424 protein-coding genes, 1 tRNA gene, 8 pseudogenes and 1 riboswitch (1 of these 434 only partly in view) are annotated in these 448,167 nt (G+C 65.0%); of the genes and pseudogenes, 222 read left to right on the top strand and 211 right to left on the bottom strand.

Annotation, left to right across the window (positions count from 1 at the left end; all coding sequences use genetic code 11):
* Positions 1-74: 74 nt before the first annotated feature.
* Positions 75-743, bottom strand: coding sequence for an alpha/beta fold hydrolase (locus AC1MCD_RS17425; protein WP_498673706.1), 669 nt, complete (start codon positions 741-743; stop codon positions 75-77).
* Between the two features lie 206 nt (positions 744-949).
* Here AC1MCD_RS17425 and AC1MCD_RS17420 point away from each other — a divergent pair, with 206 nt between their 5' ends.
* Positions 950-1,255, top strand: a complete 306-nt coding sequence (locus AC1MCD_RS17420) for a hypothetical protein (protein WP_498673705.1) — start codon at positions 950-952, stop codon at positions 1,253-1,255.
* A gap of 57 nt (positions 1,256-1,312) precedes the next feature.
* Here AC1MCD_RS17420 and AC1MCD_RS17415 read toward each other — a convergent pair whose 3' ends face one another.
* Positions 1,313-1,978 (bottom strand): DUF8548 family protein, encoded by a 666-nt coding sequence (locus tag AC1MCD_RS17415; RefSeq protein ID WP_498673702.1) that lies wholly within the window; start codon positions 1,976-1,978, stop codon positions 1,313-1,315.
* Positions 1,975-3,066: a type I restriction endonuclease gene (locus AC1MCD_RS17410; protein WP_498673700.1), complete on the bottom strand. Its 1,092-nt coding sequence runs from the start codon at positions 3,064-3,066 to the stop codon at positions 1,975-1,977. Before AC1MCD_RS17410 ends, AC1MCD_RS17415 begins: the two co-directional genes overlap by 4 nt.
* 207 nt (positions 3,067-3,273) lie before the next feature.
* Between AC1MCD_RS17410 and AC1MCD_RS17405 the strand changes: the two genes are divergently transcribed.
* Entirely contained in the window at positions 3,274-4,254 is a 981-nt protein-coding gene (locus tag AC1MCD_RS17405) for a helix-turn-helix transcriptional regulator (RefSeq protein WP_498673697.1), read from the top strand.
* Complete coding sequence (locus AC1MCD_RS17400) at positions 4,247-5,125, top strand: SDR family oxidoreductase (protein ID WP_498673695.1); 879 nt, start codon at positions 4,247-4,249, stop codon at positions 5,123-5,125. The genes AC1MCD_RS17405 and AC1MCD_RS17400 overlap by 8 nt, the downstream gene beginning before the upstream one ends.
* 82 nt (positions 5,126-5,207) lie before the next feature.
* On the opposite strand, the gene AC1MCD_RS17395 is transcribed toward AC1MCD_RS17400, so the two are convergent.
* Complete coding sequence (locus tag AC1MCD_RS17395) at positions 5,208-5,531, bottom strand: hypothetical protein (protein WP_498673693.1); 324 nt, start codon at positions 5,529-5,531, stop codon at positions 5,208-5,210.
* Between the two features lie 169 nt (positions 5,532-5,700).
* Between AC1MCD_RS17395 and AC1MCD_RS17390 the strand changes: the two genes are divergently transcribed.
* From AC1MCD_RS17390 to AC1MCD_RS17375, 4 genes are all read left to right on the top strand, one after another.
* On the top strand, positions 5,701-6,126 hold the full coding sequence (locus AC1MCD_RS17390; RefSeq protein ID WP_498673691.1) for an ester cyclase: 426 nt from the start codon (positions 5,701-5,703) through the stop codon (positions 6,124-6,126).
* A 106-nt stretch (positions 6,127-6,232) separates the two neighbouring features.
* Complete coding sequence (locus AC1MCD_RS17385; protein WP_498673689.1) at positions 6,233-6,898, top strand: GntR family transcriptional regulator; 666 nt, start codon at positions 6,233-6,235, stop codon at positions 6,896-6,898.
* The gene (locus tag AC1MCD_RS17380) at positions 6,895-8,082 is read left to right on the top strand and encodes an MFS transporter (protein WP_498673687.1); all 1,188 of its coding nucleotides are present in this window, start codon (positions 6,895-6,897) and stop codon (positions 8,080-8,082) included. Before AC1MCD_RS17385 ends, AC1MCD_RS17380 begins: the two co-directional genes overlap by 4 nt.
* 240 nt (positions 8,083-8,322) lie before the next feature.
* Positions 8,323-9,198, top strand: coding sequence for an aminoglycoside phosphotransferase family protein (locus AC1MCD_RS17375; protein ID WP_498673685.1), 876 nt, complete (start codon positions 8,323-8,325; stop codon positions 9,196-9,198).
* 238 nt (positions 9,199-9,436) lie between these two features.
* Here AC1MCD_RS17375 and AC1MCD_RS17370 read toward each other — a convergent pair whose 3' ends face one another.
* The 9 genes from AC1MCD_RS17370 to AC1MCD_RS17330 form a co-directional block, all read right to left on the bottom strand.
* Complete coding sequence (locus AC1MCD_RS17370; RefSeq protein WP_498673681.1) at positions 9,437-11,311, bottom strand: Na+/H+ antiporter; 1,875 nt, start codon at positions 11,309-11,311, stop codon at positions 9,437-9,439.
* A gap of 67 nt (positions 11,312-11,378) precedes the next feature.
* A complete protein-coding gene (locus AC1MCD_RS17365; RefSeq protein ID WP_498673678.1) occupies positions 11,379-11,732 on the bottom strand; it encodes a cupin domain-containing protein in 354 nt (117 codons plus the stop codon).
* 39 nt (positions 11,733-11,771) lie between these two features.
* Positions 11,772-12,899: a Gfo/Idh/MocA family protein gene (locus tag AC1MCD_RS17360; RefSeq protein ID WP_498673675.1), complete on the bottom strand. Its 1,128-nt coding sequence runs from the start codon at positions 12,897-12,899 to the stop codon at positions 11,772-11,774.
* Positions 12,884-13,582, bottom strand: coding sequence for a ThuA domain-containing protein (locus AC1MCD_RS17355; RefSeq protein WP_498673674.1), 699 nt, complete (start codon positions 13,580-13,582; stop codon positions 12,884-12,886). Before AC1MCD_RS17355 ends, AC1MCD_RS17360 begins: the two co-directional genes overlap by 16 nt.
* A gap of 50 nt (positions 13,583-13,632) precedes the next feature.
* Positions 13,633-14,637, bottom strand: a complete 1,005-nt coding sequence (locus tag AC1MCD_RS17350) for a sugar phosphate isomerase/epimerase family protein (RefSeq protein ID WP_498673671.1) — start codon at positions 14,635-14,637, stop codon at positions 13,633-13,635.
* A gap of 37 nt (positions 14,638-14,674) precedes the next feature.
* Complete coding sequence (locus AC1MCD_RS17345) at positions 14,675-15,868, bottom strand: Gfo/Idh/MocA family protein (protein WP_498673669.1); 1,194 nt, start codon at positions 15,866-15,868, stop codon at positions 14,675-14,677.
* Positions 15,869-15,881: 13 nt separating this feature from the next.
* A complete protein-coding gene (locus AC1MCD_RS17340) occupies positions 15,882-16,787 on the bottom strand; it encodes a carbohydrate ABC transporter permease (protein WP_498673668.1) in 906 nt (301 codons plus the stop codon).
* A complete protein-coding gene (locus tag AC1MCD_RS17335) occupies positions 16,787-17,689 on the bottom strand; it encodes a carbohydrate ABC transporter permease (RefSeq protein ID WP_498673666.1) in 903 nt (300 codons plus the stop codon). Before AC1MCD_RS17335 ends, AC1MCD_RS17340 begins: the two co-directional genes overlap by 1 nt.
* A 6-nt stretch (positions 17,690-17,695) precedes the next feature.
* Positions 17,696-19,015 carry an extracellular solute-binding protein gene (locus AC1MCD_RS17330; protein ID WP_498673663.1) on the bottom strand — a complete coding sequence of 440 codons (1,320 nt, stop codon included), beginning with the start codon at positions 19,013-19,015 and terminating at the stop codon, positions 17,696-17,698.
* A 298-nt stretch (positions 19,016-19,313) separates the two neighbouring features.
* Here AC1MCD_RS17330 and AC1MCD_RS17325 point away from each other — a divergent pair, with 298 nt between their 5' ends.
* Positions 19,314-20,360, top strand: coding sequence for a LacI family DNA-binding transcriptional regulator (locus AC1MCD_RS17325; protein WP_498673660.1), 1,047 nt, complete (start codon positions 19,314-19,316; stop codon positions 20,358-20,360).
* A 32-nt stretch (positions 20,361-20,392) separates the two neighbouring features.
* On the top strand, positions 20,393-21,304 hold the full coding sequence (locus tag AC1MCD_RS17320) for an aldose-1-epimerase (protein ID WP_498673658.1): 912 nt from the start codon (positions 20,393-20,395) through the stop codon (positions 21,302-21,304).
* An 11-nt stretch (positions 21,305-21,315) separates the two neighbouring features.
* On the opposite strand, the gene AC1MCD_RS17315 is transcribed toward AC1MCD_RS17320, so the two are convergent.
* Complete coding sequence (locus tag AC1MCD_RS17315; RefSeq protein WP_498673655.1) at positions 21,316-22,569, bottom strand: ROK family protein; 1,254 nt, start codon at positions 22,567-22,569, stop codon at positions 21,316-21,318.
* Between the two features lie 6 nt (positions 22,570-22,575).
* Positions 22,576-23,847 carry an FAD-binding protein gene (locus AC1MCD_RS17310; RefSeq protein ID WP_498673654.1) on the bottom strand — a complete coding sequence of 424 codons (1,272 nt, stop codon included), beginning with the start codon at positions 23,845-23,847 and terminating at the stop codon, positions 22,576-22,578.
* 223 nt (positions 23,848-24,070) lie between these two features.
* On the opposite strand from AC1MCD_RS17310, the gene xylA reads away from it, so the two are divergent.
* The 3 genes from xylA to AC1MCD_RS17295 all read left to right on the top strand — a co-directional run bounded on the left by xylA (position 24,071) and on the right by AC1MCD_RS17295 (position 28,827).
* Complete coding sequence (xylA, locus tag AC1MCD_RS17305; RefSeq protein ID WP_498673652.1) at positions 24,071-25,261, top strand: xylose isomerase; 1,191 nt, start codon at positions 24,071-24,073, stop codon at positions 25,259-25,261.
* A 4-nt stretch (positions 25,262-25,265) separates the two neighbouring features.
* Positions 25,266-26,786 (top strand): xylulokinase, encoded by a 1,521-nt coding sequence (locus AC1MCD_RS17300; protein WP_498673650.1) that lies wholly within the window; start codon positions 25,266-25,268, stop codon positions 26,784-26,786.
* Between the two features lie 100 nt (positions 26,787-26,886).
* Positions 26,887-28,827 carry an ATP-binding protein gene (locus tag AC1MCD_RS17295; protein ID WP_498673647.1) on the top strand — a complete coding sequence of 647 codons (1,941 nt, stop codon included), beginning with the start codon at positions 26,887-26,889 and terminating at the stop codon, positions 28,825-28,827.
* 27 nt (positions 28,828-28,854) lie between these two features.
* Here AC1MCD_RS17295 and AC1MCD_RS17290 read toward each other — a convergent pair whose 3' ends face one another.
* Positions 28,855-29,454 carry a TetR/AcrR family transcriptional regulator gene (locus AC1MCD_RS17290; RefSeq protein WP_498673645.1) on the bottom strand — a complete coding sequence of 200 codons (600 nt, stop codon included), beginning with the start codon at positions 29,452-29,454 and terminating at the stop codon, positions 28,855-28,857.
* A gap of 83 nt (positions 29,455-29,537) precedes the next feature.
* On the opposite strand from AC1MCD_RS17290, the gene AC1MCD_RS17285 reads away from it, so the two are divergent.
* On the top strand, positions 29,538-30,317 hold the full coding sequence (locus AC1MCD_RS17285; protein WP_498678396.1) for an SDR family NAD(P)-dependent oxidoreductase: 780 nt from the start codon (positions 29,538-29,540) through the stop codon (positions 30,315-30,317).
* Positions 30,318-30,446: 129 nt separating this feature from the next.
* On the top strand, positions 30,447-31,205 hold the full coding sequence (locus tag AC1MCD_RS17280; protein WP_498673643.1) for a GOLPH3/VPS74 family protein: 759 nt from the start codon (positions 30,447-30,449) through the stop codon (positions 31,203-31,205).
* Between the two features lie 100 nt (positions 31,206-31,305).
* On the opposite strand, the gene AC1MCD_RS17275 is transcribed toward AC1MCD_RS17280, so the two are convergent.
* The 8 genes from AC1MCD_RS17275 to AC1MCD_RS17240 all read right to left on the bottom strand — a co-directional run bounded on the left by AC1MCD_RS17275 (position 31,306) and on the right by AC1MCD_RS17240 (position 41,553).
* A complete protein-coding gene (locus AC1MCD_RS17275; protein ID WP_498673641.1) occupies positions 31,306-32,547 on the bottom strand; it encodes an NYN domain-containing protein in 1,242 nt (413 codons plus the stop codon).
* 63 nt (positions 32,548-32,610) lie between these two features.
* Positions 32,611-33,369 carry a maleylpyruvate isomerase family mycothiol-dependent enzyme gene (locus tag AC1MCD_RS17270; protein ID WP_498673639.1) on the bottom strand — a complete coding sequence of 253 codons (759 nt, stop codon included), beginning with the start codon at positions 33,367-33,369 and terminating at the stop codon, positions 32,611-32,613.
* Positions 33,369-34,190 (bottom strand): fumarylacetoacetate hydrolase family protein, encoded by an 822-nt coding sequence (locus AC1MCD_RS17265; protein ID WP_498673637.1) that lies wholly within the window; start codon positions 34,188-34,190, stop codon positions 33,369-33,371. Before AC1MCD_RS17265 ends, AC1MCD_RS17270 begins: the two co-directional genes overlap by 1 nt.
* Positions 34,187-35,323, bottom strand: coding sequence for a cupin domain-containing protein (locus AC1MCD_RS17260; RefSeq protein ID WP_498673635.1), 1,137 nt, complete (start codon positions 35,321-35,323; stop codon positions 34,187-34,189). The genes AC1MCD_RS17265 and AC1MCD_RS17260 overlap by 4 nt, the downstream gene beginning before the upstream one ends.
* Before the next feature lie 9 nt (positions 35,324-35,332).
* Positions 35,333-37,006, bottom strand: coding sequence for a (2,3-dihydroxybenzoyl)adenylate synthase (locus AC1MCD_RS17255; RefSeq protein WP_498673633.1), 1,674 nt, complete (start codon positions 37,004-37,006; stop codon positions 35,333-35,335).
* A complete protein-coding gene (locus AC1MCD_RS17250) occupies positions 37,003-39,039 on the bottom strand; it encodes an acetate--CoA ligase family protein (RefSeq protein WP_498673631.1) in 2,037 nt (678 codons plus the stop codon). The genes AC1MCD_RS17255 and AC1MCD_RS17250 overlap by 4 nt, the downstream gene beginning before the upstream one ends.
* Positions 39,032-40,597 (bottom strand): FAD-dependent monooxygenase, encoded by a 1,566-nt coding sequence (locus AC1MCD_RS17245; protein ID WP_498673629.1) that lies wholly within the window; start codon positions 40,595-40,597, stop codon positions 39,032-39,034. The genes AC1MCD_RS17250 and AC1MCD_RS17245 overlap by 8 nt, the downstream gene beginning before the upstream one ends.
* Positions 40,598-40,719: 122 nt before the next feature.
* A complete protein-coding gene (locus tag AC1MCD_RS17240; protein ID WP_498673627.1) occupies positions 40,720-41,553 on the bottom strand; it encodes a PaaX family transcriptional regulator in 834 nt (277 codons plus the stop codon).
* A gap of 167 nt (positions 41,554-41,720) precedes the next feature.
* Between AC1MCD_RS17240 and AC1MCD_RS17235 the strand changes: the two genes are divergently transcribed.
* The 3 genes from AC1MCD_RS17235 to AC1MCD_RS17225 are packed head-to-tail and all read left to right on the top strand — an operon-like array spanning position 41,721 to position 45,725.
* Entirely contained in the window at positions 41,721-43,073 is a 1,353-nt protein-coding gene (locus AC1MCD_RS17235; RefSeq protein ID WP_498673625.1) for an MFS transporter, read from the top strand.
* A gap of 60 nt (positions 43,074-43,133) precedes the next feature.
* A complete protein-coding gene (locus AC1MCD_RS17230; protein WP_498673623.1) occupies positions 43,134-44,585 on the top strand; it encodes an aldehyde dehydrogenase in 1,452 nt (483 codons plus the stop codon).
* A 33-nt stretch (positions 44,586-44,618) separates the two neighbouring features.
* Positions 44,619-45,725 carry an NAD(P)-dependent alcohol dehydrogenase gene (locus AC1MCD_RS17225; protein ID WP_498673621.1) on the top strand — a complete coding sequence of 369 codons (1,107 nt, stop codon included), beginning with the start codon at positions 44,619-44,621 and terminating at the stop codon, positions 45,723-45,725.
* Between the two features lie 108 nt (positions 45,726-45,833).
* Here AC1MCD_RS17225 and AC1MCD_RS17220 read toward each other — a convergent pair whose 3' ends face one another.
* On the bottom strand, positions 45,834-46,412 hold the full coding sequence (locus AC1MCD_RS17220) for a TetR/AcrR family transcriptional regulator (protein ID WP_498673619.1): 579 nt from the start codon (positions 46,410-46,412) through the stop codon (positions 45,834-45,836).
* A gap of 85 nt (positions 46,413-46,497) precedes the next feature.
* Between AC1MCD_RS17220 and AC1MCD_RS17215 the strand changes: the two genes are divergently transcribed.
* Entirely contained in the window at positions 46,498-46,806 is a 309-nt protein-coding gene (locus AC1MCD_RS17215) for a hypothetical protein (RefSeq protein WP_498673617.1), read from the top strand.
* 59 nt (positions 46,807-46,865) lie between these two features.
* Entirely contained in the window at positions 46,866-47,966 is a 1,101-nt protein-coding gene (locus AC1MCD_RS17210) for an NAD(P)-dependent alcohol dehydrogenase (protein WP_498673615.1), read from the top strand.
* A gap of 120 nt (positions 47,967-48,086) precedes the next feature.
* Here the strand turns inward: AC1MCD_RS17210 and AC1MCD_RS17205 are convergent, their stop codons facing one another.
* The 4 genes from AC1MCD_RS17205 to AC1MCD_RS17190 all read right to left on the bottom strand — a co-directional run bounded on the left by AC1MCD_RS17205 (position 48,087) and on the right by AC1MCD_RS17190 (position 51,660).
* Positions 48,087-48,695 carry a cysteine hydrolase family protein gene (locus tag AC1MCD_RS17205; RefSeq protein ID WP_498673613.1) on the bottom strand — a complete coding sequence of 203 codons (609 nt, stop codon included), beginning with the start codon at positions 48,693-48,695 and terminating at the stop codon, positions 48,087-48,089.
* Positions 48,696-48,743: 48 nt separating this feature from the next.
* Complete coding sequence (locus AC1MCD_RS17200) at positions 48,744-50,090, bottom strand: MFS transporter (RefSeq protein WP_498673611.1); 1,347 nt, start codon at positions 50,088-50,090, stop codon at positions 48,744-48,746.
* Between the two features lie 95 nt (positions 50,091-50,185).
* Positions 50,186-51,166: a zinc-binding alcohol dehydrogenase family protein gene (locus tag AC1MCD_RS17195; protein WP_498673609.1), complete on the bottom strand. Its 981-nt coding sequence runs from the start codon at positions 51,164-51,166 to the stop codon at positions 50,186-50,188.
* The gene (locus tag AC1MCD_RS17190; RefSeq protein ID WP_498673606.1) at positions 51,163-51,660 is read right to left on the bottom strand and encodes a MarR family winged helix-turn-helix transcriptional regulator; all 498 of its coding nucleotides are present in this window, start codon (positions 51,658-51,660) and stop codon (positions 51,163-51,165) included. The genes AC1MCD_RS17195 and AC1MCD_RS17190 overlap by 4 nt, the downstream gene beginning before the upstream one ends.
* A gap of 691 nt (positions 51,661-52,351) precedes the next feature.
* On the opposite strand from AC1MCD_RS17190, the gene AC1MCD_RS17185 reads away from it, so the two are divergent.
* Positions 52,352-52,696 (top strand): DUF3846 domain-containing protein, encoded by a 345-nt coding sequence (locus AC1MCD_RS17185; RefSeq protein WP_498673605.1) that lies wholly within the window; start codon positions 52,352-52,354, stop codon positions 52,694-52,696.
* On the opposite strand, the gene AC1MCD_RS17180 is transcribed toward AC1MCD_RS17185, so the two are convergent.
* Both AC1MCD_RS17180 and AC1MCD_RS17175 read right to left on the bottom strand, forming a co-directional pair.
* On the bottom strand, positions 52,631-53,611 hold the full coding sequence (locus tag AC1MCD_RS17180; RefSeq protein ID WP_498673603.1) for a DMT family transporter: 981 nt from the start codon (positions 53,609-53,611) through the stop codon (positions 52,631-52,633). The two genes, AC1MCD_RS17185 and AC1MCD_RS17180, sit on opposite strands and share 66 nt — an antisense overlap.
* A gap of 2 nt (positions 53,612-53,613) precedes the next feature.
* Positions 53,614-54,216: a TetR/AcrR family transcriptional regulator gene (locus AC1MCD_RS17175; protein ID WP_498673601.1), complete on the bottom strand. Its 603-nt coding sequence runs from the start codon at positions 54,214-54,216 to the stop codon at positions 53,614-53,616.
* Between the two features lie 141 nt (positions 54,217-54,357).
* Between AC1MCD_RS17175 and AC1MCD_RS17170 the strand changes: the two genes are divergently transcribed.
* Positions 54,358-54,675, top strand: a complete 318-nt coding sequence (locus AC1MCD_RS17170; protein WP_498673599.1) for a hypothetical protein — start codon at positions 54,358-54,360, stop codon at positions 54,673-54,675.
* Positions 54,676-54,727: 52 nt separating this feature from the next.
* Here AC1MCD_RS17170 and AC1MCD_RS17165 read toward each other — a convergent pair whose 3' ends face one another.
* From AC1MCD_RS17165 to AC1MCD_RS17155, 3 genes are read right to left on the bottom strand one after another with little or no spacing between them, the layout of a single operon-like run.
* Complete coding sequence (locus tag AC1MCD_RS17165; protein ID WP_498673597.1) at positions 54,728-55,336, bottom strand: DUF3618 domain-containing protein; 609 nt, start codon at positions 55,334-55,336, stop codon at positions 54,728-54,730.
* On the bottom strand, positions 55,333-55,764 hold the full coding sequence (locus tag AC1MCD_RS17160; RefSeq protein WP_498673595.1) for a phage holin family protein: 432 nt from the start codon (positions 55,762-55,764) through the stop codon (positions 55,333-55,335). The genes AC1MCD_RS17165 and AC1MCD_RS17160 overlap by 4 nt, the downstream gene beginning before the upstream one ends.
* Complete coding sequence (locus tag AC1MCD_RS17155) at positions 55,761-56,624, bottom strand: hypothetical protein (protein WP_498673593.1); 864 nt, start codon at positions 56,622-56,624, stop codon at positions 55,761-55,763. Before AC1MCD_RS17155 ends, AC1MCD_RS17160 begins: the two co-directional genes overlap by 4 nt.
* 342 nt (positions 56,625-56,966) lie before the next feature.
* On the opposite strand from AC1MCD_RS17155, the gene AC1MCD_RS17150 reads away from it, so the two are divergent.
* Together AC1MCD_RS17150 and AC1MCD_RS17145 are read left to right on the top strand one after the other, a co-directional pair.
* The gene (locus AC1MCD_RS17150; protein WP_498673592.1) at positions 56,967-57,443 is read left to right on the top strand and encodes a MarR family transcriptional regulator; all 477 of its coding nucleotides are present in this window, start codon (positions 56,967-56,969) and stop codon (positions 57,441-57,443) included.
* Between the two features lie 265 nt (positions 57,444-57,708).
* Complete coding sequence (locus AC1MCD_RS17145; protein ID WP_498673590.1) at positions 57,709-58,080, top strand: VOC family protein; 372 nt, start codon at positions 57,709-57,711, stop codon at positions 58,078-58,080.
* Positions 58,081-58,099: 19 nt separating this feature from the next.
* Here AC1MCD_RS17145 and AC1MCD_RS17140 read toward each other — a convergent pair whose 3' ends face one another.
* Positions 58,100-58,672, bottom strand: coding sequence for an MOSC domain-containing protein (locus AC1MCD_RS17140; RefSeq protein ID WP_498673588.1), 573 nt, complete (start codon positions 58,670-58,672; stop codon positions 58,100-58,102).
* A 245-nt stretch (positions 58,673-58,917) separates the two neighbouring features.
* On the opposite strand from AC1MCD_RS17140, the gene AC1MCD_RS17135 reads away from it, so the two are divergent.
* Complete coding sequence (locus tag AC1MCD_RS17135; RefSeq protein ID WP_498673586.1) at positions 58,918-60,501, top strand: HNH endonuclease signature motif containing protein; 1,584 nt, start codon at positions 58,918-58,920, stop codon at positions 60,499-60,501.
* A 3-nt stretch (positions 60,502-60,504) separates the two neighbouring features.
* On the opposite strand, the gene AC1MCD_RS17130 is transcribed toward AC1MCD_RS17135, so the two are convergent.
* Together AC1MCD_RS17130 and AC1MCD_RS17125 are read right to left on the bottom strand one after the other, a co-directional pair.
* Positions 60,505-61,476 carry a matrixin family metalloprotease gene (locus AC1MCD_RS17130; RefSeq protein WP_498673584.1) on the bottom strand — a complete coding sequence of 324 codons (972 nt, stop codon included), beginning with the start codon at positions 61,474-61,476 and terminating at the stop codon, positions 60,505-60,507.
* Positions 61,477-61,650: 174 nt separating this feature from the next.
* Positions 61,651-61,935 carry a DUF427 domain-containing protein gene (locus AC1MCD_RS17125; RefSeq protein ID WP_498673583.1) on the bottom strand — a complete coding sequence of 95 codons (285 nt, stop codon included), beginning with the start codon at positions 61,933-61,935 and terminating at the stop codon, positions 61,651-61,653.
* Between the two features lie 305 nt (positions 61,936-62,240).
* Here AC1MCD_RS17125 and AC1MCD_RS17120 point away from each other — a divergent pair, with 305 nt between their 5' ends.
* Together AC1MCD_RS17120 and AC1MCD_RS17115 are read left to right on the top strand one after the other, a co-directional pair.
* A complete protein-coding gene (locus AC1MCD_RS17120) occupies positions 62,241-63,248 on the top strand; it encodes a metallophosphoesterase (RefSeq protein WP_498678395.1) in 1,008 nt (335 codons plus the stop codon).
* 92 nt (positions 63,249-63,340) lie between these two features.
* Complete coding sequence (locus AC1MCD_RS17115) at positions 63,341-64,393, top strand: LLM class flavin-dependent oxidoreductase (protein ID WP_498673581.1); 1,053 nt, start codon at positions 63,341-63,343, stop codon at positions 64,391-64,393.
* A 104-nt stretch (positions 64,394-64,497) separates the two neighbouring features.
* Here AC1MCD_RS17115 and AC1MCD_RS17110 read toward each other — a convergent pair whose 3' ends face one another.
* The 3 genes from AC1MCD_RS17110 to AC1MCD_RS17100 form a co-directional block, all read right to left on the bottom strand.
* Positions 64,498-64,713 (bottom strand): helix-turn-helix transcriptional regulator, encoded by a 216-nt coding sequence (locus tag AC1MCD_RS17110; RefSeq protein ID WP_498673579.1) that lies wholly within the window; start codon positions 64,711-64,713, stop codon positions 64,498-64,500.
* Positions 64,713-65,147 carry a hypothetical protein gene (locus AC1MCD_RS17105; RefSeq protein WP_498673577.1) on the bottom strand — a complete coding sequence of 145 codons (435 nt, stop codon included), beginning with the start codon at positions 65,145-65,147 and terminating at the stop codon, positions 64,713-64,715. Before AC1MCD_RS17105 ends, AC1MCD_RS17110 begins: the two co-directional genes overlap by 1 nt.
* A gap of 108 nt (positions 65,148-65,255) precedes the next feature.
* Complete coding sequence (locus tag AC1MCD_RS17100) at positions 65,256-65,708, bottom strand: helix-turn-helix domain-containing protein (RefSeq protein ID WP_498673574.1); 453 nt, start codon at positions 65,706-65,708, stop codon at positions 65,256-65,258.
* Here AC1MCD_RS17100 and AC1MCD_RS17095 point away from each other — a divergent pair.
* Positions 65,707-65,937 (top strand): hypothetical protein, encoded by a 231-nt coding sequence (locus tag AC1MCD_RS17095; protein ID WP_498673573.1) that lies wholly within the window; start codon positions 65,707-65,709, stop codon positions 65,935-65,937. The two genes, AC1MCD_RS17100 and AC1MCD_RS17095, sit on opposite strands and share 2 nt — an antisense overlap.
* A gap of 255 nt (positions 65,938-66,192) precedes the next feature.
* A complete protein-coding gene (locus tag AC1MCD_RS17090) occupies positions 66,193-66,966 on the top strand; it encodes an oxygenase MpaB family protein (protein WP_498673571.1) in 774 nt (257 codons plus the stop codon).
* Positions 66,967-67,028: 62 nt separating this feature from the next.
* Here the strand turns inward: AC1MCD_RS17090 and allB are convergent, their stop codons facing one another.
* From allB to AC1MCD_RS17045, 9 genes and pseudogenes are all read right to left on the bottom strand, one after another.
* Positions 67,029-68,372 carry an allantoinase AllB gene (allB, locus tag AC1MCD_RS17085; protein WP_498673568.1) on the bottom strand — a complete coding sequence of 448 codons (1,344 nt, stop codon included), beginning with the start codon at positions 68,370-68,372 and terminating at the stop codon, positions 67,029-67,031.
* A gap of 163 nt (positions 68,373-68,535) precedes the next feature.
* Positions 68,536-69,027: a hypothetical protein gene (locus tag AC1MCD_RS17080; RefSeq protein WP_498673566.1), complete on the bottom strand. Its 492-nt coding sequence runs from the start codon at positions 69,025-69,027 to the stop codon at positions 68,536-68,538.
* Positions 69,028-69,276: 249 nt separating this feature from the next.
* Positions 69,277-69,534 (bottom strand): annotated as a pseudogene (locus AC1MCD_RS17075) (cupin domain-containing protein); the annotation flags it as partial.
* A 2-nt stretch (positions 69,535-69,536) separates the two neighbouring features.
* Positions 69,537-69,896: pseudogene (locus AC1MCD_RS17070) on the bottom strand (DUF6986 family protein); the annotation flags it as partial.
* A 3-nt stretch (positions 69,897-69,899) separates the two neighbouring features.
* Positions 69,900-71,513, bottom strand: a complete 1,614-nt coding sequence (gene aceB, locus AC1MCD_RS17065; RefSeq protein WP_498673564.1) for a malate synthase A — start codon at positions 71,511-71,513, stop codon at positions 69,900-69,902.
* Between the two features lie 61 nt (positions 71,514-71,574).
* A complete protein-coding gene (gene pucL, locus AC1MCD_RS17060) occupies positions 71,575-72,483 on the bottom strand; it encodes a factor-independent urate hydroxylase (RefSeq protein WP_498673562.1) in 909 nt (302 codons plus the stop codon).
* A gap of 23 nt (positions 72,484-72,506) precedes the next feature.
* Complete coding sequence (xdhC, locus tag AC1MCD_RS17055) at positions 72,507-73,388, bottom strand: xanthine dehydrogenase accessory protein XdhC (RefSeq protein ID WP_498673560.1); 882 nt, start codon at positions 73,386-73,388, stop codon at positions 72,507-72,509.
* 1 nt (position 73,389) lies between these two features.
* Complete coding sequence (gene xdhB, locus AC1MCD_RS17050) at positions 73,390-75,825, bottom strand: xanthine dehydrogenase molybdopterin binding subunit (RefSeq protein ID WP_498673559.1); 2,436 nt, start codon at positions 75,823-75,825, stop codon at positions 73,390-73,392.
* Positions 75,822-77,327 carry a xanthine dehydrogenase small subunit gene (locus AC1MCD_RS17045; RefSeq protein ID WP_498673556.1) on the bottom strand — a complete coding sequence of 502 codons (1,506 nt, stop codon included), beginning with the start codon at positions 77,325-77,327 and terminating at the stop codon, positions 75,822-75,824. The genes xdhB and AC1MCD_RS17045 overlap by 4 nt, the downstream gene beginning before the upstream one ends.
* A gap of 76 nt (positions 77,328-77,403) precedes the next feature.
* Here AC1MCD_RS17045 and AC1MCD_RS17040 point away from each other — a divergent pair, with 76 nt between their 5' ends.
* A complete protein-coding gene (locus tag AC1MCD_RS17040; RefSeq protein ID WP_498673554.1) occupies positions 77,404-78,384 on the top strand; it encodes an aldo/keto reductase in 981 nt (326 codons plus the stop codon).
* A gap of 8 nt (positions 78,385-78,392) precedes the next feature.
* Here the strand turns inward: AC1MCD_RS17040 and uraH are convergent, their stop codons facing one another.
* Positions 78,393-78,731 (bottom strand): hydroxyisourate hydrolase, encoded by a 339-nt coding sequence (gene uraH, locus AC1MCD_RS17035; RefSeq protein WP_498673552.1) that lies wholly within the window; start codon positions 78,729-78,731, stop codon positions 78,393-78,395.
* Positions 78,728-79,111, bottom strand: coding sequence for a 2-oxo-4-hydroxy-4-carboxy-5-ureidoimidazoline decarboxylase (locus tag AC1MCD_RS17030; protein ID WP_498673550.1), 384 nt, complete (start codon positions 79,109-79,111; stop codon positions 78,728-78,730). Before AC1MCD_RS17030 ends, uraH begins: the two co-directional genes overlap by 4 nt.
* Before the next feature lie 418 nt (positions 79,112-79,529).
* Between AC1MCD_RS17030 and AC1MCD_RS17025 the strand changes: the two genes are divergently transcribed.
* Positions 79,530-80,903: an MFS transporter gene (locus AC1MCD_RS17025; RefSeq protein WP_498673548.1), complete on the top strand. Its 1,374-nt coding sequence runs from the start codon at positions 79,530-79,532 to the stop codon at positions 80,901-80,903.
* 110 nt (positions 80,904-81,013) lie between these two features.
* On the opposite strand, the gene AC1MCD_RS17020 is transcribed toward AC1MCD_RS17025, so the two are convergent.
* The 4 genes from AC1MCD_RS17020 to AC1MCD_RS17005 form a co-directional block, all read right to left on the bottom strand.
* Complete coding sequence (locus tag AC1MCD_RS17020) at positions 81,014-81,700, bottom strand: zinc-binding dehydrogenase (protein ID WP_498673546.1); 687 nt, start codon at positions 81,698-81,700, stop codon at positions 81,014-81,016.
* A complete protein-coding gene (locus AC1MCD_RS17015) occupies positions 81,591-81,884 on the bottom strand; it encodes an alcohol dehydrogenase catalytic domain-containing protein (protein WP_498673544.1) in 294 nt (97 codons plus the stop codon). Before AC1MCD_RS17015 ends, AC1MCD_RS17020 begins: the two co-directional genes overlap by 110 nt.
* 278 nt (positions 81,885-82,162) lie before the next feature.
* Complete coding sequence (locus AC1MCD_RS17010; protein ID WP_498673542.1) at positions 82,163-82,360, bottom strand: hypothetical protein; 198 nt, start codon at positions 82,358-82,360, stop codon at positions 82,163-82,165.
* A 222-nt stretch (positions 82,361-82,582) separates the two neighbouring features.
* Positions 82,583-83,428 carry a CPBP family glutamic-type intramembrane protease gene (locus AC1MCD_RS17005; protein WP_498673540.1) on the bottom strand — a complete coding sequence of 282 codons (846 nt, stop codon included), beginning with the start codon at positions 83,426-83,428 and terminating at the stop codon, positions 82,583-82,585.
* 102 nt (positions 83,429-83,530) lie between these two features.
* Between AC1MCD_RS17005 and AC1MCD_RS17000 the strand changes: the two genes are divergently transcribed.
* The 4 genes from AC1MCD_RS17000 to AC1MCD_RS16985 all read left to right on the top strand — a co-directional run bounded on the left by AC1MCD_RS17000 (position 83,531) and on the right by AC1MCD_RS16985 (position 86,708).
* The gene (locus AC1MCD_RS17000; protein WP_498673538.1) at positions 83,531-83,863 is read left to right on the top strand and encodes an ArsR/SmtB family transcription factor; all 333 of its coding nucleotides are present in this window, start codon (positions 83,531-83,533) and stop codon (positions 83,861-83,863) included.
* Between the two features lie 12 nt (positions 83,864-83,875).
* Positions 83,876-84,376 carry an SRPBCC family protein gene (locus AC1MCD_RS16995; RefSeq protein WP_498673536.1) on the top strand — a complete coding sequence of 167 codons (501 nt, stop codon included), beginning with the start codon at positions 83,876-83,878 and terminating at the stop codon, positions 84,374-84,376.
* A gap of 111 nt (positions 84,377-84,487) precedes the next feature.
* Positions 84,488-85,015, top strand: a complete 528-nt coding sequence (locus AC1MCD_RS16990; RefSeq protein ID WP_498673533.1) for a hypothetical protein — start codon at positions 84,488-84,490, stop codon at positions 85,013-85,015.
* 4 nt (positions 85,016-85,019) lie between these two features.
* Entirely contained in the window at positions 85,020-86,708 is a 1,689-nt protein-coding gene (locus AC1MCD_RS16985) for a long-chain-fatty-acid--CoA ligase (protein ID WP_498673531.1), read from the top strand.
* A gap of 109 nt (positions 86,709-86,817) precedes the next feature.
* Here AC1MCD_RS16985 and AC1MCD_RS16980 read toward each other — a convergent pair whose 3' ends face one another.
* Positions 86,818-87,459, bottom strand: a complete 642-nt coding sequence (locus AC1MCD_RS16980; RefSeq protein ID WP_498673529.1) for an NADPH-dependent F420 reductase — start codon at positions 87,457-87,459, stop codon at positions 86,818-86,820.
* 123 nt (positions 87,460-87,582) lie between these two features.
* The gene (locus AC1MCD_RS16975) at positions 87,583-88,290 is read right to left on the bottom strand and encodes a molybdate ABC transporter substrate-binding protein (protein WP_498673526.1); all 708 of its coding nucleotides are present in this window, start codon (positions 88,288-88,290) and stop codon (positions 87,583-87,585) included.
* Positions 88,291-88,465: 175 nt separating this feature from the next.
* Between AC1MCD_RS16975 and AC1MCD_RS16970 the strand changes: the two genes are divergently transcribed.
* The 3 genes from AC1MCD_RS16970 (at position 88,466) to AC1MCD_RS16960 (ending at position 91,505) form a co-directional block, all read left to right on the top strand.
* Positions 88,466-88,939: a MarR family winged helix-turn-helix transcriptional regulator gene (locus tag AC1MCD_RS16970; RefSeq protein WP_498673524.1), complete on the top strand. Its 474-nt coding sequence runs from the start codon at positions 88,466-88,468 to the stop codon at positions 88,937-88,939.
* Between the two features lie 201 nt (positions 88,940-89,140).
* Positions 89,141-90,604: an MFS transporter gene (locus tag AC1MCD_RS16965; protein WP_498673522.1), complete on the top strand. Its 1,464-nt coding sequence runs from the start codon at positions 89,141-89,143 to the stop codon at positions 90,602-90,604.
* 307 nt (positions 90,605-90,911) lie between these two features.
* Complete coding sequence (locus AC1MCD_RS16960) at positions 90,912-91,505, top strand: DnaJ family domain-containing protein (protein WP_498673520.1); 594 nt, start codon at positions 90,912-90,914, stop codon at positions 91,503-91,505.
* Between the two features lie 34 nt (positions 91,506-91,539).
* Here AC1MCD_RS16960 and AC1MCD_RS16955 read toward each other — a convergent pair whose 3' ends face one another.
* Positions 91,540-93,978, bottom strand: a complete 2,439-nt coding sequence (locus AC1MCD_RS16955) for a transglycosylase domain-containing protein (protein WP_498673516.1) — start codon at positions 93,976-93,978, stop codon at positions 91,540-91,542.
* Between the two features lie 212 nt (positions 93,979-94,190).
* On the opposite strand from AC1MCD_RS16955, the gene AC1MCD_RS16950 reads away from it, so the two are divergent.
* On the top strand, positions 94,191-94,829 hold the full coding sequence (locus tag AC1MCD_RS16950; RefSeq protein WP_498673514.1) for a PadR family transcriptional regulator: 639 nt from the start codon (positions 94,191-94,193) through the stop codon (positions 94,827-94,829).
* 33 nt (positions 94,830-94,862) lie between these two features.
* Here AC1MCD_RS16950 and AC1MCD_RS16945 read toward each other — a convergent pair whose 3' ends face one another.
* The 6 genes from AC1MCD_RS16945 to AC1MCD_RS16920 all read right to left on the bottom strand — a co-directional run bounded on the left by AC1MCD_RS16945 (position 94,863) and on the right by AC1MCD_RS16920 (position 101,712).
* A complete protein-coding gene (locus AC1MCD_RS16945) occupies positions 94,863-96,578 on the bottom strand; it encodes a CocE/NonD family hydrolase (RefSeq protein WP_498673512.1) in 1,716 nt (571 codons plus the stop codon).
* Entirely contained in the window at positions 96,571-97,539 is a 969-nt protein-coding gene (locus tag AC1MCD_RS16940) for an MBL fold metallo-hydrolase (RefSeq protein WP_498673510.1), read from the bottom strand. Before AC1MCD_RS16940 ends, AC1MCD_RS16945 begins: the two co-directional genes overlap by 8 nt.
* Positions 97,536-98,468 carry an alpha/beta hydrolase gene (locus AC1MCD_RS16935; RefSeq protein WP_498673508.1) on the bottom strand — a complete coding sequence of 311 codons (933 nt, stop codon included), beginning with the start codon at positions 98,466-98,468 and terminating at the stop codon, positions 97,536-97,538. The genes AC1MCD_RS16940 and AC1MCD_RS16935 overlap by 4 nt, the downstream gene beginning before the upstream one ends.
* Positions 98,469-98,473: 5 nt before the next feature.
* Positions 98,474-99,601 (bottom strand): FAD-dependent oxidoreductase, encoded by a 1,128-nt coding sequence (locus tag AC1MCD_RS16930; RefSeq protein WP_498673506.1) that lies wholly within the window; start codon positions 99,599-99,601, stop codon positions 98,474-98,476.
* Positions 99,602-99,694: 93 nt separating this feature from the next.
* Positions 99,695-100,648 (bottom strand): phosphotriesterase family protein, encoded by a 954-nt coding sequence (locus AC1MCD_RS16925; protein WP_498673504.1) that lies wholly within the window; start codon positions 100,646-100,648, stop codon positions 99,695-99,697.
* Positions 100,649-100,701: 53 nt separating this feature from the next.
* The gene (locus AC1MCD_RS16920) at positions 100,702-101,712 is read right to left on the bottom strand and encodes a phosphotriesterase family protein (RefSeq protein ID WP_498673503.1); all 1,011 of its coding nucleotides are present in this window, start codon (positions 101,710-101,712) and stop codon (positions 100,702-100,704) included.
* 309 nt (positions 101,713-102,021) lie between these two features.
* Between AC1MCD_RS16920 and AC1MCD_RS16915 the strand changes: the two genes are divergently transcribed.
* The 5 genes from AC1MCD_RS16915 to AC1MCD_RS16895 all read left to right on the top strand — a co-directional run bounded on the left by AC1MCD_RS16915 (position 102,022) and on the right by AC1MCD_RS16895 (position 107,077).
* Positions 102,022-103,746: an MFS transporter gene (locus AC1MCD_RS16915; RefSeq protein ID WP_498673501.1), complete on the top strand. Its 1,725-nt coding sequence runs from the start codon at positions 102,022-102,024 to the stop codon at positions 103,744-103,746.
* A gap of 62 nt (positions 103,747-103,808) precedes the next feature.
* Entirely contained in the window at positions 103,809-104,981 is a 1,173-nt protein-coding gene (locus AC1MCD_RS16910; protein WP_498673498.1) for a cytochrome P450, read from the top strand.
* Positions 104,978-105,172 carry a ferredoxin gene (locus tag AC1MCD_RS16905; protein ID WP_498673497.1) on the top strand — a complete coding sequence of 65 codons (195 nt, stop codon included), beginning with the start codon at positions 104,978-104,980 and terminating at the stop codon, positions 105,170-105,172. The genes AC1MCD_RS16910 and AC1MCD_RS16905 overlap by 4 nt, the downstream gene beginning before the upstream one ends.
* A complete protein-coding gene (locus AC1MCD_RS16900) occupies positions 105,169-106,362 on the top strand; it encodes an NAD(P)/FAD-dependent oxidoreductase (protein WP_498673495.1) in 1,194 nt (397 codons plus the stop codon). The genes AC1MCD_RS16905 and AC1MCD_RS16900 overlap by 4 nt, the downstream gene beginning before the upstream one ends.
* A gap of 100 nt (positions 106,363-106,462) precedes the next feature.
* Positions 106,463-107,077: a TetR/AcrR family transcriptional regulator gene (locus AC1MCD_RS16895; RefSeq protein ID WP_498673493.1), complete on the top strand. Its 615-nt coding sequence runs from the start codon at positions 106,463-106,465 to the stop codon at positions 107,075-107,077.
* A 2-nt stretch (positions 107,078-107,079) separates the two neighbouring features.
* On the opposite strand, the gene AC1MCD_RS16890 is transcribed toward AC1MCD_RS16895, so the two are convergent.
* Positions 107,080-108,426: an ammonium transporter gene (locus AC1MCD_RS16890; protein ID WP_498673491.1), complete on the bottom strand. Its 1,347-nt coding sequence runs from the start codon at positions 108,424-108,426 to the stop codon at positions 107,080-107,082.
* A gap of 259 nt (positions 108,427-108,685) precedes the next feature.
* A complete protein-coding gene (locus AC1MCD_RS16885; RefSeq protein ID WP_498673489.1) occupies positions 108,686-108,922 on the bottom strand; it encodes a DUF2630 family protein in 237 nt (78 codons plus the stop codon).
* Between the two features lie 102 nt (positions 108,923-109,024).
* Here AC1MCD_RS16885 and AC1MCD_RS16880 point away from each other — a divergent pair, with 102 nt between their 5' ends.
* From AC1MCD_RS16880 to AC1MCD_RS16855, 6 genes are read left to right on the top strand one after another with little or no spacing between them, the layout of a single operon-like run.
* Positions 109,025-109,432, top strand: coding sequence for a hypothetical protein (locus AC1MCD_RS16880; RefSeq protein WP_498673488.1), 408 nt, complete (start codon positions 109,025-109,027; stop codon positions 109,430-109,432).
* Between the two features lie 55 nt (positions 109,433-109,487).
* Positions 109,488-113,198 (top strand): nitrate reductase subunit alpha, encoded by a 3,711-nt coding sequence (locus tag AC1MCD_RS16875; protein WP_498673486.1) that lies wholly within the window; start codon positions 109,488-109,490, stop codon positions 113,196-113,198.
* Complete coding sequence (narH, locus tag AC1MCD_RS16870) at positions 113,198-114,907, top strand: nitrate reductase subunit beta (protein WP_498673484.1); 1,710 nt, start codon at positions 113,198-113,200, stop codon at positions 114,905-114,907. The genes AC1MCD_RS16875 and narH overlap by 1 nt, the downstream gene beginning before the upstream one ends.
* Positions 114,904-115,524, top strand: a complete 621-nt coding sequence (narJ, locus tag AC1MCD_RS16865; RefSeq protein ID WP_498673483.1) for a nitrate reductase molybdenum cofactor assembly chaperone — start codon at positions 114,904-114,906, stop codon at positions 115,522-115,524. The genes narH and narJ overlap by 4 nt, the downstream gene beginning before the upstream one ends.
* A 2-nt stretch (positions 115,525-115,526) precedes the next feature.
* Entirely contained in the window at positions 115,527-116,369 is an 843-nt protein-coding gene (narI, locus tag AC1MCD_RS16860) for a respiratory nitrate reductase subunit gamma (protein ID WP_498673481.1), read from the top strand.
* A gap of 38 nt (positions 116,370-116,407) precedes the next feature.
* Complete coding sequence (locus AC1MCD_RS16855) at positions 116,408-117,649, top strand: MFS transporter (RefSeq protein WP_498673479.1); 1,242 nt, start codon at positions 116,408-116,410, stop codon at positions 117,647-117,649.
* A 15-nt stretch (positions 117,650-117,664) separates the two neighbouring features.
* Here the strand turns inward: AC1MCD_RS16855 and AC1MCD_RS16850 are convergent, their stop codons facing one another.
* From AC1MCD_RS16850 to AC1MCD_RS16840, 3 genes are read right to left on the bottom strand one after another with little or no spacing between them, the layout of a single operon-like run.
* Positions 117,665-118,006 (bottom strand): DUF202 domain-containing protein, encoded by a 342-nt coding sequence (locus AC1MCD_RS16850; protein WP_498673477.1) that lies wholly within the window; start codon positions 118,004-118,006, stop codon positions 117,665-117,667.
* A 4-nt stretch (positions 118,007-118,010) separates the two neighbouring features.
* A complete protein-coding gene (locus tag AC1MCD_RS16845) occupies positions 118,011-118,433 on the bottom strand; it encodes a YidH family protein (RefSeq protein ID WP_498673476.1) in 423 nt (140 codons plus the stop codon).
* 42 nt (positions 118,434-118,475) lie between these two features.
* Positions 118,476-118,814, bottom strand: a complete 339-nt coding sequence (locus AC1MCD_RS16840; RefSeq protein WP_498678393.1) for a YnfA family protein — start codon at positions 118,812-118,814, stop codon at positions 118,476-118,478.
* A gap of 81 nt (positions 118,815-118,895) precedes the next feature.
* Between AC1MCD_RS16840 and AC1MCD_RS16835 the strand changes: the two are divergent.
* From AC1MCD_RS16835 to AC1MCD_RS16820, 4 genes and pseudogenes are all read left to right on the top strand, one after another.
* A pseudogene (locus tag AC1MCD_RS16835) lies at positions 118,896-119,951 on the top strand (LLM class flavin-dependent oxidoreductase).
* Positions 119,905-120,108: a hypothetical protein gene (locus tag AC1MCD_RS16830; RefSeq protein ID WP_498673474.1), complete on the top strand. Its 204-nt coding sequence runs from the start codon at positions 119,905-119,907 to the stop codon at positions 120,106-120,108. The pseudogene AC1MCD_RS16835 and the gene AC1MCD_RS16830 overlap by 47 nt, the downstream one beginning before the upstream one ends.
* Before the next feature lie 208 nt (positions 120,109-120,316).
* Complete coding sequence (locus AC1MCD_RS16825) at positions 120,317-121,414, top strand: ferredoxin reductase (protein WP_498673472.1); 1,098 nt, start codon at positions 120,317-120,319, stop codon at positions 121,412-121,414.
* Between the two features lie 13 nt (positions 121,415-121,427).
* Entirely contained in the window at positions 121,428-122,615 is a 1,188-nt protein-coding gene (locus AC1MCD_RS16820; RefSeq protein WP_498673469.1) for a fatty acid desaturase family protein, read from the top strand.
* A gap of 114 nt (positions 122,616-122,729) precedes the next feature.
* On the opposite strand, the gene AC1MCD_RS16815 is transcribed toward AC1MCD_RS16820, so the two are convergent.
* Positions 122,730-122,987 carry a metal-sensitive transcriptional regulator gene (locus tag AC1MCD_RS16815; RefSeq protein WP_056626479.1) on the bottom strand — a complete coding sequence of 86 codons (258 nt, stop codon included), beginning with the start codon at positions 122,985-122,987 and terminating at the stop codon, positions 122,730-122,732.
* Positions 122,988-123,104: 117 nt separating this feature from the next.
* Here AC1MCD_RS16815 and AC1MCD_RS16810 point away from each other — a divergent pair, with 117 nt between their 5' ends.
* From AC1MCD_RS16810 to AC1MCD_RS16790, 5 genes are all read left to right on the top strand, one after another.
* Positions 123,105-123,722 carry a rhodanese-like domain-containing protein gene (locus tag AC1MCD_RS16810; protein WP_498673467.1) on the top strand — a complete coding sequence of 206 codons (618 nt, stop codon included), beginning with the start codon at positions 123,105-123,107 and terminating at the stop codon, positions 123,720-123,722.
* Positions 123,719-124,477 carry a sulfite exporter TauE/SafE family protein gene (locus AC1MCD_RS16805; RefSeq protein WP_498673464.1) on the top strand — a complete coding sequence of 253 codons (759 nt, stop codon included), beginning with the start codon at positions 123,719-123,721 and terminating at the stop codon, positions 124,475-124,477. The genes AC1MCD_RS16810 and AC1MCD_RS16805 overlap by 4 nt, the downstream gene beginning before the upstream one ends.
* Before the next feature lie 69 nt (positions 124,478-124,546).
* Positions 124,547-124,843, top strand: a complete 297-nt coding sequence (locus AC1MCD_RS16800; RefSeq protein WP_498673462.1) for a rhodanese-like domain-containing protein — start codon at positions 124,547-124,549, stop codon at positions 124,841-124,843.
* 134 nt (positions 124,844-124,977) lie between these two features.
* On the top strand, positions 124,978-126,378 hold the full coding sequence (locus tag AC1MCD_RS16795) for an MBL fold metallo-hydrolase (protein WP_498673459.1): 1,401 nt from the start codon (positions 124,978-124,980) through the stop codon (positions 126,376-126,378).
* 116 nt (positions 126,379-126,494) lie between these two features.
* Positions 126,495-127,775 carry an MFS transporter gene (locus tag AC1MCD_RS16790; RefSeq protein ID WP_498673456.1) on the top strand — a complete coding sequence of 427 codons (1,281 nt, stop codon included), beginning with the start codon at positions 126,495-126,497 and terminating at the stop codon, positions 127,773-127,775.
* 21 nt (positions 127,776-127,796) lie between these two features.
* Here AC1MCD_RS16790 and AC1MCD_RS16785 read toward each other — a convergent pair whose 3' ends face one another.
* The 5 genes from AC1MCD_RS16785 to AC1MCD_RS16765 all read right to left on the bottom strand — a co-directional run bounded on the left by AC1MCD_RS16785 (position 127,797) and on the right by AC1MCD_RS16765 (position 132,378).
* Positions 127,797-128,633 carry an alpha/beta fold hydrolase gene (locus AC1MCD_RS16785; RefSeq protein WP_498673453.1) on the bottom strand — a complete coding sequence of 279 codons (837 nt, stop codon included), beginning with the start codon at positions 128,631-128,633 and terminating at the stop codon, positions 127,797-127,799.
* A 108-nt stretch (positions 128,634-128,741) separates the two neighbouring features.
* Positions 128,742-128,939 carry a hypothetical protein gene (locus AC1MCD_RS16780; protein ID WP_190992063.1) on the bottom strand — a complete coding sequence of 66 codons (198 nt, stop codon included), beginning with the start codon at positions 128,937-128,939 and terminating at the stop codon, positions 128,742-128,744.
* A 258-nt stretch (positions 128,940-129,197) separates the two neighbouring features.
* Positions 129,198-130,820 carry a carbohydrate-binding domain-containing protein gene (locus AC1MCD_RS16775; protein WP_498673449.1) on the bottom strand — a complete coding sequence of 541 codons (1,623 nt, stop codon included), beginning with the start codon at positions 130,818-130,820 and terminating at the stop codon, positions 129,198-129,200.
* 47 nt (positions 130,821-130,867) lie between these two features.
* Complete coding sequence (locus AC1MCD_RS16770; protein WP_498673448.1) at positions 130,868-131,656, bottom strand: polyphosphate polymerase domain-containing protein; 789 nt, start codon at positions 131,654-131,656, stop codon at positions 130,868-130,870.
* Positions 131,653-132,378 (bottom strand): DUF4956 domain-containing protein, encoded by a 726-nt coding sequence (locus tag AC1MCD_RS16765; RefSeq protein WP_498673447.1) that lies wholly within the window; start codon positions 132,376-132,378, stop codon positions 131,653-131,655. Before AC1MCD_RS16765 ends, AC1MCD_RS16770 begins: the two co-directional genes overlap by 4 nt.
* A gap of 168 nt (positions 132,379-132,546) precedes the next feature.
* Between AC1MCD_RS16765 and AC1MCD_RS16760 the strand changes: the two genes are divergently transcribed.
* Positions 132,547-133,299 (top strand): lytic transglycosylase domain-containing protein, encoded by a 753-nt coding sequence (locus AC1MCD_RS16760; RefSeq protein WP_498673445.1) that lies wholly within the window; start codon positions 132,547-132,549, stop codon positions 133,297-133,299.
* A gap of 57 nt (positions 133,300-133,356) precedes the next feature.
* On the top strand, positions 133,357-133,863 hold the full coding sequence (locus AC1MCD_RS16755) for a methyltransferase family protein (protein ID WP_498673443.1): 507 nt from the start codon (positions 133,357-133,359) through the stop codon (positions 133,861-133,863).
* On the opposite strand, the gene AC1MCD_RS16750 is transcribed toward AC1MCD_RS16755, so the two are convergent.
* The 3 genes from AC1MCD_RS16750 to AC1MCD_RS16740 all read right to left on the bottom strand — a co-directional run bounded on the left by AC1MCD_RS16750 (position 133,812) and on the right by AC1MCD_RS16740 (position 136,429).
* Positions 133,812-134,912 (bottom strand): GtrA family protein, encoded by a 1,101-nt coding sequence (locus tag AC1MCD_RS16750; protein WP_498673441.1) that lies wholly within the window; start codon positions 134,910-134,912, stop codon positions 133,812-133,814. The two genes, AC1MCD_RS16755 and AC1MCD_RS16750, sit on opposite strands and share 52 nt — an antisense overlap.
* A gap of 9 nt (positions 134,913-134,921) precedes the next feature.
* Positions 134,922-135,902, bottom strand: coding sequence for a phosphodiester glycosidase family protein (locus AC1MCD_RS16745; protein WP_498673440.1), 981 nt, complete (start codon positions 135,900-135,902; stop codon positions 134,922-134,924).
* 92 nt (positions 135,903-135,994) lie between these two features.
* On the bottom strand, positions 135,995-136,429 hold the full coding sequence (locus AC1MCD_RS16740) for a response regulator transcription factor (protein ID WP_498673438.1): 435 nt from the start codon (positions 136,427-136,429) through the stop codon (positions 135,995-135,997).
* Between the two features lie 61 nt (positions 136,430-136,490).
* Here AC1MCD_RS16740 and AC1MCD_RS16735 point away from each other — a divergent pair, with 61 nt between their 5' ends.
* Complete coding sequence (locus tag AC1MCD_RS16735; RefSeq protein WP_498673437.1) at positions 136,491-137,033, top strand: DUF488 domain-containing protein; 543 nt, start codon at positions 136,491-136,493, stop codon at positions 137,031-137,033.
* A 21-nt stretch (positions 137,034-137,054) separates the two neighbouring features.
* On the opposite strand, the gene AC1MCD_RS16730 is transcribed toward AC1MCD_RS16735, so the two are convergent.
* The gene (locus AC1MCD_RS16730) at positions 137,055-137,798 is read right to left on the bottom strand and encodes a GAF and ANTAR domain-containing protein (protein WP_498678391.1); all 744 of its coding nucleotides are present in this window, start codon (positions 137,796-137,798) and stop codon (positions 137,055-137,057) included.
* A 430-nt stretch (positions 137,799-138,228) separates the two neighbouring features.
* Here AC1MCD_RS16730 and AC1MCD_RS16725 point away from each other — a divergent pair, with 430 nt between their 5' ends.
* The 7 genes from AC1MCD_RS16725 to AC1MCD_RS16695 all read left to right on the top strand — a co-directional run bounded on the left by AC1MCD_RS16725 (position 138,229) and on the right by AC1MCD_RS16695 (position 144,984).
* Positions 138,229-138,687, top strand: a complete 459-nt coding sequence (locus tag AC1MCD_RS16725) for a hypothetical protein (RefSeq protein ID WP_498673435.1) — start codon at positions 138,229-138,231, stop codon at positions 138,685-138,687.
* Between the two features lie 89 nt (positions 138,688-138,776).
* Entirely contained in the window at positions 138,777-139,631 is an 855-nt protein-coding gene (locus AC1MCD_RS16720) for a hypothetical protein (RefSeq protein WP_498673434.1), read from the top strand.
* Between the two features lies 1 nt (position 139,632).
* Positions 139,633-140,142, top strand: a complete 510-nt coding sequence (locus AC1MCD_RS16715; RefSeq protein WP_498673432.1) for a hypothetical protein — start codon at positions 139,633-139,635, stop codon at positions 140,140-140,142.
* The gene (locus tag AC1MCD_RS16710) at positions 140,139-141,353 is read left to right on the top strand and encodes an Ig-like domain-containing protein (RefSeq protein ID WP_498673430.1); all 1,215 of its coding nucleotides are present in this window, start codon (positions 140,139-140,141) and stop codon (positions 141,351-141,353) included. The genes AC1MCD_RS16715 and AC1MCD_RS16710 overlap by 4 nt, the downstream gene beginning before the upstream one ends.
* 145 nt (positions 141,354-141,498) lie before the next feature.
* On the top strand, positions 141,499-142,089 hold the full coding sequence (locus AC1MCD_RS16705; protein ID WP_498673428.1) for an adenylate kinase: 591 nt from the start codon (positions 141,499-141,501) through the stop codon (positions 142,087-142,089).
* Entirely contained in the window at positions 142,086-142,958 is an 873-nt protein-coding gene (locus tag AC1MCD_RS16700; protein ID WP_498673426.1) for an NAD-dependent epimerase/dehydratase family protein, read from the top strand. Before AC1MCD_RS16705 ends, AC1MCD_RS16700 begins: the two co-directional genes overlap by 4 nt.
* A gap of 172 nt (positions 142,959-143,130) precedes the next feature.
* Entirely contained in the window at positions 143,131-144,984 is a 1,854-nt protein-coding gene (locus AC1MCD_RS16695; RefSeq protein WP_498673424.1) for a S8 family serine peptidase, read from the top strand.
* On the opposite strand, the gene AC1MCD_RS16690 is transcribed toward AC1MCD_RS16695, so the two are convergent.
* Positions 144,968-145,813: a FadR/GntR family transcriptional regulator gene (locus tag AC1MCD_RS16690; protein ID WP_498673422.1), complete on the bottom strand. Its 846-nt coding sequence runs from the start codon at positions 145,811-145,813 to the stop codon at positions 144,968-144,970. The two genes, AC1MCD_RS16695 and AC1MCD_RS16690, sit on opposite strands and share 17 nt — an antisense overlap.
* Before the next feature lie 137 nt (positions 145,814-145,950).
* Here AC1MCD_RS16690 and AC1MCD_RS16685 point away from each other — a divergent pair, with 137 nt between their 5' ends.
* The 6 genes from AC1MCD_RS16685 to AC1MCD_RS16660 all read left to right on the top strand — a co-directional run bounded on the left by AC1MCD_RS16685 (position 145,951) and on the right by AC1MCD_RS16660 (position 152,027).
* Positions 145,951-147,243 carry an ABC transporter substrate-binding protein gene (locus AC1MCD_RS16685; RefSeq protein WP_498673421.1) on the top strand — a complete coding sequence of 431 codons (1,293 nt, stop codon included), beginning with the start codon at positions 145,951-145,953 and terminating at the stop codon, positions 147,241-147,243.
* Between the two features lie 131 nt (positions 147,244-147,374).
* Positions 147,375-148,316 carry a carbohydrate ABC transporter permease gene (locus tag AC1MCD_RS16680; RefSeq protein ID WP_498673419.1) on the top strand — a complete coding sequence of 314 codons (942 nt, stop codon included), beginning with the start codon at positions 147,375-147,377 and terminating at the stop codon, positions 148,314-148,316.
* Positions 148,313-149,194, top strand: coding sequence for a carbohydrate ABC transporter permease (locus AC1MCD_RS16675; protein ID WP_498673417.1), 882 nt, complete (start codon positions 148,313-148,315; stop codon positions 149,192-149,194). The genes AC1MCD_RS16680 and AC1MCD_RS16675 overlap by 4 nt, the downstream gene beginning before the upstream one ends.
* Positions 149,195-149,200: 6 nt before the next feature.
* Complete coding sequence (gene dgoD, locus AC1MCD_RS16670) at positions 149,201-150,349, top strand: galactonate dehydratase (RefSeq protein ID WP_498673415.1); 1,149 nt, start codon at positions 149,201-149,203, stop codon at positions 150,347-150,349.
* A 5-nt stretch (positions 150,350-150,354) separates the two neighbouring features.
* Complete coding sequence (locus AC1MCD_RS16665; protein ID WP_498673413.1) at positions 150,355-151,041, top strand: bifunctional 4-hydroxy-2-oxoglutarate aldolase/2-dehydro-3-deoxy-phosphogluconate aldolase; 687 nt, start codon at positions 150,355-150,357, stop codon at positions 151,039-151,041.
* Complete coding sequence (locus AC1MCD_RS16660) at positions 151,038-152,027, top strand: sugar kinase (RefSeq protein ID WP_498673411.1); 990 nt, start codon at positions 151,038-151,040, stop codon at positions 152,025-152,027. The genes AC1MCD_RS16665 and AC1MCD_RS16660 overlap by 4 nt, the downstream gene beginning before the upstream one ends.
* A gap of 31 nt (positions 152,028-152,058) precedes the next feature.
* On the opposite strand, the gene AC1MCD_RS16655 is transcribed toward AC1MCD_RS16660, so the two are convergent.
* Positions 152,059-152,883, bottom strand: a complete 825-nt coding sequence (locus AC1MCD_RS16655) for an oxidoreductase (protein WP_498673410.1) — start codon at positions 152,881-152,883, stop codon at positions 152,059-152,061.
* 144 nt (positions 152,884-153,027) lie between these two features.
* On the bottom strand, positions 153,028-154,137 hold the full coding sequence (locus tag AC1MCD_RS16650) for a DNA alkylation repair protein (RefSeq protein ID WP_498673408.1): 1,110 nt from the start codon (positions 154,135-154,137) through the stop codon (positions 153,028-153,030).
* A gap of 64 nt (positions 154,138-154,201) precedes the next feature.
* On the opposite strand from AC1MCD_RS16650, the gene AC1MCD_RS16645 reads away from it, so the two are divergent.
* A complete protein-coding gene (locus AC1MCD_RS16645; RefSeq protein ID WP_498673407.1) occupies positions 154,202-154,999 on the top strand; it encodes a phosphatase PAP2 family protein in 798 nt (265 codons plus the stop codon).
* A gap of 5 nt (positions 155,000-155,004) precedes the next feature.
* Positions 155,005-155,310 carry an MmcQ/YjbR family DNA-binding protein gene (locus tag AC1MCD_RS16640; RefSeq protein ID WP_498673405.1) on the top strand — a complete coding sequence of 102 codons (306 nt, stop codon included), beginning with the start codon at positions 155,005-155,007 and terminating at the stop codon, positions 155,308-155,310.
* Positions 155,311-155,349: 39 nt separating this feature from the next.
* Here AC1MCD_RS16640 and AC1MCD_RS16635 read toward each other — a convergent pair whose 3' ends face one another.
* Positions 155,350-155,670, bottom strand: a complete 321-nt coding sequence (locus tag AC1MCD_RS16635; RefSeq protein WP_498673404.1) for a MerR family transcriptional regulator — start codon at positions 155,668-155,670, stop codon at positions 155,350-155,352.
* Positions 155,671-155,812: 142 nt separating this feature from the next.
* Here AC1MCD_RS16635 and AC1MCD_RS16630 point away from each other — a divergent pair, with 142 nt between their 5' ends.
* The 3 genes from AC1MCD_RS16630 to AC1MCD_RS16620 all read left to right on the top strand — a co-directional run bounded on the left by AC1MCD_RS16630 (position 155,813) and on the right by AC1MCD_RS16620 (position 157,082).
* Positions 155,813-156,235, top strand: a complete 423-nt coding sequence (locus tag AC1MCD_RS16630) for an Hsp20/alpha crystallin family protein (protein ID WP_498678389.1) — start codon at positions 155,813-155,815, stop codon at positions 156,233-156,235.
* Between the two features lie 73 nt (positions 156,236-156,308).
* Positions 156,309-156,677 carry a J domain-containing protein gene (locus tag AC1MCD_RS16625; protein ID WP_498673402.1) on the top strand — a complete coding sequence of 123 codons (369 nt, stop codon included), beginning with the start codon at positions 156,309-156,311 and terminating at the stop codon, positions 156,675-156,677.
* A gap of 27 nt (positions 156,678-156,704) precedes the next feature.
* Positions 156,705-157,082, top strand: a complete 378-nt coding sequence (locus AC1MCD_RS16620; protein WP_498673400.1) for a hypothetical protein — start codon at positions 156,705-156,707, stop codon at positions 157,080-157,082.
* Here the strand turns inward: AC1MCD_RS16620 and AC1MCD_RS16615 are convergent.
* Positions 157,074-158,483: an AAA family ATPase gene (locus tag AC1MCD_RS16615; protein WP_498673398.1), complete on the bottom strand. Its 1,410-nt coding sequence runs from the start codon at positions 158,481-158,483 to the stop codon at positions 157,074-157,076. The two genes, AC1MCD_RS16620 and AC1MCD_RS16615, sit on opposite strands and share 9 nt — an antisense overlap.
* Positions 158,484-158,580: 97 nt before the next feature.
* On the opposite strand from AC1MCD_RS16615, the gene AC1MCD_RS16610 reads away from it, so the two are divergent.
* Positions 158,581-160,113 (top strand): glycoside hydrolase family 1 protein, encoded by a 1,533-nt coding sequence (locus tag AC1MCD_RS16610; protein ID WP_498673396.1) that lies wholly within the window; start codon positions 158,581-158,583, stop codon positions 160,111-160,113.
* A gap of 25 nt (positions 160,114-160,138) precedes the next feature.
* Here AC1MCD_RS16610 and AC1MCD_RS16605 read toward each other — a convergent pair whose 3' ends face one another.
* Together AC1MCD_RS16605 and AC1MCD_RS16600 are read right to left on the bottom strand one after the other, a co-directional pair.
* Positions 160,139-161,224 (bottom strand): App1 family protein phosphatidate phosphatase, encoded by a 1,086-nt coding sequence (locus AC1MCD_RS16605; RefSeq protein WP_498673393.1) that lies wholly within the window; start codon positions 161,222-161,224, stop codon positions 160,139-160,141.
* Between the two features lie 67 nt (positions 161,225-161,291).
* Positions 161,292-162,023: a DUF72 domain-containing protein gene (locus tag AC1MCD_RS16600; RefSeq protein ID WP_498673391.1), complete on the bottom strand. Its 732-nt coding sequence runs from the start codon at positions 162,021-162,023 to the stop codon at positions 161,292-161,294.
* 68 nt (positions 162,024-162,091) lie between these two features.
* Here AC1MCD_RS16600 and AC1MCD_RS16595 point away from each other — a divergent pair, with 68 nt between their 5' ends.
* The 4 genes from AC1MCD_RS16595 (at position 162,092) to AC1MCD_RS16580 (ending at position 166,308) form a co-directional block, all read left to right on the top strand.
* Positions 162,092-163,903, top strand: a complete 1,812-nt coding sequence (locus AC1MCD_RS16595; protein WP_498673390.1) for a glycoside hydrolase family 15 protein — start codon at positions 162,092-162,094, stop codon at positions 163,901-163,903.
* A 114-nt stretch (positions 163,904-164,017) separates the two neighbouring features.
* Positions 164,018-164,311, top strand: a complete 294-nt coding sequence (locus tag AC1MCD_RS16590) for a YegP family protein (protein WP_498673389.1) — start codon at positions 164,018-164,020, stop codon at positions 164,309-164,311.
* Positions 164,311-165,021 (top strand): HAD family hydrolase, encoded by a 711-nt coding sequence (locus AC1MCD_RS16585; RefSeq protein ID WP_498673387.1) that lies wholly within the window; start codon positions 164,311-164,313, stop codon positions 165,019-165,021. Before AC1MCD_RS16590 ends, AC1MCD_RS16585 begins: the two co-directional genes overlap by 1 nt.
* 105 nt (positions 165,022-165,126) lie before the next feature.
* A complete protein-coding gene (locus AC1MCD_RS16580; protein ID WP_498673384.1) occupies positions 165,127-166,308 on the top strand; it encodes a zinc-dependent alcohol dehydrogenase in 1,182 nt (393 codons plus the stop codon).
* Positions 166,309-166,358: 50 nt separating this feature from the next.
* Here the strand turns inward: AC1MCD_RS16580 and AC1MCD_RS16575 are convergent, their stop codons facing one another.
* Positions 166,359-166,736, bottom strand: coding sequence for a sterol carrier family protein (locus AC1MCD_RS16575; protein ID WP_498673381.1), 378 nt, complete (start codon positions 166,734-166,736; stop codon positions 166,359-166,361).
* A 313-nt stretch (positions 166,737-167,049) separates the two neighbouring features.
* Here AC1MCD_RS16575 and AC1MCD_RS16570 point away from each other — a divergent pair, with 313 nt between their 5' ends.
* The 4 genes from AC1MCD_RS16570 (at position 167,050) to AC1MCD_RS16555 (ending at position 172,707) form a co-directional block, all read left to right on the top strand.
* Positions 167,050-168,330, top strand: a complete 1,281-nt coding sequence (locus AC1MCD_RS16570; protein WP_498673380.1) for a glycosyltransferase — start codon at positions 167,050-167,052, stop codon at positions 168,328-168,330.
* On the top strand, positions 168,327-170,177 hold the full coding sequence (locus AC1MCD_RS16565) for a right-handed parallel beta-helix repeat-containing protein (RefSeq protein ID WP_498673379.1): 1,851 nt from the start codon (positions 168,327-168,329) through the stop codon (positions 170,175-170,177). Before AC1MCD_RS16570 ends, AC1MCD_RS16565 begins: the two co-directional genes overlap by 4 nt.
* The gene (locus tag AC1MCD_RS16560; RefSeq protein WP_498673378.1) at positions 170,174-171,253 is read left to right on the top strand and encodes a right-handed parallel beta-helix repeat-containing protein; all 1,080 of its coding nucleotides are present in this window, start codon (positions 170,174-170,176) and stop codon (positions 171,251-171,253) included. Before AC1MCD_RS16565 ends, AC1MCD_RS16560 begins: the two co-directional genes overlap by 4 nt.
* Before the next feature lie 65 nt (positions 171,254-171,318).
* Positions 171,319-172,707, top strand: coding sequence for a UDP-glucose dehydrogenase family protein (locus AC1MCD_RS16555; protein ID WP_498673376.1), 1,389 nt, complete (start codon positions 171,319-171,321; stop codon positions 172,705-172,707).
* An 18-nt stretch (positions 172,708-172,725) separates the two neighbouring features.
* Here the strand turns inward: AC1MCD_RS16555 and AC1MCD_RS16550 are convergent, their stop codons facing one another.
* Entirely contained in the window at positions 172,726-173,742 is a 1,017-nt protein-coding gene (locus AC1MCD_RS16550; RefSeq protein ID WP_498673375.1) for an asparaginase, read from the bottom strand.
* Positions 173,743-173,778: 36 nt separating this feature from the next.
* Positions 173,779-175,356: a molybdopterin-dependent oxidoreductase gene (locus AC1MCD_RS16545; protein WP_498673372.1), complete on the bottom strand. Its 1,578-nt coding sequence runs from the start codon at positions 175,354-175,356 to the stop codon at positions 173,779-173,781.
* Between the two features lie 115 nt (positions 175,357-175,471).
* Here AC1MCD_RS16545 and purD point away from each other — a divergent pair, with 115 nt between their 5' ends.
* Complete coding sequence (gene purD, locus AC1MCD_RS16540) at positions 175,472-176,788, top strand: phosphoribosylamine--glycine ligase (protein ID WP_498678387.1); 1,317 nt, start codon at positions 175,472-175,474, stop codon at positions 176,786-176,788.
* 1 nt (position 176,789) lies between these two features.
* A complete protein-coding gene (locus AC1MCD_RS16535; protein ID WP_498673370.1) occupies positions 176,790-177,737 on the top strand; it encodes a phosphoribosylaminoimidazolesuccinocarboxamide synthase in 948 nt (315 codons plus the stop codon).
* A 13-nt stretch (positions 177,738-177,750) separates the two neighbouring features.
* On the opposite strand, the gene AC1MCD_RS16530 is transcribed toward AC1MCD_RS16535, so the two are convergent.
* The gene (locus tag AC1MCD_RS16530; protein ID WP_498673368.1) at positions 177,751-179,025 is read right to left on the bottom strand and encodes a helix-turn-helix domain-containing protein; all 1,275 of its coding nucleotides are present in this window, start codon (positions 179,023-179,025) and stop codon (positions 177,751-177,753) included.
* 130 nt (positions 179,026-179,155) lie between these two features.
* On the opposite strand from AC1MCD_RS16530, the gene AC1MCD_RS16525 reads away from it, so the two are divergent.
* Positions 179,156-179,383, top strand: coding sequence for a hypothetical protein (locus AC1MCD_RS16525; RefSeq protein ID WP_498673367.1), 228 nt, complete (start codon positions 179,156-179,158; stop codon positions 179,381-179,383).
* Between the two features lie 141 nt (positions 179,384-179,524).
* On the opposite strand, the gene AC1MCD_RS16520 is transcribed toward AC1MCD_RS16525, so the two are convergent.
* From AC1MCD_RS16520 to AC1MCD_RS16500, 5 genes are all read right to left on the bottom strand, one after another.
* Positions 179,525-179,601: transfer RNA gene (locus AC1MCD_RS16520), tRNA-Pro, on the bottom strand.
* A gap of 80 nt (positions 179,602-179,681) precedes the next feature.
* Positions 179,682-181,535: an ABC transporter ATP-binding protein gene (locus AC1MCD_RS16515; protein ID WP_498673365.1), complete on the bottom strand. Its 1,854-nt coding sequence runs from the start codon at positions 181,533-181,535 to the stop codon at positions 179,682-179,684.
* On the bottom strand, positions 181,532-183,346 hold the full coding sequence (locus tag AC1MCD_RS16510; protein WP_498673363.1) for an ABC transporter ATP-binding protein: 1,815 nt from the start codon (positions 183,344-183,346) through the stop codon (positions 181,532-181,534). Before AC1MCD_RS16510 ends, AC1MCD_RS16515 begins: the two co-directional genes overlap by 4 nt.
* Before the next feature lie 81 nt (positions 183,347-183,427).
* Entirely contained in the window at positions 183,428-184,375 is a 948-nt protein-coding gene (locus tag AC1MCD_RS16505) for a metallophosphoesterase (RefSeq protein ID WP_498673362.1), read from the bottom strand.
* Between the two features lie 5 nt (positions 184,376-184,380).
* The gene (locus AC1MCD_RS16500; protein ID WP_498673360.1) at positions 184,381-186,693 is read right to left on the bottom strand and encodes a transglycosylase domain-containing protein; all 2,313 of its coding nucleotides are present in this window, start codon (positions 186,691-186,693) and stop codon (positions 184,381-184,383) included.
* On the opposite strand from AC1MCD_RS16500, the gene sp36 reads away from it, so the two are divergent.
* The 3 genes from sp36 to AC1MCD_RS16485 are packed head-to-tail and all read left to right on the top strand — an operon-like array spanning position 186,692 to position 188,312.
* Complete coding sequence (gene sp36 / locus AC1MCD_RS16495; RefSeq protein WP_011693223.1) at positions 186,692-186,847, top strand: Sp36 family protein; 156 nt, start codon at positions 186,692-186,694, stop codon at positions 186,845-186,847. The two genes, AC1MCD_RS16500 and sp36, sit on opposite strands and share 2 nt — an antisense overlap.
* Before the next feature lie 2 nt (positions 186,848-186,849).
* Complete coding sequence (locus tag AC1MCD_RS16490; RefSeq protein WP_498673356.1) at positions 186,850-187,383, top strand: RidA family protein; 534 nt, start codon at positions 186,850-186,852, stop codon at positions 187,381-187,383.
* A gap of 17 nt (positions 187,384-187,400) precedes the next feature.
* Positions 187,401-188,312: an NUDIX hydrolase gene (locus tag AC1MCD_RS16485; RefSeq protein ID WP_498673354.1), complete on the top strand. Its 912-nt coding sequence runs from the start codon at positions 187,401-187,403 to the stop codon at positions 188,310-188,312.
* 280 nt (positions 188,313-188,592) lie between these two features.
* Here the strand turns inward: AC1MCD_RS16485 and AC1MCD_RS16480 are convergent, their stop codons facing one another.
* On the bottom strand, positions 188,593-189,270 hold the full coding sequence (locus AC1MCD_RS16480) for a Crp/Fnr family transcriptional regulator (protein WP_123254700.1): 678 nt from the start codon (positions 189,268-189,270) through the stop codon (positions 188,593-188,595).
* 252 nt (positions 189,271-189,522) lie between these two features.
* Here AC1MCD_RS16480 and AC1MCD_RS16475 point away from each other — a divergent pair, with 252 nt between their 5' ends.
* Positions 189,523-190,707 carry a MarP family serine protease gene (locus AC1MCD_RS16475; protein WP_498673350.1) on the top strand — a complete coding sequence of 395 codons (1,185 nt, stop codon included), beginning with the start codon at positions 189,523-189,525 and terminating at the stop codon, positions 190,705-190,707.
* A 31-nt stretch (positions 190,708-190,738) separates the two neighbouring features.
* On the opposite strand, the gene aroQ is transcribed toward AC1MCD_RS16475, so the two are convergent.
* The 5 genes from aroQ to AC1MCD_RS16450 form a co-directional block, all read right to left on the bottom strand.
* Entirely contained in the window at positions 190,739-191,197 is a 459-nt protein-coding gene (aroQ, locus tag AC1MCD_RS16470; RefSeq protein ID WP_498673348.1) for a type II 3-dehydroquinate dehydratase, read from the bottom strand.
* A 136-nt stretch (positions 191,198-191,333) separates the two neighbouring features.
* Positions 191,334-193,541 carry an alpha-galactosidase gene (locus AC1MCD_RS16465; protein ID WP_498673346.1) on the bottom strand — a complete coding sequence of 736 codons (2,208 nt, stop codon included), beginning with the start codon at positions 193,539-193,541 and terminating at the stop codon, positions 191,334-191,336.
* Positions 193,542-193,633: 92 nt separating this feature from the next.
* On the bottom strand, positions 193,634-194,974 hold the full coding sequence (locus AC1MCD_RS16460; protein ID WP_498673345.1) for an ABC transporter substrate-binding protein: 1,341 nt from the start codon (positions 194,972-194,974) through the stop codon (positions 193,634-193,636).
* Positions 194,975-195,023: 49 nt separating this feature from the next.
* Positions 195,024-195,950, bottom strand: a complete 927-nt coding sequence (locus tag AC1MCD_RS16455) for a carbohydrate ABC transporter permease (protein WP_498673342.1) — start codon at positions 195,948-195,950, stop codon at positions 195,024-195,026.
* A 9-nt stretch (positions 195,951-195,959) separates the two neighbouring features.
* Positions 195,960-196,901, bottom strand: a complete 942-nt coding sequence (locus AC1MCD_RS16450) for a carbohydrate ABC transporter permease (protein ID WP_498673340.1) — start codon at positions 196,899-196,901, stop codon at positions 195,960-195,962.
* Between the two features lie 211 nt (positions 196,902-197,112).
* Between AC1MCD_RS16450 and AC1MCD_RS16445 the strand changes: the two genes are divergently transcribed.
* Positions 197,113-198,312, top strand: coding sequence for a Gfo/Idh/MocA family protein (locus AC1MCD_RS16445; protein WP_498673338.1), 1,200 nt, complete (start codon positions 197,113-197,115; stop codon positions 198,310-198,312).
* A gap of 17 nt (positions 198,313-198,329) precedes the next feature.
* Positions 198,330-199,349, top strand: a complete 1,020-nt coding sequence (locus AC1MCD_RS16440; protein WP_498673335.1) for a LacI family DNA-binding transcriptional regulator — start codon at positions 198,330-198,332, stop codon at positions 199,347-199,349.
* Positions 199,350-199,378: 29 nt separating this feature from the next.
* Here AC1MCD_RS16440 and AC1MCD_RS16435 read toward each other — a convergent pair whose 3' ends face one another.
* Together AC1MCD_RS16435 and acs are read right to left on the bottom strand one after the other, a co-directional pair.
* Positions 199,379-200,161, bottom strand: coding sequence for a DeoR/GlpR family DNA-binding transcription regulator (locus AC1MCD_RS16435; RefSeq protein WP_498673334.1), 783 nt, complete (start codon positions 200,159-200,161; stop codon positions 199,379-199,381).
* 176 nt (positions 200,162-200,337) lie between these two features.
* The gene (gene acs / locus AC1MCD_RS16430) at positions 200,338-202,347 is read right to left on the bottom strand and encodes an acetate--CoA ligase (RefSeq protein WP_498673331.1); all 2,010 of its coding nucleotides are present in this window, start codon (positions 202,345-202,347) and stop codon (positions 200,338-200,340) included.
* 407 nt (positions 202,348-202,754) lie between these two features.
* On the opposite strand from acs, the gene AC1MCD_RS16425 reads away from it, so the two are divergent.
* From AC1MCD_RS16425 to AC1MCD_RS16415, 3 genes are read left to right on the top strand one after another with little or no spacing between them, the layout of a single operon-like run.
* Positions 202,755-204,071 (top strand): hypothetical protein, encoded by a 1,317-nt coding sequence (locus AC1MCD_RS16425; RefSeq protein ID WP_498673330.1) that lies wholly within the window; start codon positions 202,755-202,757, stop codon positions 204,069-204,071.
* Positions 204,072-204,085: 14 nt separating this feature from the next.
* The gene (gene nth, locus AC1MCD_RS16420; protein WP_498678385.1) at positions 204,086-204,919 is read left to right on the top strand and encodes an endonuclease III; all 834 of its coding nucleotides are present in this window, start codon (positions 204,086-204,088) and stop codon (positions 204,917-204,919) included.
* Positions 204,916-205,593 carry an NUDIX hydrolase gene (locus tag AC1MCD_RS16415; protein WP_498673327.1) on the top strand — a complete coding sequence of 226 codons (678 nt, stop codon included), beginning with the start codon at positions 204,916-204,918 and terminating at the stop codon, positions 205,591-205,593. The genes nth and AC1MCD_RS16415 overlap by 4 nt, the downstream gene beginning before the upstream one ends.
* Before the next feature lie 16 nt (positions 205,594-205,609).
* Here AC1MCD_RS16415 and AC1MCD_RS16410 read toward each other — a convergent pair whose 3' ends face one another.
* Together AC1MCD_RS16410 and AC1MCD_RS16405 are read right to left on the bottom strand one after the other, a co-directional pair.
* Positions 205,610-205,807: a YegP family protein gene (locus tag AC1MCD_RS16410; RefSeq protein WP_498673325.1), complete on the bottom strand. Its 198-nt coding sequence runs from the start codon at positions 205,805-205,807 to the stop codon at positions 205,610-205,612.
* 121 nt (positions 205,808-205,928) lie between these two features.
* Positions 205,929-207,641 carry a bifunctional 3'-5' exonuclease/DNA polymerase gene (locus AC1MCD_RS16405; protein WP_498673323.1) on the bottom strand — a complete coding sequence of 571 codons (1,713 nt, stop codon included), beginning with the start codon at positions 207,639-207,641 and terminating at the stop codon, positions 205,929-205,931.
* Between the two features lie 127 nt (positions 207,642-207,768).
* Here AC1MCD_RS16405 and AC1MCD_RS16400 point away from each other — a divergent pair, with 127 nt between their 5' ends.
* From AC1MCD_RS16400 to AC1MCD_RS16365, 8 genes are all read left to right on the top strand, one after another.
* Positions 207,769-207,984 (top strand): death domain-containing protein, encoded by a 216-nt coding sequence (locus tag AC1MCD_RS16400; protein ID WP_498673321.1) that lies wholly within the window; start codon positions 207,769-207,771, stop codon positions 207,982-207,984.
* Positions 207,985-208,384: 400 nt separating this feature from the next.
* Positions 208,385-209,596 (top strand): septum site-determining protein Ssd, encoded by a 1,212-nt coding sequence (gene ssd, locus AC1MCD_RS16395; protein ID WP_498673319.1) that lies wholly within the window; start codon positions 208,385-208,387, stop codon positions 209,594-209,596.
* A gap of 80 nt (positions 209,597-209,676) precedes the next feature.
* Positions 209,677-210,885 carry a TadA family conjugal transfer-associated ATPase gene (locus AC1MCD_RS16390; RefSeq protein WP_498678383.1) on the top strand — a complete coding sequence of 403 codons (1,209 nt, stop codon included), beginning with the start codon at positions 209,677-209,679 and terminating at the stop codon, positions 210,883-210,885.
* Positions 210,882-211,763: a type II secretion system F family protein gene (locus AC1MCD_RS16385; protein WP_498673317.1), complete on the top strand. Its 882-nt coding sequence runs from the start codon at positions 210,882-210,884 to the stop codon at positions 211,761-211,763. Before AC1MCD_RS16390 ends, AC1MCD_RS16385 begins: the two co-directional genes overlap by 4 nt.
* Positions 211,760-212,383: a type II secretion system F family protein gene (locus tag AC1MCD_RS16380; RefSeq protein WP_498673315.1), complete on the top strand. Its 624-nt coding sequence runs from the start codon at positions 211,760-211,762 to the stop codon at positions 212,381-212,383. The genes AC1MCD_RS16385 and AC1MCD_RS16380 overlap by 4 nt, the downstream gene beginning before the upstream one ends.
* 140 nt (positions 212,384-212,523) lie before the next feature.
* On the top strand, positions 212,524-212,886 hold the full coding sequence (locus tag AC1MCD_RS16375; protein WP_498673314.1) for a DUF4244 domain-containing protein: 363 nt from the start codon (positions 212,524-212,526) through the stop codon (positions 212,884-212,886).
* A 74-nt stretch (positions 212,887-212,960) separates the two neighbouring features.
* On the top strand, positions 212,961-213,434 hold the full coding sequence (locus AC1MCD_RS16370; RefSeq protein ID WP_498673311.1) for a TadE family type IV pilus minor pilin: 474 nt from the start codon (positions 212,961-212,963) through the stop codon (positions 213,432-213,434).
* The gene (locus AC1MCD_RS16365) at positions 213,434-213,793 is read left to right on the top strand and encodes an Rv3654c family TadE-like protein (protein WP_498678382.1); all 360 of its coding nucleotides are present in this window, start codon (positions 213,434-213,436) and stop codon (positions 213,791-213,793) included. The genes AC1MCD_RS16370 and AC1MCD_RS16365 overlap by 1 nt, the downstream gene beginning before the upstream one ends.
* Here the strand turns inward: AC1MCD_RS16365 and AC1MCD_RS16360 are convergent.
* Both AC1MCD_RS16360 and AC1MCD_RS16355 read right to left on the bottom strand, forming a co-directional pair.
* Positions 213,766-216,198 carry a DEAD/DEAH box helicase gene (locus AC1MCD_RS16360; protein ID WP_498673309.1) on the bottom strand — a complete coding sequence of 811 codons (2,433 nt, stop codon included), beginning with the start codon at positions 216,196-216,198 and terminating at the stop codon, positions 213,766-213,768. The two genes, AC1MCD_RS16365 and AC1MCD_RS16360, sit on opposite strands and share 28 nt — an antisense overlap.
* A 27-nt stretch (positions 216,199-216,225) precedes the next feature.
* Complete coding sequence (locus AC1MCD_RS16355) at positions 216,226-216,918, bottom strand: GNAT family N-acetyltransferase (RefSeq protein WP_498673307.1); 693 nt, start codon at positions 216,916-216,918, stop codon at positions 216,226-216,228.
* 194 nt (positions 216,919-217,112) lie between these two features.
* Between AC1MCD_RS16355 and trhO the strand changes: the two genes are divergently transcribed.
* Positions 217,113-218,006: an oxygen-dependent tRNA uridine(34) hydroxylase TrhO gene (trhO, locus tag AC1MCD_RS16350; RefSeq protein WP_498673305.1), complete on the top strand. Its 894-nt coding sequence runs from the start codon at positions 217,113-217,115 to the stop codon at positions 218,004-218,006.
* Between the two features lie 7 nt (positions 218,007-218,013).
* Here trhO and AC1MCD_RS16345 read toward each other — a convergent pair whose 3' ends face one another.
* The 3 genes from AC1MCD_RS16345 to AC1MCD_RS16335 form a co-directional block, all read right to left on the bottom strand.
* Positions 218,014-218,613, bottom strand: coding sequence for a hypothetical protein (locus tag AC1MCD_RS16345; protein ID WP_498673303.1), 600 nt, complete (start codon positions 218,611-218,613; stop codon positions 218,014-218,016).
* A 93-nt stretch (positions 218,614-218,706) separates the two neighbouring features.
* On the bottom strand, positions 218,707-219,243 hold the full coding sequence (locus AC1MCD_RS16340; RefSeq protein WP_498673302.1) for a hypothetical protein: 537 nt from the start codon (positions 219,241-219,243) through the stop codon (positions 218,707-218,709).
* A 1-nt stretch (position 219,244) separates the two neighbouring features.
* Positions 219,245-219,682 carry a DUF6023 family protein gene (locus AC1MCD_RS16335; protein ID WP_498673299.1) on the bottom strand — a complete coding sequence of 146 codons (438 nt, stop codon included), beginning with the start codon at positions 219,680-219,682 and terminating at the stop codon, positions 219,245-219,247.
* Positions 219,683-219,829: 147 nt separating this feature from the next.
* Here AC1MCD_RS16335 and AC1MCD_RS16330 point away from each other — a divergent pair, with 147 nt between their 5' ends.
* From AC1MCD_RS16330 to proC, 6 genes are all read left to right on the top strand, one after another.
* Entirely contained in the window at positions 219,830-220,594 is a 765-nt protein-coding gene (locus tag AC1MCD_RS16330) for a MerR family transcriptional regulator (protein ID WP_498673297.1), read from the top strand.
* A gap of 37 nt (positions 220,595-220,631) precedes the next feature.
* Complete coding sequence (locus AC1MCD_RS16325) at positions 220,632-222,323, top strand: DUF7059 domain-containing protein (RefSeq protein WP_498673295.1); 1,692 nt, start codon at positions 220,632-220,634, stop codon at positions 222,321-222,323.
* A gap of 160 nt (positions 222,324-222,483) precedes the next feature.
* Positions 222,484-225,213, top strand: coding sequence for a type I DNA topoisomerase (gene topA / locus AC1MCD_RS16320; RefSeq protein ID WP_498673294.1), 2,730 nt, complete (start codon positions 222,484-222,486; stop codon positions 225,211-225,213).
* Positions 225,214-225,382: 169 nt separating this feature from the next.
* Positions 225,383-225,835 carry an SseB family protein gene (locus tag AC1MCD_RS16315; RefSeq protein WP_498673292.1) on the top strand — a complete coding sequence of 151 codons (453 nt, stop codon included), beginning with the start codon at positions 225,383-225,385 and terminating at the stop codon, positions 225,833-225,835.
* A gap of 51 nt (positions 225,836-225,886) precedes the next feature.
* Positions 225,887-226,912: a Ppx/GppA phosphatase family protein gene (locus AC1MCD_RS16310; RefSeq protein ID WP_498673291.1), complete on the top strand. Its 1,026-nt coding sequence runs from the start codon at positions 225,887-225,889 to the stop codon at positions 226,910-226,912.
* Between the two features lie 297 nt (positions 226,913-227,209).
* A complete protein-coding gene (proC, locus tag AC1MCD_RS16305) occupies positions 227,210-228,043 on the top strand; it encodes a pyrroline-5-carboxylate reductase (protein WP_498673290.1) in 834 nt (277 codons plus the stop codon).
* Between the two features lie 10 nt (positions 228,044-228,053).
* Here the strand turns inward: proC and AC1MCD_RS16300 are convergent, their stop codons facing one another.
* Positions 228,054-228,692 (bottom strand): potassium channel family protein, encoded by a 639-nt coding sequence (locus AC1MCD_RS16300; RefSeq protein ID WP_190990742.1) that lies wholly within the window; start codon positions 228,690-228,692, stop codon positions 228,054-228,056.
* 40 nt (positions 228,693-228,732) lie between these two features.
* Positions 228,733-230,166, bottom strand: coding sequence for a TrkH family potassium uptake protein (locus AC1MCD_RS16295; protein WP_498673289.1), 1,434 nt, complete (start codon positions 230,164-230,166; stop codon positions 228,733-228,735).
* A gap of 104 nt (positions 230,167-230,270) precedes the next feature.
* Here AC1MCD_RS16295 and AC1MCD_RS16290 point away from each other — a divergent pair, with 104 nt between their 5' ends.
* Positions 230,271-231,482, top strand: coding sequence for an acetoin utilization protein AcuC (locus AC1MCD_RS16290; protein WP_498673288.1), 1,212 nt, complete (start codon positions 230,271-230,273; stop codon positions 231,480-231,482).
* A gap of 24 nt (positions 231,483-231,506) precedes the next feature.
* Here the strand turns inward: AC1MCD_RS16290 and AC1MCD_RS16285 are convergent, their stop codons facing one another.
* Entirely contained in the window at positions 231,507-232,748 is a 1,242-nt protein-coding gene (locus tag AC1MCD_RS16285; protein ID WP_498673287.1) for an NAD(P)/FAD-dependent oxidoreductase, read from the bottom strand.
* Between the two features lie 92 nt (positions 232,749-232,840).
* On the opposite strand from AC1MCD_RS16285, the gene AC1MCD_RS16280 reads away from it, so the two are divergent.
* Positions 232,841-233,386 (top strand): ArsR/SmtB family transcription factor, encoded by a 546-nt coding sequence (locus AC1MCD_RS16280; protein WP_498673286.1) that lies wholly within the window; start codon positions 232,841-232,843, stop codon positions 233,384-233,386.
* Positions 233,387-233,460: 74 nt separating this feature from the next.
* Here the strand turns inward: AC1MCD_RS16280 and AC1MCD_RS16275 are convergent, their stop codons facing one another.
* The gene (locus AC1MCD_RS16275; protein WP_498673285.1) at positions 233,461-234,798 is read right to left on the bottom strand and encodes an alpha-hydroxy acid oxidase; all 1,338 of its coding nucleotides are present in this window, start codon (positions 234,796-234,798) and stop codon (positions 233,461-233,463) included.
* Positions 234,799-234,900: 102 nt separating this feature from the next.
* Between AC1MCD_RS16275 and AC1MCD_RS16270 the strand changes: the two genes are divergently transcribed.
* Positions 234,901-235,608, top strand: coding sequence for a FadR/GntR family transcriptional regulator (locus tag AC1MCD_RS16270; RefSeq protein WP_498673284.1), 708 nt, complete (start codon positions 234,901-234,903; stop codon positions 235,606-235,608).
* Between the two features lie 118 nt (positions 235,609-235,726).
* On the opposite strand, the gene AC1MCD_RS16265 is transcribed toward AC1MCD_RS16270, so the two are convergent.
* The gene (locus AC1MCD_RS16265; RefSeq protein ID WP_498673283.1) at positions 235,727-236,752 is read right to left on the bottom strand and encodes a LacI family DNA-binding transcriptional regulator; all 1,026 of its coding nucleotides are present in this window, start codon (positions 236,750-236,752) and stop codon (positions 235,727-235,729) included.
* Between the two features lie 345 nt (positions 236,753-237,097).
* Here AC1MCD_RS16265 and AC1MCD_RS16260 point away from each other — a divergent pair, with 345 nt between their 5' ends.
* The 4 genes from AC1MCD_RS16260 to AC1MCD_RS16245 are packed head-to-tail and all read left to right on the top strand — an operon-like array spanning position 237,098 to position 241,566.
* Positions 237,098-238,537, top strand: coding sequence for a Gfo/Idh/MocA family protein (locus AC1MCD_RS16260; RefSeq protein WP_498673282.1), 1,440 nt, complete (start codon positions 237,098-237,100; stop codon positions 238,535-238,537).
* A gap of 43 nt (positions 238,538-238,580) precedes the next feature.
* Positions 238,581-239,549 (top strand): NAD-dependent epimerase/dehydratase family protein, encoded by a 969-nt coding sequence (locus AC1MCD_RS16255; RefSeq protein ID WP_498673281.1) that lies wholly within the window; start codon positions 238,581-238,583, stop codon positions 239,547-239,549.
* On the top strand, positions 239,546-240,451 hold the full coding sequence (locus AC1MCD_RS16250; RefSeq protein ID WP_498673280.1) for a 5-dehydro-4-deoxyglucarate dehydratase: 906 nt from the start codon (positions 239,546-239,548) through the stop codon (positions 240,449-240,451). The genes AC1MCD_RS16255 and AC1MCD_RS16250 overlap by 4 nt, the downstream gene beginning before the upstream one ends.
* Positions 240,451-241,566: a mandelate racemase/muconate lactonizing enzyme family protein gene (locus AC1MCD_RS16245; RefSeq protein ID WP_498673279.1), complete on the top strand. Its 1,116-nt coding sequence runs from the start codon at positions 240,451-240,453 to the stop codon at positions 241,564-241,566. Before AC1MCD_RS16250 ends, AC1MCD_RS16245 begins: the two co-directional genes overlap by 1 nt.
* Before the next feature lie 260 nt (positions 241,567-241,826).
* Here the strand turns inward: AC1MCD_RS16245 and AC1MCD_RS16240 are convergent, their stop codons facing one another.
* Positions 241,827-242,990, bottom strand: a complete 1,164-nt coding sequence (locus tag AC1MCD_RS16240; RefSeq protein WP_498673278.1) for a M24 family metallopeptidase — start codon at positions 242,988-242,990, stop codon at positions 241,827-241,829.
* Positions 242,991-243,013: 23 nt separating this feature from the next.
* Positions 243,014-245,062 carry a DUF6807 family protein gene (locus AC1MCD_RS16235; protein ID WP_498673277.1) on the bottom strand — a complete coding sequence of 683 codons (2,049 nt, stop codon included), beginning with the start codon at positions 245,060-245,062 and terminating at the stop codon, positions 243,014-243,016.
* Positions 245,063-245,678: 616 nt separating this feature from the next.
* Between AC1MCD_RS16235 and AC1MCD_RS16230 the strand changes: the two genes are divergently transcribed.
* From AC1MCD_RS16230 to AC1MCD_RS16215, 4 genes are all read left to right on the top strand, one after another.
* The gene (locus AC1MCD_RS16230) at positions 245,679-246,623 is read left to right on the top strand and encodes a carbohydrate ABC transporter permease (RefSeq protein ID WP_498673276.1); all 945 of its coding nucleotides are present in this window, start codon (positions 245,679-245,681) and stop codon (positions 246,621-246,623) included.
* Positions 246,613-247,560 carry a carbohydrate ABC transporter permease gene (locus tag AC1MCD_RS16225; protein ID WP_498673275.1) on the top strand — a complete coding sequence of 316 codons (948 nt, stop codon included), beginning with the start codon at positions 246,613-246,615 and terminating at the stop codon, positions 247,558-247,560. Before AC1MCD_RS16230 ends, AC1MCD_RS16225 begins: the two co-directional genes overlap by 11 nt.
* Before the next feature lie 100 nt (positions 247,561-247,660).
* The gene (locus AC1MCD_RS16220) at positions 247,661-249,019 is read left to right on the top strand and encodes an ABC transporter substrate-binding protein (protein WP_498673274.1); all 1,359 of its coding nucleotides are present in this window, start codon (positions 247,661-247,663) and stop codon (positions 249,017-249,019) included.
* Positions 249,020-249,326: 307 nt separating this feature from the next.
* On the top strand, positions 249,327-249,917 hold the full coding sequence (locus AC1MCD_RS16215) for a hypothetical protein (RefSeq protein WP_498673273.1): 591 nt from the start codon (positions 249,327-249,329) through the stop codon (positions 249,915-249,917).
* Positions 249,918-250,030: 113 nt separating this feature from the next.
* On the opposite strand, the gene AC1MCD_RS16210 is transcribed toward AC1MCD_RS16215, so the two are convergent.
* A complete protein-coding gene (locus AC1MCD_RS16210; RefSeq protein WP_498673272.1) occupies positions 250,031-251,686 on the bottom strand; it encodes an HNH endonuclease signature motif containing protein in 1,656 nt (551 codons plus the stop codon).
* A gap of 247 nt (positions 251,687-251,933) precedes the next feature.
* On the bottom strand, positions 251,934-252,521 hold the full coding sequence (locus tag AC1MCD_RS16205) for a hypothetical protein (protein ID WP_498673271.1): 588 nt from the start codon (positions 252,519-252,521) through the stop codon (positions 251,934-251,936).
* A 170-nt stretch (positions 252,522-252,691) separates the two neighbouring features.
* On the opposite strand from AC1MCD_RS16205, the gene AC1MCD_RS16200 reads away from it, so the two are divergent.
* Positions 252,692-253,042 carry a DUF3846 domain-containing protein gene (locus AC1MCD_RS16200; protein ID WP_498673270.1) on the top strand — a complete coding sequence of 117 codons (351 nt, stop codon included), beginning with the start codon at positions 252,692-252,694 and terminating at the stop codon, positions 253,040-253,042.
* Between the two features lie 39 nt (positions 253,043-253,081).
* Here the strand turns inward: AC1MCD_RS16200 and AC1MCD_RS16195 are convergent, their stop codons facing one another.
* Both AC1MCD_RS16195 and AC1MCD_RS16190 read right to left on the bottom strand, forming a co-directional pair.
* Positions 253,082-254,476 carry an FAD-binding oxidoreductase gene (locus tag AC1MCD_RS16195; protein ID WP_498673269.1) on the bottom strand — a complete coding sequence of 465 codons (1,395 nt, stop codon included), beginning with the start codon at positions 254,474-254,476 and terminating at the stop codon, positions 253,082-253,084.
* A 110-nt stretch (positions 254,477-254,586) separates the two neighbouring features.
* Positions 254,587-255,642 carry a LacI family DNA-binding transcriptional regulator gene (locus AC1MCD_RS16190; protein ID WP_498673268.1) on the bottom strand — a complete coding sequence of 352 codons (1,056 nt, stop codon included), beginning with the start codon at positions 255,640-255,642 and terminating at the stop codon, positions 254,587-254,589.
* A 226-nt stretch (positions 255,643-255,868) separates the two neighbouring features.
* On the opposite strand from AC1MCD_RS16190, the gene AC1MCD_RS16185 reads away from it, so the two are divergent.
* The 8 genes from AC1MCD_RS16185 (at position 255,869) to AC1MCD_RS16150 (ending at position 264,113) form a co-directional block, all read left to right on the top strand.
* Positions 255,869-256,219 (top strand): L-rhamnose mutarotase, encoded by a 351-nt coding sequence (locus AC1MCD_RS16185; RefSeq protein ID WP_498673267.1) that lies wholly within the window; start codon positions 255,869-255,871, stop codon positions 256,217-256,219.
* 90 nt (positions 256,220-256,309) lie between these two features.
* Positions 256,310-257,476: an L-rhamnose isomerase gene (gene rhaI / locus AC1MCD_RS16180; protein WP_498673266.1), complete on the top strand. Its 1,167-nt coding sequence runs from the start codon at positions 256,310-256,312 to the stop codon at positions 257,474-257,476.
* Positions 257,477-257,479: 3 nt separating this feature from the next.
* Positions 257,480-259,561, top strand: coding sequence for a bifunctional aldolase/short-chain dehydrogenase (locus AC1MCD_RS16175; protein ID WP_498673265.1), 2,082 nt, complete (start codon positions 257,480-257,482; stop codon positions 259,559-259,561).
* Positions 259,558-261,030 (top strand): rhamnulokinase, encoded by a 1,473-nt coding sequence (locus AC1MCD_RS16170; protein WP_498673264.1) that lies wholly within the window; start codon positions 259,558-259,560, stop codon positions 261,028-261,030. Before AC1MCD_RS16175 ends, AC1MCD_RS16170 begins: the two co-directional genes overlap by 4 nt.
* Before the next feature lie 77 nt (positions 261,031-261,107).
* A complete protein-coding gene (locus AC1MCD_RS16165) occupies positions 261,108-262,145 on the top strand; it encodes an acetylxylan esterase (protein WP_498673263.1) in 1,038 nt (345 codons plus the stop codon).
* Positions 262,146-262,380: 235 nt separating this feature from the next.
* Positions 262,381-263,487: a 3-deoxy-7-phosphoheptulonate synthase gene (locus AC1MCD_RS16160; protein ID WP_498673262.1), complete on the top strand. Its 1,107-nt coding sequence runs from the start codon at positions 262,381-262,383 to the stop codon at positions 263,485-263,487.
* Positions 263,488-263,628: 141 nt separating this feature from the next.
* Entirely contained in the window at positions 263,629-263,841 is a 213-nt protein-coding gene (locus AC1MCD_RS16155) for a helix-turn-helix domain-containing protein (RefSeq protein ID WP_190987656.1), read from the top strand.
* Between the two features lie 173 nt (positions 263,842-264,014).
* A complete protein-coding gene (locus tag AC1MCD_RS16150) occupies positions 264,015-264,113 on the top strand; it encodes a 30S ribosomal protein bS22 (RefSeq protein ID WP_003792170.1) in 99 nt (32 codons plus the stop codon).
* A 121-nt stretch (positions 264,114-264,234) separates the two neighbouring features.
* On the opposite strand, the gene AC1MCD_RS16145 is transcribed toward AC1MCD_RS16150, so the two are convergent.
* Positions 264,235-265,053: an HAD family hydrolase gene (locus AC1MCD_RS16145; RefSeq protein ID WP_498673261.1), complete on the bottom strand. Its 819-nt coding sequence runs from the start codon at positions 265,051-265,053 to the stop codon at positions 264,235-264,237.
* Between the two features lie 114 nt (positions 265,054-265,167).
* On the opposite strand from AC1MCD_RS16145, the gene AC1MCD_RS16140 reads away from it, so the two are divergent.
* Both AC1MCD_RS16140 and AC1MCD_RS16135 read left to right on the top strand, forming a co-directional pair.
* Complete coding sequence (locus tag AC1MCD_RS16140; RefSeq protein WP_498673260.1) at positions 265,168-265,422, top strand: glutaredoxin family protein; 255 nt, start codon at positions 265,168-265,170, stop codon at positions 265,420-265,422.
* A 90-nt stretch (positions 265,423-265,512) separates the two neighbouring features.
* On the top strand, positions 265,513-266,220 hold the full coding sequence (locus AC1MCD_RS16135) for a redox-sensing transcriptional repressor Rex (protein ID WP_498673259.1): 708 nt from the start codon (positions 265,513-265,515) through the stop codon (positions 266,218-266,220).
* Positions 266,221-266,280: 60 nt separating this feature from the next.
* Here AC1MCD_RS16135 and AC1MCD_RS16130 read toward each other — a convergent pair whose 3' ends face one another.
* The 3 genes from AC1MCD_RS16130 to AC1MCD_RS16120 form a co-directional block, all read right to left on the bottom strand.
* Entirely contained in the window at positions 266,281-267,135 is an 855-nt protein-coding gene (locus AC1MCD_RS16130) for a Yip1 family protein (RefSeq protein ID WP_498673258.1), read from the bottom strand.
* A gap of 215 nt (positions 267,136-267,350) precedes the next feature.
* A complete protein-coding gene (locus tag AC1MCD_RS16125) occupies positions 267,351-268,001 on the bottom strand; it encodes a hypothetical protein (protein ID WP_498673257.1) in 651 nt (216 codons plus the stop codon).
* Between the two features lie 273 nt (positions 268,002-268,274).
* Positions 268,275-268,823, bottom strand: a complete 549-nt coding sequence (locus tag AC1MCD_RS16120; protein ID WP_498673256.1) for a YceI family protein — start codon at positions 268,821-268,823, stop codon at positions 268,275-268,277.
* Between the two features lie 205 nt (positions 268,824-269,028).
* On the opposite strand from AC1MCD_RS16120, the gene AC1MCD_RS16115 reads away from it, so the two are divergent.
* The 10 genes from AC1MCD_RS16115 to AC1MCD_RS16070 all read left to right on the top strand — a co-directional run bounded on the left by AC1MCD_RS16115 (position 269,029) and on the right by AC1MCD_RS16070 (position 283,079).
* A complete protein-coding gene (locus tag AC1MCD_RS16115) occupies positions 269,029-269,709 on the top strand; it encodes a histidine phosphatase family protein (protein WP_498673255.1) in 681 nt (226 codons plus the stop codon).
* 1 nt (position 269,710) lies between these two features.
* Entirely contained in the window at positions 269,711-270,340 is a 630-nt protein-coding gene (locus AC1MCD_RS16110; protein ID WP_498673254.1) for a TlpA family protein disulfide reductase, read from the top strand.
* A 15-nt stretch (positions 270,341-270,355) separates the two neighbouring features.
* Positions 270,356-271,111 (top strand): cytochrome c biogenesis CcdA family protein, encoded by a 756-nt coding sequence (locus tag AC1MCD_RS16105; RefSeq protein WP_498673253.1) that lies wholly within the window; start codon positions 270,356-270,358, stop codon positions 271,109-271,111.
* Positions 271,111-272,883 (top strand): cytochrome c biogenesis protein ResB, encoded by a 1,773-nt coding sequence (gene resB, locus AC1MCD_RS16100; RefSeq protein ID WP_498673252.1) that lies wholly within the window; start codon positions 271,111-271,113, stop codon positions 272,881-272,883. The genes AC1MCD_RS16105 and resB overlap by 1 nt, the downstream gene beginning before the upstream one ends.
* Positions 272,883-274,016: a c-type cytochrome biogenesis protein CcsB gene (ccsB, locus tag AC1MCD_RS16095; protein ID WP_498673251.1), complete on the top strand. Its 1,134-nt coding sequence runs from the start codon at positions 272,883-272,885 to the stop codon at positions 274,014-274,016. The genes resB and ccsB overlap by 1 nt, the downstream gene beginning before the upstream one ends.
* Positions 274,017-274,173: 157 nt before the next feature.
* Positions 274,174-276,237, top strand: coding sequence for an Hsp70 family protein (locus AC1MCD_RS16090; RefSeq protein ID WP_498673250.1), 2,064 nt, complete (start codon positions 274,174-274,176; stop codon positions 276,235-276,237).
* Positions 276,238-276,240: 3 nt separating this feature from the next.
* Complete coding sequence (locus tag AC1MCD_RS16085) at positions 276,241-278,286, top strand: LuxR C-terminal-related transcriptional regulator (protein ID WP_498673249.1); 2,046 nt, start codon at positions 276,241-276,243, stop codon at positions 278,284-278,286.
* 164 nt (positions 278,287-278,450) lie between these two features.
* Positions 278,451-279,518 carry an IniB N-terminal domain-containing protein gene (locus tag AC1MCD_RS16080; protein ID WP_498673248.1) on the top strand — a complete coding sequence of 356 codons (1,068 nt, stop codon included), beginning with the start codon at positions 278,451-278,453 and terminating at the stop codon, positions 279,516-279,518.
* Between the two features lie 142 nt (positions 279,519-279,660).
* A complete protein-coding gene (locus AC1MCD_RS16075; RefSeq protein WP_498673247.1) occupies positions 279,661-281,589 on the top strand; it encodes a dynamin family protein in 1,929 nt (642 codons plus the stop codon).
* Positions 281,586-283,079 carry a dynamin family protein gene (locus AC1MCD_RS16070; RefSeq protein ID WP_498673246.1) on the top strand — a complete coding sequence of 498 codons (1,494 nt, stop codon included), beginning with the start codon at positions 281,586-281,588 and terminating at the stop codon, positions 283,077-283,079. Before AC1MCD_RS16075 ends, AC1MCD_RS16070 begins: the two co-directional genes overlap by 4 nt.
* A gap of 11 nt (positions 283,080-283,090) precedes the next feature.
* On the opposite strand, the gene AC1MCD_RS16065 is transcribed toward AC1MCD_RS16070, so the two are convergent.
* A complete protein-coding gene (locus tag AC1MCD_RS16065) occupies positions 283,091-283,687 on the bottom strand; it encodes a hypothetical protein (RefSeq protein WP_498673245.1) in 597 nt (198 codons plus the stop codon).
* Between the two features lie 5 nt (positions 283,688-283,692).
* Positions 283,693-284,094: a PLD nuclease N-terminal domain-containing protein gene (locus AC1MCD_RS16060; RefSeq protein ID WP_498673244.1), complete on the bottom strand. Its 402-nt coding sequence runs from the start codon at positions 284,092-284,094 to the stop codon at positions 283,693-283,695.
* Between the two features lie 57 nt (positions 284,095-284,151).
* Between AC1MCD_RS16060 and AC1MCD_RS16055 the strand changes: the two genes are divergently transcribed.
* A complete protein-coding gene (locus tag AC1MCD_RS16055; RefSeq protein WP_498673243.1) occupies positions 284,152-284,466 on the top strand; it encodes a DUF4229 domain-containing protein in 315 nt (104 codons plus the stop codon).
* Here AC1MCD_RS16055 and AC1MCD_RS16050 read toward each other — a convergent pair.
* The 6 genes from AC1MCD_RS16050 to AC1MCD_RS16025 form a co-directional block, all read right to left on the bottom strand.
* Positions 284,463-285,344 (bottom strand): 1,4-dihydroxy-2-naphthoate polyprenyltransferase, encoded by an 882-nt coding sequence (locus AC1MCD_RS16050; protein ID WP_498673242.1) that lies wholly within the window; start codon positions 285,342-285,344, stop codon positions 284,463-284,465. The genes AC1MCD_RS16055 and AC1MCD_RS16050 overlap by 4 nt on opposite strands.
* 79 nt (positions 285,345-285,423) lie before the next feature.
* Complete coding sequence (locus tag AC1MCD_RS16045) at positions 285,424-286,668, bottom strand: AMP-binding protein (protein WP_498673241.1); 1,245 nt, start codon at positions 286,666-286,668, stop codon at positions 285,424-285,426.
* A gap of 13 nt (positions 286,669-286,681) precedes the next feature.
* The gene (locus AC1MCD_RS16040; RefSeq protein WP_498673240.1) at positions 286,682-287,635 is read right to left on the bottom strand and encodes a 1,4-dihydroxy-2-naphthoyl-CoA synthase; all 954 of its coding nucleotides are present in this window, start codon (positions 287,633-287,635) and stop codon (positions 286,682-286,684) included.
* A 21-nt stretch (positions 287,636-287,656) separates the two neighbouring features.
* Complete coding sequence (locus AC1MCD_RS16035) at positions 287,657-288,097, bottom strand: VOC family protein (protein WP_498673239.1); 441 nt, start codon at positions 288,095-288,097, stop codon at positions 287,657-287,659.
* Between the two features lie 81 nt (positions 288,098-288,178).
* Positions 288,179-288,940 (bottom strand): CPBP family intramembrane glutamic endopeptidase, encoded by a 762-nt coding sequence (locus AC1MCD_RS16030; RefSeq protein WP_498673238.1) that lies wholly within the window; start codon positions 288,938-288,940, stop codon positions 288,179-288,181.
* Positions 288,941-289,032: 92 nt separating this feature from the next.
* Positions 289,033-290,283 carry an Nramp family divalent metal transporter gene (locus tag AC1MCD_RS16025; protein ID WP_498673237.1) on the bottom strand — a complete coding sequence of 417 codons (1,251 nt, stop codon included), beginning with the start codon at positions 290,281-290,283 and terminating at the stop codon, positions 289,033-289,035.
* A 246-nt stretch (positions 290,284-290,529) separates the two neighbouring features.
* On the opposite strand from AC1MCD_RS16025, the gene AC1MCD_RS16020 reads away from it, so the two are divergent.
* A complete protein-coding gene (locus AC1MCD_RS16020; RefSeq protein WP_498673236.1) occupies positions 290,530-292,215 on the top strand; it encodes an ABC-F family ATP-binding cassette domain-containing protein in 1,686 nt (561 codons plus the stop codon).
* Between the two features lie 229 nt (positions 292,216-292,444).
* Positions 292,445-293,905 (top strand): amino acid permease, encoded by a 1,461-nt coding sequence (locus AC1MCD_RS16015; RefSeq protein ID WP_498673235.1) that lies wholly within the window; start codon positions 292,445-292,447, stop codon positions 293,903-293,905.
* Between the two features lie 149 nt (positions 293,906-294,054).
* Here the strand turns inward: AC1MCD_RS16015 and AC1MCD_RS16010 are convergent, their stop codons facing one another.
* Positions 294,055-294,780, bottom strand: a complete 726-nt coding sequence (locus AC1MCD_RS16010) for a dienelactone hydrolase family protein (RefSeq protein WP_498673234.1) — start codon at positions 294,778-294,780, stop codon at positions 294,055-294,057.
* Between the two features lie 152 nt (positions 294,781-294,932).
* Positions 294,933-295,109, bottom strand: coding sequence for a CsbD family protein (locus AC1MCD_RS16005; protein ID WP_164205300.1), 177 nt, complete (start codon positions 295,107-295,109; stop codon positions 294,933-294,935).
* 126 nt (positions 295,110-295,235) lie between these two features.
* Here AC1MCD_RS16005 and AC1MCD_RS16000 point away from each other — a divergent pair, with 126 nt between their 5' ends.
* A complete protein-coding gene (locus AC1MCD_RS16000; protein ID WP_498673233.1) occupies positions 295,236-295,694 on the top strand; it encodes an SRPBCC family protein in 459 nt (152 codons plus the stop codon).
* Positions 295,694-296,356 (top strand): pentapeptide repeat-containing protein, encoded by a 663-nt coding sequence (locus AC1MCD_RS15995; protein WP_498673232.1) that lies wholly within the window; start codon positions 295,694-295,696, stop codon positions 296,354-296,356. The genes AC1MCD_RS16000 and AC1MCD_RS15995 overlap by 1 nt, the downstream gene beginning before the upstream one ends.
* 21 nt (positions 296,357-296,377) lie before the next feature.
* Here AC1MCD_RS15995 and AC1MCD_RS15990 read toward each other — a convergent pair whose 3' ends face one another.
* Positions 296,378-296,611, bottom strand: a complete 234-nt coding sequence (locus AC1MCD_RS15990) for a DUF6480 family protein (protein ID WP_498673231.1) — start codon at positions 296,609-296,611, stop codon at positions 296,378-296,380.
* Positions 296,612-296,687: 76 nt separating this feature from the next.
* Between AC1MCD_RS15990 and AC1MCD_RS15985 the strand changes: the two genes are divergently transcribed.
* The gene (locus tag AC1MCD_RS15985; RefSeq protein ID WP_498673230.1) at positions 296,688-297,296 is read left to right on the top strand and encodes a GNAT family N-acetyltransferase; all 609 of its coding nucleotides are present in this window, start codon (positions 296,688-296,690) and stop codon (positions 297,294-297,296) included.
* A gap of 21 nt (positions 297,297-297,317) precedes the next feature.
* Here the strand turns inward: AC1MCD_RS15985 and AC1MCD_RS15980 are convergent, their stop codons facing one another.
* The gene (locus tag AC1MCD_RS15980; RefSeq protein WP_498678380.1) at positions 297,318-298,067 is read right to left on the bottom strand and encodes an SGNH/GDSL hydrolase family protein; all 750 of its coding nucleotides are present in this window, start codon (positions 298,065-298,067) and stop codon (positions 297,318-297,320) included.
* A 238-nt stretch (positions 298,068-298,305) separates the two neighbouring features.
* On the opposite strand from AC1MCD_RS15980, the gene AC1MCD_RS15975 reads away from it, so the two are divergent.
* The 3 genes from AC1MCD_RS15975 to AC1MCD_RS15965 all read left to right on the top strand — a co-directional run bounded on the left by AC1MCD_RS15975 (position 298,306) and on the right by AC1MCD_RS15965 (position 301,843).
* The gene (locus AC1MCD_RS15975; protein ID WP_498673229.1) at positions 298,306-299,019 is read left to right on the top strand and encodes a tyrosine-protein phosphatase; all 714 of its coding nucleotides are present in this window, start codon (positions 298,306-298,308) and stop codon (positions 299,017-299,019) included.
* A gap of 101 nt (positions 299,020-299,120) precedes the next feature.
* Positions 299,121-301,256, top strand: a complete 2,136-nt coding sequence (locus tag AC1MCD_RS15970) for a S1 family peptidase (RefSeq protein ID WP_498673228.1) — start codon at positions 299,121-299,123, stop codon at positions 301,254-301,256.
* 179 nt (positions 301,257-301,435) lie between these two features.
* Positions 301,436-301,843, top strand: coding sequence for a VOC family protein (locus AC1MCD_RS15965; RefSeq protein WP_190987623.1), 408 nt, complete (start codon positions 301,436-301,438; stop codon positions 301,841-301,843).
* Between the two features lie 33 nt (positions 301,844-301,876).
* On the opposite strand, the gene AC1MCD_RS15960 is transcribed toward AC1MCD_RS15965, so the two are convergent.
* Both AC1MCD_RS15960 and AC1MCD_RS15955 read right to left on the bottom strand, forming a co-directional pair.
* Entirely contained in the window at positions 301,877-302,164 is a 288-nt protein-coding gene (locus AC1MCD_RS15960) for a hypothetical protein (protein WP_498673227.1), read from the bottom strand.
* A gap of 120 nt (positions 302,165-302,284) precedes the next feature.
* Positions 302,285-303,637, bottom strand: a complete 1,353-nt coding sequence (locus AC1MCD_RS15955; protein WP_498673226.1) for an MFS transporter — start codon at positions 303,635-303,637, stop codon at positions 302,285-302,287.
* A gap of 364 nt (positions 303,638-304,001) precedes the next feature.
* Between AC1MCD_RS15955 and pta the strand changes: the two genes are divergently transcribed.
* From pta to AC1MCD_RS15935, 4 genes are all read left to right on the top strand, one after another.
* On the top strand, positions 304,002-306,095 hold the full coding sequence (gene pta / locus AC1MCD_RS15950; protein ID WP_498673225.1) for a phosphate acetyltransferase: 2,094 nt from the start codon (positions 304,002-304,004) through the stop codon (positions 306,093-306,095).
* 57 nt (positions 306,096-306,152) lie between these two features.
* Entirely contained in the window at positions 306,153-308,891 is a 2,739-nt protein-coding gene (locus AC1MCD_RS15945) for a winged helix-turn-helix domain-containing protein (protein WP_498673224.1), read from the top strand.
* Positions 308,892-309,014: 123 nt separating this feature from the next.
* Entirely contained in the window at positions 309,015-309,704 is a 690-nt protein-coding gene (locus AC1MCD_RS15940; protein WP_498673223.1) for a hypothetical protein, read from the top strand.
* 31 nt (positions 309,705-309,735) lie between these two features.
* A complete protein-coding gene (locus tag AC1MCD_RS15935; protein ID WP_498673222.1) occupies positions 309,736-309,975 on the top strand; it encodes a DUF8691 family protein in 240 nt (79 codons plus the stop codon).
* Here the strand turns inward: AC1MCD_RS15935 and AC1MCD_RS15930 are convergent.
* A complete protein-coding gene (locus tag AC1MCD_RS15930) occupies positions 309,972-310,241 on the bottom strand; it encodes a hypothetical protein (protein WP_498673221.1) in 270 nt (89 codons plus the stop codon). The genes AC1MCD_RS15935 and AC1MCD_RS15930 overlap by 4 nt on opposite strands.
* Before the next feature lie 117 nt (positions 310,242-310,358).
* On the opposite strand from AC1MCD_RS15930, the gene AC1MCD_RS15925 reads away from it, so the two are divergent.
* A complete protein-coding gene (locus tag AC1MCD_RS15925) occupies positions 310,359-311,519 on the top strand; it encodes an acetate kinase (RefSeq protein ID WP_498673220.1) in 1,161 nt (386 codons plus the stop codon).
* Between the two features lie 8 nt (positions 311,520-311,527).
* A complete protein-coding gene (locus tag AC1MCD_RS15920; RefSeq protein ID WP_498673219.1) occupies positions 311,528-312,100 on the top strand; it encodes a GNAT family N-acetyltransferase in 573 nt (190 codons plus the stop codon).
* On the opposite strand, the gene AC1MCD_RS15915 is transcribed toward AC1MCD_RS15920, so the two are convergent.
* Positions 312,097-313,722 (bottom strand): PucR family transcriptional regulator, encoded by a 1,626-nt coding sequence (locus AC1MCD_RS15915; protein WP_498673218.1) that lies wholly within the window; start codon positions 313,720-313,722, stop codon positions 312,097-312,099. The genes AC1MCD_RS15920 and AC1MCD_RS15915 overlap by 4 nt on opposite strands.
* A 129-nt stretch (positions 313,723-313,851) precedes the next feature.
* On the opposite strand from AC1MCD_RS15915, the gene AC1MCD_RS15910 reads away from it, so the two are divergent.
* The 7 genes and pseudogenes from AC1MCD_RS15910 (at position 313,852) to AC1MCD_RS15880 (ending at position 319,754) form a co-directional block, all read left to right on the top strand.
* A complete protein-coding gene (locus tag AC1MCD_RS15910) occupies positions 313,852-315,153 on the top strand; it encodes an alpha-hydroxy acid oxidase (RefSeq protein WP_498673217.1) in 1,302 nt (433 codons plus the stop codon).
* Positions 315,153-316,091 carry an ABC transporter substrate-binding protein gene (locus AC1MCD_RS15905; protein ID WP_498673216.1) on the top strand — a complete coding sequence of 313 codons (939 nt, stop codon included), beginning with the start codon at positions 315,153-315,155 and terminating at the stop codon, positions 316,089-316,091. Before AC1MCD_RS15910 ends, AC1MCD_RS15905 begins: the two co-directional genes overlap by 1 nt.
* 12 nt (positions 316,092-316,103) lie before the next feature.
* Complete coding sequence (locus tag AC1MCD_RS15900) at positions 316,104-317,039, top strand: amino acid ABC transporter permease (RefSeq protein ID WP_498673215.1); 936 nt, start codon at positions 316,104-316,106, stop codon at positions 317,037-317,039.
* A complete protein-coding gene (locus tag AC1MCD_RS15895; protein ID WP_498673214.1) occupies positions 317,036-317,800 on the top strand; it encodes an amino acid ABC transporter ATP-binding protein in 765 nt (254 codons plus the stop codon). Before AC1MCD_RS15900 ends, AC1MCD_RS15895 begins: the two co-directional genes overlap by 4 nt.
* Positions 317,801-317,853: 53 nt before the next feature.
* A complete protein-coding gene (locus AC1MCD_RS15890) occupies positions 317,854-318,246 on the top strand; it encodes a RidA family protein (protein ID WP_498673213.1) in 393 nt (130 codons plus the stop codon).
* Positions 318,243-318,437, top strand: a pseudogene (locus AC1MCD_RS15885) (FAD-dependent oxidoreductase); the annotation flags it as partial. The gene AC1MCD_RS15890 and the pseudogene AC1MCD_RS15885, both read left to right, overlap by 4 nt.
* Before the next feature lie 132 nt (positions 318,438-318,569).
* Positions 318,570-319,754, top strand: a complete 1,185-nt coding sequence (locus tag AC1MCD_RS15880) for a metallophosphoesterase family protein (RefSeq protein WP_498673212.1) — start codon at positions 318,570-318,572, stop codon at positions 319,752-319,754.
* Between the two features lie 25 nt (positions 319,755-319,779).
* Here the strand turns inward: AC1MCD_RS15880 and AC1MCD_RS15875 are convergent, their stop codons facing one another.
* The 10 genes from AC1MCD_RS15875 to AC1MCD_RS15830 form a co-directional block, all read right to left on the bottom strand.
* The gene (locus AC1MCD_RS15875; protein WP_498673211.1) at positions 319,780-320,148 is read right to left on the bottom strand and encodes a hypothetical protein; all 369 of its coding nucleotides are present in this window, start codon (positions 320,146-320,148) and stop codon (positions 319,780-319,782) included.
* 14 nt (positions 320,149-320,162) lie between these two features.
* The gene (locus tag AC1MCD_RS15870; RefSeq protein WP_498673210.1) at positions 320,163-322,139 is read right to left on the bottom strand and encodes an APC family permease; all 1,977 of its coding nucleotides are present in this window, start codon (positions 322,137-322,139) and stop codon (positions 320,163-320,165) included.
* 103 nt (positions 322,140-322,242) lie between these two features.
* On the bottom strand, positions 322,243-322,926 hold the full coding sequence (locus tag AC1MCD_RS15865) for a response regulator (protein ID WP_498673209.1): 684 nt from the start codon (positions 322,924-322,926) through the stop codon (positions 322,243-322,245).
* On the bottom strand, positions 322,923-324,536 hold the full coding sequence (locus AC1MCD_RS15860) for a DUF4118 domain-containing protein (protein WP_498673208.1): 1,614 nt from the start codon (positions 324,534-324,536) through the stop codon (positions 322,923-322,925). The genes AC1MCD_RS15865 and AC1MCD_RS15860 overlap by 4 nt, the downstream gene beginning before the upstream one ends.
* 94 nt (positions 324,537-324,630) lie before the next feature.
* On the bottom strand, positions 324,631-325,833 hold the full coding sequence (locus AC1MCD_RS15855; RefSeq protein ID WP_498673207.1) for an NAD(P)/FAD-dependent oxidoreductase: 1,203 nt from the start codon (positions 325,831-325,833) through the stop codon (positions 324,631-324,633).
* Entirely contained in the window at positions 325,826-326,044 is a 219-nt protein-coding gene (locus AC1MCD_RS15850) for a hypervirulence associated TUDOR domain-containing protein (RefSeq protein ID WP_498673206.1), read from the bottom strand. The genes AC1MCD_RS15855 and AC1MCD_RS15850 overlap by 8 nt, the downstream gene beginning before the upstream one ends.
* A gap of 103 nt (positions 326,045-326,147) precedes the next feature.
* Positions 326,148-328,562: a zinc metalloprotease gene (locus AC1MCD_RS15845; RefSeq protein ID WP_498673205.1), complete on the bottom strand. Its 2,415-nt coding sequence runs from the start codon at positions 328,560-328,562 to the stop codon at positions 326,148-326,150.
* A 6-nt stretch (positions 328,563-328,568) separates the two neighbouring features.
* Positions 328,569-329,228: a peptidoglycan-binding protein gene (locus tag AC1MCD_RS15840; RefSeq protein ID WP_498673204.1), complete on the bottom strand. Its 660-nt coding sequence runs from the start codon at positions 329,226-329,228 to the stop codon at positions 328,569-328,571.
* 134 nt (positions 329,229-329,362) lie between these two features.
* Positions 329,363-330,085 (bottom strand): hypothetical protein, encoded by a 723-nt coding sequence (locus AC1MCD_RS15835; protein ID WP_498673203.1) that lies wholly within the window; start codon positions 330,083-330,085, stop codon positions 329,363-329,365.
* Positions 330,086-330,193: 108 nt separating this feature from the next.
* Entirely contained in the window at positions 330,194-332,467 is a 2,274-nt protein-coding gene (locus AC1MCD_RS15830) for a S9 family peptidase (RefSeq protein ID WP_498673202.1), read from the bottom strand.
* 219 nt (positions 332,468-332,686) lie between these two features.
* On the opposite strand from AC1MCD_RS15830, the gene AC1MCD_RS15825 reads away from it, so the two are divergent.
* Positions 332,687-333,139, top strand: coding sequence for a hypothetical protein (locus tag AC1MCD_RS15825; protein WP_498673201.1), 453 nt, complete (start codon positions 332,687-332,689; stop codon positions 333,137-333,139).
* Positions 333,140-333,523: 384 nt separating this feature from the next.
* Positions 333,524-333,946 (top strand): Hsp20/alpha crystallin family protein, encoded by a 423-nt coding sequence (locus tag AC1MCD_RS15820; protein ID WP_498673200.1) that lies wholly within the window; start codon positions 333,524-333,526, stop codon positions 333,944-333,946.
* A gap of 117 nt (positions 333,947-334,063) precedes the next feature.
* Here the strand turns inward: AC1MCD_RS15820 and AC1MCD_RS15815 are convergent, their stop codons facing one another.
* Both AC1MCD_RS15815 and AC1MCD_RS15810 read right to left on the bottom strand, forming a co-directional pair.
* Positions 334,064-335,104 (bottom strand): NAD(P)H-hydrate dehydratase, encoded by a 1,041-nt coding sequence (locus AC1MCD_RS15815; RefSeq protein ID WP_498673199.1) that lies wholly within the window; start codon positions 335,102-335,104, stop codon positions 334,064-334,066.
* On the bottom strand, positions 335,088-335,849 hold the full coding sequence (locus AC1MCD_RS15810) for a histidine phosphatase family protein (RefSeq protein ID WP_498673198.1): 762 nt from the start codon (positions 335,847-335,849) through the stop codon (positions 335,088-335,090). The genes AC1MCD_RS15815 and AC1MCD_RS15810 overlap by 17 nt, the downstream gene beginning before the upstream one ends.
* Before the next feature lie 188 nt (positions 335,850-336,037).
* Here AC1MCD_RS15810 and AC1MCD_RS15805 point away from each other — a divergent pair, with 188 nt between their 5' ends.
* A complete protein-coding gene (locus AC1MCD_RS15805) occupies positions 336,038-336,454 on the top strand; it encodes a hypothetical protein (RefSeq protein ID WP_498673197.1) in 417 nt (138 codons plus the stop codon).
* A gap of 247 nt (positions 336,455-336,701) precedes the next feature.
* Positions 336,702-336,899 (top strand): hypothetical protein, encoded by a 198-nt coding sequence (locus AC1MCD_RS15800; RefSeq protein WP_498673196.1) that lies wholly within the window; start codon positions 336,702-336,704, stop codon positions 336,897-336,899.
* 42 nt (positions 336,900-336,941) lie between these two features.
* On the opposite strand, the gene AC1MCD_RS15795 is transcribed toward AC1MCD_RS15800, so the two are convergent.
* The 7 genes from AC1MCD_RS15795 to AC1MCD_RS15765 form a co-directional block, all read right to left on the bottom strand.
* Positions 336,942-338,621 (bottom strand): alkaline phosphatase D family protein, encoded by a 1,680-nt coding sequence (locus AC1MCD_RS15795; protein ID WP_498673195.1) that lies wholly within the window; start codon positions 338,619-338,621, stop codon positions 336,942-336,944.
* 98 nt (positions 338,622-338,719) lie between these two features.
* On the bottom strand, positions 338,720-339,760 hold the full coding sequence (locus AC1MCD_RS15790; RefSeq protein WP_498673194.1) for an LCP family protein: 1,041 nt from the start codon (positions 339,758-339,760) through the stop codon (positions 338,720-338,722).
* Between the two features lie 241 nt (positions 339,761-340,001).
* The gene (locus tag AC1MCD_RS15785) at positions 340,002-340,643 is read right to left on the bottom strand and encodes an arsenate reductase/protein-tyrosine-phosphatase family protein (RefSeq protein WP_498673193.1); all 642 of its coding nucleotides are present in this window, start codon (positions 340,641-340,643) and stop codon (positions 340,002-340,004) included.
* A gap of 108 nt (positions 340,644-340,751) precedes the next feature.
* Entirely contained in the window at positions 340,752-341,636 is an 885-nt protein-coding gene (locus AC1MCD_RS15780; RefSeq protein WP_498673192.1) for a F510_1955 family glycosylhydrolase, read from the bottom strand.
* Between the two features lie 80 nt (positions 341,637-341,716).
* Positions 341,717-342,349: a DUF305 domain-containing protein gene (locus tag AC1MCD_RS15775; protein WP_498673191.1), complete on the bottom strand. Its 633-nt coding sequence runs from the start codon at positions 342,347-342,349 to the stop codon at positions 341,717-341,719.
* A 64-nt stretch (positions 342,350-342,413) separates the two neighbouring features.
* On the bottom strand, positions 342,414-342,908 hold the full coding sequence (locus AC1MCD_RS15770) for a hypothetical protein (RefSeq protein ID WP_498673190.1): 495 nt from the start codon (positions 342,906-342,908) through the stop codon (positions 342,414-342,416).
* A gap of 49 nt (positions 342,909-342,957) precedes the next feature.
* Positions 342,958-345,123 (bottom strand): heavy metal translocating P-type ATPase, encoded by a 2,166-nt coding sequence (locus AC1MCD_RS15765; protein ID WP_498673189.1) that lies wholly within the window; start codon positions 345,121-345,123, stop codon positions 342,958-342,960.
* A 335-nt stretch (positions 345,124-345,458) separates the two neighbouring features.
* On the opposite strand from AC1MCD_RS15765, the gene AC1MCD_RS15760 reads away from it, so the two are divergent.
* Genes AC1MCD_RS15760 through AC1MCD_RS15745 form a run of 4 tightly spaced genes read left to right on the top strand, consistent with a single transcriptional unit; the run spans position 345,459 to position 347,771 of the window.
* The gene (locus AC1MCD_RS15760; protein WP_498673188.1) at positions 345,459-345,899 is read left to right on the top strand and encodes a hypothetical protein; all 441 of its coding nucleotides are present in this window, start codon (positions 345,459-345,461) and stop codon (positions 345,897-345,899) included.
* Entirely contained in the window at positions 345,896-346,216 is a 321-nt protein-coding gene (locus tag AC1MCD_RS15755; RefSeq protein WP_498673187.1) for a hypothetical protein, read from the top strand. Before AC1MCD_RS15760 ends, AC1MCD_RS15755 begins: the two co-directional genes overlap by 4 nt.
* 41 nt (positions 346,217-346,257) lie before the next feature.
* On the top strand, positions 346,258-346,632 hold the full coding sequence (locus AC1MCD_RS15750) for an ArsR/SmtB family transcription factor (protein ID WP_498673186.1): 375 nt from the start codon (positions 346,258-346,260) through the stop codon (positions 346,630-346,632).
* Positions 346,629-347,771, top strand: coding sequence for a cation diffusion facilitator family transporter (locus AC1MCD_RS15745; RefSeq protein WP_498673185.1), 1,143 nt, complete (start codon positions 346,629-346,631; stop codon positions 347,769-347,771). Before AC1MCD_RS15750 ends, AC1MCD_RS15745 begins: the two co-directional genes overlap by 4 nt.
* Positions 347,772-347,913: 142 nt before the next feature.
* Here AC1MCD_RS15745 and AC1MCD_RS15740 read toward each other — a convergent pair whose 3' ends face one another.
* From AC1MCD_RS15740 to AC1MCD_RS15730, 3 genes are all read right to left on the bottom strand, one after another.
* On the bottom strand, positions 347,914-349,251 hold the full coding sequence (locus AC1MCD_RS15740) for an MFS transporter (protein ID WP_498673184.1): 1,338 nt from the start codon (positions 349,249-349,251) through the stop codon (positions 347,914-347,916).
* A gap of 98 nt (positions 349,252-349,349) precedes the next feature.
* Positions 349,350-350,363, bottom strand: coding sequence for a PDR/VanB family oxidoreductase (locus AC1MCD_RS15735; protein ID WP_498673183.1), 1,014 nt, complete (start codon positions 350,361-350,363; stop codon positions 349,350-349,352).
* A 27-nt stretch (positions 350,364-350,390) separates the two neighbouring features.
* A complete protein-coding gene (locus AC1MCD_RS15730) occupies positions 350,391-351,485 on the bottom strand; it encodes an aromatic ring-hydroxylating oxygenase subunit alpha (protein WP_498673182.1) in 1,095 nt (364 codons plus the stop codon).
* A 162-nt stretch (positions 351,486-351,647) separates the two neighbouring features.
* Here AC1MCD_RS15730 and AC1MCD_RS15725 point away from each other — a divergent pair, with 162 nt between their 5' ends.
* The 12 genes from AC1MCD_RS15725 to purU all read left to right on the top strand — a co-directional run bounded on the left by AC1MCD_RS15725 (position 351,648) and on the right by purU (position 365,519).
* Positions 351,648-352,247 (top strand): PadR family transcriptional regulator, encoded by a 600-nt coding sequence (locus AC1MCD_RS15725; protein ID WP_498673181.1) that lies wholly within the window; start codon positions 351,648-351,650, stop codon positions 352,245-352,247.
* A 72-nt stretch (positions 352,248-352,319) separates the two neighbouring features.
* Entirely contained in the window at positions 352,320-352,904 is a 585-nt protein-coding gene (locus AC1MCD_RS15720; RefSeq protein ID WP_498673180.1) for a histidine phosphatase family protein, read from the top strand.
* A 278-nt stretch (positions 352,905-353,182) separates the two neighbouring features.
* Complete coding sequence (locus AC1MCD_RS15715) at positions 353,183-353,407, top strand: LapA family protein (protein ID WP_498673179.1); 225 nt, start codon at positions 353,183-353,185, stop codon at positions 353,405-353,407.
* 193 nt (positions 353,408-353,600) lie between these two features.
* Positions 353,601-353,698, top strand: a riboswitch (glycine riboswitch).
* A 162-nt stretch (positions 353,699-353,860) separates the two neighbouring features.
* Positions 353,861-356,713, top strand: coding sequence for an aminomethyl-transferring glycine dehydrogenase (gene gcvP / locus AC1MCD_RS15710; protein ID WP_498673178.1), 2,853 nt, complete (start codon positions 353,861-353,863; stop codon positions 356,711-356,713).
* Positions 356,714-356,725: 12 nt separating this feature from the next.
* On the top strand, positions 356,726-357,838 hold the full coding sequence (gcvT, locus tag AC1MCD_RS15705; protein ID WP_498673177.1) for a glycine cleavage system aminomethyltransferase GcvT: 1,113 nt from the start codon (positions 356,726-356,728) through the stop codon (positions 357,836-357,838).
* Between the two features lie 231 nt (positions 357,839-358,069).
* Positions 358,070-358,453, top strand: a complete 384-nt coding sequence (gene gcvH / locus AC1MCD_RS15700; RefSeq protein ID WP_498673176.1) for a glycine cleavage system protein GcvH — start codon at positions 358,070-358,072, stop codon at positions 358,451-358,453.
* Positions 358,450-359,757, top strand: a complete 1,308-nt coding sequence (gene glyA / locus AC1MCD_RS15695) for a serine hydroxymethyltransferase (protein ID WP_498673175.1) — start codon at positions 358,450-358,452, stop codon at positions 359,755-359,757. The genes gcvH and glyA overlap by 4 nt, the downstream gene beginning before the upstream one ends.
* Positions 359,758-359,856: 99 nt before the next feature.
* Positions 359,857-361,269: an L-serine ammonia-lyase gene (locus tag AC1MCD_RS15690; RefSeq protein ID WP_498673174.1), complete on the top strand. Its 1,413-nt coding sequence runs from the start codon at positions 359,857-359,859 to the stop codon at positions 361,267-361,269.
* 13 nt (positions 361,270-361,282) lie between these two features.
* Complete coding sequence (gene lipA / locus AC1MCD_RS15685; RefSeq protein WP_191079664.1) at positions 361,283-362,293, top strand: lipoyl synthase; 1,011 nt, start codon at positions 361,283-361,285, stop codon at positions 362,291-362,293.
* Positions 362,294-362,344: 51 nt separating this feature from the next.
* Entirely contained in the window at positions 362,345-363,178 is an 834-nt protein-coding gene (locus tag AC1MCD_RS15680) for a methylenetetrahydrofolate reductase (protein ID WP_498673173.1), read from the top strand.
* Entirely contained in the window at positions 363,168-364,664 is a 1,497-nt protein-coding gene (gene cycA, locus AC1MCD_RS15675; RefSeq protein WP_498673172.1) for a D-serine/D-alanine/glycine transporter, read from the top strand. The genes AC1MCD_RS15680 and cycA overlap by 11 nt, the downstream gene beginning before the upstream one ends.
* Positions 364,665-365,519: a formyltetrahydrofolate deformylase gene (gene purU, locus AC1MCD_RS15670; RefSeq protein ID WP_498673171.1), complete on the top strand. Its 855-nt coding sequence runs from the start codon at positions 364,665-364,667 to the stop codon at positions 365,517-365,519.
* A gap of 128 nt (positions 365,520-365,647) precedes the next feature.
* Here purU and AC1MCD_RS15665 read toward each other — a convergent pair whose 3' ends face one another.
* The 3 genes from AC1MCD_RS15665 to AC1MCD_RS15655 all read right to left on the bottom strand — a co-directional run bounded on the left by AC1MCD_RS15665 (position 365,648) and on the right by AC1MCD_RS15655 (position 367,881).
* Positions 365,648-366,379 (bottom strand): GAF and ANTAR domain-containing protein, encoded by a 732-nt coding sequence (locus AC1MCD_RS15665; protein ID WP_498673170.1) that lies wholly within the window; start codon positions 366,377-366,379, stop codon positions 365,648-365,650.
* 103 nt (positions 366,380-366,482) lie between these two features.
* Complete coding sequence (locus AC1MCD_RS15660; protein WP_190987572.1) at positions 366,483-366,851, bottom strand: VOC family protein; 369 nt, start codon at positions 366,849-366,851, stop codon at positions 366,483-366,485.
* A 10-nt stretch (positions 366,852-366,861) separates the two neighbouring features.
* Positions 366,862-367,881 (bottom strand): NAD(P)/FAD-dependent oxidoreductase, encoded by a 1,020-nt coding sequence (locus AC1MCD_RS15655; RefSeq protein WP_498673169.1) that lies wholly within the window; start codon positions 367,879-367,881, stop codon positions 366,862-366,864.
* Positions 367,882-367,993: 112 nt separating this feature from the next.
* On the opposite strand from AC1MCD_RS15655, the gene AC1MCD_RS15650 reads away from it, so the two are divergent.
* Positions 367,994-368,575 (top strand): helix-turn-helix domain-containing protein, encoded by a 582-nt coding sequence (locus AC1MCD_RS15650; RefSeq protein ID WP_498673168.1) that lies wholly within the window; start codon positions 367,994-367,996, stop codon positions 368,573-368,575.
* Between the two features lie 31 nt (positions 368,576-368,606).
* Here AC1MCD_RS15650 and AC1MCD_RS15645 read toward each other — a convergent pair whose 3' ends face one another.
* Both AC1MCD_RS15645 and AC1MCD_RS15640 read right to left on the bottom strand, forming a co-directional pair.
* Positions 368,607-369,341, bottom strand: a complete 735-nt coding sequence (locus AC1MCD_RS15645; RefSeq protein WP_498673167.1) for a GAF and ANTAR domain-containing protein — start codon at positions 369,339-369,341, stop codon at positions 368,607-368,609.
* A 90-nt stretch (positions 369,342-369,431) separates the two neighbouring features.
* Positions 369,432-370,406 carry a GlxA family transcriptional regulator gene (locus AC1MCD_RS15640; protein WP_498673166.1) on the bottom strand — a complete coding sequence of 325 codons (975 nt, stop codon included), beginning with the start codon at positions 370,404-370,406 and terminating at the stop codon, positions 369,432-369,434.
* Positions 370,407-370,508: 102 nt separating this feature from the next.
* Here AC1MCD_RS15640 and AC1MCD_RS15635 point away from each other — a divergent pair, with 102 nt between their 5' ends.
* A complete protein-coding gene (locus tag AC1MCD_RS15635) occupies positions 370,509-371,147 on the top strand; it encodes an HD domain-containing protein (RefSeq protein ID WP_498673165.1) in 639 nt (212 codons plus the stop codon).
* A 196-nt stretch (positions 371,148-371,343) separates the two neighbouring features.
* On the opposite strand, the gene AC1MCD_RS15630 is transcribed toward AC1MCD_RS15635, so the two are convergent.
* From AC1MCD_RS15630 to AC1MCD_RS15600, 7 genes are all read right to left on the bottom strand, one after another.
* On the bottom strand, positions 371,344-372,453 hold the full coding sequence (locus AC1MCD_RS15630; protein WP_498673164.1) for an alpha/beta fold hydrolase: 1,110 nt from the start codon (positions 372,451-372,453) through the stop codon (positions 371,344-371,346).
* Positions 372,454-372,487: 34 nt separating this feature from the next.
* Positions 372,488-372,748 (bottom strand): type II toxin-antitoxin system RelE family toxin, encoded by a 261-nt coding sequence (locus AC1MCD_RS15625; RefSeq protein WP_498673163.1) that lies wholly within the window; start codon positions 372,746-372,748, stop codon positions 372,488-372,490.
* On the bottom strand, positions 372,745-373,011 hold the full coding sequence (locus tag AC1MCD_RS15620) for a type II toxin-antitoxin system Phd/YefM family antitoxin (RefSeq protein WP_498673162.1): 267 nt from the start codon (positions 373,009-373,011) through the stop codon (positions 372,745-372,747). Before AC1MCD_RS15620 ends, AC1MCD_RS15625 begins: the two co-directional genes overlap by 4 nt.
* A gap of 56 nt (positions 373,012-373,067) precedes the next feature.
* Positions 373,068-374,378, bottom strand: coding sequence for an ABC transporter permease (locus tag AC1MCD_RS15615; RefSeq protein ID WP_498673161.1), 1,311 nt, complete (start codon positions 374,376-374,378; stop codon positions 373,068-373,070).
* Positions 374,379-374,383: 5 nt separating this feature from the next.
* Complete coding sequence (locus tag AC1MCD_RS15610) at positions 374,384-375,316, bottom strand: ABC transporter ATP-binding protein (protein WP_498673160.1); 933 nt, start codon at positions 375,314-375,316, stop codon at positions 374,384-374,386.
* A gap of 95 nt (positions 375,317-375,411) precedes the next feature.
* Entirely contained in the window at positions 375,412-375,813 is a 402-nt protein-coding gene (locus tag AC1MCD_RS15605; protein WP_498673159.1) for a VOC family protein, read from the bottom strand.
* A gap of 10 nt (positions 375,814-375,823) precedes the next feature.
* Positions 375,824-376,261 carry a helix-turn-helix transcriptional regulator gene (locus AC1MCD_RS15600; RefSeq protein WP_498673158.1) on the bottom strand — a complete coding sequence of 146 codons (438 nt, stop codon included), beginning with the start codon at positions 376,259-376,261 and terminating at the stop codon, positions 375,824-375,826.
* Positions 376,262-376,400: 139 nt separating this feature from the next.
* Here AC1MCD_RS15600 and galU (AC1MCD_RS15595) point away from each other — a divergent pair, with 139 nt between their 5' ends.
* Positions 376,401-377,291, top strand: coding sequence for a UTP--glucose-1-phosphate uridylyltransferase GalU (gene galU / locus AC1MCD_RS15595; RefSeq protein WP_498673157.1), 891 nt, complete (start codon positions 376,401-376,403; stop codon positions 377,289-377,291).
* Positions 377,292-377,332: 41 nt separating this feature from the next.
* On the opposite strand, the gene AC1MCD_RS15590 is transcribed toward galU (AC1MCD_RS15595), so the two are convergent.
* Both AC1MCD_RS15590 and AC1MCD_RS15585 read right to left on the bottom strand, forming a co-directional pair.
* Entirely contained in the window at positions 377,333-377,542 is a 210-nt protein-coding gene (locus tag AC1MCD_RS15590; RefSeq protein WP_498673156.1) for a hypothetical protein, read from the bottom strand.
* Positions 377,543-377,664: 122 nt separating this feature from the next.
* Entirely contained in the window at positions 377,665-378,237 is a 573-nt protein-coding gene (locus tag AC1MCD_RS15585; protein ID WP_498673155.1) for a hypothetical protein, read from the bottom strand.
* 104 nt (positions 378,238-378,341) lie between these two features.
* Here AC1MCD_RS15585 and AC1MCD_RS15580 point away from each other — a divergent pair.
* The 3 genes and pseudogenes from AC1MCD_RS15580 to AC1MCD_RS15570 form a co-directional block, all read left to right on the top strand.
* Positions 378,342-378,692 (top strand): annotated as a pseudogene (locus tag AC1MCD_RS15580) (sugar phosphate nucleotidyltransferase); the annotation flags it as partial.
* A gap of 186 nt (positions 378,693-378,878) precedes the next feature.
* Positions 378,879-379,568: a hypothetical protein gene (locus AC1MCD_RS15575; RefSeq protein WP_498673154.1), complete on the top strand. Its 690-nt coding sequence runs from the start codon at positions 378,879-378,881 to the stop codon at positions 379,566-379,568.
* A 386-nt stretch (positions 379,569-379,954) separates the two neighbouring features.
* The gene (locus AC1MCD_RS15570) at positions 379,955-380,758 is read left to right on the top strand and encodes a hypothetical protein (RefSeq protein ID WP_498673153.1); all 804 of its coding nucleotides are present in this window, start codon (positions 379,955-379,957) and stop codon (positions 380,756-380,758) included.
* Positions 380,759-380,973: 215 nt separating this feature from the next.
* Here the strand turns inward: AC1MCD_RS15570 and AC1MCD_RS15565 are convergent, their stop codons facing one another.
* Together AC1MCD_RS15565 and AC1MCD_RS15560 are read right to left on the bottom strand one after the other, a co-directional pair.
* Positions 380,974-381,696 carry a CDP-alcohol phosphatidyltransferase family protein gene (locus tag AC1MCD_RS15565; RefSeq protein WP_498673152.1) on the bottom strand — a complete coding sequence of 241 codons (723 nt, stop codon included), beginning with the start codon at positions 381,694-381,696 and terminating at the stop codon, positions 380,974-380,976.
* Between the two features lie 5 nt (positions 381,697-381,701).
* On the bottom strand, positions 381,702-382,118 hold the full coding sequence (locus tag AC1MCD_RS15560; protein ID WP_498673151.1) for a hypothetical protein: 417 nt from the start codon (positions 382,116-382,118) through the stop codon (positions 381,702-381,704).
* 486 nt (positions 382,119-382,604) lie between these two features.
* On the opposite strand from AC1MCD_RS15560, the gene AC1MCD_RS15555 reads away from it, so the two are divergent.
* The 5 genes from AC1MCD_RS15555 (at position 382,605) to AC1MCD_RS15535 (ending at position 387,315) form a co-directional block, all read left to right on the top strand.
* A complete protein-coding gene (locus AC1MCD_RS15555) occupies positions 382,605-383,204 on the top strand; it encodes a hypothetical protein (protein ID WP_498673150.1) in 600 nt (199 codons plus the stop codon).
* 2 nt (positions 383,205-383,206) lie between these two features.
* Complete coding sequence (locus AC1MCD_RS15550; RefSeq protein WP_498673149.1) at positions 383,207-383,488, top strand: PqqD family protein; 282 nt, start codon at positions 383,207-383,209, stop codon at positions 383,486-383,488.
* Between the two features lie 29 nt (positions 383,489-383,517).
* Positions 383,518-384,720 (top strand): hypothetical protein, encoded by a 1,203-nt coding sequence (locus AC1MCD_RS15545; protein WP_498673148.1) that lies wholly within the window; start codon positions 383,518-383,520, stop codon positions 384,718-384,720.
* A 90-nt stretch (positions 384,721-384,810) separates the two neighbouring features.
* Positions 384,811-386,394 carry a tyrosine-protein kinase domain-containing protein gene (locus tag AC1MCD_RS15540; RefSeq protein WP_498673147.1) on the top strand — a complete coding sequence of 528 codons (1,584 nt, stop codon included), beginning with the start codon at positions 384,811-384,813 and terminating at the stop codon, positions 386,392-386,394.
* Between the two features lie 9 nt (positions 386,395-386,403).
* Complete coding sequence (locus AC1MCD_RS15535) at positions 386,404-387,315, top strand: nucleotidyltransferase family protein (protein ID WP_498673146.1); 912 nt, start codon at positions 386,404-386,406, stop codon at positions 387,313-387,315.
* A gap of 11 nt (positions 387,316-387,326) precedes the next feature.
* Here AC1MCD_RS15535 and AC1MCD_RS15530 read toward each other — a convergent pair.
* Positions 387,327-387,497: pseudogene (locus tag AC1MCD_RS15530) on the bottom strand (glucose-1-phosphate thymidylyltransferase); the annotation flags it as partial.
* Positions 387,498-387,870: 373 nt separating this feature from the next.
* On the opposite strand from AC1MCD_RS15530, the gene galU (AC1MCD_RS15525) reads away from it, so the two are divergent.
* Entirely contained in the window at positions 387,871-388,761 is an 891-nt protein-coding gene (gene galU / locus AC1MCD_RS15525) for a UTP--glucose-1-phosphate uridylyltransferase GalU (protein WP_498673145.1), read from the top strand.
* Between the two features lie 22 nt (positions 388,762-388,783).
* Here the strand turns inward: galU (AC1MCD_RS15525) and AC1MCD_RS15520 are convergent, their stop codons facing one another.
* The 5 genes from AC1MCD_RS15520 to AC1MCD_RS15500 all read right to left on the bottom strand — a co-directional run bounded on the left by AC1MCD_RS15520 (position 388,784) and on the right by AC1MCD_RS15500 (position 394,910).
* The gene (locus AC1MCD_RS15520; RefSeq protein WP_498678378.1) at positions 388,784-389,182 is read right to left on the bottom strand and encodes a VanZ family protein; all 399 of its coding nucleotides are present in this window, start codon (positions 389,180-389,182) and stop codon (positions 388,784-388,786) included.
* A gap of 154 nt (positions 389,183-389,336) precedes the next feature.
* On the bottom strand, positions 389,337-389,951 hold the full coding sequence (locus tag AC1MCD_RS15515) for an LPXTG cell wall anchor domain-containing protein (RefSeq protein WP_498673144.1): 615 nt from the start codon (positions 389,949-389,951) through the stop codon (positions 389,337-389,339).
* A 175-nt stretch (positions 389,952-390,126) separates the two neighbouring features.
* A complete protein-coding gene (locus AC1MCD_RS15510; RefSeq protein ID WP_498678376.1) occupies positions 390,127-391,995 on the bottom strand; it encodes a DUF4012 domain-containing protein in 1,869 nt (622 codons plus the stop codon).
* A 2-nt stretch (positions 391,996-391,997) separates the two neighbouring features.
* The gene (locus AC1MCD_RS15505) at positions 391,998-393,311 is read right to left on the bottom strand and encodes a UDP-glucose dehydrogenase family protein (protein WP_498673143.1); all 1,314 of its coding nucleotides are present in this window, start codon (positions 393,309-393,311) and stop codon (positions 391,998-392,000) included.
* A gap of 60 nt (positions 393,312-393,371) precedes the next feature.
* Positions 393,372-394,910 carry a sugar transferase gene (locus tag AC1MCD_RS15500; protein WP_498673142.1) on the bottom strand — a complete coding sequence of 513 codons (1,539 nt, stop codon included), beginning with the start codon at positions 394,908-394,910 and terminating at the stop codon, positions 393,372-393,374.
* 206 nt (positions 394,911-395,116) lie between these two features.
* Here AC1MCD_RS15500 and AC1MCD_RS15495 point away from each other — a divergent pair, with 206 nt between their 5' ends.
* Genes AC1MCD_RS15495 through AC1MCD_RS15475 form a run of 5 tightly spaced genes read left to right on the top strand, consistent with a single transcriptional unit; the run spans position 395,117 to position 400,534 of the window.
* Positions 395,117-396,313: a glycosyltransferase gene (locus tag AC1MCD_RS15495; protein ID WP_498673141.1), complete on the top strand. Its 1,197-nt coding sequence runs from the start codon at positions 395,117-395,119 to the stop codon at positions 396,311-396,313.
* Positions 396,310-397,341 carry a glycosyltransferase family 2 protein gene (locus AC1MCD_RS15490; RefSeq protein ID WP_498673140.1) on the top strand — a complete coding sequence of 344 codons (1,032 nt, stop codon included), beginning with the start codon at positions 396,310-396,312 and terminating at the stop codon, positions 397,339-397,341. The genes AC1MCD_RS15495 and AC1MCD_RS15490 overlap by 4 nt, the downstream gene beginning before the upstream one ends.
* 36 nt (positions 397,342-397,377) lie before the next feature.
* The gene (locus tag AC1MCD_RS15485) at positions 397,378-398,364 is read left to right on the top strand and encodes a glycosyltransferase family 4 protein (protein WP_498673139.1); all 987 of its coding nucleotides are present in this window, start codon (positions 397,378-397,380) and stop codon (positions 398,362-398,364) included.
* 23 nt (positions 398,365-398,387) lie between these two features.
* Complete coding sequence (locus tag AC1MCD_RS15480) at positions 398,388-399,461, top strand: glycosyltransferase family protein (protein ID WP_498673138.1); 1,074 nt, start codon at positions 398,388-398,390, stop codon at positions 399,459-399,461.
* Positions 399,458-400,534, top strand: coding sequence for a glycosyltransferase family 4 protein (locus AC1MCD_RS15475; RefSeq protein ID WP_498673137.1), 1,077 nt, complete (start codon positions 399,458-399,460; stop codon positions 400,532-400,534). Before AC1MCD_RS15480 ends, AC1MCD_RS15475 begins: the two co-directional genes overlap by 4 nt.
* Positions 400,535-401,759: 1,225 nt before the next feature.
* Here the strand turns inward: AC1MCD_RS15475 and AC1MCD_RS15470 are convergent.
* Positions 401,760-402,683, bottom strand: a complete 924-nt coding sequence (locus AC1MCD_RS15470; RefSeq protein WP_498673136.1) for an IS3 family transposase — start codon at positions 402,681-402,683, stop codon at positions 401,760-401,762.
* 152 nt (positions 402,684-402,835) lie between these two features.
* Between AC1MCD_RS15470 and AC1MCD_RS15465 the strand changes: the two are divergent.
* Positions 402,836-404,157, top strand: a pseudogene (locus AC1MCD_RS15465) (ISL3 family transposase).
* On the opposite strand, the gene AC1MCD_RS15460 reads toward AC1MCD_RS15465, so the two are convergent.
* From AC1MCD_RS15460 to AC1MCD_RS15450, 3 genes are all read right to left on the bottom strand, one after another.
* Positions 404,101-404,385 carry a hypothetical protein gene (locus tag AC1MCD_RS15460; protein ID WP_498673135.1) on the bottom strand — a complete coding sequence of 95 codons (285 nt, stop codon included), beginning with the start codon at positions 404,383-404,385 and terminating at the stop codon, positions 404,101-404,103. The pseudogene AC1MCD_RS15465 and the gene AC1MCD_RS15460 overlap by 57 nt on opposite strands.
* 20 nt (positions 404,386-404,405) lie before the next feature.
* Positions 404,406-404,717 (bottom strand): hypothetical protein, encoded by a 312-nt coding sequence (locus tag AC1MCD_RS15455; protein WP_498673134.1) that lies wholly within the window; start codon positions 404,715-404,717, stop codon positions 404,406-404,408.
* A gap of 220 nt (positions 404,718-404,937) precedes the next feature.
* A complete protein-coding gene (locus AC1MCD_RS15450) occupies positions 404,938-406,440 on the bottom strand; it encodes a tyrosine-protein kinase domain-containing protein (RefSeq protein ID WP_498673133.1) in 1,503 nt (500 codons plus the stop codon).
* 872 nt (positions 406,441-407,312) lie between these two features.
* Here AC1MCD_RS15450 and AC1MCD_RS15445 point away from each other — a divergent pair.
* From AC1MCD_RS15445 to AC1MCD_RS15425, 5 genes are all read left to right on the top strand, one after another.
* Positions 407,313-409,265 (top strand): acyltransferase family protein, encoded by a 1,953-nt coding sequence (locus AC1MCD_RS15445; RefSeq protein WP_498673132.1) that lies wholly within the window; start codon positions 407,313-407,315, stop codon positions 409,263-409,265.
* Between the two features lie 1,106 nt (positions 409,266-410,371).
* The gene (locus AC1MCD_RS15440) at positions 410,372-410,998 is read left to right on the top strand and encodes a TetR family transcriptional regulator (protein ID WP_498673131.1); all 627 of its coding nucleotides are present in this window, start codon (positions 410,372-410,374) and stop codon (positions 410,996-410,998) included.
* Positions 410,995-412,605, top strand: coding sequence for an MDR family MFS transporter (locus tag AC1MCD_RS15435; protein ID WP_498673130.1), 1,611 nt, complete (start codon positions 410,995-410,997; stop codon positions 412,603-412,605). Before AC1MCD_RS15440 ends, AC1MCD_RS15435 begins: the two co-directional genes overlap by 4 nt.
* 339 nt (positions 412,606-412,944) lie before the next feature.
* Positions 412,945-414,333, top strand: coding sequence for an O-antigen ligase family protein (locus AC1MCD_RS15430; RefSeq protein ID WP_498673129.1), 1,389 nt, complete (start codon positions 412,945-412,947; stop codon positions 414,331-414,333).
* A 721-nt stretch (positions 414,334-415,054) separates the two neighbouring features.
* Positions 415,055-416,257, top strand: a complete 1,203-nt coding sequence (locus AC1MCD_RS15425; protein WP_498673128.1) for an acyltransferase family protein — start codon at positions 415,055-415,057, stop codon at positions 416,255-416,257.
* A gap of 14 nt (positions 416,258-416,271) precedes the next feature.
* On the opposite strand, the gene AC1MCD_RS15420 is transcribed toward AC1MCD_RS15425, so the two are convergent.
* Together AC1MCD_RS15420 and AC1MCD_RS15415 are read right to left on the bottom strand one after the other, a co-directional pair.
* Positions 416,272-416,703: a hypothetical protein gene (locus tag AC1MCD_RS15420; protein WP_498673127.1), complete on the bottom strand. Its 432-nt coding sequence runs from the start codon at positions 416,701-416,703 to the stop codon at positions 416,272-416,274.
* A 172-nt stretch (positions 416,704-416,875) separates the two neighbouring features.
* Positions 416,876-417,340, bottom strand: coding sequence for an Lrp/AsnC family transcriptional regulator (locus AC1MCD_RS15415; protein ID WP_498678374.1), 465 nt, complete (start codon positions 417,338-417,340; stop codon positions 416,876-416,878).
* 160 nt (positions 417,341-417,500) lie between these two features.
* Between AC1MCD_RS15415 and pdhA the strand changes: the two genes are divergently transcribed.
* Genes pdhA through AC1MCD_RS15400 form a run of 3 tightly spaced genes read left to right on the top strand, consistent with a single transcriptional unit; the run spans position 417,501 to position 421,396 of the window.
* Positions 417,501-418,742 carry a pyruvate dehydrogenase (acetyl-transferring) E1 component subunit alpha gene (gene pdhA / locus AC1MCD_RS15410; protein ID WP_498673126.1) on the top strand — a complete coding sequence of 414 codons (1,242 nt, stop codon included), beginning with the start codon at positions 417,501-417,503 and terminating at the stop codon, positions 418,740-418,742.
* Positions 418,739-419,851 (top strand): alpha-ketoacid dehydrogenase subunit beta, encoded by a 1,113-nt coding sequence (locus AC1MCD_RS15405; protein ID WP_498673125.1) that lies wholly within the window; start codon positions 418,739-418,741, stop codon positions 419,849-419,851. Before pdhA ends, AC1MCD_RS15405 begins: the two co-directional genes overlap by 4 nt.
* A gap of 3 nt (positions 419,852-419,854) precedes the next feature.
* On the top strand, positions 419,855-421,396 hold the full coding sequence (locus AC1MCD_RS15400; RefSeq protein ID WP_498673124.1) for a dihydrolipoamide acetyltransferase family protein: 1,542 nt from the start codon (positions 419,855-419,857) through the stop codon (positions 421,394-421,396).
* 425 nt (positions 421,397-421,821) lie between these two features.
* On the opposite strand, the gene AC1MCD_RS15395 is transcribed toward AC1MCD_RS15400, so the two are convergent.
* The 7 genes from AC1MCD_RS15395 to AC1MCD_RS15365 form a co-directional block, all read right to left on the bottom strand.
* A complete protein-coding gene (locus AC1MCD_RS15395; RefSeq protein ID WP_498673123.1) occupies positions 421,822-422,262 on the bottom strand; it encodes a hypothetical protein in 441 nt (146 codons plus the stop codon).
* Positions 422,263-422,278: 16 nt separating this feature from the next.
* The gene (locus AC1MCD_RS15390) at positions 422,279-422,899 is read right to left on the bottom strand and encodes a PIG-L deacetylase family protein (protein ID WP_498673122.1); all 621 of its coding nucleotides are present in this window, start codon (positions 422,897-422,899) and stop codon (positions 422,279-422,281) included.
* 131 nt (positions 422,900-423,030) lie between these two features.
* On the bottom strand, positions 423,031-423,957 hold the full coding sequence (locus tag AC1MCD_RS15385) for a glycosyl hydrolase (RefSeq protein ID WP_498673121.1): 927 nt from the start codon (positions 423,955-423,957) through the stop codon (positions 423,031-423,033).
* A 114-nt stretch (positions 423,958-424,071) separates the two neighbouring features.
* Positions 424,072-425,574 (bottom strand): ArnT family glycosyltransferase, encoded by a 1,503-nt coding sequence (locus tag AC1MCD_RS15380; RefSeq protein ID WP_498673120.1) that lies wholly within the window; start codon positions 425,572-425,574, stop codon positions 424,072-424,074.
* The gene (locus AC1MCD_RS15375; RefSeq protein ID WP_498673119.1) at positions 425,571-427,238 is read right to left on the bottom strand and encodes a glycosyltransferase family 2 protein; all 1,668 of its coding nucleotides are present in this window, start codon (positions 427,236-427,238) and stop codon (positions 425,571-425,573) included. Before AC1MCD_RS15375 ends, AC1MCD_RS15380 begins: the two co-directional genes overlap by 4 nt.
* 106 nt (positions 427,239-427,344) lie before the next feature.
* Complete coding sequence (locus AC1MCD_RS15370; RefSeq protein WP_498673118.1) at positions 427,345-427,851, bottom strand: GtrA family protein; 507 nt, start codon at positions 427,849-427,851, stop codon at positions 427,345-427,347.
* A gap of 34 nt (positions 427,852-427,885) precedes the next feature.
* On the bottom strand, positions 427,886-429,196 hold the full coding sequence (locus tag AC1MCD_RS15365) for an ISL3 family transposase (RefSeq protein ID WP_498673117.1): 1,311 nt from the start codon (positions 429,194-429,196) through the stop codon (positions 427,886-427,888).
* Positions 429,197-430,115: 919 nt separating this feature from the next.
* Between AC1MCD_RS15365 and AC1MCD_RS15360 the strand changes: the two genes are divergently transcribed.
* Positions 430,116-431,312: an SLC13 family permease gene (locus tag AC1MCD_RS15360; RefSeq protein ID WP_498673116.1), complete on the top strand. Its 1,197-nt coding sequence runs from the start codon at positions 430,116-430,118 to the stop codon at positions 431,310-431,312.
* Positions 431,313-431,380: 68 nt separating this feature from the next.
* Here AC1MCD_RS15360 and AC1MCD_RS15355 read toward each other — a convergent pair whose 3' ends face one another.
* Positions 431,381-431,692, bottom strand: a complete 312-nt coding sequence (locus AC1MCD_RS15355) for a thioredoxin domain-containing protein (protein WP_498673115.1) — start codon at positions 431,690-431,692, stop codon at positions 431,381-431,383.
* Between the two features lie 73 nt (positions 431,693-431,765).
* Between AC1MCD_RS15355 and AC1MCD_RS15350 the strand changes: the two genes are divergently transcribed.
* From AC1MCD_RS15350 to AC1MCD_RS15335, 4 genes and pseudogenes are all read left to right on the top strand, one after another.
* Entirely contained in the window at positions 431,766-432,092 is a 327-nt protein-coding gene (locus AC1MCD_RS15350; RefSeq protein WP_498673114.1) for an ArsR/SmtB family transcription factor, read from the top strand.
* Complete coding sequence (locus tag AC1MCD_RS15345) at positions 432,089-432,925, top strand: cation diffusion facilitator family transporter (RefSeq protein WP_498673113.1); 837 nt, start codon at positions 432,089-432,091, stop codon at positions 432,923-432,925. Before AC1MCD_RS15350 ends, AC1MCD_RS15345 begins: the two co-directional genes overlap by 4 nt.
* Before the next feature lie 61 nt (positions 432,926-432,986).
* A pseudogene (locus tag AC1MCD_RS15340) lies at positions 432,987-433,451 on the top strand (DsbA family protein); the annotation flags it as partial.
* 124 nt (positions 433,452-433,575) lie between these two features.
* A complete protein-coding gene (locus AC1MCD_RS15335; protein WP_498673112.1) occupies positions 433,576-434,163 on the top strand; it encodes a hypothetical protein in 588 nt (195 codons plus the stop codon).
* Positions 434,164-434,182: 19 nt separating this feature from the next.
* Here AC1MCD_RS15335 and nhaA read toward each other — a convergent pair whose 3' ends face one another.
* The 6 genes from nhaA to AC1MCD_RS15305 all read right to left on the bottom strand — a co-directional run bounded on the left by nhaA (position 434,183) and on the right by AC1MCD_RS15305 (position 439,613).
* Positions 434,183-435,526: a Na+/H+ antiporter NhaA gene (nhaA, locus tag AC1MCD_RS15330; RefSeq protein WP_498673111.1), complete on the bottom strand. Its 1,344-nt coding sequence runs from the start codon at positions 435,524-435,526 to the stop codon at positions 434,183-434,185.
* Between the two features lie 490 nt (positions 435,527-436,016).
* Positions 436,017-436,193: a CsbD family protein gene (locus AC1MCD_RS15325; RefSeq protein ID WP_498673110.1), complete on the bottom strand. Its 177-nt coding sequence runs from the start codon at positions 436,191-436,193 to the stop codon at positions 436,017-436,019.
* 129 nt (positions 436,194-436,322) lie between these two features.
* The gene (locus AC1MCD_RS15320; protein ID WP_498673109.1) at positions 436,323-437,063 is read right to left on the bottom strand and encodes an MFS transporter; all 741 of its coding nucleotides are present in this window, start codon (positions 437,061-437,063) and stop codon (positions 436,323-436,325) included.
* A gap of 41 nt (positions 437,064-437,104) precedes the next feature.
* Positions 437,105-437,833, bottom strand: coding sequence for an MFS transporter (locus AC1MCD_RS15315; protein ID WP_498673108.1), 729 nt, complete (start codon positions 437,831-437,833; stop codon positions 437,105-437,107).
* Between the two features lie 3 nt (positions 437,834-437,836).
* Complete coding sequence (locus AC1MCD_RS15310) at positions 437,837-439,069, bottom strand: amidohydrolase (protein ID WP_498673107.1); 1,233 nt, start codon at positions 439,067-439,069, stop codon at positions 437,837-437,839.
* A 106-nt stretch (positions 439,070-439,175) separates the two neighbouring features.
* A complete protein-coding gene (locus AC1MCD_RS15305; protein WP_498673106.1) occupies positions 439,176-439,613 on the bottom strand; it encodes a DUF1003 domain-containing protein in 438 nt (145 codons plus the stop codon).
* 88 nt (positions 439,614-439,701) lie between these two features.
* Here AC1MCD_RS15305 and AC1MCD_RS15300 point away from each other — a divergent pair, with 88 nt between their 5' ends.
* Positions 439,702-440,565, top strand: coding sequence for an SGNH/GDSL hydrolase family protein (locus AC1MCD_RS15300; RefSeq protein WP_498673105.1), 864 nt, complete (start codon positions 439,702-439,704; stop codon positions 440,563-440,565).
* A 69-nt stretch (positions 440,566-440,634) separates the two neighbouring features.
* Here AC1MCD_RS15300 and AC1MCD_RS15295 read toward each other — a convergent pair whose 3' ends face one another.
* Positions 440,635-441,468, bottom strand: a complete 834-nt coding sequence (locus AC1MCD_RS15295) for a hypothetical protein (RefSeq protein ID WP_498673104.1) — start codon at positions 441,466-441,468, stop codon at positions 440,635-440,637.
* A 253-nt stretch (positions 441,469-441,721) separates the two neighbouring features.
* On the opposite strand from AC1MCD_RS15295, the gene AC1MCD_RS15290 reads away from it, so the two are divergent.
* A complete protein-coding gene (locus tag AC1MCD_RS15290) occupies positions 441,722-442,537 on the top strand; it encodes an MBL fold metallo-hydrolase (protein ID WP_498673103.1) in 816 nt (271 codons plus the stop codon).
* A 144-nt stretch (positions 442,538-442,681) separates the two neighbouring features.
* Here the strand turns inward: AC1MCD_RS15290 and AC1MCD_RS15285 are convergent, their stop codons facing one another.
* The 5 genes from AC1MCD_RS15285 to AC1MCD_RS15265 all read right to left on the bottom strand — a co-directional run.
* Entirely contained in the window at positions 442,682-443,131 is a 450-nt protein-coding gene (locus AC1MCD_RS15285) for a cupredoxin domain-containing protein (protein WP_498673102.1), read from the bottom strand.
* A gap of 102 nt (positions 443,132-443,233) precedes the next feature.
* Positions 443,234-444,658, bottom strand: a complete 1,425-nt coding sequence (locus AC1MCD_RS15280) for an MFS transporter (RefSeq protein ID WP_498673101.1) — start codon at positions 444,656-444,658, stop codon at positions 443,234-443,236.
* Entirely contained in the window at positions 444,651-445,091 is a 441-nt protein-coding gene (locus AC1MCD_RS15275) for a MarR family winged helix-turn-helix transcriptional regulator (RefSeq protein ID WP_498673100.1), read from the bottom strand. The genes AC1MCD_RS15280 and AC1MCD_RS15275 overlap by 8 nt, the downstream gene beginning before the upstream one ends.
* A gap of 56 nt (positions 445,092-445,147) precedes the next feature.
* The gene (locus tag AC1MCD_RS15270; RefSeq protein WP_498673099.1) at positions 445,148-446,707 is read right to left on the bottom strand and encodes an ArnT family glycosyltransferase; all 1,560 of its coding nucleotides are present in this window, start codon (positions 446,705-446,707) and stop codon (positions 445,148-445,150) included.
* Positions 446,704-448,167: the 3' portion of a glycosyltransferase family 2 protein gene (locus AC1MCD_RS15265; RefSeq protein WP_498673098.1), read on the bottom strand. Its footprint extends 138 nt past the window's final position; 1,464 of the gene's 1,602 nt are visible here — the last part of the coding sequence; the start codon falls outside the window, past its right edge; its stop codon occupies positions 446,704-446,706. The genes AC1MCD_RS15270 and AC1MCD_RS15265 overlap by 4 nt, the downstream gene beginning before the upstream one ends.

The raw sequence follows: 448,167 nt of genomic DNA, 5'->3' as shown, positions 1-448,167 counted from the left end.
CACGACGCCTGACAAACGTGAAGCGGACGGACGGCGGGACACCCCGCCGTCGTCCGGAATCCCCTAAGTGTGACTCAACTCCGCAGCAAGTACTCGGCTAAACCCTCGGGGTTTGCCAGGGCGAGGAGGTGGCCGCCGGCCGCTACGTCGGGCTCGATGCCGAGGCGTTCACGGGCTACCCGGCGCTGGAAGTCCAAGGGAAAGAACCTGTCACCATCGCCGGAAAGTACGCGCATCCGGACCGCGGGCCACGCGGTGAAGGCGCATACCGACTCAAAGGCGGCGTTTGCTTCAGGGCGCTGATGCGGTTCCCCTTCAGCGGCGATATCCGGGGGAACATCGTGCAGGAAGTAGGTGTCTGTGTCGAACTCGGTGCTGTAGCCGTGGGTCTTCGCCGCGCTTTGCTGCGCCGCAGCCCATCCGGTGTTGTCCCACCACGCGCCCGGCGTCTCGCCCGGCACGGGGATCATCGCATTCACCAGCACCAGTTCCCCGACGGAAGCCTTGTCACACACCAACGGAGCGGTGAAGCCGCCCAGCGACTGCGCCACGAGCACCACACCCTGCTGCCCGCCGATGGCTTCCACCACCAGGCTTGTGTATTCGGCGAGTCCGGCGCTTTCGTCGTCGCCGGGCAGATCGACCGCGACGGCCTGGTGGCCGGCCCCCTGCAGCAGCGGAACGACGTGGCTCCAGTACCAAGCAGCGCCGCCGGCTCCCGGGATAAGGACGAACGTACTCACTTCAGGACCAGCCAAACGCCGACGGCGGGACCCCGGTCCCGGACGAGCAGTCGGCTTTTGGCCCGGTTTCGTCTCAATGCGGAGTTCATGCCACCATTCTCACCCCGCCACCATGGACTCCGGCACCCCTAAGCCTTTCGGCCCTACCGGGATAACGGCGGAAGGTTTATTTCTGGTCTGACACCGCCCGAAGGAAAGGAACACCGATGCTCACCTTGCAGATCAGCTATCCGGTCCGGGACTACGAGGCCTTCAAGAAAGTATTCGACACCGATCCTGCAGGCCGCGCCGCCTCGGGCGCCAGGTCTGTCCGCCTATTCCGGGACACAGACGACCAGAACAGCGTGGCCGTGCTCCTTGACTTCGACACCAAGGATGCTGCGAACGCCTTTCTGGAACGGCTCCGCAGCGAGGTGTGGGATAAGCCCGAGGTGATAGGGCAGCTCATGACGGCAGCGCCCACTGCCAGGATCCTCGAGGAGACGGCCCGAGAGGGTCAGGGCGCGGGCTGACCGCTGAGAATACGGTTGTCCCGCCGGATGAGTCGGCGCAACGCCTGCTTCAGAGGTTCAGCGTATTTCAGGCATGCCCTTCAACCCTGTTGTGCTGGCGTAGCTCCAAATCGCGTGGTCGAGTTCTTTCTCGTCTACGCCAAGCTTCTTGGCAGCCGTTTTAACTCGGGTTCCAGCAAATTCAGAACTAACTCGCCGCCCGACGGCACGCCCGACGAATTCAGTGATCCATGTGTCTGCCTTCACGCCGTCATGGCTCAGAAGCATGGTGAAGTATTCCCACGTAACAGGGCCCAGACCTGATACACCTGTGTACCGAGTCCTGTGATCAGGGTCGCCGGGCCTAAGGTGGGCACGCTCGGTGACCCCGATGGCCGCGAAGCGGTTCGCCGCCTCCACGACGGCGAAAGCCTTAGTCTTCCCGGCATGCACCTTCTGGCGATTCAGTATTTTTTCAAGTGAAACTGGGTCTTGATCCGCAAGATGACGCATCCGCCCTGAAGCGGTGACGTGCTCCGAGTGCTTCTCATATCGCAGGACCGCCCCGAGTGCTCCTGTCCACGAACCGTTGCGTTCTCGGCCGTATCGGAACCGGATGGACATGACCGCATCGACCAAGGCCAAGTCCATGCGATCGTAACCGCCGGGCCACTTCTTCCACGGCGTCGGGATGGCCGCGATGGCAGTGAGAACCCGGTCGAGGTCAGAGGCGGGCGCAGTCACAGGTAGCTCTTGACGCTCGCGCGCAGGGCTTCAGTGTGCTCGTAGATCTCCTCCAACGAACTGATGGGAACGCGCGTCTCTTCCCTGTTGTCGTCGAAAATGCCGATGTACTTCTGGGTGCGGTTGAAATGCAGGCGCGCGATCGGTTTGCGGTTGTTGTCGTCCAAGAGAACCGCGAAATACGATTTGGCATCCCTCTGCGCCACGCGGGCCGGCTTCACTTCGCTGCAGACGATGGCCCGGACGATCTGGTAGCCCTCGATCTCCTCCAGCGTCGTTTCCAACCCGTCAGCTTCGGCCAGATCAGCTTCGGCCACAGGTGCGCTGGTGACGCTGGCCGCTATCGCTGCATCGTCATTTTGCGGGAAGCCGGGCGCGCCCAGAGCCTTCTTCAAACGCTCGTTCACCTGGTCGTTAAGGAACTGCTTGGACGCCTTGGCCACAAGAGCAGTGAACTGTTCCCGTACCTTTTGTGTGTAGGCGCCTGAATATACGCGACCTGTCAGGAACTTAACCCACTCATCCTCGGGCTCCTTGAATTGCGACGCAAGCGTCCTTTTGAGTTCCCCGATGTATTTCAATTCTCCCGCCGCGCTGATAATCGAGTCCAGGTCGAAGACGTCCTTCGACAGCTTCTGCAGCTCCGGAATGAGGGACTCGTCGATATCGTTCAAATCGAGGACGAGGAACGGTTTCGCGTCCATGCGGTTCGGTGCATCGAGGTCCGTGAAGAACTGATAAACCTCACCGTTGGTGAGGATAGCGATACGGGCGCTAGTAACTGCAAAGTACCGAAAAAGTTGGGAAGCATGCTCAATCTTCACCGGCTCCGTAGACTTCTTGCACTCGATCAGGATCTGCACCTCGCCCTCCTTGACGATGGCGTAGTCGATCTTCTCACCTTTCTTAAGCCCTACATCAGCGATGAACTCCGGTACAACCTCCATGGGGTTGAAAACGTCGTAGCCAAGAATTGTCGAAATGAAGGGCATGACAAAGGCATTCTTTGTTGCTTCTTCGGTTTGGATGACATCTCGCTGTTGACGCACCTTTGCTGCCAACGCGGAAAGCTTTTCTGCAAATTCCATTTGTCCCCCTTGAAATTGATGATGGTGCCTACCGTAGCGCAGCCCTAAGACAAATTGATGGAGTGGGCAGACCCGGATACGTGTTCGTGATCGTTGCGTCCCTCAGGCGCTGATGGTTGGGCATGACGCATCCTCTGGTCGATCCTCCATTTGGGGGTGTCTGATGGACACTGCCACGGCATCCTCGCGCTGCGTAGCGTGGTGGTTGTGGATAGAAAAGAAGACATTCGGGAGTTCCTGATCTCTCGTCGTGCGAAGATCAGTCCGGAGCAGGCCGGGATCCCCAACTACGGGGAGCTGCGGCGTGTGCCGGGCCTGCGCCGTGAGGAAGTAGCGCAGATCGCCGGGGTGAGCACCGACTACTACACGCGGCTGGAACGCGGCAGCATCCGCGGTGTCTCGGACTCAGTGCTCGAGGCTGTGGCCTCCGCACTTCAGCTGGACGAGGCCGAGCGCGCACACCTGATGGACCTGGCGCGGGCGGCCAACACGCCGTCGCGCCGTACACCCCGCCGCCCGACGCAGCAGCGGGTCCGTCCCGGCGTGCTGCGTCTGCTGGACGGCATGACCGGCGTGGCCGCCATAGTGCAGAACGGCCGGGGCGACGTGCTCGCTGCCAACCTGCTGGGCCGGGCACTGTATGCCGAGGTATTTAACTCATCCGTGTCGTTGGGAGCGGACGTTCCGGGGCGGCTGCCGAACCAGGCCCGCTACCTTTTCCTCGACCCGCGGGCAGCCGATCTCTACCCTGACTGGAACGCAATCGCAGCCACCACGGTCGCGATGCTTCGACTGGAGTCCGGCCGGAACCCCCACGACCGGGCATTGAACGAGCTGGTCGGGGAGCTGACCACGGGCAGCAGTCTGTTTGCCGCGCTCTGGGCCGGGCACGACGTGCGGATCCACACCACCGGAACCAAACGCTTCCACCACCCGGTGGCCGGGGAACTGTCCCTGCAATTCGAGACACTGCACCTCCCTGGCGACGAAGGACAGACCCTGTTCACCTTCACCGCGGAGCCAGGCTCCTCCTCCGAAAACGCGCTGGCATTCCTTGCCAGCTGGGCCGCATCACCGCCCGAAACAACCACCGCCGGCGATCCTGCCGGCGGATCCACCGCCCCCGTGCGCTCCCACGCGCGGCCGGAATCACGCAACCCAGGAAAGACAGAACCAACCCATGACTGAGCAGAACACGAATGCTAACAACGAAAACACGGCCGGAAAGAAGGTCTGGTTTATCACCGGCGCAGGCCGCGGCCTGGGCACAGACATCGCCAAGGCGGCCCTGGCCGCCGGGCACGCCGTCGTCGCCACCGGCCGCAACCCGGACAAAGTCACCCAGGCCGTCGGCGAGAGCGAGAACCTGCTGGCCGTGAAGCTCGACGTCACCGATCCCGCCGACGCAGCCGCTGCCATCCGGGCGGCCGTGGACCGGTTCGGCCGGATCGACGTCCTCGTGAACAACGCCGGCAATTTCTATGCCGGCTTCTTCGAGGAAATCACGCCGGACGACTTCCGGGCACAGATCGAAACCACCATGTTCGGGCCCATGAACGTCGCCCGCGCGGCCCTGCCGGTCCTGCGGGCCCAGCGCTCCGGCCTGGTGGTGACCATTTCCTCCACCGCCGGCCTCGTGGGCGGGGAATTCCTGTCCGCCTACGCCGCGTCGAAGTTCGGTGTGGAGGGCTGGGCCGAGTCGCTGGCCCAGGAGGTGGCCCCGTTCGGCATCCGCAGCATGATCGTGGAGCCGGGGTTCTTCCGCACAGAGCTGCTCACCCCGGAGTCCACCAGGTACGCCGCATCCACCATCCAGGACTACGCCCAGCGCACGGAACAGACGGTCAAGGCCTGGCAAAGCATGGACGGCGAGCAGGGCGGCGACCCCGCCAAGCTCGCCAAGGCACTGATCCAGCTGGCCGACTTGGACGAGCCGCCGCTGCGGTTTGCCGCCGGAGCCGACGCCGTCGGCACCTTCGAGGAAAGGGCCAAAGCGCTCCAGGACCAGGCCAATGCCCACCGAGAGCTCTCCAGCAACCTCGCCCACGACGACAACTGACAAACGCAAACGGCCGACGGCGGGAGGTCCCGCCGTCGGCCGCTCACCACGTTCACCACGTTCCCTCCGAAGAGGTGGCGGGTCAGCTGCTGAGGTTCCAGTGGACCCGGATTGCCTCGGCAATGGGGCCGGCGGCGACGTCGACCCGAAAGGCGACGGGCGCGGTCCCGGTCTCTTCGATGACAGAGTCGCGGTAGACGCGGCCGCAGGAGGGACACAGGGTGTAGAGGTCCTCATCGGCAGGCCATTTCGCCAGCTCCGCGGGTGCCGGAGTGCCCTCGCCGAGGTGGACGGGGACGCCTTCTGAGTTGGCCTGGATCAATCCGTCCTTGCTGACGGTGTTCCCGCATACGCAGGTGATGGTGGTGACATCATGATCGATGACGTCGGCGGTTTCAGTGTCCACGATGACCTCCCCGGTGATGGAAGAGAAGTGCCGTTATTAGCTTATGCCCGCCGGACCTATATAGGCCGGTCCGGCGGGCCTAAACTGGCCTCCCACGGGACACTTGAACTGCCCGCACAGCTGAGCCGGTCCGAGGATGAACTCCGTGTACAAACGGAAGGTCGACCCCGTGGAAACAGACGATAACAAATCGCTCGTGCGGCGCTTCTACGCAGCGATTGACGCCGGGGATATCGATGCGATGGATGATCTGGTGGCTGAAGGCTACCTCGATCACAACCCGCCCTTCCCCGGGCTGCCGGCAGGACGTGAAGGCCTGAAACAGGCCTTCCGCATCTTCTGGACGGCGACGCCGGGCACCCATGCGATCGATGACCAGGTCGCGGAAGGGGACAAAGTGGTCACCAGGCTGACGGCCGCCGGCCGCCATGAGGGTGAACTACCCGGACCTCTCCCGCCCACAGGCGCCGAACTGCGGGAGTCCGCGGTGGCAATCCATCGGGTCCAGGACGGAAAGATCGCTGAGCACTGGTCAGCCAGGGACGACCTCGGGCTGATGCAGCAACTTGGCGTGATCCACATGCCCGGAGGTTAGCTGGCGGCCACTGAGACGACGACCTCCCGCCGTTTCCGGAGCGGAAGCGGTGCGGCGCGCACTTGTATAGATGTATACAAGTATGATGAAGCGCGGAGGTCACCACATGGCAGATTCACCGTCCCGGAACACCGGGGCACACCTTGTCTACGCGGAGCTGAAGCGGCAGATCCTGAGCCTTGAGCTGAAGCCCGGGGCGCGCATCTACGAGCCGGCAATGGCTGAGGCGCTGCGGGTCAGCCGGACGCCGCTGCGGGAGGCCATCCGGCGGCTCATTTCGGAGAGCCTGCTCGAACAGCAACCCACCGGCGGTGTCCTGGTGCCGGTCCTGGACGAGGCAGTCATTTCCGAGCTGTACGAGGTGCGCGCGGCGATGGAATCGCTGATGGCGCGGCAGGCGTGCATGAAGGCGACGGCGGCCGACATCGAAGCCCTCAACGGCATTCTTGAGCGCAACGCCGCCATGGTGAAGTTTGCCGATGAAGCCATGAAGCAGGGCATGTCGCTGCACGCAAAGATCGCCGAGATGGCAGGGAATTCGTGGGCCCGGCGGTTCCATGACCAGGTCTCCAGCCAGATGGAGCGGTACCGCCACTTCACCAACAGCACGCAGGAACGGCGGGACCAAGCCCTGGCACAGCACCGGATCCTGGTGGATGCGGTGGCCGCCGGCAACCCTGAAAGAGCCTCTAAGCTAGCCTTTGACCACGTCATGGGAGCCCGGGACGCGGCGCTGCGTGCCATCACGGGCAACAGCCTCGTCGTCACATGATCGGTGAACTCGGACGCCGCTCGGCCACAGCCCTCCTCACTCATTCCGCCCTGATCCAGGCCGTCACCTTCCTGGTCCGGCCGGCCGCCACCTACCGGGCGCTCGAACTGGACGTTCCCGGATTCGCGCTGGGTCTCCTCGCCGCCAGTTACGCCGTCTTTCCCCTGTTGCTCGCCGTCCCCACGGGCGGACTGGTGGACCGCCTGGGTGAGCGCCGGCTGATGGCGATCGGATCCGCCGTCGTTCTTGCCTGCTCTGCCTTCCTGCTGCTGTGGGGATCGTCGATCGTCACCCTGGTCATCGGCACCGCCCTCCTCGGCGCCGGCCAACTTGCCTGCGTGGTGGGGCAGCAGGCCGTGGTGGCCAACAACGCTGCCGCATCCAGAATGGACTCCGCCTTCGGCTACCTCACCTTCGCTGCATCGCTGGGGCAGGCCCTGGGGCCGTTGGCGATTTCCGTGGTGGGCGGTGCCACCGTCCGCCCCGACACCCAGGCGATCTTCTTCCTCTCTGTGTGCATGAGCCTGGTGCTTTTTGTGACTACCTTCGGCGTCTCGGCCAACGTCAGCGGCGGCAAAAGGAAAGCTGTTGTGGGTGATGGTGTTGGTGGCGGCAAAGGCAGTGTTGTTGCGCTGCTGAAGACACCCGGCGTGGCCCGGGCTTTGGCCACCAGCGCCACCGTCCTGGCCGTGGTGGACCTGACCATGGTCTACCTCCCCGCGCTCGGCGCCGAGCGCGGGCTCACGGCGGCAACGGTGGGCCTGATGCTCACCACCCGGGCCGTGTTCTCCATGGTTTCCCGGCTCGGGTTGGGGCAGATGTCCCGGAAGCTGGGACGCATGCGGCTGATGGTGTTCAGCCTGGCGCTGTCCACGGTGGCCCTTTGCGCGGCCGCAGTTCCCATGCCGGCATGGCTGCTGTTTGTAGTCATGGCTGTCCTCGGTCTGGGCCTCGGCATCGGCCAGCCCCTCACCATGTCCTGGCTTTCAGCCCAGGCCCCGGCGGGCCAGCGCGGCCGGGCTCTGGCCCTGCGGCTGGCCGGCAACAGGGTGGGCCAGGTGGTGCTGCCCAGCGCCATCGGCGTTGTGGCGGCGGGGCTTGGCACAGGAGGAGTTTTCCTGGCGTCAGCAGTTGTGGTGGGCGGGACGCTCCTGCTGCTCCGCGGTGTGCGGCTGGACGATTAGACCCTCACCCCAGCAGGCCGGTCGGCGGTGTAGGGCGGCGCAGGTAGGGGAGCGGCACCAAACGGAAACGGACGGCGGCGGGAGCTCCTGCCGTCGACCGCTCTGCATGCCGTCGCAACGCCCGCCGTCATGTCTTCCCGGAAGGCCGCCCGTCTGCTCCCGCGGACCTGAACTATATTCGGAGGGACAGGACCGGATTGCATCGCAGGAACAGGGGAGGCGGATCTCCGGATGGCGGGAATGCCACCAGCGACGTTGGAAGTGAGTGGCGCCGTGGTCCGGTGCCTCGTCCGTGAGCAGCGGCCCGACCTTGCGGATCGTCCTTTGGCGCGGGTGGCGAATGGCTGGGACAACGCGACCTTCCGGCTCGGCGACGACCTGGCCGTCCGGTTGCCGCGCAGAGCTGAGGCCGTTCCGCTGATACTGCATGAGCAGGCCTACCTTCCCGGCATAGCCCGCCGTTCCCCGGTGGCGGTTCCCGTCCCGGTCCATGCCGGCCGGCCGACGCCGGACTTTCCCTGGCCGTGGAGCATCGTGCGGTGGGTGCCCGGAACTGCCGCGGCCGACGTCGGCCCGGCAGGCCGCGGGCAGGCCGCTGAAAGCCTGGCCGGTTTCCTCCTTTCCCTCCACGTGCGTGCCCAAACCGGCGTTCCGGTGAACCTTTTCCGTGGCGTGCCGCTGACGGACCGCAACTTTGCGGTGGTGGAACGGCTGGGGGACCGGGAGCGCTACCCGCAGGCGGAAGCCTTGCGAGCGCTGTGGGCGCAGGCCTGTGCCGCCACAGCCTGGGATGGTCCGCCGCTGATGCTCCACGGGGACCTTCACCCGGGCAATATCCTGCTGGCCGACGACGGCGGCCTGGCCGGGGTCATCGATTTCGGCGATGTGGGGGCAGGGGACCCGGCGGTCGATCTTGCGGTGGGGTGGCTGATGTTCGACGCCGGCGCCCGCCACCGCTTCATGGACGCCTTTGGCCCCGCAGTAGACCGGGACACGTGGGCGAGGGCCCGGGGCTGGGCTCTCAACCTGTGCACGGCCATGCTGAGCAACTCCGACGATAATCCGCGGATGTTCGCCGTGGGCGAGTTCGGGATCAGGCAGGTCCTGGAAGGCTGACTTGGAAGTGCCGCATCAGTCCGGTTTGCAGGGTGCCGGGACATCCACGCTCCTGAACAGCGGGCTCACTGCGGCTGAAGCTCTCATCGTCGCCGAACCAGCCCCCATCCTGTACGCCACCACGTCACAGAAACGCACCCCCCGCTGTCAGGCCCGCCGTCAGCGCCCGGTCAACAGCTGGCGCGGCGTAAGAACGTACCCCTCAACGGCGTCGGCAGCCTGCCGGAATAGCCCTCCGTCACCCCAGCAGGTCGTCCTGATAGCACCAGCGCCAATCCTCACCCGGCTCGATGCTCCGCATGACCGGGTGCCCGGTCGCTTCGAAGTGCCTGGACGCGTGGGTGCCGGGGGAGGAGTCACAGCACCCCACTTTGCCGCACCGCAGGCACATCCTCAGGTGCACCGTCGTCGTGCCTTCCCGGCGGCAGTCCGCGCAGTAGGCGTCGTGGGGGGCCTCCCGGGACCGGGCTGACTCGAGGTGGCTGCACACCCCGCCCGGCCTCGCGATACCCTCGCCGCCGCCCTCGCCGGTGGTGTCCACTTCATCGAGCGACACGTCGAGCATGGATTCCTCAACGTCCAGACGCTCCAGAACCTCGCTGAGAACCTCCTGCGCATACGCGCCGCCGCGCCGCAGCTCCAGCACCTTGGCCCGTTCCGCTTCCAGCATGGCCAGCCTCAGCCGGGCATAGCGCTCGCTGGGCGTCGCCGACTCCGCTGACGGCCGGCCCAGCCGTTCCCAGGCGGCCAACCCGCGCTCCTGCGTGCGCCGTTTCAGCATGGCCACAACCTCCGGCGGATCGTCGTCCGTGCGCAGTTCCTGGAGGCGGGCTATGCCGGCTGCTGTGGACTGCTGCATCAGCGAAGCCTGGTTCAGTGCGTCCTCGCGCTGGTCCGGGCCCGGAATCCGCAGGACGCGGACGAGGGCAGGAAGGGTGAAGCCCTGCAGCGTCAGCGTGCCGCCCACCACCACAAGGGCGGCCAGGATCAGCACGGAACGGTGTTCCAGGTCCGCTGGCAGGACCAGCACCGCGGCCAGGGTGACCACTCCCCGCATGCCTGCCCAGGAGACAATCGCCGGGAACTGCCACTGCGGCGCCGGATCATTCCGCCGCACGGCCGGAATGAGCCGGGGCAGGTACGTCGCCGGGAACACCCACACCGGCCGGAGCACCAGCACTGCCAGCAGGATGATGGCGCAGCCGGCCCAGATCCTGCCGGCGCCCAGGGAGTCGTCCTGGACACCCTCGATGATGGACCGCACCTGGAGCCCGATCAGAAGGAACACGGAGTTCTCCAACAGGAACTGCACCGTGTTCCAGTTGCTGCGCTGGCTCAGGCGGGCGGCGCCGTTGGGCATGGACGGCGCCTTCGTGCCCATCACCAGTCCGGTAACGACGACGGCGAGGACGCCTGAGGCGTGGATCGCTTCCGCCGGGAGGTACGCAACGAGCGGCGCGATCAGTGACGTGGACGTATTGATGGCGACGTTTCGGATCCGCTTGCGGAGCGCGGTCAGCACGTAAGCGGCGGCCAGGCCCACCACCACCCCGCCCCCGGCGGCAAGCAGGAAGTCTCCGGCGATCCCCACCGCGGATACGGAACCGGAGATGGCTGCGATGGCGGCGCGGAGGCAGATTAGTGCGGTGGCATCGTTGACCAGTGATTCACCCTCAAGGATGGTGACGATCCGGCGCGGCATCCCCACCTTTCTCGCGATGGAGGTGGCGGCAACCGCGTCCGGCGGGGCAACGACGGCGCCCAGCGCGAACGCGGCGGCCAGCGGGATCTCGGGGAACAGCCACCAGACCACAAAGCCCACGGTGATGGTGCCGAAGATGACGTATCCCACCGAAAGCAGCCCGATGGCGCGGCGGTTGGAACCGAAATCGAACAGGGAAGTCCGCAGCGCCGCCGCATAAAGCAGGGGCGGCAACAGGCCCACCAGGACCAGTTCCGGATTCAGCTCAATGTTCGGGACGAACGGGAGGAAGGAACCCGCGACGCCCGCCAGCACCAGCACCAGCGGAACCGAAATGTTGAGCTTCCGGCCCAGGGCGCTGCCCGCGCAGACCACCGCGACGAGAACCAGAAGTCCCAGTGCGATTTCCATTGGGCCATTGTCTCAGGCCCGCGGCGTTTGGAACCCGGACGACGGCGGGAGGTCCCGCCGTCGTCCGCTAACCACGGTTCTGGTAGTACCGCACTTCGAACATCTTGGCACCGTGCTCGGAGACCCAGGGGCCGTGTTCCATGCCCGGAGGCCGCACTGCCCAATCGCCTGCGCTGAACGTTCGGTTCTGCCGCTGATCGGTCACGGAACCCTCAATGATGAAGATTTCTTCCCAGAAGTCATGTGTGAGCACACCGATGGGCGAAGTGTCCGTTGCGGCTTCGAATTTCAGGATGCGCGTGACGGCGCCGTTCGCGTCATCGCGTGCCAAGACCGCTTCCGAGAGTCCGTCGATCGGTGGGCTGCAAGGCGCGAACTCAACGGATGAAGTGGCGGTAAATTCGATCTCTGGCTTTGCCATGGCTTCCTTCCCAATTGAATGCGCCTGATTCAACTGATTCTAGGAGGCAGCCGTCTGGGCCTCCAGCCTGCTCACGTCGTCGGTCAGGACTGTCAGCTCGACGCTCGCCGGCCGTTCGACGGTGCTTCGGATGGGTACGGCCCTGCCGCTCTGGGCTGATTCGAGCACTGACTCCATCACCTCAAGGGCATGGTAGGCCAAGGCGCCACCCGCCCGGGGCTCTTCGCCCTGCGCTGTGGAGGCGAGGTCGGCAATGCCGAAGCCGCGACCCGAGTCGACGTACCCGGCGGATACCGGAAGAGTGTCCCAGCTGTCTGCGCCGAGGGAAAACAGCTGGACCTCACCGTCAAAGTGGTTGGGGTCCGGAACCACAAGGGATCCCGTGGAACCGTGAATCTCGATGTTCGGCGACTTGGACTTCACAGCGTCGAAGCTCATGAAAAGAGTGGACAGTGCGCCGGAGGCGTGAACCAGGACGCCGGTGACGTGGGAGTCGATGTCCACCGGGACCGTTTCGCCCTGGCGGGGCCCGGAGCCGATGGTCCGTTCGTTGCGCGTGTGGCTCGCGGCGCCCATCACGGAGACGACGGGGCCCAGCAGGGTCACGAGGGCAGTCACGTAGTAGGGGCCCATGTCGAGGAGCGGGCCGCCGCCGGGCTGGTAGTAGAAGTCCGGGTTCGGGTGCCAGCGCTCGTGCCCGGGCGTCACCATCGTGGCGGAGGCGGAGATGGGTGCACCGATCAGTCCGTCGTCGATCGCTTTGCGCGCGGTCTGGATACCGGTGCCCAGCACAGTATCGGGGGCGCAGCCGACGGCGACGCCAGCCTCGCGCGCCGCGTCCAGGACCTGGCGCGCCTCCGCAGTCGTGGCAGCAAGAGGCTTCTCGCCGTACACGCTTTTGCCCGCGGCGATCGCCTTGAGCGCCACCTCGGCGTGCGCCGCCGGGATGGTCAGGTTCAGGACCAGTTCGACGTCGTCCGCTGCCAGGAGTTCGTCAACGGAAACAGCACGCGCGCCCTCGTAGCCGTCCGCCACCGCCTGGGCACGCGCCGGATCCAGGTCCGCTACGGCCACGAGTTCGATGTCGTTGAGTTTCCGGAAATTGGTGAGGTACTGGGCGATGATGGCGCCGCAGCCGACGATTCCTACTTTTAACGGCTTGCCCACAGCAGGCCCCTTTCGATGATGGTGCGGACGTTGGTGTCCTGGAGTATTTCGACGCGGTGGCCGGGGGTGGCCACGAAGATCCGGCCTTGGCCCCATTGCCGGGTCCAGATGGCCGGGGAGGTGACTTCGCGGTTCCACGGGTCCCACTCGCGGACTTTCTGGGTGGTGGTGGCGAGGACGTCGATGTAGTCGTCTGAGAGGACCCAGTACTGCTCGGTGACCAGGTCGAAGTCGTTGATGCCCTGGGTGATGGGGTGCTCCGCCGCCGCAGGGAGCATGGTGACGGTATAGGGCACGTAGTTATCCGACTGCTCGCCGATGCGCTCGTCCGGGTGCTTGCCGGGGTGGCAGGCGAACTGGCCGCCGATCAGGTGCAGGTAGTCCGAGTTGTTCCGGTAGGAATCGGCGATCCCGCCGTGCCAGCCGGCCAGGCCCGTGCCGTTTTCGACGGCGGTGCGCAGCCCGGCGAACTCGTCCTTTTCGATGGTGGTCATGGTCATGCACTGCATGATCAGGTCCACGCCTGCCATGTATTCGGCGTCGGCGTAAACCTTGGGGGATTCCTCGACGCGCACGTCATAGCCGTTGTCTTTGAGGTAGGGGATGAAGAGCTCGGTGGCCTCATGCGGCTGGTGTCCGTCCCAGCCGCCCCGGACTACCAGGGCGTTCTTGCGTTCGGTCATTTGTGGGTTCCTTTGGTTGGCTATCGGCCCGGTCAGGGCCGGAAAAGTGGTTAGCGGCTGGCGAAGGCCGCGTCGAAAGCGGCAGCGGGCGGGGCGATCCGGGCCAGCTGCTGCACCATGGCCAGCGCCTGCGGGGCGCCGATGAGGCGGTCCATGCCGGCGTCCTCCCATTCGATGCTGGTGGGTCCCTCGTAGCCGATGGCGTTCAGGGTCCGGAAGATCCGGTTCCACTGCACGTCCCCGTGGCCTGCGGTGACGAAGTCCCAGCCGCGCCGGGGATCTGCCCAGGCCAGGTGGGAGCCGAGGCGGCCGTTGCGGCCGTCCAGCTGGCGCACGGATTCCTTCACGTGGACGTGGAGGATGTGTTCTGCGAAGTCCTGCAGGAACATCACCGGGTCCAGGTCCTGCCAGATGAAGTGGGAGGGGTCGAAGTTCAGCCCGAAGCTCTTGCGGTGCCCGATGGCTTCCAGGGTGCGCTTTGCCGTCCAGTAGTCGTAGGCGATTTCGGACGGGTGGACTTCAAGGGCGAAGCGGACGCCCACCTCGTCGAAGACGTCCAGGATCGGGTTCCAGCGGTCGGCGAAATCCTGGTAGCCGGCGTTGATCATTGCCTCCGGGGCGGGCGGGAACATGGCAACGGCCTTCCAGATGGAGGAGCCGGTGAACCCTGTTACGGTCTTCACCCCCAGGCGGGCAGCTGCCCGGGCGGTGTCCTTCATGGACTCCGCGGCGCGGCGCCGCACACCTTCGGGTTCGCCGTCGCCCCAGATCTCGGCAGACAGGATGCCCTGGTGGCGTTCATCGATGGGGTCATCGCACACGGCCTGGCCCGTGAGGTGGTTGGCGATGGCGAAGACCTGCAGGTTGTTCTTCGCCAGGATGTCCAGCCGGCCCTGGAGGTAGCTGTCGTCCTCCGCAGCCCGGCGGGGGTCCAGATGGTCGCCCCAACAGGCGATCTCGAGCCCGTCGAAGCCCCACTCGCCGGCGAGCCTGGCCACCTCCTCAAACGGGAGGTCTGCCCATTGGCCGGTAAAAAGCGTGATTGGTCGTGTCATCAGGGTTCCTTGGTTGTACTGGCTTGGGCCGCGTTGCTCAGACCTTTTGCCACTGGCTGGAATTTGCCGCACTGGACTCCACCGCGGCCAGGACGCGCTGGACCTGCAGGGCGCCGGCAAAGGACGGCTCTGGCTGGCGGCCTTCACCGATCGCGGTGACGAGGTCCACCACCTGGTGGGTGAAGCCGTGCTCGTAGCCAAGGCCGTGGCCGGTGGGCCACCAGTTGCCGGCGTAAGGGTGCTCGGGCTCGGTGACGAAGATCCGCCGGAATCCGGCGTCCGGGGATTCGGCGGCATCGTAGAAGGACAGGACGTTCATTTCCTCGAAGTCGAAGGCGAGGGAGCCCTTGGTTCCGTTGATTTCGAGGCGCATCGCATTCTTCCTGCCCAGCGCATAACGGGTGGCTTCAAAGACGCCGATCGGGCCCGGGGAAGTAGCGCCGCCGTCGAACCTTGCGCTGAAGATCGCCGCGTCGTCCACCGTGACGCTTCCGCGGGGTGCGTCACTGCTGAGGTCACCGTGGCCGCCCAAGCCGACCAGATCGCCGGCCAGCGGGCGCTCCGGAACGAAAGTCTCCAGCAGCGCCGAGACACCGGTGATGCTCTGCCCCGTAACCCATTGGGCAGCGTCGATGCTGTGCGCCCCGATGTCACCGAGGGACCCGGACCCGGACTTGCTCTTGTCCAGCCGCCAGGTCATGGGGGCGTTCTCATCCGAGAGCCAGTCCTGCAGATATTGGGCGCGGACATGCCGGAGCTCGCCGAGCCTGCCCTGTTCCACGAGGCGTTTGGCCAGCGCCAGGGCGGGAGTGCGGCGGTAGCTGTAGCCGCACATGGAGAGAACGCCCTGCTTGGCTGCCGTCTCCGCCACGAGGGTCATCCGTTCGGCCTCCTCGACGGAATTCGCCAGCGGCTTTTCGCACAGCACGTGCTTGCCGGCTTCGAGGGCGGCAATCGCAATCTCCGCGTGGGTGTTGCCGGGTGTGCAGATGTCGATCAGGTCGATGTCGTCGCGCTCTATCAGGCGCCGCCAGTCTGTCTCCACCGATTCCCAGCCGAGCTTGTCCGCCGCGGCACGCACGCCGTCGGCATTTCGTCCGGCAACCGCGGTGAGCCGGGGCTGCAGCGGCAGGTCAAAGAAGCGTGGGGCCGTGCGCCAGGCGTGGGAGTGGGCGGCCCCCATGAAGGCGTAGCCCACCATGCCCACCCGCAGGGGTTGGGGTTCTGTCATCGGAAGGTCCTTTCTACTTGCTGAAACCGGCAGTCAGGCCGCTGAGCAATTGGCGGCGGGCCACAACGTAAACCACCAGGAGGGGGAGGGTCGCCAGGACCACGGACGCGAGGACAGCGGGGATGTTGACGCTGAACTCGCCCTGGAACGTCCAGAGCGACAGCGGGAGGACCCTGGTTGCGGGGCTTTGGGTCAGGATCAGCGGGAAGAGGAAGCCGTTCCAGACGTGCAGGGCGTTGTAGATGCCCACGGTGATGACGGCCGGCTTGGTCATGGGCAGGGCAAGACGCCACATCATGGCCCAGTCCGAGCAGCCGTCCAGCCGCATGGACTCGAACAGTTCATTGGGGACATCCCGCATGAAATTGGACAGGATGAGGACACTGACCGGGATGGCAAAGGCCACGGACGGCAGGATCAGCGCCAGCAAGGTGTCATACATGTGGGCCTTGGTGATCATCCAGTAAATGGGAATGATGGTGGCGTGCAGCGGGATCGCGAGGCCAAGGAGGAAGAGGTTGTTCGTCAGGCTGAGGAACCGGCTCCTGCCCCGGACGATCGCGTAGGCGGCCATGAAGGACACCAGAAGGGCCGGAAGCACCGTGCCGAGGGTAACGATGAGGCTGTTGGTGAAGTACCGGACGAAGTCGTTCTCCAACACCAGCTTGTAGTTGTCCAGCGTTGGCTCCGTCGCCGGAAGCATCGGGTTGGAGGTAAAGAACCCCGCCTGGTTCTTGAAGCTGGTAATCAGCACGTAGTAGATCGGGATGATGATGACTGCGAGCCAGAGCCAGCCGCCCAGGCCGCCGAGAAGATTGGGGCGCTGCCGGCCGGGTCCCTTGGTGCGGGCTACCGGCTTTGTGGGGATGGTGCCCGCCGTCTGGGCGGGAGGGACGGGCAGTTGTGTTGTGGACGCCATCAGGCACCTTCCAATTGGCTCGCGTTGCGGTTCTGGCCGCCGAGGCGCTGCAGCAGGAGCGCAAGGCCCAGGCCGATGACGACGAGAATGACGCCGAGGGCGCTCGCGGCGCCCATGTCATTGGCTTTGAAGCCCGTCAGGTACATGTGCAGCGGAAGCAGCCGGGTGCTGTATCCGGGTCCGCCGCCGGTGAGCACAAAGATGAGGTCGAAATAGGCCAGGCTGCCCACCACCATGAGTGTGGAGGACGTGATGACGGTGTACTTCAACTGGGGCAGCGTGATGTTCCAGAACTGGCGGAAGCGTCCTGCGCCGTCGATTTCGGCTGCCTCGTAGAGCGACGTGGGGATCTGGCGTACGCCGCCTTGGTAGATCAGGGTGTGGAACGGGACAAACTGCCACGCGATCACGAAGACCACCACGAACAGGACCAAGTCGGAATTCCCGAGCCAGTCCTGGGCCAGGATGGGCAGATTGAACCCGGGGCCCAGGCCGAAGTTGGGGTCGAGCAGGGCCTTGAAAGCGATGGCGACCGCGGCGGATGAGAGCAGCAGCGGCAGGAAATAGAGGACTGCGAGGGCCGCGCGGTATTTCTGTCCGCCGGCCGTGAAGACGCCTAGAAGCAAGCTGATGGGTGCCTGGACAATGAACGAGAAGAACATGATCTTGGCGGTCACCACCAGCGCGTTGCCTGTCACCGGATCCGTCAGGACCGTGGTCCAGCTGGACAGGCCTTCCAGCTTGATCTCGCCCAGTCCGTTCCAGCTCGTGAAACTGAGGAAAACGACGCCGATCAGCGGGATAACTGCAAATGCGAGGAAGAAGATCAGTGCCGGGGCCGCGAGCCACCCCGAGGGGCCCGCATCGCGGACCCCCCGGTGAGAAGAACCAAGAGCCGTCATGGTCTCTTACTTTCCGATCGTGGCGTTCATGGTGCTGGCGAACTGCTCCGGGCTGATCTTCTTCAGGAAAATCTGGTCCAGGTTCGACAGCATGGCGTCGCCCTGGGCCGGGCTGAGGGCCTGGTCCCAGGAGAGCGTGAAGCTGGGAGCATTCTTGGCCATTCCGTAGACGAAGGTCAGGAAGTCCTTGTCCGGGGAGGCTTCGAGCTTGCTTTCAATGCCCTGAACCACAGGGACGGCGCCCGAACTGATCAAAGCGTCAGTGTTCGCGTCGGTGAACATGCCGTCCTTGACGTAGTCCAGGGCCGCCTTCTTCTGGGCATCGGTGGCCTTGGCCGAGATGGACCAGAAGTTGGACGGGTTTCCGACGACGTTGGCCGGGTCCCCCTTGCCGCCGGCAACAGTGGGGAAGGTGGTGAAGCCCAGCTTGCCGCTCTTGACGAAGTCCGCGGCATCCTTCTTCATGCCCTGGTAGATCCAGCCGCCCTGCAGGATCATGGCTGCCTTGCCGGTGTACATCATGGCCTGGTCGGCGTTGCTGTCGGCAGCAATCGAGGAGAAACCGTTGACGAACCCGCCGGCGTCCACCAGCTCCTGGATCTTGGTCAGGGACTGGATCACGGCAGGATCGGACCATGCTCCGGGCTTGTTGGCGGCGATGTTTGCGAAGACCTCAGGGCCGCCGATGCGCTCAACGAGGTACTCGAGCCACATCAGGTCCGGCCACTTGGACTGTCCACCGAGCGAGAAGGGGGCGATTCCGGCTTCCTTGAATTTCGGTACGAGGGCCATCAGCTCGTCCCAGGTCTTCGGGGGCTGGGCGCCCACCCTGTCGAACACCTCTTTGTTGAAGTACAGGACTACCGGCTGGACGTTGTTGTTCGGCAGAGCGTAGGTCTTGCCGCCTATCTCGCCGTTCTTCAGCACTGAGGGCAGGTAACGGTCCTTGACCTTCGGGTTGTCCTTCAGGAAGGTGGAAAGGTCGTCCACCTGGCCGGCATCGACGTATGACTTCAGGACGCCGCCGCCCCAGCCATAGATGAACGTGGGGCCCTGGCCGGCACCGACGGCGGTGCGGACCTTGGTCTTGTAAGCGTCGTTGGCGAAGAAGTCGAGCTTGATCGATTTGTCCGGGTTCGCCTGGTTCCAGTCATCCACAGACTTCTGCAGGACAGGCTGGTTGCCGCCCGTGAGACCCCACATGGCGGCCGAGTCACTGCTCACGTTTGAACCGGCAGGACCTGCAGAACCGCAGGCGGCCAGGCTGATTGCCATTCCTGCGGCGGAAATTGCCAAGGCTGCCGAGCGCAACTTTCGAATTTTCATTTCGCTTCCGTTCATCATCCGGGCTCAACGCTGGGTCCCGGTAACGTGTGAGGTGGGCCTTCGCTGTCGGCTTCGAGGCAGACTGTCCACGTCACTTTGGTCTTGGGTCGCACTGCAATCCTTTCGAAATATTTCGAAAACTTGCGACCGGTGAGGTAAATCTAGCGGTGAGCCGCGTCACAGTCAAGCACTATGTCTTCGTCGCTAATTTGCCTACAGCCTGAAATCTGGTTGACCTGCGGTGGGATGAACGGCAAGATAAGACTTACGAAATATTTCGAAAGAACGGAGCCATCCTTTGGCTATAAGCGCTCGGCCCGAAAAGACCACCCTGGCTGCCGTCGCCCTCCAGGTTGGGGTGTCTGCGCCGACAGTCTCCAAAGTGGTCAACGGGCGGGAAGATGTAGCGCCGCAAACCAGGGCGCGCATTCTGGCCGCCCTGGAACAGGCGGGGTATCAGTCGCCTTTGCAGCGACGGTCCGCAGCCCAGGCCAGCACGGTGGTGGAAGTGGTCATCGACGTGCTCGACTCTGCCTACACCGTTGAGGTTCTCAACGGGATACTTCAGCTGGCTGCAGCTGACGATGTTGAAATTCTGGTGAGCGTCACTGGACCGCCAACCTCAAAGGGGCACAGCCCGGAGCGTCGGGCCCAGCGGATCATCGACGAGGGCAGGGCCGGGATGATCGTGGTGACCTCCGCTTTCAGTGAGGTGCAACTGAATGCGTTCCGCCGCCGCCATATTCCCGTCGTCGTGATCGACCCGCTCAACCCGCCGCCGGCGGACGTTGTCAGCGTGGGAGCAACGAACTGGGCCGGCGGCAAGGCCGCCACAGAGCATCTGCTGAGCCTGGGTCACCGGCGCATCGCCTACATCGGCGGCATAGAGAAGGCCGAGTGCAACCAGGCGCGGCTGCACGGCTATATGGCCGCCCTGACGGCACAAGGCCTACAGGTGGATCCCCAGTACATCATTTCCGGCGGCAGGTTCCGCCGGGAGAGCGGAGTCGCCGGACTCAAGGCACTGCTGAGGCTTGATCAGCGCCCCACTGCCGTCTTTGCCGGAAGCGACAGCATCGCCCTGGGTGTGCTTGCTGAAGCAGGCCGCCACGGAGTGCGGATCCCGGCTGACATCAGCCTCATTGGCTTTGACGGAACCATTCAGGGTGAGCAGTCCATCCCGGCGATAACGTCCGTGGCCCAGCCGCTGGAGGAAATGGGGCGCGCAGCTTTGCGGTCCCTGCTCCGCCAGGCCCGCGGTGAGGTCCTGGACGCCTACCGCGTTGAGCTGGCCACACACGTGGTGGTCCGTGACTCCACAGCCGCCCCCGCTGTGGCTCCATAACGCCGGGGAAGCACTTTCTTGAAAGGAACGCCATGCCACCCATCGTCACGCCCAACGGACAGCTGATCACCCTCGAGGCAGGAGACTACAAGGCCACGATCGCCACCGCCGGCGCAGGCCTGGTGAGCCTGTCCTTTCAAGGCAAGGACATCATCCTGCCCTTCCCTGCGGACGAACTGCCACCCGCCTACGCGGGGAAGGTCCTGATGCCCTGGCCGAACCGCGTGAACGGCGGCGCCTACACCTTCACCGGGCAACGGTTTGAACTCCCGGTCAACGAGGCGGCGACCGGAAGTGCGCTGCACGGGCTTGCGCTCTGGGTTGAATGGCAGGTGGAACAATCCTCGGACGCTGAACTGGTACTCACGCACCTGCTCCATGGCGAGCCAGGCTATCCGTTTCAGCTGGCGCTCTCGGCACGCTACGCGCTGGACGCCCGCACGGGCCTGCACGTCGAACTTGGTGCGGCCAACTGCGGGACGGCGCCCGCGCCGTACGGCTGCGGCTCCCACCCCTACCTCACCGTGGGCTGCGAGGATATCTCCCACTGCGAACTGAGCTTCATGGCCGGCAAGGTGCTCCTGACAGATGAAAAGCTCCAGCCCGCTGACCTCCTGAAAACTTCGGACACGGACTTCGATTTCTCCGAGCCCCGGGTGCTGGCTTCCCAGTCGCTCGATCACGCGTTCACGGCCCTCCCTGGGGGCACATGGGACGTCACGCTGCGCAACCCCGCCCTGAAGCTGGCGGCAGTGCTGCAAGCCAGCGGAACCGACGCGCCCTGGGTGCAGCTCTACTCCGGGGAGCTGCGTGGCCGTAGGGGGCTGGCCGTTGAACCCATGACCTGTCCGCCTGACGCCTTTAACTCCGGCCAGGACCTTGTTGTCCTGGAATCCGGCCAGTCCCGTTCCCTTACCTTCCGGATCCACGCGGTGGAGGGTTAGCGCTGCTTTGGCTAAAGGGTGTGATTGGCGGGGAAAGGGAGGGTGCCGACGCTGGCAGGGTTTGCCAGAAACTGCGTGAAGGCCAGCTCAGCCGCCCCGAGCATCATCAGGTCCGTGCCCAGTTCTGCCCGGTAGATACGCACCTGGCTGGCTGGCCCGTCCAGGGCCTGGGACAGCAGTTGGTGTTCCAGAGCTCCGGGAGAGAGGGAGTGCAGGATGCCCAGGAACCCGTCGAGCACGATCGCTTCGGGGTTAAAGATGTTGACGGCGTTGCGCAAGGCGATCCCGAGGTAGTCAAGCTGGCGCGCCACTTCTTCTGCCACTTCGGCGTTGCTGCTTTTTCTGAGTGCCTCTTCCAGCTGGGCTGCGTCTCCGCCGGACAGCCCGGCGAGGTCGAAGAGCCGGGACTGCGAGACTTCGGTTTCAAGGCATCCGGTGGCGCCGCAATGGCAGGTGCCACCGGCTGTCCGGACAAAGGAGTGGCCGAGCTCTCCCGCGTAGCCTGAGGTGCCGCGCAGCAGCACGCCGTTGCAGATCACACCGCCGCCGATGCCGCTGGCGCCCCCGTTAAGGTAGATAAGGTTCTCGCGGCCGGCCCCGGCGCCGAAGATCAGCTCCGCCTCTGCCGCCATGGAGGCGTCGTTGGCGGCCTGGCAGGGGTAGCCGGTTGCCTCGCTGAGCATGCTGGCGACGGGCTCATCGCGCCAGCCCAGGTGCGGGGCATGCCGAACGACGCCGTCGGCACGGTTGACCAGCCCGGGCACGGCCATGCCAATGCCCGTTATCCGGTAGGACGCCTCAAGCTCGGTGCGCATGCCCTCAATGACGGCCGCTGCGATGTTAACGGCCTCTCTGGCTGTAGGAATCCGGTCCGTGGCAAAGCGGATCTTCTTTTGGACCTTGCCGCCGAGGCTCACCAGTCCGATGGTCACGGCGTCGATCTCGGGGTTGACGGCGATGGCAGCCGTGGAGGGGCTCGGGTGCACGTCGGGGCTGGGCCTGCCCACCTGGGCTCCGCCGGCGGGCGGCGTCTCGTAGACGAGTCCTAAGGCACCAAGTTGGCCGATCAGGGTTCCCACTGTTGACCGGTTGAGGCCGGTCATTCTGGTGAGCTGCGCCCGGCTGAGGACGCCGTGGTGGTGGACGAGGGAGGTGATCAAGGCCAGGTTGTTCCGCCTCGAGGGGTCCGGCTCGCCGTACGGGAGCGCCTGTGCAGAATCGGTGGACAGCGTGGATGCGGGGGAGGAGCGGGTTTTGGACGTCATTATCGGCTAATCATTTCCGAAGACAGTGCGGTTGAGGAATTCGTTGCGGAACTTGCCGGTGGGATCCATGCTGTCCGCCAAAGCAATGAAATCGTCCATGCGCGGGTACAGCGGCCGAACGGCGGCGGCCCGGGCATCAAAGACCTTCCCCCAGTGGGGCCGGGCTGCGAAGGGGGCGAGCTCTGCTTCGAGCAGGGGAAGCACAGCCTGGACGGCGGGCTGGTCCTGGCGCCAGGTGAAGTGCAGGCCGATGCCATCCCGGCCGTAATTCGGGCTCAGCCACAGCTCGTCTGCCGAGACTGTGCGGATTTCACCAACGAGCAGCAGCGGGGTTACCACGTCAGAGAGCTTCCTCATGGTTCGGATGGCGTCCGTGGCGTGCACGCGCGGGATCAGGTATTCACTTTGCAGTTCATCGCCCTTGCTCGGGGTGAATTCCATCCGGAAGTGGGCCAGCCTGTCAGACCAGGGCCCCGGAACGCCGAGCTGCTGCGTGCAGTTGCTGCCGGATACGCCGGGAAGTGGATGCCTTGCCTGGGTGGCGGGGATTGCCCCAAAAAATTCGGATGAGCCTCCGCCAGGCCGCAGATCGCCGGTACGGCTCTTGAGCCAGGCCTGCTGCACGGTGGTTCCGCTCCAGTCGGTGAACAGACTCACGCTGTACGCGGAAGCCGTCACCGCATCAAAGTTCTCCAGGACCTGATCCCAGTGGAGGCCTTCATGGACGGTTTGACTGACCTCGAACGTGGGTTCGATCTTCAGGGTGAGGCGGGTGACGATGCCCAACGCTCCCAGTCCCACCACCATGCCCTCGAAGTTGTCGTCCCCTTCGCGCGCCGAGAAGATGTTGCCGTCAGCGGTGACCATCTCCAGTCCTGCTACGGCGGTGGCCAGGTTGCCGTTGGCATCGCCAGAGCCGTGAGTCGCCGTCGCTACCGCCCCGGCGATCGAGATATGGGGGAGGGATGCCAGATTATGCAGCGCAAAACCGCGCCGGTTAAGTTCAGCTGCCAGGGTCCCGTACCGCGTCCCCGCACCGACGCTCACCGTCATGTTCAGCGGGTCCACGGTAATGTCTTCGGCCACACGGTCGAGGACCGCCAACGTTCCCCTGGTGTCCGCGATGTCGTTGAACGAATGGCGGGATCCCAAGGCCCGGACACGGTCTGCACGCAGGACCAGCTCCTGCAGCTCCTGCACGCTGGCCGGATGGGCAATCACGGGAGCCCGGTAAGTGTGGTTGCCGGCCCAGTTACGTTCGGTCACTAGCTGCTGCATCGGGGCTCTCGTCCTTCGTCTTCGCCGTCACGGCGCCATTTGGTGTGATGCCAAACATAACAGCGCGGCGGCTTAGATGCTACGGAGAGTCCGGAGCGCGAGTAGGAAATAAGTGCTTGACATCACAGACAGAACGAATATGTTTGTTATCGAAACATATTCGTATCGGGACACCCGACGCGTTCTTCCCCCAAGGACCAGCCCCTTACCATCGGAGCATTCAATGACGATTCAGCCCACGCGTGAAGACAAATTTTCCTTCGGTCTCTGGACCGTGGGCTGGGAGGCCCAGGACCAGTTCGGGTCAGCCACCCGGCCGCCGCTGGATACAGTCGAAGCCGTCAACCGGCTCAGCGACCTCGGCGCCTACGGCCTGACCTTCCACGACAACGATCTCTTCCCCTTCGGGTGCTCGGCCGGCGAGCGCCAGCGGGAGATCGACCGTCTGACGGGTGCCCTCAAAGCCACCGGAATGGTTGTTCCAATGGTCACCACCAACCTGTTCAGCCACCCTGTCTTCAAGGACGGAGGCTTTACCAGCAACGACCGCGGCGTGCGCCGCTTCGCGCTGCGCAAGGTCTTGGAGAACATCGACCTGGCAGCCGAGCTAGGCGCCGAGACGTTTGTGATGTGGGGCGGCCGTGAAGGCAGCGAGTACGACGCCGCCAAGGACATCCGCGGCGCGCTCGAACGCTACCGCGAGGCCGTGAACCTGCTCGGCGACTATGTCACCGACAAGGGATACAACATCAGGTTCGCCATCGAGCCGAAGCCGAACGAACCCCGCGGCGACATCCTCCTTCCCACCCTGGGTCACGCCATGGCCTTCATCGAGACGCTGGAACGTCCGGAACTCGTGGGCATCAACCCGGAAACCGGCCATGAGCAGATGGCGGGGCTGAACTTCACCCACGGCATTGCCCAGGCCCTGTACCAGGGCAAGCTGTTCCACATCGACCTCAACGGCCAGCGCAGCATCAAATTCGACCAGGACCTGGTCTTCGGCCACGGCGACCTGCAGAACGCCTTCTCGCTCGTGGACCTCCTGGAAAACGGCGGCCCCGACGGCGGCCCGGCCTATGACGGACCGCGCCACTTCGACTACAAGCCCAGCCGCACCGAAGATATCAACGGCGTATGGGATTCCGCCGCGGCGAACATGCAGACGTACCTGCTCCTCAAGGAGCGCGCCAAGGCCTTCCGGGCAGACCCGGAGGTGCAGGCGGCCCTTGAGGCGTCCCGGGTTTCCGAGATCAACCAGCCCACCCTTAACCCGGGCGAAGGTTACGAGCAGCTGCTCGCGGACAAGTCCGCTTACGAAGAGTTCGACGCCGATGCCTACTTCGGTGGGAAAGGCTTCGGTTTTGTGAAGCTCCAGCAGCTCTTCATCGAGCACCTGCTCGGGGCACGCTAATCCCATGACTCTGGTTGCCGGGGTGGATTCCTCAACCCAAAGCTGTAAGGTCCTCATCGCCAATGCCGAGACCGGCGCCACCGTCCGCGAAGGACGTGCCGGGCACCCTGACGGCACCGAGGTCCATCCGGACCATTGGTGGCGGGCTTTGACGGAGGCCATTGACGACGCCGGCGGGCTGGGCGACGTCAGTGCCGTCTCCATCGCGGGCCAGCAGCACGGAATGGTGCTGCTGGACCGGGAGGGCGCTGTTCTCCGCCCGGCGCTGTTGTGGAACGACACCAGGTCTGCCGGAGCCGCGGCCCAGCTGATCGCCGAGGTGGGCGAGAAGGAGTACGCCCTGCGGACAGGCCTGGTGCCCGTGGCTTCCTTTACAGCCACCAAGGTCAGGTGGGTCAGGGACAATGAACCGGAAATTGCAGCGAAGGTTGCCGCCGTGGCGCTGCCGCATGACTGGCTGACGTGGCGTCTGCGCGGCTTTGGTCCTGCAGGATCCAGCCCCTTGGGCCCTGATCTTGAGCAGCTGACCACAGACCGGTCCGATGCCAGCGGCACAGGCTATTGGAGCCCGGAATCGGGCGCCTATGACCTGGAGCTGTTCGAGCTGGCCTTGGGACGGGAAGCCCGTGAAGCTGGGAGTCCTGAAGGGCCTGGCAGCATCGTTGTCCTGCCGCGTGTTCTTGGTCCCGGCGACACGGCGGGGGAGGTTCACCCGGCTTGCTTCACGGAAAAAGGCGAGGGATCGTCCGGGGCTGGCCTGGGCGCCGGTGCTGCAGGCGGGGGAATTGCCGTTGGCGTCGGAGCCGGCGACAACGCGGGAGCTGCCCTCGGACTGGACATCGGCCCCGGGGACATCGTGGTCTCGGTGGGAACCAGCGGCACGGTCTTTGCGGTCACTTCCGATCCCTGCATGGACGCCACCGGCACCGTTGCGGGGTTCGCCGACGCGGGCGGAGGCTATCTTCCCATTGCGGTGACGCTGAACGCGGCCAGGGTCCTTAGCTCCATGGCCGGCCTGCTGGACGTCGATTTCGACGGCCTGGCCAAGCTGGCGCTGGACGCGGAGCCCGGCGCCGGGGGAGTGGTGCTGGTGCCCTATTTCGAGGGTGAACGTACGCCCAATCTGCCGCAGGCGAAAGCAAGCCTGCACAACCTCAGCATCGCATCCACCACCCGCAGCAACATCGCCCGGGCGGCTGTTGAAGGCATGCTGTGCGGACTGTCCGGAGGAATGAACGCGCTGCGTGAACTGGGAGTGCCGGCACGTCGGCTGCTGCTGATCGGCGGCGCGGTGCAGAACCCGGCCGTGCAGAAAATTGCGGCGCAGGTCTTTGACCTTCCGGTGGTGATCCCCAGCCCCGGCGAGTACGTCGCGCGGGGGGCGGCAGTGCAGGCGGCCTGGACCCTCACCGGTAAGCGGCCCCAGTGGCCGGTTGCCATGAACAGCACGCCAAAGCCGGACTTCCAGCCGCTCATCGGCGTGAACTACCAGAGCGCGAGCGGCCGCATTCACCCCGGTGGCTGAGGTCCGGGCGTCGCCGGCAAACCGTGCGCGCCGGGACTTCGGTCATTGACGGTCCCAAACCGACCGGCCACCATTGGGCTAAGGGAGCGAGGGAATTACCATGACCGTTGCCGAAATCCAGGTGGACCAGCGCGTGATCGGGATCGACTCGCGGCGCTTCGCCTCGGTGGAAAAAGCGTTGGTGGAGCTGATCACCAACAGTGACGACAGCTACGCCCGGTTGGAAAAGGCCGGTGCACGAGTGACCGGCCGGATCCGCGTCGGCTGCGAGCGCCACCTCGCGGGGGCAGTCCTGATGGTCAGCGACCAGGCGGAGGGCATGTCCTTCCAACAGGCCGGGCGCATCCTCAGCTACGGCGGTGCGCACAGCCCGCTCTCCCGCGGCGAGGGCGCCGGCCGCGGGTACTTCGGTCGCGGCCTCAAGCAGGCCATCTTCGGCCTGGGGCACGGCTGGATCGAGACCATCCTGAACGGCCGGTTCACCCGCATCGACGTCTTCCGCGGCGAGAACGGCGGCTACCTTTACGACGACGACGGCGCGGACCGCCGCGCGTTCCCCGCGGATTACGCCCGGCTCGGGATCGCCGCCGATGGGCAGGGCACCCGGGTGACGAGCGTCGTCGACAATCCGCATGTCACCATCACCCAGCACGCCACCTTGCTGCAGTCGCTCTCGGACAACATCTACCTGCGGGATGTGTTGGCCCGACGCGACGTGGAGCTGGTGCATGGACGCCCCGGCGCCGAGGACTACGGCAGCGAAAGCATCCTCTTCCAGGAGCCGCCGGCCACCGTGCTCGTCGGCCCCGATCAGCCCGGCAGCTTCAGCGTTGACGGCGAGGAGTATCCGTTCACGGTCACGCTCAAACGTGCCCAGGGTGTGGAACTGACGCTCAGGGGCGACGAACGCACCGCCGGCCTGGTGGTGGAATCGGGCATGGCCGTGCTCGACTGCCAGCTGTTCGAGTACGAGAACCAGGTGGGCACGGAATACCTCTTCGGCACCGTACGGTGTGCGGCACTGACTGAGATGCTGGGCCGCGGCAAGGCGATCATCAGCGACGAGCGGGAGGGCCTGAATCTCAAGGACCCCTTCGTGGCGGCATTCTCCCGGGCCGTCGGCCGGATGATCGCCGGTCCGGTGCAGGCCGAGAAGGAGAAGCTCATGCACCTGGAACGCGCCACCACCTCCGGGCGAACAGCCGAGATGATCGAACATCTGTTGCAGCACATGAGCGAGGCGGCCGTCGTCGACCTGGGGCTGGAGACGGCGCCGGCGCTCCTGAACAGGGACGGCACGACGGCGGCCGAGGACCTACCCGCGGCGCTGCGGTTCACCACGCCGTTCTACTACCGCCCGCCGGGGCACCCGTTCCACATTGCGCTGCTGCTGGACCCGGGTCAGTTGCCCGACGGCGGGACGCTCACCTTCGAAATGGGCCTGCCTGGCTCGCTGCGGATTGAACCCGTGCCTGCCCCGGTCACGATCAATGCGCTGGGGGAGACACGGCGGCTCGAGTGGACCGTGACCGGGGGACAGCCAGGCGACCGGGGCGAGATCACCGTCCGGGCCGGCGACTACTGGGCGCTCTGCGAAATCGTCATCGCCGAACACGCCTCCCGCCGCAGCGCCGACCAACCGCCGCACCACGCCATCGCCAACGCCAACGCAACCCCGGCCCCGGCGCACCGCGAGGTCCACCGCGCGAGCCGGGACCACGGCGTCGACCTCTTGACCGGCTATGACTTCCGCAATCTGCACAACAGCGCCGACCGTGCCGTTTATAACGCGGGGGAGCGCAAGGTCATCATCAACACCGCCGCGCCCACGGTCCAGCTCTACGTTGACGGCCGTGGCCGCTTCCGGGATTCCGCCCGGCTGCTGCTGGCCGAGCTGTTCCTGGACGTGATCTCCGACGAGCTGGCCAGGCGGCGGGTGGAACAGCGGGGCCATGCCGCCGACCTCGAGGCCTTCCAGGCAGCCAAGCGGGACATCATCCGACGCTACGGCAGCGACATCCACCGCACGTTTCTGGGGTGAAGCGCCTGCGCACACCCGTTCCGGACCTCACGGCACCTGCAGCACGCCGACAGCCGCCACCAAATACGGCATCGGATCCGGGTCGGTACCCGCGGCCCACCGCATCCAGGCTTCAAACGTCGCCCCGAGATACGCCGCACACAGGTACCCGGCAACGTCCTCGCCAACTCCTGCCGCAACCAGATATGCCCGCGCCCGCTCGCGCTGCGGCGCCAGGGATTCGTAACTTCGGCTGGCCAGTTCGGGGTGCTCGGCGATCAGCCGCAGGCGCCCGCGCGTCACGGACAAATCCGGAATGGCAGCGACCCCCGCAACAGCCGCCGCGCGCAGCCCCGCCAGCACGCCGCCGTCGGACGCGCCACCAGCGCTCGCCGACTCGAGAACCCGGCCCGACGCGTCGACCACCGGCTCCATCCCGCCCCAGATGAGCTCGGCCTTGCTTGAGAAGTAGCGGTACAGGCTCTTGCGCCCGATTCCCGCCTCGCGCGCGATGTCCTCCATGGAGGTCTGCTCGTAGCCGCGCTCGGCGAACAGCCGCAGCGCGAGGGCGGCGACGGCGTCGGGGTCAATCGTGACCGGACGCCCGGCGGGCCGCGGAACGGGGGTCGTTGCGGCTTCAAAAGGCATCCCGGCAGTATTCACCCTTACATAATGACACAGCGTGTCATAAGGTGGATTCCACCCCAATAGGCAACGTCTGGAAGGACAACATGGGCAACGAAGCTTCATGGCAGGAAGTCACCACCAACGGCCGGTTTGCCGGCAAGACGGTCATCGTCACGGGCGCCGGTTCGGGCATCGGCCAGGCCACGGCCCTGCGCGTTGCCAAGGAAGGCGGCCGCGTCATCGCCGCGGACATCAGCAAGGAACGCCTCGACGCCCTCGTGGAAGAGAACGCCGGGCTGGACCTCGTCCCGGTGGCCGGTGACATTTCCACCGAAGAGACGGTGGCGGCCGTCGTCGCTGCCGCCGGCGGTCGCGTGGACGCCCTGGCTAACGTTGCCGGCATCATGGACAAGTTCGCTCCGATTCACGACGTTGACGATGAGACCTGGGACCGGGTCTTCCGGATCAACGTCACCGCCCTCATGCGCCTCACCCGCGCCGTGGTGCCGCTGATGCTCGACGCAGGCACGGGCTCCGTGGTCAACGTCGCCTCCGAGGCGGGTCTGCGCGGTTCGGCCGCCGGAGCTGCCTACACCGCGTCCAAGCACGCCGTGGTTGGCCTGACCAAGAACTCGGCCGTGATGTACGGGCCCAAGGGGCTGCGCTTCAATGCCGTGGCTCCGGGTGCCACGATCACCAACATTGTTGCCGACTGGGGATCGCAGCTGGCTGCCGAACGCCTCGGTCCGCTGATGCAGGCCAACATCCCCGCGCCCGCCACCGCCGCTCAGCTCGCAGCGTCCATCACGTTCCTGCTTAGCGACGACGGCACCAACGTCAACGGCGCCATTCTCGCGTCCGACGGCGGCTGGTCGGCGCTGTAGGGGAGTGGCACCAAAGGTAGGCCGGACGACGGCGGGACCTCCCGCCGTCGTCCGCTCACCGCGCTCGGCACAGCCCCCCAGTTGCAAATTCTCATTGTGGTGGCTGCCCAACTGCGCCACCATGATCGTATGGACGCTGAAACACCCCAATCGGTGGAGCTGAATCTTCCCCAGGCCTTCCTGCTTCTGGCCACAAACGACAAAGACGGCAAACCTGCAGTGCCGGTGTTTGCCCTCAGGACCACGGTGGCTGGAGCAATATTGGCCGAGCTGGATCTGCTGGGCGCGATTGAGCTGCAGGGAAAGCACGTCAGGGTCACCGGTGCGGCCCCGAACACGGACTTCCAGCACGAGTTGGACCTCATCCGTGACAAATCCCGGCCCCACACTCCCAAGACGTGGGTCTCCATGCTGGAGGGCCGAGCCGAAGTGCATCGGGTCTATGAGGGGCTGGCGTCACTGGGCATCGTGGAACACGTCGGGGAAAAGCACCTTGGCCGGTTCCGGGCCGCGCGGTACCCGGAGAAGGACCACGCTCCGGAGGCGGCGCTCCTGGAAAAGATTCGAGCCGCCCTCACCGGCGCCCCGTCTGATCTTGAGGCGCCGGATACTACGGCGACCGATGGTGCGCCAACCGATGGTGCGCCGGCCGATGCAGGGACCTCTGCCGCCGGTGCTGCCGGCGCCAAGCCCGGTACCAAGGCGCCCGATCCGAGGACCATAGTGCTGATCGCTCTGCTTCAGGCGGCCGGACAACTCGGCAAGCTCTTCCCCTCAGCAGATCTAACCCGGGCGGATGAGCTGGCCAAGGACTACTGGCCGTCCCGCGCCGTGGAGGACGAACTTCGCATGATCAGGCTGGCGGAGCAGGAAGCCGCAAATTTGTGATCCTGCCCGGGATCGCTTCCCGCGGGACCATAGGAGAGTTGCACCAAACGCGAGCGGTCGACGGCGGGAGGTCCCGCCGTCGTGCGCGTTCTGCCTTGACTCAGCTGTCCAGTAACCCGCCGCTCGCCCAGCGCCGAACGGCCAGTTTTTCAGTGGCGTCGAACTCCAACAGCGCGACACGGCAGAGTTCCTCCACGTTCGCAGTCCACGCTGCCGCCAGGCCTTCCGGCGTCGCCTCGTCGTTGAGCGGGAAGTTGACGTAGGCCAGGCCCTGCAGGACAAAGCTCACGGCGTTGCGGGAAACCGGCTGGTCCGCGTTGACGCAGTCGTCCCGCACCTGCCGGGACAGTTCGGTGCGGTTGAGGGGATGCTCGCGGAGCCTGGCCGCCATGGCCTGGAACATCTGCCGGAACTGGGCCGCCGAAAGCGCCGGCACGTCCGTGACCCTGGTGACCTGCTCCTCGATGCCGGGCTGGAGGTCGGCGGGCGCGGGCAGGTCCTCGCTGGAAAACCGCTTGCCGTCCCAGACCCAGCCGCCCTGCGCCGCGGAATACTCGACCCCCTGGCCGATCTGGGACACCCAGGTCCCGAACTTTCCGAAGCCCGCCCAGTCCGTCTTTAGGGACGGCTCGGCCGTCAACGCCCGGTGGGCCACCATCGCGCCCACCACCGGTCCCGGTGCGGCGCGGACGAGTTCGAGGACGCCGCGGATGGCCGGTGATGCGGCCTTGACCTTGGTCTTCGCCTTTGTTGCAGCCGGAGTATCCTGCTGCTTCACAGACGCCACCGCATGAACAGGTTCCACTGCTGTGCCATTGAGGATCGCGACGAAGTCGTGGGACTCCACCACATGGTCCGCCATCTCGCGGTAGGCGAAGGCCACGGCGCCGGCCGCAATGACCGTGGTCATCCGGTCAGCGGCCCGGAACCGCTGGATCAGGGACGTGAAGTCGGCATCCGCCGAGGCGATGAAGAATTCTTCGATGCCAACGTTGCCGGACAGCGCGTCCATGGCATCAAGGACCAGATTGATGTCCGTGCTGCTCTTTCCGCGCTGCGTCAACGACGGGCAGTCGATCACGCGGAAACCGGCGCGGGTCCAGTAGGTCCGGTACTTCGAGTACACCACAGGATTCAGGTAGCAGTTGCGGATCAGGAAGCGGCGGGTGTCCTCGCCCGAACTTCCGGAAGACAACGCGTCGGCCCAGTGCTTGGGGTCTTCGGCAAAGCGCTTCGCTGCCGGCGGATCGAGGGCCTGCAAGCCGGTGAAGACATTGTCGAAATCAACAAACATTGCAGCACGTATGCCAGGTCTGCGGGACGGGGAAAGCGCCTCATTCATTGGCCCAGTGTGACAGTTACGTCGCGTTGCGGCGACTGCTTTCTGCCTGATGGTATGTGGCGCCTAGATCCATTTCGGAGCGGCTGGAACGGTGTCCAGGGGTGCTCCGTCCTGGGTGGCCGTGACGCCATCGGTACCCCTGCCGGTGGCCCATCGGGTGACTCCGGCAAGCGGGCCGGAGACCACCAGGGGAGCGTCCGGATCGGCGCTGCCGAGTTCAAGCACCGGCTGCTGGCCAGTGACCCGGACGAGGAGTCCGGTGTCGGTGCCGCGGGTCTTCCACGCTCCGGTGATGTCTTTGAGGAGGCGTTCGAGCACTGCGGCGGGGATGTCGGCGAAGGTGGCGCCGTTGTCCAGGTCCATGGCGTGGGTCCAGACCTCGCGGGTGCGCATCCAGACTGTTTCCTCTGCCGGGACGATCCGGCCCTGGGCGGTTTTGACCTTGTGGTGCCAGGCTTCCGCGGGAAGGTCGCGCCATTCGACGTTCAGGTGCACCGCTGAGTGGTCAAAGAGGTGCCGCAACGCGATCGGAGGGAGGGTGGCCCCGAAGTTGATTTCGTGGTCCCTGATCTGGGTGGACGCGTACATGGGTGTTTCCACCCCGGTCGCGGCCCACTCGATGAGCCTGGCGATGGCGCGGGCGTTGTAGCCGATGTGCGCGGTCACGTGGCGGCGGGTCCAGCCCGGCAGCAACGACGGGCCGTCGAGGTCCGCGTCGGAAAGCTCGTTGAGCTTCCGCGCGAAGAACGCGGTCCCACGCCGGGCCTGCAGCAACGATTCGAGCAGCCGCGGGTCCGTCGTTTGGTCATGGCGTGCGACCATCAGGATTCCTTGACCACGCGGTTGTTCAGCTGGCCCAGGCCCTCGATGGTGGTGACCAGGAGCTGGCCTTCCTGCAGGTAGCGCTTCGGGTCCTGCGCGTGGCCCACGCCGCCGGGGGTGCCGGTGGCGATCACGTCGCCCGGGTTCAGCGTGATGATGGTGGAGATGTAGGAGACCAGGAATTCCGGGGTGAAGACGACGTCGTTCGTCGGCGTCTGCTGCTGGATTTCGCCGTCCACCGCGGTGGTCATGAGCCCGCCGCTGAACTCGTCCTTGGTGACCAGGGCGGGGCCGAACGGGGTGGACTTCTCCCAGGTCTTGCCCTGGAGCCACTGGATGGTGCGGAACTGGTAATCGCGCATGGACACGTCGTTCAGGACGGCGTAGCCGGCGATGTGGTCCGCGGCGTCCGCTTCGGAAATCCGGCGGCCCTTCTTGCCGATCACGACGGCGAGTTCGGACTCCCAGTCCACGGTGTCCGATTCCTGCGGCAGGGCCAGGTCATCGTTCGGGCCGATCAGGGATTCCTGGTACTTGGCGAACAGGGTGGGGTACTCGGGAACTTCCCGGCCCATTTCCTTGATGTGGTTGCGGTAGTTGTGGCCCACGCAGATGATCTTGCCCGGGAACGGGACAACAGCTTCGAGGTCGGCACCTTCGAGGGGGTGCGTCGCACCGTTGGCCGCGGCGGCGATGGACTCCCACGCAGCGTCCTTCAGGAGCGCCCCGACGTCGGAGAACCCGTCAATCTCGGTCAGGGTGGTCCCGTCCTGGCGGACAGCCTTGCTGCCGTTTTCAGTGCGGAGTGTCAGAAGTTTCATGCGTTCTTGCGTCCTTCGGTGTAGGTGCGGTTAAAGTTCAGCCGTTCAAAAATGGGGGCGTCACTGAAGCGGAACAAATCAAACTCCGTTTGAGAACCAGCGTCGGCCTGCAGCGACCATTCCTGCCATGACGGGACCACAAACAGGTCGCCCTTGGCCAGGGTCCTGACCTCGCCGTTCAGGACCACGGTGCCGGTGCCTTCGAAGACCTGCCAGACACTGGAACCGACCTCGCGGACCGGTTCGGTGGACGCGCCGGCGCGGAGGCGGTGGAACTCGGCCCGGATGGTGGGCATCACGTCCCCGCCCGTAGTCGGGTTCGAGTACCGCACCGCGGCGTGGCCCTGGGAGACGGTGGCAGGGTGGCCCTCATCCTCGAGGAGGAGCTGCTCGCGCAGGGCGGCGTCGGTGTACTTCCACCGGTACGCGGCGATCGGGGAGTTGGTGGTGTTATCCAGGCCTGAGAGCGGGCGCAGGCCGGGGTGGGCCCAGAGCCGCTCGGACCGGGAAATGTCCGGGGTCGCTTCGTCGGTGACGCGCTCGGTGCCGAACTCGAAGAAACCGGCGTCGGCGTAGTGCACGAACGGGATGTCCAGGCCGTCGATCCAGGCCATCGGCTCGTCGGTGTCGTTGTGGTGGCCGTGGAAGTTCCAGCCCGGGGTCAGCAGGAAATCCCCGCGGGACATCCGCACCGGGTCCCCGTTCACCACGGTCCAAACACCCTCGCCCTCGACCACGAAACGGAAAGCATTCTGGGAATGGCGGTGCTCCGGGGCCGTCTCGCGGCCACCCAGGTACTGGATCGCAGCCCACAGCGTCGGGGTCGCATACGGGGTCCCGGCAAGACCCGGGTTCGCCAGCGCGATCGCGCGGCGTTCCCCGCCCCGGCCCACCGGCACCAGGTCACCGGCACGGGCGGCCAACGGGTACAGATCACTCCAACGCCACACATGCGGCACAGCCTTCGGCGACGGGACCATCGGCATCAGATCCCCAATTTCGGTCCACAACGGAACCAGGTTCTCGGTCTCGAAATCCGCGTACAGCTTCTCCAGCTGGGCAGCCTCTTCAGGCGTCGGCTCCGGCAAGGCGTGGCTTGCGGCCACTAATTCATGGGTCGTGTTCTCGGTCATGGCCATCCCTTACTTTGCGTGAGAGCCTGCGGCGGCGAGGCGTTCGGCGATGTCGGCGCGAAGGTCCTTCTTGTTGATCTTGCCAACCTTGGTGGTAGGCAGTTCGTCCACCACAACAAGGTGTTCGGGGATCTTGAAGGCCGCCACCCCGGTCCGGCGAAGTAGATCCTGGATCTGCTCGAGCGTGACTTCGGCCTCGGGCTTGACGGTGATGTAGAGGCATAGGCGTTCGCCAAGGACCTGGTCCGGCATGGCGATTGCCGCGGCCATGGTGACGTCGTCGATCCGGTAGACGAGGCTCTCGATCTCTTCGGCCGAGATCTTTTCGCCACCCCGGTTAATCATGTCCTTGTCTCGGCCCTGGACAATCAGGTTTCCGTCGGGTCGCCGCTCCACGATGTCTCCACTGGCGTACCAGCCGTCGGGCGTGAAGGCACGGGTGTTCGCTTCGGGGGCGCGGTAGTAGCCGCGCGGGGTGTACGGTCCGCGGGTCAGGATGGACCCGGCGACGCCGTCGGGGAGGTCCTCACCGAACTCGTCCACAATCCGGACTTCATCGGCTTCGGATACGGGGCGGCCCTGCGTGGTGCAGATGACGTCGTCGGGGTCGTCCAGCCGTGTGGTGTTGATGAGACCCTCGGCCATGCCGAATACCTGCTGCAGCGTGGCGCCCAGGACGGGCTTGACCTTCCGGGCGATTTCGTCCGGCAGCCGGGAGCCGCCCACCTGGAGTACCTCGAGGGTGGCGAGCTGATTGGTGTCGGCTTCCTGCTGGTATTCGATCCACCGCTGGGCCACGGCCGGGACTGCTGTCGAAAGTGTCACTCCCTCACGTTCGATTGCGGCGAAGGCTTTGCGTGGTTCGGGGCTTGGCAGCATGATCACTCGGCCGCCTGCGAAGAGGATTCCGAGGATGCCGGGGCAGGCCAAGGGGAAGTTGTGGCTCGCGGGGAGCGTACCGAGGTAGACGGTGTCCTCGGTGACTCCGGTGGGGATCGAGCATGCCTTGATGTTGTAGGCGTAGTCGTTGTGGGTCCTCGTGATGAGTTTAGGCAGGCCGGTGGTGCCGCCGGAAAGCAGGAACAGCGCGGGCGAGTCCGGTGAAGGGGCCGCGGCGTCCAACCGTGCCCGGGCAGCCGAGACGTCCTTTACTGGCGCCAAAATCTCCTCGAGACGTACGTTGAGTGGCTTTGCCGCACCGGAAACGAGGATGATCTCCAGGGCCGGAATGGATGCCGCAAGTTCTTCCGCCAAGGCTTGGTGGTCAAAGTCCTTGATGACGTCTGGCACAGCAATTGCCCGGGCCTCGGAGAGTTCGGTGAGGAAGGAGAGCTCGTACTGCCGGTGTGCAGGCAGTGCCATGACGGGGATGATGCCGGCCCGGAAACAGGCAAGGGTCAGGACGGTGAACTGCCAGCCGTTGGGCAGCTGGACCATGATGCGGTCATCCGGTTTCAGGCCCAGCTGCAGGAGCCGTTCGGCGGCCGCATCCATTCTGTTGGCGAGTTCGGCGTAGGAGAGGCGGAGGTCCCCGTCCACAACGGCGGTTTTCTCCGGCAGCCTGTCTGCGGTGTCCAGGACGTAGGCGCCCAGGGTGCGGTCTTCCCAGTAGCCTTTGGCGCGGAATTCTGCGGCGAGGTCTGCCGGCCAGGCGATGGTGCCTTCACTGGTGTGGCTGGTCATTTGATGTCCTCCTCGACATTGATGACGACGGCGTCCAGGGCTATGAGCCCGTCACGGGTCAAGCGTAAGGGGTTGATTTCGATCTCTGCGATTGAGTCATTGGAAACGAGTGCATCGCCCAGCCGGACCAGGATGGCTGCGAGTTCTGCGGTGTCGAGCATCGGTCCGGAGCGGAAGCCGTAGAGCAGGTCGCGGGCCAGGAGCTCAGCAGGCATGCCCGCCGCTTCTCGTACGGACAGTGGAGCCGAGCGGATGGAGACATCGGCGTAGACCTCGGCGGCGGTGCCACCGAGGCCCACCACAACGATGGGTCCGAAGACGGGATCTCGGCGGACGCCGGCCACCAGGTCAACGCCGGAGGGCGCCATTTTCTCGATCAGGAATTCGCGGCCCCCCGCCGCTTCCAGGCCGTCCAATGCACGGTCCATGGCAGCGGGGGAGTCCACGCCCAGGTGCACTCCGCCGATCTCCGTTTTGTGCAGGACAGCGGCGTCGAGCAGTTTGACCGCAACCGGTCCGCCGATTTCGGCGAGGGCCCGGTGGGCAGCATCTCGAGTGCTGCAGCTGCGCCGGGCGGGTGTGGCAATGCCCAGTGCGCCCAGGAGTTCCTTGGCGCGGTCCTCATCCCAAGGCCCTTGAACGTCTGGCCAGGCGAAGGAGGCGGCGGCAGCCTGTGCGCGTCGGAACTGTCCCCGGGCGTCGTTGACCAGCGCTGCAATGCCGTGGGCAAGTGAGGTGGGGCCGCTAATCAGGGGCAGGCCATGGACCGGGGCTGATTTCCGGGCTCGTTCGACGTCGCCGTCGGGTCCGTCCACACCGATCAGGAACGGCAGGGTTGCCGCGGCACCGGATTCGGCGACGGATGCCGGCAGGTCAGCCACGGGTTCTGTCAGGCCATACACGGCGACAACGTCGATGGCCGGATCCGCGGCAACGGCCGCCACGATTTTGTCGTAGCCGGGCCCGGGACGGCCGGTGTCAACCGGGTTGGCCTGGAAGGTCATGGGCGGCAACAGTCCGCCGATGGTGTCCTGGCTGGCCTGCGTGAGGCGCGGCAGCGTAACGCCGGCAGTGTGCAGGGCATCGGCGATCAGCAGGCCCGGGCCGGCCTGCCCGGTGATGAGTCCCACGCCGGGGTTGGCTGCCGGTGCCAGGCGGCGGCCGGCGAGGGCGGTGACGGCGGCGATCAGCTGGTTTTCGTCGTCGACGATTACAGCGCCCGCTTGCTTGAGAACGGCACGGGTGGTGCGCCAGGACGTGGCCAGGGCCCCGGTGTGGGACTGGGCAAATTCGGACACATCGTTTTGCCCGACTACCAGCGCGACGACCGGTTTGATGGCGCTGAGGCGTGCGACAGCGTCCACGAGGGCCGGGCCATCTGCGACGGTTTCAAGGTGCAGGGCAACGGCTTTGGTTTGATCATCGGAGATCAGGTAGTCCAGGACATCCGGTGCGGTGATGTCCGTGCCTGCACCGATGCCGACGGCGAGGCTGACGCCCACTCCGGCGCGCTGGAGGTGGAAGGCCAGGACGTGATTGACTCCGCCGCTGGCTGCCACTACGGCTACAGAGCCGGGCTCCAGTTCTGCGACGCCGGGCACGAAGCTTGCGCGCAGGTTCCGGTGCGGAACGAAGAAGCCGGAAGTGTTCGGGCCGAGCAGCCGGATGCCGGTCTCCCGGACAGCTGCCTGGACGGCCCGGTCGAGTTCGAGGCCGGGGCCGCCAGCTTCGGCGAAGCCGCCGGCGCAGACCAGGGCAGCCTTGGCGCCGTTGGCTGCGCTGTCCCGCAGTGCCTGGGCGGTCGCGGCGGCGGGGACGCAGAGGACTGCCAGATCGGGGCCGCCGGGGATGGCTGCGGCGGCGTCGGCGATGTTGGTGTGCATCCCGTTTTCACCGCGGCTGTTCACCAGTTCCACGGGCTCGGGGTAGTTGGAAAGTGACTGGGCCATGACGGCGCCAAGTTTGTCCGGGCTGGATGAGGCGCCGACGACAATGATGCCGCGGGGTTCAAAGAGGGGGCTCAGGTTATGCATCGGTGGCCTCCGTGGCGACGGCGTCGGCCCGGCCGGACAGGACCAAAGTCAGGTTTGATGCCGGGCCCCGGTCATCGACGATCACGCTCGTCAGGCCGTGGCCGAGACGGGCTTCCTCGGACAAAAGGATACGGGTGAACGGGGTGCCACCCTGGATCACGACGGCGGCAGCCTGCGACGTCAGCCGGTCGACGGCGTCGGGCAGACCGTCTTCGGTATCCGGTGCGGTGAGCAGCAGTGCCGTGCCGGAATTGGCGTAGGCCGGGTCGGTGACCAGGGCAATACTCCCGCCGGCGCCGTTCAGGACGGCCTGGCCATCCTGCTGGGTAAGGGAGAGCAGGCGGCCGCCGAACCGGACCGACCCGGCATCGAGCGGTGTTTCCAATGGCGTGTGGCCGTTCCGGGCCAGCCAGTCTTCTTCCACCGACTCAACAAAGCCCGCGTCACGCTGGCGGATCTTGTCGATGTCGATGCTGCGGGAGAAGAAGTGGAAGGTGAACTGGGTGGGGGCGAAGGAGTTGTAGTACCTGCCGAAGTGCTCCCACCAGCTCAGTCCGCCACGTGCCTGGTTCTGGATCTTGGCAACCTGGGGCTGACGCTCCGTTTCATAGTTGGTGAAGGCAGTTTCCAAGTCATCCTGGTGCGCAGCTACTTCCCGAACGAGGGTGATGGCATCTTCCATGGCCATTTTGGTGCCGGACCCTACGGAGAAGTGCGCGGTGTGTACGGCATCGCCGAGCAGGACGACGTTGCCCTTGTGCCAGGACCGGGTCCGGCGGGTGCGGAAGTTCGCCCAGCGGGAGCTGTTGGCGACCAGCGGTTCACCGGCAATGTCCTCGGCGAAAAGTTTTTCGAGGAAGCGCTGTGTCTTCAGGTCCGAAGGTCCCGGGGGCTGGCTGACATCGAATTCGTCGAGGCCGGCCTTGCGCCAGGTTTCCTCATCGGTTTCGACAATAAAAGTGCTGAGATCTTCGCTTATCGGATAGCCGTGGACAGCGAAGTTGCCGAACTCGCTCTTCCGGTGCAGGAAGGTCATGCCCTTGAACTTGTGGCTCGTCCCGAACCAGATGAACTTCGCCGCAGCCGTCTCGGCAGTGTGGCCCAGGCCCTCGCCGAGCTGTTCGCGCGTCGAGGAGTTAGCGCCGTCTGCGCCCACGATCAGGTCAAAGTCCGCAAGCTGGGACAGGTCCGGCACGTAATGGCCGAAGCGCATATCGACGCCGGCCTCCGCAGCCCGTTCCTGCATGAGCTGAAGGAGGGTCTTGCGATAGATGGCGGCCATGCCGTTGCCGGCGAAGGACTTCTGTTCGCCCTTGAGCCACACCTCGATGTCATCCCAGTGGGTGCCGAAGTCCCGCAGGCCATCGTGGACCACCGGGTCAGCCTCGTTGATCCTGGTCAAGGTGGCGTCAGAGAAGACCACCCCGAAGCCGAAGGCGTCAGTGGCCTGGTTCCGTTCAAAGAGGACCACCTCGGCGTCAGGAACGGTTTGCTTGAACAGGGTTGAGAAGAACAGTCCGCCGGGACCGCCGCCAATGCAGGCTACGCGAAGTGCCATCGATGCCACCTTCTAGATTTAGGGGAAGTCAGTGAGATAGGTCTCGTATTGAGTATGTAACGAATGTGCGTGCGACGTCAACTTTTTGTTACAAATACCTCACGGGCGGGGTGGACTCCTGACTACGAAGCTACTTCCTGGCCCTGGGCCACGGGCTGCCCGATGATGCCGGAAACGAACTCCGTCGCTGCGGGGCCGAGCTGCCGGTGCACTGCGCCGAAGAGCGTATAGGCCTCGCGGCTGGGCCAGTCCGCGGGCTGCAGCTCAGGCGGAAGGTGGGGATCCCGGAACGGAAAGCGGCGGAAGTCGCCGATGACATGCATCCGTTCGATGAGGGCCGTTCGACCGTCCTTGCCTGCACTCAGCGCTTCGTCATTGAGCGGTGCGTACATGCCGATGAACTGTTGATAGTCCGCGCCCAACTGCTCCAGATCCCAGCATCGCGCAGCCAGGCCCCTGTCTTCCTGCAGGTCTCCGGTTCCGCACCATAGGGCGTCCACTTTTGCCAGCGGATTTTCGGCGGCAATTTCACGGACTTCGGCAATGAGGTTGTGCGGGCTCAGCCAGGTTGAAGGTGACAGCTGGCCGAAGCCGTGCCATGCGAGCTGTTTCCGGAGCTGTTCACGAACGGCGCGTTCGGATTCCGGGACCTGGTAAATGGCCATGGTCCATCGCCCCTCCCAAGCCTCGTCCCGTTGCCGGAAGATCCGCTCGCGTCCCTCGTCGAGGATCTCCAGCATGTGCGGGGTTAGGGAGTAGACCGTCTCCCGTCCCACGCGCCTGGTGGTGAACCAGCCCTCCTTGCGAAGGCGGGACAGGTTAACGCGGACTGTCGCCGCTTCGATGCCAAAGACGGCGAGAAGTTCCGTGATGTCGGCAAGCCGCACCTCGCTGCCGGCATATCGGAGGTAGTCCCCGAATAGATCCAGGATCAAGGCTCTGGGTTTCCACTGCATAAAACTCCTCTAACTCCGGACCACCTGAGAGATCATCAATCAGGAAACGTGCAACATATCTATTGACGAACGACATTTTCATGTTACATTCGATTGTGGGTCAGATCACAGCCGATCGCCCTCATCTCTGGCACATCACATTGTTGTGTATATCACCTGGAGCCCCCATGACTTTCCCCCAGTCTTCACCGTCGGCCCGCCTGCGCAAATCGCCCGGCGTCGTCATCTTTCTGTGTTTCCTTGCCATTGTCTTTGACGGCTATGACCTCGTTGTCTACGGGGCGATCGTTCCCAAGCTCCTGGCGTACCAGCCCTGGGGCCTGACGCCGGTAGAGACCGGTGCCATCGGCAGCTACGCCTTAGCCGGTATGTTTATTGGCGCCATCCTCATCGGATACCTCACCGATATCGTCGGCCGCCGGAAGGTCATGATGGTTTCCATCGCGGCCTTCTCTTTGCTGATGCTGCTGACCGCCTGGGCGCCGACTCCCGAACTCTTTGGTTTGTTCCGCTTCCTTGCAGGCCTTGGACTCGGTGGTGTCATCCCGACGGCGATCGCACTGACTGTGGAGTTCTCACAGTCGAGCCGCCGCAACTTCAATAACGCACTGATGTTCTCCGGCTACGCAGTGGGAGGCATTCTCGCCGCACTTCTTGCTCTTGCGTTCCTGCCTTCGCTGGGGTTCCAGGGAATGCTTGCCTTGGGCGGCATTCCCCTCGTCGCCGTTGTGCCGCTGCTGTTCAAATACCTGCCCGAGTCCCCGGCCTACCTCGCGGCGAAAGGCGATCGGGTGAATGCGGAGCGCATCGTCGCCGAATACGGCCTGGAACTGCTGCCGCCGGCCCGTGTCCATACCGACGCCCCCGAAGCCGGCCGGTTCCGCACGCTGCTGACGGGACGCCTGCTTGGCGCAATGATCCTGTTCTGCTTGGCCGGAATCTGTGGCCAGACGCTGGTATACGGGCTGAACACCTGGCTGCCCCAGCTCATGGTTATAGCCAAGTACTCCCTGGCTTCTTCACTGACTTTCCTGCTCACCGTCAACATCGGGGCCGTTGTAGGTGTCCTGGTGTCTTCCCGCTTGGCTGACCGCTTTGGTCCCCGCCGGGTAACGGCCGTCGCCTTTGCCAGCTCCGGAGTCGCCCTGGTCCTCATGGGAACCGGCATCATGCCTCTGGCGGCCATGTACGCCCTGGTGGCAGTGGTCGGCTTCGGATCGGTGGGAGCGCAGATCCTGGTGAATGGCTTCGTTGCCACGTACTTCTCCGGCGCAACACGAGCCACCGCCCTCGGAATTACGCTCGGTGTGGGGCGGATCGGCGCAGTACTGGCGATCTCCGGTGGCGGCATCCTCGTAGCGGCCGCGCTCGGCAATTTCATCAACTTCTCCGTATGGGCAATTGCCGCCGCCATCGGCGTCGTTGCGGTCCTGGCCGTTCCTCGCCTTCCCGGATCCGAAACCAGCGGCACGGCTGAAGAAACTGAAGCCTTCGCCTCAAACGGCACCATTCAGCACTAAGAACCTCAATACCTGAGACGAGCCGCCGGAGGTAGGCAGCTCACTAACTAAGGAGCCCCTTTGCAAACGCAACTCATCATTGACAACCAGCCACGTGACGCCCGCGAAGGCAAGACGTTCGAACGGCGGCACCCGCTGACGGGCGCCCTTGTGACCGAAAGCGCGGCAGCCGGCGTGGATGACGCCCTGGATGCGGTGGAGTCGGCGTCCAAAGCTTTCACGACCTGGTCGGCCACCGGCCCCACAGAACGACGCGCCGTAATGCTGAAGGCGGCGGAAATTATGGAGCGGCGGGGGCCGGAGTTCATCGAGACGATGATGTCCGAAGTCGGCGCGGCGCAGCTTTGGGCCGGATTCAATGTGTTCCTCACCGCGCAACTGTTCCGAGAAGCGGCTGGACTTGCCACACAGATCCAGGGTGAGACCCTTCCGACGGACAAGCCGGGAACGCTGTCGATGACTGTGCGGCAGCCCGCCGGCGTGGTTCTCAGCATGGCGCCCTGGAATGGAGCCGGCGTGCTCGCGGCCCGGGCAATTGCCTACCCCATCGTTTGTGGCAACACCGTGGTGTTCCGCGCTTCGGAAACCAGCCCGAAGACCCATGCGATCATCGCGGAAGTCCTGCACGAAGCCGGCGTACCTGCCGGGGTCCTGAACTTCCTGACAAGCACTGCCGAGGACTCTGACAGGGTGGTGGAAGCCATCATCGCTCACCCCGCTGTCCGCCGGATCAACTTCACCGGATCAACCGCGGTGGGCCGCATCATTGCCGAAAAGGCTGCACGCTACCTCAAGCCAGTCCTGCTGGAACTTGGGGGCAAGGCACCTTTCGTGGTCCTTGACGATGCGGACATCGACGGCGCCGTAAATGCGGCCGTCTTCGGGTCTTTCCTTTACCAGGGCCAGATTTGCATGTCCACGGAAAGGTTCGTGGTAGACGAGAGTGTTGCGGATGAATTTGTTGCAAAGTTTGCGGCACGGGCAGCGCAGCTGACGGCCGGAGACCCCGTCTCCGACGCGGCATGCATTGTCGGCCCCATGATTCGCCAGGAATCGGGCGCCCGGATCAACGGACTGATCGATGACGCACTTGCCAAGGGTGCTGAGCTTGTGGTCGGTGAGCGTGCCGACGGGGCATCGATGCCGGCCACCATCATCGACAAGGTAAGCCCGGAAATGTCCATCTACGACCAGGAGACCTTCGGCCCCATCACCACGGTGGTCCGCGTTTCCGGCGTCGAAGAGGCAGTCCAGGTGGCAAACGACACGGAATACGGCCTTGCCGCCGCCGTTTTCGGGGCGGACAGCACCCGGGCTCTACAGGTTGCCATGCGGATTCAGGCGGGGCACGTCCACGTCAACGGGGCAACAGTGCAGAACGAGGCCCAAGCTCCTTATGGGGGAATGAAAAACAGCGGTTTCGGCCGATTCGACGGCCGCGCTGTCATCAACGAGTTCACGGAGCTCAAGTGGATCACCGTGGAGCAGTCCGACCAGCAGTACCCGTTCTGAGCCAAGAGCCCTATCTACAAGGACAGGAAAGGCATGACCATGCAGGTAACCGCAGCAGTCGCCCGTGAAGCACGGCAACCGCTCACGATTGAAAAGCTTGAACTGGACGACCTCCGCCCGAATGAAGTGCTGGTAAGGATGGTGGCAACGGGCGTGTGCCATACGGACGCAATCGTGCGCGACCAGGTGTATCCGACGCCCTTGCCCGCCGTTCTGGGCCACGAAGGCGCCGGCATCGTGGAGAAGATCGGTGCTTCCGTCACCTCGGTGCAGCCAGGCGACCACGTTCTGCTCGCCGCCGCCTACTGCGGAAAGTGCGACCGCTGCCGTTCCGGCGAGATGGCGTACTGCGAGAACCTCTTCGCGGCAGACTTCGGAGGCCGGAGGTCCGATGGAACCACTGCGCTGAGCAATGATGGCGAAGTGATCTCCTCGCACTTCTTTGGTCAGTCGTCGTTCGCCACCTATGCCAACGTCGTCGAGGAAAGCGTCGTGCGGGTTGACTCCAGTGTTCCGCTTGAGATCGTGGCCCCGCTGGGTTGTGGCATCCAGACCGGAGCCGGCGCGGTGCTCAATGAACTTAAGCCAGCGCTGAACAGCACGCTGGTGGTCATCGGCACCGGCGCAGTCGGATCCGGGGCCATCATGGCCGGCGGTGTGGCGGGGTGCGGCCGCATCATCGCCGTGGACATCCACCCGTCCCGGCTTGAGCTGGCGAAGGAACTGGGAGCCACGGACGTGATCAACACGAAGGAACTCGACCTCACGGAGGAAATCCTCCGCCTGACCGACGGCCGCGGAGCTGATTATGTTGTTGATACAACAGCCCGGCCGGAGTTGCTCCGCAAGGCAGCTGACGCTCTAGCCCTCCGCGGCACCCTGGCCCTGGTCGGCGCGGCCAAGCCCGGAACAGAGGTGTCCTTTGAGATCGGTCTTTCCCTGGTCAAGGGCTGGACATTCAAGACCGTGATCCAAGGCAGTTCCGTGCCCCAGGTGTTCATTCCCAAACTCATTGAGTTGTGGAAGGAAGGCCGTTTCCCCATGGACAAGCTGATGAGAAACTACAGCCTGGACGAGATCAATCAGGGCTTCGAAGACTCCGCGAACGGAAGTGTCATCAAGCCGGTGATTGTGTTTTAGCTGGCAGGCAGTCTCCCTTCTGCCAGGTGTTCATCACCTCACCAGGAGAGGACGACGGCGGGTGCGCAGCCGCCGTCGTCCTCTCCTGGTTTATGTCGGACCTGCTTTTTAGTTCGGACCGGCGGCGTCTTGAGCGAGCAGTTCACTTGTCCGCACGATAGCCGTCCGCCTCCGGCGATCATCCGGTGCTCCCGTTATCACGAGATGGACGTTCGGGCTTGAGATCCATGTATGGCAAAGAGTGACGATTGTCAGCAGCAGATGCTCCGCTCCAGTCTCGCTTATCGCGGGGAGGGCAGTGCGAACCTCGGATACCTTGCCGGCGGAATGGAGGGCGCGCTTCTCGGCGCCGACGGGGTGGCCACGTTCGAGTCCCTCCCATGACGTCAGCCGCGCCAGGCTTGGATGGCTCGCAGCGAAGTCGAAATATCGTCCGGCAAAATCGGCGATCGCCAAGGGGCCGGAACCGACGATCGGAAGGTCGTCCAACGCAGTGACAAGTTGGTGGGTGAGAGCTGCCTCAAAGAGCTTGGCCTTGTTCCCAAAATAGAAGTAGATCCGCTCTCGGTTGCACCCCGACTTCCGGGAAATCTCGTGGACGCGGGCACCCGAGTAACCGCGCTCCGAAAACTCGGAAATTGCCGCGTCAAGGATCTTCTTTTGTGTCGCGTCAGTGTCCCAGGCCATGCAGCCATCTTATCTCCAACCGTTCGTTTGCTTTTGCATTGCAATCCTCAGTACGATCAACTCCAACCAAACATTTGGAGATAAAGTGGAGCACGACGGCAAGGCGCTTGCAGCGGACGAAATCGACGCCCATCATCACCGGGGCGCCGGCATGGCATCCGTGCACGTGAGGGCCGTGGTGACTTGGTTGGCGATATTTCCGCTGGCAGCCACAGGGATGTGTGCGTTGGGAGCATGGTTTCCGCAATGGCATCCGGTCCTGCGAGCGTTCATACTGACCCTCGTGGTGGTCCCCACTGCCGTGTACTTCGCCGTGCCCCGCCTCCTGCTGCTCCAGGCCCGGATAGGACGGGCGAGGCGCACCAGTGCGCAGCGCCGTGCGAAACGCAAGTAGCGGGTTCGCGACCGTCGGGGTGCTTTGTCATCCCGGTCATCATTGACAAGGAGATTGCTGTGCAAATAACTGCCGCTGTCGCGCGCACGAACGGTGCGCCATTCACGATTGAGCAGCTTGAATTGGACGCTCTGCGACACAACGAAGTCAGGGTCCGAATGGTTGCTACCGGGATCTGCCACACGGACACCCTCGTCCGTGACGGGGTTTATCCCACTCCGCTGCCCGCCGTCCTCGGCCACGAGGGCGCCGGAGTCGTTGAGGAGGTCGGCGACTCGGTTGTCTCTGTCGTACCTGGCGACCATGTGGTGCTGGCAGCCGCTTACTGTGGCCATTGCAAACGGTGCCGGAACGGCCAGATGGCCTACTGCGAAAACTTGATGGCTGCCGACTTCGGCGGCCGGCGACTGGACGGCGCCACGGCCCTGAGTAAAGATGGCGAGGCTATCTCGTCGCACTTCTTCGGTCAGTCATCTTTCGCCACCTATGCAAACGTGGTCGAGGAATCGGTAGTCCGAGTCGACAAAGATGTCCCCCTTGAACACCTGGGCCCTCTGGGTTGTGGTATCAACACGGGTGCCGGAACGGTCCTCAACGAACTCCAGCCTGAAATCGGGTCTTCACTGGTGGTCTTCGGAACTGGTGCCGTGGGATGCGCTGCCGTCATGGCGGCTCGGGTTGCGGATTGTGCCACTATTGTTGCCATCGATATTCACGACTCCCGTTTGGCGCTCGCCCGCGAGCTCGGCGCCACTCACGTCATCAATTCAAAAACGGAGAGCGTGGCTGATCGGCTCCGCGAAATCACCGCTGGTGCAGGCGTGGATTACGTCGTGGACACCACGGGAATTCCGGCGCTCCTTCGCCAGGCAGCCGACGCGCTGGGCGTTCGCGGAACGGTCGCCCTGGTTGGCGCGGCAAAGCCAGGTACTGAGGTCAGCTTCGAGATCGGCGCCTCCCTGGTGAAAGGCTGGACTTTCAAGACCGTGGTCCAAGGCAGCTCCGTTCCGCAGGTCTTCATTCCACGGATGATCCAGCTTTGGAAAGAGGGCCGGTTCCCCTTCGAGAAGCTCGTTAGCGATTACGCTCTTGACGACATCAACCAAGGCTTTGAGGACTCCAAGAGCGGCAAGACGATCAAACCGGTCATCGTGTTCTGATCATGCAAAAGCACCCCCTTCGCTCGGCATCCGTTGCTGAGTGAAGGGGGCCGGGGTGGCTGCATCGGCATCAGTGGGCTACGAACATCGAAAATGGCGCTACACCGTCCGGTGGCCTGCTTACGCCTGTGTCCTGGTGAGGTCGCTGGTGGACTGGAATTCGGCAATGTTAGTCCGGGCATAAGTGAGGGCGGCCTTGTGCCAGTCTGCGTTGATGCTGGACGTCGCGTCCGTGGCGAGGATGGTTCGGTAGCCGTGGTCGGCGGCGTCCCGAACTGTGTGCTCCACCGCCATGTTGGTCCAAACACCTGCCACCACCACCGTGGTGACTCCCGCATTCCGAAGCACCGTATCCAGTCCGGAGCCGTTGAAGGCGCTCATCCGGTTGCGGATCAGGACAGGCTCGTTTTCAAGAGCTTCCAGCCCTTCCAAGGCGTCCGCACCCCAGGAACCGAGCCGGAGTGACTCCGGGCCGATCATCCGGAAGATGGGGGCATTCGTGCCGCCGAAGGTGCCGCCCGGGTAGAACACAATGCGGTTGTGGATGATCGGCATGGACTCCTTGCGGGCCCATTCGAGCAGCTGCCGCACGTGGTTGATCAGATCCTGCTCAACCGCATGGTCGGCCGCGCCGAAGGAGGCGAACGCCCCGTCCCGATGAACGTTGTCGTTTTGTAGGTCTACCAGTAGCAGAGCGGTCTTGCTAAGGTCGAGCTGGGTGTTTTCCATGGTGTCTCCTGATTTACGTACGGGGTTCTAGGTTGCGTGAATCTTCAATTAGCGTTGCGAGGTCCGCTCCGACGCCACATGTGGAGCAGTTTCGGGCATTCGGCTGAGTATGGGAAGCACCGTTAAGGCAACCGCCGCCACCATCAGGCCGGGGACCAGTGCCCAGCCCGTGCTTTGAACCAGCCATTCGGCTGCGAAGGGTGTGAAGCCGCCAAAGATGGCAGTGGCTGCCGTGGCGCCCAGGGCGAGTCCGGTCAGCCGTCCCCGTGACGGAAACTGTTCGGCTGCTGCGGACGCGGAGACGGCGGCGATACCGCCCGCAGTGGCGGCAAGGACAAGGGTTCCCACAAGTGCCGCGGCGGCACCCTGGGACATCAGGGCAAACATGGACACGGGCAGGATCAGCGACAGGCCGCAGAACAGGAGCAGCGTGGCTCGCCGTCCAATCCGGTCCGAGAGTGCGCCTGCAAATGGTGTTACCACAATGACAACGGCCGACGCAGCAGTCGACACCCATAGCGAACTGCCCTCGCTGAGCCCGATGGTGGAGACCAGGTAGGTGGGCACATAAATGATCCCGACGTAGTAGGCGATGGATGCCAGGGCCGAGATGGCGAACGCGCGGTACAGTGCCGGTCTCTGTGTGCGGAGGGTGAAGCGCAGCGGGCTGTGGGGCAGATTGGCCTTCGCGGCCTCGGTGAACTCGGGCGATTCGTCCAGCCGGGAACGGGCGGCCAGAGTGATGAGCGCGAGGAGGGCGCCGAATAAGAACGGCAGACGCCACCCCCAGCTGTCCAGCGAGGCCCGGTCGAGGAGGGTTGCTGTCAGGGCGGAGACGGCGACGGCGAGCAGCACGCCGATTTCGCTCGCTGCCGATGCCAGGGAGGTGAGCAGGCCTCGGCGGTGGGACTGTGCTCCTTCGAGCAGATAGGTGGTGATGGTGGTGTATTCGCCACCTACGGAAATGGCCATGAAGCATCTGAGCATCAGGAATAGGACCCCTGCCAGGGCTCCTGCCTGGGAGTATGTGGGCGCCAGCGCAGTGAGGAGCATGGCTACGGCCATGATCGCCATGGTCGTCACGAGCACGGGGCGCCGCCCGAACCGATCGCCGAACCTCCCGAACAACAGGGCTCCCAGCGGCCGGAGCAGGTAGGCGATGGCAAAAAGGGCCAGGGTGCTGAGCAGCGAGGTGGCTCCGCCGTCGAAAATCACCCGGGACAGCACCGTGGCCATGAACAGGTACAGGGTGAAGTCATACCATTCGACGACGGTGGACAGGACTGCCACCGTCAGGGATGCCCGGGGAAGTCCTGGGTCAGGGGAGAGGGCTCGGCCGGGCGTTGGCACGCTCGGGCGGGACCCGGGATGGCGCAATGACGAAAGTAGCGGCATGGTTTTCTCTCATGGTGAGGACCCGGCCTGCCGGATCTGGGCAGGCCGGGCGGCCGGGGCGGTGCCCGCGGCGTCGGAAAGGATGTGGCCCGCGCTTAGGTGGTGACGACCAGCTTGCCGGCGGCGCTGCCGTTCTCCATGTCCCGGTGTGCCTGCTGGATCTCTTCGAACTTGTACACCCTGCCGACGGGCACGAGGCTTGGCTGGACCGCGGCGGCGTCGAGGAATTCCTGGAGTACACCGGCGGGCAGGTCTGCGGCCCCGCCCGAGTATGCGGTGAGCCGGACGCCCCGCGGAATGTAGTCGATGGGATAAAAGTCTTTCACCGTCCACTCATTGGAGAGCATCCCGGTAAAGCAGGCCGTCCCATGCACCCGGGTTGCCCGCAGTGTGTCCTGCAGGGTGGGTGTGCCCACCAGTTCCAGGGCGGCGTCAACACCGCCGGGGACGAGGCGGCGCACCGCGGGCGCGAGCTCGCCGTCGTCGATCAGCACATGGTCCACCCCGACGGCGGTGAGGGCGTCCCTCTTGGACTCGTTGCGGGTGGTTGCCAACACGGTAAGTCCTAGCCGCTTGGCCAGGACGGCCGCCGCCATGCCCACCGACGACGTGCCGCCTCGGATCAGCAGGGTCTGGCCCGCGCGCACATCGAGGCCGATGGTGAGGGAGCCGTAGGCGGTTTGGAGCATCTCCGGCACCGCACCCAGAATGGGCCAGGGGAGGTCAGAGGTGAACGGGATGACCTGTCCCGCGGGGACGCAGGTGTACTCGGCGTAGCCGCCGTCGAATACGCGGCCCATCCCGCCCATCAGTGTGACCACCTTTTGCCCGGGCTGAAACTCCCCGCCGGGGCAGGCTGCCACCTCGCCGGTGGCCTCGATGCCCGGAACGCGGGGGAAGGTGACGCCTTCAGCCAGGCCCAGCCGGGTGTGCAGCTCGGAACGGTTGAGCCCGAAGGCGCGCACGCGGATCAGGACCTCGCCGGGACGCGGGAGGGGAACGGGCAGTTGCTTGATTTCCAGCGCTTCGGCGGGCCCCGGTCCGGCCAGGACTATTGCTTTCATCAATTCCGTCATGAGGGTGCGCCTTCCGTGGTGGCGTTGGCTGAAGTGAGGGCCGACGTACCGGTAGAACGGCCGGCTGACCGCAGCCGGCCCAGAAGCGCCGTCAACTGGACAGCCTCCTGGTCTGAGAGTGCGGGCCGGAATCGTTCTTCCAGTTCAGCGTCGACGACCTTCCGCGCTTGGCGGAACAGTGCGGTGCCGTCGGCGGTGAGTTCGATCAGGGATGACCGGCGGTCACCGGGATTGTTCTTGCGGCGGCAATACTGCGCCTCCTCGAGTCTGTCGATGAGCTTGCTGGCACCGCCCACTGTGATCGCCAAGGCCGCCGAGACGTCGAGGATCCGGCAGGATCCCAGCCTGTCCACCACCGTCATCGCTTCGAACCGGCCAAGGGGAAGCTGGCATTCCCTGCGGAGGCGGGCATCGAGGGCGTCCCAGAGCTCTGTTTCCAGCCGGGTGAGCTCGCTGAACAACTCGTACCGGGCTTGGGGTGTGGATGTTTTCATGGCTCCATCGTAACCGAATGATTCTCCGGAAGCTACTTCCACGGATTTAGCTTCCGGGGCCGGGGTCCGACCGGCGTATTCTTTGCAAATAAACGCCAACGGACGACGGCGGGAGGTTCCCGCTGTCGTCCGGTCTCCTTCGCGGTGTGCTCAGGGAGTTTCTCCAAGCGGCCTGCGCGCGCCGAGGATTGGCTTTTTCTGATAGTCGAAAAAACAAAAGCGCATTTCCGCGCCACGGCATGGCCGGCGAATAGGTTAATTCCGTGATGATGGCCACCAAAAGCCATCAGAAAAGCCGGTAGGCGTTCCCTGCTCGGCCGGCCTGGACGCCGCAGAAGGGGCTCCAGTCCCTCCTGCGGGCTTTTTCCGGGAACTGGCATAAAAAATATAAGTGTGTATGGTATCGGGTAGACACACAGGATAGAAAGGTGGAATTCCATTGTCAGGAAAATCGCCCAAGAGCGGTAGCGTAAAAAAATCGGGAAAGTCAATTCTCGAAAAGCGCGCCGAAAAAAGAGCCAAAAGCGAAACTAGCGAAATTCAGTTCATAAAGCCGCGCAAAAACCAGCGCTGATATACCGCGGGCAGCCGACTGCGACACTCCTAGACCCGGTTGGCTGCCCGCCACCCACTTCTCGCCGCCACTTGAGGCCGCAACTGAGATCCACGTTTCAGTCACAAGGACCAGACCATGAACACCACCTATAACGCCCTGATCGTCCCTGCCCAACTCACGCAACCGGTGCGCATCGAAACCGTGGACACGGACATGGAAGCACTGCAAAAGTTGGTTGCAGGAAACATTGAATCCATCACCAGCAGAGACTGGCACGTCTATCTGAACGATGAGGGAAGCCGCCTGCCCCAGAATGTGCGGGCGGAAGTGCTCGCCCGCGAAGCAGGCATTTCCTTGGACGACACCCTCAACGGGACGGCTGTGTTCCTCGGTCACGGGCCGCGCGGGCACGAATCAGACGCCCCCGGGCACCTGATCAGGCTCGCCGAGGAGCTCTTCGACGCGCCCCTGGCTGCGTAGCTTCCGACCCCGCGGCGCCGGAAGCGTGATAACGAACAGGCTGGCGGCGATCAACGCGGCGCCGAGCCAGCCCAGCGCCGGCAGGCGTTCACCCACCACCAGCACTGCAAGGACGGCCGCCACTACTGTCTCCGAAAGTGACAGGGTGGTGGCCGTGCTGGCACGGACCCGGGCCAGGCCCCAGCCGAACAGAAGGTAGCCGGCGAACATGGGTACGAGTGCCATGTACGCGCCCACCGCCAGGTTCTGCCAGGATGTGACGATGGGTGCCCCGGTGGCCGCCAGTACCGGCATGAGCAGCAGCCCTCCGATCCCAAAGATCGCCCCCATTGCCGCCCTTGATGGCACGCCTGAGTTGATGACACGGTGCGCCGCCCACGAGTAGAGGGCGTAGGTCAGCCCTGCCAGGAGCCCCAGCGAGATGCCTGCCGGGGTAGACCATCCCGGCGCCGCAGCTCCGGCGGAATCAGCCTTGCCGGCGTCGGCGATGGACAGGAGCGCCGCGCCAACCACGCCGAGCACCGCACCGCCAACCCAGCGGCGCGTGAAGGGCCTCTTGTCCACAACGCGTTCAATGATGGCAGACGCCAGCGGCGCCGACCCGATGGATACCACCGTCCCCACGGCGACCCCGGCCAGGTGCATCGACGAGTAAAAGGCGAGCGGATACACAGCTACGGCCAACGCACCCAAGGCAACCGTGCGCCACCGGCTCCGCAGGCCGGAACCGAAGGCCTTTATGGGGCGCGCCGCAATAGCGCCCTGCAGCAGGCCGCCGAAACCCATGGCCACCGCGCCGATCGCCAGCGGGCTCACGTCCGGCGCAAAAGTTGCCGCCGTCCCGGTGGTTCCCCACAGGATGGACGCGACCAGCACAAACAGCGCACCCCACGTCGCACCGCTGAAACCAGCCATCCTCACAGCGCACCGATCAGCGTGGCCGCGATCTTGCGGGCTTCCAGGACGCAGCGATCATCGCCTTCCAGGCCCGCGCGGACCATGGAACCTTCGAGCAGGAAGGCCAGATGCCGGGCAAGGGGAGCGGCCTGCCCCGCCGGGTTCGGAAGTTCAGCCAAGTGCTCGGCCAAGAACGCCTCCACCTCCTCCTTGTGCCGCCGGACCACCGTGCGACCGGGGTCGCCGACAGGTAATTCTGCGGCCGCGTTCAGCAGGCCGCAGCCGCGGAACCCGTGTTCGTACTCGAGGTTGGCGTGGTCGGCGTACGCATCAAAGACGGCCAGCACGCGGTCTCTTGGAGTCGTCGCCTTTTGAAGTCTCGCCCGGTAGAGCCCCAGCCATTCCTCGTGGCGGGCGTAAAGGTAGGCCGTCACCAATTCCGCCTTCGACGCGAAGTTGTTGTAGAGGCTCTTCTTGGCCACACCGGCCTCGGCCGTGATGGTGTCGATGCCAGTTCTCGTCAGGCCGTTGGCATAGAACCGTCTGGCGGCCGCCTCGAGCAGCGCCTCCCGGGCAGGCCTCCGGGCGACTCGGGTTTCCGCTTCATGTTGCTTCGCCGTCATGGCGCGTCCTCGCTCGTTGGTATTAGGTAGACTAGTCTACCTACTACGTCGAGGAAAGCGCACGACGGCGACCTCCCGCCGTCGTCCTTTATCGTGACGCTATGCCTTCCCGGCGCTGGCATACAGTGGGACGATTTCTGTATGAGCGAAGATTACGTTGCCAGCATCCATGACCATGGCCCGCACCAGCACGCGCATGTGGCGCCGACAACGCAGCAAATGCGGACTGTGGGTCAGCGCCGCCGCGACGCGGAGGAAAAGCTGGAGCACCATCTCCAGGAAGCCCGCCACAAGGACGAGCCGCATCCTGATGACGTTTCCGAGCCCGGGGCCGGTCCGGTCGACAGCCAGGACGTCGCCGCCATCCAGGACGACGACACCTTGTCCGCAGCTGACCGCGTGGACCTGATCGCCAACCAGGTGGTCACCGAGGGTGCGGCGACCCCGGACGACAAATGAGCCAGGGCCGCCCTTCCAGTGGAAGGACGGCCCCGGACGGCTCTAGTTGAGCTTAGGTGTTTTGGACGTTGTCCTTGGCGTCGGTGGCGCGGTCTTTGACGTCGGCTGCGGCTATTTGGCCTTCGGCTTTGACGTTTTCGGCAGCGTCGGTGGCGGTTGCCTTGACGTTGTCCATGGCTTCGCGGGCGGGTTCCTTCAGGCCTTCGGCCATGTCTTTGGCGGCCTCGGTCAGCTCGGTGGTCATGGGTTCGGCGGCGGTTTTGAGCGCGTCTGCTGCTTCGCGTTCCTTTTCGCTGGCGGGGATCAGGGCCGAGAGCAGCAGCCCGGCGCCGAACGCGATCAGGCCTGCGGCCATGGGGCTGCCCTGGGTCTTGGCTTTGACCTGGTGCGGGGCGTCACCGATTGCGGCGCCGGCGTCGTGCAGAGCGTTCCCGGCGTGATCGGTGCGGGTGTGCACCCCGGTGTGGGCGCGGGTTGTCAGGTCATCTGTGGTGCCCATGACTTTCTCCTTCACTCCGAACACCGCTTCCTTCACTTTGTCGGTTTGGCGGTGGACGATGTTGGACGGGGTGACTTTGTCTGCCACGGCGTCAACGTTGGTGCCCAGGCGGGCGCGGGTTGCTTCAATGTCTGAACGGATTGCGTCCGGGTTGTCGCTCATCGTTTTACCTCACCGGGTTTCAGGGTTGGGGGGATTTCTGAGAGTGTTTGCGTGGTTTGGGGCAGGCCCTTGACTGCTTTGAGTTCCTTGCGGCCGATGGAGGCCAGCACGGCGGCGATGATGCCCCAGATCAGGGCGACAACGACGGCGGACCAGCCGAGCCCCATCAGCTCGCCCAAGGCATACCAGAGGGCGATGGAGAGGAACAGCAGGACGAAGTGTCCGGCGACGCCGGCGCCGGCGAGCATGCCGCCGCCCTTGCCTGCCTTGCCGGCTGAGTCTTTCAGTTCGGCCTTGGCGAGTTCGACTTCCTGGCGCATCAGGGTGGACAGGTCACGGGTGACCTCCCCGAGCAGATCACCCAACGAGGTGTTATCCGCCTTCACGTGCGCCGCCGACGCGGGAGGCTCCGGAATCTGGCTACTCACAGGTGGCGTCCTTCCCCTTCGGCGGACGGGTCTGCGGCCGTTGAAGGCCGCACGGGCTCACCGAACGCAGGCTCACCGAACGCGGGCTCATCGAACGCAGGCTCGCCGTAGGCCGGCTGACCGAACGCGGGCTCGCCGTACGGGGCCTGGGTCAGTCCGGGCTCGGCCACACCGGGCCGGCCCACGACCGGTTCGTCGTAGAACGGCTGACCAACCCCGGCCGTCGCACCAGGTGCGGTGGTGGGATATGCCGCAGGGTAGCTGGGCTGCTGCACTGCGGGGCTGGGGGTTCCGGTCGAAGCGGGGGCGCCAGCCTGCAGGCTGCGGCCCAGCCGTCCTGCCAGCACGCCCGCGCCTGCAGCGAGAAGGAGGAAGGTGCCGGGACGCTGGCGTGCAAAAGTCTGGACTTCGCTCAACAGGGATCCGGGGTCCCGGCCGTCAAGCCAGGCAGCAACGGAGGAGGAACGCTCGGCAGCCTGGCGCACAAGGTCCGACGCCACGCCTGGCTGGTCCGATGCCCGCGCCATGGCGTGCAGTTCGTCCGAAACTGAGCGGAGGCCGTTGGCTACCTTCTGCTGCTGCGTTCCTGCCTGGCTGGTGAGGTCGGATTTGGCCTGGTGGAGGAGATCCCGGGCGTTCGTCTTCACTTCGGTGGCCACATTGGCAGCCTCCGCCTTAGCGGTGTGTGCAACGTCCTGGGCTGCGCCAGCTGCCTGATTTGCCACCTCCGAGGCTTCCGTCTTGGCCGCGTCGGCCTTTGAAGCCGAGCCACCCGGCGTTCCGGCAGTCGTGGCCGGGGCCGGGTCGCCGTACTGGTCGAGGGTCGACGGGGATGTCTGGGGCCATTGGTTCTCAGTCATTGTCGCTCTCTTTCTGATGGATCGCGTTCTTGATGGTTCACTCTGGCGAGTAGTGCCAGCGGTGCCGGCTCGGAACGAATAGTAAGCAAGGTTACTAATCGATACTAAGCACACTTGCCATCTACTTTGCAAGGGCTGGTTTTTCCCGGGCGGGCGTTTTGGCGGGGGAGGGGAGTGCTAGTTAGCGGGAATTGCAAGCCTGCTTGCCAAGTGGATGATAAGCATGCTTATGGTAGTGGCGCGAACCATGCGTAATCCGCTTACGGCGTGCTCCGCCGTCGTAGGCAAAGACAGCATCGACGTCACTGCGTCGTGTGAACGTCAGAGGCAAGGACGGTTCAGATGAAGAGCAATTCAGAAAGCGATATCCGGGATGGATACCGACTCCTCGTTTTGGCGGCACGGTTGTTGCAGCGCCGCCAAGACGAGGCCCTGGCTCCCTTGGGACTCACCCGGGCCGCGGCTATTGCCATGGGCGGTCTCGCCGGCGGCCCACTCAACCAGGAACAGTTGGCCACCGCTATCCATGTCAAGAGCCAGACCATCGGCAGGGTCCTGGAGCGGCTCCACGGCGCGGGGCTGGTCACGAGGACACGCCATCCGCGGGACCGGCGTCAGCTGACCATTGCGCTGACCGACGCCGGCCGGGCCCTCCTGCAGTCCGCGCGTGACGCGCAGGCCAACGCCTTCCCCTCGGACACACAAGGATGGCTAAAACTTCGTAAGGAGCTCACCAGGTTCGTGGACAGCCTGCAGAGCCCCGCATCCACCGCACCCCATTCAACCTCAGGAATGCCCCGTCAATGGATCAACGAGTGACCTAACCATGTACCTGCATTCACGGCTGAACACGAAACGGACGACGGCGCGCAACCCCCGCCGTCGTCCGTTTTGTGTTGCCCGAAAGATGCAGCCGTAGGCGCGCGGCGCGCCGCACTCCTATGAAGCTGCTGCTTCGTCATTGTCGCCATCGCTTTTATCCCTTGGGATTCGCCCGGAAGTAGTACGCCAAGGCACCCCGGGATCCTTGGCTCTGAGGTGGGTATTATCGGAGCATTCGTCCCCTTTGGAAGTGGAGTGACCCATGCAGCTCGGCGCCTTTTCGATCAGCCTCACAGTCAAGGACATTGCGGCGTCAGCAGCGTTCTACGAGAAACTCGGCTTCACCAGCTTCGGTGGTGACGTCACCCAAAACTGGCTGATCCTGAAGAACGGCGAGACGGTGATCGGCCTCTTTCAGGGGATGTTTGAGAAGAATATGCTCACGTTCAACCCGGGCTGGAACCAGAACGCCGAGGCGCTCGGCTCCTTTACCGATGTGCGGGACCTTCAGAAGGAACTCAAGTCCCAGGGCGTCGAGTTTGTGTCCGAGGCCGATGAAGCCACAACCGGGCCGGCCAGCTTCATCGTGGTGGATCCGGACGGGAACCCGGTGCTGGTCGATCAGCACGTCTGACCCGGTTCCCCGAACCGCATTAGGGCAGCCTTGACGCCCGCAACATCGTGGCCTCGCCGGCCCGGTGGGGCTCCAGCGGCACCGGGCTGACCAGCACAGCCGGCCCGCGGTGCAGGATCCCGTCCGAGAGCGGCTGGCAGCGCACGCCACCGCGTCCCCGCATCGCTTTGTGGGCGCCTGGCGCGAGCATCTGGTCCATCCACGTGCAGGGGTTCGCGGGTCGGCCGGCCTTAAGCCGCACTAGTTGCCCGCCAGATTCCAGTGCGAAGTCCCCGCCAATCAGTGGTGCCAGCTGAGCGCCGCGGAGGACAATGTTGCGGCGGGTCAGCAGCGGATCGAACAGTGGGGCACCCAGCTCCGCCGCCATCGCTTCGAGTGCCTCAATCGAAATCAGGGTAACGGCGGCGTCCATGTGCGCGGCCTTACCGAAAAACCGGTCTCCGACGATCCCCTTGCCCGCCACCAGTTCGACACTTTCCGCATCCGTGGTGGGGACATCCGCCGCCCCTTCGCGTGCGCGGCCGAAGTAGGCATGCGCGGGGGACACCAGCAGATGCAGGATTTCCACGTCGTACCGAAAGGTTTCCGTCATGCTTCCACGCTAGCCCCACCGCCGGCGCGCGGCACGTGCGGAAGATGGACGACGGCGGGACGTCAGTTCTGGGGGCCGTCCGCCCCACAGCGTCACAGCCGCGGCCCGCCAGGCCCCGGTTTCGAGGAGGAAGACCCGGCGCGACGGCGGGCCAGAGCGGCGGCATCCAATCCGTGGGTCCGCCCGGCGCCGCGAACAAACAGCTGTCCCCCTTAAATGTCAGACCCCCTTGTCATGATGGCTACATGAGCAACCCGGCAGTGTCGAAGGCGTTTGCGGACATCACCGCGGCCGTTTCTGTGCTCACCGGCGTGGTGAACGAACCCGGTTCTGGTGGTCTTTCTGCGGAGGGCGATCCGTTGCAGGGATTGTGCGGGGATTGCCTGGATATTCTGGCCGGTGCTGCGGCAGCGGATGCGCAGATGGCTGCTTTGAAGGCCGGGGCTGCCGTGAAGTACGCGGATGTTGCCCGGGCCGCAGCACCTCCGGATGCTTCGGTACAGGCCCAGGAGATGGCAGTCACGGCGGAGGTTGCGTGTGCCCTGACCATCGGTGAGCGGGCGGCGGGTACGTTCCTGGCCGTTTCCCACGCCCTGACCACTACCTTGCCGCTGACCCTGGCCGCCCTGCAGAACGGTGTTATTTCGTGGCAGCACGCGCGGGTCATGGCGGACGAAGCCGCCACCCTTGACCGGGCCGGCGCCGCTGCGCTGGAGGCCCACTTTCTGGACCCGGACTCGCCGGGCTCAGCCAGTGGGTGTCCCGCCGGCGAAATGCCGGCGTCCCGGTTCCGGCACCGGGCCCGCACCTGGCGCGAACGCCACCACACCGAGAGCATCGAAAAGCGCCACGCCAAGGGTGTCCTGGACCGGCGGGTGGAGTACTGCCCGGACCAGGACGGGATGGCCTGGCTCACGGCGTACCTCCCCGCGGACCAGGCGGTCGCAATCTGGAACCGCACCACCGCGATCGCCCGCGGTTTACAAGGCCCCGACGAACCCCGCACCCTCACCCAACTCCGGGCCGACGCCTTCGCCACCGCCCTCCTCAGCAGCGGCAACCCCGTTAGCAGCGGCAGCGGCAGCCCGCCCGGCGGCGGCAACCCGGTCGGCAGTGGCGACCCGGCAGAACATGATCCGGGGCAGGTCCCGCCGCCGCGGGCCCAGGTGCTGGTGACGGTCCCGGTGTTTTCCCTGCTCGGCGCCACCGAGGAGCCGGCCATGCTGGACGGGTACGGCCCCATCCCGGCGTCGATGGCCCGGGACCTCGTGGCCAACGGCGCCGATTCGTTTTACCGGGTCCTGGTTGACCCCCGGGACGGGGCGCCGCTGGAGATCGGCCGCACCAGCTACCGGCTCACCAAAGCCATGCGGCAATGGCTGCGGCTGCGGGACGGCAAGTGCCCGTTCCCGGGCTGTTCCAACCAGTCCCTGGACAACGAAGCGGACCACCTCCTCGCCTGGCACAAGGGCGGAACCACCGGCATAGCGAATCTGGGCCAGCCGTGCCCCAAGCACCACCGCCTCAGACATACCAGCTCCTGGAAACCCACCCCGGCCACCAAAAACGAACCACCCGGCTGGATCTCACCCTCGGGCAGGCATTACAAGAGCGAACACCAGGACTGGGAACCACCCCACCGGCCCCACCAAGCCAAACCGTATGAAGAATCGAAGGAAGGATCACCGCACGGTCACCCGGTCAGTTACCCGGACGGTGACCGGGCCAGACATCTGGACGGTCATCCGGCCAGTTACCCGGACTTCGTCCACACCGGGCTATCCCTGGGGGAAGAGGGCCTGGAGCGGTTCCTCCATGCCCTCGCCTGACGGTCACAGCCGCGGGACGCACGCCCCGGATCCCAGGAGGGCCAGTCCTGCCCGGTCACCGGCGCCAAAGTCGAACTGCCCGCTGTTCTCTTCATGCATCAGTTGCGTGGGGTCGTCCACGTGGTCCAGGCCCAGGACATGCGCCAGTTCGTGCATGACGATGGCACGGACCAGTAGGGAGCCGTCGGAACGGGCGAGGATCTCCGCGAGACCCGGTGCGTCAAGTGTCACCTGGCCGGCGACAAAAACGTAGGGTTCACCCGGAATGTGGGCGTACGCGCTGCCCCCGGTTCCCGCAACTTTCCCGGCCAAGTCAGGTGTTTCCTCCGGCGTGGACCAGGCAATGAGCACCGGCGCCCATTGCTTGCCGTAGCGGTCAGGCTGGTACGTTTCGCGTGTTTTCGACGGCGCCTCGGCCGTGGTTCCGTCATACACAAACTGCAGCCCGGAAGCAGCGGAGACCAAGGACACCGCCTGTTCGATAACGTGCTCGGTTCCTGGCGGGGCATTGTCGGGCCGGACCACGTAGTGCACGGGGCGGCAGGGGTCGTAGGCAACAAAACGCTGGCCGGGGTCCGGCGACTGTTGCAGGACGTAGGCCGTCGATCCGCTGGAGGCCGGCGGGAGTCCGAGCGGGGCGGACGCCGCCTCAAAACCAGGCGGCGGCACCTTGGCGCCTGGCAGGTACGGCATGGCTGCGGGCAGCACGTACCGATCGAAGAGAGCCGGCGTGAAGTAGAGCCCCGCTACCAAAGCGATGCCCAGAATCGTGGTGGACCGCTTTCTCCACCTTCGCCCGCGGATCTTCCTTTCCTTAGCTGTCCTCCTGGCGGAGATCTGCGAAACCGGGGGACCTCGCCAGGGATCCGGAGCCTGCAACTTCCCCAGCGCCTCGTCAATCACCCACTGCGGAACGCGCCCGCTGGGCGAACGCCGAAGCGGCGGGAGGCCGTCGTCGCCAGAATTCGATCCCACTAGTTCCCCCTTGTGCCGCCTATCCCATCTCCATTGATGGTCAGATCAGCATAATGCCCGGCACTTACGCCGTTTGACGCCGGAGCTGACGCCGGCGCTAACGCCGCCGACGCCGGCACTCACGCCGCTTGACGCCGGCGTCTCCCGCCGTCGTCGGCTTGCCTGTGTGCCGCGTTATTCCACGATGGTTACGCCGCGCCAGAAGGCGATGCGGCCTTCGACGGGTTTCGCCTGCGGTGTGGTCTCCGGGTAGTACCAAGCGGCATCGACGTTCAACTTCCCGTCCACTTCCAGCGTGTGGTAGCTGGCTTGGCCCTTCCACGGGCAGACGGAATACAGCTCGCTGTCCCTGAGGTAGCCGGCGTTGACGGCGTCGCGGGGGAAGTAGTGGTTGCCTTCTACCACCACCGTCTCTTCAGACTCGGCAATGACTTTTCCGTTCCAAACAGCCTTGACCATGTGGTTCCTCTCTGTAAGGCGCTGCCCAATCGGTGCGGGCCCGTCGTTAGCTATGCCAACGTCGTCGGCACTGCGCCTTGTTCCCGAACCCACGTGACCTGCATAGGCAGCAGGCCACCACGACAGCTTCTGTTCATGGCCCGGAAACCGTGTAGCCCCGCGACGGTCGTCCACCACATGCAGGCTGTTAACGCACCCGCTCAGCGCAATACCAGGGGATTCCCCGGTCACCTGAGCAGCCAATGACTGGACCGAGGAGTACCACTGTGTTCGTAAGAAGCACCGTCACCGCCCTAGTGGCACTTATGTCCGCGACCGGACTCGCCGCCGGGCCCGCTGTTCCTTCCGCCGCCAGTGTCTCTTCGAATGACAAGGCGTTCAGCTTCGGGGTCATCGGCGACATCCCGTACGGCGACGCTGAAATCGCCAAGTTCCCTGCACGAATCAAGGACATCAACGCCGACACCGACCTGAAGTTCGTCGCGCACGTGGGGGACATCAAGAACGGGTCATCCGTCTGTTCCGACGAATACTTCCAAGACATCCGCACCGAGTTCGACAGCTTCCAGCACCCGCTGGTCTTCACCCCCGGCGACAACGAATGGGTGGACTGCCACCGCACCAACAACGGCGCCTACAACCCGCTGGAGCGGCTGGACAAGCTGCGCGACATCTTCTTCAACGAACCCGGCAAGACGCTGGGCGAGACCATGCCCGTCAAGAGCCAGGAAGGCCTCGGACTGCCCGAAAACGTCCGGTTCACGCAGAACCGTGTGGCCTTCTCCGTAGTGAACGTCCAGGGCAGCAACAACTCCCTCCAGCCGTGGACCGGCCTGGGCGAAACGGCTGCCACACCTGAGCAGCTGGCCGAAGTGGAGCACCGGACGGCGGCCGACCTGGAGCAGATCCGCGCCACCTTCAGTGACGCCACCCGCCGCAACGACCGCGCCGTGGTCCTGATGACCCAGGCCGACATGTTCGATCCGGCATTGCTCGACTCAGCCGTGGCCAACCCGGAGACAGTCTCCGGGTTCCGCGAAATTGTCCAGACCATCATCGACGAAAGCAACCGTTTCGACGGCCCCGTCTACCTCATCAACGGTGACAGCCACGTCTACGCCGAAAACCAGCCGCTGGCCGCCGGCTCACCGTGGCTGGCCGTCTACGGCCAGGGCACCGCCGCCGACCAGCTGCAGCGCATTACCGTGGACGGATCCGTCAACGCCACCAACTACGTGAAGTTCAGTGTCGCTCCGAACAGCTCAAAGGACGGCGAGGTCCTGTCCTGGGAGAAGGTCCCGTTCAGCGGGTAATCGCTGCGGAGGAGCGGACGACGGCGGCGCCTCCCGCCGTCGTCCGCTTTCGTTTCCCGTCCGAAACCTGCCTCGGGAATGGATCCTCTAACTTGAATGTTCAAGCAATTATGGACTTTGGCATCTTTACTTTCGGCGAATTAACCCGCAGCGACACCGGCAGCGCCCTATCGCCGCATCAGCGGCTCAAGGAGCTTATCGAGCTTGCGAAGCTGGCGGACCAGGCAGGCCTCGGCTTCCTCGGCCTGGGCGAGCACCACCGGCACGACTTCGCCCTCTCGGCTCCGGAAATCGTGCTGGCAGCGATCGCCCGGGAAACCACCAATCTCAGGCTCAGCACGGCGGTGACCGTGCTGTCGACGCAGGACCCCGTGCGGCTCTTTGAGCAGTTCGCCACCCTGGACCTCATCTCCGACGGCCGTGCCGAAATCATTGCCGGCCGCGGCGCCTTCATCGAGTCCTATCCGCTGTTCGGCCACGACACCGCCGACTATGACGGACTGTTCGACGAGAAGCTGCGCATGCTCCTCGAACTCCGCGACAACGCGGTGCTGAACTGGAAGGGCAGCCTGACCCAAAGCATTCCCGGCATGGACATCGCACCCCGGCCCCTGCAGGAAAAGCTCCCCGTGTGGGTGGGCGTGGGCGGGACACCCGCCAGCTTCGCCCGGGCCGGCCGGCTCGGACTCCCGCTGTTCATCGCCCTGCTCTCCGGCCCCGAGCGCTTCCGCCGCCTGGCCGAGCTGTACCGGCACAGCGCCGACGAAGCAGGGCACGACGCCGCCGCCCTGCCGGTGGGCGTGGGCGGACACTTTTACGCCGCGGCCACGTCCCAGCAGGCGCGCGACACCTTCTACCCGCACTACCGGGCGTACTTCGAGCAGAACATGCCGCGCAACGTGGACCATTTCCCGCGCTCCACGTTCGATGACTGGAGCGATCCGGGCGGCGGACTGCTGGTGGGGAGCCCCCAGCAGGTCATCGAAAAGCTCCTCCAAATCCACCAGACCCTTGGCAACAGCCGCTACATGGCGCAGATCGGTCTCGGCGGCCTTCCGTTCGCGGAAACCGCCCGCTCCATCGAGCTGCTCGCCACCGAAATCATGCCCGCCGTCAACCGGGAGCTGGGCGTCGGAGTCGCCTAACGCAACGGAAACTGACGATTTCCTGGTCAGGGGCGGCGCGGTCGGTGGAGCCCTAAAACTATGCGTGTCGCAGCAACCGCTGGAACCCAAGGTCCCGCCGCCGCCTATCCCACCTCTGTTTCCGGTGCTTCGCTGTAGCTGAACACGTCCTCGATGGTGCGGTCGAATGTCCTGGCCAGCCGGAAGGCCAGCGGCAGCGAAGGGTCGAACCTGCCGCGCTCGATCGAAATGATGGTTTGCCGCGATACCCCCACGCGCTCCGCCAAGGCCGCTTGAGACAATCCGGCGGCGGCCCGCAGCCCTGCGATGTTGTTCTCCATCAGGAGTTGCGGTGGCGAAGGATGCTGTACCGCACGCCCAGGCTGCCTGCCGCGAGGACGGCGGCGCCCATCAGGGCAGCCGTTCCGCTGAGGGGAAGGCCGCTCAGGCCAAGGATGGCGCTGCCCACTCCGGCCAGAAGAAAAACATCGGTCAGGGCGCCGAATCCGGCCTGGTGAAGCCATGACGTCTCGACGCCCTGTTCAGCATGGGACTCCACCTGCACCGTGAAGCGGGAGATGATGAGCAGCCACATCAGTGCAGCGAACGGTCCGAGCAGTGAGAAACCGAAGACCCAGAACGCAACGGCGAAGCCGTCCGGATAGAGCAACCGGGCAATCGCGGCTGCCGCACCAAATGACAGGGCCACGCTGAGGGCGGCAGTCGCGGCCCAGGCGGTGATCGGGGCGCGGGACTTCTGGGCCGTGCTTGTCATGGCGGTCCCCTTGAACGGCGATGTCGGATCCTGCAGTCCGTTCATCATGCGTCAAGCACGCTTTACGGTCAAGTATGCTTTACATTCTGCCGCTGCCCGCTGCGCTGGTCAGCCTTGGGTCCGTTGCCGGTACTGTCGGGGCGTTTCGCCGGCGTCGTTCAGGAAGTGCCTGTTGAAGTTGGAGAGGTTGGAGAATCCGACTTCGTAGCAAATGTCCGAGATGGCTTTGTCGCTGTGCTCCAGCAGGCGCCGGGCATGGGCGAGTCGAAGCTTGCGGACCAGGTCGCTGAAATTCTGCCCGGTGGCACGTTTGAAGTATTTCGAAAATGTCGGTTCGGGCATGCCAACCAGGGCAGCCGCCTCGGACATCTTCACACTGCCGGCATGGTTGCTGAAGACATACTCAAGGACGATATCCACCACGGCCGCGGCCTGGCCATCCAGCTGGGGCCTGAACCTTTCCTCCGCCAGATAGCGCCGCTCCTCCTGAGGCGCACGCGAAAGCACCGCAAACAGTTCCAGGAGATGGTGCAGCCGCGCCAGCCCGGTGGAAACACCCATGGCCTCGATGGCCGCCGCCGCGTCCTCGGCCGTCCGGCCCAGGAATTCGATCCCGCGCGCGGACTGTTCCAGCAGGGCGGTCCTGGAGGACGTCGGGTTCAGAGTGGCCCGCGGGCCGGTGGGTGGATCCGGCGCCCAGGCCGCACAAGGATGGTCGGCGGCAGCTGACCAGCGCAGGGCCGATATCCGTGGCCCGCGTCCGGTGGGCTGGACGCCGCTGCGGGACTGATCGGAGGACGGGACCAGGGGAACGGGACCAGGGGAACAGGACCGGAGGGACGGGACCGGAGGGACGGGGCCGGGAGGACCCGGACCAGGAGAACCGAACGGCGAGAACCGGACCAGGTGGACCCGAACAGGAGGACCGGACCGCGCGAACCGGACCGACCGAACGACGGCGGCGGGGCCACGGGAGGGGGCCGGCTCCCATTGAGGGACGTTGGACTCTGTTTCCGCCCGCGGGGATTGCCGGTATCGTGTGGTGATGGTGCACAACCTGGCCGATATCGGAGCAGAAAGTGTCCTGCTCGCGGGTGCCGGGCGCGCCATTTTGCTCCAGATCGCGGACCCGGCCGTGGGGCACGGCGTGGCTGAGCACAGCGACTTTGTTGCCCGGCCGCTGGACCGTTTCCGCGCCACCGTCACGTATTTTTACGCCGTGCTGTACGGGACCGAGGAGCAGATCGTGGCGGTCCGCCGCAGCGTAAACCGTGCCCACGCCGCGGTTCGCCGCAAACCCGACACCGCCGCCCACGGCTACAGCGCCTTCGACGCGCAGGCGCAATTATGGGTAGTGGCAACGCTGTATGACACCTCGGTTACCGTTTACGAAAAGATCTACGGCCCGCTGGACGATGAAACCGCGGAGCTGATGTACCACGACTATGCGAGGATCGGCACCGTCCTGCAGCTTCCGCCAGAGCTGTGGCCAGCGGACCGGGCAGCCTTCAGTACCTACTGGGATTCGCGCCTGCAGTCGCTCGAACTCGACGCCGTCACGGCCGGGGTGGGCCGCCAGCTCCTATACCCGCCAGCAGGGCCGCTGTGGCTGCGGGTCAGCATACCGCTGATCCGGTTCATTACCGCCGGCCTCCTGCCGGACCACCTTCGCCGCAGCTACGGCCTGCCGTGGAGCGAGCGCCACAGCCGCCTGTTCGACCGCACCACCCGCTGGTCCGCGCTGGTGTATCCACGGCTGCCGCGGCAAGTCAGGCACTTCGCCAAGAACTACTGCCTCGCCCGGCTCCGCACAGCATAGGAACATGCCGGGCAGGGACCCGTGCCGGCAAGGAACCTGCCGGGCAAGGAACGTGCAGGGTCTTAGACGCCGCCGCGGCGGAGCAGCCTTCCGGTGGGCGTTTTCCCGTCCACCACGCTGCCGCGCAGGTAGGTGCGTCGCACCACGCCGGAGAGGGCTTTGCCGTCGTAGGGGGTGATGGGGTTCTTGTGCTTGAGTTTGGTGACGTCCACCACGAACGCCTCGTCCGGGGCGAAGACGGCGAAATCGGCGTCGTAGCCCAAAGCCACCTGGCCCTTGGTGGTGAGGCGGGCCAGGGCGGCCGGCTTCTCGGCCATCCACGATACGACCTGCTCCAGCGGGATCCTGCGGTGCCGGGCTTCGGTCCACACCAGGGACAGGCCCAACTGCAGCGACGACACGCCGCCCCAGGCCACGGCGAAGTCACCGTTCTCCAGGTCCTTCAGGTCCAGGGTGGAGGGTGAGTGGTCCGAGACGATGCAGTCGATGGTGCCGTCCTGCAGGCCCTGCCACAGCAGCTCGCGGTTGGTGGCCTCCCGGATGGGCGGGCAGCACTTGTACGCGGTGGCACCGTCCGGAATTTCCTCGGCCATCAGCGTGAGGTAGTGCGGGCACGTCTCCACGGTGAGCTTGACGCCGTCGCGCTTTGCGGTGGCGATCATGGGCAGCGCGTCCGACGACGAGAGGTGCAGGATGTGCGCACGTGCACCGGTCCAGCGCGCCCGTTCGATGACCTCGGCGATGGCCTTGTTCTCGGCGCCGCGGGGGCGGGAGGCCAGGAAGCTGGAGTAATGGACGCCGCCCCGGTGCGGGGCACTCTCGATAGCGTGCGGGTCTTCAGCATGGACGATCATCAGCGAATCAAAGGACCTCAGCTCGGCCATGTCCGCTTCCATCTCGGCTCCCTCCAGATAGGGGAACTCGTCCACGCCGGAGGGCAGCAGGAAGCACTTGAAACCGAAGACGCCCTCATCATGCAACGGACGCAGGGCCGCCATGTTGCCCGGAACCGCGCCGCCCCAGAACCCCACGTCCACAAAAGCCTGGTCCTCGGCCACCTCGCGCTTGAGTTTGAGGGCGTCCACGGAGGTGGTGGGCGGAATGGAGTTCAGCGGCATGTCGATGATGGTGGTTACGCCGCCGGCCGCCGCGGCGCGGGTCGCGGAGGCGAACCCCTCCCAGTCCGTGCGGCCCGGCTCGTTGACGTGGACGTGCGTGTCCACGAGGCCGGGGATGAGAGTTAGGTCGTCGGCGAGCTCGATCAACTCAGCGCCAACGAGGCCGCTGCCGAGAGGTTCAACGGCAGCGATCCTGCCGCCGCGGACTCCCACTTCACGGGGTGCGATGCCGGCTGGCGTGAGGATCCGCTCGCTACGAACCACAAGCTCATAGGGTTCGTCGGACATAGAGATCCTCCTGTGTGCGGGCATTTCCTTCCGGACTATTCAAAGCGTAGGGCTCCATGGTGGCCGTCTCCGTGACCGCCGCCCGCTCCCTGCCCTGTGCAGTGAAGAGCCAGGGGCGTGTGCCTCTGGCTCAGGACTGGATGTGAACAACGTGGATCGGCAGTTACCGGTCGTAATGCGCGTTGACGTACCTCAAAGTTTCGCTCGTTTTCGGGCCGGACCACTCCAGCTTGCCGTGGCCGTCCTCAACCGCGAACCAAATCACGTGATAGACCTCTTCGCTGCCGTGGCGGTCGAGGTTCGGCGGGACTTTGTCAAGGCTGTCTATTGTCTTGTAGCCCTTCACATCGCGCACAAAGTAGTCGCGACCCAGGAAAGTATCGCGGCCGCGATCAGCCTCGTAGCGTGCCTGCCTGATGTGGACAGTCTTTCCGTCATCACATCTCACGCTGATCTTGAAGTTAACCCAGATGCCCCGTTCGTCCGTTGGCTTCAAGGGCTTGACGGTACAGCCTCGTATTGAGTCATGATCGTAGTCAGCTTGGGCCGGGGCAGCCATTGCCGCGGAACCTCCGAGCAGACTCAATGAGAGGGCCGGAACCAAGGCGATCCTTGCCCTGATTGAACGGGTTTTCATTGTTGAAGTGTTAGACATTTTTTGCTCCTGAAAGGATGCGATTCACTATTTTTTGGGCAGCCTAAAGCCGCGCAACAAAGCACGCGTCGCGCTCTCTGTCTGTATGGCGGCCGCGGCCTGCCCGTCCCATTTTTAATCAGCACGCCCCGAGTGAGCGGGGGGCTTCACCCCGGATTCATTTTTAGTGGTGGGATCCGGTACTTAAATGCTCCGCCTGTGTTTGTCCGGGCGCTAGGGGGCTGCGACCTTTTTGCCCGTTTTTTCGTTTCAGGTGAGGCGGACCTGCCTGTTGACGTCCTTGTACAGCAGGTAGCGGAACTGGCCAGGACCGCCGGCGTAGCAGGCCTGTGGGCAGAAGGCGCGCAGCCACATGAAGTCGCCGGCCTCCACTTCCACCCAGTCCGTGTTGAGCAGGTACATCGCTTTCCCCTCCAGGACGTACAGGCCGTGCTCCGTCACGTGCGTTTCCGGGAACGGGATCACGCCGCCTGGCTGGAACGTCACGATGTTCACGTGCATGTCGTGTGGGCCCTCGTCGGCGCCTCGAAGCACTTGAACCGGATCCCGATGAACGGCGGCGCCGTCCCGGCGGCAACGGCCGCGGCCACCGCGTTGGCGGCAGCAACGGCGTCGGCGTCTTGGCCCAGCAGGGTACCGAGGTGTTCGAGACCGCCGTGTGCTGCCGCCGTCGCGAGCGCCTGCGCGCCCCAGTCTGCCGCGAGCGACGGCGTAAACCGGTCGGCGGGGCCGTACACGCTGTGGACGGGCTGGCGGGAGCCGTCATCGCCGGGGTAGTTTCGCTCCAGCACGTGGTCGGTGGCCGCCAGTTGGGCATCAATGTATGCAGTGTCCGCCGAGGACAGCGCAGGAGTGGGGGACACCGCCATGCCTTAGTCCACCAGTTCGTACGCGGGCTCGGTGAGGAAATCGGTGTAGTCCTCGGACAGGCAAATGTTTTTGATCAGGTGGCTGGCCGGCTCGTAGTAACCCGTAAACGCCTCCTCGCCGACTTCGGTGCGGAGCCGTTCCGTTTCCTCGCCCAGGATCCGTTCCACCAGTTCCCGGGTCACGGTGTTTCCCGTGTCGGCCAGGACAGATTTGTTGCGGATCTGCTGCCACACCTGGGAACGGGAGATCTCCGCGGTGGCGGCGTCTTCCATCAGGTTGTGGATGGCCACCGCACCATTGCCGGAGAGCCAGACGGCGGTGTAGGCGACGGCGACGTACAGGTTCAGGCGGAGGCCAGTTTCGGTGACCTGGCCGTGCGCGGAGGCAATATCCAGCAGTTGCGCCGCGGTGACGGAAACGTCGGGGCGCTGTTTATCCAGCTGGTTGGGGCGGCCGCCCTTTCCCGGGTCGCCGAGTACACCGTCGAACACCTCCTGGCAGGTGGGGACAAGGTCAGGGTGGGCCACCCAGGACCCGTCGAACCCGTCGTTCGCCTCCCGGGTTTTGTCGGCGCGGACCTTGGCGAAGGCCGCTTCGGTGACCTCCGGGTGGCGGCGGTTGGGGATGACGGCGGCCATCCCGCCCATCGCGAACGCACCCCGCTGGTGGCAGGTCTTGACCAGCAGTTCGGTGTAGGCGCGCATGAAGGGGGCGGTCATGGCCACCGATGCGCGGTCCGGGAGGACGAACTGGTCGCCGGCGTCGCGGAAGTACTTGATGATGCTGAACAGATAGTCCCAGCGGCCGGCGTTCAGGCCGGAGGCGTGGTCCCGCAGTTCGTACAGGATCTCGTCCATCTCGAAGGCAGCCGGGATGGTTTCGATCAGTACGGTGGCGCGGATGGAGCCCTGCGGAAGGCCCAGGAAATCCTGGGCGAACACAAACACGTCGTTCCACAGCCGGGCTTCGAGGTGGCTCTCCATTTTGGGCAGGTAGTAGTACGGGCCCTGGCCGTTCTCAAGGAGCTGTTTGGCCACGTGGAAGAAGTGCAGGCCGAAGTCCACCAGCGCACCCACGGCGGGTTCGCCGTCGAGCAGCACGTGCTTTTCCGGCAGGTGCCAGCCGCGGGGGCGCACCACCACCACCGCGAGCGGGGCGTCCGTTCGCAGTGTGTACTCCTTGCCTTCGGGCGAGGTGTAGCTCAGGGTGCCCCCGGCAGCATCGCGGAGGTTCAGGATGGCGTCGATGACGTTGCCCCAGGTGGGCGTGCTGGCATCCTCCAGATCTGCCAGCCACACCTTTGCGCCGGAGTTCAGGGCGTTGATGGCCATCTTGGCGGGCGAGGCGGGCCCGGTCATTTCAACCCGGCGGTCCTCCAAAGGTGCGGGCGCGGACGCAACCCGCCAGTCGCCGTCCCGCACGTCCTGGGTTTCCGCCAGGAAATCCAGCTTGCCGGTATCCGCCACCCGCTGCCGCTTCACCCGGCGGGCGGCAAGCAGCTCCTTGCGGGTGCCGGCGAAACGCTGGTGGAGTTCCTCGATGAACGCCAGCGCCTCGGCGGTGAGGATCTCCTCCGCACGGTCGATCGGCTGGGAATCTGTCAGGGTGATGGCCATTGATGGTCCTTTCGTGGCGGGTCAGGCTGTGAAGTCAGGGGCTGAGGGCAGGCAATGGAAGCTAGCAAAAACCGGCGATGCCGGCCCAAGCGATGTCGGCAGGGACGGTGTCGTCGCGCTGGACGGTGGCCTCGATCAGGCCGTAGGGCCGGTCTGCCGCGAAGAAGACCTCATTGGGGTTATCGAGGCCAAACGGCGAGAGGTCCACCAGGAAATGGTGTTTGTTGGGCATCGAGAACCTGATCTCGTCGAGCTCCTGGTGGGCTTCCAGGACCTTGGCGCCCATGTCGAACAGGGTCTGCTGCAGGGCGTGGGAGTACTTCTCCGTGAAAGCTTCGAGCAGGAGGGCTTTGATGTCCGTGTAGCTTTTGTTGAAGTCCAGGCCGCTGAAATCAGTCCCGGCTTTGAAGCGCCAGCGTGCGGAAACATCGGTGACCAGGATGCGGTCAGTGGTTTCCGGGAGCGTGGTGTATTTGTCCCTGTCGAAGCCCACAAAGCCGGACTGGGTGGACTTCAGGACGGTGAGGTCCGTGAGCCCGGAGATTAGGTGGGCGGCGGCGCCGTCGCGGACCAGGACTGCAGTGCGGACTTCCTGGCCGTTGCGCACGAAGGAGTGGTGGTGCCCGGAGCCGTGCGCCTGGATGCGGTCCCAGCTGTAGGACTCGGCCTCCCAGCGGCCGCCGGTGACCCAGTCGAAGCTGGACGTGAAGTGCTCACCCAACCGGAGGAGGAAGGCCTCGGGCGAGCCGATGCCGTCACGGGCAAAGGCGAAAATGGTGTTCTTTTGCGTGTCCGTGGCCACCACATGGGCGTTGTCGCCTTCAAGGTGGGCGGCCTCGAAGTCACCGCGGAGCTGCGAGGTGACGTTCAGGTCGTCAATGTCGTGCCGGCGGGTTTCGCGGGTGATCTTGACGACCCGGACTTCGGCTTTTCCGTACTGGTTTGGGCCGAGGACGATGTTGCTGCTCATGTTCATATTCCCCACTTCATACGTTATTCCCTGGCGCTGACGGACGGGCTGACTGACGGACGGGCTGGCGGGCTGACTGGCCGACTGAATGGCGGGCTCACTGGCGGGACGGCTGACGGCAGCCTCCGGAGCAGATCGGCCGCGGCGCTCACGGCGATGACTGCCGGGGCCTTTCCCCTCACCTCCGGCAGTCCGATGGGGCACTGGATCCGGTCCATCTCCGACTCACTGAAGCCTTCCGCCGCCAGCTTCTGCCGGAACCTCAGCCACTTGGCCCGCGAGCCGATGAGCCCCACGCTCCCGAGGTCTGCGCGGCGCAATGCGGCGTGGCAGAGCAGGAAATCCTCGGAGTGGTCGTGGCTCATGATGAACACGTGCGCGCCAGTGGGCAGGTCACCCAGGAACGTGTCCGGAACCGGGGTGTGCACTGGTCGCACGTCCGCAACACCGGACGCCACGTCGGCCAGCCGGGCGGCGTCCAGCTGCTCCTCGCGACTGTCCACCAGGTACAGGGCCATGGGCATCCGGGACAGGATGCGGCCCAGTTCGTAGCCAACATGCCCGACGCCGAAGATCGCCACAGTGGGCAGGGACAGGAAGGGTTCGAGCAGCACGCGCACTTTCCCTCCGCAGCACTGCCGCCCGTGCTCTGTGGCGGCGTGCTCGTTGAGCGCGAACTCGGCGTTTTGGGGCGCAGTGATGCCCCGTGCCATCATGTCCCGGGCCTGGTCCACCACGGTGGCCTCCAGGTTGCCGCCGCCGATGCTTCCCCAGATGGCTTCGGCCCCGACAACCATTTTGGCGCCGGCTTCCCGCGGCGCATGGCCGCGCACCTCGGACACCGTGGCCAGGACCCCGGGCAGACCCGCGGACCTCAAATGCTGCAGGGCTTCCAGCCAGTCCATGTCAGGGCGCTCCCGTCGTGACCGGTGGGGACGTGGCAATTGGCGCGGAGGCGGCGACTGGCTGGGGTCCGGCAACCCTAGGGCGGCCGCCGTCGCCACTGTCATCCGAAGCGGCGAGGGCCCGCTCCAACGCCCAGAACACTGCCTCCGGGGTGGCCGGACTTGCCAGCTCCACCGAGACACCGCCCGGACCGAAAGCCGCAACCGCTTCCCGCAGGGCCTCCCGGACGCTGATGGCCAGCATGAGCGGTGGCTCGCCCACGGCCTTCGATCCGTAGACCACGCCACTTTCAGTGGCCCGTTCGAAGAGATGCACGTTGAACTGTTCCGGCATTTCGGAGAAGCTCGGCAGCTTGTACGTACTGGCCGACTGGGTGGTCAGCCGTCCCCGCCCGTCGCCGTCGGACACGTCCCACCGCAGGTCCTCAAGGGTCAGCCACCCCGCTCCCTGCACAAAGCCGCCTTCAATCTGCCCAACGTCGATCAACGGCGAAAGGCTGTCGCCGACGTCGTGCACTATGTCTGCGCGCAGCTGCCGGTAGGCGCCGGTGAAGCGGTCCACCTCCACTTCGGTGACCGCGGCGCCATAGCTGAAGTACTTGAACGGCTCGCCCTGCATCCGGGCGCTGTCCCAGTGCAGTCCCTCCGTCCGGTAGTACCCGGCGGCCCAGAGCGGGACCCGCTGGAAGTAAGCGTCGTGGACAACCTCGGCGAAACTGAGATCGCGGTCGTGGAACCCGATCCCCGTCACCTTGCCTTCGTCGAACCGCACATCGTCCGGGTGGATGTTCAGCTTCCGGGCAGCCACCTCGGCCAGCCGCGAGCTGATCTGCTCGCAGGCGTTTTTGACGGCCCCGCCGTTCAGATCCGCGCCGGAGCTTGCCGCCGTGGCTGACGTGTTGGGCACCTTGTCGGTGCGGGTGGGAGCCAGCCGGATGAACGCGAGCGGAACGCCCAGCGCGGTTGCCGCAACCTGCCGCATCTTGGTGTGCAGGCCCTGGCCCATCTCGGTGCCGCCGTGGTTGATGAGCACGGACCCGTCCTTGTAGACGTGGACCAGCGCGCCGGCCTGGTTGAAGGCCGTGAGGTTGAAGGAGATGCCAAACTTCACAGGCGTGATTCCCAGTGCCCGCCTGTTGTTCGGATGCGCGGCGTTGAACGTCGCGATGTCCTTACGCCGCCGTGTCACCTCCGCGCGGTCCAGCAGCGACTGCCAGATGGCGGTGAGCCGTTCCGCGTGGCGCACGGGCTGTCCGTATGGTGTGCTCTGCCCGGGCTCGTAGAAATTCCGACGGCGGAGCTCGCCCGGCTCCAGGCCCAACAACGGTGCGCAGCGGCCCAGGATGTCCTCGATGACGAGCATTCCCTGCGGGCCGCCAAAGCCCCGGAACGCCGTCTGCGACGTTTTGTTGGTCTTCGCCACCCGGCCGTGGACCTCAACGTTGGGGATGAAGTACGCGTTGTCGATATGGCACATTGCCCTCGCCAGGACCGGTTCGGAGAGGTCCAGGCTCCAGCCGCCGTCGCTGGTGAGCGTCGCCTTAAGCGCCTGGAAGCGGCCGTCGTCGTCGAATCCTGCTTCCCAGCGGGCGTGGAAGGGGTGACGCTTGCCGGTCAAGGTGAAGTCCTGGGTCCGGTTGAGGCGGAGTCGGACCGGGCGGCCGGTCAGGCTTGCCCCCAGGGCGGCGACGGCGGCGAAACCGTGCGGCTGCATCTCCTTGCCGCCGAAACCGCCGCCCATCCGCAGGCACTGCACCGTCACCTCATGGTTGTGGAGGCCCAGCACGTGCGCCACGATCTCCTGGGTTTCGGACGGGTGCTGGGTGCTGCAGTGCACAAAGACCTGCCCGCCCTCGTCGATGTAGGCCAAGGACGCCTGGGTTTCCAAGTAGAAGTGCTCCTGGCCGCCAAACTCGAACTCGCCGCTGAAGCGCCGCGGCGCGCTCGCCAGAGCCTGGTCCGGCTCACCCCGCGCAACTGTCGGCTGGTTCCCCTGGAAGCTCCCGGCTGCCATGGCCTCGGTGAGCGTCAGGAGCGAAGGCAACGGCTCATACTCCACCGTCACCGCCTCCGCTCCGAGCCGTGCCGCTTCCACAGATTCGCCGAGGACCCAGCACACGGCCTGGCCGTGGAACATCACCTCACTGGGGAAGAGCGGTTCGTCGTGCTTGGTGCCGGAGTCGTTGACGCCCGGAACGTCCGACGCCGTCAGCACCTTCACCACGCCGGGAACCTTCAGTGCGGGCTGGGTCCGCATCGCGAGGATCCGCGCATGGGCGTGCGGTGCCTGGACCGGCCAGGCGTGCAGGACATTTTGGGAACGGACCACAAGGTCATCGGTGTAGAGGGCCGTCCCCGTCACATGCGCGGCGGCGCTCTCATGGGAAACCGGGACCCCGACCACGGGATTGACCGGACGGTCTGCAAGGGATTTCACGGCGCCACCTCCGCGCCGTTCTCGGCATGGAACTTCAGCAGGGCCTGCCTCAGCATGGCCGAACGGTAGAGGGCACTCGCGCGCATGTCGTCGATCGGCGTGCCCTCGCCCGCCATCACGGCGGCCGCCGCGGTCACCGTTTCGGCGGTCCACGGCCGGCCTGTCAGGGCCTCTTCGGTTGCGGTCGCCCGGATCGGTGTGGCAGCGACCCCGCCGAGCCCAATCCGGACCGAAGCCACCGTGCCGTCAGTGACCTGCAGGGCGATGGCGACGGACACGCTGGAGATGTCATCAAAGCGCCGCTTGGCGATCTTGTAGAACGCGGTGTGGCTGGCCAGCGGCAACGGAATCCGGACTGCACGGAGCAGTTCCCCGGGCTTCCTGACGCTCTGCCGGTACCCGGTGTAGTACTCCGAGAGCGGCACGTCACGGTCCCCGTCAAGGGAAGTCAGGACAACCCGGGCGTCCAGGGCCAGGAACACCGGGGCGGAGTCGCCAATGGGGGACCCGGTGGCAAGGTTCCCGCCGAACGTCGCCGCGTTGCGGATCAGGCGGGAGGCGAACTGCGGAAACAGCGTGGTGAGAAGGGGCACCTGGCCGCCGAGGCCGCGTTCAGCCTCCGAGAACGTGAGGGCTGCCCCGATCTCGATCCGGCCGGCGTCGGACTCCAGGGTCCGCAGCTCCTCCAGACGGTCGATGGCAAGGACCAGCGGTGGCCGTAAATGCCGGAGGTTCACTTCGACGCCGAGGTCGGTGGCCCCGGCAACCAGCTTTGCGTCCGGATTCTCCTTCAGGATGTGGAGGACTTCAGCCAGCGTTTTAGGGCGCAGGAAGCGGGAGCCGTCCTCCGCGCGGGTGTGTTTCGCGTCCGGGGCCGGCCGGCCTTGCCTGGCCAGCAACGGATCTGCCTCAGACGGAGTCCCGAGGGCATACGCTGCATCCCGGATGGGCCGGTAGCCGGTGCAGCGGCAGAGGTTCCCGCTGAGGGCGTGGAGGTCGAACCCGTTGGGGCCGCATTCGTGGTCGGTGGCGTGCTCTTCACCGACAGCGGCGGTCCCCGTTTTCTTCTGCGCCTGTGCCCCTGCCTGTGCCGGGCTCCGGTCCGGGCGGTAATACTCGGCCGCCATCGAGCAGATGAAGCCCGGCGTGCAGTATCCGCACTGGGATCCGCCCCGGTCGGCCATTTCCTGCTGCACGGGATGGAGGTCTTCCCGGGCGGCGCCGGGCACGGACACCGTACCCAGGCCTTCGGCCGTGATGATCTCCTGGCCGTCGAAAGCCAGTGCGGGCGGCAAACACGCATTCACCGAAGTCCACCGGCTCTGATCTGGCCCGTCCGGCCGCACCACCAGGACTGCGCAGGCCCCGCACTCACCCTCCGCACAGCCTTCCTTGGCACCGGTCAGGCCTTCTGCCCGCAACCAGTCAAGAAGCCGGGTGTGCGGGCCGGTGCCGCTGCAGTCGCGGGGGTGCCCGTTGACCACTACCGTAATTCCGTCCATGCTTCATCCTTGCCGCGAGCACAGCGGAAAGCCAGAGCTTCGCCGTCCCGCGTGTCCTGACCCTTATAGTCGAGGAATGGAACAGCGGATTTTAGGCAAGACCGGTCGTAGCGTGTCCGTCGTAGGACTGGGCACGTGGCAACTCGGCGCCGATTGGGGCAATGTTGACCCGGCGCAGGCACAGGCCATTCTGGCGGCGTCCGTGCAGGCGGGGGTCACTTTCTTTGACACGGCTGATGTCTACGGTGACGGCAAGAGCGAGCAGGCCATCGGAAAGTTCCTCGCGGACAACCCCGGGCTGAACATCACCGTGGCCACCAAGATGGGCCGCCGCGTGGACCAGCAGCCGGAGAACTACACCCTGTCCAACTTTCGGCAGTGGGTGGACCGGTCCCGTAAGAACCTGGGTGCCGACACCCTGGACCTGGTCCAGCTGCACTGCCCGCCCACGCCCGTATACAGCAGCGCCGAAGTCTATGACGCCCTGGACACCCTGGTTTCCGAGGGTGCCATCCGCAACTACGGTGTCAGCGTGGAGCGCACCGACGAGGCCCTGGAAGCCATCCGCCACGAGGGAACCGCCTCCGTCCAGATCATTTTGAACGCGTTCCGGATGAAGCCCCTGGATGAGGTCCTCCCCGCTGCGAAGGCAGCCAACGTGGGCATTATCGCGCGGGTGCCGCTCGCATCAGGGCTGCTCTCCGGCAAATACACGAAGGAAACCACCTTCGCCGAGAACGACCACCGGAACTACAACCGCAACGGCGACGCCTTCGACGTCGGGGAGACCTTCTCGGGCGTGGACTACGAGGTGGGCCTCAAGGCTGTGGCCGAGTTTGAACAGCTGGTCCCGTCCGGCGCCAGCACCGCGCAGGCGGCCATCGCCTGGATCGCCGCGCAGGATGGCGTCACCAGCGTGATCCCCGGTGCCCGCAACGTAGAACAGGCGACGGCGAACGCCGCGGCGGTTTCCGTGGGTATCACCGAAGAGTTCGACGACGGCGTCCGCTGGATCTACGATCACTACTTCCGGGACGCCATCCACCCGCGCTGGTAGCTGGCGGCTCAGCTGCCGCGGTAGGTGGAATAAGCGAAGGGGCTGAGCAGGAGCGGCACGTGGTAATGCGCCTCGGACCCCACACTGAAGGTGAGGACCACTTCGGGGAAGAACGTTTCGGTGCCGCTTGCGGCGAAATACTTCCCCGTGTCGAAGGCCAGGCGGTAGGTTCCCGAAGGTAGGCGCTCCGGTCCCAGTTGTTTGATGCGTCCGTCCGAATCTGTCATGCCCTCGGCGATCCGGACCCAGCTCGCGCCGTCGAGCACGTGCAGGGATACCGGGACGTCGGCCGCCGGCTGGCCGGAACTGGTGTCAAGCACGTGGGTGGTGACGTGGGAGATGCTCATGTGCTCATCAGTCCTTCGAGCCGTAGCACTGCGATTTCCCGCAGTTGCTGGCCAATGATGGGTTGTTCCTCTTCGGCAGTGTGGGTAAGCCTGGTGTTGAGGGCGGCGAGGATCTCCGCCCGGCTGCGGCCGGCAGCGCGTATCAGGAAGACCTGCCCGAACCTCTCCTCGTACAGCCGGTTGCCCTCCGCCAAGGCCTCGGCGATGGCTTCATCGGCTGCCCCCAGCCCTGCCTGTTCCGACCTTGCCAGCCGTGCTTCCGCACTGTCGCCCTGCGCCCGCTCACCGATCCGCGGATGGTGGGCTAGAGCCGCCTCGATCTCTGCCGGGGTGGAACGGATTCGCTGCGGAGCGTCCCGCCGCGAGGAGCGCTCCGACACTGGGATACGGCAGGGCGTTGGCAAGCTCATCGATCCAGCGAGGGATGTCCAGGCAGGGGCGGAGGAAATCGACAGTCTCCGCGTGGCCACCCGTATTGAACTGTTCAAGCTGCATGGCTTCAGCATATGTAAACGCCAGCCGCCGCGTCTGTTGCTGCCACGCCCGGCCGGTGCTGCCACGCCCGGCCGGCAAACGGGGCGTTCCCGCAGGTCGGCGCAATTCATACGTGGAGTATCTCAATAAGCGATGAATAAGTATTTTTCGTTGCTCAATTTATGCCCTAGGGTTGCCGGTGTCGCGGACGTGATGCCCGGCACACAACCGACGCCTGCTGCAATTGTCCGCCACCGCAACTCCTCGGCTACCTAAGCCCTGACCGGCTACCCATGCCCAGAAACACGTGAAAGAGAGTCACCGTTGACTAAAGCTGCCTATAACGTCCAGGACGTTATCGACAACACGCCCATGGGGGTGAAGCGCTGGTCCGTCGTGGCCCTGTGCTTCGTGATCGCCTTGCTGGACGGATTCGATACCCAATCCATCGCCTTCATCGGACCGGCCATCGCCGACGATTTCGGCCTGCAGGCCACGGACATGACGTGGGTCATCACAGCCAGCACCATCGGCATGTGCGCAGGTGCCATGACACTCGGCACCTTTGGCGACAGGATTGGCCGCAAGAAGACCATCCTGCTGGCCCTGGTCCTCTTCGGCGTCTTCTCCCTGGCGGGTGCCTTTGCCCAAACGCTGGAACAGATCATCGTCCTCCGGTTCCTGATCGGCCTCGGCATGGGCGGTGCAACACCGGCGCTCCTGGCCCTGACGGCGGAGTTCAGCCCGAAGTCCCGCCGCGGCACGTTTATGACCCTGGTGCTGCTTGGCCTGCCGGGCGGGGCGCTGCTTGGCGGCCTGGTGGCCGCGGCCTGGCTTCCCGTCATGGGCTGGCGCGGCATCTTCCTGGTGGGCGGCGTGCTTCCGCTGGCGCTGCTGCTGGTCTGCCTCAAACTGCTCCCCGAATCCCCGGTTTTTCTCGCCACCAAGCGCACACCTGCTGCGCAGGCTGAGGCGCGCAAAATCATGGCAGCCATCTCCGGAAAGCCGGTAGATCCGGACGCCGAACTGGTCACCGAAGACAAGAAGGAAGAGCGGAGCTCCATCTCCGCGCTGTTTTCCTCCAAGTACCGGATGGTCACCATCGCTGTCTTCGCCACTTATCTGCTGAACTGGATCGCCTGGTACCTGCTGCTCCTTTGGATGCCCACCGCGCTGAAGACGCTGGGGCTCGCAGCTTCCCAGGCCGCCATGGGCACCGTGACCGTCAACGGCGCATTCATCCTCTTCGCCATCCCGCTGTCCATGATTCTGCCCAAGGTCAACGCCCGAAAGCTGCTGCTGGTTATGTTCGGCGCCGGGATCCTCGTGGCGCTGGGTCTGGGCCTGGCCGGCTCCAACTTCGCCCTCGTGTTTATCCTGATCGGCCTGGCGGGATTCGGTATTGGCGGCCAGCAGTTGGCCCTGAACTACCTGATCGCGAACGCCTACCCCACCCAGCTGCGAGCCACCGCCACGGGCTGGGGCATCGGAATCGGCCGCCTCGGCTCCATCGTCGGTTCAGCCCTGGGCGGGCTTATCCTCGCCGGGTTCGGCGCCTCCGGCTACTTCATGACACTGGCTGTGCCGCTGGTGCTCGCCGCCCTGGCCACCCTGCTGGTCCGCAACTCGGTTGCCGCCGCTGCAGTAGAGGCTGAAAGCGAACCGGCGTCAGCGCTGCGCCGCGAACCCGCCCTTTAGCCGGACGAAAGAACCCCACAAAAAACAGAAAGCGGGCGACGCCGGGAGGTTCCGGCGTCGTCCGCTTCTGTTTTTCTAGTGGTACAGGTTTTGCGGTGGTACGGAAAGTGCTAGTTCTCGTACATTGCGATGAAGCGGCCCACCACGCGGCCCTTGCGCAGCTTGTCGATCGCGTCGGGGATGTCCGCCTGGGTGATCAGGTTCATCGGCGGGTTCAGCTGGCCTGACTTCATCAGGGCGTAGAGGTTCTCGAGGTCCTCCTTGGTGCCCGACTTGGAGCCCTTGATCGAAAGCTGGTTGATGATCAGCGGGTAGGTGTTGATGGTGGCCTCGAGGCGTCCCATGCCCACCTGCACCAGGGTGCCGAACTCGGCGAGCGTCTCGAGCGCGGCTGCCGTGGTGGTGCCACAGCCGGCGTAATCAACGATCAGGTCCAGCTTCTTGTCCTTGAAAGCTTCGATGGAGTCCGCAACCCCGGCCAGGCCGATTTCGTCAGCCAGCTTCTGAGTCTCGGGATTCACCTCGGCGCCGTACACCTCTGCGCCGGCCAGCACGGCGACGCGGGCGCCGATGTACCCGAGGCCGCCAAGGCCGATCACGCCGACTTTCATGCCGGCCTTTGCTCCGCCGACCGCCATGATGGCGTGGTACGCGGTGAGCCCGGCGTCCGTGGCCATGGCGCCGAGTTCAAAAGTGACCTCGTCCGGCAGCTTCACCAGGTTGTCGTCCGTGGCGAGCAACTTGGGGCCGAAGCCGCCGTTCCACTTGCCGTAGCCGATGGCGTCGCCGTCGCTCATGACGGGAGAGGCCTACCCGGTCGCCGACCTTCCAGTGGTCCATGCCTTCGCCGACCTCGGTGATGATGCCGGCATTTTCGTGGCCCATGGTGCGGGGGAGTTCGGGGAACAGTGGCATCCAGCCGGCATCGTCAAGGGCGGTGACGTCGGAGTGGCAGACGCCGGCGGCCTTGACGCTGACCACCACCTGGCCCGGACCGGCAGCCGGTTACGCGACTTCGTTGAGTTCCAGTGGGTTGTTGGTGCCGTTGAACTGCCATGCCTTCATGGGGCATTCTCCTTCGTCGATCCGTTGAATAACTTCATGCATTTGCATGCACTGCAATCCACCCTACCCCTCTTCCGAACGGCGCGGCCCCTGGTGTGACGCAACGATCATGCGGAGTCGCGGGGCACACAACAAAAGCGGACGACGCCGGGCAGGTCCCGGCGTCGTCCGCTTCTGTTGGGGTGCGGAGCTGTTTAGGCGGTGACGAGCTGGCGGTCGTCGCTGCGGACGCTCAGCGTGAAGGTGTTGGGGCCGCTGGCGTGGACGGCGATGCGGCACTTGGTGGTGTTCGCCCTGACCGAGAGGTCCTGCGCTGCGGCATCGAGCGTGTGGTCAATCGCGGACCGGTCCCAGATTTTGAGGGATACAGAGTGGCTGGATTCAAACGTCATTGTCAGTACTTTCGCTCATGCAGTTGACGGCCAGGTCATCCTTGAAGCGGCCGCATCCTCGTCGGTGAGGATTGCTGATTTAGAAGTGCGGGGCAACGAGGCCCCATAGTCATGGTTCATGGTGATCCCGGGATCTGACAACCGAAACGGCGAAAGTGTGATCGATTACACGTTCGTGTCGCAGGCGTGTTACGCCATCGCCTGCCGGGCCTGAGCGTGCTCTCAGTAGAGAAAAATATCGATCCACGCGCGGTTGTGGGCGTGCACCAACACCAGGAACAGCACGAAGTCGAAGAGCAGGTGGACGGCCACGATGTATGTCAGCGACCGCCTAATGGTGAAAAGCTTCGCCTGCAGCAGGGCAAACGGGAAGATGAAGAACGGCGCCCACGCGTGGAACCCCAACTCCCACAGGAACGATGTGAACAGGACCGCTTGCAGGAGGTTGGCCTGCCAGTCCGGGAGATGCCTGCGCAGGAGCGTGAACACGGTGCAGATGAAGAACAGCTCATCCCAGATACCCAGCGTGTTGGTGCCCAGGAACAGCCGGCCGATGCCCTCCGGATCACTGACCGCGGGCCAGTTCCGGTACACGCCGGTGCTGATCATGTAGACCGGGAGCACGGCGTACCCCAATAGCGGGACGGCCGGCAGGTACCACTTCTCGGCCGTGGTCCAGGGTTGGCGGCTCCTGATGGGGAAGCTGATCGCATGGTCCTTAGTGACGAACCTGGAGACCGCATAGGGAATGCCGACAGCCAGGACCATCGCGGTGCCCATTACCAGCATGTGACCCGTGCTGATGTCCGTGGTGATGGGGACGGCGCTCATGGCCACCAGTCCCACGGCGATGAGCGCGAGGTCGATGAGCAGCCGGCGGCTGATGAAACCGGCCAGCACCAGGGCGGCCGCCAGCAGGACCCAGCCCGTGAGCCGGTCTTCCCGGACGAAGAGAATAAAGCCCGACGCCGATACCAGCGTTGCCGGGATCAGCCGCCGCAACGTGCCGCCTGGCTCAGTGGTGGTGCCGGGCCGAGGTATGGATTCAGTTTTTGAGCGCTGGCTCATGCTGGCCTCCGTAGACGGACTCGGGCTGGCGGTGCTGGGTGGTTTCAGCTTATCCCTGGAGACCGTTGACACCCCCGGGCACCCGGCGTATCGTACAACCAAATGGTTGTAGATCAGCTTAGCGATGCGGACGTGGACCGCCTGTTCCAGGCCCTCGCGGACGCCACCCGCCGGGACATTGTCCGGCGGGTGACCGTGGCGGAATATTCCGTCTCCGGCCTTGCTGCGCTTTACGCCATGAGTTTCGCCGCCGTCCAGAAGCACGTTGCGGTGTTGGAGCGAGCATCCCTGGTCACCAAGGAGAAGCGCGGAAGGGAGCAGATTGTGCAGGGCAATCACGAAGGTTTGGCGAAGGCCCGCCGGCTGCTCGATGAGTACGAGGCGATCTGGCGGCAGCGTGCCGGGCGGATCGCGGACATTCTGGCTGAAGGATAGGAACGTACGGCAATGCCTGTTATCGGTACCACCAAGAATCTCGAGGCACTCAGTCTCACCCTCGTCGCGGAGTTCGACGCCGCCGTCGAACGCGTCTGGCAGATCTGGGAAGACCCCCGGCAGCTTGAGCGCTGGTGGGGCCCGCCCAACTATCCGGCCACGTTTGACCGGTTCGACTTTCAGCCCGGAGGGAAGGCCAACTATTACATGACTACCCCCGAAGGCGAGAAGCCCCGAGGCTGGTGGAAATTCAGAACCATCGAGGCGCCGCTCAAGCTCGAATTTGATGACGGCTTCGCTGACGAAACCGGAGCGCCCGTGGATGCCATGGGCAGTGCCCACGCCGCTGTGGACCTTGAGGACCTCGGTGGCCGCACCCGCATGACCATCATGTCCACGTTCGATTCCGAAGAGCAGATGGAAGAGATGGTCAAGATGGGCATGGAGGAAGGCCTGAAGGAGGCCGCAGGCCAGATCGACGCCATCCTCGCAGCGCCTGCCCGCGCGGTCTAGCGGCAGGGGGCCTGGGCGGTTTAGCGGCAGGGGGCAAGGGCGGTTTAGCGACGGCGCGGCGGTGGTGCAAGAATCAACAGGAACCGCCGCCGTCGAGTCGAGGAGCGCCACATGTCCGAATTGCAGGATGATCTCAGCGAATGGGCCGTACTGTGGGGCCGTGTCCGCGGGGCCGAGCCCACCGCTGAGGGTTCCGCTGTGCTCACCGCCTCGGAAGCGGATGATTCCGGCGCCCGGGCACAAGCAGAGGAGCGCGGGCTCTCGCCGGTCGGCGAACACGTCCTCCTGACTGCCAGCGCGGCTGAGATTGCCGCAGCCCATTCGCTCCCGGAGAACGCCCAGGTTGCTTCGGCTCCCATGGAGGACTACGACGTCGCCGAGATCTCGGTGTTCGACCATCCGGTCTGCGGCGGGCGCATCAGTGTCGGCGAAACGGCCGCGGTCATCGGCAACCTCCGGTTCGAAACGCCCCAGGACAGGGACGCCTACGAACCGGCCTTGCTGGCCACCCTCGCCGAGGAGGCCTACCTTCATGGCGCCCACACGCTGATCCTCATCGTGGACCCGGACGAGGCGGACCGCTTCGTGGGCTCGGGATGGATAGTTGCCGGGCGCGTGCTCCGCTTCGGGCAGGCCTGAGGCCATGGAGGACGTGGCTGTGCAGCCGTGGGTGAAGAACTACCAGCCCGGTGTTCCGGCTGAGATTGAGCTGCCAACCGAGTCCCTGACGGCGATGCTGGAACGCTCCGTGGCCGAAGCCGGCACGGCCCCGGCGCTTGAGTTCTTCGGCCGGCGCACCAGTTACACCGAGCTCGGGGAGCAGGTGGACCGTGCCGCCGAGGGCCTCCGGCAGCTGGGCGTGCGGGCCGGCGACAGGGTTGCCCTGATCCTGCCGAACTGCCCGCAGCACGTGGTGGCCTTCTACGCGGTACTCCGCCTCGGCGCCGTGGTGGTGGAACACAACCCGCTGTACACCTCCCGGGAACTCCGCCACCAGTTTGAGGACCACCAGGCCAGGGTGGTCATCGCTTGGGACAAGGCGACCGCGGCCATCCGGGAATTCCCGGCAGACATCGAGATTGACCACGTGGTCTCGGTCAACCTGCTCGCGGCTTTCCCTGCGGTCAAGCGGCTGGCACTGGGCTTGCCCATAGGAAAACTGCGCGAAACCAAGGCATCCCTGACCGCCCCGGCGCCCGGCACCATGCAGTGGAAACAACTCCTGGGCCACGGCCGGATTGATCCGGCGCACCCGCGGCCCTCGGTACAGGACCTCGCCGTCATCCAGTACACCTCCGGGACCACCGGCAGGCCCAAGGGCGCCATGCTCACCCACTTCAACCTCTACGCCAATGCCCTCCAGGGGGAAGCCTGGATGCAGGGGGCCGAGTACGGCAAGGAGATCTTCTACGCCATCCTGCCGATGTTCCACGCCTTCGGCATGACCCTCTACCTCACCTTCGGCATCCGCAAACAGGGCCTGTTGGTGCTCTTCCCCAAGTTCGACACCGATCTGGTGCTCGCCGCCATGAAGAAGTCACCGGCCACCGTCTACTGCGCCGTCCCGCCGATCTACGAGCGCACCGCGATGGCGGCCAGGGAAAGAGGCATCTCCCTGCGCTCCTGCAAATACTGCATCTCGGGAGCCATGAACCTGCCGGACCACGTAGTGGAGCTCTGGGAATCCGTGTCCGGGGGCCTGCTGGTGGAGGGCTACGGCATGACCGAATCCTCGCCGGTGGCGCTGGGCAATCCTTTCCATCCGAGCCGTCGGCCGGGGACCATTGGCGTGCCGTTCCCGTCCACGCTGATGAAGGTGGTGGAGCTGGATGACCCTGCCGCGGAGGTGGAGCCCGGCCAGCAGGGGGAGCTGCTGATCAAGGGCCCGCAGGTATTCCGGGGCTACTGGAACAACCCGGAGGAAACGGCAAAGACCCTTACCGCGGACGGCTGGCTACGGACCGGCGACATCGTCACCGTGGATGCCGACGGTTTCGCCACGGTGGTGGACCGGGCGAAGGAGCTGATCATTACGGGCGGCTTCAACGTCTCGCCCACTGAGGTGGAGTCAGTCCTGCGGCTCCACCCGGACGTGAAGGACGCCGCCGTGATCGGCAAGCCGCTGGAACGGGGCGGCGAGCTGGTGGCAGCGGCTGTTGAGCTTGAGCCCGGCACAACGCTCGATGAGGAAGCGCTTCGCACCCACTGCCGGGAACATCTGGCCGGCTATAAGGTGCCGCGCCGGATTGTGGAAATCGAGGACATGCCACGGTCCATGCTGGGCAAAGTCCTCCGGAGGCAGGTCCGGGAGCAGGTCCTTCCGGAGATTTAAGCAACCCGCGCGTCCCTGGGGCGCCGGGGCTAAAGCCTTCAGGACACAAAAGCTAAGGGCACGACGCCGGGGGTCCCGCGCGTCGTGCCCTTGCCTTTTGTTTTTGGTTCTACTTGGTGACCGCGAGTCCGGTGTCCCAGTTGAAGTCGGCGAACTCGGGGTTGGCCTGCATAGTCATGAGGACGAACTGGAAGCCCTCGAGTTCGCGGGAGCGCTTGAGCGGACCCACCACCAGCGGGCGCATGCCGCCGGCACTAACGAAGCTGCTGACAGCCTGGGTGGCCTCCGCGTTGTCGCCCGCAATGAACACGTCCAGCGGCTGGCCGGCGGACTCGCCCGCCACAAGCGTGCCGGCGAAGGTGGTGTTGAAAGCCTTGACCACGTTGGTTCCGGCCGGGGCCAGGGCTGCGATTTCCTCGGCAGCCGACGAGCCGGGCGCCACCACCAGGGAATCGAAGGTCTCGAAGTTCACGGGGTTGGTGATGTCCACAACCGTCTTTCCGGCCAACCGGTCGCCGTAGGCGGTGACCACGGATTTGGCGGCGTCGAACGGGACGGAAAGGATCACGATGCTGCCCTGCGGTGCGCTCGCCGTGGTGCCGTACGTAACGTTTGCTCCGAGTTCGTTGGCCAGTGCCTGCGCCTTGGCGGCGTCCTGGCCGAGGATCTCGACGTTCTTTCCTGCTGCGAGGGCGCGGGTTGCGATGCCGCGGGCCATGTTGCCGTTGCCGATGATCGTGATGTCAGTCATGGTGTTCTTCTTTCCGAAAAGGCGGGCGAGGAGGTTTTTCATCAGATTCTGTTCTGCTGGAGGATTACTACTTGAAGCTACAACTAAATGTACGCCCTGAAAGTTGAAGCGTCAAGCTTTTTCCTAAAAAACTTCCAATCCGTTTGCGGCGTAGGCCGCGAGTGCCTCGGGGCCATGCAGGAAATCACGCAACTCCGCGGCTTCGGCGCCCCGGGCTGCGATGCCCAACGCCGTCGAGAAGTAGGTGTATTCCTGAATGGCGTCCGGGAGCGGGCCAATGATGGTGGCCTCCGGAATGAGGATCAGTTCGCTCAACTGGTGGATGGCGAGGTCCGCGCGGCCATCCAGCAACGCCGCCGCCGTGGGCCCGGAATCAACCACGGTGGCCCTGGCCGTGACCTGCTCCGCAATCCCCAGCCGTTCCAACAGTCCGGCGAAGTAGATACCGCTGGGTCCGCTGCGGGAGTAGGCCACGGAACGGGCATTGGTCACCGCGCTGATGAATGCGTCCACGGTGCTGATGTCGGGAGCCGGAGCGTCCGGCGGAACTGCCAGCCCCACTCCCGTCCGGGCGACCGGCCTGGTGTCCGTCACGATATCCGCTGCAGCAAGGTCCGCCAGGGCGGCGGTGATCCCCGCCATCACGTCCGGACGGGCGCCGGACTCGATCCTGGTCAGCAGCCGGAACGTGGGCTCGAAGACCGCCTCGACGGGGGGTCCGCCCGCCTCGATGTACGCGGGAAGGATGGTTTGCTCAACGGCCTGTTTGAGTGCAAAGGCGCAGAACAGCGAGAGGGGCCGGGCATCGTGGCTGGCAGCTTGGGTGTCCATCGGAGTCCTAAGGGTAGTCAAAGCGGTGCGCGAGTTAGGGCAGTGCGCGCTCCCCACAAGACTTACCCTGCACTGGCGCGCACTGCTATTTGTGAAGTCGGACTCTGAGTGGCCAGCATCCTGGTGCTTCCTGCTGGCTGAATGGCCCCAGCGAAGCCGCCCCTATGCTTGGGGGATGGCAAGTGTTGACCCTCATGAACAGCAGACCGGCCCCGCAGTGCAGCGCGATCTGGCCGTTGCCATCCTTGATGTTTCGTTTGAAGTGCGGCGCAAATCCCATGAGGGGACCGGCGTGCTGCCGCTGTCCAGCGGGCTGCTGGACATCGTGCGCGTCATCGAACGGCACCCCGGCATCACGGTGGCCGAAGTGGCAGCGCGGCTGGGCCGACAGCTCAGCAATGTGAGCGCACAGCTGCGGGAGCTGGTAGCTCTGGGGCTGGTCACCCGCACCCGGGACGCAGCTGACAAGCGGTATGTGGTGCTGCACCCCACGCCCGAAGCGCTGCGCATCAGGACTGTGCTTGAAGGGGCCTGGGCCGAGGCCCTCGCTTCGGCCAGTTCCAAACTGCTGCCGGCGGAGCGGGCGCAGATAGCGGCCAGCCTGCCGGCCCTCGAGCGGCTGGCCTCCATCCTGGCGGAACCCGAGTAAGCTGCCCGCCGCCGTCGCACATCGACGCTCTCTCACTTAATGTGGGTTTTCCCATGACGCTCTCTCACTTTCTTGAAGAAAGTGAGAGAGCGTTTCCCCAAAACACGCATTAAGTGAGAGAGGGTGCCCGCTGTTCTCGAGCAATTCGGTAAGTAGTTATACTTGTATAAGTATTACTACTTCAAAGGGACGGAAACAGCGGTGGCGACTCAGCTGGCAAGTGCGAAGACTGAACAGAAAATAGGCGGGAAGGGCCGGTGGGGGGCGCTGGTCTTCCTCGCACTGGCGCAGTTTATGGTGGTGCTGGACGGCACCATCGTGAATCTGGCACTGCCCCGGCTGCAGATCGAAATGGGGATTAGTGACTCCACCCGCTCGTGGGTGGTGACCGCCTACGCCCTGGTGTTCGGGGCCTTCCTGCTGCTCGGCGGACGCATCGCTGACTTCTGGGGGCGCAAGCGGACGTTCATGGTGGCGGCTGCCGGCTTCGCCGCGGCCTCGTTGATCGGCGGCATCGCACAGGAATCCTGGGAGCTTATTGGCGCCCGCGCCCTGCAGGGCCTCTTCGCAGCGCTCCTCGCTCCGGCGGCCCTGGCGTTGCTGACAGTCTCCTTCCCCGGCGGCAAGGACCGCGGCACGGCCTTCGCCATCTTCGGGTCCATCAGCGGTGTTGGCGCCGCGGCCGGCGTCCTGCTGGGCGGCTTCCTTACGGACTATGTGTCGTGGCGCTGGTGCTTCTTCGTGAACGTGCCCATCGCCCTGATCGCCCTGATTGGCGTGGTGAAGATGGTCCGTGAAAGCAAGGCCGAAGGCCCCGCCAAATACGACTGGCCCGGCGTGGTCCTCGCCGCCCTCGGCCTGGGCTCCCTCGTCTACGGTTTCACCAACGCCGAGCACGGCTGGGGAGCGCCGCAGGCCTGGGGCTTCATCCTCGCGGGCGTGGTGCTGATGGTGCTGTTCGTCGTCGTCGAGAAGAGGGTCAAGCACCCGCTCCTTCCGCTGCGCGTGGCAACCGAACGCAACCGTGCAGCTGCCTTCCTGGCCTCGTTCCTGGCCGGAGCCGTCCTCATCGGCGGCATCCTGTTCATCAACTACTACATCCAGATTGTGCTCGGTTTCGCCCCGTTCGTCGCAGGCCTCGCCTCCCTGCCCATGACAGTGGTCCTCATTGTCACCGCGGCCATCGTGGCCAAAAACCTGCCGAAGCTGGGGGCAAAGATTCCCACCGCCGTCGGGCCGGTCTTTATGGCTGCGGCCATGCTCTGGCTGACCCAGGTCAGCGCGGAGGGCACCTACCTGGTGAACATGCTCCCGGCCCTGATCCTCCTGGGGATCGGCCTGGGCATGGTGTTTGTCCCCATGCAGAACCTCGCCCTGTTCGGTGTGGACAATCACGACGCCGGCGTGGCCAGCGCGCTCGTGAACGCCACGCAGCAGATCGGCGGCTCCCTGGGGATCGCCCTCTTCAGCACCATCGCGGCCGCGGCAACCGCAGCTGCCGCCGGGAGTAGCCAGCTGGCAGCACTGTCCGCCGGCTACTCGTCCGTGTTCCTGTGGGCTGCCGGGGTTGCCATCCTGATCACACCCCTGGGACTGCTGCTCATCACCATCACCAAAAAGACGTTCAGCGGCAGCGACTCGAACCAGCCGGTCCACCTGGGTTGACATTGGACGCCCGCTGAATCATGCGGCGTACACACACGCAAACACAGCAGACGCCGACGGCGGGACCTCCCGCCGTCGGCGTCTTTCGGGTTCCTGGTGCAGCTCAAACGGAGCCGGACAGGCTCCGGCTGCGGTTCCCTGCCGTCGGTGCTGATTGACGTCTGCTCTCCCTCCGGACGTGTGGCCATTGATATCCTGTTGCCCATTCCGAGGTGATCTGGTGCACAGCCCGGAAACTTGCAGAAATTGTTCAAAGCAACGGAAGACGCCCACGGGCAAGCCTTGGCACGGACGGAGTGGCAGTGTTATGAGCGGCGGGTCGGGGTACTTCAGGCGTCGGCTGGAGCGGGCCGCTGAGCTGCGCTCCTACCGCGGCGCGGGCATCAGCGCCGAAGAGGAGGCCGCGCTTGAGGCGGCCGAGGCGGGGGAGCGGGACAAGCGCAAGAAGGTAGACGATGCCCGGCGCGCTGAATACCTGATCCGGGATGCCATGGCGCAGGGCAAGTTCGACAACCTCAAATACGCGGGCAAGCCCATCCCCGGGCTGGGGGAAGCCTACGATCCGGACTGGTGGGTCAAAGGCCTGATCCAGCGGGAAAACATCAGCGGACTGGGCCCCAAAGCCATTCTCCTGCGCGCCGAGGACGCCGAACTCGACGGCACGCTCGATGCCCAGTTCACCGAAAAGCAGGTCCGGGACGTGGTGGCTGACTTCAACGCCCGGGTGATCGACGCCCGACGCCAGCTCCAGGGTGGTCCTCCGGTCATCACCAAAACGCGGGACGTGGACGCCGAAGTGGCCCGCTGGCACGAGCGCCGAGCTTCGCGGGCCGAGGCCGCCGCGCCCGAACCGGAACCGGAGCGCCCCTGGTGGCAGCGGCTCTGGCGCCGCACCACCTAGGAGGAGCGGACGACGACGACGCCTCCCGCCGTCGTCAATCTTCAGGTTCGTCTGGCGGATCGATCCCCGGATCGTCCGTGGGCGGCGGCTGAGGCGGTGCCGGGAAGTCGGGCGTGGGGGCGGGAGCAGGCACGGGCCCCGGTGCTGGAGCCGGAGGCGGCTCAGGCGCTGGAGCAGGAGGTGCCGGTGCCGGTGGTGGCTCCGGCGCAGGAACGGGTGCCGGTGGTGCGGGCGCCGGGGGAGGAGCGGGGGCTGGTACAACGGCCGCCGCGGGCGCGGGCGGCGGCGCAACCCATGGCGCAGGGGGAGCGGGGGCGTACGACGGTTTCATCATTGACGCCGGTGGTGGCGGGAACGGGTTGGCCGGATACAGCGGGGCCGCCTGCAGCATGTAGTTGACCCATTGCGGACCGGCAATCATCCAGCCATCGAGCCGCGGGTAGAAGGTTCCATTGACGGTGACGTTCTGGCCGGAACGCTTCTGGCCCTCCAAGGCATCACCAAAGAAGGACGCGGTGACAAGGCCCGACGTGTAGCCCACCACCCACGTGGAGCCGTTGTTGTTCGAGGTGCCAGTTTTGGCCGCGGTGGGCATCTTGGTGTGGATCTTGGGGTTGATCCAGAAGCCGGAGCCTTTTACCAGCACATCCTGCAGCACGGAGTTGACCCCGCGGGCCACCTCGGGCTTTACTGCGTCCCGGCATTCGCTGGGCTGCGCCGGAAGCTTGCCGCCCGTTGCGTCAGTGACATCCACCAGCGCCACGGGAGTGCAGTACTTCCCGTCATTGGCAAAAGTAGCGAAAGCGTTGGCCATGTGGAGCGGCGCCACGCCGGTGGCGCCGAGCAGGTTGCCCAGCTGGTGCATGTTGATCTGGGCGCCATCCAGGCCGCTGTGAAGGCCCACGGTGTCCACCATCTTCTGGATGCCGCAGAAGTCCAGCTGGGCGGCGGTAGCGAACGTGGCGGTGTTGATGGAGTTGTACAGGCCGTAGTTGATGGGCATCTTGCGGTAAAAGCCCTCTTCTGCGTTCTGCAGGTCATCCGCTGCGCCCAGCTCCGGGTTGTTCTGGGCTGTGCTGTACGCGCCCAGCACCTTTCCGCAGCTGGACCGCCACGGGAACCCCAGCGGGTACACCCGGCGGGACGCGTCCACCTCGGCGGTGAGGGATTTGCCTTCGTTGAGCCACTCCGCGAAGGTAAACGGCTTCATCGTTGACCCGGGCTGGAAGCCGCCGGCGCCGTTGAGGTCATTCCCCTGGGGGTCCTTGGCGTCAACATTGAAGTTCAGTTGGGTGTCGAATTTTCCGGGCTCTGGCAGGAAGACCGTGTTTTGGGCCATGGCCAGGATTTTCCCCGTCCCCGGCTGGACCGAGACCAGTGCCGCGCCCCAGTGGTCCGGGTTGGCGCCGGCCGAGCCATCCACCTGCGCCTGGGCCGCTGCCTGCAGCCTGCTGTCCAGCGTGGTGGTGATGGTGAGGCCGCCGCGGTAGAGCTTTCTCTGCCGCTCGATCAGGCTCGAACCATAGGCAGGATTGTTGAGGATCAGGTGCGAGATGTAATCGCAGAAATAGGGCGCCATGGCGGCGTTGGCGCAGCCTTGCCGCTCCGGAGTGATCTTCAGTTCGATGGGCGTGGCTGCGGCTTCGTCATGCTGGGCCTGGGTGATCTTGCGGTGTTTGAGCATCTCGTCGAGGACCTGGTTGCGGCGGGCCATCGAATTCTCGGGGTTGAGTGCGGGGTTGTAGAAGGTGGGGCTGTTGACCAGGCCGGCCAGCAGCGCTGCCTGCGGGAGGGTCAGGTCCTTGGCGGTGGTGCTGAAGAAATACTTGGCGGCCGCTTCCACTCCGTAAGCATCACTGTTGAAGAAAACAATGTTCAGGTAGCCCTCAAGGATCTGGTCCTTGGTGAACTTCTTTTCCAGCGCGACGGCCAGCTTCATCTCCCGCAGTTTGTCGCCCATGTCCTTCTGGCCGCTGAGGATCACCTCGTCACGTTTGTCCTGGGACAGCCGCGCCTCGTTGATGACATTGGTGACGTACTGCTGGGTGATGGTGGATGCCCCTTGCCGGCCGCCGGAGGTCGCATTGGAAACGAGAGCCCGCATGATGCCCTGGGGGTCAATGCCGGCATGCTCGTAAAAGCGGCTGTCTTCGATCGCTACGATGCCGTCCTTGATGTACGGAGACATGTTGTCCAGCGGAACCCTGACACGGTTTTCGGCGTAGAACGTGGCGATCGTCTTACCATCCGCGGTGAGCACCCTGGTGGTTTGCGACGGCGGCGGGACGGTAAGTTCTGCGGGGAGGCTGTCAAAGAACCCGATGGAAGTGCTGACCCCGAACCCTGCGGCTGCCACAGCCGGCACCACCAGGCTGGCGGCCAGGATGCCGCACAACGCACTCGCGGTGAAGAACCCGAGGATCCTTCCCAAGGTCCCGGCTACGCGGTGCTCGCGTTTCTTCTTCTTCGCCATTGATCAGCCCTCAAGCTCGCGACGTGTGAACAGGATACGCCGCGGAACGGGTGGCATCCAGACGTGGGCCGAACTGACAGTCAAGCCGCAATGTCATCGACGAAGAATCCAGTCCGACCCTTGCATCACCGATAGCTACCGATATATCGTTAACTATCGGTGATAGGTTCACCGGTTGATAATTCGACAACGTATGAAGGGACGATGCCACCATGAAAGGCATTCACGATGACAAGTTTTTGGAACCGCTGTTCGGGCACGGAAAGTTCGAGCGCGGGAGGGGCCGCCGCGGGCCGCACGGGCACCGCGGCGGAGGGTTTGGCCCGGGATTCGGGCCGCGCGGCGGATTTGGACCGGGGTTCGGGCCGGGGTTCGGGCCGGGCGGAGGATTTGGTCCCGGATTCGGGCCGGGGTCGCGGCGGGCCAGCAGGGGGGACGTCCGCTGGGCGATCCTGTCGCTCCTGGCTGAAGCCCCTTCGAATGGGTACGGCCTGATCAAGACCATCGCAGAGAAAACCTCGGGGGCGTGGCGACCCAGCCCGGGTTCGGTGTATCCAACGCTCCAGCAGCTGGTGGACGAAGAACTGATCACGCCGCTCAGCGAGGGCCGCCGGACGGACTTCACGCTCACCGATGCGGGCAAGGCCTACGTGGCCGAGCACGCCGAGGAGCTGGAGAACGCGTGGAACAACGACGCCGAAGGGTCGGGGCCCGCGTTCCACCAGAGTGTGGGAAAACTGATGGGGGTCATCCACCAGTTCCGGAGCGCCGCTACCGAAGAGCAGCGCACTGCGGCAATCGAGAAGCTCGACGAAACCCGCCGCGCGCTCTACCGGATCCTGGCCGATTAGCCAGGACCCGGCGTCGCGCGTTGTCCCGGGTACCTAGTTCGTGGTGAACGGCAGGACGAGCCGGGAGTGGTGGGCGGCGTCCCGGTAGATCTTGTGGGTGACGGGCCGGCCCACCGGCAGGTGGAAGGCATCCGGCGGCAGAAGGGCGTTGTGTTCGTCGGCAAGCGGCTCGTCGTTGGACAGCTCCACCACCAGGCGGTGGCCCGGCTTGAAGGTGTTCGCGAACGGGTACAGCCGCAGCACGTATTCCTCGATCTTCCCCGGCTCCACCGGCACTGAGCGCGTGTGCGGGTGGTACGGGCTGCCCTCGGTGGTCCGCTCATCGAGCTCACGGTGCGAGGCCTTGAGGTAACCGCTGGTAATGAGCTGGCGCTTGCCGTTGGGGGCGTAGTCCCAGAGCCGCATGATGAAGTTCGTGTCAGGCTGGTCGATCTCTGCGAAGATGTGCGCGGCACCCGTGCCGATCAGCTCCGTGTCCGTCTCGAACTTATCGGTGCTCCAGGACAGGATCTCCACCTTGTCCGTCACCGTCAGCGGCGCCTGGTAGAAGCCGTCCGGGGCGGCGTACTCCGCGGCCATGGGCTCGGACTCCGGCGACAGCTTGCCGCGCGGGCGCAGGTACAGGGACTTGTACTCCACGTCCTTCGGCGGCCACTGGTCCGCGGTGACAACCTCGCGGGAGCCCTCCACGAAGACGCTCACGGCCGGTTCGTCCATGACGCCGTTATCGATGCCCTTGATCCAGTAGTCGTACCACCGGAACATCTTGTCGTGCTCCTCAATGAAGGGGCGCGACTGCATGGGCGGGTAGGGGCCAACGTCCAGTTTCTTGGGGCCCTTGAGCTCGTTGTACAGCTCGATGGTGCCGTCCAGGGTCCAGCCGCGGCCCTGGTCGAGCTGCAGGTACACGGGGATGTCGATGTTCGGGGCCAGCGTGATCGGGTTGCGCTCCTCGTACCACTCGCCGTCGAGCTCATTCATGACGATGTCGAACCAGGCCTCGTGGTTCTTCGGGTAGTTCAGCACGTGCACCAGGTTCGGCCAGGCGGCGACGTCGGGGTCCTGCAGGCGCTCGGCCACGAGCTTCTTCAGCTCTTCCGGAGCGTACTTTTCGACCATGCGGGACTTGACGTTATCCGTGAAGGCCCAGCCGGAGTCGCCGCCGCGGCCCTCGCGTGCGGCACGCGGCATAAACCACATCACGCCGCCGTGGTAGGTGGTCTCGTAAAAGTCATAGTGTCCGCCGGAGACGAAGATCGCCTTCAGGTGCGGCGGACGCTCCGCCGCGGCCAGTACCTGCATGGAGCCGAAGTAGGAGATGCCCACCATGCCCACGTTGCCGTCGCACCAGGGCTGCTCGGCAACCCACTCGATGAAGTCGTACGCGTCCTGGCCCAGGGAAACGCCGCCGGCGTTGTAGTTGCCGATGTGCTCGCCCCCGGACGCGCCGGAGCCGCGAAGGTCGCCGATGACGTGGACGTAGTCCTCCTTGACGATCCGGGCGATGTCACCGGCCTCGATGCAGCCGTCCCACATGGGGCTGGGGCGCCGCTGCGGCGGGGTGGTCAGCGCCAGCGCCTGCAGCTCCTTGCCGTAGGGGCTCAACGCCACCAGTGCAGGGCGCGGCTTGTCGTCGGTGCCCTGGTAGGCGTCTGCGGCGAGTTCGACGCCGTCGCGCATGGGAACCCGGAGGTCCTTGCGGACGGCGATCGTCTCCAGGCCGGCATTCACTAGCTGGAAGTCATCCACGAGTGCTTATCTCCTCATCTTCGGTCAAACGGTCGAACGTGGTGCGGTAGCCGTGCAGTGTGGTGAAGAACGGCGACGGCTCCAGGGCTGGGTCTCCCGTGTAGCCAAGGTCCTCGGCAACGCGTGAGAAGGGCGAATATGGCGAATCCGTGTCCTGCAGCCCGTCGGCGAGGCAGTTGCACGCAGCTTCCTTGACGCGGGACTCGATCTCAAGGCTCCCCTGGAGCGCTTCCCGGGCCTGATCGGCATCGAGCTCCACACCGTACGGTGTGCCGTCCGCGGTCCGGTAGGGATGCCCCAGGTAAAGGTGCCGGGGACTGATCTCGTCGCGGAGGTACTGGAGGCTGGAGCGGTATCCTGCCGGGTCCACAAATCCGGGGAAGCCGTTGGCCGCGCCGTGGACCTGAACGGCGTCCCCGACGAATACGTCGTTTTGCCCGTCGATGACATAGGCCACCGAGCCCGGGGTGTGGCCGGGAATCGAGTGGACGGAGACGGTGACGTCTCCGCCGAGGGAGATGGTTTCACCGCCCCGCACCAGCAGGGTGGGCTCCATCTCGCCGGAGATGACGGCGTTGGTGGCTGCCGTCAGCCTGGCCTCGCCGTCGGGGTCAGCCAGATACTGCGCGCGTCCGGCAAGGTATTCGTCCACGTGGGCCCGGCGTGAGCGGAGCATCGGGGCGTCGGCCTCGTGGATCACCACCTGCGCGCGCCGTCCGGTGAGCTCCCACAGTGCATAGGCGCCGCCGATGTGGTCGATATGTCCGTGGGTCAGGAAGATCCAGCGGACGTCCTCGATCCGGCGGCCGATCGCCTCCAGTGCCGGCACCATGCCTTCGGCGGGTGAGGACGCGATCCCCGTGTCCACGATGGCCGGCTCCGGTGCATCAATGAAGAAGCTGTACAGCCCGAACCGGCCCCACGGGGAGACCAGAGGATGGACGGCGACTGATTCGCTCACTGTCCGGTCCTCGCGTTCAGGAAGCCGGCTGCTTCGCGGAAGGGCCGGTAGAACTCCGGGATCCAGGAGAAGTTCTGGACGAAGCCGTGGTTGGCCCCGGCGTAGCGGCTGACGGTGGCGTCGACTCCGGCGTCCCGCAGGCGCTGGGCGTAGAGCTCGCCTTCGTCCCGCAGGGGGTCGTGCTCGGCCGTGATGATGAGAGCCGGCGGCAAGCCGGTCAGGTCTTCCCGCTTGATGGGGGAGACAAGGGGATCTGCCGGATCCGCGCCGCTGTCGAGGTAGAAGGCGTTAAAGGGCTTGAGTCCCGCAGTTTCGAGTCCATACCCGACGGCGTTCTCCCGCATCGACGGGTACCGGTCCTCATCGAAGTCCAGGTCCACGGACGGGTAGAACAGGATCTGGTGCGTGACGCCGTCGAACCCGTCGTCGTGGGCCCTGGCGGCGACGGCGGCCGCAAAATTGCCGCCGGAGCTGTCGCCCGCGATGGCCAGGTTCTTCCCGTCCCAGCCCAGGGTGCTCCCCTGTTCGGCGGCCCACCGGACTACTGCGTAGCAGTCCTCGAGTCCCGCGGGGAAGGCGGCCTCGGGGGCCAGCCGGTAGCCCACGGAGATGACCTTGAATCCGGTCTCCTTGGCCAGCGACCTCGCAACATGGTCGTGCGTGTCCAGGCTGCCCAGGAAGAACGCGCCGCCGTGGAAGTAGACCAGTACACCGTAGGCATCGGCTTCGGCCGGCGTGTAGATGCGGACAGGCACCGCGCCGGATTTGGTTGCGGCCGTCACATCGTCAACTGAGTGCAGCGGCAGCCGGTCCGCGGGCGGGGCTACGTGTGCTGCTTCGCCCGCCCGCATGGCTGCGGGGTTGAGCGGGAAGCCGTCGGGCGCCGGGATGGTGGCAAGGATCTTGGCGATTTCGGGATGGATCGTCATGGCGTTCAGGCCTTCGCTGCGGCCGCAGGCGTCTGGGACGTGGGCTTCTGGCCGGGGAAGACGTCGTTGACCTCGTCCTCTGACCAGCCCTGGCGGGAGATGCGCTGCAGTTCGTCGGTTACCGGCTTCCGCGTGGCCTGGTAAAGGGCCAGCGCTTCCTTGACGGAATCAGCCTGGGAAAGGGCATCTGCGATGGCGCCGGCGTCCTCGATGGCGGAGTTGGCGCCCTGGCCCTGGTGGTGCAGCATCGAGTGCGCGGCATCGCCCAGGAGCGCGACGGAGTCCGTGTGCCAGGTCTCCACTGGGTCGATGTCGTAGACGGCGCGGATGCTGACGGTGGCCAGGTCCAGGCCGCGGGTCATGTTCACGATCCGCTCATCGAAGCCCTGCACCGTTGCCACCATGTCGTCAATGGTGACCTCGGGTGCCCAGGTGCTGTCGGGGTTCAGTGCCGTGATATCGAAGGAGACCTGGTTGCGGTGGCGAAGGGGCAGCAGATAGACCTTGGTGCCCCGGCCGATGTACATGCGCAGGTTGTCGTCGTTGATCATGCCTTCGGCGTCGTCGAGGGAGATCACGGCGCGGTAGGCGTGTTCGCCGGAGAACACCGGGCCCCTGTCGCTGAACAGCTGCTGGCGGACCACGGACTTGATGCCGTCGGCGCCGATCACCAGGTCAGCCTCGGCCGTGGCGCCGTTGGCGAAGGTCAGGACGGATGTGGCGCCGCGGTCCTCGATGCTTTCCAGTTTGTGGCCGAGGCGCACCATGCCCTCGGGGAGGACGCCCAGGAGCGCTTCGATGAAGTCGCCGCGGTGGATGAGGTAGGTCTGGGTCTCGTCGCCGGAAACAGGCCAGCTGTCCTTCATGATGGGCTGGTCGGTGGCCGTGAGGATCTCAAAGTAGTCGCTGGGGGAGCTGACCTTGGCGATGGCGTCGAAGCTGCCCCACTGGCGGAACCGCTCCATGGTGGCGGGGCGCAGGCCGATGCCGGCACCAACCTCGCGGATCTGGCTGGCCTGTTCGTACACGGTGACGTCCGCGCCGAGCAGGCTCAGGGCCTTGGCCGCGGCGGCGCCGCCGTAGCCTGCGCCGACGATGGCGATCTTGAGGTTCTGGATTTCTGAAGCCTTCATTGGTTCAACTCTTTCTAAAGCGCAGGGCGTGCCCTGGAAGATGTGGTGGCTGTCGCCGGGGTCAGACGCTCAGCTGGTCAGACGCTCAGCCGGTCAGACGCTCAGCGACAGGAAGTCGGCCGGGTTGTCCTCGAGCAGGACTTTCAGGGTGGCGTCGTCGATGCCCGCCGCGCGCATGTCCGGGATCATGTCCTCGAAGATGTAGTTGATGGTGTGGCCCTTGACGCCCGGCCAGCCCAGCGGGCTGCAGTTGGCATCAGCCGAGACCAGGAGCTTGTCCGCGTAGCCCTTGTTGACGAGCTTGACGAAGTGCTCCATGCGTTCGGCGCGCTTGCGGCCCCAGAACGGCGGATCCGGTAGTTCGAGGTCGTAGCCGAAGGTATCGAACCCGATGCGGCCACCCTGCTCGTAGATCCAGTCATGGGGGGTGACGGGAGCGTTCAGGCCGTCGTCGGCGTGGCCGAAGAGCACACGGTCCAGGGGGAGGCCCTCTTCGTTGAAGATGCTCACGGCAGGTTCCGGGTCGATGGCCAGGTGCGTCAGGATCGGGGCGCCGGTGACGACGGCGGCGCGGGCCGCGGCGCGGTAGATGCGCTTATCGAGGTCGGTCATTCGTCCGCCGCGGCTCACTCCGACCTTGATGACGCCGGCCTTGGCGCCGGTGTTGCCGATGCCGACGGTGATCTCGTGGATAAAGACCTTCGCGAGGTAGTCCACGGTGGCGCGGGAGAAGTGCGGAAGGGCGGTGTCGCCGCCGACAAAGCCGGTGCAGGCCACGATGTGCACGCCCGTTTTCCGGGACAGGGACTTGTAGTAGTCCACGTCGCGGCCGTTGCAGATGCCGGTGGCGTCCACGAACGTGCCGCCGCCGTATTCGCGGAATTTGCGCAGCTTCGGCACGGTTTCCTCGTACGCCTGTTCCGGCGTCTTCCACCATTTGGTGTCCAGCTCGGACCCGGGCATGCCGTAGCCGATGTGTTCGTGGACCGCCACGATTTCCAGTTCTTCGGCCGGGATGGTTCCCAGCACGGTGTTGACCTTGGTCATTCGTTCACCTCAGGTTCGAAAGCTTGTGATGTGGGGGGGGGGCTGGTGGATGCTTAGCGCACGGTCAGCAGGTTGCGCGGGTTGTCCTCAAGGATGCGCCGGGCGTCGTCTTCACTCAGGCCGTGGGACCTGAGGAAGGGCACGAACGTGGTCAGGACGTGACTGAACGGCAAGTTGTACTCGGGGAGGCCCTTGGCCACGCCGATCGAGTTGCCCGAGAGGATGATCTTGTCCGCATGGCCGGCCTTGACCAGCTCAAGCACCAGGTCGGCGCGCTCCTGATCGGTGACGTAGTCGGCGTGGTCATTGAGGCCAACGTGGTCGATGCCCACGAACGCCCCGCGGCCAGCCACTTCGATGGCTCCGTTCTTGGCGTCCCGGCGGTCGAGGTCACCAACGAGTACCCGGTCGGCCCCGATCTGCTCGTCCAGGACGATATCCAGGTCGTGCAGGACGTCCGCGCCGAAGCGGATGGAGACCGGCACGCCGGTGTTCTTGGCGGCACGGGCGGAGCCGCGGAACAGGCTTTCTTCGGTGGGAGTCATGCCTGCGCGGTCGGCGATGGTGGCCACGATGCCGGCAGCAGCGCGGCGCTCCACCCGGGGAACCACCATTCCCTCGGTGACCTCCTTGCCGAAGAGCTCGGCGAACTTCTCGGCCGGCCACGGGGTGGGCGGGTTGGTCTGCGGGGTCAGGAAGTAGCCGCCGAGTTCTTCCTCTGGACCGAGGCCCGTCGAGGCAACGATGTGGACGCCGGTTGAGTGGGAGAGTGCCTCGTACAGCTTCAGGTCGCGGCCGTGGAACATGCCGGTGCTGTCCACGATGGTCTTCCCGCCGTGCTCGCGGAACTCCTTGAGCTTTGCGGCGAGGACCTCGAAGATCTCCGCCCGGTCCATGGAGATATCCGGGGCGTACTGCGCGCCGGGGAGTACCGACAGGAGTGCCTCATGAACCGCGACTACGCCCAGTTCTTGGGCCGGAACGGGGCCGAGGACCGTGTTGACGGTTGGCCTCGCCTTGGCATGGAACGCGTCACCGGTGGCGACGGGTGGGGTGTGACTCACGTGGCTTCTCCCTTGAAGGTGGGGTTGCTGAATGCTGGGGTGCCGCGGCGCTTGACTGTAAGGCCGCTCCGTTCGCAATGTAGCCAGCATCACATATTTCTATACATAGTGTCAAGGAAATAGTCGGAGCGTTTGCCTCTGCACAGATCACGGCGTTTATGAAGCCAACGTTCCGTACGTCCTCTTGACATAGTGTAAAGATTAACGCCAGAATGTGGGCAGCGCCACACGTCAATTAGCCACGCGCCGGAGCCATCCGGTTCCTGGCGCATCACATGAGAATCGACCGGAGACAAAGGAGTTTCATCGATGAGTCAGACCCTTAAGGTGTCGAGCCGCGGCTCGGTACGGGCCACCTTCGTGGCCGCCTACAGCGCGGTCACCTTGGCGCAGATCACCAACGCCCTGCCGGGTGCCCTCAGCGGCACGTTTGCGGTGGAATTCCACACCTCGGGTGCCGGGCTGACCTGGATTGCCGGCATGTTCCTGATGGGCATCGTGGTGTTCGAGCTCAGCTGGGGCCTCCTGGGTGACATGTTCGGACGCAAGAAGCTGCTCTATGTCGGCGCCGCAGTCAGTGTTGTCGGCTCCGTGCTCGCCGGGCTGGCGCAGACCACCGAAATGATGATCTTCGCGCAGGCGGTGGGCGGCATCGGGGCGGGCATCCTGTTCCCCATCTCGCTGTCCATGATCGCGGCGATCACCCCGGACCACCGGGCACGGGCCAAGGTCATCGCCACATGGGCCGGCTTCCTGTCCCTCGGTGCGGTGATCTCCCCAGTGCTCGCCGGTTTCACGGCGCAGTTCTTCACCGTGCCGGGCGTGGCTCCGGGCTCCCCGAACGCGTTCAGCGGCTGGCGTGCGGCCTACCTGGTTGCTGCTGCCCTGGCCGTCGCCGTTCTCATCGTCGCGCTGCGGGCGAAGGACTCATCGGCGGCAGACGGGCGGCGCAAGCTTGACCTGCCCGGCCAGATGACGCTCGCGCTCGGCCTCATCGCCGTCCTCTACGCAACGGTGACCGCGGTGGACGCCGGCTTCGGCAGCGCCCAGGTGATTGCCAGCTACGTCGCCGGCGTGATCCTCCTCGTTGCCTTCGTCATCATCGAATCACGCACGGCCGAGCCACTGATTCACCTCTCGCTGTTCAAGAACAGCGCCTACTCCATCACCGGCATTGTGGCGGTCACGGGAATGTTCGCCTTCCTCGCGATCTGCTTCAGCACCAGCGTCGCCGTCAGCGGACTTGCCCTTGCCGAGACCTGGAAAGTCGGCGTGCTGTTTGTCTTCATCCAGGGCCCCGCTTTCGCCTTCATCCCGGTGGTGGGCTGGCTCATCCACCACGTGGCCCCGCGCTGGGTACTCACCGCGGGCTTCGCCCTCATGGCCGTTTCCGGTTTCTGGCTCTCGACCTTCGCCCTCGGCACTCCGGAGGCCTTCGGCGGGACCCCGTGGACGGCCTTCATCCCGCCGCTTCTGGTGCTGGGAATCGGCTTCGCCCTCACCGTCGGCTCCGTCACCGCTGTTGCCATCAACACCGTCCCGCCGAAGGACATTGGAATGGCTTCGGCCACGACGAACCTGCTGCGCGACCTCGGCTTCGCCCTTGGCCCCGTTGTCGGCTCCGCCATCGCCTTTGGTATCGGAGCCACGGCCTTCGCGGGTCCCCTTGCGGGGATCCTCGGCGGGGCCGGCCTGCCTGCAGAGGCCGTCAGCGGGTTGGCGAACGTGCCGCCGCTGGGCTTCCTCTCCGGCTGGGACGGTGTGATCGCCCAGTTCTCCGGCCAGGCAGCAGCCGGCGGCGCACCCGGCTCCGCTGTCGACGGCATGGTCCAGGCACTCAACGCCGCGCAGCCGCAAATCCAAGGCTTGGCGGGTACGTCGCTGGGCCAGGGGTTCCAGGCTGTTTACTTCACCGCGGGTATCGCAGCGATCCTTTCCGCCGTCCTTACCCTCTTCATCTCGGCACGCAGCTCCGCCCCGATGGCCGATGCCATCACCGAGACCACCGAAGAAAACGCCGGGGCTGCTGTCTAGGCAGACGGCCGTCCTTCCACCAAAACTTCACCGAACGATTTTCCAGCCGCAAGGAGAACACCATGACTGCACCCATCCAGTCGGACATCGACATCTGGGATGACGAGATCCTCGTCGACCCCTACTCCACCTATGCCGCGCTTCGCGAGCAGGCCGCGGTGGTCCACCTCCCCAAGAACGACCTCTACGTCCTCACGCGCTATGACGCCATCCGCGATGCACTCGGGGACCCGGAAACGTTCTCGTCCACCAGCATCGGCTTCAACCCCATGGTGAACGAGGCCCTGCAGGGCACCTCCCTTGCCTCCGATCCGCCCGTGCACACGCAGCTCCGTGCCACTCTGTCGCAGAACCTCACTCCCCGGGCACTCCGCGGCCTGAAGGTCGTTATCGACGAAAAGGCTGACAAGCTCGTCGCCGAACTCGCCGGCAGCGGCAGCTTCGAGGCCATCGACTCCCTGGCCCGCGCCTTCCCCATCGAGATCGTTGCCGACCTCATAGGGTTCCAGGGACACGTCAAGGACAACATGCTCCGCTGGGGCCAGGCAGCCATGCAGGTCCTGGGCCCGCTGAACCAGCGCACCCAGGAGAGCTTCCCCATCGCCGGCGAGCTCTATGGCTGGTGCTCGTCGGTTACTGCTGACGACCTCGCCCCCGGCTCCATCGGCCGCGGAATCTTCGACGCCGAGGCCCGGGGCGAGATTCCCGAAGGCACCGCAGGGCACATCATCCACCAGTACCTCGGAGCCGGCGTCGACACCACGATCGCCTCCATCGGAAATATCGTTGCGCTGTTCGGGCGCCACCCGGAGCAGTTTGAGCTGGTCCGGACGAACCCGGAACTGGTTCCGGCAGCCTTCGCCGAGGTGCTGCGCTACTGGGTGCCCATCCACGTCTGGGGCCGCAAGGCAACGCGCGATGTGGAGATCGACGGCGTAACTATTCCCGCAGGCGCCCAGGTGGGCATTCTCTTCGGGGCCGGAAACCGGGACCCGCGGCACTACGAAAATCCCGACACTTTCGACGTGCTGCGCAACCCCGTGGATCATCTGTCCTTCGGCTATGGCCCGCACGGCTGCGCCGGCCAGGGGCTGGCGAGACTTGAAGGCCACGCGATCATCGAGGCCCTTGCCCGCCGGGTTCAGACCCTGACCATCGGCGACGAAGTGAGGGTCCCGAGCAACATGACGCGGAGCATCGAGAAGCTCGAGGTCACCAAGGTGGTGGCAGCATGAGGATCGAATTGGACCGGCCGCGCTGCGAGGGGCACGGACTCTGTGAGGAAGCCGCGCCAAAGCTGATGCACCTGGATGACGACGGCGAACTGGTGATCGATGTCCCGAACGTGGACGGGGCAGAGCTTGAGGCCGCGAACGCCGCGGTCAGAATTTGCCCGGTCGCCGCACTGCGATTGGCCGCGGCATGACGATGCGCCGGATTGTGGTGGTGGGCAACGGGGTCGCCGGACTCACGGCGTGCGACTCGCTGCGCTCCGCCGGCTTCGACGGTGAGCTGACGGTGGTGGGCGCTGAGCGCCACCATCCCTACAGCCGCCCCGCCTTGTCGAAGGCACTGCTTCACGGCGAGGACAACCTGCAGGCCCACGAGCTGCCCCAGCCCACCCACGAAGCCACCGAGCTCCTCGGCGTCAGCGCCACGGGCCTTGACGCCGACGCCCGGCTGGTTCACCTGGACGGGGGTGGTGACCTGCCGTATGACGGCCTGGTCATCGCCTCCGGCTCCCGGGCCAGGCGCCTCACTGCGGGACCGCAAGAGGAAGGTTCAGGCGGCCCTCTCCGGGAGCTCACGCTGCGCACCATCGAGGACGCGGTCCGCCTCAAGGAACTTGTCGCAGCCCGCCCTTCGGTGATCGTCATCGGCGGCGGCCCCCTGGGCATGGAGGTCGCCTCCGGGTGCCTCCACATGGGCTGCGAGGTCACCCTCGTCTCCGATGTCACACCACTGTCCCGTCAGCTTGGCGGTCATCTGGCCGGCATCTTCACGTCGGCCGCCATTCAGCGCGGGCTGAAAGTGGTTGGTGGAGGCAGGGCCCGCATCGCGGGTTCCGACGGCGGGCGGCGGGTTGTCCTGGCCGACGGCACCGAGCTCGAAGCGGACCTCGTGGTCACCGCCATCGGCGACGAGCCGAACATCGAGTGGCTGGCCGGTTCGGGACTCCTCAACAACGGGTCGCTGCGCGTGGATTCACGCGGGCGGCTCCGGCCGGACATCGTGGCTGCGGGAGACGTGGCGTTCTTCCCCACTGTCCGCGGCGTGCAGCGCATCCCGCTGTGGACGAGCGCCATCGACCAGGCCAAGGCGGCCGCCGTTGGACTCCTCCAAGGCGACGCCGCACCCGAGTTCACCTTCCAGCCCTACTTTTGGACGGAGGGCTTCGGCCTTTCGCTCAAAGCGGTGGGGTTCACCCCGGTCACCGGCCCGCCAGGTTACTGCGAGACGGGCGACGGTACTGACTCGACGTTGCTGCGCTGGGAGCACCAGGACGGTTCCGGCACTGCCGCTGCGATCAACTATCGGATCCCCATCCCCAAACTGCGCCGGCTGGCCAACGCCGGCCCGGGAGTCCTCCAGCGGACCGTGCCGGCGGGCGTCTGATGTGTCCCACGCGCTTTTCGATGTGGCCCGTTAGGTCCGTCTCCGGATACGGCTTCGCTGCGTGCGTTCGGCCGGCACGCCCCACCGATAGGATGGACTCATGTCGTCGCTGCGAGAAGCCCAGAAACAGCTGACCCGCGACGTCATCGTCGAACGGGCCCTTGGGCTGTTCACCGAAAAGGGCTACGCCGCCACCACCATCGATGAAGTTGCCGCGGCAGCCGGCACCACCCGGGCAACCTTCTACGCCTATTACCCTTCGCGGGCTGATCTGATGCGCGACTTCATGGCGCGCGTCAACGCCGTGCTGGAGCGCGCAGACGCCCCCGAACAGGGGTCCACCGCTGTCGAACTGGTGGACGTCGTGCGTGCGGGTGAACTGTCAGGCATCCTTGCCTGGCTCGAGTCACGCGCGGCGCTGTGGCCGGTCTTCCGCCCCTACCTTGACGTGCTCGATGAAGCCGCAGCCGTCGATCGTGAGGTGCGGGCCATGCTCGAGGGATGGCACGAAGAGGTCATCTCCGACCTCGTTCGGGGCATGGAGTTGGCTGGCCGCTTCCCGGAAGAGACGCGCCACATCCGGGGAACGCTCGCCTTCACCTCGCTGGACTACGTAGCCACGCTGTGGACGCGCCGTAAGTTTGAACCAAACCGCGAACGTGCACTCGAGGTCCTGGCGGACAGCTGGCACCACCTGCTTTGCGATGAAGGCTGACGCTAGGCGAAGCTGTCTTCCTTGGCCGGACCGCCGGCACGAGGGGAAGGTTCGACGGCGGGATCCGCCACTGCAGCGGACCTTGCGGGCGTCCGGTGGCCCAGCGGGTTGAAGTGGCCGGCGAAGATGTCACCGAAGGAGTAGGCTGTCTCGGCGTGCTCGGACACGTCCACGCCCGCAGTTTCGGCCTCATGGCTCACCCGGAAGCCAATGAACCGGTTGATGGCCCGGCCGATTATCAGGGTGACGACGCCGGACAGCAGGACGGTGACCATAACAGCGGCGGACTGAGCCACCAGCTGCTGGAAGCCGCCGCCGTAGAAGAGGCCGCCGCCTTCGCCGTCGACCGGGAGGGCGATAAGGCCTAGGGCCAGCGTGCCGATCAGGCCTGCGCCGAGGTGGACACCCACCACGTCCAGGGAATCGTCCAGGCCGAAACGGTATTTCAGGTCAACAAACACGCAGCATGCTGCCCCGGCCACCAGGCCCAGGCCGATTGCGGCCACTGGGCTGATGTTGGCGCAGGAGGGGGTGATGGCCACCAGGCCGGCGACCACGCCGGACGCTGCCCCCAGCGACGTGGGGTGCCCGTGGCGGACCTTCTCTGCGAGCAGCCAGCTGAGCATTGCCGCGGCCGGAGCAACCAGGGTGTTCACCCAGATCAGGCCGGCCTGCTCGGCCGTGGTGGCGGCGCCGCCGTTGAACCCGAACCAGCCGAACCAGAGGATGGCCGCACCGAGCATGATGAAGGGGACATTGTGCGGGCGGTGGCTGGGGTCCTTCGCAAAACCATGGCGCTGCCCTACCACCAGGGCCAGGACCAGGGCCGCCGTTCCGGAGCTGATTTCCACTACGGCGCCGCCGGCGAAGTCGATCACCTGGCCGAAGACCGCGGTCATGGCGCCGCCTGCGCTCATGAGGCCGCCGCCCCAGACCATGTAGGCGAGCGGGCAGTAAACCAGCGTGACCCAGACCGGCACAAACACGGCCCAGGCGCTGAACTTGGCGCGGTCCGCAATGGCGCCGCTGATCAGTGCCACAGTGATGATCGCGAACGTGGCACTGAAACCGGCTTTGATCAGATCGGGGGAGCCCAGGAGGCTCTGCAGGCCGAAGTTGGCGAACGGGTTGCCGAAAATGCCCAGGAAGCCCTCACCCGTGGTCATGGAATAACCCCACAGGACCCAGACGACGCCTACGATTCCGGCGGAGATGAAGCTCATCATGATCATGTTGAGGGCGGCCTTGGCCCGGGTCATGCCGCCGTAGAAGAGCCCCAGCCCAGGGGTCATGAGCAGCGCCATTGCCGCCGCGATCATTAGCCAGACGTGTTGCGCAGTGAGATGCACCGGCGTCCCTTTCCATTGATCCAGATCTCCGGAACTTCTGCCCGGGCAATCCCCCTGATCAATCGTCGTGGTGCCGTGTTTCGTTCTGTACCGCAGCACGTTGCGTGCTTGTTACGTAACGGGCCGTTGCGTGAAAACCGCGTAACCGGCATGTTTCGCGCAGGTTAAATGGGTGGCCGCCGGAGGTGAAAGGCAAGGGTGAAGAGGCGGAGCGCCGTCCCACATTTCCTGAACGTCAACGGCTGCTCACCGCCCCCGGCTACTGCTTGTAACCTTCCACTTCGCTGACTGAGCGGGTGGACGCCTCGTCCGGATTGTCGCCGGACTCCAGCTTGGCGCGGCGCTGCCGCAGCAAATCCCAGCACTGGTCCAGGCTCTCTTCCACCTGCCGCAGCCGCGTCCCGTCCGGTGCTTTGCCAGTGCCGGACGCTTCGCGGAGTTCGTGCTCTTCCGCGACGAGTGCCTCAATGCGGCCCAAAATATCCTGATCGTTCATGGCTTCTCCTTGGCTCAGGGGCGGGTCCCCTCAGGCTAATGAGTCCCGCTGGAAGGCACCAGCGATATTTTCGGGAGCCCAACCACCGGTAGCATCATTTCCATGCCCACCGTGCTCGAAATGGCAGGTCCCATCCTGGAGATCCTGACCTGGTTGTGCCTGCCTGCCGGGCTTGGCCTGCTCTTTTACTCCGGCATCCTGCGCCGTTTTGTGCACCCGTGGTCTGTGGCTGAAGCCGTGGTCTACGCGGACGAGAGCGGCACCGGGTTCCGCTGGTTCGACCGCAAGTTCCAGGTCCACCACGCGCCGATGTCGCCTTATGACATCAGGGAGCTGGCAGTCGGTGACACCCTGCCGATCTACTACCACCCCAAGCGCCCCACCCAGTGGCAGACCGCAGCGCCCGAGGATGTGGGGAGGACCGCCGTCGTGCTTGGCCGCGTGCTCACCGGAATCGGCGCCGCGGCGCTCATCGTTGGGTTCTTCCTCCCGATGTTCCGGACGTCTTAGCGGAAGGGCCGCCGGGCTCTGGTCTTAACCACTGCCATGGCTTAGCGTGATGCCCATGGCTGCCGGACCCAACGCGGGGTTAGACGGACCCGCATCTGATGCAATGCTCAAGCTGGGCCGTTTCTTCACGAAATGGGACCAGACCGACGACGGCAGGGCGGTGTTCCGGGAGGGCGGCCGCCAGGGCGATATCTTCTACCGGGACCGGTGGAGCCACGACAAAGTGGTCCGGTCCACGCACGGGGTGAACTGCACCGGCTCCTGCTCCTGGAAGGTGTACGTTAAGGACGGCATCATCACGTGGGAATCCCAGCAAACGGATTACCCCTCGGTGGGCCCCGATAGTCCTGAATATGAACCTAGAGGCTGCCCCCGAGGGGCAGCTTTTTCTTGGTACACGTACTCACCCACGCGGGTCCGTTTCCCGTATGCCCGCGGCGTCCTGGTGGAGATGTACCGGGAGGCGAAAGCCCGGCTCGGCGACCCGGTGCTGGCTTTCGCGGAGATCGCGGCGGACCCGGAGCGCCGCCGCCGCTACCAGCAGGCCCGCGGCAAGGGCGGTTTGGTGCGGGTCTCCTGGCAGGAGGCGATCGAGATCGCCGCCGCGGCCCATGTGAACACGATCAAGACCTACGGGCCGGACCGGTGCGCCGGCTTCTCGCCGATTCCCGCGATGTCCATGGTCTCTCACGCGGTGGGAACCCGGTTCATCCAGCTCATCGGCGGGGTGATGACCTCCTTCTACGACTGGTACGCGGACCTGCCCGTGGCCAGCCCGCAGGTCTTCGGCGACCAGACTGACGTCCCGGAATCGGGCGACTGGTGGGACGCGCGCTACCTCATGATGTGGGGCTCCAACGTCCCGGTCACGCGGACCCCGGACGCGCACTGGATGGCAGAGGTCCGCTACCGTGGCACCAAGGTGGTCACCGTCAGCCCGGACTACGCGGACAACACCAAGTTCGCCGACGAATGGCTCCCTGCCCAGGCAGGAACGGACGCCGCGCTCGCCATGGCCATGGGCCACGTGATGCTCAAGGAATTCTTCGTGGACCGCGAGGTCCCGTTTTTCACCGATTACGTCCGCCAGTACACGGACCTGCCGTTCCTTGTTCGGCTGGTAAGGAACGACGACGGCGCGCTGACGCCGTCGAAATTCCTCACCGCGGCGGATCTCCCGGGGGAGTCCGGGGCTGAGGACGCGGCGTTCCGCACCGTGCTGTTCGACAAAAAAACGGGGCGTCCCGCCGTTCCGAACGGCTCCATGGGGTTCCGATATTCCGGCAGCGGCGAAGGCAAATGGAACCTTGACCTCGAGGGGATCGACCCTGCCCTGTCCCTGCGGGAAGTGTCCGGCGAGAGCGCCGAAATCCTGCTTCCGTGCTTCGAGCAGGCGGACGGCACCGGTAGCGTGTTGCGGCGCGGGGTACCCGTTCTTGAAGTCGAGGGCCAGCTGGTCACCACCGTTTTTGACCTGATGCTGGCCCAGTACGGTGTGGGCCGGGAGGGCCTGCCGGGGGAGTGGGCGGCTGGCTACGAGGATGCGTCCACGCCGTACACCCCGGCCTGGCAGGAGGAGATCACCAGTGTTCCGGCGCAGGCCTGCATCCGCGTGGCCCGTGAGTTCGCCCGGAATGCCGAAGAGTCCAAGGGCCGCTCCATGATCATCATGGGCGCGGGAATCTGCCAGTGGTTCCACGGTGACACCACCTACCGGGCCGTGCTGGCGCTGGTGATGCTGACCGGCTGCATGGGCCGCAACGGCGGGGGCTGGGCGCACTACGTGGGGCAGGAGAAGACCCGGCCGGTCACCGGCTGGCTGTCGCTGGCCAACGCGCTGGACTGGGCCCGGCCGCCGCGCACCATGATCGGCACCGGTTACTGGTACATGCATACGGACCAGTGGCGCCAGGACGGCTACTCCGCGGATGCCCTGAAATCCCCCCTCTCCACGGGCGCGCTGGACGGCATGCACACTGCGGACGCCATGGCGCAGTCCGCGAGGCTCGGCTGGATGCCGTTTTATCCCCAGTTCGACCGCAACCCGCTGGACCTCGCGGACGAGGCGGAGGCCGCCGTCGCCGCCGGTTCCGCGAAGGACACCCCCAGCTACATCGCCGACGCGCTCAAGAACCGCACCCTGAACCCGGCCATCGACGACGTCGACGCCCCCGAGAACTGGCCCCGGACCCTGGTGCTCTGGCGCTCCAACCTGTTCGGTTCCTCGGCGAAGGGCAACGAATACTTCCTGCGCAACCTGCTGGGCACCCATAACAACGTCCTGGGCAAGGACCACGCCGAAGGGCTCAAGCCCAAGGATGTGAAGTGGCATGAGCAGGCCCCGGAAGGAAAACTGGACCTGCTGGTCTCCGCCGACTTCCGGATGACCTCCACGACGCTCCTGTCCGACGTCGTGTTCCCCGCAGCCACCTGGTACGAAAAGCACGACCTCTCCTCCACAGACATGCACCCGTTTGTGCACGCCTTCAGCCCGGCGATCGACCCGCCGTGGGAGACCAAAACAGACTTCGACACCTTTCACCTGCTGGCCCGCGAGTTCTCCCGGCTGGCCAAGACCCACCTGGGCGTCCGCCGCGACCTGGTCAGCGTTCCGCTGCAGCACGACACGCCGGGGCAGCTGGCCCAGCCCGGCGGGATCGTGCGCGACTGGCGGGAGACGGACATCCCGGCCGTTCCCGGACAGAACATGCCGGTCTTTTCCGTGGTGGAGCGGGACTATACGGCCATCGCGGACAAGCTTGCCGCCGTCGGACCGCTGGCCGACAAACTGGGCTTCACGGTCAAGAACGTCACGTACAAACTTGCCGGACCCCTGGACCGGCTCAGCCGCTCCAACGGGGTGATGCTCGGCGGCGCCGCGGACGGCCGGCCGGCGATCGACACCGACGCGAAAATGGCCGAAGCCATCCTGGCGTTCTCCGGCACCACCAACGGCGCGCTGTCGGTCCAGGGCTTCAAGGACCTGGAGGTCCGCACCGGCCGCAAACTGGTGGACCTGGCCGAGGGGTCCGAGGAAAAGTTCATCACGTTCGCCCAGACCCAGGCGGGCCCGGTGCCGGTGATCACCTCACCGGAATGGTCCGGCTCTGAAACCGGCGGCCGCCGCTATGCACCGTTCACCATCAACATCGAACGGCTCAAGCCCTTCCACACCCTGACCGGACGGATGCACTTCTTCCTCGACCACGACTGGATGACGGATATCGGCGAGGGGCTGCCCATTTACCGGCCGCCGCTGGACATGCACCGGCTCTTCGGCGAGCCCAAACTTGGCGCGAACGGGCAGCTTGAGGTGGTGGTCCGGTACCTGACACCGCACTCCAAGTGGTCCATCCACTCCGAATACCAGGACAACCTGCTGATGCTCTCGCTGTCCCGCGGCGGGCCGACGGTCTGGATGAGTCCCGCCGATGCCGAGTCCATCAAGGTCAGGGACAACGACTGGGTGGAATGCCTGAACATCAATGGCGTCCTGGTGGCCCGGGCAATCGTGAGCCACCGGATGCCGGCAGGGGTGGTGTACGTCCACCACGCCCAGGAGCGCACCATCGACGTGCCGAAGTCCGAGGCAACGGGCCGGCGCGGCGGCATCCACAACTCCGTCACCCGGCTGCTGGTCAAACCCTCGCACCTGATTGGCGGCTATGCCCAACTGGCCTACGCGTTCAACTACCTTGGCCCCACCGGGAACCAGCGCGACATGGTTGCCACCGTCCGCCGTCGTTCCCAGGAGGTGCAGTACTGATGCGTGTTATGGCTCAAATGGGCATGGTCATGAACCTGGACAAATGCATCGGCTGCCACACGTGTTCGGTGACCTGCAAGCAGGCCTGGACCAACCGTGCCGGCACCGAATACGTCTGGTTCAACAACGTGGAGACCCGTCCGGGACAGGGCTATCCCCGCCGGTACGAGGACCAGGAGAAGTGGCATGGCGGCTGGGAGGTGAACAAGCGCGGCAAGCTGGTCCTGAAAGCCGGCGGCCGGGTCAAGAAACTCTTCGGGATCTTCGCCAGCCCCGTCCAGCCCGAGCTCAAGGATTACTACGAGCCGTGGACCTACGACTACAAAACGCTCATCGACGCGCCGTTGGGGGATGACTTTCCGGTTGCCCGGCCAAAGTCCCTGATCACGGGGGAGGACACCAAGATCACCTGGTCCGCGAACTGGGACGATGACCTCGGCGGTTCCACTGAGCATGGCCATTTGGATCCGATCGTGGAGAAGGTGCGGCGCGAATCCGAGGACAAGATCAAGTTCGCCTATGAGCAGACGTTTATGTTCTACCTGCCGCGGATCTGCGAGCACTGCCTGAACCCGTCCTGCATGGCGTCCTGTCCGTCCGGTGCGATCTACAAGCGGGTGGAGGACGGGATTGTGCTGGTGGACCAGGACAAGTGCCGGGGCTGGCGGCAGTGCGTCACCGGCTGCCCGTACAAGAAGATCTACTTCAACCACAAGACCGGCAAGGCCGAGAAGTGCACCTTCTGCTACCCGCGCGTCGAAGTGGGACTGCCGACGGTCTGCTCGGAGACCTGCGTGGGCCGGCTGCGGTACCTGGGGCTGTTTTTGTACGACGCCGACGCCGTCACGGCAGCCGCGTCGGTCACCGACCCGAAGGAACTCTACGACGCCCAGATGGACGTGCTGCTGGACCCGAACGACCCCGCCGTCCAGGCCGAAGCCCGCGCCCAGAACATCCCGGAGGACTGGATCGACGCCGCCCGGCGGTCCCCGGTCTACGCCCTCGCCAAGGTCTACAAGGTGGCCCTGCCGCTGCACCCCGAATACCGGACCATGCCCATGGTCTGGTACGTCCCGCCGCTCTCACCGGTGGTGGACCTGCTGCGGGACCAGGGGCACGACGGCGAGGATCACGGCAACCTCTTTGGCGCCATCGACGCGCTGCGCATCCCGGTTGAATACCTCGCCGAACTGTTCACGGCGGGCGATGCAGACCGGGTCACCACCGTGCTGAAGAAACTTGCCGCCATGCGTTCCTTTATGCGCGGCATCAGCCTGGGCAACGATCCGGACGACTCCATCCCCGAGGCCGTGGGGATGGACAGCCAGACCATGTACGAGATGTACCGGCTCATGGCCATCGCCAAATACGACGAACGCTACGTGATTCCCAAGGCCCATGTGGAACAGGCGCATGACCTCGAAGAGATGGGCTGTTCACTGGATTTCGACGGCGGACCGGGCATGCAGGACTCCTCCCCGTTCGGCGAGGCAAGCGGCAGGCCCGTCCCGGTGGCGGTGGAAACGTTCCATGCCCTCCGGGACCGGCAGACCACGGACGAGATGGGGTCCGGCCCCGGGCTCAGCGGCCGGGTCAACCTGCTGAACTGGGACGGGCGCGGGGCGCCGCCCGGGCTTTTCCCGGGACGGTCGCGCCCGGAGCCAGGTTCTTCGGCGCCCAGCACCTCGGCGGACGGGGAACAGCCGTGAGCCGGCGCCAACAGGTCCTCTACCTGGCTGCCGCCTGGTGTCTGTCGTACCCGGATGAGGATCTGATTGCCAAGGTCCCGCTGATCAGGGCCGCGCTGGCTGAGTTTCCCGGTGCGGTCCAGGACTTCGACGGTGTCCTGGACCTGCTCGAATCCTCGGAGCCCATGGAAATCCAGGCTCATTACGTGCGCGAGTTCGACCTGGGCCGGCGCCACGCGCTGCACCTGAGCTACTGGACCGACGGCGATACCAGGCGCCGCGGTGAAGTCCTGGGCAACTTCAAGAAGGTCTACCGGCAAAGCGACATCCTGGTGGACACCCACGGCGAACTGCCGGATTACCTGCCCATGGTCCTCGAATACGCCGCCCGGGTGGACCTTGCGGCGGGCCGTGACCTGCTGATCCGGTACCGGGCCAGCCTTGAGATGCTCCGCTTCGGCCTGCTGCGCGATGAGTTGCCGCATGCCCGCATCCTGCAGGCCATCTGCGCCACGCTGCCCGGGAAATCGCCGGCCGATGAGCAGGCTGTCATGCGGATGGCCGGCTACGGGCCGCCCACCGAAGCCGTGGGGCTGGACCCCTACGATCCTCGCCTGCTGCCCGTGAAAGGGACCTGACCATGCCGTTCGAGACCGGGCCCGGAGCCGCCGTCGAACTCACCGCCCTGGACATCGTCCTCTGGGGCGTCCTGCCGTACGTCATGGTGGTGGTGCTGGTGGGCGGCAGTATTTGGCGGTACAAGTACGACCAGTTCGGCTGGACCACCAGGTCCTCCCAGCTGTACGAGTCCCGGCTGCTGAGGATCGCGTCCCCGCTGTTCCACTTCGGTTTGCTGGCGGTCATCGCCGGCCACTTTTTCGGCCTGGTCATCCCGATGGCCTGGACGCAGGCCGTGGGCATGAGCCAGGAGTTCTACCATTTCAACGCCCTGCTGGTGGGAGGCATTGCGGGGGTGGGAACCCTGGGCGGCATTCTGCTGCTGATTTACCGCCGCCGCACCACCGGCCCGGTTTTTATGGCCACCACCACGAACGACAAGGGCATGTACGTGGTGCTTACGGCGGCCATCCTGTTCGGTTTGTGGACCACGCTGGCCAGCGTCTTTGAGGGCGAGCACGGGCACAACTACCGCGAAACAGTGGCCCCGTGGTTCCGCTCGCTGTTCATCTTCCAGCCGGACATTGCGGCGATGGCGTCAGCGCCGTTCTCCTTCCATCTGCACACACTGGTGGGCATGGCGTTGTTCGTAATCTGGCCCTTCACCCGGCTGGTCCACGCCTTCACCGCGCCGCTGCACTACCTTTTCCGGCCCTACATCGTCTACCGCTCCCGTGACCGGGACCGCGTCAACGCAAAGCGGAAGGAAACAGCCGGAACCTCGGCTGCACGCACCACCGGGACCGCGGCACGCCGCGGATGGTCCGCCGTCGGAACCCGCGACAGGGACACCCGGAACCGCTAGCGAAAGCCAGTCCCAAAAGTAGAGGAAAGAGGCACGCCGTGGCCGGATCCGCCGCTTCAGCGCCAGCCGATTCAGCCCGGCCGGCACCGGCCGGCCGCACGCTCAATCTCTTGCTCGCAACCTCCGCTTCGGTGGTGGGGTTCTGGGCGTGGAACTCGGTGGCAACACTGGGTTCGTTCTATACGCAGAACCTTCACCTCAACCCGGCGGCCACAGGGGTGCTGGTGGCCATGCCGGTGTTTGTCGGCTCGCTCGGCAGGATCGTCGTGGGCACCCTGACGGACAGGTACGGCGGCCGGGCCATGTTCACCTTTGTGCTGCTCGCCTCCATCCTGCCGATCCTGCTGGTCTCTGTCGGCGGACTTCTCAGCTCGTTCGCGCTGGTGCTCGGCGCCGGCCTGGTGCTCGGCGTTGCGGGTACTGTCTTCGCCGTCGGGATTCCCTTCGTCAGCGCCTGGTACGAGCCCTCCCGGCGGGGCTTCGCCACCGGCGTGTTCGGTGCCGGGATGGGTGGCACGGCACTGGCGGCCTTCCTGAATCCGCGTCTGGTTGCCAGCATCGGATATTTCCCCACGCACCTGCTGATCGCCGCGGTCCTGGCGGCAATGGCCACCCTGGTGTGGTTCCTGATGAAGGAGTCTCCGGGCTGGACCCGCAACAATGCCCCGGTGCTGCCCAAGCTCCTTGATGCCGCTAAAACACCGGTCACGTGGAAGATGTGCTTCCTCTACGCCGTGGTCTTCGGCGGCTTCGTTTCCTTCGCCACGTACCTGCCCACCTACCTGCGGGACGTGTACAGCTTTGATCCCAGCGGCGCCGGGGCCCGCACGGCGGGCTTCGCCCTGGCGGCAGTGCTGGCACGGCCGATAGGCGGCGTCCTCGCCGACAAATTCGGCTCCAAATCCGTGGTGCTCGCGTCCCTGGCAGGCGTGGCGGTGCTCGGCTGGGTGGTGAACCTCCAGCCCGACGGCGAGGTCCCCGCCGGCCTGACCTTCGTGGCCATGGCGGCCGCGCTGGGGTTGGGAACCGGGGGAGTGTTCGCGTGGGTGGGCGTACTCGCTCCTCCGGGCAAGGTGGGCAGCATCAGCGGCGTTGTCAGTGCCGCCGGGGGCCTGGGCGGCTACTTCCCGCCCCTCGTGATGGGCGCAACGTACGACGCCGCGACGCGCAGCTACTCAATCGGACTGCTGCTGCTGGTTGCTACCGCCCTGCTTGCCTTTGCCTTCACCGTCCTGGTGTTGCGTGGTCCCTCGAAAACTGTGCAGGCCGCGAAGGCCTGACCCGGGGCTGACCGTTTACCCGGCCAGTACCACGGCGATCCCGAGGACGCCCAGCGCAACCCCCGCAAAGGCGGTCCAGAGCACCGCGGGGGCATCGGCGTCGGCCCGGTTGTGCACGATTCCATGGGAGCTCGCCAAATACCGCCGCCGCTGGGTGAAGTAGATGGCGGCCGCCGCGGCGGTAGACACCGCGAACAGCAGCAGGATGGGCAATCCGTGGTGGGGGAGCCAGCGCAGGAAAATGGCGCTGACCGTCACCAGTGCCAGCATGGTCCGGCCCCAGGCCAGCGTGGTCCGTTCGGGCTGGAGCCCGGGATCGCCGTGCGGCGCCGGGTCCGGCACCATGGTGCGGGCCATAACGCTAACGCCAGAGGATAAAGACGAGGACGACGGCGGCAGCCAGCGCCCCGGCGCCGGCCAGCAGCGGAACGATGAGCGGCAGCGGGAGCGGAGTTTTGTTGCGCATGCTCCGCTCCACGCGGAGCCAGCGCCCTGCGGCGCCGGCGCTCAGCAGCATGCCAAGGAGCAGAAGCAGCACGGCGAGACTCTTGCGAACGGGCTCAAGGAAGAGGTCCGACGTGAAGGCCTCGATGGCGATGCCGCCGGCCAGGAGCGCCAGCGCGGTGCGGATCCAGGCGAGGAAGGTTCGTTCGTTGGCGAGGGTGAAGCGCGGATCGGGTTCGGTGCCGCCCGGCAGCAGCCGTTCGGCTATCCGTCCGCGCGAGGGCGGGGGAGGCGGCGACGGCGGCACGGGACCGCGGGGCGGTGGCTGGTTGCTGGACACGGGGTCAGTTTAGCCGCCGGGAATGCGGTTGCTGTGGCCGGGTCAGCCCGCGTTCCTGGGGGCGAACATGATCACGGCCACGCCCACCAGGCAGATCACGGAACCCGCAACGTCCCACCGGTCGGGCCGGAAGTCGTCAAAGATCATCCCCCAGGCCAGCGAGCCGGCCACGAACACGCCACCGTAGGCGGCCAGGATCCTGCCGAAATGGGCGTCCGGCTGCAGGGTGGCAACAAAACCGTAGACGCCCAGGGCAATCACGCCGAGCCCCGCCCACCACCAGTCCTTGCCCTCGCGGACAGCCTGCCACACAAGCCAGGCGCCGCCGATTTCGGCCATCGCGGCCAGCACGAAAAGCACAGCCGTTTTAGCGATCGACACCGCTTCAGCAGGAATATTCACAGGTTCATCATGCCAGCCGGGAATGCAGCCGCTGCCGGGGGGGGGGGGGGTAGGCCAAACATGCTGCGTATCGGATTCCTCTCCTTCGGTCACTGGGGCCCGGCCAAGGTTCACGGACCAGAACTGCGGGCGAGGCCCTGCTTCAGGGCATTGAGCTTGCGGTCGCCGCGGAGGAACTCGGCATCGACGGCGCCTTCTTCCGGGTGCACCACTTCGCCCGTCAGCAGGCCTCCCCGTTTCCGCTGCTGGCTGCCATCGCCGCCCGGACCAGCCGGATAGAGATCGGCACCGGCGTCATCGACATGCGGTATGAAAATCCGCTCTACATGGCCGAAGAAGCCGCTGCCACGGACCTGATCAGCGGCGGCAGGCTGCAGCTGGGCATCAGGGGCGGCTCACCCGAGCCCGCCCGGAACGGCGCGCAGGCCTTCGGCTACCGCCCGGAGGCGGGGGAAACGGATGCGGACATGGCCCGCCGGCATACAGCCCAATTCCGGCAGGCCATCAGCGGGGCCGGCGTGGCCGAAGCGGATCCGCGTTACGCCGGCGGCGCCGTCGGCCTTTTGCCGGTCCGGCCGCAGTCGCCGGGCCTGGCCGAGCGCATCTGGTGGGGTGCCGGCAGCCGTCAAACCGCGGTCTGGGCCGCGGGCCTGGGCATGAACCTGATGAGCTCCACCCTGCTCACGGAGGACACCGGTGTGCCGTTCGACCAGCTCCAGGCCGAGCAGATCCGGCTCTTCCGCGACGCCTGGGCGGCGGCAGGGCACGGCCACCAGCCGCGCGCGTCCGTCAGCCGGAGCGTCCTGCCCATCGTGGACGAAGAGGGACAGCCGTTACTTTGCCGGCAGCGCACTGCGGGACAGCCGGGACCAGGTGGGAGTGATCGACGGCCTGATGGCACGCTTCGGCAAGACGTACGCGGGCGCCCCGGACGTCCTGGCTGAGCAGTTGGCGGCCGACGCCGCCGTCCAATCAGTAATTCCGCTGGGTGATCAGCCCGGAAGGGATATCCTGAGGGGGTACGGGCCCTTGCGGCCCGGCTATTCCCCGGGGCCTAGAGAGGGTCATAATGTCCGAGAAGCTCCACCTGAAGCCGGAAGACGAGTTTCCGGATGATCTTTCCACCATCCCGGACCGGGAGCTGCAGGTTCTGGACAGCCAGGTTCAGCGTCAACTGGACTACGAGTACGTGGCCGAGGGCGGACCGAACCCGGAGACGGAGTTCCGGCACGAGGACCTGGACGAGGAATTCCAAGACCGCGACGACCGCTGAAACCGTCCCCTGTCGCGGGGCTTGCCCGTCCCGGTGACTGCAGTGGAAATCGGTCAGCATCCTTACTAATATTCTTCCGGAACCATCAACGAGCTGCAGCCGTTAGGCTGGTAACGGGCTTGGGGGATCTAACGGCCCTCTACTACAGCATGGCTGCGCAACGGTCAGGAGAGAGAAATATGGCTCGCGCCGCTAAAGGTGTAACTGCATGATCCGGCTACGTCAACTGGCCCAGGCGGCCTCAGTCTTGACGACGCCCCTTTCGCCGGAAGATGTCCTGGCGTTGTTCAACCCTGTCTTTTCCGCGCGCCAGCTGCGCGGCGTGGTGACCCGGGTGGTCCAGGAAACAGCGCAGTCGGCCACCATTTTTTTCCGACCCGGCCGCGGTTGGCATTCCCACCTGGCCGGCCAATGGGCGCGCATCGGCGTTGAACTCGACGGCGTTCGCCATTGGCGTTCCTACTCCCTCAGCGCGCCCGCGGGGAAAGACCCCGCTATTACCGTCACCGACGTGGGCGCCGTTTCCGGCACCCTGGTGCGCACCACCAAACCCGGTGACGTCCTGTTCCTCGCCCCTCCGCAGGGTGATTTCATCCTCCCGGAGCACCCGCGGCCGCTGCTGATGGTCACCGCGGGAAGCGGCATTACTCCGGTGATGTCCATGATCCGCACACTGGTCCCGCGCCGCCCGGATGCCGACGTCGTGCTGGTGCACTCGGCCCGCACCCCCGGGGAGAGCCTTTTCCACGAGGAACTTGCCGAACTGGCTGACCAGTTTCCGAACTTCCGCCTTGCCCACTGGTACACGGGCGAGCAGGGCCGGATGGACCTGACCACCACGGCAGAACTGGACCGGATCTGCCCGGACTGGAAGGAACGCGCCGCCTACGCCTGCGGCCCGGACAGTTTCCTGGACGACGCCGAGGCGCTGTGGAAGCAGGCCGCTCTGACCACCGCTGCCCCCGGTTCGGACGTCGCAATCGCCGGTGACCCCGGCAACCTGATGATCGAACGCTTCAACACCACCTTTGCCGGGGGTGTGGGGCACAACGGCGGCCTGGTCACCTTTGAGGCGTCGGACCGGGAGGTCGATGCCGACGGCGACACCCCGCTGCTGGATGTGGGCGAGGACGCCGGCGTGCTGATGCCCAGCGGCTGCAGGATGGGGATCTGCCACAGCTGCCTGACTCCGCTCCTGTCCGGCCAGGTCCGCGACCTCCGCACCAACGAAATCCACGGCGAACCCGGCCAACTAATCCAAACGTGTGTCTCGGCAGCCGCCGGACCCGTCAACCTCGAACTCTGAGGAGCATTATCGCATGTCAGTAGTTTCAGAAAACAAGACAGTTTCAGACGGCAAGGCCGCCCCCGCCGGAGCGGCAAGGACGCGCCCCGGAGCGCTGGCCGAGTCCGGCAGCCCTTCGGTACGCCCTCCCACAGCCGCGCACCTTTCGGATGAACAGGTGGCTGAGCTGGGCCGCGAACTCGACGCGATCCGCGACGATATTCTCGCCAAGCGCGGAGCTTCCGACGCCGCCTACATCCGCCGCGTGATCAAGGTCCAGCGCGGGCTGGAAATCTCGGGCCGAGCAGCACTCCTGGTCAGCAAGAACAAGGCTGCCTGGGTTACCGGCACCACGCTCCTGAGCCTGGCGAAGATCCTCGAAAACATGGAGATCGGCCACAACGTGCTGCACGGCCAGTGGGACTGGATGCGGGACCCGGATATCCACTCCACCACCTGGGAGTGGGACTTCGTCACGCCCTCGCGCTCATGGCAGCACACCCACAATGACCTGCACCACCGCTGGACCAACGTGGTGGGCAAGGACAACGACGTCGGGTACAACCTCCTGCGCATGGACGAGAGCCAGCCGTGGGTGCCCGCGAACCTGGGCAACCCGCTGTACAACGCCATCCTGGCACCCCTCTTCGAGTGGGGTATCGCCATCTACGACCTCGAGCTGAACGATTTCAAAGAGGGCAGAAAGTCCAAGGAGGCCCTGCTCAAGGACCTCAAGGCGCTGGGCAAGAAGGTGGTCACCCAGTTCACGAAGGACTACGCGGCCACTCCCGCCGTTGCAATGCTCACCGGTTCCGGCAAGCAGGCCCTCTACGGCACCCTGACCGCGAACGCGGTCCGCAACGTGTGGGCACACGCGGTGATCTTCTGCGGCCACTTCCCGGAAGGCACGGACACCTTCAGCGAGGAAATGGTTGAAGGCGAAACCCGCGGCGACTGGTACGTGCGCCAGATGATCGGCTCCGCCAACATCTCCGGGTCCAAGTTCATGCACCTGATGACCGGCAACCTGTCGCACCAGATTGAGCACCACCTCTTCCCGGACCTGCCGTCCAACCGGTACGCCGAGGTTGCGCCCCTGGTCCAGGAAATCTGCCAGCGGTACGGATTGAAGTACACCACGGGTCCGCTGCTGAAGCAGGTGGGTTCAACCTGGGGCAAGATCTTCAGGCTCGCGCTCCCGGGCAAGGCCGCAAAGGCCTAAGGCAGCAGAGCACAACAAGCAGTGGAGGGGCCGGGCGAATTGCCTGGCCCCTCCACTGTTTGCTGGGGTGTGTGTTGTTTGCAGCGCCGTCCCGCCGTCTCCGGCAGGGGCCCCTTAGGCGAGGGAGAGGAAAAGCTTTTCGAGCTCTTTCCGGTCCATGGTGGTGTCTTCGCGGACGATGCACTGCTCCAGGCCGCTGGCAATGATGGCGAATCCAGCGCGGTCCAAGGCTTTGGACACCGCGGCCAGCTGCGTGACGATGTCCTTGCAGTCCCGGCCTTCTTCCAGCATGCGTGTCACAGCGGCCAGCTGGCCTTGAGCCCGTTTGAGGCGGTTGACCACGGGTGTGAGTTCAGTCGAATCAAGTTGCATGGGTCTCCAAGGGTCGTGTCCTGCGGTCAACTATATACCCGGCGGGGTGTTTTGCGTACCCCTAGGGGTATCTGTAATACTCGGTGGGGTATTCACTCATCCGTCGAAAGGCCACCCATGACCTCCCCTTCCACCACCACAGGCGTCACCGCCCTCGCTCCGGAAGCCCTGCGCAGTTGGATCGTCGAGCACCAGGATCTGGTCGTTGTCGACGTCCGCTCTGCCGCCGAGTTCGAGGCCCTGCACATCCGTGGTTCCTATAACGTGCCGCTGCCGCTGCTGTCTGAGCACACGGATGAGCTGGCCGCACGCTTGGGTAGCCGCGTAGTCCTTGTTTGCCAGTCCGGGGCCCGCGCCGAGCAGGCGCACCAGCACCTGGGTGCGTCGGGGATCGATACCGCTTACGTCCTGACCGGAGGGGTGCCGGGCTTTGCGGCGGCTGGGGGCGAGGTTGTCAAGGGGAGGGGCCGCTGGGACCTGGAGCGCCAAGTTCGCATGGTTGCGGGGTCCCTGGTGGTTCTGGGCCTGGTTGGGGGTAAGTTCGTTTCGCCCAAGATCCGGACACTTGCCGGGGTTATCGGCGCCGGGCTGACCTTCTCCGCCGCTACCAACACGTGCGCCATGGGCCAGGCCATCTCGGCCATGCCATGGAACAAGTCCACCACGGAGCCCACCCGCGAAAGCGCCATCCTGGCCCTGCCGGTGCCCGAGGCTAAGCAGACCCCGGCAGCATGATCGCGGCCCTGTCGCTGGGGCTCCTGGTTGGGGCCGTGCTTGGTGTGGTGGGTGGCGGCGGTTCCATCATTGCCGTCCCCGCACTGGTTTACGGCGTGGGCATGAGTCCGGCGGCAGCCATTCCCACGTCCCTTCTGGTGGTGGGAATCTCGTCCCTGGTGGCTTTGATCCCGCGCCTCCGTGAAGGCATCAATTGGCCCGTGGTCCTGATCGTCGGGGCTGCGGGAATCCCCGCCGCGTGGGGCGGGGCGGCAGCGGGACGGCTGCTGGATCCGAATATTCTGATGCTCGCGTTCGCCGCCATCATGGCGGTCGCGGGGATCCGGATGCTCATGCGGACCACGGAAACAGAGGGATCGTGCAGCATCGGCCCCACGCCGGTGTTCCGCTCCTGCGCTCCCAAGGCCGTGGGAGTCGGGCTCCTCGTCGGTTTCCTCACTGGTCTGCTGGGCGTGGGCGGCGGATTCCTGATTACTCCTGCCCTCACATTGTTTCTAGGCCTGCGCATGAAACAGGCCGTTGGTTCGTCCCTGGCCATCATCGTCATCAACTCGGCTGCGGGCTTCAGCGCACATGCCGCTGGATTCACCATTGACTGGCCCGTTGTCCTGAGCTTCGCAGTCCCGGCGATCCTGGGCTCGCTTATTGCTGCGCGGCTCGCCCGCCGGCTCAAGGACAAACACATCCGTGTGTCCTTCGCGATGCTCATCTTCGCAGTCGCCGCCTGGGTCACGGCAAGCACCGTTAGCGCCTGACGCCAGTCCCGAACGCAACATCACGGACGAACCATTCGATCACAGACAAACCATTCGAAGGAGAAGCCCATGGCTGAAATCACCATCACCGAAACTGACCAGCGCCGTTCCACGGCTACCATCCTGGACGTCCGTGAGGACTTCGAAGTCGCCGAAGGTATGATCCCCGGAGCGCTTCACATCCCCATGGGCCAGTTGCAGGCGCGGCTCTCCGAGCTGGATGCCGCGGCCCCGTTGATCGCAGTTTGCCGCAGTGGAAACCGTTCCGCCCGCGTCGCCGACGCCCTCAGCGGCGCCGGTTTCACCGCCGACACCATGGCCGGCGGCATGATTGCCTGGACCCGCGCCGGCCTCCCCACCGCCTGACCGGCCGGCAGTACCCCTAGCCCCAAATCGCACCAAAAGCCGTAGGGACATCCAGCATTGCGGGATACCCCCTAGGGTATTAATATTGATAGCAGAACACTTCCCCTCCACCCCTTCACGAAGGAGAGCATCAGATGCTTATCGAACGCATTTATGACGAAGACCTTGCGCAGGCAAGCTACCTGATCGGTTGCCAGGCCAAGGGTGAAGCGGTGGTGGTCGACGGCCGCCGCGACATCGCGGTTTACCAGGAGTTGGCCAAGAAGAACGGCATGAAGATCGTGGCCGTCACCGAAACCCACATCCACGCCGACTACCTCTCCGGCACCCGCGAACTGGCCGCGGCCACCGGCGCCAGGATCTATGTTTCGGGTGAAGGTGGACCGGACTGGCAGTACGGGTTCGACGGCGAGCGGCTCTTCGACGGCGACAAGATCACCCTGGGCAACATCAACCTCCAGGCAGTGCACACTCCCGGCCACACCCCGGAACACCTGTCCTTCCTGATCGCCGATGGCGCGTTCAGCGACCAGCCTGGCTACCTGCTCTCAGGGGACTTCGTCTTCTCCGGTGACCTGGGCCGCCCTGACCTGCTCGACGAGGCAGCCGGCGGCATCGACACCCGATTCGTCGGAGCCAGGCAGCTGTTCGCCAGCCTGCGGGACAAGTTCCTGACGCTGCCGGACTACGTTCAGGTCCACCCTGCCCACGGTGCAGGCAGCGCCTGCGGCAAGGCCCTCGGTGCCATCCCTTCCTCCACGGTCGGCTACGAGCGACTCTACGCCTGGTGGGGCCCCTACCTCGCCGCCAGTGACGAGCAGGGCTTCATCGACGAACTCCTCGACGGGCAGCCGGACGCACACGCCTACTTCGGCCGCATGAAACGCGAAAACCGGGAAGGCCCGGCCGTTATGGGTCAGCGCCCGCCGCTGGCGGAACTGGACACGGCCGACGTCGCCAAGGACCTTGCTGAAGACAAGGTAACTTTCATCGACACCCGGTCCAACAGCCAGGTCCACGAAGGCACCGTCACCCGCTCGCTGAACGTCCCGGCGGGCAAGTCGGTGGCCAGCTACGGGGCCTGGGTGGTCAACCCGGAAACGGACAGGAACCCGCTGGTGCTCCTGGCGGCGGACCAGGGACAGGCCCAGGAGATGTGGGACCACCTGGTCCGAGTCGGCATCGACAACGTGGCCGGCTACGTCACCACCCTCGACGGGCTGCCCATGTCCATACCAAAGCTCATCCAGCCCGCCGAGCTGGCTGACTTTGATGCCGCGATGGTCCTGGACGTACGGAACCGCACCGAGCACACCGCCGGGCATGTTCCCGGATCCCACCAGCTCAGCGGCGGACGCCTCATGTGGCACCTCGATGAATTGCCCGCCGAGGGCACCATCGTCACCTACTGCCAGAGCGGAGTCCGGAACTCCGTGGCCGCCAGCGCCCTGCGCCGCGCCGGGTACGACGTCGTCGAACTTGACGGCAGCTACGCAGGCTGGAAGGCGTGGCAGAACAGCGTCCCCGCAGCCTAACCACCCCCAAGACCGCCCGGGCAGGACCCCCCTCCCGCCCGGGCACCCGGCCCGGACGTGCCCCCACACGCCCGGGCCACCTTTTTGTCCCACCACGAACGAGCGGAGCGCCCTGAATGCCCGGCAAAACACTCCCCGGCCACGCCACCGGTCCAACCGGTGCGGTGCTCGGTCTGCGCCAGAACCTGGCGCAGTTCCTGCTGCTCGTCGCCGTCAACGCGTTGGTGGGCGGCACCCTGGGCCAGGAACGCACGGTGCTGCCGCTGCTCGCCGGGCAGGTCTTTCAGCTTGACCTCTACACCAGCGCCCTGACCTATATCCTGGCGTTCGGGGTGGCGAAAGCAGCCACCAACTACTTCGCCGGCACCCTGTCGGACCGCTACGGCCGCAAACCTGTCCTGGTGGCCGGCTGGCTCGTGGCCCTCCCGGTCCCGTTCCTGCTGATCTTCGGGCCGTCGTGGGGCTGGATCGTCGCCGCCAACGTGGTCCTGGGCATCAGCCAGGGCCTGACCTGGTCCACCACCGTCATGATGAAGATGGACCTCGTAGGGCCCGAACGCCGCGGCCTGGCCATGGGCCTGAACGAGGCAGCGGGCTACCTTGGCGTGGCCGGCACGGCGCTCGCCACCGGCTACATCGCTTCCACCTACGGGTTACGCCCGGGGCCTTTCCTGCTGGGAGCCGCGTTCATCGCCGTGGGACTTGGACTGTCAGTACTGACTGTCCGCGAAACACATCACCATGCCCGCGCGGAGGCTGCCAGCCATGTCCCGGTCCACACCGGAACCCACGCCGGACTGAGCAGCCGTGAGGTCTTCACCTTGACCAGCTTCCGCGACCGCTCACTGTCCGCCGTCAGCCAGGCCGGCATGGTGAACAACCTCAACGACGGACTCGCTTGGGGCCTGTTCCCGGTCCTCTTCGCCACCGCGGGGCTCAGCATTGAACGCATTGGCGTCCTCGCCGCCGCCTATCCGGCCGTCTGGGGCGCCGGACAGCTGATCACGGGTGCTCTCTCAGACCGGATCGGGCGAAAACCACTCATCGTCTCCGGCATGATCGTCCAGGCCTCCGCGCTGGCAATGGTGGCCGTCGGCACGGACTTCGGGATCTGGCTGGCCTCTGTCATGCTGCTCGGTGCCGGCACGGCCATGGTCTACCCCACCCTGCTCGCGGCGATCGGCGACGTCGCCCACCCGAAGTGGCGGGCACGCTCCGTGGGCATCTACCGGCTGTGGCGCGACGGCGGGTTCGCCGTCGGTGCACTCCTCTCCGGGGTCATAGCCGATGCCTACGGCATTCCGGCTGCCGTGGGCGCTGTCGCCGCCTTGACGGCAGCGTCCGGCGTCCTCGTTGCAGTGCGAATGCGCAGGGCGGACCACATCTCCGCGGGCTGAGCGCCCTTCGGCCGAAGCCTGCTACTTCTTCAGGAAGGCGAGCAGGGCTTCGTTGACCTCCGCGGCGTGCGTCCACAGCATGCCGTGCGGCGCGCCGTCGATCTCCACATACTCGGCGCTGGGCAGCGCCTTGGTGAACCGGCGGCCGGTCACGTCGATGGGCAGGATGTTGTCCTCCGTGCCGTGCACGATCAGGGCGGGAACATCGATCTTGGGGATGTCTGCCCGGAAGTCGGTCAGCCAGGTGGGCTGGGCTGCGACCAGGGCGGTCGCTCCTGCGGCGGCCGCGACATTCCAGCTGGCATCCACTGCTTCCTGGCTCAGGCGCGGGGTGCCCAGGAAGGTGTCGGTGTTGTAGAAGTTCTTAAAGAACTCCCTCAGGAACGCGTACGGGTCTGCCGTGGCGGCTCCGGTGAGTCCGTCAAAGACATCCTGCGGAACGCCGTCGGGATTGTCGTCGGTCTTCAGGACGAAGGGCTCCAGCGATCCCAGGAAGACTGCGCGGGCAACCCGGGCCGATCCGTAGGTGCTGATGTACCGGGCCACTTCGCCGGTGCCCATCGAGAAGCCCACCAGTGCGGCATCGTTCAGGTCCAGGGCGGTCAGGAGGGTGTCGAGGTCGGCGGCGAAGGTGTCATAGTCGTAGCCCTCGGTGGTCTTGCTGGACTTGCCGAACCCCCGGCGGTCGTAGGTGATGACCCGGAAACCGGCCGCCAGGAGCGCGGTGGTCTGCTTCTCCCAGGAAGCACCGTCCAGCGGGTAGCCGTGGATCAGTACCACCGGCTGTCCGCTCCCGTGATCCTCGTAGTAAAGCTCAATGTCTGTGCTGTTCTCGGTTCCAACGGTTACGTAGGCCATCAGGGCGGTCCTTTCGAGGGTTCGGAATCAGGTTCACGGCAGAACGCACAAAGCCGCGCCCGGCATTCCCTACTCTAGGGAACACCCGGCGCGGCTCCAAGGGCGGGGCTACTGGGAGGGCTGGGGCAGTTCGCACTCAATCTTGGGATTGACGCCCATGTAGTTCAGGGGACCCGCCACGATGGTCACTGCCACCGTACCCGCCTGGGCGCAGGTTCCGGGGGCGCCGCCGAAGTAGCCGCGCTGCCAGGCGGCGATTCCGCCGATGATCAGCCAGATGACAATCAGTGCTCCGAGAAACTTCATGGTGTCCTCCCATGGCCGTGGCCGCCTGTGCGTTCAAGTATGCGCCGTTATCCGAAATCGATACAGCACCGACACCGCCGTTTCCCCCACCCCGGACGCTGTCTCACTTAATGCGGAAAAATCCCAATCGTTCTCTCACTTTCTTGAAGAGAGTGAGAGAGCGCCGCCCAATAACCCGCGTTAGGTGAGAGAGCGTTTGGAAAAAACCCGCATTAAGTGAGAGAGGGTCTGAAGGGGGCGGTGTTGGGGTGGGGCGGGTCAGGGGCGGGGGCCGCCGAATCCGCCGCCGCCGCCGGGGCCCTGGGCTGCGGTGTATTCGCCGGCTGTTACCGTGCCCACCTGGTCGGCGCCGTCCAGGGAGCCTTCGCCGAGGCCGGCGCTGACCGTGGCCGTGCCACCGGTGTAGACGGTGTACTCCTCGCCGTCGGTGATCGCGGCGGACGAGAACACGAGCGACGCCGTCGCCTTGATGGTCACGAAGGCGGCCACCACAGTGCCGCTGGAGTCAGCGATCTGCACCACGGTGCCGGCCGGAACCGATGATCCGAGCGTCACCTGCACGCCGGACTGCGTGGAGGAGGCGCCCGGCGTGACAACCATGCCCACACTTCCGGCCGCCGCCACGGTGCCGCCGGTGACGGTCAGTTCGCCGTTGACGTCCAGGGCTCCGTTGCCTGAGTTGGTGGGGCCGTTGACGACGACGGTGCCTCCGGAGATGCTGGCGTTGCCGTTGGAGTCCAGGCCATCGCCCTGGGCGTTGATGGTCAGTGAGCCGCCGGTGACGTCCACCGTGTAGTCGCCCACGGTCTCTCCGCCGCCCCCGCCCATGCCGCCACCCATACCGCCGCCGGACGCGGAGGTGGACGCCCCGCCCGAGGCGTTCACGCCGTCGTCGTTCGCGGTGACGTTGGTTGTTCCGCCGGAGATCACGATGTGCTGGGCCTCGAGCCCCTCTTCGGACTTGGCCACCGTGGTGGCGCCTGCGGCGATGGTGAGCGTGTTGAAGGCCTTGACGCCGTCATCGGCCGCGCTGACGTTCAGGGTGCCGCCGTTGATGAGGACCCAGCCGCGGCCTTCGTCCTCGTCGTTGTCGGACTTGAAGCCGTAGTCACCGGCGGTGACCTGGTAGGCGCCGTCGAGGAGGACCGCGTAGTCCTTGCCCACGATGCCGTCGTCAGTGGCCTCCACGGTCACGTTGCCGGCGGCCAGCACCAGACCGTCCTTGGAGGAGATGCCGTCGTTGAAGTTGCCCTTCACGCTCAGGGAGCCGGTGCCGGCGATGGTGAGATCGGCCTTGGAATAGAGCGCCGCGTTCGGGGCGTCAGCGGCGGTGTCCGCATAGGTGGAGGCGTCGCTGAGCGAGTTGGACGTGCCATCTTCCAGGACCACGATGGCTTCATTGGCGCTCTGCACCACAAACGGCGAACCCGTGGAGCTGGTGACGTCGGCGCCGTCCAGGATGATGCGCACAACGTCCTCCTCGCCGGCGGCCACCACCACCTGGCCGTCGGACAGCGACCCGCTCAGGCGGTAGGTGCCGGCCGCGCTGATGGTGACGGTGTCGCCGTCGACCTTTACAGCGTCCGACGACGTGCCGGAGGCTACCTTACTGGCGCCGTCCGCCAGGGTCACGGCTACTTCGGCGGCCGCATCCCAGGTGAGGTCGTCGGCGTCGTAGTGCGTGTCTTCGGAGAGCGTGTCCAGGGAGACGGCCGCCTGGGCGGTGCCGGCCGTGGTGGAGGAGTTGCTGGTGGAGGAGCCGGCGGAGGTGGTCCCGGTGATGGACGTTCCGGTGCCGGCGGTTCCGGCCGAGGCGCAGCCCGCCAGGCCGACGGTAAGGACGAGGGCGGTAACGGACAGGGCTGTGCGGAAGCGGTTCATGGTGTGTTCCTTTGATGTGTGGGGGAGAAGTGTGTGGGGAGGGAAAGTCAGGCCGCGGGCCGGAGGGTCATGGTGCGGCGGAGCGTGCGGTTCCAACGGTTGGCCGGCAAGTCGGGGCAAAGGGCTGCCATCCCGGTGGCGAACTTGGAGATCCTGGAGGGCCGCACGCCGTGGGCCCAGAGGTGCCGGTCGAGCGGGCCGGACGCCGAGCCGGACTTGGTTTCGAGGATCACCGCGCCGTCGAGCACCCAGGACTCCTCGCCGGGGCGCTGCCAGGTGACATCGGTATCGATCGTGGCGCGGCTGCCAGATTCCGCCAGGTAGAGCGTGGTGCGGTGGTAGCGGGTCTCAAGCACCGGTTCCAGCGGACTGTCAGGCACGCTGCCCACCGCCGCGGCCAGAGTTTCGTGGATGTAATCCAGGCCTTCGGACGTCAGGCGGGAGCGGTCCCTGAGCTCATACGGGATGCGTTCCTTGACCGTTGCTTCGCGGGCGCCTTCGGTCTTGACCTCCAGGAAACTGATGGCGCTGTCCACATAGGTCCGGGTGCGGATCTTGTAGCGGCGGCGTCGGCCATGGGCGGCCAGCAGGTAACTGTCCAGACCGGCGGTGTCGAAGTACACGGAGTCGTAGGCGAAGCAGCGGGAGCCACCCATCTCCAGGACCCGGACCCCGGCGTCGAAGGTTGCCAGAAGCTGCTGGGCCAGCGACTCGGGGACCACGTATTTACGGTCCACCCGGGTCTGCAGCGCGGCCTCAGAGTTCAGCTCCTCCAGGCCCACCGCGGGCAGTCCCCGAAGGCCGCGTACAACGCCGGTGCCAGCCGAGGCGTTCATGCCGCACCGGCCGGGGCGTGGACGGTATCCGACACACGGACAGGAGTGTGGGCGGGAGCGGACGACGTCGGCACCGGTGCCTCTGCGGGGAACGGCACCGGAGGTGCCGGTACCGCATGCCGGGGTGCCGCCGTCGTGATGGCTGGCATGGTGGCGGGGGCTGCTGGCTGGACGGTGCGGGGGTTGTAGGCATAGCGGACATCCACGATGGTTTTGTCGTTGACCAGGTCCAGTTCCTGGACGGTGGCGGAGTGGACCCTGCCGTGCAGTACTTCCTCGAGCCGGGCGTACAGTTCGCCGTCCTCCGCCAGGGCGCGGTCCAGGATCACCGTCTGGTGCCGGTGGGCGGGCAGTACGCGGGGGTGGTCACCCACAAACATCACCAGCAGGATCAGGCCCATCAGCGAGGCGGTCAGCCAGATGGGTTCAATGCCGAGGCCGGCGATCAGGCCGAGGGCCAGCGCTGAGAAGTAGTAGGCCACCTCGTGCTGGGACAGTTCGGTGGAACGGAGCCGGATGATGGACAGGACGCCGAAGAGGCCAAGGCCCAGTCCCAGGCCGGCTGCGGAGCCGGACAGCGCGGTGGCCACTGCCAGGACGCCCACGTTCATGCCCAGGTAGGACACCACCAGGTCACGGCGCCGGTGGCGGCGGAGGTAGAGGACGAACGTGAGGATGCTGATGGCCGCAAGGTCTGCAGCGATAAAAATGAGCGAAGTCATCGGATTCTCCGGAATCTGTTGGTGGGCTGTTCTCTACGATCCGCGGGCCGGCTGTGCGGGTGCTGTGACGGAACCTAGGCCCGAATATGAGTGTTGGCAGGGCGTTCACCTGCTGTTTCCCGGGACGGCCGGCGTCCTTAGCGGTCTTCGCTCGATAGGATCAATCCCGTGCTCCGACTAAAACGCCTTGCGGTTTTCTGCGTGTTCGCGATCTGCGTCCTCACCGCAGGGTCTTTCTGGGCACTCGGACAGGCCGGCGCGGACTCGCGCGGGGCCCTCCCTCCTCCGCCGCGGTCCGAGACGAAACTCGAAACGCCCTCTGCCGGCATTACCCCCGCCGTGAACATCACTGCGAACGCTGACGCGCAGTGGCTCAACCAGGCTGCCGCGCAGACCGGTATTCCTGCCCGTGCGCTTCGCGCTTACGCGGCGGCGGCCGGCGCGGCCAACCATTCCACTCCGGGGTGTGGGATCGGCTGGAATACGGTGGCGGCGATCGGATTCGTCGAATCCGCCCATGGGACTTTCGGCGGCGGAAGCCTGAGCCCCGCGGGGCAGGCCAGCGGACCGCTTGTGGGCCCGAGCCTGAACGGCAACGGATTTGCCGCCATCGCAGATACGGACGACGGCGTCCTGGATGGCGACGCCCGCTGGGACCGCGCCGTCGGACCCATGCAGTTCATTCCCTCCACCTGGGAGCTTGCAGGACGGGACGGGAATGGTGATGGAGTAGCGGATCCCTTCAACATTGATGATGCCGCCCTCAGCGCGGCCGGCTATCTATGCGCCAAAGGCCGTGACCTCACCACCGCGAACGGATGGACTGAAGCCATCCACGCCTACAACCAGTCCGATTCCTATGTGGCCCAGGTACGCAACCGGGCCACCGCCTACGCCGAGAAGACGGGCACCGCCGGGTAAGCCCAAGGTTCTACTGAGCCGTCGCGCGGGGGAACGGAACGGGCTAGTCTGACGCGTATGGTCCAGGCAGCCTCGCCCGCACGCGCGTGGATCGGGACGATCGTTTTCCTCTTCCTCGCGCCCGGTGTTGTCGCGGCCCTGATCCCGTGGCTCATTTCCGGCTGGCGGTGGCACGACTGGGGCGGCGCGGCTTGGATGCTCGTGCCGATTGCCTGGATCGCGATCGCTGCCGGGACGGCTTTCCTCCTGCACGCCTTCGCGCTGTTCGCCCTGCACCGCGGGACACCCGCCCCGGTCGCTCCGACGGAAACGCTTGTGGTGACGGGGGCCTACCGATACGTGCGCAATCCGATGTACCTCGCGGTGCTCGCCATCATCCTCGGCCAGGCGCTGCTGGTCGGTAGTTGGGGGCTCGTGCTCTACGCCATGATCGCCCTCGCCGCGATGGTCGCGTTCGTGAAAGGCTACGAGGAACCGACCCTCACCCGCACCTACGGCGAGCAGTACCTCGCCTACCGGCGCAACGTCCCGGGGTGGTGGCCGCGGCTCAGGTCCAAGGTGTGATTGTCCGCATTCCGCCCCGAGGAATCAGTTGCGTTCCCGGCGAAGAGAACGCGCTGCTGCACCACGTAGCTGACGGTCAGGAGGGTCATTTCGGCGAGGATCTTTGCCGGCAGGGCTGCCACAGACAGTGCATCCAGGGCGGAGATCAGCCCAAAGTTGGCGGCGAGAAGGACCAGCACCAGGCCGAAGTACCGCACCCCGGTTGCGGCAGCCGGCTTGTCCCTGCCGTGCTCGAACACCATCCGGCGGTTCACCAGGAAGTTCACGGCGGAGCTCACGGCCCGGGCCTCCACCACGGCTACCAGCAGCGAATCGGTGACCAAGGTCAGGAGCAGGAACACCACGGTGTCCACGAGAAACGCGACGAACGAGGACGCCAGGAACTTCAGCAGGGGAGCGTAGATGCGGACCGAATCCGCCACCGGCCGGAAGTGCGATCCGGAGTTGTGGTCCAGATAGACAGTGGCGATGTCCACACTGCTGGTCGCATACCCGGCCTGCTTGGCTTCCAGCAGCAGGTTCAGCTCGTACTCGTAACGCTCGCCGCGGACGGAGCGCAGCCACGGGAGCATGGACGCCGGGTAGCCGCGGAGGCCGGTCTGGGTGTCGGAAATGCGCTCGCCGGTGACCAGCCTGAACAGCAGCCGGGAGACGCTGTTGCCGAACCTGCTGCGGGCCGGAACCTTGCCGGTGAAGTTGCGGGTTCCCAGCACCATGGCCGGTAGGCCGGGTTGCACCGCGGCCGCCACACGCAGGATGTCCACTATGGTGTGCTGGCCGTCGCTGTCCGCACAGACCACGTTCCGGCCCGGGATATGGTCTGCGATGAACCCGAAGCCGGTCTTCAGTGCGAAGCCTTTTCCCCGGTTGCGCGCGTACCCGATGACGTGGCACCCAAGTGCATTGACGCCGTCGAACACATCCTTGTACTCCGGACCGCTCCCGTCATCGACCACCACCACAGTGGCCCACGGCTCGGCGTCACGGATGGAACGGACCAGGGCGGGCAGCTGGTGGTCCGGCTCGTAGGCCGGGATCAGGATGATCATGACCTTCACCTAGTCCGCGATGTAGAGGATATCGGAGGTGCCGCGTTCCTTGTTCTCACCGAGCGGGTTGTTCACCAACGAACCGTTGAAATACATGGTGGAGGACCCGCCGCCGTCGATGTTGTAAGCCGTCGTGGCGCCGAGGCCCTGCATGATGTCAGCCAGGCCGGTCATGGTGACGCCCGCGCTGTAGCCAGGGCTGCGGCCGTCCACCACCACGAATACCAGGTGGTTTTCGTCGATGATTCCGACGGCGGTGCGCGGCTGTTCGCCCTGGATGGAGTGGTTGCCGAAGTTGGTGTCCACCTCCACGTCTTCGATGCCCTGGGCCACCTCGCCGTTGTCCAGCAGGGACGGGCCGAAGGAGAGGGTATTCCAGGCGCCGTCGGCCAGGAGCTGTTCAGCTGTGGTGGCGGTTTCGTCGTAAACCTTGACGGTGCCGTCGCGGTAGAAGGCCAGGCCCTGGCGGGCACCCTCGTCGCGGAACACCACGCCGTTGCGGATCACGATGCCGGTGTCGCGGAAGCCGTAGTAGTCGCCGTTAATGGCGAAGACGGCATTGTTTGCCTCGGCGATGGCGGACGTGGTTTCGGTGATGTTTTCGCCGAAACTGTTGTTGGCAAAGGCGGACTGCAGGGTGGTGGCGTCGTTAAGGACGACGTCGGCGACGTAGTAGGTGACGGTGCTGTCGCCGCTGCCTGTGGTCACCGTGGAGATGTTGATACCGGAACTGTCGGACGTGTACGAGGTATCGGTGGTGACCGCGGTGGTGACTGCGATGCTGCCGCTCGAATCGGTGGCGGTTTCCGCCGTCGTGGCCTGGCTGGCCTCATAGGCGGAGACATCGGAGATTTCCACGTGCTGGACCACAAAGCGGTCCAGCGCCCAGGCCGTGGCACCTCCAGCAGAAAGGGTGAGGGCAACTGCCCCGGCGACGATGGCTCGCCGTATGCGGCTGCCTTTGCGTTGAGTGCTGTTGGGAGGAGTCATTCCTCAGTTCTAGGCAGTCAAGCTAGCGCCGGGATTTGCCGGAGATGTGCCCCGCCTGTGAAAGCCTGATTCTTGCCAGGCCGCCGGGCCGCCTAGCGGGGCTGGCAGGGGGCAGGGTCCTGGCTGGTGCCGTCCTCGCTGGCGACGATCACCGGGCCCACACCCACGGGGCAGAGCCGCAGGGCTACGTCCCGCAGTTCCTTGGGGTGGAACGGCTTGGTCAGGTAATCGGCAGCCCCCGAGGCCATGCCGGCCAGGATGTCATCCTGTTCGGACCGGGCGGTCAGGAACAGCAGGGGAGCCGTGCTCAGGGCGCGGATTGCGCGGGCAACCACGTGGCCGTCCATGTCCGGCAAGCCAAGGTCCAGGGTGATGAGGGAGATGCTGGGGTCCGCCGCGGCCGCGATGCCCTCGGCGCCGGTGGCAACTTCGCGCACGGCAAAGCCCGCACGGGTCAGTACTACGGTGATCAGCCCGCGGATATCGTCGTCGTCCTCGATGACGAGGCAGACTTGTTGAGTTTCCATAAAAGCCCCCAGAGCCAGCTTCCAACCAGTGTACGGGCTGGGTGGGTGGAGAATCGCTAGTATGACGCCTTCCGCGCAACACCCGCAGCTTATGACGGTGGGCCACGGAACTGCCAGCCGGGAGGACTTCAACGCACTGCTGGCCACCGCCGGAGTCCAATCCTTGGTGGATGTCCGCATCGCCCCCGGCAGCCGCAAGTTTCCGCAGTTCGGCAAAGACCTGCTGGCGGAGTGGCTGCCCGCGGCCGGGGTGTCCTACCGCTGGGAGAAGAGGCTCGGCGGCTTCCGCAAGCTTCCGCCGGACTCCCCGGACGTAGCCCTGCGCAACGATTCGTTCAGGGCCTACGCGGCGTACATGCGGTCGCCTGAATTTTCGCTGGCTCTTGACGAGTTGCTGGCCCAGGCAGCGGAACAGGCCGTGGCCATCATGTGCAGCGAGACCGTGTGGTGGCGGTGCCATCGCAGGCTGATCTCTGACCACGCCGTATTGCTCGACCAGGTGAACGTACTGCACCTGATGCCCGGTGGAAAACTGACGCCCCACCAGCCCACCTCTGGCGTACGCGTCAACGGGACCGAACTGGTTTACGACGCCGGGACGTAGCGCTGCCGGCGCGGCAGCCGTCTACTCGTCGTAGTGGGTCTCCGCCGGCCCGTGCCCTAGGGCGTTGACCACGGCCGCGGCCACGGTGTGCAGCTTCGAATTGCGGGTGCTGGAGGCGGCTTTGAGGAGACCGAAGGCCTCCTGCTGGCTGCATCGGTTCTGGGCCATGATGATGCCCACTGCCATGTCAATGACCGTGCGGCTCTCGAGGGTGGCACGCAGGTGGGCGGCGGTCTCGCTGTAATGCGCGAAACGCACGGCAAGCCGCAGGGCCAGGGACGTTTGGCGGGCAAAGTCCTCGGCCATTTCGAGGATGCGGCCCTCAAAGCGGCCGGTGCGATGCGAATACAGGAGCAGGGTGGCTTTGGTTTCCCCTTCCAGCTGGAAGGGAATGGCCAGGACTGACTGGATGCCGTGGCCCAGAACTGCTTGTGCATAGTCGGGCCAGCGGTCCTCCCGTTCCAGATCGGGGATGTGGACAGTCAATTGACTCTCGGAGGCGGTTATGCCCGGGCTGTCGCTTGACTCGTATTCGATCTGGCGGATCACCTGGGCAGCATCACCGCTGCTGGCCACGGTGGCGGCCTTCCGGTGGCGGAGAAGCGTGATGCCGCACAGCACTTCGTCACCGGGCTCGCACAGGTTGCGCGCGGAGACCCGCGCGAGCTCGGCCAAAAACTCCTCAACATCGGAGCCGTTGAGGAGTTCCTCGTGCAGGTGATTGGTGATGGATGTAGCTGTGTTTGCTGTCGACTCGCCGGCCACGGTTCTTGGTGCCATTCGCTCAGGTCAAGTCGGTCCGGCAATGCCGCCGCCCCTCCTGCCATGACGGCCTGGGGGTGGCGGGGATCGCTGGATCGACGAACTGTCCAACGGCCTGCTGCTAAACCGATAACCAGAAGTATATACAGCTCTGGCCACTGCAAACGTCACTTTCGGGCCGTCTGCCGGGTGCTGCAAACTACTTGGTTTTGGGCTTCTGCGGCACCAGTCAAACCTGAGTAGTCCGACGCTAAACCAAGAAGTACCTTCTTCGGCGGTGACAGAAAGTCCAGTACCGCTACGCGTTGTTTGAAGATTCTGCACCGGGAAGTATGGGCGTCATCGATCAGCCGGAAGCAAGTTCCCATCGTGGTTCCCCATGGCTGTGCGTCTCACCATCACTCTCGAATCCCCAGCCAAAGGAGTCTCAGCCATGCGCAAAATGACAAAGAAGAACAAGGTCCTGGCAGCCGCCGGAGCACTGGCCCTGGTAGCCGGCGGCGGCAGCGCTGCCTACGCCTACTGGACCACCGTCGGTACAGGTTCAGGCACCGCAACCAACTCGGCAGGCGGCGGCACGGTCGTCCTGCACTCCATCTTCACCGATGGACTCGTCCCGGGGTCCTCCAAGGTGGTTACCTACACGGCAGACAACCCCAGCACCACTACCAGCACCAAGGTGGGGGAACTGACCGCGAGCGTGACCACCAATATCGCAGGCTGTGATGCGGGCTGGTTCGACGTCACTGCCGTCACCAGCAACACCACCGTCGCGAAGCAAGCTCTGGGCACCCAGGTGGGCGCCGGAACCCTGACGTTCAACGACAGCCCGACGATCGACCAGAGTGCCTGCAAGAGCGCGATCATCACCATCACCGTCGGCAGCGTCTAACCAAACTTCGCCGGCGGGAAGGTGTCAGAGTCTTCCCGCCGGCGAATTCCACCTCCCGCACATATAGGACCAGGCCAGAAGGGCTGAACGTGCAGAACGAATCCGGGTACTTCCGCACAATCATGCGAAGAACCACCACCGCAGCAAAGGTACTGCTGGTGGGTCTTGTGGTGATGCTGGCTTCGGCCGGCACCATCTTCGCGGCCAGCCAGGGCGGGAGCCAAGGCGACAAAACGAAGGGCGTCACCATCCAGGTGAATCCCGCCAGCCGGTCGGTTGACCAAGGCGACTCCGTCACCTACACGCTGTCGCTGACCTCCAATAATGGGTTCAGCGGCAGCGTAACTCCCACCATTTCGGGCCTTCCGGCAAGCACGACGGCGGCCTTCGCACCGACGCCGGTGGCGCTCGCTTCCGGCAAGACCGCCACCGTCACCCTGACGGTGGCAACGTCCGCCACCACCCCGGACGGCATGGCGGACCTCACTATTGGGGGCACCGTTCCGGCCACAGCCGGCGTCAGCCAGCCCACCGCCGTCGTGGTTCAACTCCAGGTCAAAGCCTCCAACAAGACGTTCAGCATTTCCGGAAATCTCGGCACCCCGCTCGCGCCGGGAGCAACTGTCCCGCTGAATCTTGCAATAGCGAATCCCAACAATAAGGGCCTGGCCCTCAACAGCCTGTCCGTCTCGATCGCAACCATCACCAGGACGCCCGCTGCGGTGGCCGCGGGGCTGCCGTGCACGGCGGCAGACTACGTGGTGACGAACTATTCGGGCCAGTATCCCCTCAACGTTCCCGTAGGCTCCAGCTCGCTCCAATCGATCGGCATTGCTCCGGCGCTGTGGCCCCGAATCGCCATGCTGGACACCACAAATAACCAGGACGGCTGCAAGGGCGCCACCCTCCAGTTCGCTTACTCCGGAGCAGGGCAGGGAAGCTGACATGACACCCAAGCACAAGAAAGCAACGCCCCGACGGTTGGCTGCCAAGACTGCGGCAGCAACCATCACCCTATGCCTGGCCACAGGAGTCGGCGGTGCGTACGCCTACTGGGCCACGGTGGGCGCCGGATCCGGTGCCGCGACGAACGGCACCATGGCCACCGTCACCGTGGAAGCCTTGGTTGCCGGTGACGGCCCGAGAAACACCCTTGTCCCGGGCGGCACCGCCGACGTTGCCGTCCGGGCGCTCAACCCCAACAGCTTTCCGGTTCAGGTTTACGCCATCCGCGGCAACGGCGCCGCCACGGCCGACGCGAACCACCCTGCCTGCACCACCACCGGCGTCACGTTCATTGACCCGGCGGCCCCGCTCGCTCCGGCGCTCAGCATTCCGGCGAACTCGTCCATCCTGATCACACTGCCGAACGCCGCCGCCATGTCCACGTCCTCATCGTCGGGCTGCCAGGGCGTCACCTTCAGCCTGCCTGTCACCTTGGAGGCACGGAAATGAGCCGCATCACCCGGACCCGCATCGCAGTCGCCGCCACGGCAGCCCTCGCCATATCGTTCGGAGGGCCCGCGGCCAGCGCCTACTGGCAGACCCTCGGCAGCAACCCTGGCACTGCCAAGGCAGATGCCATCCCTGCACTTGCGGCTGCACCCACAGCAACTGCGTCGGCAGGTGGGGCCGCGGTAGGTTGGGCATCAGGCACGACGGCGGGAGGCCGGGCGCTGTCCGGCTACACCGTTGCCCGCTACGCGACTTTGACCGGCGGAACCATGGTTGCCGCTGGCGGCGGGTGCGGGGGCATTGTCACAGCGACGAACTGCACCGAGGCCGCTTTGCCATCCGGAACTTGGTACTACACGGTGACGCCGGTGCTCGGCTCCTGGGCAGGGTCGGAATCTGCCCGCAGTGGGGGAGCCGTCGTCACTGACACCATTAAGCCGGACCCACCGGTGATCATCGCTCCTACATTTGTCAACAGTCTTAACGTTTCGGGCGTCCCAGTCCGTGGCACCGCCGAACCAAATTCGTCGGTGACAGTCACTGTTTCGGGTTCCGGTTCGCTTCCTGTCTCTCAGACTCTCGCTGCCACCGACGGCGGCGACTGGTCCGCAGCCAACTTCAACCTCACGGCCTTCAGCCCTGGAACGATTACCTACACTGCCACTGCCAAGGATGCGGCAGGCAATGTGAGTCTGCCTGGAACCGCAACGTCGACCAAAGAAGTGGTCGCGCCAAGAGTTTCCGCGGTTGCACTCGATAACGGGGGAGTACAGTCCATCCCTGATGCCGGCGACAAGGTGGTGCTGACGTTCTCGGAGCCGCTGCTTGCTTCGACCATATGCGGAAGCTGGGCGAATGGTCCGGGGATCCAAACAGTAAACGGCACCCTGACTATCACTCCTATTGCCGGCGGCAACAACAACTCCTTGGCATTCGCCAGCACCGACCCAGGTTGTCCTTCAATCAGTTATGGGACGGTAGCGATCAACGGAACCTACTCGGCGGGAGGTAATGTCACTTTCAACTCGGTCCTGACATGGAATCCCGGTACGTCACAACTTTCGGTCACGCTCGGCACTTTGACGGGCGGTAGTCCGGCGACGAAGAACGGCAACGTCACGCCAACCTACACGCCAGCCCCCGGGCTTACCGATGTGGCCGGTAACCCGCTTCCGGTCGGACCGGTCCAAGGGTCCAACTCCAAGTTCTAACCCCACAGTCCCAACGCCAGCCTCCCGTAGCACCTCCGGGAGGCTGGCGTTGTGCTGCCACTTGTGGGCAGAATGTAGCTCACGTTGGCGTGGCCGGCGGTGAACCCCAAAACCAACCGGCGATGCCGCCGCGGAGGGACAGGCTATGACCAGACTGCTCATCATCGGGCCGCCCGGCTCCGGCAAGGGCACCCAGGCGGCACACATCGCCAAGCATTTCAGCATCCCGACGGTATCCACGGGCGAAATCTTCAGGACCAATGTCAGCGAGAAAACGCCGCTGGGACTGGAAGCCGCGAAGTACCTCGACGACGGTGCTTTTGTGCCCGACCATCTCACCAACGAGCTGGTCAAGGACCGCCTCCGTGACGTCGATGTCCAGCCCGGGTTCCTGCTGGACGGGTACCCCCGCACTGCGCCCCAGGTAATGGAATTGGACAACATGCTCGCTTCGCTGGGGCACCGGCTCGACGCCGTTGTTGAGCTCCGTGCGCCGGATTCCGAACTCGAACAGCGGATGATCCAGCGGGCCAAGAAACAGGGACGCAAGGATGACACAGTGGAGGTATTCCGGCGCCGGCTGGATCTCTACCACCGCGAAACGCACGAAGTGGTGGCGGTCTACGCAGGCCGCGGCATGGTGGTTTCGGTGGACGGCAGCGGCGAACCCCATGCCATCACCGAACGGGCCATCGCCGCAGTCGAAAAGTTCCTAGCAGCAGGAGTAGCACCATGAGAGTTGCAGTAACCGGCGGAAGCGGAAAACTCGGGCGCCACGTGGTCCGCAGGCTCAACGATGACGGCCATCAGGTGCTCAACCTTGACCGTACGGGGGAGCGGAACCCGGGCCTCGCCATCGTGGACCTGCGCAACTACGGCCAGGTCCTGGATGTGGTGCTGGGCCTTGACGACAGACATAACGGGTTCGACGCCGTCGTCCACCTGGGAGCTATCCCCGCGCCGGGCATCATCCCGGACGCCGCCACTTTCGAGAACAACATGCTTTCCACCTACAACGTCTTCCAGGCAGCGCGGCGGGCCGGGATCAAGAAGGTGGTCTACGCCTCGAGCGAGACGGTGCTGGGTCTGCCGTTCGACGCCGACCCTCCCTACATTCCCGTGGACGAGGAATACCCGGCCCGGCCGGAAAGCACCTACTCACTGGTGAAGCACCTGGAGGAGCAGATGGCCATTCAGCTGACGCGCTGGGACCCCGGACTGAGCATCACCGGGCTGCGGTTTTCCAACGTGATGGACCCGGAAGACTACGAGCGGTTCCCGTCGTTCGATGCGGACGCTACTGCTCGCAAGTGGAACTTGTGGGGCTACATCGACGGACGCGACGGCGCGCAGGCGGTAGCCCGGGCCCTTGAACACGGGAAGCCGGGATTCGAGGCCTTTATCGTCGCGAACTCAGACACCGTGATGTCCCGGTCCAGCGCCAGCCTCGCCGCGGAGGTGTTCCCCAACGTCCGCGTGACCAAGGAACTGGGCGAGCACGAGACCCTGCTGTCCATCGACAAGGCCAGGCGGCTGCTCGGATTCGAACCCGAACATTCCTGGCGTTCCTACCACTCGAACCGCAACACGCCCACGGAGGACTGAACGGCGAAGACGGCGGAGCGCAGGGGAAACCACAGAATTCCGCAGCCGCCGCAGGGTTGCCGCAGGATCGGCTGAGTTCCCGGCGACAGCACGGCACGGGCTCCTACTCTGGTGAGGGGGTAGGGACTTTCCGCCACCCAACCAGCCCGTACCGCGATGCTAGGACTCCGCCATGCGCACCCTCCGTTTTGTGCTGCCCGCCGCCACGATGCTGATCACCGCCGCGGTCCTTGCGGTCCCCGCGCTGCCGGCGTCGGCGGCGGACGGGGCCGGAAACGGCACCGCGGCGAGCGTCCGCTACCTGGTCCGCTACGCGCCGGGAACTGATGTCCCCGCTGAGACTGCGCGCCTGAAGTCCCAGGGAATCGGCGTCGGACGTTCCTTCTCACACGCCCTCCGCGGCGCCGTGGTGACCGCGACACCGGCGCAAGCCACGGCGCTGGCACGCTCGGCAAGCGTCGCCTCCGTGGAGGTGGACGCACCCGTCACCGTTTCCGAAATTCAGCAGACACCGCCGTGGGGACTGGACCGTGCGGACCAGAGGGCCCTGCCCCTATCCGGCTCGTACAGCTGGACCGCGTCAGGCGCCGGAGTCAGCGCGTACGTCGTGGACACAGGGGTGCTCGCCTCCCACAACGAGTTTTCGGGGCGCATCACCGCAGGCTGGAGCGCGGTGGCCGATGGCCGCGGCTCCGGAGACTGCAACGGCCACGGAACACACGTCGCAGGAACTGTCGCCGGATCAACCTACGGCATGGCAAAGGGCGCAACAATCGTTCCGGTCCGCGTCCTTGACTGCACGGGCTCCGGCTACAACTCCGACGTTGTGGCCGGCCTGGACTGGATCGTCGCCAACCACGCCGCCGGGTCGCCGGCAGTGGCCAACCTGAGCGCGGGCGGCCCGGCCAGCGCGGCCGTGGACTCCGCGCTCCAGGCTGTCATCAACGACGGCGTCACTGCAGTGGTTGCCGCCGGCAACTCCGCCACGGACGCCTGCGGCAGTTCGCCCGCGCGGCTAGCCGCGGCGGTGACCGTGGCAGCGAGCGACTCCGCCGACCATCAGGCATCCTTCTCCAACTACGGCTCCTGCGTGGACCTCTACGCGCCAGGCGTTGGCATCACCTCCGCCACCTACACGTCCAACACGGCCACGGCCTCCATGTCCGGCACCTCCATGGCCTCGCCGCACGCGGCCGGAGCGGCGGCCGTGCTGCTGTCCCAAAACCCGGGCCTCACCCCTGCGCAGGTGGCATCCGCGCTGGCATCGAACGCCACCGCCGGGGTCATCAGCGGGGCCGCAGCCGGCACGCCGAACCGCCTGGTGTACTCCGCGGCTGCTGCGGCGCCGCCTGCCCCCGCCCCGGTTGCCCCCGCCCCGGTTGCCTCAGCGCCCACAGTTAGTGCCAAAACTCCGGCCGCAGGCTCGACGGCGGTGCCACCGGGAAGCAACGTGACGGCGACCTTCAGTGCAGCTGTCCAAGGCGTCAGTGCGGGAACCTTTGTGCTCCGGAATGACGCCGGCACGGTCGTCCCGGCAACGGTCACCTACAACGCGGCCACCAAGACGGCCGTCCTTGACCCCTCAGCAAACCTGACGACTGACGGGAAATTTACCGCAACCCTGACTGGCGGTGCTGCAGCGATCCGGGATGCCGCAGGCACGCCCCTGGCCACGACAGGGTGGACGTTTGTCACCGGTCCGGCGCCGGCGATCACAAGCTACACGCCCGGCAGCAACGCTCTGCTGGTCCGGCGGAGCAACAACATCACGGTCACTTTCAATGAGGCAGTCCAGGGCGTCAGCGCGGGGACGTTCACGGTGAAGAACGCCGCCACAGGGGCGGTGGTCCCGGCCGCCGTGGTCCGCAGCGGCAGCACCAACCAGTGGATCCTTGATCCGCAACTGGCCCTGTCCGCCAAAACAAAATACACCGCCACGGTCACCGGCGGCGGAAGTGCCATCCGCGACCTCGCAGGCAATCAGCTGGCCACGAAGTCCTGGCAGTTCACTACGGGGTCGCTTTAACCGTTCCCCGCCGGGTAGGGGAGTCCGACGGCGGCCGCTGGGGGGCGTCGTCGGGCTTTCCCGCCTGCCGGGATGGGTACTGCCGGGATGAGTCCGGTTCAGCGTCAGGGTGGTGCTCGGACCAAATGTGGCCCACTTCTTCGGCGAACTGCTCCACAATCCTGCTCATGGCCGCGTGCGCTGCACCCGTCTCGCCCCGCTGGATGGCGCTGGCCACATCGACGTGCAGCTGCAACGCTTCGTGGTGTGGCAGCTGCGGCATGAGGCCGTGTTCCACCCGGCCGGTCAGGACCTCGGCCACGAGGTTCTGGAGCTGGGAGAACATGGCGTTGCCGGATGCCTTGAGCACCGCGGCGTGAAACTCCACGTCAAGCCGGAGGAATTCCTCCTGGTCGCCGCGCTGGCCGGCGGCCCACAGCCGCGCTGCAAGGGAAACCAGTTCGCTGCCGGCGTCCCATGAGGCACGTTCGGCGGCGAGCCGGGCGGCCTGCGGTTCTATGGCGCCGCGGAGCTCGTTCAGCGCCTGCAGCTGCTCGAGGCGCCGGGACGACGCGAGCCGCCAGCGGATCACCTGCGGGTCATAAAGATTCCAAGCGTCCTCGGGCTGCACCACGGTACCAAGCCGGCGCCGCGAAGCCAGCATTCCTTTGGAGGACAGGACCCGGGCGGCCTCCCGGACCACCGAGCGGGACACGTTGTGCTGTGCCTCCAGCTCGTCCAGTCGCACGATCGAGTTCGTTGCAAGGCGCCCGTCGGCGATCGCCAGTCCCAGACTCTGCACCAACGCAGCATGCCGGTCTGTAGGGGACTCCGCCTTTGGGGTTTGCATGGATAAATCATACTCGTTCGTGGCGGGGGCTTGTTTAAGTCTGCCTTATTTACTTATGATCTTCCCCAGAGCAGATGTAAAGAGGCATTTGTATGTGGCTGGACAGTGACGTCAGCCCGGAACAGCAAGGAGTCGTTATGAAGCGACGTTCAGTAGTGAAGTACGCGGCAGTTGCCGCAGCACTCTCGCTGGGGCTGACAGCCTGCGGCGGCAGCGGCAGCAGCGACGCCAAAGAGTCGGGAACAGTCCGGGTGACGCTGGCCAACCACGTCTGGACCGAAGGCATCAAGGCAGCCATCCCCGAATTTGAGAAGTCCAGCGGCCTCAAGGTCGAACTGACCCAGCTCGGCGAAGACCAGCTCTCAGACCAGTACAACGTCAAGCTCAACGCCGGCAGTGACGAGATCGACGTGATGATGTACCGTCCGCTCCAGGAGGGCAAGGCGTTCGCAAAGAACGGCTACCTCGCGGACCTGACCAGCAAGGTGTCCTCGGATTCCAGCTGGGACTGGAAGGACTACCAGGAGGGCCCGGTCAAGGCCACCACCGCTGACGGCAAGGTGGTGGGTGTCCCCATCATCACCGAGCGTGAGGTCCTCTACTACCGCAAGGACCTGCTGAAGGCCGCCGGCCTTGAGGTTCCCAAGACCATGGAAGAGCTGGAAGCCGCTGCAAAGACCATCAAGGCAGCCAACCCGGACACCGCCGGCTTCGTAGCCCGCACCGGCAAGTCCGCGGCCGTCACCCAGTTCTCCAGCTTCCTGTACAGCTTCGGTGGCGATTTCACCGATTCCAGCGGCAAGTCCACCATCAACTCGGATGCTGCCAAGAAGGCCTACGCCTTCTACGGCGGACTGATCAAGAACTACGGCCCGGCCAACGTCAGCACTGACATGAGCTGGCCCGAAGCAATGGCCATCTTCACGCAGGGCAAGGCAGCCTTCTACACCGAGGCTGACTCGCTGTACAAGAACGCCACGGACCCGGCCAAGTCCAAGGTTGCCGACACCGTCGGGTTCGCTGCCCTGCCCGCCGGCCCCGCCGGTTCCAAGCCGTACAACATCCCGTCATGGGGCCTCGCCGTGAACCAGGCTTCGGGCAACCAGGACAACGCCTGGAAGTTCATCCAGTGGGCCACGAGCAAGGAACGCACGCTGGCGGCACAGAAGGCCGGCGTCCCCGGACCCCGCGCCTCCGTCTGGGCCAACTCAGAAGGCACGTCCACGTACCCGAAGGACCTCGCCGAAGCCATCGCGGTCAGCGCCGAGAACGGCATCGGCCACGATCGTCCCGAGGTAGTCACCGTAGGCAAGGCACGCGAAATCGTAGGTGAGCCGATCGTTGCCAGCATCACCGGCGCCGACGCTGCCGCTGCGGCCGACTCGGCCCACGATGCCTTCCAGAAGTTCCTGGACAGCGAAAAGAAATAACGCACCCCGTGCACCAAGGCCGGTAGCCTCAGGCCCGGTGCACCACATAGCGGGGGCGGGAGGACAGCGACGCTGTCCTCCCGCCCCGGCCACACTTCACCCCCCAACTCTTTAGGTGAACCATGTCTGTAATGACTTCTCCCCGCAGCGCAGCCCGGAAATCAGGCCGTGCCCCTAATGGCCGCGAACGATTCTCCGACTGGGCGAACGCGCACCGGAAATGGCTATTCGCGGCCCCGGCGATGCTCTTCGTCGGCGTCCTGATCATCTTCCCGCTGGCCTGGACCCTGTACCTGAGCCTCACCGATTCGCAGGGCTCCGTCCGGGCCGCCACCGAGTTCATCGGCCTCGAAAACTACATGACGGTCCTGTCCGACGTCGAACGCTTCTGGCCTGCGGTGGGCCGCACACTGACCTTCACCGGCATTGCCCTGGTCTGCGAAGTAGCGCTCGGCATGGGCATCGCACTCCTGCTCTGGCGCCCGTTCCGCGGCGAAAAGTGGGTGCGCGTGGCCATCCTGCTGCCGCTCGTGGCAACCCCGGTGGCCGTGGGCATGATGTGGCGGCTGATCTTCGACCCCAACATTGGGTTCGCGAACCAGCTGCTCGGCGCAGTGGGCATCCCCGCCCAGCCCTGGCTGTCCGGCCAGGACACCGCGCTCGGCACCACCATCTTTATGGACGTGTGGCAGTGGACCCCCATGGTGGTCCTCATTCTGCTGGCCGGCCTGACGTCCCTTTCCGAGGAGCCCGATGAGGCAGCCCGGATGGATGGCGCCAACGCGTTCCAGCGCTTCTTCTACATCACCCTCCCGCTGATGATGCCCACGGTGATCGTGGCCATCCTGCTCCGGGGCATCGACGCCCTGAAGACCTTCGACATCCTGTACGCCACCAAGGGCAAGGGCGGCGGTTCCTTCCACGAAGTGGAGACGCTGAACGTCTACGCCTACGGCCTGAGCTTCGACTACAACCAGTACGGGCTGTCCTCCGCGGTGCTGATCCTGTTCTTCATGATCATCATCGGCTCCATGTGGCTGCTGACCATGCGCAAGAAAGCGGTAAGCAAATGACCGTCCTGACCGAGAACCAGACGCCCGCCGGGAAGCCCCTGCCGCTACGCCGCCCCAAGAAACCCCTCGGGACGCGTGCCTACAAGGTCTTCCGCGTTGTAGCCCTGATCGCCGTGGTCCTGTTCCTGATCGCCCCCTTGATCTGGATGCTGCTCGCTTCTCTGAAGACCAATGTGGACATCTACGACACGGCGAAGTCGTTCATCTTCAGCCCCACGTTCGAGAACTACGCGAACGTCCTTCAGCGCAACAACTACTTCGTCTTCATCTTCAACAGCTTCTGGGTGGCGTTCGTCTCCACCGCCCTCTCGCTGGTGCTGGGCGTCCCGGCCGCGTATGCCATGAGCCGGTTCACCATGCACCGGTCAGCCCTCGTGGTCCTGATGGCCCGCGTCATCCCCGGCGTTTCGCTGCTGGTGCCCTGGTACTACGTGTTCTCCAACCTGAAAATGGTGGGCGGCTTCGAGGTCCTGATCCTCAGCCACATGTTCGTTGCGCTGCCGCTGATCGTCTACATCATGATGAGCTACTTCGATTCCCTCCCGCTGGAACTGGAGGAATCGGCCCAGGTGGACGGTCTCACCCCCATCGGCGCGTTCCAGCGCATCACGCTGCCGCTCTCCGTAGCGGGTATGGCCACCGCCGGCATCCTGAGCTTCATTTTCTCGTGGAACAACTTCATGTTTGCCCTGGTGCTGTCCGGGTCGAAGACTAAGACGCTGCCCGTGGCCATCTTCGACTTCGTCTCCTACGCCAGCATCGACTGGGGCGGACTCATGGCAGCGGCCACCGTGGTGACCATCCCCATCATGATCATTGCGCTCTTCACGCAGAAATACATCGTGTCCGGCATGACCGCCGGCGCCACTAAGGGCTAGGCCGGAATGACAATCATCAGCAGAATCGAAACCTTCCTGGTCGCACCGCGGTGGCTGTTCGTCCGGATCGAGACCGAGAGCGGCATCGTCGGCTGGGGCGAGGCAACCTGCGAGGGGCGCAGCGAAACGGTGCGCACCGCCGTCGAACAGCTCTCGGAGCTGCTGATCGGCAACGACGCCCTCCGTATCGAGGACCACTGGCAGGTCATGACCAAGGGTTCCTTCTACCGCGGCGGACCCATCCTGGCCAGCGCGGTTTCCGGGCTGGACCAGGCCCTCTGGGACATCGCCGGCAAGCACTTCAACACCCCCGTGCACCAGCTCCTGGGCGGCCACGTCCGCGACAGGATCCGGATGTACGGCTGGGTGGGCGGCGATGAGCCCAACGAGGTGGCGGACCAGATCAGCGCGCAGCTGGAAGTGGGCCTCACCGCCGTCAAGATGAACGCCAGCGGCCGGATGAGCCCGGTCGCCTCGGTGGCAGAGATCGACGGCGTGGTGCAGCGTGTTGCCGCAGCCCGCGAAGTGCTGGGTGACCACCGCGACGTCGCCGTGGACTTCCATGGCCGTTTCAGCCTGGCCAACGCCCGGCGGGTGGCGCCGCTGCTGGAACCGTACCGGCCCTTCTTCCTCGAGGAGCCGGTGGTGCCGGAAAACACGCACCTGCTGCGGGAATTCACGTCATCCACCACCACCCCGGTGTCCACCGGTGAGCGGCTCTACAACCGGCAGGAATTCCTGCCGGCACTGCAGGCCGGTATTGCCGTGGCCCAGCCGGACCTCTCCCACGCGGGCGGCATCACCGAGGTGCGGAAGATCGCCTCGCTGGCGGAAATCTACGATGTCCAGCTGGCTCCGCACTGCCCGCTTGGCCCCCTTGCCCTCGCCGCCTGCCTGCAGGTTGGCTTCGCAACGCCCAACTTCCTGATCCAGGAACAAAGCATCGGCATCCACTACAACAAGGGCGCAGAAGTCCTCGACTACGTGGTGGACAAAACCCCCCTGAAGTTCGTGGATGGCCACATTGAACGGCTGACCGGACCCGGCCTCGGCATCGAAATCGACGAAGCGGTGGTCCGCGCTGCCGATAAGCGCGGCCACGCCTGGCGCGGGCCGGTCTGGCGCCACGCGGATGGAGCTTTCGCAGAATGGTGAACACAATGACTGACAGCAGCACGCCCGAAACCCTGCTGGCCGGAATCAAAGAGGCCAGGCTGGTTGCGATCGTCCGCGGTACTGACGGCGGGGCCGCCGCCAAAGCCGCACTTGCTGCGATGGAAGAGGGCTTCCGGTTCGTCGAAATTGCGCTGACTACCCCCGGTGCCCTTGAAGCTATCCGCGAGGTCCGGGCTGGGGCTCCGGCCGGCTGCTACGTCGGCGGGGGAACCGTGCTGACCGTTCAGGACGTGGACAACGTGGCCGAGGCGGGCGGCCAGTTCATGGTGACGCCGGCCCTGGCCGCATCCATCGCCGAGTCGGCCCGGCAGGGGATTCCTGTACTGGCCGGGGCCCTGACGCCCAGCGAGGCGTACGAAGCCATGAACCGCGGCGCCACCGCTGTCAAGCTCTTCCCCGCTTCCATCGGCGGTCCCGGCTACCTCAAGGCACTGCGCGATCCCTTCCCGGAGATCCCCTTCATTCCGGTGGGCGGAGTGGGCCTCGACGAAGCTGCAGGATATTGGGAAACCGGAGCGATCGCCGTCGGGCTTGGCGGCCCGCTGTTCGGGAACGCCGGCTCCGGCGGAGACCTCGCCCCCATGCGGGAGCGGGCACGGGCGTTTGTTGATCTGGCGGCGGCATTCGACCGGCGGCCTGCCGCGGGCGCGGCCGCAGCAGGCACTCGGTGAGCACCGCCGTCGACCTTTTGACCTTCGGTGAGTCCATGGTCTCGCTGCGCTCGGCCGGGCCGCTGTCCGCCGGCGGCGCCCTGGCCATGCACGTGGCCGGGGCGGAATCGAACGTTGCTGTGGGGGTTGCCCGTCTGGGCCACACCGTCAGCTGGGCCGGAGTTGTTGGCGCGGATCCGCACGGTGAATACATCCTGCGGCAGCTCCGTTCCGAGGGAATCCAGGTCTCGCACCGCGTGGACCCGGATCGCAGCACCGGGGTGATGTTCCTGGAGCAGCGGACAGCCGATCTGACGCGGGCGTTCTACTACCGCGCCGGTTCCGCGGGCTCCACCCTCAACCGCGAAGACATTGACCATGCCCTGAATGCCGGCCCGCGCGTCCTGCACCTGACCGGCATCACCGCTGCCCTCAGTCCGGAAGCGCGCGGGGCGTTGCAGTACGCCGCGGAGCGTGCCGCGGCAGAGGGCGTGGCGGTCTCCCTCGACGTCAATTACCGCAGCAAACTCTGGACCCGGGATGAGGCCCGTGCCGTGCTGGCCCCCCTCGCCCGGCATGCGGACATCCTGATAGCGTCCGACGACGAACTTGCCCTTGTAGCGTCCGCAGCCTCGGGTGGTGCCACCTCGGGTGGTGCCAGGTCCGACGACGCCGAAACGGCTCTCGCTGAAGAACTCCTGGGCCGCGGGGTTACCGAAGTGGTGGTCAAGCGGGGGGCCGCCGGCGCCGGCGTCCACACCGCCGCCGCACGTTTCGAGGCGCCTGCCGTCGCCGTGACCAGCATCGACACTGTTGGCGCCGGGGATGCTTTCACGGCGGGCTACCTTTCGGCCCTGCTCGACGGCGGCGACGTACCCGCGCGGCTGGAGCGCGGCACAGTGATGGGGGCTTTTGCCGTCAGCACTGCGGGCGACTGGGAGGGGCTGCCCGGCCGGGACGAGCTGGCGATGCTTGCAACCGCCCAGAGCGGCGCCACCGTCCGCTGACTGCCATTCGGGTGTGAGACCCGAAACTCCCTTAGATGTCCGTGCTGAGGCTGAGGTCCCGCCACGAGTCCAGTTCGGTGCGTTCTGCGTCGGCGACGGCGGCAAACGCGCCGAAAGCGTCGTTTCCGAGCACCAGCAGCGACGGCGGGTTGGGGCTTTCAGCGACCGCGAGGATGGCTTCGGCGGCTTTGGCCGGGTCGCCGGGCTGGGTGCCGTGCATCGTGTCGTTCTCCTTGCGGCGCTTGCCAGCCGTCTCCGCGTAGTCCTCGATTGGCTTCGCCGACTGGGTAAGGGAGCGGCCGGCGAAGTCGGTCCGGAATGCGCCGGGTTCAACAACGGTGACGCTGATCCCGAGTGGCTGCAGCTCTTTGTGGAGGGAACCGGACAGTCCCTCCACAGCCGCTTTGGTAGCGGAGTAGTATCCGGATCCGGCCGGTTTGATGCGGGCTCCGATGGACGAGATGTTCACGATGGACCCGGACCTTTGCGCGCGCATGTCCGGCAGGACTGCCTTGATCATGTCCACAGTGCCGAAAACGTTCGTGTCGAACAACTGCCGGATGTCGGCGTCGTCCGCTTCTTCAACCGCGGCACGGTAGCCGTAGCCCGCATTGTTGACCAGCACGTCGATCCCGCCGAAGCGGGCCTTCGCCTGGTCCACCGCCGCAGTGATCTGCGCCCGATCGGTGACGTCCAGGGGCAGTGCCAATGCAGTGTCCGGTGAAGCGGCCGCGATGTCTTCCACCGTGGTGACGTCGCGGGCGGTGACGACGGCGTTGTGGCCGCGGGCGAGGACGGTTTGGGCAAGTGCGCGGCCGAGTCCGGTCGAGCAGCCTGTGATGAGCCAGGTAGCCATGGTTTATCTCCTTTCGGGAGTGACGCGGTAGCCCGCATGTTCCGTCCACTAGCCAACCGCACATCTCCCGGCTCCGGTAGTGCCTGTTGATACAGGTACCACCAGTGCCTCCTACGTGGCGTTGACTCGCGCGGCGCCCGCGCGTCAGGTCCGGACTTCGAACTCCGTATGACTGTGCCGGATGCCGTTGACCTGGAGTTCCAGGGCGTGCAGTCCGGCGTGGTGCACCCGGGTGGTCATCGGTTTGAAGGCGTGGCGCTTGGCCAGCGTCCTGGTCTCGCCGGCGGCAAGCGTCAGTGCCGTCAGCTTGAAGATCTTCACGGACTGGCTGCCGTTGGCCTTGCGGTAGTGGACGGCGTAATCCACCGCCAGTTGGGCGTCCGCGGTACCGGTGTTGGAGATCTCGAATTCGAACCCGAGGTCCTCGGGCATCGCCACCACCCGCCGGTCCAGCCGAAGTGCCGTGACTGCCACCGACGCCGGTGCGAACCCCTGGAGCGCCAACGCACCCGGATGGCCTTTCTTGATGAGGGTCCGGAGGCCATGCCTTACCACCCAGGCAGTATTGGCATCCGGGGCAGCCAGCCAGCCTGCCGCCGTCGCAACCACCGCCTCCGGTGAATGGCGGGCCAGGTCGTTGAGGTGGTTGGCAACGGACCTTCGCACGTACTCGGAAGGGTCCCGGTACAGGGCGTTGAGGATGGGCAGCGTCGCCTCGGGCCGCTGCACCAGGGCGGGGACCCGCACCGCCCACGGGAGGTAGGCGCGGGTGCCTTCGGAAGCCAGTCGGCGGACGTGTTCATCGGGATGGGACGTCCACCCAAGAATGGACCGCAGGGCCGTGTCGGGGTCCCGGGCGATCAGTCGCCGGATGGCAAACTCGCCGGTGAGCCGTGGGGTCAGTTCGGCGAGGAGCGCGAGGCAGTCGGTGAAATCCGTTGGGTTGTGCGATTCGAGTGCAAGAGTCACAACCGACTCGGAGACGGGCCACAGGATCCAGCCCGCAAAACCCGGGTTGTCCAAGGCGCGGCGGAAGGCGCCGGCCGCCGTCGAATAATCACTCCCCTGAATCTGTGCGAAATCGGCCAGAAGTGCACCGCAGACCTGGTCCGTCCGTCCGCGGAGACTGAGTTCATCGAGCGTTGTTGCGGCCGCGGCCACGTTGGGCCACCGGGTGCCAGGTGCCGCCTTTCCCAGGATGCCAGCCAGTGCTTCGACATTCCGGCGGTTGATCAGTTCGTTCATCGCACCCATCCGGTCAGGCTACAGGGATAGTCTTCATCTCAAGGAAATCCAACAGCAGGGACGGAAGTAGGACGTGGCAGAGCAGGCAGGATCGGAAAAATCAGGGAATGGCCCCAACTGGTGGCGCACATTCCATGACAAGTTCGTGGTGGAAGAACGCTACATGGAGCCCGGGGCACGCAGGGCGCTATACCGCGCCGCGGTGGTCCTGATGGGACTAGGCACCGTGGCATTTATCGTCGCCTTGGTGGGAGTGGTGCAAAGCGGCACCGCGCCGTGGGGTCCGGACGAACCCATCCGGGACTGGCTGCTCGGCACCCGTTCAGAGTCGCTCACCGGCGTGATGATCTTCCTCGCCATAATCTTCGGTCCTGTTGCCTTGCCCATCATCGTGCTGGTGGTCACGGTGGCCTGGGGGTTCGCGGCGAAACACGCCTGGCGGCCCATCGTCCTGGCCGCCGCAATGCTCACCGGCGTGATCATTTCCCAGATCATCCTGCAGATCATCAGGCGGTCCCGCCCGCCGGTGGAGCTGATGCTTTTTGGTGCCGACCACACCTTCTCGTTTCCTTCGGGCCACGTTCTGGGGGCCTGCGACTTCCTGCTGGTGGGCGCTTTCCTGATCTTCTCGCGGCGGGAGAACCCACGGTCAGCCATTCTGGGTTTTGTGGGGGCTGGAATTGGCATTGTGCTGGCCATTGTGAGCCGGCTTTACCTCGGCTACCACTGGTTCAGCGACGCCTTCGCTTCACTGTCCCTGTCGCTGGTCATCCTGGGCGCCTACATCGCGCTGGACACCTGGCGGACCGCCCGGATCCCCGGCGAACGGATCACGGGCGAGCTCTCCAAGGCTGACGCTCCGGGTGACTAGCTGAGATGGCCAGCGAGGCAGATGTCCGCCGCATGTGCCTCGCGCTGCCCGGCGTCACTGAACGCAGCAGTTGGGGCCGGCCTGCGTGGTTCGCGAGAACCCTGATGGCCCGCATGTGGGAGGACGGCGTGCTGACCGTCAAGACCACGGAGCGGGAAGCGCTGGCCGGCACGGAGCCCGAAACGTATTTCTGGACCCCGCATCACGAACGGTCACTCCGGCTGGTACTGGTCCGGTTGGCGCGGATCGGAGCCGGGGAACTGGCGGAACTCCTGGAGGAATCGCACCGGTTGGCGGGTGGCCGCGGATAGTGACGGATGGCCCGGCGTCGGTCTGTTGCCGAAAAGGCGCTACGCTCCGGGAACCGAGCGCGCGCGTTTGAGCGCCCGGTGCAACTTGGCGTTGGCCGCCTCAAGTTCCAGGACTTTGGAGACCCCGGCCAGATTGAGGCCCTGCGCCAGCAGCTCTCCGATGTGCAGGAGGAGGGCGATGTCGGCGTCGCTGTATTGGCGCGTGCCGCCGGACGTGCGGGCCGGCGTCAGCAGCCCGCGGGTTTCGTAGAGGCGGATGTTCTGCTGGCCTGTCCCGGCGAGTTCGGCGGCCACGGAAATGGCGTAGAGTGCCCGCCCGGCCTGGGCCCGGGACGCACGTCCCGCGGGCGGTTCACTCATGTGTGCTCCCAAAATTTTTGTCGAAAGTGGCTTGCCTCAGTTTCGCACGGATGCTATAAAAAATCTATATCAACCACCATAGATAAATGCGTGGTGGATATGACGAAGATCGATCCAACTGCATGCTGAAGGAGTGAAGATGATGTTGATGCGTACGGACCCGTTCCGTGAGCTGGACCGGCTCACCCAGCAGGTCTTTGGAACCGTGGCCCGGCCGGCGGCCATGCCGATGGACGCCTGGCAGGAAGACGGTGAGTTTGTGGTGGCGTTTGACCTGCCTGGCGTCAAAGTGGACTCCGTGGACCTGAACGTTGAGCGGAATGTTCTCACCGTCCGGGCGGAGCGCCTTGATCCCACCCAGCCCAACGTTGAGCTGGTGGCCTCCGAAAGGCCACGCGGTGTTTTCAGCCGCCAACTGATCCTGGGCGACACGCTGGACGCGGACCACATCAAGGCCAGCTACGACCAGGGCGTGCTGACCCTGCGGATCCCGGTGGCCGAGCAGGCCAAGCCGCGCAAGATCGAGATCGAAACAAAGAGCCAGATGCACGAGATCGGAAACTAACCCCTCCCCGGGCGCCGGCCGACTTTTGCCGGCGCCCAGGCCCCATGCCCCTGAGAATTCGCCGGAAACCGCCATGACCAGCCAGCCGGACTACTACGACATCCTGCGGGTGACGCCCGCTGCCAGCCAGCAGGAGATCTCCCGCGCCTACCGGTCCCTGATGCGCACGCATCATCCGGACCTCGACGGCGGCCCGGCAGCTGGCGGCGAGGATCTCGGTGGCGAGCTGCTGCAGATCATGCAGGCCTTCGCGGTCCTGCGTGACCCGGAGCGGCGCGCAGCCTACGACAGGAGCCGCGCCGGCGCCAGCGCGCAGGGAGCCGGACCGGTCGTCATTCCAGTCCGAAAGGTCCGCAGTCCCGCGCCCGGCAACCCCGCGCACAGCCCAACCAACACCATCAGGATCACCCGGGTCCACTGGGAAAGCGGGCCCTGGGCATAACCGCAAGCACACCCTAGGAGAACACCCATGAGCGAGTGGCGTCGCTACGATTCCCATCTGATCTCCGCCTTCCATGAGCGCTTCGAAACGCGCTGGGGTAAGGGCACCGCCCCGTTCCTGGATCCCGAAGCGCACGAAGAGCCGGTTCCGCGTGCACAGTGGATTAACCCGGCAACAGGTGCGGCGCTGGCAGTGGTGCCGGTGTGGACAGCGGACGAGCGCCAGCAGCGCTCGTTCGGGGTGTTCTATCTCCCGCCCGTCGGTGACATCTGGGTACTCCGGCCCGGCTACACGGGCTACCTCGAACCGGCCGACGGCGACACCGAACACCTCGTCACCCTCAGGAATGACGCGTACCGGAAGGCTGTGGCCCACGCCAAGGAATTCCTGTTCGGCTCACAATGAACCGGCGCCGCCGCCGGGCCCGGGAGCTGTGCCGCTGCCCAGCAGGCTGCGGGTGAGGGTTTCGGCGTCGGCCATAAGATCGTCGACGGCGGCACTGAGGTGGGAGTCTGACACCGCTTCGTTGTCCAACGCAGCCGCTACCACCGCGCGGCGGACCAGTTCGCGCGCGAAGGACGCAGTGGTTCCCTCGGTCTGTTCCGCGGCGGCAGTGAGTGCCTCAGGGCTGAAAGCCACCAGGCGGCCGTACAGTTCCAGCAGCCGGACCCGTTCGGCGTGGGCCGGCAGCGGAATTTCGACCGCGAGGTCCACCCTGCCGGGCCGCTGCGCCAGCGCCCGCTCCAGCATGTCCGGCCGGTTGGTGGTGAGGACAAACGCCACGTCGGCATCCTTACCCAGCCCGTCCATGGCGTCCAGCACCTCAAACAGCAGCGGCTGCGGCCCGTGCCCGAAGCTCCGGTCCTCGGCGATGAGGTCGCAGTCCTCCAGCACCACAATGGACGGCTGGAGCGCACGCGCCATGCGGGCCGCTTCCGCGATCCGGGCGAGCGAACCGCCCGAGAGGAGGATCGCCGTCGAGCCCTCACTCTGGCTGAGCAGGTGGCGCACGGTGTGCGTCTTGCCCGTGCCCGGCCTGCCGTAGAGCAGGATGCCGCGTTTGAGGTGCTGGCCGTGGTCCCGGAGGGACGCCCGGTGGGTGGCGATTCCCACTGTGTGGTCGGCAACCTTCTGCAGCAGCCCCTCGGGCAGGATAACGTCCGACGCCGGCAGGCTGGGGCGGTGATGGAACGTCACCCCCGCCGTGCTGGGGCCGTACTCGGACATCACCAGGGAAATGACCTGGCCCTTGAGGACGCTGTTGTTGTCCATCCGGCGGCGGAACTCGGCCAGGAACTCCGTGGCCGCGCCCGGGCTGCCGGCCATCACCTCCAAGGAAGCTGTCTGGCGTCCGGAGCGCGGTTCGGCGTTGCGCTGCAGGACTGCCAGCGGGCTCCCGCCGAACGCGAAAAGCCAGAGGCCCAGCGCCACCGCCTGCCGTTGCGCGTCCGGCCCCACCGCCAGGTTGGCGTAGTCGGGCTGGGCGAGCGGAAACTGGGGAAAGAGCTGGGACTGCTGGACCATGTCGCTGAAGGACTGGTGGTGGCGCTGGCCGCCGCCGCCACTGCCCACCAGCCGGCCGGCAGGGTCCTGGGCGGCGAGTTCCGCCATCACGATGTCGGCGTCCACAAACCGGTGCGGCGGGATCACCTCCTCCACCACGGAGAGCCCCTCAGCGGGCGCCCTGAGGTGAGCCGTCAACGCCGGCAGCAGTTGCAGGCCCTTCTGCTGCCGGTGGCTTCCGGCCTGCGCCAGTTGGACCAGTGCGCCAAAGTCGTCGATGAACTTCCCCAGTTTTTCATCCATGCCCAGACCCTAGCAGCCCACTTCGCCAGGGGGTCCGCGGGTATAGCATTCTGAGTTGTACCCGTTCCACGCTTTCACCTTACAAAGGGCTGACGCCATGCATATTTCCGCCAAAGACCTGGCAGCCCTCATCCCCGCGGACTTCACCCTGGGTGTGGCCACCGCAGCCTTCCAGATTGAAGGCGCGCTCTCGGAAGATGGCCGGGGCCCGGCGGGGTGGGACGTGTTTTCCGCCAAGCCTGGGTCCATCGTGGAGGACCACAGCCCGGCCGTTGCCTGTGACCACTACCACCGCATGCCCGGGGACGTGGCACTGATGAAACAGCTCGGCGTCGACTCCTACCGTTTCTCCCTGTCCTGGTCCCGGATCCAGCCCAACGGGAGCGGCCCGGTGAATCCTGTCGGCCTGGCCTTCTACGACCGGCTCCTGGACGAGCTGCTCGCCAACGGCATTTCCCCGATGCTGACGCTCTATCACTGGGACACGCCGCTGGCACTTGACGACGCCGGCGGCTGGATGAACCGGGACACCGCCTACCGCCTCGGCGAGTTCGCCGCCATCGCCGCGGACGCTTACGGAGACAGGGTGGCGCGGTGGTGCACCATCAACGAACCGGCCACCGTTACCACCAACGGCTACACCCTGGGGCTGCACTCGCCCGGCGAAAACCTCATGCTCAACGCATTGCCCAGCGTTCACCACCAGTTGCTGGGCCATGGGCTGGCATTGCAGGCGTTGCGGGCGGCAGGGGTCCCCGGTGAAGTGGGGATGACCAATGTGTACTCGCCGATGGTCCCCAACTCCATTAACCCCCTGGACAAGATCAGTGCGGGTCTGATGGACCTTGCCCAGAACCGGCTGTACGCGGACCCGGTCCTCACAGGCAAGTACCCGGACCTCATCAGGGCTGCGAAGTTCTTCGGTTCGTTCGATCACCCCGATGCGGACATGGAGATCATCTCCCAGCCGCTGGATTTCTACGGCCTCAACTACTACATGCCCACGAAAGTTGCCGTCGGCCCGGGTGAAGGGGCCGTGCCCGCGAGCATGGCCGAGGCCATGGGCAGCGACCTGAGTGCTGCGGGCAACGGCGGCACCCCGTTCCACGTGGAGCCCTGGCCCGAAGCCGACATCACGGCCTACGGCTGGCCGGTGAAACCCGAATACATGACTGTGGCGCTCAAGGAGATGGCCGAGCGGTATCCGAACCTTCCGCCGGTGATCATCACCGAAGGCGGGGCAAGTTTCGAGGACATCATCGTCCGCGACAAGTCCACCAACACCACTTTCATCCCCGACGAGCGGCGCCTGAAATATCTCTCGGACCACATCCAGTCGGCGCTGAAGGCCACGTCGCCGGGCGGGGAAGCCGAGTCCATCGACCTCCGCGGCTACTATGTGTGGTCGCTGCTGGACAATTTCGAATGGTCCGCCGGCTACAAGCAGCCGTTCGGCCTTCTCCATGTTGATTTCGAGACGCTCGAGCGCACGCCCAAGGCGTCGTATTTCTGGTTCCAGGAGCTAATCGAGGAACGGAACCTGGTAGCGGCGGCCGGTGCCGCCGTGGCGCAGGCCATGGAACCTGAAGCCGTGGAGGACAGCGGCGTTGAACATGAAGCCGGTGTTTAGGCCGGCCCCGCTTTTTAATTGAGACCTAGAGCAGCTCCAGGACCTTGAGCTGCTTGGCCATTCCCGCGCCGTCGGGCGAATAGATCCACGGCACCACCGAGGTGGTGTGGTCGCCGTCTTCAGAGTGCCCGCCGGCAAACACGGACTCACTGACGGACAGCTGCCGGATGGCGATGGCGGCTACCATGTCGCCGTGGTCCTGGGCGAACCCGGAATAGATCTGTTCATCGTGCTGGCCATTGTCGCCGATCAGCAGCCAGCGCATGTCCGGGAATTCCTTGGCCAGGCGTTCGAGGTTGCGGTGCTTGTGCTCCTGCCCGCTGCGGAACCAGCGGTCCTGGGTGAGGCCCCAGTCCGTGAGCAGCAGGGCGCCGGAGGGGTACATGTTCCGGCTCAGGAACCGCTTCAAAGTGGGGGCGGCGTTCCATGGACCCGTGGACAGGTAGATGACCGGGGCGTCGGGGTGTTCAATGGTGAGCCGGTCCAGGAGGACAGCCATCCCTGGGGTGGCCATCCGTGCCCGTTCGCTGAGCACAAACGTGTTCCAGAGCGCCAGGAACGGCCGGGGGAGGGCTGTCACCATCACGGTGTCATCGATGTCCGAGACGATGCCGAACTTCGCGTTGGCGTCGATCACCTGGATCAGTGTCTCCACGGGTTCGGTCCCGTCCGCCCGCAGGACGGCCGTGTGCCAGCCGGGGGAAAGCTTGACGTCCACCACGGTGTCGATCAGCCCGCCCCGGTCCGCCTTGACCTGGGTGGTGACGTCGCCGATGGTTATTTCCACCCCGGTGTACTGCATGGGGACGCTGGTGAAGGCGCGCCAGCCGCGGATATTCTGGGTGCCGTTGAGGGCTGCGTGTTCGGCTAGGCTGCCGGGGGCGGGTTTCCTGGTCAGGAGGACACGGCCAAGGACACGCACCCACCCGGTGGATGATCCGTAGCCCTGGTACGCGATGGTCTGCGGGGCGAAATTCCAGCGTCCGGCGAGCCGGATCCGCGTGCCGTTTACGGTGTCCGAGATCCGGTGGGCCAGACGGAAAAGCTGCGTGCCCGAAAGCTGTGCCGGGTGCGGGTCGTTCTGGGGTGCGTTCTGAGGAGCCGGGTCCATGCCTCCACTCTGCCACAGGCGCGCCCCGCGCCGGGCACGTGCGGAAGTACCGCCGTCGTACGTGACGTCAGCCGGACCCAACGAACCAGCGCAGTGTTTCGGCGTTCCGCACGGCGTTCCCGCCGCCGTCGTTATTGAAATAGGCGTAGACGTCCAAGCCAGCCCCGGCCCATTCCCGGATGCGGGCCGCCCACCATTGCAGGTCCTCGTCCGAGTAGGAACCGCCGTAGAGGTGCTGATGGTCGGGGCCGTGGAGGCGGATGTAGACGAAGGGTGCCGTGGCGCGCAGGATGCAGGGGAGATGGGCGCCGCTCATGATGCAGTAGGCGGCCCCGTGGCGTTCCAGCAGGGCGTAGACGTCCGCGTGGTCCCAGCTGGGGTGCCGGAACTCGACGGTCACCCTGATCCACCACGGGACGGCGCCGAGGAAGTAATTCAGGCGGGCATCATCGCGTTCCATTTGAGGCGGGAGCTGCACCAGCAGGACGGCACGTTTGTCGCCCAGTTCGTGCCAGCACCGGGCAATCCGCTCCAGCCACACCTCAGGCGCGTACAGCTTTTTGCCGTGCGTCAGGCCGCGCGGAGCCTTGACCGACATGGCGAACCCGTCCGGGAGCCGTCGCCTCCAGCTGGCGAAGGACGTATCCCGGGGCCAGCGGTAGAAGCTGGCGTTCAGTTCAACGGTGCTGAAGCGGGTAGCATAGTGCTGGAGCCTGTCCCGGGCTGGGAGGCCCGGCGGGTACAGCACGCCGTCCCAATGGTCGTAACTCCAACCGGACGTGCCGATATGAATCGCCATGTTTGCTTCCTTTCCCTCTTTGTTCCCCGCTGCTCCCTCCGGGGCCCTCCTTATGGCAGTGTAAGGACATGGCGCGCATCGAGGATTATGCAGTTGTTGGCGACCTTCACACCGGCGCGCTGGTCAGCACGGCGGGCTCCATCGATTGGCTCTGCCTGCCGCGCTTCGATTCGCCGGCCTGTTTCAGCGCCCTCGTTGACACGCCCGACGCCGGCCGCTGGCTCCTGGCGCCCGAAAGCGGCGGCACGTGCACCAGGCGAAGCTACGTGGACGGCACCCTGGTCCTTGAGACCGTATGGGAAACCCCGGAAGGCACCGTCAAGGTCATTGACTTCATGCCGCCGCGTGACGAGGTGGCTGACATCGTGCGGATTGTGGAAGGCGTGACCGGAAGCGTCAGGATGCGCGGCGAACTGGCGATGAGGTTCGATTACGGGCACATCATGCCCTGGGTTCGGAGGGACAAGCATGGCCTGCACGCCATCGCCGGCCCGGATGCCGCCTACTTCGTCACCACGGCCCCGGTCCGCGGCGAGAACATGCAGTCGATCAGCGACTTCACCGTCCAGGCGGGGGAGCGGGTGCCCTTCGTACTGACGTGGGCACCCAGCCATGTTCCCCGGCCGCACACCGTCGACGCCGAGCACGTGCTGAGCACGACGCTGGCCTACTGGCGCGGCTGGGTGTCCCAATGCACTTACAAAGGCAAGTACCAGGAGGCGGTGGCCCGTTCACTGGTGACCCTGAAGGCACTCACGTATGACCCCACCGGCGGCATCGTGGCCGCCGTGACCACGTCCTTGCCGGAACAAATCGGCGGCCCCCGCAACTGGGATTACCGCTTCTGCTGGCTGCGAGACGCCACGTTAACGCTGCAGGCGCTGCTGGCTGCGGGCTACACAGCGGAGGCTGCCGCATGGCGTGACTGGCTGCTCCGCGCTGTGGCGGGCGACCCGGCGGACCTGCAGATTATGTATGGCATCCACGGCGAGCGGCGGCTGCCGGAGATGGAGCTGCCTTGGCTGGCGGGGTACGAGAATTCGAAGCCGGTGCGGACAGGCAACGGCGCCGCTGCACAGCTCCAGCTGGACGTCTGGGGAGAGGTGCTTGATTGCCTGTCCCTGACGCGAAATTCGCTGCTGAAACACACCGATGAATCCTGGGACGTGCAGATTGCCCTGATGCAGCACCTGGAAACCATTTGGGACCAGCCGGACAACGGGCTCTGGGAGATGCGCGGGCCGCGCCGCCACTTCACACACTCCAAGGTGATGGCCTGGGTGGCTGCGGACCGGATGGTCAAGGGCGTCCGCGACTTCGGCCTGCCGGGCCCCGTGGAACGCTGGGAGGCCCTCCGGGACACCATCCACCAGGAGGTTATGGCCAACGGCTTCGACCCTGAGCGCAACACCTTCGTGCAGTCCTACGGCCGGCCGGAACTCGATGCCAGCCTGCTGCTGATCCCCCGGGTCGGGTTCCTGCCGCCTGATGATCCCCGGGTGGTGGGGACCATCGACGCGATCCAGCGCGAGCTCACGGACGACGGCTTTGTGCTGCGGTACCGCCCGGCAGACAGTGACGACGGGCTGCCGGGGGACGAAGGGGTGTTCCTTGCCTGTTCCTTCTGGCTGGTGGAGGCGCTCCTGGGGGCCGGCCGGGCCGCAGAAGCCACCGAGCTCTTCGAGCGGCTGCTGGAACTGCGCAATGATGTGGGCCTGCTCAGCGAGGAATGGGCAGTCGGGGCCAAACGGCAACTGGGCAATACCCCTCAGGCCTTCAGCCACTTCGCGCTTGTGACAAGCGCTCTTGAACTGCATCAGGATACGGTTCGGCGGAGTGATACCCCTATCTCGCCGGAGGCAGAGAGGGTAGGGCAGTAACGCCTCGATGGCGGCCCAACCTTCAACTCTGCGGAACAGGTAAGTATACTTACTAACACTCGCGGAGAGTTTCCTAAAAGCACACCGCCGCGACTGAACGAGGGGTTGGTAGAAATGGCCGGACATTTTGAGTTGGTTGATGCATCCGACGGCGGCTATAGGGTGAGGATGCTGGACGGCTCAGGGAGCCTGATGGCGATCTCGGTGACCTTTCCCACGAAGCGCGCCGCGGTAGCGGGCATCGAGATGGCCCGTGAGATTGCGGGCACGGGCCTCATCAGGGACTGCACCAGCAAAGGTGCCGGGGTAGTGATCCGGGAAAAGGCCCGTCCGCTGTCCTCTTCGAAGGACAGTGCGGCTGCCAGGGGCAAAAAGGTTTCAAAGACACCACGAACTGTAGTCGGGTGATGGCCCCGCAGACTGATGGCCCCGCCTCCTGGTGGCGGGGTGCCGTCCTGTTTGATGTTGACGGAACGCTGGTGGACTCCGCCTACCTGCACACGGTGGCGTGGTGGCAGGCGTTCCGCCAGCACCGGCACGAGGTGCCTATGGCAGCCATTCACTGGTGCGTGGGAATGGGTGGCGACCGGTTGGTGGACAGCCTCCTGCCTCCGGACCGGGACAGGGATGCTGATGCGGAAATCATGGCCAGCCATGCAGCGGTTTTCGCCCTGAATTGGCCGTCGCTGGGCGCGTTCGACGGCGCCAAGGACCTGCTTGCCCAGTGCCACGCCGGGGGACTCGCCGTCGCCCTGGCATCGTCCGCACGCCGGGAGGACCTGGCTGCCAACCGCAAGGCACTCGCAGCGGATGCCTTTATCCATGCGGCCACCAGCTCCAATGACGCCGAGGAAAGCAAGCCCGCCCCGGACATCCTGGTGGCGGCCCTGGAAGCCGTCCGTGTCCCGGCGGCCGACGCCGTCTATGTGGGGGACTCTGTGTGGGACATGAAGGCCGCCGCCGCGCTGGGCATACCGGCCATCGGGGTCACGTGCGGCGGCCGCAGCGCCGCCGAGCTGTTCGATGCGGGCGCCGCGGAGGTCTACACCGGCCCGCGGGACCTGCTCGATAACCTGCAGTCAAGTGCCATAGGAAGGCTGCTCGCGCTGGAATCCTAGGAACAACGGCCTTCCGGGAAAATTAGTCAGCCTACTTACTTTTTCTGTGTCAACCCGTTAGCGTCGAAGGGCGGACACCCGAAGAATTCCACAGAAAGGCAGACCATGAAGGCACTCACGTGGCAAGGCAAACGCTCGGTCAGTGTAGAGAACGTCCCCGACCCTGTGATCCAGGAACCCACGGATGCGATTGTGCGGATCACGTCCACGGCAATCTGCGGCTCGGACCTGCACCTCTACGAGGTGCTCGGCCCCTACATGCACAAAGGCGACGTGATCGGGCACGAACCCATGGGCATCGTGGAGGAAGTGGGCAGCGCCGTCACCAACCTGAAAAAAGGCGACCGCGTGGTCATTCCCTTCAACATCTCCTGTGGCCATTGCTACATGTGTCAGCAGGGACTGCAGTCCCAGTGCGAGACCACACAGGTCAGGGAAAAGGGATCCGGCGCTGCCCTCCTTGGTTTTTCGGAGCTCTACGGTTCGGTTCCCGGCGGGCAGGCGGAGTTCCTTCGCGTGCCGCACGCAGACTACGGGCCGGTGAAGGTGGGTGCGGACCTGCCGGATGAACGGTACCTGTTCCTCTCGGACATCCTCCCCACGGCGTGGCAGGGAGTGGAATACGCGGACGTTGCGCCCGGCGGCACTCTCGCGGTGTTCGGGCTCGGGCCCGTGGGCCAGTTTGCCAGCAGGATCGGCGTCCACCGCGGGCTGCGGGTCATCGGCGTGGACCCCGTCGCTGAGCGCCGCGCCATGGCGGGGCGACACGGAGTGGAGACGCTCGATTACAGCAAGGATGTGGCGGACGAACTGCGTGAAATGACAGACGGGCGGGGACCGGACGCGGTGCTGGACGCCGTCGGAATGGAAGCACACGGTTCCCCTGTTGCCGGCTTCGCGCACCACGCGCTGGGCCTCCTGCCGGACAAACTGGCGCAAAAGGCCATGGAGACGGCGGGGGTGGACCGGCTGGCTGCGCTTCACACCTCCATCGACGCCGTACGGCGCGGCGGGACCATCTCGCTGAGCGGCGTGTACGGCGGCGAGGCCAGTCCCATGCCGTTGATGACCATGTTCGACAAGCAGATCCAGGTTCGGATGGGGCAGTGCAACGTGCGCCGCTGGACTGATGACCTTCTCCCGCTCGTGGAGGACGACGCCGATCCGCTGGGTGTGATGGACCTGGTCACCCACCGCTCCGGCCTGGACGGTGCGCCCGCCCTCTACGAGAAGTTCCAGAAGAAAGAGGACGGCTGCATCAAGGTGGTCCTCAACCCCGGACAGTAAACCGGGCCGGTCGGTCATCTGAAGCGCCAGGCTCCTCGCGAGGTGGGGGACTAGAGCGGCAGGAGGGCGGAGAGGTCCGCGCGCAGTCCGGACGCTGCCACCCGGTGTGCTGCCACTGCGTCCGCCCACGTCAACTGGCCGGTCACCAACGACAGCCAGGTGGCGGCGTCGCACTCGATCACGTTTGGCGGGGTGCCGCGGGTGTGCCGCGGCCCTTCGACGCACTGGGTGACGCCGAAAGGCGGCACCCGCACCTCCACCGAATTGCCCGGCGCCCGCGCGGTCACCTCCTCCAGCGTGTAACGCACGGCCATGGCGGTGACGTTGCGGGGGAGGGGAGTGTCCGACGGCGCTGCGGCGGCCTTCTGCCATACGGCCAGTGCCGCCGTGCCTTCTTCAACGCCGATCCGGCGGCGCGCTGCGGCCATGAGGTCTGACTCCCTTTCCGGAAACAATCTCAGTCTTCAACTACGTAAGACGTAAGCACCCCGGAGAACGTAACTAGGGTAGTCACGAAGGAAATTAGGGTAGCGCGCTTAGTGGCGCAGGAGTAATTCATCCCGGCATGGTGGTTAGAAGGCTCACCGGAGAGTCGGCAGCAGTGAGCAGCCCGCGGCCCATGAAGGGTCATGCAGACAGGGCACCCGCTACGGGTCCAGCCCGCATGGCCAAGATAATTCCACTGGCAACCTCCAGTCCGGCTAGGTCCTCACTGAAATCCATTACAGCGAAGGACTGCCCATGCCTACCCTTCTATCGGACTTTAACGAAGTCTTCCGCAGCCTCACAGGCGGCAGCCTCAGCGAGTTCTACGCCGAAATTTCGCCTTACTTCCCTCTTGCAGTTGCAGGCGTCATCGTCTGGGGCCTCTGGCTTTACCGCTTCATCCTTTCCCACCGTGCCGGTCCGATCGTGACGGATTTCCGGGCTTCCACGTCGGTGGTGGTCCCGTCGTTCCATGAGGACCCCGACATCCTGATGAGTGCCCTGGAATCATGGCGGGCCCAAAAACCGGATGAAATCATCGTGGTCCTGGATGTTGAGGACCTGGACGCCTACCACCGGATCACCGACCTGGCGGACGAAACCATTCGGCCTGTCCTGTTCCATCACGTTGGCAAAAGGTCCGCGCTGGGCGTTGGCATGCGGATGGCACGGTTCGACGTCCTGGTGCTGACGGATTCGGACACGTGGTGGCAGCCCGGCCTGCTGGAGAACGTTCAAATGCCCTTTGCGGATCCCCTTGTCGGGGCGGTGGGGACCCACCAGACGGTCTACCAGCGGGACACAAGTATCTGGCGGCGCATAGCCGACTGGCTGGTCAATATCCGGTACCTCGACTACGTCCCGGCGATGGGCAGGGCAGGTGCGGTGCCGTGCATCTCCGGCCGCACCGCCGTCTACCGGCGAAGCGCCGTTATGGGACTGATCGAGCATCTGGAGAACGAATACTTCATGGGCAGGCGCTGCATCTCCGGCGACGACGGCCGGCTCACCTGGTTGGTGCTCGCCTCCGGCTACAAAACCGTCCATCAGTCATCGGCCCGCGCGCTGTCCATGTTCCCCGCCAGCTTCAGCGCTTTTATGAAGCAGCGCATCCGCTGGAGCCGCAACTCGTACCGTTGCTACCTCACGGCAGTCGCCAAGGGATGGCTCTGGCAGGTGCCGTTCGTGACGAAGGTTACTGTCCTGCAGATCCTTCTCACGCCGCTCACCATGGGCCTGAGCATGTTCTACCTCATTTTCAACCGGCTTGACCCCACTCCTTTCGGTGTCGCCGCTGCGGTCTGCTGGCTCCTGCTGGGCCGGGGAATCCGTGGCATTTCGCATCTGCGCAGACACCCAAAGGACATCCTCATCCTTCCGGTCCTGGCTGTCACGGTGATCCTCGTGGCCCTGCCCATCAAGCTCTACGCCTTTGCCACCATGAACAAGCAGGGCTGGCTGACCCGCCATGCAGACCAGTTGGGCGGCGACGGGCAGGACGCGGCAAGCCTCGCCACCGATGAGGCGGCAGCGTGAAGGCCGGCCGCGCGATTGTGGTAGGTGCCTTGACGGCCGCGCTGGCTACTGCGGGGTTCATTTATGCCGGAAACATCGGCAACCGTGAAGCGGCGGACGCAATGGGGCTCAACGAAATTGCGGACAACGGCACAGTCCAGGGGGTGCTCTATCCAGGCGATCCTGACAGCGAAGCACGCCTCGTGGAGCAGGAAGACGAACGGCTGGTCTACATCCGGACCATCGCCTCCGCAGCCCGGTGGCGGGTGGAAGGCCTGGAGGGTGCCTACCGGATCCGGACAGGCTCGAGCTACACGCTGGTCCTCCCGGCGAGGAGCGAGGCCTACAAAGTGGCCGACCTGCTTGCGCTGGCACCTAACGCGTTCCGCCTGCAGGACGGCGGGGCATATCTGCTCACCGAAAGCATCGCCGTGCTGTCCGGAGCCACCCTCGCGCTGGCCTCCCCGGACCCCGCGCGGGACCTGGACCTCCGGCTCGAAAGCGGGGCGGAAGGGTTTGTCTCCGTGGTAGCCCTGGGCGGATCCCTCACCTTGGGCGGCTCCGAAGCATCCGAAGTCCACATCTCAAGCTGGGACAGCACCAAAAGCGGACCCGACAAGATCACAGGTGACGGGCGGGCCTACATCCGCGTCCTTGGGGGCCACGCGGCTTTCTCCCACTCGGATGTCTCCTATCTGGGCTTCTGGAGCGGAAACACGGGCGGGCTGTCTCTGACCGGGACGGACGCCGTGGGCACTGTCACCGAGCAACAGCCAACACCGCAAAAGACCCGGGAGGCGGACGGCGGCGCCCGGCTCCTGCCAGAGGCCGAGCTGAAAGACCTCACCCAAGGATCGGCCCAGGACTACAGCCTGGTCACTGCGGGAATTGAAAACCTTCGTGTGGACAACAACGCCTTCGGGCTCTTTGTGACCAACGCCAGGGATGTACTCATCAGGGACACCACCATTTCCGGAAGCCTGGTGGACGGGCTGGTACTCCACCGCTTTGTCACCAACGCCACCATCACCGGGACGTCCTCCTCGGGAAACGGCGTGGACGGGTTCAGCATTGGACGATCCACCGAAAAGATAAGCTTCGAAAACATCCAGGCCCGGGACAATGGCCGCAATGGACTTTCCATGGATGGCAGACCGCTGGCCGATGGACCCAACGCCGTGGGAACCGCCGTGGATGGCTACGGCGGGAACCAGGTCAGCGGGGGTGCGTTCGAGAACAACGCCCGGTACGGGATTGAGGTTGTTGGCGGAGCGGGCCTGACCGTCCGGAACAACAGACTGGTGCGGAATGAGGTGGGCATTGTGGCAGCAGACGGCGCTACGGGCGTGGTCATCGACCACAACACCCTGCTGGAACAGGCCCGGCAGGCCGTGGCCGTACGGGACGTTGGGTCCACGGCCGAGGTTACCGGAAACTCAATCACCGGCGGGGATACAGGAATTTACGTGCGCGACGCCGGGGCCGTCGTGAAAGAGAACACCATGACCAACGTTTCCAACCACGGAATCACGCTGCTGGGTGCTGTCAACCAGACCAGCGTGGAGGGAAACACCCTCGCAGGAGACGGGTCCACGGCCATCTGGACCGAGCGGTCCGCGGGCGCCCGGGTGGGAGAAAACGACATTCTTGCCTGGGTGCCTGCCTTCACCGTTGAACGGGCGGTCAAGTCCGTCTTCCAGCCGCTCACCTTTATCTGGTTAATTTTGGGGGCGCTGTTGTTGGTGACCGCGGTGGCCCGTGGCAAAAACGCAGAACGCGTCATCCGCAGCCCCTACGCCGACTATGTCCCGCTGACCTCCCTGAGCAGGGGCGTGGTGACGTATGACGACGTGAGGCAACGGCAGTGAACGGCCGCAGGATGGAACCCGCAGTCTGGATCGGGCTCGTCTCGATGCTGCTGGTCACGCTTGTGGCCGTCTTCGCCGTAATCAGCTTCCAGAACACCAATCCGAGGACTGACACTGCTCCTGTGCCCGGGCAGACAGCTGCACCTTCGGGAGGAGCTGGCGGCGGACCGGCCGCGGCCCCGGCCCCGGCTGAATGCAGCGGTGCAACCGTAACTGTGACTACGGCGGCAGAGCTGACGGCAGCACTTGCGGCGCCGCAGCCCGGTGCCGTGATCCTCCTCGCCGACGGCGTGTACACGGGCAACTTCGTGGCGACCGGCGCCGGCACGGCCGGGCAGCCCATCAGGCTGTGCGGCGGAAGGGGAGCGGTGCTCGACGGCGGCGGGCCGGGGGACGGCTACGTACTCCACCTCAACCGGGCGTCGTACTGGACGGTTCAGGGCTTCACGGTGCGAAACGGGCAAAAGGGGGTGATGCTCGATGAGACTACCCAGTCGGTCATCCAGGGCCTGATGGTCGAGGGCATCGGTGACGAGGCAATCCACGTGCGCCGGTTCAGCTCGGACAACCGGGTGGCAGGCAATACCGTGGCGGGTGCAGGCCTGCGTAAGCCCAAGTTCGGCGAAGGCATCTACATCGGCACGGCCGAGAGCAACTGGTGCAACATCTCGTCATGTGAACCGGACAAGAGTGACCGCAACGAAGTCCGGGACAACACCATTTCGGGCACCACAGCCGAAAGCGTCGATATCAAGGAAGGCACCTCGGACGGGGCCCTGATCAGTAACAACTTTGAAGGTTCATCAATCCAGGAGGCCGACTCCTGGGTTGATGTCAAAGGCAAGGGCTGGCGGATAGAAAGGAACACTGGCAAAAACTCGCCCTTGGATGGGTTCCAAACACACGAGATCCTCGACGGCTGGGGCACCGGAAATGTCTTCCGTGAGAACACCGCCGAGGTCAACGGTCCCGGGCTTGGGTACTCATTAAAACCGGTGCGCGACAACGTGGTCCATTGCAGCAACACTGCCTCCCACGCGGAGCAGGGCCTTTCCAACCTGCCCTGCACCAGATAGGGAACGTCCCCGGAGCAACGGGAATCCTTTCATGCTCTCCTTACCGAACCAGGAATGAGAAACCAATGAACAACCTTCAGTCCCTCAGCGCGCCCAAAATCACGGTCATCGGTACCGGGTATTTGGGTGCGACGCACGCGATCTGCATGGCGATCATGGGCTTCGACGTCCTGGGCTTCGATGTCGACCGCCAAAAAATAGACCAGCTCAGGGCGGGAAAGGTGCCCTTCTACGAACCCGGCCTGCCGGAAAAGCTCCACGAGGCATTGGCTTGCGGCAGGCTGAAGTTCACTACTGATCTGGATGAAGTTGCCGACTTCGGCGAGGTCCACTTCATCTGCGTGGGCACACCGCAGGCCCCCAACTCGTCCGCGGCGGACCTCAGCTACGTGGAGTCTGCGTTCTCCGGCCTGGCCGCCCGCATCGGCCGCAAGGCGCTCCTGGTGGGGAAATCTACAGTCCCCATCGGCACCGCCGAGCGGCTCACGGCCATGGTTGCGGACATCTCCCCGCTAGGCTCGGAACTCGAACTCGCCTGGAACCCTGAATTCCTCCGCGAGGGTTTTGCGGTCCAGGACACCCTGCATCCGGACCGCCTGGTGTTCGGGGTGACGTCGGCATGGGCCGAAGAAATGCTACGACGTGTCTTCCAGCCACTGCTCGACGACGGGACCCCCTTGATTGTTGCCGACCTCGCCACCGCCGAACTGGTCAAGGTGGCGGCCAATTCCTTCCTGGCCACCAAGATCTCCTTTATCAACGCGATGGCTGAGGTTTGTGAGGCCACCTCCGCGGACGTCAGCCTGCTGGCGGCCGCCCTGAGTCTGGACGACCGGATCGGCGGCAAATTCCTCAAACCCGGCCTTGGCTTCGGTGGTGGTTGCCTCCCGAAGGACATCCGTGCCTTCAAGCACCGCGCTGAGGAGCTGGGGGTGGGACAGGCAGTCAGTTTCCTTGGCGAGGTGGATTCCATCAACAACCGCCGGCGCGTCCGCACCGTGGACCTTGTACGGGAGCTTGCCGGTGGAAGCCTTGCGGGAGTGAAGATTGCCGCTCTCGGGGCGGCGTTCAAACCCAATTCAGATGACGTCCGTGATGCCCCGGCACTGGACGTTGCACGGATGCTCTACCTCGAGGGCGCTACAGTCAGTGTCTACGATCCGGAAGCCAACGCCAACGCACATCGCCTCTATCCGGACTTGAACTATGTGGGCAGCCTGGCCGCAGCCGTGGAACAGGCCGATGTTGTGGCACTGCTGACTGAGTGGGAGGAGTTCCGCACGGCGGACCCGGACGATCTTGGGGTCCTGGTGCGCCACCGCCGCATCGTGGACGGGCGGCACGCGCTCGATCCCGAGCGGTACACATCCCGGGGATGGAAATACCGGGCACTGGGCCGCCCCTACCAGGCCAGCATGGCCACCTTCGTCAACGGCCATGGGACTCCCAGCTGACGAGAATCCTTCGGCGGCTCAGTCGAGCAGCGCGGATACGGCCGGGCCAAGACGGATCTTGCCCACCTCGTGGCTGCCGCCCATCACCGGGGCCACCACTTTTTCCAGGACGCTGGAGACGCCGGGGATATCCACGGCGCCGGCTGCGGCAAGCAGGGTCAGGCCCACCAGTGAGGTGGCGCGCAGGTTCCCGTCCAGCATCTTGATGGCCACTGAGACGCCCTGGGGCGTGGCCATGGCCAGGACTCCCTCGGCACCGATCTTGGCGATGATGCCCAGCTCGTCCATCACCACCGTGTTTGCCTCGCCCCGGCCCTGCACGGCCCAGGGGTAGTCGAGCATGGACGTGGCGATGGTGGCGGCGCGGGCGTTGGAGTTTTTGTCACCCGGTGCCTTGGCCAGCAGCGAATAGGCGCGGGCCAGCCCGGTCAGCGAAATGGCGGCCACCGGGGCCCCGCAGCCGTCGATGCCGAGGTGGGCGATCTGCTCGCTGCTGTATTCCTCAATGACGCTTCGGACGCGCTGCTGGAGCGGATGGTTCGGCTCAAGATAGCTGTGGGTGTCCCAGCCGTTTTCGGTGCACGCCCACAGGAAGGCGGCGTGCTTGCCGGAACAGTTGAAGGCCAGCTTGGACCGGCCCTTGTCAGAGCGCAGCAGCCAGTTGCGGGCCGTCTCGTCCTGCGGCCACGCGGCGGGGCACTGCAGCTGGTCTTCTTTCACACCGGCGGCTTTGAGCATTCCTTCCACCACATCCATGTGGTCCAGGGAACCTACGTGGCTGCCGCAGGCCACGGCCACCTGCGCGCCGCGCAACGGGACGCCCGACTGCATGGACGCCAGCGCCTGGAACGGTTTGAGCGAGGACCTGGCGTAGAGGGGGGTCCTGATGTCGCCGAGTTCGGTGACAACCGAACCGTCGGCGGACAGTACTACTGCCGAGCCGATGTGCCGGGACTCCACAAAGCCACTGCGTTCAACGACGGCAAGTTCGACGGCGGAGTCCACGGTGAAAGTGGCGTGCGGGTTGTGCGGCATATTGCCAGTCTAGGGGCGCGCCGGCCGATTTCCGGGCTACTCCACGGTGACCATTACCGACTGCCAGCCGGAGGCGCCGTCGGGCACAGGATCGGCACGCTGGTCCGTCTGCACCTCGCCGGTTCCATCGGTGGCCCGGACCTTGATGTAGTGCGGCCCGGGGGTGGCTTCCCAGTCGAAGGACCACTGGCGCCACGTGATGAGGGACGCCTCGGTGGACAGGACAGCTTCGGCCCAGGGGTTGTTGTCTATCTGGATTTCCACCTTGGTGATGCCGCGGGTCTGTGCCCAGGCCGTGCCGCCGATGGCCACGCGGCCCGCCGGCACCTTGGCGAAGGACTTGGGCACCTCCACCCGGGCCATGGTCTTGATGGGGCCGCGCTCCGACCAGCCGCGCTGTGTCCAGTAGGCTTTGTTGTCCGCGAAGCGCGTCACCTCCAGGTCCACCACCCACTTGGTGGCGGAGACGAAACCGTACAGCCCGGGCACCACCATGCGCACCGGGTAGCCGTGTTCCAGCGGCAGCGGCTCGCCGTTCATACCGATCGCCAGCATGGCGTCGCGGTCATCCTGGAGGACTTCCAACGGTGTGGAGGCACTGAAGCCATCGATCGACGTCGAGAGCACCATGTCCGCACCTGCCTGGGGCCGGGCCCGTTTGAGGACCTCGCGGATGGGCAGACCGAGCCAGCGCGCGTTCCCGGCCAGGTTGCCGCCCACAGGATTGGATACGCAGGTGAGGGTCACGTGCGATTCGATGAGGTCGGCGTCGAGCAGGTCCTGGAAGCTCAACCGGACTTCCTGCTCCACCAGACCGTGGACCCGGAGCTCCCAGTCCTCGGCATTGATTTCCGGGACGCTCAGGGCGGTGTCAATACGGTAGAAGTCGCCATTGGGCGTCAGCCATGGTGTCACGCCGGCCACCGGGGACTGCACGCCGGCGGGCACGGCCGCTGCCGCCTTCGCCGGCACTGGCAACTGCAGGGCGTCCCGGGCTTTGGCGATGTTGCTGCGGGCGGCACTGAGCAGGCGTCCGCCCGTGGCCGCGATCCCGGCGCCCGCCACGGTGATCCCGGCGGCGGCGAAGAAACGGCGGCGGCTGGAGGCGGGCCGGCCAGGTTCCCCGGCGCCCGTGTCTGCAGGTGCCACCGGCCAGGCCTTGAGCCGCCAGAGCGGGGCAACAAGCAGCCGCAGCACCACCAGTCCGGCAAGCGTGCCCAACACCGTGGGGATCGCATCCAGCGGCTGGACGCCGGCCCGTGTCACCACGCTGGCCACAATAACGGCTCCCATAAGCAGCACGCCGGCCACGCCCAAAGCCCACTTGCGGTAGGCCACCACGCCCAGGACGCAGGCCAACACGAGGATCGTCAGTCCCATGCCAACAAACAGGGCGGCCTTGTCGTTCGTGCCGAACGTCGCGATCGCGAAATCCTTCATCCACGGCGGGGTGAAGTCGATGAACGTGGACCCGAGGGCAATGACCGGGGTGGCCCGCGCCGTAAAGAACGCGCCGATCAGCTCCGCAACGGAGAGCACGACGGCGGCCGCGGCCACACCTGCCACGGCAGCGAGGGCAGTGGGCTGCTTGAGCCAGTTCATGAGCTTCTTCATGGTGTGGGTTCGGTGCGGCAGACCTTTCGGATGGTTAGGGATGGTTGGGCGTGGACACAACGCGTGAACATTGCCCTTAGGAAAGGGCAGGGTGCACAAAGTACTCTTGGGGACTGTGAAGGTACTCGTCATTGGCCCTGGAGGCCGCGAACACGCCATTGTCCGCTCCCTGCTCGCCGACCCCAACGTCTCCGAGGTCCACGCAGCGCCCGGCAACGCCGGCATCAGCAAACTGGTACCCACCCACAAGGTGGACGGGAACAACCCCGACGCGGTGGCGGCCCTGGCTACCAGGCTGGGCGTGGATCTGGTGGTGGTGGGCCCCGAAGCTCCGCTGGCCGCCGGGGTGTCCGACGCTGTCCGCGACGCCGGCATTCCAGTCTTCGGCCCCAGCAAGGCCGCAGCCCAGTTGGAAGCCTCCAAAGCTTTCGCCAAGGAAGTCATGGCTGCTGCGGACGTTCCCACGGCGATGGCCATGGTGGCCACAAACGCCGAGGAAGCAGCCTCAGCATTGGACACCTTCGGCGCCCCCTACGTGGTGAAGGACGACGGCCTGGCAGCAGGCAAGGGCGTGGTGGTCACCAAGAACCGCGACGAAGCGCTGGCCCACGCGCAGACGTGCATCGACGCCGGCGGCACCGTGGTGATCGAGGAGTTCCTGGACGGCCCGGAAGTTTCGGTGTTTGTCCTGTGCGACGGCCACAACACCGTTGCCCTGTCCCCGGCGCAGGACTTCAAGCGGATCTTCGACAACGACGAAGGCCCCAACACCGGCGGCATGGGTGCGTACACTCCGCTCGAATGGGCACCCGCCGGGCTCGTGGACGAAGTCATTGAACGCGTGGCCCAGCCCACCGTCAACGAAATGGCCCACCGGGGCACCCCCTTCGTAGGCGTGCTCTTTGTTGGCCTCGCACTGACTTCGCGCGGCACCCGCGTCATCGAGTTCAACGTCCGCTTCGGCGACCCCGAGACCCAGGCGGTGCTGGCACGGCTCAAAACACCGCTCGGTGCGCTGCTGCTGGCAGCTGCCAAGGGCGAACTGGACAAGGCAGACGAGCTGCGCTGGTCCAAGGAGACTGCGGTCGCCGTCGTCGTTGCCTCCCAGAATTACCCGGACACTCCCCGCACCGGGGACCGCATCCGCGGCCTCAAGAAAGTGGATCAGCTGGAAGGTGTGCATGTGATCCATGCGGGCACCGCGCTCGACGACGAGGGCAAGGTTGTCTCCGCCGGCGGCCGGGTGCTCGCCGTGGTGGCCCTCGGCAGTGACCTGGTGGAGGCCCGTGAGCGGGCTTACGACGGCGTGGAACTGGTGCAGCTGGAAGGTTCGCAGTTCCGGACGGATATTGGACGCAAAGCTGCCCGCGGCGATATCAAGGTTGCGTCCAGCGCAACCGGATCGCTGCCTGTCACGAAGGCGAAGGCATAACATGACTGACACTCCCGCACAGGAACCACAGCGCGGCCTGAGCACGGCAACCCTCGACCTGCCCGGCTGGAAGCACATCTATTCAGGCAAGGTCCGCGACCTGTACGAACCGGCGGATGATGCCGTTCGCGAGCGGGTTGGCCAGGACTGTGTCCTGGTGGTGGCCAGCGACCGCATCAGCGCCTACGACCATGTCCTGGCGAGTGAAATCCCGGACAAGGGCCGCATCCTGACCCAGCTGAGCCTGTGGTGGTTTGACCAGTTGGACGTTGAGCACCATGTGCTGGCGTCCACGGTGGAAGGCGGGGTTCCCGCGGCCGTGGAAGGCCGGGCGATGATCTGCAAGAACCTGGACATGTTCCCCGTGGAGTGCATCGCCCGTGGCTACCTCACCGGCACCGGCCTGCTGGAATACAAGGCATCCGGCACCGTTTGCGACATCCCCCTGCCGGATGGCCTGGTGGACGGGTCACGGCTGGAACGGCCCATCTTCACGCCATCCGCCAAGGCCGAGGTGGGCCACCACGATGAGAACATCACCTATGACGCCGTGGTGGGCATGGTGGGCGACGACATCGCGGGACGGCTGAGCGAACTGACCCTGAAGATTTACTCCACCGCGGAAAAGATTGCCCGCGAACGGGGCATCATCCTGGCCGACACGAAGGTTGAGTTCGGCTACGACGCCGTCTCCGGTTCAATCGTCCTGGGCGACGAGGTCCTCACGCCGGATTCGTCCCGCTTCTGGGACGCCGCCACGTACCAGCCCGGGCAGGCGCAGCCGTCCTACGACAAGCAGTATGTGCGCGACTGGCTGACCTCGGCCGAGTCAGGCTGGGACAAGAGCTCCAACACGCCCCCGCCGGCGTTGCCTGAGGACGTGGTGGCCCGCACGCGCAGCCGCTACGTTGAGGCCTACGAGAAACTGACCGGCCGGACGTTCGCCTAGCGGTTTTTCAGGGTCAGCTGGCCTTGGAGTTCTTCGCTGCGGCGGCGGCCCGCTGCTGGGCCAGGTTGATTTCAAGGATTGCATCCAACGCCTGCTGGACGAGATCCTGGGCTCCGGCGGAGCTGAAGGCTTTTTGCGCTTCCTTTAGGTAGACGATCGCTTCCTCAGATTCGCCGGCTGCCTTGAGGGACTTTCCCAGTAGGAGCGCGACTTCGCCGGCGGTGTGCTTGGCCAAGGCCTCACGTTCTGCATGGATTTTGCGAAGTTTCTCGATGGCGGCCACGATGTCGCCGGTGAGGTACAGCCAGCGGGCGCGGATGAACGCGACTTCGAGCTCATCACTTTTCATTTCGTAGACGATGGAAAAAGCAAGCTCGGCTCGTTCAATCGACGCGAGCGTCTCAGGTTCGACGATGCCGGCCTGCAGCCGTACGGCGGCCGATGCTTTATTGAACCGGGCCCACATTTCGATGTCATTGGCCGGCGAGAGCAGTTTGGCTGCCCGCTCGTGTTCCCTGACTCCTTCCGCGTAGTCATGGCGCATGAAGGCGACGTTGCCCACTACCCATGCCACCTCGCCCGCAAGCTGGGGCATGGTGGTTTCGTCCACCTGGGCGACGAGTAACTGGCAGTACTTCCACGACTCGTCCAGCCTGCCGCTCTCCGCCAGGGCTCCAATGAGGACCCTTAGGGTGCCAATCACAACGATGGAACTTTGAGGCAGCTGCTCTGACAGCTTCGTGGCTTCCAGTGCTTGGTCTACAGCGGCGGACAGCTGGCCCTGCCGCTGCAGGACGGCAGCCAGCATTTGGCGGGCACGCACCCCCAGCCCAACCGATTCCCTTGCCATCGGATGCTCGATGAGGCGCTCAGTGATGGCCTGGCACTCCAGCAGATCGCCGTGCCTCACCAGGCATTCGGCCTGCATGTAAGTCATATTCCACCATGCACTGGTGTTTTTACCTTCGAGCGCGATCCGGGCGGCCGTCGCGGCATGGCTCGCCGCAAGCTCGTAATCGCGAAGGTCCCAGGCCTGCCGGGCGTAGAGACCGGCCAGCACATATTCGGCATCACTTACCGTAATCGGCTGGCTCCATGCTTCCAAAGCCTTGGGTGCCAGTTCCAATCGACGGGCGAGCTCGTCGATTACCTCGGCGGTAGGCTCCCGGCGGCCGGTCTCAAGGAGTGAAATGTAGCTGGGGGAGTAGAGGTCCTTGCCGAGTTCGGCTTGTGTCAGCCCGCGCTCAAGTCGCTCGGCTCGAAGCTTTTCCCCGAAACCATTACCCACGGGATTCCTCCTTATTCCAGACCGTCTTTGTACGCAAAGCTTGACAGGCCCTGTGGGATCCATTTTACAATAAGTGTCAACAAGGACGTGCTGACTTTGTAACGAATCCGACTCGCATTGAGGAACTCACATGTTCAAGAAGATAGCGGCAGCCGCCGTACTGGCCGGCGCACTGGCATTTTCCGCAGCAGCCCCAGCCGTCCTGTCCGCAGGTTCCATTAGCGACAACGCAGGTACTGCCGCAGCCAGCGGTAACTGGCCGAATCCCGTGTCCGAAAAGGTGAAGACCGAGAAGGGCAAGAAGAGCACAGGCAGCACGTACACCACGTTGAGCGGTAACTGGCCCAACCCGGTATAGTAGCGAGCTTCCTCACAAGGAGGCGAAATAGCCCCGAAGCATGCTTCGGGGCTATTTCTTTGCCCTCAGGTTTTTGGCGCTCCGGCGAATAAGTCATGAGACAAAAAAGAGGGCCTCCCTGGGGGAGACCCTCTTTCCATATGGTCGGGATGACAGGATTTGAACCTGCGACCTCGTCGTCCCGAACGACGCGCGCTACCAAGCTGCGCCACATCCCGATCCGCTGCAAAAGCAACTTTACAAGAATAACGGATGCCCGCCCGGATACGAAATCGGCCTCCGTCGGGGGTACTGGATCCTAGACCAGGGAGTCTTTCCAAGCGCCGTGGAGGTCGGCGAAGCGTCCCCCGCCGCCGATGAGATCCGCTGGCGTGCCGTCCTCCACAATGCGGCCGTCATGGACCACCAGTACTCGGTCCGCAGTCTCCACGGTGGAGAGCCGGTGGGCGATGATCAGCGCAGTCCGGCCGGTACCCGGGGCAACTGCCGGAGTGCCGGCGTCGGACGGTCCGCGCAGCAGCCGGGCCAGGCCGCTCTGCACCAAACGCTCGGACGGAATATCCAACGAGGACGTGGCCTCATCGAGGATCAGCACCGCGGGCCGGGCCAGGAAAGCGCGCGCGAAACTGATCAGCTGCCGCTGCCCGGACGAGACACGGCCGCCGCGTTTGTTGACGTCGGTGTCGTAGCCCTCAGGGAGTTGGGTGATGAACTCGTGGGCACCCACGGCACGGGCAGCATCCTCAATTTCTTCCCGGGATGCCTCCGGCCGGCCCAGCGCAATGTTATCTGCCACGGAGCCGCTGAACAGGAACGCCTCCTGCGTGACCATAACGATGTTCCGCCGGAGGTCGGTGGTGCTAAGGCTGCGGAGGTCCACGCCGTCCAGGGTCAGGGAACCGGCCGAGACGTCGTAGAAGCGGGCGATCAGCTTCGCCAGGGTTGATTTTCCGGCACCGGTCTGGCCTACCAGGGCCACGGTCTGCCCGGCGGGGATGTGCAGGTCCATCGTGGGAATGACCACGGGGCCGTCACCGTAGCGGAACTCCACGCCCGTGAAGTCCACCGTGCCCCTTGCATCGCGAAGCTCCACGGCGTTTTTGGGCGGCCGGACCGTGGGAACCTCCTCCAGCAGCCCTGACACCTTCTCCAGGGCTGCCTGGGCGCTTTGGAAGGAGTTGTAGAACATTGCCATCTGGTCCACCGGCTGGAAGAAGCGCTTGGTGGACAGGATCAGCGCCAGCAGCACGCCCACCGCCAGCTCTCCGCCCAGCACCCGGAAGCCGCCGAACAGCAGGACCACCGCCACGCAGACGTTGCCGATCAGCACCAGGCCGGGCTGGAAAATGCCGTTGAGGTTGATGGAGCGCACCGTAACGCGCCGGTAGTCCTCGGACAGCTGGCCGTACTGCTCACCGTTCTCCTGTTCCTTGCGGAACGCCTTCACGGCGCGGATCCCGGTCATGGTTTCCACAAAGTGCACGATGAGCCGGGCGGACACCACACGCGATTCACGGAACGCGATCTGGGAGTGCTTTTGGTACCAGCGCGCCAGGAAGAACATGGGCACACCGGCAGCCAGGACAATCAGCCCGCTGCGCCAGTCCAGGGCGAATACGGTGATGGCGGTGAAGATCATAAACAGCAGGCCCGATGCGAGCGAACTGACACCGGAGTCCAACAGTTCGCGCAGGGCCTCCAGATCCGAGGTCTGCCGGGCAATGATCCGGCCCGACGTGTATTTCTCGTGGAACTCCAGGCTCAGCCGCTGGGTGTGCCGGAAGACCCGGACGCGCAGGTCCAGCAGCATGGCCTGGCTGAGCCGCGCCGTGGAGGTGACGTACAGGGAGGTGAGTCCCGCCGTCGCGATCGCCGCGAGCACGTACGCGACGCCGGTGAGCACCAGCGGGAGGTTGTTACCGGCCTGCAGGGCCGGGAGGGCGCGGTCGATGCCGAACGCGATCAGAGCCGGCCCCGCCACGCGGGCGGCCTGCGAGAGGACCACCGTGGCGATGGTCAGCCAAAACCTGACCCGCACCGGACGGATCAGAGTGGCAAGCAAGGCGAGCGACCGCCGTCGTACGGTTTTGCTTTCCGCCTTGCTGAGGTGGGCGTTGTCCTCGTTGGCGGTGCCGAAAGTTGCGTTGCTCATCGGGTGATTTCCTCTGCATCTGCCGCTTCCTCAAGCTCCGACAACTCCGAGTCCAGGTCCCGTGGTTCCTGGTCCAGGCTGGCAATGACGTAGCGGTAATGGGGGTTGTGAGCCAGCAGTTCCGTGTGGGTTCCGACGGCGGCGATCCGCCCTCCCTCGAGCAGCGCCACCCGGTCTGCCAGCGCCACCGTGGACGGGCGGTGCGCGACGATCAGCGTGGTGGTGTCCTTCAAGACCGCGCGGAGCCGGGTTTCCACCAGCTCCTCGGTGTGCACGTCGAGGGCAGAGAGAGGGTCATCCAGCACCAGCACGCGAGGGCGCGCCGCGATGGCCCGGGCGAGGGCGATCCGCTGGCGCTGCCCGCCGGACAGGCTCAGGCCCTCCTCGCCGATGAGCGTGTCCACACCCGCCGGCAGCGAGTACGCGAAGTGCGCCTGCGCCACGTCCAGCGCCTCGTCCAAAGCTCCGTCGGACCGGTCCGTTGCCCCGAGGAGGACGTTGTCCCGGACGGAACTGGAGAACAGCGTAGTGTCCTCGAACGCGACAGCCACCACGCGCCGGAGCTCCTCGACGTCGAACTCGCGCAGGTCCACTCCGTCGATGGTGATGGAACCGGCCGTGACGTCGTACAGGCGCGGGACCAACTGGATCAGTGCGCTCTTGCCGCTGCCGGTGATGCCCACCAACGCCATGGTTTCGCCCGGGCGGACCGCCAGGTTGATGTCCGCGAGGATGGGCTTGTCCGGGGCGTCCTCGAACGCGAAGGTGGCGTTGTTGAAGCTGAGCGCGCCCTTGAGCTCCGCGGGCTTGCCCGGGGCGGGGGGACTGGTGATGGTGTTGACTGAATCCATCACTTCAAAGTGGCGGTCAATGGCGGTCTTGGCGGTCAGGGCCATGGCCAGCAGCATCCCGGAGAACTCCACCGGTGTGGCCACCACCGCGGCAGTGGCGAAGAAGGCCACCAGGGCGCCGATGCTCAGCTGGCCGCTCGCGCACAGCATCACACCCATCACCAATCCGGCGCCGAGCGCGAGTTCCGGGAGCAGGGTGACCACCAACGTGAAGGTTGCCTGGTGTTTGGCCTTGGCGATTTCGGTCTGGCGCAGCTCCTCGGCCTGTTCGTTGAAGTTCTCCAGGGCCTCGCGGCTGCGGCCGAACGCCTTCAGGACGCGGATGCCGTGGACGGACTCCTCCACAGTGGTGGCGAGGTCGCCGGCCTGGTCCTGGCTGCGGCGCGCCACCTTGCTGAACCGAGTCCGGAAACGGAAGCTGTAGGCCATGATGGGCACCGCGGCGGCCATAAAGATCAGTGCCAGCTGCCAGCTCATGGAGAACATCACCACGATGCCGATCACCACGGTGAGGGTGGTGACCACCAGCATGATGGCACCGAAGGCCATCCAGCGCCGCAGGAAGTTAAGGTCCGTCATGGCGCGGGAGAGCAGCTGGCCGGAGCCCCACCGGTCATGGAAGGAGACGGTCAGGTCCTGCAGGTGCCCGTAGAGGGAGACGCGCATCCGGGTTTCCACGGTGGTGGCAGGGTTGATCACGAACTGCCGGCGAAGTGCCACAAGGACCGCCTCGGCGATGCCCAGGAGCAGGATGACGACGGCGGCAGTCCAGACGGCGTCTTGGGCACCACCGGGTTTGAGCGACTCATTGATCAGGACGCGCAGCACCTGGGGGATGGTCAGCGCAACGAGGCTGGCCAGCAGGGCGCTGAGAAGTCCCAGTACCAGCCGGAGGAGGATCGGCCTGACGTGGGGATAAAGACGGCTGATGGATCTGAAAAATGAGGTCTGCTTGGCCATGCCCGCTTCTCAAGCTATACAACGAATGTAGTTTCCCTTAGCAACTACCCTATGTTATTGCGTGAGCCGATTCACACGGGGCTATTGAGGCGAAGTCAGCGTCAGCAGCACGGCCTCTGGTTTGCACGCGATGCGGATGGGGGCGAAACGGGAGGTGCCGATGCCGCCTGAAACGTTCACCGGCGTCGTACGTCCATCACTTTCCCAGTTATTGAGGCCCTTGGCCCGCCACGTGGGGATGTCGCAGTTGGCCACGAGCGCGCCGTAACCGGGGATGCAGAGCTGACCGCCGTGGGTGTGGCCCGCGAGCAAAAGGTCGGCGCCGTCCTCGGTGAAGTGGTCCAGCACGCGCTGGTAGGGGGCATGGATGACGGCCACGCGGAGGTGCGGGTCCTGGTCCTGGTTACGGGTGCCGCGGGGCCAGCCGGCGTAGCGCTCCCGGTTCAGGTGCGGATCGTCCACGCCGGAGAAGTCGAAACGGATCCCCTTCAGCACCACCGACTGGTGCCGGTTGGTGAGGTCAACCCAGCCGGCCATGCCGAAGCCGGACCGCAGCCGTGGCCAGTCCAGTTCGACCGGCTTCGGCCTCGCCTTCGAAGGCCCCAGCAGGTAGGACGCGGGGTTCTTGGGGGTCGGTGCGTAGTAGTCGTTGGACCCTGGCACGAACACACCCGGAAATTCCATCAGCGGGCGCAGCGCCTTGAGGAGGGGGTCCACGCCTTTGACATGGCTCAGGTTGTCGCCGGTGTTGACCACCAGATCCGGCTTCAGTGCTGCCAGCGACTCCAGCCACTGGGCCTTGGTGTGCTGGCCGGGGACGAAGTGGATATCGCTCAGGTGCAGGACCCGGAAGGGCGGCTGGCCCGGGGGCAGGATGGGCAGGGTTTCCTCGCGCAGGACAAACTGGTTCTTCTCCCACAGCCCGTAGCCGAAGGCGGCCAGACCAGCTGTTGTTCCGGCGGCGGCAGTTACGGCGAAGCCGCGCCCGATGTTCCGGACGCGGCTGGCCAAATCAGGACTGAGAGCCATGCTTCCTAGTCCTTCTTATCGCTGTTGCCCGGGCTGTTAGTGGCCGGCGCTGAAGGAGCCGGGGCGGGGGCCGGAGCCGTTGCCGGGGTGCTGGGCGAACGGGTGGTGGTGCCGTTGATCATGTTCGAGGGCGGTGCGGGGAACGGGTTGGTTCCGTAGCCCGGGGCGATCCGGGTCATGAAGTTGGAGAACATGGGCCCCGCAATCATGTAACCGTCGATGCCCTGGTAGAACTTGCCGTTGATCGTGACGTTCTGGCCGGGCCGGTCCTGTGCGCCGAGCGGATCGCCGTACCATGCAGCGGTGGCCAGGCCGGTGGTGTGCCCCACTACCCAGGTGGAGCCGTTATTGTTCGAGGTACCCGTCTTGCCGCCGATCGGGAAGCTCGTCTTGGTCGAAAGCCGCGGCTGGATCAAGGCGCCAGATCCACGGTTCATGACTTCCTGCAAGGCGTAGTTCACGCCGCGCGCTACTTCGGGCTTGATGGCGTCCCGGCAACTCGTCGACTGGGCCGGCAGGTTCTTGCCGGCACTGTCAGTCACCGACGTGATGGCGATCGGCTCACAGAACTTGCCGTCGTTTGCGAACGTCGCGAACGCGCTGGCCATGGTCAGCGGTGAGGTCTGGGTGGAGCCGAGGAGGTTGCCCAAGGTGGACATGTCGATCTTGGGGTTCGGTTCGCCGTCAGCCGATGGCAGTCCGCTATGGAGTCCCACTGCGTCCACGACTTTTTGGATCCCACAGAAGTCCAGCTGGGCCGCGGAGGCAAACGTTACGGTGTTGATCGAGTTGTACAGGCCCTCCAGAACGGTCAGGGGCCGGTACCACTGGGGTTCGGCGTTCTGCAGGTCATCAGCTGCTCCCAGGGCTTTTTGCGCTGTGTTGTACGCGCCTGTGACCTTGCCGCAGGTGTTCTTCCAGTTGAAGTTCAGCGGGTACCGGCGCTGCGCTGCATTGACCACGGTGTTCATGGTTTTGCCCTCATTCAGCCACTCTGCGAACGTGAAGGGCTTCATGGTGGAACCCGGCTGGGCGCCGCCCATGCCGTTGAGGTCGTTGCCGTTTTTATCCAGCTGGTCCACGTTGAAGTTCACCTGCGAGTCGAATTTGCCATCGCCCGGCAGGAACGTGGTGTTCTGCGCCATGGTGATCAGCTTGCCCGTATTGGGTTGGACGGCCACCATTGCGGCTCCCCACTTGTCCGGGTTCGCGCCTGCCGATGCATTCACCTGCTCTTGGGCCACCGCCTGAGCGGCGGGATCCAGCGTGGTGGTGATGGTCAGCCCGCCGCCGTAGATGAGCCGCTGGCGCTCTTTGATGTCGGCGCCGTAGGCCGGGTTGTTCTCCAGCAGGTGGAGCACGTAGTCGCAGAAATAGGGCGCAGTGGACGCATAGGCGCAGCCCTGGCGCGCAGGCGTCACCTTCGTCTCCACCGGAGTTGCCACGGCGGCGTCGTGTTCGGCCTGGGTGATCTTTCCCTGGTTCAGCATCAGGCCCAGCACCAGGTCCCGGCGGACCTTGGAGCTCTCAGGGTTGGTGATCGGGTCAAAGGCCGACGGGCTGTTGACGAGCCCCGCAAGAAGTGCGGCCTGCGGGAGCGTGAGGTCTTTGGCTGTGGTGCTGAAGAAGAACTTGGACGCGGCCTCAATACCGTAGGCGTCGCGGTTGAAGAAGACGATGTTCAGGTAGCCCTCAAGGATCTGCTCCTTGGAGAACTCCTTTTCCAGGGCAATGGAAAGCTTCATCTCCCGAAGCTTGTCCCCGACGCCCTTGTTAACACCGTTGAGCTTGATGGCCTCTTCGTTTCCCTCGGCTGCGAGGTTGGCGTTGAGGACGTTGTTCACGTACTGCTGGGTGATGGTGGAGGCACCCTGCTTGTTGCCCCGGGCAGTGGCCACGAGGGCACGCATGATGCCGGTGGTGTCCACGCCGCCGTGGGCGTAGAACCGGCTGTCCTCCACCGCGATGACGGCTTCCTTCATGAACGGCGATATCTGGTCCAGGCTGACCTTGGTGCGGTTCTCTGAGTAGACGCTGGCGATCTGGCTGCCGTCCGCAGCGAGGATCCGGGTGGTCTGGTTGGGCGGGTCCACCTTCAGCTCCGCCGGGAGGGTGTCGAAGAACTCGATCGAACCGCTCGCCGCGCTGCCGGAGACAGCCGCGGCGGGCACCAACAGGCCCGCGACCAGGACACCACAAATAGCGCTCACGCCAAGGAAGCCAAAAATCTTTCCGAGGGTAGTGGCCGTGTCGAAAATGGGGTTCTTACGAGTCACCATGTTTTCCACTTTACCGGCAAGGACTAGTGTTTCTTTCATGACCAAATGGGAGTACGCGACGATTCCGCTCATTATTCACGCCACGAAGCAGATTTTGGACCAGTGGGGAGAGGACGGCTGGGAGCTCGTGCAGGTAGTCACCGGACCTGACGGCAACGGCCTGGTTGCCTACCTCAAGAGGGAGAAGCAGTAGCAATGAGTTCCCCCGCAGAGACCACCTCCGGCGCGGCTGACGCGCCTATTTCCGCCGTCGAGCAGCGCCTGGCTGAGCTGGGCCTGACCCTTCCGGAGGTGGCCGCCCCCGTGGCCGCCTACGTGCCGGCAGTCATCACCGGCAGCCACGTCTACACGTCCGGGCAGTTGCCGTTCATTAACGGCAAACTCGAAGCGACCGGCAAGGTTTCCACCGGCACAGAGGGCACTTCCGATGAACCCACCGTGTCCCCGGACGCCGCCAAGGCCTACGCGGCCGTCTGCGCGGTCAACGCGCTGGCTGCCGTGAAGAGCGTCATAGGTGATCTTGACCGCATCACCCGGATCGTCAAGGTGGTGGGCTTCGTTTCCTCAGACCCGTCCTTCACCGGCCAGCCGGGCGTCATCAACGGTGCATCCGAGCTCCTGGGCCAGGTGTTTGGCGACGCCGGCCAGCACGCCCGCTCCGCCGTCGGCGTCTCAGTCCTTCCGCTCGATTCTCCGGTAGAGGTCGAACTGATAGCCGAATTCAGCTAAGGAACCGGTTCACTCAATTGCCTCAACTTGCCAGACGCTTGTTCGCCCTCCCTCCGGAGCTTGAAGGGGCGGCCAGAAGCTGGTTCGAACACGGTGAGCGGACTCCGCGTGCCGCCCGCCTGGCATCCTCCGTGGTGCTTCTGCGCGATTCGCCCACCGGCCTGGAGACGTGGCTGGGATACCGGCCTGGCTCCTCGCCGCTGGGCGTGCTCGCCTTCCCCGGGGGTTCTCTGGAGCCGTCCGACGACGACGCCGTCGCCTGGCTGGGCCCCCCGCCGCAGCATTGGGCTGAGCAGATGGGAACGGACGACGTCGGACTGGCCCGCCGCCATGTGGTGGGCGCCATCCGCGAACTGTTTGAGGAAACCGGGGTGTTGCTTGCCGGACCGGACATGTCCAACACCGTGGAAGGCACGTCGAGCCACGAATGGATGCGGATCCGGGTGGCGGTGGCGGAGCAGGAGAAATCCTTCACCGAGTTGCTGACCAAGCGTGGCCTCGCGATGCGCACAGACCTGCTCAAACCACTGGTCAACTGGCGCAGTCCGGACTTCGCGCACCGCCGCTTTGACACCCGCTACTTCGCCGCCACGGTGCCCATGAACCAGCAGCCCAGCCTGCTCGGAAGCAAGGGAATCTGGGGCCGCTGGGTGTGTGCCACCAAGGCCATCGCCGAACGCAACACCACGGCCCTGGGGGATGAAGTGGGCCAGGAGAACACCGTGGGCCTCACCCTCGGCCAGCTCCTGGTGCCGGGCTCGGAGATCATGCTCGAAAAAATGGCCGCCGCAAACGGCTGCATCGCCTACCTCAGCTACAAGCGCAAGCCCCACGTCTATCAGCCGAAGCTCGTCGAAGAGGACGGCAAATTGATGCTCGAGGTCGAGGCCGCAAAAACCGTGGCCGGAGACCCCCAGCGCGAACGCTGACCTCCTACCCCGACGCTCTCTCACTTAATGTGGGTTTTTCGGCGACGCTCTCTCACTCTCTTGAGGAAAGTGAGAGAGCGTTCGTCGTTTTTGTGCATTAAGTGAGAGAGCGTTTTCGGTGGGGGACGCGAAAAGGCCCAAGGTCCGGCATCCGGAAGTCTGCGTCAGAGCGACGAAGTGGGCCCACACCGACCGGGTTCCCTAGCCGAGCTTGCGAGGTCAGGGGGACGGTGGGGCGCAGCACGCGGAGGATGCCGGCCTCGGGCCGGACGCAACTGGACTAGCGAGAGCGCTGGCGGAGGCGCTGCATGTCCAGGATCACTACGGCGCGGGCTTCGAGGCGGAGCCAGCCGCGCTGGACGAACTCGGCCAGGGCCTTGTTGACCGTCTCGCGGGATGCGCCCACCAGCTGGGCCAGTTCTTCCTGCGTGAGTTCGTGGGCCACCAGGACGCCGTCGGTTGCCGGGCGGCCGAAGCGGTCCGCCAGGTCCAGGAGCGCCTTGGCCACACGGCCCGGTACGTCGGAGAAGACCAAGTCAGACAGCGAGTCGTTGGTGCGGCGCAGCCGGCGGGCCAGAGCCTGCAGCAGCTGGGCTGAAACCTCGGGGCGGGTGCGGAGCAGGCCGTTGAGGCTCTCGTTCTTCAGGCCGGCCAGGCGGGTCTCCGAGACTGCGGTGGCGGTGGCCGTGCGGGGGCTGGGATCAAAGAGTGCCATTTCGCCGAACAGTTCGCCCGGGCCCAGGATGGCGAGCAGGGATTCGCGGCCGTCGGGGGACGTGCGGCCCAGCTTCACCTTGCCGGAGACGATGAAGTAGAGCTGGTCACCCTGATCGCCCTCGCGGAATACCGAGGCCCCGCGGGAAAGGTCAACCTCGGTCAGCTCATCGGTCAGCAGCCGGAATGCTTCGTCGTCAAGCGTTGCGAATAGGGGTGCTCGGCGCAGTACCTCGATGTCCATGAAATCTCCCAAATAAAAAGTGTCGGCTGTGGCGCTTTTGCCATTGTTTCAGAATTTTCAAGGTTCTGTGACGTACTTGGCAGCGGAAACGCTGCCGGATGTGTTCGTACAGGCCGGTTGGTAGCTGTGCCAGTCGCTCGGGGGCGGCTTTTAAGCCGTGGACCGGCGGGATCCGTCAACGTCAGGCACCCCACAGAAGAATGTCAGCCTGCGCCACTAGAATTGGGTCTCAACCGTATTAGAGGAGCGTCAGTGTTTGGCTTGACCGTTCTGGACCTGGCGCTGATCCTGGCCCTGCTGTCTTACCTGATCTATGGCCTGCGCAACGGCTTCCTGGTCACGCTCGGCGGAATCGCGGGTTTCGCCGCGGGCGCTGTGGCCGCCTTTTTTGCCGTACCGCTCGTCAGCGAGTTTGTTGACGACTCCGGGTGGAGGCTGACGGCCATCGTGGCCGCCGCCGTCGTACTGATGGCCATGGGGCATGGTTTGGGGACCATGATCGGGCGCAAAATCCGCGGCGCCGTGCGGATCCAGCCCCTGCGTGCGGCGGACCGGCTGGTTGGCGGCGCCGTGAATGTGGTGGTGTCAGCGCTGGTGATGTCCATGCTGGCTTTCAGCGTCAGCTCCTTGGGCGTTCCCTTTGTTTCCCAGCAGCTGGCAGAGTCCAAAGTGATCCGCTACATTGACGGCCTGACGCCGGTCCCGGTGAAGGCCACCCTCGCGCAGTTGCGTTCAACGGTGATCGGCAACGGCATCCCTACCTTGATTGAGGGCCTGGGCCAGGGACCTCAAGTGTCCGTGCCTAATGCCAGCACCAACACGCCGGCCCTGAACCGGGCGGCAGAGTCGGTGCTGAAAATCGCCGGAACGGCCTACCAATGCGGGCAGAACCAGACCGGCACCGGCTTCGTGGTGTCTCCGGGGCGGGTTGTGACCAACGCCCACGTGGTGGCGGGCGTGTCGCAGCCGGTGGTGGAGATCCCCAATGGTGGAGCGATGCCCGGTCGCGTGGTCTACTTCGACACCCGGCACGACCTCGCCGTGCTGGCTGTCGACGGGCTGCCGTCTGAACCGCTGGCCCTGGCATCGGACCTTCCGAGCGGCAGCCAGGCTGCCTTCGCCGGCTACCCCCACGGCGGCCCGTTCAAGTCCAATCCCGCCACCGTCCAGGACATCGCCTCGGTGCTGGTGCCAGACATCTACGGCCAGAACCCGGCGCCCGAGGACATCTACCGGCTGGCCGGCGACGTCCAGCCCGGGAACTCCGGCGGACCGCTGCTGACCACCGATGGCCAGGTGGCCGGCGTCATCTTCGCCAAGGCAACCTCCGATGCCGAAATGGGCTTCGCGATCACTATGGGTGACCTCTACCCGGTGGCATCGCAGGCTGCCGGGTTCAGCGCGCCCGTTTCCTCGGGGCAGTGCATCCAGAAGTAGCAGCGCGCTCTGGACAGGCGAACAGCTTGGGTTAGAGGACTTCAGCCAGGTAGTCGATGGCGAGCTTGTAGCCGAACACGCCGGCTCCGACGATCACCGCTGCGCACACCGGCGACAGGTAGGAGTGGTGCCGGAATTCCTCGCGCTGGTGCACGTTGGTGATGTGGACTTCGACGGCGGGCAGCTGCACCGCGGCCAAGGCGTCGCGCAGGGCAACTGACGTGTGGGTGAAGGCGCCGGCGTTCAGGACGATGCCGACGGCGTTGGTGCGGGCCGCGTGGATAACGTCCAGCAGGACACCCTCATGGTTGGACTGGACGCACTCCACGTCGAATCCGTGGGCCTCGGCGGCAGTGGCGGCAAGCCGTTCGACGTCGGCGAGCGTGGAGGTGCCGTACTTTTCCGGCTCGCGGGTCCCCAACAGGTTGAGGTTGGGGCCGTTGATCACGAGGATAGTGCCGCGGCTCGCTGCGGTGGTGGCTTCAGTCATGCCTGCAAATCTAGCTCTTTGGACGGCCAGCCGCGCATTCTTACGCTTTGGCGCATGGGCCCGTGGGCCCCCGCCGGCAGGGTTCCCTGGCCGAGCTTGCGAGGCGAGGGGGCCGGCGGGGAGCAATCGATGGTGATTACAGGGCCGTGAACCTCAGCACGATGGCATGCTCCGGGTTGAGGAGGGGCATCGGCAGGCCCACCTCGGCCAGGAAACGCCCGTTGACCTCGGCCCCCTCCGCCAGCCAGGCCGGGGGACGGACCTGTGTGAACGTGTGGGCGTAGTCTGCGTCGCCGGGCCCCGGGAAGATGGCTTCGACCCGGTAGTCACGGTCCGGTTCCAGCCCGGGGATGGTGATCCTGCCGGTCTGTTCGGCGAAGGAGGTGCCCGTGCTGACCAGGGCGAACAGCGCCGCCGTCGTGCCCGACTCCGGTGATTGGCCGGCAGCCCCGGCGGCCACCACACCGTGCAGCATCAGCGAGCTGTCCGCGACGTCGGCGCGGACCATCCGCCCGGAGTGGATCAGGCCGCGGTGCTCCTTGTAGAGGGCGATGAAGCGTTTGAGCTCCTCGCGCTCGGCCCCCTGGACCCCGCGGACGTCCCACTCCATGCCGAAGTGTCCGAACAGGGCCGTGATGGCTCGGAAGGACAGATCGTGCGTGCGGGCCGTGGTGTGCGAGGTGGTGGGGCCGACGTGGCCGCCCACCAGCTCCGGCGGAACCACCAGGCCGGTCCAGCGCTGGATGGTCTGCCGTTCCAGGGCATCGTTGCAGTCTGAGGCCCAGATGCGGTCGGTGCGCTCCAGGATCCCCAGGTCAACGCGGGCCCCGCCTGAGGAGCAGCTCTCAATTTCGACGCCGGGGTGGGCTGACTTGAGGGCGTCAAAGAGCCGGTAGGCGGCCAGGGTCTGTTCGTGGACCGAGGAGCGGCCGGCGTGGCCGTGCTCGAGCAGGTCCCGGTTCTGGTCCCACTTCAGGTAGCTGATGCTGTTCTCGCGCAGCAGGGCATCAACACGGTCATAGATGTACTGCCAGGCCTCGGGGTTGACGAGGTCAATGATGTGCTGGTTCCGCCATTCCAGCGGCAGCCGGCCACCGTCCTTGTAGCTCTGGACCGACGGCCCCACAATCCACTCCGGATGCGCGCGGACAACGTCCGAGTCCAGGTTGACCATTTCCGGTTCCACCCACAGACCGAACTCCATCCCGCGGGAAGTCACAGCTTCGATCAGGGGCGTGAGCCCGTCCGGCCAGAGTGATTCGTCCACGTACCAGTCGCCCAGGCCGGCGTGGTCGTCGCGGCGTCCGCGGAACCACCCGTCGTCGAGCACAAAACGCTCCACGCCGAGCTCGGCGGCGGAGTCGGCCAGCTCGATCAGGGTGGCCAGGTTGTGGTCGAAGTAGACGGCCTCCCAGGTGTTGAGGACCACCGGGCGGGGCTTGCCGGCGGTCGTGGTGCCAGCGGAGGCGGCGGGGAGCACGTGGTGCGGGCGGGACCGGAACCAGCTGTAGAACGCCTCGCTGATGCCGTCCAGGCCGCGGTCTGAATACGCAGCGAACAGGGCCGGCGTGGTGTAGCTGGCGCCCGGTTCGAGGATGACTTCGGCCGGGCCCAGGAGCTCGGAGCCACCGATCATGGTGCGGCCGTCGCCGATGCTGTCCGCGAACTGCTCGTGGTTGCCGCTCCACGCCAGGTGCGTTGCCCAGACCCTGCCGTGGCGGTTGCCGAACCCGGCGGTGCCGGCGGCGAAGAGCAGTGAGGAGTCGTGTCCGGTGCGGCCGTGACGGCCGGTGCGGACCCAGGTGCCCTGCTGGATGGGGCGGCGCTGCGGGTGGCGTTCCCGGCACCAGCGCCCGGTCAGGTCCAGAAGTTCGACGGCGTCCGGCGCCACCGGGAGGATCGTCGCCAGTTCGTCGAGCTGGAAGGGCGTGGTGCCGTCATTGGTGACGGTGTGCCGCAGCTCCAGCAGCCCGCCGTCGTGCAGGGTCAGGGAGGCAGAGACGGTGATGCCGGCGTCGGGATCGGACTGAAGCACGACGGCGGATGTCCCGTCGACGCTGGCGCTCACCGTCCGGAGGCGGACGGAGAAGTCGAGGCCGGAGACGCCGTCGGCGATGCGGTGGCCGCGGAGTGCCGGGCGGCCGCGCCAGCCAGAGGACGCCTGCGGCAGGAGGCCGGCGGGCACGGCGGCGTCGATGGCGGAGTGGGGAATCGGGTCGCCGAGGATGGCGAGGTCCGGCAGCGTGCTGCCCAGATCCGCGCCCCAGTGGATGACCTCGGCCTCCCCGCTATCGAAGCTCATCACCAGGCTGGTGCCGGCGGAACGGAGGTGGAGGGGGTCCATAGAATGCTGTCCTTCTGCGAGGGGTGTGAGTGGGGAGCCTGGTGCGCCGCGGGACACGATGCCCGCGGCGCACCGGCCGGTAAAGCCGGGGCCTACTTGAAGAGCGCGTTGACCTGTTCGTTGATCTGGGTTAGGGAGCTGGCCGGGGCTTTGCCCGAGACCACTGCGTCCATGGCGGGCTCCATGATGCCCTTGACCTTGGCCGTGTTGTCCGTGATGGGGTACAGGAAGGTGGTCTTGTTCTTGACCTGCTCCGTGAATGCAGTGACGTCCACGCCCTTGGCGGCGAAGGCAGCGGCAGCCTTGTCCGAGGAGGCCTTCAGGGCCGGGAAGACAACAGCCTTGGAGGCAACAACGTCCTGGCAGTCCGCCGAGGCAAGGTACTCCACCCACTTGATGGACGCGTCCTTCTTTTTGGTCCCCGCCCAGATCGAGTCGGCCAGCCCGTTGAACATGGAGGCACGCTTGCCTTCCGGGCCCACCGGAGTAGGTGCGATGCCCACTTCGATGCCCTTGTAGCCGGTGTACTGGCCGGTCATCCACGAGCCGTGGGCGTTGATGGCCGACTTGCCCGCGGCAAAGGTGTCTGCCATTGCGGCGCCGACAGTGGTCTCCAGCTTGGGCATGTAGCCCTTCTGGGCCAGGTCCGCGAACCAAGCCATGCTTGCCTGGAACTTGGGGTCGTCGTAGTTGTAGTGCGTGCCCCACGGGTTCTTGTCCGTGTGGGACCAGCCGGTGGTGTTGGTGAGGTAGCTCCACTCGGTCTGGCCCGAGGAGTCGCCGCCGCCGTTGAGGCCCAGGCCGTAGACGGCCACGTTGTTCTTGTCGAAGCCGGCCTCGTCGCCACGCTTGCCGGCCTTGTCCACGGTCAGGTGGGCAATGACCTTTTCGTAGGAACCGCCATCTTCGGGGTTCCAAGTGAGGTCCTTCATCTGGTCCTCGGTGACGCCGGCGCTGGCGAGCATGGCCTTGTTGTAGAACAGCCCGATGGTGTCCCAGTCCTTCGGCAGGCCGTAGCGCTTGCCATCCTGGCCCACCCAGAGGTCCGCGAGGCCCTCGTTGTACTTGGACAGGTCGATGTTGTCCTTTGTAACGGCGTCGTCGATGGCCAGCAGCTGCTTGTTTTCGGCGAGCTCGCCGTAGCGTCCCAGGTGGTTGGTGAAGACGTCCGGCGCGGTGCCGCCCACAAAGCCGTTGGTGAGGGTGCTCCAGTAGTCGTCCCAACCGCGCTGGGTGATCTTGACGGTGATGTCCGGGTTGGCCTTTTTGAAGTCGTCTGCGCACTGCTGGTAGGCGGGCAGCTGGTTGGCGTCCCACAGCCAGTAGTTAATCTCGCCCTTGGCTGATTCAGCGGAGGAGGAGCCGCCGCCACAGGCGGACAGGGACAGTGCCATTACAGCGGCGACGGCTACGGCGCCGAGGGATTTCTTCATGGTTCTACTTTCCGTTTGGGAGTTGGGAGAAGCGGGAGGGTTGCAGGGGTTATTTGATGCCGGAGAAGCCGATGGAGTTGACGATCTTTTTGCCGAAGGCGGCGAAGAGGATCAGGACGGGCAGGGCCGAAACCAGGACCGCGGCCATCAGGCCGGACCAGTCAGGTGCTCCCTGCGGGGACTGCGATTTGAAGACGCCCAGGCCCACCTGCAGGACACGGACGTCATCCTGCGAACCGACCAGAAGCGGCCAGAAGTATTCATTCCACTGCCCGATGAAGGTGAGAAGCGCAAGGGTGGCGAGGGGAGCTGCGGCGTTGGGGAGGACGATCTGGAAGAAGATGCGCAGGTGCTTGGCGCCGTCGAGCATTGCCGCCTCTTCCACCTCCCGGGACATGTTCAGGAAGAACTGGCGCAGGAAGAAGATGGCGAACGGCGTCATAAACAGGTAGGGCAGGACCATGCCGAGCATCGTGTTGAGCAGGTCCAGGTTCTTGATGAGCAGGAAGTTCGGCAGAGCCGTGAAGATCGGCGGGACCAGCATGGTGCCCAGAAACAGGCTGAACACCAGGTTCCGGCCCTTCCAGCGCAGCCGGGCAAAGGCGTAGGCAGCCATCGCACTGAAGAACACAGCCCCGGCAGTGGTGACGGAGGAGAAGATGATGGAGTTCCGCAGGTAGAGCCAGAAGTTGATGGCGGCACCGGAGCCGCCTTCTGCCACGGCATCGGCCGGGCTCTGCAGCCCGAAAACCCGCATGAAGGCACCCCAGGTGAATTCCGCGGGAAGCAGGCTGGCCGAGTTGGAAGCCAGTGCCGAGTTCGTGGACACCGCCGTGCGCAGCACCCAGAGGAACGGGACGACGGACACCGCAATGGCGAGGGCAAGGAGGGCCCAGGCTCCCGCGCGGCGGGGGTTGAACGGACGATGGCGGCGGGTTGCGGCCGGCAGCGGTGCGCGGCTTGTGGTGGTGGTCATGCGGGGCTCCTAGTCCAGGTCCGACTCGTTGCCCTTGAGGAACTTCATCTGGATGAAGGCCACCAGGGCGAGGATGAGGAAGAGAATGACGGCGATTGCAGATCCGTAGCCGAAGTCCGACTCGGTGAAGGCGCGTTGGTAGATGTAGTACTGGATGACGCGGGTGGCGTTGACCGGGCCGCCGCCGGTGGTGACGGAGACGGTGTCGAAGACCTGGAAGGAACCGATCACGGTGACAACCAGGACCATGACCAGGACCGGCCGCAGCAGCGGAAGGGTGATTTTGCGGAAGGTCTGGAACGGTGAGGCGCCGTCGAGTTTGGCTACCTCGTAGACGTGGCCCGGGATGGCCTGCATGCCGGCGAAGATGAGCAGGGCGGTGTAGCCCATGTGGCGCCAGGTGTTGATCAGGGCCTGGGTGGGGATGGCCCACTCCTCGCTGCCGAAGAACGCGACGCGGGGGAGGCCTGCCCATTCGATGAACTGGTTGACCACGCCGATCTGGTAATCGAGCATCCAGAACCAGAGCAGTGCCGCGATGATGTTTGACATCATCCAGGGCAGCAGCAGCGCGCCTCGGATGAGGGTGGACTTCGCCACCTTGTTCATCAGGAGGGCCAGGCCAAGGGCCAGGGCGGTCTGGAGGACGATGTTGAGGAAGACGTACTGGCCAGTGACGGCCAGGGAATTCCAGAACAGCGGGTCCTTGGCGATCGCCGTGTAGTTGTCCATCCCCACCCATGTTGGGTCTCCGAGGATGTTGTACTCCGTGAAGCTCAGGTACACGCCGCGGATGGTTGGAACTACGTAGAAGAAGATAAAACCGATCATCGCCGGGGCGATGAAGAAGAGTGCAATCTTGAGGTCGCCCAGCCGGCGGTAGTTGCCGCGGGGCGACGGCGCTCCGGTCTGCGGCCGGGCGGTTCGTACTGGTTTGGCAAGGGTGGTCATCGTCGACCCTTTCCTGGACTGTGATGTGGATAACAACTGCCGAGAAATCTACACGAGTAGATCTAGAGTGGCAAGTGTTTCTCTTTTGTATGTCGGTAGAAGGTTTCATCCAGTCACTGGGCCATTGACTCGAGTAGATTGTGGTGAAACACTGGGAATCTGATGGACAGCGCTTGCCGTGGCTCGTCAACGGCACCAAGAAAGGCAAACAATGACGTTTTCAATCGGCGTAGTAGGAGTTGGCCAGTTCGGCGGCCAGTTCGCGCACCTCTTCAACCTCCACCCCGGCGTCAGCGCCGTCCATGTAGTGGATGAGCTGCCCGAACGCGCGGCCGAGGCCGTGGACCGGTACCACCTGGCAGGGTCGAAAGCGAGCTTCGAGGACCTCCTCGCCTCCGACGTCGACGCCGTCGCCATCTTCACCCAGCGCTGGACGCACGGTCCGCTGGTGGAGAAGGCGCTCCGCGCCGGCAAGCACGTCTACTCAGCCGTCCCCATGGCCATTTCCGAGAAGGAAATCGCCAGGATCATCGCCGCGGTCCGCGAAACCGGCCTTGTCTACATGATGGGGGAGACCAGCTACTACAACCCGGCCACCGTCTATGCCCGCAAGCAGCATGCGGCCGGCAAGTTCGGGCGGATCTTCTACACAGAGGGCGACTACGTCCACGACATGGATCTGGGCTTCTACGACGCCTACCAGTACAGCGGCGGTGAGCGCTGGAAGGAAACCGCCAGTTACCCGCCGATGCTTTATCCCACGCATGCAGTCGGGGGAGTCCTCGGCGCCGTCCCTGCCCATGCCGTCAGTGTTAGCTGCGTCGGGGTCAAGGATGACCGCAACGACGGGGTCTTCGACAAGGAGGTCAGCATGTTTGGCAACGACTTCTCGAACGCCACGGCCCTTTTTGAACTGAATGACGGCGGCGTCATGCGAACCAATGAGATGCGCCGCGTAGGCTACCCCTCACATATCAGGGAGTCCCGGTTCCGGTTCTTTGGGACGGAGGCCAGCTTTGAGCAGCTTGCAAAAGTCTCGGTCTGGCAGGACAAGGAGAACGTCCACGACATTTCTGAGCAGCTGGAGTCACGGCCCAGCATGTCCTTGGATGACCCGTCACTGGCCAACGTTGCGCCGGAACTGAGGGACGCCTTCGTTTCCGGACTGTCGCCGGTCCATGAGGCTGACCGGCTTCCGGAGGAGTTCCGCGGCGCACCGAACGGCCACGAGGGAAGCCACCATTTCCTGGTGGACGACTTCGTGACAGCGGTCAACACCGGCACGCTGCCGCCGGTCAACGCTTGGATGGCCGCCCGCTTCACGCTGCCCGGTATCGTGGCGCACGAGTCCGCCCTCCGCGGCGGCGAGCGGCTGCCTATCCGTGACTTCGGCGACGCCCCTGGAATCTGATAGCTAGCATGTACAGCATGACGACTCCCACAGTGCAGACACCCCGCAGTCCGGTGACGCGTAAGGACGTTGCCCGGTACGCGGGTGTCAGCACCGCCGTCGTCAGTTATGTGGTCAACGGCGGGCCCAAGAAAGTGGCTCCGGCCACGGAAGCAAGGGTCCAGGACGCCATCCGGCGGCTGGGGTACCGTCCGAACGCTGCCGCGCGGGCCCTGAAATTGGGGTCAAGCGAAACCATTGGCCTGGTCATCCCGGACAACAGCAACCCGTTCTTCTCGCTGCTGGCACACGCTGTCGAAGATGCTGCCGCCGAACTGGGTTACGCCCTGCTGCTGACCAACTCGGATGGAAACCTCGCGAAGGAACTCCGGCACGTCCGGAACCTTGCGGCACGCCAGGTGGACGGCGTAATACTTTCCAGTGTCTTGATGGAACCGGGCCTGACGGACCTCGAATCGGCGGAGATACCTGTTGTTCTCCTGAACCACAGTGGAGATGCGCCCGGATTCAACAGCGTGGGCGTGGACCTGGTGGCGGGGGCAAAATCGGCCGTTGAACACCTGATCGGACACGGACACACCAACATCGCTCTCGCCATGGGTACGAACACCGGCAACTACTATGACGGCCGTGAAGAGGGCTGGCTGCAGGCTCTGGCCGGGGCCGGCCTGCCTGAAGGCCCCATCGTCCGTACGGCCTTCACCCGGGAAGGCGGCTACGCCGCAGGCAAACGCCTGCTGGCCTCCGCGAGCCGCCCGACGGCCATTTTTGCTACCTCTGACCTCCAGGCTGTCGGAATCCTCCGTGCACTCCATGAAGCGGGGGTCGCCGTGCCCGGAGACATTGCGCTGGCCTCGTTCGACGGCTCAGCTGAAGCGGAGTACAGCTGGCCTCCCCTTACAACAGTGAAACAGCCTGCAAAGGCGATGGCGGAGGCCGCTGTCAGCGCCCTTATCGGCGCCCGCCGCGGCCACAAATCGGAACACCTCATCTTTCCTGCCGAGTTACAGATCCGCCAGTCGTGCGGCTGTCCGTGAGGCGTCCGTTGCGGTCCTAGCCCGCGGTCCTAGGTCGCGATTCGGACCTTGCCGACCCGTTCACCGAGGATCCGTTGGGCGTCCGCGCCCAGACCTGCGTCGCTGATGACTTCATCCGCGTCGTCCAGGGCCGCGATGGTGCTGATGCCTTGGAGCCCCCATTTGGTGTGGTCGGCCAACACCACCACTTTCCGCGCCGCCGCCACAAACGCGCGGTCCGTCTCGGCTTCCAGGAGGTTGGGCGTGGTAAAGCCGGCGTCGGCGTCCATGCCGTGCACGCCGAGGAACAGCACGTCCAGATGCAGCTGCTTCAGCGCCGCTGTCGCAATGGGTCCCACTAAAGCGTCCGACGGCGTGCGTTCGCCACCGATGAGGATCACCGTGGAGGCGAAGCGGGCCGGCCCGGGGGACGCGCGGTGGAAAAGGTCGGCGATGCGCACGGAGTTGGTGACCACGGTGATCCTTGGACCCTTGACCAGTTCCTTGGCAAGAGCCCACGTGGTGGTACCCGCGCTGAAGCCCACGGCCATGCCTTCGTGCACCAGGCGGGCGGCCTCCAAGCCAATGGCTCGCTTCTCAGCCGTCAACTGCGTGGACTTGAGCTCAAAACCGGGTTCGTGGGTGCTGACATCGCCTGGCAGCTTGGCGCCGCCGTGAATCCGCTCCAGCCGGCCGCCCTCCTCCAGCAACTCAATGTCCCGCCGCACGGTCATCAGCGAAACCCCCAACTGCTGGGCAAGGTCCGAAACCCGAACAACCCGCTCCCGCTGGACGGCGCTCACAATCGCTTCATGACGTGCAGCGGCGAGCATCTCAAGCAATCCTTAAAGCCGGGGGACAGGGCTGCAACAATTGTAGGCCGCAGTGCGCGGGCGAGCGACGGCGGTGGGCAGCCTCGCGTGGAGGGGTGGGAGTTATCCGGAAGAGCGCGTCAAAGCGAGGAACGAGCAGCGCGCGGAGGATGACTGCCACCCCTCCACCTACAGACCTACTTCCGCAGCGACGCCGCGATCTGTTGCATGACTGTGTTGTCGGCGAGGGTGGTGGCGTCGCCTACTTCGCGTCCTTCAGCCACGTCCTTGAGCAGGCGGCGCATGATCTTGCCGGAGCGGGTCTTGGGCAGTTCCGGGACGACGAGGATGGTTTTGGGTTTGGCGATGGGGCCGATTTCCTTGCCGACGTGGTTGCGGAGTTCCTGGACGATGGTGTCGCCGGAGTCCACGGCGTCCCCGCGGAGGATGACGAAGGCGACGACGGCCTGGCCGGTGGTCTCGTCCGCGGCGCCCACGACGGCGGCTTCGGCCACGGCGGGGTGGGACACCAGGGCGGATTCGATTTCCGTGGTGGAGAGGCGGTGGCCGGAGACGTTCATAACGTCATCCACCCGGCCCAGGAGCCAGACGTCGCCGTCCTCGTCCTTTTTCGCACCGTCGCCGGCGAAGTACATGCCTTCGAAGCGGGACCAGTACGTGTCCTTGAACCGTTCCGGGTCGCCCCAGATGCCGCGGAGCATCGCGGGCCAGGGTTCGCGGATGACCAGGAAGCCGCCGTGGCCGTTGGGGACGGACTCGCCCATCTCGTCCACCACGTCCACGGCGATGCCGGGCAGCGGGACCTGCGCGGAACCGGGCTTGGTGGCGGTGACGCCGGGCAGCGGGGCGATCATCTGGGCGCCGGTTTCGGTCTGCCACCAGGTGTCCACGATGGGTGTCTTGTTGGCGCCGATGACGTCCCGGTACCACATCCAGGCTTCCGGGTTGATGGATTCGCCCACCGAGCCGAGGACCCGGAGAGAGGACAGGTCGTACTTGTCCGGGATGTCCCGGCCCCACTTCATGAAGGTCCGGATGGCGGTGGGGGCGGTGTAGAGGATGGAGACCTTGTACTTTTCGATGATCTCCCACCAGCGGCCCTGGTGCGGGGAGTCCGGGGTGCCCTCGTACATGACCTGGGTGGCGCCGTTGATGAGCGGGGCGTAGGCGACGTAGGAGTGGCCGGTGACCCAGCCGACGTCGGCCGTGCACCAGTACACGTCCGTCTCGGGGTGCAGGTCGAACACTGCCTTGTGCGTGTAGGCGGTCTGGGTGAGGTAGCCGCCGGTGGTGTGCAGGATGCCCTTTGGCTTACCGGTGGTCCCGGAGGTGTAGAGGATGAACAGCGGGTGCTCGGAGTCATGCCCGACGGCGGTGTGCACCGAGGATGCGGCCCCAACGGTGTCCGCCCACCAGTGGTCCCGGCCTTCGTGCCAGTCCACGTCCTGGCCGTTGCGTTTGACCACCACCACGTTCTGGACCGTGTGGCCCTCGCCTTCGCGGGACAGGGCGTCGTCCACGGCGGTCTTCAGCGAGCTGGGCTTGCCGCGCCGGTACGTGCCGTCGGCGGTGACCACGAGTTTGGCTTCGGCGTCATCGATCCGGGACCGGAGCGCGTCGGCGGAGAACCCGCCGAACACCACCGAATGCACGGCACCGATGCGGGCGCAGGCCAGGAGGGTGATCACGGCTTCGGGGATCATGGGCAGGTAGACGGCCACGCGGTCGCCCTTTTCCACGCCGAGAGACTCGAACGCGTTGGCGGCTTTCTTTACCTCGTCGGTGAGCTGGGCGTAGGTGTACGTGCGGGTATCGCCGGGTTCGCCCTCGAAGTAGATGGCCACCCGGTCGCCAAGGCCGTTCTCCACATGCCGGTCCAGCGCGTTGTAGGCCGCGTTGACCTCACCGCCGACGAACCACTTCGCGAACGGCGGGTTGGACCAGTCAAGCGCCTGGTCGAAGTCCTTGGACCAGGTGAGCAGCTCCCGGGCCTGCCGGGCCCAGAACGCGGGACGGTCGGCGTCGGCCTCCGCATAATCGGCTGCGGTGACAACGGCGTCGGCAGCAAACTCGGGGCTCGGGGCAAAAGTGCGGTTCTCGTGCAGCAGGTTTTCGAAGGCATCGCCCTGCTGGTCGCCCTGCACGGAGGTGGCGGTGGCGGTGGAGCCGGGAGTGTCCTGGGACATGGTGAACCTCATCATTCATCGGTCTTTTCTGCGGCATCCCGTCACCCCGCCTGCTCCTCCGCTGTGTGCGGCGCGGGCAGGGCAGATCACGGATGTTCCGCAAACAGCTGTTCCGGAAACAAGCCTAATGCTTGAGCCTCCCCCTTGTGTGTCACCTGTCACACCGCAGCCCGCGAACGGCATTTATTTAGCGGTGAATGGTTACGGGGCCCCGCGCAATGCGCTCCCGGTGCTGCCAATCAGCTAGTGATCAGCCATGCGGTTGACTAGGCTGAGATTGAATTGTGACTTTCTACGGAGCTGTCCGATCCGGTGCATCACTGCCCTGGACCGGCGGCTGCCGCCGTTCCGGACGGCACAGTTTTTGGGGCGGAACCGTCCCGTGCCGCCACGCTTAGGAGAACAGAATGAACCAGCAAATCGTCGGCCAGGAACCTGGCCGTGCAACGGAGGCAGGGCCTGAATCAACCGGAGGGGACGGCGCGGCAAAGGATCCGCAGCGGCCCGCCGGCGCAAAGCCCGGCACCACCAACCAGGCCGTGCTGGGCCCCTTCACCATCCGGGACCTGACGGTTTTCGGTGCCACCCTGGTTCTCCTTGTCGCCTCGCTGCTGCCGATCTTCTTCGGCCGGTTCAACCTCTGGAACGCCGGCAGCCTGTTCTTCCTTGGGCTGGGCATTGTGCTGCCAATGATCGTTTCTGCCCTTTTTGCCGCCCGCCGGCTGGCCCCTGGAACGAAGGTCCGAATCGGGTCCCTGTCCGTTGACCAGTTCGCTTCCGTGGTGGCGTCCTTCGCCCTGGCGTTCTTCTTTGTTTCCGCCGCCGCTGCCTACGTCCCGAGCCTCCTGGTGGGCCTGGTGGGCTCCGTGATCCTTTTCGCTGCGACGGTGCTGAGCCGTTTCATCCCGTTCTTCGCAGGCGACTTCCTGGGACGTGACGAAGCGAGTGCCCATGTTGTGGCCCGGGAAGCGGCCGTCCCGCTGCCCAAGCCGCATACGCCCAAAGAACCCAAGCCTGCTGCTGGAGCGGACTCCGGATCCAAACGGGGCTTCGGAATCCCGGCCGGCCTCTGGCCGTCCAAGCATTCCGAATCGTCCGCGAAGGCCGCTCCCGCAGCGGATACCGCGGCACCCGTCACCGGCGCCGCTGCCGGTACCGCAACTGCGGCGGCCGCAGCAGTGTCCTCGGCCCCCGAGGTCAGGGAATGGACCGCAACCGGTGACCCGACCCCGGCGACCCAAGCCGCCGACGTCGTTCCTTCCGCCCAGCCGGGCAACGCCCGCGCCGCGTCAGTCGCCGATGAGACCATGGTGGGTGACATCCCGGCCGCAGCGCCCGCTTCCTCGCCGGCGCCCGCTCCAGCGCCCGCTCCGGAGGCAGTGCACGACGGCGGCGCTCAGGCGCCTGCCCCGGCCCGCCAGTCTGCAACGGAGCCCGCCGCCACGGCAGTCCACCAGCAGGTGCGGAGCTCGGAGCCCATCGGGGCCACCGTCGACCCGGCCAGCCGGCCGGAAGAATCGGACGAGCCTGTCCACGAGGCCTTCTGGTTTGCCGTGGCGCAGCACCGGACTGCTGTCGATCCCCGGACGGGAGCGCCGGCATTTGTGATCGAACCCGGCGGCTGGGTGCTGGCACTCGAGGACCGTGGCCACGAATTCCTTGTCCAGCACACCGACGGACGGGTGGGCGTGCTGCACGACCTCAGCAATATCGAGCGCGGCTAGCCGGGCACGTGGCCATCTCCCGCACGCCCGGCGCCGCGCCCGGGGTTACCGCACCCCGCGAGGCCGCTGCGGAGTCCTTGCTGGCGTTGAAGCGCCGGGCCCGGCGGATCAACAGGGCACTGGCGGAAAAGTACCCCTACGCCCACGCCGAGCTTGATTTCCGGAACCCGTTCGAGCTGGTTGTGGCCACGGTCCTGTCCGCGCAGACCACCGATGTGCTGGTCAACCAGGTCACCAAAATCCTGTTTGCCCGGTACCCGGATGCCCGCGCCATGTCCGAAGCCGAGCCCGCCGAGCTCGAAGCCATCCTGCAGCCCACCGGCTTTTTCCGCGCCAAAACGAAAAATGTGCTGGCACTGAGCAATCGCTTGGTGGACGAGTACAACGGCGAGGTGCCTGGCCGGCTGGAAGACCTGGTGACGCTTCCCGGCGTCGGACGGAAGACCGCGAATGTGGTGCTGGGCAATGCCTTCGGTGTCCCCGGCATCACCGTTGACACGCACTTCGGCCGCCTGGCCCGGCGGTTCGGCTGGACCCGGTCCGAGGACCCGGTGCAGGTCGAGTTCGACGTCGCCGAGCTGTTCGAGCCGAGGGACTGGACCATGCTGTCGCACCGGGTGGTGTTCCACGGGCGAAGGGTGTGCCACTCCCGGAAGCCCGCCTGTGGCGCATGCCCGGTGGCCAACTGGTGCCCCAGCTACGGGCTCGGCGAGACCGATCCCCTCAAGGCAGCCAAGCTCCTCAAATACGAACTCGCCCCCGGAAGCGAAGCCCTCCTGGCGCAGCTGCTGGCGGAAACCCACCGGGCTGCTGAAATCCGGATGGAATCACAAAGGCGGCTCCCATGAGCGCACGGCAGGACCTGATCGAGTTGGTGCAGCGATCGGACAGCGGCGACGTCACCGCGCCGAATACCGCGTGGGCTGCGCTCACCGTGGACGAAGCGATTGCCCGCAAGGCAGCCGTCCTGATGCTGTTCGGCGTGCTGGACGATATTCCGGCCGCCTCCAGCAAACCCCTTGCTGCTGCCGACCTGGATGTGCTGCTGCTTGAACGCGCACACACCCTGGGCTCGCACCCGGGCCAGGTCGCCTTCCCCGGCGGCGGCATCGACGACGGCGAAACCCCGGTGGCCGCGGCACTCCGGGAAGCGGAAGAGGAAACCGGGCTGGACTCGGCAGGAGTCGAGGTCCTGGGGAGCCTGCAGGAATTGGGACTTGCCCGCAGCAACTTCCTGGTGACGCCCGTGCTCGGATGGTGGGCTTCGCCGTCGCCCGTTCATGTGGTGGACTACGGCGAATCCGCCCAGGTTTTCCGGGTCCCCGTCCGCGACCTCCTTGACCCGGTCAACCGGGTCACGGCAACAGTCAGCCGCGAAGGCAGGACCTTCAGCAGCCCTGCCTTCACCGTCTGCGGCGTGCTGGTTTGGGGCTTCACCGGGATCATCCTCGATGGCCTTTTTGAGCAGCTGGGCTGGGCGGTTCCCTGGGACCGGAGCCGCCTGCACGACGTGGCGTTCTAGCGCGGTCCGCGCCGTCCTAGCCGGTGTGCGGTTTGTGGCGCAGATCCACCACAACGCCGGTTGCCGCGTTTTCCCGCAATGCCTTGATGCCGTCCTTCAGCGCGCTCATGTGCTTGAAGTCGGGCGAAACGGCCACGATATTGCCGTTTTTGTCGGTGAGCCTGAACCGATAAGATTCGTCGCCTACTCGATGAATTTCAAACCTGCCGGGCATGATCCGGACCTCCCCTTGGTATGCGCCATTGCATAAGTTCCGGGCACTCGGCGCCCGGAACCCCCGACTGTAACGTGACTCACGCGATCTGGCGAGCTACTGCCGGGTAGGTTACGTTCGGCTACTTTGCGTTGTCGTAGGAGTCCACCACGGCCACGCTGACGGGAAATTCCACGGGGATGGGTCCAAAGAGGAGCTCCTTCGCTGCGGCAGCTGCTTCCTCGATGGCGCGGATGCACGCTGCAACGCCGGCCTCGGGAGCGTGCACCATGACCTCGTCGTGCAGGAAGAAGACGAGTTCCGCCTGAACCGAGCCGTCGGCACGCAACGCCCGCAGCCGCCGTCGTAATTCCGCCAGCCAGCATGCTGCCCAGTCAGCGGCGGATCCCTGCACCACGAAGTTGCGCGTGAAACGGCCGCGGGAGCGGGCGATCGATTCCGCGCGGCGCTGTTCCTCCGCCGTGGCCGACTGCTGGCTCCGGAACCACTGTTCCGACGGCGGCGGGCTGCTGCGGCCCAGCCGCGTGGTTACGGTGCCGCCAGCCTCGCCGTCGCGTGCCGCCTGCTCCACATAGCCGACGGCACGGGGGTAGGTACGTGTCAGCTGGGGCATCAGGCGCCCGGATTCCCCGGTCGTGGCGCCGTAGATGGCGCCCAGGAGGGCCACCTTCGCTTTGGCGCGATCGCCGCCGAAGCCCTGCGCGGCGATGCCCGCGTACAGGTCCTTGTCGCGTGCAGCCCCGGCCATTTTGGAGTCCTGCGCGAGCGCCACCAGCACGCGGGGTTCCAGCTGGGAGGCGTCGGCGACGATGAGCTTGTGGCCGGGATCGGCGTGGACGGCACCGCGGATCTGGCGCGGGATCTGGAGGGCACCGCCGCCCCGCGAAGCCCAGCGCCCGGACACCACGCCGCCCACCACGTATTCGGGCCGGAACCTGCCATTGCTCACCCACGCGTCCAGCCAGGCCCAGCCGTTGGCGGTGTGCAGGCGGGACAGTTTCTTGTATGCGAGGAGCGGTTCGATGGCGGGATGGTTGGCTTCCATCAGCTCCCATTGCCGGGTGCTTTTGACCTCGATGCCGTTGCGGTGCAGGGCGCGCATCAGTTCCTGCGGCGAATCCGGGTTCAGCGCGGGGGAGTTCAGGAGGGCCCGCAGCTCAGTGTTCAGGGCCTCAAGTTTCGCCGGCCGGTGGCCCGACGGCGGGCGGGGTCCCAGATAGTCGGCCAGGATCCGCTCGTGCAGGTCCTCCCGCCAAGGGACGCCGCTGTGCTGCATCTCGGCGGCGATCATGGCACCGGCGGACTCGGCGGCAAGCAGCAACTGCAACCGCTTCCGTTTATTCTCTTCCGGGTTTGCGTCGGCCAGCGCCGCCTGCTGCGCGGCATACTCCGCGCGCAGCTCCGCCAGGGTGTGGCGCGGGGCCCGCTGCCGGACGTCCTCAAACAGTGCGCCCTGATCGGCTGGCGGGGGCGGCGGCTGGAGGGCGCGGGGCGGTTCCTGGGGATCGTCCAGCGTGGTCTTTTCGGCTTGCTGCGCGTACTCGGTATGAGCGGTGAACCGCGAATACGCCAGGATGGTTCCACAAAGGCTGAGGTCGTAGCAGCGCTCCACTTCCACGCCGGCTGCCAGCAGCGCGGGATACCAGTCCTGGGTGCGGTGCCAGATCCAGCGGGGTGCCGCCTCCCGTGGCCGGGTTTCGAAGTGGCGTACGACGCCAGGCAGTTCACTTGCGCTGATCAGCCGCGGTTCTGGGCGGTCCGGGTGCGGATCGCCCGCCTGGGTGACCTGCTGGAGGGCAGCGCCGTGGGAGTGGGCGGCGAGCAGCAGGTACATGGGTTCAATTCTGCCTTGTGGCGGGGGTGTTGCCGTACTGCGCCCGGTTGACGCACAGCGCTCGGTTGACGCACAGCGTTCGTCAACTTATGTTGACGATCAGTTGGACGTCAACTAATGTTGACGCATGGAGGTGGATCGGATGAAAACACTGGTGGCATCGATGGACGGGAAAGGCCCTGCTGAAGCGCTGTACGCAGTGGCTGAACTGCAGAAGGAAGTGGGGCGTACGGAAGCCTCCCTGGTCCGCAAGGCCCGGCAGTCTGGCCTGTCCTGGGAGGCGATTGCGCTGTGCCTTGGGGTCAGCAAACAGGCGGTACACCGCAAATACGGTAAGCAGTAGCATCAGCCATCACCACGTCGGGCATAAAGTGCGCGCCTCCTGAGTTGGGCAGCATGTCGGCGAGTTCCCTTCGGAATCCCGGTGCTCGCCGCGCAACGCGTTTGGGCGCTTGCTCTACCCCCAGGAAAAGGACCACGTGAACATGGAACAGCAGGTCAGCCTGGAAACAGCACGACAGCGGGCGATGGAGATCAGGGCGCTCTATGCGGCTCTCGCATCGGCATCGACATCACGGAGGCGTACGCGGGGACAATGGACCGGATCGAGCGCGGTCTCGCGTCCGCGGTAGGCACACCACCCGCGTAGCCGCCCGCGGCCCTCGAAGACCTTGCGCCGATAGTTGTCCACATAGGGCGCCATGCCACTGTTTCTCTGACGTGCTGCGATGGAGAGTTGCTCCATGAGCAGGCACCAGCTATCGCCGTCCCCTTCCGACCAGCCCTCCTCCCAACTTTCCCGGGCCCGGCCGTCCCCTGCGCGAGGAACCGGGTCCAGCATGGCTGCCTCCGGTGCGCCGGGTTCAAGGCGGGCCGGGGAGGCGTGGCTGCCGGATTCTGCTGCGGCCGAGGTGCTGCTGGTGACGGGCTACGACTTTTTGCAGGGCGAAGTGGAACAGATTGTGGCTGCGGCCGGGGGCCAGTTGCGGGTGGTGGCCGACGTCGCGGATGCGGCCAAGTACTGGGATTCCGCGGCCGCTGTGCTGGTGGGAAGTGACGTCCGGGAGTTGCCGCCACGGCGCCGTGCACCCGCGGTGCTGGTGGGCCTGAACGGTGAAGGGGATAGCCTTTGGCATCTCGCCGCGGCCCTCGGGGCTGAGCGCGTGGCCGTGCTTCCGGACGCCGCGGCATGGCTGGCCGAGTACTTGAGCAGGTCGCGCTCGCCGGAGGCCGGCGGCCTGGTCCTGGGGATCACCGGGGGCTGCGGCGGGGCGGGCGCCACCACCGCCGCGATTTGGATCGCCCAAGCGGCAGCCGGGCTGGGAGTCCGTGTATTGCTGGTTGACGGGGATCCCTGGGGTGGCGGTTTGGAACTGGCACTGGCGGCCGAGGAGACGCCCGGGCTGCGCTGGCCCGACCTTTCAGGTGCGAGCGGCAGCATCGATCCGGAGCAGCTCGCCGATTCCCTACCGATCGTCGGAGGGTTTTCCTTCCTGTCCTGGCCAGGCAGCCGGGAGCGCACAGCGCCGGTGGACACCACCACAGCCGGCGGGGTCCTGGATGCTGCCCGGCGGGGCTATGAACTGGTGGTGGTGGACATTGGCCGCGGGGCCGAGCCGGTGCAATTGTTCGCCTGGGACTGCGATCGGCTCCTAGTGGTGGTGCCGGCACAGCTGAAGGCCGCGGTGGCCACTGCCCGGTTGCTTCATGAGCTTCCGCCAGTTGAGGCGGCCCTGCTGGTCCGGGGCAAGGCCGGAGCGGCGCTGGACGGCGGCCTGATTGCCGACGCCGTGGGGTTGCCCGTCCAAGGCCGGGTTCCGGAGCTGCGCGGTGTCACCGCTGCCGGTGAGAACGGGCGGCTCCTTGACTTGGGCAAACGGCGCAGCGTCAGGCACTTCGCCGCGTCGGTGCTTGATTTGTTGGACAGCGAAATCCCCGTCGGAGACGTGCCGTGAGTGCGGGGGCGCGCGTCCCGTTGCAGCAGCCTGTCCTGTCGGTTCCTATCCCGTCGCAGCCTGTCCCGGCCCAGGAAAAGCTGGCCGGAACACGTCGCCGCCAGACGCGGGTGCTGGACCCGCGAGGGGTTGACTCTGCTCTGCTGGAAACAGTCCGCGAATCAGTCATGGCAGACTCCGGGCCGGTCACTGCCTCCCGCGTTGCTGCGGCAGTGCAGGCCACGGGGCGGCTGCTGGGGACTGCCGGCTCGCTTGCCGCCGTCGAGCGGATCAGTGCGGAACTGAACGGTCTCGGGCCACTCCAGGAGCTGACCCGGGATGTCCAGGTCACTGACATTTTTGTGAACGCCCCGGACTCAGTCTGGATCGACCGGGGAAAGGGTATTGAACCCGCGGGGGTCTCGTTTACCGGCGAGGCTCAGGTGAGAGCCCTGGCCTCCCGGCTCGTGGCGTCCGGCGGAAGGCGGCTGGACGATGGTTCTCCGTGTGTTGATGTCAGGCTCGACGGCGGCTACCGCGTCCATGCCGTTCTGCCGCCGATTTCCACGGCAGGCACCCTGCTGAGTGTCAGGATCCGGCGCGAGCAGGTCTTCACCATGGACGAACTCCGGTCCGGCGGGATGTTCGGCAGTCTGGTGCACGAGGTTTTGGAACGTATGGTCCGGCACCGGCTGAGCTTCCTCATCAGCGGCGCCACGGGTTCGGGGAAGACCACGCTGCTCTCCACCTTGCTGGGGCTGTGTTCACCGACGGAACGGCTGGTCCTGATCGAGGACGCCTCTGAACTGAACCCCGTCCATCCGCACATTGTTTCGCTTGAGTCCCGGCATGGAAACCTGGAAGGCGGCGGCGAAGTGGATCTGGGCGAACTCGTCCGGCAAGCACTTCGGATGCGCCCGGACCGGCTGGTGGTAGGGGAATGCCGGGGTGCCGAGGTTCGGGAACTCCTGACGGCCATGAACACAGGCCACACCGGCGGAGGAGGGACCATCCACGCGAACGCTGCCCCCGCTGTGCCCGCGCGATTAACCGCTCTCGGCGCCCTCGCAGGCCTGGGCCAGGACGCGGTCCGGCTGCAGGCAGCGAATGCCTTGGACGTGGTGGTCCATGTGGAGCGGTCCCGTCGGGGGCGACGGGTAGCCTGCGTGGGAGTGGTGCAGGACGGTCCCGACGGACTCGCCGTGGTGCCTGCACTGGAGGACAGCGGCGGCCACACCTCCATCGGTCCCGCCTGGGAGTCGCTGAGCGAGCGGCTGGGGTTTCCTTTGGAACCGGGTGCTGCGGCGTGACGCTGTTGCTTGCCGGGACCCTGATGGTGGCTGCCCTGCTGCTGTTGAGACCGCCGGGCGGTTCGGTAGGCCGCTTTCGTCGGGCCGCTGGACAGACAGGCCAGGGCCGGGTCGGCAACGGCGGGGCTGCGCCGGGTGATGCCCGGCCGCGCCGTTCCGGGCCGCGGGTCACCCTTGGCGTTCTATGGCGCGCGCGTCGCGCTGCGAAACAGCAGGGGCAACTTTCCCTGACGCTGGTGGTGCAGCAACTGGCCGCGTTGCTGAAGGGCGGCCGCACTCCGTCGCGGCTGTGGGACGAATTGTGGCTGGTCCACCACGGCCGCCGGGAAGCAGGTCCACGTGCGCCGGAGGGTGTCTCCGGACAGCCGAATCCAGCCACAATGTCAGGGCCGGGCCGGAATGGTCGGAGCCTTAGCCCAGGTTCTTTGACGATGCTAAGCGCCGTCAGGGCGGCTGCATTCCGAGGGCTGCCGGTGTCGGAAGCGATCAGGCGGGCCGCTCCGGCGGCATTTCCGCGCGCTGTCGGCAGGGAGCCGCGGATCTGGCTGGAGCTGGCCGCGTGCTTTGACATTGCCGAAGCCAGCGGCTGTCCGCTGGCTGACGTTCTGGCGCGGTTTGCGGCCCAGCTGGAGGTAGAGGATGACGCTGACGCTGCCAGACAGACAGCACTAGCCGGGCCAAAGGCCACAGTGAGTCTCCTGACGTGGCTTCCGGTGATGGGGTTGGGCCTGGGAATGGCGCTGGGCGTGGATCCAATGGCGATGCTGTTCGGGACGCCACTGGGAATGGCGGCGCTCGCGGCAGGAGTTGCCCTGACCATAGCGGGGAGAATATGGTCCGCCCGTCTGGTGCACGCCGCCGCAGGAGCCGCGCCGTGACGGCTCCACTTGTGTCCGGGGCGGCACTGGCCATTGTCCTGATCGTCGTCTCGTATCTGGCCTTCTCACAGCCAGGCCGCGTACGGCAGCGGCTGCTGAGGTTGGGCATGCAGCCGGGCAACCAGCCGGGGAGTCCCGCTGCGGGCGACGCCCCGGGCAGGGGTAGCGGCGAGGACTCTGTTGACGGACTCCGCGACACCGCCATGATGCTCGAGCTCGTGGCTGCGATGCTGGACGCCGGGTCAGGGATTGGTCGTTCCCTGGAACTTGTGGCGGCTTCCGCGTCCAAGGACTACAGCAAGGCGTTGCGCCCCGTGGTCTCAGCACTGGCCATCGGTGCCGACTGGGAGACTGCCTGGCGCAGTTCCGAAGTCCGGCTTCCTGAGATCCTGGAGCTGCGTGACGCCCTCGGGTTCGCGGCGCTGACCGGCGCTCCGTCGTCGGCCATTCTTTATGCCCAGGCCGCCCGGTTGCGGCGAGAGAGGTTCCGCGCTGCTGAGAAGCGGGCTGCCTCCCTGGGCGTGAAGCTGGTCATTCCGCTGGGCCTCTGCTCCCTGCCGGCCTTCATCTGCCTCGGCGTGGTACCGGTTCTCCTAGCCTTGGTGCCCTCCGGATCCTGAGGTCCTGTCCTTTCCTCCACAGCAGTGGAAAAGGCCACCTTTTCCACTTGGGACAGGTTCGCCCTTACCGCCCTGTTGGAACCCCGGAAGAGTCAAAGCAGCCGGCAACTCGGCCGGAGTACAGAAGGGAAACCACAACCATGACCATCACCCAACACAGCCTTCCATCCGCCCCTGCACCTGAGCTCAGCGTGAAAATCGCCGGCACGGCAGCATGGGACTCCGCAGCACCGGCCAATGCAGGATGGGACGCGTGTACCTGCCAACGGCAGGAGGACCAGGAGCCCGCCGGCAACGTGGTGGAGCTTTACCCCGCTGTGCGTGAGGCGAAGGTGCGCGGGCAATGGCTCACTGCCTCGGAGGCCGGAATGGCTACTGCCGAATATGCCATCGCCACCCTGGCCGCGGTGGGCTTTGCCGGGCTCCTCGTCTTCATTCTCCGGAGTGACGAAGTACGGGGATTCCTGCTGAACCTCATCCGCACGGCGCTGGCCTTGCCGTGAGTCTGGCGCCGGCAGCGTTGCACCCGGATATGAAGCGGCACCGCAGCAGGTTGCTTGGGAACGCATGCGGGGCCGTGACGGCTGAGTTCGCCGTGGCGCTGCCGGCTGTCCTGCTGCTGCTCGCCTTGCTCCTGTCCGGAGCCGCTGCCGGCGTAACCCAGCTCAGGCTCGAGGAGGCAGCGCACGCCGGCGCCAGGGCACTGGCACGCGGCGAGGACCCGGCCGCTGTCGAGGGCATCGTCAGGACGATGGCGGGAGCCTCGGCGACGGCGTCCGTGACGGCCGACGGCGAGTGGCTGAGCGTCACCGTTGCTGACAGGGTTGGCGGGCCCATGGGGGCCACGGTGCCGTGGACTCTGACCGCACGGGCAACGGCACGGAGCGAAACGCCGGCAGCGTCAGGCAGGGCCCTCCCCGGCATGGCCTGGTGTTTGGTGTCGTCGGCGCATGCTTTGCCACGCCGGGTGCCGCCGGCCCATGGTCCGCCTCCCTTGCTGCCGAACGCGGTGCCTTTAGAACCGCTGACCCCACCAGGGGCAATGGCGTGATGGGCGTCCAGATCCGGGACCACCCCGAGCGTGGATCGGGAACAGTCCTGGCGGCGGGACTGGCTCTGGTGATCATCATGGCCATGACTTTGATGCTCCTCTTGGCGCAGTCAGCGGTGATGGCGGGCAGGGCAGCCGCAGCGGCTGACCTTGGTGCGCTCGCCGGCGCGGACGCCCTGCGCGGCCTCACCTCCGGGGATCCCTGTGGGGTGGCCGCGGAGGTGGCTGCACGGCACGATGCCGTTCTCACGAGCTGCGCGGAAGGGGCGGGGCAGACGGTGGAGGTCCGGACCATGCTCAACGCCCGGAGCCTGCTGGGTGCCGCCAGCGGTCATGCACGGGCCGGACCGCCGCCCTGAGCCGCAGCCGGGTGGAGGTCGCGTTCCGGATGCGCTGAAAATTCCAGGTCCCGGGGAGGGGCTTCGCTCGCGTCTTTGAGGAGCACATCGATCAGGGTGATGGCCGCGGCCTTGTCCAGTGGATTGTTCTTGTTCCCGCATTTGGGGGACTGGACGCAGGACGGGCAGCCGGACTCGCACTCGCAGGCCTTGATGGCGTCCCGCGTGGCCAATAGCCAGACCTTCGCCTTGTCGAAACCGCGTTCGGCGAAGCCCGCGCCGCCGGGGTGCCCGTCGTACACAAAGATAGTGGGCACCCCGGTGTCGGCGTGGATGGCCGTTGACACGCCGCCGATGTCCCAGCGGTCACTGGAGGCGACCAAAGGCAGCAGTCCGATCGCCGCGTGCTCGGCGGCGTGAAGGGCTCCGGGAAACTGGGCCTCGATCAGCCCCGCGCCGGTCAGCGAACGGTTCTCCACCACAAACCAGACGGCCTTGGTGAACAGGTCCCTGGCGCCCAGCTCCAGCGGTTCCTCACCCAGGATTTCGTTGGAGATCAGGGCTTTCCGCTGGAAGGAGACAACCTGGGTTGTCACTTTGACGTCGCCGAAGTGCACGGAAACATCTCCCCACTGCGCGGTCCGCTGGGTTTCGAGGACTTCGATCTGGGTGACGTCCCGGGCAGTGGTGTAGTAGTCGGGGTTGGCGCGGCGGACCACTACGCAGTGGTCGTCCTCGTTCAGGTCCTCCACCACGTAGCTATCGCCCTGATGAACGTATACAGCACCTGTGTGGGCCTGGTAGTGCGTCTGGGGCGAGTCCATGGTCCCCAACAGAGAGCCCGTATCCGCGTCGACGATGCTCACCGGTCCGCCGCCGTCGGCCCGCAGGTTCACCATGGCGGCAGCGCTCTGGGAGTGGGTCCAGAACCAGCCTGCCGGCCGGCGGCGCAGGTAGCCCTGGGCAACAAGCTGCCCCAGCAGTTTTTCGGAGGTGCTGCCGAAGAGACCCAGTTCGGCCACGCCAAGCGGAAGCTCCGCGGCAGCGGCGCAAAGATGCGGCCCCAAAACATACGGATTGGAAGGATCGAACACAGTCGCTTCGACCGAGACGTCAAAGATCGCCTCCGGGTGGTTCACCAGGTAGGTGTCCAGCGGATCATCGCTGGCAACGAACGCGGCAATGGCATCCTGGCCCGCGCGGCCGGCCCGCCCGATCTGCTGGAACAGCGACGCCCGGGTTCCGGGCCACCCGGCCACCAGTACGGCGTCCAGCCCGGAAATGTCGATCCCCAGTTCCAAAGCCGACGTGCTGGAGACACCCAGGAGCTCACCGGAGCGGAGGGCCTTCTCCAAGGCACGCCGTTCCTCCGGCAGGTAGCCGGAGCGGTAAGCGGCCACGCGTTGCGGGAGGCTGGGGTCCACCTCGTCCAAGAGCCGCTTGGTGATCGAAGAGATGGTCTCCGCGCCGCGCCGGGACTTGATGAAAGCAATGGTCCGGATCCTGGAGGAGACCAGGTTCGCCAGCAGGTCAGCCGTCTCGGCAACCGCTGTGCGGCGCTCCTTGGCCCCGTTTTCGCCTTTCAGCTCGGTCAGCGCGGGCTCCCAGAATGCCACCGTGGTGGAACCATGCGGCGAGCAGTCTTCGGCAACGGCCCGGACCGGCGCCCCGATCAGCCGCCCGAACGACGCGTCCGGCTCCGAGGCTGTGGCGGACGCGGCGATGAATACCGGGCCGGGGTGGGAGGTGCCGGCACCGTAGTAGGCACAGATGCGGCGGAGCCGGCGCATCAGGTTTGCCACGTGTGAACCGAACACACCGCGGTAACTGTGGGCCTCATCCACAATGACGTACCGCAGGCGGCGGAAGAAGCTGGCCCACCAGGCGTGGTTCGGGAGAATGCCGAAGTGCAGCATGTCCGGATTCGCCAGGATGAAGTTGGCATGATCCCGGATCCACCGGCGGGACGCGGGGTCGGTGTCGCCGTCGTACGTCTCGGCCCGCACGGTGGGCAGCTTCAAGGAACGGATGGCGGCGAGCTGGTCGGCGGCGAGCGCCTTCGTGGGGGAGAGGTACAGCGTGACGGCGCCGTCGTCGTGGATTTTCCCGGGCTCGGACACCACCCGAAGCTCGGAGCGGTGGATCGCGTCCAGCGCCGGCAGCTGGTAGGCGAGGGATTTTCCGGAGGCAGTGCCGGTGGCGATCACCACATGCTCACCGCTGTGGGCGAGGTCAGCGGCCTGGATCTGGTGCCGGTACGGCTCGTGGATGCCCAGGGAGCCGTAGGCGGCCACCAGATCGGGGTGGGCCCAATCCGGCCACGGCTCGTGGACAGCCTGGCGTGCGGGGATGGTGTGGACATGACGGAGCTGCTCCGGGTCCGGGCCGCGGCCCAGCAACGGGATCAGCGAGTCATGGGGGTTCACCCCAACATTCTTTCACCCGCGGAAAAATCAGCCCACGGACAGATCCGCACCCTCGTCTGAGGTGGACAGCATCAACACACGGCACACAACGGACCAGCCCAGGTGTGAATAAAGTTTCTGGCCATCCAATGAAGCCAGCAGCAGGCCGTTTTCCACGTCCGGCCCAATGGCCTGCGCGGCGAGGGCCTTCATGATGAAGCTGCCCAGGCCGCGGCGCTGGAACGCGGGCTGGACCACAATCTTGTCGAACACTGCCGTCCCGTCCACCACAAATACCCTGCCGCTGGCCGCTACGTCATCACCGGAGCGGACAACGGCATGGTGGATGCCGTCGAGTTCGGACGTGACCAGGTTCAAATCGTCATCCGAGAGCCAGGGGTCTTCGGTGTCCTGGGTTTCCATATCCACGATCATCATGGCCTGGGACGCGGACGTGATGTTCAGCCCGTATTTCTCGGCCAGCTGCGTATAGCGGAGGACATCGTTGGTCAGTATGGTCAGAATCCGCGTCGGAGCTTCTGTGGTCTTGGCTACCAAAGCCGCGAACTCGTCGTCGGAGGGGTCGTGGGAGAAGTATTCCCAGTCCCCGGTGGTGTCAGCCCGCAGTACAGCGGGGAAGCGGCCTTCAGTTGTTGTCTGGTACCCGCGGCAACCGGCCCAACCAGTTACCCAGACTTCAAGAAGGTTTGTGATGTCTTCAACCAAGGCGTCCGGACTCATGTGATGAGGGTATTCCAGCCCCGTCACAAGTAACAGGGGTTCCGTACCCGGAACTGACTTACTTATGCAATCGTGACCACTATCCTGCGGCCGAATCCGCCCTGAACAGGAGAGACGCTGGCCCGGCGGCGGAGCGCGGCCAGGAGTAGGAAGCTGGCGGGCCCGGACAGGCCAAAGCCAGTACCCTTAAATACGTGGCTTTGAACAGAATTGTGCTCTTTTACGGCTTTACTCCCATCGCTGATCCGGACGCGGTGCGGCTCTGGCAGCGTGCCCTGTGCGAGAAATTGGGGCTGACCGGACGCATCCTCATCTCCAAGGACGGCATTAACGCCACGGTGGGCGGCGAGATCGGCGCGGTCAAGCAATACGTCAAGACCACTCGGGAATACAAGGGTTTCCACGGCATCGACGTGAAGTGGTCCGACGGCGGTGCGGAGGACTTCCCGCGGCTAAGCGTTAAGGTCCGGGACGAGATCGTCTCCTTCGGCGCTCCCGGCGAACTCAAGGTGGATGCCAACGGTGTGGTGGGCGGCGGCACGCACCTGAAGCCCGAGGAATTGCACGAACTGGTGGACGCCAGTAAGCAGGCTGGGGAGGACGTGGTGTTCTTCGACGGCCGCAACGCCTTTGAGGCCCAGATCGGCAAGTTCAAGGATGCGATCGTCCCCGACGTAGCCACCACGCACGACTTCATCAAGGAACTCGATTCCGGCAAGTACGACGCCCTCAAGGACAAGCCCGTGGTCACCTACTGCACCGGCGGCATCCGTTGCGAGGTGCTCTCCAGCCTGATGGTGAACCGCGGCTTCAAACAGGTCTACCAGCTCGACGGCGGCATTGTCCGCTACGGCGAAACGTTCAAGGACCAGGGCCTCTGGGAAGGTTCGCTTTACGTCTTCGACAAGCGCATGCACCTGGAATTCAGCGAGGACGCGAAAACCATCGGCGAATGTGTCCGCTGCGCCGCGCCCACCAGCAAGTTCGAGAATTGCTCCAACCTCAGCTGCCGTACCCTCACGCTGTACTGCGCCGAGTGCGCTGCCAGCCCGGAGACGCTGCGCTGCCCGGAAGGCTGCGCTGTCTAAGTAAGCCTCAGAGCCAGATCAGCCGGTACGCGTAGTTGGCCGCGGAGTCCGCCTCCACCCGGAACGTCAGCACTGATTCCGGGGACAGATAGATGACGTTCTGCCTAGTCGATCCGCAAAGCAGGCTGAGGTGCACCAGGGTGTGCACTTCGTTGCTGACGGAAAAAGTGACTGCCGCTTTGCTGCGGCACGCCAGCGCCAGGACGTACGTTCCGGCCGGCAGCCCGGTGGTGATCTCGGAACGGACTTCCCCGGCCCTCAGCAGCCCATAACCCCGGTGCGCGACCTGCAGGCCCGATCCGAGTTGGACCGTCTCCAGCCACGCTTCAAGGCCGGCCGCACCGACCGGATCGTCCTGCCATTGGTCGGCGGCAAAATCCGGCGCGTGGCTCGTGGGCGCTGCCGAGATGTCATTAACGGTTGGGCGCCAGCCGTCGTTGTAATGGTATTCGCACCCCGCCAGGGCAGCTGCGGTGAGCAGGGCGGCTGCTGTGGAAAGTACGACGGCGGCCCTCGGCCGGGAGCGCAAGGAGACTTTCCGGGGCTGGCCAGAACCCGGCAGGAGAGCCGCGTGACGGCGCAGTGGCGCCCCCTTTATTGCGGGCATAGGCCGATTGTAAGGCTGCCCGGACACGCCGGACCGGGAAGGGGCTCCCCTACTTAATCTGGGACAGGTTAAGGCATGTCCCGGTTTCCGGGATCAGCCGGCGGCCCCGGTTTCGCCAGGCGGCCGGGGCCCGGCGAACCGGACGGCGCCGCCCACCCGCCCCGCATGGCCGATGGATTCAAGTGCCGCAGACACTTGGCCCGAGGCAAGTTCGAGCACGGCGTCGTACGGGGCGCCGCACTCAATGCGCTGCGAGACAAGCAGCGCATCGTGCTGCCGGACCGTCAGGATGGCACCGGGCCCGTCCGTGCAGACGGCGCGGAGCGCGTACGTCCCGGCCTCCGGCAACAGGCCCGAGGTGCTGATGCCCTGACCGCCCCGCATTCCGCCGGTAGCCCCAAGGAAAACGACGCCGCCCGGGGGACCCATGAGGGTCTCAACTTCCGCTATCAGTTCGGCCTGGCGGGCGGCTTCCTCGGCGCCCATGGTTGAAGGAGCCGGGGCCGACTGCCGGGCGCCGCTGCTCCCGGCCGGGCGGGGTTCCGCATCCGCATACTCACACCCGGCCAGCGACGCCGCTGCCAACAGCACACCGGCGGCCACCGCAAGGCGCCTGGGGTGGACGGGCATATTAGTCGGCCTTCACGAGCTGGTAGGCGTACAGCGTGGGTGCGTCCACGCTGGAGATGCTGAGGTCCAGTGTTCCCGCTTTAGCCAAGTTGATTTTCGTGGCTTCGCGGGTTCCATAACAGGCCGCGCCGAGGTCCACGAGTTCCTGGCCCGCGGACCGCACGGCGAGGAACGCCTTGCCGCCGCCGTCGCAGACCAAGGTCAACGTATAGGTACCGGCGGGGAGGTTTTCCCTATGGTCCACCGGGCGTGCATTGAGGATTCTGCCGGAGTCCTCAGCCACAATGCCAGCGGTGGAGGGCAGCGCCGTGGCTTTCCATCCCGGCACGTCGGCGTTCTCCACAGAGAGCTGCTGGGAGCAGCCGGAGACGCCCAGAACGACGGCGGCCACGGCCACGGCGGTCAGGGCGCGCGGCATGGAGGTGAGAAAGAGAGCCATGCTTCAAACTTACCGGCACCCCTGGCGTTCCGTGGTCCCGGACTCTTGACGTTGACGTTACGTCAACATTTACTGTTGAAATATCAGCCGGTCGGATCCCAGCCAGACCTGCACCACCCTCCGGAAAGAGCTCAGGCAGGAGGGCCCATGGATTGGTCCATCCAGGACATCGCCCGGATCGCCGGCACCACCAGCAGGACGTTGCGGCACTACGACGAGATCGGCCTGCTCAAGCCGAGCCGGACCGGCCTCAATGGCTACCGGTACTACAGCCAGGCGGCCTTGGTACAGCTCCAGCGCATCCTGCTCCTGCGCGGGCTTGGGCTCGGCCTGCCGGCCATTAGGCAGGTGCTCGACGACGAAACGGACGCCGTGAAAGCCCTCACCGGCCATCTCGGCTGGCTCAAACAGGAACAGGACAGGCTTGCGCGGCAAATCGCGTCGGTCACACAAACCATTAACACAGTGAAAGGAGGCGGCGAAATCATGGCGGAAGACATGTTCAACGGTTTCGACCACACGCAGTACAAGGACGAGGTGGAGGAACGCTGGGGCAAGAATGCCTACGCCAACGGGGGTTCGTGGTGGCGCGGGATGAGCGCCGAAGAGAAAGCGGCGTGGAAGGAGCGCTCGCAGAAGTTGGGTGAGGACTGGATAGCGGCAGCCACGGCCGGCATCGCACCCGACAGTGCTGAAGCACAGGCCCTTGCGATGCGGCACGTCGAATGGCTGACCGGCATCCCGGGAACGCCGGCTTCGGAAGCCCGCGGCAACGGAGACGTAAAGCAGTACGTCACCGGTCTCGGCGAGATGTACGTCGCGGATCCCAGGTTCGCCAAGAACTACGGCGGCACGGACGGGGCCGGCTTCGTCCGGGATGCCCTGAAGATCTACGCCGAGGAGAACCCGTAGCCGCCGGCAAGGCACTGGCCGCCAATAGACTTGGGCGGTGACTGATTCCACCCTCTTCCTGGCCGGCAACACCCCCGACGCCCCGCGCAGCGACCTCCCCGAACTATTGAGGGCACTCGCCGCGGACCTGCGGGCCGTGGACTACACGCTCGACGGCGTGGCCGGGCTGCTGGGCGAGTCAGCCTACAACGCGCTAAACCGGGACCAGATCATCCCGGCCCTGCTGGCCACCGAAGTTGGCGCCCAGGGTCGTCCCGCCAGCGGCGGGACAACGACGGCAGCCCTCGCCGCCGTCGTACGCCTCTGGCTCCTTGCGGAACCGCAGACGCGGGCAACGCTCGACGCCGCCCTGCCGGGGATCCGGGCCGAGGGGCTGGTGGAGCTGGGGCTGCTGGAGACCGTGCCCGGCGCCGACCTGTCAGGCGCCGACCTGATGCAGGCCCAGGCCGATCTGCGGCCTTATGGCTGGGACGCTAACGACGATGGTAGTGGCGGCGCCGAACTCTGGGTGGCCAGCGACCTCGCCGCCCACCAGCAGGCTGGAATGCTGCGGCATGACCATGTGTTGGGGATCGGGCAGGCGTCCACCACGCTGGTGCAGACCACCGTCCGCTGGCATGTGGCCAAAGCGCTGGACCTGGGGACGGGCTGCGGAATCCAGTCCTTCCACCTGCTGCACCACGCCGAGCACGTCACTGCAACGGACATCTCCGAACGTGCCTTGGCGTTCACCCGGTTCAACCTGCTCCTCAACTCCGCCGCGCTGCACGTGGACCCCGAGCATCTCGAAGACCGGGTGAGCCTGCGGCTGGGCTCGCTGCTGGACCCCGTGGCCGGCGAGGAATTCGAACTGGTGGTGTCCAACCCGCCGTTTGTGATCACGCCGCGGACGTTGGGCGAAGAGGCATCCGGCCAGTTCACCTACCGCGACGGCGGCCTGCCCGGGGACGAGATCGTGTCCTCACTGGTGGCCGCGTTGCCGAGCGTCCTGGCTCCCGGCGGCACCGCGCAGCTGCTGGGCAACTGGGAAATTCCGGCCGGAAAACCGTGGCACGAACGGCCGCAAAGCTGGATCAGCCCGGGCGCGGACGCCTGGTTCATCCAGCGCGAGCAGGTCAGCCCGGAGCAGTACGCCGAAACGTGGCTGCAGGACGCCTCTGAGTCCCGCGACCGGCAGCACTACCGGGATGCGTACGCCGCCTACCTTGCGGACTTCGCCTCGCGGAACGTGGAGGGCATCGGATTTGGCATGATCTGGCTCCGGCGGCCTGCCGCAGCTCCTGATGCCGCCACTCCTGATGCCGCCAGCATCCGCCGGTTCGAGGAAATCACGTACCCCATCGAACAGCCAGTGGGCCCCCACTTGGGCGCCGCCGTCGAACGTTCCGACTGGCTCGCCGCGAACAACCTCGCGGACGCGCACCTGCTCGTGGCGGAGGACGTCACCGAGGAACGCCATCAGCGCCCCGGCGCCGAGCACCCGGGCGTGATCCTGCTCCGGCAGGGTGCCGGGCTGCGGCGGACCAACCTGCTGAGCACCGAACTGGCCGGCTTCGTTTCGGCGTGCGACGGCGACCTTTCCGTTGGGCAGATCATCGGCGCCCTGGCCGCGTTGCTGGGCGGGAGCCTGGCCGGGGAGGGAGGGTTCGACGGCGACGCATTCCGCGCCGGGCTCCTCACCGAAGTGGGGAATCTGGTCCGCGACGGTTTCCTGCTCCCAGCCGCCTGACGCGGCGCCCGGGAGGCCGTGGATTACGGGAAATCGGCGCCCGAAAAGTGCACTGCACACCCTGACGTTTTCCACATAAATGCGCATCCTCGGCCAAAATATGGTGAACTAGGCGAATATGGGCTCATCTGCCCGAGCAACCTTTTTCTGTAGGAGCACCGTGCCAAGCAAGGCCAAAACCGGTAAAAAACTCGTGATCGTGGAGTCCCCGGCCAAGAGCAAGACCATCGCCAAATACCTCGGCGAGGGCTTCATCGTGGAGGCCTCGATCGGGCACATTCGGGACCTGCCGCAGCCGTCCGAGCTCCCCGCGGAACTGAAGAAAACGTCGGTGGGCAAGTTCGCCGTCGACATCGAAAACGACTTCAAGCCCTATTACGTGGTGTCTGCGGACAAACGGAAAAAGGTCACCGAACTGAAGGCCGCACTCAAAGACGCCGACGCCCTCTATCTCGCAACCGATGGGGACCGCGAGGGCGAGGCCATCGCGTGGCACCTGCTGGAAGTGCTCAAGCCCAAGGTCCCGGTGTACCGGATGACGTTCGGCGAAATCACCAAGGAAGCCATCCACCGCGCCATGGACAACCTGCGCGATGTTGATACGGCTTTGGTGGACGCGCAGGAAACCCGCCGGGTCCTGGACCGCCTCTACGGCTACGAGATCTCCCCGGTGCTCTGGCGCAAGGTCGCCCGGGGCCTGTCCGCCGGCCGCGTGCAGTCAGTGGTCACCCGCATGGTGGTGGACCGCGAACGCGAACGCATGGCCTTCAAAGCCGCGTCCTACTGGGACCTGACGGGCCAGTTCGGCGCCGGCTCCGCATCCTTCAAAGCGAAACTCGCCGCCGTCGACGGTGCCAAGGTGGCCAGCGGCCGCGACTTCAACGACGTCGGCGAGCTCACCGCCCGCAATTCCGTCCACCTGAACGAGGAACTGGCCACGTCCCTGGCGGCCGGCCTCCAGGATGCGGACTTCCGCGTCCGGTCCGTGGACACCAAGCCGTACACACGCCGTCCCGCAGCGCCTTTCACCACCTCCACGCTGCAGCAGGAGGCCGGCCGCAAGCTGCGCTTCACCTCCAAGAGCACCATGCAGATCGCCCAGCGCCTGTATGAAAACGGCTACATCACCTATATGCGTACCGACTCCTCGGCCCTGAGCGACGAAGCCGTCACGGCCGCCCGCCGCCAGGCCTCCGAGCTCTACGGTCCGGAGTACATCCCCGCCTCACCGCGCGTCTACTCCAACAAGGCCGCCAACGCGCAGGAAGCCCACGAGGCCGTCCGCCCCGCCGGCGACTCGTTCCGCACCCCGGCCCAGGTGGCCAAACTGCTTTCCGGTGATGAGTTCCGCCTGTACGAGCTGATCTGGAAGCGTACCGTCGCGTCCCAGATGGGCGACGCCAAGGGCTCCACCGCCACCATCCGTCTCGGTGCGGTTGCTGCAGACGGTCGGGACGCTGAATTCTCCGCCTCCGGCACCGTCATCACTTTCCCCGGCTTCCTGGCCGCCTATGAAGAAGGCAAGGACGAGAGCCGCGGCGACGACGACTCCGACGAGGCCCGCAGGTTGCCGAACGTAGCCAAGGACGACGCCCTCACGGCGTCGGACGTTGTGGCCGTGGGCCATGAAACGTCACCGCCGCCGCGCTTCACCGAAGCGTCGCTGACCGCCGAGCTGGAAAAGAAGGGCATCGGCCGTCCCTCCACCTATGCCTCCACCATCTCCACCATCCAGGATCGCGGCTACGTCCGGAAACAGGGCTCCGCGCTGGTGCCGAGCTGGATCGCGTTCTCGGTGATCCGGCTGCTCGAGCAGCACTTCACCGACTACGTGGACTACGAGTTCACCGCAGACATGGAAGGCGACCTGGACAAGATCGCCAACGGGCAGGCCGTGGGGTCAGCGTGGCTGCGCCATTTCTACTTCGGCGAAGAGGCCGACCCCGGCCTGCTCAGCATCGTGAACAACCTCGGCGAGATCGACGCCCGGGAAATCAACTCCATTCCCATCACGGATGAGATCACGCTGCGGGTGGGCAAGTTCGGCCCGTACCTGGAAAGCTCCGCGGCCACGGTTGACCCGAAAACCGGCGAAATCGTGGAGAACTCGCGCGCCAACGTGCCCGAGGACCTGGCTCCGGACGAGCTCACCGCTGCGAAGGCCATCGAGCTGATGGAAACGGCTGCGCCGGAAGAACGCGTCCTGGGCGCGGATCCGCACACCGGCCATACCGTTGTTGCCAAGAACGGCCGCTACGGCGCCTATGTCACCGAGGTCATCCCGGAGATGACCGAAGAGCAGATCGCCAACCAGCCCGTTGAGTACTACAAGAACGGCAAGCCCAAACCGCCGAAGAAGCCCGTCAAGGCCAAACCGCGCACCGGCTCGCTCTTCGCATCGATGACCGTCGACTCCGTCACCCTGGACGAAGCCCTCCAATTGATGAGCCTGCCCCGGGCTCTCGGCGAGGATGCTGAAGGCAACCTCATCACGGTGCAGAACGGCCGCTTTGGTCCGTACCTGAAGAAGGGCACGGACTCCCGCTCCATCGGCACCGAAGAGGAAATCTTCACCATCACCCTGGAGCAGGCGCTGGAGATCTACTCCCAGCCCAAGCAGCGTGGAGCCCGTGCCGCGGTGCCGCCGCTGGCCGAGTTCGGTCCGGACCCGGTTTCGGAGAAGAACATCGTGGTGAAGGAAGGCCGGTTCGGCCCGTACATCACCGACGGCATCACCAACATCACAGTTCCCCGCGCCACCTCTTTGGAGGAGCTCACCCGGGAACAGGCAGTGGAACTCCTGGCCGAGAAGCGGGCCAAGGGCCCGGTCAAACGCGCCACAACGGCCCGCAAGGCCCCGGCAAAGAAAAAGGCCGCAGCCAAAAAATAGGTGCGGGGTTTCTGGCTTGTCGCCGGCCCGGTGATTGAGATTGTCGAAACCCGAATGGGAGGAATCCGGCAGCGTGCGTCTAAGCGAGGAACGAGCGAGCACGCCGAGGATTGCGCCCATCCGGGTTACCGGAATTGCGGTGCCGGGCTCAACGTGGTCGAGTAGATACATGACTGAACAGCCCGGCACAGCCGACCCCACGCCGCTGAACGACCTCGAAGAGAAGCTCGCCCTGGGCGACCAGCCTGAAGGCAGCCCGGTGGACGTCATCCTGTCGTTCCTCAACAGCGAGGTCTACGTCATCAGCACGGACGGCATCGAAGGCGAGGATTCCCAGGTGGAGCCGCTGGTCCTGGCCAACGCCGACGGCGAGCCCGTCCTGGCAGTGTTCTCCCACCCCAGCCGCGTCGACGAGCAGTACCTCGAGGCGGCACCCAACGTCCTGGGGACGCAGGGCGCTGCGATCATCGCCAACATCGGCGAGGAACTGGGCATGGTGATCAACCCCGGAGCCGCGTACGGCTTTGAGATCAACCCGGAAGGCGTTGCGAACATCAAGCGCGATTTCAAGCGCGCTGATGAACTTCCCGAGGGCTCACCCGAGGACCCGTCCGCCAACTGACATTTTTGGACCGGTTGTGAGTGAGGGCCCGGCCGGGGGAATAATGGCAGGATGCGGCTAGGCGTCCTTGATATCGGGTCCAACACTGTCCATCTCCTCCTGGTGGATGCACACCCTGGCGCGCGCCCGGTTCCCTTCGCCTCCCACAAACGGCCGCTCTCCCTCGTGCAGTACTTGGACGGTGATGGCAATATCACCGATGCCGGGCAGCACGAGCTGACTGAATTCGTCCTCGAAGCCTGGGAGTTTGCCGCCCGGCACAAGGCCGATGACCTGCTGGCCTTTTGTACATCGGCTATCCGTGAAGCCACCAACGGCGCAGCGGTACTGGCGCGGGTCAAGCACGAAACCACGGTGACACTGCAGGAACTGACGGGAAGCGAAGAGGCGTCCATGACGTTCTTTGCCGTGCGCCGCTGGTACGGCTGGGGAGCCGGGCCGGTGCTGAACCTGGACATCGGCGGCGGCTCCTTCGAAATGGCGTTCGGCCAGGATGAGCTGCCGGAAGTTGCCACCTCCGTCCCGCTCGGGGCGAGCCGCCTCACCCGGGACTGGCTGGCCGAGGATCCGCCGTCGGCCAAAAGCGTCAAGGAGCTCCGACGTTACATCCGGAGTACGCTCGCCCCGGCGGTGGGGAAGTTCGAGGGATTGGGCCGGGCCAACCTCGTGGCGGGGACCTCCAAGACTTTCCGTTCCCTCGCCCGGATAGCCGGGGCAGCGCCGAGCGCCGCCGGCCCCTACGTGAAGCGGGAGCTTAACAGCACGGATTTGGGGGTCTGGGCCCAGCGGATTTCCGCCATGAAAGTCGAGGACCGGCTCTTCCTGCCCGGGGTGTCCGATGCCCGCGCCCATCAATTGCTCGCCGGAGCGCTGGTGGCTGAAGCCGCGCTGGAGATGTTCAAGTTCAAGAAAATGAGAATCTGCCCCTGGGCGCTGCGTGAGGGACTCATCCTGCGGCGTTTGGACCAGCTGGTGTTCGCGGGTCCGCTGGATCCGGCACCACATGTGCGGGTGCCCGCCCGCGCGGACCTGGCGGCATCTCCTGGGCCCGGTACCGCGCTCCCCAGCGCTAGCTGACCCACTACGGCAGCGCTCCAACTGAGGCGGGGTGCCACCGGTTAACGCGAAAGCGCCGGGGTCCGCAGCAGGAAAATGGGGGGAAACCTGCTGCAGTCCACCGGCGCCTCGGGCAAACATCCCCATGCTTGCCGCATCACTCGCACCCTCAATGAGGTAATAACTACGATAGGGCGGCAACTTGTGAGCAAGCTGCAGCCAACATGGGAATCCGCTGGGAGTCGAAATAGGCGAGTTCCCGCCGGGGCCGATTAGTTCATTTCTGCACCCGTCCGGCCGAACTGCAATGATGGGTCCATGAGCAACCGAATCGCCTTCCTGGGCTGTGGATCCATGAACGAAGCCATCCTTTCCGGCCTCCTTGAGGCTGGCACCGACCCCGCCGACGTCGTGGCCACTGTCAGGCGGACGGAACGCGCTGCGGAATTGGCCGAGCGCCATCACGGCATTACGGCCATCGCCGGTGACGAGGAGCCGGACAACAACAAGCAGGCAGCCAAGGGATCCGGCGTCGTCATTCTTGGCGTAAAGCCTGTCGGTATCGCGGATCTGGCGCGCGAAATCAGCGGCTCACTGTCGCCGAATACCATCGTTATCAGTGTGGCCGCCGCCGTGTCGCTGGCCCAGCTTGAAGCGGCGCTGCCGGACGGCCAGCCGGTGATCAGGACGATGCCCAACACGCCCGCCAAGCTGGGACGCGGCGTCGTCTCGGTATCGCCGGGGACCCACTGCTCGCCCGAGCAGCTGCAGCAGGCGAAGGACATCTTCAAGGCCGCGGGCACCGTAGTGGAGGTGCCGGAGGAGCAGGTGGACGCTGTTTCTGCCATCAGCGGCTCGGGCCCGGCTTACGCGTTTTACCTTGCCGAGGCGATGGCGGCCGCAGGCGTCGAGCTGGGCCTGGACCATGATTTGGCGCTCCTCCTGGCCAGGGAGACCGTGGCAGGGGCGGGCTTTATGCTTGCCGAGCCGGGCGCGGACCCCTCAGCCCTTCGCGTCAGCGTAAGCAGCCCCAATGGCACCACAGAACGCGCCATCGCAACCTTCGATGAACGGGGGCTGCCGGCCATCATCGCTGCCGGCGCCCGTGCCGCAGCCGACCGCGCAGCGGAGATCTCCCGGCAGCTCGGCTGACCGCCGCAGGTTACGGGCGGGCCGCGAACCGTTCCAGCAGGTCCACGTGCCCGGAGACGATCAGCATGTCGCGGGCTGACACCTTGGTTTCGGGGCGGGCGTAGGTGAAGTCCTCGCCGGGGGACTTCACACCCACGATCGTTACGCCGTACTTTGACCGGACCTGGGACTCATCGAGGGTGAAGCCAACCGTTTCGCGGGGCGGGTACATTTTCACAATCGCGAAGTCGTCGTCGAACTCGATGAAGTCCAGCATGCGGCCGGAGACCAGGTGCGCCGCCCGGACGCCCGCGTCGGCCTCGGGGTAGATCACGTGGTTGGCGCCGATGCGGGTGAGGATTTTGCCGTGCGAGGGGGTGATGGCCTTGACCCAGAGGTGCTCGATGCCGAGGTCCACGAGGTTGACGGTGATCAGCACCGAGGACTCTATGGACGTTCCCACGCCCACCACGGCCGAGCTGAACTCCTGCGCGCCGAGCTGGCGCAGTGCTTCGATGTTCGTTGCGTCGGCTTCCACCACATGGGTCAGGAGCGGCGCCCACTTCTGCACCAGCGTCCGGTCGCGTTCTATCGCCAGGACTTCCCGGCCCTGTTTTACGAGTTGCTCGGCCGTGGACGAGCCGAAGCGGCCCAAGCCGATTACCAGCACCGGCGCGTTGTGGGCGGGGCGGTTGGGGACGCCTGAGGTATTAGCCAATGATGGGCCTCTCTTCCGGGTAGTGGTAAAGCTGGCTGCGCTGGCGCAGGGCCAGCCCGGCCGCGAGGGTGACGGTGCCAACACGGCCCGCGAACATTAGTGCGGTCAGGACGTAGACGCCCGCCGGCGGCAGCTCGGCGCTAAGGTTGGTGCTCAGCCCCACGGTGGCAAAGGCCGAGATGGTTTCAAACAGCACACGGTCCAGGGAAGCGCCGCTGATCTGCAGGAGCAGGAACGCTGAAACCGAGACCAGCGTGGCCCCGGCCACGATCACGGAAATGGCCACCCGCATGGCGCCCTGCGGGATGGTGCGGCCGTACACCTTGACGTCGGCGTCGCCGCGGGCCTCTGCAACGATGGCCAGGAACATTACGGCGATGGTGGTCACCTTGATGCCGCCGGCCGTGGAAGCTGAACCGCCGCCGGCGAACATGAGGGCATCCGTGAGCAGCATGGTGGTGGATTCCATGTGGTTTTGCTCCACCAGGTTGAAGCCTCCGGACCTGGTCATGACGGAGGCGAACAGGGAATGCGTGATTTTGTCGCCCAGGTCCATGGGCCCGATGGTCCGCACGTTGTCCCATTCCATCAGGCCCCACAGCACGGTTCCGGCGGCCAGCAGGATGAAGGACACCTGGATGGTCAGCTTGGTGTGCAGGTTCCACTTTTTCCAGTTGAGCCCGTTCTGCTGCAGCACCATCACTACCGGGAAGCCCAGGCTGCCGAGGAAGACGCCCAGCATCAGCGGGATCAGGATCCACAGATCGGTCTCATACGGGACGATGCCGTCCGAGTGGGGAGTGAAACCGGCGTTGTTGAAGGACGAAATCGAGTAGAAGAGCCCGTGCCACACCGACTGCCAGAAAGGCTCGCCAAGGATCATAAAACGGGGGATCAGCGCTAGCGCCAGGGTGCCCTCAATCACCACCGAGGTGGCGATGACGATCCGCAGCAGTGTACCCACCTCGCCAAGGCGCCCCGCATTGTTCATGGCTTCCTGGGCGATCAGCTTGCCGCGAACTCCGAGTTTCTTGCTCACCATCAGCGCCAGCAGCGAAGCGAGCGTCAATGTTCCCAAGCCGCCCACGAAGATGCCCACCAGGATGACCAGTTGCCCAAAGAAGGACCAGTGCGCCGCCGTCGAAACGACGGTCAGGCCGGTGACGCAAACGGCCGATACCGCGGTAAACAGCGCCTCGTGGATAGGCGTGGCCGTCCCGGACGCGGACGAGACAGGCAGCGAGAGGAGGAAGGTAAACACCAGGCACACCACGGCGAACGCGCTCAGCGCCAGCCGGGCCGGCGAAGTGTTGGCGATGTCGTCAATAAAGTCGCGCACACGGGTGAAAATCCAGAGGCCTTCGCGCTCCGGGTCGGCTGGGTGCCAGCTGGCCGGGTTTCGGGGCCTCGACTGGCGATCCGTCATGGGTGGCTTGTCCTCGGTAGAAACTGTTTCCTTCAGTAGTAAACCACTAATGACTGCGTAATGACCGGGCCGGAGCGGTGGCGACCTCCGGTAGCCTGTGATTGATGACATATCTGCCCGGTCTAAGCCAGCCTGCGCCGCCAACGATGGTGGTGTGGAGTTCCGCAATGACTGCCTACAACTTTGGCCCTGGCCACCCCATGGCTCCGGCGCGGATGGACCTGACGGCCCGCCTCGCCACGAGCCTCGGCTTGCTGGACCTGCCACACGTTTCCGTCGCCGCCCCCGAGGTGGCCACCGACGCCGAACTGGAGACCGTGCACTCGCCCGAGTTCGTGGCGGCGGTCCGCCGGGTCAGTGAGGATCCGGCGACGCCCGATGAAGCCCGGGGCCTAGGAACCGAGGATGACCCGGCTTTCGCCGGCATGCACGAGGCCGCCGCCAGGATCGCGGGCGGCTCGCTGCTCGCAGCCAACGCCATCCTGGACGGTTCAGCGCTCCACGCCGTGAACTTCGGTGGCGGCATGCACCACGCGGCCCGCGAACGGGCCAGCGGTTTCTGCATCTACAACGATTCTGCTGTCGCCATCCAGAGACTGCTCGACGGCGGCATCAGCCGCGTGGCGTACATCGACGTCGACGCCCACCACGGGGACGGAACGGAGAGCATCTTTTGGGATGATCCCCGCGTCCTCACCATCTCGCTGCACGAAAGCGGACTGACGCTTTTCCCGGGAACCGGCTTCGCGAACGAGACCGGCGGGCCGCAGGCAGAGGGTAGTGCCGTCAACGTTGCCCTGCCGTCCGGCACAGGGGATGCGGGTTGGCTTCGCGCCTTCCATGCCGTGGTGCCGCAGCTCATGGGTGCGTTCCAGCCCGAAGTCATCGTCAGTCAGCACGGCTGCGATTCGCACCGCCACGACCCGCTGGCCCACCTGAACATCAGCGTGGACGGCCAGCGCGAGGCGGCCACCGCCGTCGGGAATCTTGCCGCCCGGCACTGCGGGGGACAGTGGGTTGCCACGGGCGGTGGCGGATACAGCGTCACTGATGTTGTGCCGCGTTCCTGGAGCCACCTCATCGCCATCGCCGCCGGGCGTCCAGTCCCGCTGCGCACTGAGGTGCCGAACGACTGGCGCGCCTACGTGCTCGCGAAATTCGGGCGGGATGCCCCTGCGCTGATGGGCGATGATGTTGAACTCTGGTGGCGGTCCTGGGAAGTGGGTTTCGATCCCAATGACGCCGTGGACCGGACCGTGATGGCCACCCGCAAAGCTGTTTTCCCGTTCCACGGCCTGGACCCCTGGTTCGACTAGGCCCGCCTTTCTCGTGGCTAGCCGTCACTCCGGCCGGCCGACGACCACCTGTGCGGGGCTGTGGACGATGTATCCGTTGAGCCAGGAGAACAGTGCGCGGATCTTTTGCTGGAAACCCGACAGCAGGGCAAGGTGCACCAGGAGCCAGGACACGAAGGCCAGCGACCCCTGCAGCTGGATGCGCTGACGGCCGATCTCGGCCACCGCCGCGCCCCGGCCGATCATCGCCATGTAGCCCTTGTCCACGTATTTGAAGGGCTGGCGGGTGCCGCCGTTGAGGTCGGCATAGATATTCTTGGCCGCCCACTTTCCTGCCTGCTGCGCAACGGAGCCCAACTGGGGAAGCTTTGCACCGGTGGAGTCGGTGATGTTGGCCGCGTCACCCAGGACATACACGCCCTCGGCGTCTTGGGCTGTCAGGTCAGGCTGGACATCGATCCGCCCTCCCCGGCCCTGCGCGAGTCCGGAGGCCGTAATGATGTCGCCTGCTTTCAGGCCACCGGCCCACACCACCACCCGGCCCGGGATGGTGGTACCGTCCACCAGCGTCACCCCGTCTTCGCTGACCTGGCCGACGCCCACGCCCAGGTGCAGTTGGACTCCGATCTTTGTCAGGCGTTGCCTCGTGTAGTCCTGGGACTTATCCGAAAAGGCGTTCAGCACTGTCGGGAGCATATCCACCAGATGGACATGGCACCGGGCAGCGAGTTCAGGCGAAAAGTACTTCGGCACCACAAACTTGACGTTTTCCGCCATGGCGCCGGCCGTCTCCACGCCCGTAGGTCCACCGCCGACCACCACCACGTCAACCGAGCCCGTGGCCTCCCGGTCCGTCTGATCCAGCAGGCTGGTCAACCGCGCGCCCAGCCGGGTCGCGTCGATAACCGAATACAAGGGGAAGGCGTGTTCCTCGGCGCCGGGCGTGTTGAAGTAGTTCGGCGTGGCCCCCACAGCGATGACCAGCACCTGCGCCCGGAAGGTGTCGCCGTCGGTGGTGGTGACTGTACGGTTGGCTGCATCGACCGAGGCCACGTGCGCGGTGAGCACCCGCACCTGCCTGATCCGGCGGAAAACGGACCTCAACGGACGGGCTATGGCCGAGACCCCGATCTGTGAGGTGGCCACCTGGTACAGGAGCGGTTGGAACTGGTGATAGTTGTTGGAATCGATCAGCAGTACACGAATGCCTTTGCGGCCCAGTTCCTTGGCGGCTGTCAGGCCTGCGAACCCGGCACCGACCACCACAACCTGATATGTATCTTCCATCCGTGCAACCTACTCCTCCTTGGGTCGGTGCGACAGTGCCCGGGACGAAATAGTGGATGCCTTGCCGCGTATATGTCGCTAGGGTGGGAGGCATGGTGACAGACGACGTATTTGCCGTCATTGCGGAAGCAACCCGACGCGACATTTTGGTATCCCTGCGCGCAGGGGACAAGGCAGTGGGGGAACTCGTAGAGGAGCTGTCCGCCAGCCAGCCCACCATCTCCAAGCACTTGAAAGTCCTCCGCGAGGCGCAGCTCGTCAGTATGCGTGCCCAAGGCCAAAAGCGCTATTACGCGTTGAACCCCAAACCGCTGGAGGGCATCGTCAGCTGGCTGGAACCGTTCGACGTCGGCGCGGCAGCTTCCGCCGCGAAGTCACCTCAGGTGCCCGCAGCGGAACCCGGCGGCGGGGGTGCCGCTGGCATCCACGTCCCTGGTGACGCGGATGTGGCCGCCGTACTGGCACGCGAGGACGCTGAGCTGAGCCCCGCCGTCGTCATCCCCGGCGGCACCGCAGCCCCGCTCAGCGACGACACCGTGCCCCAGCAGATCGGCCGGACTGTTGGCCGCGCCGCGACGAAGGCCGCCGACCTGCTGGCGAACCTGCCCAACCTCCCCAAGTTCGGCCGCAAGAAATGACCCCAACTGGGTAGCAGCACATGTCGTTATGAGGGCTCAAAACGACATGTGCTGCTACCCAGTTTGGGGCTGGGCTACTTGGTGAGCAGGCGGACGTGGTCCGGGGTCAGCTCCGAGATCTTGCTGACGCCGAGGAGGGCCATGGTGCGGGCCATGTCCTTCTCGAGGATCTGGATGGTGCGGTCCACGCCGGCGCGGCCGCCCGCCATCAGGCCGTAGAGGTACGCCCGGCCGATCAGGGTGAAGTCGGCGCCCAGGGCCAGTGCGGCAACAATGTCCGCACCGCTCATGATGCCGGTGTCCAGGATGATCGCAGCGTCGGAGTTGTCCGCCTTCAGGGCCGCGGAAACCTCCGGCAGTAGGTGGAACGGGATGGGCGCGCGGTCCAGCTGGCGGCCGCCGTGGTTGGACAGCACGATGCCGTCAGCTCCGTGGTCCACCACCTTGCGGGCGTCCTCAACGGTCTGGATGCCCTTGACTACGAGCTTGCCCTTCCAGGTTTCACGCAGCCAGTCCAGGTCCTCGAAGGTAAGCGTGGGGTCGAACATCGAGTTGATCAGGTCGGCCACGGTTCCGGTGTAGCGCGAGAGTGAGGCGAAGGTCAGCGGCTCGTGGGTGAGGAAGTTGAACCACCAGGCCGGACGGTAGGAGGCATCCAGTACGGTTTTGACCGTCAGTGCCGGCGGGATGGTCATACCGTTGCGGACGTCGCGGAGCCGTGCGCCCGCGACAGCGGTGTCCACCGTGACCATCAGGGTGTCGTTGCCGGCCTTGGCAGCGCGCTCGATCAGCTCCAGCGAGCGGTCGCGGTCAGTCCACAGGTAAAGCTGGAACCAGTTGCGGCCGTTCGGGGCCGCCGCTGCCACGTCCTCGATGGAGGCGGTTCCCATGGTGGAGAGGGTATACGGGATACCGGCGGCTTCGGCAGCCTGCGAGCCGGCATATTCGCCCTCGGACTGCATCATGCGAGTAAAGCCTGTGGGGGCGATGCCCACGGGCAGCCGGGACGGCTTGCCGAGGATCTCGGTGGTCAGATCGATTTTGGACACGTTGCGCAGGATGCCGGGCCGGAACTCAATATCCAGAAAGGCTTCACGGGCACGGCGCAGGGTGATTTCTTCCTCGGCGGCGCCGTCGGTGTAGTCAAAAGGGGCCTGCGGCGTGCGTCGCTTGGCCATGTCGCGCAGCTCCCAGATGGTGCTGGCCCGCTTAAGCTTCGCGGCGCGGCTGAACTCCGGCTTCTTGAACTGCATCAGCGGGGCGAGATCCGAATACTTGGGGATGCGGCGCTTCAGTGCCGCGGGAACAGCCGACGGCGGCGCAGTGCGGGGAGCTGCCTCGGTGGCGGGAATGTCCGTGGCATCCGGAGCCGGGGTGGTCTCCGGATTGTTCGGCTGAATGGTGTGGGTCATGGCTTCCTCCGTCGGTGGGCCGGCCGGGCCGGACACAGGTCACGCTGTGGTCTAACCACACTGTAAGCCATGTGGTCCGACCACATCAACTACTATGGCGATATGCGTACGCACCAACTCGTTCTGACGTGGATCGAAAAGCAGCTCTCCGACGGTGAGCTGACGGTGGGCGGTCGCCTGCCGGCCGAGCGCACGCTGGCCGAGCAGCTTGGCGTCTCGCGGACGTCGGTGCGGGAGGCCATCCGGATCCTGGAGGCCATGGGCGTGGTCCGGGCCGGCGTTGGGTCCGGGCCGGAGGCCGGCACCGTAGTGATTTCGGATCCGACGGCGGCGCTTGGCTCCGCCCTGCGGCTCCACGTCGCCACGCAGCACCTGCCCGTCGCGGACATTGTGGAGACGCGCGTCCTGTTGGAGTCCTGGGCAGCCGCCCGCGCCAGAGCTGACGCGCCCGAGCTGGAACAGGCGGCCGCGCTCCTGGACGAGATGGACGCCGTCGGGTGCGGAAGCGAGGAAGCGGACCACTTCCTGGCCCTGGATGTCCGCTTCCACCTGTCGCTGGCCGACGCCGCCGGCAACGCCGTGGTCAGCGCCATGATGGGCTCCCTGCGCGAGTCCATCCAGGGCTACGCCGGCAAACTCACGGCCAACCTCCCGGACTGGGACGCCATGGCCCGACGCCTGCAGGCTGAGCATCGCGACATCCTGGCCGCGATCAAAAAGGACGACGGCGCGCGCGCGGCGAAGCTCGTCGCGGCGCATATCGAGGGCTACTACCGCGAGGCCGGCTTCAGGCACACCGCGCAGGCCTGACCCGACGTCGAGATTGCACTTGACGGCGGTCGCGGCGAGAAACACAGCCGTCATGTGTCATCTCGCGGGGCTCGGTTCGAAGGGCTCGGTTCGAAGGGCTCGGTTCGAAGGGCTCGGCTTACGGGGCGAGGTTTGCGGGGGCCGGGCCGCTGCTGGCCCGGATTTCGAGGCGCGGCTGGTACCGGCTGCCCGGAGTCTCGTGGTCTTCGTGGCGGATCAGGGCCCGCAGCTGCTGCCAGGCCTTCGCGCCGAGTTCGGCAATGGGTACGGCAGCAGTGGTCAGGGTGGGTGTGGTGTAGCGGGCGAAGGGGATGTCGTCGAAGCCGGTGACGGAAATGTCGCCCGGCACGTTGACGCCGCGTTCGTGCAGCCCGCTCATCAGCCCCATGGCCACGAGGTCGTTGAAGGCGAGGATGCCGGTGGCGCCGCAGGCCAGGACCGCGTCCACGGCCTCGTGCCCGGTGTCAAAGTCTGAGCCGCCGTCGAGCATGGTGACCTCTACCTTGGGGTGGCTTGCCTTGAAGGCCGCCAGTCCGTTGAGGCGGAGGCCATTGGAGGCACTGCCTGCCGGGCCGGCAAGGAACGCCAGCCGGGTGTGGCCGAGGCCCGCAAGGTGCTCGGCGAGGGCCTCGACGCCCTGCCCATAGTCCACCACCAGGCTGGGAATGTCAGCGGCGGTGGTGGTGCGGTTGATCAGGACCAGCGGGTGGAGCGAGGGCGCAATCTCCTCGAGCTCGGCATCGCTCATACGCGGCGCGCACAGCACCAGGCCGTCGCAGCGCCGGCGGGCCTCGCCGGCCAGGATTGCCTCCTCGCTGGAGACTTCGAAGGAGTCGGCAATCAGGACCCGGTAGCCGTCCTGCGCCGCGGCCCGGCTGAGGCCGCGCAGGATTGCCTGGAACGTGGGGTTGGCCAGGTCCGGCACCACAATGCCGATGGTGTCCGTCTTGCCGAGCGCGAGGCTGCGTCCCACGGGGTTGGGCTGGTATTTCAGCTCGACGGCGGCAGCCCGAACCCGCGCGGCGATGTCCGGATCAACCGTGTAATTTCCGTTCATCACCCGCGAGACCGTGGCGTGCGAAACTCCGGCTTTGACGGCAACATCCGCAATGCCAATCCTGCCCGTTGCCGATCTCCTGACCATGGCCTGCCTTTCGTAAGTTTGCGCACGGTGAGCTCCCGTGCCGGGGTCCTCGTCCGGGAGCCCTGCCGTGAGACAGCATAGCTGGCTCTCAGAAACCGATTTCCACCCGTGAGCGTGACCCGCAATGCGTGTCCTGATGCTCGCACCCCGATCGCGCGGAAGAAAACGTTTTCTCCTAGAAAGGATAAGGGTTGACGGGACCATGCGTCTATTGATAGAAATTCTTTAGCGAACTGAGAAAACGCTTTCTCATGACGGACTCCAACCACTGACGAACGGCAGTCCGCTGAGCCACCACAAACGGCCGCTGCACGGCCGGTATTGAGCTTTCGAAAGGGACCCTCCATGGTCAACACAGCCGAATCGAGCACCGCTGCCGCTGTCTCCAGCTCCGATCCGCTGACCGGCAACGCACCCGAAAGCAAGGCCCGGATCGCCCTCATCGGCACCGGCGGGCGCTCCGAGATGTACATCCGCGCCATTTACGGGAAGCACGCGGACGCTGCCGAACTCGTGGCCTTCTCCGACCTCAATCCCGGCCGGGTGGAGTACTACCAGAAGCTCATCCAGGAACTTGGGGCGCCGGGTCCTGTCGCTTCCTTCGATCCCGCGGACCTCACGGCGTTCATCCAGGCGAACAGCATCGACCGCGTGGTGGTGACCACGCCGGACTACACCCACGCCGACTACATCGTTGAGGCACTCAACGCGGGTGCCGACGTCGTGGTCGAAAAACCCCTCACCATCGACGCCGACGGCTGCCGCCGCATCACCCAAGCCGTGGCGGAGACCGGCCGCAACGTAGTGGTCACCTTCAACTACCGTTACTCGCCACGCAACAGCGCCCTCAAGGAGATCATTCAGAGCGGCGTCATCGGCAAGGTGACCTCCATCGATTTCAGCTGGGTCCTGGACACGGTCCACGGCGCCGACTACTTTCGCCGCTGGCACCGCGACAAGAAGAACTCCGGCGGCCTGCTGATCCACAAGGCCTCGCACCACTTCGATCTGGTCAACTGGTGGATTGACGATGTTCCTGAACGCGTCTTCGCCTCAGGCGGGCTGAAGTTTTACGGCGACAAAAACGCCGCCGAGCGCGGCCTTGGTCCCCGTCCGGAGCGTGGAACACCCGCCGCCGGAAGCGCGGGTGCAGGGGACAACTCAGCCGACAAGGACCCCTTCACGCTGGACCTCCGTGACGATGAGCGGCTCAAAGCCCTGTTCCTGGACAACGAGCACTACGACGGCTACCGGCGTGACCAGGACGTCTTCACCGGCGGCATCACCATCGAGGACAACCTGGCCCTCGTGGTGGAGTACCAGGGTGGGCCGCGGCTGAGCTATTCCCTGAACGCCCACAGCCCGTGGGAGGGCTACCGGGTGGCCGTCAACGGCACCGAAGGCCGGGCGGAACTCGAGGTCGTGGAACGCGCTGCCGTGGTCAGCAGCACCGACAAGAAGCTGGTGGTGGACCCGAGCGCCACACCCATTGAGGAGGAGGACGCCGTCCGCCGAATCGGCGAACGCCTGGTGGTCCAGCGCCACTGGGAAGCGGCCTATGAGGTGCCCATCCTCAACGGCGAAGGCGGGCACGGCGGCGGCGACGCGCTGCTCCTCTCGGACCTGTTCAACGGTCCCGGCGACGACCCGCTGGGCCGCCCGTCCGGCTACCTCGACGGACTCCGCTCCGTGTCCGTGGGCATTGCCGGCAACCGCTCCCTTGAATCTTCCCTCCCGGTCCGAATAGAGGACCTGGACCTGGGCGCGGACCTCCGGCGGGCCTAAACCGCCCAAAAGCTCCGCGCCCCAAAACCTGAAGGAAACCAGCATGAGCAAAATATTCGTCACCGGCGGCTCCGGCCGCCTCGGCCGCAGCGTTGTGGCAGGCCTCGCGGACGCGGGCCACGAAGTGATTTCGGTAGACCGCGAGGCCATCCCTGCGGACCAGCTGCCTGCCGGCGTCGTGCAGGAAACCGGGGACCTGCTGGCGCCGGGGGATGCGCTGCGCCTCCTCCGGAAAACCGCGCCCGACGCCGTCATCCACCTCGCCGCGATCGCCGTACCGTTCAGCGCACCCGAGGATGTCATTTTCGCCACGAACACGCGTCTCGCCTACGCCGTGATCAGCGCGGCCACGGAACTGGGCATCGAGAAGATCGTCACGGCCAGCAGCCCCACGGTCCTTGGTTACGGTTCGCCGGCCGGCTGGCTGCCGGACAGCTTCCCGCTGGATGAGCGCAGCACGCCCAAGCCCTGGAACGCCTACGCACTGTCCAAGCTCATCGCCGAGCAGACCGTGCAGATGTTCGCCGCGGCGCAGGGAACGAAGATCCGCTACGCCGCCTTCCGCCCCTGCTACGTCATTTCGCCCGAGGAATGGGACGGCGCCCCCACGCAGCAGGGCCACACCCTCGCCGAACGCCTGGCCGACCCCGCACTGTCAGCGCCCGCGCTGTTCAACTATGTGGACGCCCGCGATGTGGCCGATTTCCTGAACGTGCTCCTGCAGAGAATGGACTCGATCCCCAACGGCGAAACCTTCTTTGTCGGGGCGGCGGATGCGCTGGCCACGGCGCCGCTGGCTGAGCTGATGCCACGCTTCCTGCCCGGAAGCGAAGCCCTGGCTGCCGGCCTGACCGGCACCAGCCCCGCCTTCTCCATTGCCAAGGCCCGTGAGCTACTGGGCTGGGAGCCCAAGCGCAGGTGGCGGAGCGAGCTCAAAACAGACACCAACCTCAACGACGAGACGTCCGCCACGCTGGTCACAGCGGGAGCCGGATCCAAGGAGACACCATGAAATTCGACGGCGTTCTGTTCTTCCCCGTCACACCGTTCACGCCGGAAGGCGCCGTTGACGTCGAGCTTCTCAAGGAGCACATAGCTTCGCGCCTCCCGTATGGTCCGGGCGGCGTCTTTCCCGCCTGCGGTACCGGCGAGTTCCACGCCCTCAGCATTGAGGAGGTGCGCACGGTGGTGAGAGCCGCCGTCGAGGTTGTAGCTGGTGCGGTTCCGGTAGTCGCCGGAGCCGGCGGGCCGCTGGGCCATGCGCTGGCTGCCGCCCGGGCGGCGGAGGAGGCCGGTGCTGATGCCCTGCTGGTCCTGCCGCCGTACCTGGTCACCGGCCCCACCGACGGGTTGGTTGCCTACGTAGAGGCGGTGGCGGACGCCAGCAGCCTCCCGGTGATCGTGTACCACCGTGGCAACGCCAAGTTCACTGCCGCCGCCATGGCCCGGCTCGCCGAAAACCCCAAGGTTGCGGGCTTCAAGGACGGTCTGGGCGATGTGGGTCTGGCCCAGGAGATCGTGTCCGCTGTCCGGGCTACGGGCCGCGAGGACTTCGCCTTCTTCAACGGCCTTCTGACAGCCGAACTGACCCAGGGCGCCTACCGCGGACTGGGCATCCCGCTCTATTCGTCGGCCGCGTTCGCGATGGCCCCGGAGATCGCCAAGGCGTACTACGACGCCTACGTGGCCGGTGACGAGGACCGCCGCAACGCCCTGCTGGAAGGCTTCTACGCACCCTTGGTGCGGCTGCGCGACCAGACGCCCGGCTTCGGCGTCTCCCTCATCAAGGCCGGACTTCGCCTCGGTGGACTTCCTGTTGGTTCGGTCCGGCCGCCGCTGACGGACCCCACCGAAGACCAGCTGGTCCAGCTGAAGTCCATCCTGGCCAGGGGCTACGAGTTGGCCGGCCGCTGATGAGTGCGCCCGCCGTCGCCGCTGTCGCCGTCCGGACTGCACCGCGGATTACGGGCTTGTCCACCCGGCTGCTCACCGTCCCGCTGCGACGCAGCTGGGGTGCGGAGGCGCCGGAAAACCATGTGATCGTCACGGAAATCCAGACGGACGACGGCGGCGCGGGGCACGGTTTCTCGTGGACGCCCACCATCGGCCCGCAGGCCGTTAAGGCCCTCCTCGACCACGACATCGCGCCTTTCGTTGCGGGGCTGCCCGCACATCCGGAGACGGTGTGGGATGCGCTGTGGAAGCGGCTGCATGAGGCAGGCGGCGGGGGGCTGACCACCATTGCCATGGCCGGCGTCGACCTCGCCCTCTGGGACCTCCAGGCACGCAGGGCTGGCACGTCAGTCACCGGCCTGCTGGGTCAGCGGCAGGAGTCCGCCGAGGTGTACGGGTCCGGCGTGAACCTGCACTACACGCTCGAGGACTTGGTGGCCCAGACCGAACGTTGGGTTGCTGCGGGTCATCGGGCCGTCAAGATCAAAGTAGGCAAGCCAGATATCCGCGAGGATGCGGAGCGCGTGGCGGCCGTCCGGTCAGTGCTGGGCGCGGACCGCAAGCTCATGGTCGACGCCAACCAGCGCTGGGACCTGCCCACTACCTTCAAAGCGCTGGATGTGCTGGCGGAGTACGGGCTGGAATGGCTTGAGGAGCCCCTCCGGGCGGACGACCTCTGGGCGTACCGCAGGCTCCGGAAGCAATCACCCGTGCCGATCGCCCTCGGTGAAAACCTGCACACCATCTACCGCTTCCGCGACTTCATTGATGCCGGAGCGGTGGACATCATCCAGCCGAACATCATCCGGGTTGGCGGCATTACTCCGTTCCGGCGGATCGTGGAGCTGGCCCGGACCAACAGCATTCGGGTGATGCCGCATCTGCTGCCGGAGCTTTCCGGTCAGCTGGCACTGACCCTGGCCGAGCCAACCCTGGTGGAGGACGTGGAGGAGGCTTCGTTCGAGCAATTGGGCATCCTTGCCGGGCCGTCACCGGTCCGCTTTTCCGATGGCCGGGTGACCCTCACGAACCAGCCCGGCCTGGGCTTCCGGTTCACCGACAACCCGCAGCCCTGACAAACCCTCTCTCACTTAATGTGCCTTAATTCCGAACGATCTCTCACTCAATGTGGATTTGGGCCAAACGCTCTCGCAGTCGACGCTTCAACAAAAAACGCTCCCGCAGTCACAAACTGCGGGAGCGCTTCTCGTTCTGGCCCTGTCGAAGACCGGCCATATGCTTGGCCTGCGGATGGTGAGAGAGGATCGCCGAAAAACCCACGTTAAGTGAGAGAGGATCGCCGAAAAACCCACATCAAGTGAGAGAGCGTTTGGGCCTAGAGCTGCAGGGTCACCGGCCGCTGAAGACCGTTCACGGCGGAGACGGGCCAGCGCTCGTCCACGGTCAGGGCTTTCACGCCCGACTCGGTGAGCTGTACCGTGTCCTCGATCTTTACCCCGGGGCCCGACGGGTTCCACGTGAACGGCTGGTTCAGCACCACGGTGTCCATGGTGCTTGGCGTGACGCGGGGATCCCGGCCCGCGTAGCCGGCCGGTCCGCCCTGGTGGTGCTGCTCCCACTGCTCCGCACCGAAACCGTGGCGGACGTACGCTGCCTTGATCTCACCAAAAATGTGGGCCAGCCGGGCGCCGGGGACCGTTGCATCGAAGATGTCCGCTTCAACGGCAGCGATCCGGGCCTCCGCGTCGCGCTCCCCGGGAGTCCCGCCGTCGAACCTTACCCAGCGGGTGATGTTGGCAACCAGGCCGTCCCGGCGCGCGCACACCACCGCCATGGCGCGGCGCCCCAGCGGCGCGTGCGTGGCCAGCGGGTGGCGGAAGTCGCTGCGGGAGGTGCCGTTGCACAGGAGCACCAAAGGCTCCGCTCCGGCGGCCACAACACGGCCCGCCAGTGCGGACACCAGCTCAAATTCGGTGGTGTGGGGCCGCGCGGTGGACAGGACGTCGGTCATGACGCACGCCAGTTCCGCACTGAGGCGCGCGTAGCGGGCGGACTCGCCCGGCAGCAGCTGTTGGCGGGCGGCCCGCAATTCGGTGGCAACAGCGGCCTCGGCCAAGGGGCCTCCCGAACCAGCAACCGAAGAACGCCCGACGGCGGCAGCGGCCTCGTGCAGGTTTCCGTACCAGGGCACGGAATGGAGGGAGACTCCAGCGGGGAGCTCTTCTGCGCCGATGCGGCCCGCTTCGTTGTTAAACGTCACCAGGTGGTCGCCATGCCGGTCCACCAGCAGCGCGGCTATGGGATCGCCGGCCAGGCTGATGTGCACCCGGCTGCCGTCGAGGTACCAGGTCAGCGCCGTGTGCGTGGTCAAAAGCAACGAGTCCTGGCCCTTGGCGTCGAGGATGTCCAGGACCTTGCGCCGTTTGATGGCCCGGTCCGCGGCGGAGGCGGGGGCGGTGCGGCTCGTGCTGTCTGCCGGGTCCGCGGCGGCGTTCAGCTGCGACGACGGGGTGGTGGTTACGGTAGTTGTCTGGCTCATGAGCTGGTTCCCCAATGGTCTGGTCAAAGCTTCGTTATCAAGGTCTGGATGTCTTCACTACTCAAAAATCCGTCGGCGATATACACCGTGACGCTGCGCCGTACCGGCTTGCCAGGTTCAGCAATGACCGGTGCGTCCCACGCCAGCGACTGGCCAACACCGGGGTAGCCGTCCACCCGGACAAACCACGGGTCCGTGGAACCATCCGCCGCGACGAACACCAGCGTGGCGGCACTTTCACTTGCGCTGAACTTGCCGGACCACGCGAGCCACGGCGTCACTTTCCCGTGCACGGCTGACTCGCCTCGCAGGGCCTCTCCGGTGGTGCCGGAAGCCCAGATAGAGGCTTCGGAGCATACAGGCAGGCGCCAGAAGAAGCCGCCATAGCCACCGCCAGCGCGGCCATTGGAACCCGGGCTGCCCAAACTGACAGGCCGGTCGCCAGCGGGCGAAAGCGCGAAGTCCAGTGTGAGACGCCAGGCGGAGGAGCCCGCTGCTGCCCAGGTCCAAGTGCGCTGTTCGGTGAGGACGGGGGCGCCGTCGGGCCCGTTCCACGCGAGGGTTTCCGCCAGGAGACCCTCGCGCTCGGTCGGTTCACCGGTGGGGACTATGGTGCCGTGGTCGGGCCGCCAGACATATTCGCCCGCTGCCCGCGTGTACGTGCGGCCGCCCCAAAAGTTGACGCCATCCACATCCTGCAGGGCCACTCCCACACCCAGATGCCAGACGTGATCCAGGGGCTGGTGGTCCGTGATGACCGTCCCCGCGAGCGTCCGGACCGGGTGGAGGTAGGGGCGTGGTGAGGACACCGCGCGGATGCGGCTCCCGTCCTGGTAGCCCGCCACGGGACGGCCCTCGACGGCGAACGTCCGGGCCGGAGGCAGGCTGGAGGCCCACGGGGCGCCCAGTTCGGCAAAGGTCGCCTGCGCCTTGGCAGCCCGGTCCATCAGCGCAGGGATGCCGTGGACAACGGGGTGCGCATCGCCTCCGTTGCCCTCCCACGTGACGTGCTCGGCACTGATTTCCTGCGGATCCGGCGCGGTGCGGATGGCTTCCAGCACCGAGGTGAACGCGCCCGTATCGCCCAAAGAACACAGCAGCGGATCGCCAGAACGCCGTGCCGCGAGCAGGTTCTCCAGCAGGTCCGTCCGGCCGTGGGCTTCGCGGCGCTCGCCATCCCGTGTGGTGGTGACCACCTCGTCCTCGGTGTAGAAAAACCTGATCTCGCCCAAGGTGCCATGGACCGTCACGGAGGGGCGCTGCTGGTCCGGGGCGCACAACGTGAGGGCGCAGAGCAGGGTCTGCCCGGCCGTTGTGCGGACGCGGATCACGGACGTGTCGTCACTCTGCGTGTTGTGGGCGCGGTACAGGTCGGTTTCCACCGAGGCGACGTCGGCCATGGTGTGCGCGCCGGCCAGGTGCAGTCCGGTGGCAACCGCGTGGGCCAGCGCGTTGGTGGCCACGCCGTCCACTACGTCGGTGCCATCCAGGCTGCGTTTGCCCGCCCAGCGTGAGCGTTTGAAGTATCCCTTGGACCGAACCCACCTGCCTTGCGCGCTGAGGCCGAGGATCTCGCCGATCTCACCGGCCTCGACGGCCTTGCGGATCGCGGGCAGGGCGTGCGATCCAAGGCTCTGGAATCCCACCTGCACCAGCCGCCCCGACGCGTCCGCCGCAGCCAGCAGGTCCCGGAACTGCGCCATGGACGAGACCGGGGGCTTTTCAACATACACATCGGATCCAGCCGCCAGCGCGGCCAGCGCCAGGGGTGCGTGGGTCTGGATGGGCGTCGCCAGGATGACCATGTCAGGAGCCGGACCGGCTGCCAGCAGCTCGTCCAGGGTGCCGAAGACCGCCACGGATCCGCCGAGCGCACCCTCCTGTGGTGGGTTGGGGTCTGCAACTGCCACGAGTTCGACGACGCCGTCCTCCGTGAGGCGCGCAAGGTTGGCCAGGTGCCGTTCACCGAAGCCGTGCACGCCTACCAGCGCGACGCGGGGGATTGCGGTGGCGGCCGGGTCGCCGGGCGCCGCGGCGATGCGGCTGGCCGGACTGGCAGTTTGCTGGGTCATCAATGTCCTTGGTGGCTGGGTGGTGAGCGGTGCTGGGAGAAAGGGACGTCGTCGTGCGTTCCTTCCTTGTGTACTCCCCATTGCAGCTGTGGTGCGGGGCAACCGCACGGCGTACTGCGAAGTGACCTGAATGGCTTCTTGGAAAGCCTTATCAGAAAACGCTTTCTCAAAAATTAGCAAAGGCCTGTACAGCCGTCAAGAAACCGTTTACTTTGGTAGGGAACCGCTTTCCCGACCACCACGGGACGGTGGCCGGATCCGGAATCGGCGCCTTGCCATATCCGGGCTGAGCCTGCCATCGAAGCGGTATGGCAATGGATCGCATTGGGTGATTGCCCAGTTCGCGGTCAACCGACCTGCGGACCCACCTGGATTCCGCACTCACCCATGCCGGCCGATGAAGTTCGCCGGAGCGATCACCCATAACGTGGAGGGCCACGATGACCAAAGGAGACCACATGGCCGCTAATCCCATCCCCAGGGCGCTGCCCCCCGAAGGGCCCTGCCTCGAAGGACTCCGTCCGGAAGGGCAGCGTCCAGAGGGGCGCCGTCCGGAGGGGCTCTGTCCTGAAGGCACGTTCGCAGCAGACCCCCGGGGCGACGTCAGGGTGCCGGAATGAGCGCCATCGGCGAACTGACCACGCTCAAACGGCGCAAGGGCCCGCTGTCTGTAGCGGAGAAAAAGGCGAACGGCCGGGACAACAAGGCCGCTTACATCTTCCTGCTCCCGTGGCTGGTAGGCCTGGTGGCCATCACCATCGGACCGATGCTGATGTCGCTGTACCTGTCCTTCACCGACTACAACCTGCTGCAGCCGCCGGAATGGACGGGGCTGGACAACTTCGTCCGGATGTTCAGCGACGCCCGCCTGCACAACTCGCTGGGCGTGACGTTTACCTACGTCTTTGTTGGTGTGCCGCTGCAACTCGGTGTGGCATTGCTGATCGCGCTGGTCCTGGACAAGGGCCTGCGCGGGCTGCCGTTCTACCGCTCGGTGTTCTACCTGCCGTCCCTGCTGGGCGGTTCGGTGGCTGTAGCCATCCTGTGGAAGCAAATCTTCGGCACCACCGGCCTGGTCAATCAGGCGCTGGCGCTGGTTGGCATTGAAGGCCCGGGCTGGATTTCCGATCCGAGTACTGCGCTGGGCTCCATCGTCCTGTTGCATGTGTGGACCTTCGGCGCACCCATGATCATTTTCCTGGCCGGCCTCCGGCAGATCCCGGTGATGTACTACGAGGCCGCAAAGGTGGACGGGGCCAGCACGCTCCAACAGTTCTGGCGCATCACGCTGCCGATGCTCAGCCCCATCATTTTCTTCAACCTGGTGCTCCAGATCATCGGATCCTTCCAGTCCTTCACCCAGGCGTTCATCGTGTCCGGCGGCAACGGCGGCCCATCGGACTCCACGATGTTCTTCACGCTGTACCTGTACCAGAAGGGCTTCGGCCAGTTCGACATGGGCTACGCCTCAGCTATGGCATGGTTCTTGTTGGTCATCATCGGTGTGTTCACCGCCATCAACTTCATCGCTGCAAAGTATTGGGTTTTCTATGACGACTAAACTTGAGACGCTGCCCGCCCCGGACAAGAACACCGGCGCCGGCAAGCCCACGAACCACCGCAAGCCCAAAAGGATCCGGGAATCCCGCGGGACCCTGGCATTCAGCCGCTCCGCACGCACCAAGGCGCTGATCAAGCACGCCATCCTGATCCTCGCCGGCGGCCTGATGATCTACCCCCTGTTATGGATGGTGGTTTCGTCACTGCGGCCCAACGACCTCATTTTCAAGGACCCCGGGCTATGGCTGAGTACCTTGGAAATGGGCAACTACACTGACGGTTGGTCCGCGCTGACGCACCCGTTCGGGCACTACATGCTCAACTCCGCCATCGTGGTGATCGGGTCCATCCTGGGCAACCTCATCTCCTGCTCCATGGCCGCGTACGCGTTTGCCCGGCTGCAGTTCTCCGGCAAGAAGCTGTTCTTCGGCATCATGTTGCTGACCATCATGCTGCCGTTCCACGTGGTGATCGTGCCGCAGTACATCCTGTTTTCGCAGATCGGCTGGGTTAACACGTTCTGGCCGCTCATCGTCCCCAAGCTTCTGGCGACGGACGCGTTCTTTGTATTCCTGATGGTTCAGTTCATCCGCGGCATCCCCAAGGAGTTGGATGAGGCTGCGAGAATCGACGGCGCCGGCCACCCGCGCATCTTCCTGCGGGTCATCCTGCCGCTCATGGTGCCGGCCCTGGCCACCACCACCATCTTCACCTTCATCTGGACCTGGAACGATTTCTTCGGCGCACTCATTTACCTGACAGACCCGGATATGTTCACTGTCCCGGTGGCGCTTCGTGCCTTTGTGGATGCGCAGTCCGCCACCAGCTGGGGATCGCTGTTCGCCATGTCCATCGTGTCGCTGCTTCCGGTGTTCCTGGTGTTCCTTTTCGGGCAGCGGTTCCTGATCAAGGGCATCGCCACCACGGGCATCAAATAAACCTCTTGTCATACAAGTAGTGGACTTGTAGTATGAAGTTCAGAAAACGCTTTCTCACGTAAACCCTCCCTCAATAGATCAAAGAAGATCGGAGTACCCAGTGCCGCTTTTCCCTCGCTCTAACGCTGCTGGCACCAATGATTCGGCAGCTGCGTCATCCTCTGGCGCACGGCCCCGCTTCCGTAAGACGGCCGTCGTCGCCGCGGCAGCCGCCGTCGTCATGGCACTCAGTGCCTGCGGCGGGGGAGCCACCGCCAAAAGCGACGGCGGACCCGTCGAGCTGCGCTTCTCCTGGTGGGGAAGCGACAAGCGGGCGCAGGTGACGCAGGCCGCGATCGCTGCCTTCGAAGCTGAGAACCCCAACATCAAAATCAAGCCGGAGTACGGCGACTGGAGCGGATACTGGGACAAGCTCGCCACCCAGGTAGCGGCCAACGATGCCCCGGACATCATCCAGATGGACGAAAAATACATCACCGAGTATTCAACGCGCGGTGCCCTGCTGGATCTTTCCAAGTACAGCATCGACACGTCCAAGCTGGACGAGGCAGCCCTCAACGCCGGAAAGGGTGAGAAGGGCCTGACGGGCATCGCTGCCGGCATCAATGCCGCCACGATTCTGGCAAATCCCGCCGTGTTCAAAGCCGCCGGGGTTGCACTTCCGGACGACAAGACCTGGACCTGGGACGACTTCGGTCGCATCGCTGCCGAGGTGACCGCCAAATCGCCGAAGGGCACGTTCGGTGCCGCCGCCTATGGCACGGATGAGGCGTCGCTGGGAGTGTGGCTCCGGCAGAACGGCAAAACCCTGTACACCAACGACGGCAAGCTGGGCTTTGAGCCGAGCGACATCGCCGAGTGGTGGGCCAACCTGAAGGAGCTCAGCGAAAAGAAGGCTGTGCCCACGGCCTCGGAGGTAGTTGAAGCTGAGGCCGCACCGCTTGACCAGAGTGGCCTGGCCACCGGCAAGAACGGGCTCGCATTCTGGTGGTCCAACCAGCTGCCGGCCCTGGAGAAGGCTGCCGGCTCGGAGCTGCAGATCCTCCGGTTCCCGTCCACCACTGGCAAGGCCGCCGACGCCCAGCTCTGGTACAAGGCATCCCAGTTCTGGTCCGCCTCGTCCCGCACCAAGCACCCTGAGGAAACCGCCAAGTTCATCAACTTCCTGACCAACAGCGAAAAGGCCGGCGAGGCGTTGCTGGCGGACCGTGGCGTGTACCCGAACTCCGACGTCCGGGCAGCCATTGAGCCCAAGCTGACCCCCGCCGACATCAAAGTGGTCAAGTTCATCGACCAGGTCAAGGATGAACTCGGCGAGGCTCCGGCTCCGCCGCCGAAGGGAGCCGGCGCCATCCAGGAAATCGTCAAGCGCTACACGTCCGAGGTCCTCTTCAACCGCCTGTCAACGGACGACGCCGGCAAGAAGGCCGTGGACGAGATGAAGTCCGCCATCAGCTAGGCAGTACTCCGCCAGGCAGTACACCGCCGCGACTCGTCCGGGCGCCGGGAGCGAGATCCTGCGCTCCTGCAGGAAGCGTACGACGGCGCGTGGTCACCACAGTCCCGGCTGGAACCTTTGGGTTCCGGCCGGGACTGTGGTGTTTAAGGGGCTGGGGGCTGTGGTGCTCAAGGTGCGTGGACGAGGTGCGGCTTTCCCGGCGGCCATCTGTAGAGCGGTGCCGGTCCTTGTGGTGCACTGGGAGCAATTCAATTCTGGGGGAGAACGTGAAGGCATTCAACCGCCCGGGCAGGCTTCGGGGGCGCCGGTGAAGGTGATCACTATTCCGCTGGGCAAACAAACTGACGACGTTGAAGCGAGACTGCCCATCAACGGATACTTCGCACGGCCGGGTATGGAAGTTACGTACGACGCATCAGGGTCCCTAGGTGTTGTTGTGAAGTACGAGTGGGACTTGGACGGGGACGGACGCTACGACCGGACCACCAACGATCCGGTGCTCAAGCACACTTACCTTGAGGCGTTTGAGGGAGTGATGATTCTGCGGGTCACCGGGATCGCCGGTGGCACTGACACGTTGGATACGCCGGTTCGCATCAGCACTACGCCGTCGCATCCGCGGTTGGCGGCACCTTCAAATGTTCGCGTCGAGGTTCTCTCTACAGTGGGGCGGATCAGTGAGGTCAAATTGAGTTGGGAGTCTGCTGATCCGGCGGTCTACAGGTGGGGAGTGACTATTGACGGCTTCCCGGCAGGCGTCGTCGTCGATGGAACGGCCCGCTCCGCCAACGTTACGGAGGTCCACCGCGAAAAGGACGTCCTGATTGAGTTCTTGGGCTTTACGCCCGACGGTGCCATGGGGGATCGGGCGGGCCCAGTCCTGGCCGCCGTCAAGTAGCCGTTCTGCTTCCCCGAATCCCTGGTCTCATCCGGTTCCCGCGCGGGGCGTGTGACGTTTCCCTTGGCCGGCGCTACCTTATCCGCGCTGCCTTATCCGCGCTGCCTCGGTCTTTATTCGCGTTGGGGTGGTGGGGGTGGTTTGAAGTAGTGGTTTTGTTGGGGTTTTTGGGTGGGGTCGATGTGGCGTGGGGGTGTGAACCAGGGGACGCCGTTGGTGGTGTGGATGGTCCATTGTTCTTTGTGGATGAGGTGGTGGTGGTGGGAGCAGAGGAGGGCGCCGTTTTCTGTGTTGGTGGGGCCGTGGTGTGACCAGTAGGTGATGTGGTGGGCTTCGCACCAGGGGGCGGGGATGGTGCAGTTGGGGAAGGTGCAGCCTTGGTCGCGGGCTGTGAGGGCGAGGCGTTGGGCGGGGGTGAAGAGGCGGGTTTTGCGGCCGAGGTCCAGGATTTCGCCGTGGGTGCCGAGGAGGGCGGGGATGATGTCGGCGTCGCAGGCGAGTTTGCGGATGGTCGCTGCGGTGACGGGGCCGCTGAAGACGAAGGTGCCCGTGCCTGTGCCGGTTCTGCTTTGGTTGGCGGCTGGAAGGTGGGGGAGGAGGTCTTGGTAGAGGTCTTGGTAGTTGATGGTGGCGAGGATTTGGGGGCGGTTGCCGCCGGCGGTGGGCAGTTTGTTGGTGGTGAGGGCGGCTTTGAAGGCGGTGATGATGCCGTCGAGTTGTTTCTGGGACCGGGTGCGGCGGTCCAAATCCATGTCATTGTCCTGCCACACGCCGGTGTCCTGGTCCGGGCCGGTGCCGGTGGTGTTGCCGGGTTGGGTGCGGGGGTTGGTGGCGGCGTTCATGATGGTGGCGAAGATTTCGTATTGGTCGGTGGTGGCGAAGATTTCGAGGTGGTGCAGGCCGTGGCGGGGTTTGCGGATGAATGCGCCTTGGGTGTGGCGGAGGGCTTCTTCGGTGGGTTCGGTGCCGTCGGCGTCGAGGGTGTCGGCCCAGCGGCGGGCGAGGCGGGCGAGGAAGTCGGGGTCCGCGGTCGCCGCGGTGCGGGTGAGGTCGTGTTCGATCCGGTCCAGGTTCTGTGGTGTGGTGTGGTGTTTGAGGCGGTCAAGGGTGGCGGTGATGATGGTCCCGGCCCGGGAGGAGAGCGCCGGTCCTGAACCGGCCGGGAACGCAGGTGCGGTGGGGTCTTCGGTGCCGGGGTCTGCGGTGGTGGCGGGGGTGAAGGCTGCGGCGAGGTGTTCGCGGGCCGGTGGGATCCGGTCTCCGGTGAGGGTGGTTTCGGGCAGGATGGCGTGGGCGAGGTGGAGGCGGCGTTTGGCTTCGCCGAGCCCGATCCGCAGCCGCAGGCGGAGGAACTCGGCGGTGGTTTTGCAGCCGTCGTCCGCCGGGGACCCTGCCACGGAGCTGGCACTGGTGTCGGGCCAGTCGGCGTGTGTTTCGGCGGGGGCGGTTTCGTTCAGGGTTTCGGTGCCGTTGTCCCAGCCGGTGGTCCAGGTTCTGGTGGCCCGGGTGGCCGCGGCGTGGGTGATGGCTTCGGTTCGGGTGCGGTCCACGGCCCCTGCGGAGAGGATCTGGGCGTAGTCCACGGAGCGGGAGAGTTCCTCGATCTGGGCGGCGTACTCGGCGGCCTCGACGTAGCCGGCCATGGCCAGTTGGTCCGGAGCCGCGGCCACCGCGGCGCGGACCACGGCGATCGCCGCCGACAGGCTCACGGCCACGGGCACGGCGAAACTACCGCCGTTCCCCGCAAGCCGCTCCGCCAAAGCCTCCATAGGAATACTCTGCCGCGAGGGTACGACATTATTGCCGCCGTCGGACATCAGCCCAGCGGAAGTCCCGGTGACCGGCGACGCAGCGCACATCAGCACGGAGGAGCTACCGCCGTTCCCAGTAAGCCGCTCCGCCAAAGCCTCCATAGGAATACTCTGCCGCGAGGGTGTGACATTATTGCCGCCGTCGGGCTTTTGCAGTGAGGAACTCACACCGCTCCCGGCGGTGACGCTCAACGTAGGCGGGCCGTCACCGTGCAGGTTCCATCGAGAGCCCCAACCACCATGGACCGCCCCTGGTCTGTGAGAATCTCAGCGTTGTGTCAAAATCCCCGAGGACACCTTCGGCGGAGCAGCTAACGGCGCTGCTGTTCGTGTAGGTGAGTCTGCAGTGCTGGTAGTCAATCACCAGCGTGCCTTGCCAGCCGCTGCGCCGGATGACCTCTTCCAAGTCCGCCCGGGTCAGTTCGAGGAGTTCGGGGCCGGACCACTGGCGGTACAGGGACGGGCAGGACGCAGTAACAGCCATGCACGGTAGGAAGGCGGTCGCGCTGACCACTCGTCCTCCCCTGAAGTCCTCAGCCTTGCCGGGTTCGAACCCTTCGGGAACTGCGAGCTGATCTGCGACCCTCAGCATCGCGTTGGTTCTGGCGGTTTCGATGAACCCGCTGGCGAGAACCCATCCGGCGATCAGGAGGACGGACGAAATCCCGACGAGCAAGGCAAGAAGCCGCTTCTTCCTTCGGGCGAGGACAAAAGTGATAATGCCGGCAATAACGGTGAGGGGAACAGCGACAAGCATCACCGGGAAGCTGATCGAAAAATTGGCGTAATCCATGGGCGTCCTTTGTCCTTGAGGTGCACCTTACAGGTTGCTTCAAGCCTCTGCCGCCGGGCTTGTGGTCAGGGCGCAGCAGCACCTTCGCTGCCAGGCTCCGCTGTGTCACCCCGGGCCCTTGGTCGGGGAACATCCGGATCCCGGCGGCGGTTAACGCAGTAGGACGAAAAATGAACACCATGTTTACTGCACTAATAATCCCGGCCCGCACTGGAGAACCAGTTCGCGTCGAGCCGATCGAAGCCACTCTGAAGAACCTTCAGGAACTGGTCGACGGCGATATTGAGTCAGTCACGCGCGGCGACTGGCATGTCTACCTCAACGCGGAAGGCATGATCCGGGACTTGCCGTTGAACATGCGCGCGGCCCAGCTAACCTATGACCGCGGCCTTGACTTGGCCGGAGCCGCACGCGGATGTGCCGTCTTCCTTGGAAATGATGAACACCGCGAGGAAACCGACGTGCCGGAGCATCTGGTCAGGCGAGCCGAGGAACTTTTTGGGATGCCGCTGGCCGCCTAGGGGCATCCGGGTGCGTCTTCAGCCTTCGGTGGCCAGGCTTCAATCGGGCTTGATGTTCTGGTTGAGTCGGAAGAAGTTCGTCGGATCGTACTCGCGTTTGAGGGCCTTGAGCCTCTCGTACTTGGCGGCCCCGTATGCCTGCCTAACGCGGTCCTCGCCCTCCTCCATGAGGAAGTTCACGTAGACGCCGGTGTGGTGGGGTGCCAGGGCGGACCAATAATCCCGGGCCCACCGGCGCTCGGCATCGAAACCGTCTGCGGTCCTGCTGTTGCCGTTGATGTTGAATGTGAACCCGGCCTGGCGCCCGTTGAACGCGGTGGCATCGTCGCCGATCCGTCCCACCGCACCGCCCAGCTGCCACATTGCCACACTGGTGACAGGCGACGTAATGCGCAGGCCGTGTTCTGTGGCGACGTCGATGACGTCATCGCTCAGCCCGGCTACGTCGCAGGACCTGACGTAATACGACCAGCCGTGGGGGAATGATGGATCGAACATCTTCTGGTGCTCCAGAAACGGCTTTGGCCGGCATAAATCGAGCACCGGGGATCCGAAGTCCTTCAACGGCCGGATGACCCGTTCGCCGTCCTCTACCGCTCCCGAGTAGCAGGCGACGATCGACACAACGTGCTTGCCCACCAGCTCGGGCGGGACAACCGGCAGGGCCGGTGCCCTCCGCTGCACCACGGCGGTCATGAGCTCGTCAGGGCAGTCTGCGATCCAGTCGCGATAGAACCGCAGCACTTCCGGGGCGTCCTCCATGGCCCAAAAGACGGGTCCCGCCATGACCTGTGGACCCACAGGCACAAGCCGGAACTCGAACTCGGTGACGATGCCGAAGTTCCCGCCACCACCGCGGACGCCCCAGAAAAGGTCCGGATTGTGTCCCTCGCTCGCCTTGACCAGCTCGCCCTCAGCAGTGACCAGGTCCACAGACAGCAACTGGTCGATGGTGAGGCCATGCTTGCGCATAATCCAGCCGATGCCCCCGCCGAGGGTTAGGCCCGCCACGCCGGTATGGGTAACGATTCCCGAAGGAACAGCCAGCCCGAACGCCTGCGTCTCGCGGTCCAGCTCTCCTAGCAGTACACCGGCCTGGACACGTACCGTCCGCGCCTCGGGATCCACTCGAATACCCTTCATCAGGCCGAGGTCGATGAGCATGCCGTCATCGCAAACGGACAGTCCGGGAAAGCTGTGGCCGCCTCCCCGCACGGCGGTCAGCAGGCCCTGCGACCTGGCCAGCTTGATAGCGGCGCGAATGTCCGCGACTCCGGTGCAGCGGGCTATGACGGCGGGCCGGCGGTCAATCGACCCGTTCCACACCTTGCGGTGGTCGTCATAGCCTGCATCACCGGGGCGGACGATGTCGCCCCGGAAGGCAGTCTGCAGTGCGTCGACAGCAGTACCGTCGATCTCCGTGCCTTGTGTCACTGGACTCACCGACCTCTAGCTTTTTCAGCAGAGTCCCACAGGTTGAGGGACCTGACAAGAGGAATCTGCAGCCGCGCCGACGGGCCCGGAGACGGCCGGAGAAGCCGCGGCTAAAGGCGGCCGCCCTGCGGGCTATTTTCAGGAATGCCGGCTGTGCTTTGGGCCGCGCCCGTACTCTGGCGTACCACCAGCTCCGGGGTAAAGATGACGGCCCGGTGCTGCGGAATTTCGGCGTCAGCATCCTCCACCAGAAGCTCTATGGCGGTGCGTCCCAGCGCCTCTGTGGGTTGGCGGATGGAAGAGAGCGGCACGACGGCGGAGGCGGCGAAGTCGATGTCGTCGTAACCGATCAGCGCAACGTCCTCCGGAATCCTCACCCGGTGCGTCATGGCAAGCGACTGCATCACGCCGAGGGCCAGCAGGTCATTGGCGCAGAAGAGGCCGTCCGGCAACTGCCCCCGCGCCACCAGCATGTCGCCCACGCTGCGGCCAGCCAATACCGTCTGACCGTCGGAATCGAGGATCTCCAGGATGGCCTCCGGTTCCTCTTCCACAGCGCGCTGCGCGCCCTTAAGGCGGTCTGCAATCTGGCGGATGGATGCGGGGCCACCCACAAAGGCGAGCCGACGGCGGCCGGAGTCCAGCAGGTGCCGGGCAGCGAGGTAACCGCCGGCGTCGTCGTCCACTGAAACAGAGCTGTACTTGCTCTCGTCGGCGAGCCGGTCCACCAGGACGGTGGGGACGCCGCGTTCACGGAGCTGGTCAATACGGCCGGTGACATCTCCGACAGGAGAGATCAGCAGGCCCTGCACCCGCTGCTCCTGGAAGAGGTCGATGTAGTTGGATTCCCGGCTCGCGTTATGGCCGCTGTCTCCCAGCAAAACTGCACTGCCCTGGAGGGCTGCGGCATCCTCGGCAGCGCGCACAACCGCAGTGAAGAAGGGATTGCCAACGTCGAGCACGATCAGCCCAATGGTTCTGCTGTGGCCGGCGCGCAACTGCCGGGCGGCGTCGTTGCGGACGAAGCCCAGCTCGTCGATGGCATGCTGCACCCGTTCCCTGGTCCGCGGAGACACCCTGTCCGGGTAATTGAGCACGTTGGACACTGTTCCCACAGCCACGCCGGCCTGATTGGCGACGTCTTTGATACTGGCTGAGCGATTCATGGTCCTCCGTGCTGATTTGCCGCGTGCAGTACTTTTCCCGGCCTCCGTGACAGGCGGACGCCCCAACTAGGTAGCAGCAGGTGTCGTTTTGAGGGGTCATAACGACACCTGCTGCTACCTAGTTGGGTGAGCGGGCCGGGAATTGCTTGACACCTACTTGTCTCAAGGGTACTTTGAATCGTAATAATGAAACGATTCAAAGCCGGAAATTTCAGGAGAAGTGCAGATGAGGGTGTGTTTCCGCTCGTCGGTCCAGCCGCAGCTGATCGACGAATACCGACGGCGGCACGCGGCTGTGTGGCCCGAGATGCTGCGCGAACTCCAGGCCGCGGGGTGGCGCAACTACTCGCTGTTCCTCGGCGCGGACGGGCTCCTGATCGGCTACCTCGAGTGCGATGATTTCGACTCCGTCAGGGCGCGGATGGCGCTGACGGACGTGAACACCCGTTGGCAGGCCGAGATGTCGACTCTTTTTGACAGTCCGGAGAACCCGGACCAGGCGCCCGACGAAGGCTTCCTGGTCCTTGAGGAAGTCTTCAACCTTGACGACCAGCTTGCGGCGGCCACCAGTAGCTGACGTACGGGGCCCTTGGGCGGGCCGCAAACGACCACAGAACCAAAGACCACATCAGTTAGACCACATCACGAACGACCGGGAAGAACCAACATGAATGACGTAGCAACGGCGCTGGGCAGGCTCGGGGAGCTTGCCATCGAGGTCCCTTCGTGGGCTTATGGAAATTCAGGGACGCGCTTCAAGGTGTTCGGTACGCCGGGCACGCCGCGGACGGTGCAGGAGAAGATCGCGGACGCCGCCAAGGTGCATGAATTGACGGGGCTGGCTCCGACCGTGGCTCTGCATATTCCGTGGGACAAGGTGGATGACTACGCGGCCCTGAGGGAGTACGCGGCGGGCCTGGGCGTGGGCCTGGGCACCATCAACTCCAACACGTTCCAGGACGACGAGTACAAGTTCGGCTCCTTGACGTCCTCGAATGAATCCGTGCGGCGCCGGGCCATCGCCCACCACCTGGACTGCATCGAGATCATGCATGCCACGGGCTCGCAGGACCTGAAGGTCTGGCTGGCGGACGGCACCAACTACCCGGGCCAGGACGATATGCGCGGCCGGCAGGACCGGCTGGCCGAGTCCCTGCAGGAGATCTACGCCGGCCTGGGCGAGAACCAGCGTCTGGTGCTGGAGTACAAGTTCTTCGAGCCGGCTTTCTACCACACCGATGTTCCGGACTGGGGCACGTCCTACGCCCAGACCCTCGCCCTGGGCGAGAAGGCGTTGGTCTGCCTGGACACCGGCCACCACGCGCCGGGCACGAACATCGAGTTCATCGTGATGCAGTTGCTGCGCCTGGGCAAGCTGGGTTCCTTTGACTTCAACTCGCGCTTCTACGCCGATGATGACCTGATTGTGGGCGCCGCGGACCCGTTCCAGCTGTTCCGGATCATGTTCGAGGTGATCCGCGGCGGCGGCTTCGGCAAGGAGTCCGGCGTGGCCCTCATGCTGGACCAGTGCCACAACCTGGAGGAGAAGATCCCGGGCCAGATCCGCTCGGTCCTGAACGTCCAGGAAATGACGGCCCGCGCCCTCCTGGTGGACACCGCTGCCCTGGGTGAGGCCCAGCGCAGCGGCGATGTCCTCGCCGCCAACGGTGTGTTCAACGACGCCTTCTACACCGATGTCCGGCCCATCCTGGCCGACTGGCGTGAAGCCCGCGGCCTGCCCGCGGACCCGATGGCTGCGTTCAAGGCCAGCGGTTACCAGAAACAGATCAACGAGGACCGCGCAGGCGGCCAGCAGGCCGGATGGGGCGCCTAAGCCATGACTGCACAGAACACAGCCACGCAAAACGCAGCCACGAAGAAAACAGCCAACACCACTGTTGAAGACCTGATTGCCCGTTCCAACCGCCTCGGTGCGGACAAGCGGAACACCAACTTCGCCGGCGGCAACACCTCAGCCAAGGGCACCGAGAAGGACCCGGTGACGGGCGAGGACGTCCAGCTGCTCTGGGTCAAGGGCTCCGGCGGCGACCTCGGCACCCTGAAGGCCGAAAACCTGGCGGTGCTCCGCCTGGACCGGCTGAATGCCCTGAAGAACGTGTACCCGGGTGTTGAGCGTGAAGACGAAATGGTGGCCGCTTTTGATTACTGCCTGCACGGCAAGGGCGGCGCCGCCCCGTCGATCGATACCGCCATGCATGGCCTGGTGGACGCCGCTCACGTTGACCACCTGCACCCGGACTCCGGGATCGCCATTGCCACCGCCGTGGACGGCGAGGCGCTGACGTCCAAGGTCTTCGGCGACAAGGTGGTGTGGGTTCCCTGGCGCCGTCCCGGTTTCCAGCTGGGCCTGGACATCGCCGCGATCAAGGACGCGAACCCGCAGGCCATCGGCACCATCCTGGGCGGCCACGGCATCACCGCCTGGGGCGCCACGTCCGAGGAAGCCGAAGCCAACTCGCTGTGGATCATCGAGCAGGCCGAGAACTACATCGAGGCCAACGGCAAGGCCGAACCCTTCGGCGCGCAGCTCAAGGGCTACGGTCCGTTGCCGGAGGCAGAACGGCGCGCGAAGGCCGCAGCCCTCGCACCGGTGATCCGCGGCCTGGCTTCCACGGACAAGCCGCAGCTGGGGCACTTCAGCGATGACGCCGTCGTGCTTGAATTCCTGGAGTCTGCCGAACATCCGCGCCTGGGCGCCCTGGGCACGTCCTGCCCGGACCACTTCCTGCGCACGAAGGTCAAGCCGCTGATTCTGGACCTGCCCGCCGATGCCTCGATCGAGGATTCCATCGCCCGGCTGAAGGAACTCCACACCGCCTACCGCGAGGACTACCAGGCCTACTACGACCGCCACGCAACTCCGGAGAGCCCGGCCCTGCGCGGCGCGGACCCGGCTATCGTGCTGGTCCCGGGCGTGGGCATGTTTTCATACGGTTCCAAGAAGCAGACCGCCCGCGTCGCCGGGGAGTTCTACCTCAACGCCATCAACGTGATGCGCGGCGCCGAGGCGATCTCCACCTACGCCCCCATCGAGGAATCCGAGAAGTTCCGGATCGAATACTGGTCCCTTGAGGAGGCCAAGCTCGCCCGGCTGCCCAAGCCCAAGTCCCACGCGACCCGCATCGCGCTGGTCACCGGCGCGGCGTCCGGTATCGGCAAGGCCATCGCCACCCGGTTGGCGTCCGACGGCGCGTGCGTCGTCATTGCCGACCTGAACCTTGAGAACGCGCAGAAGGTCGCCGAAGAGCTGGGCGGGCCGGATGTGGCCATCGGTGTCCAGGCCGACGTGACCGACGAAGCCCAGATCGCCGCCGCCATCCAGGAAGCCGTGCTGGCGTTCGGAGGGCTGGACTTGGTGGTCAACAACGCCGGCCTGTCCATCTCCAAGCCGCTGCTGGAGACCACCGAAAAGGACTGGGACCTGCAGCACAACGTCATGGCCAAGGGTTCCTTCCTGGTATCCAAGGCCGCGGCGAAGGTCATGATCGGCCAGGGCATGGGCGGGGACATCATCTACATCTCCTCCAAGAACTCGGTGTTCGCCGGCCCGAACAACATTGCCTACTCAGCGACCAAGGCAGATCAGGCCCACCAGGTCCGGCTCCTCGCGGCTGAACTGGGCGAATACGGCATCCGCGTCAACGGCATCAACCCCGACGGCGTGGTCCGCGGCTCCGGAATCTTCGCCGGCGGCTGGGGCGCCAAACGCGCCGCAGTCTACGGCGTGGACGAGCAGGAACTGGGCAAGTACTACGCCCAGCGCACCCTGCTCAAACGCGAGGTCCTGCCCGAGCACGTGGCCAACGCCGCCGCCGTCCTCACCAGCGCCGAACTGTCCCACACCACCGGACTCCACATCCCCGTGGACGCCGGCGTCGCAGCAGCCTTCCTCCGATGAGCGGCATTTCAAAAACTGATGTCGACGGCGGTGTGTTCGCCGCCGTCGACATCGGCGCCTCCTCCGGCCGCGTCATCCTCGGCCGCATGACCGGTTCCGGGGTCGAGCTGGAGACCGTGCACCGTTTCCCGAACGGTGTGGTGGAGCTCGACGGCGGCCTCCGCTGGGATTTCGACGCCCTGTTCGCCGAGGTCCTCACCGGCCTCGCTGCCGCGGCCCGCGGCGCCGGGGAACGCGGCGAAACCATCACCAGCATCGGCATTGACACCTGGGCGGTGGACTACGGCCTCGTCAACAAGGCGGGGGAACTGATCGCGCAGCCGTACAGCTACCGCGATGACCGCAGCCGCGCCGCCGTCGCGCCCGTGCACCGGAAACTGGACCCGGCCCGGCTTTACGGCACCACGGGGCTGCAGTTCCTGCAGTTCAACACGATCTACCAGCTCGCCACCGAGCCGGACCTGAACGGTGTGCAGGCGCTGCTCATCCCGGACCTGATCGCGTTCCTCCTGACAGGACAACCCCGCACGGAATCGACCAACGCCTCCACCACGGGCCTGTTCGACGCCGTCGCGGGGGAGTGGGCCACCGAATTCCTCACCGCCCTGGGCATGCCCAAGGACCTCTTCCCGCCGCTGATCGAACCCGGCGAAACCGTCGGCACTCTCCTCCCGGGCATCGCGGCAAGGACCGGGCTGCCAAAGACCACCAAGGTGGTGGCCGTCGGCTCGCACGACACCGCCTCCGCCGTCGCCGCCGTCCCCGCCGGGGCATCTGCTGCCGACGCGGAGACCTTCGCCTACATCTCCTCCGGCACCTGGTCACTGGTGGGGCTCGAACTGAAACACCCGGTCCTCACCGAAGCGAGCCGGGAAGCAAACTTCACCAACGAACGCGGCGTGGACGGCACCATCCGCTACCTGCGCAACATGGGCGGGCTTTGGCTGCTCAGTGAGTGCCAGCGCACCTGGGCGCAGGAAGGGTTCACCCCGGACCTCACCGCGCTGCTGACCGCCGCCGCGGCCCTGGCACCCGGCGGCCCGCAGATCAACCCGGACGATCCGTATTTCATCGCGCCGGACAACATGCCCCACCGCATCCGCGCCGCCATCCGCCACACCGGAGACGTGCTGCCAGACAACCCTGCAGCCATCACCAGGTGCATCATGGACAGCCTTGCCGCCGGCTACGCCAAGACCATTGCCGCGGCCGAACGCCTGGCCAGCTGCACCGTGGACCTAGTGCACATCGTGGGTGGCGGTTCGCAGAACCAACTGCTCTGCCAGCTCACCGCGGACGCCACCGGCAAACGCGTGATCGCCGGCCCGGTCGAGGCCACGGCGCTCGGCAACGTGCTTGTGCAGGCCCGCGCCGCTGGACAGCTCAGCGGCGGGCTCATGGATCTGCGCCGGTTGGTGGCGGCGTCTCATCAGCTTCATACGTTCGCACCGCAATTCGCGAGGTTGTGAGCCCCGGCGCTGCCACCGGACGATCGTATGACATAGGATCTCCTGAGGTATTCCAGACGAGACAGGACCGGCAAGCCATGCCCCTCTTCGACCTGCCCCTTGAGCAGCTTCGCGGCTACACCTCAAGCGTCACAGCGCCCGCGGACCTGCGGGCATTCTGGGACGCAACCATCGAGGAAGCGCGCACATACCCGCTCGGGGCCACCTTCGAGCAGGTGGAAAACCACTTGTCCGTCATCGACACCTTCGACGTCACGTTCGCCGGCTACGGCGGCGCCCCGATCAAGGGCTGGCTGCACCTCCCGGCGAACCGGCAGGCTGGGAGCCAACTGCCCGTCGTCGTGCAGTACGTCGGCTACTCAGGCGGGCGGGGCCTGGTGAATCAGGACACGAAGTGGGCGCAGGCCGGCTACGCGCATTTCATCATGGACACCCGGGGCCAGGGATTCGGCGGGATTGTGGGCGAAACGCCAGACCCGCACCCGTCCGCCGGTGATGTGGCGTACGCCGGGCTGATGACGCGCGGGGCCGGCAGCCGCGAGGACTACTATTACCGGCGCGTCTACGTCGATGCCTTCCGTGCCGTGGAAGCTGCGCAGTCCCACCCCGGGGTGGATGCTTCGAAAGTGGTTCTGGCCGGAATTAGCCAGGGCGGCGGCATGGTGGTGGCAGTTGCGGGGCTGGTGGCCGGAAGGCTCGACGGCGTCATCGCCGCGCTGCCCGACGTCCCGTTCCTCCAGGACTTCCCTCGGGCGATCGACACCGCACCCCGCGGCCCCTATCCGGAAATCGCCGCTTTCCTGGGCCGGCACCGGGACCGGTACGAGCCGATGCTGAAGGTTCTCAACTATTTCGACGGCGTCAACCTCGCCCGGGCGGCCACTGCCCCGGCTCTCTACTCGGTGGCGCTGATGGACGATGTCTGCCCGCCGTCCACCGTGTTTGCCAGCTTCAACGCCTACGGTTCGGGGGCAGGCAATTCGTTGGGGGCGGGGACCAGGACTGGGGCCGGGGCGGACAAGGAGATCGAGGTCTACCGGTTCAACAACCACGAGGGCGGCCAGGAGCACCACTGGATCAAGCAGCTGCAGTATCTCCGCAAGCTCCTGGGCTGACCCGGCTACGCAGTGTGACGCGGCCGATTTTGCAGGGGCCAAAACGTGCGGTTATCGTGTGCTTATGACTAACCGTTGGTATGCGTATTTTTCGTTGGCTCTGGAGGAGCCCGCGTCTAACTGACACGCATCCAACCTTCAGAGCCAACAGGGCAGAGATCATTCTCTGCCCTTCGCCATTTCTCCGGCGGGTTCTGATCTGGGCCCGCTTCCTATCTGGAACAGGACCCCGAGCATGAGCCCCGCAACAGTCACTCCCGCAAAATCCACGTCCAACCTGCGCGTCAGCGAATTCACACCGCTGCCCACGCCCGCGGAACTCATCGCCGAGTTGCCGCTGGATGGCCGGGTGACGGACGTCGTCGAACGCGGACGTGATGAAGTCCGCGCCATCATGGACGGCGTCGACGACCGCCTGCTTGTCATCGTGGGCCCCTGTTCCATCCACGATCCCAAGGCCGGCCTCGAGTACGCCCGCAGGCTGGTCAGCCAGGCCGCGAAGCACAAGGAAGACCTGCTGATTGTTATGCGGACCTACTTCGAGAAGCCGCGCACCACGGTCGGCTGGAAGGGCCTGATCAACGATCCCCGCCTGGATGGCAGCCACGACATGGCCACCGGGCTCCGGACCGCCCGGCAGTTCCTCCAGCAGGTCACCGCGCTGGGACTGCCCACCGCAACCGAGTTCCTCGAGCCCATCAGCCCGCAGTACATGGCGGACCTCATCTCGTGGGGAGCCATCGGAGCCCGCACCACGGAGAGCCAGATCCATCGCCAGCTCGCGTCCGGGCTGTCCATGCCCATCGGGTTCAAGAACGGGACCGACGGCGACCTCCAGGTTGCGGTCGACGCATGCGGCGCCGCCGCGGCAGCCCAGGCATTCCTGGGAATCGACGGCGACGGCCGCGCCGCGCTGGTGGCCACCGCGGGAAATCCTGACACGCACGTTATCCTCCGCGGCGGACGCAAGGGACCCAACTACTCGGCAGCCGACGTCGAAAGCGCCTCTGCCCAGCTGGGGAGTAAGGGCCTCAACCCGCGCCTGATCGTGGATGCCAGCCACGCGAACAGCGGAAAGAGCCATCACCGGCAGGCTGAGGTGGCACTGGAAATCGGTGCCCAGCTTGAAGAAGGTGGCCAGGCGGCACAAGCCGTCGCCGGCGTCATGCTGGAAAGTTTCCTGGTGGGCGGCGCGCAGAACCTGGACGTTGCCGAGCACGCCGCGGGTACGTCCGAGCTGGTGTACGGGCAGAGCGTGACAGACGCGTGCATGGAATGGGACGTCTCAGTATCGGTGCTGGACCAGCTCGCGGCGTCCGCCCGGAAGCGCCGCATTGCATAGCGATTACTCCGGATGACTTTCACTACAGCCCCATGAACCTCTAGAGTATCTATCACATGGTTGGTGGATGGCTCAGCATCGGCACACCGCAATGGAACACAGCTGGGGTTCGTCGTCATCCGTCAGCAAAGGAATAGGGAAATGTCCGCAGAGCAGAACTTCTCGAACGCGAAGTTCCTGACCGTGGCCGAAGTGGCCGAGGTCATGCGCGTCTCTAAAATGACCGTCTACCGGCTGGTCCATTCCGGCGAAATGCCCGCGGTGCGTTTCGGCCGGTCGTACCGGGTGCCGGAAAGTGCCGTCGAACAGTACCTCAAAGGCGCTGTAGTGGACGGCCACACCGAAACGGCCTGAGCACTGTTTCGGCTTATGGGACGGCCACGGTCAGTGGCCGCCGCAAAGAAGCGGTACCCTGTTAAGGAACGTTTTACGTCATTGTAAGAATCTGTCAGTTGTTTTTGTCTGTAGCTCTGTCCACGGACCTTTTCCATCAGACAGGTACTGCATCTAGTTTGTGAGGAACTTTCGTGGGTTCAGTTATTAAGAAGCGTCGCAAGCGTATGGCCAAGAAGAAGCACCGCAAGCTGCTTCGCAAGACCCGTCACCAGCGCCGTAATAAGAAGTAGAGATACTTCGAACAGCGTGAAAATGCCCGTCGCCTTCCGAGGCGGCGGGCATTTTCTTGTCCGGACCCAACCAGGTAGCAGTAGATGTCGTTATGAGCGCTCGTAACGACATCTCTGCTACCTAGATCCGGGGGCCGCGGAAGCGGGCGAAGCCTTTCCATAGGCCGTAAACGACGCCGCCGGCTGTTGCCGCCTTCAGGCCCAGGGTTGCGGCGCGGCGGCCGGAGCGGAAATCGTAGACCGGCCAGTTGTGATCCCTGGCGTGGCTGCGCAGCTTGGAATCAGGGTTGATGGCCACGGGGTGCCCCACGAGGGTCAGCAACGGGATGTCGTTGTAGGAATCGCTGTAGGCCCAGCACCGCTTGAGGTCCAGCCCCTCGGCGTCGGCCAGTTCCTGGACTGCCACAGCTTTGGCCGAACCGTGCAGGATGTCACCCACCAGCCGGCCGGTGTACATGCCGTCGGCAACCTCGCCAACAGTGCCCAGCGCCCCCGTGAGGCCCAGACGGGTGGAGATGACTGTGGCCACTTCGATGGGGGTGGCCGTGACCAGCCAGACGCGCCGTCCGACGCGCAAGTGCTGCTGCGCCAAAGCCTTCGCTCCGGGCCAGATCCTGGAGGCGATCATTTCGTCGTACACTTCTTCGCCCAGCGCCTTGATGTCGTCCACCGTGATGCCCGCTGCGAGTGTAAGGGCCGAATCGCGGACCGCATGGACATCGTCCATGTTCTCCCCGCGCGCCACGAATTTGAACTGCTTCCATGCGAACCCGGCCGCCTGCACCAGGGTAAAGGCGCCGCGCTGGTGCATCTTGCGGGCAACATGGAAAAGGCTGGCACCCTTCATGAGGGTGTTGTCGACGTCGAAGAAGGCCGCTTCGCCGGTCTGCGTCACCGCATCCGGCTGGGTGACTACAGCGACGTACTTCTCCTCGGGCATGTCCACGAGTCTAGTCACTAGTCGGCTGCGCAGATTCCAGCGCAGGCGGTGGCGGGGCAGCGCGCAGCAATGCCCGGCACGCAGCCCGCCCCTAAAGGGCGATACGGTTAAAGCATGGGAAAACCGGAGGTAGTCCTCATCACCAAAGCAGACTGTCACCTGTGCGCGGACGCGCGCGTCGCCGTCGAACGGGTTACATCCGCGCTGGGACTTGGGTGGACGGAGCAGCAGGTTGACGAGCAGCCCGACCTGCGCGACCGGTATGCCGAGGAAATCCCGGTAGTGCTTGTGGACGGCGTCCAGCGAGACTTCTGGAAGATCGACGAAGCCCGCCTGGAGCGCGTCCTCCAACGTGCCTTGGGTAACTAGGCAACCGATTGCATTGCATGACGCTGGCTTTGTTGACAGCGGTGGCGGGGATCTAGAGTGGAGTCACAACGCGAGGCAATGGAGGGGAAAGTGAGTTCGCTGGATTCATCTCCCCGGGCCGTAGACGGTACAGTGGCGGCGCCGACGGGGGAGATCGCCAAACAGATTCCGCCCGCTGCGGTGGCGAGGCTGACCATCTACCTGCGCGCCCTGAACACGCTGCTGGCCGACGGCGTGGAGCGCGTGTCCTCGGAGTCCCTGGCGGAAGCGTCGGGAGTGAGCTCCTCAACCCTCCGTAAAGACCTGTCCTACGTGGGCTCCTACGGTACGCGCGGCGTCGGCTACGAAGTGCAGTACCTCAGCCGCCACATCTCCGCTGCCCTCGGCCTGACCCGTGATTGGAAGGTTGCCATCGTTGGCGCCGGCAACCTGGGCAAGGCATTGGCCCGTTACGGCGGCTTTGAGTCCCGAGGCTTTGACGTGGTGGCAATTTTCGACGCCGATCAGCTCGTGGTGGGAAACGAGGTGGGCTGGCTGCGCGTCAGCGACGTCGCGGACCTGGAAACGGTGCTCCAGCGGACTGGCGCCAACATGGTGGTCCTTGCGCTGCCGGCGACGGTGGCGCAGGCGGTGTGCGACCGCGTGGTGGCAGCCGGCGTCCACAGCATCCTGAGCTTTGCTCCCGTCATGCTGCAGGTCCCCGACGACGTCAACCTCCGCAAGGTGGACATGGCCACCGAACTGCAGATTCTGGCCTACCACGCACAACGGGCGCAGACCCCGGACCAGACCGCCTAGGTACTCGCTCGGCGGCTGGCGGGGTCCACGCCCGTTGAGGTGTGGGTTACTGCGTGGAACTTACTGTCCGTACGGGTTGCCCGGCGTGGTGTAAGGGTTGGCGAGCGGCTGCTGCTTGCGGAAGTAAGGAGCAGTGGTTGGAAGGTACAGCAGAACGATCGCCGCAATGCCTGCCAGAGTCCCCAAGGTCCCGATGCTCGGCACCTGGAAGAGGCTGAAAACGGAGAGCGCGGCGAACACAGTGCCCAGGATCCGGGCCCAGTTCTTACCCTTGCGGATGAAGAAGGCCACCAGCAGGTACATGCCGGCGCCCAGGATGGCAAGGACCACCAACATTCCGGCGAGGACGCCCTTGAAATCCTCGTAGTTGAACTCAGTGCCGGAAGCGCCACTGCTGCGCATCGCGTCCTCGAAGGCACTACGCATCATCGGGTCGTCGAGCATGGTGATGCCCACGAGCATGGAAATGACAAACACCGCAGCGGCGCCGATCAGGAGCCAGAAGGAGATGTTCACCAGCTTCGGAACGCCATTGGAACCGGTGGCCTGCGGCTTTTCCGAAGGGTACTGGGCGTAGGGGGACTGTCCGTACGGCTGCTGGCCGTAGGCCGGGGGAGTCGGCTGGCCGAACTGCGGAGCGTTCTGACCGTATAGCGGTGCCTGAGGGGCGTCCTGCCCATACTGCGGAGCGTTCTGACCGTATTGCGGTGCCTGAGGTGAATTCTGCCCGTACTGCGGAGGATTCTGACCGTATTGCGAGGCAGCGGGAGGGTTCTGCCCGTACTCCGGTGCGTTTTGCCCGTACTGCGGAGCGTTCTGCCCCGGCTGCGGGCTGTTTTCACCGTAACGGGGTGCCGTCGGCTGGTTGCCGGGCTCGGGCTCGTTCGGGACGGGAGGCGGGACTGGTGTGCTCATGAGCGGGTCCTTTGCAGGTTGGAAGTCAGTTCGGCTGCTGGGTGCAGTCCACTGGCCCTGCCCCCCAGTACGGCTTACGTCAACCGTACCCCCCGGCCGTCCCGCGGCGAGTCATTCCAAAGAGGTATTCCTACCTGCGCCGGAAACCAGATAAGAGCCGCTGACCTGCCGCAACGCCCGGGCGGGCCGGTGAACCCGTGCCCTTAGCGGATCGCCTAAGCCCGGCCCTTGACCGCGGTGAACCACGCCTGCGAGTTGGGAAGCCACATCAGGACTGTTGCGGCGGCGCTGATCAGGAATCCCAGCCAGTTGTTGCCGATGCCTTCACCCACGCTGCCGCTGATAAACGCCAGGACCAGTGAGACGCCGGCAACGATGGTGAGGGCCAGACGGGCCCACTCCCTGCCTTCCTTCATCTTCAGGGCGAGGACAATCTGGGAGGCGGCCAGGGCGAGTGCCACCAGAACCAAAAGGAGTAGCAAAGCGGCCAATCCCGGGGCGACGGTGAACAGGGCCAGGGTGGCAAGCATGCCGAAGAAGCCGCCGAGAACGCCCAGCATCCCGCCGATAAGCCAGATCCAGTAGGAGACCTTGAGCTCGATGGGCAGTCCGGTCACGCTGAACATGCCGGAAAGACCAGCCTTGGGCATGACGTCGTTGAAGTTGCGTGGACCGTCTGTGGGCATCTGGAACTGGAATCCACCAGGCTGCTGGTAGCCCTGCCCTGTTTGGCCGTAAGGCGGGACAGGCTGACCGGGCTGCGGATATCCCTGCTGCGGCGGCTCGTAGCCGGCGGGAGGAACGTTGCCGGCGGGCGGCTGGGCGCCGGGCTGCTGGGGCTGCGGGACTTCGCTTGGCTCGCTCATGGCTCTCACTCTAGACGGCGAGTGCCTGTTAGCGAGGAGATTCGGGGCGAACACGCGGGGAACGGCGGGGTCTACTGCGGGACAGGCCGGGATGCACGACGCCGAGAGGAACGGACCCGGGCAACCTAGGCCCGTTAACCCGAAACTAGGTAGCAGTAAGTGTCGTTTTGACGGCTCAAAACGACACTTACTGCTACCTAGTTGGGATAAAGCAGGAGCCCGGCCGCAGACCCCCTTGGGGATCCGGCGGCCGGGCTCAGCGTGCGAACGAATTTATGCTGCGGGAGCGATGAAGGCCAGCTCCAGGTTGATGGCGACCTTGTCGCTGACCAGGACGCCACCGGCGTCGAGGATGGCATTCCAGGTCAGGCCGAAGTCCTTGCGGCTGATGGTGGTTTCGGCGGAAACGCCTGCGCGGGTCAAGCCGAACGGGTCAACAGCCACGCCATTGAACTCGGTCTCCAGGGTGACCGGACGGGTGATCCCCTTGATGGTGAGGTCCCCGGTCAGCTCGTAGCTGTCGCCGGCGGGCACCAGGCCGTTGGAGACGAAGGAGATTTCCGGGAACTTCTCGACGTCGAAGAAATCTTCGCCGCGGACGTGGCCGTCGCGGTTGGCGTCGCCGGAGTCGAAGCTGGCAGTCTGGATGGTGGCGCTGATCTTGGAATCGGCCACATTTTCGGCGAGGTCCAGGGTTGCTGCTGCATCCTTGAACTGGCCGCGGACCTTGCTGATGCCGGCGTGGCGAACAGTGAAGCCGATTTCGCTGTGTGAGTTGTCGAGGGTCCAGGTGCCGGTGGTGACGTCTGCGGGAAGAGCCATGGTGTTTCTCCTTGAGGGATTGTCGGGTGGTACTGCCGGACCGCTTGACTCTTCATCTGTTGAAGTATCAACCATCCGTCCGCATTGAGTATAAGCATGCATTTGCATGTTTTGTTCCGCGTTAAGGAACTTTTTTCCCAGAGTTTCAGTTCTACGGAATGTAGAAGATTTCGGATCGCACGCCATCTTTGAGAAACTGGTACACATGCCCCAAGCCACTGTCCATCTGCTCCGCCACGGCGAGGTCCATAATCCCGACGGCGTTCTGTACGGACGGCTGCCCGAATTCCACCTCTCAGACCTGGGCCGGGAGATGGCGCAGACCCTTGCCGCGCACTTTGCCGAACGGGCCGCCGAGGGTGCCCGGATCGTCTATCTGGCGGCGTCGCCGCTGGTCAGGGCGCAGGAGACCGCGGCCCCCACTGCAGAGGCCCTGCACCTGGAGGTCCACACAGACGAGCGCATCATCGAGGCGGAAAACTACTTCCAGGGCATGAAGGTCACCAAGGCCGAGCTCCGCAAACCCAAGCATTGGCCGCACCTGGTCAACCCGTTGCGGCCGTCCTGGGGCGAGCCGTACAAGGCGCAGGCGGCACGCGTCCGCACCGCCGTCGAAGATGCCAGGCTCAGGGCCATCGAACTCGCCGGCGGGGACTACGGAACCAACGGCCCCGAGGCCATCATGGTCAGCCACCAGCTTCCCATCTGGGCTACCCGCCTCAGCGCCGAAGGCCGTCCGCTCTGGCATGACCCGCGCAAGCGCGAGTGCACGCTGACGTCCATCACCTCCCTGGTGTTCGACGACGACGGCTCCCTCCTGCGCGTTGAGTACAGCGAGCCTGCTGCCGCCCTTCTTCCCGGTGCCGCCACCACCCCGGGGGCGTGAGATGACAATCAACCCGCGCCCAGCGTCCGGCCGTCCAGCATCCCGTCGCGCTGTCCTGGCCGCCGGCGGCGCCGCCTTGACCGCACTCACCCTCGGGCTCTCCTCCTGTGCACAGGAGGACGCCCTCGCCAAACAGGCCAAGGCCGGCGACAACAAGAACTACATCGCCGGGGACGGTTCCGTGACCGAATTCGCGGCAGGAGACCGCAAGTCCGCCATCGCCGTCAACGGCACGCTGTTCAACGGCACCACCGTCACGCCTCAAGATTTCCAGGGCAAGGTGACCGTGCTGAACTTCTGGTTCGCCGCGTGTGCGCCCTGCCGGGTGGAAGCGCCCATCCTGGAAGAGCTGCACCAGGAGTTCAAGGACCAGGGTGTGCAGTTCTTCGGCGTGAACCTCCGCGACGAAAAGGCCACCGCCGAGGCCTTCGACAAGACCTTCAACTTGACCTACCCCAGCTTCGACGACAAGGACGGCGGCGTGCTCCTGGCGGTGTCCGGGATTGTCCCGCCGGGGGCGGTCCCCACCACGCTGGTTCTGGACAAGCAGGGCCGGGTGGCTTCACGCGTGCTCGGCGAAATTCAGAAGGGCACCCTTAAAGCCCTCATTGCCGCCGCCGTGGCAGAGTAGCGGCGGCTCCGGACCGTGAACAGCCCCTTCGCTGAAACCATCCTGAACGGCTCGCTGCTGCTTGCCATCCCGGTGGCCCTGCTCGCCGGCCTGGTGTCCTTCCTGTCGCCGTGCGTGCTGCCCCTGGTGCCCGGCTACCTTGGCTACGTGACCGGCCTGAGCGGGGTGGACCTGCAGAAGCAGAAGCGCGGCCGCATGTTCGCAGGCATCGGTTTGTTCGTGCTGGGATTCTCGGTGATCTTTGTGCTGCTGGGCGGCGCCTTCGGCCAGCTCGGCACCCTCATCACAGGCTCCCAGAACGCTTGGATCACCCAGCTCCTGGGGATCCTGGTGATCGTCATGGGCGTGGTGTTCATGGGCGGGTTCGGCTGGCTGCAGCGGGACGCCAAGATCCATGCCAAGCCGCCGGCCGGCCTCTGGGGAGCGCCCCTGCTGGGCCTCACGTTCGGCCTGGGCTGGGCCCCGTGCATCGGTCCCACCTACTCCGCCGTGCAGTTGCTGAGCCTCTCCGGCGGGTCCTCCGCCGCCAAGGGCGCCCTGCTGGCCTTCGTCTACAGCCTGGGCCTGGGCATCCCGTTCCTGCTGATTGCCCTGGCCGTCCGCCGCGGCATGGGCGTGATGTCTTTTTTCCGCCAGCACCGACTGGCCATCCAGCGGATCGGCGGCGGCATCCTGGTGCTGCTGGGCCTGCTGATGGCCAGCGGCGTCTGGGGCGCCTGGGTCACCGAACTGCAGTACTGGTTCCAAACCGATGTGAAATTGCCAATCTGATGAGCGAGCGCGTGAAATCCAAGAAAAAGTCCCCGGCCCCCGTTGCCGCCGCCAAGGCTGACGCGGCCCTGCCCGTCCTGGGGCCGCTCGGGATGCTGCGGTGGGCCTGGACCCAGCTGACCAGCATGCGCACGGCGCTGTTCCTCCTGCTGCTGCTGGCTGTTGCCGCGGTGCCCGGCTCACTGTTCCCGCAGCGGCCGGCCAACCCCTTTGTGGTGACGCAGTACATCAAGGACAACGGGGACTACGGAAAACTGCTGGAGACCCTGCAGCTCTTCGACGTCTACTCCTCGGCGTGGTTCTCGGCCATCTACATCCTCCTTTTCATCTCGCTGATCGGCTGCGTGGTGCCGCGCGCCATCGCCCACTACAGGGCCATGCGCTCCCAGCCGCCGCGGACCCCCAAAAGGCTCTCGCGCCTCCCCGAGTACGGCACCCTGGTGGTGCCCGCCGACGCCGGCCTCCCGGCGTCGGACGCCATCAACAGTGCCGCGGGGCTGCTCCGGGAGCGCGGCTACCGCGTTGAGGTGAGGGACGACGACGGCGCGCGGCCGTCTTTGGGTGCCGAGCGGGGCTTCGCCAAGGAGGTGGGGAACCTGGTGTTCCACACCTCGTTGATCGGGGTGCTGGTATCCGTGGCCGTCGGCGGCCTGTTCGGCTACAGCGGCCAGCGCATCCTGGTCGAGGGCGATACGTTCGTGAACACCTTGGTGGGCTACGACCAGTTCACCCCCGGCACGAATTTCCAGTCGAGCCAGCTCCAGCCCTACTCCATCCAGCTGGACAAATTCGACGTCACGTTCGACCGCGAATCCCCGGGCAAGTTCGGCCAGCCCATCGACTTCAACGCCCAAGTCACCACCAGGGAAACGCCGGACGCGCCCGCAAAGCAGGAAACCCTTAAGGTCAACGACCCCGTCACCCTGGGCGGCACCAGCATCTACCTCACCGGCAACGGCTACGCCCCCGTGGTGACCGTCCGCGACGGCGCCGGCAATGTGGCCATGCAGGGTCCCGTGGTGGCCAAGCTCCAGGGCGAGAACTATTACTCGTCAGTGGTGATCAAGGTCCCCGACGCCAAACCTGAACAGCTGGGCTTCGTCGGCTTCTTCCTGCCCACCGCGTTCATCACCGACAAGGGTATTTCGTTCAGCGGTGATCCGGACCTCTTCAACCCGCAGCTGACCCTGAACTCCTACTTCGGGGATCTTGGCCTGGATAACGGTGCACCGCAGAACGTCTTCGAACTGGACGTCAAGGACCTCACCCCGCTGAACAACCGCAATCTGGCCGCCGGCGGCATCACCCTGGCACCCGGCACCACCCATACCCTGCCGGACGGCAAGGGCAGCATCAGCTTCGACGGCGTGAAGCGGTACGTCGGTGTGGACATCCACCACAACCCGGGCCAGGTGTCCGCCCTGATCTTCGCCCTGCTGGCCGTGGCAGGACTCATCGTCTCGCTGTACGTCAACCGCCGCCGCGTGTGGGTACGCACCGGGACGCACGCGGACGGCCGGACCATGGTGGAGTACGGCCTCCTGGCGCGCGGTGAGGACCACCGACTGGCCGCCGAGGCGCAGACCATCCGCCAGCTCCTGACTGATGAGTGGCATCTTGCGGCCGACGACGGCGGCGACGCCGCTGACGACCACCCTGCCGGCGCCGCCGATTCCGTCTCCACCCAGCAAACTCCCAGCCGCCAGGGCGATAATGGCGCAGACTCCGTCACCATCCCCACCGGTTCCGCCGGACCCACAAAGGACCAGTAATGCCTTTCGTCATCAACGAGACCATGGGCGCATACAGCGAACTGCTGATGCTGCTCGCCGCCGGTACCTATACCGTGGCCTTCATCGCCTTCGCCTGGGATCTGGCCAAGAGCAGTAAGGTGCTGCGCGCCGTCGACCTCAAGGCAGCGGAGGCTGCAGGGACTGAAACCGGGGCCAGGGTTCCGGTCGCCGCCGGAGTAGGTGCGGCCGCCGGCTCTTCCCTTGACGCTGGTGCGGGAGCGAACCGTGTGGATTCGCACCTGGCCGGGCCAGCCGGACGGGCTGAACGGCCGTCGTCGTCCGCTGCCAAGCAGGCCGGAGCGGGCTCCGCTGCAGGGCAAACCGCCGACGCCGACATGCGCTATGCAGGAGAACGCCGGGTTCCGGCCCGGGTGGCCGTCGCCCTGACCGTTCTCGGTGTCCTGATCCACGGTGCCGGTGTTGTGACCCGTGCCCTGGGTGCCGGCCGCGTGCCGTGGGGCAACATGTACGAGTTCCTCACCACGGGAGCCTTTGTGGCGGTTGCCGTGTTCCTGTTGGTCCTGATCCGCCGCGACCTGCGGTTCCTGGGCACGTTCGTGGTGGGGCTGGCGATCATCATGCTGGTGGCCGCTTCCGTTGCTTACTGGACCCCGGTGGGCCACCTGGTGCCGGCCCTGCAGAGCTACTGGCTGGTCATCCATGTCTCCATCGCCGTGATGTCCTCGGCGCTGTTCACCCTGACCTTTGCCATGTCTGCGCTGCAGCTGGTCCAGTCCCACCGGCAAAGGACCATCGCCGGCGGAGGTGCCGACAAGCTTGGCTTCATGCGCCTGGTGCCATCGGCCCTGAGCCTGGAAAACCTGTCCTACCGGATCAACGCGATCGCCTTCATCGGCTGGACCTTCACCCTCATGTTCGGCGCCATCTGGGCCGAGAAAGCCTGGGGCCGTTTCTGGGGCTGGGACACCAAGGAAGTATGGACGTTCGTGATCTGGGTGGTCTACGCCGGCTACCTCCACGCCCGTGCCACCCGCGGCTGGACCGGGACCCGGGCTGCCTGGCTGTCGATTGTCGGGTACCTCTGTGTCGTCTTCAACTTCACGATCGTTAACCAGTTCTTCAACGGCCTGCACTCCTACTCGGGCCTCTGAGCAGGGGTTTCTTGCGGCGCCCCCGGATGCTGGCGGGGTAATTCGCCAATCGGTGTACAAATGAGGGTGTCGCCCGGCAGACGGTGATGCTACCTTGGTTGAAGCTCGTCCGTGATGAAGCTCGCGGACCGGCCAGTTGCGTTCTTCTGAGGTACCCATGAGCTACGTTCTCGCCATTGATGTCGGGACCAGTTTCACTGCCGCCGCCATTGCCAAGAATGAAAAGGGCATTCAGGCAGTTCCGGAGAGCCTGCCCTTGGGGCTCCGCGGTACATCGGTCCCGTCCGTGGTGTACTACCCCGAAGAGGGCCCCATCCTGGTGGGGGAAGCTGCAGAACGCCGCGGTTTGGACGATCCCGGCCGGGTGGTGCGTGAGTTCAAGCGCCGTATCGGTGACAGCGTCCCCCTGGCAGTGGGCGCACTCTCACTTCAGGCTGAAGACATCTTCGCCACCATGGCCCAGTGGGTTGTGGACCGGGCCGGAGAACGCGAGGGCGCCCCGCCGTCGGAAATCATCATCTCGCACCCTGCAGCCTGGGGCGGACACCGGACCTCGGCGGTCCTGGCATCACTCGCTGCCAAGGGACTGCACAACGTCACGCTTATCAGCGAACCGGAAGCGGCGGCACTGCACTATGCCTCCCAGGTGCGGGTGGAGGACGGCAGCACCATCGCCGTTTACGATCTTGGCGGGGGAACCTTTGACACGGCAATCCTGCGGAAGGACGGCGACGGCCGCTTCGAATTCCTGGGCAGCCCGGAAGGCATCGAAGGGCTTGGCGGCGCCGACTTCGACGCCGAGGTGTTCCGCCACGTCGCAGCACACACAGGCGAAGCATTGGCAGCCCTTGACCCGGAAGATCCTGGCGCCCTGGCCGCGCTGTCCCGGCTTAAGCGTGAATGCGTGGAGGCCAAGGAAGCGCTCTCGGCCGATAGCGAGGCGAGCATTTCGGTGTTCCTGCCCGGCGCCCAGCAGCAGGTGCGGCTGGTCCGGTCCGAGTTTGAGGCGATGATCGATGAGCCTATCCGCGAAACCGTGGAGGCCCTTGAACGGTCCTTGGAACAACTTGGCCTGGAACCGGCTGATCTGACCGCGGTGCTCCTGATAGGTGGTTCGTCAAGGATTCCTTTGGTGGCCCAGCTGATCTCGGAACAGCTGGACCGGCCCATCGCCGTGGACGCCGATCCTAAATCTTCCATCTGCCTCGGCGCGGCGGGGGCCGCGCGCCGGGCCGCTGTGGCCGCTGTCGCCGCTGCGCCAGCCGTGGCAGAACCCACTGAGACTGCTGAAGGGGTCCCTGAAATCCCCGCACCGGCAGATGTAGCTGTTGAGCCGCACGGCCATGACCGCCGTGCCAGCTGGTCCCGGAAATCCGTGTCAGCTTTTGGCTCCTCGACTGGCACCGCCGCCGCCGCTGGCGACGGTGGCGACGGTGCCAGGGGCGTTGCCGCGAGCCATGGACATGCCGGCGGTCGCGCCCATGCGACGAAGGGCGGAGCACATGCCCCGCGGCCGGCCATACGGCTGACGGCAGTGGCCGCCGGCGCAGCCCTGTTCACCATCCTGACCGCCACCGCGGCGGGGAGCCCGGAGAGCCTGGGAAACCTCACCGCGATGTTCGCTCCGCCAGCCCCGGCTGAGGCCGCTCCGGGCGGCGGTGGTTCGACGCAGGCTCCCGCCGCCCCGGGTGAGGCACAGGAGCCCGTGATAGGCATTGAGGCAAGCGCGAAGCCGGCGGATAGTCCTTCCAGTTCCGCCGGGCTCGACGCAGCGGCCTCTCCCACCAGCACACCCTCCCCCTCCTCTTCCTCCCCAACGCCCGCCGGAACGCCAGCCGGTCCAGCGGCAGGGTCCAGTGCAGCAGGGCCTGCGCCAGACGGAACGGGGTCATCGAGCGCTCCGACCGAGGTGGCCGCCCCGGGAACGCCCCCGCCGACGACTGCGACCGTTCCGCCGGTGGAGACTCAGCCACCGGTGACTGTCCCGCCGCCGACGACGACGGTTCCGACTCCGGACCCGACGCCGCCACCAACAACAGCGGACCCGACACCTGACCAGACGCCGTCACCAACAGCAACGGATACGACGCCCACACCGAGCCTCGAGCCGGTGCCAACCCCGCCGGCACCGGAACCCACGGCAACGGAAACCACCGGCCCGGCCCCGCAGACCACGCTGGCAACGGCCAGCGCTGATCCGTCCACAGTTCCGGCGGGGTGACGCATGGTACCCCGCCAAACCCCGTCGGCACAGGACTCGACACCGCCCGCTAACCCCCAGCGTGTGGCCGACCAACTCCACGCGGAAAACGCCGTCGTCAGGGAACTCCTGCTGGCATTGGCGGTGGGATTCACTCTCCCTGGACCGCTGCCGCAGGAGCTTGAGCGCAGGATTGCCGACGGTCAGGTGGAGAGCCTCGAAGCCTTGGTGGCCCGGGCCGAAGCGTCCGGGCTTCTCAACGCCGACGGCACGGTGGTAGGGACTGCACAACATGCCCTTCTGACGTCTACGCCCACTCCACGGGTGCATGCACTGCAGCGCGAAATCGTGGGCCGCTTCGCTGCGGACGGACGACCCCTCGGCGAATTTGCCCGCGAGCTGGCGCGGAGCGGGTTGGCGGACCGCCGGGTTGCCGCCGAGCTGGAAAAAGCCGGAGACAGGGCTTTGGAGCACAATCCCGGCCTGGCCTCCCAGCTGTACGACGAGGCCCTGCTCGCGGGCGCCGATGAGCTGGGCACTGCTGCCCGCCGCGCCCAGGCAGCTTCGGCCACGGGGGACTTGGATACCGCCGGACGAATCATCGATGGGCTCCTCATGAGCCCTGATCCTCCTGATCTCCGCCTCGGAGTGGACGTGGCAGCCGCTGTCTGGGCGCAGCGGGGGATGCTGGCACGCGGCGCCGACGTCTACACCTGGTTGGGCCCGGCAAGGGTAGGACCGTCCGGCCCGGCCGCCGCGGTGGCGATGATCGGCTGCGGAAACCGTTCGGGTGCGGATGCAATGTTCCCGCCTGGCTCTGCGGCGGAATCGCCCACACTCCTGGCCGTGGCGCAAGCGCAGACAGCCCATGGCCTCGTGGAATCGTTGTCCGGGGATCCGCATCAAGGACTTCCCACTCTGATCCACGCGTCGGACATGCTGAACGCGTCGGGAGCAGCACTGCCAGTTCCGGAGACCCCCGGTGCCTTGGCGGCGCTTGTGGCCCTGCACAGCGGCGAACCGCACCTCGCGGAAACCATTGCGCGCTCCGCCGCTGCGGCGGGACAGGGAGGCGATTCCGCCAAACCCCGGCTCTTCCTGCTCCAGGCGTGGTCTGCCATGCAACAGGACAACCCCGACGAAGCCAGGCTGGCCATCAACGAGGCCTCCAAGGCCAACCACTGGCCGCTGGTGCCCCGTGACGAGTTCCTCTGCGCAGCCTTGGAAGTGGGCCTGGCCCGCAGGAGCGGCGAAGTCCACGACCTTGTGCTGGCCTGGGAACGCGCCCGCGAGGCCATGCTGCACACCACGGTGGACCTGTACAGCCTCCTCCCCTGGGGGGAACTGATGATCACCGCTTCCCGGCTCAGGGAAACCAGGCGCGTCTCGCACTACCTTGACGAAGCGTGGAAGCTTTTGCGGGACCTGGGGGAGCCGCCACTATGGGCCCTGCCCCTGCACTGGGCTGCCGTCCAGGCAGCACTGCTGAATGAGAGCCCCAGCGATCTGGCCCCCCATGCCTCAGCGCTCGCCCGCGCGGCAGACCATAGTCACCTTGCCTTGCGGCTTGCTGCTGCGGGCAAAGCGTGGGTATCGGTCCTTGCCGGAAGGTTCCAGGCTGCGGACGTGGAGGCTGCCGCCCGGGGGCTGAACGCCGTCGGAATGCCCTGGGAAGGGGCAAGACTGGCCGGCCATGCTGCCGCCCGGGCAGATGAGCGCAAGGACATGGTGCGCCTCCTGTCCTGTGCCCGGGACCTCCATCCGCAGGGAAACTCTTCCGGGCCGAGCCCAAACGCGCAACCGGAGGTCCGGAGCGGACCTCACGCGGACCAGGTCAACGGCAACGGCCAGCCGGACGCTTCGATCCTGAGCGAACGCGAAAAAGAAGTGGCACGGCTGGTGCTGGAGGGAAAGACCTACCGGGAAATCGGGGAAACGATCTATATTTCCCCGCGGACCGCCGAGCATCACATCGCCCGGATGCGCCGCCGCCTGGGCGCAGAAAACCGTTCGGACCTCCTGGTCAGGCTGAGGCTCGCCCTGGGACCCGAAAACCCCCCACCCGAATAATCCCCTAATACCCCTAACGGCCCGGGAGGCGGACCCCCGGCAGGGGCTCCGCCGGTAGGGGGAAACGACCCGATGCCCGGTGCAGGGACGGGACCTTACGTTTGATTCAAGCCCGGCAGTGAGGCCGGGCGACCCCACGACTCAGAAGATTTGAGGACCCTCAAATGCCTACACTCGCAAACGATCTAGTCCAGTTCCTGATGAGCCTTTTCGGAAACCAGGAGGCAGCGCAGGAGTTCCTTGATGATCCTGAGCGCGCGTTGGACGACGCCGGCCTCAGCGGCGTCTGCTCCGCGGATGTTGACGCGGCACTGCCGGTCATTCTGGACTTCGCTCCCATCACCGTTAACGCGTCATCCTTCGACCGCTCCTACAACACCGGCGGTAACGGTGCTGCAACCGGCGGCGGCGCAGTGGCTGTCACGCCTCCTCCGTCCCACGGCGGCCACGACCATGGCGACGAGGACCTTGGCGACCACTGGGATCACGCCCACGCTGTCCAGCAGCTGCACAACGTAGTGAACAACTACTCCTGGACCTCGACGGTGGACGACCGCGACACCATCACCGACCAGTCCGTCAACCAGAACATCTGGGCCGACGGCGACGTCACCCAGTACTTTGACAACCACGCCGTTATCGCGTCTGGCGACCGGGCAGTGGCAGCCGGCGATGATGTGGACATGAAGGACTCCAACAACATCAGGGACTCCTACAACACGGATAACTCCAACGACAGCTCGACGGACAACTCCGTCAACGCCGGCCGTGACGCCAGCGTCGGCAACACCGATACGGACATTGACGACTCCTTCAACACCGATCTGGACCTCGATGTCAGCGACTCGTACAACGACAACTCCGATAACTCTGATAACTCGGACAACTCGGATAACTCCGACAACCGCGTTGACAACTCGGACAACTCTGACAACTCGGATCACTCCATTGATGTTCAGGACGTCGGCAACACGGAGAACAACCTGGACAACGTTGGCAACACCACCACCGACAATTCGCTGGCCATTGCGGACTCCTTCCAGGACAACTCGGACAACTCGCTCGCGGTGACCGATTCGTTCCAGGACAACTCCGAAAACTCGCTCGCGGTGACCGATTCGTTCCAGGACAACTCGGACAACTCGCTCGCGGTGACGGATTCGTTCCAGGACAACTCCGAGATCGAAAACACGGTGGCACTGGCCGGGGACGACGCAACTGCAGTCTCCTAGCCAAGTCCGCGGTATCCAGGCAGTGCCCGGCAGGAGAGCACAATCTCCTGCCGGGCTCTTCCCGGCTTACCCGAATGGCCAATTTTCGACCTGACGCAAAGGACTGGCTGTGGTTCAAGCGCAACGACCGGAGGATTCAGCAATGACGGTAGACCCCTCAGGACCCGTGAGGCAGGCGGCGCCCGCGACGCCGGCCCAACTGGTCAAACTTGTTGAGCAGGCCATCCAAATCGTCAGCGAGGGTGAGCGCGCCGATTTGCGCAAACGCCTGGACCAGACCCTTCGCAGGCTGAACGATCCCAGCATCCGCGTGATCGTGGTGGGCGAATTCAAGCAAGGGAAAAGCAAGCTCATCAACGCCCTGGTCAACGCGCCTGTGTGCCCGGTCGACGACGACATCGCCACCTCGGTGCCTACCGTCGTCCGGCAGGGCGATCCGGCGTCGGCATCTGTCCTGGTGCCGCGCGCGGACGCGGACCCCGGTGATGAAGAAGCCCTCGAGCGCCTGCCCATCAATATCGGTGACCTGGCAGCGTACGTTTCCGAGCGCGGAAATCCAGGCAATGCCAAGAAACTGGTGGCCGCCGAGGTGTTCCTGCCCCGCAAGGTGCTGGCCGGGGGCCTGACACTTGTCGACTCACCCGGAGTCGGCGGCCTGGGGTCAACCCACACGCTCACCACTCTGACGGCCTTGCCCACGGCAGATGCCATGCTCCTCGTTTCCGATGCGTCCCAGGAATACACCGAGCCCGAAATCCGGTTCCTCCGGCAGGCCATGCGCATCACTCCAAGCGTTGTGGGTGTGTTGTCCAAGACGGATTTATACCCGGACTGGCGCCGGGTTGCCGAGCTTGACGGCGGACACCTCGCCCAGGTGTCGCCGGAGATCCCGCTGTTTCCGGTGTCTTCGGATCTCCGGCTCGAAGCCGCGCGGCAGCAGGACGCGGAGCTGAACGACGAATCGGGCTTCCCCGGCCTGGTCGGCCATCTGCGGACAGAAATTGTGGGCAAGGCCGAACGGATCCAGCGGCGCTCGGTGAGTCAGGACCTGCTGTCCGTCGCGGACAACCTTCGTCTTTCCCTGCAGTCGGAACTGGCTGCGCTGGAGGACCCGCAAGGGACACCAGCCATGATCGCCGGCCTGGAAGCGGCCAAACTTGAGGCGGACGACCTCCGCAAGAGGTCCGCCCGCTGGCAGATCACACTCAATGACGGCATCGGTGACCTGATTGCGGACATGGAGTACGACCTGCGGGACCGGCTGCGGCGGATCCAGCGCGAGGCTGAGACGGCCATCGATCTGGGCGATCCGGGACCGACATGGGCCGAGTTCACAAAATGGCTCGAAGAGTGCGCCGCTTCCGCCATTTCAGATACCTTTGTCTGGACAAGTGAGCGGGCGCAGTGGCTTTCAACCCAGGTTGCGGAGCACTTCTCCGAGGATGAAGTGGCGCTTCCTGTGTTGCGCGTCTCCGACACCGGGGACGCCCTGGATCCTGTGGATGACATGCCCGAGTTGGATGACGGGCGCATCAACCCGATGCAGAAAGTCCTCATCGGCATGCGGGGCTCCTACGGAGGCGTCCTGATGTTCGGCCTCCTGACGGGCCTCTTCGGATTGGCCCTGATCAATCCGCTGTCCGTCGGCGCCGGTCTCCTCTTGGGCCGCAAGGCATACCGGGAGGACAAGGACGCTAGGCTCAAGCGCCGTCAGTCAGAAGCCAAAGCGCTGGTCCGCCGCCAGTTGGACGATGTGGTCTTCCAGGTGGGCAAGCAGCTCAAGGACAGGCTCCGGCTGGTCCAGCGCACCACCCGTGACCACTTCACCGAAATTGCCCAGGAGCACCACCGCTCGCTTTCGGACTCCGTGGCAGCCGCGCAGAAAGCAGCCACCACCTACACGCTCGAAAAGGACATGCGCATCCGGGACATCAAAGCAGAGCTCAAACGCGTGGACGCCCTGCAACAAGCGGCCAGGGGGTTGGTGGAGAAGGAACCGGCGCCGGTAAGAAGTGCCCACGGGCCCGCAACCACGCCCCAGCGGGCACCGGCGGTGGTGGCGGCCGGATGAAGGCGCCAACCGTATCTGGCGCAGCGAAACTGATTCAGGAGGCACTCGCCGCCTACAGCGATGACCCCGCTGCCGTCGCAGCTTTGAAGGGATATGCCGCCAGACTGGCCGAACCGTTGCGGATTGCCGTGGCGGGAATGGTCAAGGCGGGAAAATCGACCCTGCTCAATGCCATCATCGGGGAAGAGATTGCGCCCACCGACACCGGCGAGTGCACCCGCGTTGTCACGTGGTACCGGTTCGCCCACTCGCCCCGCATCACGCTGTACCCCGTCGCAGGGGAACCGCGGCTGCTTCCCCTCAAGCGGGTCAAGGGCAGGCTCGTTTTTGATTTGGGCGCGGACCGGTCGGTGGATGTGGATCGACTCGTGGTGGAGTGGCCGTCGGAAAGCCTGCGGAACGTCACCCTCATTGATACTCCGGGAATCGCCTCGCTGTCCGAGGATGTCTCTGCCCGGTCCATCAGTTTCCTCACGCCGGCTGACTCTCCCTCCGAAGCCGACGCCATTGTCTACCTGATGCGGCACATGCATGGCGCCGATCTCAGGTTCTTGGAGTCCTTCAAGGACACCGAGGCGGGCCGCTCCGGCACCGTGAATGCCGTGGCCGTCCTGTCGCGTGCCGATGAGATAGGAGCGGGACGGATCGATTCAATGCTCTCCGCGGGAGACATTGCCGAGAGGTATCGTCGGGACCCCAGCCTGCGCAAGCTGGCATTGGGGGTGGTCCCGGTGGCCGGTCTGTTAGCCCAGAGTGCCCGGAGCATGCGCCAGTCAGACTACGAGTCGCTGGCCCTCCTCGCCGCAATGGAGCGGGCAGACCGGGAACGGCTGATGCTTTCCGCGGACAGGTTCCTGCGCTCCAGTGATCCGGAAGGGCTTACCGCAGAGGCGAGGGAGCAGCTGCTGGAGCGGTTCGGTCTGTTCGGGATCCGGCTGGGCGTCGTCCTGTTCCGGGCCGGCTTCACGGACCCCACACCGCTGGCCCACGAGCTTGCCCGGCGGAGCGGACTGGACCCGCTGCTGTCCATGCTGGCAGGCCAGTTCCATTCCCGAGCCGACGCACTGAAGGCGCGGACCGCCCTGGTGGGTGTGGAAACCCTGCTCCGAAACTCCCCGCGCGACGGAACAGGGCATCTGGCCGCATCACTGGAGCGCCTCCAGATCAATGCCCACGAGTTCCGCGAGTTACGCCTCCTGGCAACCCTGCGCACCACCGGCTTCACGCTCCGGCACGAACTGGCGGCCGAAGCAGAACGGCTCGTCGGGGGTGACGGGGTGGCAGCCCACGTCCGGCTGGGCCTGCCGCTTGAAGCCTCCCCGGAGGACATCAGTGCGGCGGCCCACCAAGTACTGCACCGCTGGCGGCTGGTAGCGGAAAATCCCCTGACGGACCGATCAGCACTCGAGGTCTGCCGCGTAGTGGTGCGCAGCTGTGAAGGCGTCCTGGCAGAGTCAGCCGGCCTGCACCTGCACCGGCAACCCGCTTGAACGGCGGTCCGCTACGGACGTTGACGTTTCGACTTGAACCACCCGCGGGCTGAAGGCATGAACAGCGCCAGCAGACCGGCGAAGCCAAAAAGCACCTGGGCGCCCCACAGGAGCACAACGTAAGTCCCGGCGTCGCCCTCCGGAACAAGGAACGCGGTCACCACCGCCATCACCACCACCTGAGCCGCCAGCAGGGGGATCAGCACCCAGCGGGCCCAGCCCCGGCGTCCGGAGAAAGCAGCCAGGAACGCCGCCTGGAGCAGGATCAGCAGAAGCAGGGCACCGAGACTGCCCCAGAAAACTATGCCCGTGGAGGTGCTGATGGCGTTGGCATCACCGCCGGGCGCCATCTTGTCCACCACGGCCCGGAGCCGCTCCAGGTGGGAGGTGCGGGTCAGGAAGGAGCCGATAAGGACGGCCAGCCCGGCCACCAGGCTGAGCAGCCAGAGGCCCCGTGCCACGCTGATGCTGCGCGGCGTTGGCGGAATAACAATGATCGGCGCCGGTGCGGCGTAGGACAGGCCGGGCCGCGGCGGGGGAGGAGGGGACGTGGCGGCCCCGGCGGGCGCAACTGGCAGTTGGTGTTCTCCGTCGGGGTGCTGGGGCATGGGTCCTACTTCACGTCGCCGGTGTCATGGGTGTCGGCGTCTCCCGTGCCCTCGGGTCCGGTGCCGGCAGGACCGGCGTCGCCCTTTGACTCCAGCTCATCCTTGAGCTTTTTGAGGCGGGCGGCTTCGGCCTGGTTACGGCGGCGCATCTCCAGGTTCCGGAGGAAATCGGGATCATCATCCGGAGCGGTGGGGCCACTGTACTGCTGGCGTACCGGAGCCGTGTCCCGGGGACGGCCGATCAGCAGCCACAGGATGGCGCCGATCACCGGCAGGACAATCATCACAATGATCCAGGCGGGCTTGGAGATGCCCCGGGTCAGGCGGGCATCAGTGCGGATCACGTCCACCAGTCCATACACAAAGATGACGAGTACTGCGACGGCCAGAACCACACGGAAGAGCATGCCATTAAGTCTATCGTCCGCAGGCGGCTGGCGTTCAGGCAGGGCGGCTAAACTTGGATGGTGGCTTTCTTGAAATACTCCCTGATCCGGCTGGCGCTGTTTGCGCCGCTCTTTGTGTTGTTTATGTTCCTGCAGCTGGGGGCGGTGCTGTCAGTGATTTGTGCGGGGCTGATTGCCTTTGCTATCAGCTACCTGTTCTTCCAGAAGCAGCGCGACGACGCTACCGCTTCCTTGCACCACCGGTTCTCCGGGAAGGCCAAGCCGTTGCGCGGCGCCGCCGAAGTTGATGACGCGCACGCGGAGGACAGCCTCCTGGACGCGAACCCGGATGTCACCATCCGCACCAGCACCCCCAAGACTCCCGACGCCTAAAACCCGTGGCTGAGTACCAGTCCCAGTGAGAACAGCAGGCTGTAGCCAAGATTGATCAGGCCGGTCTGCTTGAGCACCGGGATCAGGCTCTTGCGTTTGCGGCCATTGATCATCAGCCAGGCCGGCATCAGGCAGGCCGGGATGAGGAGCAGCACGATCAGGATCCATGGCCGTCCGGGCGCCAGGATCACCACCAGCAGGATGGCCACGGCCAGCATCAGCACGTAGCTTTCGCGGGCGTGCTTGTCACCGAGCCGCACTGCGAGGGTCTTCTTGCCGGCCTGGATATCCGTGGGGATGTCGCGGACGTTGTTGGCCATCAGCAGGGCGCAGGCGATCAGGCCAGTGCCGATCGCGCCGATAACGGCCGGAAGGCTGATCTGGCCGGCCTGCGTATAGGTGGTGCCGAGCGTTGCCACCAGGCCGAAGAAGACAAAGACAAAAACGTCGCCCAGGCCCATGTAGCCGTAGGGGTTTTTTCCGCCCGTGTAGCCCCACGCTGCCATCACGCAGCCGATTCCCACCAGGATCAGCCACCAGCTCTGGGTGATCACCACCAAGGCCAGGCCGAAGATCATGGCCAGGGCGAACGTTCCGAACGCCGCGTACTTGACGTGCTCCGGCCGGGCGGCGCCGGAACCCACCAGCCGCAGCGGACCCACGCGGTCCTCGTCGGTGCCGCGGACGCCGTCGGAATAGTCGTTGGCGTAGTTCACGCCGATCTGCAGGAGCAGCGCCACCAGGGCGGCCAGCACGGCGTTGACAGGGCGGAACGAATCCAGCTCGTAGGCTGCTGCAGTGCCGATCAGCACGGGGGCGATGGCGGCCGGCAGGGTGCGCAGGCGGGCGCCTTGGATCCATTGTGCGGCTGTGGCCACGGTGAGTACCTCGTGTTGGGTTGGGGAGAACGGTGAAACGGTGTGTGCCGGCCGCGGGGGCAGCCGGTGCAGCTCTACTCTACTTTCCCTGATGCAGGGCGTTGAGCCGCTCGATCATGGCCAGGCGGTCCGGCTTGCCGTTGGGGAGCATGAGCAGCTCCGGTGCGGCCAGCACGGTTTTCGGTGCCAGCAGGCCCAGCCGCTGGTGCCAGTCCTGTTCAAGCACGACGGCGTGATCCCCGGTGGGGGAGCCGCCGTCGGCGCCCGCAATACTGGTGTGCGCTGCACTGGCGACTGCGATACCGGCCACCGCGCCGGGCGTGGCGCTGCCGCCGGCCAGCGCGACGTAGGCGGCCACAGCCTGGCCCCACTCCGCGGACGGAACACCGGCCACAAAAGCCGCTGCGACGCCGTCGGACTTTTCCAGCTCTTCCTGCACATGGGCGGCGGAGACCTTGACGCCGCCGGTGATGATGACGTCATCAGCGCGGCCCAGCACGGTGAGCCGGCCGTCCGCGCCGAGGGTGCCAAGGTCGTTGGTGCGGTACCAGCGGACGCCGTCTTCCTCGAAGAACGTGTCCGTGCTCTCGGGCGCGTCGAGGTAGCCGGCGGCGATGGTGTCGCCGCCCAGCAGGACGCGCCCGTCCTCCGCTAGCCGCACCTCGACACCGGTGAGCGGCACGCCGTCGTACACGCAGCCGCCGCAGGTTTCCGCGGAGCCGTAGGTGGTGGTGACCCGGAGGCCGGCCTCGCGGGCAGCCTCGAGCAGTGCGGCCGACGCCGGTGCGCCGCCCAGCAGGATGCCATCGAAACGGCGCAGCACGGCAAGGGTTTCCGGTGACGGCGAATCCAGGAGCCGCTGCAGCTGGGTGGGCACCAGGGACGTGAAACGGATCTTATCGGTCAGTTCCAGCGCACCTGCCGTGAACGCAGCGGGCGTGAAACCGCCGGACATGTCCATGACCCATGGCCGGGTCCCGGCGAACAGTGAGCGCACCAGGACCTGCACGCCGGCCACGAACTGCACCGGCAGCGCCAGGAGCCACTGCCCCTCACCTTGGAGGGCCAGCGCGGTGGCCATGGAGGAGGCCGCCAGGGCCTCGACGGTCAGGACCGTGGCCTTGGGTGCGCCGGTTGAGCCCGATGTCCGGACCACCGCCACGGCGTCATCGCAGCCGGGGGTCTCCGTGTGACCCACCACGAGCTCGCCGTCCGGGTTCACGGAAAGTTCGACGGCGGGTCCCTCACCGCGGAGGGCGGCGGCCAGCGCGGTGAGCGCCGGTTCGATGTCCAGGGGCCCGATGTTCTGGCGTCCGATGTTCATGTGCCGTCCTGCCTTAGAAGTAGTGCGGGAAGCGGGACCAGTCCGGGTCGCGTTTTTCGAGGAAGGCTTCCTTCCCCTCCACGGCTTCGTCCGTCATGTACGCGAGGCGGGTGGCTTCGCCGGCGAAGACCTGCTGGCCGGCCAGGCCGTCGTCGGCGAGGTTGAACGCGAATTTCAGCATGCGGATGGCCTGGGGTGACTGGCGGGCGATGTCCGCGGCGTATTCCAGGGCCACTTCCTCGAGGCGCTCGTGGTCCACGGCCTCGTTCACGGCGCCCATGCGGACCATGTCATCCGCGGAGTACTCACGGGCGAGGAAGAAGATTTCCCGGGCGGCCTTCTGACCGATCTGGCGGGCCAGCAGCGCGGAGCCGTAGCCGGCGTCGAAGCTTCCCACGGTGGCGTCAGTCTGTTTGAACTTGGCGTGCTGGCGGGAGGCGATGGTGAGGTCGGAGACGACGTGCAGGGAGTGCCCGCCGCCGGCTGCCCAGCCGTTGACGACGGCGATGACCACCTTGGGCATGGTGCGCATGAGCCGCTGGACTTCCAGGATGTGGAGGCGGCCGGCGCGGGCGGGGTCGATGGTTTCCTGGGTCTCGCCGTCGGCATAGCGGTAGCCGTCACGGCCGCGGATCCGCTGGTCACCGCCGGAGCAGAAGGAGTGGCCGCCGTCCTTGGGGGAGGGGCCGTTGCCGGTGAGCAGGACGGTGGCGACATCCGGCGTCATACGGGCGTGGTCCATGGCCCGGTACAACTCGTCCACGGTGCCGGGGCGGAAGGCGTTCCGGACTTCGGGACGGTTGAACGCGATCCGGACGGTGGGCAGGTCCCTTGCCTCGGTGCCGTCGGCGGAGCGTTCCACCTGGCGGTGATAGGTCATGTCCTGGAAGTCATCGAAGCCGGACACGGTGCGCCAGCGGGTGGGGTCAAAGACGTCGGACACCTTGGCGGGAATTTGGTTGCTCACCGGACAAGTCTAGTAATCGGGTCAGCTGATGCAGAACTCGTTGCCTTCCGGATCGGCCATGGTGTGCCATCCGTGCGGGCCTTCGTTGGCGGACCAGAGGAAGGTGGCCCCGCGGGCTTCCAGCTGCTCCCGGACTTCTTCCTTGTCCCGGCCGTCCAGGCGGACGTCCCAATGGACGCGGTTCTTGACGGTTTTTCCTTCCGGGACCGCCTGGAACAGGACCCGGTGGGCAGGTGCCTTTGCTTCGAGTTCCTCCGGTGGCCGGATGGCCTGTCCTGTCCGCCACACCAGTTTGCCGTGGTGGGTGAGGGTTTCCTCTTCCGTGGCGTACCCCTGGCTGATCATGGAGCGGATGAAGGCCTCATCCTGCGGCTCCACGGCCCAGTCCAGGGTTTCCGCCCACCAGTCGGCAAGCTCGTGCGGGTTTTTGCTGTCCACCACCATCTGGATCTTCAGTCCCATCCCACCAACCTACGCGCGGCAACGGGCCGGGGGATAGGGGACGGTGCCCCCTCACTGCGAAGTGACCCCGCGTTGGTGGGTTTAGGGCTGGGCCTGCTGGAGCTGCTCGAAGAGTTCCGGCGGGATGGCGTAGATGAAAATGACTGCGAGCAGGTTCTTCGCCGCATGCACAAAGTAGGAGAACATCAGGTTTTTTCCGGTCCACACATACACAAACACCAGGGTGGCGCCCATGGCCAGGTAGGGCAGCAGCGCAGGTAAGGTGATCGCTTCCTGGCCCACAATGTGGAGGGCGGCGAACAGCACCACGGACAGGGCGCAGCACAGCCAGATGTTGAGCCGGCGGCTGAGCTTGCCGATCAGCAGGTGCCGGAAGATGTACTCCTCCACGAACGGGCCCACGATTACCACCACGGGCACCATCAGCCAGGCGGGGACCTGTTGCATCAGTTCCTGCAGTCCGGCCTGGTTTGCGGAGGTCTGCACCCCGCCGGCCGCCGACACCACGAGCGCGGTGAGAATCATCATGGCTATGACCGCTGCGGGAACCATCATGAGGGTGAACCAAGGCCGGGTGGCCAGCACCCGCAGGTCCCGGCTGATCACGCGGCGGGCGGCAATCACCGCCAGGATCCCGACGGAACCATAGAAGAGCAGGTTCACTCCGTAGGACGCAGCGGCGGGGCTGGGTGCCAGTTGCCGCAGGAGCGGGGCGAGCAGTTCACCCGCGACGGCGAACAGTCCGGCCACGGCCACGTACAGGCCGACGGTGCCGAAATCCAGCGGGGAAAACCGGTACAGCTCAGGCTGCGGAGCGGGTGGTCGCCGGTGCGTGGTTGTCATGCATTCAGCCTAACTTCCGCCCCGTTGCTCCATCACTTTTGGTCGCCATTTAGGGGGCCTACGGACCAGGGAGCGGTAGAGCAACGGGGGTGTCAGGTTTGGCCCGCGATGGTGAGGGCAATAAGGACGCAGTTCAGGACAACGATCAGCGCCGCGCTGGTCCAGCCCGCGATCTTCAGCGGCATGGAGTCCGTGTGGATGCCCATCACGTCGCGTTTCCCGGTGAGCCGGATCAGGGGGATCAGGGCGAAGGGAATACCGAAGCTGAGCAGGACCTGGCTCAGGACCAAGGCCAGAGTCGGCTCGATCCCGGCCCCGAGGACCACCAGTGCGGGGATCAGGGTGATCACACGGCGGGTCAGCAGCGGCACGCGGACCCGCAGCAGGCCGCCCATGATGGTGGCACCTGCGTAGCAGCCGACCGATGTTGAGGCCAGGCCGGATGCCAGCAGCCCGACAGCGAACACCACACCAATGACCGGACCCAGGGCTGAGCTGACGGCGGCGTGAGCACCGGCAATGGTATCCGTCCCTTCAATGCCTCGAAGGCTGGACGCGGCCAGCAGGAGCATCGCGATATTGACTACCCCGGCGAGCATCAGGGCCCCGGCCACGTCGAACCGGGTGGCCCGTATAAGCCGTGTCCGGACCGCGGGATCCTCCGAGAAGCCATGCCTGTCCCGGGCCAGCGCCGAATGCAGATAGATGGCGTGCGGCATCACTGTTGCCCCGAGCATGCTGGCCGCAAGGAGAACCGTATCCGTTCCCTCAAAGCGGGGGATCAGGCCATTCAAGGCACTTCCGGCGTCCGGGGGATTCACGAAGAGCCCCGAAACGAAACCCACCGCGATCACGCCCAGAAGGATCAGGATCGCGTACTCGAAAGACTGCTGACCGCGGGAGGACTGCAGCGCGAGCAGCAGCATCGACGCAAGGCCGATGATGAGGCCGCCGGCCAACAGCGGCAGCCCGAAGAGCAGGTTCAGTGCCACCGCACCGCCGATGACTTCGGCCATGTCGGTCGCCCCGGCCACAACTTCAGCCTGGGCCCAGTACAACCGCCGGCGGCCCTTGCCCAGGCGCCTGCCCATAATTTCGGGAAGGCTCATACCCGTTGCCAGGCCCAGCTTCGCCGACTGATACTGCACCAGAACGGCCATGGCGTTCGCTGCCACCAAGACCCAGACCAGCAGGTACCCGTAGCTGGCGCCCGCAGTCAGGTTGGCGGCAACGTTTCCGGGATCCACATAGGCAATGGCAGCAACAAATGCCGGTCCCATCAGCAGCAGACGCGACCATCGCCGCCCCGCCGCGGGGCGTGCCTGAACTGTGGGAATGGCCATCCTGGTCCTCGTCATTGGGGGCGAACTAATATCACCAAGATAGCGTAATTTAGGCACACCGAAAACATTTATTTCGGAGGTCCATATTGACCTGCGTGCCCGTCCAAGGCAGGCTGGACCGATGAAGTCCTAACACCAGCCCGGCCACACCGGACGGCGCCCCCCGAATCCACGGCCGCCGTCGAGCCTCATCTGCACCTCACTGACCTCCGGCGGTCACACTGCGGAAAATCACAAGGACTTCTTTTGACTGAACACCTCAACCTTTCGGGCGTCTCCCATGGCTACGGCGACCGGCTCCTGCTTGACGGCATCAGCCTGGTAATCACCGCGGGGGAGCACGTGGCAATCGTTGGTGAGAACGGCGCCGGCAAGTCCACGCTGCTCCGGATCCTGGCCGGCCTCGAGGCTCCCGACGAAGGCGCCGCGAGCATTCACGGCCGGGTGGGCTACCTTGCCCAGACCCACGGCCTGCCGGAATCCTTCACCGTGGGTGCCGCCATCGACGCTTCCCTGGCTTCGCTGCGGGCGCTCGAGGCGGAGCTGGACCGGCTGGAGGCAGGCCTGGCCGACGCCGAGGACGAAGAGCTTGAGACCTACGGCCGGCTGCAGACCGAATACCAGCTGCGCGAAGGCTATGCGGCGGAATCCAGGGTGGAGGCTGCGCTGGACCGGCTGGGCCTGGGCGGTCTGGACCGAAACCGGCTCCTGGGCTCGCTGTCCGGCGGTGAACAGGAACGCGTGGCGCTGGCCTGTGTCCTGGCCGACCCTGCGGACATCCTGCTCCTGGACGAACCCACCAACCACCTGGACGCCCGGGGAACGGCGTGGCTGGAGGACCGCCTGGCTGCGCACCGCGGCACCGTGGTGGTGGTGTCCCATGACCGTGTGCTCCTCCGCAGGGTGGCCAGCACCATCATCGAGGTGGATGCTGAGCGCCGTGCCGTGACCCGCTATGGCAACGGCTATGACGGTTACCTCCGCGAGAAGACCGCCGAACGCCAGCGCTGGGTCCAGGAGTACCACGCCTGGATTGGCGCAATGGAGGCCGAACAGCGGCAGGCGGACACCGTGGCCGGGAAAATGGGTTACGCCCGCAAGCGCGACGGCGACAAGATGGGCTTCGATTTCAAAGCCGGCACCTGGCAGAAGGCGGCCACCAGCAAGGTCCGCAACGCCCAGGAGCGGCTCCGCCGGCTGGAAGCGAGCCCGGTTGACCGCCCGCCGGTTCCCTTGCGCCTGAACGCGGACCTGGCCGTGGATCCGGAAGCTGCGCCGACGCCGGCTGGCCTGGTGGAGCCCACGGCGGTGCTCTCGGTCCGCGGCGTGAGCGTCCCCGGGCGCCTGCGCCCCACGGATTTCGAAGCGTGGACCGGTGACAAGATCCTCATCACCGGTCCCAACGGCGCCGGCAAGTCCACGCTGCTTTCCGTGCTGGCCGGCACGCTGGAACCTGCCGCGGGAAGCGTGACCCTTCCAGCGCGCGTCGGCTACCTGCAACAGGAGCTCGAACTGCCGGAACGGCCCTCGCTGCGGCTGCTGCCGGCCTTCGTGGCAGGGCTGGGCGGCAACATCGATGAGCATGCAGAGGCCCTCCTTCGCCTTGGCCTGTTCCGCACCAGCGAGTTCCACGTCCCGGTGGGCAGCCTGTCCGCGGGCCAGCAGCGCAGGCTAGCCCTCGCCCGTTTGCTGCTGGGCGGCTTCAGCACCCTGATCGTGGACGAACCCACCAATCACCTGGCGCCCGTGCTGGTGGAGCAGCTAGAGGAGGCGCTCGCGGACTTCGCCGGGACGCTGGTGATGGTCAGTCACGACCGCGCCCTTCGGGACTGGTTTTCCCGGAACGCGAAGAAGAGCGAAAAATCGCGGACTGACGAGGCCGGGCGCTGGATCCGGTACTCGATGGACCGCGGGGTGCTGGCCCGGGCGTGATGGCTACCGGTCCGAAGGACATCGCAGCTTGTATGCCCCATCGGCAAAAGCTCAGAATATCGTTTCGTGGAAAGCTCTAATTTGCGATTTTAATTTGCGTTAACTGCCGCTGAGTGTTGTCCGCGTCACGAACGCATAACGGCGCCTTGTAATATGGAAAAGCCGCGCGAGCCCTCAATATAGTTGGGACTTTGTGCTGGCCACCCCCCCGACTCCACAAGGAATTGTTGTGCCTCAAAGTACCCCCACAGAACTTCAGAGCCGGACGGCGCCATCCGCCGCCGTCGACTCTTCCCTCAGCGCCGAGGGCTACAAAAAGACCCTGGGCCGCCGCCACGTAACCATGATTGCGATGGGCGGCGCGATCGGCGTCGGGCTCTTCATGGGCGCCGGCGGACGCCTGGCCTCCACCGGCCCCGCGCTGATTTTCTCCTACGCCATTGCCGGCGTTATCGCCTACCTGCTGATGCGTGCGCTCGGCGAGCTGATCATGTACCGCCAGACCTCCGGCTCGTTCGTCAGCTACGCCGGGGAGATGTTCGGCAAAAAAGGCGCCTACCTGTCCGGCTGGATGTACTTCATCAACTGGGCCATGACCGGTATTGCCGAGCTCATCGCGATCGGCCTGTACTTCCAGTTCTTCTTCCCCAATGTCCCCGTTGAGCTGTCCGCCCTCGCCGCGCTGGTGCTGCTGGTGGCCGTGAACCTGCTCAGCGTCAAGGCGTTCGGCGAGTTCGAATTCTGGGCTTCCTGCCTGAAGGTGGCGGCCATCGTCACCTTCCTCGCCGTGGGCACGTTCATGGTGGTCACCAACGCCAAGGTCGGCGACGGGCACGCTTCAGTCAACAACCTCTTCCACGAGGATGGCGGCATGTTCCCCAAGGGCGCGCTGGTGATGATCCTGGTCCTCAACGCCGTCATCTTCGCCTACAATGCGATCGAACTGGTGGGCATCACCGCCGGCGAAATGGAGAATCCGGAACGCGAAGTCCCCAAGGCCATCCGCGCCGTTGTGGTCCGCATCGTGGTGTTCTACGTGGGCTCGGTATCCCTCCTGGCCATGCTCCTGCCCTCGGACCAGTACCACGCCGGCACGTCGCCGTTCGTGACCGTGTTCGGCCAGATGGGCCTGGCCTGGATGGGCGACGTCATGAACATGATCGTCATCACCGCGGCCCTGTCCTCCTGCAACACCGGCCTGTATTCGATCGGCCGGATCTTCCGCACCATGGCCAACAACGGTCATGCCCCGCAGTGGCTCACCAAGATGTCCTCACGCCACGTGCCGTACGCAGCCATCCTGGCCATCGCCGCGGTGTACCTCGTGGGGATCCTGCTGAACATCTGGCTGGGCGGCTCCCACGCGTTCGACCTCGCACTGAACTCGGCATCCATCGGCGTGATCTTCACGTGGGGCTCCATCTTCGCCAGCCAGATCGCGCTGCGCAAAAAGAAGGGCAAAGTTTCGTCGTTGCCCATGCCCGGCTCGCCCTGGACGAGCTGGGCCGGACTCGTGGCATTGCTGGCCATCACCGTGCTGATCGGGTTCGACACCATGACCAGTGAGACCGGCGAAGTCTTCATGCTGGGCCTCTGGACCCTTGCCACCATCCCGTTCTTCGCGCTGGTGCTGTGGCTGGGATGGCAGAAGGTCAAGCACAACGAGCCCAAGAGCGAGCTCTTCAGCTAGTTCCTGGCACCGGACGCTAAGAAGTACGACGTCGGCGGGTCACCCTCTCGGGGGCGGCCCGCCGACGTCGTTAATTCCCATCGACTGCTCCGTAACGGCCGTTTTGAGGCCGCAAAAGGGCGCCTACGCAGCAATCGATGGGAATGCAACTAATCCTTGAGGTAACGGCCGAAGTGGTCCTCGATCCGCTGCCAGGCCTCGGGGGCGGACTGCGGGTCCGGGCCCATGCCCATCACGCGCATCAGCGGCCGGAACAGGGCCGGGCCCTCGTCGGTTTCGTTGAGGAACGAATGGCCGGCGGTGGGAAATTCCTTGACGCTGTTTTCGATCCCCAAGTTATCCAAGGCAGTCTCCAGCTTTTCCGCGGCGCCCTTGAGAGTCTTGTCCTTGCCGCCAAAGTTGGCCACGATGGGGCAGGCGCCGCGGAGGGCTCCCTCCAGGTCGCGGGGCAGGCGGCCGTAGTTGACGGAGGCGGCGTCGAAGCCGTCGCGGGCCACCAGCAGGGCGAAGCCGCCGCCCATGCAGAACCCGATCACGCCGGTCTTACCTGTGGACAGCGGCGAAGTGGCCAGCCAGGTCCGGGCCGTGGCGAGGTCGGTAAATACCCGGCCGGTTCCCGTGGCCATGCTCCGCATGGTGCTGACCAGGCAGCGCCGGGCGCCGCCGTCGCTGAAGAGGTCCACCGCGAGCGTCAGGTAACCGGCCCGCGCCAGCCTGTCCGCATGTGCGCGCATTTGGTCGTTCAGCCCGAACGCTTCGTGGATCATCACGACGGCGGGAAAAGGGCCCGGGCCCGAAGGTGTGGCGAGGTATCCGCCCAGGGAGGGGGAACCTCCGGCAGCGGCGCTCCGGGCGCTGAGGTCGACGTACGTCATGGGCCAAGGGTAGCCGCCGTCACATCGATTGCTCCGTAACCGCCGTTACGGCGCCCCAAAACGGCGGTTACGGAGCAATCGATGGGGGAAAAGGGCAAAAGGATGGCGGTGGATCCCCCATGAGGATCCACCGCCGTCCGGTATTGGAAGTACTAGTCCTTCTTGAAGGTGTCCTTGACGTCTTCGCCGACCTTCTTTGCGTCAGCCTTGACCTGATCGGTCTGGCCTTCGGCCTTCAGACGGTCGTTGTCGGTAGCATTTCCGGCCGCTTCCTTGGCCTTGCCGCCGAGGTTTTCTGCTTCGTTACTGATCTTGTCTCCGAGGCCCATGGCTGGCCGCCTTTCGTTTCGCGTTGATCAAACAATGCGTTTTCACCATAACACAAAGCATGCTTACCATTTCAAGCCCTGGGAAACCTGATGCCCGATGTCCCAGTCCCCGGCTAGGCTCGATGCATGGATCACACAACCACCCTGACCCAGCACATCCATGCCCGTCCGGACAAGGTTTGGACCGTCATTTCGGATATCCCGGGCTCCGCCGGCACACTTTCCGGCATCAACGCCGTGCAGATGCTCACCGAAGGGCCCTACGGCGAGGGGACTCGCTGGAAGGAAACGCGGACCATGATGGGCCGGGCTGAAACGGTGGAGATGTGGGTGTCCAAGGCTGATCCGCCTCGCAGCACCACCGTGAAGGCACAGCAGGGCGGCGCCGATTACACCACCCGCTTCAGCCTTGCCGAGCGCGACGGCGGAACGGACCTTACCCTGACCTTCGGCGCCGACGTAGTGAAGCCCACAGTTCTCAGCAAGGTCACCATGGCGTTGTTCGGCAAGATCGGCATGAGCATCACCCGCAAGGCCCTGGCGAAGGATCTTGCAGAAATCGCGGCCAAAGCGGAATCGCTTTAATGGCGGCCAAGCTGCCCAAGATCGTCGGTCCCCGCCTTACCGAGGTCCGGCTGGAGGACCTGACCGAAGACGCCGCACCAAATTTCCGGCGCGGTGAAAAGTACGACGGCGTCCGGTACAGCCGCGTGGCTGCCGACGGTCTGGAACTGAGCGGCACTGACTTCGCAGAGTGCGATTTCCAGGGCGTCTCGTTCAATGACACCCAGCTCCGCGGGGCGGGCTTCCGCGATTGCATCCTGTCCGAGCTGTATGCGCCAGTGTTCAGGGCAGCCCGTTCCACGTGGCGCGACGTGCACCTGAACAACCCCCGGCTCGGGTCCGCTGAACTTTACGAGAGCGGCATGCAGTCCGTGCGGATCGACGGCGGCAAGCTGGACTTCCTGAACCTGCGGGGAGCCAAGCTGACGGACGTCCTCATCACCGATTGCATCATCAACGAACTGGATCTGGGTTCCGCCGCGGCAACACGGGTGGTCCTGAAGAACTGCACCATCGGGACACTGGACCTCACCGGGGCGCGGTTGAAGGACTTCGACGTCCGCGGCAGCGATTTCCGGACCATCAGCGGCCTGGGCAGCCTTGCCGGGTTGGTGATCGATGACTATCAGCTGAGCCTGCTGGCCCCGCTCCTGGCCGGCCACCTGGGTATCCGGGTGGTGTAACGGCATCCGGTCCAGGGCCGGTCAGTCGAAGAAACCCACGATGTAGCCGATGAAGAAGAGCAGGAACAGCAGGACGCCGGCGGCGATGGCCGAGATCCAAAAGACCTGCGCTCCTTTTCCGGACCCCTTCAGCACAGGTTCATGCGTTCCCGCCACAGAACCCTCCCCGGGCGGTGTTTCGCCCGGGGGAACACCGCCGCCGGGTTCCAGGCCGGTGATCTTGTCGTCCTGCGGATCGGGGTTAGGTCCGGTCACAATAACTCCCTCGGCTCGACGTCCTGGTGGTGTCCCCAGAGTAACCGGCTCCGGTTGACGGGCCTAGGCTGATGCTGTGACTTTTCTCGAACCCATCACCCTGACCGGCCGGCACGTCGTCCTCGACCCGCTCAGTTTTGCGCACCTCGACGGGCTCGCGGCGGCAGCGCGCGATGGTGAGCTGTGGAATCTCTGGTACACGTCCGTTCCCAAGCCGGAGGGGATGGCCGCGGAGATTGAACGCCGGCTGGCGATGCAGGAGCAGGGTTCCATGCTCCCGTTCACCACCCGGCTCATCGATCCGGCCACAGGGGGCCCGGGCCGGATCATCGGCATGACCACGTACTGCAATTTCGACGCCGCCACGCCCCGCGTGGAGATCGGCTACACCTGGAATGCCGCGTCCGTCCACGGCACCGGAACCAACCCGGACTCGAAGCTGCTGCTGTTGCGCCACGCCTTCGAGACAATCGGCTGCGTGGCGGTGGAATTCTGCACGCACTGGATGAACCACCAGTCGCGGGAGGCCATTGCCAGGCTCGGCGCCAAGCAGGACGGTGTGCTCAGAAGCCACCGCCGAACCAGCGACGGAGTACTCCGGGACACCGTGGTGTTCTCCATCCTGGAGCACGAGTGGCCCATGGTCCGTAACGGCCTCGAACACAGGCTCGCCAAGCACCCGTAGGGGGTGCTTGGCGAGCTGGTTTCAGTTCAGAGTAAGCGCAAAAGCCTTTTTGTTGACCAATGATGCAAAGTAGCCGTGCCGATAGCCCTCGCCATTGGGGTGGAAGTTGGCACCATCGAGCGGATTTGCCGGGTTGTAGTTGATCCAGGGATCCGCCGAGCCAATGCCGTGGCCGGTGAAAGCGGTGGCGACGTCGACATATGTGGACCCGGTCCCTACTGCCACGTTTGCGATGACCTGGTTCAGTGCTCCGGCCAAGGGATTTGCCACCCCGGCGAACGGGTGGGAAGGGTCGAACAGCAAGGGGTATCCGGTGAAGACCACCTTGGCAGTAGGCGACTTGGACTTGATGGCCGCCACGATTTCTCCCAGGCCCGTGCCGAGACTGCCGAGTTTTGTTGCCACGGCCCCTTGAGCGGTGACGCACTCCACCGACTCCGGTGCGGGAACGCAGGCCATCAGGACGGCGATGGAATCGAGGTCGTTTCCACCGGCCGTCACCGTCACAATATCGGTGTCACCAGTGACCTTCAGGAGCGCAGCATCCCTGACCTGGGAAGTCTTCCAACCCGAACAAGCTGCGTTTGCCGTTAGCTCCACGTTGCGGAGATGGTCAGCTATCACGGGGTATCCCTTACGGCTTAGATCGCAGACGGGGTCCGTATAAGGGGCCGCGCCTACCCCCGCAGCGTAGGAATCGCCGAGCGCAACATAATTGAGCTGGCCTGGCGGAGCCGCCTGCGCTGGAACAGCTGCAAACCCCAAAGTCATTGCCATGGTGGCGAGCGCGGCTGCAAAAGCCGAGCACCGCCGTCGTACCGTTGTCGTTGCCATCGGATTCCCCTCAGATTGATCAATTGGACGAGCGACACAAGCAGGTAATGGTTACCGTACGCCTCACACCCAAGCCCGTCACCGATCCGGAGTACTCGACTTTCCGTGTGCCCGGCTACGTGTGAATGCTGGCGCCCGCGTGCGGCCGCTGGCGGCTTTGTGCTTAACTTTGCGGATGGAGGAACGAAGCGGTGCCGTGGGCTGGGATGGGGCTGTTAATGCCTGGCACGTCGCCGGCGGCGTCTACCGCATGGGGCGGCGCGAATGGCTCACCGAAACCGGGTGGCAGCAGGCGTACGACGACGGCGTCCGCACCGTGGTGGATCTGCGTCACCCGCGCGAGGCGCTGCGCCGGGACACCGATCCGGCCGTGCCTGAGCACGCGTGGTCAGGCGTGAACATCGTCGTCGCCCCCACCGAAGAGCCCGACGATCCGCGGTTCACTGCCGTGTGCGGCCCCTACCTCAACGATCCCGCCCATTATCTGCACAATGTCAGGCTGTACCCGCAGAAACTTATTGCCGTTTTCCGCGCGGTGGCTGCCGCGACGGGTGCCGTCGTCGTTCACTGCGCGGCCGGCCGGGACCGCAGCGGATTGGTGGCGGCCATGATCCAGGATCTCGCCGGCCACTCCGACCATCTCATCGCTGACGGCTACTCGAAGGCCGCCCGCGGCATCAACGAGCGTTACCGGACGCACGGGCCTCCGCACGCGCGCGAAAGTTACCTCGCCGACGCCGACCTGGCACCCCTGCTCGCGGACCGCGGCCAGACGGTGGTGAAGTTCGTCCGTGACCTGGACACCCGGACGTTCCTGTTGGAGAACGGGCTGTCCGAAAAAGAAATCGCTGACATTAAGCGCCTCGCCGGGGGCCGGGTACCCTTGTGACGTACGTGGCCAGTGTGACAGCTGGTGACGTGGCCGTGAGAAGGACCGCTCACGGGCGACAGTTGGCGTACTTGAGCGGGACGAGCGGAACGGCTATCCGAATGAAACGAGTTTTTGCCGCAGGGACAGTAGCCGGAATGGCTTTGGCGCTGGGATTCGGTGTTGCCCCGGCCGTGGCCGTCCCGGGAGCCGTCCATACGGAAATCGCAGCCTGGGGCAGTTCGGCGGCGAACGATCTTTCCGCGAGCGGTGCCGCTAGTCCGGCGGCCGACGTTTCGACAGCTGCCGGTCCTTCGGCCGGTCCATCCGAGGCAGGCCTCTCGGAGGCCGTGCTTCGTGATCTGGGCATGAGCCTTGCGGAATTCAACGCCGCCGGAGAACTTGGCCGGCAGGCAGCCGACGCCCTCGATACCCTGGAGGGGCTGCCTGGCTTTGTGGGCGTCAGCCTAAAGAACGGCAAAATCCAGGTTCAAGGTGCGGGCCCTGCCCTCCACACCAAAGTGGATGAACTGAACCAACCGGGCCCCGCAGACTTTGTGCTGGTGGCGCCGTCAAGGATTGAACCGACCGCACAGTCCGCTCGGGCCCCCGAATCCGCGGCCGCCTCGCCAGCACCGGACCTGGTGGCGAACGATATTGATCAGCTGTTCCACGCCTACGTCAGTGACGTTGGAACCCGGGGCCTCCAGGCCGTGGCCTACACTGACGGGCACTTTGTGATCCGCGCCGGTTCGGTGAATACTTCGGAAGCCGACGTCCCCGTCACCGGGAGCGGACAGCCCTCCGTGGAGACGTCCGCACCGGCATCGGCCGCTCCCGGCAAGTTGACCCCTGCACAGTTCGTGTCCCGCTACGCGAATGTTCAACTGGAGAAGGGCGCGGCAGTCAAAACCGAAGACGACATTTTCGGCGGGCAAGGATTTTTCGTCGACAACATGATCAGGTGCTCCACAGGCTTCAGCGCGTTTGACCCCACGGGACTTCCGCTGGTCCTGACAGCCGGGCATTGCACTCAGGACGGTCTGGCGCACGCCGCCGGCCTTGAGCCGCTCAGCTGGGCTCCGGCCAGTGGGAGCACTACTCCCACCCCGTGGCCATTGCCTCCGCTGGCCCCGCTCGGCAACTTTGGGTTCAGCCAGTTCGGCGGGCCGAACAATGCGGCGGCAACAGCGGCCGGATCTCCAGTCGGCACCGACATTGCTGTCATCAAGGACATCACTCCCGGCCTCAACCTTCAGCCGGCCGCCACAACCTGGGACGATAAAAAGGCTCCGGACCCCGTCAAGATTGTGGGGACCAAAGCGCCGGTGCAGGGCGATCCCGTGTGCCGGTCGGGACGGACGACGGGCTGGAAGTGCGGCGTTATTGATTCCATCGCGATCCTGATGATGCCCGGGTCAAAGACCGCGCCGCCGGACTACGACAATGACCTGCGTCCAGTGCGCGCCTTCGACTCAACGTCCGTAACGTCGGCGGGCGGTGATTCAGGCGGCCCCTGGATCAGCGGCAACTATGCGGTGGGGACGCACACCGGAGCCGAAATTCTCGACGGCGTACAGACGCGCGCCATTGCCGCCACCCTCGAGGACTCCCTCGCCAGCATCCCCGGGGGAGTCCAGCTGCAACTCTTCCTCAACAAGCCCTCGGTGACCGCGCCTGCCCCGGGTACAACGTTCGACGCCGGCCAGACCGTGACAGGGATGGTTGCCGCCGCTCCGGCCTCGGCAGTCGCGGCCGGCTCGAAGGTCAAAGTCACGATGGCAGGGGACGCGCCCTTCGAAGTGCCCGTGGACGCCAACGGGGCGTGGTCATTTACGACCCCTGCCGGGTCCGGTCCTTTGAAATTTACGGCCGAAACTGTCAACGGATTCAGCGCCTCGGGACCTGTCGCGTTCGAGTTCAAGGCAGCACCGCAGGTCGCGGCTCCGCCTCCGGCCGACGCTCCGGCTGCGCCACCGGCCGTCCAGCAGACCGCACCGGCTGCCCCGCCCGCCGCAACCCCGGCTGAGGTTCCCGCCGCCAACGATGCGCCGACCTCCGCGGCTGCCGCCGCCGTCGTCGTACGTCCGCTCACAGGCGAGGCCCCCACAACGTTGGCCAAAACCGGTGTCTCCGGGCTCTTTCTCGCGGCAGGCCTCTCAGCCGCCGCGCTCGCCGTCGGCGGAGTATTGCTCGCGGTGCTCCGGCGGCGGAAGCGCGAGCGCCCCACCGCAACCCCGGAACGCTCTCTCACTTAATGCGGGTTTTTTAGGAACCCTCTATCACTCCGGCCTCTGGTGGCCGGGGGAAGGGAGAGAGGGTTGGCCAGAAACCCACATTAAGTGAAAGAGCGTCTGATAGGGGGAGCGGGGCGGGGGCCTCGGCGGATCTTTCGGGGGCGGCCAGGCGTAAGATTTTCCCCGTAGGAGGTGGCGAAATGAACCTAGCCCTGAACACAGCCACAACCATTTTGCCGGTTGACGACGTGGCGCGCGCGCACAGTTTTTACACTGAAAAACTGGGCCTCCCGCGCCGCGGAATGACTGAAGATGGAAGCGAGTTGCTTGGTGCCGACGGCGGCCCGATGCTGCAGTTGAAGCCAGTCTCGGACGGAAAACACTCCGAGCACACCGCCCTCAGTTTCGAGGTGCGTGACATTGAGCGCGTTGTGCAGGACATGGAGGCCCGGGGCGTCCGGTTCCAGGATTACGACCTGCCCAACCTGAGGACCGAAAACCATATCTGCACCACGGACTCCGAGAAGTGCGCCTGGTTCATGGACACAGAGCACAACATCCTCTGTGTCCACGAAACCTTGGGCGCCCAGGCTGACTACCAGCTCTGAGTCAGCCAGTGCAACAGCCCGCCAAAGCAGGCGTCAGGCTTCGGCGCCGCCGTGGAGGCCGTCGTCGCTGCTGTCATCCGACGGGCCGGTGCCGGTGTCGGTCAAGTCCATATTCCCGCGCGCTTCCTCCATGGTGGGTCCGCCACGCGGCACGCTGTAGGTGTCCGGGCGGATGCCGTGCAGCTGTTCCTCGATCAGCGCCTGCTCTTCGCTGAAGCGGATGACGTTGGCCTCGTCACCGACGTCGCCCGGGCTGTCCTCCCGGAGGGTGGAGGGGTCAGGAATGATGAATCCGGGATCCGGCTCTTTGTGGTGGCTCATGGCTGGCCTTCCTTCGGTTGTGGCTGGCTCTGTCCTTCCACCGTAGCCCCATGTGGTCGGCGACAAAACAAAAGCGGTGGACCACCCCGGGGTGGTCCACCGCTTCGTGACGGAGCGCAGTTAGCTGGCGTTTTCCTCCAGCGTGAGGTCGCGGTCCCTGGTCTCCGGGGCCTTGATCGCCTGGAACAGCGAGATGCCCACGATGATCATCATGTAGACGGCAATGGGCCAATAGGAATTAGTCATCCATGCCAGCAGGGCAGAGCAGATGATGGGTGCGATGCCGCCGCCGAAGATGGCGGAGAACTCGCGGGCGATGGCCACCCCGGCGTAGCGGTACTTGGACCCGAACAGTTCGGCATACATGGCCGACTGGGCCGCGATGCCGCCCTCGACGGCGAAGGTGAAGCCCACGGCGTATACGAGTGCGATCAGCCAGACGTTGCCCGTGCTGCTGAGCCAGAACGCGGGGAAGGAGAACAGGAAGAGGAACGCGAGGATAAAGATGTTCACGGGCTTCCGGCCCCAGCGGTCCGTGGCGCGTCCGGCGATCAGTGCCGCGGGGATGGCGAACAGGCCGCCCATGGCCAGCATCTGGGGTATGAGGGTTTTGTCGATGTTGACCACGGAGATCAGGAAGGTGCCCAGGAACGCCTGGTAGATGTAGGAGTGGGCGTGCGTGCCCATGTTGATGAGGAAGACCTGGCGCAGTGGACGGCGGCCCTTCTTGAGCACTTCCGAAACCGGGGAAGCAGCCTCCACGTGCTCCTTCTTCAGCTCGGAGAAGATCGGGGATTCCTTCATGTTGCGGCGGATCAGGTAGGCCGCCACCGTGACCAGTGCGCTGGACAGGAACACCAGGCGCCAGCCCCAGGACTCGAGGTCTTCACGCGGCAGCATCTGGACCAGGATCCAGGCGCCGGATCCGAAGACGGAGCCGACGGCGGCACCCGCCCAGACGAGGGACGTCATGGCTCCGCGTTTGCCCTTCGGGGCAAACTCGGCGAGCAGCACCACGGCGCTGGCCATTTCGGCGCCGGCGCCGAAGCCCTGGATGAAGCGGAGCACTGTCAGCAGGATGGGGGCGAGGATGCCCACGGATTCGTAGGTGGGCAGCAGGCCCATGGCGAACGTGGCGGTTCCCATCAGGGCCAGCGTGGCCACGAGGACAAACTTGCGGCCGATCTTGTCGCCGTAGCGGGAGAAGAACAGGCCGCCCATGGGCCGCGCGATGAAGCCGACGGCGTACGCGCCGAAGCTTGCGATGAAGCCGACTGCGGGGGAGACATTGGGGAAGAACAGGGTGTTGAAGATGATGGCAGTGCCAACACCGTAAACAACCATGTCGTAGTTTTCCAGGACGGTGCCGATGAAGCCCGCCCAGCCTGCGCGGCGCAGTTCGGTCTTATTGACGGCGGCCGGGTGAAGGGCACCGTGTGTCTTTGTGCCCGTAGGCGAGGGGCTTTGCGTCATTGCTTTTCCTGTTCTGAGACGGCGCCCACAGCTCCGTCGACGCGGGTACCACCGTATAGGAAGAAGCAACACTTGGCAATCGGTTGCGACAATTTGGCAACTTGTTGCCAGGCGGCGCGATTCGGCTTCCCGGCGCCGCCGTCCCGGCCTGGAGCGCCTCACCCGTCCGCCCCGCCCCCGGCGACCCTCTCTCACTTATTGCGGGTTTTTTCGCAGCGGTCTCTCACTCTCCTCAAGAAAGTGATAGAGCGTTTCGAAAAAACCGACGTTAACTGAGAGAGCGTTTGGGCTGGAGGAGATCACCCGCGCCCGCCTGAAGTGCAAGGATGGTTGGTACCTGCACCAGCACAGCAAAGGGCGGACCATGGCCAAAGGTATTTACGTCAGCGCAACCACTCCGGGCTCGGGCAAATCCCTTGTAGCCCTGGGCCTCGCCGACACACTTCACCGGCACGCGGACCGGATCGGTTTCTTCAAGCCGGTGGTCCACGGCCCGGACGCGTCGGATGACCCCATGGTGGCCCTGATGAAAGCGCGTTTCGGGCTCGACGACGACCGGTGCCGCGGGGGACTGACGTCCGGCGAGGTGCGTGCCCTCCTTGCCGACGGAAAACGGGCCGAAATCGACACCCGCTGCGTGGAAATCTTCGCCGACATCGCCAAGAACTGCGACGTGGTGATCGTGGAAGGAACGGACCTGACCGGCCAGGACGCCGCCGTCGAGTTTGACCTCAACGCACGGCTGGCCAACAACCTCGCCGCCCCGGTGGTCGCCGTGGTCGGTGCGAAAGGGCTCAGCGTGGCGGAGGCGGCCGCCGCCGTCGAAGTTGCCCGCAAGGAGCTGATCGCGGAGAAATGTTCGCTGCTGGCCATCATGGTGAACCGCGCCGACCCGGAACTCGTGGACAGGATCGCGGCAGAGGTGACGGTGGGAGCCTCCGGCCGGCCGGTCTACGTCCTGCCGGAGCTGGAGGAGATCGCCCGGCCCACCACCGGCGAGGTGGCGACGGCCCTGGGCGTGCGGCAGATCGCCGGCCGTGCGGACATGGAACGGGACGTGAAGGACATCAAGGTGGCGGCCATGAACGTGGGCAACTTCCTGAACGTCCTTGAGGAGGGCGCCCTGGTTATCGTCCCGGGGGACCGCGCGGACGTGATGGTGGCCTGCCTGGCGTCGTCGTTCTCGCCGGAATTTCCGGTGCCGTCTGCGCTGATCCTCTCCGGCGGCCTCGCCCCGGACGCCAACATCTACCCGCTTCTGGCGCAGGCTCCCTTCCCCGTGTTCGCCGCTGGCGAGGACACTTACATGACGGCCAAGCGCGTCTCCGAGGTCCGCAGCGAGATCTGGTCCGGGCACCGCCGCAAGGTGGCCTCCGCCCTGGGGCTCTGGTCCAAGCGCGTGGATGAGACCGAGCTGGTGGAACGTCTCCACTTGCCCCGCCTGGAACGGATGACCCCGCTGCGGTTCCTGCACGACCTCATCGAACGGGCCCGCGCGCAGCGCCGGCACGTGGTGCTGCCGGAGGGGACGGACGTGCGGATCCTGCGCGCCGCGGAAATCCTGCACCGCCGCGACGTCTGCGACCTCACCCTGCTGGGGCCCGAAACGGACGTCCGGGAGCTTGCCGCAGCCAACGGGATCGACCTGGCCGGGATCAACATCGTGGATCCGGCCACCTCCGAGCTGCGCCAAAAGTTCGCCGAGGAGTACGCCAGGCTGCGGGCCCACAAGGGCGTGGACCTGGCCAAGGCGCTGGAAACCATGCAGGACGGCAGCTACTTCGGCACCATGATGGTCCAGCTGGGCGTGGTGGACGGCATGGTCTCCGGCGCCGCGCACACCACCGCGCACACCATCCGCCCTGCGCTGGAGTTCGTGAAGACCCGCGACGGCGTCAAGATCGTTTCCTCGGTGTTCCTGATGCTCATGCCGGACCGCGTCCTGGTCTACGGCGACTGCGCCGTGAACCCGGACCCCAACGTTGAGCAGCTGGCGGACATCGCCCTCGCCTCGGCAGAGACGGCCGCGCAGTTCGGCGTGGAGCCCCGGGTGGCTATGCTGTCCTACTCCACCGGCGGCTCCGGCTCGGGCGAGGCCGTGGACGAAGTCCGGCAGGCCACCGAACTGGTAAGGACGCGCCGCCCGGATCTCGCCGTCGAGGGTCCCATCCAGTACGACGCCGCCGTGGACGCCTCCATCGCGGAGTCCAAAATGCCGGGCTCGTCCGTGGCCGGGCAGGCCACGGTGTTCATCTTCCCGGACCTGAACACCGGCAACAACACGTACAAGGCGGTGCAGCAGAGCTCGGGGGCTGTCGCCGTCGGGCCCGTCCTGCAGGGGCTCCGCAAGCCGGTCAACGACCTCTCCCGCGGCTGCACCGTGGAGGACATCGTGAACACGGTGGCCATCACGGCCATCCAGGCGCAGGTGCCGGCTCCGGCGGCCGTCGAGGGGTGAACGTCCGACGGCGGCACCTGGTTGGGTGCCGCCGTCGCCTAGGTAGAACGGGACCGCATGGAGCATTCGTTGATTGCCACGAAGCTTTATGTCCCCGCGCCGCGCCGGGGATTTGTGGCACGCCCCCGGCTGCGGGAGAAGCTGCGGCTCGGCGCGGAGTCCGGACTGACGCTCGTGTCCGCTCCGGCGGGGTTCGGGAAGACCGCCCTCCTGGCTGACTGGCTGGGTGCGGCCGGCGAGGACCGCCGCGTTGCCTGGCTCTCGCTGGATCCGGCCGATAGCGAGCCGGCCTCATTCTGGAGTTGCGTTGTCACGTCCCTGCAGGCCGCGGTGCCCGGCGTCGCGGCCGGGGCGCTGGAGCTACTCGGGTCCTCGCCGTCGGCAACCGAGCTGATCCTCACCTCCCTCGTGAACGACCTCGCGGAGGTGACCGAGGACGTGTGGCTGGTGCTGGACGACTATCACTCGGTGGACAGCCAGGCAGTGCGTGCCGGCATGACCTATTTCCTGGAGCACCTTCCGCCGCAGGTGCACGTGGTGCTGAGCACCCGCTCGGACCCGGATCTGCCCCTGTCCCGTTGGCGGGTGCGGGGCAACCTGGCGGAGATCCGTGCCGCAGACCTGCGGTTCACCCCGGTTGAGACCGCGGCGTACTTCAATGATGTTGCGGGCCTGGATCTGGCCGCCGAGCAGGTGTCCACCCTGGAACAACGGACCGAGGGATGGATTGCCGCGCTCCAGCTGGCCGCGCTTTCGCTCACGGATCGTGACGACGCCGCAGGTTTCATCGCGCGCTTCGCCGGAAACGACCGGTACATCGTGGACTACCTGGTGGAGGAAGTGCTGGAGCATCAGCCCGAGTCCGTCTGCAGTTTCCTGCTGCACACGGCTGTCCTGGGCAGGCTCACGGGACCGCTCTGTAACGCGGTGACAGGCCGCGATGACGGAAGCGCCACGCTGGTGGCCCTGGAACGGGCCAACCTCTTTGTCGTCCCGCTGGACGACCAGCGCGAGTGGTACCGCTACCACCACCTTTTCGCCGATGTGCTGCGGGGACGCCTGCTCAGCGAGGAGCCGGGCCGGATTCCAGTGCTGCATCGGCGCGCCAGCCAGTGGTACGAGTCAAATGGACACGTTGAGGACGCCGTCCGGCACGCGCTCGCTGGCCAGGACTTTGACCGTGCGGCGCATCTGGTTGAGCTGGCTGTGCCGGTGCTCCGGCGCAGCCGCCAGGACGCTGTGCTGTTCGGCTGGCTGAAAGCGTTGCCGGATGCCGCCATCCGGAGGAGCCCGGTGCTGAGCGTGTTTTATGGCGGGATGTTGATGATCGCCGGAGATCTCGCGGGGGTGGAGCGGCGGCTCGACGACGCCGACCGTGCGCTGGCGGATGGGGCTGCTACCGAAGAAGATCGGATGCTGCCGGCCACGATCGCCATGTACCGGGCCTCGCTCGCCCAGGCCCTGGGTGATGTGGCCGGCACCTCGGCCCACGCCCGCAATGCCCTGGCGCTGGCCGGCCCCAGCCACCATTTTGCGCGGGGCGCGGCCGGCGCATTCCTGGGGCTTGCCGCGTGGGCGGAAGGCGATGTACGCCGTGCCTTGGAAACGTTCACGCAGGCTGTTGCGAGCCTGCGTTTGGCCGGAAATATGCTGGACGAGCTCAGCAGCACCGTCATACTTTCCGACATGTGGCAGGCGGCGGGCCGGCCCGGCGAAGCGCGGCGGATCTGCGAGGCGGCCCTGCAACAGGCCAATAAGCGGGGCGAAGCCATGGTGCGGGCGAGCGCGGAACTGCACGTGGCCCTCAGTGAGATCTGCCGTCAGTCCGGCGACCTTAGCAGCGCAATCCGGCACCTCGATGCCGCCACGGCCTTCGTGGAGCGGGGTCCCATGACCGAAAGCCGCTACCGGTGGTTTGTGACGAAGGGGCTGGTTGCCCAGGACGAGGGCGACCCGGGCAGCGCCATCAGTTACCTGGACCAGGCAGAACAGCTTTTCCGGCCCGGGTTCTTCCCCGCGGTGCGGCCTATCCCGGCCATCAAAGCCCGCGTCCGCATACGCCAGGGTGACCTGGCCGAGGCAGCTGCCTGGGCACGGGCGGCCGGGGTTGATGCGGCTGATGAGGCCGGTTACATGCTCGAGTACAGCCACCTCACCCTGGTCCGTCATCTGGTTGCACAGCATCGGGACGAGCCGGATTCCGGCGCCGCCGACGGTGCCGTTGACCTGCTGGACCGGCTGCTCGCAGATGCGGCCGCATCGGGCCGTGCGGGCAGCGTGGTGGAGATCCGCATGCTGCAGGCCCTTGCGCATGACGTGCTGGGCCACGGCCGGCAGGCGCAGGAGGCGCTGGCTTCTGCGTTGACCGGATCACCCGAGCCGGATGAGTATGTTCGGCTGTTCCTGGACGAGGGGCCGCCCATGCTGGAGCTGCTGCGCGCGGCCGCCGGCGGGGCAAAGCAGGAGGCAACGCACGACGGCGGTGCTGCCGCCCACGCTCTGCGCCTGCTCGGCCTGGGTGCGCCTCCACAACCGGTACCGTCACAACCTGCACCCTCACAGCCGGTACCTTCGCGCCCGGGGGAGGAGTCGCCGTCGGACGTTGACCCGCTGAGCGAGCGGGAACGGCAGGTCCTCAGGCTCCTCGACAGTGAACTGAGCGGGCCGGAGATTGCCCGCGCACTGTTCATTTCACACAACACGCTGCGCACGCACACCAAACACATCTTCACCAAGCTCGGCGTTACCAGCCGCCGGGCGGCCGTACGCCGTGCACGCGACAACGGCCTGCTGTAAGCGGGCCGGGTTTCACCCTGTCAGTCACATCATGGGGTGACGCGCGCTCACCCCGCCGGTCCCTACCTTTGAGTTAGCCGGCAGCGCCCCGCTGCCGCAGGAAGACCATTCAGGGAGCCGGACATGTCCATTACCACCACCAAACTCACCAGCTGGGCCGGCCTGAGCGCGGCCGCCGCGGGCCTGCTGTTCATCGGGGTCCAGATCAACCACCCCCACCTGGATGCAGAATTTGCCACCACCACCGAGTACACCGTCCGCCAAAGCCTGAAGGTGCTCATGGCCGGCCTGTCACTGGTCGGCATCACCGGCATGTACCTGCGCCAGGTGACCCAGGCCGGCGTGCTGGGGCTGGTGGGCTACCTCGTGTTTGGTGCCGGCTACCTCATCATGATCAGCGTGGAAGTCATCGGGGCGGTGGTCCTGCCAACGATTGCCCGCACCACACCCGGCTACGTCAACGACATTTTCGCCACGGTCATGGGGGACCCTGTGACCGGCGACATCGGCCTGATGTTCGGCCTCAACCTGGCTTCCGCCGTCACGTTCCTCGGCGGTGGCTTCATCTTCGGCATTGCACTCTTCCGCGCCCGGGTGCTCGCCCGCTGGGCTGCGGCACTGCTCGCCGTCGGCTCCGTGACAGCCCTCGCCCTCCCGCTGCTGCCGCAGGTCAACGACCGGCTGTTCGCCCTGCCCATCGGCGCAGCGCTGATCGGTTTGGGGTACTCGCTGTGGAGCGGGCTGCGGACGAAGACGGCACCGACCATGCCGGGCGCCGTCGCTTCGCCAGCCCAGGCGGGAGGCGCGAAGTGACAGCCGGGGCGGCGGCCTCTGTGAGGGCGTCATGAATGCCTCCCCAAACCGCCAGGTGCCCGCCCGGTACGACATCCGTATCGGCGGACACCTGGACCAGCACTGGTCGGCCTGGTTCGACGACCTCATTGTCAGCCCTGAAGCCGACGGCACCACCAAACTGAGTGGGTTCGTGGCCGATCAGGCCGCACTGCACGGGGTGCTCACAAGGATCCGGGACTTGGGGCTCGTCCTCCTCTCCGTGGAAGCTGTGGCAGTCAGAAGTGCCTAGCTGTTCTCAGGCTTGGCGACGCTGTCCGGGTCCTCCTGCTTGGCAGGCTCATCGGAGAGGCCTTCGGGCGTAAGGTCCAGGTTCTGCGGATCTTCAGGCTGTTCCGCGGCATCGCCAACTTCCGCGGCTTTGGGCTTTCCGGTGTCGTCCAGGGCCGGGTTGGCGCCTTCGACGCCGGTGGGGTCCTGCGTTCCGCCGGTGTTGGCGGAATCCGTGGTGTCGGCGTCCGGGTTGGAGTTGTCGGGCTGAGTGGTGTCGTTCGGCATGGAAGTCCCTCTCTGCGTAGTGCAACGTGTCCGCCCGACTCTATGCAGGCTTGGGCCGCCGACGCAACGGGTGCATATAGTGGCAGTAACCACGCCAGCAAGGCTCAGGAGGCCCGCATGCTTGTGCTCGTCATCAATTCCGGCTCGTCCTCGCTGAAGTACCAGGTGCGCGATGTCGCCGCCGGCAGTGTGCTGACCGAGGGGCTGATCGAGAAGATCGGCATGGGCAACGGCGGTGGCGGGGACGGCGAAATCGAAGGCCCCCGGGACCATGCGGAGGCGCTGGAGAAGGTGGATGCGGCCATCCATGCGGAGTTCGGCGACCTGGAGCTGGGCGCCGTGGGCCACCGGGTGGTGCACGGCGGGGAGCGGTTCGCCGAGCCCGTGCTGATCGACAACGAGATCACCCGCGCCATCGAGCGGCTGAACCCGCTGGCGCCGCTGCACAACCCCGCCAACGTCCTGGGCATCCGCGCCATCACCAAGAAATGGCCGGACCTCCCGCAGGTTGCCGTGTTCGACACAGCCTTCCACCGCAGCCTCCCCGAGCACGCCTGGCGGTACGCCGTCCCCGACGAGCTGTACACCAACCACGGCATCCGCCGCTACGGCTTCCACGGCACCTCCCACGAGTACGTCACGCACCGGGCCGCCGGGCTGCTGGACGTTCCGGTGGAAGAGTTCGACGGCGTCATCGCCCACCTCGGGAACGGCGCCTCCGTCACGGCCATCCGGGGCGGCAAATCCGTAGACACGTCCATGGGCTTCACGCCGCTAGAAGGCCTGGTGATGGGCACCCGCTCGGGCGACCTGGATCCCTCCATCCTGGTGTTCCTGGGCCGGGCAGGCTGGACGCCGGAGGACCTGGACACCATGCTCAACCGTGAATCCGGGCTGAAGGGCCTCGCCGGTAACAACGACATGCGCTCCGTTGTGGAGGCCTCCGAGGCGGGCGATGCCAAGGCGTCCATGGCGCTCGCGGTCACGTCGTACCGGCTGGCCAAGTACATCGGCGGCTATCACGTGGCCGTCGGCGGCGCGAAGGCGCTCGTTTTTACCGCGGGCATCGGCGAGAATTCATACCAGTTCCGCGCCCTGGTGGCGGACAAGCTGGGCGCGCTGGGCATAGAGCTCGACGCCGGCCTGAACAGTCAGCGGGCCAAGGAACCGCGCGTGATTTCCACTCCGGAGTCGGCGATTCCGGTTTTGGTGGTGCCCACCGACGAGGAGCGGGCCATCGCGGAGGCGACTGCCGCCGTCGTCCACCCCGCTGACTGAGTGCTCCAGTGGTTGACATCGTTTTGCCGATCCGCACTGAGCGCCTCATCCTGCGCCGCTTCGAAGCTGCGGACCTCGACGCTTTCCACGCGTACCATTCGCTGCCCGAGACGGCCCGGTTCCTGCCACGGGAAGCCAAGACCTATACGCAGTCCATGGAGTACGTCGGGAAATACGCCAACTTTGAGTTCGCCAAGGAGGGCGACTGGCTGGCCTTGGCTGTCGAGGCCCAGGACTCACCAGGCCTGGCGGGCGAGGTGGTGCTCAAATGGCTGGAGGGGACCGGTCAGGCTGAGATCGGGTGGAGCCTTGCGCCGGCGGCCCGTGGCAAAGGGTATGCGGCAGAGGCTGCGGATGCGGTGCTCAAGCTGGGGTTCGGGGAGTTGGGCTTCCATCGGATCGAGGCAAAGCTCGACGCCCTGAACACCGCCTCCGCCGCTCTCTGCGACCGGCTGGGCATGCGGTTGGAATCGCGCCAGGTGGACAAGTGGCGTTACAAGGGGCAGTGGGCCACGGAGGTGGTCTACGCCATCCTCGATGATGAATGGCGCGCCCGGCACGGAGCAACCGATGGGGCTTAAGCGGCGAGATCCATGGTGGTGAGCCGCAGCCAGAGCCAGAGGCGCTTCTGGGGGTCGTCCAAGTCGAGGTCGAAGTCCTTGGCCAGGCGTGAGACCCGGTAGCGCACGGTGTTGTTGTGCACGTGCAGGAGCGAAGCCATCGCGGAGATGTTGCCGCTTGAGGCCAGATAGGCCCGCAGGGTGTCCAGATAGTCAGTCTGTTGATCGGCGTCGTGGGCCTGGATCCTGGTGATGTCATCGACGTCGGACAGTCCGGTTTCGGCGATGAACGCGCCGACTTTCAGGAGGTTCAGCGGGATGCGGTAGTCCTCGAACAGCCCGGCGGCGGGGGACTGCGCCCGGAGGAGGTACTGCAGCGTCTGCAGCGCTTCGGACCGTGAGCCCGGCAAGTCCTCGACACGACGGGCGATGCCTCCCACCGCGGCGATGAGCGGGTAGGAGCTGATGGTGTGTGCGTAGGCGCCGATTTCCTGAACCAACCGCCTGTGCGCCGCCCTTGGTCCGGTTCCCTCGCAGGGCAGGAGGGCGTAGACCACGGAGTCGATCAGGGCGCTGTGGCTGGTGTTGAACTGGATGTTGCAGACGGTCGTGACCAAGTGCAGCAGCCGTTGGATCTCCCGCACCGATTCAAGGCTCCCGGTCTCGGGGCGGACGATCGAAAATGCCGCGACGGCCAGCCCGTTGGCCGCATCGAGTCCGAGCTGGGCGGCAGCAAACGAAGCATGCTCCGGATCGTCCATGAGCGTGCGGATCAGGTCCCCGTTGCGGCGCTCGCCGAAGTCCGACGCCGAGCGGGCGTGGAGCATGTGGAGGCCGGCCAGCGGTGCCATCCTGTCGAGGGAGTTCAGCGCTGCCTCCCGTTTGTCTTCGCCCGGATCAATGATCCAGATGGAGCCAAGGAGTTCCCCGCCGGCCCTCACGGCGAGGGCGAGCCTGGCCATCTCCTCGTCCACCCCGGGAATCAGCACCGCGCCCCCGGCCGCATAGACGGTCTTGAAGTCCGAATCGAAGGCGGGCGGCTGGATTTCCTGCAGGGAGAGGGTTGTGACGCGGCGCAGTTCGTCGACAGGCTGGCCCGGCAGCGTGGAATAGCCGAGTATTCGTCCGAGCGGATCCACGATGCTTGCTGCGCCGCTGGTGATCGACGCCGCCGCGTTGGCGAACGCGTAAAGGTCGCCGAGCCGGACCCCGGAGACGGAATCTGCGGCGGCCCCCATCACGGATGCCCGGGCCAGTGTCACCAGGCGCGTCCAGTCCTCATTGTCGGGCGCTACCAGCACGGCCAGGCTGTGCAGGACTGCCGCGGACCGAAGCCGTTCCATCGGCGTCCCGTGGGCTTTGACAATCACGGCGGCCGCGTTGCTGTTGGAGGCGCGGTGCAGGAGCTGGTCGAAATCCACCGAGCCGCAGGTCAGGCCGACAGCCAGGATGATCCGGTCGTCCACGCTGGTCCATTCATCCAGGGGGTCGTACATGAGGACGTCCGAGACGGCGTGGCCGAGGTTTTCCGGTGTGGGGTTGGCGTGTACCAGATCGGCCTGCATCAGCTGGATGCAGTCCGATAACCGCACCACCGCGCCGTGAAGATCGCCCTCTGTCAGGCCCGATGTCGCGTTTTCCATACGTGGAAGTTATCACAAGCGAACACCGAATCTTTTGGTCGAACTCACATATAGACCGCAGGAGATCTGCGTCACCATTGAGGAAGCGGAGGACAGCGAAGTCCCGCGAAGACCCCCAGAGGATTAGCAATGAAATTCAAAGACATCATGGCGCTGGCCACGGTTCAAGGCCCTGCCCGGACCGAAGCGGAACGCCTGTCCCGGCGTTGCTACAGCGTTGCGGACATGAGGAAGCTCGCAGCGAAGCGGCTTCCCGGCAGCATTTTTGACTACATCGAGGGCGGCGGGGAAGACGAGGTGTCCCTGCGGCGCAACCTCTCGTCCTTCGACGACTGGTCCTTCCTGCCGAAGTGGGGATCGGTGGAAAACTTTGATCTCAGTTCAACACTTCTCGGTGGGCCGGTGTCCATGCCCCTGACGCTTGCCCCCACCGGCGGCACCAGGCTCTTCCATCCCGCCGGTGAAAAAGCCGCCGCCCGCGCAGCCGAAGAGGCCGGCGTCCCTTACGGCCTGGCGCATTTGAGCACGACGCCGATGGAGCAGGTGAGTGCCGCCGCCCCCGGAGGGCGGCGCTGGTTCAATATCGAACCGATGCAGGACAAGGTGGAGCTCCAGGCGGTCCTGGACCGGGCTGTGAAGGCAGGCTACGAAGCACTCCTGGTAAATGTCGACTGCCGGGCCATCGGCCACCGCGAACGTGACTACCGCAACGGGTTCACGGCGCCGCCGTCGATCAAGCTGAAGACCGTCGTGGAGGGGGCCCTGCACCCCCGGTGGGCACTCGGATTCCTGGCCAATGACGCGATCGCCTTCCCCAACCTGGACGCCGAGATCCCCGAAGGACCGCTTTCCAGCACGCCGGACATGTGGCGGACACTGCTGGCCGGATCCTACGAACCCACCGACTGGGATGACATCCGGGACCTGCGGGCGCGCTGGAACGGCCCCATCATCCTCAAGGGAGTGGTCAACCCGAACGACGCCGTCATCGCGGCCGAGATCGGCATCGACGCGATCCAGGTCAGCAACCACGGCGGCCGGCAGCTGGACCACATGGCCTCAGCCCTGGACGTGCTCCCGGACATCGTGGACAGGGTTGAGGGCCGGCTTGAAATCATCGTCGACGGCGGCATCCGCCGCGGCTCGGACATCGTCAAAGCCATCGCCCTCGGCGCCGACGCCTGCTCCATCGGCCGCCCGTACCTCTACGGCCTCGCGGCAGCCGGCCAGGCCGGCGTCGCCCACGTTCTGAACATGTTCCAAGCCGAAATGACGCGCACCATGATGCTCCTCGGTGTCTCAACGATCCAGGAACTCCGGCTGGAAAGCCGCGCCCTGATCCGGCACCGCAACGCTTCCCTCACCAGCACATCATCTGCCCCTGATGCGCCGACCGCACTCAAGGGCCTGGTAGAAATGAGCACCCCCTGATGAAGACTCTTCCCGTACCCCCGCGGAGTCAACGCATCCGCCCCGCCGCGTGCGCCGCCGTCGTACTTTCAGCGCTGACGCTGGCCGTCAGCGCCTGCGGGACGCAGGCGCCCGCGTCGTCAACGTCCGACGCCGGGCAGGGCACCGGTGTCCCGGCGCTTGCGGTCAACGAGGCTGCCGCGCAGCTGCTCCCGGACTCCGTCAAGGCAACCAAGGTGCTGCGCGTGGCGATCCCCACCAACGAGCCGCCCACGCAGTTCTACCGGGAAGGCACGCAGGAGATGACGGGCACCAACCCGGACGTCGCGCGCCTGATCGGGGAGGCCCTGGGTGTGAAGGTGGAGATCCAGGTGGCCAATTTCGATTCCATCATCCCCGGGATGGCCGCGGGCCGGTATGACATGACCGTCTCCTCCATGACCCCCACCACCAAGCGCATGGAGGTCCTGGATTTTGTGGACTACATGCAGATGGGCAATTCCATCGCCGTGCCCAGCGGCAACCCGCTGGCGGTCAGCAGCGAATCGTCCCTGTGCGGCAAGAAGGTGGGCCTCCTGACCGGTTCCTACCAGCTCGCCGTCAACGTCCCCGCCATCGATGAAAAGTGCACCGCCGCGGGCAGCGGCACCATCCAGCGGAGCGAGTTCCAAGACACGCGGCAGGCCATCTCCGCGCTGACCAGTGGGCGGCTCGATGCCGTCCTGGCGGACTCACCCATCCTCGACTTCGCCGCCAAACAGAACCCCCAGATCGACATTGCGTCGAAGTACGACTTCACGCCGGTGGGGGTCGGCCTGTCCAAGGACTCCGGCCTGGTCGAGGCCGTTTCCGCGGCACTGTCCGAGGTGGTCAAGAGCGACTCCTACCTCAAGGTGCTCGGGAAGTACGGCCTTGAATCCAGCGCCATCACCGACGCCCGCGTCAATTTCGCCCAATAGGACGTGAATATCATGCAGCAACACTCAATCCCTGACACCAGGACAGAACGCCCCACGGCGGCCGCGGACTCGATCCCGGTGGTGCCGCTCCGGCACCCGGTCCGGCTCGCCGTCGCCGTCGTACTCATTGTTGTGGCGCTCAGCGCCGCGTGGGACGTGGCGGTGAACAAGCGGTACCACTGGGACGTGGTGGTCTCCTACCTCTTCGCACCACAGATCCTGGCCGGTGCCGGCCTGACCGTCCTGCTCACCGTCGTGTCCATGACCGCCGGCATCGCCCTGGGCACGGTCCTGGCCGTCATGCGGCTTTCGGCGAATCCGATCCTGAGCACCATCAGCCGGGGCTACATCTGGTTCTTCCGCGGCACACCCCTGCTGGTCCAGCTGATCTTTTGGTACAACATTGCCGCCCTCTACCCGGTGATCGCCTTCGGCCTGCCCTTTGGCGGACCGTCCTTTGTCCTCGGCTCGGCAAACGTCCTCATCTCACCGCTGGCCGCCGCGTTGCTCGGATTGGCGCTGAACGAAGCCGCCTACATGGCCGAGATCATCCGCGGCGGCATTGGGTCCGTGGACAAGGGCCAGTACGACGCCGCCCGGGCCCTGGGGATGGACGGCGGAAAGCTGATGCGCCGGGTCATCCTTCCGCAGGCCATGCGCGTGGTCCTCCCGCCCACCGGCAACCAGGTCATCTCCATGCTCAAAGGCACGTCCCTTGTCAGTGTCCTGGCGATTTCGGACCTGCTGTACTCGGCCCAGATCATCTACGCCACCAACTACCAGACCATCCCGCTGCTCATCGTCGCCAGCCTCTGGTACCTGCTGATGACCACGATCCTGAGCTTCTTCCAGACCAAACTCGAACGGCGGTACGGCCGCGGCTTCGACGCAGCGCCGCGCCGGACCCGCCGGGCCAAGACCCCTTCAAAGACAAGGACAGCATCATGAACACCGCCATGGTGGAAGCCCAGGGAGTCCGCAAGAACTTCGGCTCAACGGAAATCCTCAAGGGCATCGATCTCAGGATTGAACGCGGGTCGGTGACCTGCCTGATCGGCCCGTCCGGTTCCGGGAAGACCACTTTCCTGCGCTGCATCAACCACCTGGAAAAGGTCGACGCCGGCCGGCTGTACGTGGACGAGCACTTGGTGGGCTACACCGAGCGCAACGGACGGCTCTACGAAATGAAGGAACGCCAGACCGCCCGTTCACGGCTGAACGCGGGCATGGTCTTTCAGCGGTTCAACCTGTTCCCGCACATGACGGTGCTGGAGAACATCGTGGAAGCGCCCGTCCACGTGCTCGGCCGGCCCCGGAACGAGGTCGCCGCCGAGGCCCAGACGCTGCTGGACCGGGTGGGCCTCGGCGACCGCGGCCACTCCTACCCGCAGGAACTCTCCGGCGGCCAGCAGCAACGGATCGCGATCGCCCGGGCACTGGCCATGAAACCCAAACTCATGCTGTTCGACGAACCCACCTCGGCGCTCGATCCGGAGCTCGTCGGCGAAGTCCTCGACGTCATGAAGTCCCTGGCCGAGGCCGGCATGACCATGGTGGTGGTGACCCACGAGCTGGGCTTCGCCCGCCAGGTCAGCGACCAGGTGGTCTTTATGGACCAAGGGGTCGTGGTGGAAAGCGGACCGCCTGAGCAGGTCCTTGGCTCTCCGCAGCACGAACGCACCCGGGCCTTCCTCTCCAAGGTCCTGTAAATACACCCACCCGGCCGGGCCCTATGCCCGGCCACCCGAAAGGACACAGCTCCATGCTTCGACAGCAGGTCACCACCGACCGCGCACCCATGCCCGCCGGCCCCTACTCCCAGGCCATCGCCGACAACGGGTTCCTCTTTACCGCCGGCCAAACACCACATCACCCCGTCACCGACGAAACCGTGGGCACCACCATCGAGGAGCAGACCGTACAGGCCATGCAGAACCTGGCCGCCGTCCTCGCCGCCCACGGCCTGGACTTCTCCCACGTCGTCAAAACCACCGTCCACCTCCACCACCCGGGCAGGGACTTCGCCGGGTTCAACGCCACCTACGAACGCTTCGTCAAAAACCCCTACCCCGCACGAACAACGGTCGGCTCATTCCTCGGCGATTTCCTGGTTGAGATCGACGCCGTCGCAGCCCTTCCCGAAAGGGCATCATGATCAGCCTCAACCGCGACGTTGTGGTGGTGGGAGCGGGACCCTCCGGGTTGACCGCAGCCCGTGAACTGAGGAGGGCCGGCCTGAGCGTTGCCGTGCTGGAAGCCCGCGACCGCGTGGGCGGCCGCACCTGGACGGACACTGTTGACGGCGCGGTGCTGGAAGTCGGCGGTCAGTGGGTCTCGCCGGACCAGTGACGCACGGCTTTCGTCCCGCGCGGGCACCTTGCGTTCACTGCCAGTTCCGGGGCCGGATGCTTGGCTCCTCTATCGTCTCGGCGGTAACGCGGCACGAAATGGAGGCCGCCACAGCGACGAGAGGCAACAGTGACTTCACGCATCAACCAGCCCACACTCAGCAGGCGGGCGGCCCTGGCGGCAGCCGGAACGCTCGGGGCGCTGGGTATCACGGTGTCAGCCGCGGCCGCGAGCAAGGCCGCGCCAGGTGCGAAGGCGCCAAAGCCCACGCTTGCTTTCCGCGCGGACGGCAAGTTCAAAGTGGTGCAGTTCAACGACACGCAGGATGACGAACAGACGGACCGCCGCACCATCGAAGTCATGGACCGGACCCTGGATGCGGAGAAGCCGGACTTCGTGGTGATCAACGGCGACGTCATCAACGGCGGCTGCGACACGGAGCTGGACGTCAAGCAGGCCCTGAACCACGTGGTCAAACCCATGGAAAGCCGGCAGATTCCGTGGGCCGTGACCTTCGGCAACCACGACGAGGATTCTGCGCAGAAAACAGGGATGACCGAGGCCAAGATGCTGCAGTTCCTGCAGAGCTACGCCTACAACGTGAACGCCGACTCGGTGCCGGGGCTGACCGGGACGTCCAACTCGCAACTGCTGGTCCAGTCCTCACGGTCGAAGGACCCGGCCTTCGGCCTCTGGCTCATTGACACCGGCCGGTACGCGCCGGACGCCATCAACGGCCAGAACTTCGAAGGCTACCCGGACTGGGACTGGGTACGCATGGACCAGGTCACCTGGTACCGGAACCAGTCCATCGCCACGGAGAAGAAGTACGGAAAGAAAATCCCTTCCCTGATGTGGGGCCACATCGCCCTGCACGAGCACCGGAACATGTGGTTCGCCAGCATTGACTCGCGGACCGACGCCGACCACGCACGCGCCGTCGCCAAGCACAGCATCGTCGGGGAGCGCAATGAGGACGAGTGCCCGGGCCCCTTCAACTCCGGCCTGTTCAACGCCTTCCTGGAGCGCGGGGACGTCCGGGGCTACTTTGTGGGGCACGACCACGTCAACACGTACGTCGGTGACTACTACGGCGTGCAGCTTGGCTATGGTCCCGGAACGGGATTCGGCGCCTATGGGCTGGACGGCGCAGAACGGAACCGGCTCCGCGGCGCCCGCGTCTTCGAAATGGACGAGAACCACCCGGGCATCTACAAGAACACCCGGCTGGTCTTCGCGAAAGACTTCAACATTGACCTGGCGGCGAACGATCAGCCGATCGTTCCGGCCCCGCTGGACCCGGCCCAAAGCTGACCTCTGCCCCATCCGCTGCCCCGGCTTAGCCGGGGCGGGGGATGCGAGAGGCCGCTTCTGCCGCTTCCTCGAACGTGACCGGTGCGTTCTGCCGGAAGGCGGCATCGGCGTCGGCGCGGAGCACGTCTGCGGCGAGGACCCGCACGTGGACCAGTTCGTCGTGGTGCGCGCTGCAGGCCAGGACGTCCCCGCGAACCAGGGCCCGGCGGGAGGATGCGCCCGGGGATTGCTGGAAGATGACCCACCACGGGTCGCCAGCAGCGTCCATGAACACGATGCCGCCCCGGGGCAAATACGCGGCGCCGTCCACGCCGCGGCCCTGGTAACCCACCACCTCGTGAGCCGGAGCATCGAACCTGACCCCGCCTACTCCGTCAACGTCATGCCAGTTCATCGGGTCAACTCCGGTTAGCCGACGTGGACCCAGGGGCGGTTGGTGACCTCCGGCACGGCCTCGCGCAGGACTTCGCGGGTGACGGGAGCGATCTCGCCCTCGCCGAGAACCAGGAACCGCAAGAGATTCGTCACCGGATTTCCCTCAGTCCAGCGGAAATAGATGTGGGGCATCAGCCCGGTCACGTCCCTGATGTGGAGCAGCACCGAGGCGATGGTGTTCGGGACCACGGGGCCGTGGACTTCCAGGATCCGGTAGCCGTGCCGTTCCACGCCGTGGACCTGCAGTTCGGTCTCGAAGTCCGAGGAGTCGTCCACGATAACTTCCAGGAACAGGGCCTGGTGGTCCAAGGGAAGATGGCTGACTTCGATCGCCGAGGTGAGCTTGTCCTCGTACGCGGCAGCGCTGGTCCGGAGCGGTTCGTGGGAAATGATGGCTAGGGGGCCGTCCACCACCTCAGACATGAACTCCAGTGCCTGCCGGTCCATGTGCACATGGGTGGCGTGCAGTTCGAAGGATCGCCGGATCCGGGACAGCAGGGAGATGAGGATGATCCCGGCGATGAAGACCGCGGCGATCCGGATGCCTTCGGGGCGTTCGAAGATGTTCGCGACGGTGGTGTAAATGAACACCACAGCGATGATGCCGAAGCCGACTGAGCGTTTGCGCTGCCGGCTGCGCCGGGCGGAGAGGGTGACCGCCACCGATGCCGAGGTCATCAGCACCAGCACGCCGGTGGCGTACGCGCCGCCCTGGGCATCGACGTCGGCCTTGAACAGGAAGGTGATGACGAACCCGATCAGCGTGAACACCAGAACCAGGGGACGGACGGCTTTGGCCCATCCGGGCGCCATGCCGTAACGCGGCAGGTACCGCGGGACCAGGTTCAGCAGCCCGGCCATGGCGGAAGCGCCTGCGAACCAGAGGATGGCGATGGTGCTGACGTCGTAGACGGTGCCGAATCCGACGCCAAGGTATTCGTGCGCCAGGAATGCCAGGGCGCGGCCGTTGGCCTGGCCGCCGGGCTGGAATTCCTGCTGCGGAATCAGCACCACGGTGATGAAGGAGGTGGTGACCAGGAACGCGCTCATGATCACCGCGGCCGTGGTCAGCAGCCGGCGGGCGCCCCTGATCCGGCCCGCGGGGTTCGCCTCGGTGTCGGTTTCCGCTCCCCGGATCTGCGGCATGACCGCCACTCCGGTTTCAAAACCCGAGAGGCCGAGCGCCAGCTTCGGGAAGACCAGCAGGGCGATGCCGATCACCATAAACGGGTTGCCGTGCGAGGTGGTCAGTGCCTGCCACCAGTCACCCACCGCAACAGTGTGGGTGAACACCTCGAACAGTGTCAGGACAACAACGACGGCGTTGAGGCCCAGATAGAGGACCACCAGGACGACCGCGACGCCGATGGCTTCCTTGAAACCGCGCAGGAACACTGCAGCGAGCAGCGCCAGCAGCACGAGGGTGACGGCGATGTTCTGTCCCGCCAGCCAGCCGGGGGCCAGCGGGTTCTGGATCAGGTGCGCCGTGGCGTCGGCGGCGGACAGGGTCATGGTGATCATGAAGTCCGTCGCCGCGAAGCCCAGGAGGACCAGGACGAAGAGTTTGCCGCTCCAGCGGGGCAGAAGCCGCTCCAGCATGGCGATGGAGCCTTCGCCGCGGTGGCTTTCCCCGGCCACCCGCCGGTAGACCGGCAACGCGCCGAGCAGCGTCACGAGGACCAGCACGATGGTGGCAAGCGGGGAGATGACGCCCGCGGCCAGGGCCGCGATGGCGGGCTGGTAGCCCAGGGTGGAGAAGTAGTCCACACCGGTCAGGCACATGACCTGCCACCATGTGTGCTTCTTCTCGTGGGCGGTGGTCACCCCGCCCGGGCCCTGATGCGTACCCTTGCTGTCCTGCAGCCCGAAGAGGAGCCAGTTTCGCACGGCAGTTTTGCCGTGCGGACGCGGGGCCGACGGGTCTGTCGGGGTCCTGCTCAACGTGGTCATGGAGTCCTTTCCGGGCGCACACACACGCACCCGCGATCACACTCCGAAGCTAACACCGGCGGAAAATGCCGACCCGGGAAAGACGAAATTATTGACGAATCATTTACGGTTCGAAGCGGTACCCCATGCCGGCTTCGGTGAGCAGATGCCTGGGCCGGGCCGGGTCGGCTTCAAGTTTGCGGCGCAGCTGCCCCATGTACACCCGCAGGTAGTGGGTTTCGTTGCCATAGCCCGGGCCCCAGATCTTTGTCAGCATCTGCTGCTGCGTGATGAGCCGTCCCGGGTTTCGGACCAGCAGCTGCAGGATGGCCCACTCCCGCGGGGTAAGCCGTACCGGTGCGCCGTCGCGGGTCACCTTTTGGCTGGCCAGGTCAACCTGGAAGTCCCCGACGTCGATGGCCCTGAGTTGTTCGCCGCCGTCGGAGGAACTGAGGCGGCGCTCGGCCACCCGCAACCGCGCAAGAAGTTCGTCCAGCCCGAACGGCTTGGTCACGTAGTCATCGGCTCCCGCATCGAGGGCCCGGACCTTGTCCACGGATCCGTGCCGGGCAGACAGCACGATAATCGGTGTGTTGCTGGACCGGCGGATCCTGGTAATGACGTCCACGCCGTTGATGTCCGGCAGGCCAAGGTCCAGGACGATGATGTCCGGCCGGCTGTTTTCGGCGTGCTGGAGGGCAGCGGCTCCATCCAGTGCCGTAAGCACCGCATACCCTTCGGCATGCAGATTGACCTGCAGCGCCCGCAGGAGCTGGGCTTCATCGTCGACGACGAGGACAGTTCTCATCGCCCGCCGTCTTCGGTGGTGCGTCCGTCAGCCGCGGACATGAGGTGTGCGTTTTCGGGTCCCGTGGAGAGCGGGAGCCGGATGACCATCGTCAGGCCCCCTCCGGGGGTTGGTTCGGCGGACAGCTGCCCGCCCATTGCCTCGGTGAAACCCTTTGCGACGGCCAGGCCCAGGCCAATTCCGAGGCCGTCGGGGGCGTCGTCGAGGCGTTGGAAGGGTTCGAACATGGTGATGACATTCACGGCTGGAACGCCCTGGCCATGATCCACGATCCTCAGTTCACCGCAGGGACGTCCGTCGATGGTGGCCATGGCAGATCCGCTGGCGGGGCCCGCTATGACGACGTCGGCGCCCGGCGCGTATTTCAAAGCGTTCTCCGCGATGTTGGCGATGACCCGCTCCAGCATGCCCAGGTCCGCGTCGATGAGGGGCATGTTCGGGGCGAGATCCACCCTGATGGCACCGGCGAGGATTCCCCGCAGCGCTTCTTCGATGGCATCCCGCCAGGTCACAGGCGCTGTAAGGGGTGCCGCGGATCCACTCGAAATCCTGGACATGTCCAGAAGATTGCCCACCAGAGACTCAAGGCGGTCTGAATACGACTCGATGGTTTCGAGCATCTCGGCCTTGACCTCCTCCGGGAGCCGCATGTTCTGGCGCCGCAGGGCTGTGACGGCAAGCTTGATTCCTGCCAAAGGTGTTCGCAGGTCGTGGCTGACGGCGCGCAGAATGGACGTCCGGATGCTGTTGCCCTCCGCCAGCTTTGCCGTCTCGCTCAGTCTGAGCTGGAGTGACTGACGCTGCCGCAGCAGGAGGAGGTGGGACCCGTAGGCTGTGAGCAGCCGCCGGTCTCCCGCAGTCAGGTCCCTCCCGGCAACCACCAGCGCCGTCAACGGGTCCGCAAGTTCAACGGCACCGGCGGTGGGATCACCGGAACCGGGGGGCGGGGGAGGCGCCTGGCCGGAGTAGGCCTGAAGCGCCCAGCCTTCGCCGGAATCCGCACTCAGGGGATCCGCGGGCGGGTGATCCGCACGCACGGTATCCACACGCAGGGTATACAACCCTGCAGACTGGACCTGGAAGGTCTTCCGGACCTTGTTAAGAAAAGCCGGCACCGTATCATCCTCGATCAGCGCATCCCGGGCCAGGCCGGCCAGGGTGGCCGCCTCGGACCGTGCTCGGGCGGCTTCGCGGGCACGCCTGGCCGAGAGCCCCACCAGCAGGGACACCGCAATCGCGGAGCCAAGGAACACGGCCAGCGCGAAAATGTTCTGCGGATCTTTGACGCTGAACGTTCCCACCGGGTCCGTCTCGAAGTAGTTGAGCAGCAGCGAGTCCAGCAGCGCAGCCACTACCGCCGGCCACAGCCCTCCGATGAACGCCACTGCCATCACGCCGGTCAGATGGACCAGCACATGCGTGGCTAGGTTCAGGTCCGGGGCAAGGGAAAGTACAAACGTGGCGAGTACTGGTAGGAGCACGGCGAGAATGAAGCCTGCGGTCGTCCGGGCTCGGCCGAGCGTCAGCGGGGCGGCCTTGGGCAGCACGGTGAACGTTTTGCCCACGCCGGGAGGCGCGACCGGAAATATGCGATGCGATCCATGTGCCACACAGACAGTCTGACAGTTTCGGTCGAGCCTGATGGGCATGGCGAAGCCCCCTATGCCGGACATTACGCGGCCCATCCGAACGGGGCAGGTCCGCCTACGCCCGGCCCTTCAGGATCAGGTTCCAGTAGACCTGCGGGAAAACGTCGCGGTCCACCACCCAAGACGCACGGCTTTCCTTCCACGTGGGTACCTTGGGGATGGTGGGCTTGGGCCGGTAGTCGGCGTCGAACTCGGCGAACACCACGGTGGAGCGGGAGACGGTGAACGGGCACACCGCATAGCCGTCGTACTTCTGGGTCAGCGGCGTTCCCTTCCGGGCAGCCATGAGGTTTTTGGCCAGGACTTTGGTCTGTTTGCGCAGCGCGCCGCCGCACTTGGAATTGGCGGTTGCGGCAGCGTCCCCCAGGGACCAGACATTGGGGTAGCGGACGTGCCGGAGGGTTTCCGGGTCAACCTGCACGAACCCGCCGTCATTGCCGGGGGCCGGCAGGTCCGTGGCCTTGAGCCAGTCAGGTGCCGACTGCGGCGGAACGGCGTTGAGGACGTCGTAGCGGATCTCCTCGGTGGTACCTGCCGCGTTGTCGCGGATCAGCACGGTCCGGCCGAGGGGGTCAGCGGCTGTCAGTTCGCTGTTGAGGCGCAGTTCGATGCCGTATTCGGCGATCTTCCGGTTCAGCTCGTCATCAACGCCGGGGACGCCGTAAACGGTGGGGTAGGGCTGGACCATGACCACCCGGATGTCATCGAGGACTCCCTGTTCCTTCCAGTAGTCGCAGGCCAGGTACATGGGTTTCTGGGCCGCTCCGGCGCACTTAACCGGTCCGGCGGGCATGGTGAACACGGCGGTGCCGGACGTGAGGCTGCTGAGCAGGGTCCAGGCTTTGGGGGCGAGGTCGAACTCGTAGTGGGAGGCCCCGAAGGGCGAATGGACCGCCGCTTCGAGGCCCGGGATCCTGTCCCAATCCAGCTGCAGGCCTGGGCAGACCACCAAGTGGTCGTAGGTGATCTGGTCACCGGAGTTCAGCGTGACCGTGTTGGCTACGGCATTGATCACCAGGGCTCCGTCCCGGATCCACTCCACTCCCGCCGGAGTCACGGAAGCCTGCGAGCGGATGGCCTCCGCCGCCTTGGCCTTGCCGCCGGCGATGTGGGAAAAAAGCGGCTGGTACAGGTGGTGGTCTTTGGGTTCGACGACGGCGATGTCAGCAACGCCGTAACGGTGCAGTCGTGCCGCCAGGGAAATGCCCGCGTTACCGCCGCCGATGATGAGGACTTCGTGATGGGCGTTATCAGTCATGACCCTGGTTCTTCTCTGTCAGGGCCGATGCTTTATGGGCCGCCCGGGCCCCGGTCTTCGCCGACTCCACCACGTACTGGGGTTCTTCCGCCGTTGCCCGGTGGGTGTTCCCGTCCAGTTCAAAATCGCTGGTCTTCTGCTCCACAATTTTGCCGTGAGTGGGCCCCTGAGGCGTGTTCCATTCCACGGAGGTTCCTTTGCGTAGCGACATGTCTGCTCCTTTGGCCCGGGGTGAGAAACCAGCTGCACACAATAGTAAGCATGGTTAGTATCGCGGGTCACGGGTTCGAGCCCCCTTGATCGCTCCAGGTTGGCTACCCGGCGGCAGGTGCCGTTCCGCCAGCACCCGCTGTCGGCGGCGCCGGCGCCTCAGCGGTGGGAGCGGACGACGACGGCGGGTCGCCTGGGGCCAGCTGCGTCGGTTGCATCGTGGGCGGCGCAGTAGGCGGCGCAGCGGGTGGCGCAGTGGCCGCGCCGTTGCCGGTGGGGACTGGCGCTGGCGCCGTGGAACCGGGGGAGGGCGGCGCTGTCCAGCCCGGCGTGGGGCCCGGGCTGGCAGTTTCAGTGGACGGTGCGGTGCCGGCCCTCGTGGCGCTGGGGTCCGCCCTGATGATCGCGGTGATCTGTTCCTTGTACGCCGCCAGCCTGCCCTGGATTTCACTCAGCGGCACATTCTGGATGTTCCTGCCGTAAGCGGCAATCTCGGCCCAGAGCGCATTCAGCCGTGCCATGCTGTCTTCGCCCAGCGGGCCGTCCAAGGTAAGGACCAGCTGGCTCGCCAGGGCGTAGGTGAGGCACTCCAGGCAGTTGTAGTTGGCGGCAGCGGACAGGTTTTCCGGGACGATGACGTCCGTCTGGCCCACAATAAGCACCACTTGGAAGCCGACTGCCACGGCCGCGCATCCCGAGCAGCTGGCGAAGGCATACGCCTCATTGGTGGCGTCCACCGGTTCGCCGGCCTCCGCCCAGACCAAGGCAAAGGCCACGCTGTACTTCACCGATCCGTCAGTGGTGTTCACTGCCAGCGCCTGGTTGCCGTCGGCCTCGGGAGCGGCGGGCCGGTCGAAGGGGAATACCCAGGCAGGGGCCGAAGAAGCGCCGGAAGCCGAGGCCGCGGAAGTGCTCGCCGCAGCCGAACCGGCGGGCACCAGGACCATGCTGAGCTGCGGGTTCTCCCTGGTGGGCAGGGCCGTTCCTGCAGGCCACGGGGCCACGGTGCTGCCCGGCTGCCCCTCCCGGAGCACGGTACGGGACTGTGGAAACACGGAAGTGGTGGCGTCTGCCAGCGTCCCGCGTTCGTACGGCTGCACCGGACGGTACGTCCCGCCGTCGGGCCACCACGCCCACGCGAGCCCTGCCACAACGGCCGCTACGGCAGCCATGGCGGCGCCACGCTGCAGCGCCTTGCCGCTTGTCTTTCGCCAGAGTCCGGTCACCACCTGCCGCAGCAGGCGCACCAGGATGTAGAGCATGCCCAGCACCGGAAGGGCCACGGCCGCAATGGCCAGGACACGCACGGCGGCCCCGGCCAGGTCCCCGGCGGCGGCGCTTTCAGCGAGCAACGATTGCTGCCTGAGTACGCCGTCCCACGCGGTGGCCAGCAGCCGCGGCAAGGCGAGCACCATCATCACCAGGCTGAACAGCAGCATTGGCACGGTCACCAGGACCCAAAGCGTCACCACGGCGCGCGCCCACGGTTTCAGGACCCGGCTTTCCGGCTTGCCCCAACGCCCGGGGAGCAGGCCGAGGAGGGTCGGCTTGATGCGCTGGAACAGGTCCGGAACCCCTACGGTGTCGGCGAGGATGTGGTACCCGTCGTACCGCACGAGGGGGAGCAACTGACGGACCATCTGCAGGATCTGCGTGACCACCACCAGCAGCAACGCGTCAAAACCCGTGGCCCACCAGATGCCCATGATGGCCACCGCCACGATGGCGTTGAAGTACAGGCCGCCGAGGTCCGTGCGCAGGCGTCCGCCACGGCCCAGCCGGTAGGAATCGGTGACGTCGGTGAAGAACGCCGGCCAGATCAGGTACAGGCCTGCGCCCATGGCTCCGGGGGTGGCGCCGCCCTTGCGCGCCGCGGCCGCGTGGCCAAACTCGTGGAAGCCGGCGGACAGGATGGTGATGGCGAAAATCAGCAGGAGCAGGGCCGGGTTGGCGAACGCCTCGTGGGTGGCGGAGCCGAGGCCCTTCACCATGAGCACCCACCAGCAGGCCGCCAGGAACGCCGCCGTCACTGCCACCACGATCAGCGGAGTGAACAGGGCGGCAAAGGGTGCCGTCAGCTTGCGGGTGCGTTCCGGATCAGTCACCGTGTAGCGGAACCGCATCCCCAGCAGCGGGTCGGCTTTGCGCACCTCCGGCTGTGATCCGTCCGCCAGTTGAAGCAGGCCCATGGGCAGCAGCTGTGAATCCATCAGCGTGCGGACGTTCTCCGCGCTGACCAGCCGCCCCGAACCCGTGCTGGCGTGCTGGGCGATCTCCGCCAGGCTCCGGGTCCCATCGGTGGCCTCCAGCACCAGATACAGCAATGGCGTCAGCTGCAGGGTCTGGCCATCTGCACGGCGGACCAGGGAGGGCGGCTCGCGGTAGCCCGACCCCTCGGACTGGCCGAGGAGTTGGACTCCTTCGGCCCGGGCTGGAACCTGCGGCCGGTGCTCCGTGGCGGTGGCAGGGGACGACGGCGGGCCCGCCTGTCCGGGCGGCCCGCCGTGCGTTGTGGTCATCTGTGCTTACTGTTCGAGGTTGGACTGCTGATCGGCCGAAGCGTTGGCTGCGCCATCGATGTGCTGGGTAATCATGGCGTCCTGATCAGCCACGGCAAAGGCCTGGCTGTCGATGGAGCCGATGTTCGCCGCCACGGCGGCGTCGATTGGGGCAGCAACGTTGGCGTTGGCGGCCACGGCACCGTTGATGGGTGCGGCGATGTCGGCGTCGGCCGCAAGGTCCACGTTAACGTTGAGCAGGTCCCCGTCGAGGGCTGCTGCGGGATCAACCGGCAGCGCACCGACGTCGGGCAGTGCTGCGTCCGGCGCGGTTCCGGCCGGGGCCTCCGGCGCCGTTTCGGTTCCTGTGCCCTGGCTGATGATGCTGTCCTGGGCGGAATCGGCATTTGCGTCCGCCGCGATCCCCTGGTCGATGATCACGCCCTGGTCAGCCAAGGCCTGCGCGTCCGAGCCGAAGGAGAGGATGTTGGCCGAGGCCGCGGCGTCAATTGGTGCCGCCACGTTGGCGTTGGCCGCTACGGCCAGGTCGATGGGGGCTGCCGCATCAATGCCGAGATCCAGGTCCGCGTTCAGGTCCAGGACGGAAGCAACTTCCTTGTCCGGCAGGGCGGTGGTCTGTTCCAGCAGCAGTTCATCGTCAGTCAGGGGACGCATTTCCGGGTTCATGCTTACGCAACCTCCAGTACGGCGCGGGTTGTCTACCCCCAGTGGGCAGCCCGCGCCAGACAATAGTAAGCATGATTAGCTTTATTGCACATCGATTGATCCGTAACTGCCGTTACGAGTGTCCAAAACGGCAGTTACGGAGCAATCGATGGGGTTGTGGCACTTGGGTCGGCGTGGACGATGGCGATGATCTGCTGCTTGTACGCCTCCAGCCGGGACTGGATTTCAGAAAGCGGGACGTTCTGAAGGTTTGTGCTGTACTCGAGGCTCCTGCCGTACTCGTCGATCTCGTCCCACAGTGCTGACAGTTGCTCCATCCGGTCATCACTCAGCCCGGAGCCCACGCTCAGGACCAACTGATTGGCCAGCGCATTGGTGTGGCATTCCAGGCAGTTGAAGTTCACGGCCGCGGAATGGTTCTGGGGAGCGATGACACTGGGTTGTTCCTCGATCAGTACCACCTGGAATCCCACGGCCACGGCCGCGCAGCCCGTGCAGTGGGCGAAAGCGTACGCTTCATTCGTCGTGACCACGGGATCGCCGTCTTCGGCCCAGATCAGGGAGAATTCCACGCTGTAGTCCACCGAGCCGTCGGTGGTGTTCACCGCCAGGGCCTGGTTGCCGTCCCCTGTCGGGGTAGCCGGCGGGTCGAACGGGAACACCCAGGGCGGTTCCGGGCCCTCCCAATCCGCAGGCGTATTTTGCGGGGCGGGATCAGTGGCGTTGGCGGGCCAACACGCCCCCGTGAGCCCGACCATAAGGGCTGCCGCGGCGGTCAGGGTAACAACATGTTGCGGCGCCTTGCCGCGGAACTTCTGCCCGCGTCCCGCGATCAGCTGCTGGGGAATCATGCTCACGTCACCTCAAGTCCGGCCCGGGTTGACCTGCCCCCAGCGGACAGCACTGCATTCGACAATGGTAAGCCTGGTTACCTTTTTCGGAAACCATATCGAACCCGGATGGGGCTATTTCAGGCCGGCCCCCGGAAGCAGCTCCGTTGCGCCGAGGGAATTGGCGATGAAGGCGTAATCCCACGCACGCTCGCGCCACTGGACGTACCGCCCTGACGCACCGCCATGCCCGCCGTCCATTTCGATCTTCATCACGATGGGCTCCGTGCCGGTGGTCTTGTTCCGCAGCTCCTGGACCCACTTGGCGGGCTCCACGTAGAGGACGCGGGTGTCGTTGAAGGATGTCACCGCGGCGATCTTCGGGTAGGCCACCTCCCGCACGTTCTCGTACGGTGAGTAAGAATTCATGTAGGCGTACACCTCGGGGTCCGTGATGGGGTTGCCCCATTCCTCCCACTCGAGGGCGGACAGCGGGAGCTCCGGATCCAGGATGCTCGTCAGCGGGTCCACGAACGGCACCTGAGCCACCACGGCGGCGTACTTTTCCGGTGCCAGGTTGGCCACGGCGCCCATCAGCAGGCCGCCCGCGGAGCCTCCCATTGCCGCAATCCGGGACGGATCCACCCAGCCCGAGTCCGCCAGCCAGTCGGTGGCGGCCACGAAGTCGGTGAAGGTGTTCTTCTTGGTGAGCTTTTTGCCGTCCTCGTACCAGTGCCGGCCCAGCTCGCCGCCGCCGCGGATGTGGGCGATCACAAACACCACCCCGCGGTCCAGCAGCGACAGCCGCGCGATGCCAAAACCGGGATCCATGCTCAGCTCATACGAGCCGTACCCGTATACCAGCCCCGCCGCCGTCGAATCCTGTTTGATGCTCTTGTGCCGCAGGACGGAAAGCGGTATGCGGGTGCCGTCCGCGGCGGCGGCCCATTCCCGTGTGGCAACGTAGTCGGCGGCGGAGTAGCCGCCCAGCACCGGGCTTTCCTTGCGGAGCAGCAGCTCGCCGGCGGGCTGTGCCGGGGTGGGAAGGACAAAATCGTAAACGCGCGACGGCGTGAAATAGGACGTGTATCCCAGCCGGATCACCGGCGCCTCATAGTCGGACCCGCCGACGCCGGCTGTGTACAGCTCCTCGTCGAACGCCGGTTCCACGGGCGCCTCCTGCGCGGGGGTTCCCAGCCCGGAAAGCCCCATCACCTGGACCCGCTCGATGGTGTCCTTGCGGACGGAGACGATCAGGTGCGTGGAGGTGACCCCGGCACCGTTGACGCGGACGTCGTCGGAATGTTCGACGACGGTGCTCCAGTGCTGCTCGGCGAGGGGCTTGGTGAGCTCGGCCGGGTCAACCAGGGAGACCATGGAGTTCACGGCGTTCCGGTTGTGCGTGATGATGATGCGCTCCTGCTTTTCGCCGTCGGAGCCGGTGAGCAGGAAGGGTTCCGCCTCGTAGAGCACGCGTTCGTCCCGCGAAATCACCGTGGTGAGGGCCGCCGTCGGGTCATCAAAACGCAGCAGCCGCGTTTCGCTGTACTCGGAGCAGCCGATGCCCAGCACGAGGTGACTCCTGTCAGAGGAGAGCTCGAAGCCCAGCCACATGGCGACGTCGTCCTCCTGGTAAATCACCTCATCGTCGGTGACGGGCGTGCCCAGGACGTGGGACTTCACCTGGTAGGGGCGCCACGAGTCGTCCACCACGGTGTAGAAGATGCGCGTGCCGTCGGGGGAGAAGCTGACGCCGTAGAAGACGTTCTCGATGACGTCCGGCAGGAGTTCGCCGGTCCGCAAATCTTTGATGTGCAGGGTGAAGCGTTCGTCGCCGGCGTTGTCCACGGCGTAGGCGAAGAGGTTGCCGTCCACCGTGACGGCGGAGCCGCCCACGGAGAAGAACGGCTTGCCCTCGGCCTCAACGTTGCCGTCCAGCAGCACTTCCTCGCCCGGGATTTCGACGCCGGCTTCCACCGCCGGGGGAGTCCAGTCGGCCACGGGGTTGCCGGTGTCCTTGGCGCGGACCCGGCACTGGATGCCGTATTCCTTGCCCTCCACCGAGCGGCTGAAGTACCACCAGCCGTCCTTGCGGTTCGGGACAGACAGGTCTGTCTCCTGCGTGCGGCCCTTGATTTCCTGGAAGATGGCCTCCCGCAGCGGCTCCTGGTGCGCGGTGACCGCCTCCTGATAGGCGTTCTCGGCCTTCAGGTGCTCTACGACCTCCGGGGATTCCTTTTCGCGCAGCCACTCGTAGTTGTCCACGAAGGTGTCGCCGTGGTGGGTCCGTTCGTGCGGGACCTTCTTGGCGACCGGCGGCGTGAGACTGCCGGTGCTGGTGGCGTCAGCGGACGGGGCGGCCGAATCGGGGGAGGAGTTGGCGGAATCCTGCAGCGGAGTCTGAGTCATTCCTTCAATATAGATACCCCCGCCAGCAAAGGGCACGCCCGTTCGCTACCGGGGTAGCGGCCCCCTCCCCCCCTGGACGCTCTCTCACTTGATGTGGACTTTTCCGGAACGCTCTCTCACTTGATGTGGGCTTTTGCGGAACGCTCTCTCACTGAGGCCCTCCGGGCAGGGTGCCGATGGTCCCTGTTGGTCATTGGCGTGGGGGGCTACAGTCAGCCCATGAGGACCCTTGTGAGTCTCCCGATTTCCAGCAAAACATTCTCGGGCGGACTCGTCGCCCTCCTGATCTTCAACGTACTATCGGCCCTTGGGGGTGCTGTACTGGCCATTGCATTTGGCGGCGCGGGGGTCCCCTTGGAACATCTGGCGGGTACCTGGTTCTCGTCCTCCCTTGTGCTGGGGCTCATTCTGGGTGTCGTCGTCGGGGGAACGCACGCGGCCGCGGCCTTTGGCTTGGTTGCGCGGAGTCCCTGGGCTCTGTTGGTGGCTGCGATTGCGGGCTTCGCCATGATCATCTGGATCTTCACCGAGGTGGCCATGATCGGATACTCCTGGCTGCAGAGCCTCTATTTCGGGCTCGGTACGTCAGAACTGATCCTCGTTATGGCACTGCTGGGAATTGCCCCGTCAATCGTTTCCCCCGTGAGACATGAGACATTGAAGGTGCCGTAGAAACTTTGGGAAAGTTACCGGCGGGGACCCCTTGAACCGTCCTCCGTGCGGTGCTAAAACGGCATTACCGGGAGGATCCGGACGCGTTCTTTTTCATCTGCCTCTTGAGGGCGGCTAGCCCTTTGGGCACGCCACAGCGCCAGATAGCGCATCGGCAGTTTGCGGGTGACCCTTCCGATAAGGTGGCCCCCGGCCTCGCCGGGGGCCATCCCTATGAGCGGCTGCGCGCCCTGCTGACGCCGATGGTGATGCCGGCAATGACAACATCAAAGATCGCAGCAAGTTCCGTTGCGAAGAACCGCACACAGCCGCTATAGAAAATCTGTATCAGGCAACATAGATTAGCTAATGCGTGTTGAAACCAGCTCTGACGAGGAGGAAGTCATGTTGGTGCGTACCGATCCGTTCCGCGAATTGGACAGGCTGACCCGGCAGGTCCTCGGAACCAGTGCGCGTCCTGCAGCGATGCCGATGGACGCGTGGCGGGATGACCAGGAGTTTGTGGTGGCCTTCGATCTGCCCGGAGTTAGCCCGGACTCCGTTGACCTCCACGTGGAACGAAACGTCCTGACCGTGAAGGCCCAGCGCCCCGAACCTGCCGGGAGGAACGTCGAGCTGATCGCCTCCGAGCGCCCGCGCGGATCCTTCAGCCGCCAGTTGATCCTGGGTGACACCTTGGACGTGGAACACGTCAAGGCAACGTACGACGCCGGCGTGCTGACGCTGCGGATACCGGTGGCCGAAAAGGCCAAGCCACGGAATATCGAGATCGAAACGAAGGAGCCGCAGTACGAGATTGCGTCATAGCCCCCAACTCCGATGACGCCCCACAGTGATGACCCCCGGCTGGGCCGGAGGTCATCACTGCGTCCGAGGAGTCCTTCCCGAGCGACCCGCCCGCGGGCGTTGGGGGAGAAGTAAGGGTCAGGTTCCCAGTTCCAGCATCAGCGCCGGAAGTTCGTCGGCCAGTTCGCGGGCCAGGAATCCCAGCGGACCCAGCCTGCTGGCGAGCCTGTCGGCGGCTGCCGCATGAAGGTGCGTTCCCCAGCACGCGGCCTGGGCGTCGCTGGCACCCCGTGCGCGGAGCCCGGCGATGGTGCCGGCCAGAACGTCTCCGCTGCCGGACGTGCCCAGGCCGCCATAGCCGGTGGTGATTTCCCAGAGTTCGGGGCCCTCCGGCGCCTGGATGTCCGGTGGGCGAGCGATGAAGCCCTGGCAGCTGACCACCGCTTGGTACTGCCCGGCAATGTCGCGCACAGCCGTTTCCAGTTGGTCCAGCTCCCGGCCCAGCAGGATCGCTGCTTCCTTCGGGTTCGGGGTAAGGATCAGCCGCCCATGCCACGGCTGCAGGGCATCCCCCAGCCTGGGCAGGCAACCCAGGGCGTAGGCGTCCAGAATGATGGTGGCACCGCCGGTTCCGGAGCCCCCGCCGGTACTGCCGCCGTCGTCATCCCGTTCCAGCAGAATCCTGAGCAGGTCTTCCGTGCGGTCCGCATCGTCCAGTCCGGGGCCAATCAGAACAGCGTCGGCGCTCTCGAGATCCCCGTGAAGGGGGTCCAGCCCCGAGCCGCGCACGGAGCCGTCCTTGGTTTCGGGAAGCCCAATGACGCCGGCCTCCGGGAAGCTGACAGCCAGCTGCGTGGCCACAGATTCGGCGACGGCCATGGTGAGCCTGCCGGCTCCTGCCCGGAGCGCTGCGATTCCGGCCAGCAGGGCGGCGCCCGGCGTGGCCCGGGCGCCGCCGATCACCATCACCGCGCCGCGGGAGTACTTGTCCTCCCCGGCCGACGGCAGCGGCCAGCTGCGCAGCAGCGACGGCGTGACCGGCGTTGCCCGCGAACCCGGTGCGGCCGTTCCGCCCGAGCCGGCGCCGCCGGAACCTGCCCCGCCGGAACCTGCCCCGCCGGAACCTGCCCCGCCACCGGCAGACGGGCCACCGGCAGAGGGGCTACCGGGGGTGGACATTGGCATCCCCGGCGTGTTCGGTGACCTCGACACCCTGGGCGGTGAGGTGGTCCGCCACGTTGAAGCTCTCCAGCGTCCACGGGCCGTGCCCTTCGGGACGCACATAGCGGGTGATGGACGCGTTCAGGACCGAGGTGCTGGCGGCCAGGTCCAGGAGTTCCGCTTCGGTCATCCCTTCCAGCACGTAGCGGACCAGCAGGATCAGGGCGTCGTGGCACACCAGCATCACCCGCTGCCCGCTGCCCAGGTTGTTCAGTTCGCCAAGGACGGAGCGCAGCCGCAGCACAACGTCCGCCCAGGATTCGCCACCAGGCGGACGGTAGTAGAACTTGCCCAGCCAGCGCCGGCGTTCGGCCTCTTCCGGGAGTCGCCGCTCCACGCCTTGCCGGGTGAGCATGTCCAGGATGCCGAGTTCCCGGTCGCGGAGGCGCTCGTCGGTGCGGACCTTGACGGGCCACCGGGCGGTTTCCACGGCAATCTCCGCCGTCTGATGCGCCCGAACGTAGGGGGATGACACCACAGCGTCGGGCCGGAGCTCCTCCTCGAGCGACGCCAAGGCCCTGCCCAGCGCGAGCGACTGGTCCTGCCCCGTATGGGACAGCGTCACATCCGCGTCGCGGGCCGGCACGTCGATGACGTCCGCACCGGCCTGGCTGGCCTCGGTGGCCGCCACGTTGCCTTCGCTCTCGCCATGCCGGACCAGGATGAGCTCCACCGCGCCGGCTTCCCGCACTGCCTGCGTCAAACCGCTGTTTTCCAAGACAAACCACCCCGTCGTCGTGCGTCCCTGCCCGTGCAGAGCCTACTTGAGGCGTACCCACTTTCCGGTCCGTATAACGATCAATGTGGCATCCCACAAAGTGCCCCGCCAGACCCTTGACAGGGCGTGGTTACCGCGCAGTAATTAAAAGCACACTTTGTAAATTGGGGTCGATGATGAGAAACCTGATACCGAAGGGCACCCTCCGCCAGATGCTCCTGCCGCCCACGTTCGGGCTGCACATGACCAAGGCCGCAGACTTCACGGTGCTCTCCGTGGAGGTCTGGAGCACCTGCCTGGTGGTCAACATCCATGTGGAATCCGCTGCCGGCGCCGCGGTCCCCGAAATCACCGTCGAGGATCACTGGGGCACGGTCTACACGCTGCAGGATTCGGCGAGCGTGGGCTCCCGGAACCTGCAGGTGTTCACCCCTTCCGTTCCGGCCGGCACCCGGAGCCTGACGATCCGGTCCACGGACGCCGCCGAGGGCCGCCTGGTGGTGGCCTTCGCCGTCCGCGCCATGCGCGACGCCGACGACCTCGGCCACGCATCGGCTTACCAACCTCACCACCTCCGCCGCCCCGCCTAGGATTTTGCGCGCAGCACACCGGCCCGTACTTCCAAAACGCTCTCTCAGTTAATGCGGGTTTTTGACCGACGCTCTATCACCTCGTGTGCCTCGGGCCCCATCAACTGAGAGAGCGTTCGAGGAATTCCCGCATTAACTGAGAGAGCGTCCGGCTTGAGTGGGAGCGTCCGGCGTAGATCGGCAAACGGAGGCGGGCGTATCCTGATCACGCAAAGGCGCATCCGCCCAGCGTGAGAGGGGAAGCTTCATGACCATCCCGCCAGTGCACGAACCCGAGCCGTTTCCGCCGGAGCCGGGGCCTGACCCGTTCACTCCGGATCCCACCCAACCCGGGCACCCGGGACCCGCCAGGCCCAGCCCCGTACCGACGCCGGAACCTCCCGGCCCGCTGCCCATCCCGGACCCGGGGCCGACGCCCCTGCACCCGGACCCCACCCAAAGCTAACGGGATCCCGGGCAGTCCGTCACGGCCCGCCCGGGCAACCAACTACCTTTCCGGGGTCAGGACCTTGGAAAACACCGTGACGCCGTTGGCGTTGCGGAGGCTGGCAGTGAAGGAGTTGTCCTCACCCAGTTGGACGTGCCCGAAGAACTGGCTCTCGCCATCGCGCGGGGACTGATTCACGGACCGGCCGGCCTTAGAGAAGACGACCTCCGGACCAAACGTCCCATCCATGGCGTTGGGCCCAAAGGAGCCCGCCGCGATGGGACCGGCCACGAACTCCCAGAACGGATCGAAATCCGTGAACGCTGCGCGCTCGGGCGAGTAGTGGTGTGCGGCGCAGTAGTGCACATCGGCGGTCAGCCACACGATGTTCTTTACCTTGTTCCGTTTGAAGGCGCTGAGCACGCCGGCGATCTCGAGTTCGCGGCCGAGCGGTGCGCCGTTGTCACGGTTGGACACGCTTTCCTCGTTCACCGGGCCGTCCGGGACCACGATGCCCAGCGGCAGGTCGGCCGCGATGACTTTCCAGGTCGCCTTGGACTTCGACACTTCGCGGATCAGCCAGTCCACCTGCTCCTGGCCCAGGATGGACGTGGCGTACGCTTCTTTCCCGTCCGTGTTCGGGGACTTGAAGGTGCGCATGTCCAGGCAGAAGATGTCCAGCTGGGGGCCGCGGCTGATCTTCCGGTAGATGCGCGCCGGCTGGTACTGCCCGCCGTCGTCGAACGTTCCCGGCCGCCACAGCGCCGAACTGTCCGCGATGGGCATGTTCTCCTGCCACGCCTGCCGGCCGCGGGCGGCGAGGGTGTTGACGTCGCGGACGGTGTACCGGGCGTCGTCGATGATCTGCCCGGGGTACCAGTTGTTGTGGGTTTCGTGGTCGTCCCACTGGGCAATCACGGGGATGTCCGCGAACATGGCACGCATGTTTGCGTCCAGCGAGTTGTAGCGGTGCCGGCCGCGGAATTCGGTGAGGGTTTCGGCCACCTTGGACACTTCGTCCGTGACCACGTTGCGCCAGATCTGGCCGTCCGGTTCCACCACGATTGCGGCGATGGGGCCGTCGGCGTAGATGGTGTCACCGGAGTGGATGAAGAAGTCCGGGCGCGTGTTGTGCATCGCCTCGTAGCCGCGCATCCCGCCGAGTTCCTCGTTGATGCCCCAGCCCTGGCCGGCGGTATCGCCGGTCCAGACAAAGCTCTGGACGGACGACGGCGAGCCGTCGGCTTTGGCGCCTCCGTTGCCTTTGGTGCCGCTCCTGAAGGTCCCGGTGTCCGGCGCCGTACGGAAAGTGCCGTTGACGGTTTCGCCCGCGGCGCCGTCCTCGTCCTCGAAGCTGATTTCCAGGGCGAAGCGGGTGTTGGCGGGGAGGCGGCCGGCATGGATCTTGGCGGTGAAGTCGGAGGCCTGGGTGGCGCGCGGACCGCGGAGGGTCCGCTCAAAGGCGCCCCGGCCGCTCAGTGCGGCGCCGCCGTCGTCCACGGCCCGGAGGGTGGCCAGCATCCGCCCGGGCCCCGAAGCGCGCGACCAAAGCACGGCGGAATCGGCGGTGACGTCGCCGGTGGCGATCCCGCTGGGGAGGGTGAGCCGGTTGCGGACCAGCGGGATGCCCGACGGCGTGGGGCTGCCGGGTGCGGCGGCCTGGGCGGCGGTGGGTACGGCAGCCAGTGCGGCGGCGAGGACGGATCCCTTGACAACGGTGCGGCGCGAAAGTTCAGTCATGCCTCCACCCTTCACGCAGCGGGCACACGCACTCCTACCCGCAGGTGAACGCCGGATGTGGCGCGCCTGAACAGCTCCGACGCCAGGTCAGCTCCGCGTCAGCGGGCTCCCGCGTACTCCGGCAGCCGACCTTCGCGCATGGCCGCGGCCATCTGGGCGATCCCGGCGTAGTCAGGGAACACCACCGAGGCTCCGCCGGCGGCTATGCCCGTGCCGGCGGTGGGCAGCGTCATGGAGACGAAGCTGTTCGGGTCGATGGCGCGCATCGCGTAGGCCAGGACGGCCACGCCCACGGGGTCGAAGCCCTGGTCCACGGTGAGGTAGCTCCCGGCGAAATTCACCAGGCCCCGCAGGGCGGTGACGTCTGTGAGGGTGCTGGCGCTGGTCAGCCGGGCGAGGACGGCGCGAAGGTATGTCTGCTGGTTCCGGACGCGCTGGTAGTCGCCGTCGACGAAGGCGTAGCGCTCGCGGACGAACTCCAGTGCCGCCTGGCCGTCGAGGTGGTTGATGCCCTGGGTGAACACGTGCTGCGTGTCGAAGGTGGCCTGGAATGGCAAGGTGACGTCCACGTCGATGCCGCCCAGCGCGTCGGTGAGTGCCCTGAACCCGTTGAAGTCCAGCATGACTGTGTGGTCGATGGGGGTGCCCATCAGTTCGCCCACGGTCCGTGCCGCCAGCGGGATGCCGCCCACGGACAGGCTGTCGTTGATCTTGGACGCGCCGTAGCCGGGGATGTTCACGTAGAGGTCCCGCATGATGGAGACCACGTGGACGCTCCGCCGGTCTGCCGGGACGTGGACCAGCATCATGGAGTCGGCCCGTTGGTCCTGGTACTCGCCTGTGGACTGGGTGATGCCCGCCTGGTCCCTGGCGTTGGCGCGGCTGTCGCTGCCTATCAGCAGGATGGTCATCGGAACGGCCGGAAGTTCCGCGATGGGCTCAGGCGGCGGGGGCGGCGCGGGTGCCGGCGGGGGCGGCGTCGTCTCGGACGGGGTGGGGTTTGCGGTCTCCGTTGCTGTGGGCTCCGGGGCGGCAACCTCCACGGCCGGGCGGCTGAAAACCAGGGCGGATACCGCCACCACCGCCACCAGCAGCAGCGACAACAGGGCCGCGATCAGTCGCCGGCGTTTTAGCCTCACAGGGGTAGCATTTTCGTGGCCCGGAGTGCCGGGGCTGATTCGCTCAGGACCGCTTGGGGTGACCATGACTTAGTGTCCGCCCGCGCGTGCGGTTCCGCCATGGGCAGGCGTGTTTCGTTTTCCTAACGGTTGACCTATAGCAACGCGGGGTCACTCCTTGCCCCTTCCGAGGCCTGGGGCGGCAGGGAATGACCCCGCGTTGCGCTGCCAGGCAATGAGGGCACGACGCCGGCGGGCCGGGTTAGGCGGGCACGTTCAGTCGGGCGTGGCGCAGCACGGAGATGATCGCCGGCGCGAGCTCGTCTTCCATCTGGCGGTAGACCTCAGGCCCGCGGCGGTAGGGGTCGATGATGTCGTTCTCGGCGGAATCCGCCGGCAGTGACAGGTGCCGCACGGACGCGGCCCGGGCCGGCAGTCCGCGCCAGAAGGCGGTGTTGGCACTCAGGGGATCGCCGCCGTCGACCGTTTCCGCATGCACGGCGGTGCCGTCGGTGCGGTCGTCCAGGACGTCGAGCATCCGGGCGAACTCGCGGATGGTGAAGGTGCGTTTGAGCAGGGACGCGTCCAGCTGAAGCACCTCGCCGCGGTGGCCGGACGTCATGGTGAGCACCAGGTCCACGCCGCGCAGGATCTTGCCGGTCAGCTGCCGGGACACGAAGCCGTCAGGGTTCCCGCCGAACGTGCGCACGATGTCCCCCGAGAGGGGCTGCATGGGGTCGCCCACCATGGCCCGGGTCCCGGCGCTGGTCACCACAAAGCCGCCCGGCATTACCTGGTCCAGCCCTGCCTGAAGCAGCCGTTCGGCCACCGGCGAGCGGCAGATGTTGCCGGTGCAGACGGTCAGGATTCTGACGGGGGCGGCGTCGGGTGCGGGGGATTCCAAGGAACTTCTCTTTCCAGCCAGGGCGCCGGACCAGTACGGCCCGTATTTCAACGTAGCACGGGCCGGTCCGGCCGCCCCAACACCGCGACGGCAGTGGCAACGACCGGATTAGCCGGCTGCCCAGGACCGGAACGTGGCACCGCCGTCGGTGGAGACCACCACTCCGGTGGAGGTGGCGGCCCACACCCGGGCGCCGGCCCCTGAACCTTCCACGGCCGCTATCGCCTGGACCTGCCCATCAATCCGTCCCTTCGCGGACCAGGTGGCCCCGCCGTCGGCTGAATAGTGGACGGAGCCGCCCGGTTCCACGCCGATGGCCGTGGTGGGGCTGGCGAACGTGACGTACTGGATTACGGGGACCGCCGGGTTTAGGGCCCAGGTCCTGCCGCCGTCCGTGGAGCGCTGCACCCCGTCCTGGGTGGTGGCGAGGACCGTGTCGCTCGTAGGGTCCGCGGCCAGGGCTGCGGGGACGAACCCGGCGGCCTGCACGGACCAGGTCTTCCCGTCGGGGCTGGTGCGCAGGGTGCCGTCGAAGGCCACGAGGCCGGACTTGGCCGCGGTGAGTGCATGGAAGTCCGACTCCCCCTGGCGTGAGAGTTGCTCCCATGACTTGCCGCCGTCGGTGGATTTGATCAGGCCGAGTGGATTGGGCAGGTCTGAACCTGGCCCGGGGTGGCCGGAGGCGAAGAAGACGCCCTGCTCCGGGCCGGCCGTGAACCCCATCAGGTCGTTGGTGCCGCCGATTTTGCTGGCGGGCTGGGTGGTGAGGTCGAACAGGCCGTCGTGGGTGGCCAGGAGAACCTGGTCCGTTTCGCGGTTCACGGTCAGGCCGTGGACGTGGCTGCTGGGCAGGCCGGATGCGGAGGTGGCCGGGGCAGAGGTGCCTGAGGCCCGTGGCGATGCGGGTGCGCAGGCCGCGACGGCGAGCAGGAGCACGGAGGCCGCGGCGGCCGTTGCGGCGTATCGGGGACGGGTGAACAGGTACGGGGGCATGGGTAACTCCAGATGGTGGAACGAAAAGGGTAACGGTGAGGCGCCGGCCCGTAGCCGGGCCGGCGCCTCGAGCCTGCTGGCTAGAGTTTGGCGAGCAGCGCTTTCATCTCCACGATCTCGGCTTCCTGCGAGGTGACGATGTCGCGGCTGAGCTGGATCGTTGCCGGGTACTTGCCGGCGCTGATCTCCTGCTTGGCCATGTCGATGGCGCCATCATGATGGCCGATCATCTGCTCGAGGAACAGCTGTGCGGCGGCGGTCCCTTGGGCTGACTTGAGCTTGTCAATGCCGTCCGTATCCACCATGCCGCCCATCCCATGGCCGGGCATGGCGGAGGCGCTCATCATTCCAGTGGGCTGGTTCCAGGTCTCCAGCCACCCTTGCATCGTCTTGATTTCCGGCGCCTGGGCTGCCTTGATTTTGGTGGCCAGGGTGGTGACTTCGGCCGGCATGTCCTGCTTCGCCAGGATGATGTCGCTCATCTCCACGGCCTGCGAGTGATGCGGGATCATCATCTGGGAGAACATGATGTCCGCCTGGTTATGGTCGTCGTCCGCGCCGGGCATCATGCTGGCCATGGGGCTTGAGCTGCCGCCGTGCATCCCGGGCATGGTGTTCACACCGGAGGGCGTGGACGTCGCTGCGCAGCCAGCCAGGCCCAAGGAAGCCGCCAGGGCAGCTGCGATGGAGATGTTTCGAATCTTCGTGTTCATGAAAGTGTCCTTACAAACGTTTTGGGAACTGTGCCGAGGGTGGATGGTGGTGGCGCAGTCCGGCCTACGTCCGGCTGATGGACAATTCACAGGGCGTTGGGGACGGGGGAGTGTGGGGGTGGGCGGCCGCCGGACCGGTGGGACTTCCGGGTCCCGCCCGGAAGACAACCCCGCTTTCCCGGGGTGGGAAGACCGTTAGCCCGCTCGCCTTGGCGGACGGTATGCACGACGCTCCGGAATCCTGCACACGATGGCACGATCCTGCGCAGGAGGTGATGTCGGAGGCCACAGTGTGCACGGCCTCGGCGCGGGCCATCTGGGCGTGGTCCGCCCCTGGGTGGCGCGCCGCAACATGCCCCGTGTCCGAGTGCCCGGTGTTCGAGTGGCCGGTGTTCGAGTGGCCCTCTTCCACCTGCACCGCTGCGGTGTGATCCCCGTGGGAGGCATGATTTCCGGTCATCACGTGCATGCCGAAAATCCCGGTGATGATTGCCAGCACGGCCCCAACCAGGCCGGCGCGCAGGAGGGCGGCCGCCCCCGTGCATGCTGGTGGTGTCATGGTGGGGCCTCCTCTCATAACGTTTGGAACCGGATCAGCTTCCCGGGATTCAACGAACCTCGGAGGGGTTAAGTTTCACGCGCCGCAGCAGCTGGGCGTTGAGTGCCACCACAATGGTGGAGGCGGACATCAGGACCGCGCCCGCGGCGGGCGAGAGCACCACGCCGGCGAAGGCCAGGACGCCCGCGGCAAGCGGGACGGACAGGACGTTGTAACCGGTGGCCCAGACCAGGTTCTGCCACATTTTCCGGTAGCTGGCCCGGGAGAGATCAACCATGGACAGCACCGCGCGGGGGTCGTTTCCGGCCAGGACCACGCCTGCCGATTCCATGGCGACGTCGGTTCCCGCGCCGATGGCGATGCCCACTTCAGCCCGCGCGAGTGCAGGGGAATCGTTGACGCCGTCGCCCACCATGGCAACCTTCAGCCCGCGGGCCTGGAGTTCGGCGACCTTCTTGTCCTTGTCCGCCGGGAGCACTTCGGCGAAGACCTCGTCGATGTGCAGTTCCTCCGCCACGGCCTGGGCCACCTGGTGGGCGTCGCCGGTGATCATGGCCACCTTGATTCCGCGGTTCTGCAGTGCCGCCACGGCCTGGCTGGATTCGGACCGGACGGCGTCTTCGAGGCTGACGGCCCCGAGTACAGTGCCGCCGTCGAGCACGTGCAGGACGGCGGCGCCGCGGTCCATCCATGCCCGCGTGGAACGTGCCAGCTCTTCAGGTTCGACGACGCCGAGCTCGCGCAGGAGCGCGGGTCCGCCGATGTGGACGGTGCGTCCGTCCACGCTGGCGAGGACGCCGCGTCCGGTTAGCGAGCTGAATCCGGTGGCTGCGGGGATGGCCAGGTTCCGCTGGCGCGCGGCACGGACGATGGCACGTGCCACGGGGTGTTCGCTGTCGGACTCGACGGCGGCGGCCAGCGCCAGCAGCCGGTCAGTATCTGCGCCCCCAACGGAAGCGATGTCCTTCAAATCCGGTTCCCCGGTGGTCAGGGTGCCGGTCTTGTCGAAGAGGACCACATCGATGGTGCGCATGCGTTCCAGGGCCATCCGGTTCTTGATGAGGACGCCTGCCCGGGCCGCCTGCTCGGTGGAGATGGCGATGACCAGCGGGATGGCCAGGCCCAGGGCGTGCGGGCAGGCGATCACCAGCACGGTGACGGTGCGGGTGACGGCTTCCGGGACGCTGCCCAGGAGGGCCCAGACAATGAAGGTGATGACGCCGGCGCCGGCGGCGAAGTAGAACAGGAACGCCGCTGCGCGGTCGGCCAGCGCCTGTGCCTTCGAGGACGAGGCCTGGGCTTCCGCAACCAGGCGCTGGATTCCGGCAAGGGCGGTGTTTTCGCCGACGGCCGTCACCCTGACCCGGATGGTGTTGTCGGTCGCGACCGTGCCGGCCACCACCGCGTCACCCGGGGCGCGGGGAACGGTTTTGGACTCGCCAGTGATCATGGATTCGTCCACCTCCGCCTGGCCGTCGACGACGGTTCCGTCGGCAGGCAGCCGCGCGCCGGAGCGGACCAGGACAATGTCCCCCTCACGGAGCTCCGAGACGGGAACGGTCTCCGTGTCGGCGTCGGTAATGCGGTCTGCCTCGTCGGGCAGCAACGCGGCGAGGGCATCCAGGGCGCCCTGTGCCGAGCCGAGGGCACGCATCTCAATCCAGTGGCCCAGCAGCATGATGGCCACCAGCAGGGCCAGTTCCCACCAGAAGTCCAGGTCGAACCCGCCGATGCCCAGGCTGGTGGTCCAGGACGCCGCAAACGCCACGGTGATGGCCATGGCGATCAGCAGCATCATTCCGGGCTGGCGGCTCTTCAGCTCCTGGACGCCGCCCTTGAGGAACGGCTGGCCGCCGTAGAGGAAAATGACTGTTCCCAACACGGGCGGGATCCACTCCGAGCCGGGGAACATCGGCGGCATGTAGCCGAGCAGATGGCCCACCATCGGGCTGAAGTACACAACCGGCACGGACAGGACCAGGGTGAGCCAGAACCGGTTCTTGAACATGGCGGTGCTGTGGCCGGCGTGCTGGCCGTGAGTGTGCATGGTGTGGTCGTCGTCGGCGCCGTGGTTATGTTCGCCGTGACCCGCAGTGCCGTGATCGGCCCCGTGGGCAACGCCGTGGGCGGCGTCGTGGCCGGCTTCGTCGTGGCCATGCACGCCTACCCCGCCGGGATGGTGCTGGTTGTGGGAGTCATTCCCGGATGCGGGCATGTCAGGTCTCTTCCTTCGCAACGTGGTGATGGGTGCTGGGGTTGAACGGCTGTGATGGCGGTGCGGGCACCGGCCTGGACATACCACTTCACTGACAACACCTCCAACATACCCCTAGGGGGTATATCGGTCAAGGGTATTTGCTCGGTGGAAATGTCCCCTTCAGCAAGGGGCGGGGTCTTTGGACTCTGTCCAGCGGGGCGGGGAGGAGGTCAGTCTTGTCTATCAACAACGTTTGATCAGCGAACGCCAGCGGCGTTCCTCAACGTGAAGTCTAGGAGTCTGGTTCTATGGAGTAGCTTATTCCGTGGCTGATCTTCTGCATCGTTGTTTCAGTGTTCTGCCTCGTCAGGCCCTCCGCAGCGCGGATTTTTGTCGGCGTCTTCTTCATCATCATGGCGGTTGGCGTCAATGTCGTGCTGACCATCGTGGCTCCGGATCAGTTCATGAAGCTTGCGGATGCTCCACTGCTTCCCGTTTACGGCTGGATCTTCCAAAACGTCTTCGCGCCGGCGCCCCAAGTCATTGGGGTCCTCGCAGCCGTAGGCGAGACGGTCCTCGGCCTCTTGATACTCAGCCGGGGAAGCCGCGTGAAACTGGGGCTGGGCGGTGCCATCGTCTTTTTGCTGGCCATCACGCCATTGGGGACCTGGACCCTGCCCAATCCCGTACTTGCTGCCGGTCTCGCCTGGCTGCTGAAGAAGGGGTATCCAATGAGCTTGCCGGATCTGCTGCGTTCGCGGTCGCGCGGAGCGTTCAGGGGCGCAGTCCGATGAAGCCTGACGGGGAACTGCTCACCATCGCCCTTGAAGACATCGGCGGCACCTCGTGGTGGGCGAGCATCCTGACCACCCTTGGATCCCAGTACGGAAGCACCCAGCAGCGCTTTGTGGGGCAAGTCCACGGAGAAACGCGCTACAAGAGCTCCACTTTTCCCGTGCCGCGGTCTGTCACTCCGGAGCGGCCGCAGGAGGAGTGGGCTCCTGGGATGGGCGCGGCCTTGGCTGAACTGCAGCAGGACCTAGCCCGGGACGGCTGGGTGCCAGTCTCCGGCGGTCCCGATCCCGCGTCGTTGGTGTACGAGCGCACGTAGCCGGGGTTGAATCCAAGGCGCCCCTGTGTCAGTATCTGCGTATGAATGCAGATACGCAGGCTAATGAACTCGCGCCGGACAGCCAGTACGTTGAACTGGCCGTGGAAGTCTTCGCGATGCTGGCCGACGCCACCCGGGTGCGGCTGATCCTGGCCCTCCGTGACGGCGATCTTCCGGTGAACGCGCTCGCAGAGATCGCCGGAAAATCGCCTGCCGCCGTGTCCCAACACCTCGCGAAAATGCGACTGGCCCGGCTGGTCTCCTCCCGCCAGGAGGGGACCAAGGTCTTCTACCGCCTGCAAAACGGCCACGCCTGGCAGTTGGTGGCCGACGCGGTTCATCAGGCAGAGCATTCACTGGGGAGTGCCCCGAACCACGGCATGGCTTCCCACTCGCCGAGGGAGGCCGGCGAATGAGCCACAAGCAGGCCGATACCGGCAACCACCGGCACGTCCACCCGGAAACTCCCGACGGCGGCCAGCACCCCACGGAGGATGGGCACCACGGCCACGAACACCACGCGGAGGATGGGCACCACAGCCACGGTCACGACCACCCCCACGGCCACGAACACCACAGCCACGACGACCACGGTCACCACCACGCCACCGGCTTTAAGGGCTGGCTCCAGGAACTGTTCGTCCCGCATTCCCACGACTCCGCGGACTCCGTTGACGATGCCCTGGAGAGCAGCGCGCAGGGAATCCGGGCCGTCAAGATTTCCATGCTCGGCCTCGGCGCCACATCCGTCTTCCAGCTGGTCATCGTCCTGATCAGCGGATCCGTGGCCCTACTGGCAGATACGGTCCACAACTTCTCCGATGCACTCACCGCTGTCCCGCTCTGGATCGCGTTTGTGCTCGGCCGCCGGCCGGCCTCCAGGACATTCACCTACGGCCTGGGCAAGGCCGAGGACCTGGCCGGCCTGTTCATCGTGGCCATGATCGCCCTTTCGGCGGTGGTTGCCGCCGTCGAATCCATCCGCCGCTTCTTTGAGCCGCAGCCCGTGCACAACCTCGGCTGGGTGTTGGCGGCAGGGCTGGTGGGCTTCGCCGGCAACGAGCTGGTGGCCATTTACCGGATCCGTGTGGGACGCCGGATCGGGTCGGCGGCCCTGCTGGCGGACGGCATCCACGCCCGGACGGACGGGTTCACGTCGCTGGCCGTTGTCGCCGGCGTCATCGGCATCTGGCTGGGCTTCCCGCTGGCCGATCCCATCGTCGGACTGCTTATTTCGGCGGCCATCGGCGTGCTGCTGTGGGGCACTGTCCGCGATGTCGGCCGCCGGCTGCTGGACGGCGTCGATCCTTCCCTGACGGACCGGGTTGCGGCACTGGTCGCCGAGAACGCGCCGGAGGGAAGTTCCTCGCGGCTGCGGTGGAGCGGCCACCGGCTGCACGCGGAAATCACCGTCCCGGCCGCCGCCGGTTCGCACCTGGGTGAGTTCGCCGCCGTCGCGCATGACCTGGAAGCGAAGGCCCGCGGCTCGCTGCGCAACCTCGGCTCGGTGACGGTGGTTCCCCTCGTCGGAAGCGATCCGCGCCGGGACACATAGCGTCCGACGGCGGCGCCGCGCCTGCCGCCGAAGGGGAAGGGGTACCGGGCGCGGCGGTGCCGTTTAAAGAGGCGCCCCGTTTAAGAGAGCGGGGCCCCCGACGCAAGTGGATGCGTCGAGGGCCCAGCGCAAGGTTGTGTGATCAGACTCCGGTGAGTTCCTCCGCAGGTGCCGCGCTCTTGGCAGGCTCTTTGGAGCGGATCATGCCGACAGCGACGGCGCTGATCAGCACAACAGCACCGACGGCGAGGTAGAGCTGTACGGCGGACCAGGACGCATCCAGCAGGGCGCCGGTGATCAGCGGGGCAATGATGGCTCCGATTCGCCCGATGCCGATGCCCCATCCGACGCCTGTGCTGCGCGCCGGCGCGGGGTAGAGGGAAGGAGCGATCGTGTAGAGGCCGGCGATGCAGCCGTTGATCAGCAGGCCCACGAGGACGCCTGCCCCCAAGGCGATCACGATCACAGAGGCGGAAGAAATGAACACGACGATCATGACGGCTGAGAGCACGGTGAATGCCACCAGGACGATTTTGCTGTTCCATTTGGTGGCGAGGACGCCGTAGAGGACTGAGCCAAATATGCCGCCCAGGGTGAGCATCAAGCCGCCGGTAACGCCCTGGCTTTCCGTCATGCCTGCGGTGACCAGCAGGCGCGGGGTCCAGCTGTTGACGAAGTAGAAACCGAACATTGTGGTGAAGAACGCCACCCAGAGCAGAAGTGTGGAACGCCGGTTGGCGGGGGACAGCAGGTCGGAAATGGGGTTGGCTTTTGGCTTGGCGGCGGCCTGGACGTCCTGGAGGGCAGTGACTTCGGGGTGTCCCGTCTTGCGGGCAATCCGGTTGAGGCGATCCAACACCTTGCGGTGCCGTTTCGTAACGAGGAAGTCAACGGATTCGGGCAGGAGGAACAGCAGGACCACCAGGATGCTGAGGGTAGTGATGCCGCCGAAAACGAAGACTGAACGCCAGCCGTACTGGCTTTGGAAGTAAACGGCTGCGGCGCCGCCAAGGGTCGCCCCGATGCCGTATCCGGCCGTGTAGATGCTGATGCTCAGTCCGCGCCGTTTTTTGGAGGAGTACTCGCTTGCGATGACGTTGGTGCAGGCAAGAATGCAGCCCACGCCCAGCCCGGTCAGGAACCGCCAGATGCCAAGCTGTGCCATGTTGCCGGCTGTTGCCGCCAGCAGCATGCCTGCGCCCGCTGTGCCGACGGAGGCGATAATCATGGGGCGCCGTCCGATGACGTCAGCCAGCGGGGCGAGGCCCAGGGACCCGACGGCCATGCCCACCAGGCCCGCGCTGAGCAGGACGCCCAGTTCGGAGCCCGTCAGGCCAAACTCTTTGGTGACTCCGTTGGCGGTGAAGGCCATTGCCAGTACGTCAAAGCCATCGAGGGCATTAAGCAGGACGCACATTCCGATGATTACCCATTGGTATGGCGACATTTTCGAGGTGTCAATACGTTCACGTAGATCCATGGCGAGTTCCTTGAAACTTGGGGGCTCCCGGACGGGAGCGAATGGTGAAGACGGCTGCACGAGGTGCGGGCAGCCCTGGTGGGGCCAATCAGGGGTGTCTAGGACACGTCGATGGTGACAACCGCAGGCGAGCCTGAAGAGTTGGCATCAGCACGGGAACCCGTGGCGGAACTGACGGCCCGCGAGACGCAGCAGCACATTTTTTCTCCAGCATGTTGCTGCCGTTCGCTGTAGAAAACGTCGCGGTGGTCGACGGCGCCGTTCAAGTTCAGGATGCGGACTTCGCACAGACCGCACTCACCCTTGCGGCAGTCGAACATCATGTCCACGCCGGCATCCTCGAGGGCCTCGAGCATGGAGCGGCCCTTCCCCACTTTGGCTTCGATGCCCAGCCGTGGAATGCGGACGAGGAACTCCTCCGGGTCGTACCAGCCGGAGTTTCCGAACGTTTCGTAGCGCAAGTCGGGCAGCGCCAGTTCGCGTTCGGTCCAGCCGCGGCGGACCGCATCCATCAGCCGGATAGGTCCGCACATATAGAGTTCGGTTCCCGGATCGATTCCACCCACCAGGGCGTTCACGTCCAGGCCCCTTCCCTCGTCATCGACCTGGACCTGCAGCCGGACCCCATGAAGGTCCTGCAGATCCTGCAGGTAGGCCATCGCGGCCCGGGTCCGGCCAGCGTAGACCAAGGTGTAGTCCGCCTTGACGTTGCGAAGTACCGCCGCCATGTTCAGGATCGCGGTGATGCCGATGCCACCAGCCAGCAGGACGTACCGCTCTGCCCCGATCCGCAGCGGGAAGTTCTGCAGGGGCTGCGTGATGCGGAGTGTGTCACCTGGCGTGAGCGAGTGCATAAAGACGGACCCGCCCCGGGAAACGGGTGCCTTGAAGACGCTGATGACCAGGCGGGTTCCGCCGTCGATGGATTCAACCACTGAGTAGGAGCGCTTCTCCTGCCCGCCGGTGATGGTGACCATGAGGTCGATGTGCGATCCGGGCTCTGCATGCTTCGGTGCTGACGGTTGCAGTTCAACGCGCCGGATACCTGCGGCCACATCCGCGACGGCCACGACCGTTGCCGACTGCCAGACTTCGTTGTTGGTTGCTGCCATTGTCTTTTTCCTCGAGTCCTTAGCCGGTCAGAGTGCCGCTGCCAGGCGGCCCTCTGCCTGGAGCATCCGCTCGATCAGCCTGCGGACCCACATCCCACCGGCGTCGATATTCAGGCCGTAGAACTCGTAATCCGGGTTGGCGTCGATGGCTTCCTGCTGGGCCTTCAACATCGCTTCATCCTCACCGAACACGCCGTGCACGCCATTGCGAAGTTGCGTGGTGATGAGCTGGCTGTCGAGGCAATAGTTGCGCATGAAGGCCCAGAAGTAGTGGCACGTCTTGGCGGTCTCCGGGCTGATCGTATTCATGACGTAGCCGTTGACGCCTTGGCTGCGGTCCCCGTCGGGGGCGCCGGTGCCGGCTTTGGCAACGCCGACGTCAATGCGGATAGTGGAGGGCGCCTCGAAACGGATGATTTGCCAGCGGTCCACCTTGCCTTCGAAGCCGGGGAACTTGTCCCGCATGTTCTTGAGCCAGAACGGTGGGGCGTCGATGTTGAGCATCCACCGCGACACAGTGACCGTACGGTCATCGTGCGTGACCACGAACTCGGATTCGCTGAGCTCCTCCTGGCCAATGCTGGAGGCGTGAACAAATTCCTCATGGGTAAGGTCCATCAGGTTGTCCAGGACCAGCTGGTAATTGCACGGAGCGAAAATGGTCTCCCCGTCGCCGGCCCAGTCCAGGCTGTCCATCTGGTGCATATCGGGGACTAGATCGGGGTCCGCCTGGGTCGGGTCGCCCAGCCATACCCACACAAACCGATAGCGCTCCACGACAGGGAAGGACGGGACTGTCGCCGAGGGGTTAATGCTCTCCTGGGCCGGCATGGACGCGCAGCGGCCCGCGGAGTTGTAGACGATGCCGTGGTACGGACACTGGATGCCGTCCTTGCCAACGGTCTTCCCCATGGACAACGGCGCCAGGCGGTGCCAGCACGCGTCCGCCAACGCAACGGCATTGCCGTCCTCTGTGCGGTACAGCGCCAGCGGGCGGTCGGCAATCCTGCGCGCCATGGGCTTGCGGGTCACTTCGTGGTCCCAGGCGGCGACATACCAAGCATTCAGCGGGTGGCCGAGGGCTTTGTTGGTGGTGGAACTGCTGGACTGGAGCACAGTCATCTTTGACCTCTTTCCGGTGCCTGGCCGCGTTTCTTACGCGGCATGCCAGACGCATGAAGATTTTTCTTGGGAACCTTCAACTATCTATGTCCATAGTGGTGGCTTGGATCACACACTATCTATCGATATAGTTATTGGCAAGAGCTTGGAAGGGAATTTACCGTGAGTCTTCGCTACGCGCTTTTGGCTTTGCTTTCGGTGGAGCCCATGACCGGATACGACCTGGCAAAACGATTTGAGTCCTCGGTTGCCTTCGTCTGGCATGCCCCTGATTCGCAGATCTATCCGGAGCTGCGGAAGATGGCAAAGGAGGGGCTGCTGCAAGCGGAGGAGGTTTCGTGGGGCCCCCGCGGCAAGAAGACGCAGTACCGGATTACCGACGACGGCCGGGCCGCGTTCCGGGCGTGGATGCACGAGCCCGTGGAGTATTCCCGTGAGCGTGATCCCGTGCACCTGAAGGCTGCCTACCTTGAGTGGACGGAACCCAGCGCAGCGCGGGAGCACATGCAGGCCCACATTGACTATCACACGATGCGTCGCGACCAATGGGCGGAGATGATTGCCCAATTGCGGGCAGGAACAAATGAGATGTTGAGCAAACGCTTGGCTGCCACCCCGGAAGCTGACCGCCGGCGAACCATTGAATACAAGGTCTTCACCTATGAAGGCCTGATCGCTCGTGCGGAGACGGAAATCGAGTGGGGTAAGCGGGGGCTCAAACTGATCGATGCGCTGTCGGGATCTGCGACCCGCGGCAGCTGATGCAACTCGCGGTTCCTCCTGCCGTGTCCCCGCTGTGTGGGCACCCTCCCGCCGTCGGGGACAATGGAAGGTATGACCCTCACGACGTTTGCACTCGTCCGCCATGGCCAGACTGACTGGAACGCCGAGCGCCGGCTCCAGGGAGCCACTGACATTCCACTGAACGACGTCGGCCGCGGACAGGCGCGCGACGCCGTCGCCAATCTTTCCGGCCACGAGTGGGACACCGTGGTGTCCTCGCCGCTCAGCCGCGCCGCGGAAACGGCCAACCTGATTGCGGAGGGACTCGGGCTCAGCGTCGCCCGGCACGTCCCGGAGCTCACCGAGCGCAGCTTCGGTCTGGCGGAAGGCATGCAGGCAGGTCCCGACCTGGAGGCACTGCGCATCCGCGGCGGTTTCCAAGGCGCCGAAAGTGAAGAGGAAGCCGCCGTCCGCGGGCTGACCGCGCTCGAAGCCCTGGCCGAGGAGTTCCGCGGCCGCCGTGTGCTGGTGGTCGCCCACGGCACGCTCCTGCGGGTGAGCCTGAGCCGCGCGATCGGTCGCACCCTGCACAGCATCGACAACGCCGTACTCAACCTCGCCCACCACCACGTCGACGACGGCTGGCAGCTTGAGTACTACAACGGCGAGCAGCTGGCCGCCGAGGCCCGGGCCTGACCGTCCGAATCCCCTTGGGGTCAACGGCCGGGTTGGCCGCGATACCCTCCATGGAGGGGGACAATGGCGGTATGAGCTCACAAGAACCGCTGCGACCTTCAGACTTGCCCCCCACCCCACCTTCCCAGCCCGCGGGCCAATCCACAGCGCCTCAGCCCGCGGCCCAATCCACCCCACCGTCCCAACCGGCGGCCCAATCCACCGCGCCTGCCTCTCCGGCTCCGACGGGAGCAGCTGACAGGACCCGCACAACCCGGACCGCAGTTATCTGGAGTGCGGTGGCAGTCAGCCTCGTGGTGTTGGTGCTCCTGATCATTTTCTTTATCCAGAACCAGGACATGGTCGCAGTCAGGTTTCTCGGCTGGGAGGGCAGCCTCGCACAAGGTGTGGCTTTCTTCATAGCTGCCGTCGGAGGCGGGATCCTCGTGGCTATCGCCGGTGGAGCGCGCATCCTGCAGCTGCGGCACAACGAAAGAAGGCGGCGGAAGAGCACCGACGCTTAGTCGCCTCTCAAACCGACGGCCGAGCGTGACCCGGATTGCATCGATTGCTACGTAACGGGCGTTATCACTCCTCAAAGGGGCCGCTATGGAGCAATCGATGGGACTGTGACGTTCATCCCGGCCGCCAAATTGCAGGCGAAACGGATTCCGGGTAAGCTGTGAGGCGTGTCACGGACTAATGTGACGCGGCTTTTGATCTGCGGCGGGAGAGTCCTGCCAGTTCGTTACGCAGGCGCCGTAGGAGCAAATCCTCTCCGGGAATCTCTCAGGCCCACGTACCGCCGCGGTTAGGCAACTCTGGAAAGCAGTCCGGCAACGGGCTCACCGACGGTGCAAGCGCCATCCTGTAAAAGCAGGTGGAGCGGAAACTCTCAGGTCCAATACAGAGCGGAGAGGAACCCGAATCAATGTGGCGTACCCAGCGGACGCCACCTGAATTATGGAGTTCCTTTCATGACCGTTCAGTCGTCCCCCACCACCTTTGCCGACCGGCATATCGGTGCCCGCCGCCAGGCCGACATCGACACCATGCTCAAAGCCGTCGGCTACGACAGCGTTGACGGCCTCGTTGACGTTGCCGTCCCGGATTCCATCCGCCAGGCCAAGCCGCTTGCCCTTAAGGACGCGCTGAGCGAGGTTGAGGTGCTGGCTGAGCTGCGCAAGCTCGCCGGCAAGAACAAGATGGCCGTGCAGATGATCGGCCAGGGTTACTACGACACGATCACCCCCGCCGTGATCCGCCGCAACATCCTCGAGGCACCGGCCTGGTACACCGCGTACACGCCGTACCAGCCCGAGATTTCCCAGGGCCGGCTCGAAGCGCTTCTGAACTTCCAGACCATGGTCCAGGACCTCGTTGGCCTGCCCATCGCGAACGCCTCCCTGTTGGATGAAGCCACCGCCGTGGCCGAGGCCGTCCTCATGATGCGCCGCGCCAACAAGAACAAGGCCGCCCATGACGGCAAGACCGTCCTGGACTCCGACGTCATGCCGCAGACCATCGCAGTGGTCAAGGGCCGCGCCGAGGCCCTGGGCTTCGAGGTGGAGGTCGCCGACCTGTCCAAGGGCCTGCCCGAGGGTGTCATCAACGGCATCGTCCTGCAGCAGCCCGGCGTCTCCGGCCGGGTGTTCAACCACGCCGACGTCATCAAGGAAGCCAAGGAACGCGGCGCGCTCGTGACTGTCGCCGCTGACCTGCTGGCCCTGACCCTGATCACCCCTCCCGGTGAGCAGGGCGCCGACATCGCCGTCGGCTCCACCCAGCGGTTCGGTGTGCCGCTGTTCTTCGGCGGCCCGCACGCTGCCTACATGGCCGTTGCCAAGGGCCTGGAGCGGTCCATGCCCGGCCGCCTCGTCGGAGTGTCCAAGGACGACGCCGGCCTGCCCGCCTACCGTCTGGCGCTGCAGACCCGTGAGCAGCACATCCGCCGCGAAAAGGCCACGTCCAACATCTGCACCGCGCAGGCCCTGCTCGCCATCGTGTCCTCCTTCTACGCCGTCTACCACGGCCCGGACGGGCTGAAGGCGATCGCCGAGCGCGTCAACACCCACGCCCGCACCCTCGCCACCACGCTGCAGGCCGCGGGCCGCGAGCTGGCCGCCGAGACCTTCTTCGACACCCTCACCGTGAGCGTTCCGGGCAAGGCCGGCAAGGTCATTGCCGCCGCCGAAGCACGCGGGATCAACCTGCGCCACATCGACGAGGACACCATCGGCGTGTCCGTGGATGAAACCACGACGGCGGAGGTCCTGTCCGCGGTGGCCGTCGCCTTCGGTGCCGGCCCCGTGGTCGAGGCCAAGGGCTTCGACCTGCCCGCCGACGTGCTCCGCACGTCCGATTTCATGCAGCACCCGGTCTTCAACACCCACCGTTCCGAAACCCAGCTGCTGCGCTACATCCGCAAGCTCAGTGACCGGGACCTCGCCCTGGACCGCACCATGATCCCGCTGGGCTCCTGCACCATGAAGCTGAACGCGACCGCCGAGATGGAAGCGATTTCCTGGCCGGAGTTCGCCTCGATCCACCCGTTCGCCCCGGAGTCCCAGACCGTGGGCTGGCGCGAACTGATCAAGGGCCTGGAGGATGACCTCGCCGAGATCACCGGCTACGACCAGGTCTCCCTGCAGCCGAACGCAGGGTCCCAGGGTGAGCTCGCGGGCCTCCTCGCGATCCGCGGCTACCACCGCGCCAACGGCGACACCCAGCGCAACGTCTGCCTGATCCCGGCCTCCGCGCACGGCACCAACGCCGCCTCCGCCGTCCTGGCGGGCATGAAGGTCGTTGTGGTCGCGACCGCTGCGGACGGCACGATCGATCACACGGACCTGTCCGCGAAGATCGAGGCGAACAAGGACGCCCTCTCGGCGATCATGATCACCTACCCCTCCACCCACGGCGTGTACGACGCCGACGTCACCGACATCTGCGAGGCGGTTCACGCCGCGGGCGGCCAGGTCTACGTCGACGGCGCCAACCTCAACGCCCTCGTTGGCCTGGCGCAGCCGGGCAAGTTCGGCGGCGACGTCTCGCACCTGAACCTGCACAAGACCTTCTGCATCCCGCACGGCGGCGGCGGACCCGGCGTTGGCCCGGTCGCGGCCAAGGCCCACCTGGCACCGTTTATGCCCGGGGACGCAAACAAGGCAGCCCATGAAGAAGGTCACGGCGTGGCCATTTCGGCCTCGAACTTCGGTTCCGCCGGTGTCCTCCCCATCTCCTGGGCCTACGTCAAGCTCATGGGCGCCGAAGGCCTGAAGGAAGCCACCAAGAGCGCGCTCCTGGCGGCGAACTATGTCGCCGCCCGGCTGAACGAGTACTTCCCGGTCCTGTACACCGGTGAGGGAGGTCTGGTGGCGCACGAGTGCATCCTGGACCTGCGCGAGCTGACCGCGAAGACCGGGGTCACGGCCGAGGATGTGGCCAAGCGCCTGATCGATTACGGTTTCCACGCCCCCACCCTGGCGTTCCCGGTGGCGGGGACCCTGATGGTGGAGCCCACCGAGTCCGAGGACCTGGCCGAGATTGACCGGTTCATCGATGCGATGATCACCATCCGCAAGGAAATCGACCAGGTCGCCAACGGCGACTTCACCGTGGAGGACAGCATGCTGCGCCACGCACCCCACACCGCGTCCGCCGTCGTAAATTCCAACTGGGACCGCAGCTACAGCCGTGAACAGGCCGTCTTCCCCGTCCACCACCTCAAGCAGGACAAGTACTTCGCCCCCGTGGGCCGCATCGACGGCGCCGGCGGAGACCGCAACCTCATCTGCTCCTGCCCGCCGCTGTCCGAATTCGAAGACTAAGGGATTCCGATCATGACTGAGAAGTACACCGCTCTCTACGAAGAGCACAAGAAACTCGGCGCCTCCTTCACCGATTTCGGTGGCTGGCAGATGCCCCTGAAGTACAGCTCCGAGCTGGCCGAGCACCACGCGGTGCGCAAGGCTGCCGGCCTGTTCGACCTCTCCCACATGGGCGAAGTCTGGGTCACCGGCCTCGCGGCCGGCACGTTCCTGGACTACGCCCTGGTGGGCAAGCTCTCCGCCATCGCCGACGGCAAGGCCAAGTACTCGCTGATCTGCAACGCCGACGGCGGCATCATCGATGACCTCATCGTCTACCGTTTCGGTGACGAGAAGTACCTCGTGGTCCCCAACGCGGGCAACGCCCCCACCGTCGCCGCTGCCCTGGCAGAACGCGCAGCGGACTTCGATGTCAAGGTGGAGGACGCCTCCGCGGAAACCTCGCTGATCGCCGTCCAGGGTCCCAAGGCCGAGGCCATCCTGCTGAAGCTGACCGATGAGGCCCAGCACGCACTGGTCACGGACCTGAAGTACTACGCGTTCAACGAGCTCACTATTGCCGGCCATGACGTCATCCTGGCCCGCACCGGCTACACCGGCGAAGACGGCTTCGAACTGTTCATCCCGAACGCCGACGCCGCTGACCTGTGGGCCAAGGTGGCTGAAGCCGGCGAGGAATTCGGCATCATCCCGTGCGGCCTCGCATCCCGCGACTCGCTCCGCCTGGAAGCCGGCATGCCGCTGTACGGCAACGAGCTTTCCCTCGAGCGTTCACCGTTCGACGCCGGCCTGGGCCCCGTTGTGGCGCTCAAGTCCAAGGAAGGCGACTTCGTGGGCCGCTCCGCCCTCGAGGCTTCCAAAGCTGCCGGTTCCAAGCGCAAGCTCGTGGGCCTGAAGGGACTCGGCCGCCGCGCCGGCCGTGGCGGCTACCCGGTCCTCAAGGACGGCAACGTCGTGGGTGAAGTCACCTCCGGCCAGCCCAGCCCCACCCTCGGGTACCCTGTTGCACTGGCCTATGTCGACATCGAGCACGCCGAACTGGGCACCGCCCTGGACGTCGACCTGCGCGGCAAGGCAGAGCCGTTCGAGGTCATCGCCCTCCCGTTCTACAAGCGCCAAAAGTAACCTGGACCTTCCGGTGCCCGTCGGGTCCGGCCTCCTCTGCATGCTCGGTCGCGAAGACGCCCGCTGAGCGGACGTGACGCTCCCTTAGACGCATGCTGCCGGAGGCCGGATCCGAAGGGGCCAAACGCTCTCTCACTTAATGCACGTTTTGACCGGACGCTCTCTCACTTGATGTGGTGTTTGGGCGAACGCTCTCTCACTCTTTGAACTCCAAACTTAAGGAAACACAACATGGCTAAGGTTGCCGCTGAACTGAAGTACTCCGCTGAGCACGAGTGGATCGCCGCTGACGGCGACGGTCCTGCCGTGATTGGCGTGTCCGCTGTTGCCGCCGAGGCGCTGGGCGACATTGTGTACGTCGACCTGCCCGAGGTTGGCTCCGCCGTTACTGCGGGGGAGACCTGTGGCGAGATCGAGTCCACCAAGTCCGTCTCGGACCTGTACTCACCGGTCACCGGCGAGGTCACGGAAATCAATGACGAAGCCGTCGCCGATCCCGCACTGATCAACAACGATCCGTACGGTGCCGGCTGGCTGTTCAAGGTCACCGTCACCGAAAAGGGCCCGCTGCTGTCCGCGCAGGAATACGCCGAAGCCAACGGCGGCGAACTGTGACCGCAACAACGGAAGCCACGTTCGAGCAGGTAGTTTCCCCGTCCCTGGACGCGGACCTTAGCACGCTGGACCCGGAAATCGCCGTCAAGATCGACGCCGAACTGGGCCGCCAACGTGACGGCCTGGAGATGATCGCCTCCGAGAACCACACCGCCGTCGCCGTGATGCAGGCGCAGGGCTCCGTCCTGACCAACAAGTACGCCGAGGGCTACCCGGGCAAGCGCTACTACGGTGGCTGCGAGCACGTGGACGTCATCGAGCAGCTGGCCATCGACCGCGTCAAGGCACTGTTCGGCGCCGAGTTCGCCAACGTGCAGCCGCACTCCGGTGCACAGGCCAACGCCTCGGTCATGCACGCGCTGATCAAGCCGGGCGATACCATCATGGGCCTGAACCTGGCCCACGGCGGCCACCTGACCCACGGCATGAAGATCAACTTCTCCGGCAAGCTCTACAACGTGGTCCCGTACCAGGTCCGCGAAGACACCCACACCATTGACATGGCCGAGGTGGAGCGCCTGGCACTGGAGACCAAGCCGCAGCTGATCGTTGCGGGCTGGTCGGCTTACGCCCGCCAGCTCGACTTCGCCGAGTTCCGCCGGATCGCCGATCTGGTGGGCGCTTACCTGATGGTGGACATGGCGCACTTCGCCGGCCTGGTGGCAGCCGGCCTGCACCCGAGCCCGGTGCCGCACGCCCACGTTGTAACCTCCACCACGCACAAGACCCTCGCCGGTCCGCGCGGCGGCATCATCCTGTCCAACGATCCCGCGATCGCCAAGAAGATCAACTCGGCTGTCTTCCCCGGCCAGCAGGGCGGCCCGCTGGAGCACGTCATCGCCGGCAAGGCCGTGGCCTTCAAGATCGCGGCCACGCCCGAGTTCAAGGAGCGCCAGGAGCGCGTCCTCGCCGGCGCCAGCATCCTGGCCGACCGCCTGGTCCAGCCGGACGTCACCGCCAAGGGAATCTCCGTGATCTCCGGCGGCACCGACGTCCACCTGGTCCTGGTTGACCTGCGCAACTGCGAGCTCGACGGCCAGCAGGCCGAGGACCGCCTGGCCGCGATTGACATCACCGTCAACCGCAACGCCGTGCCGTTCGATCCGCGCCCGCCGATGGTCACCTCCGGTCTCCGGATCGGCACCCCCGCCCTGGCCACCCGTGGTTTCGGCGAGGCAGCGTTCCGTGAAGTTGCGGACATCATCGCCGAGGCATTGATTGCCGACGCCGACGCGGACCTTTCCGGTCTGCGTCACCGGGTCGAAGCACTCGCTTCAGCCCACCCGCTGTACCCGGGGCTCTAGCCCCACCTTCGCATCGAGAGTGCAGTTCGCGGCAGTGTTCCACAAGAACACCAGCGCGAACTGCGCTCTCGGTACAGAACTTTTAGTTAGGAAGTCATCATGGCCGTTGGAGTCTTTGATTTGTTCTCCGTCGGGATCGGGCCTTCGAGCTCGCACACGGTGGGTCCCATGCGGGCTGCTGCGGTGTTTGCCGAGGAGCTCCGGGGGGCCGGCGTCCTGGACAAGGTTGCCGGGCTGCGGGTTGACCTGTACGGGTCACTCGCCGCAACGGGCCACGGCCATGGCACCATGACGGCCATCCTGCTGGGTCTTGAGGGGTTCCACCCCGAAAGGATTCTGCCGGCCGAGGTGGAGGAGCGGCTCGCCGCCATCGCCGAGACGGGCATGCTGCAGCTGGCCGGCGCCGGTGAAGGCGGAGGCATCCAGCTTCCCTACGGCGTCAAGGACATCATCCTTCGCCCGCTGACCATCCTGCCGCGGCACACCAACGGCATGACCTTCACCGTCAGCGACAAAGACGGCGAGGAACTGCACAAGGCCACGTTCTTCTCCGTGGGCGGCGGCTTCATTGTCCGCGAAGGCGAAGAGGACGCGGCCCTGAAGGAACTCGACGAGTCCAAGAAGGAGCTCCCGCTGCCGTTCCGGACGGCTGCGGAGTTGCTGGGCCGCTGCCAGTCGAAGGGCCTCTCCATGGGGGATGTCATGTTCGTCAACGAACGCGCCTCCCGCACCGAGGCGGAGATCCGCGAAGGGCTGCTGCACATTTACTCCGTCATGGAGGAGTGCGTGGAAGTAAGCCTCAAGCGCGAGGGGCTGCTGCCCGGGGGACTGAAGGTCCGCCGTCGTGCGCCTGATTGGCATGAACGCCTCCTGAAGGAGGACAAGGACCGGGACCCGAAGTATTGGCAGGAATGGGTGAACCTGATCGCCCTGGCGGTCAACGAGGAGAACGCGTCCGGCGGCCGCGTGGTCACCGCCCCGACGAACGGCGCGGCCGGCATCATCCCCGCGGTCCTGTATTACGCACTGCATTTCGCACCCGGGATGGACAAGGCCACGCAGGAAGACCGCGACGACGTTGTGGTCAAGTTCCTGCTCACGGCCGGTGCCGTCGGGGTGCTTTACAAGGAACAGGCGTCCATTTCGGGCGCCGAGGTGGGCTGCCAGGGCGAGGTGGGCTCGGCGTCGTCAATGGCGGCGGCAGGGCTCGCGGAGGTCATGGGCGGCACACCGCAGCAGGTGGAAAACGCCGCGGAAATCGCGATGGAACACAACCTGGGCCTGACGTGTGATCCGATCGGCGGCCTGGTGCAGGTTCCCTGCATCGAGCGGAACGCGATCGCGGCGGCGAAGGCCATCAACGCGGCAAAGATGGCGCTCTGGGGGGATGGCACCCACCGGGTGTCGCTGGACGAGGTGATTGTGACCATGCGGGAAACCGGCAGGGACATGAGCTCCAAGTACAAGGAAACAGCCATGGGCGGCCTCGCCGTCAACGTAGTGGAATGCTAAGGAAAGAGTACTGATGACATTGGCACCAGAAGGCCGGAAGCTGCTGCGCGTTGAGCAGCGTAACTCCGCTGTACCCGTGGAGCGGAAGCCGGAGTGGATCAAGGCCAAGGTCCAGATGGGTCCTGAGTACGTCCAGCTCAAGAACCTCGTCAAAAAGGAAGGCCTGCACACGGTGTGTGAAGAGGCCGGCTGCCCGAACATTTTCGAGTGCTGGGAAGACAAGGAAGCCACGTTCCTGATCGGCGGCTCCGAATGCACCCGGCGCTGTGATTTCTGCCAGATCGATACCGGCAAGCCGTCCCCGGTGGACATGTTCGAACCCACCAAGGTGGCCCGGAGTGTCCAGGCCATGCAGCTGCGCTACGCCACCGTCACCGGGGTGGCCCGTGATGACCTCGCCGATGAGGGTGTCTGGCTGTACGCCGAGACGGTCCGGAAGATCCACGAGCTGAACCCCGGCACCGGGGTGGAACTGCTGATCCCGGACTTCTCCGGCAAGCCCGAGCACATCGCGGCGATCTGCGATTCCAAGCCCGAGGTCTTCGCGCACAATGTCGAGACCGTGCCTAGGATTTTCAAGCGGATCCGGCCGGCGTTCCGGTACGAGCGGTCCCTGGATGTCATCACCCAGGGCCGGGCCCTGGGCATGGTGACCAAGTCCAACCTGATCCTGGGCATGGGCGAGACCCGCGAGGAGATCTCCGAGGCGCTCCGGGACCTGCACGAGGCCGGCTGTGACCTGATCACCATCACCCAGTACCTGCGCCCGTCCGAGCGGCACCTGCCGGTGGACCGCTGGGTCAAGCCGCAGGAGTTCGTGGACCTGCAGGACGAGGCAACAGAGCTCGGGTTCCTTGGCGTCATGAGTGGCCCGTTGGTCCGGTCCTCCTACCGTGCCGGCCGGCTCTGGGCCACCGCCATGCGCAAGAAGGGCTGGGAAATCCCCGCCGAACTCGCCCACATCGAATCCTCCGGCAGCACCCGCCAGGAAGCCAGCTCACTGCTGGCAGCCCACGCCAGCTGAGCCCGCCAGTAGACCGCGCCGGTATTCAGAGCCGATAGCACGAACGGACCAATGATGTTCCCTACAAGAATCGAAGTCATCCCCTCAGCCGGGATTGTGGACCAGGTCCAGTCGCTGGTTCCCCGGACCACCACGCTGACCATGACATGCCTGCCCCACCACGGCATCGAACGGACCATGCGCGCCTCGCTGGAGCTGGCCGTGCTCGGCTACAACGTCATCCCGCACCTGGCCGCCCGCAGCATCCGTGACCGTGCAGAGCTCACCCGCATCATGCGGGAGTGCGATGTGGCAGGAATCAACGAGGTGTTTGTGATCGGCGGCGACCGGAAGAACCCGGCCGGGCCCTACGAGTCGGCCCTGCCGCTGCTCGAAGACATTTCCCAGTACACCGGGGGCCTGATGCGCGCAGGCGTGGCTGGCTACCCGGAAGGCCACCCCTCGGTGGCCGCCCTTGACCTGGTGGACGCGCTCGTGGCCAAGCAGCACCTGGCCACCAGTGTCGTCACCCAGATGTGTTTCTCCGCCCCGAAAATCCTCGACTTCGCGGCACTCCTGCGCCGCGAGTGCGTGGACCTGCCCGTCTGGGCGGGCGTGGCGGGGTCCGTCCCCCGGACCAAACTGGTCAACCTGGCCACGCAGATCGGCGTCGGAAGTTCCCTGAAGTTCCTCAGCCGCAAAGGCCCGCTGGCGCGCAAGCTGCTCAGCGGTGACCGCTACTCACCCAACTCCCTGGTGGCCGCGCTTCAAAGCCAGCCAGGCCTTGCAGGGATCCATCTTTACAGCTTCAACAACCTCGATGCGGTCCCCAACGAAGTGGGTCCCGCGTCTTCCCCAACGGCACTCCAGCCAGCATTGATTCGAGGAGCAGCACGTGAGCACTAAAACCATCAACACCCCGGGCCAGCCGCCCCATTTGGAGCGGCAGCTCAGCAACAGGCACATCCAGCTGATCGCCATTGGCGGCGCCATCGGTACCGGCCTGTTCATGGGTTCCGGCAAGACCATTTCGGCAGCCGGCCCGTCGGTCATCTTCGTCTACATGATCATCGGCTTCATGCTGTTCTTCGTCATGCGGGCCATGGGCGAGCTCCTGCTCTCCAACCTGCACTACAAGTCCTTCAGCGATTTCGCCGCTGACCTGCTGGGCCCGTGGGCAGGCTTCTTCACCGGCTGGACATACTGGTTCTGCTGGGTGATCACGGGCATTGCGGACGTCATCGCCATCGCCGCCTACTCGGAAGAACTCTGGCCGGGCGTGCCGCTGTGGATCCCGGGCATCGCCACCGTCATCATCCTCCTGGTCCTGAACCTCGCCACCGTCAAGGCTTTCGGTGAGACCGAGTTCTGGTTCGCCCTGATCAAGATCATCGCCATCGCAGCCCTGATCATTGTTGGCCTGTTTATGATCTTCAGTGGTTTCCAGTCCGACGCCGGCCCTGCCACCTTCACGAACCTGTGGAGCCACGGCGGCATGTTCCCGAACGAATTCATGGGCTTTGTTGCCGGCTTCCAGATCGCCGTGTTCGCGTTCGTGGGTATTGAACTCGTGGGCACCACCGCCGCGGAGGCCAAGGACCCGGAGAAGAACCTGCCCAAGGCCATCAACTCCATCCCCATCCGCGTCCTGCTCTTCTACGTAGGCGCCCTCATCATCCTCATGTCGGTCACCCCCTGGACCCAGTTCCAGGCCGGCCACAGCCCGTTCATCGCCATGTTCTCCCTGGCCGGCCTCGGCGCCGCGGCCACCATCGTGAACCTGGTGGTGCTCAGCTCGGCCATGTCCTCCGCCAACTCCGGCATCTACTCCACCTCCCGCATGGTCTACGGCCTGGCCCAGGAAGGCGACGCGCCCGGCATGTTCAGCCGGCTGTCCCGCCGCAAGGTCCCGCAGAACGCCCTGTTCCTCTCCTGCATCCTGCTGCTCTCCGGCATCATCCTGATGTACGCAGGCTCGGACATTGCCAAGGCCTTCGACATGGTGACCACCGTGGCCGCCGTCTGCTTCGTCTTTGTCTGGTCCATCATCCTGGCCAGCTACCTGAAGTTCCGTTCACGCCGGCCGCACCTGCACGAAAACTCCAAGTTCAAAATGCCCGGCGGCATCCCCATGGTCTGGCTGGTGTTCGCGTTCTTCGCCTTCGTTCTGTGGGCACTGACCACGCAGCCGGACACACTGATGGCCCTCCTGGTCACCCCGGTGTGGTTCATCGTCCTCGGCGTTGCCTGGTTCATCCTGCGCAAGCGCCCGTCCCACCTGGCCCGTTATGCGGAGTTCCAGAAGGACCTCGCCGGCGAGAAGGTAGTGGCCGATGAGAAGGCCGCTGCCGACGCGAAGTCTGCCGACGCGAAAGCACACCAGGAGCGCTAAGTGGAAACCGAACACGTCCTCACCGTCAATTGCGCAGAGTCGCCGGGCATCGTCCACGCGATCACCGGATTCCTGCTGGACCATGACTGCGACATCATCGACACCAAGCACTTCGGTGACCGGCAGGCGCAGCAGTTCTTCATGCGGGTGCACTTCGCCTCCGGCGCCAAGGAGTTCAGCACCGAGGAGCTCCGCCGGGACTTCGAGCCGCTGGCCGGCGAGTGGGCCATGAACTGGCAGCTTGAGCCGAACGGCCGCAAGCGCCGGGTCCTGGTGATGGTGTCCAAGTTCGGGCACTGCCTCAACGACCTGCTGTTCCGGGCCCGCACGGGCGATCTCCCGGTGGAGATCGTGGCCGTGGTGTCCAACCACACGGACCATGAGGAACTGGTCAAGTGGCATGACATCCCGTTCTTCCACCTGCCGGTCACCAAGGAGACCAAGCCGGCGCAGGAAGCACGGCTGCTGGAACTGGTGGACGAGTTTGATGTGGAGCTGGTGGTCCTGGCCCGCTACATGCAGGTCCTCAGCGATGAACTGTCGGCGAAGCTGACGGGCAAAACCATCAACATCCACCACTCGTTCCTGCCCAGTTTCAAGGGCGCCAAGCCGTACCACCAGGCCTATGACCGCGGCGTGAAAACCGTGGGCGCCACCGCGCACTACGTCAACGCCGAGCTGGATGAGGGCCCGATCATCGCCCAGCAGGTCATCGAGGTGGACCACACGCACACGGCCGAGGACCTGGTCCGGGTGGGCCGCGACGCCGAGTGCAAGGCGCTCAGCAACGCGGTGCGCTGGCACTGTGAGGGCCGGGTAATGCTCGACGGCGGGCGGACAGTCATTCTGCGCTGACCGTCCGGCGCGTCCCCACCCAACTAGGTAGCGCCAACTGTCGTTCTGAGCCCTCAAAACGACAGTTGGCGCTACTTACATTTCGGGGGAGTGGGGTGGGGACGTGGCCCGCGCGCCTTGAGAGCGAGTCAGGCGCGGGCTGTGAAGTGGCTGGCCGGGATCCCGCCGGGCAGGATCTGGAGGAGGCCTTCGGCAACGTCACGAATGGTGAGGTTCCGCTGCTGCGATTCCTGGCGGAGTCTCTGGTGCGCGGCCTCGTAGGAGCAGCCGGTCTGCCCCATGAGCACGCCGCAGGCGGTGTTGATTGTGGTGCTGCTGGCCAGGGTGGCGCGGTGCTCGGCGGACAGCGCCAGATCGGCACGGTGCTTCAGCGCCAGCCGGAGGCTCTTGGCCGCCACGCCGGCGAAGACCAGAACCTTGGTTGCGGCAACGGGATCGAGCATGTTCGCCGTCGGGGAATAGAGGGTCAGGGCAGCGCTGTAACCGTGTTCCAGCTGCAGGGGGATGGCGACGGCGGATCGGTAACCGGCCGCTGTGAGGCTGCCACTGTACTCCGGCCAGCGCGGGTCCGGGCAGCGGTCGTTGAGGATAATGGACAGCCGGCCGCGCAGGGCACGGGCCGTGGGCCCGGCACCGGTGCGCTGATCCAGACGGGAAAGCTCGACGGCGGCGCCTGCAGTACTTGCCCCACTGCACGGCGTCCCGTCCGGCATCACCAGCGTCACGGTGCTCTCCACCGGCCAGCGGGAAAGGTGGATGATCGACGACGCGACAATCCGGGCCAGGGAACCCGCGAGTGCGGCCTCCGAATGGCCGCGGATATCCAGCAGGGCTCCCGAGCCGGAACCAAGCCAGGTCAAATGTTGTTCAATTAGCATGCCCAAACCCCCAGAGTCGGTACGCATCATCGTAGGGAGGCGGGGCGTGGAGGACAAGGGTAGGGGGTACCCTATTTCGCGGGTTCTACCGCGGCGGGATCTCCTGGATGACCCAGCGGTTGCCGTCCGGGTCGCTGAAGTAGGCGAACGCGAATCCACCCATGTCCTGCGCCTCGCTGACGGGGGCGCCGCGGCGGACCAGTTCAGTGCGGGCCTCGGCCATGTCGGGCACCACCAGTTGCAGGCCTTCAAGGCTGCCAGGGGTCATGCCGGTCATGCCTGTGCCGATGACAATCGACGCGGCAGAGCCCGGCGGGGTGAGCTGGACGACGCGCATCCCGGGAATATGTTCGACGTCGTGATCGAGCACGAAGCCGAGCTGGTCAGTGTAGAAGGCTTTGGCGCGGTCCACGTCGGAGACGGGTACCTGCACAACCTCGAGTCGGAGTTCCATGAGCGAAACCCTACCTTGCGAGGCCGTGACGCCGCTCACCCAGCACGAACTTTGAGACGGCTGCTTCCGAGGAAGCCGAGAACGGCCCGAAGCGCCCTTCAACGGCCCAGCGGGTTTCCTCGTCGATGAGCTCGGCGTTGATCCTTGCGCCGGCCATGACACCCTCGGCCGCCGCGGTGATCACCTGGGCCATGAGGTTGGTGACGTTGCCTGCCGCGTACACGCCGGGGACGGTCGTCGCACCGCCCACAGCGTCGGTCTCGATGAACCGTCCGGCCCCGGACGGGTGCACCTGGGAAAGAAGCCCGAGTGATTCCAGAAGCGCGGACCTGGCTTCCATCCGTGATCCGACGGCCAAGGCGGCCATCGAGAACGACGGGCCCTGGCGGAGCGTGACCCCCGCGAGGACTCCATCCACAGCATCAACAGAGGCCACGGCACCTTCGACCACCCGGACGGACCGGGCGGCGAGCTTGTCCCACTCCTCGTCCGTGGGCTCCACGGTGTCGTTGAGGAAGAGGGTGATCTCCGGGGACCACTGCCGGAACATCAGTGCCTGGTGGATGGACAGCGGGCCGGTGCCCAGCACGCCAATCCGTTGCCCGCGGATTTCCCAGCCATGGCAGTAGGGGCAGTGCACCACGCCCTTGCCCCACTGCTCCCTCAGCCCCTCGATGGGAGGCAGCTCGTCCGTCAGGCCGGTGGTGACGAGGAGGCGTCTGCCCACGAACCGGCGCGAATCTCCGAGCACAACGTCGAATCCGTCGGTGGTCCGCCGTGCCGAGACCGCTTCGCCGTCAAGGACCGTTCCTCCGTAGGAGAGCACTTCGCTGCGCCCGATGGACAGCAGCTCCAAGGGGCTCAAGCCGTCCCTGGAAAGATAACCGTGCACGCCCGCCGCGGGGGCGTTGCGTGGAGTTCCCGAATCGATGACCAGCACCGAGCGCAGCGCCCGGGCCAGTGTGCTGGCTGCGCTGAGCCCCGCGGCGCCGCCGCCAATGATCACAACGTCATATCGTGTGGTGTCCATGCTGATTGCCCTTCCAGAAAGTTCGCCGCCAGCGTCCGACGGCGGTCAAACCAGCATCCGCCGCAAGCGCCAAACTGGCAAACATTGTTGCCGTTATGGCAAAATGACGAACATGGCACATGACCTTGATGACGTTCTGGGCGCAGTCGGCCCCCGGCTTCGGACCCTCCGTACCGAACGGAACCTCACCCTCGGGGAGGTGTCTTCTGCCTCCGGTGTATCCGTGAGTACCCTGTCCCGGCTGGAGTCCGGCCAGCGCCGGCCAAACCTCGAAATTCTGCTGCCCCTCGCGAGGTTGTACGGGGTTCCGCTCGATGACCTGGTGGGCGCCCCGCCCACGGGGGATCCCAGAATCCATCTGCGGCCCATCACCCACGCGGGCATGACGGCTGTTCCCCTGACGCGCCGGCCGGGCGGGTTGCAGGCGTTCAAAATGGTGCTCGACGGCGGCGCCCGCGGCGACGAGCCCGATCCTCGCGTTCACGAGGGATACGAATGGCTTTACATCCTCAACGGACGGCTGCGTCTGGTGCTGGGCGATAAGGATTTTGAACTCCGCCCCGGCGAGGCCGCGGAATTCGACACGCACACACCGCACTGGTTCGCCAGCGCCGACGGCAAACCGGTCGAGTTCATCAGCCTGTTCGGACAGCAGGGCGAGCGGATGCATATTCGCGCGCGGCCCAAGCCCTAGTCGAAGAGGTCCGAGGGCGGAACTAGCGGAACTACTTGTCGAAGTAGGTAACGGGTTCCTCGCCGGAGATTTTCTTGACGATGTCCTCGGCCACGTCGCGCAGCTTCTGGTTCCGGTGGCTGGAGACCTTGACCAGGATGGACATGGCTTCGGTCTGGCTGCAGCGGTTCTGGCCCATGATGATGCCACAGGCCAGGTTAATTGCGGTGCGGCTCACCATGGCCGCGCTCAGGTCATCCGCAGCCCCTTCGGCGGTAGCCACCCTTACGGCCAGGAGGACGGCGCTGCGGGCCACTCGGGAAAATTTGACTGCCTCAGCGATGGTCGCCTCGGTGAACACGCCCGTGGTTGACGCGAAGAAGTTCAGGGCGGCTGTGGCATCGTTACTGAGCTCCAGGGGCACACCGAGGGCGCTCAGGACACCTTCCTCGAACAGGCGTTCCCGGTACACGGGCCAGCGGGGGTCCGTCCGCACGTCTGCCAAGAGGACGGGGGCATTCAGCTTCAAGGCGTCAATACAGGGGCCCTCGCTCACCTGCTGTTCGATCCGGTCCAGGTGGATGGCCCTGTCAGTGCTGCCGCCGACCGTTCGGGTTTTTTTGTTGTGCTGGAGGGTGACGCCGCATTCCACTGTTGTGGCGGCTGCACGGCTAAGCGAGGATGCGGCGATGACGGACAGACCGCCCAGGAAGTCAGCCACCGATCCCGTGCCGATGATCAGGTCCTGCAGCTCAACGAGCAGCTCGTGCTCGGGGGAATTGGTCATGCCCAAATCTAGGCCGGAACGTCGAGGCTCACAAGCCGGGCGTCCCTTTCAGAGTGTCCTGTGACGGCCCGCTCCAAGCGGAAATGAGGCTCAGTTCGCTGCCCTCGTGAGGGACGGTTTGGTGGTGGCGAAGCGCGTCCGGTATTCGGTCGGCGTGATGCCCAGGTGCCGGCCGAAAGCGCGGCGGAGGGTTTCGTCGCTTCCGAACCCGCTGTGCTCGGCCGCTGCGGTGATGCTGTGGCCATCGAGCACCAGTTGCTGGGCTCGGTCGAGGCGGACGCGTTCCACCCAGCGGGCCGGCGTCGTGCCCAGCTCCGCCTGGAACAGGCGGGTCAGGTGCCGGGCACTGACCGCTGCGGCCGCGGACATGGCGGGCAGCGTGTGCTCGGCCGTCGGATCGGCGTGCACTGCTGCGGTCAGCGACCGCAGCAGGCTGCTGCGGGCCGGCGGCATGGCAAGGGCCGTTGAGAACTGGGACTGCCCGCCCGGGCGCTGCATGAACACGACCAGCTCGCGGGCTATGTCCCGGGCTGCCTCCGCCCCGTGGTCGTCCTCCACCAGCGACAGCGCCAGATCGATTCCTGCGGTGATGCCTGCAGAGGTGATGTACCGGCCGTCCCGGACATGGATGACATCCGGCTGCACGTGCACTCGGGGGTAGCGGCGGGCCAAGGTTTCGGTATGCCGCCAATGGGTGGTTGCCCGGCGGCCGTCGAGCAGGCCGAGTTCAGCAAGCACGAACGCACCGGTGCACACTGAAGCAACACGCCCCGCCCGCTCAGCGAGCGCGCAGACGGCAGCCAGCAGCTCGTCGTCGGGGTCCGGTTCGATGAGCCGGTCGGCGCCGACGACGACAACCGTGTCGAGGGGCCCGGCGTCGGCCGGCGCAGTGGTGCCCGCCACCACCAGGCCGGAGGAGGCCGTGACACTGCCGCCGCGCGGGGAGACCAGGACCGACGTGTACGGGAGGCCGGCCCGGACTGCCTGGTGCAGGACTTCGCCGGGACCGCTCATGTCGAGCATCGTCATCCCGTCGAACACGATGAAGCCCACCCGCTGCGTCATGTCTGAATTTGTGGTTTTTGTGGCCGTAAGGACATGGCATTACCCTACCCTGCCGGGCGAAGCTGGAGGAGACTACCGATCGAAGAGAAGAAGGAAAATAACATGACTGAATCGATTGCCGGAGTGGACGTCCCGGACAGCGCTTTGGCGCGGGAGGCGACCGAACTGGTACGCGAGGTTGCATCGCCGCTGCTGTTCGACCACTCCCGCCGGGTCTTCGTGTTCGGATCGCTGCGCGGCCGCGAGCAGGGCCTGGATTTCGACCCGGAACTGCTGTACGTAGGGGCAATGTTTCATGACCTCGGCCTGACCGAGAAGTACCGCCGCACCGACCAGCGATTCGAGATCGATGGCGCAGACGAGGCCCGCCGGTTCCTGCACTCCCACGGGATCACCGGCGAGGCGGCCGACAGGGTCTGGACGGGTATCGCGCTGCACACCACCCCGGAGATTCCGCTGCACATGGCCCCCGAGATTGCCCTGGTGACCCGCGGGGTGGAACTGGATGTCCTGGGAATCGGTTACGATGCCATCTCCGACGAACAGCGTGCCGCCGTGGTCGGGGCACACCCCCGGCCGGCCTTCAAGAACCGCATAATTGAAGCATTCACCGAGGGAATCAAGGACCGGCCGAAAACCACATTCGGCAACGTCAAGGCAGACGTGCTCGCCCATTACGTCCCCGGATTCCATCGCGGCGACTTCGTGGAAGTCATCCAGGGCTCCGACTGGCCGGAATAGGCGCGATCGAACCAGACCTCGACGATCCCGTCGATCGTCTCCGTGGGGTCGCCGTTGGTCCAGAAAGAATGGACGGGATTCTGCACCTACTCCTTCAGGCCGGCAGCGTGGATATGATTTCGGCCCGGACAGAGATGGACCAGGCGATCCGCGCTGCAGGGCTCAGCCTCCAGGCCTGACAGGCCGGATGCCGCCATCATTTGTCCCCGGTGGTGGGGCCTGCCGGTCCGGTGGTTGGGCCCGTCGCAACCCCGCCCCTCTGTCCGGTGATGGAGCCAGTCGAAACCGAAGCGGGCCCCAGGAACTCGCCGATCTTCTCCGCCATCGCCTTCGCCTGGGTCCAGTGCAGGTAGTGCGGGCCATCAAGGACAACCAGCTCATGCCGTGTGACATGACTCAGCTGGCGTTCGTGGAGGTCCACCCATTCGGCCCGGCCGTCCAGGCTTTCCTTCGACAGGAGCATCAGCACCGGCATCCCATCGGGGTAGCTGAGGCCCTGCAGCTTCACAGCGTTTTCGCCCACTCGGGCCGTTTCGTCGGTCACTGCGGCGTTGCCGAAATTCCAGCTGGCGAGCATGCGCATCTGGTCAATTTCCGACGGCGTGTAGCCGCTGCTGTCCGGGTCCGTCAGTCCCAGCGCTGCGGCCCAGCGGACCAGGCCGAGGGTGGAGGGGAGGCGTTCCCAGAAATTGCCCGACGGCAGCGCGTCAGCAGGTGCCGGGGCTCCGGGTGCGGTGGTTGCGGTAGGGACGGTGGGGTCGATGCCGATGACGGCGGACACTTCCGAGGGGTATTTGTTGGCGTAGTACAGGGTGGTGAAGCCGGCGATCGAGTGTCCGGCCAGGACGTAGGGGCCGGTAATGCCGAGCTTGGCGAGCACCGAGTGCAGTTCCTCGGCGATATTCTCGATGGTCCGCGGCCTCACCTCCGTGTCGCTGTAGCCGTAGCCAAACCCCTCCACCACCACGGTGCGGTACCCGGGCAGTTCCCGGACCAGCGGGGCGAAATCGAGCCCCGGTGCCCCGGTGCCCAGCCCGCTGAGCAGCACCACCGTGGGGCCGCTGTCCCCGGCAATAGAGACGTTGATGGTTCCCTGGTCGATCTGAATGCGCTCGCCGTACGGAGTGGTGTTGGCGCGTTCAACGCGCTCAAGGATCAGATTCGCAGCAGCGGAGACAACCACCAGCCCGAGCAGCGTCAACGCGACGATCGCGAGAACCCGCAGGCCCCGCCGTCGGCCTTTGTGGCGCGGCTGCTGGTGCTCCGGGACGGAACGCGTGCGGCGGGAAAACATGCGCAGCGGCATGACGGTATTTTAGTGCCGCTGGCGGGGAATTGCCCTACCGTTTGTAGATATCCCTGCTATGGCCAGTGGCGAGAACCAGGAGGATGAGCTGTGCATCCCGGATCTCGTAGATAACCCGGTAGTCCCCGGTGCGGACACGCCAGTCGCCGCTGCTTCCGGCGAGCTTCTTGGCGCCCGGTGGGCGCGGTGTCTCGGCGAGGAGTTCGATGGCGGCTTGGATGCGCCGGCGGGCGTCCGGTGGGAGCTTGCGCAACTGCCGGAGGGCGGCCGGCGCAAGCTGCACGGCATATCTCACGCCAGGCCCAGCTCCGCTTTGACTTCCTCCCAGGGCACGGGGCCTTGGCCAGTATCGGTCATCTCCGTCCGCGCCGCGTGAGCTGCGCGCAGGTCTTCCAGATCTTCGGCGGCCGCTATCAGAGTGGCGAGGTCTTCGGCGTCGATCAGTGCTGCGACGCGGCGTCCACGCCGCAGCAGATACACCGGTTCATGGTTCACCCTGGCAGTATCCACCGCCTCCGACAGCCTGCTGCGCGCGTCAGTCACGGTCATCTCAGTCATGGCACAATTTACGCCTGACTCGCCGAAACGTACATAAGCGCCAGAAACGCTGTCTATTACTTACCTGCCAGCGCGCTGCGCTTCCGGAAGGTGCCGGCGATGGAAAGCTTCCGGGAGTACTGGATGGATCCGTACCGGAAGAGGTGGACGGCCAAGCGAAGGATGAGGAACCCGACCACGAAGAGTTCCACAATCACGATGGCGGATTCAAGTGGACTCAACAACCCGAAGGCGTTGCGGAGCAGCGCGGTGACGGGGGCCGAGAGCGGGAAGTAGGTAAAGATCTGCACGATCAGTGCGCGGGGGTCGGAGATGATCAGGCTGATGGCGTAGAACGGGACGAAGATCAGTGCCATCAGCGGCCCGAAAATCGTGCCGGCGTCCTTGGCGGTGGGCATGACTGCCCCGATCGCCACGAGGACGCCCGTGAAGACGGTGAAGCCGCCCAGCAGCAGGAGTGCCCCGACGATGATGGTTCCGGGCTCGAAGCTGATGCTGGACAGGTCCAGGTCGGGGATGGAGAGCCTGTCGCGGAAGAAGAGGTAACCCACCACAATCGGGGTCAGGAAGACCAGGATCTGGACCAGTCCCACCATGAACAGGGCGGCCACCTTGCCGATGATCAGGGTGGTGGGGTTGAGGGTGGTGAGGATCATTTCGGTGACCCGGTTTTCCTTCTCCTCCAGCGTGCTGTTGAGCATCTGGTTGGAGAGCAGAATGATCGAGACGTAGAAGATCACCAGGAACATCAGCGGCGGGATCACGGCGCCGAAGCCGCCGGTCGCCTTGCCGTCCTTGAAGGCCTCAGATTCGGTTTTGACGTTGCCGCTGGCAGCGGCGGTCAGTTGCGGGGAGCCCACCGTGGCCTGGGCTGAAGCGGTCAAGAGTTGCTTGGCGACGGCGTCGTACTTGCCGTTCTCGAAGATTCCCCGGTCTATTCCGTAGACCTTCACGGCCTGCGTGGCCGGCTCGGCGGGGTAGACGAAGTAGGCCTCGGTCCGGCCCTGCTTGACGTCCTCCAGCGCGGCGCCGGGGTCTGCCGTCTTCACGCCGCCCATGGCCCCGGCGATGTTGTCCGCGATCAGTCCGGAGTCATCGGTGTAGGTGAAGGACAGGGCGGCGGTCTTTTGGGCGTCGGCGCTGGCGGCGGTGGAGGAATTGCTGAGGTAGACGAGGCCGAACACGATGGCGATCACCACCGGGATGGACAGGGTGGCGATCCAGAAGCCGCGCTTTTTCATGGTGCGGGTGAATTCGAACCCGACCACGGTGCGGAGGTTGTGCTGCGCGAACGGGCGCCGGGGCGGGGCCGGGATGGCCGGCGGCGGGGGAGCGGGGGAGGATTTGGTGACTGCGGGCTGTGTCATGGGGGTTATGCCTCCGCCATCTGGTGGTCTTCGCCGTAGACCTTGATGAAGATTTCATCCAGGGACGTCCTGGCCGGGGTGAAGGAGCGCACGGCCACGCCGCCGTTGATGAGTTCGCGCAGCACCGTGGACTCGTTGCCGCCGGGGCGCGGGGAGAGCTCCGCGCGGCCGCCGTCGGCACTGACAATGTCGTAGAGGTCGGACGCGGGCAGCACGCCGTCGTAGGCCAGCCGGTACACGGTCCCGCCGAATTGTTCCTGGACCTCCGCCACGGTGCCGTACGCGCGGGAGGTGCCGTCCTTGAGCAGGATGACCCGGTCGCAGAGCCTTTCCACTTCCTCCATCTGGTGGGTGACCATGATGACGGTGGCGCCGGCGAGTTTCCGCTCTTCGATGATGTCCATCAGCAGGCGCCGGTTGACCGGATCGAAACCCTTGGTGGGTTCGTCCAGGATCAGCAGTTCGGGGTCGTTCATGATGGTGACGCCGAGCTGGATCTTCTGCTGCTGGCCGCCGGAGAGCTTGTCCAGCCGCATGTGCACCTTGTCGGCCAGATCCACCCGGTCCAGGTACTCCCGGGACCAGTTTTTGGCGTGGGCCTTGTCCATGCCTTTGAGCCGGCCGAAGTAGACCATCACGTCCAGCACGGATTCCTTCTTGTACAGGCCGCGCTCCTCGGGCAGGTACCCGAGGCGGGCGCCGTCGCGTGCGGTGAAGGGCCTGCCGTCGATGTGGAGGGTCCCGGCGGTGGGCTGGTAGATCCCCAGCAGCGCCCGCAGGGTGGTGGTTTTGCCGCAGCCGTTGCTGCCGAGGAACCCGAAGGTCTCCCCGGCCCGGACATCGAAGGACAGGTCCCTGATGACCGTCGTGTCCCCAAAGTCCATCCGGAAGTCCTGAATGTGCACAAGCGGCTCCCCGGCCGCACCGTCCAGCGTCATGCCCCCCACTCTAACCGGTTGCCCCAAGGGGCAGAGCGCACGACGTCGGCACCCAACGTGGGTGCCGACGTCGTGCGTTACCGGTGCTTGGGTACCTACCCCTGGTTGATGCGGATCATGTTGCCGGAGGGGTCGCGGAAGGCGCAGTCGCGCGGGCCCCAGGGCTGGTCGATGGGTTCCTGCAGGACCTCGGCGCCGGACGCGCGGAGCTTTTCGAACGTGGCGTCCAGATCGTCCGTGGTGAACACGAGCATGGGCATGACGCCTTTGGTGAGGAGTTCCTGGATGGCGTCGCCGTCGGCCTGGGAGCGGCCGGCGTGCGGCGGGGAGAGGACCAGCTCCAGGTCGGGCTGGGCGGCGCTGCCCAGGGTGACCCAGCGCTGCCCGTCGGAGCCGACGTCGTTCCGGACTTCGAAGCCCAGGGCGTCGCGGTAGAAGGCGAGGGACTCATCGAGATCGTTGACGGTGACGTGTGCGTATTTCAGTGAAATGTTCATGCCTTCAACGCTATTGCTGCGGCGTCAGGGATGCTTCTTCAATCCTGCTCGGTTTGCGCGCGGGCCGGGTGTGCTGCCGGGCGATGCAGGACGGCATGGCCTTGACCGCGTGGTGTTCGCGGGCCCGGTAGGCGCTGGGGGTGATGCCCACGATCTCGGTGAACCGTGAGCTGAAGGAACCCAGCGACGTGGACCCCACCTCCATGCAGGCATCGGTGACGCTGGCGCCTGCGCGGAGCAGCGCCATGGCGCGTTCGATCCGCCGGGTCATCAGGTAGTTGTAGGGCGTTTCACCGTAGGCGGCCTTGAACTGGCGGGAGAAATGCGCCGCGGACATCAGCGCGCCTGCGGCCATGGTGGGCACGTCCAGCGGCTTGGCGTACTCGCGGTCGATCAGGTCACGGGCCCGGCGCACGTGCGCCAGGTTGGCCAGCTCCTGCGGTGTCATGACGCCATTCTACGGCGGTGCCGCGGCGAGCGGACCAGGCGCAAACCCGCAACCGCCGAATCCACCGGAACCGCCGAATTCCCGCAGGGCTTGAGGAAACTGGTTGCCTGGTTTCTCCAACGATTTGTAGGGTGCACCTATGACAAATCGGAAAGCTGTAACCAAGGCCGTCTTTCCTGCTGCCGGACTGGGGACCCGCTTTCTTCCCGCCACCAAGGCAATGCCGAAGGAAATGTTGCCGGTGGTGGACCGCCCGGCCATCCAGTACGTGGTGGAGGAGGCGGTGAGCGCGGGCATGACTGACCTGCTGATGATCACGGGGCGCAACAAGCGGGCCCTGGAAGACCACTTTGACCGCGAACCCGGCCTGGAACGGGCGCTGGAGCTGAAGGGCGATACCGACCGGCTTGCTGAAGTGGAGTACGCCTCGCAGCTGGGCCCCATCCATTACGTCCGTCAGGGCGAGGCCAAGGGCTTGGGCCATGCCGTGCTTTGTGCAAAACAGCATGTGGGTAACGAGCCCTTCGCCGTGCTGCTGGGCGACGACCTCATTGATGAGGCCGAGACGCTGCTCTCCACCATGATGGAAGTGCAGCAGGAGACCGGGGGATCGGTCATCGCGCTGATCGTAGTGGAACCGGCAGAGATCAGTGCCTATGGCTGCGCGGACGTTACTGCGATTGAGGGCAAAGACTTCGTCCGCGTCAACAGCCTGGTGGAGAAGCCGGGTGTTGACACGGCGCCGTCCAACCTGGCCGTGATCGGCCGCTACGTGCTGCACCCGTCGGTGTTCGGCGTCCTGGAGAACACCGCTCCGGGCCGCGGCAACGAGATCCAGCTGACGGACGCGCTGCAGACCCTGGCCGCCGGTAAGGGCGAAGGCGCCGGCGTCTACGGCGTGGTGTTCAAGGGCCGCCGCTACGACACCGGCGACAAGCTCAGCTACCTCAAAGCCGTCATCACGCTCGCCTCCGAGCGGGTGGAGTTCGGCGAGGATCTCAAGACCTGGCTGAAGGCCTTCGTCGGCTAACACCCGAACTTTGCTCGCCAGCTGGATGCCGCGGAACGTCCCTAGACGCGGGGCCCCGCGACGCGGACGATCTTCAGCGCTTCCGGGTCCAGCAGCTTCCTGACGCCTGTGTCCGCGTCCAGGATCCAGATCAGTTCCAGTGAACGTACGACGTCGGTCACCCGCCCCTGGTGGAAGAGCTTGCCGTTGTGCCACGCCTGGATGTAGTCATCGACCTGAAGTTGTGTTGTTTCTGCCTGTTGCGTTGTCATGCTGCGCCCCCTGGTGGTTTGTCCCCGTAGGCCCAAGCATGCCGTGGCCAGATTGCGAAAGCTTTTCCGCTGGATTATGGTTCTGTGTCCGCAGGTGGGTGGCTGATTTCGCTGCTGGACCGTCAATATACGACGCCGAGGGTATAGCAGGCCCAGAGGGCCGCCGCCTTATCGTTTTCGGTCCCGTCTTTTTTGAGTTTGGCCAATTCCTTCTGCAGCTCTTTGGTGGCCATCCTCAGGGTGAAAACGCGGTCTGGGCTCATGCCGACCGCTGCGCTGCCGAGCGACTTGGTGAGGTCGGCATCCGACGATATTTGGCCGGTCAGCGCTTCACACCCTACGCCGGTAGCGGCCGATGCTATTTCGTTGTCCTGTGCAGCCTCGTAGATTGCGGCGATGCGCGCTTTGGTCCGGGGCCACGACACCATGGACGCGGCTTCGGGCGCCACCTTTTTCATGACCTCCGGATTAACGCTGAATTTGGTAGTGAGGCGCTCCAAGTCATCCTGGGCAAGTACCACTTCCCTGCCGGCTTTGCCGACTGCCCGTAAGGCATCATCCGCAGCGGCTTGGCCTAGCTTGATGGTGCTGCATGAAACGAGGGAAAGCATTATTATTAGGGCCAGTGCAGGCCGCGTGATCACCTCGGAAATCGGCCTTTTTCGCGGCAGCAATTTATTCGCGCGGTTTTGCATGGCTATTCCTTAGAACATAAACAAGAAATTCCGCGATATTTCTGAAGTGTCCCACGGCGGCCAGCGGGCGGCAACGGTCTGATGCCCCTAACCTGCATGCGGACATCGAGGGTGACGGCTTCGTCCGCGTCAACAGCTTGGTGGAGAAGCCGGCTGCCGACGTGGCGCCGTCCAACCTGGCCGTCATCGGCCGCTACGTGCTGCACCCGTCAGTGTTCGGCGTCCTGGAGAACACCGCTCCGGGCCGCGGCAACGAGATCCAGCTGACGGACGCGCTGCAGACCCTGGCCGCCGGTGAAGGCGACGGCTCCGGCGTCTACGGCGTGATCTTCAAGGGCCGCCGCTATGACACCGGTGACAAGCTCAGTTACCTCAAGGCAGTTATTACGCTCGCCTCCGAGCGGGTGGAGTTCGATGAGGATCTGAAGACCTGGCTGAAGGCCTTCGTCGGCTAACACCTGTCCGTCCGGCGTTGACCTTGCTACGGTAAGAGCGATCACCCACTCAATCACCACATGTGGTGATGCCCGATCACCCTGCCCCGCCATAGGTTCGAACTATCCCCGGCAGCTTTCCCGGGCCGCGACGGTTTGTCATTTCAGTCGTCGCTTCGTGCATTGCCTCATAGTCAAGAGCCTCTGATGTCCTCAAGAATTCAGCTCTACGTACCTGCCGTGCTCATCAAGATTTTTGCGGTAGCGGGATTTCTCTCAGCAGCCATCCTGCTGGTGAACGCGGCCAAGCGGGCAGGGATCATCCCCACGTCACCGTTCACCCAGTTGGCTGCACCCATTGCCCAACTCGCCGCCATCGGGCTGGTGATCGGGATCTATGTGCTGGTCTCGCGCCAGGCAGGGGCACTGGCAGCCACGGGCGCCGTGATCTCCGTAGTGGCACTGGCCGGCCTGGTGGGGGTTGAGTTTGTTCTCAACCTTGTCTTTCCCTACGTTGATCCCGGTGTCATCGCGGCCCTGCGTGCGGGCCCTCTGGGTATCGCACTGACCGCAGTCTCCATGCTGTTCCTGCTCGGCACGGTAACCTTTATGCTGGCACTCTGGCGCGGCTCAAGGGTGCCGAGGGGCGCGGTGGTCCTCTACACCGCGAGCGTCATTCCGATCGCGTTCCGCACAGTCTTTCCCGAAACGGTGCTGCAGCTTGGCCTGGTGGGTCTGGCCGTGGCCATCGCCTTCATTGCCGGCTGGATGCTCAGGAGCGTCCCCGAAGAATCCCTACACTCGGGGCCCCGCGACGCGGACGATCTCCAGGGCTTCCGGGTCCAGCAGCTTCCGCACGCCGGTGTCCGCGTCCAGGATCCAGATCAGTTCCAGTGAACGTACGACGTCGGTTACCCGCCCCTGGTGAAAAAGCTTGCCGTTGTGCCACGCCTGGATGTAGTCGTCGACCTGAATCGCAGTTGTCTCTGCCTGTTGCGTTGTCATGCTGTGCCTCCTGCTGGTTGTCCCCGTAGGCCCAAGCATGCCGTGGCCAGATTGCCGGAGTATTTCCGGCCGGTGATCTTTCTGTGACGGCCGTGGCTGTCAGGCAGTGGACCGGTTCTAACCCGCGCCGACGTAACGTCATGACCCGGGGAAATTCGCGGGGCAAAACCCGGATATATTCGATGGGCCCGTGATTGAACACGGAGGTGGGATCGCGTCGTCACTGTGCGCTCAGCGAGTCCATGAACATTAAGTCTTACTAGGAGTGGGGGAGCCTCATGGCCGGCGACGACGCAAGCTACGAGATCAAGTCCGTGCAGACGGTGCGCGGAATGGAAGCCAGAACGATGGCGAAGTGGGAGAGGGAAGGCTGGGAATTCGTCACCCAAAGCCAGGAGCCGCTGTTGCGGACGAAGTTGACCTTCCGCCGCCTGAAGCCGAAGCGGCCCAAGTACCTCTTGCCAGCGGGGGCCGGGGCGCTCGTGCTTATCGGCATCATCGTGGCCGTCGGCGTTGCCCGGGAGCGGGCTGAAACCCCGGAGGCGAACACGCCCCCGACAAACGCCGCAGTGATGCAAAGCGAACAGCCCTCCGAAAGTTCAACAGCGGAACCGAAAAAGCCCGAGCCGGAAAAAGAAAAATATGCCTACGACGGACCGCAATACGAAATCGTCGCGGTTGACAAAAATGTGGGTGTAACCAAGCTGAACGCATACTGGGTTTACACGGATCCCTTTGACTATTCCACGGATGCGTACAAGGACCAGGTCAAGATGATCATTGCCGATGTAGCACACAAGCAGAACACCGCCAGCCTCATCGTGAACGTGGTCTCGGACAAAGAAATAGTTGAAGCGGAATCCGCCTCCACAATCGCTGCTTTCATGAAGGAGCATGGGAAGGAGTACTTCAAGAGTGTGATCGCCCCGAAGGAAGAGTCCCACTGGGTCGCGGGCTACACGGGCGGGTTCGACAATGACACCGCGAAGCAGAGCGAAATTGCCACCGCGTTTGAGGTCATTTGGTTGCCGTATGCCACTTCAAAAGTCGAGAAGTGGAAGCCTGAGATTGCGGTGGGGTAGCCACCACCGGCCGGACATCTGGTTCCGCTGCGCCTGACCATGAGGTGCAACAAGAAGCCCTACTGACAGGTCCTGGGCGTACTCGTACCGGGCCTTCTAAATGAATCCACAAACGAAACGAGCCGGTCCCCGCCTCCCCAAAAAAAGAGACAGGGACCGGCTCGTTCCGTTACCTCCATGCACGCATCGGTGACGCTAATGCGGGGAATCCACGCCTACACGGAAACAGAAACTCGGCGACGCCGTTCCAGCAGAATGACGTCGCGGGCAAAAGAGAACACGAGTAGCGGAAGGGCAAGTCCGGCCGCGGCGACTCCAACCGCCGGCGGGATGTCCGGTGTCAAGGCAAGGAGCAGCGCGAACGGCTGCAGGGCCCCGATCGCTTTGCTGCCGGCGCGGGGCGGGAGCGGGTTGCGAAGGTGGGGCCAGATGCGGCCGGCGGCCACAAAGACGTAGTAGAGCCCGCCGATGCAGAGGGTCCAAGGTCCCACGGTCGCCGCGGTTCCGCAGGAGAGAACGAGCACCAGCGCGGCGTCCGTCGAAGTGTCAAGGCGTGCACCCGCCGCTGACGCTGTGCCGGTGCGCCGGGCGACGGGACCGTCCATGGCGTCCAACAGAAAGGCAGCAGCACCAACAATCACCAGGAGCAGTGCGGGGCGGACTCCCGTCAGCAGCACCGGAACGGTGAGGACGGCGCACAGGGCCACGAGGACGGCCCGGCACAAAGTGACTCGATCTGCGGGCGTGGAGAAGCTCGGGGTGCGGCGAAGGACGGACGCGGCGGCGTTCCCGATGACCATAGCGCCCGCGCCCAACCCAAAAGCTTGAAGTCCGAGGTCCGGCCAGGACACGGCCGAGAGCCACGCGCCTGCGAGGCCATAAACGGCAACTGCGGTCATCGCGTCGGACGAGGCACGCAAAGCGGTCCTGCTCTCCATGGATTTCAGCGGGCCCTCACCCGCCGTCCCCTGGGAGAGGAACGGACGAGGCCCACGGCGGCGAGGAGTGCTCCTGCTCCCTCTGCGACGGCGCTGAGTGACTTCTCGAAAAACCATACGGGATCGTACATTGCCGGGAACGGTCCGAACGCCGGAATATCGACGTAGCGGTACAGCACCACGGCAACGAAACCGCTCAACGCCACTGCCAGGGCGACGGCATAGGCGGCTCTGCTGCCCCGGATCAGAACGTAAAGCGCTGCCAGGACCGCTGCGGCCGCTTCGAGCAGGAAGAGGTTTCCTTGCCCGATCCCGCCAGATGTGGCGGCCTGGTAGCCCGGGGCGAGATGGAAATGAACGCCCGCATCGATGAACAGCATGAGGGCTGTGAGTACCCGCAGAACCATGCTCGTCGCTTTCATGGTGCACCGTCCTCCACGACGGAAGTGAGGGCCGTGAGGTCCTGCCTGTCCCTACATTCTGCCCCCACCGGGCCAACCTGACTCAGCGAATCCAGAAAACGAAAGGAGCCGGTCCCGCGTCCGGTGATTGAGCCCGCCGGAATCGTGCCGAATCGAACCGCCGGTGTGCCGCAGTTCCAGGGAACGTACGACGGCGGTGGCTTGCCCTTGGTGTAAGAGGTCGCCGCTGTGCCGCCTCCGTCAGCCCACAGTGCTCAGGCCTGCAGCGGCGCCGCCTGCGCCAAGACATCAGCGCAGGTCAAAAGCATCTTGAAGCAAAAAACAGCAGAACTTGACCCAATCTTGCAATGTGGTTGACCCAACCTTTAGGCGCGTTGGGAAGAGTGGGCACGTCGCGACAACGCGCTAAATACTTAGCCGGTCCCAGAGGCCGCAACTGAAAACTACATGGGGGCGCAATTGTCTGAGGTTCTGAACGCAGAGGATATGAGCAGCGAAGAAGTCGGGTTCAGCCGCCGCAGGGTGGTCAAGGGTGTGGCCTGGTCGGTTCCGGTGATTGTCGCGGCAGTCGGGGCTCCGCCCGCATCTGCGTCACCGGGGCCGACGCCACCTCCGAGCTCGACCGTAAGCGCCAAGCTTGACCTCGTCGCCGGTGGCACAACATTGTTCAAGATCGGTAGCAAGGGCAATGGCAACGGCAATCAGCGGACAGGCACCTGCCCGTCGCTGATCCGCATCACTAATACGGGTACCGGTCTCGTCACTGGACTTGTCGTTGGGTACATCAAGATAACCCCCCAGACCGGTGCGCCGGTGGGGGTCGGTATCGAGGCGATGCCGCTGGCCCCGTTTACCCAGTCCGGTTTCAAGGCGGCCAATGTGTTCGAGGCCGACTTCACCTACTCGAACACAACTGGCATCGCGAGCGGAACACCACTGGACCTACCCGTTAGGTTCAATTACCAGACCACGAACACGACGGGGAATGCCGCCTACGACGTCGAGGTGAGAGTCACGTTTCCGTCACCATCACCAGTGGGGACGCTCTCTGTGTCCGCGCCGGGGTCTGTAAAGGTCACCTTCTAGCCGTGATCTGGCACCACTGCACCCACATCGCAGAAGTCCGTACCCACTCCGCAAGCCGGGTTGCCCTGCTCCACCTCGACGCAAATCAGCCGGTGGTCCTCGAAGGCACGGCTGCAACCATCTGGGATCTCATCGACGGTCAACGAACTGAGCAAGCTCTCCTCGCTGAGCTCGAGTTCAGCTTCGAGGACGGGAGTAATCGGATGCACGCCCAGGTCGAAGCCTTCCTTGCCAGCCTTGCAGCCCGGCAGCTGATTGAACCTGCCAGCGCCGTTAGCCAATAACATCAACAGCTTCAGATCCGGGGGGAATCATGAGCGATAGCACCGTACAGGTTGCGTGGGCGCCACTGAAGCTCGAGGAAGTTCTGGGCGGACGGGAACCATTGTGCCTGAACATATTGGGCGTGCAGTTCACTGTTCGCTGGGGCCGGGGGGTTACCGGCGGGCAGCGGGCGAGGATGCGTTCAGCCTGGGTGCGGTGTGCCAGTGAGCGCGCAGCTCGCCTTCCGTCACTGCCAAGGGAACCCAACGGCTCCCAGCCGTTCTCAGCGTCCGTCACCTATCAGTCCCAGACGGACAACGTCGGCACGTTCGCCTTGCAGGCCGCTTCCTTTGAAGAGCTTGCTGAGAACCTGACCTCCCGGCTCACCGTCACCGCGATACTGGCAAACGCGGGGGAACTCACCATGTTGCACGCCTGCGGGGTGGCTGACTCGGCCACAGGTGCCGTCGTTGCTTTGGTTGCCAAATCGGGAACCGGAAAGACCACAGCAGCTAGCGTGCTGGCCAGAACATACGGCTACATCAGTGACGAGACGGTGGCAATTATGCCCGACGGCTCAGTGGTTCCATACCCTAAGCCGTTGTCCCTGAAGCAGAAGTACGTTGTTCCAAAGCGCCAGGTGGGCCCGGACGAGCTCGGGCTCCAGCCGGTTCCCGCCAAGCCCTTCATCCAGTCGATCGTGCTGCTCGACCGGGTTGAGGGCACTCACCCGGTCCTTCCAGCCCTAAGCAAGGTGCCGCTCGCCGATGCCCTTCTCGCCCTGATCCCGGATTCCTCCTCGCAGGCCGACATCGCCCAGCCGCTGCAGTCGCTGTGCCGCCTGATCGACAGCGTCGGGGGAGTCCGTCGGGTGACCTACTCGGAAGCCTCCGATCTGCCGGCGACCCTGGCACCGCTGTTCCGGGAGCAGCTCCCCTCGAAGCCCGAGTGGGAAGCGCCCAGGGTGGAAACGGGATCGACTCCCATCCCCGACGGCTACATCCGCCGTACGGCATCAAAGGATGCCGTGGCGATCAACGGCGACCTGCTGGTGATGCTGGACAAGCAGATTGTGCGGCTGAGCGGGATCGGACCGGCCATCTGGGAATCAACCGCGGACGCCGTGGCGGAAGACGAGCTGGCCGACGAAGTCGGCAAAGTGCACGGCCATCCTGAAGGCTACCGGGACGCCGTCTCCGAAGCCGTCAAGCAGCTCATCGCGAAATCAGTCTTGAGACAAGCCAGCGACTAGCGTCCATCCGCGTGGGGGACCACCAGGAGCAGTAACCCGGCAGCGAATTCCGGGCTGACGACACACGAACTTGAATGAGAAGGAACCACCATGAGCGTCGCAACTGCAATTCCGGGGGAGGCACCCGCAGGCCTGGACCTGACCGACTACCTGCGTGTGGTCCGCACGTACTGGAAGGCGATTGTCGCGTTCACACTGCTGGCCACGTTGACGGCCTTTGGCTGGACAGTCCTCCAGCCAAAGATCTATTCCTCGGATTCCAGCGGCATAGTGGTGACGCCGGGCTCGGACAATGTAAGCCTCTCGCTCGCCGGGGACAGCCTGGCTAAGGCAAAGGTCAAGAACTACGAGTCCGTGGCAAAGTCCCGCCTCGTGGCGGACCGGGTCATCGCAGACCTGGGCCTCAAGACAACAGCAGACGCCGTGCTCGGCACCATCGGCGTGAAGGTGCCGCTGGACACCGCAGAGATCAAGGTGACGGCCCAGTCGCCGGATCCAGCCACCGCGCAGCGCGTGGCAGATGCCTGGGTCAACGGCCTGGCCGCCCAGGTGGAAGCGATCGAAACGGCACCCACCGTCGAAGCAGTTGAGCCCGGCACAACAGCAACGACCGATGCCGGCAGGGCAGCTGCCGCACCCGCTTCGGCAGTGCGGGTGCTGCCGCTGGGCAAGGCAGTGCTTCCCACCGCCCCCGTTTCGCCCAACGTCAAGCTCACCCTTGCGCTCGGGGCCCTGATCGGCCTGGCCCTGGGCGTGGCGTATGCGCTGGTCCGCCGGCACCTGGACCGGCGCATCCGCAGCGCCGCCGAAATCGAGCGGCTCTTTGGCGTCCCGGTTATCGGCACGCTGCCCGTGGACCACCGCTTGGACGCGAAAAGTACCATCCTGGAAGCCGGCACCGCAGCGCAGGTTCACGACGCCGGCGGCGCCATGGCGGAGGCCCTCAGGGAACTGCGCACCAACCTTAGCTTCCTTGATGTGGACCAGCCGCCGCGGATCATCGTGGTCACCAGCTCGGTGCAGGCCGAAGGAAAGTCCACTGTCACGGCCAACCTGGCCGTCACCATGGCAGCTGCGGGCGAAAACGTGGTGGTGGTCGACGGTGATCTGAGGCGCCCCACGCTGGTGGACGTATTCAATCTGGTGCCGGGAGTCGGGGTCACCGATATTCTCACCGGTACCGCCGAGGTGGCGGATGTTCTGCAGCCGTGGGGTGCCCTGCCGAACCTCTCGGTCCTCGGCTCGGGCCGGATTCCGCCGAACCCCAGCGAGCTGCTGGGGTCGCGGGCCATGAAGAACATGCTGTCCGCGCTGGCGGAGAATGCAACTGTCCTGATCGACGCGCCGCCGCTGCTCCCGGTGACTGATGCCGCGGTCCTTTCTCGGGCGGCAGACGGGGCCATTGTGGTGATCCGGACGGGCAGGAGCACGCAGGAGCAGCTGGCTCAGTCCCTTGGAAACTTGGATAAGGTCAAGGGCCGGGTTTTGGGCGCGGTCCTCAACTACGTGCCAACCCGGGGGACAGACGCCTACTCCTACTACGGCACCTATACCTCCGAACCCGCGGCCACTGCAGAGTCGGTGGCTGGACCCCGGCGCGGGTCAACTCTGCCGCTCACAGACGTCGAAGCCCGTCTGGAAGCCGTGCCCGCCGGGCGCCGGGCCAAGGACTAGGCTGCGGCCGTGGCGAATCCAGGTGACGAAACTCAGCTCAGCATCCCCGAGGGCGTCCTCCTCGGCCACGCCCTGGTTTCGAGGGTGGCGGACAGCTTGGGTATCCGGGCCTTCTTCATCAAGGGCCCGGCGAGCGTGGTCCAGGGGCTCCGCCTGCCCAAGACGTCACGCGACGTGGATGTCTTTGTGCACCCTGGGGAGCTGGAGAAAATGCTTTCAGGCCTCCGGGAGCGCGGTTGGCGGGAACGCCCGGTGGACCCAGATGAGCGAAGCTCTCCGCGGCACTCGACTACACTCGACCATCCATTCTGGCCCTGCTGCATCGACGTCCACTACCGATTTCCGGGCATGGAGAACGCCCCCGGTGACTGCTTTGACGTGATGTGGGCGAATACGGAGGACCTTGAACTTACAGGGAGGACGGTGCGGGTCCCGTCTATGGCGCTGGGGATCCTCATCCTTGCCCTGCACGCCCTCCGCTCCCCGCACCTCCCGGTGTGTCGACGCGAGCTCGAGTTCCTGTCGGATATTACGGAACGGGAGTCGCACACAGCTGCTGTCGTGGACGTCACAGCGGCCACGGGCTCGCTCGCCGCCATGCGTCCCTTCCTTGAAGCCCTTCTCCCCCAGCCAGCGACCGTAGACTGGCCGAAGGTATCCACTGAGTGGCGCAACCGCCTGCTGGCCAAGGAACCGGGCAGCGCCCGGCTTATTGCGATTGTGCAGGCCCCGCTACGGGAAAAACCGTGGATGCTGTTCCGGGCGGTTTTCCCGGCACCGGAAGTGCATCTGTCTCGTGACATTTACGCGGACATGTCACTCTCGGGCAGGATCAAGTCCCACAGAGCCCGGTGGGCCCGAATCCTGCGTTCGGCTCCGCAGCTTGCGCGAGAGCTCAGCCGACTTCGGCAGGGTGGTTGACCGGCCGTCAGTCAACGCTGGGTGAGTTGCAGGGGTTCAGTTGCCGCATCTAGACCTTCTGTGACCAGATCGAGCAGGTATTTCCCGTAGCCACTCTTCGCCAGTGGAGCTGCTAGTTCACGAATTTCGTCGTCGCTGAGGAATCCAAGCCGCCAGGCGACTTCCTCAGGACACCCGATGGAGCCGGCATCCGGCATTTGCTCGAAACCGCCGCCGCGTACGGCACCTACAACTCAGCAACGACGGCGAACCGCAGTCCTGGGCCGACATCGCCGCAGACGTGTTCGAGATTTCGGGCCGTCCCAGGTCTGCCGTCACCGGTGTAAGCGCGGAAGAATACTTCAAAGGCAAAGTGGCTGCACCACTTCCGTTGAACAGCGCGCTCGAACTGGGAAAATCAAGGCTTCAGGATTCCTACCTAGGGACGTGGGGAAAGCACTTCGCGCATACCTTGCTGTCACCCAAGCAGCAAACGCCTGAAGAGGTGTTCCAAAATCCCTCGTAACGCACGTCCCAATTTGCGAGGATCCCCCATCGATTTTGTAAGGTTCACTCATGAGAATGGGGAAATCAATTACTAAAGCCGTCATTCCTGCTGCCGGTCTGGGGACACGCTTCCTGCCCGCTACCAAGGCGATGCCGAAGGAAATGTTGCCGGTCGTGGACCGGCCGGCCATTCAGTACGTCGTGGAGGAAGCAGTTAAAGCCGGCCTCGACGATATTCTGATGATCACCGGGCGGAGCAAACGCGCCCTCGAGGATCACTTTGACCGCGCCCCCGGGCTCGAACGGACTCTGGAGCTCAAGGGCGACGTGCAGCGTCTGGCGTCCGTCCAGGAGGCCTCTGATCTTGGTCCCATCCATTACGTCCGTCAGGGGGAAGCAAAGGGCCTTGGCCACGCGGTGCTCTGCGCCCAGCAGCATGTGGGCGAGGAGCCTTTCGCAGTCCTCCTGGGCGATGACCTGATCGATGAGGCTGAGACGCTACTGACCACCATGATGGAGGTGCAGCAGAAGACCGGTGGTTCCGTCATTGCTCTCATCGAGGTGGACCACGCCCAGATCAGCGCCTACGGCTGCGCGGACATTACTGCCATTCAAGGCGAGGACTTCGTACGGGTTAGCAGTCTCGTTGAGAAGCCCGCTGTTGGCGAGGCGCCGTCCAACTTGGCCGTCATCGGCCGGTATGTGCTGCACCCGTCAGTCTTCGGCGTCCTCGCGGGCACTGCGCCTGGCCGCGGCGGTGAGATCCAGTTGACCGATGCCCTCCAGACTCTTGCCGCCCGCGACGGCGAAGGCTCCGGCGTGTACGGCGTAGTCTTCAAAGGGCGCCGGTTCGATACCGGTGACAAGCTCAGCTACCTGAAGGCCGTCATTACCCTGGCGTCCGAACGGGTAGAGTTCGGCGAGGACCTGAGGACCTGGCTGAAGGCATTCGTGGACTAGCTCCCATGCCTTATGTGGTGCGCTACGGGCCCGCCGCTGACACGCGGCGGGCCCGTAGCTCTCGGTGCACCAAGGAGGCCAGCAGGCCCCCTATGACAGCTCCGGCCGTGTTTGTGACAAGATCTAGCGGACTTGCAAACCGGTTGTGAAGAAACATCAGCTGGCCCAACTCGATGCAGCCGGAGACGAGCATTCCTAGAATCCCAATCTGCCTCCAGCTTCGTTTTGGATAAGCCAACCCCGCCACCACACCCACCGGCAAAAACAGTAAGATGTTCGCCGATGCCTCAATAAATTGGTAATCCAACCAACCCGGAATTCCATGCGCGTGGACGTACTTCAAGACATCAGCGAGTTGCCCCTGGACAGGAGCATCAACGGGACTTGGCCAGAAGGCAACCAGTGCCAGAGGAACTAGCATGGCCACCAGCATGAAACGCCAGAGCTTATGGCTCTCAAGGTACATCAAGGAGCCCCCAGGTTCGGTGGTTGAGCCTGTCAAAGGTAAAGCGAGAGGGTGGTTCTCCGGTTTCCCGGAAGACCACCCTCCACTTTAGTACTTGTAGGTGCTGCGGTTACGCTGCTGCCTCGCTCTTTGCGCGGCGGCGAACCACAACCACGGAAGCTGCACCGGCGGCCAGGGCGCCGGCGCCAACCAAGGTCCAAAGGACCAAGCCGGAGTCAGCACCGGTGTTAGCCAGACCTGCGCCGCCGGTGTTGGCCAGGGGAGCGCCGCCGGTGTTGGAAAGCGCGGTTGCGTAGGCCGGGTCGACCACCACAGTGACGGGGCCTACGGTGTTACCGCTGGTGTTGCCTGTAGCCGTGATCAGGTAGGTACCGGCCTCGCGGATGGTGATCGGCACAGAGAAGTTACCGTCGGCGTCAGCCTGAGCTGCCAAGGTCTGCGCCTCGGCAAGGACGCTGATCCGAGTGCTGACTGAACGGTTGCCAACACCGGCGCCGGAAGCTGCCGGAGGGTTGCCCGGCGTCACCCGAATCGTCAGGGATTCGCCGGCGAAAGGACCGCGGCCGCGGAAGATGAACTGCTCACCCGGACCTACTTGGTTGTCCGAAACTGCTGCCTGCGGCGGGATGTTCGGAGTGGGCGGGTAGTTTGCGGCAATGGCGGGTGCCGTGCCGACAAGCGCCAGAGATCCGGCAAGTGCGAGTGCTGCGAGTGCTTTTTTCATTGGTGTCCCCCCGGAGACGTTAAGTTTTGGTGTACCCGATTGAGGAGGTTTCCTCTCTGCAAGAGACCGTTGCAGAAATCCCGGATAAGTATCCCAAAAAGACGTTACCATTTAGCGCGAGCGCCAAGCAACGTCAGTCCAATTGGTTTACATAGTGTTAACGCGCCGTCCACTGCTATTGCCCGCACGCCTCGGTTGTGGTGGGAAGGATCACATCTTTGACATCCTGAACGGTGGGCGTGACAACCACATTAGGTTCGGTGTGCTGAACAATTTTCGCGAACGAAAAATCGACCGTCTTGCTTTCCCCTGGGGCTAACCTGACGGTGAGAGTCCCCACTGGGCGGTTTTTGTGTCGGTAGGAAGCAAAGTTAACGGTCTGACCGTTGTCTCTTGCGGTCTCAACGTTTGCCTGGACAGGACCGTAAGCCACAATATTGGTTTGAACCGATCCGGCCGGAACACCAAAGGCGCCACTGCCTGTGACATACGCCGGGAACGACGTTGCGGCGTCCGCGGGGGCAGTGTTAGTGCTTGTAATGCGGACTGTTGTTTGCTCGTAGCCGTCACGGGCACATTCCTTCAAGAGCTGGACAGTGCGTTTTACGTGGTAATCCATTTTGGCACCAGTACCATCGTTGAAGTAGAGGCCGAACTCTGCCGGCAAAACGCTAGGGCCATCGACAGAACCACTGACACGATACTTTGAGATTGATGTCTGCTCTGTCCTGTTCGCAGACCAGACGAGAACACGGCCTTCGCCAGTACCGCGGATGATTCCTTTAACTAGGTCCTTCGGATCTGCCTTACCGCTGGCCAGGGCTGAGAAGACTTCCTGGGCAACGCCCGCGAAATAGGCGTCCTGGAGCGGTGGCTGTGGAATTTTGGAGTAGACGTCAGAAAGTAGTGTCTGGACGACGTTTTGTCCGCTTAGTTCGGTAGGGAGGCCGTTGCTTGCCAGTGCCGATAGCTCGGGATCCGTAAGCGTAACTGGCCCTGTCGCCTCCAACATGTAGGAAAGTGTGACCGGATCTATTGAGACCACACCGTCCACGCGTTGCCCGTTCTTGCGCTCCCACATTGCCTGCGCAGCGCTGGCCGCTGAAGGGAAGTCGGGAGTCAAGTTCACGTCCTGCATGAACGTGCCCAAGCGCGCTGAGTAAATTTGCCGCTGCTCGGTATCCACTTCTAAGGGTGGTGACATGACCCCGACGGCACCTGCGCTGCTTTGGGTCCCGAGGGAGAGCTTTCCCGAATTCACGTTCAGGATTGCGAGGGCGCCGGGAATTCCTCCGGAGGCCCGGGACTCGGCGTTGTTCTGTATCATCAGGAGGTAGTTTCTCGGTGCGTCGGCGCCAAGCATGGCCGGCAGCAGTTCAGCGGCTTTCGCGGATGCGTCAAGAGGGCCCGTTACCGATTGCAGTTGCGTGCGGGCAGATTGCAGCGGAACAGCCACCTGAGGAAGCAGACCGTTTGCGTCGATGTTGTCTAAGCGCTCGGCAGAGGATCGAACAGCGTGAGCTGCGGCAGAGACACTTGGGGCCGCCTTTATAAGTGGCTCGAGATCGGTCTCATGATTGTTCGGTACGAGGCTTCCCCAATCCAGAGAACCATAGACCTCAGCGAGAGGTCGCAAGCCGAGGATCGCGACGTCGTCAGCGGAACGTGCAACCTCGGCCACCGCGCTAAAGTTTCTTCCTAAAATGGGAATCGTTGACGCAAGCGCCCAAAGAGGATCATTGGCTGCGTCCTTTGCCGCAGCAGTGTGTAGTCGCAGTTTGTCGACCGTGTCTGATGCGCCGCTAGCGTTGTTGTCGGCGATGCTGTCTCGGAGTGACGGAATCAGTTGGGTGGCGGCACTCAGCTCACCATTTATGGTGGAGGCTTTATCTACCAGCCAAAACGCGCTGGCTGCGCCCACAACCATGACTAGGGCTAGCCAGAGCGCAGCCTTTAGGAAGCGGCGACGTTTCGTCCGCTGCCTTGCGACTGAAATCGTCTTGGAACTGGACACCGGTGTCGACTGTCTTGCGCGCTCTGCCATATTCACGGGCGTCCCAAGCCCCGGTACGTCCACCCAGCCGCACGCCATTTGCTGGCATCAAGAACGTTTCGGCCGTCGAGAATAAGCGGGGCAGCTACCACATCGACGAGTCCGTACGGATCGAGTTCCCGGTACTCAGACCACTCCGTGAGAAGCAGCAGAGCGTCAGCGCGTTGTACAGCGGTAGCGGTGTCCTGTTCGTAGTGAAGCTCTGGGAAGCGGCGGGCAGCGTTCAGTATCGCCTTTGGGTCGGTAACCGTAACGACTGCGCCCTGGAGCTGAAGCTGCGCGGCAATGCTCAGAGCAGGGGAGTCCCGGACATCGTCACTCTCGGGCTTAAATGCAGCTCCCAGAACAGTAATTCGTTTTCCGAGAAGTGAGCCTCCGCAAAGCTCGCGTGCGAGCTCCACCACGCGAGTCCGCCTGCGCATATTAATTGCGTCGACTTCGCGGAGAAATGTCAGTGCCTGATCCGCCCCAAGTTCGCCGGCACGGGCCATGAAGGCGCGGATGTCCTTGGGGAGGCACCCGCCGCCAAATCCTATGCCCGCATTAAGGAACTTACGACCGATCCGATCGTCCATGCCAATCGCATCTGCTAGCCGCGTGACGTCCGCGCCAGCAGCTTCGCACAGTTCCGCCATAGCGTTGATAAACGATATCTTCGTCGCCAGGAATGAGTTTGCTGCCGTCTTGACAAGCTCCGCGGTCGGGTGATCCATGATCAGTCGTGGGGTCCCGGCGGAGAGGGGCGATGCATACACCTCGTCCAATACCGCAACAGCATAGTGATCTTCCGAGCCGTCGGCCACGCCATAAACAAAGCGGTCTGGCTGGAGAGTATCGGAAACCGCGTGGCCCTCCCTTAGGAACTCGGGGTTCCAGACGAGATGGGCGTCAGGCTGGCTAGCAGACACTACTTCGGACAGACGCGCAGCCGTGCCAACTGGGACTGTTGATTTTCCCACCACGATGTCCCCGATCCCCAGGTAGGGGAGAAGTCCAGAAACTGCAGCATCGACGTAGGTCAGATCAGCACCGTTCTCACCCTTCTTTTGCGGTGTACCAACGCACACAAAGTGGACCTGGCTGCCTGATGCGGCGGCCATATCGGTGGTGAATGTCAGCCGGCCCGTGGACTGGACATCTTCCAGCAATTCCTCAAGTCCTGGCTCATAGAAAGGAGCCTTCGCTGCTGAAAGGGATGCGACCTTCTGCTTATCTACATCGATACCGACCACATCGTGACCAAGTTTTGCCATGCAGGCGGCATGGACTGCTCCTAGGTAGCCGCAGCCAATTACTGAAATGCGCATTTTTCCTTCCCCAATAACAAGATTGGCGGCAAAAGCCGCGTTAGTCGAACCGGATCCTGTTTAGACCGCGCCGGTGCTAGCAAATACCGCTTTGAAAGTTTTGAAGAGTATGACAACGTCGCCCATGAGGGACCAGTTTTCCACGTAATAAAGATCGAGCCGGATGCTCTCTTCCCAGCTGAGGTTGGACCGGCCGCTGACTTGCCATAGCCCGCTCATACCGGGACTGACGTATAAGCGGCGGTGCGCGGCATCGTCGTACAGAGCTACCTCCCCTTCGCGCTGCGGTCGGGGGCCGACAAGGCTCATACTGCCGCCTAAAACGTTCAGAAGTTGAGGAAGCTCATCTAGGGAGAATTTTCGCAAGACCTGCCCAAGTGGTGTTATGCGTGGATCGTTCTCCACCTTGAAGAGAGGCGTGTCGTCTGATCCTTGAGCCCTTAGCAGTGCGTGGAGTTCGGCGTCTGCATCCAACTTCATGGAACGGAACTTCAACATATCGAAAGTTGTTCCCCTGAGGCCGATCCGTTCCTGCCGATAGAAAATCGGTCCCGGGCTCGTTATGCGAACCAGCGCAGCCAGCACAATGAACAACGGTGACAGTGCGAGGAGCAGAATCCCTGCAACGACCACGTCAAAGGTTCGTTTGGCAACTTTCTTCCCCCCGGTGAGTTTTGGGGTGGAAACGTGAATAAGCGGGAGTCCAGCTACTGGTTGGGTGTGAATTCGGGGGCCGGCTATATCAGTCAGTGCCGGCGCCAGGATCATTCCGATGTCTCTGGCGGCGAGTTCCCAACCTAGTCGGCGGAGATCCTTCGGTTTTAAATTGACGCCCGCGGAGATTGCAACAACATCGACTTCTGTGTTCAAGATGACCGCAAGTATTGACTTGAAATCGGATGCGGTACCTGACACGGGCACGGTGAGATCTACGTGATTGAGGTCGGCTTCCGCTCCCGGCAGATGCGCCGCCACTGGACGGTATCCGGCCGCAGGCGCACTTTGTAGGGAGCGCACGAGATGGGCAGCGGAGTAGGGTCCTCCGATGATTAGCACTCGCGAGCTGCTCTTGCCTTGGCTACGCTCAAGACTTAGGTGCTGCCGCACTAGCCAGCGCCCAATGAGGAGTCCCAGCGCGCCGGCGGGAAACGCCAAGCCGACAAATCCTCGGGCTGTGTCAATCCGGAATGCGTAGGAGACAACAGCTACGAATCCGAAAAGCCAAGCGGAGCTCGCGATAACTCGTTTGTATTCCTCAGAACCCGAACCGAGCACTTTAGCGTCTCTCGACCCCCAGACGCCCAACATCAGCCACCACGCAGCCACGAGGCCTGCGGAAAGCAAGGCATAGTCCACTTCCCTGGACGCTGACCCTTGGGTGAGATCGGAGAATCCGAAGCGGACTCCGTACGCGCCGGCAACAGCCCATAGTACGACGGCGGCATCAGTAAGCTGCAGCCTTGTTGAGTACTTTCGCCTCCAAGTATCCGTTGCGCGTGAGGTTTGTTCCTCGACACCTACGATTTCCACTTTTCCCCCCGCGCCCACGCAACAACTGCCGGTCAGAATGATACGCGCTCCGAACGAGGTGCTGGACATCCGCGTAGCGAAGAACTTAGCTTCGCGGTGTCCTCGGTAAGCAGCGTATCCCTTGAGATTGATTCGTAATGTCGCCTCAACATCTTGTAGAGTCGGCGCCGAGAGGCTGACTGGCCGCTGCAGTCCGACATGATCTTGACTTGAGACTATGGTAAGAATTAGCGGGCACAGTCAGGTGACGCCTGAAGGATAAGGGCGGTTGGGGGATGATTATGGTGGAAAACTCTGTGCAGCGGAGCCCCATTCAAGTGCTGGTCGTGCACGAGTGGTTCGCGTCTATAGGAGGCTCTGAGAACGTGGCGGCCGCCATTTCAGAGAGTTTTATCGGTTCAGACCTACTTTGCCTGTGGCGCGAACGTGACGTGCGAGTGCCGGGAGTTCGTAACGTGCTCGAGAGCAGTCTTGCAATGAGGCCGTTTCGGGGCCGAAAAATTCTGTCTCTTCCTCTAATGCCCCTCGTCTGGCGCTACACGCAAGCGCGGACTCACGAAGCAGCCGTAGCGATTGTTAGTTCGCACCTCTTTGCCCACCATGTGGCAGTTCCAAAAACGACGCCCAAGCTTGTTTACGTGCACACGCCAGCACGGTATGTGTGGGAACCCGAATTTGACCGTCGCGGGAATAGCACTGTCGCACGACTCGCGTCCGCTGTCTTGAAACCCTTGGATAAACGCCGTGCCCGCGAGGCGACTAGCCTGGCCGCCAACAGCGAATTCGTTCGTGCGCGGATAAAGGCGGCTTGGGGTTTGGAAGCTAGAGTCATCTACCCTCCTGTAGATACAGAGGGAATCCAGGCAGTCGCTGACTGGTCGACGGAGCTCAGCTCTGATGAGCAGTCGGTGCTACAGGCACTTCCAAGTGACTTCGTATTGGGGGCTTCACGCTTCATCCCCTACAAACGTCTCGATTTGGCTATCAGGGGCGGCGAACTTAGTGGTTTGCCAGTTGTGATTGCGGGGCAGGGCCCCGAGGAGCGATCCCTCCGGGCGTTGGCGTCGCGAGCGTCAGTCCCAGTGCACTTCGTTATATCACCGTCCAATACACTTCTGCGGGCGCTATTTCAGAGGGCCGGACTTTATGTGTTCCCCCCAGTAGAGGATTTCGGGATTATGCCTGTTGAGGCAATCGCCTGTGGCACTCCAGTGGCCGCAAACGAACTTGGCGGCGCTAGTGAGTCTGTGATAGAGGGAGTGTCGGGTGCGCATTTCCTGCCAGACGACGACGAGTCATTGTTGGGCGCCATCCAGAGAGCGCTACCCCTAAAGTCACCTCAGCTAAGCCACTACGCCAACAAATTCTCTAAGGCGCGATTTCAAAAAGAAATGCGCGCCTGGGTTGACGAACACGTTGGGCCGGCTAGTTTGCCGAAGATTCCATCCAGCACAGCTGAGCAAGCGAAATGACTGGCATCGAGATTGATCTTGGCGCGGCACCGTCCTCCACCATCGCGGTAACAGTCACCTACGGTGAACGAACTGAAATGTGCCTCGAAACCGTTCGGCGTGCCATCACGAACGGGGTCTACAAAGTCATAGTGGTGAGCAACGGAGCCAATCATAGGACCCTCGACGCCCTGAGCGTGCTGGCGGCTGGCTCCGCAGACGCCGTAGAGATTCTCCCATTGGAGCGCAATCGTGGGACCGCGTATGCCTTCGGCATGGGTATGAAAGCAGCCATCGAGGCTGGTGCCGGATTTGTGTGGCTGCTTGATGACGACAACTGGGCTGAGCCCGACTGCCTTTCTCAAGCGTTTAGCACTTACGCAAACGGCATTACAAGTTCGACTGAGCATACTGCGGTGGTTTGTTGGCGTGATACAGACAACAAGCATGTTGCCATTGCGGAGGGAGCTTCCGTCCGCGATACCTATCATCAGGCTGGCGTATTTTTTGGGTTCGATTTTCGCGCTAGAGCAAGAGCACGCGGCCGGAAGAGCGTCAGGGAAGAAAGCGCCCTTTGGCCGCCGATCCTACTGCCGCAAGCGCCCTACGGTGGGTTACTTATACCGAGAGCGGCGTTGCAGCGGAATGGCGGTCCGCGGGAGGACTTCATCCTCTATTTTGATGACGTCGATCTGTCACGCAGGATGGTCGCCTCCGGATGCGAATTACGGTTGGCGCCGACTGCCGTCATCCAAGATGCCGGCACTAAATGGGCTGATAGCCGTGATCAATCCTATTTGATGGGCATGATACGAGCAGATGATATGGCGAAGACATACTATTCGTACCGAAATTGCTATGTTGTAGATCGCCGCCATGCTGCTGCTTCCAACAAAACACCATACTTTATAATAAACTTTCTTATATATTCTTCGTATGTTCTAGTTACAACTATTAGACTCCGGCGTTATGATTATTTTCGTTTATTTGTAAGAGCTTGCATCGACGGTCAACTTGGCAACATGGGCGAACGCATAAAATTGCGCTGAAATACAGGCCAAGCTTACGACCACAAATCTACAATATTGGACAAGTCGTTTATGTTATATGTTGACCATAGGTGGCGGGGTAATCACGGCATCGCCAGGTTCTCTCGCGAAGTCATCTCGCGTTTGGAACTTGAGCATCGAACCCTAGACTCAAAGCTAAATCCTTATGCTCCTTTGGATGCTATCAATCCTAGCCGGTTGGTCTTATCGAAAAATGATTTGCTCTATTCTCCTGGCTATAACGCGGGAATTACCGCAGCTCGGCAACTAGTGACCGTTCATGATTTGATACATCTATCAGATCCAAGTGAAGCTTCGCGTTTGAAGGAACTCTACTATGGTGCAATTGTGCGTCCGGCAATAAAACGCGCTGGTGTAGTCCTCACCGTGTCGGAGGTCTCCCGACTCGCGATTATCGAGTGGATCCAGGACGACTCTGTAGACGTTGTAAACGTAGGAAATGGCTGTTCAGCGGCATTCTGCGTCGATGAAACCGCGGTGTCCCCGCCTGCTGAGCAATTCGTCTACGTAGGAAACTCAAAGCCGCATAAGAATATTGATGTTGTATTGCGAGCCCTAGCTCTCCGCCCTGCGTATCGGTTGACTGTCGTAGCCTCGGATAGTCAACCCATCATCCCCAAGGCATTGGATTTTGGGGTTGCTAACCAGGTCAACTTTAGATCCGGACTCACTGATGAAGAACTGGCCGGAGTGTATCGAGGTTCTGCTGCACTTCTGATGCCGTCAACGCTGGAGGGCTTCGGGCTCCCCGCTCTAGAAGCTGTCATGAGCGGCACTCGAGTCGTCCACTGGTCTGGCTGCGAAAGCATCGCAGAGATTGTCCGAACGGCGGGTGTTTCTACAAGCAGTGCAACCGACGCCGAGGAGTGGGCGAGTGCAATGGATGTTGTGGGAAAAATGAGTCAGGGTGGTCAGGTTTTCTCAACAAGTGAGTGGGCTAAGCGGCATAGTTGGAAATCGGTGGGCTCATCTGTTCGTGCCGTCATCGGGAGGTACGTTTGAGTTACGCCACGGAATCTGCGAAAGTGAAAGTTCTTTTTCTAAGCCACACTGCTGACGGCGGAACCTTTAAAGTGGGCAGCCATCACTTGGCTCGCGAATTATCACTTATTGGGTACGAGGTTGCACACTTTTCAACGCCGTGGTCATTCATCCATCAGCTTTTGCGAAAAGATGATGCGAACCGAGAAGAGCTTGCAAAATCGGGTCCGTACGTTGACGAGTATGGCGTTCTTCATGTTTCAAGTTTTACGTTTATTCCTGCATCCTACAGTTCGACGAGATACCTCGCTTTGTCACTTCGACGGATCGGATTCGATAACCCCGATGTTGTGATTGTTGACCAGCCCCTCATGACTGGAAAGGCAGTCAGCCGATTGGGAAGAGTCAGGATCTATCGACCCACTGATCTTTATCCCAAGGGGCGTCCCCGCCAGAAACAGCGCCGGTTTCTGAACTATGTCCATGGGATTGTCGGAACCTCAGCGACCGTCCTTACCGACGTGTCTGTTGGGAAGTCGGTTCCGACCCTCGTCATTGAAAATGGCGTGGATTTTGAGCGCTTCGGTTCTCCAGCCGAACGGCGCAGGAACGGCGTTGTCTACGTGGGCGCCCTCGACGACAGGTTCGATTGGTCCCTCCTTACAGCGGTTGCTAGTAATCTTCCGGAAATACCCTTCTCTGTGGTCGGCCCGATCCCGGCAGCGCTTTGTGAGCTTCCTCCGAATGTGACGCTGACTGGTCCAGTGCCATATTCCGACGTTCCCGAACTTCTGGCTGGGGCAAGGATTGGATTTCTGCCGATGTCGGGAGTCTTAGAGAATGAAGGGCGAAGTCCCATGAAGATGTATGAATACCTCGCCGCTGGCCTCTACGTCACTATCTCGAAACGTAAATCGGCGGACTACTCGCAGATTGGCGGGGTCCGTGAGGTTACAACCGTAGAGGATGCCACCGACGCCATCCGACGCCAGCACGCCCTTACGGAGCCCAACGAGGATGGGCGTACTAGCGCACGGGAACAAGATTGGGCTGGAAAAGCGGCCGCTTTGCACGACTTCATTTCCCGCCTTGCCGACACCAGCATTAGGAAGTCATGAATATTGCCTTTATCCTTCCTGGTGTGGCTCCCAATCCCATAGGCGGCTATAAAGTCGCTTACGAATATGCCAATCACTTGGCAACCCTGGGCCACTCAGTCACCCTCTACCACGCTTGGATGTTTCCCGGGGATGAGGCTAAGAGTCCGTCGTTCGAACGAATACTACGACGACTGAAGATTCTGATTTCTGTCGGCAGGACGGGTGCTCCCTCGTGGTTCGTGTTCCACGAGAACATTCGGTTTGAGAACCATTATCGAGCCCGCCCCGGTCATTTGGGCGGCCACAACGTCGTGATTGCTACGGCATGCCAATCAGCGCCCTTCACAGCTGACGAGGTGAAGCGCCACCGGTCAAGGGGTGTTTACTTCATTCAGCACTTCGAGGATTGGTCAAGAAGTCGAGCATTCGTTGAAGGGACGTGGGTCCTTCCTCTGCACCGTGTAGTAGTTGCCCCATGGCTGGAGGCAGTGGGAACTCGTCTTGGCGTTGCTTCGGATGTCATTCCCAATGCGATGAACGCTGCCGCATTTCCCCTTGGGCCACCAATTGACGAACGTCCTCTTCAAATTTCGGCAATGTTGTCACCGGTTCCTTGGAAGAGAAGTGACCTCATATTCGGCATGTTTGAGTCTGTGCGGGAAAAGTTCACGGACGTCTCCGGCATAGCGTTTGGTGTGGCCAACCGGCCCGAGGGATTACCCGAGTACGTCAAGTACATTAGGTTGCCTGATCAGGCCCAGTTGCGTGCCATCTACCAGAGCTCCCGAGTATTTGTCTGCGCCAGCGATTCAGAGGGTTGGGGTCTGCCGGCCGGGGAAGCGATCCTTAGTGGGAGTGCTGTGGTGTCCACTTTGAATGGTGGTGTGGAGGCTTTTGCGAGATCCGCCGCTTTATTTTCAGACTCTGGTGACCTCGTGGGACTGAGTAACAACGTATGTAAGCTCCTTGCGGATGAAAGTCTCGCGCAGGAGCTTGCAGTGACCGGGGCAAGTTCCCTCCGTAGCTACACCCCAGAGGATGCTGCAGGCGCGTTTGCAGCAGCTGCTTTGAACTTATCGGGAGACTCGTGAACCTCGTTCTCGGGAGCGTCTGTTGAGGAGGCTTTTTACAAGACTCCTCGGGTTCTCGGTACTGCCGCTTCTCTCGTCCCTAACGCCATTCCTTCTCTTACCGATAGTCGCAAGGGTAGGCGGCGTTGAGGGCTGGGCAAGTATTTCGTTGGGCCAGGCAATCGGTGCGTTCGGGGCCGCGGCCGTAGGCTACGGGTGGAATGTCTCAGGGGCCCCGCGGAGCGCCCTGACTACGGACGAAGCGTCGAGGCGCGAGCTATATATGGAGGCCTTGTCGGTGAGGCTCTCCATGTCGATTGTTGTTTTGCCAACTGTTGTGGGCGTGACCCTCATGGTCTCGCCCGAGACCTATCGAGTAGACGCTGCCCTGATGTCTGTCGCCATGGTATTGGTCGGCTTGTCGCCAAGCTGGTTTCTGATTGGGCAGGGAGACCCTAAGTCAATCGCCTTCTACGAAACCTTGCCGAAATTAGTTGCGACCGGATTGGCTGCAGTCTGTTTGCTCCTGACCCATGTTCTTTGGGTCTATCCGTCGTTGCTAATTGTCTTCTCTGTCGGGGGGCTCATCGCTTTCCAGCGTCGGCGCTTCGGGACTTGGACCTTTTCGGTCCGACCCTTCACCCGACAAACTTTACACGCTCTTCGTAGTAACCGAGCGACAGCCCTGGTCGACATCACTGGGACAACCTATGTAGCGGCGCCATTGCCTGTGGTTGGACTAACGGCCACAACGCATGAATTGGCCGGTGCTGCTTCGGGAGACAAATTGTATCGGTATGGTCTATTTGCCGTCGTGGCCTTAGCCAACGGATTGCAATCGTGGGTGCTCGAAGCCAAAGCCAACAATGGCAGGAGAACAAGATTTGCCATAGCGGCCCACGTAGTGCTGGGCATCACTGGCTGCGTTGGATTATTCACTTTGGGTCCGCTAGCGTCTGAACTTTTGTTTGGAAGCGCCGTCGCGGCAACGAATCCTCTAGTCGCCATGTACGGGCTTGCTTTTCTTTTTGTAAGCACATCAACTCCGTTGGTGAGGAACATACTGCTTCCCCGAGGCAGAGCTCGCTTAGTACTGCGAGGGACTATAACCGGGGCAATTCTAGGCGTTGTGGCTATGGTTATTGGTGGTCATTACTTTGGTGCGGCAGGTGTAGCGGCGGGGTTTGCAGCCAGCGAACTCGTTGTCCTTGTGATGGTGGTAGTAAGTGTGATCTCGTGCAACCCTCTACCGAGGACAGGTGAACATAGAGGGTCTGAATAGGCCGAGCCAGGGGCAACCACTTTCTGCGCAGCGGTAACCGGTAGATGATCCTGTGTGGCGACTTCTGGCGATTGTTGCAAACCCCAAAAGGCCGAAAGCTGCAACACCAACGAGATCACCAGCAGGAATGGGTCGTCTGAACCGTCCCGGGAACCATGCCGCCTGTTTGTTGGCGGCGTCGTCGGGCAACGAGCCGGTTAGTAGATCGTAGTATGCCTGCTCGTATTCCTCTGGCGTCTGGTCGTCCAGGGCGGAATGCAGTCGTTCGTTGTTGTACCAGTGAACCCACTCGAACACGATCTCCATCACGTCGGTTTCGGTCTTCAACGCCCCGCCACGGAACGGTGAATCCCTCGCGACTGCCTCGTTCTTGAACAAACCCATCACGGTCTCGGCGGCCGCATTATCGTAGGCATCACCCACGCTGCCAATGGACGGCTGCAGGCCCTCCAGGGCCAGGGTGTCGGTGTAACGGATCGAGGTGTACTGGCTTCCGGCAGCTGAATGGTGAATCAGTCCTGCCGGCGCCGGGCGGCCGGTGTGTTCGCGTCGCCACAGGGCCATCCGCAGGCAGTGTTCGACGAACGTGGTGTCCTTGACGGTCGAGGTTTCCCAGCCGACGATCGCCCGGGAGTACAGGGCGATGACTCGGGCGACGTAGACGAATCCGGAGTTGACCGGGACGTAGGTGAAAGCAGTGACCCAGGCCCGGTTCGGGGCCGGGGCGGTGAAGTCCCGGTTCAGCAGGTCACCGTCAGAACGGCCGTCCTTGCCCGGGATGGTGGTGCGGGTCCGGCGGCCCCTGACGAGCCCGTTCATCCCTTCTTCGCGCATGAGCCGGTCCACGGTGTGTTGGAGGCTTCCGGGAAGCCGTTCCGCCGCAGCCACTGCGTCATTTTCCGGCCCTTCGCAGATGAGCGTGGTTAGGGCGGTCTGAGCCTCCGGCGCGGTTTCGGTGCGGCGTGGTGCGGGAGGAAAGGGGTCAGGGCCTCTTTGAATTGGTAGCGACCAAGCAAACCAATATCAAAAGAGACCCTGACATGAATAACTCTATGTCTTGTTCTGGCAGCCGCTGGTGCACGCGCGCGGATGCGCTGCTCGGTGTCGAGGGCGTCCACGTCAGCTCCGTCACGGCAACCCCAGGCGGACTGATTCTGGCCGTCGAGACCGACGATGACGTTACCGGCTGCCCCGATTGCGGCGTCGTTGCGGTCGGCCACGGCCGGCGCCAGGTCCGGCTCCATGACATTCCGTGTTTCGGCAGGCCGGTACGGCTGTTGTGGGCCAAGCGTGTCTGGCGCTGCCCGGATCCGGATTGCCCGAGGGCGACGTTCACCGAGGAGCACCCGCTGGCCGGGCCACGGGCGAAACTCACCGACCGTGCCGTGCACTGGGCAACCGACGCGCTGCAGCATTTTGACACCTCGGTATCGGCACTGGCCCACCAGCTCGGCGTCTCCTGGCACACCGTGTGGCACGGGATCCGGGCCGAGGCCGCGCGGCGGATCGCTGACACGGGCCGGCTGAAGGGGGTGAATGCGCTCGGCGTCGACGAACATGTCTGGGCCCACACTGGTCCGCCCGGCACGGGGATGGTCACCGGGATCGTGGATCACACCCGCGACGCGGACGGCACCGTTCACGCCCGGCTGCTGGACCTCGTGCCGGGACGCTCCGGGAAGGCTTACGCCGACTGGCTCAAAGACCGCGGGAACGGGTTCACTTCCGGGATCAAGACCGCGGCGCTGGATCCGTTCCGCGGCTACGCGAACGCGATCCGCGACGAACTGCCCGAGGCCATCACGGTCCTGGATGCTTTCCACGTCGTGAAGCTTGGTTCGGCCATGGTCGATGAGGTCCGCCGCCGGGTCCAGCAGGACACTCTCGGGCATCGGGGACGCAAGGGTGATCCGCTCTACGGTATCCGCCGGACTCTGCAGATCGGGGCCGAACACCTTAGTGAGAAACAGTCTGCGCGCCTCGATGCGAAACTCACTGTCGGGGACCCGGACCACGAAGTCATCCTCCCGGGCAGTGCTATCAGAAGCTCCGGAACATCTACCACGCCCGGCCAGACCGGGGCAGGGAACTCGTCAACGACGTGATCTCATCATTCCCGACGTGCCCGATCCCCGAAGTCGCGCGCCTGGGCCGGACACTCAAGCAATGGAAGACCGCGATTCTGGCGTACTTCGACACGCACGGCGACTCGAACGGCCCTACCGAAGCGATTAACGGCGTCATCGAAACCACACGCAGAATCGCCCGCGGCTTCCGCAACTTCCCCAACTACAGAATCAGATGCCTACTCGCCGCCGGCGGCCATCGGCCCTACCGGATCAAGCTGACAAACCATGCCTAAATGCGAAGGCCCCATTTTCCGCCTCCCGTACACGATCTCGGGCCGGGGACGTCCCTTCGCATCCGGGACTTTCAAACTGCGGAGCGCGTCGGTGATGCGGGCGTCTTCGATGGTGCGCAGGGCCGGCAGGCGTGTCTTCCACGCCCGGTAGGTTCGTGCGGCGACCTGCACGCCCTGCTCCCGCAGGACGGCACAGATCGACTCGAACGCATAACCAACAGCGCGCATTTCATCGGTGAATCGACAGATCAGCGGGGCCGAGGGTCGAGCTCCCTCGCGAAGAAAATCGAAGCCTGTTTGAGGATCTCGTTGGACTCTTTCAAGTCCCTCACCTCAGCCCGGAGCCGCTTGATCTCCTCCAGCTCATCACTGCTCGCTCCGGTCTTCTCACCCGCATCGACCTGGGCCTGGACACCCCAGCGCCGCAGCCATTCAGGGCCGACCCCGAGCTTCGGAGCCAGCGCCTTGCAGGCAGCATAGACAGATGGGTATTCGGACAACCGATCCAAGGTCATGCGCACTGCACGGTCACGGACTTCGGGCGGGATCTGCTTGGGCATAGTCACTATCTTTCTCAAAGAAGATAGCGGCATCAAACCCGGGACGGTTCACAACTGGCCGGCTGGTTTTTCGTCCGCGTGCGCCTTATCGAGGTTGGCAAGACCGCGTCGTGCGTACAGCCCCGGCTTGGACGCACCCCTTGCGTAGATGGGCCAATCTTAGTACCGTCCTTTCCGAGCTGGCAGGGTGGGAGGCAGCGCGACAACGCTGGCCGTCCTCCTAGTGGAGCGGCAGCTTTTTGCGAGGAAAGACAGTTGGCTCTGGTGATTCACGCGTCGGCAGATCCGTCTGGTACTGACTGTGCAACGTCTGTGGTGTCACGGCATCTCCGTCCTCGTTAGCCGGCATTCTTCCCGGATCGGACGCGAGCGGCCCTGAAGAGTAGGAATAGGAGTAGGTGTACGCATCTGGACCCTTGGTCGGGAGGCGATTAAGCACTACTCCAAGCGTTTTGGAGCCCACCAATTTGAGTGCCGATAAAGCCTTTGTTAGGTCGGGCTGCCTTAGTTTGTGCGACCCGACTACTACGACGACGCCGCCAACATGTTGTGAGAGGACGGCTGCGTCGGTAACGGGAAGCAGTGGCGGCGCGTCAATGACAAGAGTATCGAACACAAGCTCCAGTCCGGAGATCAGCTCTTGCATTTCACGCGATCCAAGCAATTCGCTCGGATTGGGCGGAATCTGCCCCGAAGTCAGGACATAGAGCGAGTCATCGCCCCAGGGCTGGAGCAACTCATTCACGTCCGCAGCACCGACGAGTGTTGTCGTAAGGCCGGCGTTTCGATCTAGTCCTAGGTATTCGTGGACCATAGGCCGTCGGAGATCAGCATCAATTAGGCACACGGTTTGCCCACCCTGGGCGAGCGCAATGGCAAGGTTGGTCGCTGTGGTGCTCTTGCCTTCGCCCGGAAGCGAGGACGTAATCAGAATTGTCTTGGCCTGACCCGAGACGTTTGAAAACTGGAGGTTGGTCCGAAGCTGTCTAAAGGATTCGGCACGGGGGCTTTGCGGAGGGGCTTGTGTTAGAAGCGGCTTCCGGGTTGCGTCCTGGTCAAATGCAATTCCGCCCAACAGGGGAGCGTCCGTTACGCGGCGCAAGTCCTCCTCGCCCCGAATACGATTGTCCAGTGTGGCTCTCAAAATGGCCGCGACTAATCCGGCGGCGAGTCCTCCAATAAGTCCGACGAGTAAGTTCATGCGAATGTCGGGCGCCGACGGGAGAATTGGAACGGCGGCAGGCTTGGTTACAGAAAGGCTTACAGGCGAGGACCCTCCTGCCTTGGGCTTCTCGAGCGAGTCGACTGCACGAACGAGGCTTTCAGCAACTGCTTGAGCAATTGCTGCTGCTTGCACAGGCGAGCTGTCCTCAACTGAAATGTTGATCAAGACTGTACTGAGTTCCGTGCTCGCTTTGACTTTGTTGGCTAGAGCGCTGGACGTAATGGGCAATCCAAGTGCGTCGACTACAGGCTGCAACACAATGGGGGAGCCCACAGTCTTGACGTAGGACTGGACACGAGCTTGCCCAAAAGTATTGCCCTGTTGCAGTTCTTGGATAGAGCCAGAACCCTGAATTGCTACGAACAGTTGGGTATCTGCAGTATAGGTTGGCTTGGAAAAAATCGATACTGCGCCGGCGAGCAAGAGGCCGCCAAGGATCATTGCAACAATCAATGTCCAGTTCCGCCGCAGGATGCGCAAATTGTCGCGTAGGTCCAAACCAGGGTCCCCCTATGTAATTGCTGGGACCTGCCGAAGGCACGCCACCAGAACAGCGTTATTCGTGCGGTCCACTCAATTGTACCCGCAGTGCAACACCCACTACCGGTCGTTCGACCGTTCGATGACCGTGGGATGCACTAGACCCTGCATCAGGAGCTCGCAGTCGGAAGCCAGTCTTTGATAGAGCAGATACTTCCTGGGCCTCGCGCGACCGCCAATTCGCAACGCTGTAGCGGAAGCCACCGCAAGTTCGGCATTAACTCGGTGTCGGAGTCGAGGGTCGTGGTCCCAGCTAGAGAGCACTATGGACGGTGTCATCGCAGATGTCCACCTGTATGCAGACAACGAACAGGGGAATAAAACCCGGCCGCAAGCCCAATGATTGGACAACAAGAAGCAGATGGCCCACACGGTGCCGAATGCGCCGACTTGGTCAGGGGTTGGCATATATAGGGAAACGTTGATGGTCGACGTGGCAGGTCATGAGACCAGACGGGACATGCTCCGCACTTACGGACACAGAGTGGCGGAATGTGCGGAGCATATTAATCGACTTCGGGGACGGACCACGGCTGGACGCGGCAAGCTTCCTATTCACCAACTGGATGAGTCTGTGACCGGCTTCCTTGAGAGCCACCGCCGAGTCATGGCATTGACCCGCTGTCGGACAAGAGTTTGCTCCACGCCGACATGTACTAGGCGGCCAAGCTCGAGGAGGTTAGCGTGATCATTGGGATGGTTGGTTGCCGGTAGGCTATCCCTGCATTCATGCGCAAAAAGGGGGTTTACTTTTGTCTGTCGGTCTCAAGCGTCCGCGTCAAGAAAAGTTACAAGTGGGAGCTAAGCACTTTCGGGCAGACATACAGGGGATGCGGGCGCTTGCCGTGCTCGGCGTTGTCCTTTATCACGCCGGAGTTCCGTTCCTTCCGGGCGGCTACGTCGGGGTCGACGTCTTCTTCGTCATATCCGGCTTCTTGATAACGGGACTACTTTTCCGGGAGTTTGAGCGCTCTGGCCGAGTTTCCTTCAGGGATTTCTATGCCCGCCGAATTCGGCGCTTGCTGCCCGCCTCGGCGCTAGTCCTGGTCGCGACGGTCATCGGGGCGAAAGTTCTGCTACCGCCGCTTTTGCTGCCGGACATTGGGAAGGATGCTGTAGCCACCTCGATGTTCGTCTCCAACATCCGGTTCGCCCAAACCGGTACGGACTACCTCGCCGGCACTTCGCCGTCTCCGTTCCAGCACTACTGGTCGCTGGCTTTGGAAGAGCAATTCTATTTCGTGTGGCCACTGATTATGTTGGTGGCCGCAGGCACTGCTGCAATCAAGCGGAGGAGGCGCATAGTAGTGGTGCTGGCCGCGCTCACTGTGGTGTCCCTGATAGCTGGAATCGTACTCACTGGAATCAACCAGCCTTGGGCGTTCTTCGCTCTCCCTACCCGAGCGTGGGAACTCGGGGTGGGAGGACTACTCGCCTTGATGGCACCGCTTCTGTCGCGAGTGAACAATGCCGCTAGCCTTGTCACAGGTCTAGTGGGGCTATTTGCTGTAGTGGTCTCCATGTTTCTCTTCAACCACGAACTGTTGTTTCCCGGATGGGCGGCACTGCTCCCTGCTCTAGGCACAGGGTTGATGATTGCCGGCGGACAGTCCAACGGGTTGCGTGCTCTGAGCATGCTTCCCCTCCAATACGTCGGCAACATATCTTACTCTCTCTACCTTTGGCATTGGCCTTTGCTCACCTTGGCAAAGATACGGCTCGGCGATGATTTAAGCGGGTGGACAGCAGCCGGCCTTGTTCTGGTGTCGGTGGCTCTGGCCCACCTTACTTACCGATTCGTCGAGTTAAGGTTCCAGCACGCCCGAAAATTACGAGCCAGTCCGGCCAGGTCGTACGGCTTCGGAGCGGGACTGACCGTTGTGGCATTGGCCGTAAGCTTCAGCGTTATGCGGCTTCCGGTGCTGGATGCAGGAAAATCTGTCCCGGAGCCCACTGCCGAGCAGCTGATGTCATCGCCGGTTTCGCCAGCCTTTGTCCCTTCCAACCTGAGCCCGAGACTTGAGGATGCGGCCGACAACCTCGCAAAGGTCTACGAAGACGGTTGCCATGCGGACTACGAGGATACTTCCTCTACTTCCTGCTTGTACGGGGACGGATCTGGGACGGGCTCCATCGTTCTGTTCGGGGATTCTCACGCGGCACAGTGGTTCACACCGCTAAACGAGGTTGCTACCTCTGAAGGCAAGCAGTTTGTGAGCTTGACGAAGTCGGCCTGTCCTTCGGTGGACGTTTCGGTCCGGAGCGAACTGTCGGATGCTTACCCTCAATGTGACTCATGGCGCCACGAGAGCCTCCAGCGCATCCAAACCTTGCGTCCTGAATTGGTAGTGATTTCTAATTACTCGACCGCCTACCGGGAACTCTTAGCAGATGCTGATGACTTCGAGCAGAAATGGCGGGAGGGATTGACGCGAACGTTACAGTCGCTTCCCATACACACTCGGGTTGTCGTCTTAGGAGACACCCCGGCATGGGCTGAATCTCCTAATGTGTGCCTGTCGGCAAGCCTTCACCATGCGGACAGGTGTGGCGCCCCGCGCGACGACATGATCGATGTGAAGGCGTATCGAGTAGAACAGGAGACTACGCAATCTATGGGCGACGAGTTTGTCTCGCCGATTGATTGGATTTGCCGGGACTTTTGTTCGCCTATTGCGTGGAACAAGCTTGTATTTCGTGACAACAATCATCTGACCAACGAGATGGCCAGCTCTTTGGTGGGCCATCTACGCCGGGCTCTGAGCCGAACGTCGTTGCCTTAGTTCTGGCTGTTGGTCGAGGTCCTTAAGGAGGACTGGGGCTTGTGCCGTATTATCTCGACTAGTCTTCTTGTGTTGTGCGGGAAGTATGAGAATTGGAAAATCGTGCTCGGGGCTGGTGCCGCCGTGCTCGCCGTGATCTTGGCCTGAGCCACTGTGGCAATGTATGCAAGGGCACAGTAGATACGCGACCGTGAAGGGGCGGCCGTCCCAAAAAGTTTTTATTTGGGGAAGGTGATGTGCACGCCCGTTTCCTCGCCTTGCGGGTGGGTCTCTTCATCGTCTCTGGGGACAGATTTCTGCAACTATCCTTTGGAAGCGTTAATCTGCCTGCGTTCGGTGTTTTAGGCGCCATAGTCGCGGACCGTGGCGTACATGGCCCAGGTGGGGCGATGCGGGCCGGCCGAGATCAATCAGGGCCCCGCACGTCGCCAAGCCTAACTTTGCGGTGATGGACCCGGTGCGGCATCTTACGCCGACTGGCCCTACGCGGGAGACAGCTCCGATGCCCTGATAGACGTGAGCCGACCGGGTCAGAGGCTCGGGTTACCAAGGGCACGCGCACAAAGTACTTAAACTTGAGATTCCGTGTGTTCCGTACACCGTACTGTTGCTCGCAGTTCGCCCCGTCCGTCGTCCTTTTCGTAGCGCGTTACATGATTGGTGGCCTTGCCGCAGCATGGGCAGAAGGTCTTATGTTGTTTTGTCCCCATTGCAAGATTGTATCCGGAGCGAGCTTCCTCCAAAATGTGTAGGGGAACAGACCGTTTGCGGCTCTTCTTTATGTCAAGGACAATCAGGCACGAATGCCGAAGACGAGCATGCTAGAAACGCGGTTCCAATGGTGCTGGGTTCTCCGTTCCCGGAGCACGATTCAGGATGCCACTACCGCGGGTTTGCGCCACATGTGGCGATGGTCGGTGGGCATTCGTTCCAGTGAATGATGATGTTGGGCGAGCCCTGGCATGGTGGCAGCGGCTTGGCCGCATGGGCGCGCCCGGCGGCGGCGCTGTGGTGGGCCTTCCTTCGACCCGCTGGAGGACAAGATAACTGCGGCTGCCATAAACTTGCAGTTGTGCAAGAAGTGCAGTCATGCAAAAATGTACGGCATGGCCCATTCGATTACGTCCACACTGCGCGAGCGCAAAAAGTTTGAGACCTGGACTTTTATCCACGAGGCCGCGGCGTCGCTCGCCCAGCAGCGCGGGCTTGAGCAGGCCACCGTGGAGGTTATTGCGGAGAGTGCAGGCGTATCGCCCCGGACGTTCTTCAACTATTTTCCCGCCAAAGAGGACGCTGTCTTAGGCCTCCGCGAGCCCGTCCTTGATCCGGACGAAGCGGCGAAACTCGCCGCTGCAACGGATCTTCTTGGCCAGGTGTCCATGCTTCTTGTCTCGGTAGCCCGGTCAGCGCTGGGGAGTACCGACACCCGCCGCCGCCGCGAACTGCTGCAGCGGTACCCTAACCTGCACCGCCGCCAGATGGAGTACATGGCCAAGGGCGAAGCCCTGGTCTGCCAAGCGGTGATCGCCGCACTGGCCGAGGATCCTTTCTGGTCCGGGGGCATCGAAGGCTTCAGCCTTGAGGAGACCGCCCGGATGCTGGTTATGCTCGCCGCCGTGCCGGCCAAGTTCACGGCAACAACTCCCGATTTCGACACCGCTTCCGGACTCACCCCCGCGGAGTTATCCCCCGCGCTTGCACTCTTTCACCATTTACAAAGGACACTTTCATGACCACCCCCACCACCCCGGACATGGCAAAGGCCCCGGAAAAACAGCACATCGTGCTGCTGTTCGTCGGTCTGATGCTCTCGATGCTTCTCGCGTCTCTCAACCAGACCGTGCTCAGCACGGCACTGCCCACGATCGTGGGCGAGCTCCATGGCGTCAGCGACATGCTCTGGGTCATCACCGCCTTCATCCTTGCGTCCACCATCACGATGCCCGTCTACGGCAAGCTAGGTGACCTGATGGGCCGGAAATCCCTGCTGATCGCCGCCATCACCCTGTTCATGATCGGCTCCGTCATCGGCGCGATGGCCAACGACATGGGCATGCTCATCACCGCCCGCGTCATCCAGGGTCTGGGCGGCGGCGGGCTCATGATCCTCTCGCAGGCGGTCATCGCGGACGTCGTCCCGGCACGCGAACGCGGCAAATACATGGGCCTGATGGGCGGCGTCTTCGCCATTTCCTCCGTGGCCGGACCGCTTCTGGGCGGCTGGTTCACCGAGGGGCCCGGCTGGCGCTGGGTCTTCTGGATCAACATCCCCCTCGGCCTGCTGGCCCTCGCCGGTGCATTCTTCTTCCTGAAGCTGCCCAAGCACACCGGGAAGCCCAAGCTGGACCTCGGCGGCATGATCCTGCTTGCCATCGCCACCACGGCACTGGTGCTCTTCGCCACCTGGGGCGGCAGCAAGTACGACTGGACTGACCCGATCATTCTGTCCCTCATCGCCGTCACAGTCGTAGCCGCCGTCGCGTTTGTCTTAGTCGAGCGCCGGACCGCGGAGCCTATTATCCCGCTGCACCTGTTCAAGGACCTGAACTTCAACCTCTCGACCCTCGCGGGCCTGCTGATCGGTGTGGCCATGTTCGGCGCTATCGGCTACCTCCCCACCTACCTGCAGATGGCCTTCAGTGTTAACGCCACCGAATCCGGGCTGCTGATGATCCCCATGATGGGCGCCCTGCTGGTGGCCTCCGTGGGCTCCGGCCAGCTGGTCAGCAGTACCGGCCGGTACAAGTGGATGCCCATCGCCGGTTCGCTGCTGGTGGCCGTGGCCCTGGTGCTGCTGTCCACCCTCAAGCCCGGACAGCCGCTCTGGGAAATCTGCGCCTACCTCGCCGTGATGGGCGTTGGGCTGGGCCTGAGCATGCAGATCCTGGTCCTCATCGTCCAGAACTCCTTCCCGCTGCGGGAAGTGGGCACCGCCACGGCGTCCAACAACTTCTTCCGCCAGATCGGTGCCACCCTCGGTTCCGCCGTTGTGGGGAGCCTGTTCGCCAGCCGGCTGGCAGACCTCCTCACCGAGCGACTGCCCGCCGCCGCGACGGGCGGCGGCACACCCGGCGGGTCGAACTCTCTCACCCCGGCGGTCGTTAACCACCTGCCCGCCGAGATCAAGGATTTGATCGTCTCCTCCTACAATGACGCACTGACGCCCATCTTCATCTGGATGGTTCCGCTCGCGGTGATCGCCGCCGTAGTGCTGGTCTTCATCAAGGAAAAGCCGCTGGCCACCGCCATCGAACACGACGTCCTGTCCGAGTCGATTTCCGAAGGCAACATCCTCATCACGGTTGACGATGACGACGAGCCCGCCATCGCGTCACGGTAAGGGGCCGGGCAAAACGACCCGCAGTATTCGCCTCCCTAGCCTGTCTCAGCCGTTCAAAGAGTTTGGTCCGTAGCCGTGGCGTTGCTTGCCACGGCTCCGCAGTGAATTAGTGAACGTAGCCGGTCGAAAGAAGCCTATTGTCAGACTTGTAGACTGAGTAGGTCTATGTCTGGCTATCTGGGGGAATAAGTGGAGTCGACAATCATACTCGGAGCCGGCACCGCCGTATTAGTGGTGATCCTAGTCGGACTAGTGCTGGTCACGTCCCGGAAGCGGGATGACTTTCCGGACTACTTACGCGCAGGACATTCTCCTAGGCCGCCCTTGGGTGCGTCCTTCATGTCTACGCCGGTTTCCACCCTCTTGCTCTGGGTGGGCCTATTCACCGCATCGTGGGACAGGTTCATGCAGGTCAATGTGGGCAGCTTCAACCTGAAGATCTCAGTCGTCGCGCTAGCGCTGAGTCTTAGTCTCACGTTGTTAGAGTCTGGGGGCCGCAGGCTGACCCTTGGGAATCGCATTGTGACATGCACGGTAGTCATCTTGGCGGCATACTTCTTTGCGGGACTGTTCGCTGAAAGCGTTCCTCTAGCGCTTACACAGCTCGCTACGATCCTGCTGGGCGCCGTCGTGCCGATGCTAGCCGCCCTGTGGAATGCCCGAATGTTTGGAAAGCTAGAGCAGGCATTGACCGCTTTTATCTACGGCGGCATGTTCGCGAGTGTCTTTGGGCTATACCAGCTCGTCGCCTTCTACATAGGCCTTCCGCAGTTCGTCGTGTACCGAGCAATGAGTGGAGGGCTTGGCCGAATCTCGTCGTTTTCCTATGAGGCCGGCTACTTCGGATATTTCCTTGCGCTGGTGATCGGCGCCGTATTTGCTCGCGCACACCTGCGGGGAACGAACGTTAGTAAATTGCAGGTCCTGTTCCTGTTTGGCGTGATGATTCTCGCCAACAGTAGGGCGACAGTATTCGTCCTCCCGCTATTGCTCATACTCCTGCTCTTTCGGAAGCCGAAGTCGAGCGTCCAGACCAAGCTTGTGTCTGTTGCGTTCGTAGGAGCCCTGCTCATCGCCGTCGCTTGGCTTATCTTCCCGACCTACTTCGAGGCCATCGCTGGTAGGGCAGCAACGGTGTTTGACGCCACGGAACAAACGTCGAACGTGCCCCGTCTAAATAGCTTCGCGGTGGCGTGGGAGCTTATTCGAGAGAGTCCCATCGTGGGTATCGGTGGCGGCAACCTTCGTGATGCAGCGTCAGGCCTTACTGGGGTCATCGATGACCGGCTCTCGTCGAACGAGGTCATCGCGAACAACGTCTGGCTCCAAGCCATGCTGGACGGCGGCGCCCTGCTCCTCGTGGCTGAGGTCAGCCTTGTCATCGTTGCGGCCGCCACGTTGTACCGCCGTCGGACTCCAGCGTCGAGGTTCCTTCTCGGCGGCTGGCTCACTGTGCTGTTGGTTTCGTCAATGATCACGTCATACTTCTTCGACGTGAAGATGTGGGTTGTGCTGGGCCTGGCGGTCGCACTCTCCGAAGTGAAACAAGCTCAGGAGAGAGGCCACGGGGAAGGCGTTGTCGACGGTCAGGACGTTGTTCGCCAAGGCGATGTGGACGATAGGCCCGGGAAGCGATTTAGCACCCTTAAAGACCGGGCCGGTGGCCGTGTCGTTGATGACACTGTTGCCAGTGAACGCGCAGTCGTGAGGGGCGTAGAAAACTGCTAGCTCGCCGTTGAGCAGTCACGATGTTGCCGCTGGCGGTGATGCGGTGCAAAGGCTATCGACAACGTTCTTGATGACGCATCCTGTGATGGTGCTGTGAGGTTGATCCCCTGAGGCGCGGTGTTCTTGACGGTGACGATTTCCAGAAGGCCTGGACGGTATCAACGCGTATGCCATGGCCGCCCACCTCCTGGACCGGGACACCTTGGAGGTGTTGGCCGCGCGGGCTCTTACACGAGCCCTGACCTGTTGTGTCGCCTCTGCCGATTGCCTTTGATTGTGACGCCGTGTGGCCGCGCCGGCTCCGGCAGGAGACTAACCCCGGTAGCCGATGAGTGGTTCCGGCTGGCATGTGTATGCCATTTCCCCGCTCCGGCCAGCAGCTTGCCTGGCAATGGGCGCCCCCATGTCGATCTCCGCGGACGCCCAATGCGAGTCCACACCCGGCGGGTCAACTCCCATACTCTGCGGTGGTCAACCACCTGCCAGAGGAGATCTTCATCTGGATGGTCCCGTTGGCCGTGATCGCCGCCGTCGTACTCGTCTTCATCAAGGAAAAAGCTGCCGGCTACCGCAATCGAACACGACCTCCTCTCCGAGTCGATTTCCGAAAGAAACATCCTCATCGCGGCTGACTACGACGACGAGCCCGCGACCGCTTCACACTAAGGGTCTACCCAGCCTACGTTGGCGTAGTTATAGAAACGTTATGTACGCTGGATGAGTGAATTTCTGGTCAAGTAGTGGAACCCCGACATCAGCGAACGGTCCGGCTGCGCCCGCAAACGGACTCATCTCCGGACGGAAACACGCCCTGGACGGACTGCGCACCATCGCGGTCATGGGCGTCTTTCTCTTCCATACCGTGACGGAACTCGTCCCCGGCGGATCGATCGGCGTGGACGTGTTCTTCACGCTCAGCGGCTTTGTGATCACCCTCCTGATCATGAAGGAGTACCAGGCCACAGGCCGGCTGAAGCTGGGCGTCTTCTACGCCAAACGGCTCGCCCGGCTGTGGCCCGCGCTGCTGGCCGTCTGCGCCGTCGTGGTAACCGGGGGACTGATCTTCCCCCAGTCAGGATGGGGCGGCCAGGAAGCCAATGCCATCCCCGCGGCCGGCTACGTCATGAACCTTTCCAACTTTGGTCTTTTCGGTTCCTCCACCGGCGGCAACGCGCTCAGCCCCACCTGGACCCTGGCCGTCGAGGAGCAGTTCTACCTTGTCTGGCCGCTGCTCCTGCTGGTGATGCTGCGGTTCTGGAAGCTCCGCACCGTCGCCTGGCTGACCGCCGCCCTGGCCGCCGGGTTCCTGGTCTCACGGTTCCTCCTGGTTATCAACGGCGCGCCGCTGGCCCGGCTCTACAACGGGCCGGACACTCGGGCCGATCAGCTGCTGCTGGGCTGCACCCTGGCCCTGGTGTTCGCCTCAGTCAGCCCGGGCTCCCGGGTCCACGCCGCCCTGCAGGCCGGTGCACGATGGGCCGGGCCGCTCGCCGGACTCGCCCTGGTGGCCGCCGTGTTCGTCCTCAAGGAGCCGAATGAAGCCGGCACCTGGTTCGATGTCTTCTGGAGCGGCGGTCCCACCGCCCTGGCACTGCTCGCCGGACTGGTCATCGGCTCGCTGGTCCTCCGCCCGGCCGGCCTCGCCTCACGGATCCTGAGCCACCCCTGGCTCGCCAACCCCGGCCGCGACCTCTCCTACGCCGCCTACCTCTGGCACCTGCCGGTCTACCTCCTGCTGATACCACTGGTCCCGTCGCTCTGGCTCCGCGTTCCGCTCGCGGCAGCGCTGACCGTGCTGATGGCATGGCTGTCGTTCCGCTTTGTGGAGCGCCCCATCCGCCGCTGGGCCTCCAAAAAGTTGGAGCCCGCCGTCGTCCCTTCCGTTCCTGAACGAGCCCGGGAGCTGGAGCCCGCCGTCACCTAGCCGCGCCAGGCAGATCAGCCCACGCAGGCGCTTCGGTCGGTGGTCAAGTTGAAGTCGCCGTTGGGCGAGATGGTGAACCCGGTAAATTGGAGCATGTTGTCGGCCGATCCTTTGCTGATCATGCGGAACTGATCCAGGACGGCGACGCTTCCGTCCGCGTTGAAATCCGTCCAGGCGTTCTCATTGAGGACGTATATGTTGCCCTTGTCGCCTATGCCTTTGGCTTTGATGGAAACGTGGTAAGTAACGGTCCCGTCGGCCTTCGTGTGGCTGACTTGATGGTAAGTGCCATCGATGTTGACGATTTCGTTGGTACAGCTGGTGAGGTACCCGCCGATGGCGCCAAATCGGTCGACCTGGGCCGGGGCAGCCATCGCTGCGGAGGCGGGGAGGGCTGTTGCTAACACGACAGCAACCCCCGCGAGAATGCGGCTAAACGTATGCATCGACAGTTCCTAACTTCGAAGGACCCGCAGGCGGGCGATGACCGCAGCCTAGTTTCGGCCCAGCTCAGCGCGCCAGAGATTGCGCTACTGGTTCTTACATCGGGTAGGTATGGCGTAGGCGACATTGCTTTAGGTATGCCCTAGACGCTTCCCGCCACGGACCGCGGACGCACTAACGCGTATCCACATCCTCGAACACCAGGAACGTCTGGGTGTCCAGGACGCCCGGCATGGACTGCAGCTGGTCGAAGATCACCCGACGGAGGTCCGTGTTGTCGATGGCGCGCACCAGCAGGATGACGTCGAAGTCCCCGCCCACCAGGGCAATGTGGTGGACCTCCGGGATGGCCCTGAGCTCCTCCCGGAGTTCGCGCCAGGAGTGCTGGCTGACCTTGAGCGTGACGTAGGCGGAGGATTTGAGCCCCGCCTTGATGGGGTCCACCAGGGCCGTGAACTTGGTCAGCACCCCTTCACTGGTGAGCCGCGCGATCCGGGTATAGGCGTGGGCCCGGGAGATGTGGACGTTCTGCGCCACCTGGGTGACGGACATCCGGCCGTCGCGGGTCAGTTCGGCGATGATGTGGCGGTCCACGTCGTCCAGCGGCGCCGGTTCGGCCTGGTCTGGTGTGCCTGCCAATGTGTCCACAGCTCCCTGCCGAAGTACCGCCCGTGCTTACGATTCGTCTCCCAGAATAGCCATCATTGGCTGACTTCTCCATGATTCGCGTCAGGTCTGGATACGAAAGTTCCGTTAGGTCAATACTGGGAGTGAATAGTGGCTACAGAAGGACTGACCAATGACGATCTCCGCGGACCACTCTGCGCCCCGCACTGCCCCGGGCTCTGCGCCGGACCACGCCCAGCGGCGCCCGGTTGAAAATGCCGTGACGGAAGCCGTGCGCAAGTTCGGCATCACGGTTGAGGACTACATGCTCCCCGCCCGGCACCAGATCCAGATGGTGGACCCGGAGGGACGGCTCCTCGCCGGAGGCGAGCAGGGCACCGAACCCGGCCACGAGTACCCGTTGCCCGGCGATGCCGAACTGCTGGCAGCGTACGAGCAGCTCGTCGTCGGACGCCGCGTCAACGATCAGAACTCGGCACTCGTCCGGCAGGGGCGCATGGCCGTATACCCGTCCAGCCACGGGCAGGAGGCCTGCCAGGTGGCGGCGGCGCTCTGCCTCGCCGAGGGCGACTGGCTGTTCCCCACCTACCGGGACGCCGTGGCGGTCATGACCCGCGGCGTTGATCCCGTGCAGACCATGACCATCTTCCGCGGCGACTGGCACAGCGGCTACGATCCCGCCAAGCACAAGGTGGGCATCCAGTGCACGCCGCTGACCACACAGCTGCTGCACGCCGTCGGGGTTGCCCACGCGGCCAAGCTCCGCGGCGAGGACACCGTGGTCATGGCCATGTGCGGCGACGGCGCCACCAGCGAAGGCGACTTCCACGAAGCCCTGAACTTCGCCGCCGTCTTCCACCTGCCGGTCATCTTCTTCGTCCAGAACAACAAGTACGCCATCTCGGTTCCGCTGGCGCACCAGTCCGTGGCCCCTTCCCTGGCGCACAAGGCTGTTGGCTACGGGATGGCCGGTGAACGCGTGGACGGCAACGATGTGGTGGCCCTCCTCGCCGTGCTGGACCGCGCCGTTGCGCTCGCCCGCGGCGGCTCGGGCCCGCTCCTGGTGGAGGCGAACACCTACCGGATGCAGGCGCACACGAACGCCGACGACGCCACCCGCTACCGGCAGGACAGTGAAGTTGCCGAGTGGCTGGCCAAGGATCCGCTGAGCAGGATGCGGACGTACCTCACCGATCGTGGACTGCTGGACGACGACGGCGCCACCAGGATCGCCGCGCATGCTGAGGACGTTGCCACTCAGCTTCGTGAAGGGCTGGGTGAGGATGTTCCCGTCGATCCGCAGGAACTCTTCCGCCACGTGTTCTCCGAACCCACACCCCAACTGAAGGAGCAGGCCGCCATGCTGGCCGACGAACTTGCCCGCGACGCATCCGCCGGGGAGGCCTCCAAATGAGCCCGACAGTCACCACATCCTCCGAAGCGAACGGCAACGTCAGCGCAGCCACGGCCCGGGCCGCAGCCTCCGCCGCGTCCGCGGCCGAGGCTTCGGGTCCGCAGTCCGTCACCATGGCCAAAGCCCTGAACACAGCCCTGTCCGATGCGATGCAGGCCGACCCCTCCGTCCTGATGTTCGGCGAGGACGTGGGCCAGTTGGGCGGCGTTTTCCGCATCACCGACGGCCTCACCCGCACGTTCGGCGAGCAGCGCTGCTTCGACACGCCCCTGGCCGAGTCCGGCATCGTCGGCATGGCCGTGGGGATGGCCATGAACGGGATGCGGCCGGTGGTGGAGATGCAGTTCGATGCCTTCGCCTACCCGGCGTTCCAGCAGATCGTCAGCCACGTGGCCAAGATGCACAACCGCACCAAGGGCGCCCTGAAGCTGCCCATGGTGATCCGGGTGCCGTACGCCGGCGGGATCGGGGGAGTGGAGCACCACTGCGACTCCTCCGAGTCCTACTACGCCCACACCGCCGGCCTGAAGGTCTTCACGCCCGCCACCGTGGCCGACGCCTACCGGATGCTGCGGGAGGCCATCGACTCGGACGATCCGGTCATGTTCATGGAGCCCAAGAAGATGTACTGGTCCAAGGACATGGTGGACCTGGACGACCTTCGGGCTGCCCACTCTGCGAATCGTAAGGCGGGGACGTCCTCGGAAGGCCGCGCCGCCGTCGCGCGTTCCGGCACTGACGCGACGCTCATTGCCTACGGGCCGTCGGTGCCCACGGCGCTCGCCGCGGCTGCCGCCGCTGCCGAGGAGGGGCGCTCGCTGGAGGTCATCGACGTCCGCTCCATTGTTCCTTTCGACGACGAGACCGTGTGCGCGTCTGTCCGCAAGACCGGCCGGGCCGTGGTGATCGCCGAGGCGCACGGCTTCGCGTCCGTATCCTCCGAGATTGTGGCGCGGGTCCAGGAACGCTGCTTCCACCACCTCGCCGCGCCCATCCGCCGCGTGACCGGATTCGACGTCCCCTACCCGGCGCCCAAGCTCGAGCACTACTACCTGCCCGGCGTGGACCGCATCCTCGACGCCGTTGACAACCTCCAGTGGGAAGACTGACCAATGAGCTCTGCACTGCAAGTATTTATGCTGCCCGACCTCGGCGAAGGCCTCACCGAAGCCGAACTGATCAACTGGCTGGTGGCCGTGGGCGACGAGATCCGCGTTGACCAGCCCATCGCCGAAGTGGAGACGGCCAAGTCCGTGGTGGAAGTGCCGTCGCCCTATGCCGGGACCGTTGCTGTCCTGCACGGTGAGCCCGGGCAGACCTTGGATGTTGGGAAGCCTTTGATCTCGGTTGCCCGGGTGTCCGTCGCGGATGATGCCGCCCCCGCCCCTTCGCCGGACGGCACTGCTGCAAGCAGCATGCCGTCCGGCTCCGACAGCGGCCCCGGACTTCCCAATGCTCGCAAGCTCGCATCGGGTCCCTCGTCCGGTTCCTTAGATGCCACTCCCGGGGCGGCATCATCCGCGCCGGCTGAGGTTGCGGCCAACGCTTACCGCGAGGAAGAGAAAGCCGGTTCCGGAAACGTCTTGATCGGTTATGGCACTCCTGGCGGCAATGCCCAGGCGCGCCGCACACGGGCTCCTCGCAAGGTTTCGGTGGTCGAGCCTGTCGATGCGCCGGACCTCGACTTGTCTCTGCTCCGCACCCGGGTGCCCGGGAAGCTCGGCGCTGTCATCTCTCCGCTCGTCCGGCGGATGGCCCGCGAACACGGCGTGGACCTCGGCGGCCTCAACGGCTCGGGCGACAGCGGACTGATCATGCGCCGGGACGTTGAAGCGGCCATCAGCAGCCCCGAGGTTGAGGCGAGCCCTGTAGTTGAGCCGAGCACAGTGGTTGAGCCGAAGCGGGTGGGGAGCGAAACCCGGGGCGGAGCCGACTCCCGCACAGGCCTGGGCATTTCCTCCCGGACCCCCGTCAAGGGCGTCCGTAAGGTTGTTGCCGCGAACATGACGCGCAGCCGGCAGGAGATTCCGGAGGCCACCGTCTGGGTTGACGTTGACGCGACTGCCCTCGTGGAGCTTCGGGCCGGGCTCAAGAAGTCCGACTCGCACGCCGCGCCGGGCCTTCTCGCCTTCATCGCACGTTTTGTCACGGCTGGGTTAAAAAGATTCCCCGAGCTGAACACCCGCATTGAGGCCACCGCCGACGGCGCCCAGGAGATTGTGGGCTTCGACGGCATCAACCTCGGCTTCGCGGCGCAGACGGACCGCGGACTGACGGTTCCCTCCATCCGCAACGCGGAGAAACTCAGCGCCCGCGAACTGGACACGGAGATCCGCCGGCTCACCGCCGTCGTACGCGAAGGAAAGGGGACCCCCGAACAGCTGGGCAGCGGCACCTTCACGCTGAACAACTACGGCGTGTTCGGCGTGGACGGATCGGCGGCCATCATCAACCACCCCGAGGTGGCGATCCTCGGCGTGGGGCGCATCATGGACAAGCCGTGGGTGCTGAACGGCGAGCTGGCCGTCCGCAAGGTCACCGAACTGACGCTCACCTTCGATCACCGCGTGTGCGACGGCGGCACGGCAGCCGGGTTCCTCCGGTTCGTGGCGGACGCGATCGAGAACCCGGGATCGGTGCTGTCGGACCTGTAGGACGCCTGCAATTCGTTGAAAGCCCCTCCTAGGAGGGGCTTTCCCCTTGTCCTGCTGGCGCCGCGTTCGCGCTGATGCCAAGTATTCGAGCGTCCCAAATCAAGTAGTCGATACGCGGGTGCCGCAGTTGGAGGCTGGATAAAGTCAACAGCATGGCACAGGTTATTGAGCGCCGGCACGGGCGCCGTAGAAGTCTTACACCCGTCAAACGAGGTGTGCCGAAGGTTGCATTACTGAGCGCGGTCCTGTTCGTCGCAGTGATGATCGCTGCCTTCGCCCTAACCCGCTGACACAAGCCCGGGAACGGGACGAGCGGATGGTCATCATCGGGTCCTCGGACGTGGGTTAGGCCGTCCAGTCCGAGTGTTCCGTGCACTGGACGGTCGCTCGTAGCTGGCCGCCGACGTCGTCCTTTTGGTAACGGGTCACGTGGTTGGTTGACCTGCCACAGGATAGGCAGAAAGTGGTGTGTTGTTTTGTCCCCATTCCAGGATTCTAAGCTGAGCGATATTTCGCCGAGGTAAACGTCGGGAGCCGAGGAACATCATGGCCATCGCGCCGATGGTGAATCCCTTGCCGCCGAAGAGCTGCTGCAGTCCGGCGAGGGGGAAGGCGAGGGCTGCGATGCCCAGGGCCATGGACCCGGCGACGGGCCAGAAGGCGGTGTCGATGCTGCCGAACCAGAAGCGCAGGAGGGCGGCCACGATGGTTCCGCCCACCGGGGCGAAGGCGGCCGCGCCGCCCCCGACCTCGAGCGGCGGCTCGTGTCGATCTTGCTCGCCGGGATACGGGCGACCCTGACGGGTCGTGCACGGCGGCCCTGGCGCGAGATCCGCAGGCTCGCCGCCGGCACTGGATGCAGCCACTGGGGGAGTGGATACCCTAGACGTCAAGGAGCAGGCGGTGGGGCATGAATCCCTCCGCGGCCTCCACCCGGGCCTGGAACCCCCGGTAGCCAGCCTGGGTCACCACCAGCGAGGCCGATGCCATGCGGGAATTGTCCACTTGGCTCGCGTGGGCTTTGAGCGCCTCGCACTTCTTGTCCAGAGTGCCGGTGATGTCCACGAACACACTGGGGTTGAAGGAGTGGCTCGACGGGCTGTCGTAGCACAGCACCCGTCGTGCATGCCGGGCCGCGCCCCAGGTCGCCTCGGCTACCGCGCGGTGATCCTGATGGCTGTCCAGGCAGCCGTGGGTGTACACAACCTCGGCCCGGGTTTGGTCGATGATCCGCTCGATCATGTGCACAAGTTCCAGCTCGTAGTTGCTCACCTGGCCATCGGGAAGCGCGCCCCAGAACACGTGGTCCCGGGACACTCCCAGGACCTCGGCGGCAGCGATCTGCTCGTGGACACGCGCACTGACCTCGCCGGGTCCAGACTCGCCGGTGGTGATGACCAGCATGTGAACGTCGTCGCCGGATGAGACATGCCGGGCCAGTGTGCCGCCGCAACCCAGCTCGATGTCGTCCGGGTGGCTACCAATCGCCAGCACGCTGGTCATGGGGCACTCGTTTCGCCACGGCCGTAGGCGTCTCTCGGACGCATCACGCCATCACGCCGGCCACTGGCGGCGGTCAATGCAGGGATGGTAACGGTTGTCATGCTGGTAGCCTCCTCAGGCGTAGCGGGTGATTAGGATGTAAAGAATGTTCTGATGGCGGCGGTCATTGTCGGGCCGCTCCAGGCGTCCAGTGGGGCCTTCGGCAGGAACTCGGCGCTGACGAAACGGACGGATTCGGGGTAATCGATTCTCCAGTCCGCCTCCTTGTTGGTGGAGAAGAAGTCGACCACCTTCAGGCCTGGCCAGCGGGTGGTCATGAACAGATTGCGGTGCCATTTGGCTTTGCCATTGTTGGTGTCCAGCGATCCCGTCTCCCCGATTCCGAGCGGCTTGCCGCTCGCCCCGGGGAGCTGCAAGATGCGATCCATCATCGGTTGGATCTTGTCGGCGAACTCCGTCCACGGCGCCCTTTGGTCGTTGTAGGTGTCCAGGCCGATCATGTCCACGTACTCGGCACCCGGCCAGAATTCCTCCATGCGCAGGCCCGTGTTGTCTGAGCCGTTGGCGCACCAGAAGAAGGAGACGTTGCCGCCCTGACTTACGTGCGCACCGTTGGCCTTGGCGCGGTCGACGACGTACCGCCACCCGTCACGCCATTGCGCGTACCCTCCTGGCCAGGCAGTCGGGTTCTTGCCGACCTTGCGGCCATTGCCGTCGTTGAACTCCCACCACATGCGCAGCGCCACCTTGTTTGGGAAGGCTTTCGCCTTACTGAAGAAGGAGTCGAGCTGCGTGTTGATTTCACCGCGCAGGAGCTGGTCGCCGTTGAGATTGATGTTGGAATGGATGTCCCAGGCAATGACCAGGTCATGACCCGTGCGGGCGCACCAGTCTGCTTCTGCCTGGGGCCAGCCGTCTCCGCCGCCGACGGAGGGCAGGTCCTGGAACGTGACGTAGCGCTTCAGCTTCGCCCCGACCCGCGTCTCCAGGGCCTCGTGCCCACCCGTATTGTCGGCATAGGCGCCAAACGAACAGCGCGTGTAGAGCTGGCTCGCCACAAGACTGACAACGTATCTGATAGGGGGCATGCCCAGTGTCACTGCTCCCGCAGCCGCAGCCAACAGGAGTAGTCGGCGCGACAGCCGCTGCGTCAGGATTCGGTAGTACATGGCTCAGGGGGTGACGAGCTTGTAGACGAGCCATTTCTCATCGGCGTACTGCCGGACGGGGAACGGGTCGGCAACGAGTCGGTACTTGTCACTGTTGGCCACCACCTCACGGAAGAAAGAGGTGCGCGAGTCCTCGTTGACGTTTCCAGTGGACCCAGATCGCAGGATGATCATTTGAAAGGTCCCCTCCTCGACCGAGGAGCGCATGGCCTCTTGGCCGCTGTCAAACAGCGCGTAGTGCTCAACCCACACGATGCGCGGGTCGTCTGCCTTGTAGTACCCCAAGGTGCGGGCCGTCGCCGGGGCCAGGTACTGACCGGGAGGAGCCCCCACCTTCTCGACCAACTCCACGACCGGGTGCACGTCCGGCCACTGGTACATCGCCCACGACTGAGCGAGGCCTGTTAGGCCGAGAATCCAGACCAGCGCTACAACCAGGAGTCCGCCCAAACGGCGATGAACTAGGCTTCCCAAGGCGTGGCCGGCGAGGGGGGCAAGGAACAGCGCGGAGTAGCCTAGGTGCTTTTCGAAAGACGTATACTCCCCCAGCCGCATCTGCGCCAGCGGCAACATGGCAGCCCCGCTCAGGAGCGCCAACGTCAGGAGCGTCGAGCGAAACGATCGGGCCAGCAGGGCGGCACCCGCCAGCGCCAGCACGAGTAGAAGCGCGATGTTCTGGACCAAGTAGGCCACCAAGACGCTCAGCGATGCCGGCATCAACGCGCTGCGCTGGCTCGTGGTGAACGCGATCCCGTCCTTGATCTCAGGCCCGACCAGGAAGTAGCCCACCGCCAGTAGGAAGGCCGCCACGGTTCCGGCCAGAAAGGCCCGCATGGGCCTGCGCCGCGAGCCAACCAGAGTGATCGCGAGGACCACCGGGATGAAGACGAACCCCGTGTACTTCGCCGCCGCCGCCGCCGCCAGCAGCACGCCCATAAGCACGGCCGAGCGGTAGGTGCATCGCGTGGTGCCAATCCAAACGGCGGTTGAAAGCAACGCCAGGCAGAGGGCGTCGAACGTAGCGAGCGAGCCAAGGAAGAGTACCGGTCCGGTTGCGATGAAGGCCGCAGCAGTAAGATTGCCGCGGAGCTTGCCCCACAGGTGCTGGGCTGTTGCGCGAATAGCCAGGGTCGTAACGACCATACACAGGAGGCTGAAAATGCGTACCAGACCCAACCCCCCGACGGTGTCCAGGGCCGCAGCGAGAACCGGGTAGAACATCGGTAAGCCCGAGAAGGAGCCTCCGTAGGGTACCGTGACGGGGGTTCCCGAGAAAATCTGGTGAAGGTAGTCGTGACCGGCGCCGATGTACAGCGCTTCATCCTCGAACGCCGAGTTGCTCAGACGAAGAGACAGGGCGATCTGTGCCACCAGGATGAGGCTCAGCGGAAGGTGCCGCATCCCGGAGCGGGTCGCGGGTTGCATCTTTTTTGGCAGAAATGAGGCGATCGCCAGCCCCCACACAGGGGTCCTTTCCTCGGGGCGGACCGGAGCGATAGTGCTCATGCGCGTGCTCCTTTCTTGTAACGGCTTATGCTCTTTAGGGCCGGCTCGGATTTGGGCAATTTTTCCGAGACGTTGGCCCGCTCCCGTTGCCTGCGCAAAGGGAGGCTGAGGCGCGGCACGTCTATCCCCACGGCCAGAAGGAACACAGGCAGGAAGACATAGGCATTGATGCCCACGAAGATCACGGCTGCCCACCAATCGACCAGCGCGTGCTCCGGCTGCGACAGGCGCCAGGCGAGCCCGGCCAGGACGGCGCCGAATGTGACTCCGAGGTACCCGGCGATTAGACGCTTGACCTTGACCGCCAGCGGGGCGGGCGTGGTGCTGCCGTGGCTGGGTACCCATTCCGACTGCCGTCCGAAGAAGACGTCGAAGATCGCCACTGCGTGGGTGAAGGAGTAGATGAGCTGCACCCGCAGCACGTCCAGTCGCCAGCGCGAGGAGAGCAGCAGGGGGTAGACCACAAGCCAGAGCACCATGAGCGGCACCAGGGGCACGAAGTTCGCGGCGGCCATGTATTGCGGGAAGATCAGAATCATGATGAGGATCGGCAGCGGGGCGCAAAAGGCGTTCATCGCCGTGGTGGCGTAGTAGAAAAACCCCGACCAGAAGGACAGCCGCTGGCGCGTGTCAAGGCCCAGACTGGTGTGGAACTCCTCACCCTTGACGAGCTCCATCGAACCCTCGCACCACCGGTACTGCTGGGTGATGAACGAGTCAATGGTGTCTGGGCAGATCCCCTGTGACAGGTTGACCGGCACGTACTGTAGCCGGAAACCTATCTTGTCCATCTCGATGCCGGTGAAGACGTCCTCGGAGTGCGCGATCGGGGGGAAGCCGCCGATCTCGTTTAGCGCGGTGCGGCGGTATAGGGCCGACGTGCCGCAGCAGATCGCAGCGTTGACCGAGCCCCGGCTGACCTGGATGAATCGGTAGAAAATTTCCTGGGTCGCGCCGGCGGCCCGCTCCAGCCAGTGCATCGACTTGGGGGTGGAGAAGTATTGCGGGCTCTGGACGATGCCCACAGAGGGCTCGTCCATGTAGGGCATGAGCTCGGAGAAGAACTCCGGGCGCGGCACGAAGTCGGCGTCGAAGATCGCGATTACATCGCCGTCGGTGCGGTCGAAGGCATAGCGCAGGTTGCCCGCTTTCTTGAACTCGCTGCCAGGACGCGCAACGTACTCGAAGCCGTGCGCTGTGGCGGCAGCGCGGACCTCCTCGCGGCCCATATCGTCCAGGACGAAGACTGCAAGGTTGCCCGCGTAGTCGAGCTTGGATACGTAGCCGTAGGTGTTCTTCAGGATGTCCAGCGGCTCACCGGCCGTGGGCAGGAAGACGTCGACCGAGGGGTACTTCTCGGGGGCCCACGTCTCTACCTTGAACAGGTGGTCCGGCAGCGTCACGTTGCGCCGGTAAGTCGACGAACGAAGGCCCAACAGGGTCTCGCCGACGTACAGCGCCAGCGGGACCAGGAAGACGAGGGTCCAGTACTGCATGCGCGAGAAGCCGTACAAACTGACCGCGATACCCACTAGCGCCAAGGCATGCGCCCAGAAGAACCAGCGGTGCTGGGGTCCCTTAATATAGGCGTACTTCTCCTGGTCGTTGGGTGGTGCCACGAGCGTGTGCTCGGGCCTTTTGGTGCGGATGGCGAGCGATGACATGTCTCTCCAATCGGTGGAAGGGCTGGGGGCGCCACGGCGCCGCGTTATGTCAGCGGCGCGGCATGGCTACGGCGTAATACTCAGGCGCAGGCGATGTAACGACGGATCACCTTGATTCCACTCCGGCGGGGTGGATAGGCGTGGCGGCTGGCGCGGCCGGCTTAGGACGGTAGACGACGCGGCTCACGAAGAGGAACCGGACGACAAATGCGAGGGCTAGGGTGAGCGCTTGGGCAAGCAGGGCCAAAACGTGCATCGTCTGGACCAGGAGGATCAGCAGCGGCAGCCGGACCAGGGCCTCGGCGTTGTTGAACAGCAGATGCTGAGCCAGGCGGCCCCGCCAGGAGGTGACCCCCTCCCGCATGTCGCGGAACACGAACCGCTCCTGGAGAACGAAGTTGTGCAGTATCGAAATCTCCGCGGCGATGGCCGCGGCGACTACGTAGTCGATGTCGAACCCGGCATGGACGAGCAGTCCCATGACGAGCAGGTTGACGACGGTTCCGAGCGCCCCTACGGCGGCGAACCGGGTCGCGCGGCCCATCCGGAGGCTCGCCAACCGTGTGAGGAACTTGGAGCCGCGCGGAGGCGGCTGCTTCATGGCAAAAGTCATGGTGACTCCCGGTGAGTATTCGCAGTTTTATGGCTCATCGCATTTGAGGGTGTAATCGGGGCCTGAATCCGCCGGCCTCGAGCAGTGATCGGGCGATGTAGTTTGCAAGGTTCCGGAAGCCGAGGGCGGAGCCGCGGAGGTGTTCGAGTCTGCCGTTGAGTGCTTCCGTGGGACCGTTGCTGGTGCCGGGGCGGTCGAAGTATGCGAGCACGTCCCCGGCACGGCGTTTCAGCGTCCGACCGAGCGTGATGACCTCGGTCAGCGCAGCGGGCACGCTGGCACTGATCGCGCCGATCAGTGCTTGCATGAGCTGTTTCCCCTGGGTGCCGTCGGGCTCGCGGTAGGCGGCGATGACGCGCTGGTAGATACCCCAGGTCGCTTCGACTTCGACATGGTCGTCCGCAACGAACAGGGACTCCAGCCTGTCCTTCTGCTTGTCGGTAAGCAGATCATGGCCGGTGTGCAGGGTCCGCCGGGCGGCGTAGAGCGGGTCCCCGGACCGTCCGCGGTGCCCGATGGTCTGCTGCTGCACGCGCTGGCGGCACCTGTCCAGGGCATCGCCGGCAAGCCGGACGACGTGAAACGGGTCCATGACCTCGACCGCGTCCGGGAGCTCTTCAGCGGCTGCGGTCTTGAACCCGGTGAACCCATCCATGGCAACGACTTCGATCCCGTCCCGCCAGACCTTGGGGCGCCCGGCGAGCCAGGACTTGAAAACCTGTTTCGAGCGGCCCTCGATCATGTCCAGCAACCGTGCCGGGCCGGTCCTGTCACGGACCGGGGTGAGGTCGATGATCACGGTGACGTACTTGTCCCCGCGCCGGGCGTGCCGCCAGACATGCTCATCAACGCCGATCACGGCGACGCCGTTGAACCGGCCCGGGTCCTCGATCAAGACCCGCTTGCCCTCGGCAAGGATCGCGTTGTTCGCGGTATGCCAGGACACGCCCAAGCCTTCCGCGACACGGGCGACGGTGAGGTGCTGGCACACGATGCCTTCCAGGGCCCAGCGCAGCCCGCGACGGGAGATCTTCGCCCGGGGCTGCGCGGCTTTGGAGATGTCCTGCCGCCACACGCGACCGCACCCGGTGCACTTGTAACGGCGGACCCTCACCAGCAGCGTCGTCGGCCGCCAGCCCAGCGGTTCGTGCGCGAGAGGCCGCGTGACCGTGCCGCGGGCGACGCCCTGCGCACCACACGAACGGCACCAATCATCCGGATCAACGGCACGGCATTCCACCACCGCCCGGCCAGGGACGAGAAGCTGTCCCGCAGCTTCCAGCCCAAGCTCATCGAGCCGGCAGAACGTAGTCAGGTCAGGAGGCAGGAAGGTAGCGTGGGACACGGCGAGGTCTTCCGGATGGGCAGTGTAGGAACTTCCATCATCGGAAGACCTCGACCCTTACCCGGTCACCGACGCGCCCACCCCGGCTACACCCTCAAATGCGATGAGCCAGTTTTATCTCCAGACAGGCATGCTGCGATGCCGCTGAGGTCATAATTGAGCACAATGAAGGCACTCTTAGCTGTGTCAGGTTTGAAGCACCGTCGGCCATTAGGGGACACGGTTCGAAAGGCATCAGCCCCGGTGCTTGGCATGAGCTGGCGGAATTGTCACTTGCCCGAACTGGCCGGATAGACCGTTACTGTTTCGGGACTTCTACGGTCGTCTGCTCGACCGTGGAGTCAGCCTAGATTGCCATTAGCTGGCTTTTATATAAAAGCGGTACCCGTTTTCAAAATACGGGGCTACTTGGTTTCGCTTCTTTGCCCGACGGATCCCGGCGCGCTTCGCACTCCTCGGGCTTAGTTTTTGGCCTAACATCTGGCTCTGAGCTGGGCATTCTCAGTGTCAAGCAATCCCAAGACGTAGTCTTTTCCCAAGTGGGAAGCCAACGTGGGTTCGGTCGAAACCAGCCCATAAAACTACGCTTGGGCCTTGAAAAGGGCTGCCCGGTTAAGCTTCAGCCGCGAAACATTACGCTTTGCACATTCTTAAGATTCGTCGTATTTCGTATCACGAGTAATTTACGTCGTTGGATTTATCCCTATTCGAGAGAAGTATTTTACTTGCAGGAAACAAATGGTTTTACGTGCCGGAAACAAAAAGTTTAACATTCGGGAAACAATTAGAAAGAATCTTTCGTCGATTCCAGATAGGCATGCGCACGATGCCGGAGTCGACGTCGGGGGTTTCCAACGGCGCGCTCACACTGAACAACTAAGAAGACTTCGGCGTGGGCGGGCCGGACTACAATCCGTTCATGCGTTTGGCGATCATTGGAGCGGTCCTGCTGGCGGCCGGCGCCGTGGCAGTGGTCACGGGGACGCTGCCCCCGGCCGATCTGGCCGCGCTGGTTGACCGGGTGGCTCCGATCCTGTTGTTCGTCGTCGCCATGACCGTGGTGACGGAACTGGCCAGCGAAGCCGGCGTCTTTCTGTGGGCTGCCCGCCGGTTCCGGCACTGGGGCCGCGGATACAGCTTCCTGCTGTGGATGTTCCTGGCGGTGTTCGCCACGTTGAGCACCATCTTCCTGTCCTTGGACACGACGGCGGTGCTGCTGACACCCGTGGTGGTGAGCGTGACCCGGCAGGCCGGCCTGCCGCCGCTCCCTTTTGCCCTGATGACAGTGTGGCTGGCCAACACCGCGAGCCTGCTGCTGCCCATTTCCAACCTGACCAACCTGCTGGCGCAGCACAGCCTGGGCGGGCTCAGTCCTGCCGGGTTCGCGGCCCTGATGTGGGCACCGTCCCTAGCCGCGGTTCTGGTGCCCTTGGTATTCATTGGCATCGTCTTCCGCCGCGATCTGCGCAAGCGCTATTCACGGATCCCGGTGGGGCGGATCAGGCCGGATGCGGAAACCGCCAGCTCGACGGCGGTAGCGGCGGACCGGGTCCTGCTCGGCGGCACCGCCATGGTGCTGGCGCTGCTGCTGCCCGCCCTGGTGTCCGGGGTCCCGGTCTGGATCCCTGCCCTGGCGGCAGCCCTTGTGCTAGGCGTGGTGTTCGCACTCCGGCGACCGAAGGTTCTCACGGTGCAGCTGGTTCCGTGGTCGCTGCTGCTGTTCGCGTCCGGACTCTTCCTGGTGATGGAAACCGCCCGGCACCTGGGCGCCTCGGCCGTCGTGGGTCAGCTCGCCGGGCAAGGCCAGGGCATCCCGGAGCTGCTCCGGCTGGCCGCGACGGGTGCGGTCGGTTCCAATGTGCTGAACAACCTGCCCGCCTACCTGCTGGCCGAACCCCTGGCCCAGACGCCGCAGCGGATGGCGGCCCTGCTGATCGGAGTCAACGCCGGCCCGCTCATCACACCGTGGGCCTCGCTGGCCACGCTGCTGTGGCACGACCGGCTGGCCCGGATGAATGTCCTGATCACCTGGCGGGGCTACGCGCTCTTTGGTCTGATCGTGGCGCCCCTGACTGTGTTTGCTGCGGTTTTGGCACTGGCGGCCACGGGGCAGTGAGTCGCGGGCTGGTGGGCCGGCGGTTCGTTGTGGCTTGACCCGCTTGCTGCCAGTGTGGGGGTGACCGCCTACGCAGCGGAAAGTGCGGAGTGAATTGCGGCTTGAAGATCTGCCTGCGGCGGCATGCCTGCAAAGCCTTCGGCGCTCCGGTAGACCCTGCATGCCAGGCCGGGCGGGGCTGGTGAGGGGAACATGTCGCGGCCCGCCACTATGAAGGAAGGTGAGCCGTGAAAGCCCAAACGCTCGGCCTGCTCATCGCTGGTCAGTTCCACAAGCCGTACGTCTCCCCTGGCGCCTTCGGCTGCGAGGGCCCGGCGGAACAGCGCCAGTGCCCGGGCGCTGTTGGGGCAATCGGGAATGATCCGCAACTCATAATCCATACCCCTAGTATCTCCACGCCACGGTTCATAGTTCAAGATTGCATGAATACAGCTGCGGATGTACCTTGGCCGTATGGAAACCCTCACCCAGGCACGCGTGCTGGCCAGGTTCGGCTACGCGGTCTCGGACCCCACCCGCGCCCGTGTCCTTCTGTCACTCTCGGAGGCGCCGTCGTATCCGTCGGATCTGGCTGATTCACTGGGGGTGTCGAGGCAGAGCATGTCCAATCATCTGACGTGCCTGCGCGGCTGCGGCCTGGTCGTGGCGGTGCCCGATGGGCGCCGGAGCCGTTATGAGCTGGCAGATGCGCGGCTTGGCCACGCCATCAAGGATCTGCTGGGTGTAGTCCTGACGGTGGACCCCGCGTGCTGCGCCCCGGACGGAGAGTGCTTCGTATGACCGCGCTGACCCACGCGCCAAGTCTGGATCGCCGCGCGGTCCTGATCCGGAGGATCCGGCTGTTCGCTGCTGCGACCATCACCTACAACGTCATCGAGGCCGTCGTGGCGCTCTGGGCCGGTGGGGTGGCCGATTCCTCGGCGCTGATCGGTTTCGGTCTGGACTCGGTCATTGAAGTGACCTCCGCCTTGGCGCTGTCCTGGCAGTTCTCCGCCAAGGATCCCGAGCGACGTGAGCACCTGACGTTGAGGATCATCGCTATTTCCTTCTTCGCCCTCGCCGCGTTCGTGACCGTCGACGCCCTCCGGTCACTTACAGGTGCGGGAGAGGCCCAGCACTCGACACCGGGGATCGTGATCGCTGCCCTGAGCCTGGCGATCATGCCCGTCCTGTCCTGGGCGCAGCGCCGCGCTGGACGTGAGCTCGGTTCCAGGACTGCCGTAGCCGATTCGAAGCAGACGCTGCTCTGCACATACCTCTCGGCCGTGTTGTTGATTGGCTTGGTGCTGAACAGCACGCTGGGCTGGTGGTGGGCCGATGCCGGCGCTGCGCTGGTCATTGCCGGAATCGCCGTCCGGGAAGGCATCAATGCCTGGCGGGGCGAGGCCTGCTGCGCGATGCCGCACGCCGTTGGCGGTCACGATCACGCCGGTGAGGACGATGATTGCTGTGCGCCCGCCGACAACACCTCCAGAGTATCTGCCCCTGTGGTGACCGAAATTGACCGGACTGCCGGTCGTGAGCCTGCGGGTTCGTGCTGTACAGGGTGCGGAGCCGACGATCCGGCCGGACCTGTCGCCGTTGGCCTTGGAACGAAGCCGGCCAGCCGGTGAGCGCAGTTGTTGCCGCCCGCAAGGTCCGGGCCGCAATCTGGATTCTCCTCGCGGCACTCGTCGGCTGGTCGAGTTCCTGGACTTCGAGTGTGAATCCTGCCTCGCCGCTGAACCGCTGGTGCAGGAACTGAAGAAGGAATACGGCGACAGAATCACGTTCGTTCACCGCTACTTCCCGCTGCCCGGGCACCGGAACTCCGGCACCGCCGCCGTGGAGGCTGCTGCGCAGCAGGGCAAGTACCAGGAAATGGCCAGCAAGCTCTTCGCGACCCAAACCGAATGGGGCGAAAAACAGGTATCTCAGGCAGCGCTGTTCAGGACCTTTGCCCAGGGACTCGGCCTGGACCTGGCCAAATACGATGCCGCAGTCGCTGACCAAGCTATTAAGGACCGCATCAGCCAAGACGTTGCCGATGGAAAAGCCCTCGGAGTGACCGGCACACCCACGTTCTTCCTTGACGGCAAGAAGCTCACCCTTAACACCGAGGAGCAGTTCCGGCAGCTGCTCGACGACGCCGCACGTTAGAACCGTAACCGCCGTCGTCCAGCAGATGCCGGCAACGGACCCTGTGGCCGGGTGCTAAGAATAAGGACAGAATAGGACAGCCTGGCCACTATCGGCGGAACCGCTTACGAGAAGGATGTGCCTCATGCTCAGCCGGCAGGACATTGACAACATCGTCCTCAACGGAGGCGTCGTGGTGGACGTGGCCGGTGAGAAAATCGGCTCGGTGGAACAGATCTTCACCAGCGTGGATTCAGGGGAACCGGTATTCGTCACCGTGCGGACGGGCCTGTTTGGCATGTCCGAATCCTTCGCCCCGCTAGAGGGTGCCACCCTCGAGGAATCCGTGATCAGGGTGGCGTTCGCGAAGGAAACGGTGAAGAACGGTCCGCGCATTGACAGTGACCGCGGCGCCATCACGGAGACGCAGGAACAGGAACTCTACAGCTACTACGGGCTGTACCAGGGCGAATCCGGTGAAGGCGCCACGGAATCAGGTCAGGAGCAGTCTAGCGGGGCAGCCGGGGAAACTGTGCCGGCGGAAACAGGACCAGCGTCAGAGGCCACCGGTGCTGCGAACGCTGAGGGCAGGGCCGACGACGGCGGCGAACCCCACGTGCAGAAGGCGCCTCCGCCCCCGCGGCCGCGCGGGGGACCGCCACCCCCGCCGCCGCACCTGCACAGACACGTGCCCCCGCACCCGCATCCCGGTGCGCCACCGCCGCATCACTGATCCTGGCGACCGGGTCAGGTCACGGGCGGTGGCCTTCCTCGTAAACGTCCGGGACGCCGTCGCGGTCTGTATCGATGGCCTCTTCCGCCTCCACGGCACGGTATTGGCGGTTCCGGGTGACCAGCACGGCCGACGCTAGGAGGGCGGCCAGGAACGACGCAGCGAGGATCCCCACCTTGGCGTGGTCATCATGGACGCTGCCCTGTCCGAAGCTCAGCTCCGCCACGAGGAGCGAAACCGTGAAGCCGATCCCGGCCAGGAGGGACACCCCGAACACATCAATCCACTTCAAGGACTTGTCAAGCGACGCCCGGGTGGCTTTGGTGAGGAGCCAGGTGGTGCCCAGGATCCCGGCCGGTTTGCCCAGCACCAGGGCCACAATGATGCCGATGGCTACGGGGTCCGTCACCGCCGCGATCAGACCGTCCCAGCCGCCCACGGCCACACCGGCGGAGAAGAAGGCAAAGACCGGGACCGCGATGCCCGCCGAAATCGGCCGGAACCTGTGTTCGAAGATCTCGGCGAGGCCGGGACCCGCTGCGGGGCCGCCGCTGGCAGCGGACCGGATGACCGGGACGGCGAACCCCAGCAGCACACCGGCCACGGTGGCATGGATACCGGAGGCATGCACCAGCGCCCAGGTGAGCACGCCCAGCGGAAGGAGGATCACCCACGCCGCAGCGGGTTTTGCTCCGAAGAACCGGCGGTATCTCTGGGCCAGAAAGGTATAGGCCGCCAGCGGAATGAGGGCCAGCAGCAGCGGACCCGCCTGGATGTCGCTGGAATAGAACACCGCGATGATGCTGATGGCCAGCAGGTCATCCACCACAGCCAACGTCAGCAGGAAGATCCGCAGCGCACTGGGCAGGTGGGAACCGATGATCGCCAACACGGCTACGGCGAAAGCGATGTCCGTCGCCGTCGGGATGGCCCAGCCCCGCAGGGTCTCGGGACTGGTGAGGTTGATCAGCGCATAGATAACTGCAGGGACTGCCACACCTCCGGCCGCGGCGGCGATGGGCACCACGGATTTGCTGAATTGGCGCAGGTCGCCGGCCACGAACTCACGTTTGAGTTCCAGCCCCACGAGGAAGAAGAAGATGGCCAGTAGCCCGTCGGCAGCCCAGGTTCCTAGGCTCAGTTCCAGATGCCACGGCTCGTAGCCGAGGCGGAAGTCGCGCAACGCAAAGTAGCTGCCGGAAAGCGGCGAATTTGCCCAGATCAGGGCAATGACTGCTGCGGCGACCAGCAGGATGCCGCCGACGGTTTCCTTCCGCAGGATGGCGCCGATGCGCAGCACTTCGCCGTAGCTTCCCCGCCCCAAGACGGAGGAACGCGGAGGAACAGAGGGATTATTACCCATGAAGGTGTCCTAAACAGTGGGTCGACAAAGAACATGCCGACCAGACTTCCCGGCTCACCTCCAGCCAGTCTACCCGCCGGCATTCTCGTTCCGGGCTGTCTCCTGGTGCGTAGTGGGGCTGCAGAAATTGAGTACTGGTTACTCGTGCATCGCGCCGGCCTATTCGATTTACTTAAGCTGCCGGCGGGCTTTCAGGGTTGGTAGCCACTGGGGGTCACCGCCGGCGCCATTGCCGCTTTACCTTAAACGATCAGAGCGCCGGCCTTTCGCGACGTGGCCGGGAACGGAGGGGGTCACATGCGAGTCAGACTTTCAACCGGAGACGCCGTAGATCCCATGGATTGCCCCCACCAGTTTGTTGGCCGTTGCGATGCGTGCTCGGCTGCGCCGGGGCCTGCACACTCTGCCGAACCGCGGGCCGCGATCCAGACTTGGAACGCGGAAGGGCGCCGCTCCCTCATGGAGCGGCGCCCTTCCTGCTGATCCGGAATCAGTCTTTCTTGAAAGCGTCTTTGACCTTCTCGCCGGCCTGCTTCAGGTCCGACTTGGCTTGGTCAGTCTTACCCTCCGCCTGAAGGCTCTCATCACCGGTGGCTTTCCCGGCGGCTTCCTTGCCTTTGCCGCCCATCTTCTCTGCGGCGTTTTCGATCTTGTCATCCAAACCCATGGTGTACTCCCTACGGTCTGTTGCTGCTGCCGGCTGTCTGCCGGCAGGTCACTTTTTCATCCTAACCACAGCGGCGCCGGGAGCGCCACGGTTTTGAAGGTGAGGCAACGGGGTGTTGGCACCGTCGGGTCAGCTGCCCAGAGCAGGGGTCGCCGGCACCTCCGGGCGCTTCTCGGCCCGCTCGTTGGGAACGGTGAGCATGATCGCGATGATGGCCACCACCACCATCAGCAGGTTGAACAGGATGCCCACGGCCCCGCCGAACCGCAGGGCCACGTTCGTCTGGTTTCCGATGAACAGTCCCCACGACTGGATGGTGGCTGGGTCCATGGCCTGGGCCGCGACGTACAGTGCTGCTGAGATCGCCACGCCGATAGCATTGCCCAGCGACGAGGCCATCTTGTAGATGCCCGCGGCTGCCCCGGCCTCGTCGTCGGGAACGTTGGACAGCGCTGCGTCCGTTGACGGCGTCGCGTAGAAGCCCAGGCCGATGCCGAACAGGGTGAAGCCGATGACGGCCAGCACAATGTACGTCCCGATCAGCGTGAACGTCATGGAGGTCAGAAGTATCCCGACGCCGGCGATCGCGCTGCCCCAGATCATGGGCCGCTTGGGTCCAAAACGCTGGAGCAGTTTTTCACCCACGCGGATGGTGGCCAGGATTGCCACCAGGTAGCCCAGGGTCAGCAGGCCCGACTGCAGGGACGTCATCCCCGCGGCCACCTGGACCAGGCCCAGGGACACGATCAGGGTGCCGGCTGCACCGTTAAGCAGGAAGTTGGACAGGGTGGCGCCGGCGAACGTGGCATTCCCGAACAGCTTCAGGTTCAGGACCGGGTTGGCCCGGCTCGTTTCAATTCCAAAGAACACCAGCGTGGCCACCACGGCCAGCGCTATCAGTCCGATGCCGGTCAGGCTGAGCCAGCCGATCCGGGGGCCTGGGAGATGTACACGTTCAGTGCCACCAGCGCGATGACGAGGGTGATCATGCCGCCCCAGTCGAACCTGCCGCCCGCCTTCGCCGCGGACTTGGACTCCGGGGTGCCGCGCAGCAGGAAGAGCGCCACCACGGACAGCACGATCGAGATCCAGAAGATGGAGCGCCAGCCCAGGAACGACGTCGCCATCAGCCCGCCGAACAGGGCACAGAACCCGGACCCGCCCCACGACCCGATGGACCAGAAGGACAGCGCCCGCTGGCGGTCCTTCCCCTCGTAGCAGAACTTCACCAGCGCCATGGTGGAGGGCATGATGCACGCCGCGGACAGCCCCTGGACCACGCGGCCGCCGAGCAGCGCGGCAGCCGTCAGGCCGCCGGCGTTCTCCGGGGTCAGGGCGATCAGGAGCGAGCCGAGGATGCTCAGGTAGATGCCGATGTACATGATCTTCACGCGGCCCAGCCGGTCCGCGAGGCCGCCGGCCACCACAATGAAAATGCCGGAGAACAGGGACGTGATGGACACGGCCAGGTTCCCCAGGGTCCGTTCGATCCCCAGCGACCCCTGGATGCCGGGGATGACGTTCAGCAGGGTCTGCGCGAACAGCCAGAAGTTGATGACGGCCAGGACGATGCCGATCAGCCATGCATCGTTCGGCTTCCACTGGGTTTGGGTTTTTGCTGAGGACTGGGCAGTGCTCATGGCTTACGCATCCTTGGCTAAATAGGACATTGCGGCAACAACCTGGGCCTGCACGCCCAGGGAGAGCGTCGGATCCAGCACCGGCGCGAAGAAGGGGGAGTGGTTCCCCGGGATGTCCTGGGAAACAGTCCCGCGTTCGACGGCGGCCCGGTACTTTTCCGGGTCGTGGCCGCCCAGGAGCCAGAACGTGTAGGGGACGCCGAAGGCGTCGGGGATGCGGCTGAAGTCCTCCGACGCTGTCTGCGGCGTGGCCTGGAGCACGGCGCCCGAGTCGAAGTGCCGGGTGAAGGCTGCCGTGACCTTGTCCGTCACGCCGGCGTCGTTGCTGGTGAGCGGGAACTGGTCGTAGTACTCGAATTCCGGGTCCCGGGGCGACCCTGCGGTGACGCACTCGCCCCGGACGATCCGCTCGATCGCGGCGAGCACAGCGGAGCGGACCTGGTTGTCATAGGTGCGGATGTTCAGCAGCAGGGTGGCGCGGTCCGGGATGATGTTCGATTTGGTGCCCGCGTTCAGCGCCCCGACGGTGACCACCGCGAAATCGCCCGGTTTGGTCTCACGCGAGACGACGGTCTGCAGCCGGAGCACGATTGAGGACGCCAGCACCACCGGGTCCACCGACATGTGCGGCATGGACCCGTGCGCCCCTTTGCCGTGCACCGTGATCTTCAGCGAGTCCCCGGCGGACAGGACCGGACCGGCCGTGGTGGCCAGCGTCCCCGCCGCGATGGGCATCACGTGCTGGGAGAGCGCGACGTCGGGCCGCGGCACCTTGGTGACCAGGCCGTCGTCGACCATTGCCTTCGACCCCGCGCCGATCTCCTCGGCCGGCTGGAACAGTGCGATGTAGGTTCCGGACCACGCCTCCCGGCCGTCCGCCATCAGCTTGGCGGCGCCGAGCAGGGTGCTGACGTGCACGTCGTGCCCGCAGGCGTGCATCACGCCCTCCACCTCCGAGGAGTAGGGAAGCCCCGTGGCCTCGGTGACGGGGAGCGCGTCCATGTCCGCGCGCGCCAGGACCGTGGGGCCCTCGCCATTGGTGAGGACGCCAACGACGCCGGCGCCTCCCAGGTGCGTGACCTCGCAGCCGAAGGAGGTGAGTTTCTCGGCGACAAGTGCGGAAGTCTGCTGTTCCTGGAGGCTCAGCTCCGGATGTCGATGGAGGTGGGTGTAAAGGTCCCGGACCCAGCCGAGCTCCGAATCCAGTCCTGCCAACACTGCGTCGTTGCGGCTCATGCGAGTCTCTCTGAGGAGTCGGGGCGCCTGGCCAGCCAGACGCAACTGGCGTATTCAGCCTAAACCCGGATGGATCCGGATGTGACTAGTTCTGAACAGCGTTCTCTCAGGGGCCAGACCGGCCCTCGACACTGACGTTCGTCATAGCCGCCGTTTTCTTCAATTCCCGCAGTATTTCAAGCTGCTCACGATTAATGCTGATGAGAAGTTCGATCTCTTCCTTTGCCCTGATGTTGGTGTCGAAGTCGTGCTGGGCCATGGCCGCGGCGATGGCGTCCTGTCGCTTGGCGGCGATGAGCAGAATGGCACCTTGGAGTCCTGCCAACATGGAGAGCAGCAGGTTCAGGAGGATGTAAGGGTATGGGTCCCACGCATGGGTGGCCAGCGCCCAAGTATTGATGGCGGCCCAGATGAGCATGAAGCCGATGAAACTTCCCACGAAGGGCCAGCTTCCCATCCCGTTCCGCATGATGTCGGCGGCACGTTGACCTTTGGTCAGGGAAGCTTTGTGTTTCTCGTGCCAGGTGTTCCGTTGATCGGTCATTCCTCAGACTAAGCCCGCGCCGGGGCACGGCGCCCAGTGCTGCTTTCACGGGGCGGCGGGTCTCCTGCGAGGCCAGTAAGATGTGCCGGTGACGAGAAACGGCGGGGGACCCAGGCTGACCAGGCAGGAGTGGGTCAAATACGGTGCACTCTTTGTGCTGGCAGTGGTTGCTTTTGGCGTGGCGGCTCTTGCCCTGACGAATCCCCAGGGCCTGGGTGGAACCGCCAGCCCTGTGCCGGCCAGACCTGTGGCGGCGCCGACTTCTACTGCGTCTCCGGCTGCCGCGCTCACGGCCGCGCCAACGCCCGCGGCTAGTGCTTCCGGGACTGCCACTGCGGCCGCCGCCCGGCTGGCGATCGAGCTTCCCGCGAAGCCCGTCCTCCTGATTCTCGGCGACTCGTACACCGCCGGGGTGGGTGCAGCCCGGGAGGACCAGGGGTGGGCGTACGATGTGGCCCGCTCGCTCGGGTACCCCACCAACATCGACGGTGCGGGCGGAACCGGGTTCGCGGGGGGCGGAGGGCCGCAGGACAGCCAAGGACGGGAATACGAAGTCCGGCTGCGCGAAATCTCGCAGGACCGGCGCTTCGTCCCCAACGTCCTTATTCTCCAGGGCGGCCAGAACGACTCCCTGCTGAACAACCCCGACGAACTCAAGACCGCCACGGCGCAGACCATCGAAGCGGCCCGCAGGTTCTGGCCCGGCGTCCAGGTGGTTGTTCTGGGACCCTCCGCCCCGCAGCCCCTCGCAGAGGAACTGCGTGCCGCGAACACAGCCGTCCGTGCCGGTGCCGAGGCTGCGAAGGCCCCGTTCATCGACGCCTATGAGGCCGGCTGGTTCACGGCCGCCAACAGCCCGGGATTCACTGCTGACGGAGCGCACCCGAACACCGCCGGCCACGCCTATCTTGCGGAGAAGTTCCTGGAGGCCTGGGCGGCTCTGACGAAATGAGCCGCACAGACGAAATGAGCCGCACAGTCCGGAAAGACTGTACGGCTCAATTGTCCTGAGTGAGAGCGGCTATGCGACGTCCACCATGCTCACCTGGCCTGTCAGTTCCCGCCAGAGATCGTGCTCGGAGGACATGCTGCCGGGGCACGCCAGGGCCAGTTCCATCAGTCCGTTGCCGCCGGTTGCGCGCACGGCCATCCGGTACACAACATCGGCATCCTTGCTGTTCTTGAAGCGGAGCTCGGCTTCCTGGAGTTCGATGTCCTTGCTGCCGTCGCGCAGCTTGACGTAGGTGGAGGCGGCGTCGTCGATGACCTCAACGGTTGTGCCCACGGACTTCCGCACGCCCTCAATCTCGGATGCCATGACCTGCGCCGTGGCGGACTCATCGCCGATTCCGCCGGTGGGGTTCATGGTGGCCTGGTACGTGGTGAACGTGCACTGCAGGCTGGCGTTCCGGTAGTTCACCATGCCCTCCTTGACCTGTTCCTTGGTCCAGCCCTGGGGCTCCCGGACGGACCACACCGGCGCGCTGCTGAAATCGGAGTCGTCAAAAAGATACACGGCGTCGCCCTCTGACGCGCCCCCGGTGGCGCCTGCGTCCGCCAACTCCCCGGAGCCGGCAGACTCTTCCGGTGCCGCAGACTCGCTGGCTTTGAGGTCGGGGACCGCGGCCGGCCGGTTGCTGCCCGACAGGCCGTTGAACGCCATCACGCCGGCCACCACGATCACGGCAACCACGCCGACGCCGCCGGCAACCCAGCCCCATACGGGCACGCCCTTCTTCGGCGGGGCCTGCATGAAGGTGCTGCCCGGGTTGTGCTGATCGACCGGCTGTGGCTGCTGGTGGTGCGGCTCGTTGTTCGGCTGCTGCGGCCATCCGGGCTGCTGGTTGTTGCTCACTTGGTCCCCCAATATTCGACGCGAGAAGTGCAGCTACCATCATGCCGTTTTGTCGGGGCGGGCCGCGATGGGGAGCGGTGCCCATCGCGGCCCGCACGGGCACAGCGGTGCGCTCGAAAAGTGGACGGTCGCACCCGGGGGAGCGCCGCCGTCGGGCGTCCCGCACCTGTCCAGCCTCCCTGAAACCCGGGGGCCCCGTGGGTAGAATCGAGGCCAGAAGAACGCAACGTGCATCCGGAGGTACGGAGTAAAAATGTCAGAATGGCTCGAAGTCGGCGCGGATACATACGTGCTGGTCACCGAAGGTTCGCTGCTGAATACAGGCCTGGTGGTTGGCTCGGAGCGTGCCATGGTGGTGGACACCGGATGCGGGCCGCGGCAGGGGCGCGAGATCCTGGCTGCGGTGCGCGAGAAGACGGACCTGCCCGTCGTCGTCGTTAATACCCACGCGCATTACGATCATTTCTTCGGCAACGCCGTGTTCGCTTCCGACGGCGTCACCGAGTTCTGGGCGCACGAAAACTGTGCGCGTGAGATCGACAGCCACGGGGACCTGCAGCGCCGCTTTGTGGGAACGCTCGAGCCGGAGATGTCCACCGGTGAAGGCGAGAACGTGGAGCTGGTGGTGCCCAACGCCATCGTCAGGGACCAGCCCGTGCTGGTGGACCTCGGCGGGCTCAGCGTCACCCTCTTCCACCTGGGCCGCGGCCATACCGACGGCGACCTCCTGGTGGGCACGCCCACCACCCTGTTCGCGGGCGACCTCGTGGAGCAGGGCGCGCACCCCTCGTTTGAGGACTCCTACCCGGAGGAATGGGCCGACTCCCTGCGGCACATCTCCGCCCTGCGCCACCGTTACGAATTCCTCATCCCCGGCCACGGCGAACCCTGCACCGACCAGTTCGTCAAGACCATGGCCAACACCATGACCACCGCCGTGCGCCAGGCCCAGCTTTCCATCCGCGAAGCCCCCTCGGACGCCACCAAGGCCATCCCCGTACTGCCCTACGGCCCGGAACAGTCGCGCTGGTTCATTAAGCGGCTGCAGGAAACGCGTCCGCTGCACTGAGGTTTCGTTACACTCCGCGCGTTGCTAACCGGGAAGGCTGATAGTGGATCCCGCGAGGGAGAGTATCGTGGCCGGCTACGCCCGGGCCCAGCGCAACCTCGAGGCCTGGCTGGAGGGCGCGGCAGCGCTGGCGCCTGAGGCTGCTCACTTGACGGTCAGTGTCCCGTGCATGTTCGGATGATACGTGCAATGGAAGGCATAGGTCCCCGGCTGTGACGGGGCCGTAAAGGTGGCCGTGCCCCCGAGGGCTTTGACCACCGCATCAAACGCCTGGCCCTGGTCCGCGGTCACGGTATGGTCCGCGCTGTCCCGGTTTGTCACCGTTACCGTAGCGCCGGGGGAGACTGTGATCGGATCCCCGTAAGCGAAGTTCTTGATGGTGATGGCCGGTGCTGCCGAACCCGTCGTTCCCTGGGCCGCCGAGGCCGTTGCCTCCGACGTCGGGGCCGGCGAACCGCCGTCGGGGGCGCACCCGGCCAGTCCGGCCAGTCCGGCCACCAGGGCTGCCGATAGCAACAAGGTCCTTATCTTCCCGGTGTTCATGGCGTCGTCCTCGGTCCCGGAGTGAGTGCGTTGGATCAGGTTCCCCTCCATGCCATTTTGCTCCCGGCCGCTGCGAAATGACACCCGCAACCGGTGGCAACGGGCCTCCCGCCCGAGCCGGGAAAGCCAGCCCTGTTATGGCGTTCCACCGGATTAAGGCGTTCCACCGGAGCGGGGGTCCAGGCGGCCCTGGGACGTCCGGCGGAGACGCGTGATCAGCGCGTGGATGAGCAAGGCCATGAACACCGCCGTGCAAAGCAGGGCACCGATTTCAAGGGTCGCGCTGATGCCGCGCCCCGTGGGGTGGAGATCCGGCGCCATGTTGGCCGCAAGCACCGCGCCGGAGACGGCGGTGCCAAAGGAGCTTCCCACCGTCCGCAGGACCTGGTTAAAGCTCACGGAACTGCCCAGTTCATCGCTGGCCACGCTGCGGGCGATCAGCGCCGGCATGGCGGCATAGGCGGCTCCCATGCCGAGGCCCAGGGCCAGCATCCCGGCGAGGATCTCCCACAGTTGGGTGTGCGCAAACCAGAGCAGCGCCCCGGCCGCCGCGATGATTCCGGCACCGATCGGGAGCAGCGTGGTCAGCCGCACCCGGTGCGAGAGCCGGCGAACCAGGCGGTTTGCGCTGAAGCTTCCCACCGACAGCGGGAACATCACGAAGCCGGCCCAGAATACGGGCAGGGCGATCCCGTAGCCGGTGGACGCGGGAGCCTGGGCGATGAGGCTGGAAATGGAGAGGCCGATGTACATTGCTGCGCCCAGCCCGATCGCGGTGCTGTTGGCCAGCAGCACTTCCCCGTTCCGGAGGACGCGGAGGTTGATCAGCGGGTTACGGCTGCGAAGTTCAGCCCGCACCCAGGCCGCTAGGAGTGCGGCGGCCACGATGAAGGCGCCGATGGTCAGCGGGGATGCCCAGCCCCAGTTGGGCCCTTCGCTGATGCCCAGGAGCAGGACACCCAGGCCGAGGCCCAGCAGGCCAGCACCGGTGTAATCGAACGGCACCCGAGGAGCGTTTTCATCAGGTCCGGCCGGCACTACGCGGAGGACGACGATGATGGCCGTGACCACAAACAGGGCGGCAAACCAGAACGCGAACCGGAAGTCGAAGGTTCCGGCAATGATTCCTGTCAGCGGGTAGCCGATTCCCAGGCCCGTTGCGACGGTCACTGACAGGCTGGAAATGGCGAACCGCACTTTGTCGGTGCCGACGTAGCGGCGGGCGAGGGCGATGGTCACCGGGACGATCCCATACGTCAGGCCTTGGAGGGCCCGGCCGATCAGGAAGACCGTGAAGTTGGGCGCCAGCGCGGCGATGACTGACCCGAGCAGGATGATCAGCAGCGCCCACAGCAGCAGCTTCTTCTTGTGCGGCCCGTCGCTGAGCCGGCCCATCACGGGAGTGGCCACCGCGCCCACCAGAAGGTTGATGGTCAGCATCCACTGCGCCGTGCCCACCGACACGTCCATTTCGCGGGAGATGGTGGGCACCAGCAGCATGCCCAGCGAGCTCACAATGGCGGTGGACAGGGCGGCGTAGACCAGCGCCGGGATCAGGGCCGAACGCGTTTCATTCATGGGAGGGCTCCGCTCCAAGCTTCCGGAGAGCGGGAATGGCCGCCGCCAGCAATTTCCGCTCGTCCGGACTCAGCCGCTCCGTCACGGCCCGGCCGAGCCAGCCCTGGCCAGCCGAGGATTCCCCGGCCAGCTTCTGCCGCCCCGCCTCGGTGATCTCAATCCAGGCCCGGCGCCTGTCCTCGGCGTCGGGTACGCGCTCCACGAACCCCAGCCCTTCCAGCTCGCGCACGGCCAGCGAAATGGCCTGGGGACTGACCCGGACCACAACGGCGAGTTCCGTCGTCGTCGCACTCCCGCGCTCCGCTAGATGGCGAAGCACGCCGATTTTGCCCGGCGAGATGGTGCGCTCGGCGTTGAGTTGCCGAAGAAGCGGGTGCAGGGCTTCGAAGAGGGAATGCGTGAGCGCTTGGTCAATCGCTGGGTCGCCGGTCATCCCTCAATTATACAAGCAGATTGATCAAGTTGCTTGACGACTTTCGGTGAGCTTTCTTACTCCGGGATGTTGTCAAACCTTTGAAACACCCGCCAGAGGTGGCCGCTAGCGGGGGCGGTGACGGTGTCAGTCTGCGTGAATCCGTACCGTACCGGCTCGAGCTGCCGGCCGATGTCCGTGCTGCCGTCCAGGATGACAATCTGGAAGTAGTTGTCCTCCAATGCATGCTGGTAGGCCGCCAGTCCCTGGAGCAACTCATGGCCCATTTCGTCGGGGTCGTCATAGACGAACGAGCCCTCATAGGTCGCCGTCCACTGCCAGGGGTCGGTCTTGTCCGCCAGGGAGTAGGTCAGCGGTTCCGGGACCTCAGCCAGCGCTCGAATCCACGGCATGGAGTCCACGGCGAACTCGACGGTCTTGTGCAGGGGTGTGGTGTCGGCCCAGACGCTGAACAGCTTCTCGGACTGGATCAGCCCGGACATTAATGCGCCGTAGCAAATCCCCACGATGAGCAGGATGGAGGCACGCCTCGCGGCCCGCACCATGCCCGAGAGCATGGCCCCGGCCAGCGGCGCACCGAAGATCATGCCGAGCACCAGGTGCTTGTGCAGGGACACGGCCTCACCCATCAAGATCTGGTAAGTGGGGGCCATCACCGTACCCGCCAGCAGCACTACCGCGAGGATCGGCTGGCGGCGCAAGAGGTAAATCCCGCCAGCGATCATGAGGGCAAAGGTGATCCCGGCCCAGCCGGCGACCTGGCTGAGCAGGGTCCAGACGGGTGTCGCATTCACCATCCCGGCCCGGTCGGTCGTGGTCATCTGGAGGCCGACCAGCAACTCCGATGCCCAGGTCAGCACGGAGCCAATCAGGAGCACCAGTGTGGTGAGGCCGGCGACAATCCCGCGGGCCACAGCCCGCCCGCGGGTTGAGCGCACCGCCCACCCCACCACCAAGGTCAGCAGCAAGACGACCGGCACATCGATGGCAGAGGAGTACTTCAGCATCACCGCAAGGGAGCACAAGGCGCCGATCGCCACGCCCCACAGAACCGAGCGGTTGCCCTTGCTCGACCAGATGCTCACCGCCACCGCCCAGGCGATGAGGGTGAAGCTGGGGGCGTCGAAGGTAGCGAAGTTGGACAGGAAGATGACCGGCGCGGACACGGCGAAGATGAACGCGGAGAAGATCCCCGCCATGCGCGGCCGGGGATGGTGTTCGAAGAGAACGTTTGCGGCCCAGTAGACTGCCACCGTTGCGCTGAGCATGCAGGCCGTGGAGAACAGCCGCACGAGGGTCAGCCCGCCGAGTTCGTCCAGCAACGCCGCCAGCACCGGGTAGAGCATCGGCGCGCCTGAGAAGAACGTCTCGGGGTTGCTGTACACCTCCATGTTTGGGTCAGCCCAGGAGTCCATGAGCCAGCCACCGGTGTAGATGTACAGCGCCTCGTCCTGGAAGGCCGTGTTGCTCAGGCGCAGCGCTGAGACGGCCTGCACGAGGAGGATCAGGGTGATCGGGATGTGCCGGAGGTAGCGGTCTGCCCCGGACCGTTTGGCGGGCGGTAGGAAGGATTCAGCCGCCGCCCGCCACACGGGCCGGGTGTCGATGCTCGTCACAGTGTCTTCTCCAATGTCGTCGGGGCGGCCGCAGCGGCGGCTGCGGTGGAACGCCCCCAGCCCATCGCGAGCGCCGCCACCGGGATAAATACGTAGGTTGAAAGCGCGAAGAGGGCTATCGTGGCCCAGAACTGGTGGATTCCAAATCGGTATGCCCCCAGCCCCAGGCCCAGCAGGGTCAGCGCCTGGGTGATCAGGATGTAGGGCCCCATGAAGGAGCGCACGCGCTGGCCGATGGGCACTCGCTTGGATTTGCTGCCGGTTGGTATCCACTCCGAAACCAGACCCCGAAACAAGTCGGCGATGCAGAAGAAATGGGCGAAGCCGTAGATGGTCTGCACCCGCAATACGTCCAGCCGCCAGCGGCCCAAGGACACCGCCGGAAGCACGATTAGCCAGAGAGCCACCGCCCCCAGCAGGGGTAGTGAGTTCACCGGGCTGACATTCTGGGGAAACAGGAACGCCATGACCATCAAAGGAACAGGTGCGAGCAGAGCGAGCACCGCGGTGCTCATGTAGTACACGAAGCCCGACCAGTAGCTCATCCGCTGCCGCAGGGTCAACGAGTGGGTGTCGTGGAAGGAATTCGATGCCACGAGCGACATCGAGCCCTCGCACCACCGGTACTGCTGGGCAATAAAGGAGTCGATGTCCGTAGGAGACTGCCCGCGGGAGACCAGCGTTGGCACGTACTTGAGTTGATATCCCTTCTCCTGCATGTGTAGGCCGGTATAGAGGTCCTCGCTGTGGCCGATGAGCGGGAAGCCACCGATCGCGTCCAGCGCCTCGCGGCGGTAGACGGCCGATGTTCCGACGCAGATTGCTGCGCCCACCGCATCGCGCGAGGGCTGGATGAACCGGTAGAACATTTCCTGGGTTGCACCGGCGCACCGCTCCAGCCAGGACATTGTCCGGTCTGTGTAGAAGTGCTGCGGGCTTTGAACGATGCCGACCGCGGGGTCGTCCATGTAGGGCACGAGCTCGTGGAGGAAGTCCGGCCGCGGCACAAAGTCCGCGTCGAAGATCACCACGTGGTCGGATGACGTGCGCTGGTAGGCGTACTGGAGATTCCCGGCCTTTTTGTAGGCGCTGCCCGGGCGGGCCAGGTACTCGAAGCCGTTGAGGTCGGCGAGATCGCGGACCTCTTCCCGACCGGCGTCATCGAGCATATGAATTCTGAGGTCACCCGCCCACACCAGATTCCGGACATGGTGGGCCGTGTTGGCCAGCACATCCAGGTCCTCCCCGCAGGTCGGGATGAACACATCGACGCTTGGCAGCTGGGTGGGGTTCCACAGCTCGACGGTGGCCGCGTGGTCGGTCACTGTGACGATCCTGCGAAAAGTGGAAGTCCTCAGGCTCAGGACCTGTTCGACGACGAAGAGGACAAGGGGCAGCAGGAAGATCAAGGTCCAATACGACTGCATGGCCAGGCCGACGAAGCTGAACGCCACCCCGGC

Source organism: Arthrobacter sp. BF1, from assembly GCF_056680215.1.
This window is presented reverse-complemented; position numbering and strand designations above follow the sequence as displayed.

Excerpts from the sequence above, each read along its gene's own strand:
- AC1MCD_RS17420 (WP_498673705.1), top strand. The coding sequence starts at position 950 with ATGCTCACCTTGCAGATCAGCTATCCGGTCCGGGACTACGAGGCCTTC.
- AC1MCD_RS17410 (WP_498673700.1), bottom strand. The coding sequence starts at position 3,066 with ATGGAATTTGCAGAAAAGCTTTCCGCGTTGGCAGCAAAGGTGCGTCAA.
- AC1MCD_RS17400 (WP_498673695.1), top strand. The coding sequence starts at position 4,247 with ATGACTGAGCAGAACACGAATGCTAACAACGAAAACACGGCCGGAAAG.
- AC1MCD_RS17385 (WP_498673689.1), top strand. The coding sequence starts at position 6,233 with ATGGCAGATTCACCGTCCCGGAACACCGGGGCACACCTTGTCTACGCG.
- AC1MCD_RS17380 (WP_498673687.1), top strand. The coding sequence starts at position 6,895 with ATGATCGGTGAACTCGGACGCCGCTCGGCCACAGCCCTCCTCACTCAT.
- AC1MCD_RS17375 (WP_498673685.1), top strand. The coding sequence starts at position 8,323 with ATGCCACCAGCGACGTTGGAAGTGAGTGGCGCCGTGGTCCGGTGCCTC.
- AC1MCD_RS17370 (WP_498673681.1), bottom strand. The coding sequence starts at position 11,311 with ATGGAAATCGCACTGGGACTTCTGGTTCTCGTCGCGGTGGTCTGCGCG.
- AC1MCD_RS17365 (WP_498673678.1), bottom strand. The coding sequence starts at position 11,732 with ATGGCAAAGCCAGAGATCGAATTTACCGCCACTTCATCCGTTGAGTTC.
- AC1MCD_RS17355 (WP_498673674.1), bottom strand. The coding sequence starts at position 13,582 with ATGACCGAACGCAAGAACGCCCTGGTAGTCCGGGGCGGCTGGGACGGA.
- AC1MCD_RS17350 (WP_498673671.1), bottom strand. The coding sequence starts at position 14,637 with ATGACACGACCAATCACGCTTTTTACCGGCCAATGGGCAGACCTCCCG.
- AC1MCD_RS17345 (WP_498673669.1), bottom strand. The coding sequence starts at position 15,868 with ATGACAGAACCCCAACCCCTGCGGGTGGGCATGGTGGGCTACGCCTTC.
- AC1MCD_RS17340 (WP_498673668.1), bottom strand. The coding sequence starts at position 16,787 with ATGGCGTCCACAACACAACTGCCCGTCCCTCCCGCCCAGACGGCGGGC.
- AC1MCD_RS17335 (WP_498673666.1), bottom strand. The coding sequence starts at position 17,689 with ATGACGGCTCTTGGTTCTTCTCACCGGGGGGTCCGCGATGCGGGCCCC.
- AC1MCD_RS17330 (WP_498673663.1), bottom strand. The coding sequence starts at position 19,015 with ATGAAAATTCGAAAGTTGCGCTCGGCAGCCTTGGCAATTTCCGCCGCA.
- AC1MCD_RS17320 (WP_498673658.1), top strand. The coding sequence starts at position 20,393 with ATGCCACCCATCGTCACGCCCAACGGACAGCTGATCACCCTCGAGGCA.
- AC1MCD_RS17315 (WP_498673655.1), bottom strand. The coding sequence starts at position 22,569 with ATGACGTCCAAAACCCGCTCCTCCCCCGCATCCACGCTGTCCACCGAT.
- AC1MCD_RS17310 (WP_498673654.1), bottom strand. The coding sequence starts at position 23,847 with ATGCAGCAGCTAGTGACCGAACGTAACTGGGCCGGCAACCACACTTAC.
- xylA (WP_498673652.1), top strand. The coding sequence starts at position 24,071 with ATGACGATTCAGCCCACGCGTGAAGACAAATTTTCCTTCGGTCTCTGG.
- AC1MCD_RS17300 (WP_498673650.1), top strand. The coding sequence starts at position 25,266 with ATGACTCTGGTTGCCGGGGTGGATTCCTCAACCCAAAGCTGTAAGGTC.
- AC1MCD_RS17295 (WP_498673647.1), top strand. The coding sequence starts at position 26,887 with ATGACCGTTGCCGAAATCCAGGTGGACCAGCGCGTGATCGGGATCGAC.
- AC1MCD_RS17290 (WP_498673645.1), bottom strand. The coding sequence starts at position 29,454 with ATGCCTTTTGAAGCCGCAACGACCCCCGTTCCGCGGCCCGCCGGGCGT.
- AC1MCD_RS17285 (WP_498678396.1), top strand. The coding sequence starts at position 29,538 with ATGGGCAACGAAGCTTCATGGCAGGAAGTCACCACCAACGGCCGGTTT.
- AC1MCD_RS17280 (WP_498673643.1), top strand. The coding sequence starts at position 30,447 with ATGGACGCTGAAACACCCCAATCGGTGGAGCTGAATCTTCCCCAGGCC.
- AC1MCD_RS17275 (WP_498673641.1), bottom strand. The coding sequence starts at position 32,547 with ATGAATGAGGCGCTTTCCCCGTCCCGCAGACCTGGCATACGTGCTGCA.
- AC1MCD_RS17270 (WP_498673639.1), bottom strand. The coding sequence starts at position 33,369 with ATGGTCGCACGCCATGACCAAACGACGGACCCGCGGCTGCTCGAATCG.
- AC1MCD_RS17265 (WP_498673637.1), bottom strand. The coding sequence starts at position 34,190 with ATGAAACTTCTGACACTCCGCACTGAAAACGGCAGCAAGGCTGTCCGC.
- AC1MCD_RS17260 (WP_498673635.1), bottom strand. The coding sequence starts at position 35,323 with ATGACCGAGAACACGACCCATGAATTAGTGGCCGCAAGCCACGCCTTG.
- AC1MCD_RS17255 (WP_498673633.1), bottom strand. The coding sequence starts at position 37,006 with ATGACCAGCCACACCAGTGAAGGCACCATCGCCTGGCCGGCAGACCTC.
- AC1MCD_RS17250 (WP_498673631.1), bottom strand. The coding sequence starts at position 39,039 with ATGCATAACCTGAGCCCCCTCTTTGAACCCCGCGGCATCATTGTCGTC.
- AC1MCD_RS17245 (WP_498673629.1), bottom strand. The coding sequence starts at position 40,597 with ATGGCACTTCGCGTAGCCTGCATTGGCGGCGGTCCCGGCGGACTGTTC.
- AC1MCD_RS17240 (WP_498673627.1), bottom strand. The coding sequence starts at position 41,553 with ATGCAGTGGAAACCCAGAGCCTTGATCCTGGATCTATTCGGGGACTAC.
- AC1MCD_RS17235 (WP_498673625.1), top strand. The coding sequence starts at position 41,721 with ATGACTTTCCCCCAGTCTTCACCGTCGGCCCGCCTGCGCAAATCGCCC.
- AC1MCD_RS17225 (WP_498673621.1), top strand. The coding sequence starts at position 44,619 with ATGACCATGCAGGTAACCGCAGCAGTCGCCCGTGAAGCACGGCAACCG.
- AC1MCD_RS17220 (WP_498673619.1), bottom strand. The coding sequence starts at position 46,412 with ATGGCCTGGGACACTGACGCGACACAAAAGAAGATCCTTGACGCGGCA.
- AC1MCD_RS17205 (WP_498673613.1), bottom strand. The coding sequence starts at position 48,695 with ATGGAAAACACCCAGCTCGACCTTAGCAAGACCGCTCTGCTACTGGTA.
- AC1MCD_RS17200 (WP_498673611.1), bottom strand. The coding sequence starts at position 50,090 with ATGCCGCTACTTTCGTCATTGCGCCATCCCGGGTCCCGCCCGAGCGTG.
- AC1MCD_RS17195 (WP_498673609.1), bottom strand. The coding sequence starts at position 51,166 with ATGACGGAATTGATGAAAGCAATAGTCCTGGCCGGACCGGGGCCCGCC.
- AC1MCD_RS17190 (WP_498673606.1), bottom strand. The coding sequence starts at position 51,660 with ATGAAAACATCCACACCCCAAGCCCGGTACGAGTTGTTCAGCGAGCTC.
- AC1MCD_RS17185 (WP_498673605.1), top strand. The coding sequence starts at position 52,352 with ATGAACACCACCTATAACGCCCTGATCGTCCCTGCCCAACTCACGCAA.
- AC1MCD_RS17180 (WP_498673603.1), bottom strand. The coding sequence starts at position 53,611 with ATGGCTGGTTTCAGCGGTGCGACGTGGGGTGCGCTGTTTGTGCTGGTC.
- AC1MCD_RS17175 (WP_498673601.1), bottom strand. The coding sequence starts at position 54,216 with ATGACGGCGAAGCAACATGAAGCGGAAACCCGAGTCGCCCGGAGGCCT.
- AC1MCD_RS17170 (WP_498673599.1), top strand. The coding sequence starts at position 54,358 with ATGAGCGAAGATTACGTTGCCAGCATCCATGACCATGGCCCGCACCAG.
- AC1MCD_RS17165 (WP_498673597.1), bottom strand. The coding sequence starts at position 55,336 with ATGAGCGACAACCCGGACGCAATCCGTTCAGACATTGAAGCAACCCGC.
- AC1MCD_RS17155 (WP_498673593.1), bottom strand. The coding sequence starts at position 56,624 with ATGACTGAGAACCAATGGCCCCAGACATCCCCGTCGACCCTCGACCAG.
- AC1MCD_RS17150 (WP_498673592.1), top strand. The coding sequence starts at position 56,967 with ATGAAGAGCAATTCAGAAAGCGATATCCGGGATGGATACCGACTCCTC.
- AC1MCD_RS17145 (WP_498673590.1), top strand. The coding sequence starts at position 57,709 with ATGCAGCTCGGCGCCTTTTCGATCAGCCTCACAGTCAAGGACATTGCG.
- AC1MCD_RS17140 (WP_498673588.1), bottom strand. The coding sequence starts at position 58,672 with ATGACGGAAACCTTTCGGTACGACGTGGAAATCCTGCATCTGCTGGTG.
- AC1MCD_RS17135 (WP_498673586.1), top strand. The coding sequence starts at position 58,918 with ATGAGCAACCCGGCAGTGTCGAAGGCGTTTGCGGACATCACCGCGGCC.
- AC1MCD_RS17125 (WP_498673583.1), bottom strand. The coding sequence starts at position 61,935 with ATGGTCAAGGCTGTTTGGAACGGAAAAGTCATTGCCGAGTCTGAAGAG.
- AC1MCD_RS17120 (WP_498678395.1), top strand. The coding sequence starts at position 62,241 with ATGTCCGCGACCGGACTCGCCGCCGGGCCCGCTGTTCCTTCCGCCGCC.
- AC1MCD_RS17110 (WP_498673579.1), bottom strand. The coding sequence starts at position 64,713 with ATGGAGAACAACATCGCAGGGCTGCGGGCCGCCGCCGGATTGTCTCAA.
- AC1MCD_RS17105 (WP_498673577.1), bottom strand. The coding sequence starts at position 65,147 with ATGACAAGCACGGCCCAGAAGTCCCGCGCCCCGATCACCGCCTGGGCC.
- AC1MCD_RS17095 (WP_498673573.1), top strand. The coding sequence starts at position 65,707 with ATGGCCTCGATGGCCGCCGCCGCGTCCTCGGCCGTCCGGCCCAGGAAT.
- AC1MCD_RS17100 (WP_498673574.1), bottom strand. The coding sequence starts at position 65,708 with ATGGGTGTTTCCACCGGGCTGGCGCGGCTGCACCATCTCCTGGAACTG.
- AC1MCD_RS17090 (WP_498673571.1), top strand. The coding sequence starts at position 66,193 with ATGGTGCACAACCTGGCCGATATCGGAGCAGAAAGTGTCCTGCTCGCG.
- allB (WP_498673568.1), bottom strand. The coding sequence starts at position 68,372 with ATGTCCGACGAACCCTATGAGCTTGTGGTTCGTAGCGAGCGGATCCTC.
- AC1MCD_RS17080 (WP_498673566.1), bottom strand. The coding sequence starts at position 69,027 with ATGTCTAACACTTCAACAATGAAAACCCGTTCAATCAGGGCAAGGATC.
- aceB (WP_498673564.1), bottom strand. The coding sequence starts at position 71,513 with ATGGCCATCACCCTGACAGATTCCCAGCCGATCGACCGTGCGGAGGAG.
- pucL (WP_498673562.1), bottom strand. The coding sequence starts at position 72,483 with ATGAGCAGCAACATCGTCCTCGGCCCAAACCAGTACGGAAAAGCCGAA.
- xdhC (WP_498673560.1), bottom strand. The coding sequence starts at position 73,388 with ATGGACTGGCTGGAAGCCCTGCAGCATTTGAGGTCCGCGGGTCTGCCC.
- AC1MCD_RS17045 (WP_498673556.1), bottom strand. The coding sequence starts at position 77,327 with ATGGACGGAATTACGGTAGTGGTCAACGGGCACCCCCGCGACTGCAGC.
- AC1MCD_RS17040 (WP_498673554.1), top strand. The coding sequence starts at position 77,404 with ATGGAACAGCGGATTTTAGGCAAGACCGGTCGTAGCGTGTCCGTCGTA.
- uraH (WP_498673552.1), bottom strand. The coding sequence starts at position 78,731 with ATGAGCATCTCCCACGTCACCACCCACGTGCTTGACACCAGTTCCGGC.
- AC1MCD_RS17020 (WP_498673546.1), bottom strand. The coding sequence starts at position 81,700 with ATGAGCGACGGCGACGCCATCGGCTACGGCAAGTGGAACGGCGGCTTC.
- AC1MCD_RS17010 (WP_498673542.1), bottom strand. The coding sequence starts at position 82,360 with ATGACGTTTGAATCCAGCCACTCTGTATCCCTCAAAATCTGGGACCGG.
- AC1MCD_RS17005 (WP_498673540.1), bottom strand. The coding sequence starts at position 83,428 with ATGAGCCAGCGCTCAAAAACTGAATCCATACCTCGGCCCGGCACCACC.
- AC1MCD_RS17000 (WP_498673538.1), top strand. The coding sequence starts at position 83,531 with ATGGTTGTAGATCAGCTTAGCGATGCGGACGTGGACCGCCTGTTCCAG.
- AC1MCD_RS16995 (WP_498673536.1), top strand. The coding sequence starts at position 83,876 with ATGCCTGTTATCGGTACCACCAAGAATCTCGAGGCACTCAGTCTCACC.
- AC1MCD_RS16990 (WP_498673533.1), top strand. The coding sequence starts at position 84,488 with ATGTCCGAATTGCAGGATGATCTCAGCGAATGGGCCGTACTGTGGGGC.
- AC1MCD_RS16985 (WP_498673531.1), top strand. The coding sequence starts at position 85,020 with ATGGAGGACGTGGCTGTGCAGCCGTGGGTGAAGAACTACCAGCCCGGT.
- AC1MCD_RS16980 (WP_498673529.1), bottom strand. The coding sequence starts at position 87,459 with ATGACTGACATCACGATCATCGGCAACGGCAACATGGCCCGCGGCATC.
- AC1MCD_RS16975 (WP_498673526.1), bottom strand. The coding sequence starts at position 88,290 with ATGGACACCCAAGCTGCCAGCCACGATGCCCGGCCCCTCTCGCTGTTC.
- AC1MCD_RS16970 (WP_498673524.1), top strand. The coding sequence starts at position 88,466 with ATGGCAAGTGTTGACCCTCATGAACAGCAGACCGGCCCCGCAGTGCAG.
- AC1MCD_RS16960 (WP_498673520.1), top strand. The coding sequence starts at position 90,912 with ATGAGCGGCGGGTCGGGGTACTTCAGGCGTCGGCTGGAGCGGGCCGCT.
- AC1MCD_RS16955 (WP_498673516.1), bottom strand. The coding sequence starts at position 93,978 with ATGGCGAAGAAGAAGAAACGCGAGCACCGCGTAGCCGGGACCTTGGGA.
- AC1MCD_RS16950 (WP_498673514.1), top strand. The coding sequence starts at position 94,191 with ATGAAAGGCATTCACGATGACAAGTTTTTGGAACCGCTGTTCGGGCAC.
- AC1MCD_RS16935 (WP_498673508.1), bottom strand. The coding sequence starts at position 98,468 with ATGACGATCCATCCCGAAATCGCCAAGATCCTTGCCACCATCCCGGCG.
- AC1MCD_RS16930 (WP_498673506.1), bottom strand. The coding sequence starts at position 99,601 with ATGAAGGCTTCAGAAATCCAGAACCTCAAGATCGCCATCGTCGGCGCA.
- AC1MCD_RS16925 (WP_498673504.1), bottom strand. The coding sequence starts at position 100,648 with ATGACCAAGGTCAACACCGTGCTGGGAACCATCCCGGCCGAAGAACTG.
- AC1MCD_RS16915 (WP_498673501.1), top strand. The coding sequence starts at position 102,022 with ATGAGTCAGACCCTTAAGGTGTCGAGCCGCGGCTCGGTACGGGCCACC.
- AC1MCD_RS16910 (WP_498673498.1), top strand. The coding sequence starts at position 103,809 with ATGACTGCACCCATCCAGTCGGACATCGACATCTGGGATGACGAGATC.
- AC1MCD_RS16905 (WP_498673497.1), top strand. The coding sequence starts at position 104,978 with ATGAGGATCGAATTGGACCGGCCGCGCTGCGAGGGGCACGGACTCTGT.
- AC1MCD_RS16900 (WP_498673495.1), top strand. The coding sequence starts at position 105,169 with ATGACGATGCGCCGGATTGTGGTGGTGGGCAACGGGGTCGCCGGACTC.
- AC1MCD_RS16895 (WP_498673493.1), top strand. The coding sequence starts at position 106,463 with ATGTCGTCGCTGCGAGAAGCCCAGAAACAGCTGACCCGCGACGTCATC.
- AC1MCD_RS16885 (WP_498673489.1), bottom strand. The coding sequence starts at position 108,922 with ATGAACGATCAGGATATTTTGGGCCGCATTGAGGCACTCGTCGCGGAA.
- AC1MCD_RS16880 (WP_498673488.1), top strand. The coding sequence starts at position 109,025 with ATGCCCACCGTGCTCGAAATGGCAGGTCCCATCCTGGAGATCCTGACC.
- AC1MCD_RS16875 (WP_498673486.1), top strand. The coding sequence starts at position 109,488 with ATGGCTGCCGGACCCAACGCGGGGTTAGACGGACCCGCATCTGATGCA.
- narH (WP_498673484.1), top strand. The coding sequence starts at position 113,198 with ATGCGTGTTATGGCTCAAATGGGCATGGTCATGAACCTGGACAAATGC.
- narI (WP_498673481.1), top strand. The coding sequence starts at position 115,527 with ATGCCGTTCGAGACCGGGCCCGGAGCCGCCGTCGAACTCACCGCCCTG.
- AC1MCD_RS16850 (WP_498673477.1), bottom strand. The coding sequence starts at position 118,006 with ATGGCCCGCACCATGGTGCCGGACCCGGCGCCGCACGGCGATCCCGGG.
- AC1MCD_RS16830 (WP_498673474.1), top strand. The coding sequence starts at position 119,905 with ATGTCCGAGAAGCTCCACCTGAAGCCGGAAGACGAGTTTCCGGATGAT.
- AC1MCD_RS16825 (WP_498673472.1), top strand. The coding sequence starts at position 120,317 with ATGATCCGGCTACGTCAACTGGCCCAGGCGGCCTCAGTCTTGACGACG.
- AC1MCD_RS16820 (WP_498673469.1), top strand. The coding sequence starts at position 121,428 with ATGTCAGTAGTTTCAGAAAACAAGACAGTTTCAGACGGCAAGGCCGCC.
- AC1MCD_RS16815 (WP_056626479.1), bottom strand. The coding sequence starts at position 122,987 with ATGCAACTTGATTCGACTGAACTCACACCCGTGGTCAACCGCCTCAAA.
- AC1MCD_RS16810 (WP_498673467.1), top strand. The coding sequence starts at position 123,105 with ATGACCTCCCCTTCCACCACCACAGGCGTCACCGCCCTCGCTCCGGAA.
- AC1MCD_RS16805 (WP_498673464.1), top strand. The coding sequence starts at position 123,719 with ATGATCGCGGCCCTGTCGCTGGGGCTCCTGGTTGGGGCCGTGCTTGGT.
- AC1MCD_RS16800 (WP_498673462.1), top strand. The coding sequence starts at position 124,547 with ATGGCTGAAATCACCATCACCGAAACTGACCAGCGCCGTTCCACGGCT.
- AC1MCD_RS16795 (WP_498673459.1), top strand. The coding sequence starts at position 124,978 with ATGCTTATCGAACGCATTTATGACGAAGACCTTGCGCAGGCAAGCTAC.
- AC1MCD_RS16790 (WP_498673456.1), top strand. The coding sequence starts at position 126,495 with ATGCCCGGCAAAACACTCCCCGGCCACGCCACCGGTCCAACCGGTGCG.
- AC1MCD_RS16785 (WP_498673453.1), bottom strand. The coding sequence starts at position 128,633 with ATGGCCTACGTAACCGTTGGAACCGAGAACAGCACAGACATTGAGCTT.
- AC1MCD_RS16780 (WP_190992063.1), bottom strand. The coding sequence starts at position 128,939 with ATGAAGTTTCTCGGAGCACTGATTGTCATCTGGCTGATCATCGGCGGA.
- AC1MCD_RS16775 (WP_498673449.1), bottom strand. The coding sequence starts at position 130,820 with ATGAACCGCTTCCGCACAGCCCTGTCCGTTACCGCCCTCGTCCTTACC.
- AC1MCD_RS16770 (WP_498673448.1), bottom strand. The coding sequence starts at position 131,656 with ATGAACGCCTCGGCTGGCACCGGCGTTGTACGCGGCCTTCGGGGACTG.
- AC1MCD_RS16765 (WP_498673447.1), bottom strand. The coding sequence starts at position 132,378 with ATGACTTCGCTCATTTTTATCGCTGCAGACCTTGCGGCCATCAGCATC.
- AC1MCD_RS16755 (WP_498673443.1), top strand. The coding sequence starts at position 133,357 with ATGGTCCAGGCAGCCTCGCCCGCACGCGCGTGGATCGGGACGATCGTT.
- AC1MCD_RS16750 (WP_498673441.1), bottom strand. The coding sequence starts at position 134,912 with ATGATCATCCTGATCCCGGCCTACGAGCCGGACCACCAGCTGCCCGCC.
- AC1MCD_RS16745 (WP_498673440.1), bottom strand. The coding sequence starts at position 135,902 with ATGACTCCTCCCAACAGCACTCAACGCAAAGGCAGCCGCATACGGCGA.
- AC1MCD_RS16740 (WP_498673438.1), bottom strand. The coding sequence starts at position 136,429 with ATGGAAACTCAACAAGTCTGCCTCGTCATCGAGGACGACGACGATATC.
- AC1MCD_RS16735 (WP_498673437.1), top strand. The coding sequence starts at position 136,491 with ATGACGCCTTCCGCGCAACACCCGCAGCTTATGACGGTGGGCCACGGA.
- AC1MCD_RS16725 (WP_498673435.1), top strand. The coding sequence starts at position 138,229 with ATGCGCAAAATGACAAAGAAGAACAAGGTCCTGGCAGCCGCCGGAGCA.
- AC1MCD_RS16715 (WP_498673432.1), top strand. The coding sequence starts at position 139,633 with ATGACACCCAAGCACAAGAAAGCAACGCCCCGACGGTTGGCTGCCAAG.
- AC1MCD_RS16710 (WP_498673430.1), top strand. The coding sequence starts at position 140,139 with ATGAGCCGCATCACCCGGACCCGCATCGCAGTCGCCGCCACGGCAGCC.
- AC1MCD_RS16705 (WP_498673428.1), top strand. The coding sequence starts at position 141,499 with ATGACCAGACTGCTCATCATCGGGCCGCCCGGCTCCGGCAAGGGCACC.
- AC1MCD_RS16700 (WP_498673426.1), top strand. The coding sequence starts at position 142,086 with ATGAGAGTTGCAGTAACCGGCGGAAGCGGAAAACTCGGGCGCCACGTG.
- AC1MCD_RS16695 (WP_498673424.1), top strand. The coding sequence starts at position 143,131 with ATGCGCACCCTCCGTTTTGTGCTGCCCGCCGCCACGATGCTGATCACC.
- AC1MCD_RS16690 (WP_498673422.1), bottom strand. The coding sequence starts at position 145,813 with ATGCAAACCCCAAAGGCGGAGTCCCCTACAGACCGGCATGCTGCGTTG.
- AC1MCD_RS16685 (WP_498673421.1), top strand. The coding sequence starts at position 145,951 with ATGAAGCGACGTTCAGTAGTGAAGTACGCGGCAGTTGCCGCAGCACTC.
- AC1MCD_RS16680 (WP_498673419.1), top strand. The coding sequence starts at position 147,375 with ATGACTTCTCCCCGCAGCGCAGCCCGGAAATCAGGCCGTGCCCCTAAT.
- AC1MCD_RS16675 (WP_498673417.1), top strand. The coding sequence starts at position 148,313 with ATGACCGTCCTGACCGAGAACCAGACGCCCGCCGGGAAGCCCCTGCCG.
- dgoD (WP_498673415.1), top strand. The coding sequence starts at position 149,201 with ATGACAATCATCAGCAGAATCGAAACCTTCCTGGTCGCACCGCGGTGG.
- AC1MCD_RS16665 (WP_498673413.1), top strand. The coding sequence starts at position 150,355 with ATGACTGACAGCAGCACGCCCGAAACCCTGCTGGCCGGAATCAAAGAG.
- AC1MCD_RS16655 (WP_498673410.1), bottom strand. The coding sequence starts at position 152,883 with ATGGCTACCTGGCTCATCACAGGCTGCTCGACCGGACTCGGCCGCGCA.
- AC1MCD_RS16650 (WP_498673408.1), bottom strand. The coding sequence starts at position 154,137 with ATGGGTGCGATGAACGAACTGATCAACCGCCGGAATGTCGAAGCACTG.
- AC1MCD_RS16640 (WP_498673405.1), top strand. The coding sequence starts at position 155,005 with ATGGCCAGCGAGGCAGATGTCCGCCGCATGTGCCTCGCGCTGCCCGGC.
- AC1MCD_RS16635 (WP_498673404.1), bottom strand. The coding sequence starts at position 155,670 with ATGAGTGAACCGCCCGCGGGACGTGCGTCCCGGGCCCAGGCCGGGCGG.
- AC1MCD_RS16630 (WP_498678389.1), top strand. The coding sequence starts at position 155,813 with ATGTTGATGCGTACGGACCCGTTCCGTGAGCTGGACCGGCTCACCCAG.
- AC1MCD_RS16625 (WP_498673402.1), top strand. The coding sequence starts at position 156,309 with ATGACCAGCCAGCCGGACTACTACGACATCCTGCGGGTGACGCCCGCT.
- AC1MCD_RS16620 (WP_498673400.1), top strand. The coding sequence starts at position 156,705 with ATGAGCGAGTGGCGTCGCTACGATTCCCATCTGATCTCCGCCTTCCAT.
- AC1MCD_RS16615 (WP_498673398.1), bottom strand. The coding sequence starts at position 158,483 with ATGGATGAAAAACTGGGGAAGTTCATCGACGACTTTGGCGCACTGGTC.
- AC1MCD_RS16610 (WP_498673396.1), top strand. The coding sequence starts at position 158,581 with ATGCATATTTCCGCCAAAGACCTGGCAGCCCTCATCCCCGCGGACTTC.
- AC1MCD_RS16605 (WP_498673393.1), bottom strand. The coding sequence starts at position 161,224 with ATGGACCCGGCTCCTCAGAACGCACCCCAGAACGACCCGCACCCGGCA.
- AC1MCD_RS16600 (WP_498673391.1), bottom strand. The coding sequence starts at position 162,023 with ATGGCGATTCATATCGGCACGTCCGGTTGGAGTTACGACCATTGGGAC.
- AC1MCD_RS16595 (WP_498673390.1), top strand. The coding sequence starts at position 162,092 with ATGGCGCGCATCGAGGATTATGCAGTTGTTGGCGACCTTCACACCGGC.
- AC1MCD_RS16590 (WP_498673389.1), top strand. The coding sequence starts at position 164,018 with ATGGCCGGACATTTTGAGTTGGTTGATGCATCCGACGGCGGCTATAGG.
- AC1MCD_RS16585 (WP_498673387.1), top strand. The coding sequence starts at position 164,311 with ATGGCCCCGCAGACTGATGGCCCCGCCTCCTGGTGGCGGGGTGCCGTC.
- AC1MCD_RS16580 (WP_498673384.1), top strand. The coding sequence starts at position 165,127 with ATGAAGGCACTCACGTGGCAAGGCAAACGCTCGGTCAGTGTAGAGAAC.
- AC1MCD_RS16575 (WP_498673381.1), bottom strand. The coding sequence starts at position 166,736 with ATGGCCGCAGCGCGCCGCCGGATCGGCGTTGAAGAAGGCACGGCGGCA.
- AC1MCD_RS16570 (WP_498673380.1), top strand. The coding sequence starts at position 167,050 with ATGCCTACCCTTCTATCGGACTTTAACGAAGTCTTCCGCAGCCTCACA.
- AC1MCD_RS16555 (WP_498673376.1), top strand. The coding sequence starts at position 171,319 with ATGAACAACCTTCAGTCCCTCAGCGCGCCCAAAATCACGGTCATCGGT.
- AC1MCD_RS16550 (WP_498673375.1), bottom strand. The coding sequence starts at position 173,742 with ATGCCGCACAACCCGCACGCCACTTTCACCGTGGACTCCGCCGTCGAA.
- AC1MCD_RS16545 (WP_498673372.1), bottom strand. The coding sequence starts at position 175,356 with ATGAAGAAGCTCATGAACTGGCTCAAGCAGCCCACTGCCCTCGCTGCC.
- AC1MCD_RS16535 (WP_498673370.1), top strand. The coding sequence starts at position 176,790 with ATGACTGACACTCCCGCACAGGAACCACAGCGCGGCCTGAGCACGGCA.
- AC1MCD_RS16525 (WP_498673367.1), top strand. The coding sequence starts at position 179,156 with ATGTTCAAGAAGATAGCGGCAGCCGCCGTACTGGCCGGCGCACTGGCA.
- AC1MCD_RS16515 (WP_498673365.1), bottom strand. The coding sequence starts at position 181,535 with ATGAGCAACGCAACTTTCGGCACCGCCAACGAGGACAACGCCCACCTC.
- AC1MCD_RS16510 (WP_498673363.1), bottom strand. The coding sequence starts at position 183,346 with ATGGCCAAGCAGACCTCATTTTTCAGATCCATCAGCCGTCTTTATCCC.
- AC1MCD_RS16505 (WP_498673362.1), bottom strand. The coding sequence starts at position 184,375 with ATGGCTCTCAGTCCTGATTTGGCCAGCCGCGTCCGGAACATCGGGCGC.
- sp36 (WP_011693223.1), top strand. The coding sequence starts at position 186,692 with ATGACCAAATGGGAGTACGCGACGATTCCGCTCATTATTCACGCCACG.
- AC1MCD_RS16500 (WP_498673360.1), bottom strand. The coding sequence starts at position 186,693 with ATGAAAGAAACACTAGTCCTTGCCGGTAAAGTGGAAAACATGGTGACT.
- AC1MCD_RS16490 (WP_498673356.1), top strand. The coding sequence starts at position 186,850 with ATGAGTTCCCCCGCAGAGACCACCTCCGGCGCGGCTGACGCGCCTATT.
- AC1MCD_RS16480 (WP_123254700.1), bottom strand. The coding sequence starts at position 189,270 with ATGGACATCGAGGTACTGCGCCGAGCACCCCTATTCGCAACGCTTGAC.
- aroQ (WP_498673348.1), bottom strand. The coding sequence starts at position 191,197 with ATGACTGAAGCCACCACCGCAGCGAGCCGCGGCACTATCCTCGTGATC.
- AC1MCD_RS16465 (WP_498673346.1), bottom strand. The coding sequence starts at position 193,541 with ATGGACCCCCTCCACCTCCGTTCCGCCGGCACCAGCCTGGTGATGAGC.
- AC1MCD_RS16460 (WP_498673345.1), bottom strand. The coding sequence starts at position 194,974 with ATGAAGAAATCCCTCGGCGCCGTAGCCGTCGCCGCTGTAATGGCACTG.
- AC1MCD_RS16455 (WP_498673342.1), bottom strand. The coding sequence starts at position 195,950 with ATGACCACCACCACAAGCCGCGCACCGCTGCCGGCCGCAACCCGCCGC.
- AC1MCD_RS16450 (WP_498673340.1), bottom strand. The coding sequence starts at position 196,901 with ATGACCACCCTTGCCAAACCAGTACGAACCGCCCGGCCGCAGACCGGA.
- AC1MCD_RS16445 (WP_498673338.1), top strand. The coding sequence starts at position 197,113 with ATGACGTTTTCAATCGGCGTAGTAGGAGTTGGCCAGTTCGGCGGCCAG.
- AC1MCD_RS16440 (WP_498673335.1), top strand. The coding sequence starts at position 198,330 with ATGACGACTCCCACAGTGCAGACACCCCGCAGTCCGGTGACGCGTAAG.
- AC1MCD_RS16435 (WP_498673334.1), bottom strand. The coding sequence starts at position 200,161 with ATGCTCGCCGCTGCACGTCATGAAGCGATTGTGAGCGCCGTCCAGCGG.
- acs (WP_498673331.1), bottom strand. The coding sequence starts at position 202,347 with ATGTCCCAGGACACTCCCGGCTCCACCGCCACCGCCACCTCCGTGCAG.
- AC1MCD_RS16425 (WP_498673330.1), top strand. The coding sequence starts at position 202,755 with ATGAACCAGCAAATCGTCGGCCAGGAACCTGGCCGTGCAACGGAGGCA.
- AC1MCD_RS16415 (WP_498673327.1), top strand. The coding sequence starts at position 204,916 with ATGAGCGCACGGCAGGACCTGATCGAGTTGGTGCAGCGATCGGACAGC.
- AC1MCD_RS16410 (WP_498673325.1), bottom strand. The coding sequence starts at position 205,807 with ATGCCCGGCAGGTTTGAAATTCATCGAGTAGGCGACGAATCTTATCGG.
- AC1MCD_RS16405 (WP_498673323.1), bottom strand. The coding sequence starts at position 207,641 with ATGTACCTGCTGCTCGCCGCCCACTCCCACGGCGCTGCCCTCCAGCAG.
- AC1MCD_RS16400 (WP_498673321.1), top strand. The coding sequence starts at position 207,769 with ATGGAGGTGGATCGGATGAAAACACTGGTGGCATCGATGGACGGGAAA.
- ssd (WP_498673319.1), top strand. The coding sequence starts at position 208,385 with ATGAGCAGGCACCAGCTATCGCCGTCCCCTTCCGACCAGCCCTCCTCC.
- AC1MCD_RS16375 (WP_498673314.1), top strand. The coding sequence starts at position 212,524 with ATGACCATCACCCAACACAGCCTTCCATCCGCCCCTGCACCTGAGCTC.
- AC1MCD_RS16365 (WP_498678382.1), top strand. The coding sequence starts at position 213,434 with ATGGGCGTCCAGATCCGGGACCACCCCGAGCGTGGATCGGGAACAGTC.
- AC1MCD_RS16355 (WP_498673307.1), bottom strand. The coding sequence starts at position 216,918 with ATGAGTCCGGACGCCTTGGTTGAAGACATCACAAACCTTCTTGAAGTC.
- AC1MCD_RS16345 (WP_498673303.1), bottom strand. The coding sequence starts at position 218,613 with ATGCCCGCAATAAAGGGGGCGCCACTGCGCCGTCACGCGGCTCTCCTG.
- AC1MCD_RS16340 (WP_498673302.1), bottom strand. The coding sequence starts at position 219,243 with ATGCCCGTCCACCCCAGGCGCCTTGCGGTGGCCGCCGGTGTGCTGTTG.
- AC1MCD_RS16335 (WP_498673299.1), bottom strand. The coding sequence starts at position 219,682 with ATGGCTCTCTTTCTCACCTCCATGCCGCGCGCCCTGACCGCCGTGGCC.
- AC1MCD_RS16330 (WP_498673297.1), top strand. The coding sequence starts at position 219,830 with ATGGATTGGTCCATCCAGGACATCGCCCGGATCGCCGGCACCACCAGC.
- AC1MCD_RS16315 (WP_498673292.1), top strand. The coding sequence starts at position 225,383 with ATGACTGAACAGCCCGGCACAGCCGACCCCACGCCGCTGAACGACCTC.
- AC1MCD_RS16310 (WP_498673291.1), top strand. The coding sequence starts at position 225,887 with ATGCGGCTAGGCGTCCTTGATATCGGGTCCAACACTGTCCATCTCCTC.
- proC (WP_498673290.1), top strand. The coding sequence starts at position 227,210 with ATGAGCAACCGAATCGCCTTCCTGGGCTGTGGATCCATGAACGAAGCC.
- AC1MCD_RS16295 (WP_498673289.1), bottom strand. The coding sequence starts at position 230,166 with ATGACGGATCGCCAGTCGAGGCCCCGAAACCCGGCCAGCTGGCACCCA.
- AC1MCD_RS16290 (WP_498673288.1), top strand. The coding sequence starts at position 230,271 with ATGACATATCTGCCCGGTCTAAGCCAGCCTGCGCCGCCAACGATGGTG.
- AC1MCD_RS16285 (WP_498673287.1), bottom strand. The coding sequence starts at position 232,748 with ATGGAAGATACATATCAGGTTGTGGTGGTCGGTGCCGGGTTCGCAGGC.
- AC1MCD_RS16280 (WP_498673286.1), top strand. The coding sequence starts at position 232,841 with ATGGTGACAGACGACGTATTTGCCGTCATTGCGGAAGCAACCCGACGC.
- AC1MCD_RS16275 (WP_498673285.1), bottom strand. The coding sequence starts at position 234,798 with ATGACCCACACCATTCAGCCGAACAATCCGGAGACCACCCCGGCTCCG.
- AC1MCD_RS16270 (WP_498673284.1), top strand. The coding sequence starts at position 234,901 with ATGCGTACGCACCAACTCGTTCTGACGTGGATCGAAAAGCAGCTCTCC.
- AC1MCD_RS16265 (WP_498673283.1), bottom strand. The coding sequence starts at position 236,752 with ATGGTCAGGAGATCGGCAACGGGCAGGATTGGCATTGCGGATGTTGCC.
- AC1MCD_RS16260 (WP_498673282.1), top strand. The coding sequence starts at position 237,098 with ATGGTCAACACAGCCGAATCGAGCACCGCTGCCGCTGTCTCCAGCTCC.
- AC1MCD_RS16255 (WP_498673281.1), top strand. The coding sequence starts at position 238,581 with ATGAGCAAAATATTCGTCACCGGCGGCTCCGGCCGCCTCGGCCGCAGC.
- AC1MCD_RS16250 (WP_498673280.1), top strand. The coding sequence starts at position 239,546 with ATGAAATTCGACGGCGTTCTGTTCTTCCCCGTCACACCGTTCACGCCG.
- AC1MCD_RS16245 (WP_498673279.1), top strand. The coding sequence starts at position 240,451 with ATGAGTGCGCCCGCCGTCGCCGCTGTCGCCGTCCGGACTGCACCGCGG.
- AC1MCD_RS16240 (WP_498673278.1), bottom strand. The coding sequence starts at position 242,990 with ATGAGCCAGACAACTACCGTAACCACCACCCCGTCGTCGCAGCTGAAC.
- AC1MCD_RS16235 (WP_498673277.1), bottom strand. The coding sequence starts at position 245,062 with ATGACCCAGCAAACTGCCAGTCCGGCCAGCCGCATCGCCGCGGCGCCC.
- AC1MCD_RS16230 (WP_498673276.1), top strand. The coding sequence starts at position 245,679 with ATGAGCGCCATCGGCGAACTGACCACGCTCAAACGGCGCAAGGGCCCG.
- AC1MCD_RS16225 (WP_498673275.1), top strand. The coding sequence starts at position 246,613 with ATGACGACTAAACTTGAGACGCTGCCCGCCCCGGACAAGAACACCGGC.
- AC1MCD_RS16210 (WP_498673272.1), bottom strand. The coding sequence starts at position 251,686 with ATGGAGGCTTTGGCGGAGCGGCTTGCGGGGAACGGCGGTAGTTTCGCC.
- AC1MCD_RS16205 (WP_498673271.1), bottom strand. The coding sequence starts at position 252,521 with ATGGATTACGCCAATTTTTCGATCAGCTTCCCGGTGATGCTTGTCGCT.
- AC1MCD_RS16200 (WP_498673270.1), top strand. The coding sequence starts at position 252,692 with ATGAACACCATGTTTACTGCACTAATAATCCCGGCCCGCACTGGAGAA.
- AC1MCD_RS16190 (WP_498673268.1), bottom strand. The coding sequence starts at position 255,642 with ATGAATCGCTCAGCCAGTATCAAAGACGTCGCCAATCAGGCCGGCGTG.
- AC1MCD_RS16185 (WP_498673267.1), top strand. The coding sequence starts at position 255,869 with ATGAGGGTGTGTTTCCGCTCGTCGGTCCAGCCGCAGCTGATCGACGAA.
- rhaI (WP_498673266.1), top strand. The coding sequence starts at position 256,310 with ATGAATGACGTAGCAACGGCGCTGGGCAGGCTCGGGGAGCTTGCCATC.
- AC1MCD_RS16175 (WP_498673265.1), top strand. The coding sequence starts at position 257,480 with ATGACTGCACAGAACACAGCCACGCAAAACGCAGCCACGAAGAAAACA.
- AC1MCD_RS16170 (WP_498673264.1), top strand. The coding sequence starts at position 259,558 with ATGAGCGGCATTTCAAAAACTGATGTCGACGGCGGTGTGTTCGCCGCC.
- AC1MCD_RS16165 (WP_498673263.1), top strand. The coding sequence starts at position 261,108 with ATGCCCCTCTTCGACCTGCCCCTTGAGCAGCTTCGCGGCTACACCTCA.
- AC1MCD_RS16160 (WP_498673262.1), top strand. The coding sequence starts at position 262,381 with ATGAGCCCCGCAACAGTCACTCCCGCAAAATCCACGTCCAACCTGCGC.
- AC1MCD_RS16155 (WP_190987656.1), top strand. The coding sequence starts at position 263,629 with ATGTCCGCAGAGCAGAACTTCTCGAACGCGAAGTTCCTGACCGTGGCC.
- AC1MCD_RS16145 (WP_498673261.1), bottom strand. The coding sequence starts at position 265,053 with ATGCCCGAGGAGAAGTACGTCGCTGTAGTCACCCAGCCGGATGCGGTG.
- AC1MCD_RS16140 (WP_498673260.1), top strand. The coding sequence starts at position 265,168 with ATGGGAAAACCGGAGGTAGTCCTCATCACCAAAGCAGACTGTCACCTG.
- AC1MCD_RS16130 (WP_498673258.1), bottom strand. The coding sequence starts at position 267,135 with ATGAGCACACCAGTCCCGCCTCCCGTCCCGAACGAGCCCGAGCCCGGC.
- AC1MCD_RS16125 (WP_498673257.1), bottom strand. The coding sequence starts at position 268,001 with ATGAGCGAGCCAAGCGAAGTCCCGCAGCCCCAGCAGCCCGGCGCCCAG.
- AC1MCD_RS16120 (WP_498673256.1), bottom strand. The coding sequence starts at position 268,823 with ATGGCTCTTCCCGCAGACGTCACCACCGGCACCTGGACCCTCGACAAC.
- AC1MCD_RS16115 (WP_498673255.1), top strand. The coding sequence starts at position 269,029 with ATGCCCCAAGCCACTGTCCATCTGCTCCGCCACGGCGAGGTCCATAAT.
- AC1MCD_RS16110 (WP_498673254.1), top strand. The coding sequence starts at position 269,711 with ATGACAATCAACCCGCGCCCAGCGTCCGGCCGTCCAGCATCCCGTCGC.
- resB (WP_498673252.1), top strand. The coding sequence starts at position 271,111 with ATGAGCGAGCGCGTGAAATCCAAGAAAAAGTCCCCGGCCCCCGTTGCC.
- ccsB (WP_498673251.1), top strand. The coding sequence starts at position 272,883 with ATGCCTTTCGTCATCAACGAGACCATGGGCGCATACAGCGAACTGCTG.
- AC1MCD_RS16090 (WP_498673250.1), top strand. The coding sequence starts at position 274,174 with ATGAGCTACGTTCTCGCCATTGATGTCGGGACCAGTTTCACTGCCGCC.
- AC1MCD_RS16085 (WP_498673249.1), top strand. The coding sequence starts at position 276,241 with ATGGTACCCCGCCAAACCCCGTCGGCACAGGACTCGACACCGCCCGCT.
- AC1MCD_RS16080 (WP_498673248.1), top strand. The coding sequence starts at position 278,451 with ATGCCTACACTCGCAAACGATCTAGTCCAGTTCCTGATGAGCCTTTTC.
- AC1MCD_RS16075 (WP_498673247.1), top strand. The coding sequence starts at position 279,661 with ATGACGGTAGACCCCTCAGGACCCGTGAGGCAGGCGGCGCCCGCGACG.
- AC1MCD_RS16070 (WP_498673246.1), top strand. The coding sequence starts at position 281,586 with ATGAAGGCGCCAACCGTATCTGGCGCAGCGAAACTGATTCAGGAGGCA.
- AC1MCD_RS16065 (WP_498673245.1), bottom strand. The coding sequence starts at position 283,687 with ATGCCCCAGCACCCCGACGGAGAACACCAACTGCCAGTTGCGCCCGCC.
- AC1MCD_RS16060 (WP_498673244.1), bottom strand. The coding sequence starts at position 284,094 with ATGCTCTTCCGTGTGGTTCTGGCCGTCGCAGTACTCGTCATCTTTGTG.
- AC1MCD_RS16055 (WP_498673243.1), top strand. The coding sequence starts at position 284,152 with ATGGTGGCTTTCTTGAAATACTCCCTGATCCGGCTGGCGCTGTTTGCG.
- AC1MCD_RS16045 (WP_498673241.1), bottom strand. The coding sequence starts at position 286,668 with ATGAACATCGGACGCCAGAACATCGGGCCCCTGGACATCGAACCGGCG.
- AC1MCD_RS16035 (WP_498673239.1), bottom strand. The coding sequence starts at position 288,097 with ATGGGACTGAAGATCCAGATGGTGGTGGACAGCAAAAACCCGCACGAG.
- AC1MCD_RS16030 (WP_498673238.1), bottom strand. The coding sequence starts at position 288,940 with ATGACAACCACGCACCGGCGACCACCCGCTCCGCAGCCTGAGCTGTAC.
- AC1MCD_RS16025 (WP_498673237.1), bottom strand. The coding sequence starts at position 290,283 with ATGGCCATTCCCACAGTTCAGGCACGCCCCGCGGCGGGGCGGCGATGG.
- AC1MCD_RS16010 (WP_498673234.1), bottom strand. The coding sequence starts at position 294,780 with ATGACGTACGTCGACCTCAGCGCCCGGAGCGCCGCTGCCGGAGGTTCC.
- AC1MCD_RS16005 (WP_164205300.1), bottom strand. The coding sequence starts at position 295,109 with ATGGGCCTCGGAGACAAGATCAGTAACGAAGCAGAAAACCTCGGCGGC.
- AC1MCD_RS16000 (WP_498673233.1), top strand. The coding sequence starts at position 295,236 with ATGGATCACACAACCACCCTGACCCAGCACATCCATGCCCGTCCGGAC.
- AC1MCD_RS15995 (WP_498673232.1), top strand. The coding sequence starts at position 295,694 with ATGGCGGCCAAGCTGCCCAAGATCGTCGGTCCCCGCCTTACCGAGGTC.
- AC1MCD_RS15980 (WP_498678380.1), bottom strand. The coding sequence starts at position 298,067 with ATGACTTTGGGGTTTGCAGCTGTTCCAGCGCAGGCGGCTCCGCCAGGC.
- AC1MCD_RS15975 (WP_498673229.1), top strand. The coding sequence starts at position 298,306 with ATGGAGGAACGAAGCGGTGCCGTGGGCTGGGATGGGGCTGTTAATGCC.
- AC1MCD_RS15970 (WP_498673228.1), top strand. The coding sequence starts at position 299,121 with ATGAAACGAGTTTTTGCCGCAGGGACAGTAGCCGGAATGGCTTTGGCG.
- AC1MCD_RS15965 (WP_190987623.1), top strand. The coding sequence starts at position 301,436 with ATGAACCTAGCCCTGAACACAGCCACAACCATTTTGCCGGTTGACGAC.
- AC1MCD_RS15960 (WP_498673227.1), bottom strand. The coding sequence starts at position 302,164 with ATGAGCCACCACAAAGAGCCGGATCCCGGATTCATCATTCCTGACCCC.
- AC1MCD_RS15955 (WP_498673226.1), bottom strand. The coding sequence starts at position 303,637 with ATGACGCAAAGCCCCTCGCCTACGGGCACAAAGACACACGGTGCCCTT.
- pta (WP_498673225.1), top strand. The coding sequence starts at position 304,002 with ATGGCCAAAGGTATTTACGTCAGCGCAACCACTCCGGGCTCGGGCAAA.
- AC1MCD_RS15945 (WP_498673224.1), top strand. The coding sequence starts at position 306,153 with ATGGAGCATTCGTTGATTGCCACGAAGCTTTATGTCCCCGCGCCGCGC.
- AC1MCD_RS15940 (WP_498673223.1), top strand. The coding sequence starts at position 309,015 with ATGTCCATTACCACCACCAAACTCACCAGCTGGGCCGGCCTGAGCGCG.
- AC1MCD_RS15935 (WP_498673222.1), top strand. The coding sequence starts at position 309,736 with ATGAATGCCTCCCCAAACCGCCAGGTGCCCGCCCGGTACGACATCCGT.
- AC1MCD_RS15930 (WP_498673221.1), bottom strand. The coding sequence starts at position 310,241 with ATGCCGAACGACACCACTCAGCCCGACAACTCCAACCCGGACGCCGAC.
- AC1MCD_RS15925 (WP_498673220.1), top strand. The coding sequence starts at position 310,359 with ATGCTTGTGCTCGTCATCAATTCCGGCTCGTCCTCGCTGAAGTACCAG.
- AC1MCD_RS15915 (WP_498673218.1), bottom strand. The coding sequence starts at position 313,722 with ATGGAAAACGCGACATCGGGCCTGACAGAGGGCGATCTTCACGGCGCG.
- AC1MCD_RS15910 (WP_498673217.1), top strand. The coding sequence starts at position 313,852 with ATGAAATTCAAAGACATCATGGCGCTGGCCACGGTTCAAGGCCCTGCC.
- AC1MCD_RS15905 (WP_498673216.1), top strand. The coding sequence starts at position 315,153 with ATGAAGACTCTTCCCGTACCCCCGCGGAGTCAACGCATCCGCCCCGCC.
- AC1MCD_RS15900 (WP_498673215.1), top strand. The coding sequence starts at position 316,104 with ATGCAGCAACACTCAATCCCTGACACCAGGACAGAACGCCCCACGGCG.
- AC1MCD_RS15895 (WP_498673214.1), top strand. The coding sequence starts at position 317,036 with ATGAACACCGCCATGGTGGAAGCCCAGGGAGTCCGCAAGAACTTCGGC.
- AC1MCD_RS15890 (WP_498673213.1), top strand. The coding sequence starts at position 317,854 with ATGCTTCGACAGCAGGTCACCACCGACCGCGCACCCATGCCCGCCGGC.
- AC1MCD_RS15875 (WP_498673211.1), bottom strand. The coding sequence starts at position 320,148 with ATGAACTGGCATGACGTTGACGGAGTAGGCGGGGTCAGGTTCGATGCT.
- AC1MCD_RS15870 (WP_498673210.1), bottom strand. The coding sequence starts at position 322,139 with ATGACCACGTTGAGCAGGACCCCGACAGACCCGTCGGCCCCGCGTCCG.
- AC1MCD_RS15865 (WP_498673209.1), bottom strand. The coding sequence starts at position 322,926 with ATGAGAACTGTCCTCGTCGTCGACGATGAAGCCCAGCTCCTGCGGGCG.
- AC1MCD_RS15855 (WP_498673207.1), bottom strand. The coding sequence starts at position 325,833 with ATGACTGATAACGCCCATCACGAAGTCCTCATCATCGGCGGCGGTAAC.
- AC1MCD_RS15850 (WP_498673206.1), bottom strand. The coding sequence starts at position 326,044 with ATGTCGCTACGCAAAGGAACCTCCGTGGAATGGAACACGCCTCAGGGG.
- AC1MCD_RS15845 (WP_498673205.1), bottom strand. The coding sequence starts at position 328,562 with ATGACCACAACGCACGGCGGGCCGCCCGGACAGGCGGGCCCGCCGTCG.
- AC1MCD_RS15840 (WP_498673204.1), bottom strand. The coding sequence starts at position 329,228 with ATGAACCCGGAAATGCGTCCCCTGACTGACGATGAACTGCTGCTGGAA.
- AC1MCD_RS15830 (WP_498673202.1), bottom strand. The coding sequence starts at position 332,467 with ATGACTCAGACTCCGCTGCAGGATTCCGCCAACTCCTCCCCCGATTCG.
- AC1MCD_RS15825 (WP_498673201.1), top strand. The coding sequence starts at position 332,687 with ATGAGGACCCTTGTGAGTCTCCCGATTTCCAGCAAAACATTCTCGGGC.
- AC1MCD_RS15820 (WP_498673200.1), top strand. The coding sequence starts at position 333,524 with ATGTTGGTGCGTACCGATCCGTTCCGCGAATTGGACAGGCTGACCCGG.
- AC1MCD_RS15815 (WP_498673199.1), bottom strand. The coding sequence starts at position 335,104 with ATGTCCACCCCCGGTAGCCCCTCTGCCGGTGGCCCGTCTGCCGGTGGC.
- AC1MCD_RS15805 (WP_498673197.1), top strand. The coding sequence starts at position 336,038 with ATGATGAGAAACCTGATACCGAAGGGCACCCTCCGCCAGATGCTCCTG.
- AC1MCD_RS15800 (WP_498673196.1), top strand. The coding sequence starts at position 336,702 with ATGACCATCCCGCCAGTGCACGAACCCGAGCCGTTTCCGCCGGAGCCG.
- AC1MCD_RS15795 (WP_498673195.1), bottom strand. The coding sequence starts at position 338,621 with ATGACTGAACTTTCGCGCCGCACCGTTGTCAAGGGATCCGTCCTCGCC.
- AC1MCD_RS15780 (WP_498673192.1), bottom strand. The coding sequence starts at position 341,636 with ATGCCCCCGTACCTGTTCACCCGTCCCCGATACGCCGCAACGGCCGCC.
- AC1MCD_RS15775 (WP_498673191.1), bottom strand. The coding sequence starts at position 342,349 with ATGAACACGAAGATTCGAAACATCTCCATCGCAGCTGCCCTGGCGGCT.
- AC1MCD_RS15770 (WP_498673190.1), bottom strand. The coding sequence starts at position 342,908 with ATGACACCACCAGCATGCACGGGGGCGGCCGCCCTCCTGCGCGCCGGC.
- AC1MCD_RS15765 (WP_498673189.1), bottom strand. The coding sequence starts at position 345,123 with ATGCCCGCATCCGGGAATGACTCCCACAACCAGCACCATCCCGGCGGG.
- AC1MCD_RS15755 (WP_498673187.1), top strand. The coding sequence starts at position 345,896 with ATGAAGCCTGACGGGGAACTGCTCACCATCGCCCTTGAAGACATCGGC.
- AC1MCD_RS15750 (WP_498673186.1), top strand. The coding sequence starts at position 346,258 with ATGAATGCAGATACGCAGGCTAATGAACTCGCGCCGGACAGCCAGTAC.
- AC1MCD_RS15745 (WP_498673185.1), top strand. The coding sequence starts at position 346,629 with ATGAGCCACAAGCAGGCCGATACCGGCAACCACCGGCACGTCCACCCG.
- AC1MCD_RS15740 (WP_498673184.1), bottom strand. The coding sequence starts at position 349,251 with ATGGATCTACGTGAACGTATTGACACCTCGAAAATGTCGCCATACCAA.
- AC1MCD_RS15735 (WP_498673183.1), bottom strand. The coding sequence starts at position 350,363 with ATGGCAGCAACCAACAACGAAGTCTGGCAGTCGGCAACGGTCGTGGCC.
- AC1MCD_RS15730 (WP_498673182.1), bottom strand. The coding sequence starts at position 351,485 with ATGACTGTGCTCCAGTCCAGCAGTTCCACCACCAACAAAGCCCTCGGC.
- AC1MCD_RS15720 (WP_498673180.1), top strand. The coding sequence starts at position 352,320 with ATGACCCTCACGACGTTTGCACTCGTCCGCCATGGCCAGACTGACTGG.
- gcvP (WP_498673178.1), top strand. The coding sequence starts at position 353,861 with ATGACCGTTCAGTCGTCCCCCACCACCTTTGCCGACCGGCATATCGGT.
- gcvT (WP_498673177.1), top strand. The coding sequence starts at position 356,726 with ATGACTGAGAAGTACACCGCTCTCTACGAAGAGCACAAGAAACTCGGC.
- gcvH (WP_498673176.1), top strand. The coding sequence starts at position 358,070 with ATGGCTAAGGTTGCCGCTGAACTGAAGTACTCCGCTGAGCACGAGTGG.
- AC1MCD_RS15690 (WP_498673174.1), top strand. The coding sequence starts at position 359,857 with ATGGCCGTTGGAGTCTTTGATTTGTTCTCCGTCGGGATCGGGCCTTCG.
- lipA (WP_191079664.1), top strand. The coding sequence starts at position 361,283 with ATGACATTGGCACCAGAAGGCCGGAAGCTGCTGCGCGTTGAGCAGCGT.
- AC1MCD_RS15680 (WP_498673173.1), top strand. The coding sequence starts at position 362,345 with ATGATGTTCCCTACAAGAATCGAAGTCATCCCCTCAGCCGGGATTGTG.
- AC1MCD_RS15660 (WP_190987572.1), bottom strand. The coding sequence starts at position 366,851 with ATGGAACTCCGACTCGAGGTTGTGCAGGTACCCGTCTCCGACGTGGAC.
- AC1MCD_RS15655 (WP_498673169.1), bottom strand. The coding sequence starts at position 367,881 with ATGGACACCACACGATATGACGTTGTGATCATTGGCGGCGGCGCCGCG.
- AC1MCD_RS15650 (WP_498673168.1), top strand. The coding sequence starts at position 367,994 with ATGGCACATGACCTTGATGACGTTCTGGGCGCAGTCGGCCCCCGGCTT.
- AC1MCD_RS15645 (WP_498673167.1), bottom strand. The coding sequence starts at position 369,341 with ATGACCAATTCCCCCGAGCACGAGCTGCTCGTTGAGCTGCAGGACCTG.
- AC1MCD_RS15640 (WP_498673166.1), bottom strand. The coding sequence starts at position 370,406 with ATGACGCAGCGGGTGGGCTTCATCGTGTTCGACGGGATGACGATGCTC.
- AC1MCD_RS15635 (WP_498673165.1), top strand. The coding sequence starts at position 370,509 with ATGACTGAATCGATTGCCGGAGTGGACGTCCCGGACAGCGCTTTGGCG.
- AC1MCD_RS15630 (WP_498673164.1), bottom strand. The coding sequence starts at position 372,453 with ATGCCGCTGCGCATGTTTTCCCGCCGCACGCGTTCCGTCCCGGAGCAC.
- AC1MCD_RS15620 (WP_498673162.1), bottom strand. The coding sequence starts at position 373,011 with ATGACTGAGATGACCGTGACTGACGCGCGCAGCAGGCTGTCGGAGGCG.
- AC1MCD_RS15615 (WP_498673161.1), bottom strand. The coding sequence starts at position 374,378 with ATGACACAGCCCGCAGTCACCAAATCCTCCCCCGCTCCCCCGCCGCCG.
- AC1MCD_RS15610 (WP_498673160.1), bottom strand. The coding sequence starts at position 375,316 with ATGACGCTGGACGGTGCGGCCGGGGAGCCGCTTGTGCACATTCAGGAC.
- AC1MCD_RS15605 (WP_498673159.1), bottom strand. The coding sequence starts at position 375,813 with ATGAACATTTCACTGAAATACGCACACGTCACCGTCAACGATCTCGAT.
- AC1MCD_RS15600 (WP_498673158.1), bottom strand. The coding sequence starts at position 376,261 with ATGACACCGCAGGAGCTGGCCAACCTGGCGCACGTGCGCCGGGCCCGT.
- galU (WP_498673157.1), top strand. The coding sequence starts at position 376,401 with ATGACAAATCGGAAAGCTGTAACCAAGGCCGTCTTTCCTGCTGCCGGA.
- AC1MCD_RS15590 (WP_498673156.1), bottom strand. The coding sequence starts at position 377,542 with ATGACAACGCAACAGGCAGAAACAACACAACTTCAGGTCGATGACTAC.
- AC1MCD_RS15585 (WP_498673155.1), bottom strand. The coding sequence starts at position 378,237 with ATGCAAAACCGCGCGAATAAATTGCTGCCGCGAAAAAGGCCGATTTCC.
- AC1MCD_RS15575 (WP_498673154.1), top strand. The coding sequence starts at position 378,879 with ATGTCCTCAAGAATTCAGCTCTACGTACCTGCCGTGCTCATCAAGATT.
- AC1MCD_RS15570 (WP_498673153.1), top strand. The coding sequence starts at position 379,955 with ATGGCCGGCGACGACGCAAGCTACGAGATCAAGTCCGTGCAGACGGTG.
- AC1MCD_RS15565 (WP_498673152.1), bottom strand. The coding sequence starts at position 381,696 with ATGGAGAGCAGGACCGCTTTGCGTGCCTCGTCCGACGCGATGACCGCA.
- AC1MCD_RS15560 (WP_498673151.1), bottom strand. The coding sequence starts at position 382,118 with ATGAAAGCGACGAGCATGGTTCTGCGGGTACTCACAGCCCTCATGCTG.
- AC1MCD_RS15555 (WP_498673150.1), top strand. The coding sequence starts at position 382,605 with ATGAGCAGCGAAGAAGTCGGGTTCAGCCGCCGCAGGGTGGTCAAGGGT.
- AC1MCD_RS15545 (WP_498673148.1), top strand. The coding sequence starts at position 383,518 with ATGAGCGATAGCACCGTACAGGTTGCGTGGGCGCCACTGAAGCTCGAG.
- AC1MCD_RS15540 (WP_498673147.1), top strand. The coding sequence starts at position 384,811 with ATGAGCGTCGCAACTGCAATTCCGGGGGAGGCACCCGCAGGCCTGGAC.
- galU (WP_498673145.1), top strand. The coding sequence starts at position 387,871 with ATGAGAATGGGGAAATCAATTACTAAAGCCGTCATTCCTGCTGCCGGT.
- AC1MCD_RS15520 (WP_498678378.1), bottom strand. The coding sequence starts at position 389,182 with ATGCTAGTTCCTCTGGCACTGGTTGCCTTCTGGCCAAGTCCCGTTGAT.
- AC1MCD_RS15515 (WP_498673144.1), bottom strand. The coding sequence starts at position 389,951 with ATGAAAAAAGCACTCGCAGCACTCGCACTTGCCGGATCTCTGGCGCTT.
- AC1MCD_RS15510 (WP_498678376.1), bottom strand. The coding sequence starts at position 391,995 with ATGGCAGAGCGCGCAAGACAGTCGACACCGGTGTCCAGTTCCAAGACG.
- AC1MCD_RS15505 (WP_498673143.1), bottom strand. The coding sequence starts at position 393,311 with ATGCGCATTTCAGTAATTGGCTGCGGCTACCTAGGAGCAGTCCATGCC.
- AC1MCD_RS15500 (WP_498673142.1), bottom strand. The coding sequence starts at position 394,910 with ATGTCCAGCACCTCGTTCGGAGCGCGTATCATTCTGACCGGCAGTTGT.
- AC1MCD_RS15495 (WP_498673141.1), top strand. The coding sequence starts at position 395,117 with ATGATTATGGTGGAAAACTCTGTGCAGCGGAGCCCCATTCAAGTGCTG.
- AC1MCD_RS15490 (WP_498673140.1), top strand. The coding sequence starts at position 396,310 with ATGACTGGCATCGAGATTGATCTTGGCGCGGCACCGTCCTCCACCATC.
- AC1MCD_RS15475 (WP_498673137.1), top strand. The coding sequence starts at position 399,458 with ATGAATATTGCCTTTATCCTTCCTGGTGTGGCTCCCAATCCCATAGGC.
- AC1MCD_RS15460 (WP_498673135.1), bottom strand. The coding sequence starts at position 404,385 with ATGCGCGCTGTTGGTTATGCGTTCGAGTCGATCTGTGCCGTCCTGCGG.
- AC1MCD_RS15455 (WP_498673134.1), bottom strand. The coding sequence starts at position 404,717 with ATGCCCAAGCAGATCCCGCCCGAAGTCCGTGACCGTGCAGTGCGCATG.
- AC1MCD_RS15445 (WP_498673132.1), top strand. The coding sequence starts at position 407,313 with ATGCGGGCGCTTGCCGTGCTCGGCGTTGTCCTTTATCACGCCGGAGTT.
- AC1MCD_RS15440 (WP_498673131.1), top strand. The coding sequence starts at position 410,372 with ATGGCCCATTCGATTACGTCCACACTGCGCGAGCGCAAAAAGTTTGAG.
- AC1MCD_RS15435 (WP_498673130.1), top strand. The coding sequence starts at position 410,995 with ATGACCACCCCCACCACCCCGGACATGGCAAAGGCCCCGGAAAAACAG.
- AC1MCD_RS15430 (WP_498673129.1), top strand. The coding sequence starts at position 412,945 with ATGTCTACGCCGGTTTCCACCCTCTTGCTCTGGGTGGGCCTATTCACC.
- AC1MCD_RS15420 (WP_498673127.1), bottom strand. The coding sequence starts at position 416,703 with ATGCATACGTTTAGCCGCATTCTCGCGGGGGTTGCTGTCGTGTTAGCA.
- pdhA (WP_498673126.1), top strand. The coding sequence starts at position 417,501 with ATGACGATCTCCGCGGACCACTCTGCGCCCCGCACTGCCCCGGGCTCT.
- AC1MCD_RS15405 (WP_498673125.1), top strand. The coding sequence starts at position 418,739 with ATGAGCCCGACAGTCACCACATCCTCCGAAGCGAACGGCAACGTCAGC.
- AC1MCD_RS15400 (WP_498673124.1), top strand. The coding sequence starts at position 419,855 with ATGAGCTCTGCACTGCAAGTATTTATGCTGCCCGACCTCGGCGAAGGC.
- AC1MCD_RS15390 (WP_498673122.1), bottom strand. The coding sequence starts at position 422,899 with ATGACCAGCGTGCTGGCGATTGGTAGCCACCCGGACGACATCGAGCTG.
- AC1MCD_RS15380 (WP_498673120.1), bottom strand. The coding sequence starts at position 425,574 with ATGAGCACTATCGCTCCGGTCCGCCCCGAGGAAAGGACCCCTGTGTGG.
- AC1MCD_RS15375 (WP_498673119.1), bottom strand. The coding sequence starts at position 427,238 with ATGTCATCGCTCGCCATCCGCACCAAAAGGCCCGAGCACACGCTCGTG.
- AC1MCD_RS15370 (WP_498673118.1), bottom strand. The coding sequence starts at position 427,851 with ATGACTTTTGCCATGAAGCAGCCGCCTCCGCGCGGCTCCAAGTTCCTC.
- AC1MCD_RS15360 (WP_498673116.1), top strand. The coding sequence starts at position 430,116 with ATGCGTTTGGCGATCATTGGAGCGGTCCTGCTGGCGGCCGGCGCCGTG.
- AC1MCD_RS15355 (WP_498673115.1), bottom strand. The coding sequence starts at position 431,692 with ATGGATTATGAGTTGCGGATCATTCCCGATTGCCCCAACAGCGCCCGG.
- AC1MCD_RS15350 (WP_498673114.1), top strand. The coding sequence starts at position 431,766 with ATGGAAACCCTCACCCAGGCACGCGTGCTGGCCAGGTTCGGCTACGCG.
- AC1MCD_RS15345 (WP_498673113.1), top strand. The coding sequence starts at position 432,089 with ATGACCGCGCTGACCCACGCGCCAAGTCTGGATCGCCGCGCGGTCCTG.
- AC1MCD_RS15335 (WP_498673112.1), top strand. The coding sequence starts at position 433,576 with ATGCTCAGCCGGCAGGACATTGACAACATCGTCCTCAACGGAGGCGTC.
- nhaA (WP_498673111.1), bottom strand. The coding sequence starts at position 435,526 with ATGGGTAATAATCCCTCTGTTCCTCCGCGTTCCTCCGTCTTGGGGCGG.
- AC1MCD_RS15325 (WP_498673110.1), bottom strand. The coding sequence starts at position 436,193 with ATGGGTTTGGATGACAAGATCGAAAACGCCGCAGAGAAGATGGGCGGC.
- AC1MCD_RS15315 (WP_498673108.1), bottom strand. The coding sequence starts at position 437,833 with ATGAGCACTGCCCAGTCCTCAGCAAAAACCCAAACCCAGTGGAAGCCG.
- AC1MCD_RS15310 (WP_498673107.1), bottom strand. The coding sequence starts at position 439,069 with ATGAGCCGCAACGACGCAGTGTTGGCAGGACTGGATTCGGAGCTCGGC.
- AC1MCD_RS15305 (WP_498673106.1), bottom strand. The coding sequence starts at position 439,613 with ATGACCGATCAACGGAACACCTGGCACGAGAAACACAAAGCTTCCCTG.
- AC1MCD_RS15290 (WP_498673103.1), top strand. The coding sequence starts at position 441,722 with ATGTCAGAATGGCTCGAAGTCGGCGCGGATACATACGTGCTGGTCACC.
- AC1MCD_RS15285 (WP_498673102.1), bottom strand. The coding sequence starts at position 443,131 with ATGGAGGGGAACCTGATCCAACGCACTCACTCCGGGACCGAGGACGAC.
- AC1MCD_RS15280 (WP_498673101.1), bottom strand. The coding sequence starts at position 444,658 with ATGAATGAAACGCGTTCGGCCCTGATCCCGGCGCTGGTCTACGCCGCC.
- AC1MCD_RS15275 (WP_498673100.1), bottom strand. The coding sequence starts at position 445,091 with ATGACCGGCGACCCAGCGATTGACCAAGCGCTCACGCATTCCCTCTTC.